This is a genomic window from Bacillus sp. FSL K6-2869, assembly GCF_040869405.1.
GTDB classification, from domain to species: Bacteria; Bacillota; Bacilli; order Bacillales; family Bacillaceae; genus Bacillus; species Bacillus altitudinis.
In genome coordinates, this window is record NZ_CP152035.1 from 57672 (window position 1) to 519044 (window position 461373).

General features: G+C 42.8%; 402 protein-coding genes, 18 tRNA genes, 9 rRNA genes, 2 pseudogenes, 3 riboswitches and 2 other annotated features. Of the genes and pseudogenes, 341 read left to right on the forward strand and 90 right to left on the reverse strand.

The features are described from left to right. The first annotated feature begins 16 nt into the window (after positions 1-16). From ridA to MHI58_RS00930, 125 genes are all read left to right on the forward strand, one after another. A complete protein-coding gene (gene ridA / locus MHI58_RS00310; RefSeq protein ID WP_008341860.1) occupies positions 17-394 on the forward strand; it encodes a 2-iminobutanoate/2-iminopropanoate deaminase in 378 nt (125 codons plus the stop codon). 224 nt (positions 395-618) lie between these two features. Next, positions 619-915 carry a septation regulator SpoVG gene (gene spoVG, locus MHI58_RS00315; protein WP_008357439.1) on the forward strand — a complete coding sequence of 99 codons (297 nt, stop codon included), beginning with the start codon at positions 619-621 and terminating at the stop codon, positions 913-915. 198 nt (positions 916-1113) lie between these two features. Continuing rightward, on the forward strand, positions 1114-2484 hold the full coding sequence (gene glmU, locus MHI58_RS00320) for a bifunctional UDP-N-acetylglucosamine diphosphorylase/glucosamine-1-phosphate N-acetyltransferase GlmU (RefSeq protein ID WP_045035090.1): 1371 nt from the start codon (positions 1114-1116) through the stop codon (positions 2482-2484). A 22-nt stretch (positions 2485-2506) separates the two neighbouring features. After that, complete coding sequence (locus tag MHI58_RS00325) at positions 2507-3460, forward strand: ribose-phosphate diphosphokinase (RefSeq protein WP_003217907.1); 954 nt, start codon at positions 2507-2509, stop codon at positions 3458-3460. 138 nt (positions 3461-3598) lie between these two features. Then, a complete protein-coding gene (locus tag MHI58_RS00330) occupies positions 3599-4225 on the forward strand; it encodes a 50S ribosomal protein L25/general stress protein Ctc (protein WP_008341853.1) in 627 nt (208 codons plus the stop codon). Between the two features lie 140 nt (positions 4226-4365). Further along, positions 4366-4932 carry an aminoacyl-tRNA hydrolase gene (pth, locus tag MHI58_RS00335; RefSeq protein WP_024719358.1) on the forward strand — a complete coding sequence of 189 codons (567 nt, stop codon included), beginning with the start codon at positions 4366-4368 and terminating at the stop codon, positions 4930-4932. 55 nt (positions 4933-4987) lie between these two features. Continuing rightward, complete coding sequence (locus MHI58_RS00340; protein WP_003217967.1) at positions 4988-5218, forward strand: anti-sigma-F factor Fin family protein; 231 nt, start codon at positions 4988-4990, stop codon at positions 5216-5218. A gap of 67 nt (positions 5219-5285) precedes the next feature. Then, positions 5286-8819 (forward strand): transcription-repair coupling factor, encoded by a 3534-nt coding sequence (gene mfd, locus MHI58_RS00345; RefSeq protein ID WP_019743557.1) that lies wholly within the window; start codon positions 5286-5288, stop codon positions 8817-8819. 139 nt (positions 8820-8958) lie between these two features. Beyond that, a complete protein-coding gene (spoVT, locus tag MHI58_RS00350; protein WP_007496196.1) occupies positions 8959-9495 on the forward strand; it encodes a stage V sporulation protein T in 537 nt (178 codons plus the stop codon). A gap of 203 nt (positions 9496-9698) precedes the next feature. Next, the gene (locus MHI58_RS00355; protein WP_041506544.1) at positions 9699-11303 is read left to right on the forward strand and encodes a polysaccharide biosynthesis protein; all 1605 of its coding nucleotides are present in this window, start codon (positions 9699-9701) and stop codon (positions 11301-11303) included. Continuing rightward, positions 11293-12777, forward strand: coding sequence for a nucleoside triphosphate pyrophosphohydrolase (mazG, locus tag MHI58_RS00360; RefSeq protein WP_045035091.1), 1485 nt, complete (start codon positions 11293-11295; stop codon positions 12775-12777). The genes MHI58_RS00355 and mazG overlap by 11 nt, the downstream gene beginning before the upstream one ends. After that, positions 12774-13034, forward strand: coding sequence for an RNA-binding S4 domain-containing protein (locus MHI58_RS00365; RefSeq protein WP_008341839.1), 261 nt, complete (start codon positions 12774-12776; stop codon positions 13032-13034). The genes mazG and MHI58_RS00365 overlap by 4 nt, the downstream gene beginning before the upstream one ends. Before the next feature lie 74 nt (positions 13035-13108). Next, positions 13109-13417: a sporulation protein YabP gene (gene yabP / locus MHI58_RS00370; RefSeq protein ID WP_007496190.1), complete on the forward strand. Its 309-nt coding sequence runs from the start codon at positions 13109-13111 to the stop codon at positions 13415-13417. Then, positions 13414-14052: a spore cortex biosynthesis protein YabQ gene (gene yabQ, locus MHI58_RS00375; protein WP_045035092.1), complete on the forward strand. Its 639-nt coding sequence runs from the start codon at positions 13414-13416 to the stop codon at positions 14050-14052. Before yabP ends, yabQ begins: the two co-directional genes overlap by 4 nt. An 18-nt stretch (positions 14053-14070) precedes the next feature. Further along, positions 14071-14445, forward strand: a complete 375-nt coding sequence (locus tag MHI58_RS00380; RefSeq protein ID WP_007496186.1) for a septum formation initiator family protein — start codon at positions 14071-14073, stop codon at positions 14443-14445. A gap of 82 nt (positions 14446-14527) precedes the next feature. Next, positions 14528-14926, forward strand: a complete 399-nt coding sequence (locus MHI58_RS00385) for a S1 domain-containing RNA-binding protein (RefSeq protein ID WP_003217901.1) — start codon at positions 14528-14530, stop codon at positions 14924-14926. A 179-nt stretch (positions 14927-15105) separates the two neighbouring features. Next, positions 15106-15179: transfer RNA gene (locus MHI58_RS00390), tRNA-Met, on the forward strand. Between the two features lie 25 nt (positions 15180-15204). After that, positions 15205-15276: transfer RNA gene (locus MHI58_RS00395), tRNA-Glu, on the forward strand. A 203-nt stretch (positions 15277-15479) separates the two neighbouring features. Beyond that, the gene (spoIIE, locus tag MHI58_RS00400; RefSeq protein WP_035391551.1) at positions 15480-17963 is read left to right on the forward strand and encodes a stage II sporulation protein E; all 2484 of its coding nucleotides are present in this window, start codon (positions 15480-15482) and stop codon (positions 17961-17963) included. Positions 17964-18039: 76 nt separating this feature from the next. Beyond that, complete coding sequence (locus tag MHI58_RS00405) at positions 18040-18774, forward strand: VWA domain-containing protein (RefSeq protein ID WP_008341829.1); 735 nt, start codon at positions 18040-18042, stop codon at positions 18772-18774. Then, positions 18758-19768 carry a protein kinase gene (locus tag MHI58_RS00410; RefSeq protein ID WP_082055600.1) on the forward strand — a complete coding sequence of 337 codons (1011 nt, stop codon included), beginning with the start codon at positions 18758-18760 and terminating at the stop codon, positions 19766-19768. The genes MHI58_RS00405 and MHI58_RS00410 overlap by 17 nt, the downstream gene beginning before the upstream one ends. Before the next feature lie 96 nt (positions 19769-19864). Then, entirely contained in the window at positions 19865-21268 is a 1404-nt protein-coding gene (tilS, locus tag MHI58_RS00415; RefSeq protein ID WP_017366442.1) for a tRNA lysidine(34) synthetase TilS, read from the forward strand. 15 nt (positions 21269-21283) lie between these two features. Continuing rightward, positions 21284-21823 carry a hypoxanthine phosphoribosyltransferase gene (gene hpt, locus MHI58_RS00420; RefSeq protein WP_007496175.1) on the forward strand — a complete coding sequence of 180 codons (540 nt, stop codon included), beginning with the start codon at positions 21284-21286 and terminating at the stop codon, positions 21821-21823. A gap of 95 nt (positions 21824-21918) precedes the next feature. Then, the gene (gene ftsH, locus MHI58_RS00425) at positions 21919-23823 is read left to right on the forward strand and encodes an ATP-dependent zinc metalloprotease FtsH (RefSeq protein WP_024719367.1); all 1905 of its coding nucleotides are present in this window, start codon (positions 21919-21921) and stop codon (positions 23821-23823) included. Between the two features lie 164 nt (positions 23824-23987). Next, the gene (locus MHI58_RS00430) at positions 23988-24764 is read left to right on the forward strand and encodes a type III pantothenate kinase (RefSeq protein WP_008341820.1); all 777 of its coding nucleotides are present in this window, start codon (positions 23988-23990) and stop codon (positions 24762-24764) included. A gap of 15 nt (positions 24765-24779) precedes the next feature. Next, the gene (gene hslO / locus MHI58_RS00435) at positions 24780-25655 is read left to right on the forward strand and encodes an Hsp33 family molecular chaperone HslO (RefSeq protein ID WP_007496169.1); all 876 of its coding nucleotides are present in this window, start codon (positions 24780-24782) and stop codon (positions 25653-25655) included. A gap of 52 nt (positions 25656-25707) precedes the next feature. Beyond that, positions 25708-26610: a peptidyl-prolyl cis-trans isomerase gene (locus MHI58_RS00440; protein ID WP_224564680.1), complete on the forward strand. Its 903-nt coding sequence runs from the start codon at positions 25708-25710 to the stop codon at positions 26608-26610. Between the two features lie 77 nt (positions 26611-26687). Continuing rightward, positions 26688-27611: a cysteine synthase A gene (gene cysK, locus MHI58_RS00445; protein ID WP_008341814.1), complete on the forward strand. Its 924-nt coding sequence runs from the start codon at positions 26688-26690 to the stop codon at positions 27609-27611. 124 nt (positions 27612-27735) lie between these two features. Further along, the gene (locus MHI58_RS00450) at positions 27736-29154 is read left to right on the forward strand and encodes an anthranilate synthase component I family protein (RefSeq protein WP_045035095.1); all 1419 of its coding nucleotides are present in this window, start codon (positions 27736-27738) and stop codon (positions 29152-29154) included. Between the two features lie 13 nt (positions 29155-29167). Beyond that, entirely contained in the window at positions 29168-29761 is a 594-nt protein-coding gene (gene pabA, locus MHI58_RS00455; protein ID WP_008341810.1) for an aminodeoxychorismate/anthranilate synthase component II, read from the forward strand. Then, on the forward strand, positions 29758-30606 hold the full coding sequence (gene pabC / locus MHI58_RS00460) for an aminodeoxychorismate lyase (RefSeq protein ID WP_045035096.1): 849 nt from the start codon (positions 29758-29760) through the stop codon (positions 30604-30606). The genes pabA and pabC overlap by 4 nt, the downstream gene beginning before the upstream one ends. A 9-nt stretch (positions 30607-30615) precedes the next feature. Next, positions 30616-31473: a dihydropteroate synthase gene (gene folP, locus MHI58_RS00465; protein ID WP_045035097.1), complete on the forward strand. Its 858-nt coding sequence runs from the start codon at positions 30616-30618 to the stop codon at positions 31471-31473. Further along, on the forward strand, positions 31466-31828 hold the full coding sequence (folB, locus tag MHI58_RS00470; RefSeq protein WP_080780838.1) for a dihydroneopterin aldolase: 363 nt from the start codon (positions 31466-31468) through the stop codon (positions 31826-31828). The genes folP and folB overlap by 8 nt, the downstream gene beginning before the upstream one ends. Then, positions 31825-32328: a 2-amino-4-hydroxy-6-hydroxymethyldihydropteridine diphosphokinase gene (gene folK, locus MHI58_RS00475; RefSeq protein WP_045035098.1), complete on the forward strand. Its 504-nt coding sequence runs from the start codon at positions 31825-31827 to the stop codon at positions 32326-32328. The genes folB and folK overlap by 4 nt, the downstream gene beginning before the upstream one ends. Continuing rightward, a complete protein-coding gene (locus MHI58_RS00480) occupies positions 32280-32513 on the forward strand; it encodes a helix-turn-helix domain-containing protein (protein ID WP_008341798.1) in 234 nt (77 codons plus the stop codon). Before folK ends, MHI58_RS00480 begins: the two co-directional genes overlap by 49 nt. Next, positions 32506-33507: a tRNA dihydrouridine synthase DusB gene (dusB, locus tag MHI58_RS00485; RefSeq protein WP_045035099.1), complete on the forward strand. Its 1002-nt coding sequence runs from the start codon at positions 32506-32508 to the stop codon at positions 33505-33507. The genes MHI58_RS00480 and dusB overlap by 8 nt, the downstream gene beginning before the upstream one ends. A 90-nt stretch (positions 33508-33597) precedes the next feature. Then, entirely contained in the window at positions 33598-35097 is a 1500-nt protein-coding gene (gene lysS / locus MHI58_RS00490; protein ID WP_045035100.1) for a lysine--tRNA ligase, read from the forward strand. A gap of 344 nt (positions 35098-35441) precedes the next feature. Then, a 16S ribosomal RNA gene (locus MHI58_RS00495) occupies positions 35442-36990 on the forward strand. 182 nt (positions 36991-37172) lie between these two features. Continuing rightward, positions 37173-40103 (forward strand): 23S ribosomal RNA (locus MHI58_RS00500). Positions 40104-40164: 61 nt separating this feature from the next. Next, positions 40165-40280 (forward strand): 5S ribosomal RNA (rrf, locus tag MHI58_RS00505). Between the two features lie 823 nt (positions 40281-41103). Next, positions 41104-41179: transfer RNA gene (locus MHI58_RS00510), tRNA-Val, on the forward strand. A 33-nt stretch (positions 41180-41212) separates the two neighbouring features. Then, positions 41213-41288, forward strand: a tRNA-Thr gene (locus MHI58_RS00515). A 37-nt stretch (positions 41289-41325) separates the two neighbouring features. Further along, a tRNA-Lys gene (locus MHI58_RS00520) sits at positions 41326-41401 on the forward strand. Positions 41402-41409: 8 nt separating this feature from the next. After that, positions 41410-41492 (forward strand) — tRNA-Leu (locus MHI58_RS00525). A gap of 30 nt (positions 41493-41522) precedes the next feature. Continuing rightward, positions 41523-41594 (forward strand) — tRNA-Gly (locus tag MHI58_RS00530). 12 nt (positions 41595-41606) lie between these two features. Then, positions 41607-41692 (forward strand) — tRNA-Leu (locus tag MHI58_RS00535). Positions 41693-41702: 10 nt separating this feature from the next. Next, positions 41703-41779: transfer RNA gene (locus MHI58_RS00540), tRNA-Arg, on the forward strand. A gap of 7 nt (positions 41780-41786) precedes the next feature. Beyond that, a tRNA-Pro gene (locus tag MHI58_RS00545) sits at positions 41787-41863 on the forward strand. Between the two features lie 8 nt (positions 41864-41871). After that, a tRNA-Ala gene (locus MHI58_RS00550) sits at positions 41872-41947 on the forward strand. A 125-nt stretch (positions 41948-42072) separates the two neighbouring features. Then, positions 42073-43621, forward strand: a 16S ribosomal RNA gene (locus MHI58_RS00555). Positions 43622-43803: 182 nt separating this feature from the next. Beyond that, positions 43804-46734 (forward strand): 23S ribosomal RNA (locus MHI58_RS00560). 61 nt (positions 46735-46795) lie between these two features. Beyond that, a 5S ribosomal RNA gene (gene rrf, locus MHI58_RS00565) occupies positions 46796-46911 on the forward strand. The 16S, 23S and 5S rRNA genes sit together here with 9 tRNA genes alongside, the layout of an rRNA operon. Positions 46912-47088: 177 nt before the next feature. Further along, the gene (locus MHI58_RS00570) at positions 47089-47553 is read left to right on the forward strand and encodes a CtsR family transcriptional regulator (RefSeq protein WP_003217184.1); all 465 of its coding nucleotides are present in this window, start codon (positions 47089-47091) and stop codon (positions 47551-47553) included. A 14-nt stretch (positions 47554-47567) separates the two neighbouring features. Next, complete coding sequence (locus MHI58_RS00575) at positions 47568-48125, forward strand: UvrB/UvrC motif-containing protein (RefSeq protein WP_024425862.1); 558 nt, start codon at positions 47568-47570, stop codon at positions 48123-48125. Positions 48126-48129: 4 nt separating this feature from the next. Further along, a complete protein-coding gene (locus MHI58_RS00580) occupies positions 48130-49221 on the forward strand; it encodes a protein arginine kinase (protein ID WP_024425579.1) in 1092 nt (363 codons plus the stop codon). After that, positions 49218-51653: an ATP-dependent protease ATP-binding subunit ClpC gene (gene clpC, locus MHI58_RS00585; protein ID WP_007496263.1), complete on the forward strand. Its 2436-nt coding sequence runs from the start codon at positions 49218-49220 to the stop codon at positions 51651-51653. The genes MHI58_RS00580 and clpC overlap by 4 nt, the downstream gene beginning before the upstream one ends. A 93-nt stretch (positions 51654-51746) precedes the next feature. After that, positions 51747-53126 (forward strand): DNA repair protein RadA, encoded by a 1380-nt coding sequence (gene radA, locus MHI58_RS00590; RefSeq protein WP_025092231.1) that lies wholly within the window; start codon positions 51747-51749, stop codon positions 53124-53126. 2 nt (positions 53127-53128) lie between these two features. After that, positions 53129-54208 carry a DNA integrity scanning diadenylate cyclase DisA gene (gene disA / locus MHI58_RS00595; protein ID WP_007496267.1) on the forward strand — a complete coding sequence of 360 codons (1080 nt, stop codon included), beginning with the start codon at positions 53129-53131 and terminating at the stop codon, positions 54206-54208. Positions 54209-54361: 153 nt separating this feature from the next. Continuing rightward, on the forward strand, positions 54362-55462 hold the full coding sequence (locus MHI58_RS00600) for a PIN/TRAM domain-containing protein (RefSeq protein ID WP_003217214.1): 1101 nt from the start codon (positions 54362-54364) through the stop codon (positions 55460-55462). A gap of 13 nt (positions 55463-55475) precedes the next feature. Next, a complete protein-coding gene (ispD, locus tag MHI58_RS00605; RefSeq protein WP_008345432.1) occupies positions 55476-56165 on the forward strand; it encodes a 2-C-methyl-D-erythritol 4-phosphate cytidylyltransferase in 690 nt (229 codons plus the stop codon). Positions 56166-56168: 3 nt separating this feature from the next. Continuing rightward, positions 56169-56645: a 2-C-methyl-D-erythritol 2,4-cyclodiphosphate synthase gene (ispF, locus tag MHI58_RS00610; protein WP_003216928.1), complete on the forward strand. Its 477-nt coding sequence runs from the start codon at positions 56169-56171 to the stop codon at positions 56643-56645. Positions 56646-56739: 94 nt separating this feature from the next. Further along, positions 56740-58191, forward strand: coding sequence for a glutamate--tRNA ligase (gltX, locus tag MHI58_RS00615; RefSeq protein WP_045035068.1), 1452 nt, complete (start codon positions 56740-56742; stop codon positions 58189-58191). Further along, positions 58192-58421, forward strand: a binding site (T-box leader). An 81-nt stretch (positions 58422-58502) separates the two neighbouring features. Continuing rightward, complete coding sequence (gene cysE, locus MHI58_RS00620; protein ID WP_017366453.1) at positions 58503-59156, forward strand: serine O-acetyltransferase; 654 nt, start codon at positions 58503-58505, stop codon at positions 59154-59156. After that, on the forward strand, positions 59153-60553 hold the full coding sequence (gene cysS, locus MHI58_RS00625) for a cysteine--tRNA ligase (protein ID WP_008345429.1): 1401 nt from the start codon (positions 59153-59155) through the stop codon (positions 60551-60553). Before cysE ends, cysS begins: the two co-directional genes overlap by 4 nt. Positions 60554-60556: 3 nt before the next feature. Continuing rightward, entirely contained in the window at positions 60557-60988 is a 432-nt protein-coding gene (locus MHI58_RS00630; protein WP_008345428.1) for a Mini-ribonuclease 3, read from the forward strand. After that, positions 60972-61721, forward strand: a complete 750-nt coding sequence (gene rlmB / locus MHI58_RS00635) for a 23S rRNA (guanosine(2251)-2'-O)-methyltransferase RlmB (RefSeq protein ID WP_017359163.1) — start codon at positions 60972-60974, stop codon at positions 61719-61721. The genes MHI58_RS00630 and rlmB overlap by 17 nt, the downstream gene beginning before the upstream one ends. A gap of 2 nt (positions 61722-61723) precedes the next feature. After that, positions 61724-62236: a ribosome-dependent mRNA decay endonuclease Rae1/YacP gene (gene rae1 / locus MHI58_RS00640; protein WP_007496285.1), complete on the forward strand. Its 513-nt coding sequence runs from the start codon at positions 61724-61726 to the stop codon at positions 62234-62236. A gap of 63 nt (positions 62237-62299) precedes the next feature. After that, complete coding sequence (gene sigH / locus MHI58_RS00645) at positions 62300-62956, forward strand: RNA polymerase sporulation sigma factor SigH (protein WP_008345424.1); 657 nt, start codon at positions 62300-62302, stop codon at positions 62954-62956. A gap of 76 nt (positions 62957-63032) precedes the next feature. Continuing rightward, positions 63033-63182, forward strand: coding sequence for a 50S ribosomal protein L33 (gene rpmG, locus MHI58_RS00650; RefSeq protein WP_008356502.1), 150 nt, complete (start codon positions 63033-63035; stop codon positions 63180-63182). A 34-nt stretch (positions 63183-63216) separates the two neighbouring features. Then, positions 63217-63393 (forward strand): preprotein translocase subunit SecE, encoded by a 177-nt coding sequence (gene secE, locus MHI58_RS00655; RefSeq protein ID WP_008345422.1) that lies wholly within the window; start codon positions 63217-63219, stop codon positions 63391-63393. A 171-nt stretch (positions 63394-63564) separates the two neighbouring features. Continuing rightward, positions 63565-64098 (forward strand): transcription termination/antitermination protein NusG, encoded by a 534-nt coding sequence (gene nusG / locus MHI58_RS00660; RefSeq protein WP_003217197.1) that lies wholly within the window; start codon positions 63565-63567, stop codon positions 64096-64098. A gap of 171 nt (positions 64099-64269) precedes the next feature. Beyond that, the gene (gene rplK, locus MHI58_RS00665) at positions 64270-64695 is read left to right on the forward strand and encodes a 50S ribosomal protein L11 (RefSeq protein WP_003216956.1); all 426 of its coding nucleotides are present in this window, start codon (positions 64270-64272) and stop codon (positions 64693-64695) included. A 99-nt stretch (positions 64696-64794) separates the two neighbouring features. After that, positions 64795-65493 (forward strand): 50S ribosomal protein L1, encoded by a 699-nt coding sequence (gene rplA / locus MHI58_RS00670; RefSeq protein WP_017359164.1) that lies wholly within the window; start codon positions 64795-64797, stop codon positions 65491-65493. Positions 65494-65539: 46 nt separating this feature from the next. Then, positions 65540-65680: a sequence feature (ribosomal protein L10 leader region), on the forward strand. A 69-nt stretch (positions 65681-65749) separates the two neighbouring features. Continuing rightward, complete coding sequence (gene rplJ / locus MHI58_RS00675) at positions 65750-66250, forward strand: 50S ribosomal protein L10 (protein ID WP_007496293.1); 501 nt, start codon at positions 65750-65752, stop codon at positions 66248-66250. A gap of 42 nt (positions 66251-66292) precedes the next feature. After that, on the forward strand, positions 66293-66658 hold the full coding sequence (rplL, locus tag MHI58_RS00680; RefSeq protein ID WP_008345418.1) for a 50S ribosomal protein L7/L12: 366 nt from the start codon (positions 66293-66295) through the stop codon (positions 66656-66658). Between the two features lie 96 nt (positions 66659-66754). After that, complete coding sequence (locus tag MHI58_RS00685) at positions 66755-67360, forward strand: class I SAM-dependent methyltransferase (protein ID WP_007496296.1); 606 nt, start codon at positions 66755-66757, stop codon at positions 67358-67360. A 255-nt stretch (positions 67361-67615) separates the two neighbouring features. Further along, complete coding sequence (rpoB, locus tag MHI58_RS00690) at positions 67616-71197, forward strand: DNA-directed RNA polymerase subunit beta (protein WP_007496297.1); 3582 nt, start codon at positions 67616-67618, stop codon at positions 71195-71197. A 61-nt stretch (positions 71198-71258) separates the two neighbouring features. Further along, positions 71259-74858 carry a DNA-directed RNA polymerase subunit beta' gene (gene rpoC, locus MHI58_RS00695; protein ID WP_007496298.1) on the forward strand — a complete coding sequence of 1200 codons (3600 nt, stop codon included), beginning with the start codon at positions 71259-71261 and terminating at the stop codon, positions 74856-74858. Between the two features lie 146 nt (positions 74859-75004). Continuing rightward, positions 75005-75253 (forward strand): 50S ribosomal protein L7ae-like protein, encoded by a 249-nt coding sequence (locus MHI58_RS00700; protein WP_008345416.1) that lies wholly within the window; start codon positions 75005-75007, stop codon positions 75251-75253. A gap of 113 nt (positions 75254-75366) precedes the next feature. Next, positions 75367-75786 (forward strand): 30S ribosomal protein S12, encoded by a 420-nt coding sequence (gene rpsL, locus MHI58_RS00705; protein WP_003216962.1) that lies wholly within the window; start codon positions 75367-75369, stop codon positions 75784-75786. Positions 75787-75907: 121 nt separating this feature from the next. Continuing rightward, entirely contained in the window at positions 75908-76378 is a 471-nt protein-coding gene (gene rpsG / locus MHI58_RS00710; protein ID WP_003216884.1) for a 30S ribosomal protein S7, read from the forward strand. A gap of 54 nt (positions 76379-76432) precedes the next feature. Then, positions 76433-78511: an elongation factor G gene (gene fusA / locus MHI58_RS00715; RefSeq protein ID WP_007496301.1), complete on the forward strand. Its 2079-nt coding sequence runs from the start codon at positions 76433-76435 to the stop codon at positions 78509-78511. Positions 78512-78628: 117 nt separating this feature from the next. Next, entirely contained in the window at positions 78629-79819 is a 1191-nt protein-coding gene (gene tuf, locus MHI58_RS00720; RefSeq protein WP_007496302.1) for an elongation factor Tu, read from the forward strand. A 108-nt stretch (positions 79820-79927) separates the two neighbouring features. Next, positions 79928-80887 (forward strand): alpha/beta fold hydrolase, encoded by a 960-nt coding sequence (locus MHI58_RS00725; RefSeq protein WP_045035069.1) that lies wholly within the window; start codon positions 79928-79930, stop codon positions 80885-80887. A gap of 218 nt (positions 80888-81105) precedes the next feature. Next, the gene (rpsJ, locus tag MHI58_RS00730) at positions 81106-81414 is read left to right on the forward strand and encodes a 30S ribosomal protein S10 (RefSeq protein ID WP_003156464.1); all 309 of its coding nucleotides are present in this window, start codon (positions 81106-81108) and stop codon (positions 81412-81414) included. A gap of 37 nt (positions 81415-81451) precedes the next feature. Beyond that, entirely contained in the window at positions 81452-82081 is a 630-nt protein-coding gene (rplC, locus tag MHI58_RS00735; protein ID WP_007496311.1) for a 50S ribosomal protein L3, read from the forward strand. A 27-nt stretch (positions 82082-82108) separates the two neighbouring features. After that, on the forward strand, positions 82109-82732 hold the full coding sequence (gene rplD, locus MHI58_RS00740) for a 50S ribosomal protein L4 (protein WP_007496312.1): 624 nt from the start codon (positions 82109-82111) through the stop codon (positions 82730-82732). Beyond that, positions 82732-83019, forward strand: coding sequence for a 50S ribosomal protein L23 (gene rplW, locus MHI58_RS00745; RefSeq protein WP_003217016.1), 288 nt, complete (start codon positions 82732-82734; stop codon positions 83017-83019). The genes rplD and rplW overlap by 1 nt, the downstream gene beginning before the upstream one ends. Before the next feature lie 28 nt (positions 83020-83047). Continuing rightward, positions 83048-83881, forward strand: a complete 834-nt coding sequence (rplB, locus tag MHI58_RS00750; RefSeq protein ID WP_007496314.1) for a 50S ribosomal protein L2 — start codon at positions 83048-83050, stop codon at positions 83879-83881. A gap of 57 nt (positions 83882-83938) precedes the next feature. After that, the gene (gene rpsS / locus MHI58_RS00755; RefSeq protein ID WP_003216920.1) at positions 83939-84217 is read left to right on the forward strand and encodes a 30S ribosomal protein S19; all 279 of its coding nucleotides are present in this window, start codon (positions 83939-83941) and stop codon (positions 84215-84217) included. Between the two features lie 17 nt (positions 84218-84234). After that, the gene (gene rplV, locus MHI58_RS00760; protein WP_007496316.1) at positions 84235-84576 is read left to right on the forward strand and encodes a 50S ribosomal protein L22; all 342 of its coding nucleotides are present in this window, start codon (positions 84235-84237) and stop codon (positions 84574-84576) included. A 3-nt stretch (positions 84577-84579) separates the two neighbouring features. Further along, a complete protein-coding gene (rpsC, locus tag MHI58_RS00765; RefSeq protein WP_003217241.1) occupies positions 84580-85236 on the forward strand; it encodes a 30S ribosomal protein S3 in 657 nt (218 codons plus the stop codon). A 1-nt stretch (position 85237) separates the two neighbouring features. Next, on the forward strand, positions 85238-85672 hold the full coding sequence (rplP, locus tag MHI58_RS00770; RefSeq protein ID WP_003225801.1) for a 50S ribosomal protein L16: 435 nt from the start codon (positions 85238-85240) through the stop codon (positions 85670-85672). Beyond that, positions 85662-85862 carry a 50S ribosomal protein L29 gene (rpmC, locus tag MHI58_RS00775; RefSeq protein WP_003217155.1) on the forward strand — a complete coding sequence of 67 codons (201 nt, stop codon included), beginning with the start codon at positions 85662-85664 and terminating at the stop codon, positions 85860-85862. Before rplP ends, rpmC begins: the two co-directional genes overlap by 11 nt. A 25-nt stretch (positions 85863-85887) precedes the next feature. Further along, complete coding sequence (gene rpsQ / locus MHI58_RS00780) at positions 85888-86151, forward strand: 30S ribosomal protein S17 (protein WP_003216906.1); 264 nt, start codon at positions 85888-85890, stop codon at positions 86149-86151. Between the two features lie 39 nt (positions 86152-86190). Then, positions 86191-86559: a 50S ribosomal protein L14 gene (gene rplN, locus MHI58_RS00785; protein ID WP_003216882.1), complete on the forward strand. Its 369-nt coding sequence runs from the start codon at positions 86191-86193 to the stop codon at positions 86557-86559. A 35-nt stretch (positions 86560-86594) separates the two neighbouring features. Further along, complete coding sequence (rplX, locus tag MHI58_RS00790; protein ID WP_007496325.1) at positions 86595-86906, forward strand: 50S ribosomal protein L24; 312 nt, start codon at positions 86595-86597, stop codon at positions 86904-86906. A gap of 25 nt (positions 86907-86931) precedes the next feature. Next, entirely contained in the window at positions 86932-87471 is a 540-nt protein-coding gene (gene rplE, locus MHI58_RS00795) for a 50S ribosomal protein L5 (protein ID WP_003217159.1), read from the forward strand. Between the two features lie 22 nt (positions 87472-87493). Continuing rightward, positions 87494-87679, forward strand: a complete 186-nt coding sequence (gene rpsN, locus MHI58_RS00800; RefSeq protein WP_008356542.1) for a 30S ribosomal protein S14 — start codon at positions 87494-87496, stop codon at positions 87677-87679. 31 nt (positions 87680-87710) lie between these two features. Next, the gene (gene rpsH / locus MHI58_RS00805) at positions 87711-88109 is read left to right on the forward strand and encodes a 30S ribosomal protein S8 (RefSeq protein ID WP_007496327.1); all 399 of its coding nucleotides are present in this window, start codon (positions 87711-87713) and stop codon (positions 88107-88109) included. A 31-nt stretch (positions 88110-88140) separates the two neighbouring features. Then, a complete protein-coding gene (gene rplF / locus MHI58_RS00810; RefSeq protein WP_008345395.1) occupies positions 88141-88677 on the forward strand; it encodes a 50S ribosomal protein L6 in 537 nt (178 codons plus the stop codon). 32 nt (positions 88678-88709) lie between these two features. After that, entirely contained in the window at positions 88710-89072 is a 363-nt protein-coding gene (rplR, locus tag MHI58_RS00815) for a 50S ribosomal protein L18 (RefSeq protein WP_003216951.1), read from the forward strand. A 24-nt stretch (positions 89073-89096) separates the two neighbouring features. After that, complete coding sequence (rpsE, locus tag MHI58_RS00820; protein WP_007496332.1) at positions 89097-89597, forward strand: 30S ribosomal protein S5; 501 nt, start codon at positions 89097-89099, stop codon at positions 89595-89597. A 13-nt stretch (positions 89598-89610) separates the two neighbouring features. Beyond that, entirely contained in the window at positions 89611-89793 is a 183-nt protein-coding gene (gene rpmD, locus MHI58_RS00825) for a 50S ribosomal protein L30 (RefSeq protein WP_003217067.1), read from the forward strand. Positions 89794-89823: 30 nt separating this feature from the next. Next, positions 89824-90267, forward strand: a complete 444-nt coding sequence (gene rplO / locus MHI58_RS00830; protein ID WP_368004352.1) for a 50S ribosomal protein L15 — start codon at positions 89824-89826, stop codon at positions 90265-90267. A 1-nt stretch (position 90268) separates the two neighbouring features. Further along, positions 90269-91561 (forward strand): preprotein translocase subunit SecY, encoded by a 1293-nt coding sequence (gene secY / locus MHI58_RS00835; protein ID WP_007496334.1) that lies wholly within the window; start codon positions 90269-90271, stop codon positions 91559-91561. A gap of 55 nt (positions 91562-91616) precedes the next feature. Continuing rightward, a complete protein-coding gene (locus tag MHI58_RS00840; protein WP_007496336.1) occupies positions 91617-92270 on the forward strand; it encodes an adenylate kinase in 654 nt (217 codons plus the stop codon). Next, positions 92267-93013, forward strand: coding sequence for a type I methionyl aminopeptidase (gene map / locus MHI58_RS00845; RefSeq protein WP_007496338.1), 747 nt, complete (start codon positions 92267-92269; stop codon positions 93011-93013). Before MHI58_RS00840 ends, map begins: the two co-directional genes overlap by 4 nt. A 310-nt stretch (positions 93014-93323) precedes the next feature. Then, complete coding sequence (infA, locus tag MHI58_RS00850; RefSeq protein WP_003217190.1) at positions 93324-93542, forward strand: translation initiation factor IF-1; 219 nt, start codon at positions 93324-93326, stop codon at positions 93540-93542. A 31-nt stretch (positions 93543-93573) separates the two neighbouring features. Continuing rightward, positions 93574-93687, forward strand: a complete 114-nt coding sequence (rpmJ, locus tag MHI58_RS00855; RefSeq protein ID WP_003156543.1) for a 50S ribosomal protein L36 — start codon at positions 93574-93576, stop codon at positions 93685-93687. Between the two features lie 21 nt (positions 93688-93708). Further along, positions 93709-94074: a 30S ribosomal protein S13 gene (rpsM, locus tag MHI58_RS00860; protein WP_003217023.1), complete on the forward strand. Its 366-nt coding sequence runs from the start codon at positions 93709-93711 to the stop codon at positions 94072-94074. Between the two features lie 20 nt (positions 94075-94094). Next, entirely contained in the window at positions 94095-94490 is a 396-nt protein-coding gene (gene rpsK, locus MHI58_RS00865) for a 30S ribosomal protein S11 (protein WP_003217231.1), read from the forward strand. A gap of 175 nt (positions 94491-94665) precedes the next feature. After that, a complete protein-coding gene (locus MHI58_RS00870; protein ID WP_003217009.1) occupies positions 94666-95610 on the forward strand; it encodes a DNA-directed RNA polymerase subunit alpha in 945 nt (314 codons plus the stop codon). A 75-nt stretch (positions 95611-95685) separates the two neighbouring features. Beyond that, positions 95686-96048 (forward strand): 50S ribosomal protein L17, encoded by a 363-nt coding sequence (rplQ, locus tag MHI58_RS00875; RefSeq protein ID WP_003216944.1) that lies wholly within the window; start codon positions 95686-95688, stop codon positions 96046-96048. 124 nt (positions 96049-96172) lie between these two features. Beyond that, entirely contained in the window at positions 96173-97015 is an 843-nt protein-coding gene (locus MHI58_RS00880) for an energy-coupling factor ABC transporter ATP-binding protein (RefSeq protein ID WP_045035070.1), read from the forward strand. Then, positions 96991-97860, forward strand: a complete 870-nt coding sequence (locus tag MHI58_RS00885; protein ID WP_024718300.1) for an energy-coupling factor ABC transporter ATP-binding protein — start codon at positions 96991-96993, stop codon at positions 97858-97860. The genes MHI58_RS00880 and MHI58_RS00885 overlap by 25 nt, the downstream gene beginning before the upstream one ends. Further along, a complete protein-coding gene (locus tag MHI58_RS00890; RefSeq protein ID WP_008345215.1) occupies positions 97857-98654 on the forward strand; it encodes an energy-coupling factor transporter transmembrane protein EcfT in 798 nt (265 codons plus the stop codon). The genes MHI58_RS00885 and MHI58_RS00890 overlap by 4 nt, the downstream gene beginning before the upstream one ends. 11 nt (positions 98655-98665) lie before the next feature. Beyond that, positions 98666-99409 (forward strand): tRNA pseudouridine(38-40) synthase TruA, encoded by a 744-nt coding sequence (gene truA, locus MHI58_RS00895; RefSeq protein WP_045035071.1) that lies wholly within the window; start codon positions 98666-98668, stop codon positions 99407-99409. Positions 99410-99573: 164 nt separating this feature from the next. After that, on the forward strand, positions 99574-100011 hold the full coding sequence (gene rplM / locus MHI58_RS00900; protein WP_003217042.1) for a 50S ribosomal protein L13: 438 nt from the start codon (positions 99574-99576) through the stop codon (positions 100009-100011). 20 nt (positions 100012-100031) lie between these two features. Further along, positions 100032-100424, forward strand: coding sequence for a 30S ribosomal protein S9 (gene rpsI, locus MHI58_RS00905; RefSeq protein WP_007496354.1), 393 nt, complete (start codon positions 100032-100034; stop codon positions 100422-100424). A gap of 164 nt (positions 100425-100588) precedes the next feature. Continuing rightward, positions 100589-101437, forward strand: coding sequence for an HNH endonuclease (locus tag MHI58_RS00910; RefSeq protein ID WP_234710326.1), 849 nt, complete (start codon positions 100589-100591; stop codon positions 101435-101437). A gap of 383 nt (positions 101438-101820) precedes the next feature. Further along, the gene (locus MHI58_RS00915) at positions 101821-102336 is read left to right on the forward strand and encodes a GNAT family N-acetyltransferase (protein ID WP_045035072.1); all 516 of its coding nucleotides are present in this window, start codon (positions 101821-101823) and stop codon (positions 102334-102336) included. 97 nt (positions 102337-102433) lie between these two features. Next, positions 102434-103180: an amidohydrolase family protein gene (locus MHI58_RS00920; protein ID WP_045035073.1), complete on the forward strand. Its 747-nt coding sequence runs from the start codon at positions 102434-102436 to the stop codon at positions 103178-103180. A 36-nt stretch (positions 103181-103216) separates the two neighbouring features. After that, a complete protein-coding gene (locus MHI58_RS00925; RefSeq protein ID WP_082055599.1) occupies positions 103217-103690 on the forward strand; it encodes a GNAT family N-acetyltransferase in 474 nt (157 codons plus the stop codon). A 110-nt stretch (positions 103691-103800) separates the two neighbouring features. Continuing rightward, positions 103801-104799: a serine hydrolase gene (locus MHI58_RS00930; RefSeq protein WP_045035074.1), complete on the forward strand. Its 999-nt coding sequence runs from the start codon at positions 103801-103803 to the stop codon at positions 104797-104799. A gap of 37 nt (positions 104800-104836) precedes the next feature. Here the strand turns inward: MHI58_RS00930 and MHI58_RS00935 are convergent, their stop codons facing one another. Continuing rightward, on the reverse strand, positions 104837-105406 hold the full coding sequence (locus MHI58_RS00935; protein ID WP_045035075.1) for a DUF4825 domain-containing protein: 570 nt from the start codon (positions 105404-105406) through the stop codon (positions 104837-104839). Positions 105407-105555: 149 nt separating this feature from the next. On the opposite strand from MHI58_RS00935, the gene MHI58_RS00940 reads away from it, so the two are divergent. The 3 genes from MHI58_RS00940 to MHI58_RS00950 all read left to right on the forward strand — a co-directional run bounded on the left by MHI58_RS00940 (position 105556) and on the right by MHI58_RS00950 (position 107933). Beyond that, positions 105556-105999 (forward strand): YbaK family protein, encoded by a 444-nt coding sequence (locus tag MHI58_RS00940; RefSeq protein ID WP_035389125.1) that lies wholly within the window; start codon positions 105556-105558, stop codon positions 105997-105999. 58 nt (positions 106000-106057) lie between these two features. Beyond that, positions 106058-106771 carry an N-acetylmuramoyl-L-alanine amidase CwlD gene (gene cwlD / locus MHI58_RS00945; RefSeq protein ID WP_017359175.1) on the forward strand — a complete coding sequence of 238 codons (714 nt, stop codon included), beginning with the start codon at positions 106058-106060 and terminating at the stop codon, positions 106769-106771. A 103-nt stretch (positions 106772-106874) separates the two neighbouring features. Continuing rightward, positions 106875-107933 carry an Mrp/NBP35 family ATP-binding protein gene (locus tag MHI58_RS00950; RefSeq protein ID WP_045035076.1) on the forward strand — a complete coding sequence of 353 codons (1059 nt, stop codon included), beginning with the start codon at positions 106875-106877 and terminating at the stop codon, positions 107931-107933. Positions 107934-107971: 38 nt separating this feature from the next. Here the strand turns inward: MHI58_RS00950 and gerD are convergent, their stop codons facing one another. Beyond that, on the reverse strand, positions 107972-108550 hold the full coding sequence (gene gerD / locus MHI58_RS00955; RefSeq protein ID WP_007496366.1) for a spore germination lipoprotein GerD: 579 nt from the start codon (positions 108548-108550) through the stop codon (positions 107972-107974). Positions 108551-108640: 90 nt separating this feature from the next. Here gerD and MHI58_RS00960 point away from each other — a divergent pair, with 90 nt between their 5' ends. Continuing rightward, positions 108641-109243: a KinB-signaling pathway activation protein gene (locus MHI58_RS00960; RefSeq protein WP_008345196.1), complete on the forward strand. Its 603-nt coding sequence runs from the start codon at positions 108641-108643 to the stop codon at positions 109241-109243. Here the strand turns inward: MHI58_RS00960 and pdaB are convergent. Beyond that, positions 109236-110000, reverse strand: a complete 765-nt coding sequence (gene pdaB, locus MHI58_RS00965) for a polysaccharide deacetylase family sporulation protein PdaB (protein ID WP_017366469.1) — start codon at positions 109998-110000, stop codon at positions 109236-109238. The genes MHI58_RS00960 and pdaB overlap by 8 nt on opposite strands. Positions 110001-110375: 375 nt before the next feature. Between pdaB and MHI58_RS00970 the strand changes: the two genes are divergently transcribed. From MHI58_RS00970 to MHI58_RS01000, 7 genes are all read left to right on the forward strand, one after another. Beyond that, positions 110376-111924, forward strand: a 16S ribosomal RNA gene (locus MHI58_RS00970). 181 nt (positions 111925-112105) lie between these two features. Beyond that, positions 112106-115036: ribosomal RNA gene (locus MHI58_RS00975) — 23S ribosomal RNA — on the forward strand. Between the two features lie 61 nt (positions 115037-115097). Continuing rightward, positions 115098-115213, forward strand: a 5S ribosomal RNA gene (rrf, locus tag MHI58_RS00980). Positions 115214-115256: 43 nt separating this feature from the next. Continuing rightward, positions 115257-115331: transfer RNA gene (locus MHI58_RS00985), tRNA-Asn, on the forward strand. A gap of 1 nt (position 115332) precedes the next feature. Beyond that, positions 115333-115405, forward strand: a tRNA-Thr gene (locus MHI58_RS00990). 362 nt (positions 115406-115767) lie between these two features. Next, entirely contained in the window at positions 115768-117207 is a 1440-nt protein-coding gene (locus MHI58_RS00995) for a SulP family inorganic anion transporter (RefSeq protein ID WP_045035288.1), read from the forward strand. Positions 117208-117268: 61 nt separating this feature from the next. Further along, on the forward strand, positions 117269-118234 hold the full coding sequence (locus MHI58_RS01000) for a bile acid:sodium symporter family protein (protein ID WP_045035289.1): 966 nt from the start codon (positions 117269-117271) through the stop codon (positions 118232-118234). 38 nt (positions 118235-118272) lie between these two features. On the opposite strand, the gene MHI58_RS01005 is transcribed toward MHI58_RS01000, so the two are convergent. Genes MHI58_RS01005 through murQ form a run of 6 tightly spaced genes read right to left on the reverse strand, consistent with a single transcriptional unit; the run spans position 118273 to position 126002 of the window. Beyond that, positions 118273-119520 (reverse strand): exo-beta-N-acetylmuramidase NamZ domain-containing protein, encoded by a 1248-nt coding sequence (locus MHI58_RS01005; RefSeq protein WP_045035287.1) that lies wholly within the window; start codon positions 119518-119520, stop codon positions 118273-118275. An 11-nt stretch (positions 119521-119531) separates the two neighbouring features. Beyond that, positions 119532-121451, reverse strand: coding sequence for a glycoside hydrolase family 3 protein (locus MHI58_RS01010; RefSeq protein WP_045035286.1), 1920 nt, complete (start codon positions 121449-121451; stop codon positions 119532-119534). 13 nt (positions 121452-121464) lie between these two features. Then, positions 121465-122820: a penicillin binding protein PBP4B gene (gene pbp4b / locus MHI58_RS01015; protein WP_045035285.1), complete on the reverse strand. Its 1356-nt coding sequence runs from the start codon at positions 122818-122820 to the stop codon at positions 121465-121467. Between the two features lie 12 nt (positions 122821-122832). Further along, complete coding sequence (locus MHI58_RS01020) at positions 122833-124212, reverse strand: PTS transporter subunit EIIC (protein ID WP_008344031.1); 1380 nt, start codon at positions 124210-124212, stop codon at positions 122833-122835. Next, positions 124209-125078 carry a MurR/RpiR family transcriptional regulator gene (locus tag MHI58_RS01025; RefSeq protein ID WP_007498558.1) on the reverse strand — a complete coding sequence of 290 codons (870 nt, stop codon included), beginning with the start codon at positions 125076-125078 and terminating at the stop codon, positions 124209-124211. Before MHI58_RS01025 ends, MHI58_RS01020 begins: the two co-directional genes overlap by 4 nt. Positions 125079-125090: 12 nt before the next feature. Then, the gene (gene murQ / locus MHI58_RS01030; RefSeq protein ID WP_045035284.1) at positions 125091-126002 is read right to left on the reverse strand and encodes an N-acetylmuramic acid 6-phosphate etherase; all 912 of its coding nucleotides are present in this window, start codon (positions 126000-126002) and stop codon (positions 125091-125093) included. 220 nt (positions 126003-126222) lie between these two features. Here murQ and MHI58_RS01035 point away from each other — a divergent pair. The 25 genes from MHI58_RS01035 to MHI58_RS01155 all read left to right on the forward strand — a co-directional run bounded on the left by MHI58_RS01035 (position 126223) and on the right by MHI58_RS01155 (position 146024). Beyond that, a tRNA-Glu gene (locus MHI58_RS01035) sits at positions 126223-126297 on the forward strand. A gap of 6 nt (positions 126298-126303) precedes the next feature. After that, positions 126304-126379: transfer RNA gene (locus MHI58_RS01040), tRNA-Val, on the forward strand. A gap of 3 nt (positions 126380-126382) precedes the next feature. After that, positions 126383-126455: transfer RNA gene (locus MHI58_RS01045), tRNA-Thr, on the forward strand. A 28-nt stretch (positions 126456-126483) separates the two neighbouring features. Next, a tRNA-Tyr gene (locus tag MHI58_RS01050) sits at positions 126484-126568 on the forward strand. Between the two features lie 4 nt (positions 126569-126572). Beyond that, positions 126573-126644, forward strand: a tRNA-Gln gene (locus MHI58_RS01055). A gap of 136 nt (positions 126645-126780) precedes the next feature. Next, complete coding sequence (gene rocF / locus MHI58_RS01060) at positions 126781-127692, forward strand: arginase (protein ID WP_039170230.1); 912 nt, start codon at positions 126781-126783, stop codon at positions 127690-127692. Between the two features lie 185 nt (positions 127693-127877). After that, positions 127878-128441 (forward strand): RNA polymerase sigma factor SigW, encoded by a 564-nt coding sequence (gene sigW / locus MHI58_RS01065; RefSeq protein WP_007498553.1) that lies wholly within the window; start codon positions 127878-127880, stop codon positions 128439-128441. Between the two features lie 14 nt (positions 128442-128455). Further along, positions 128456-129082, forward strand: coding sequence for an anti-sigma-W factor RsiW (gene rsiW / locus MHI58_RS01070; protein ID WP_008344028.1), 627 nt, complete (start codon positions 128456-128458; stop codon positions 129080-129082). A 203-nt stretch (positions 129083-129285) separates the two neighbouring features. Further along, positions 129286-130107: a diadenylate cyclase CdaA gene (gene cdaA, locus MHI58_RS01075; RefSeq protein WP_008344027.1), complete on the forward strand. Its 822-nt coding sequence runs from the start codon at positions 129286-129288 to the stop codon at positions 130105-130107. Further along, positions 130100-131506 (forward strand): YbbR-like domain-containing protein, encoded by a 1407-nt coding sequence (locus MHI58_RS01080; protein WP_045034678.1) that lies wholly within the window; start codon positions 130100-130102, stop codon positions 131504-131506. The genes cdaA and MHI58_RS01080 overlap by 8 nt, the downstream gene beginning before the upstream one ends. Positions 131507-131531: 25 nt before the next feature. After that, positions 131532-132878, forward strand: a complete 1347-nt coding sequence (gene glmM, locus MHI58_RS01085; RefSeq protein WP_008360584.1) for a phosphoglucosamine mutase — start codon at positions 131532-131534, stop codon at positions 132876-132878. Positions 132879-133455: 577 nt separating this feature from the next. Then, entirely contained in the window at positions 133456-135258 is a 1803-nt protein-coding gene (gene glmS / locus MHI58_RS01090) for a glutamine--fructose-6-phosphate transaminase (isomerizing) (protein WP_008360582.1), read from the forward strand. Positions 135259-135741: 483 nt separating this feature from the next. Continuing rightward, on the forward strand, positions 135742-136098 hold the full coding sequence (locus tag MHI58_RS01095; RefSeq protein WP_017358880.1) for a DUF2200 domain-containing protein: 357 nt from the start codon (positions 135742-135744) through the stop codon (positions 136096-136098). 160 nt (positions 136099-136258) lie between these two features. Continuing rightward, complete coding sequence (locus MHI58_RS01100) at positions 136259-136450, forward strand: PLD nuclease N-terminal domain-containing protein (protein WP_045034677.1); 192 nt, start codon at positions 136259-136261, stop codon at positions 136448-136450. A gap of 14 nt (positions 136451-136464) precedes the next feature. Beyond that, a complete protein-coding gene (locus MHI58_RS01105; RefSeq protein ID WP_045034676.1) occupies positions 136465-137382 on the forward strand; it encodes an ABC transporter ATP-binding protein in 918 nt (305 codons plus the stop codon). Next, on the forward strand, positions 137379-138143 hold the full coding sequence (locus MHI58_RS01110; protein ID WP_045034675.1) for an ABC transporter permease: 765 nt from the start codon (positions 137379-137381) through the stop codon (positions 138141-138143). Before MHI58_RS01105 ends, MHI58_RS01110 begins: the two co-directional genes overlap by 4 nt. Before the next feature lie 155 nt (positions 138144-138298). After that, entirely contained in the window at positions 138299-139018 is a 720-nt protein-coding gene (locus tag MHI58_RS01115; protein WP_024719122.1) for an ABC transporter ATP-binding protein, read from the forward strand. Next, the gene (locus MHI58_RS01120) at positions 138987-141452 is read left to right on the forward strand and encodes an FtsX-like permease family protein (protein ID WP_045034674.1); all 2466 of its coding nucleotides are present in this window, start codon (positions 138987-138989) and stop codon (positions 141450-141452) included. The genes MHI58_RS01115 and MHI58_RS01120 overlap by 32 nt, the downstream gene beginning before the upstream one ends. 5 nt (positions 141453-141457) lie before the next feature. Next, on the forward strand, positions 141458-141970 hold the full coding sequence (locus MHI58_RS01125; RefSeq protein ID WP_041508142.1) for a PadR family transcriptional regulator: 513 nt from the start codon (positions 141458-141460) through the stop codon (positions 141968-141970). 127 nt (positions 141971-142097) lie between these two features. After that, a complete protein-coding gene (locus tag MHI58_RS01130) occupies positions 142098-142496 on the forward strand; it encodes a RidA family protein (protein WP_041508143.1) in 399 nt (132 codons plus the stop codon). Between the two features lie 217 nt (positions 142497-142713). Further along, entirely contained in the window at positions 142714-143436 is a 723-nt protein-coding gene (locus tag MHI58_RS01135) for an ABC transporter ATP-binding protein (protein WP_039169389.1), read from the forward strand. Further along, entirely contained in the window at positions 143429-144850 is a 1422-nt protein-coding gene (skfF, locus tag MHI58_RS01140) for a sporulation killing factor system integral membrane protein (RefSeq protein ID WP_045034673.1), read from the forward strand. Before MHI58_RS01135 ends, skfF begins: the two co-directional genes overlap by 8 nt. Before the next feature lie 18 nt (positions 144851-144868). Continuing rightward, complete coding sequence (locus MHI58_RS01145) at positions 144869-145384, forward strand: HEAT repeat domain-containing protein (RefSeq protein ID WP_024719127.1); 516 nt, start codon at positions 144869-144871, stop codon at positions 145382-145384. Further along, positions 145384-145797 carry a TlpA disulfide reductase family protein gene (locus MHI58_RS01150; RefSeq protein WP_045034672.1) on the forward strand — a complete coding sequence of 138 codons (414 nt, stop codon included), beginning with the start codon at positions 145384-145386 and terminating at the stop codon, positions 145795-145797. The genes MHI58_RS01145 and MHI58_RS01150 overlap by 1 nt, the downstream gene beginning before the upstream one ends. A 29-nt stretch (positions 145798-145826) precedes the next feature. Further along, positions 145827-146024: a hypothetical protein gene (locus MHI58_RS01155; RefSeq protein WP_045034671.1), complete on the forward strand. Its 198-nt coding sequence runs from the start codon at positions 145827-145829 to the stop codon at positions 146022-146024. A 120-nt stretch (positions 146025-146144) separates the two neighbouring features. Here MHI58_RS01155 and MHI58_RS01160 read toward each other — a convergent pair whose 3' ends face one another. Continuing rightward, entirely contained in the window at positions 146145-149147 is a 3003-nt protein-coding gene (locus MHI58_RS01160) for an amino acid adenylation domain-containing protein (protein WP_045034670.1), read from the reverse strand. A gap of 386 nt (positions 149148-149533) precedes the next feature. Here MHI58_RS01160 and MHI58_RS01165 point away from each other — a divergent pair, with 386 nt between their 5' ends. The 12 genes from MHI58_RS01165 to MHI58_RS01220 all read left to right on the forward strand — a co-directional run bounded on the left by MHI58_RS01165 (position 149534) and on the right by MHI58_RS01220 (position 159216). Continuing rightward, a complete protein-coding gene (locus tag MHI58_RS01165; protein WP_045034669.1) occupies positions 149534-150661 on the forward strand; it encodes a DUF418 domain-containing protein in 1128 nt (375 codons plus the stop codon). Positions 150662-150835: 174 nt separating this feature from the next. Further along, positions 150836-151207: a GntR family transcriptional regulator gene (locus MHI58_RS01170; protein ID WP_008343911.1), complete on the forward strand. Its 372-nt coding sequence runs from the start codon at positions 150836-150838 to the stop codon at positions 151205-151207. 5 nt (positions 151208-151212) lie between these two features. After that, the gene (locus MHI58_RS01175) at positions 151213-152088 is read left to right on the forward strand and encodes an ABC transporter ATP-binding protein (RefSeq protein WP_368004353.1); all 876 of its coding nucleotides are present in this window, start codon (positions 151213-151215) and stop codon (positions 152086-152088) included. Beyond that, positions 152072-152677 (forward strand): ABC-2 transporter permease, encoded by a 606-nt coding sequence (locus MHI58_RS01180; protein ID WP_008343909.1) that lies wholly within the window; start codon positions 152072-152074, stop codon positions 152675-152677. The genes MHI58_RS01175 and MHI58_RS01180 overlap by 17 nt, the downstream gene beginning before the upstream one ends. A 184-nt stretch (positions 152678-152861) precedes the next feature. After that, a complete protein-coding gene (locus MHI58_RS01185) occupies positions 152862-153077 on the forward strand; it encodes a helix-turn-helix transcriptional regulator (protein WP_039176085.1) in 216 nt (71 codons plus the stop codon). After that, positions 153074-153373: a hypothetical protein gene (locus MHI58_RS01190; RefSeq protein WP_008343907.1), complete on the forward strand. Its 300-nt coding sequence runs from the start codon at positions 153074-153076 to the stop codon at positions 153371-153373. Before MHI58_RS01185 ends, MHI58_RS01190 begins: the two co-directional genes overlap by 4 nt. Before the next feature lie 55 nt (positions 153374-153428). Then, positions 153429-154376: an alpha/beta fold hydrolase gene (locus MHI58_RS01195; protein ID WP_368004354.1), complete on the forward strand. Its 948-nt coding sequence runs from the start codon at positions 153429-153431 to the stop codon at positions 154374-154376. A 93-nt stretch (positions 154377-154469) separates the two neighbouring features. Further along, positions 154470-155360, forward strand: a complete 891-nt coding sequence (locus tag MHI58_RS01200; protein WP_024719134.1) for an AraC family transcriptional regulator — start codon at positions 154470-154472, stop codon at positions 155358-155360. A gap of 129 nt (positions 155361-155489) precedes the next feature. Next, a complete protein-coding gene (locus MHI58_RS01205) occupies positions 155490-156122 on the forward strand; it encodes a TetR/AcrR family transcriptional regulator (RefSeq protein WP_008343904.1) in 633 nt (210 codons plus the stop codon). A 28-nt stretch (positions 156123-156150) separates the two neighbouring features. Next, positions 156151-156822: a hypothetical protein gene (locus MHI58_RS01210; protein WP_045034667.1), complete on the forward strand. Its 672-nt coding sequence runs from the start codon at positions 156151-156153 to the stop codon at positions 156820-156822. A 27-nt stretch (positions 156823-156849) separates the two neighbouring features. Next, positions 156850-157608 carry a DUF4097 family beta strand repeat-containing protein gene (locus MHI58_RS01215; RefSeq protein ID WP_368004355.1) on the forward strand — a complete coding sequence of 253 codons (759 nt, stop codon included), beginning with the start codon at positions 156850-156852 and terminating at the stop codon, positions 157606-157608. A 219-nt stretch (positions 157609-157827) separates the two neighbouring features. Continuing rightward, positions 157828-159216 (forward strand): amino acid permease, encoded by a 1389-nt coding sequence (locus MHI58_RS01220; protein WP_368004356.1) that lies wholly within the window; start codon positions 157828-157830, stop codon positions 159214-159216. A gap of 40 nt (positions 159217-159256) precedes the next feature. Here MHI58_RS01220 and MHI58_RS01225 read toward each other — a convergent pair whose 3' ends face one another. The 4 genes from MHI58_RS01225 to MHI58_RS01240 form a co-directional block, all read right to left on the reverse strand. Then, positions 159257-160138 carry a glycerophosphodiester phosphodiesterase gene (locus MHI58_RS01225; protein ID WP_045034665.1) on the reverse strand — a complete coding sequence of 294 codons (882 nt, stop codon included), beginning with the start codon at positions 160136-160138 and terminating at the stop codon, positions 159257-159259. Positions 160139-160230: 92 nt separating this feature from the next. After that, on the reverse strand, positions 160231-161565 hold the full coding sequence (gene glpT / locus MHI58_RS01230) for a glycerol-3-phosphate transporter (protein WP_008343899.1): 1335 nt from the start codon (positions 161563-161565) through the stop codon (positions 160231-160233). A gap of 218 nt (positions 161566-161783) precedes the next feature. After that, entirely contained in the window at positions 161784-162554 is a 771-nt protein-coding gene (locus tag MHI58_RS01235; protein WP_368004357.1) for a SurA N-terminal domain-containing protein, read from the reverse strand. A gap of 152 nt (positions 162555-162706) precedes the next feature. Continuing rightward, the gene (locus tag MHI58_RS01240) at positions 162707-164770 is read right to left on the reverse strand and encodes a thioredoxin domain-containing protein (protein ID WP_368004358.1); all 2064 of its coding nucleotides are present in this window, start codon (positions 164768-164770) and stop codon (positions 162707-162709) included. 574 nt (positions 164771-165344) lie between these two features. Between MHI58_RS01240 and MHI58_RS01245 the strand changes: the two genes are divergently transcribed. Then, a complete protein-coding gene (locus MHI58_RS01245; protein ID WP_045034662.1) occupies positions 165345-165800 on the forward strand; it encodes a hypothetical protein in 456 nt (151 codons plus the stop codon). Positions 165801-166153: 353 nt separating this feature from the next. Here the strand turns inward: MHI58_RS01245 and fabF are convergent, their stop codons facing one another. Further along, entirely contained in the window at positions 166154-167386 is a 1233-nt protein-coding gene (fabF, locus tag MHI58_RS01250) for a beta-ketoacyl-ACP synthase II (RefSeq protein WP_045034661.1), read from the reverse strand. A 103-nt stretch (positions 167387-167489) separates the two neighbouring features. Between fabF and MHI58_RS01255 the strand changes: the two genes are divergently transcribed. Next, positions 167490-168326 (forward strand): helix-turn-helix transcriptional regulator, encoded by an 837-nt coding sequence (locus MHI58_RS01255; protein WP_008359338.1) that lies wholly within the window; start codon positions 167490-167492, stop codon positions 168324-168326. 128 nt (positions 168327-168454) lie between these two features. On the opposite strand, the gene MHI58_RS01260 is transcribed toward MHI58_RS01255, so the two are convergent. After that, entirely contained in the window at positions 168455-169063 is a 609-nt protein-coding gene (locus tag MHI58_RS01260) for a transglutaminase family protein (protein ID WP_045034660.1), read from the reverse strand. 40 nt (positions 169064-169103) lie between these two features. Next, on the reverse strand, positions 169104-169610 hold the full coding sequence (locus MHI58_RS01265; protein ID WP_045034659.1) for a hypothetical protein: 507 nt from the start codon (positions 169608-169610) through the stop codon (positions 169104-169106). 130 nt (positions 169611-169740) lie between these two features. Here MHI58_RS01265 and MHI58_RS01270 point away from each other — a divergent pair. The 8 genes and pseudogenes from MHI58_RS01270 to MHI58_RS01305 form a co-directional block, all read left to right on the forward strand. Beyond that, positions 169741-169914, forward strand: a pseudogene (locus tag MHI58_RS01270) (DMT family transporter); the annotation flags it as partial. A gap of 122 nt (positions 169915-170036) precedes the next feature. Beyond that, on the forward strand, positions 170037-170297 hold the full coding sequence (locus MHI58_RS01275) for a metal-sensitive transcriptional regulator (RefSeq protein WP_003217059.1): 261 nt from the start codon (positions 170037-170039) through the stop codon (positions 170295-170297). 125 nt (positions 170298-170422) lie between these two features. Beyond that, entirely contained in the window at positions 170423-170905 is a 483-nt protein-coding gene (locus MHI58_RS01280; RefSeq protein ID WP_008343885.1) for a DsrE/DsrF/DrsH-like family protein, read from the forward strand. 14 nt (positions 170906-170919) lie between these two features. Then, the gene (locus MHI58_RS01285; RefSeq protein WP_081114697.1) at positions 170920-171276 is read left to right on the forward strand and encodes a rhodanese-like domain-containing protein; all 357 of its coding nucleotides are present in this window, start codon (positions 170920-170922) and stop codon (positions 171274-171276) included. A 53-nt stretch (positions 171277-171329) separates the two neighbouring features. Further along, a complete protein-coding gene (locus MHI58_RS01290; protein WP_045034657.1) occupies positions 171330-171890 on the forward strand; it encodes a sulfurtransferase TusA family protein in 561 nt (186 codons plus the stop codon). A gap of 15 nt (positions 171891-171905) precedes the next feature. Continuing rightward, entirely contained in the window at positions 171906-173033 is a 1128-nt protein-coding gene (locus tag MHI58_RS01295) for an MBL fold metallo-hydrolase (protein ID WP_282900979.1), read from the forward strand. A 34-nt stretch (positions 173034-173067) separates the two neighbouring features. Beyond that, complete coding sequence (locus MHI58_RS01300) at positions 173068-173298, forward strand: sulfurtransferase TusA family protein (RefSeq protein WP_008343881.1); 231 nt, start codon at positions 173068-173070, stop codon at positions 173296-173298. A 58-nt stretch (positions 173299-173356) separates the two neighbouring features. Continuing rightward, positions 173357-174133 (forward strand): sulfite exporter TauE/SafE family protein, encoded by a 777-nt coding sequence (locus MHI58_RS01305; protein ID WP_282900980.1) that lies wholly within the window; start codon positions 173357-173359, stop codon positions 174131-174133. Positions 174134-174653: 520 nt separating this feature from the next. On the opposite strand, the gene proS is transcribed toward MHI58_RS01305, so the two are convergent. Then, the gene (gene proS / locus MHI58_RS01310; protein ID WP_041091701.1) at positions 174654-176087 is read right to left on the reverse strand and encodes a proline--tRNA ligase; all 1434 of its coding nucleotides are present in this window, start codon (positions 176085-176087) and stop codon (positions 174654-174656) included. Positions 176088-176483: 396 nt separating this feature from the next. Next, positions 176484-176583, forward strand: a riboswitch (purine riboswitch). A 77-nt stretch (positions 176584-176660) separates the two neighbouring features. On the opposite strand from proS, the gene MHI58_RS01315 reads away from it, so the two are divergent. Continuing rightward, positions 176661-177833, forward strand: coding sequence for an MFS transporter (locus tag MHI58_RS01315; RefSeq protein WP_046527294.1), 1173 nt, complete (start codon positions 176661-176663; stop codon positions 177831-177833). Between the two features lie 42 nt (positions 177834-177875). Here the strand turns inward: MHI58_RS01315 and MHI58_RS01320 are convergent, their stop codons facing one another. Both MHI58_RS01320 and MHI58_RS01325 read right to left on the reverse strand, forming a co-directional pair. Then, entirely contained in the window at positions 177876-178253 is a 378-nt protein-coding gene (locus MHI58_RS01320) for a hotdog domain-containing protein (RefSeq protein ID WP_047946123.1), read from the reverse strand. A 138-nt stretch (positions 178254-178391) separates the two neighbouring features. Beyond that, entirely contained in the window at positions 178392-179159 is a 768-nt protein-coding gene (locus MHI58_RS01325; protein WP_282900981.1) for a GNAT family N-acetyltransferase, read from the reverse strand. 207 nt (positions 179160-179366) lie between these two features. Here MHI58_RS01325 and MHI58_RS01330 point away from each other — a divergent pair, with 207 nt between their 5' ends. The 5 genes from MHI58_RS01330 (at position 179367) to MHI58_RS01350 (ending at position 182205) form a co-directional block, all read left to right on the forward strand. Then, positions 179367-179825: a MarR family transcriptional regulator gene (locus MHI58_RS01330; protein ID WP_024719151.1), complete on the forward strand. Its 459-nt coding sequence runs from the start codon at positions 179367-179369 to the stop codon at positions 179823-179825. A 106-nt stretch (positions 179826-179931) separates the two neighbouring features. Further along, entirely contained in the window at positions 179932-180177 is a 246-nt protein-coding gene (locus MHI58_RS01335) for a hypothetical protein (protein ID WP_034647562.1), read from the forward strand. Continuing rightward, positions 180174-180635, forward strand: a complete 462-nt coding sequence (locus MHI58_RS01340) for a DUF523 domain-containing protein (RefSeq protein ID WP_282900982.1) — start codon at positions 180174-180176, stop codon at positions 180633-180635. Before MHI58_RS01335 ends, MHI58_RS01340 begins: the two co-directional genes overlap by 4 nt. Before the next feature lie 29 nt (positions 180636-180664). Beyond that, complete coding sequence (locus MHI58_RS01345) at positions 180665-181081, forward strand: hypothetical protein (RefSeq protein WP_282900983.1); 417 nt, start codon at positions 180665-180667, stop codon at positions 181079-181081. Positions 181082-181377: 296 nt separating this feature from the next. Continuing rightward, positions 181378-182205, forward strand: coding sequence for an aldo/keto reductase (locus MHI58_RS01350; protein WP_008343867.1), 828 nt, complete (start codon positions 181378-181380; stop codon positions 182203-182205). A 51-nt stretch (positions 182206-182256) separates the two neighbouring features. Here MHI58_RS01350 and MHI58_RS01355 read toward each other — a convergent pair whose 3' ends face one another. Continuing rightward, positions 182257-183339 (reverse strand): iron-containing alcohol dehydrogenase family protein, encoded by a 1083-nt coding sequence (locus MHI58_RS01355; protein WP_034647506.1) that lies wholly within the window; start codon positions 183337-183339, stop codon positions 182257-182259. A gap of 199 nt (positions 183340-183538) precedes the next feature. Between MHI58_RS01355 and MHI58_RS01360 the strand changes: the two genes are divergently transcribed. Beyond that, entirely contained in the window at positions 183539-184507 is a 969-nt protein-coding gene (locus tag MHI58_RS01360) for a rhodanese-related sulfurtransferase (RefSeq protein ID WP_007498459.1), read from the forward strand. Positions 184508-184850: 343 nt separating this feature from the next. Beyond that, positions 184851-186470 (forward strand): APC family permease, encoded by a 1620-nt coding sequence (locus tag MHI58_RS01365; RefSeq protein ID WP_024719047.1) that lies wholly within the window; start codon positions 184851-184853, stop codon positions 186468-186470. 33 nt (positions 186471-186503) lie between these two features. Here MHI58_RS01365 and MHI58_RS01370 read toward each other — a convergent pair whose 3' ends face one another. Further along, on the reverse strand, positions 186504-186704 hold the full coding sequence (locus MHI58_RS01370) for a hypothetical protein (RefSeq protein WP_024719046.1): 201 nt from the start codon (positions 186702-186704) through the stop codon (positions 186504-186506). 185 nt (positions 186705-186889) lie between these two features. On the opposite strand from MHI58_RS01370, the gene licT reads away from it, so the two are divergent. The 3 genes from licT to MHI58_RS01385 all read left to right on the forward strand — a co-directional run bounded on the left by licT (position 186890) and on the right by MHI58_RS01385 (position 191262). Further along, positions 186890-187726 (forward strand): BglG family transcription antiterminator LicT, encoded by an 837-nt coding sequence (licT, locus tag MHI58_RS01375; protein WP_282900984.1) that lies wholly within the window; start codon positions 186890-186892, stop codon positions 187724-187726. A gap of 236 nt (positions 187727-187962) precedes the next feature. Further along, on the forward strand, positions 187963-189822 hold the full coding sequence (locus MHI58_RS01380) for a beta-glucoside-specific PTS transporter subunit IIABC (RefSeq protein ID WP_058336293.1): 1860 nt from the start codon (positions 187963-187965) through the stop codon (positions 189820-189822). A gap of 18 nt (positions 189823-189840) precedes the next feature. Continuing rightward, the gene (locus MHI58_RS01385) at positions 189841-191262 is read left to right on the forward strand and encodes a glycoside hydrolase family 1 protein (protein ID WP_368004359.1); all 1422 of its coding nucleotides are present in this window, start codon (positions 189841-189843) and stop codon (positions 191260-191262) included. A 21-nt stretch (positions 191263-191283) separates the two neighbouring features. On the opposite strand, the gene MHI58_RS01390 is transcribed toward MHI58_RS01385, so the two are convergent. Beyond that, positions 191284-191601 carry a hypothetical protein gene (locus MHI58_RS01390; RefSeq protein ID WP_035390595.1) on the reverse strand — a complete coding sequence of 106 codons (318 nt, stop codon included), beginning with the start codon at positions 191599-191601 and terminating at the stop codon, positions 191284-191286. A gap of 294 nt (positions 191602-191895) precedes the next feature. Between MHI58_RS01390 and arr the strand changes: the two genes are divergently transcribed. Next, positions 191896-192312: an NAD(+)--rifampin ADP-ribosyltransferase gene (gene arr, locus MHI58_RS01395; protein ID WP_045034647.1), complete on the forward strand. Its 417-nt coding sequence runs from the start codon at positions 191896-191898 to the stop codon at positions 192310-192312. Between the two features lie 61 nt (positions 192313-192373). Here arr and MHI58_RS01400 read toward each other — a convergent pair whose 3' ends face one another. From MHI58_RS01400 to MHI58_RS01425, 6 genes are read right to left on the reverse strand one after another with little or no spacing between them, the layout of a single operon-like run. Next, a complete protein-coding gene (locus MHI58_RS01400) occupies positions 192374-194293 on the reverse strand; it encodes a BglG family transcription antiterminator (protein ID WP_045034646.1) in 1920 nt (639 codons plus the stop codon). Further along, a complete protein-coding gene (locus MHI58_RS01405) occupies positions 194290-195174 on the reverse strand; it encodes an ROK family protein (RefSeq protein WP_073415799.1) in 885 nt (294 codons plus the stop codon). Before MHI58_RS01405 ends, MHI58_RS01400 begins: the two co-directional genes overlap by 4 nt. Positions 195175-195231: 57 nt before the next feature. Beyond that, a complete protein-coding gene (gene mngB / locus MHI58_RS01410) occupies positions 195232-197895 on the reverse strand; it encodes a mannosylglycerate hydrolase (RefSeq protein ID WP_045034644.1) in 2664 nt (887 codons plus the stop codon). Positions 197896-197923: 28 nt separating this feature from the next. Next, entirely contained in the window at positions 197924-199042 is a 1119-nt protein-coding gene (locus MHI58_RS01415; RefSeq protein WP_017358746.1) for a PTS fructose transporter subunit IIC, read from the reverse strand. 36 nt (positions 199043-199078) lie between these two features. Continuing rightward, positions 199079-199408, reverse strand: a complete 330-nt coding sequence (locus MHI58_RS01420) for a PTS fructose transporter subunit IIB (protein ID WP_007498438.1) — start codon at positions 199406-199408, stop codon at positions 199079-199081. After that, positions 199405-199863, reverse strand: coding sequence for a PTS sugar transporter subunit IIA (locus tag MHI58_RS01425; protein ID WP_007498437.1), 459 nt, complete (start codon positions 199861-199863; stop codon positions 199405-199407). The genes MHI58_RS01420 and MHI58_RS01425 overlap by 4 nt, the downstream gene beginning before the upstream one ends. A 242-nt stretch (positions 199864-200105) precedes the next feature. Between MHI58_RS01425 and MHI58_RS01430 the strand changes: the two genes are divergently transcribed. Beyond that, a complete protein-coding gene (locus tag MHI58_RS01430; protein WP_045034643.1) occupies positions 200106-202772 on the forward strand; it encodes a S8 family peptidase in 2667 nt (888 codons plus the stop codon). Positions 202773-202880: 108 nt separating this feature from the next. After that, complete coding sequence (locus tag MHI58_RS01435; protein WP_007498435.1) at positions 202881-203363, forward strand: hypothetical protein; 483 nt, start codon at positions 202881-202883, stop codon at positions 203361-203363. Between the two features lie 346 nt (positions 203364-203709). On the opposite strand, the gene MHI58_RS01440 is transcribed toward MHI58_RS01435, so the two are convergent. The 3 genes from MHI58_RS01440 to mmuM all read right to left on the reverse strand — a co-directional run bounded on the left by MHI58_RS01440 (position 203710) and on the right by mmuM (position 206831). Further along, the gene (locus MHI58_RS01440) at positions 203710-204330 is read right to left on the reverse strand and encodes a hypothetical protein (protein ID WP_017366532.1); all 621 of its coding nucleotides are present in this window, start codon (positions 204328-204330) and stop codon (positions 203710-203712) included. Between the two features lie 112 nt (positions 204331-204442). After that, entirely contained in the window at positions 204443-205846 is a 1404-nt protein-coding gene (mmuP, locus tag MHI58_RS01445; RefSeq protein WP_045034642.1) for an S-methylmethionine permease, read from the reverse strand. A gap of 46 nt (positions 205847-205892) precedes the next feature. Then, on the reverse strand, positions 205893-206831 hold the full coding sequence (gene mmuM / locus MHI58_RS01450; protein ID WP_045034679.1) for a homocysteine S-methyltransferase: 939 nt from the start codon (positions 206829-206831) through the stop codon (positions 205893-205895). A gap of 336 nt (positions 206832-207167) precedes the next feature. On the opposite strand from mmuM, the gene MHI58_RS01455 reads away from it, so the two are divergent. From MHI58_RS01455 to MHI58_RS01470, 4 genes are all read left to right on the forward strand, one after another. Beyond that, positions 207168-207998 (forward strand): YitT family protein, encoded by an 831-nt coding sequence (locus MHI58_RS01455; RefSeq protein ID WP_025206673.1) that lies wholly within the window; start codon positions 207168-207170, stop codon positions 207996-207998. A gap of 689 nt (positions 207999-208687) precedes the next feature. Further along, positions 208688-209005, forward strand: a complete 318-nt coding sequence (locus MHI58_RS01460; RefSeq protein ID WP_008342169.1) for a PadR family transcriptional regulator — start codon at positions 208688-208690, stop codon at positions 209003-209005. After that, positions 208998-209585, forward strand: coding sequence for a DUF1700 domain-containing protein (locus MHI58_RS01465; RefSeq protein ID WP_045034640.1), 588 nt, complete (start codon positions 208998-209000; stop codon positions 209583-209585). The genes MHI58_RS01460 and MHI58_RS01465 overlap by 8 nt, the downstream gene beginning before the upstream one ends. After that, the gene (locus tag MHI58_RS01470; protein ID WP_017360401.1) at positions 209582-209752 is read left to right on the forward strand and encodes a hypothetical protein; all 171 of its coding nucleotides are present in this window, start codon (positions 209582-209584) and stop codon (positions 209750-209752) included. The genes MHI58_RS01465 and MHI58_RS01470 overlap by 4 nt, the downstream gene beginning before the upstream one ends. Positions 209753-209942: 190 nt before the next feature. On the opposite strand, the gene MHI58_RS01475 is transcribed toward MHI58_RS01470, so the two are convergent. Further along, entirely contained in the window at positions 209943-211178 is a 1236-nt protein-coding gene (locus MHI58_RS01475; protein WP_045034639.1) for a multidrug effflux MFS transporter, read from the reverse strand. Between the two features lie 211 nt (positions 211179-211389). On the opposite strand from MHI58_RS01475, the gene MHI58_RS01480 reads away from it, so the two are divergent. Beyond that, complete coding sequence (locus tag MHI58_RS01480; RefSeq protein WP_008342165.1) at positions 211390-211926, forward strand: GNAT family N-acetyltransferase; 537 nt, start codon at positions 211390-211392, stop codon at positions 211924-211926. 57 nt (positions 211927-211983) lie between these two features. Here the strand turns inward: MHI58_RS01480 and MHI58_RS01485 are convergent, their stop codons facing one another. After that, the gene (locus tag MHI58_RS01485) at positions 211984-212190 is read right to left on the reverse strand and encodes a hypothetical protein (protein WP_008342164.1); all 207 of its coding nucleotides are present in this window, start codon (positions 212188-212190) and stop codon (positions 211984-211986) included. Between the two features lie 117 nt (positions 212191-212307). Here MHI58_RS01485 and MHI58_RS01490 point away from each other — a divergent pair, with 117 nt between their 5' ends. Continuing rightward, on the forward strand, positions 212308-212844 hold the full coding sequence (locus MHI58_RS01490) for a DUF402 domain-containing protein (RefSeq protein ID WP_045034638.1): 537 nt from the start codon (positions 212308-212310) through the stop codon (positions 212842-212844). 37 nt (positions 212845-212881) lie between these two features. On the opposite strand, the gene MHI58_RS01495 is transcribed toward MHI58_RS01490, so the two are convergent. After that, on the reverse strand, positions 212882-214495 hold the full coding sequence (locus MHI58_RS01495) for a S8 family peptidase (protein ID WP_228003906.1): 1614 nt from the start codon (positions 214493-214495) through the stop codon (positions 212882-212884). A 188-nt stretch (positions 214496-214683) separates the two neighbouring features. Between MHI58_RS01495 and MHI58_RS01500 the strand changes: the two genes are divergently transcribed. The 4 genes from MHI58_RS01500 to MHI58_RS01515 all read left to right on the forward strand — a co-directional run bounded on the left by MHI58_RS01500 (position 214684) and on the right by MHI58_RS01515 (position 219175). Beyond that, positions 214684-216168, forward strand: coding sequence for an amidase (locus tag MHI58_RS01500; RefSeq protein WP_045034636.1), 1485 nt, complete (start codon positions 214684-214686; stop codon positions 216166-216168). Positions 216169-216213: 45 nt separating this feature from the next. Then, entirely contained in the window at positions 216214-216777 is a 564-nt protein-coding gene (locus MHI58_RS01505; protein WP_025206681.1) for a TetR/AcrR family transcriptional regulator, read from the forward strand. An 80-nt stretch (positions 216778-216857) separates the two neighbouring features. After that, positions 216858-217880, forward strand: a complete 1023-nt coding sequence (locus MHI58_RS01510) for a quercetin 2,3-dioxygenase (protein WP_045034635.1) — start codon at positions 216858-216860, stop codon at positions 217878-217880. A 161-nt stretch (positions 217881-218041) separates the two neighbouring features. Next, positions 218042-219175 carry a zinc-dependent alcohol dehydrogenase gene (locus MHI58_RS01515; protein ID WP_035390568.1) on the forward strand — a complete coding sequence of 378 codons (1134 nt, stop codon included), beginning with the start codon at positions 218042-218044 and terminating at the stop codon, positions 219173-219175. Positions 219176-219196: 21 nt separating this feature from the next. Here MHI58_RS01515 and MHI58_RS01520 read toward each other — a convergent pair whose 3' ends face one another. Beyond that, a complete protein-coding gene (locus MHI58_RS01520) occupies positions 219197-219634 on the reverse strand; it encodes a MarR family winged helix-turn-helix transcriptional regulator (RefSeq protein ID WP_024719020.1) in 438 nt (145 codons plus the stop codon). 262 nt (positions 219635-219896) lie between these two features. On the opposite strand from MHI58_RS01520, the gene MHI58_RS01525 reads away from it, so the two are divergent. From MHI58_RS01525 to MHI58_RS01540, 4 genes are all read left to right on the forward strand, one after another. Further along, the gene (locus tag MHI58_RS01525) at positions 219897-221405 is read left to right on the forward strand and encodes a class I adenylate-forming enzyme family protein (RefSeq protein WP_045034634.1); all 1509 of its coding nucleotides are present in this window, start codon (positions 219897-219899) and stop codon (positions 221403-221405) included. Between the two features lie 67 nt (positions 221406-221472). Beyond that, positions 221473-222855: an amino acid permease gene (locus tag MHI58_RS01530; RefSeq protein ID WP_017358611.1), complete on the forward strand. Its 1383-nt coding sequence runs from the start codon at positions 221473-221475 to the stop codon at positions 222853-222855. A 100-nt stretch (positions 222856-222955) separates the two neighbouring features. Continuing rightward, a complete protein-coding gene (locus MHI58_RS01535; protein WP_008342155.1) occupies positions 222956-223321 on the forward strand; it encodes a glyoxalase/bleomycin resistance/extradiol dioxygenase family protein in 366 nt (121 codons plus the stop codon). A 113-nt stretch (positions 223322-223434) separates the two neighbouring features. After that, positions 223435-224295, forward strand: coding sequence for an alpha/beta fold hydrolase (locus MHI58_RS01540; RefSeq protein ID WP_035390563.1), 861 nt, complete (start codon positions 223435-223437; stop codon positions 224293-224295). 39 nt (positions 224296-224334) lie between these two features. On the opposite strand, the gene MHI58_RS01545 is transcribed toward MHI58_RS01540, so the two are convergent. Together MHI58_RS01545 and MHI58_RS01550 are read right to left on the reverse strand one after the other, a co-directional pair. Beyond that, entirely contained in the window at positions 224335-225762 is a 1428-nt protein-coding gene (locus tag MHI58_RS01545) for a sodium:alanine symporter family protein (RefSeq protein WP_017358609.1), read from the reverse strand. A gap of 33 nt (positions 225763-225795) precedes the next feature. Next, positions 225796-226776, reverse strand: coding sequence for a glutaminase (locus tag MHI58_RS01550; RefSeq protein ID WP_045034632.1), 981 nt, complete (start codon positions 226774-226776; stop codon positions 225796-225798). Between the two features lie 517 nt (positions 226777-227293). Here MHI58_RS01550 and MHI58_RS01555 point away from each other — a divergent pair. From MHI58_RS01555 to MHI58_RS01565, 3 genes are all read left to right on the forward strand, one after another. Continuing rightward, the gene (locus MHI58_RS01555; protein WP_017358607.1) at positions 227294-228580 is read left to right on the forward strand and encodes a sensor histidine kinase; all 1287 of its coding nucleotides are present in this window, start codon (positions 227294-227296) and stop codon (positions 228578-228580) included. 4 nt (positions 228581-228584) lie between these two features. Further along, positions 228585-229523 (forward strand): response regulator, encoded by a 939-nt coding sequence (locus MHI58_RS01560; protein ID WP_045034631.1) that lies wholly within the window; start codon positions 228585-228587, stop codon positions 229521-229523. Between the two features lie 193 nt (positions 229524-229716). After that, positions 229717-230808 (forward strand): SEC-C metal-binding domain-containing protein, encoded by a 1092-nt coding sequence (locus MHI58_RS01565; protein WP_024719014.1) that lies wholly within the window; start codon positions 229717-229719, stop codon positions 230806-230808. A 48-nt stretch (positions 230809-230856) separates the two neighbouring features. On the opposite strand, the gene MHI58_RS01570 is transcribed toward MHI58_RS01565, so the two are convergent. Next, the gene (locus MHI58_RS01570) at positions 230857-231897 is read right to left on the reverse strand and encodes a DUF4352 domain-containing protein (protein WP_045034630.1); all 1041 of its coding nucleotides are present in this window, start codon (positions 231895-231897) and stop codon (positions 230857-230859) included. A gap of 498 nt (positions 231898-232395) precedes the next feature. Here MHI58_RS01570 and MHI58_RS01575 point away from each other — a divergent pair, with 498 nt between their 5' ends. Next, positions 232396-233325 (forward strand): aldo/keto reductase, encoded by a 930-nt coding sequence (locus MHI58_RS01575; protein WP_045034629.1) that lies wholly within the window; start codon positions 232396-232398, stop codon positions 233323-233325. 35 nt (positions 233326-233360) lie between these two features. Here MHI58_RS01575 and MHI58_RS01580 read toward each other — a convergent pair whose 3' ends face one another. Further along, entirely contained in the window at positions 233361-234326 is a 966-nt protein-coding gene (locus tag MHI58_RS01580) for a sensor histidine kinase (protein ID WP_045034628.1), read from the reverse strand. 11 nt (positions 234327-234337) lie between these two features. Next, the gene (locus MHI58_RS01585) at positions 234338-235039 is read right to left on the reverse strand and encodes a LytTR family DNA-binding domain-containing protein (RefSeq protein WP_007498366.1); all 702 of its coding nucleotides are present in this window, start codon (positions 235037-235039) and stop codon (positions 234338-234340) included. 160 nt (positions 235040-235199) lie between these two features. Here MHI58_RS01585 and MHI58_RS01590 point away from each other — a divergent pair, with 160 nt between their 5' ends. Next, positions 235200-235940 (forward strand): ATP-binding cassette domain-containing protein, encoded by a 741-nt coding sequence (locus MHI58_RS01590; RefSeq protein WP_041508193.1) that lies wholly within the window; start codon positions 235200-235202, stop codon positions 235938-235940. Next, positions 235940-237121, forward strand: coding sequence for an ABC transporter permease (locus MHI58_RS01595; RefSeq protein ID WP_041508194.1), 1182 nt, complete (start codon positions 235940-235942; stop codon positions 237119-237121). Before MHI58_RS01590 ends, MHI58_RS01595 begins: the two co-directional genes overlap by 1 nt. Before the next feature lie 431 nt (positions 237122-237552). On the opposite strand, the gene MHI58_RS01600 is transcribed toward MHI58_RS01595, so the two are convergent. Both MHI58_RS01600 and MHI58_RS01605 read right to left on the reverse strand, forming a co-directional pair. Beyond that, positions 237553-238446: a hypothetical protein gene (locus MHI58_RS01600; RefSeq protein ID WP_041508195.1), complete on the reverse strand. Its 894-nt coding sequence runs from the start codon at positions 238444-238446 to the stop codon at positions 237553-237555. Positions 238447-238729: 283 nt separating this feature from the next. Then, a complete protein-coding gene (locus MHI58_RS01605) occupies positions 238730-239791 on the reverse strand; it encodes a DUF4352 domain-containing protein (RefSeq protein WP_024719008.1) in 1062 nt (353 codons plus the stop codon). 539 nt (positions 239792-240330) lie between these two features. Between MHI58_RS01605 and MHI58_RS01610 the strand changes: the two genes are divergently transcribed. Next, complete coding sequence (locus tag MHI58_RS01610; protein ID WP_061417816.1) at positions 240331-240759, forward strand: cell wall hydrolase; 429 nt, start codon at positions 240331-240333, stop codon at positions 240757-240759. Between the two features lie 112 nt (positions 240760-240871). Then, the gene (locus MHI58_RS01615; RefSeq protein ID WP_017366553.1) at positions 240872-241654 is read left to right on the forward strand and encodes a glucose 1-dehydrogenase; all 783 of its coding nucleotides are present in this window, start codon (positions 240872-240874) and stop codon (positions 241652-241654) included. Between the two features lie 19 nt (positions 241655-241673). Here the strand turns inward: MHI58_RS01615 and MHI58_RS01620 are convergent, their stop codons facing one another. Continuing rightward, positions 241674-242714: an acyltransferase family protein gene (locus MHI58_RS01620; RefSeq protein WP_368004360.1), complete on the reverse strand. Its 1041-nt coding sequence runs from the start codon at positions 242712-242714 to the stop codon at positions 241674-241676. Positions 242715-242927: 213 nt separating this feature from the next. Beyond that, a complete protein-coding gene (locus MHI58_RS01625; RefSeq protein WP_045034624.1) occupies positions 242928-243920 on the reverse strand; it encodes an LLM class flavin-dependent oxidoreductase in 993 nt (330 codons plus the stop codon). Positions 243921-244337: 417 nt separating this feature from the next. On the opposite strand from MHI58_RS01625, the gene MHI58_RS01630 reads away from it, so the two are divergent. The 15 genes from MHI58_RS01630 (at position 244338) to MHI58_RS01700 (ending at position 259512) form a co-directional block, all read left to right on the forward strand. Further along, positions 244338-244940 carry a TerD family protein gene (locus MHI58_RS01630; protein ID WP_008342134.1) on the forward strand — a complete coding sequence of 201 codons (603 nt, stop codon included), beginning with the start codon at positions 244338-244340 and terminating at the stop codon, positions 244938-244940. Between the two features lie 20 nt (positions 244941-244960). Next, positions 244961-245542: a TerD family protein gene (locus tag MHI58_RS01635; protein ID WP_008342133.1), complete on the forward strand. Its 582-nt coding sequence runs from the start codon at positions 244961-244963 to the stop codon at positions 245540-245542. A 41-nt stretch (positions 245543-245583) separates the two neighbouring features. Continuing rightward, positions 245584-246162, forward strand: a complete 579-nt coding sequence (locus tag MHI58_RS01640) for a TerD family protein (protein ID WP_007498343.1) — start codon at positions 245584-245586, stop codon at positions 246160-246162. Positions 246163-246302: 140 nt separating this feature from the next. Further along, entirely contained in the window at positions 246303-247082 is a 780-nt protein-coding gene (locus MHI58_RS01645) for a TerC family protein (protein WP_007498342.1), read from the forward strand. Positions 247083-247164: 82 nt separating this feature from the next. Next, a complete protein-coding gene (locus tag MHI58_RS01650) occupies positions 247165-248358 on the forward strand; it encodes an HpcH/HpaI aldolase/citrate lyase family protein (RefSeq protein ID WP_025206690.1) in 1194 nt (397 codons plus the stop codon). Beyond that, complete coding sequence (locus MHI58_RS01655) at positions 248342-249673, forward strand: phosphoribosyltransferase family protein (protein ID WP_045034623.1); 1332 nt, start codon at positions 248342-248344, stop codon at positions 249671-249673. Before MHI58_RS01650 ends, MHI58_RS01655 begins: the two co-directional genes overlap by 17 nt. Beyond that, the gene (locus MHI58_RS01660) at positions 249666-250775 is read left to right on the forward strand and encodes a cysteine protease StiP family protein (protein ID WP_041508200.1); all 1110 of its coding nucleotides are present in this window, start codon (positions 249666-249668) and stop codon (positions 250773-250775) included. Before MHI58_RS01655 ends, MHI58_RS01660 begins: the two co-directional genes overlap by 8 nt. Next, the gene (locus MHI58_RS01665; protein WP_041508201.1) at positions 250772-251587 is read left to right on the forward strand and encodes an HAD family hydrolase; all 816 of its coding nucleotides are present in this window, start codon (positions 250772-250774) and stop codon (positions 251585-251587) included. Before MHI58_RS01660 ends, MHI58_RS01665 begins: the two co-directional genes overlap by 4 nt. A gap of 70 nt (positions 251588-251657) precedes the next feature. Next, complete coding sequence (locus MHI58_RS01670; RefSeq protein ID WP_045034622.1) at positions 251658-253274, forward strand: YceG family protein; 1617 nt, start codon at positions 251658-251660, stop codon at positions 253272-253274. A 14-nt stretch (positions 253275-253288) separates the two neighbouring features. Next, positions 253289-254383 (forward strand): toxic anion resistance protein, encoded by a 1095-nt coding sequence (locus tag MHI58_RS01675; protein ID WP_024719000.1) that lies wholly within the window; start codon positions 253289-253291, stop codon positions 254381-254383. 400 nt (positions 254384-254783) lie between these two features. Next, entirely contained in the window at positions 254784-256052 is a 1269-nt protein-coding gene (gene opuAA / locus MHI58_RS01680) for a glycine/proline betaine ABC transporter ATP-binding protein OpuAA (RefSeq protein ID WP_045034621.1), read from the forward strand. A 10-nt stretch (positions 256053-256062) separates the two neighbouring features. Next, positions 256063-256908, forward strand: coding sequence for a glycine/proline betaine ABC transporter permease subunit OpuAB (gene opuAB / locus MHI58_RS01685; RefSeq protein ID WP_024718999.1), 846 nt, complete (start codon positions 256063-256065; stop codon positions 256906-256908). Next, entirely contained in the window at positions 256908-257789 is an 882-nt protein-coding gene (locus MHI58_RS01690; protein ID WP_368004361.1) for a glycine betaine ABC transporter substrate-binding protein, read from the forward strand. Before opuAB ends, MHI58_RS01690 begins: the two co-directional genes overlap by 1 nt. A 39-nt stretch (positions 257790-257828) precedes the next feature. Then, complete coding sequence (locus MHI58_RS01695; RefSeq protein WP_046526592.1) at positions 257829-258704, forward strand: alpha/beta fold hydrolase; 876 nt, start codon at positions 257829-257831, stop codon at positions 258702-258704. 85 nt (positions 258705-258789) lie between these two features. After that, on the forward strand, positions 258790-259512 hold the full coding sequence (locus tag MHI58_RS01700; RefSeq protein WP_046526591.1) for an SDR family oxidoreductase: 723 nt from the start codon (positions 258790-258792) through the stop codon (positions 259510-259512). Between the two features lie 48 nt (positions 259513-259560). On the opposite strand, the gene MHI58_RS01705 is transcribed toward MHI58_RS01700, so the two are convergent. Then, on the reverse strand, positions 259561-260688 hold the full coding sequence (locus tag MHI58_RS01705; RefSeq protein WP_368004362.1) for a M20 peptidase aminoacylase family protein: 1128 nt from the start codon (positions 260686-260688) through the stop codon (positions 259561-259563). A gap of 153 nt (positions 260689-260841) precedes the next feature. On the opposite strand from MHI58_RS01705, the gene MHI58_RS01710 reads away from it, so the two are divergent. From MHI58_RS01710 to MHI58_RS01720, 3 genes are all read left to right on the forward strand, one after another. Continuing rightward, positions 260842-262272, forward strand: a complete 1431-nt coding sequence (locus MHI58_RS01710; RefSeq protein ID WP_007498311.1) for a YfcC family protein — start codon at positions 260842-260844, stop codon at positions 262270-262272. A 217-nt stretch (positions 262273-262489) separates the two neighbouring features. After that, positions 262490-263437, forward strand: a complete 948-nt coding sequence (locus tag MHI58_RS01715) for an L-lactate dehydrogenase (protein WP_025206699.1) — start codon at positions 262490-262492, stop codon at positions 263435-263437. Positions 263438-263480: 43 nt separating this feature from the next. After that, positions 263481-265103 carry an L-lactate permease gene (locus MHI58_RS01720; RefSeq protein WP_163116267.1) on the forward strand — a complete coding sequence of 541 codons (1623 nt, stop codon included), beginning with the start codon at positions 263481-263483 and terminating at the stop codon, positions 265101-265103. A gap of 250 nt (positions 265104-265353) precedes the next feature. Here the strand turns inward: MHI58_RS01720 and MHI58_RS01725 are convergent, their stop codons facing one another. Further along, positions 265354-266343 carry a LacI family DNA-binding transcriptional regulator gene (locus MHI58_RS01725; protein ID WP_368004363.1) on the reverse strand — a complete coding sequence of 330 codons (990 nt, stop codon included), beginning with the start codon at positions 266341-266343 and terminating at the stop codon, positions 265354-265356. 109 nt (positions 266344-266452) lie between these two features. Here MHI58_RS01725 and MHI58_RS01730 point away from each other — a divergent pair, with 109 nt between their 5' ends. From MHI58_RS01730 to MHI58_RS01755, 6 genes are all read left to right on the forward strand, one after another. Next, entirely contained in the window at positions 266453-267778 is a 1326-nt protein-coding gene (locus tag MHI58_RS01730) for a DegT/DnrJ/EryC1/StrS aminotransferase family protein (RefSeq protein ID WP_045034614.1), read from the forward strand. Then, complete coding sequence (locus MHI58_RS01735) at positions 267753-268619, forward strand: HAD-IIB family hydrolase (protein WP_024718989.1); 867 nt, start codon at positions 267753-267755, stop codon at positions 268617-268619. The genes MHI58_RS01730 and MHI58_RS01735 overlap by 26 nt, the downstream gene beginning before the upstream one ends. Further along, positions 268616-269662 (forward strand): Gfo/Idh/MocA family protein, encoded by a 1047-nt coding sequence (locus MHI58_RS01740; RefSeq protein WP_007498302.1) that lies wholly within the window; start codon positions 268616-268618, stop codon positions 269660-269662. Before MHI58_RS01735 ends, MHI58_RS01740 begins: the two co-directional genes overlap by 4 nt. 57 nt (positions 269663-269719) lie before the next feature. Further along, positions 269720-270907: an MFS transporter gene (locus tag MHI58_RS01745; protein ID WP_041508209.1), complete on the forward strand. Its 1188-nt coding sequence runs from the start codon at positions 269720-269722 to the stop codon at positions 270905-270907. Between the two features lie 125 nt (positions 270908-271032). Continuing rightward, positions 271033-271662 carry a LysE family translocator gene (locus tag MHI58_RS01750; protein WP_024718986.1) on the forward strand — a complete coding sequence of 210 codons (630 nt, stop codon included), beginning with the start codon at positions 271033-271035 and terminating at the stop codon, positions 271660-271662. 119 nt (positions 271663-271781) lie between these two features. Next, positions 271782-272165 (forward strand): UPF0715 family protein, encoded by a 384-nt coding sequence (locus MHI58_RS01755; protein ID WP_113767225.1) that lies wholly within the window; start codon positions 271782-271784, stop codon positions 272163-272165. Here the strand turns inward: MHI58_RS01755 and MHI58_RS01760 are convergent. After that, a complete protein-coding gene (locus tag MHI58_RS01760) occupies positions 272160-272441 on the reverse strand; it encodes a DUF2651 family protein (RefSeq protein WP_024718984.1) in 282 nt (93 codons plus the stop codon). The two genes, MHI58_RS01755 and MHI58_RS01760, sit on opposite strands and share 6 nt — an antisense overlap. A 229-nt stretch (positions 272442-272670) precedes the next feature. Here MHI58_RS01760 and MHI58_RS01765 point away from each other — a divergent pair, with 229 nt between their 5' ends. Continuing rightward, entirely contained in the window at positions 272671-273429 is a 759-nt protein-coding gene (locus MHI58_RS01765) for a YqcI/YcgG family protein (protein ID WP_045034611.1), read from the forward strand. On the opposite strand, the gene MHI58_RS01770 is transcribed toward MHI58_RS01765, so the two are convergent. After that, complete coding sequence (locus MHI58_RS01770) at positions 273424-274773, reverse strand: amino acid permease (protein WP_024718982.1); 1350 nt, start codon at positions 274771-274773, stop codon at positions 273424-273426. The two genes, MHI58_RS01765 and MHI58_RS01770, sit on opposite strands and share 6 nt — an antisense overlap. Positions 274774-274855: 82 nt before the next feature. On the opposite strand from MHI58_RS01770, the gene MHI58_RS01775 reads away from it, so the two are divergent. From MHI58_RS01775 to MHI58_RS01815, 9 genes are all read left to right on the forward strand, one after another. Next, complete coding sequence (locus MHI58_RS01775; RefSeq protein WP_024718981.1) at positions 274856-275452, forward strand: DUF1989 domain-containing protein; 597 nt, start codon at positions 274856-274858, stop codon at positions 275450-275452. A gap of 195 nt (positions 275453-275647) precedes the next feature. Continuing rightward, positions 275648-276469, forward strand: a complete 822-nt coding sequence (gene nadE, locus MHI58_RS01780; protein WP_024718980.1) for an ammonia-dependent NAD(+) synthetase — start codon at positions 275648-275650, stop codon at positions 276467-276469. A gap of 323 nt (positions 276470-276792) precedes the next feature. Continuing rightward, positions 276793-277650, forward strand: a complete 858-nt coding sequence (locus MHI58_RS01785; RefSeq protein ID WP_081105380.1) for a citryl-CoA lyase — start codon at positions 276793-276795, stop codon at positions 277648-277650. Beyond that, positions 277647-279080, forward strand: coding sequence for an aldehyde dehydrogenase family protein (locus tag MHI58_RS01790; protein ID WP_041508215.1), 1434 nt, complete (start codon positions 277647-277649; stop codon positions 279078-279080). Before MHI58_RS01785 ends, MHI58_RS01790 begins: the two co-directional genes overlap by 4 nt. A 9-nt stretch (positions 279081-279089) precedes the next feature. Further along, positions 279090-279863, forward strand: a complete 774-nt coding sequence (gene aroD / locus MHI58_RS01795) for a type I 3-dehydroquinate dehydratase (protein WP_041508216.1) — start codon at positions 279090-279092, stop codon at positions 279861-279863. Between the two features lie 38 nt (positions 279864-279901). Continuing rightward, on the forward strand, positions 279902-281662 hold the full coding sequence (locus MHI58_RS01800) for a thiamine pyrophosphate-binding protein (RefSeq protein WP_045034610.1): 1761 nt from the start codon (positions 279902-279904) through the stop codon (positions 281660-281662). Positions 281663-281685: 23 nt separating this feature from the next. Further along, positions 281686-282066, forward strand: a complete 381-nt coding sequence (locus MHI58_RS01805) for a cupin domain-containing protein (RefSeq protein ID WP_024718975.1) — start codon at positions 281686-281688, stop codon at positions 282064-282066. An 87-nt stretch (positions 282067-282153) separates the two neighbouring features. After that, on the forward strand, positions 282154-283356 hold the full coding sequence (locus tag MHI58_RS01810; protein WP_045034609.1) for a CaiB/BaiF CoA-transferase family protein: 1203 nt from the start codon (positions 282154-282156) through the stop codon (positions 283354-283356). A gap of 45 nt (positions 283357-283401) precedes the next feature. Then, positions 283402-284712, forward strand: coding sequence for an MFS transporter (locus MHI58_RS01815; RefSeq protein ID WP_008342087.1), 1311 nt, complete (start codon positions 283402-283404; stop codon positions 284710-284712). 242 nt (positions 284713-284954) lie between these two features. Here MHI58_RS01815 and MHI58_RS01820 read toward each other — a convergent pair whose 3' ends face one another. Then, positions 284955-286316, reverse strand: coding sequence for a hypothetical protein (locus MHI58_RS01820; RefSeq protein ID WP_045034608.1), 1362 nt, complete (start codon positions 286314-286316; stop codon positions 284955-284957). Between the two features lie 143 nt (positions 286317-286459). Between MHI58_RS01820 and MHI58_RS01825 the strand changes: the two genes are divergently transcribed. From MHI58_RS01825 to MHI58_RS01845, 5 genes are all read left to right on the forward strand, one after another. Further along, on the forward strand, positions 286460-287233 hold the full coding sequence (locus MHI58_RS01825; RefSeq protein WP_045034607.1) for an IclR family transcriptional regulator: 774 nt from the start codon (positions 286460-286462) through the stop codon (positions 287231-287233). An 85-nt stretch (positions 287234-287318) separates the two neighbouring features. Further along, positions 287319-287876 (forward strand): shikimate kinase, encoded by a 558-nt coding sequence (locus MHI58_RS01830; protein ID WP_025206715.1) that lies wholly within the window; start codon positions 287319-287321, stop codon positions 287874-287876. A gap of 412 nt (positions 287877-288288) precedes the next feature. Continuing rightward, complete coding sequence (locus MHI58_RS01835) at positions 288289-289236, forward strand: dihydrodipicolinate synthase family protein (RefSeq protein ID WP_045034606.1); 948 nt, start codon at positions 288289-288291, stop codon at positions 289234-289236. Between the two features lie 77 nt (positions 289237-289313). Continuing rightward, positions 289314-290321: a LacI family DNA-binding transcriptional regulator gene (locus MHI58_RS01840; protein ID WP_041508222.1), complete on the forward strand. Its 1008-nt coding sequence runs from the start codon at positions 289314-289316 to the stop codon at positions 290319-290321. 120 nt (positions 290322-290441) lie between these two features. Then, positions 290442-291818, forward strand: coding sequence for an MFS transporter (locus MHI58_RS01845; protein ID WP_024718969.1), 1377 nt, complete (start codon positions 290442-290444; stop codon positions 291816-291818). Between the two features lie 230 nt (positions 291819-292048). Here MHI58_RS01845 and MHI58_RS01850 read toward each other — a convergent pair whose 3' ends face one another. Further along, the gene (locus MHI58_RS01850) at positions 292049-292822 is read right to left on the reverse strand and encodes a class I SAM-dependent methyltransferase (protein ID WP_041508223.1); all 774 of its coding nucleotides are present in this window, start codon (positions 292820-292822) and stop codon (positions 292049-292051) included. A 118-nt stretch (positions 292823-292940) separates the two neighbouring features. Between MHI58_RS01850 and MHI58_RS01855 the strand changes: the two genes are divergently transcribed. Next, complete coding sequence (locus tag MHI58_RS01855) at positions 292941-293846, forward strand: LysR family transcriptional regulator (protein WP_041508224.1); 906 nt, start codon at positions 292941-292943, stop codon at positions 293844-293846. A 195-nt stretch (positions 293847-294041) separates the two neighbouring features. Here the strand turns inward: MHI58_RS01855 and MHI58_RS01860 are convergent, their stop codons facing one another. Next, entirely contained in the window at positions 294042-294827 is a 786-nt protein-coding gene (locus MHI58_RS01860) for a carbon-nitrogen family hydrolase (RefSeq protein WP_041508225.1), read from the reverse strand. A gap of 210 nt (positions 294828-295037) precedes the next feature. Between MHI58_RS01860 and MHI58_RS01865 the strand changes: the two genes are divergently transcribed. Continuing rightward, a complete protein-coding gene (locus MHI58_RS01865; RefSeq protein WP_045034605.1) occupies positions 295038-296000 on the forward strand; it encodes an acetylxylan esterase in 963 nt (320 codons plus the stop codon). Positions 296001-296070: 70 nt separating this feature from the next. Here MHI58_RS01865 and MHI58_RS01870 read toward each other — a convergent pair whose 3' ends face one another. Beyond that, complete coding sequence (locus MHI58_RS01870; RefSeq protein ID WP_008342068.1) at positions 296071-296385, reverse strand: hypothetical protein; 315 nt, start codon at positions 296383-296385, stop codon at positions 296071-296073. Positions 296386-296445: 60 nt separating this feature from the next. Here MHI58_RS01870 and MHI58_RS01875 point away from each other — a divergent pair, with 60 nt between their 5' ends. From MHI58_RS01875 to MHI58_RS01895, 5 genes are all read left to right on the forward strand, one after another. Continuing rightward, on the forward strand, positions 296446-297249 hold the full coding sequence (locus MHI58_RS01875) for a nucleotidyltransferase domain-containing protein (RefSeq protein ID WP_045034604.1): 804 nt from the start codon (positions 296446-296448) through the stop codon (positions 297247-297249). A gap of 161 nt (positions 297250-297410) precedes the next feature. Next, positions 297411-298328 (forward strand): proline dehydrogenase family protein, encoded by a 918-nt coding sequence (locus MHI58_RS01880; RefSeq protein ID WP_024718963.1) that lies wholly within the window; start codon positions 297411-297413, stop codon positions 298326-298328. 23 nt (positions 298329-298351) lie between these two features. Continuing rightward, positions 298352-299899, forward strand: a complete 1548-nt coding sequence (gene pruA / locus MHI58_RS01885) for an L-glutamate gamma-semialdehyde dehydrogenase (protein WP_007498254.1) — start codon at positions 298352-298354, stop codon at positions 299897-299899. Between the two features lie 125 nt (positions 299900-300024). Next, on the forward strand, positions 300025-301257 hold the full coding sequence (locus MHI58_RS01890; protein ID WP_045034603.1) for a CdaR family transcriptional regulator: 1233 nt from the start codon (positions 300025-300027) through the stop codon (positions 301255-301257). 129 nt (positions 301258-301386) lie between these two features. Continuing rightward, positions 301387-302685, forward strand: a complete 1299-nt coding sequence (locus MHI58_RS01895) for an arsenic transporter (RefSeq protein WP_045034602.1) — start codon at positions 301387-301389, stop codon at positions 302683-302685. 227 nt (positions 302686-302912) lie between these two features. Here MHI58_RS01895 and MHI58_RS01900 read toward each other — a convergent pair whose 3' ends face one another. Further along, positions 302913-303590 (reverse strand): amino acid ABC transporter permease, encoded by a 678-nt coding sequence (locus tag MHI58_RS01900; protein WP_008347854.1) that lies wholly within the window; start codon positions 303588-303590, stop codon positions 302913-302915. A gap of 12 nt (positions 303591-303602) precedes the next feature. Next, the gene (locus tag MHI58_RS01905; RefSeq protein WP_008347852.1) at positions 303603-304475 is read right to left on the reverse strand and encodes a transporter substrate-binding domain-containing protein; all 873 of its coding nucleotides are present in this window, start codon (positions 304473-304475) and stop codon (positions 303603-303605) included. Positions 304476-304656: 181 nt separating this feature from the next. Between MHI58_RS01905 and MHI58_RS01910 the strand changes: the two genes are divergently transcribed. After that, complete coding sequence (locus MHI58_RS01910; RefSeq protein ID WP_017366586.1) at positions 304657-304986, forward strand: YckD family protein; 330 nt, start codon at positions 304657-304659, stop codon at positions 304984-304986. 46 nt (positions 304987-305032) lie between these two features. On the opposite strand, the gene MHI58_RS01915 is transcribed toward MHI58_RS01910, so the two are convergent. Further along, on the reverse strand, positions 305033-305797 hold the full coding sequence (locus tag MHI58_RS01915) for an MBL fold metallo-hydrolase (protein ID WP_045034601.1): 765 nt from the start codon (positions 305795-305797) through the stop codon (positions 305033-305035). Positions 305798-305912: 115 nt separating this feature from the next. On the opposite strand from MHI58_RS01915, the gene MHI58_RS01920 reads away from it, so the two are divergent. Next, positions 305913-306332, forward strand: a complete 420-nt coding sequence (locus tag MHI58_RS01920; RefSeq protein WP_026050043.1) for an Lrp/AsnC family transcriptional regulator — start codon at positions 305913-305915, stop codon at positions 306330-306332. A 24-nt stretch (positions 306333-306356) separates the two neighbouring features. Further along, a complete protein-coding gene (locus tag MHI58_RS01925) occupies positions 306357-307163 on the forward strand; it encodes an aminoglycoside N(3)-acetyltransferase (RefSeq protein ID WP_045034600.1) in 807 nt (268 codons plus the stop codon). A gap of 1 nt (position 307164) precedes the next feature. Here the strand turns inward: MHI58_RS01925 and comJ are convergent, their stop codons facing one another. The 3 genes from comJ to MHI58_RS01940 form a co-directional block, all read right to left on the reverse strand. After that, complete coding sequence (gene comJ / locus MHI58_RS01930; RefSeq protein ID WP_039166300.1) at positions 307165-307551, reverse strand: competence protein ComJ; 387 nt, start codon at positions 307549-307551, stop codon at positions 307165-307167. 137 nt (positions 307552-307688) lie between these two features. Further along, positions 307689-309386, reverse strand: coding sequence for a methyl-accepting chemotaxis protein (locus MHI58_RS01935; RefSeq protein ID WP_045034599.1), 1698 nt, complete (start codon positions 309384-309386; stop codon positions 307689-307691). 126 nt (positions 309387-309512) lie between these two features. Then, positions 309513-309941 (reverse strand): NucA/NucB deoxyribonuclease domain-containing protein, encoded by a 429-nt coding sequence (locus MHI58_RS01940; RefSeq protein WP_007498233.1) that lies wholly within the window; start codon positions 309939-309941, stop codon positions 309513-309515. A 367-nt stretch (positions 309942-310308) separates the two neighbouring features. Here MHI58_RS01940 and MHI58_RS01945 point away from each other — a divergent pair, with 367 nt between their 5' ends. From MHI58_RS01945 to MHI58_RS02000, 12 genes are all read left to right on the forward strand, one after another. Continuing rightward, a complete protein-coding gene (locus MHI58_RS01945; protein WP_045034598.1) occupies positions 310309-312378 on the forward strand; it encodes a hydantoinase/oxoprolinase family protein in 2070 nt (689 codons plus the stop codon). After that, positions 312368-314353: a hydantoinase B/oxoprolinase family protein gene (locus MHI58_RS01950; protein WP_045034597.1), complete on the forward strand. Its 1986-nt coding sequence runs from the start codon at positions 312368-312370 to the stop codon at positions 314351-314353. The genes MHI58_RS01945 and MHI58_RS01950 overlap by 11 nt, the downstream gene beginning before the upstream one ends. Next, positions 314350-315435: a PotD/PotF family extracellular solute-binding protein gene (locus tag MHI58_RS01955; RefSeq protein ID WP_045034596.1), complete on the forward strand. Its 1086-nt coding sequence runs from the start codon at positions 314350-314352 to the stop codon at positions 315433-315435. Before MHI58_RS01950 ends, MHI58_RS01955 begins: the two co-directional genes overlap by 4 nt. 8 nt (positions 315436-315443) lie before the next feature. Continuing rightward, positions 315444-316535 (forward strand): ABC transporter ATP-binding protein, encoded by a 1092-nt coding sequence (locus MHI58_RS01960; RefSeq protein ID WP_024718952.1) that lies wholly within the window; start codon positions 315444-315446, stop codon positions 316533-316535. After that, the gene (locus MHI58_RS01965) at positions 316535-317404 is read left to right on the forward strand and encodes an ABC transporter permease (protein WP_045034595.1); all 870 of its coding nucleotides are present in this window, start codon (positions 316535-316537) and stop codon (positions 317402-317404) included. Before MHI58_RS01960 ends, MHI58_RS01965 begins: the two co-directional genes overlap by 1 nt. Then, entirely contained in the window at positions 317397-318200 is an 804-nt protein-coding gene (locus tag MHI58_RS01970) for an ABC transporter permease (protein ID WP_008347828.1), read from the forward strand. Before MHI58_RS01965 ends, MHI58_RS01970 begins: the two co-directional genes overlap by 8 nt. A 368-nt stretch (positions 318201-318568) precedes the next feature. Beyond that, positions 318569-318662: riboswitch (cyclic di-GMP riboswitch) on the forward strand. Positions 318663-318808: 146 nt separating this feature from the next. After that, on the forward strand, positions 318809-329524 hold the full coding sequence (locus MHI58_RS01975) for a non-ribosomal peptide synthetase (protein ID WP_216916099.1): 10716 nt from the start codon (positions 318809-318811) through the stop codon (positions 329522-329524). Between the two features lie 19 nt (positions 329525-329543). Further along, positions 329544-340238: a non-ribosomal peptide synthetase gene (locus tag MHI58_RS01980; RefSeq protein WP_216916102.1), complete on the forward strand. Its 10695-nt coding sequence runs from the start codon at positions 329544-329546 to the stop codon at positions 340236-340238. Between the two features lie 44 nt (positions 340239-340282). Beyond that, a complete protein-coding gene (locus MHI58_RS01985; protein ID WP_045035149.1) occupies positions 340283-344116 on the forward strand; it encodes a non-ribosomal peptide synthetase in 3834 nt (1277 codons plus the stop codon). A 62-nt stretch (positions 344117-344178) separates the two neighbouring features. Further along, positions 344179-354321, forward strand: a complete 10143-nt coding sequence (locus MHI58_RS01990; RefSeq protein WP_045035150.1) for a non-ribosomal peptide synthetase — start codon at positions 344179-344181, stop codon at positions 354319-354321. A 13-nt stretch (positions 354322-354334) separates the two neighbouring features. After that, positions 354335-362533, forward strand: a complete 8199-nt coding sequence (locus MHI58_RS01995) for an amino acid adenylation domain-containing protein (protein WP_368004364.1) — start codon at positions 354335-354337, stop codon at positions 362531-362533. A gap of 6 nt (positions 362534-362539) precedes the next feature. Beyond that, on the forward strand, positions 362540-363280 hold the full coding sequence (locus MHI58_RS02000) for a thioesterase II family protein (RefSeq protein ID WP_045035152.1): 741 nt from the start codon (positions 362540-362542) through the stop codon (positions 363278-363280). 38 nt (positions 363281-363318) lie between these two features. Here MHI58_RS02000 and MHI58_RS02005 read toward each other — a convergent pair whose 3' ends face one another. Beyond that, positions 363319-364233 (reverse strand): DMT family transporter, encoded by a 915-nt coding sequence (locus MHI58_RS02005; RefSeq protein ID WP_024720178.1) that lies wholly within the window; start codon positions 364231-364233, stop codon positions 363319-363321. A 131-nt stretch (positions 364234-364364) separates the two neighbouring features. Between MHI58_RS02005 and MHI58_RS02010 the strand changes: the two genes are divergently transcribed. Beyond that, the gene (locus MHI58_RS02010) at positions 364365-365702 is read left to right on the forward strand and encodes a PLP-dependent aminotransferase family protein (RefSeq protein ID WP_045035153.1); all 1338 of its coding nucleotides are present in this window, start codon (positions 364365-364367) and stop codon (positions 365700-365702) included. Here MHI58_RS02010 and MHI58_RS02015 read toward each other — a convergent pair. Next, entirely contained in the window at positions 365689-366390 is a 702-nt protein-coding gene (locus tag MHI58_RS02015; RefSeq protein WP_045035154.1) for a 4'-phosphopantetheinyl transferase superfamily protein, read from the reverse strand. The two genes, MHI58_RS02010 and MHI58_RS02015, sit on opposite strands and share 14 nt — an antisense overlap. Positions 366391-366533: 143 nt before the next feature. On the opposite strand from MHI58_RS02015, the gene MHI58_RS02020 reads away from it, so the two are divergent. Both MHI58_RS02020 and MHI58_RS02025 read left to right on the forward strand, forming a co-directional pair. Continuing rightward, positions 366534-366893, forward strand: a complete 360-nt coding sequence (locus tag MHI58_RS02020) for a helix-turn-helix domain-containing protein (protein ID WP_234710327.1) — start codon at positions 366534-366536, stop codon at positions 366891-366893. Positions 366894-366907: 14 nt separating this feature from the next. After that, complete coding sequence (locus tag MHI58_RS02025; RefSeq protein WP_235701476.1) at positions 366908-367393, forward strand: GyrI-like domain-containing protein; 486 nt, start codon at positions 366908-366910, stop codon at positions 367391-367393. A gap of 25 nt (positions 367394-367418) precedes the next feature. Here MHI58_RS02025 and MHI58_RS02030 read toward each other — a convergent pair whose 3' ends face one another. Beyond that, positions 367419-368009, reverse strand: a complete 591-nt coding sequence (locus MHI58_RS02030) for a hypothetical protein (RefSeq protein WP_368004365.1) — start codon at positions 368007-368009, stop codon at positions 367419-367421. A gap of 85 nt (positions 368010-368094) precedes the next feature. Further along, positions 368095-368739 (reverse strand): YitT family protein, encoded by a 645-nt coding sequence (locus MHI58_RS02035; protein WP_007498187.1) that lies wholly within the window; start codon positions 368737-368739, stop codon positions 368095-368097. 548 nt (positions 368740-369287) lie between these two features. Between MHI58_RS02035 and MHI58_RS02040 the strand changes: the two genes are divergently transcribed. From MHI58_RS02040 to MHI58_RS02050, 3 genes are all read left to right on the forward strand, one after another. Then, positions 369288-373337 (forward strand): isopeptide-forming domain-containing fimbrial protein, encoded by a 4050-nt coding sequence (locus MHI58_RS02040; RefSeq protein ID WP_216927895.1) that lies wholly within the window; start codon positions 369288-369290, stop codon positions 373335-373337. 6 nt (positions 373338-373343) lie between these two features. Then, positions 373344-373904 (forward strand): class D sortase, encoded by a 561-nt coding sequence (locus tag MHI58_RS02045; RefSeq protein ID WP_039166256.1) that lies wholly within the window; start codon positions 373344-373346, stop codon positions 373902-373904. Between the two features lie 109 nt (positions 373905-374013). After that, positions 374014-374298, forward strand: a complete 285-nt coding sequence (locus MHI58_RS02050; RefSeq protein WP_035390476.1) for an AbrB/MazE/SpoVT family DNA-binding domain-containing protein — start codon at positions 374014-374016, stop codon at positions 374296-374298. Positions 374299-374337: 39 nt separating this feature from the next. Here MHI58_RS02050 and MHI58_RS02055 read toward each other — a convergent pair whose 3' ends face one another. Genes MHI58_RS02055 through tcyA form a run of 3 tightly spaced genes read right to left on the reverse strand, consistent with a single transcriptional unit; the run spans position 374338 to position 376588 of the window. Then, entirely contained in the window at positions 374338-375081 is a 744-nt protein-coding gene (locus MHI58_RS02055; protein ID WP_007498183.1) for an amino acid ABC transporter ATP-binding protein, read from the reverse strand. Positions 375082-375093: 12 nt separating this feature from the next. Further along, positions 375094-375786 carry an amino acid ABC transporter permease gene (locus MHI58_RS02060; RefSeq protein WP_008347286.1) on the reverse strand — a complete coding sequence of 231 codons (693 nt, stop codon included), beginning with the start codon at positions 375784-375786 and terminating at the stop codon, positions 375094-375096. Beyond that, positions 375773-376588 (reverse strand): cystine ABC transporter substrate-binding lipoprotein TcyA, encoded by an 816-nt coding sequence (gene tcyA / locus MHI58_RS02065; RefSeq protein ID WP_045035004.1) that lies wholly within the window; start codon positions 376586-376588, stop codon positions 375773-375775. The genes MHI58_RS02060 and tcyA overlap by 14 nt, the downstream gene beginning before the upstream one ends. Positions 376589-376954: 366 nt before the next feature. On the opposite strand from tcyA, the gene MHI58_RS02070 reads away from it, so the two are divergent. Continuing rightward, positions 376955-378346, forward strand: a complete 1392-nt coding sequence (locus MHI58_RS02070; protein WP_045035039.1) for an amino acid permease — start codon at positions 376955-376957, stop codon at positions 378344-378346. 44 nt (positions 378347-378390) lie between these two features. Here the strand turns inward: MHI58_RS02070 and MHI58_RS02075 are convergent, their stop codons facing one another. Next, complete coding sequence (locus tag MHI58_RS02075; RefSeq protein ID WP_045035005.1) at positions 378391-379884, reverse strand: peptide MFS transporter; 1494 nt, start codon at positions 379882-379884, stop codon at positions 378391-378393. A gap of 263 nt (positions 379885-380147) precedes the next feature. On the opposite strand from MHI58_RS02075, the gene MHI58_RS02080 reads away from it, so the two are divergent. From MHI58_RS02080 to MHI58_RS02130, 11 genes are all read left to right on the forward strand, one after another. Beyond that, complete coding sequence (locus tag MHI58_RS02080; protein WP_052659636.1) at positions 380148-381932, forward strand: right-handed parallel beta-helix repeat-containing protein; 1785 nt, start codon at positions 380148-380150, stop codon at positions 381930-381932. A 199-nt stretch (positions 381933-382131) separates the two neighbouring features. Further along, positions 382132-383457 carry an LLM class flavin-dependent oxidoreductase gene (locus MHI58_RS02085; protein WP_045035006.1) on the forward strand — a complete coding sequence of 442 codons (1326 nt, stop codon included), beginning with the start codon at positions 382132-382134 and terminating at the stop codon, positions 383455-383457. 17 nt (positions 383458-383474) lie between these two features. Next, positions 383475-383978, forward strand: coding sequence for a GNAT family N-acetyltransferase (locus tag MHI58_RS02090; RefSeq protein WP_045035007.1), 504 nt, complete (start codon positions 383475-383477; stop codon positions 383976-383978). 22 nt (positions 383979-384000) lie between these two features. Then, positions 384001-384795: an amino acid ABC transporter substrate-binding protein gene (locus MHI58_RS02095; RefSeq protein WP_007498164.1), complete on the forward strand. Its 795-nt coding sequence runs from the start codon at positions 384001-384003 to the stop codon at positions 384793-384795. 24 nt (positions 384796-384819) lie between these two features. After that, positions 384820-385494 carry an amino acid ABC transporter permease gene (locus MHI58_RS02100; RefSeq protein ID WP_007498163.1) on the forward strand — a complete coding sequence of 225 codons (675 nt, stop codon included), beginning with the start codon at positions 384820-384822 and terminating at the stop codon, positions 385492-385494. 12 nt (positions 385495-385506) lie between these two features. Then, positions 385507-386253 (forward strand): amino acid ABC transporter ATP-binding protein, encoded by a 747-nt coding sequence (locus tag MHI58_RS02105; protein ID WP_007498162.1) that lies wholly within the window; start codon positions 385507-385509, stop codon positions 386251-386253. 33 nt (positions 386254-386286) lie between these two features. Beyond that, entirely contained in the window at positions 386287-387444 is a 1158-nt protein-coding gene (locus MHI58_RS02110; RefSeq protein WP_045035008.1) for an amidohydrolase, read from the forward strand. Further along, positions 387435-388769: an MmgE/PrpD family protein gene (locus tag MHI58_RS02115; protein WP_045035009.1), complete on the forward strand. Its 1335-nt coding sequence runs from the start codon at positions 387435-387437 to the stop codon at positions 388767-388769. Before MHI58_RS02110 ends, MHI58_RS02115 begins: the two co-directional genes overlap by 10 nt. A gap of 274 nt (positions 388770-389043) precedes the next feature. Further along, positions 389044-389592, forward strand: a complete 549-nt coding sequence (locus MHI58_RS02120) for an N-acetyltransferase (RefSeq protein ID WP_041508253.1) — start codon at positions 389044-389046, stop codon at positions 389590-389592. Positions 389593-389962: 370 nt separating this feature from the next. Continuing rightward, the gene (locus MHI58_RS02125) at positions 389963-390658 is read left to right on the forward strand and encodes a response regulator transcription factor (protein ID WP_017358523.1); all 696 of its coding nucleotides are present in this window, start codon (positions 389963-389965) and stop codon (positions 390656-390658) included. Beyond that, on the forward strand, positions 390648-392075 hold the full coding sequence (locus MHI58_RS02130) for a HAMP domain-containing sensor histidine kinase (protein WP_045035010.1): 1428 nt from the start codon (positions 390648-390650) through the stop codon (positions 392073-392075). The genes MHI58_RS02125 and MHI58_RS02130 overlap by 11 nt, the downstream gene beginning before the upstream one ends. Before the next feature lie 32 nt (positions 392076-392107). On the opposite strand, the gene MHI58_RS02135 is transcribed toward MHI58_RS02130, so the two are convergent. The 5 genes from MHI58_RS02135 to MHI58_RS02155 all read right to left on the reverse strand — a co-directional run bounded on the left by MHI58_RS02135 (position 392108) and on the right by MHI58_RS02155 (position 397486). After that, positions 392108-392953, reverse strand: a complete 846-nt coding sequence (locus MHI58_RS02135) for a GAF domain-containing protein (RefSeq protein WP_024720194.1) — start codon at positions 392951-392953, stop codon at positions 392108-392110. Between the two features lie 152 nt (positions 392954-393105). Beyond that, positions 393106-394482, reverse strand: a complete 1377-nt coding sequence (locus MHI58_RS02140) for an aspartate kinase (protein ID WP_045035011.1) — start codon at positions 394480-394482, stop codon at positions 393106-393108. 174 nt (positions 394483-394656) lie between these two features. Then, entirely contained in the window at positions 394657-396090 is a 1434-nt protein-coding gene (locus tag MHI58_RS02145; protein ID WP_045035012.1) for an MDR family MFS transporter, read from the reverse strand. A gap of 16 nt (positions 396091-396106) precedes the next feature. Then, a complete protein-coding gene (locus MHI58_RS02150; protein WP_008347242.1) occupies positions 396107-396973 on the reverse strand; it encodes a TetR/AcrR family transcriptional regulator in 867 nt (288 codons plus the stop codon). Positions 396974-397111: 138 nt separating this feature from the next. Further along, positions 397112-397486 carry a hypothetical protein gene (locus tag MHI58_RS02155; protein WP_045035013.1) on the reverse strand — a complete coding sequence of 125 codons (375 nt, stop codon included), beginning with the start codon at positions 397484-397486 and terminating at the stop codon, positions 397112-397114. A 123-nt stretch (positions 397487-397609) separates the two neighbouring features. Between MHI58_RS02155 and MHI58_RS02160 the strand changes: the two genes are divergently transcribed. Next, positions 397610-397921 (forward strand): helix-turn-helix transcriptional regulator, encoded by a 312-nt coding sequence (locus MHI58_RS02160; RefSeq protein WP_045035014.1) that lies wholly within the window; start codon positions 397610-397612, stop codon positions 397919-397921. Positions 397922-398002: 81 nt separating this feature from the next. On the opposite strand, the gene MHI58_RS02165 is transcribed toward MHI58_RS02160, so the two are convergent. After that, the gene (locus tag MHI58_RS02165; protein WP_024720198.1) at positions 398003-398554 is read right to left on the reverse strand and encodes a DUF4865 family protein; all 552 of its coding nucleotides are present in this window, start codon (positions 398552-398554) and stop codon (positions 398003-398005) included. A gap of 96 nt (positions 398555-398650) precedes the next feature. On the opposite strand from MHI58_RS02165, the gene MHI58_RS02170 reads away from it, so the two are divergent. Continuing rightward, a complete protein-coding gene (locus MHI58_RS02170) occupies positions 398651-399385 on the forward strand; it encodes a LysR family transcriptional regulator (protein ID WP_232723587.1) in 735 nt (244 codons plus the stop codon). 66 nt (positions 399386-399451) lie between these two features. Here MHI58_RS02170 and MHI58_RS02175 read toward each other — a convergent pair whose 3' ends face one another. Beyond that, a complete protein-coding gene (locus tag MHI58_RS02175; RefSeq protein WP_045035015.1) occupies positions 399452-400876 on the reverse strand; it encodes a PLP-dependent aminotransferase family protein in 1425 nt (474 codons plus the stop codon). Between the two features lie 108 nt (positions 400877-400984). Between MHI58_RS02175 and gabT the strand changes: the two genes are divergently transcribed. The 3 genes from gabT to MHI58_RS02190 are packed head-to-tail and all read left to right on the forward strand — an operon-like array spanning position 400985 to position 405080. Beyond that, the gene (gene gabT / locus MHI58_RS02180) at positions 400985-402301 is read left to right on the forward strand and encodes a 4-aminobutyrate--2-oxoglutarate transaminase (RefSeq protein ID WP_045035016.1); all 1317 of its coding nucleotides are present in this window, start codon (positions 400985-400987) and stop codon (positions 402299-402301) included. A 21-nt stretch (positions 402302-402322) separates the two neighbouring features. Next, a complete protein-coding gene (locus MHI58_RS02185) occupies positions 402323-403711 on the forward strand; it encodes an APC family permease (RefSeq protein WP_035703855.1) in 1389 nt (462 codons plus the stop codon). Next, positions 403686-405080 carry an NAD-dependent succinate-semialdehyde dehydrogenase gene (locus MHI58_RS02190; protein WP_045035017.1) on the forward strand — a complete coding sequence of 465 codons (1395 nt, stop codon included), beginning with the start codon at positions 403686-403688 and terminating at the stop codon, positions 405078-405080. Before MHI58_RS02185 ends, MHI58_RS02190 begins: the two co-directional genes overlap by 26 nt. A gap of 45 nt (positions 405081-405125) precedes the next feature. Here MHI58_RS02190 and MHI58_RS02195 read toward each other — a convergent pair whose 3' ends face one another. From MHI58_RS02195 to MHI58_RS02205, 3 genes are all read right to left on the reverse strand, one after another. Next, positions 405126-405722 carry an NAD(P)H-dependent oxidoreductase gene (locus MHI58_RS02195; RefSeq protein WP_045035018.1) on the reverse strand — a complete coding sequence of 199 codons (597 nt, stop codon included), beginning with the start codon at positions 405720-405722 and terminating at the stop codon, positions 405126-405128. A 130-nt stretch (positions 405723-405852) separates the two neighbouring features. Then, positions 405853-406467, reverse strand: coding sequence for a YcnI family protein (locus MHI58_RS02200; RefSeq protein WP_045035019.1), 615 nt, complete (start codon positions 406465-406467; stop codon positions 405853-405855). A gap of 16 nt (positions 406468-406483) precedes the next feature. Next, positions 406484-408118: a copper resistance protein CopC gene (locus MHI58_RS02205; RefSeq protein WP_045035020.1), complete on the reverse strand. Its 1635-nt coding sequence runs from the start codon at positions 408116-408118 to the stop codon at positions 406484-406486. Positions 408119-408624: 506 nt separating this feature from the next. Between MHI58_RS02205 and MHI58_RS02210 the strand changes: the two genes are divergently transcribed. From MHI58_RS02210 to MHI58_RS02225, 4 genes are all read left to right on the forward strand, one after another. Continuing rightward, positions 408625-410067, forward strand: coding sequence for a PTS mannitol transporter subunit IICB (locus tag MHI58_RS02210; protein ID WP_045035021.1), 1443 nt, complete (start codon positions 408625-408627; stop codon positions 410065-410067). Between the two features lie 95 nt (positions 410068-410162). After that, a complete protein-coding gene (locus MHI58_RS02215; protein ID WP_019743148.1) occupies positions 410163-410597 on the forward strand; it encodes a PTS sugar transporter subunit IIA in 435 nt (144 codons plus the stop codon). Between the two features lies 1 nt (position 410598). Next, complete coding sequence (locus tag MHI58_RS02220; RefSeq protein ID WP_041508264.1) at positions 410599-411720, forward strand: mannitol-1-phosphate 5-dehydrogenase; 1122 nt, start codon at positions 410599-410601, stop codon at positions 411718-411720. 301 nt (positions 411721-412021) lie between these two features. Continuing rightward, positions 412022-413770, forward strand: coding sequence for a methyl-accepting chemotaxis protein (locus tag MHI58_RS02225; protein ID WP_041508265.1), 1749 nt, complete (start codon positions 412022-412024; stop codon positions 413768-413770). 45 nt (positions 413771-413815) lie between these two features. Here MHI58_RS02225 and MHI58_RS02230 read toward each other — a convergent pair whose 3' ends face one another. Genes MHI58_RS02230 through MHI58_RS02240 form a run of 3 tightly spaced genes read right to left on the reverse strand, consistent with a single transcriptional unit; the run spans position 413816 to position 416097 of the window. Beyond that, positions 413816-414682 (reverse strand): RnfABCDGE type electron transport complex subunit D, encoded by an 867-nt coding sequence (locus MHI58_RS02230; protein WP_041508266.1) that lies wholly within the window; start codon positions 414680-414682, stop codon positions 413816-413818. Next, positions 414640-415617 (reverse strand): FAD:protein FMN transferase, encoded by a 978-nt coding sequence (locus MHI58_RS02235; RefSeq protein WP_041508267.1) that lies wholly within the window; start codon positions 415615-415617, stop codon positions 414640-414642. Before MHI58_RS02235 ends, MHI58_RS02230 begins: the two co-directional genes overlap by 43 nt. 15 nt (positions 415618-415632) lie before the next feature. Beyond that, on the reverse strand, positions 415633-416097 hold the full coding sequence (locus tag MHI58_RS02240) for an FMN-binding protein (protein WP_041508268.1): 465 nt from the start codon (positions 416095-416097) through the stop codon (positions 415633-415635). 343 nt (positions 416098-416440) lie between these two features. Here MHI58_RS02240 and MHI58_RS02245 point away from each other — a divergent pair, with 343 nt between their 5' ends. Further along, positions 416441-416833, forward strand: a complete 393-nt coding sequence (locus tag MHI58_RS02245) for a RidA family protein (RefSeq protein ID WP_056408095.1) — start codon at positions 416441-416443, stop codon at positions 416831-416833. A 44-nt stretch (positions 416834-416877) separates the two neighbouring features. Here MHI58_RS02245 and MHI58_RS02250 read toward each other — a convergent pair whose 3' ends face one another. Genes MHI58_RS02250 through MHI58_RS02260 form a run of 3 tightly spaced genes read right to left on the reverse strand, consistent with a single transcriptional unit; the run spans position 416878 to position 417846 of the window. Next, positions 416878-417120: a DUF2651 family protein gene (locus MHI58_RS02250; RefSeq protein ID WP_056408094.1), complete on the reverse strand. Its 243-nt coding sequence runs from the start codon at positions 417118-417120 to the stop codon at positions 416878-416880. Between the two features lie 31 nt (positions 417121-417151). Then, positions 417152-417445 carry a DUF5316 family protein gene (locus tag MHI58_RS02255; RefSeq protein WP_056408090.1) on the reverse strand — a complete coding sequence of 98 codons (294 nt, stop codon included), beginning with the start codon at positions 417443-417445 and terminating at the stop codon, positions 417152-417154. 23 nt (positions 417446-417468) lie between these two features. Then, entirely contained in the window at positions 417469-417846 is a 378-nt protein-coding gene (locus MHI58_RS02260; RefSeq protein ID WP_056408086.1) for a VOC family protein, read from the reverse strand. A gap of 185 nt (positions 417847-418031) precedes the next feature. Here MHI58_RS02260 and MHI58_RS02265 point away from each other — a divergent pair, with 185 nt between their 5' ends. Together MHI58_RS02265 and MHI58_RS02270 are read left to right on the forward strand one after the other, a co-directional pair. Further along, positions 418032-418301 (forward strand): excalibur calcium-binding domain-containing protein, encoded by a 270-nt coding sequence (locus tag MHI58_RS02265; RefSeq protein WP_082472962.1) that lies wholly within the window; start codon positions 418032-418034, stop codon positions 418299-418301. Between the two features lie 127 nt (positions 418302-418428). Then, complete coding sequence (locus MHI58_RS02270) at positions 418429-419184, forward strand: Cof-type HAD-IIB family hydrolase (protein WP_041508273.1); 756 nt, start codon at positions 418429-418431, stop codon at positions 419182-419184. An 86-nt stretch (positions 419185-419270) separates the two neighbouring features. On the opposite strand, the gene MHI58_RS02275 is transcribed toward MHI58_RS02270, so the two are convergent. Next, the gene (locus MHI58_RS02275; RefSeq protein WP_041508274.1) at positions 419271-419765 is read right to left on the reverse strand and encodes a hypothetical protein; all 495 of its coding nucleotides are present in this window, start codon (positions 419763-419765) and stop codon (positions 419271-419273) included. 69 nt (positions 419766-419834) lie between these two features. Here MHI58_RS02275 and MHI58_RS02280 point away from each other — a divergent pair, with 69 nt between their 5' ends. The 9 genes from MHI58_RS02280 to MHI58_RS02320 all read left to right on the forward strand — a co-directional run bounded on the left by MHI58_RS02280 (position 419835) and on the right by MHI58_RS02320 (position 427638). Further along, positions 419835-420140, forward strand: a complete 306-nt coding sequence (locus MHI58_RS02280; RefSeq protein ID WP_056408083.1) for a hypothetical protein — start codon at positions 419835-419837, stop codon at positions 420138-420140. 245 nt (positions 420141-420385) lie between these two features. Continuing rightward, positions 420386-421519 carry a RapH N-terminal domain-containing protein gene (locus MHI58_RS02285; protein WP_056408080.1) on the forward strand — a complete coding sequence of 378 codons (1134 nt, stop codon included), beginning with the start codon at positions 420386-420388 and terminating at the stop codon, positions 421517-421519. Beyond that, the gene (locus MHI58_RS02290; protein WP_255816864.1) at positions 421509-421640 is read left to right on the forward strand and encodes a hypothetical protein; all 132 of its coding nucleotides are present in this window, start codon (positions 421509-421511) and stop codon (positions 421638-421640) included. Before MHI58_RS02285 ends, MHI58_RS02290 begins: the two co-directional genes overlap by 11 nt. 646 nt (positions 421641-422286) lie before the next feature. Continuing rightward, the gene (pxpA, locus tag MHI58_RS02295) at positions 422287-423045 is read left to right on the forward strand and encodes a LamB/YcsF family protein (RefSeq protein WP_045035022.1); all 759 of its coding nucleotides are present in this window, start codon (positions 422287-422289) and stop codon (positions 423043-423045) included. A gap of 24 nt (positions 423046-423069) precedes the next feature. Then, positions 423070-424287 (forward strand): NRAMP family divalent metal transporter, encoded by a 1218-nt coding sequence (locus tag MHI58_RS02300; RefSeq protein ID WP_007498097.1) that lies wholly within the window; start codon positions 423070-423072, stop codon positions 424285-424287. 4 nt (positions 424288-424291) lie between these two features. After that, on the forward strand, positions 424292-425083 hold the full coding sequence (locus MHI58_RS02305) for a putative hydro-lyase (RefSeq protein ID WP_045035024.1): 792 nt from the start codon (positions 424292-424294) through the stop codon (positions 425081-425083). A 19-nt stretch (positions 425084-425102) separates the two neighbouring features. Further along, positions 425103-425849 carry a 5-oxoprolinase subunit PxpB gene (pxpB, locus tag MHI58_RS02310; protein WP_045035025.1) on the forward strand — a complete coding sequence of 249 codons (747 nt, stop codon included), beginning with the start codon at positions 425103-425105 and terminating at the stop codon, positions 425847-425849. Continuing rightward, positions 425846-426850 (forward strand): biotin-dependent carboxyltransferase family protein, encoded by a 1005-nt coding sequence (locus tag MHI58_RS02315; protein WP_045035026.1) that lies wholly within the window; start codon positions 425846-425848, stop codon positions 426848-426850. The genes pxpB and MHI58_RS02315 overlap by 4 nt, the downstream gene beginning before the upstream one ends. A gap of 14 nt (positions 426851-426864) precedes the next feature. Next, positions 426865-427638, forward strand: a complete 774-nt coding sequence (locus MHI58_RS02320; protein WP_041508280.1) for an IclR family transcriptional regulator — start codon at positions 426865-426867, stop codon at positions 427636-427638. A gap of 34 nt (positions 427639-427672) precedes the next feature. On the opposite strand, the gene MHI58_RS02325 is transcribed toward MHI58_RS02320, so the two are convergent. Continuing rightward, positions 427673-428308, reverse strand: a complete 636-nt coding sequence (locus tag MHI58_RS02325) for an FMN-dependent NADH-azoreductase (RefSeq protein WP_024720223.1) — start codon at positions 428306-428308, stop codon at positions 427673-427675. 414 nt (positions 428309-428722) lie between these two features. Here MHI58_RS02325 and MHI58_RS02330 point away from each other — a divergent pair, with 414 nt between their 5' ends. From MHI58_RS02330 to MHI58_RS02340, 3 genes are all read left to right on the forward strand, one after another. Then, on the forward strand, positions 428723-429349 hold the full coding sequence (locus MHI58_RS02330; protein WP_045035027.1) for a GDSL-type esterase/lipase family protein: 627 nt from the start codon (positions 428723-428725) through the stop codon (positions 429347-429349). Between the two features lie 93 nt (positions 429350-429442). Then, on the forward strand, positions 429443-430525 hold the full coding sequence (locus MHI58_RS02335) for a C45 family peptidase (RefSeq protein ID WP_045035028.1): 1083 nt from the start codon (positions 429443-429445) through the stop codon (positions 430523-430525). 121 nt (positions 430526-430646) lie between these two features. Next, entirely contained in the window at positions 430647-432734 is a 2088-nt protein-coding gene (locus tag MHI58_RS02340; protein WP_045035029.1) for a BglG family transcription antiterminator, read from the forward strand. Positions 432735-432750: 16 nt separating this feature from the next. Here MHI58_RS02340 and MHI58_RS02345 read toward each other — a convergent pair whose 3' ends face one another. Next, the gene (locus MHI58_RS02345) at positions 432751-433362 is read right to left on the reverse strand and encodes a class I SAM-dependent methyltransferase (RefSeq protein ID WP_045035030.1); all 612 of its coding nucleotides are present in this window, start codon (positions 433360-433362) and stop codon (positions 432751-432753) included. A gap of 155 nt (positions 433363-433517) precedes the next feature. Here MHI58_RS02345 and MHI58_RS02350 point away from each other — a divergent pair, with 155 nt between their 5' ends. Together MHI58_RS02350 and MHI58_RS02355 are read left to right on the forward strand one after the other, a co-directional pair. After that, entirely contained in the window at positions 433518-434387 is an 870-nt protein-coding gene (locus MHI58_RS02350) for an SDR family oxidoreductase (RefSeq protein WP_024720227.1), read from the forward strand. Positions 434388-434680: 293 nt separating this feature from the next. Continuing rightward, a complete protein-coding gene (locus MHI58_RS02355) occupies positions 434681-435103 on the forward strand; it encodes a pyridoxamine 5'-phosphate oxidase family protein (protein ID WP_008347166.1) in 423 nt (140 codons plus the stop codon). A 566-nt stretch (positions 435104-435669) separates the two neighbouring features. Here MHI58_RS02355 and MHI58_RS02360 read toward each other — a convergent pair. Continuing rightward, a complete protein-coding gene (locus MHI58_RS02360; RefSeq protein WP_008347162.1) occupies positions 435670-435852 on the reverse strand; it encodes a hypothetical protein in 183 nt (60 codons plus the stop codon). A 13-nt stretch (positions 435853-435865) separates the two neighbouring features. Further along, positions 435866-436084 (reverse strand): hypothetical protein, encoded by a 219-nt coding sequence (locus MHI58_RS02365; RefSeq protein WP_024720228.1) that lies wholly within the window; start codon positions 436082-436084, stop codon positions 435866-435868. Positions 436085-436244: 160 nt separating this feature from the next. On the opposite strand from MHI58_RS02365, the gene MHI58_RS02370 reads away from it, so the two are divergent. Next, complete coding sequence (locus tag MHI58_RS02370) at positions 436245-438494, forward strand: hypothetical protein (RefSeq protein ID WP_228003908.1); 2250 nt, start codon at positions 436245-436247, stop codon at positions 438492-438494. Between the two features lie 57 nt (positions 438495-438551). Here the strand turns inward: MHI58_RS02370 and MHI58_RS02375 are convergent, their stop codons facing one another. Both MHI58_RS02375 and MHI58_RS02380 read right to left on the reverse strand, forming a co-directional pair. Continuing rightward, positions 438552-438848, reverse strand: coding sequence for a DUF3817 domain-containing protein (locus tag MHI58_RS02375; protein ID WP_008347156.1), 297 nt, complete (start codon positions 438846-438848; stop codon positions 438552-438554). 129 nt (positions 438849-438977) lie between these two features. Then, positions 438978-439652 (reverse strand): GntR family transcriptional regulator, encoded by a 675-nt coding sequence (locus MHI58_RS02380; RefSeq protein ID WP_045035043.1) that lies wholly within the window; start codon positions 439650-439652, stop codon positions 438978-438980. Between the two features lie 153 nt (positions 439653-439805). Here MHI58_RS02380 and MHI58_RS02385 point away from each other — a divergent pair, with 153 nt between their 5' ends. The 16 genes and pseudogenes from MHI58_RS02385 to MHI58_RS02460 all read left to right on the forward strand — a co-directional run bounded on the left by MHI58_RS02385 (position 439806) and on the right by MHI58_RS02460 (position 460959). Further along, the gene (locus MHI58_RS02385; RefSeq protein WP_045035044.1) at positions 439806-440633 is read left to right on the forward strand and encodes an AraC family transcriptional regulator; all 828 of its coding nucleotides are present in this window, start codon (positions 439806-439808) and stop codon (positions 440631-440633) included. Continuing rightward, positions 440623-441555: a DMT family transporter gene (locus MHI58_RS02390; protein WP_045035032.1), complete on the forward strand. Its 933-nt coding sequence runs from the start codon at positions 440623-440625 to the stop codon at positions 441553-441555. The genes MHI58_RS02385 and MHI58_RS02390 overlap by 11 nt, the downstream gene beginning before the upstream one ends. A gap of 99 nt (positions 441556-441654) precedes the next feature. After that, the gene (locus MHI58_RS02395) at positions 441655-442710 is read left to right on the forward strand and encodes a tartrate dehydrogenase (RefSeq protein WP_045035033.1); all 1056 of its coding nucleotides are present in this window, start codon (positions 441655-441657) and stop codon (positions 442708-442710) included. Between the two features lie 72 nt (positions 442711-442782). Further along, positions 442783-444969 carry a DNA topoisomerase III gene (locus MHI58_RS02400; RefSeq protein ID WP_045035034.1) on the forward strand — a complete coding sequence of 729 codons (2187 nt, stop codon included), beginning with the start codon at positions 442783-442785 and terminating at the stop codon, positions 444967-444969. Positions 444970-445166: 197 nt separating this feature from the next. Continuing rightward, complete coding sequence (locus MHI58_RS02405) at positions 445167-446249, forward strand: glycosyl hydrolase family 8 (protein ID WP_045035035.1); 1083 nt, start codon at positions 445167-445169, stop codon at positions 446247-446249. Continuing rightward, positions 446230-447081 carry a GGDEF domain-containing protein gene (locus tag MHI58_RS02410; RefSeq protein WP_024720232.1) on the forward strand — a complete coding sequence of 284 codons (852 nt, stop codon included), beginning with the start codon at positions 446230-446232 and terminating at the stop codon, positions 447079-447081. The genes MHI58_RS02405 and MHI58_RS02410 overlap by 20 nt, the downstream gene beginning before the upstream one ends. Further along, on the forward strand, positions 447071-448786 hold the full coding sequence (locus tag MHI58_RS02415; RefSeq protein ID WP_045035036.1) for a DUF2334 domain-containing protein: 1716 nt from the start codon (positions 447071-447073) through the stop codon (positions 448784-448786). Before MHI58_RS02410 ends, MHI58_RS02415 begins: the two co-directional genes overlap by 11 nt. Then, positions 448779-450047, forward strand: a complete 1269-nt coding sequence (locus MHI58_RS02420; RefSeq protein WP_039166140.1) for a glycosyltransferase — start codon at positions 448779-448781, stop codon at positions 450045-450047. The genes MHI58_RS02415 and MHI58_RS02420 overlap by 8 nt, the downstream gene beginning before the upstream one ends. Before the next feature lie 4 nt (positions 450048-450051). Then, the gene (locus MHI58_RS02425; RefSeq protein WP_045035037.1) at positions 450052-452133 is read left to right on the forward strand and encodes a cellulose biosynthesis cyclic di-GMP-binding regulatory protein BcsB; all 2082 of its coding nucleotides are present in this window, start codon (positions 450052-450054) and stop codon (positions 452131-452133) included. A 66-nt stretch (positions 452134-452199) separates the two neighbouring features. Continuing rightward, positions 452200-452347, forward strand: a riboswitch (cyclic di-AMP (ydaO/yuaA leader). 112 nt (positions 452348-452459) lie between these two features. Continuing rightward, positions 452460-454286 carry an APC family permease gene (locus MHI58_RS02430; protein ID WP_035703793.1) on the forward strand — a complete coding sequence of 609 codons (1827 nt, stop codon included), beginning with the start codon at positions 452460-452462 and terminating at the stop codon, positions 454284-454286. 70 nt (positions 454287-454356) lie between these two features. After that, positions 454357-456078, forward strand: coding sequence for a pyruvate oxidase (locus tag MHI58_RS02435; RefSeq protein WP_045035038.1), 1722 nt, complete (start codon positions 454357-454359; stop codon positions 456076-456078). 194 nt (positions 456079-456272) lie between these two features. Then, positions 456273-457913: a ribonuclease YeeF family protein gene (locus MHI58_RS02440; RefSeq protein WP_082472960.1), complete on the forward strand. Its 1641-nt coding sequence runs from the start codon at positions 456273-456275 to the stop codon at positions 457911-457913. A gap of 16 nt (positions 457914-457929) precedes the next feature. Continuing rightward, positions 457930-458229, forward strand: a complete 300-nt coding sequence (locus MHI58_RS02445; protein ID WP_045035324.1) for a contact-dependent growth inhibition system immunity protein — start codon at positions 457930-457932, stop codon at positions 458227-458229. Between the two features lie 751 nt (positions 458230-458980). Then, positions 458981-459298, forward strand: a complete 318-nt coding sequence (locus MHI58_RS02450) for a hypothetical protein (RefSeq protein ID WP_045035323.1) — start codon at positions 458981-458983, stop codon at positions 459296-459298. A 244-nt stretch (positions 459299-459542) separates the two neighbouring features. Beyond that, positions 459543-460472, forward strand: a pseudogene (locus tag MHI58_RS02455) (pre-toxin TG domain-containing protein); the annotation flags it as partial. A 4-nt stretch (positions 460473-460476) separates the two neighbouring features. Continuing rightward, positions 460477-460959 (forward strand): DUF2247 family protein, encoded by a 483-nt coding sequence (locus MHI58_RS02460; RefSeq protein WP_041507159.1) that lies wholly within the window; start codon positions 460477-460479, stop codon positions 460957-460959. Positions 460960-461373: the final 414 nt, after the last annotated feature.

Here is a 461373-nt window from a genome sequence, read left to right on the forward strand (position 1 = left end):
AATGGGAGAGATTGATATGACAAAAGTTGTTCAAACCAAAAACGCGCCAGCAGCCATTGGACCTTACTCTCAAGGGATTATCGTCAATAACATGTTTTACAGCTCAGGGCAGATTCCGTTAACGCCAGCTGGAGATTTTGTGAATGGAGATATTAAAGAACAAACACATCAAGTGTTTCATAATCTTAAAGCCGTCCTTGAAGCAGCGGGTGCTTCCTTTGAAACAGTCGTGAAAGCAACGGTTTTCATTAAAGATATGGAACAATTCGCTGAAGTGAATGAAGTGTACGGTGAATACTTCCATACACATAAGCCAGCTCGTTCATGTGTAGAAGTAGCCAGACTTCCAAAAGATGCACTTGTAGAAATTGAAGTTGTGGCATTAGTGAAATAAACAGGCCATCTCTTTGGAGACCGTTTGGTTTCATTATATGTATGAAAAGGCATCGTCATGATGTCTTTTTTCACGCAACCGATGTAAGCGTCGTCATTAAAATGACAAAAAATGTATAAATATCCCGATATTTCAAAAAAAGTTTAAAAAAAGAGCAGGAGAATCACCACAATCGTTGAATACCTAATTAATGCTTTTATATTGGGAAAAGGTGGTGAACTACTGTGGAAGTTACTGACGTAAGATTACGCCGCGTGAATACCGATGGTCGCATGAGGGCGATTGCATCCATCACGCTGGACCACGAATTTGTTGTTCATGATATTCGTGTGATTGATGGAAACAATGGCTTGTTTGTTGCAATGCCTAGCAAACGTACGCCTGATGGAGAGTTTCGCGACATTGCACATCCAATTAATTCAAGCACTCGGGGTAAAATCCAAGATGCTGTTTTAAATGAGTATCATCGCTTAGGCGAAGAGGAAGAGACAATTGAATATGAAGAAGCTGGAGCTTCTTAAAGATATGTGAACCTAAAAAGACAGCTTTAAGAGAAAATGAATGTTTTCTTTTAAATGCTGTCTTTTTTGCGTTTTTCCTCTTGTTCCTTATGTCTCCCGTTCATTAGAAAATTAATGCACTTCCTCTTGTATCCTTGAAATCAGTCCTTATTTAGGATATATTTTTCTATGGATAATAGGGATATTGGAGGCCAATCAATGGATAAGCGGTTCGCAGTGATTTTAGCAGCGGGAAAAGGAACAAGAATGAAGTCAAAGTTATACAAAGTACTTCATCCAGTTTGCGGAAAGCCAATGGTCGAGCATGTGGCAGATCAAGCGTTAAAGCTATCTTTAGCCAAGCTTGTGACGATTGTCGGTCATGGAGCAGAGGACGTCAAGAAGCAGCTTGGGGACAGAAGTGAATATGCACTTCAAGAAGAACAGCTGGGAACAGCACATGCCGTCAAACAAGCCAAATCGTTCCTTGCGCAGGAAAAGGGAACAACCATTGTCATTTGTGGAGATACACCATTATTGACAGCGGAAACAATGGAAGCCATGTTAAGCGAGCATCAAAAACAACAAGCGAAAGTGACGATTTTGACAGCACACGCGGATGATCCAACAGGTTATGGACGTATTATTCGTGATGAAACAGGTGCTGTAGTAAAAATCGTCGAGCATAAAGATGCAAATGATGCTGAACGTCAAGTGAATGAAATTAATACTGGAACCTATTGCTTTTCAAATGAAGATCTCTTCCGTGTGATTGAGCAAGTGTCAAATGAAAATGCACAAGGTGAATACTATTTGCCGGATGTCATTGAAATTCTAAAGAATGAAGGACAGACGGTTGCAGCGTATCAAACACCACATTTTGAAGAAACACTTGGAGTCAATGATCGTATCGCTCTATCACAAGCAGAGCAATTCATGAAGCGACGTATTAATCATCAGCATATGAAGAATGGTGTAACCTTGATTGATCCTGAGAACACGTATATCTCGCCCGATGCAGTCATCGGTGAAGATACAATGATTTATCCTGGGACGGTCATCAAAGGGAATGTAAAGATTGGTGCAGATGCCACAATCGGTCCGAACACTGAAATTGTTGATAGCGTAATTGGAGATCGGACAGTCATTAAGCAGTCTGTTGTCTGCGATAGTGAAGTTGGGGTAGATGTGACAATTGGACCGTTTGCTCATATTCGCCCATTGTCGAAAATTGGCGATGAAGTGAAGATCGGGAATTTTGTCGAAATCAAGAAAACAGTTTTCGGTGACCGAAGCAAAGCGTCTCATCTCAGCTATATTGGAGATGCAGAGGTCGGAGCGGATGTAAACCTTGGTTGTGGATCTATTACAGTTAATTATGATGGGAAGAACAAATTCTTAACGAAGATTGAAGATGGCGCATTTATTGGCTGTAATTCAAATCTCGTTGCACCAGTCACTGTCGGAAAAGGGGCATATGTTGCAGCCGGTTCAACGGTTACAGAAGATGTACCGCAGGATGCATTGTCTATTGCTAGAGCAAGACAAGTTAATAAAGAAGATTATGTGAAAAATATTCATAAAAAATAATCCAAATACCCGGAGGTTTACCATGTCTAATCGTTATGCTGATGCGAATTTAAAGATATTCTCTTTGAATTCAAACCCTGAACTTGCCAAAGAAATTGCCGATCGTATCGGAGTTGATGTAGGAAAGAGCTCTGTTAAACGTTTTAGTGACGGTGAAGTCCAAATCAATATTGAAGAAAGTATCCGTGGCTGTGATTGTTATGTTATTCAATCTACTAGTGCGCCAGTCAATGAGCACATTATGGAGCTACTCATTATGGTAGATGCACTAAAACGCGCTTCTGCGAAAACGGTCAATATTGTGATCCCTTATTACGGATATGCACGTCAAGATCGTAAGGCGAAACCTCGTGAGCCAATCACGGCGAAGCTTTTTGCGAACTTACTTGAAACAGCAGGTGCTACACGTGTCATTGCACTTGACCTTCATGCGCCGCAAATCCAAGGTTTCTTTGATATTCCAATCGATAACTTAATGGCTGTGCCAATCTTAACAAACTATTTTGAACAGAAAAACTTGAATGATATCGTTGTTGTGTCTCCTGACCACGGTGGTGTTACGCGTGCGCGCAAAATGGCGGACCGCCTGAAAGCACCAATCGCAATTATCGACAAACGTCGTCCGAAGCCGAACGTGGCTGAAGTGATGAACATCATTGGGAACATTGAAGGCAAAACGGCGATTCTCATCGATGATATCATTGATACAGCTGGTACGATTACACTTGCTGCAAATGCACTTGTGGAAAATGGAGCGGCTGAAGTCTATGCTTGTTGTACTCACCCGGTATTGTCTGGACCAGCAGTAGAACGTATTACAAACTCTAAAATTAAAGAATTAGTTGTGACAAACAGTATTCACTTAACAGATGACAAGAAAGTTGGAAAATTCATTCCGCTTTCAGTTGGGCCTTTGCTTGCAGAAGCCATCATCCGTGTACATGAAGAAGAATCTGTGAGCTACCTTTTCAGCTAATTTTCTGATTGAAAAAGGCCCTAGGCATCAGCTTGGGGTCTTTTTGCTGTGATAAATGAAAGGCAAACATGTTTAAAATGATTCAGTTATGGGTATTTATGAAAGTAGTGACAAAAAAGAAATAGGATGGTGCTGAATATGGCAACTTTAAAAGCAAATAAAAGAACTGATTTCAAACGTTCCACACTGCAAAAAATCCGTCATTCAGGACACGTTCCTGGTGTCATATACGGAAAAAATACAGACAACCTGGCTGTTTCATTAGACAGTATTGATTTATTAAAGACATTACGTGATGAAGGAAAAAACACAATCATCACATTAGACGTTGGCGGTGAAACAAAATCTGTGATGGTAACAGAACTGCAAACAGATCCGTTGAAAAATGAGCTTGTCCACGCTGATTTCCAAGTGGTCGACTTACAGCGAGAAATTGACGCAGATGTACCTGTACAACTCATTGGCGAATCCAAAGGTGTAAAGGATGGCGGTGTGCTTCAGCAGCCACTATTTGAGCTATCCATTACAGCGAAACCAAAGGATATCCCGCAAAATATTGAAGCTGATATTACAAACTTAGAAGTAAATGACGTACTAACAGTTGGTGATCTGTCTGTTCAGTCTACGTATCAAATTAATAATGATCCAGAAGAAGTTGTTGCTTCGATCTTACCGCCTCAGCAATCAGAGGTTCCAGAGCCAGATAGTGAAGAGGAAACGCAAGAGCCTGAGGCCATTAAAGAAAAAGATGACAGCGAAGAATAACTGGTCAATTAGAGACGTAACCCTCCCGCGGTTACGTCTTTTGTGCTAGAATGAAAAGAATTCATACGTTTTGCATGAGGCAATCACATTGGCTCATTTTTTAGGCGTGTGCATGTGCGACAAAGGAGGTTATTGGTTTCATGATTGCGTTCGTTGGATTGGGTAATCCAGGAAAAGAATATGAAAAAACAAGACATAACGTCGGGTTTATGACAATAGATGAACTATCAAAAAAATGGGACATCCCATTAAATCAATCAAAATTCCATGGACAATATGGAACTGGGTTTGTTTCGGGGCAAAAGGTTCTACTTGTGAAGCCTCTTACATATATGAACTTATCAGGGGAATGTGTGCGTCCGCTGATGGATTACTATGATATTCCCCTTGAACATTTGAAGGTCATCTATGATGATCTTGATTTGCCAACGGGCCGGATTCGTTTGCGTACTAAAGGAAGTGCAGGCGGACATAACGGAATCAAATCGTTGATTCAGCATTTAGGTTCACCAGAGTTTGACCGATTTCGTATCGGCATTGGCCGTCCACAAAACGGCATGAAGGTCGTCGATTACGTACTAGGACGCTTCTCAGAGGAAGAACAGCCTGATATCTCATCTGCTATTCAATCATCTGTTGAAGCTTGTGAAGCGGCTTTAACAAAGCCATTTTTAGAAGTGATGAATGATTTTAACAAGAAGGTATAAGAATGATAAGCAAAGCACATACTGATCATAAAATCTCAGCATGGGAGGATCACGTATGGCTTTGCACTATTACTGCCGGCACTGTGGTGTAAAGGTTGGCAGTCTAGATGAATCCGCTGTCCAAAGTGAAGCACTTGGATTTCATCACTTAACAAATGAGGAAAGAAACGATATGATTTCTTATAGGGAAAATGGTGATTTACATGTACAAACCATTTGTGAGGATTGCCAAGAGGCGCTCGAAAGAAATCCTGATTACCATCAGTATCATACCTTTATTCAATAAAAAGCTTTGGTGTAGATAATAGACCAAAGCGTTTTTCTGTTTTAAACAAGCAGGGAGGAGGAGCCAAATGAAAAATATACAATCATTTATCAAACAAAGTGATGATTTTCAGTCCATTTTTAATGGGCTAAAGGAAGGTTTAAAAGAACAACTGCTCGCCGGACTATCAGGCTCCGTCAGATCTTTATTTACAGCCGCCATATCAGACGAATTAAAGCGGCCGATGTTTATTGTGACACACAACTTATATCAAGCGCAGAAGGTCACAGATGATCTAGCAAGTGTGATGCCAGATCGCTCAGTCCTTCTTTATCCTGTCAATGAACTCATTGCATCTGAAATTGCTGTGGCAAGCCCGGAGCTTAGAGCGCAGCGTCTTGATGTATTGAATCGTCTCGCGAATGGAGAAAATCCGATTGTCGTGACCCCAGCAGCTGCAGTGCGTAGAATGCTTCCTCCTGTAGAGCTCTGGAAGGAGAGTCAGATCCATTTAAAGGTTGGTGAAGAAATTGATTTGGAGGCGTTTTCAAAACAACTCGTGCAAATCGGTTATGACCGGACGTCCATGGTCGCTGCGCCCGGAGACTTTAGTGTGCGCGGAGGAATCATTGACATTTATGCGTTAACGGAAGACCACCCGATCCGTATTGAGCTGTTTGATACAGAAGTGGATTCTATTCGGTCCTTCCACTCTGACACGCAGCGTTCATTGGAAACACTTCAAGAAATCAAGATTGGCCCGGCGAAAGAGCTGATTGTAAGAGGGCCTGAACGAGTGAGAGCGATTGAACAGCTTGACGAAGGTCTTGCCAGTAGCTTAAAGAAATTCAACTCGGATAAACAAAAAGAACTGCTCCATCAGAATATTTCTGCTGATCGTGAGAAGCTGCTAGAAGGTATTGTGACACAAGAAATGACGAAGTATCTGTCCTATTTCTATGAAAAGCCTGCTAGTTTGCTAGATTATACATCGCAGGATACGATAATCATTCTAGATGAAATCAGCAGAATTCAGGAGATGGAAGAACAGCTTGAACAGGAAGAAGCAGATTGGACAATTAGTCTGCTGGAAGAAGGGAATATCCTGCATGATCTAGCCCTTTCCTTCCCATTTCAAGAGCTGTTCAATCAGCAATCGAGATCGATTCTTTATTATTCCTTATTTTTGAGACATGTTCAGCAGACCAATCCGCAAAATATCGTCAATGTATCTAGTAAGCAAATGCAGAATTTCCATGGGCAGATGAATGTGCTTGCAAGTGAAATTGAACGCTACAAAAAGCAGAATTATACGGTTGTCTTTTTAGGTGCGGATGAAGAGCGGACAGAGAAGCTGTCATCTGTCTTGCATGATTATGACATTGAAGCAGCTCTTGCTAAACCTGATGCTGAGCTTGTCAGCGGGCAAGTATATATTTTACAAGGTGAGCTGCAAACCGGTTTTGAACTGCCTTTATCCAAAATTGCTGTCATTACAGAGGGTGAACTTTTCAAGAAACGTGTGAAGAAGCAGGCACGTAAGCAAAAGCTGACGAACGCAGAGCGAATCAAAAGCTATTCAGAGCTGCAAGTGGGCGATTATGTGGTGCACATTAACCACGGGATCGGTAAGTATTTAGGAATTGAAACGCTTGAAATTGGCGGCATTCATAAAGATTATTTAAATATTCATTATCAAGGAAGCGATAAGCTTTATGTCCCTGTTGAACAAATTGATCAGGTGCAGAAGTATGTTGGGTCAGAAGGAAAAGAACCAAAGCTATACAAACTAGGCGGTAGCGACTGGAAGCGCGTGAAGAAAAAAGTAGAATCATCTGTGCAGGACATTGCAGATGATCTAATTAAGCTGTACGCAGAACGTGAAGCAAGCAAAGGGTATGCCTTCTCGCCTGACCATGAGATGCAGCGCCAGTTTGAATCTGCATTCCCTTACCAAGAAACAGACGATCAAATTCGCTCGATTCATGAAATCAAGCAAGACATGGAGCGGGAGCGCCCGATGGATCGTCTGCTTTGTGGAGATGTGGGCTATGGAAAAACAGAGGTGGCGATTCGAGCGGCCTTCAAAGCCATTGCTGACGGGAAGCAGGTGGCACTGCTTGTACCAACAACGATCTTAGCGCAGCAGCATTTTGACACGATTATGGACAGATTCCAAGACTATCCTGTTAAAATCGCTCAGCTTAGCCGCTTCCGTACACGAAAAGAAACAACAGAAACCTTAAAAGGGCTGAAAAACGGAACGATTGATATGGTCATTGGGACGCATCGTCTTCTTTCAAAAGACATTGTGTACAAGGATTTAGGACTGTTAATTATCGATGAAGAGCAGCGCTTCGGTGTGACGCATAAAGAGAAAATTAAACAAATGAAAGCCAATATTGATGTGCTGACGTTAACGGCAACGCCAATTCCTCGTACGCTTCATATGTCGATGCTTGGCGTACGTGACTTATCTGTTATTGAAACGCCACCTGAGAACCGTTTCCCAGTTCAAACCTATGTTGTCGAGTACAATGGTGCGTTAGTTAGAGAAGCCATTGAGCGAGAACTGGCAAGAGGCGGTCAAGTGTACTTCCTTTATAACCGAGTGGAGGATATTGAACGAAAAGCAGATGAAATCTCGATGCTTGTTCCAGACGCAAAAGTAAGCTACGCACATGGGAAAATGAGTGAGAACGAGCTTGAATCCGTGATGATTAATTTCCTAGAAGGTGAATCGGATGTACTTGTCAGTACAACCATTATCGAAACGGGCGTAGACATACCAAATGTGAACACGCTCATTGTTCACGATGCTGATAAAATGGGGCTTTCGCAGCTGTACCAGTTAAGAGGACGAGTTGGGCGCTCGAATCGTGTGGCCTATGCTTATTTCACTTATCGAAAAGATAAAGTGCTTTCTGAAGTAGCTGAGAAAAGACTTCAAGCTATTAAAGAATTCACCGAGCTTGGGTCAGGCTTTAAGATTGCGATGCGTGACTTAACGATTCGAGGAGCAGGAAATTTACTTGGTGCACAGCAGCATGGATTTATTGATTCTGTTGGATTCGACCTTTACTCTCAAATGCTGAAAGAAGCCATTGAAGAAAGAAGAGGCGATACGACTGCTCAAGAAAAATTTGAGCCGGAAATTGATCTCCAAATTGATGCCTACATTCCAGATAGCTATATTTCTGATGGCAAACAAAAGATCGAGATGTATAAACAGTTTAGAGCGATTGGATCAATAGAAGAGCGGAAAGAGCTTCAAGATGAAATGATTGACCGATTCGGAGAATATCCGCAAGAAGTGGCTGATTTGTTCACGATTGCGACGATGAAGGTGTACGCTGTGCAGGAACGTGTCGAGTTGATCAAGATGGAGAAAGGCATTGTCAGACTCACTCTCGATGAAAAAGCAAGCAGCGACATCGATGGTCAAAAATTATTTGAGCTTGGCAGTCAATATGGACGTGATATCGGTCTTGGCATGGAAGGCAGCAAGCTGATTATTTCTGTCCAAACAAAAGGCAAGAAAACGGAGGAGTGGCTTGAAGTCGTTCTTCGTATGCTTCGAGGTCTTCAAGATGTGAAAAAAGAAACCATTCCATCTTCATAAAATTTTGTTGGTCTCTCGTGTATATTACGTTTGATGTGACGGATACTAATCTCAGGGTCAAGTGGTGAATGTTGCATAAAGTGGACGCTTTTGTTCCATTCACCCAACACATCATCAAACGAAAGAGAGGCAGCAGTGAATGAAAGCAACTGGAATTGTACGCCGCATCGATGATCTAGGTAGAGTGGTTATACCGAAGGAGATTCGCAGAACATTGCGCATCCGGGAAGGAGATCCACTTGAGATTTTTGTCGACCGCGATGGAGAAGTCATTTTGAAGAAGTATTCACCGATTAGTGAGCTAGGAGACTTTGCGAAGGAATATGCTGATGCTTTATTCGACAGTTTGGGTCATTCTATCCTCATCTGTGATCGTGATACGTATATTGCTGTATCCGGCAGTTCAAAAAAAGAGTACTTAAACAAATCCATTAGTGATTTACTTGAACGAACAATGGATCAGCGTAATTCTGTATTAGAGGACAGCAAGAAAGAAATTCAGCTTGTGGATGGTATTGATGATGATGTATCAGCTTATACCATTGCACCTATTGTTGCAAACGGAGATCCAATTGGCGCCGTCGTTTTATTTTCTAAAGAGCGTTCAATGGGAGAAGTGGAGCATAAAGCGGCAGAAACGGCAGCTGGCTTCTTAGCCCGTCAAATGGAACATTAGGTCTAATAATTCTATATCATCTTGATAAAAAGAAAGAATGCCGATGAAATCATCTGATTTTGTCGGCGTTTTTTATATGGAATGAAACAAAATAATGAATGTATCGTCTACTCCTTAGAAAGAAACGGCTCGCCAGTCACTTGTGATATAATGAGTGCGTTTAAATGCAGGTATATTTTTTGATTGAACATAAAGGAGTCACCATGAAAAATGTTGTGAATCAGCCGCATTGGCTTTTCCAAGGTGCGGTGATTTTAACCATCGCAGGCTTGTTATCAAAGGTACTGAGTGCCGTATATCGTGTCCCTTTTCAAAATATCGTAGGAGACACAGGTTTTTATATTTATCAGCAGGTCTATCCCTTTCTTGGCATTGCGATTATGCTCGGCACCACTGGTTTTCCTGTGATGGTGTCCAAGCTCCTGAGCGAGCATGGTGAGGAGAATCGCCGAATCATTACAAAGGTATCCTTGGTGTATATCACTTTGCTGAGCTTGGTCTTATTTCTTTGTTTATATATAGGAGCAGGCACAATTGCGAATCTCATGGCGGACAGTCAATTAATGCTTCTCATCCAGATGAGTTCGTTTGTGTTTCTATTTCTGCCACTTACCGTGATGCTGAGGGGTGTTTTTCAGAGTGATGGGCTGATGCTCCCCACTGCGGTCTCTCAATTGGCTGAGCAGCTCATCAGAGTAGGCGTCCTGCTTGTTTTATCTTTCTATTTTGTGAGACATGGCTATTCGCTTTATGAAACAGGAGCGGGTGCGGTGTTCTCTTCTATAGCTGGAAGTGCTGCTTCACTCCTTTTGCTTCTTTTCCTTTGGCTGACCTATCGAAAGCAGTCGTCAGCGAGCAAGACATTAAAACAGGCTACACTGCGGAAAAAAGAGGTGCTGAAGAGTTTGGTGCTGTATACATTGACCATTTGTGTGAGTGGATTGCTGATCCTATGGATGCAAATGATCGATGCTTTTCACCTGTATGGGCTGCTGCGTAGTGAGGGACTGAGTGAAGCAGCTGCAAAGGCGGCAAAAGGCGTGTATGACCGAGGTCAGCCGTTCTTGCAGCTCGGGACGGTGTTTGCAATTAGTATCGGGACGTCTCTTGTTCCGTTTTTGTCGTCGGCCTTAAGAAAAGGGCAGCATGAAGCAATTCGTGAAAAAGTACGTACATCATTTAAGGCAACATCGGTGCTGGGGATTGGTTCAGCTGTCGGGCTTATATGTATTTTATCGTCTGTGAACATCATGCTTTTTCGTAATGACTTAGGGACAGATGCGCTGCAAATATTTTGCATATCCATTGCCTTTACATCAATGGCGATTACGCAAACCGCTTTACTTCAAGGTCTGGGACATACCGTGTACCCGGCTGTTGTGGTCCTGATCAGTGTGTTGGTGAAATGGGGGCTGACGCTGGCTCTTGTCCCGTTATTCGGTATTTATGGAGCCGCATGGTCGACTGTTTGTGGGTTTCTCGCCGCCGCTGCGCTCAATGCGGTGTATTTGAAGCATAAAGGGTGGATTTCAATAAGAGAGCTATTCCCAGTGAAAATTCTTTTATCAGCAGCATTCATGGCCGTCGTTTTATTTGGATATCAGGCATTGTTTTCTTGGGTCATTCCCTTTGAAAAACGTCCGTTTTCTGTTTTAGAGAGCCTGACTTCAGTTTTTATTGGTGGTTTCGCCTTTTTATATAGTATTCTTAAGCTAGACGTATTTACGGAAGAGGAATGGAGACTCATTCCATTAGGAGAAAAGATTTTATATTTTAAACAGATGAGAGGGAATCGAAATGGCAGGTAAGATTACAGTCGTTGGTCTTGGGGCAGGCGACATGGATCAGCTGACGCTCGGTGTATATAAGCAGCTGAAGCAGGCGAAAGAAGTATACATGAGAACGCAGGATCATCCACTCACCGCAGAATTGATGCAGGAAGTCCCGTCTCTGACCTTTTTTGATGAGATTTATGAAAAGCATGATCAGTTTGATGCAGTGTATGAGGAAATCACAGATATTCTCTTCCAAGAGGCTGAGGAGAAAGATATTGTGTATGCAGTACCAGGTCACCCGTTTGTAGCGGAAAAGACAGTGCAGCTTCTTGTTTCACAACAGAAGGAGCGCGGGGTTGAGGTGTACGTGGCTGGTGGACAAAGCTTTTTGGATGCGACGTTTAATTCCTTACAGATTGACCCAATTGAAGGGCTGCAATTCGTTGACGCAGGGGATATGAGAGCGGATGATCTAAAGTTGACCCAGCATGTGCTGATCTGTCAAGTATATGATCAGATGACAGCCTCGAATGTGAAGCTGACCCTCATGGAAAAGCTACCTGACGATTATGAAGTCTTTATCGTAACGGCAGCTGGAAGCAGTCAGGAACAGATTACAGGTGTTCCTTTATTTGAACTTGATCGAGATGTGTCGATAAATAACTTAACGAGTGTTTATGTGCCTCCAATCCAAGATGAAAAGCTACTCTATCAACAATTTGACACTTTCCGTGAAGTCATTCGTACATTAAGAGGTCCTGGCGGCTGTCCTTGGGATCAAAAACAAACGAATGAGTCGCTCAAACCATATTTAATTGAAGAATGTTATGAGCTGCTGGAAGCCATAGATGAAGACGATCCAGATCATATGGTTGAAGAACTCGGAGATGTACTGCTTCAAGTTTTACTCCATGTCCAAATTGGTGAAGATGATGGTTACTTCTCAATGGATGACGTCATCCAGCATGTCACAGAAAAAATGATTCGACGACATCCGCATGTGTTTGGTGATACGGATGTGTCTGAAGCATCAGATGTCGTCGCCAACTGGGAAAAAATCAAGCAGCAGGAAAAACCGGAGCGTGCAGCATCTATTTTGCAATCCATTCCAACGACTCTTCCAGCTTTAACAAAAGCCTATAAGCTCCAAAAGAAAGCAGCGAAAGTGGGCTTCGACTGGACAGAAGTAGAGGATATTTGGAACAAATATGAAGAGGAAAAGCAGGAATTCCTTGTGGAAGTGGCAGAGAAAACGGATGAAGGTGCAACAAAGCAGATGAAGGATGAATTTGGGGATCTTTTGTTTGTTCTCGTCAACATTGGCAGGTTTTATCATCTAGAGCCTGAAACCGCCCTCTCTTCTGCAAACACAAAATTCATGCGGCGCTTTCAGCATATTGAACAAAAAGCAAAGGACATAGGGCGTTCACTAGAAGACTTGACCCTAGAAGAAATGGACGATCTGTGGAACGATGCCAAACGCATAGAAAGAGGTGAACATACATGAGACTAGATAAATTCTTAAAAGTGTCTCGTTTAATCAAAAGAAGAACATTGGCAAAAGAAGTAGCCGATCAAGGGAGAATTTCCATTAATGGCACGCAGGCGAAAGCCAGCTCTGACGTGAAAGAAGGGGACGAGCTTCAAATTCGCTTTGGCCAAAAGCTTGTGACTGTTCAAGTCAACGAGTTAAAAGACACAACGAAAAAAGAAGAAGCTGCTGGCATGTATACCGTGCTAAAAGAAGAGAAAACAGCAGAATAGGGCTTGTTCTAAATGTCCCGCCTGTCACATACAATGCAGTAACAATGCAAGTATGAGATATGGGGGATGTATAAATGAATCAATATTATAATCAACCTCAAGGCACGAAGTTGTCATCAGAAGCCGAGCATCATGTCACAATGCGCAACAGAAAGCATTTAGATATTACCGGGGTCAAACAAGTCGAGAGCTTTGATAATGAAGAATTTCTGCTTGAGACTGTCATGGGAGTCCTCGCCATTCGCGGAGAAAATCTGCAAATGAAAAACTTAGATGTAGAAAAGGGCGTTGTGTCCATTAAAGGGCGTGTCTTTGACTTAATCTATGTAGATGAGCAGCACGGGGAGAAAGCTAAAGGATTTTTTAGCAAGCTGTTTAAATGACACTGACGGTCCAGTTTTATACGATGCTTTCGATGGCGGCGATGGGCATCTGGCTGGGCGCATCGCTGGATACGTACAAGCTGTTTGTGAACCGGGAAAAAACAGCAAAATGGCTGCTGGCCATTCACGACCTCCTTTTTTGGGTGGTGCAGGGTCTCTTATTCTTTTATGTCCTGCTGCTGACCAATGAGGGAGAATTCAGGCTTTATATTTTTCTAGCTGTTGCTTTAGGTTTCTCAATGTACCAGGTATTGATGAAACAGCTGTATATGAACATCCTCAAGTTTGTGATGAGGTGTATTTATCAAACTGTTCTTGTCCTGAAAAGGCTGATCATGTCGATGGTTTTCCAGCCCATTCGCTGGATCGTTGGTTTGATCATAAGTGCTCTTCTGTTCTTGTTCCACTCGCTCTTACGCCTTGTTCGTTTTGCGTTTCGACTCGTGTGGAAGGTGCTGTATATTGTTTGTTATCCGCTTATTTGGTTACTCAATGTAACCATTATTCATCGAATTCCCGAAAAATGGCGAACATCAATGAGGTTGTTTTTCTCAAAAGGAGCAGGAATTTTACAAGGGATCAAGAAAGTATCTCGTACCATGAAAACGAAATGGAAACAATTCTGGACAAAGTAAGAGAGGAGGCCTTCATCCTTGAACGAGAGAAAAAGAAATATCGCACAAATTCAAAATGATTATCAAAAACAAATGGAACAGCAAGCGCAGCGCCTAAAACGCAAACGCCGGGGACTCCTTAGAAGGCTTACCGTGTTTGGAGTCATTGTGCTCATGTTTGCTGTTTTGGTAACAAGTGCCCTCTGGTCGCAATCGTCTGCATTGAAAGAAAAAGAAGAGAAGAAGGTTGCGCTTGAAAAAGAATTGAAGCAATTACAAACAAAGCAGGAAGATATTTCTGATGAAATCAAAAAGCTGAAAAGCAAAGAATACGTACTCGAACTGGCACGACGGGACTATTATATGTCTAAAAAAGGCGAAAAAATCTTTGATGTGGGCAATAAGAGCGATTAGCCTTGTTGACACTTAAAATTCAGTTTATGTATAATTGAACAAATGAGATTTTTTTATAAGTCTAAGGAGGAGCACTTTTTTTATGTCGATTGAAGTTGGCAGCAAGTTACAAGGGAAAGTTACGGGCATTACAAATTTTGGAGCTTTTGTGGAGTTGCCAGGCGGTTCAACTGGTCTCGTTCATATCAGTGAGGTAGCCGATAACTATGTAAAAGATATTAATGAGCATTTAAAAGTCGGTGAACAAGTTGAAGTGAAAGTGATTAACGTTGAAAAAGACGGTAAAATCGGCTTGTCCATTAAAAAAGCAAAAGATCGTCCTCAACAACAACAATCAAGACCGAGCAGAAATGATTTCCGTCCGAAGGAATCGTTTGAGCAAAAAATGAACAAATTCTTAAAAGATAGTGAAGACCGCTTAACATCTTTAAAACGTAACACGGAATCAAAACGTGGGGGACGCGGAGCAAGAAGAGGTTAACTTGTTGCTGCTTTCTATATATCTTTCACAACAAAGCACCTGCTGTTTAGCGGGTGCTTTTTTTCAATACAAATTCAACGTTTTTTGTGATTTCGCCATTTAATTTAAAACTTTCTATTGACGGACAAGCGAATCCTTTGTATTATAGTTCTTGTGCTTCTTAGCGCATTTTATATTATGGCGGTGTAGCTCAGCTGGCTAGAGCGTACGGTTCATACCCGTGAGGTCGGGGGTTCGATCCCCTCCGCCGCTATCCTTTTAAAAAGAACAATAAGCAAGGCCCGTTGGTCAAGCGGTTAAGACACCGCCCTTTCACGGCGGTAACACGGGTTCGAATCCCGTACGGGTCATCTTCAAAACAGCTTTCTATAGGAAAGCTGTTTTTTTGTGCTTTCGTAAAATTCTGATGAAAGACATCGACTTTCAAGAAAGTATGCCTTTTTGGCAAATAAAGCGTCGAACGTTTTATGGAAACGACAACTTCTTTTGACAAAATTTCTTTTTCACCTTCGCTATAATGACAAGCAACGAATATCAGGTGGGGGATGAAAAGATGGAAAAACTAGAAAGAAGAACTGATTTAACGGGAGCCGGGTTTGAAAGAATCAGTGCAGGGTTAAAAAAGATGAAAAACCTGTTTCTTCATCATACGCATTCTCTTTTTTTCTATAAAGGGTTTATTTATGTTGTTCTGGGCTTTTTATTGGGACGAGCCTTTATCTTATCTGAAATTATGCCGTTTGCATTGCCTTTCTTTGGGTCCATGCTGCTCATTAAAAGGGATAAAGCGATGCTTGCTTGTCTTGCTTTACTCGCTGGAGCGATGACGATATCACCACAAAATGCATTATTCGTGTTTGCGTCATTGATCGTGTTCCTCCTCATGTCAAAGGTCGTTTCATTCATCATCAAAGACCCAGTAAAAACATTACCGGTTGTGATTGTGCTCTCAATGCTGATAACCAGGGGAGCTTTTGTATACCTCGAGCAGGGTGCGGTTCAAAGCTATGACTATGTGATGGCGGGGGTTGAAGCTGGACTTGCCTTCATTTTGACACTGATTTTTCTTCAAAGTTTGCCGATTTTTACAGTCAGGAAAATCAAACACTCTTTAAAGGTTGAAGAAATTATTTGCTTTATGATATTAATCGCTTCAGTTTTAACAGGTCTGGCTGGGATCACATTTCAAGGAATGCAGGCAGAGCATATTTTGTCACGATATGTAGTGCTGAGCTTTGCCTTTATTGGAGGAGCGAGTATTGGTTGTACAGTGGGTGTTGTAACTGGATTAATTCTTGGTCTCGCCAACATCGGCAACCTTTATCAGATGAGTCTGCTTGCCTTTTCGGGCTTATTAGGCGGATTACTAAAAGAGGGGAAAAAAGCAGGAGCAGCCATCGGCTTGATTGTGGGTTCTTTACTAATCTCCCTCTACGGTGAAGGGTCAGCAGGGCTAATGACAACGCTATATGAATCACTCATCGCAGTTGCACTGTTTTTGCTCACGCCACAGTCAGTAACGTCCAAGGTGGCAAAATATATTCCTGGTACGGTAGAGCATGTACAGGAACAGCAGCAATATGCCAGAAAAGTACGAGACGTGACAGCAAAAAAGGTAGATCAATTCTCTAATGTATTTCATGCGCTGTCTGAGAGTTTTGCGACATTTTACGAATCTATTCCTGAGGAGAAGAAGCAGGAAGAGGATGTAGATCTTTTTTTAAGTACGATCACAGAACGTTCCTGTCAAACGTGCTATAAGAAAAATAAATGCTGGGTGCAGAACTTTGATACAACCTATGAACTCATGAAACAAGTTATGCATGAATCTGATGAAAAAACGTACGAGCATAACCGGAAGTTGAAAAAGAAATTCAGTCAGCACTGCTCAAAATCAAAGCATGTAGAAGAATTGATTGAAGAGGAGATAGCTTACTATAAAGCAAATCAGACCTTAAAGAAAAAGGTCCAAGACAGCAGACGCCTTGTGGCCGAACAACTTATGGGTGTTTCGCAAGTCATGGAGGATTTTTCCCGGGAAATAAAACGAGAAAGAGAGCAGCATTTTATTCAGGAAGAGCAGATGATAGAAGCACTTCAGAACTTTGGAATTGAAATTCAGCAAGTTGAAATTTATAGCTTAGAACAGGGAAATGTTGATATAGAGATGAGAATTCCCTATTGCCAAGGTCATGGGGAATGCGAAAAAATCATCGCTCCAATGCTCTCGGATATTTTAGAAGAACAAGTTTTAGTCAAAGCAGAGCAGTGTGCGGAGCATCCAACAGGTTATTGTCATGTTGTATTCGGTTCTGCAAAATCGTATCGAGTGTCTACAGGTGTAGCACATGCAGCGAAAGGCGGAGGATTAGTATCTGGAGACAGCTACAGCATGATGGAGCTGGGTGCAGGTAAATATGCCGCAGCTATTAGTGATGGGATGGGAAATGGAGCAAGAGCCCATTTTGAAAGCAATGAAACGATCAAGCTGTTAGAAAAAATCTTGGCGTCTGGTATTGATGAAAAAGTAGCGATTAAAACGATTAATAGCATTTTATCTTTACGGACAACAGATGAAGTCTATTCCACATTAGACTTATCTATCATTGATTTACAGGATGCGAGCTGTAAGTTTCTCAAGATTGGCTCCACCCCAAGTTTTATTAAACGTGGTGATCAAGTGATGAAGGTACAGGCCAGCAACTTGCCTATTGGCATTATTGATGAATTTGAAGTAGAAGTGGTGAGTGAACAGATGAAGGCAGGAGATCTCCTTATCATGATGAGCGACGGTATCTTTGAAGGACCAAAGCATATCGAAAATCATGATTTGTGGGTCAAACGAAAAATGAAGAGCTTTAAAACAGAAGATCCGCAAGAGATTGCTGATTTATTAATGGAGGAGGTCATTCGCACAAGAGCAGGTCAAATCGATGACGATATGACGGTTGTCGTCATTAGGCTCGACCACAATACACCAAAATGGGCATCCATTCCGACAGGTACATTCTATCTCCAGAAACAAGAGATTTCTTGAAATATCGTATAATATGAATTTCTTCTGGCGATGATGGGGATATAAGCATTCAGTTACAATCCCAGGAGGAATGAAGATGCGAAAAGGTCACGTAAACCAAATCTTACTGATTACAGATGGCTGCTCAAATCATGGGGAAGACCCACTTGCGATTGCCGCATTGGCAAAGGAGCAAGGGATCACAGTCAATGTCATTGGCATTATGGAAGAGAACAGACACGATCATGAAGCGATGAAAGAAGTAGAGGGGATTGCTCTAGCAGGCGGAGGCATTCATCAGGTTGTCTACGTTCAGCAATTGTCTCAAACCGTACAAATGGTTACAAAAAAGGCGATGACGCAAACGTTACAAGGTGTTGTGAATAAAGAATTGCAGCAAATTCTTGGCAAAGATACTGAAATTGAAGAACTTCCCCCAGATAAGCGTGGAGAAGTGATGGAAGTTGTGGACGAGCTCGGTGAGACGGTTCATCTTCAAGTGCTTGTGCTTGTGGATACGAGTGCAAGTATGAAACCGAAGTTGCCAACGGTCAAAGAAGCACTCATCGATCTCTCTATTAGTCTAAATTCGAGAATTGGTGAAAATCAGTTTGGGATGTGTGTATTTCCCGGGAAAAACTCAGATGCAGAAATTGTGTTGAACTGGACGCCACGGTTCGATTCGTTATCATCGATTTTCCCGAAGCTGACAACAGGAGGAATTACACCGACAGGACCAGCAATTCGAGAAGCACTCCAGCATTTCAAATCAGTTCGTTCACGAAAAGGGCTGCTTGAAGCGAAGGAAGAACATGATGAATTCGGCTTCTAACATCCCATTAGGTACAATGATAAAGGGAAAGTGGCATCACCAACATTACCGCATTGTAAAAGAGCTGGGAAAAGGGGCGAACGGTGTGGTTTATCTGGCCGAATCGCCAAAGGGACAAGTGGCCCTTAAAGTGAGTGATGACAGTATGCTCATTGCATCTGAAGTCAATGTATTAAAATCCTTTTCAAAGGCTCCTGTGAAAACCATGGGGCCTTCTTTTTATGATATGGATGATGCTCTTTATCCTGGAATGTCAGAGAAACGGTCGTTTTATGTCATGGAGTATGTCAGAGGGCCATTGCTGCTTGAATTTGTGAAACAAAAAGGCGATGAATGGATCGTCGTTCTCATGATTCAACTGTTGTCTAACCTTGCTCACTTACATAAGGAAGGCTGGATCTTCGGTGACTTGAAGCCTGATAATCTCATCGTTTCGGGCCCCCCAGCTACGATTCGATGTATTGATGTTGGAGGAACAACGAAGGCAGGAAGGGCGATTAAGGAATACACCGAGTTTTTTGATCGCGGCTACTGGGGCTTCGGTACAAGAAAAGCAGAACCTTCTTATGATCTATTTGCCTTAAGTATGGTCATGGTGAACTGTGCCTATAAAAAAGAATTTAAAAAAGGGGCAGAACCAGAAAAGCAGCTTTATCGAGCGATTGAAGGACATCCTTTATTAAAGCGATATGAGAGGGTGTTAAAAGCGGCTCTCCAAGGCAAATATCAATCAGCGGCAGACATGAAAAGCGCGATGTTGAAAGAAGGACAATTGCTTGCTTCAAGAAAATCACGACAAAAGAAGCCATCACAGCAAAATAGGCAAAAGCCAGCTGTTTCCCAACATCAACAGGCCGCACCTTCACGATCAAGAGCTGCTGCTGCGAAAAGAACATCAGTACGCAAAAAATCAGGCGGTCTTTTTGAAACCATTCTCATCTTATGCAGTGTGCTCGCTCTTTACTGTGCCTATGTGGTTTTATTCCTATTATAGAGCTGTAAAAAAGCAGGCTTCTTCTTTGCTTGGAGCTAATGAAAGTGATAGGATATGTATATCTTTAAATTACCTGCTCTTTGTGAGGAGGAAGTTGTGAATAGAATTGAATCTTTTTTGAAAAAACATGATGTTTTCCTTGAAAATACGACAGTCATTGTCGGGGTTTCTGGCGGACCAGATTCTATGCTCTTGCTGCATGAACTAAACAAACGTCGAAAAGGTTCCTTTCAGCTGATTGCAGCCCATGTAGATCACATGTTCAGAGGAGAAGAATCCTTTGCTGATTTGGCATTTGTTGAAGCGTACTGTAAAGAGCATGAGATCCTTTTTGAATCGGCTCGTATACAGGTCACCCAATATGCAAAAGAAAACCGCTTAAACAAACAGGCAGCTGCAAGAGAGTGCAGATATGCTTTCTTTCGTCAATTGATGGAACAGTACAACGCTCAATTTATAGCACTTGCACATCATGGAGACGATCAAGTAGAAACAATGGTGATGAGGCTGACAAGAGGGACTGTTGGAATAGGACTCGCAGGTATGCAAGCAAAGCGCCCTTTTCAAGAAGGGTGGCTGATTCGTCCGCTGATTGGATATTCTAAGGATGATGTACTCACTGCTTGCGAAAAAGAACAAGTTCCTTATGTCATTGATCAAAGCAATCACACCGATGACTACTTGAGAAACCGGATCAGAAGACACGTTCTTCCCGTGTTAAAAGAAGAGGCACCTCATGTGCATGAAAGCTTTCAGTTTGTAAGTGACATGCTGACTGAGGATGAGCAGTACTTGCAGGCATTAACAAAGGATCAAATGCATCAAGTCATTACGAATCAAACGCCTAAGCAAATTGAGATCAAAACGAAGCCTTTGCTTGACCTGCCTTTGCCTTTACAAAGAAGAGGCATTCAACTAATATTAAACTATCTTTATGAAAACACTCAATCAGCGTTTTCAAACCAGCATATTCTAGGGACTTTGGACTGGTTATCTCATACTGATCAACCGTCTGGATCATTAGATTTGCCAAAAGGTTTACAAGCTGTCAAATCTTATGATCACTGTATGTTTACCTTTGAACGATCGCTTGTCATAGATCAGTCATATACTCATCATTTAAAAGGTGAGCTTGGCGAGGAACTTTTTCTCCCGAATGGACAGTCTATCTTGGTATCAAATCATGTTCCGAAGGATGCACGGAACGGAAACCATTTTTTCTTGCTTCAAAAAGATCATGTTCGTCTTCCTTTGATCATTCGCTCACGAAAAAACGGTGATCGAATCAAACTTAAAGGGATGAATGGATCAAAAAAGGTGAAAGATATATTTATTGATAAAAAAGTGCCTCTTGCAGAAAGAGACAGCTGGCCGATCGTCACTGACTCGGATCATCAAATCATCTGGATCCCAGGTCTGAAAAAATCCGTTTTTGAAGAAATTGATATGACAAACAGCGATCTCATTGTATTACAATATAGACAGCACGAAAATTTGTAGGGGGCAAGCAAAAGCATGAAACAAGATATTGAAAAGATTTTGATCTCAGAAGAAGAGATCCAGCTAAAAGTGAAAGAACTGGGTGCAACATTAACCAGCGATTATGATGGTAAATTTCCCCTGGCTATTGGTGTTTTGAAAGGGGCTCTTCCATTCATGGCAGACCTGATCAAACACATTGATACATATTTAGAGCTTGATTTTATGGATGTATCTAGCTACGGAAAGTCTACCGTATCTTCTGGAGAAGTGAAGATCATCAAAGATCTAGATACTTCTGTTGAAGGAAGAGATATTCTAATTATGGAAGATATCATCGACAGTGGGTTAACTTTGAGTTATCTGGTAGAGCTTTTCCGATACCGTAAAGCAAACTCCATTAAAATTGTGACATTGCTTGATAAACCAAGCGGCCGCAAAGCAGACATCAAAGCAGATTATGTTGGGTTTGAAGTACCAGATGCATTTGTTGTTGGCTATGGATTGGATTTTGCCGAACGTTACCGAAACCTCCCGTATATTGGAGTGTTAAAACCATCTGTTTACGAAGGCTAATGAGCACACGTTTACATGAGGTTATTGGTTGTGTTGGAATGATTTTCTATGATACTATTGAACATAGTTGTGCTTACTGTGGGAGGAGGTAAGGAATGAATCGGGTTTTTCGTAATACGATTTTTTATATACTTATTTTATTACTTGTGATAGGGGTTGTCAGTTGGTTAGGATCCCCTAATCAAAAGCCTGAGAACATGTCTTACAGCAAATTTTCGCAAAATTTAAGTGCGGGAAAAGTGGAGAGTATCTCCATCCAGCCTGTAAGAGGGGTTTATGAAATTCGTGGTCAATTAGATGGCGCGAAGAAAGATGAATACTTCATTACCCATGTTCCAGATGGTCAAGGTGTTGACCAGATTTACAGTGCACTGAAGAATACAGATGTAAAAGTAGAACCAGCCCCTGAAACAAATGGATGGCTGCAAGTTCTGACAACCATCATTCCATTCATCATCATCTTTATCCTGTTCTTCTTCTTATTGAACCAAGCTCAAGGCGGTGGAAGCCGTGTCATGAACTTTGGTAAGAGTAAGGCGAAGCTTTACACAGAAGAGAAGAAACGTGTGAAATTTAAAGATGTTGCCGGTGCGGATGAAGAAAAGCAAGAGCTCGTAGAAGTGGTTGAATTCTTAAAAGATCCACGTAAATTTGCGGAGCTTGGCGCAAGAATCCCTAAAGGGGTTTTACTAGTAGGACCTCCAGGTACAGGTAAAACATTGCTTGCGAGAGCATCTGCAGGAGAAGCAGGCGTTCCTTTCTTCAGCATCAGTGGTTCTGACTTCGTCGAGATGTTCGTCGGTGTCGGTGCTTCACGTGTACGTGATTTGTTTGAAAATGCGAAAAAGAATGCACCTTGCTTAATCTTTATTGATGAGATTGATGCAGTGGGTCGTCAGCGTGGAGCAGGTCTTGGCGGTGGTCATGATGAGCGTGAACAAACGCTTAACCAGCTTCTTGTTGAAATGGATGGTTTTAGTGCCAACGAAGGGATTATCATCATTGCTGCAACGAACCGTGCAGATATCCTAGATCCTGCATTGCTACGTCCGGGACGTTTTGACCGTCAAATTACGGTTGACCGCCCAGATGTCATTGGCCGTGAAGAAGTACTGAAGGTTCATGCGAAAAACAAACCGCTTGATGATACAGTCAACTTGAAAGCCATTGCAAGCAGAACACCAGGGTTCTCTGGGGCAGATCTTGAGAACTTACTAAACGAAGCAGCACTTGTTGCTGCCCGTCAAAACAAAAAGAAAATTGATATGCGTGATATCGACGAAGCAACTGACCGTGTCATTGCTGGACCGGCTAAGAAAAGCCGTGTCATTTCGAAGAAAGAACGTAATATCGTGGCGTACCATGAAGCAGGTCATACCGTCATTGGGCTTATCCTAGACGAAGCGGATATGGTGCATAAAGTAACGATCGTTCCTCGTGGTCAGGCAGGCGGATATGCGGTCATGCTTCCAAGAGAAGACCGTTATTTCCAAACGAAGCCAGAGCTTCTTGATAAAATCGTCGGCTTGCTCGGCGGCCGTGTTGCAGAGGAAATTACGTTTGGTGAAGTAAGTACAGGCGCACACAACGACTTCCAGCGTGCAACAGGTATTGCAAGAAGAATGGTCACAGAATTCGGTATGTCTGATAAACTTGGTCCTCTACAATTCGGTCAAGCACAAGGAGGCCAAGTATTCCTTGGCCGTGATTTTAACAACGAGCCGAATTATAGTGAAGCGATCGCTTATGAAATTGACCAAGAAGTTCAGCGCTTCATAAAAGAAAGCTACGAACGTGCGAAACAAATTCTCACTGAGAATAAAGATAAGCTAGAAATCATCGCACAAGCTCTTCTAGAAGTGGAAACATTAGATGCTGAACAAATTAAATCTCTTTACGAAACTGGAAAGCTTCCAGAGCGTGTATACGCAGATGACGAAGAGAAAAACGATGATGTGAAAGTGAACATCAAGAAAAAAGAAGAAGACGAGGAGATCTAATCTCCTTCTATAAAAAGCTGTCGGGCTCACCGGCAGCTTTTTTTTATTTCGATTCATGAATGGATCGGTTTCGAATTGTTTACAAATGGAACTCAATTCGTGTATGGTATGATAGAAAGTCGAAAAATGCTCTTTTTGAGACACTATTCAAAGTGGTGATGAAGTTGTTACTCGTGATAGATGTAGGAAACACAAATACCGTTTTAGGTGTTTATCATAATGGCGATTTGAACTACCATTGGCGGATTGAAACAAGCCGTCATAAAACAGAAGATGAATTTGGTATGGCAATCCGATCCTTATTTGACTATGTAGGGCTGATGTTTGACCAGATAGAAGGGATTATCATTTCTTCTGTTGTCCCGCCAATGATGTTTGCTCTGGAAAGAATGTGCGAAAAGTATTTTCACATTACTCCTCAAATCGTTGGGCCTGGCATGAAGACTGGATTAAACATTATGTGTGACAATCCAAAGGAAGTCGGCGCTGATCGAATTGTGAACGCAGTGGCGGCCATTCACCTGTATGGGGCACCTCTCATTGTGGTAGACTTTGGAACAGCCACAACCTACTGCTATATCAATGAACAAAAACAATACATGGGTGGCGCAATTGCACCGGGTATTACCATCTCAACAGAGGCTTTATATACAAGAGCGGCAAAACTGCCGAGAATTGAAATTGTCCGTCCAGATCACATTGTTGGAAAAAATACCATCAGTGCGATGCAATCCGGCATCCTTTATGGATATGTTGGTCAAGTCGAGGGCATAGTGAAACGGATGAAGCAGCAAGCCAAACAAACACCGAAAGTCATTGCAACAGGCGGTTTGTCTACATTGATTGGAAATGAATCAGACTGTATTGATATTGTCGATCCGTTCCTCACATTAAAAGGACTTCAATTAATTTATGAACGCAATCGTGTCGGTGTATTATAGGAGGGTTTAATCAAAATGGATTATTTAGTTAAAGCGTTAGCATATGACGGGAAAGTCCGTGCGTATGCTGCGAACACAACAGATACAATCAACGAAGCGCAGAGAAGACACCATACGTGGCCAACTGCTTCAGCTGCAATCGGCAGAACCATGACAGCGACTGTCATGATGGGAGCCATGCTGAAAGGCGAGAATAAATTAACTGTCAAAATTGAAGGCGGTGGGCCGATCGGAGCCATCATTGCAGATGGAAACGCAAAAGGTCAGGTGCGCGGATATGTCTCAAACCCACAAGTTCACTTTGATTTAAATGAACATGGGAAGCTGGACGTTAGACGTGCTGTTGGAACATCTGGAACGTTAAGTGTTGTCAAAGATATCGGACTGAAAGACCACTTTACAGGGCAAACGGAAATTGTCTCAGGTGAAATTGGAGATGACTTTACTTATTACCTGGTCTCCTCTGAACAAGTGCCATCCTCTGTAGGTGTGGGTGTTCTTGTCAATCCAGACAACTCGATCCTTGCAGCAGGCGGTTTCATCATTCAATTGCTGCCTGGAACAGAAGATGCAGTCATCGAAAGACTCGAAAAGAGATTATCAACCATTGAACCGATCTCTAAACTGATTGAAAAAGGGATGACTCCTGAAGAAATTTTAGAAGAAGTGCTCGGTGAAAAACCTCAAATCTTAGAAACTGTACCTGTCGAATTTTCTTGTAACTGCTCAAAAGAACGGTTTGCCAACGGTATTATCAGCCTAGGGAAAGCCGAAATTGAGGATATGATTGAACAAGACGGACAAGCAGAAGCTCAATGCCATTTTTGTAACGAAACGTATGTATTTACAAAAGAAGAGCTAGAAGAGCTACGTGAAGAAATAACCCGCTAAGCTCTAAGCAGCGGGTTTTCTTTTTAGAATGGAAAGGAGACGAAAGATGAGACTGAAAGCAAGAGTGGTATGGACATTTATCCTCGTTCTGCTCATGATTAATGCCGTTGTCATTGCATATGTATTAACAAAGTCACAAATGTCGCAGGCTTCTTCAAATGGGAAGAGCGGTGAAGAAATTGCTTCTATTGGGAAAGAGAAAGTCACACGTCAAGAATGGTTAAAGAAAATGGAAGACCGCTACGGAAAGGCAACACTTGAACAAATGATTAATCAGAAGGTAGTCAATCAGCTTGCGAAAGAAAACAAGCTGGAGGTATCTTCAAAAGAGATCAATCGTGAGCTGCTGATGCTGAAAGCGGTATCTAATAATTTCTACGAAGACGGTCATACAAGTGAAAAGGAATGGAAAGAGCAGATTCGTTATCAAATTTTATTAGAACAGCTTCTAACGAGAGATGCGGTCGTTTCTGAAAAAGAAGCCAAATCCTTTTATGAAAAAAACAAAGACTTGTATCAATATGATGACTCATACCGAATTCGCCACATTGTTGTGAAAACAAAAGACGAGGCACAAAGTGTATTAAAAGATTTAAAGGGCGGATCTAGTTTCGAAGCTGTAGCAGCTGAACGATCCACCGATCGATATACCTCTCCTTACGGCGGAGATCTTGGATTTGTCACAGAAGAGCAAGAAAGCATTCCAGCCCTATACATACAAGAAGCCCAAAAGCTTAAGCCAGATGAATGGACGAAAGAGCCGATCGAGATCAAAAACGGTTATGCCATCATACAATTAAAAGAAAAATTAAATGGCCGCTCCTTCTCTTATGAAGAAGTCAAAGATCAGATCAAAAGGCAGATCGCCATGGAAGATCTGGGTGAAAAGGCGAATGTCAAAACCCTGTGGAAAGAAGCAAAAGTCACATGGTTTTACGATGGAGAGCAGGACTAAAAGCATTGACAAAATTTTTCGAAATTGATAATTTAATATTAATACAATAAAATTACTCGGAGATAGAGGTGTTAGTGATGGCTCGTATTGCAAATTCAGTTTTTGAACTAATAGGAAATACACCAGTCGTTAAATTAAACCGTTTAGTAGATGAAGACAGTGCGGATGTCTACTTGAAACTTGAATATATGAACCCAGGCAGCAGTGTAAAAGATCGTATTGCGTTAGCGATGATCGAAGATGCTGAAGCAAAAGGTACATTAAAAGCTGGTGACACACTCATTGAGCCAACAAGCGGAAACACAGGAATCGGTCTTGCGATGGTCGCGGCTGCAAAAGGAATCAATGCGATTTTAGTTATGCCGGATACAATGAGTCAGGAGCGCCGCAACCTTTTACGCGCTTACGGTGCAGAACTTGTATTAACACCGGGTGCAGAAGGAATGAAAGGTGCCATCAAAAAAGCAGAAGAATTAGCAGAAGAGCACGGATACTTCATGCCTCAGCAGTTCAGCAATGAAGCCAACGCTGAGATTCACCGCCGCACAACAGGGAAAGAGATTCTTGAACAGTTTGACGGCGACCTTGATGCATTTATTGCAGGAGTTGGTACGGGCGGTACGATTACAGGTGCTGGTGAAGTCCTGAAAGAAGCCATTCCATCTATTCAGCTTTATGCGGTAGAACCAACAGATTCTCCTGTACTATCAGGCGGGAAACCAGGTCCGCATAAAATTCAAGGCATCGGAGCAGGCTTTGTTCCATCTATCTTGAACACAGAAGTATATGACGGCATTATCCAAGTGAAAAACGAAGATGCATTTGAACTTGCAAGAAAGGCAGCGAAAGAAGAAGGAATCCTTGGTGGTATATCTTCAGGAGCAGCCATTTATGCAGCGCTTCAAACAGCGAAGAAGCTTGGTAAAGGGAAAAAGGTTCTAGCGATTATTCCAAGTAACGGTGAACGTTACCTTAGTACGCCGCTTTATCAATTTGATTAAACAATACACCCCAGCATTTGCTGGGGTTTTTTCATGAATTCTGAAGATGGAAAGCAAATACTATTTTCTAATTAAAATGGATTGCATTACAATAAGATTAATGAAAATAAAAAAGGATGATTACATGACACAACGTAGGCCGATGGGCATCAAAATTCCTTTTACGAAAGATGCATTCTTGAAACGATACGAACAATTAACGGCTCATGAATCACATCACGTCCTTCTTGAAAGTGCACGTGGCGGAGAATACAGTATTGCCGGCATTCATCCGATCGCTAAAGCGAAAGGGAAGGACGGGATGACCACCATCCATTATCAGAATGAGGTGTTGTTCAAAGAGGGAGATCCTTTTAGGGCATTTGCTGATTGGTTTCAAACCCTACGAACCGAAACGAACGATGAATATCCTGACTTCCAAGGTGGAGCGATTGGATTTTTAAGCTATGATTACGCAAGATATATCGAGCATTTTAAAATGCTGTCCATCGATGATTTGAAGACGCCTGATTTGTATTTCCTCGTATTCAATGATGTCGCTGTCTTTGATCATAATAAAGACGTCCTCTGGCTGATGACTCATACAGAAGGAGACGAACCTGTCAGTGAAGTTCATCAAAGACTCGAAGAATTAAAGCAAAGCTGGACAAGCAAATCAGAAGAATCAGCACATTCACCTGTCAATGTGTCTTCTTCGGAATGTGTACCTGCTGCACCTTTTACTGAAGAAGCTTTCGGGGAAGCTGTAGAAACGATTAAACAATATATCGCCAGCGGTGACGTGTTCCAAGTGAACCTATCCATTAGACAAGATGAACAGCTTCATACCCACCCATATCATTTATACAAAACATTACGTCACGTGAATCCATCTCCATATATGTCATATCTGCACACGCCAGATTTCCAAATTGTCTGTGGATCTCCAGAGCTGCTTATTAAGAAAAAAGGCATTCAGCTCGAAACAAGACCGATCGCTGGCACAAGATCAAGAGGCAAGGATGATGCGGAAGATCAAGCGCTGGCAAAAGAACTCATTGAAGATGAAAAAGAACGCGCAGAACATGTGATGCTCGTTGATCTTGAGCGGAATGATCTTGGACGAGTGTCTACTTATGGCTCAGTCAAGGTGAACGAGTTTATGGCCATTGAGAAATATTCACACGTGATGCACATTGTATCAAATGTCCAAGGGGAGCTGCGTGATGATTGTGATGCAGTAGATGTCATGAGAGCTGTATTCCCAGGCGGCACAATTACAGGTGCGCCAAAAGTGAGAACAATGGAAATCATAGAAGAGCTTGAGCCGACAAGGCGTGGGCTTTATACTGGATCTATAGGCTGGTTTGGATTCAATCAAGATATGCATTTTAATATCGTCATTCGTACGGCTTATTGTACAGGAGGGAGAGCCTTCATGCAGTCAGGTGCAGGCATTGTCATCGATTCTGTACCAAAGCACGAATACAAAGAATCAATTAAAAAAGCCTATGCAGTGAAAAAAGCATTACAGTTGAGCAAAGAAGAGACTATTTTGAGTTAGAGGTGAGCAGAGTATGATATTAATGATTGATAATTACGATTCATTTACGTACAACCTGGTCCAGTATTTAGGTGAGCTTGGGGAAGAACTGATTGTAAAACGAAACGATCAAGTCACTATTCAAGAAATCGAAGAGCTCAAGCCAGACTTTCTGATGATTTCTCCAGGACCTTGCAGTCCGGATGAAGCAGGAATTAGTATGGAAGCGATCAAACATTTTGCTGGGAAGATTCCGATCTTCGGTGTCTGTTTAGGTCATCAATCCATTGCACAAGTATTTGGTGGAGATGTCATTCGTGCGGAGCGGTTAATGCATGGGAAAACATCAGAGATTGAACATGACGGCAAAGGTGTCTTCACGGGACTCCAAAATCCGCTCGTCGCAACGAGATATCATTCATTAATTGTTAAAGACGAGACGCTGCCGGAGTGCTTTGTCAGAACAGCGAGCACAAAAGAAGGCGAACTCATGGCCATTCGCCATAAAGAACTTCCGATTGAAAGTGTTCAATTCCATCCAGAATCGATTATGACATCCTTCGGTAAAGAAATGCTCAGAAATTTCATTGAAACCTATCGTAAAAAGGGGAATGAAGTAAACGCATGATCATTTACCTGAACGGTCAGTATATAGAGGAGAAAGACGCGACTCTTTCTCCTTTTGATCATGGTTTTCTATATGGCATCGGTGTATTCGAAACATTTACCTCTCTAGCAGGACAAGTCTTCTTGTTAGACTGGCATCTTGAAAGGCTCAATCAATCATTGCGTGACCTTTGCATCGAATCCACAATAGAGAAACCATTTGTACTCGACATCATTTATACTTTACTGAATAAAAACCAAATAGCCGGCGGCCATGCGAGAATTCGCTTGAATGTTTCTGCGGGCAGAGGCAATGGGTTTTCTGCAGATCCTTATGAAGAGCCTGTCGTTTTTGTCATGATCTCTCCATTCCGTCCAGAATCTATTTTAGATGAGAAAAAGGGAGTCATTCTTCAAACAAGAAGAAATACACCAGAAGGGCCAAGGCGCCTCAAGTCTCATCACTATATGAACAACCTGCTCGCGAAAAGAGAAATGGGGAACGACCCGGCTTTAGAAGGCATCTTTTTAACGAAAGAAGATGAAGTGGCAGAAGGCATTACCTCGAATGTATTTTGGCGGAAAGATGATGTGGTCTATACACCGTCACTTGATACAGGCATTTTAAATGGGGTCACTCGTCGATACTGTATAGAAACGCTCCACGCGATGGGGGTCTCGCTAAAGGAAGGACGATACCCAGTCTCACATTTGCTCTCAGCTGATGAGGTATGGATGACTAATTCTGTTCAGGGAGTTGTACCTTTCGGGAGTATAGGAGACATCCACTTGCCCAAAAACAGCCGGACCATCTCAACAAAGTTAAGAATGCAATACACAAAAGAACGTCAAGACCATAAAGAGTAGGTGGACACAATGACACAACAATTGATAAAACAGCCTAAAATCATACAGGCCAAGCATCACACCCTTAGCTATGAAGAAAAGACATTGGTCATGGGCATTTTAAATGTCACGCCTGACTCTTTTTCAGATGGAGGAAAGTTTGATCAAGTAGATAAAGCGCTGGCTCATGCAGCGCAGCTGATAGAAGACGGGGCACATATTATTGATATTGGCGGAGAATCGACTCGCCCGGGAGCGGCACTTGTCTCGGAAGAAGAGGAGCTTTCAAGGGTCATTCCTGTCATTGAGAAGATCACAAAAGAATTAGATGTACCTATCTCTATTGATACGTATAAAGCCCGTGTCGCAGATGAAGCGGTGAAAGCTGGAGCCTCCATCATTAATGATGTATGGGGAGCGAAGGCAGATCCCCAAATGGCACATGTGGCAGCGAAGCACAATGTCCCAATCATTTTAATGCACAATCGGCCAGAACGAAACTACACACACCTGATTTCAGATATGATCGCCGATTTGAAAGAAAGTGTTCAAATTGCCCAGCAAGCGGGTGTCCGTGATGACATGATCATATTAGATCCAGGGGTAGGATTTGCGAAAAATAAAGAGGACAACCTGAAGGTCATGAATGAACTCGAACATTTTTGTCACCTTGGGTATCCACTGCTGCTAGCTACATCACGAAAACGATTCATTGGTGCTGTCTTAGACCTGCCCCCTGAAGAACGTACTGAAGGAACAGGTGCGACAGTTTGCCTTGGGATTCAAAAGGGCAGTGCGATGGTCCGTGTACATGATGTAAAAGAAATAGCAAGAATGGCAAAAATGATGGATGCCATGCTGAATAAGGGAGGCGCTTATCATCGATAAAGTATATGTAAATGGAATGGAATTTTACGGGTACCATGGTGTATTTGCAGAAGAAAATAAATTAGGGCAGCGATTCCGCGTGGACTTAACAGCTTCACTTGATTTAAGTAAAGCCGGACAAACTGATGACCTCAATGAGACCATTAACTATGCAGAGCTTTACCAAATCTGCAAAAGCATTGTAGAAGGTAAGCCGGTCAATCTCGTTGAAACACTGACAGAAAGAATTGCAAACCAAGTGTTAAAGGACTTTCCGACAGTTCAGGAATGTACAGTGAAGGTGATCAAACCAGATCCGCCAATTCCAGGACACTATCAGTCCGTTGCAATTGAAATGACGAGATCGCGCACATGAACAATACAGCATACATCGCATTAGGCTCAAACATAGGTAAAAAAGAAACCTATTTAAAAGAAGCCGTCAAAAAACTGCATGAACATCCAGAGGTTCAAGTGGAATTAATCTCATCGATATATGAAACAGCACCTGTAGGCTATGAAAACCAAGATGACTTTTTAAACATGGCCGTGAAAATTACCACTTCACTTCGTCCGGAGGAACTACTGTCTCTTACTCAGAAAATCGAGCAGGAGTTAGGCAGAACAAGAGAAGTGAGGTGGGGTCCACGGACAGCTGACCTTGACATTTTACTTTATAATCGTGAAAATATTGAAACAGAACAACTTGTAGTGCCGCATCCTAGAATGTACGAACGTTTATTCGTTCTTGTTCCGATGAGTGAGATTTGCCCAGAAATCGGCGAAGCCCAGATAAACGCCGTAACAGACCAAGAAGGTGTAAGCATATGGAAAAAGACATGTGGGGTAGAAGAATTCGTGCATACCGAAAGCTAAAAGGGTATACTCAGGAAGGGTTCGCCAAAAGACTGGGCATCTCTGTCTCTGTCTTAGGGGAAATTGAGCGAGGCAATCGATTACCAACAAACCAAATGGTTGGTCAAATAGCAGATGCTTTAAATATAACGGTGGAAGAACTTTCACCAATACTTGAAGAAGAAAGGAGGGGACATGATGTTTAAAATCGGAGATATCGAAATTAAAAACAAAGTAGTGCTCGCACCAATGGCTGGTGTGTGTAACTCTGCTTTCAGACTCACGGTGAAAGAGTTTGGAGCGGGCTTAGTCTGCGCTGAAATGGTCAGTGACAAAGCGATCTTGATTAATAATGCCAGAACGATGGGCATGCTGTACATTGATGAACGTGAAAAACCGTTGAGCCTTCAGATATTTGGGGGAGAAAAGGACACGCTCGTGGAAGCGGCCAAGTTTGTAGACCAGAATACAACGGCGGACATTATTGATATTAATATGGGATGTCCTGTACCAAAGATCACGAAATGTGATGCAGGAGCGAAATGGCTGCTGGATCCAAACAAGATTTACGAAATGGTATCCGCAGTCGTAGAAGCTGTAGATAAACCTGTTACTGTGAAAATGAGAATGGGTTGGGACGAAGACCATATTTTCGCTATCGAAAATGCCCGTGCTGTTGAAAGGGCAGGCGGACAAGCCGTTGCGCTTCACGGACGGACACGTGTGCAGATGTACGAAGGAACAGCGAATTGGGATATTATAAAAGAGGTCAAACAATCTGTTTCCATTCCAGTCATCGGCAATGGAGATGTCAAAACCCCTCAAGATGCAAAACGTATGCTTGATGAAACGGGTGCAGATGCTGTCATGATCGGAAGAGCCGCACTAGGAAACCCGTGGATGATTTACCGGACGGTTCATTATTTAGAAACGGGTGAACTAAAAGAAGAGCCTAATGTGCGTGAGAAAATGTCTGTGTGCAAACTTCACTTAGACAGACTCATAGACCTGAAAGGCGAGCATGTGGCTGTCAGAGAAATGAGAAAACATGCAGCATGGTACTTAAAAGGTGTCCGAGGCAATGCAGATGTAAGAAACCAAATCAATCAAAGTGAAACGAGAGCGGAGCTTGTAAAAGTTCTAGATGACTTTACGATCGAAACCGAGGCAAAAGAGCTTCAAAGAATAAAAGTAGGATAAGACTATCTTTCTTTTTGTAGCTCACTGCTAGTGCACGTACTGGCAGTTTTTCTGCTTTTCTCTGCAAAATACATTATTGGAGTGATATAAATGAGTAATGAAGGGCTTAATAACGAAGAATTAAATGATCAATTCCAAGTAAGACGTGACAAAATGAATAAAATGAGAGAAGAGGGTATCGATCCATTCGGTGAACGATATGACCGTTCTCATCAATCTGCACAAATTATTGCTGATTATGACGAGTTTTCAAAAGAAGACTTAGAAGAAAAAGCAGCTCAAGTAACAATTGCTGGCCGTATGATGACAAAACGCGGAAAAGGGAAAGCTGGCTTTGCACACATTCAAGACTTAGAAGGACAAATTCAAATCTATGTGCGTAAAGATAGTGTAGGAGAAGAAGCTTACGAATTATTCAAAAGCTCGGACCTAGGCGATATTATCGGTGTGACGGGAACCGTATTTAAAACGAATGTAGGAGAACTTTCAATTAAAGCGACTAGCTTTGAGGTTCTGACAAAAGCACTTCGCCCGCTCCCTGATAAATATCACGGACTAAAAGATGTAGAACAACGCTATCGTCAGCGTTACCTTGACTTGATTGTCAATCCAGAAAGTAAGCAGACGTTCATCATGCGAAGCAAAATCATTCAATCAATGAGAAGATACTTAGATTCAAAAGGATACCTAGAAGTTGAAACACCAACAATGCATAGCATCCCTGGTGGTGCATCAGCTCGTCCTTTCATTACTCATCACAATGCACTTGATATGCCGCTTTATATGCGTATTGCGATCGAGCTGCACTTAAAACGCCTAATTGTCGGTGGTCTAGAGAAAGTATACGAGATTGGCCGTGTATTCCGTAATGAAGGTGTATCGACTCGTCACAACCCAGAATTCACTATGATCGAGCTGTATGAAGCATACGCAGACTACAAAGACATCATGAATCTGACTGAAAACCTGATTGCTCATATTGCCCAAGAGGTGCTAGGAACAACAACCATTCAATATGGAGAAGATGAAATTGATCTCAAACCTGAATGGAAGAGACTTCATATGGTTGAAGCGGTCAAAGAAGCAACAGGTGTAGACTTCTGGCAGGAGATGTCTGTTGAAGAAGCAAAACAGCATGCGGCTGATCATGGTGTTGAAATCACGAAAAATATGACAGTAGGTCATATTATCAATGAGTTCTTCGAGCAAAAAGTAGAAGAAACATTGGTTCAGCCTACATTCATTTACGGACACCCAGTGGAGATTTCTCCATTAGCTAAGAAAAATCCTGAAGATCCGCGCTTCACGGACCGCTTTGAGCTATTCATCGTGCGCCGCGAGCATGCAAATGCATTCACCGAGCTGAATGATCCAATCGACCAAAGAGAACGTTTTGAAGCTCAATTAAAAGAACGTGAAGAAGGAAATGACGAAGCGCATCTCATGGATGACGATTTTGTTGAAGCATTAGAATATGGCATGCCGCCAACAGGTGGACTAGGAATCGGTATCGACCGATTAATCATGCTACTAACAAATTCTCCATCAATCAGAGATGTACTGCTTTTCCCGCAAATGAGAAACCGTTAATACATCAACAAAAGCGCCATTTGATCTATGGCGCTTTTTATTTTTCATAAAATGAAACTTTTTTCAAAAAAACTATTGCAAGAAAAGAATCCAGATGGTATATTATTATTCGTTGCCGCAAAAAAGCAACGAGGTTGAAAAAAGAAAATGAAAAAAGTTCTTGACTTCAACCGAAGCGAAATGTTAAGATATTAAAGTCGCTTACGAGCGATAACGAAAATGATCTTTGAAAACTAAACAAGACAAAACGTACCTGTTAATTCGAGTTTTTATAAAAAAATCCTATGATACATCATAGGTAGTCAGTCAAACGCTGACGAAAAACAAAACTTCGGTTTTGTACTTTTTCGGAGAGTTTGATCCTGGCTCAGGACGAACGCTGGCGGCGTGCCTAATACATGCAAGTCGAGCGGACAGAAGGGAGCTTGCTCCCGGATGTTAGCGGCGGACGGGTGAGTAACACGTGGGTAACCTGCCTGTAAGACTGGGATAACTCCGGGAAACCGGAGCTAATACCGGATAGTTCCTTGAACCGCATGGTTCAAGGATGAAAGACGGTTTCGGCTGTCACTTACAGATGGACCCGCGGCGCATTAGCTAGTTGGTGAGGTAACGGCTCACCAAGGCGACGATGCGTAGCCGACCTGAGAGGGTGATCGGCCACACTGGGACTGAGACACGGCCCAGACTCCTACGGGAGGCAGCAGTAGGGAATCTTCCGCAATGGACGAAAGTCTGACGGAGCAACGCCGCGTGAGTGATGAAGGTTTTCGGATCGTAAAGCTCTGTTGTTAGGGAAGAACAAGTGCAAGAGTAACTGCTTGCACCTTGACGGTACCTAACCAGAAAGCCACGGCTAACTACGTGCCAGCAGCCGCGGTAATACGTAGGTGGCAAGCGTTGTCCGGAATTATTGGGCGTAAAGGGCTCGCAGGCGGTTTCTTAAGTCTGATGTGAAAGCCCCCGGCTCAACCGGGGAGGGTCATTGGAAACTGGGAAACTTGAGTGCAGAAGAGGAGAGTGGAATTCCACGTGTAGCGGTGAAATGCGTAGAGATGTGGAGGAACACCAGTGGCGAAGGCGACTCTCTGGTCTGTAACTGACGCTGAGGAGCGAAAGCGTGGGGAGCGAACAGGATTAGATACCCTGGTAGTCCACGCCGTAAACGATGAGTGCTAAGTGTTAGGGGGTTTCCGCCCCTTAGTGCTGCAGCTAACGCATTAAGCACTCCGCCTGGGGAGTACGGTCGCAAGACTGAAACTCAAAGGAATTGACGGGGGCCCGCACAAGCGGTGGAGCATGTGGTTTAATTCGAAGCAACGCGAAGAACCTTACCAGGTCTTGACATCCTCTGACAACCCTAGAGATAGGGCTTTCCCTTCGGGGACAGAGTGACAGGTGGTGCATGGTTGTCGTCAGCTCGTGTCGTGAGATGTTGGGTTAAGTCCCGCAACGAGCGCAACCCTTGATCTTAGTTGCCAGCATTCAGTTGGGCACTCTAAGGTGACTGCCGGTGACAAACCGGAGGAAGGTGGGGATGACGTCAAATCATCATGCCCCTTATGACCTGGGCTACACACGTGCTACAATGGACAGAACAAAGGGCTGCGAGACCGCAAGGTTTAGCCAATCCCACAAATCTGTTCTCAGTTCGGATCGCAGTCTGCAACTCGACTGCGTGAAGCTGGAATCGCTAGTAATCGCGGATCAGCATGCCGCGGTGAATACGTTCCCGGGCCTTGTACACACCGCCCGTCACACCACGAGAGTTTGCAACACCCGAAGTCGGTGAGGTAACCTTTATGGAGCCAGCCGCCGAAGGTGGGGCAGATGATTGGGGTGAAGTCGTAACAAGGTAGCCGTATCGGAAGGTGCGGCTGGATCACCTCCTTTCTAAGGATATATGGAGCAGCGTACGTTTTTCGTCTTGTTTAGTTTTGAAGGATCATTCCTTCAAACATGTCTCTAGCGAGACAGGATTGTTCTTTGAAAACTAGATAACAATAAGTAATACATTCACATTGAATGCAATGCAAAGTTCATCACACATAGTGATTCTTTCTAAAGTAAGAAATGGTTAAGTTAGAAAGGGCGCACGGTGGATGCCTTGGCACTAGGAGCCGATGAAGGACGGGACGAACACCGATATGCTTCGGGGAGCTGTAAGCAAGCTTTGATCCGGAGATTTCCGAATGGGGAAACCCACTGCTCGTAATGGAGTAGTATCCATACTTGAATACATAGAGTATGAGAAGGCATACCCGGGGAACTGAAACATCTAAGTACCCGGAGGAAGAGAAAGCAAATGCGATTCCCTGAGTAGCGGCGAGCGAAACGGGAACAGCCCAAACCAAGAGGCTTGCCTCTTGGGGTTGTAGGACACTCTATACGGAGTTACAAAGGAACGATATAAGCGAAGAGGTCTGGAAAGGCCCGCCAAAGAAGGTAACAGCCCTGTAACTGAAATGTTGTTCTCTCCAGAGTGGATCCTGAGTACGGCGGAACACGTGAAATTCCGTCGGAATCCGGGAGGACCATCTCCCAAGGCTAAATACTCCCTAGTGACCGATAGTGAACCAGTACCGTGAGGGAAAGGTGAAAAGCACCCCGGAAGGGGAGTGAAATAGATCCTGAAACCGTGTGCCTACAAGTAGTCAGAGCCCGTTAACGGGTGATGGCGTGCCTTTTGTAGAATGAACCGGCGAGTTACGATCCCGTGCAAGGTTAAGCAGAAGATGCGGAGCCGCAGCGAAAGCGAGTCTGAATAGGGCGCATGAGTACGTGGTCGTAGACCCGAAACCAGGTGATCTACCCATGTCCAGGGTGAAGTTCAGGTAACACTGAATGGAGGCCCGAACCCACGCACGTTGAAAAGTGCGGGGATGAGGTGTGGGTAGGGGTGAAATGCCAATCGAACCTGGAGATAGCTGGTTCTCTCCGAAATAGCTTTAGGGCTAGCCTCAAGGTAAGAGTCTCGGAGGTAGAGCACTGATTGGACTAGGGGCCCCTACCGGGTTACCGAATTCAGTCAAACTCCGAATGCCGATGACTTATCCTTGGGAGTCAGACTGCGAGTGATAAGATCCGTAGTCGAAAGGGAAACAGCCCAGACCGCCAGCTAAGGTCCCAAAGTATACGTTAAGTGGAAAAGGATGTGGAGTTGCTTAGACAACCAGGATGTTGGCTTAGAAGCAGCCACCATTTAAAGAGTGCGTAATAGCTCACTGGTCGAGTGACTCTGCGCCGAAAATGTACCGGGGCTAAACGTATCACCGAAGCTGCGGACTGTTCTTACGAACAGTGGTAGGAGAGCGTTCTAAGTGCAGTGAAGTCAGACCGGAAGGACTGGTGGAGCGCTTAGAAGTGAGAATGCCGGTATGAGTAGCGAAAGACGGGTGAGAATCCCGTCCACCGAATGCCTAAGGTTTCCTGAGGAAGGCTCGTCCGCTCAGGGTTAGTCGGGACCTAAGCCGAGGCCGAAAGGCGTAGGCGATGGACAACAGGTTGATATTCCTGTACCACCTCCTCACCATTTGAGCAATGGGGGGACGCAGGAGGATAGGGTAAGCGCGGTATTGGATATCCGCGTCCAAGCAGTTAGGCTGGGAAATAGGCAAATCCGTTTCCCGTGAAGGCTGAGCTGTGATGGCGAGCGAAATTTAGTAGCGAAGTTCCTGATTCCACACTGCCAAGAAAAGCCTCTAGCGAGGTGAGAGGTGCCCGTACCGCAAACCGACACAGGTAGGCGAGGAGAGAATCCTAAGGTGATCGAGAGAACTCTCGTTAAGGAACTCGGCAAAATGACCCCGTAACTTCGGGAGAAGGGGTGCTTCTTAGGGTGTTAAAGCCCCGAGAAGCCGCAGTGAATAGGCCCAGGCGACTGTTTAGCAAAAACACAGGTCTCTGCGAAGCCGTAAGGCGAAGTATAGGGGCTGACGCCTGCCCGGTGCTGGAAGGTTAAGAGGAGCGCTTAGCGTAAGCGAAGGTGCGAATTGAAGCCCCAGTAAACGGCGGCCGTAACTATAACGGTCCTAAGGTAGCGAAATTCCTTGTCGGGTAAGTTCCGACCCGCACGAAAGGCGCAACGATCTGGGCACTGTCTCAACGAGAGACTCGGTGAAATTATAGTACCTGTGAAGATGCAGGTTACCCGCGACAGGACGGAAAGACCCCGTGGAGCTTTACTGCAGCCTGATATTGAATGTTGGTACAGCTTGTACAGGATAGGTAGGAGCCTTGGAAACCGGAGCGCTAGCTTCGGTGGAGGCATCGGTGGGATACTACCCTGGCTGTATTGACCTTCTAACCCGCTGCCCTTATCGGGCAGGGAGACAGTGTCAGGTGGGCAGTTTGACTGGGGCGGTCGCCTCCTAAAATGTAACGGAGGCGCCCAAAGGTTCCCTCAGAATGGTTGGAAATCATTCGCAGAGTGTAAAGGCACAAGGGAGCTTGACTGCGAGACCTACAAGTCGAGCAGGGACGAAAGTCGGGCTTAGTGATCCGGTGGTTCCGCATGGAAGGGCCATCGCTCAACGGATAAAAGCTACCCCGGGGATAACAGGCTTATCTCCCCCAAGAGTCCACATCGACGGGGAGGTTTGGCACCTCGATGTCGGCTCATCGCATCCTGGGGCTGTAGTCGGTCCCAAGGGTTGGGCTGTTCGCCCATTAAAGCGGTACGCGAGCTGGGTTCAGAACGTCGTGAGACAGTTCGGTCCCTATCCGTCGCGGGCGCAGGAAATTTGAGAGGAGCTGTCCTTAGTACGAGAGGACCGGGATGGACGCACCGCTGGTGTACCAGTTGTTCTGCCAAGGGCATCGCTGGGTAGCTATGTGCGGACGGGATAAGTGCTGAAAGCATCTAAGCATGAAGCCCCCCTCAAGATGAGATTTCCCATTCCGCAAGGAAGTAAGATCCCTGAAAGATGATCAGGTTGATAGGTCTGAGGTGGAAGCGTGGTGACACGTGGAGCTGACAGATACTAATAGATCGAGGACTTAACCTATATTCTAATGTGAAAAATGAACATTGTTATCTAGTTTTGAGAGAACATTCTCTCCATCAGGTTTGGTGGCGATAGCGAAGAGGTCACACCCGTTCCCATACCGAACACGGAAGTTAAGCTCTTCAGCGCCGATGGTAGTTGGGGGTTTCCCCCTGTGAGAGTAGGACGCCGCCAAGCTTTTCAAAGGATCAGTTCCAGTCGGAACTGGTCTTTTTTGTGTTTTTGCATGACTTGCTTCTATATAATAGGTTCTTAAAGTGAAAATACGTTGTTCCCTCGTTGATTGCTAAATGAATCAAATTTTACGCTCTTTCAATTTAACATGTCGGTCATCATATGAACCAGCAGCTCAATTATCAAGGGTCTACACTAAAAGCATAGAAAACTTCACCTCCGGCTAAATAGATATAGAAAGGCGATGTATAGGGCACTAAATAGAAAGACTTCATCCCGAAGGGGATGGTCAGCTATTGTGGCATGTCCAATTTAAAAAGATAGAAGAAATGAAAGAAACAATACTCATTTTATTTCTCCTGTTAAAATTTTATATCGATGATAAAGCTGTTGAATATTTGAAGCAGTAGAAAAATGATGTGAAACAATTTTGTTGAAAAATAGTAAAGACCAGCAGTATTTTCACACTTTTTTATGCAAAAAAGATTTCTCAGAAAAATAAAATAATAACAGAATTTCTTTTTTGAATGTTTTTATCCAGAGATATATGAAATAAAATCAAGGTATGAAAGCTTCGAAATAGCTGTTTTCAAAGGAATAAAGCCTTATTAGTACTCTTTTTAACAAAAAAACATAAAAAAATGAAAAAAAGGCTTTTAAAATGATGAGACAAGTGGTAAACTTCTTTAGGTGCCTTAACGAAAAGATGAAAAAACAGCTTTAAAATAAATTCAAAAATTATTTTAAAAAAGTCTTTACAAACAATATCTTATCGTTATATAATACTATTTGTCAGATCGAGAGACACTTCGAAACGACACAATATGGAGGATTAGCTCAGCTGGGAGAGCATCTGCCTTACAAGCAGAGGGTCGGCGGTTCGAGCCCGTCATCCTCCACCATATTTATTCTTACATAATGTTAGGATAGATAAAGCCGGTGTAGCTCAACTGGTAGAGCAACTGACTTGTAATCAGTAGGTTGGGGGTTCAAGTCCTCTTGCCGGCACCACTTTCATATGGTAAGATAGACAAGTCGCTTTTAAAGCGAGCCATTAGCTCAGTTGGTAGAGCATCTGACTTTTAATCAGAGGGTCGAAGGTTCGAGTCCTTCATGGCTCACCATGTTTCATGCGGGTGTGGCGGAATTGGCAGACGCGCTAGACTTAGGATCTAGTGTCTTTATGACGTGGGGGTTCAAGTCCCTTCACCCGCATTGCCAAATAAAATGAAAAAATCCTGTAATGCGGAAGTAGTTCAGTGGTAGAACACCACCTTGCCAAGGTGGGGGTCGCGGGTTCGAATCCCGTCTTCCGCTTATACCATCCACGCCGGGGTGGTGGAATTGGCAGACACACAGGACTTAAAATCCTGCGGTAGGTGACTACCGTGCCGGTTCAAGTCCGGCCCTCGGCATTATAAATAAGCGCCCGTAGCTCAATTGGATAGAGCGTTTGACTACGGATCAAAAGGTTAGGGGTTCGACTCCTCTCGGGCGCGCCATTAAGATCGGGAAGTAGCTCAGCTTGGTAGAGCACTTGGTTTGGGACCAAGGGGTCGCAGGTTCGAATCCTGTCTTCCCGACCATCTTTTATGGGGCCTTAGCTCAGCTGGGAGAGCGCCTGCCTTGCACGCAGGAGGTCAGCGGTTCGATCCCGCTAGGCTCCACCAATATGATCTTTGAAAACTAAACAAGACAAAACGTACCTGTTAATTCGAGTTTTTATAAAAAAATCCTATGAAACTTCATAGGTAGTCAGTCAAACTGGCGAAAAGCAAAACTTCGGTTTTGTACTTTTTCGGAGAGTTTGATCCTGGCTCAGGACGAACGCTGGCGGCGTGCCTAATACATGCAAGTCGAGCGGACAGAAGGGAGCTTGCTCCCGGATGTTAGCGGCGGACGGGTGAGTAACACGTGGGTAACCTGCCTGTAAGACTGGGATAACTCCGGGAAACCGGAGCTAATACCGGATAGTTCCTTGAACCGCATGGTTCAAGGATGAAAGACGGTTTCGGCTGTCACTTACAGATGGACCCGCGGCGCATTAGCTAGTTGGTGAGGTAACGGCTCACCAAGGCGACGATGCGTAGCCGACCTGAGAGGGTGATCGGCCACACTGGGACTGAGACACGGCCCAGACTCCTACGGGAGGCAGCAGTAGGGAATCTTCCGCAATGGACGAAAGTCTGACGGAGCAACGCCGCGTGAGTGATGAAGGTTTTCGGATCGTAAAGCTCTGTTGTTAGGGAAGAACAAGTGCAAGAGTAACTGCTTGCACCTTGACGGTACCTAACCAGAAAGCCACGGCTAACTACGTGCCAGCAGCCGCGGTAATACGTAGGTGGCAAGCGTTGTCCGGAATTATTGGGCGTAAAGGGCTCGCAGGCGGTTTCTTAAGTCTGATGTGAAAGCCCCCGGCTCAACCGGGGAGGGTCATTGGAAACTGGGAAACTTGAGTGCAGAAGAGGAGAGTGGAATTCCACGTGTAGCGGTGAAATGCGTAGAGATGTGGAGGAACACCAGTGGCGAAGGCGACTCTCTGGTCTGTAACTGACGCTGAGGAGCGAAAGCGTGGGGAGCGAACAGGATTAGATACCCTGGTAGTCCACGCCGTAAACGATGAGTGCTAAGTGTTAGGGGGTTTCCGCCCCTTAGTGCTGCAGCTAACGCATTAAGCACTCCGCCTGGGGAGTACGGTCGCAAGACTGAAACTCAAAGGAATTGACGGGGGCCCGCACAAGCGGTGGAGCATGTGGTTTAATTCGAAGCAACGCGAAGAACCTTACCAGGTCTTGACATCCTCTGACAACCCTAGAGATAGGGCTTTCCCTTCGGGGACAGAGTGACAGGTGGTGCATGGTTGTCGTCAGCTCGTGTCGTGAGATGTTGGGTTAAGTCCCGCAACGAGCGCAACCCTTGATCTTAGTTGCCAGCATTCAGTTGGGCACTCTAAGGTGACTGCCGGTGACAAACCGGAGGAAGGTGGGGATGACGTCAAATCATCATGCCCCTTATGACCTGGGCTACACACGTGCTACAATGGACAGAACAAAGGGCTGCGAGACCGCAAGGTTTAGCCAATCCCACAAATCTGTTCTCAGTTCGGATCGCAGTCTGCAACTCGACTGCGTGAAGCTGGAATCGCTAGTAATCGCGGATCAGCATGCCGCGGTGAATACGTTCCCGGGCCTTGTACACACCGCCCGTCACACCACGAGAGTTTGCAACACCCGAAGTCGGTGAGGTAACCTTTATGGAGCCAGCCGCCGAAGGTGGGGCAGATGATTGGGGTGAAGTCGTAACAAGGTAGCCGTATCGGAAGGTGCGGCTGGATCACCTCCTTTCTAAGGATATATGGAGCAGCGTACGTTTTTCGTCTTGTTTAGTTTTGAAGGATCATTCCTTCAAACATGTCTCTAGCGAGACAGGATTGTTCTTTGAAAACTAGATAACAATAAGTAATACATTCACATTGAATGCAATGCAAAGTTCATCACACATAGTGATTCTTTCTAAAGTAAGAAATGGTTAAGTTAGAAAGGGCGCACGGTGGATGCCTTGGCACTAGGAGCCGATGAAGGACGGGACGAACACCGATATGCTTCGGGGAGCTGTAAGCAAGCTTTGATCCGGAGATTTCCGAATGGGGAAACCCACTGCTCGTAATGGAGTAGTATCCATACTTGAATACATAGAGTATGAGAAGGCATACCCGGGGAACTGAAACATCTAAGTACCCGGAGGAAGAGAAAGCAAATGCGATTCCCTGAGTAGCGGCGAGCGAAACGGGAACAGCCCAAACCAAGAGGCTTGCCTCTTGGGGTTGTAGGACACTCTATACGGAGTTACAAAGGAACGATATAAGCGAAGAGGTCTGGAAAGGCCCGCCAAAGAAGGTAACAGCCCTGTAACTGAAATGTTGTTCTCTCCAGAGTGGATCCTGAGTACGGCGGAACACGTGAAATTCCGTCGGAATCCGGGAGGACCATCTCCCAAGGCTAAATACTCCCTAGTGACCGATAGTGAACCAGTACCGTGAGGGAAAGGTGAAAAGCACCCCGGAAGGGGAGTGAAATAGATCCTGAAACCGTGTGCCTACAAGTAGTCAGAGCCCGTTAACGGGTGATGGCGTGCCTTTTGTAGAATGAACCGGCGAGTTACGATCCCGTGCAAGGTTAAGCAGAAGATGCGGAGCCGCAGCGAAAGCGAGTCTGAATAGGGCGCATGAGTACGTGGTCGTAGACCCGAAACCAGGTGATCTACCCATGTCCAGGGTGAAGTTCAGGTAACACTGAATGGAGGCCCGAACCCACGCACGTTGAAAAGTGCGGGGATGAGGTGTGGGTAGGGGTGAAATGCCAATCGAACCTGGAGATAGCTGGTTCTCTCCGAAATAGCTTTAGGGCTAGCCTCAAGGTAAGAGTCTCGGAGGTAGAGCACTGATTGGACTAGGGGCCCCTACCGGGTTACCGAATTCAGTCAAACTCCGAATGCCGATGACTTATCCTTGGGAGTCAGACTGCGAGTGATAAGATCCGTAGTCGAAAGGGAAACAGCCCAGACCGCCAGCTAAGGTCCCAAAGTATACGTTAAGTGGAAAAGGATGTGGAGTTGCTTAGACAACCAGGATGTTGGCTTAGAAGCAGCCACCATTTAAAGAGTGCGTAATAGCTCACTGGTCGAGTGACTCTGCGCCGAAAATGTACCGGGGCTAAACGTATCACCGAAGCTGCGGACTGTTCTTACGAACAGTGGTAGGAGAGCGTTCTAAGTGCAGTGAAGTCAGACCGGAAGGACTGGTGGAGCGCTTAGAAGTGAGAATGCCGGTATGAGTAGCGAAAGACGGGTGAGAATCCCGTCCACCGAATGCCTAAGGTTTCCTGAGGAAGGCTCGTCCGCTCAGGGTTAGTCGGGACCTAAGCCGAGGCCGAAAGGCGTAGGCGATGGACAACAGGTTGATATTCCTGTACCACCTCCTCACCATTTGAGCAATGGGGGGACGCAGGAGGATAGGGTAAGCGCGGTATTGGATATCCGCGTCCAAGCAGTTAGGCTGGGAAATAGGCAAATCCGTTTCCCGTGAAGGCTGAGCTGTGATGGCGAGCGAAATTTAGTAGCGAAGTTCCTGATTCCACACTGCCAAGAAAAGCCTCTAGCGAGGTGAGAGGTGCCCGTACCGCAAACCGACACAGGTAGGCGAGGAGAGAATCCTAAGGTGATCGAGAGAACTCTCGTTAAGGAACTCGGCAAAATGACCCCGTAACTTCGGGAGAAGGGGTGCTTCTTAGGGTGTTAAAGCCCCGAGAAGCCGCAGTGAATAGGCCCAGGCGACTGTTTAGCAAAAACACAGGTCTCTGCGAAGCCGTAAGGCGAAGTATAGGGGCTGACGCCTGCCCGGTGCTGGAAGGTTAAGAGGAGCGCTTAGCGTAAGCGAAGGTGCGAATTGAAGCCCCAGTAAACGGCGGCCGTAACTATAACGGTCCTAAGGTAGCGAAATTCCTTGTCGGGTAAGTTCCGACCCGCACGAAAGGCGCAACGATCTGGGCACTGTCTCAACGAGAGACTCGGTGAAATTATAGTACCTGTGAAGATGCAGGTTACCCGCGACAGGACGGAAAGACCCCGTGGAGCTTTACTGCAGCCTGATATTGAATGTTGGTACAGCTTGTACAGGATAGGTAGGAGCCTTGGAAACCGGAGCGCTAGCTTCGGTGGAGGCATCGGTGGGATACTACCCTGGCTGTATTGACCTTCTAACCCGCTGCCCTTATCGGGCAGGGAGACAGTGTCAGGTGGGCAGTTTGACTGGGGCGGTCGCCTCCTAAAATGTAACGGAGGCGCCCAAAGGTTCCCTCAGAATGGTTGGAAATCATTCGCAGAGTGTAAAGGCACAAGGGAGCTTGACTGCGAGACCTACAAGTCGAGCAGGGACGAAAGTCGGGCTTAGTGATCCGGTGGTTCCGCATGGAAGGGCCATCGCTCAACGGATAAAAGCTACCCCGGGGATAACAGGCTTATCTCCCCCAAGAGTCCACATCGACGGGGAGGTTTGGCACCTCGATGTCGGCTCATCGCATCCTGGGGCTGTAGTCGGTCCCAAGGGTTGGGCTGTTCGCCCATTAAAGCGGTACGCGAGCTGGGTTCAGAACGTCGTGAGACAGTTCGGTCCCTATCCGTCGCGGGCGCAGGAAATTTGAGAGGAGCTGTCCTTAGTACGAGAGGACCGGGATGGACGCACCGCTGGTGTACCAGTTGTTCTGCCAAGGGCATCGCTGGGTAGCTATGTGCGGACGGGATAAGTGCTGAAAGCATCTAAGCATGAAGCCCCCCTCAAGATGAGATTTCCCATTCCGCAAGGAAGTAAGATCCCTGAAAGATGATCAGGTTGATAGGTCTGAGGTGGAAGCGTGGTGACACGTGGAGCTGACAGATACTAATAGATCGAGGACTTAACCTATATTCTAATGTGAAAAATGAACATTGTTATCTAGTTTTGAGAGAACATTCTCTCCATCAGGTTTGGTGGCGATAGCGAAGAGGTCACACCCGTTCCCATACCGAACACGGAAGTTAAGCTCTTCAGCGCCGATGGTAGTTGGGGGTTTCCCCCTGTGAGAGTAGGACGCCGCCAAGCTTCTATAAGGATCAGTTCCAGTCGGAACTGGTCTTTTTTGTGTTTTTGAGAGGTTTGATACCATATAAATGTGGAAATAATATTGTTAGTTGAGCGATTATCTTGAAAAATCGATCGAAAAAATTTATAGTAAGATTAAAGTCAAATATAGTCAAAGTCAATGGAGGAGGAGGCGGAGTGGCACAAAATATTTCTGATATCATCGAGCAGTATTTGAAGGAAGTCTTGGATCAGAACGGTCGAGAAATATTAGAAATTAAGCGCAATGAAATTGCAGATAAATTTCAATGCGTACCTTCACAAATTAACTATGTTATCAATACACGCTTTACGAGCGAGAGAGGCTATATCGTTGAAAGTAAGCGTGGCGGCGGTGGCTATATCCGCATCATTAAAGTCAAAATGAATGATGAAGTCGACTTATTGAACAACATTATTTCCCAAATATATCATCGTTTATCACAGGCTGCATCTGATCATATCATCATGCGTCTTGTTGAAAATAACATTTTATCTGAAAGAGAAGCTAAGATGATGATTAGTGTCATGGACCGTTCTGTATTGCATATTGATTTACCTGAACGTGATGAACTGCGTGCTCGGATGATGAAAGCGATGTTAAATGCTTTGAAATTAAAGTAAAGCGGGTGAAAAGATTGATTTGTCAAGAATGTAATGAGAGACCAGCCACTTTTCACTTTACGAAAGTTATAAATGGAGAAAAACAAGAAATGCACATATGTGAACAATGTGCAAAAGAAAACAGTGATTCATATGCTATGAGTGGAAACCAAGGTTTCTCGATTCACAACTTATTATCAGGCTTATTGAATATTGATCCTAGCTTCACCACAAGTGCTAACAAGGGCTCGTCTATTTTTCAAGAAGCGAAAGAAGTGGATCAATGTCCTAAGTGTGGCTTAACCTTTCAACAGTTCAGAAAAACAGGCCGATTTGGCTGTGCAGAATGCTATCGTACATTTGATCAGTATCTGAACCCTGTTTTACGGAAAGTCCATAGTGGAAATACAGTCCATAATGGGAAAGTCCCAAAACGAATTGCCGGCAGCCTGCATGTTCGCCGGAAACTTGAGTTAATGCAGCAAGAGCTGAAGCAGCTGATTGAACAGGAAGAGTTCGAAAAGGCAGCGGAAGTTCGAGATCAAATTCGTGCATTAGAGCATGAGCAATCTCAGCAGAGGGAGGGAGATTAACGACATGTCGCTCCAGCATTTTATTCAAGACGCTCTAAGTCAGTGGATGAAACAAAAAGGACCAGAAAGTGACATTGTTCTAAGCAGTCGTATCCGGCTAGCTCGCAATCTAGAGCATGTTCGTTTCCCAACTCAGTTTTCTCAAGCTGAAGCTGAAGCTGTTCTCCAGCAATTCGAACAAAAGTTTGCTAGCCAGGAAGTGAAGGACATTGGAAACTTTGTTCTCATTCGAATGAATGAAACGCAGCCTTTAGCAAAGAGGGTACTTGTTGAAAAGCATTTGATTAGCCCCAATTTAGCTGAATCAAGATTTGGCGGCTGTTTGCTTTCTGAAAATGAAGAAATCAGTGTGATGCTGAATGAAGAAGACCATATTCGAATCCAATGCTTATTCCCAGGTTTTCAGCTAGCCAATGCACTAAAAGCGGCTAATCAGGTAGATGACTGGATTGAAGAGCAAGTGGATTATGCGTTTTCTGAAAAGCGAGGATACTTAACAAGCTGTCCGACCAATGTAGGTACAGGTATTAGGGCTTCGGTCATGATGCATTTACCAGCATTAGCGCTCACAAGACAAATGAATCGGATTATTCCGGCCATTAATCAATTAGGTCTTGTGGTCAGAGGAATTTATGGTGAGGGCAGCGAAGCAATAGGAAACATCTTTCAAATATCAAATCAAATGACACTTGGTCAATCAGAAGAAGACATTGTAGATGACTTGAATAGTGTGACCGCTCAGCTCATTGAACAAGAGCGATCTGCACGAAAAGCTTTATATCAAACATCTAAAATTGAACTTGAGGACAGAGTGTACCGTTCCTTAGGGATTTTGGCCAATTGTCGTATGATTGAATCAAAGGAAACAGCAAAGTGTTTGTCAGATGTGCGGCTTGGAATTGATTTAGGTATCATTAAGGGGCTTTCAAGTAATATACTGAATGAACTCATGATTTTGACTCAGCCCGGCTTCCTTCAACAATATTCAGGAGGAGCCTTAGAGCCAAATGAACGAGATATAAAACGAGCAGCGATTATTAGAGAAAGGCTGCGCTTAGAAATGCATAGGAATGGACAGGAGGATGAAACGATATGATGTTTGGAAGATTCACTGAAAGAGCTCAAAAGGTATTAGCACTTGCACAAGAAGAAGCCATTCGCCTAGGCCATAAAAACATAGGTACTGAGCACATTTTACTTGGCCTTGTACGTGAAGGTGAGGGCATCGCTGCTAAAGCGTTAGAAGCACTGGGCCTTGTTTCAGATAAAATCCAAAAAGAAGTCGAAAGCTTGATTGGAAGAGGGCAAGAGGTGTCTCAAGCTATTCCTCATTATACGCCTAGAGCGAAGAAGGTCACTGAGCTTTCAATGGATGAAGCAAGAAAGCTAGGTCATTCCTATGTAGGGACAGAACATATTCTATTAGGTCTTATTCGTGAGGGAGAGGGTGTCGCTGCCCGTGTCTTAAATAACCTCGGAGTGAGCTTAAATAAAGCACGTCAGCAAGTTCTGCAGCTGCTTGGAAGCAATGAAACAGGTGCATCTGCGGCAGGCTCTAATAGCAATGCAAATACACCAACACTAGATAGCTTGGCAAGAGATTTGACAGCTATTGCAAAAGAGGACAGCTTGGACCCTGTCATTGGCCGAAGCAAAGAAATTCAACGTGTTATTGAGGTCCTAAGTAGAAGAACAAAAAATAACCCTGTGCTGATTGGTGAGCCTGGTGTTGGTAAAACAGCCATCGCAGAAGGTCTTGCACAGCAAATTATTCATAACGAAGTGCCTGAAATCCTGCGCGATAAACGAGTGATGACACTGGATATGGGAACTGTTGTAGCTGGGACGAAATATCGTGGTGAATTCGAGGATCGTTTGAAAAAAGTGATGGACGAAATTCGACAGGCAGGAAATATCATTCTCTTTATCGACGAGCTTCATACACTCATTGGTGCTGGTGGAGCAGAGGGCGCGATTGATGCGTCTAATATCTTGAAGCCATCCTTAGCACGTGGTGAACTTCAATGTATTGGAGCGACAACGTTAGATGAGTACCGTAAATACATTGAAAAGGACGCTGCGCTTGAACGACGTTTCCAGCCAATTCAAGTAGATCAGCCGTCTGTTGATGAAAGTATTCAAATCTTAAGAGGACTTAGAGACCGGTATGAAGCACATCACCGTGTGTCTATTACAGATGAAGCGATTGAGGCGGCAGTGAAGCTGTCTGACCGTTATATTTCTGACCGTTTCCTTCCAGATAAGGCGATTGATTTAATTGATGAGGCAGGTTCGAAAGTCCGTTTACGTTCGTTCACGACACCGCCTAATCTAAAAGAATTAGAGCAAAAGCTGGATGAAGTACGCAAGGAAAAGGATGCGGCAGTTCAAAGTCAAGAATTTGAAAAAGCAGCTTCTCTTCGCGATACAGAACAGCGTTTGCGTGAAAAAGTAGAAGTTACAAAGAAATCATGGAAAGAAAAGCAGGGACAAGAGAATTCAGAGGTATCTGTAGATGATATCGCAATGGTCGTTTCCAGCTGGACGGGAGTGCCTGTTTCGAAAATTGCTCAAACGGAGACAGATAAGCTTCTGAACATGGAACAATTGCTCCACTCTCGCGTGATCGGACAGGATGAAGCGGTTGTCGCTGTAGCAAAAGCAGTGAGACGTGCGCGTGCTGGCCTGAAAGATCCGAAGCGTCCAATCGGCTCCTTTATCTTCTTGGGTCCAACAGGGGTTGGTAAAACGGAGCTTGCAAGAGCACTCGCTGAGTCTATTTTCGGTGATGAAGAAGCAATGATCCGTATTGATATGTCTGAATACATGGAGAAACACTCTACATCCAGACTTGTTGGGTCACCTCCAGGCTATGTGGGCTATGATGAAGGTGGACAGCTGACTGAAAAAGTGAGAAGAAAACCTTATTCTGTCGTTCTTTTAGACGAGATTGAAAAGGCGCATCCAGATGTATTTAATATCTTACTGCAAGTGTTAGAAGATGGTCGTCTGACTGATTCTAAAGGGCGTACCGTTGACTTTAGAAATACGATTTTGATCATGACATCAAACGTTGGAGCTAGTGAGCTGAAGCGCAATAAATATGTTGGCTTTAACGTGCAGGATGAAAGTCAAAATTACAAGGATATGAAAGGCAAAGTGATGGGCGAGTTGAAACGTGCGTTTAGACCTGAGTTTATCAACCGTATTGATGAAATCATTGTCTTCCACTCGCTTGAGAAGAAACATCTCAAAGAGATCGTGTCTCTCATGTCTGATCAATTGACAAAACGATTAAAAGAACAAGACCTATCAATTGAATTGACGGAAGCAGCAAAAGCGAAAATTGCCGACGAAGGAGTAGATCTTGAGTACGGTGCGCGTCCGTTAAGAAGAGCGATTCAAAAGCATGTAGAAGATCGACTTTCTGAAGAGCTTCTGAAGGGGAATATTGAAAAAGGTCAACATATCGTATTAGATGTGGAAGATGGAGAAATTGTCGTAAAAGCGACGGCTGCTACGAACTAATATAGTAAGAAAAAAGTGTGAGGCATACCAGTAAGGTGTATGCCTCCCTTTACTTATTTTCTGACCAGTATAAGGAGTTGTATTCTTCAATCTATGGCTAAGACAAAATCAAAATTTATATGCCAATCGTGCGGTTATGAGTCAGCCAAATGGATGGGGAAATGTCCAGGCTGCGGCACTTGGAACAGTATGACAGAAGAGGTCGTTCGCAAAGAGCCGGCAAACCGTCGAAGTGCTTTTAATCATTCTGTTCAAACCATTCAAAAACCTTCACCTATATCTGCAATTGAAACATCCGAAGAACCCCGAATTAAAACAAATTTAGAAGAATTTAACCGAGTATTAGGAAGTGGAATTGTCAAAGGTTCTCTTGTTCTCATCGGCGGAGATCCTGGGATTGGGAAGTCCACATTATTATTACAAGTATCAGCACAGCTCTCAGACAAAAATCAGAATGTGTTATACATATCTGGTGAGGAGTCCATTAAACAAACGAAGCTAAGAGCGGACCGCCTTGGCATTGAAAGCGCCTCTTTACATGTTTTGGCTGAAACCGATATGGAGTATATAACGTCTGCTATACAGGAGATGAAACCTGCTTTTGTTGTGGTGGATTCGATTCAAACCGTTTATCAAAGCGATATTACGTCAGCTCCCGGTTCTGTATCTCAAGTAAGAGAATGTACAGCACAGCTGATGAAAATTGCCAAGACAAATGGTATTCCTATTTTTATCGTTGGTCACGTGACCAAAGAAGGCTCGATCGCAGGTCCACGCCTTTTAGAGCATATGGTGGACACAGTTCTTTATTTTGAAGGCGAGCGTCATCATACGTTTCGTATCTTACGGGCGGTCAAAAACCGATTTGGTTCAACGAATGAATTGGGAATTTTTGAAATGAGAGAGGAAGGGCTCACGGAAGTATTGAACCCATCAGAAATCTTTTTAGAAGAGCGGTCGGCAGGTGTATCTGGTTCGTGTGTTGTTGCCTCAATGGAAGGAACAAGACCCGTACTTGTCGAGATACAGGCGTTAATTTCCCCGACAAGCTTTGGGAATCCGCGAAGAATGGCTACTGGCCTTGATCATAATCGAGTGTCGCTCCTAATGGCAGTTTTAGAAAAACGCGTGGGGCTGCTGCTGCAAAACCAAGATGCGTATTTAAAGGTCGCAGGCGGTGTGAAGCTTGACGAACCGGCGATTGACTTAGCTATTGCCGTCAGTATTGCATCAAGCTTTAAAGATGCAGCGCCGCATCAAGCAGATTGCTTTATAGGAGAAGTGGGTCTGACGGGAGAAGTCAGAAGAGTATCAAGAATTGAACAGCGTGTGCAGGAAGCTGCTAAACTAGGATTTAAACGAATGTTTATTCCTCAGGCGAATATAGATGGATGGAAAAAACCGAGAGGGATTGAATTAGTCGGTGTAGAAAATGTAGCAGAGGCACTTCGTATTTCACTAGGGGGATCATAGAAATGGAAAAAGAGAAAAAAGGAGCGAGAGAAGTCGATCTCTTAGATATTGTCCAGTTTGTGGCACCGGGGACACCCCTGCGGGCAGGGATTGAAAACGTCCTAAGAGCCAATACTGGAGGGCTCATTGTTGTTGGTTATAACGATAAAGTGAAAAGTGTGGTAGATGGAGGATTTCATATTAATTCTGCATTCTCCCCAGCACATTTATATGAATTGGCGAAGATGGATGGGGCGATTATTTTAAGTGACTCTGGTCAAAAAATCTTGTATGCGAATACACAGCTCATGCCGGATGCAACCATTCATTCATCAGAAACAGGCATGAGACACCGAACGGCTGAACGTGTAGCAAAGCAGACAGGTTGCTTAATCATTGCCATTTCTGAACGTCGGAACGTGATTACCTTATACCAAGGGAATCGACGATATACGTTGAAAGATATTGGTTTTATTTTGACGAAGGCCAACCAAGCGATACAAACACTGGAGAAATATAAAACCATTTTAGATCATGCCATTTCTGCGTTAAGCGCTTTAGAATTTGAAGAACTTGTGACCTTTGGTGATGTATTATCCGTGCTGCATCGTTATGAAATGGTACTTAGAATCAAAAATGAAATCAATATGTATATCAAAGAGCTTGGGACAGAAGGACACTTGATCCGTCTGCAAGTCAATGAGCTGATTACAGATATGGAGCAGGAAGCGGCTTTATTTATTAAAGATTACGTGAAAGAAAAGATCAAAGATCCATATGTGCTGCTGAAACAGCTCCAAGATATGTCGAGCTTTGAACTTTTAGATGACTCTATTTTGTACAAGTTACTCGGCTATCCAGCATCTACAAATATTGACGAATATGTGTACACTAGAGGTTACAGATTACTTCATAAAATCCCTAGACTACCTATGCCAATCGTTGAAAACGTGGTCGAAGCATTTGGTGTGCTAGATCGAATTATGGAAGCGGATGTACAAGATTTGGATGAAGTAGAAGGAATTGGAGAAGTAAGAGCGAAAAAGATAAAAAAAGGATTAAAAAGACTGCAAGAAAAACATTATATCGACCGTCAGCTATAAAAAGAGAAATTTTTCTTAAATACGGTTAAAAATGGATGAATATGGGTATATTAATGATGGTTTTGTTTTCTGTTCATGATGATAGGAAACTTAAGCATATATAAATGTCAGATGAAGGTGGATTGACAGATGAAAAATAAAGGAGGTGAAGGTATGTTAAAAAGAATCGTTCAGGCGTTTTTTATCATTTTCGGTGCAGTTGTAGGGATTTTTATCATTCCAGAGTTATTTCTGCTGTTAAATGTGAAGGACATACCTTTCATAACAAATGCTTACTCTTCAGCACTAATAGGAGCCGCTGTGTTCTTTATCATTGGTAAATGGTGCACAGGCTATGTGGTTAATTGGGTGAAATGGATCGAGGATTCTCTATTGAAGGCGCCTCTTCCTGATCTTATATCTGGAAGTTTCGGTTTAGTATTTGGACTTATTCTAGCATATCTTATTGTAAACGTGATCCCGCTAAACAATATCCCATATCATATTTTTGGTACCATTATTCCGATTTTCCTGGCTTTCTTTTTAGGATACCTTGGATTTCAGGTAGGGTTTAAGAAGAAGGATGAAATGATGGGGCTGTTCTCTCGATCTGCAAAGGTCACAAAGAAAAAAGGAGCAGCTGATGATGAACCTGAAATAGAAGATAAAAAGCTGAAAATTTTAGACACAAGTGTTATCATTGATGGAAGAATCGCAGATATTTGTCAAACTGGATTCCTAGAAGGTGTGATGGTCATTCCTCAATTTGTACTTGAGGAATTACAGCATATTGCCGACTCTTCTGATGTATTAAAGAGAAATAGAGGCCGAAGAGGTCTTGATATTTTAAATCGTATCCAAAAAGAACTGGATATTAAAGTTGAAATTTACGAAGGTGACTTTGAAGATATTCAAGAGGTTGACAGCAAGCTTGTGAAACTCGCTAAGTTAACTTCAGGTGTTGTTGTGACAAATGATTTTAATTTAAATAAAGTATGCGAACTTCAAAAAGTAGCAGTGTTAAACATCAATGATCTAGCCAATGCAGTCAAACCGGTTGTACTGCCTGGGGAAGAAATGAAGGTACAGGTCATCAAAGATGGGAAAGAGCATAACCAAGGTGTTGCTTACTTAGATGACGGTACGATGATTGTGGTCGAAGAAGGACGCAATTATATTGGAAAAGACATTGATGTGCTCGTCACGAGTGTGCTGCAAACTGCTGCTGGAAGAATGATTTTTGCGAAGCCAAAACTTCTGGAGAAGGCGCTCTAAAGGGAGAACGAACATGTATTATGAAGTAGTTATTCCGGCTGCGGGGCAGGGGAAGCGAATGAAGGCCGGCCGCAATAAACTTTTTATTGAATTGAAAAGAATGCCGGTCATCATCCACACACTGAAGGTGTTTGACGCTCATTCACAATGCAGACGCATGATCTTAGCGATCAATGAAGAAGAGCGTCGTGACTTTGAAAGGCTACTGAAGGTACACGCTTTTCAAACGCCTGTTTCACTTGTCACTGGCGGTGAAGAACGGCAGCAAAGTGTATACGAAGGATTGAAGGCTGTGCAAGATGCGGACATCGTGCTTGTTCATGATGGCGCAAGGCCTTTTATTAAGCATACACAGATTGACTTGCTCGTTAAAGCAGCGATTGAAAAAGGCTCCGCAGTCGTAGCGGTACCAGTGAAAGACACAATCAAACGCGTTCAAGAAGGCAAAGTGGAACAAACCATTGAACGTCAGAGCTTGTGGGCAGTCCAGACCCCACAAGCTTTTCGTCATTCTATTTTAAAAGAAGCGCATGAACATGCGGAGCGGACAGGCTTTCTTGGAACAGATGACGCCAGTCTTGTGGAACAATTACACGGTGAGAGTGTGTATATTGTCCAAGGAGACTATACCAATATTAAACTGACAACACCGGATGATTTATTGGTTGCCAAGGCAATTATGGATGCGGAAAGAGGGTACTAGATCATGTTGAGAATAGGACAAGGTTTTGATGTACATCAATTAACAGAGGGAAGACCTCTAATTATCGGCGGGGTCACCATCCCTTATGAAAAGGGACTGCTAGGGCATTCAGATGCTGACGTACTGCTTCATACAGTGGCAGATGCATGCCTGGGTGCGATTGCTGAAGGAGATATCGGCAGACATTTCCCAGACACAGATCCTGAGTTTAAGGATGCAGATTCTTTTAAATTATTGCAGCATGTGTGGGCACTTGTGAAAGAAAAGGGCTACACTCTTGTGAATATTGACTGCACCATCATGGCGCAAAAGCCAAAAATGGCACCTTACATACAACCAATGTGTGAGAAAATTGCAGAAGCGCTTGAGGCAGATGTCACACAGGTGAATGTCAAAGCAACAACGACAGAGAAACTCGGATTTACAGGAAGAGGAGAAGGAATTGCCTCTCAGGCAACAGTGCTTCTTCAGAAAAAGTAAAATCCATTTTGATGAGAATAGGTTTTGATGATAAAATACGTTTATAAAAAATTGGTGTCAGACAACATGATGCAGATGAAAGGAAGTTAAACTCATGGGAAATGAAGTGCGTGTTCGTTATGCACCGAGTCCAACTGGCCATTTACATATTGGGAATGCTAGAACGGCTCTTTTCAACTATTTGTTCGCACGCAGCCAAGGCGGCAAATTTATTATTCGAATCGAGGATACGGATCAAAAGCGTAATGTAGAAGGCGGGGAGGAAAGCCAGCTTCGCCACCTGCAATGGCTCGGTATTGATTGGGATGAGAGCATTGATAAAGATGGCGGTTACGGCCCTTACAGACAATCAGAGCGTAATGATATTTACAAAAAATATTATGACGAGCTGTTAGAGAAGGACTTGGCGTATAAGTGCTATTGTACGGCAGAAGAGCTAGAGGCAGAGCGTGAAGCACAAATCGCCCGCAGTGAAATGCCTCGATATTCTGGTAAATGCAGTCATTTATCAAAAGAAGAAGAGGACAAGCTGATTGCTGAAGGAAGAGAGCCAAGCATCCGCTTCCGAGTGCCTAAAGGAGAAATTATCAAATTTGACGATATGGTCAAAGGCGAGATTTCATTTGAAACAGACGGCATCGGTGACTTTGTTATTGTGAAGAAAGATGGTACGCCAACGTATAACTTCGCTGTAGCGGTGGATGATCATTTGATGAAAATGACTCACATTCTTCGTGGTGAGGATCACATTTCGAATACACCTAAACAAATTATGGTCTTCAATGCATTTGGCTGGGATGTTCCGCTGTTCGGACATATGACGCTGATTGTAAACGAGAACCGCAAGAAATTAAGCAAGCGTGATGAATCAATTATCCAGTTCATCGAACAGTATAAGAACTTGGGCTATTTACCAGAAGCTTTGTTTAACTTCATTGCACTGCTTGGATGGTCTCCAGTTGGTGAAGAGGAACTATTTACAAAAGAGCAGTTCATCGATATTTTCGATGTCAATCGACTTTCTAAGTCACCAGCTCTCTTCGATATGCATAAACTAAAATGGGTGAATAACCAATATGTAAAAGCACTTGATCTTGATCAAGTTGTGGCACTTACACTTCCACATCTTCAAAAGGCAGGCAAGGTAAGCGAGCAGCTGACAGAAGAAGAAAACACGTGGGTGCGCAAACTCATTTCTCTATATCACGAGCAATTGAGCTATGGAGCAGAAATTGTTGAGTTAACAGAGTTGTTCTTTAAGGAACAAATTGAGTATAATCAAGAGGCAAAGGAAGTTCTTGCAGAAGAGCAAGTACCAGAAGTGATGGCTTCGTTTGCAGGTCAGCTTGAACGTCTTGAGTCTTTCACACCTGATGAAATCAAAGCTGCCATTAAAGCGGTACAAAAAGAAACAGGGCATAAAGGTAAGAAACTATTCATGCCAATTCGTGTGGCTGTCACTGGACAAACGCATGGCCCAGAGCTTCCGCAAAGTATTGAACTACTAGGTAAAGAGACGGTATTAAACCGCATTAAACAAATATAAGGAAAATCGTTGCGAGGGAGAAGTACAATGTTATCGTCCATCACAGAAAGAGTCTTCACCGGCTGAAAGAGACTTATGGGCAGACGTTGGAAATGCACCCTCAAGACCCTTGAGGAACACGTATGTTAGTATGCAAGGGCGGTACCCTCCGTTATGGGATGAAGTTGAGAAGGCTGCGAAATGAGGGCTTTCTAAACAGAGTGGAACCGCGTTTTCAAAACGTCTCTGTCATATGGCAGAGGCGTTTTTTATTTGTCCAAAAAAGAGAGCAAGTCCTAAGAGAGATTGATGGGGAAGAACGGGGGGAGCATGTGTTTTTCAAAATGCTGAAAGAAGATATTGATACTGTGTTTGATCAAGATCCTGCTGCTAGAAGCTATCTTGAAGTAGTGCTAACCTATTCAGGGCTTCATGCGATTTGGGCTCATCGTGTTGCGCATGCATTTTACAAGCGTAAGCTGTATTTTCTTGCGCGGATCATTTCTCAGGTCAGCCGGTTTTTCACAGGGGTTGAGATTCACCCAGCAGCAACCATCGGCCGGCGGTTCTTTATTGATCACGGCATGGGCGTCGTGATTGGGGAAACATGTGAAATTGGCGATAACGTCACTGTTTTCCAAGGCGTGACATTAGGGGGAACAGGGAAAGAAAAGGGAAAGCGGCATCCAACTATTTTGGACGATGCCCTGATTGCGACTGGTGCTAAGGTGCTCGGTTCCATTACCGTAGGAAAAGGGTCCAAGATTGGTGCGGGGTCTGTTGTGTTAAAAGACGTACCAGACCATTCCACTGTTGTAGGTATACCTGGGCGAGTGGTCGTTCAAAATGGAAAGAAAATCAATCGTGATCTCAATCATCAAGATTTGCCAGATCCAGTTTCTGATCGTTTCAAAGAATTGGAGCGAGAAATGGAAAAGCTAAAACGTGAGCTGGCTTCATTGAGCAGAAAGGAAGAACAATCATGACAATCAATATTTATAATACATTGACACGTAAGAAGGAAGAGTTTGTCCCACTTGAACCAGGAAAGGTGAAAATGTATGTATGCGGACCAACCGTGTATAACTACATTCATATCGGGAATGCAAGACCTGCCATTGTATATGACACGGTACGTAAGTATTTAGAATATAGCGGCTATGATGTGAATTTCGTATCCAACTTTACTGATGTGGATGATAAACTCATCAAAGCAGCAAATGAATTAGGCGAAGATGTCCCAACGATTGCTGATCGATTTATCCAAGCATACTTTGAGGACGTCAGTGCATTAGGCTGCAAAAAAGCAGACCTTCACCCGCGAGTGACAGAAAATATGGATGATATCATTGCGTTTATCGCCACATTGATTGAAAAAGGCTACGCCTATGAGGCAGATGGTGACGTGTATTACAGCACACGCTCATTTGAAGGCTACGGAAAACTGTCTCACCAATCGATTGATGAATTAAAGACAGGTGCCCGTATTCGTGTAGGTGAAAAGAAAAGGGATGCACTCGACTTTGCATTATGGAAGGCCGCAAAGGATCAGGAGATTTCTTGGGATAGCCCGTGGGGCGAAGGGCGTCCAGGCTGGCACATCGAGTGTTCTGCGATGGTCAAAAAGTATTTAGGCGATACGATTGACATTCATGCTGGCGGACAGGATTTAACGTTCCCTCATCACGAGAATGAAATCGCTCAATCTGAGGCTTTGACAGGCAAACCTTTTGCAAAGTATTGGATGCATAACGGATATATTAATATTGAGAATGAAAAAATGTCAAAATCACTAGGCAACTTTGTGCTCGTACATGACATTATTAAAGAACAAGATCCAGATGTGCTTCGTTTCTTTATGCTGTCGGTTCACTATCGTCATCCAATCAATTACTCCATTGACTTATTGGAAAGTACAAAGAGTGCATTTAACAGACTCAAAACATCTTATTCAAATCTACATCATCGTCTTGAGAGCAGTACCAATTTAACAGAGGATAACACTGAATGGTTGACAAAGATTGAAGAGCAGCGTGCGACATTTATTTCTGAAATGAATGATGACTTCAATACGGCAAATGCCATCTCTGTTTTATTTGAACTAGCGAAACAAGCGAATTACTATATGGAAAATGATCATACTTCTGAGGAAGTGATCAAGGCATTTATTGGCTTGTTCCAAGAAATCACCTCTGTCCTTGGCTTCTCATTAGAAGAAAAGCATACGCTTGACGAAGAAGTAGAAGCGTTAATTGAAAAACGCAATGAGGCTAGAAGAAATCGCGATTTTGCGCTATCTGATCAAATTCGTGACCAGTTAAAGAGCATGAATATTGTATTGGAGGATACTCCTCAAGGTACTCGCTGGAAAAGAGGAGAATAGGTCATGTTGAATTTTGAAAAGCTGAAAGACGGAAAACAGTTGAATGGACTTGCGCTTGCTTATATGGGTGATGCCATTTTTGAAGTATACGTGAGGCATCACCTCCTCCAAACGGGGGCGACCAAACCAAATGAGCTTCATAAACGTGCAAGTAAGATCGTTTCAGCTAAATCTCAGGCCGCTATTTTATTTGAGCTTCAGCAGAAGGGCTTTTTCACAGAAGCGGAAGAAGCGGTGCTGAAAAGAGGAAGAAATGCAAAATCAGGCACAGTGCCTAAAAACACAGACGTTCAAACGTATCGTTATAGTACAGCGTTTGAAGCGCTCATGGGTTATTTATTTATTGAGAAGCAGGACGAACGCTTAGAAGAGTTGATTAGTCAGGCGATTGAAATCGGAACGTCAGGGAGGAAGACAAATGAGTCAGCAACATGATTATGTGATTGGGAAAAATGCAGTGATTGAAACACTGAAGTCAGATCGGGAGTTATACAAGCTCTGGATGGCAGAAAACACTGTAAAAGGACAAGCCCAGCAGGTCATTGAACTCGCGAAAAAGCAAAATATCACCATTCAGTATGTTCCGAGGAAAAAGCTTGATCAGATGGTAACAGGTCAGCACCAGGGAATCGTTGCACAAGTAGCAGCATATGAATATGCAGAATTGGACGATCTGTATCAAATTGCTGAAAAGCGGAATGAACAACCATTTTTCATCATCTTAGATGAAATTGAAGATCCGCACAATTTAGGGTCGATCATGCGTACGGCCGATGCTGTTGGTGCACATGGAATCGTCATTCCAAAACGACGAGCGGTAGGCTTGACGACAACTGTTGCGAAAGCATCTACTGGAGCCATTGAACATATCCCGGTCGCAAAAGTAACCAATCTTTCCAGAGCTCTTGATGAAATGAAAGAAAGAGGAATTTGGGTCGCAGGAACAGATGCATCTGCGAAGCAGGACTACAGACAATTTGATGGCACGATGCCTCTCGCTCTTGTCATTGGCAGTGAAGGAAAAGGAATTGGCCGATTGATTAAGGAAAAATGTGATTTCTTGATTAAATTGCCAATGGCCGGGAAGGTCACTTCATTAAATGCATCAGTTGCCGCTAGTCTATTGATGTATGAAGTGTATCGAAAACGTTATCCGTTAGGAGAATAGAGATGGACATCCTCTTAGTCGATGGATACAACATGATAGGTGCATGGCCTCGTTTGCAGCACTTAAAAGAAAACAGCTTTGAAGAAGCCAGAGACGTGCTGATTCAACATTTAGCAGAATATCAAGCATATACAGGGTATCGAGTCATTGTCGTATTCGATGCCCATATGGTCAAAGGAATCGAAAAGAAGCGGACAAACCACCGAGTAGAGGTCATCTTTACAAGAGAAAATGAAACGGCTGATGAGCGGATTGAAAAACTGGCACAAGACTTAAATAACATTCGGACGCAAATTCATGTGGCGACCTCTGATTATACAGAACAATGGGCGATTTTTGGACAGGGTGCACTTCGTAAGTCAGCACGAGAGCTCTTAAGAGAGATAGAAGTGATTGAACGAAAGATTGAAACACGTGTCAAAAAGATTACTTCTGATAAACCAGCATCCAAAATTGAATTGTCAGAAGATGTATTGAAAACGTTTGAAAAATGGCGGCGGGGAAACTTGGAATAGCTTGACGATATTTCAACCATTATTGTATAATATTTCTATCTAGGTGCGGTCGGGGGGATCGAAGTGAATCTAAACAACAGCAAGGGTAAGTCCATCAGAGAGCAATTTTGCCAGTTGGAAGATGAACAAGTCATTGAAAGGGTTCATGTCGGAGATAGTGATGCGCTAGATTATTTAATAACGAAATACCGCAATTTTGTACGTGCGAAAGCAAGATCTTATTTCTTGATTGGAGCGGATCGAGAGGACATTGTCCAAGAAGGGATGATCGGACTTTATAAGTCTATCCGCGATTTCAGAGAGGACAAGCTTACTTCATTTAAGGCTTTTGCAGAATTATGTATTACCCGCCAAATTATCACCGCAATTAAAACAGCTACTCGCCAAAAACATATCCCGTTAAATTCCTATGTATCATTAGACAAGCCGATATACGATGAAGAATCGGACAGAACATTATTGGACGTCATTTCCGGTGCTAAAGCGCTTAACCCAGAAGATTTAATCATTAGCAAAGAAGAATTTGATGATATTGAAATGAAAATGGGTGAATTACTAAGCGAGCTGGAAAGAAAGGTACTTGTGCTTTATCTTGATGGCAGGTCCTATCAGGAGATTTCTGAAGATTTAAACCGTCATGTGAAATCAATTGATAACGCACTCCAAAGAGTAAAGAGAAAATTAGAGAAATATTTAGAGCTGCGCGAGATCAGTCTCTAATCAAACCTATATTGACAGCTTTTTCGACACTGTGATAAGGTACTAAGGAAATGATGTCGAGAAAATAGGTGTAAATATGAGGAAAAAGATTACTCTAGCCTGTAAAGACTGCGGAAGCCGCAATTATACGACAATGAAAAGTGTTGCTTCAGCAGCTGAAAGATTAGAAGTTAAGAAATATTGCAAGACTTGTAATTCACATAAAACACATTTAGAAACGAAGTAGGATTTGCGTTCTTTAATCTGTGGAGGTCTTTTACATGCGTATTATCAGTTTCTTAAAAAGTGTCGGGAAAGAAATGAAAAAGGTCAGCTGGCCAAAGAAAAACGAAATGGTCCGCTACACGATCACTGTTATTTTAACAGTCGTATTTTTTGCCATCTTTTTCTCTTTTCTTGATATAGGAATCTCACAATTAATCGAATTAATTCATTAATACTTGAATAATGGTCTGCTGAACGTGCTATAATAGATCATAATATGACTTGCCAAAAAACCCGTTTTACGGGTTTTTTCAATTGCTTGAAAATATTTACCGGTACTCGAGATTCGTCAAATAGACATTACGAAATGTGGGGAGGGAAGGACTAAATAGTCCTGAACGAAAATGGAAAAGAATTGGTATGTTGTGCATACGTACTCTGGCTATGAGAACAAAGTGAAAGCGAACTTGGAAAAGCGTGTTGAATCAATGGGCATGCAGGATAAAATTTTCCGCGTTGTTGTACCAGAAGAAGAAGAAACGGACATTAAAAATGGTAAGAAAAAAGTAGTGAAAAAGAAAGTATTCCCTGGATATGTGCTAGTAGAAATCGTCATGACTGACGATTCTTGGTATGTCGTTCGTAATACACCAGGTGTGACAGGATTCGTTGGATCAGCTGGATCAGGCTCTAAGCCGACAGCGTTATTACCTGGCGAAGCGGAAACCATTCTGAAGAGAATGGGACTTGAAGAGCGCAAGACAGAAATCGATTTTGAACTAAAAGAAACAGTCAAGGTCATCGATGGACCATTTGCTAACTTCACAGGCTCTATCGAAGAGATTGATTATGATAAAAGCAAAGTCAAAGTATTCGTTAATATGTTTGGTAGAGAAACTCCTGTGGAACTTGAGTTCACACAGATCGATAAATTGTAATTTAAAAGAGCTTGAAATGAGTGTATAGAAGTGGTAATATAGCAAAGGTACGTCTTGAGTTCGCTCAAGATCGCTAGCTAGTTATTTCGTCATTCATATAAAGAATGAAGTTGTTGAGTGGGAGGGGGATTCCCCTATTACCACATCACGGACTTTAAGGAGGTGTGTCTCGTGGCTAAAAAAGTAGTAAAAGTTGTTAAATTGCAAATTCCTGCTGGAAAAGCTAACCCAGCTCCACCAGTTGGACCTGCACTAGGTCAAGCCGGTGTTAATATCATGGGATTCTGTAAGGAGTTTAACGCTCGTACAGCTGACCAAGCTGGTCTTATCATTCCTGTTGAAATTTCGGTTTTTGAAGACCGTTCATTTACATTTATTACTAAAACTCCACCTGCTGCAGTATTACTTAAAAAAGCAGCTGGTATTGAGTCTGGTTCTGGTGAACCTAACCGTAATAAAGTGGCAACTGTTAAGCGTGATAAAGTACGCGAAATCGCGGAAACAAAAATGCCTGACTTAAACGCTGCTAGCGTTGAATCAGCTATGCGCATGGTTGAAGGTACTGCACGCAGTATGGGTATTGTCATCGAAGATTAATTTTTTGTCTTGTTGGGTTGCGAGTTTGGTTTTGACAAGTTCGCAACCCTTATTCGTGGGAGGTTATTCCGCTAAAACCACATAAGGAGGATTTTTATAATGGCTAAAAAAGGTAAAAAGTATGTAGAAGCTGCTAAGCTGATCGATCGTACAAAAGCGTATGATGTTGCTGAAGCTGTTTCTCTTACAAAAAAAGCAAATACAGCGAAATTTGATGCGACTGTAGAAGTTGCTTTTCGTTTGGGCGTAGACCCTCGTAAAAACGATCAACAAATCCGCGGTGCAGTTGTACTTCCTAATGGAACTGGTAAAACTCAACGCGTTCTTGTGTTCGCTAAAGGCGAAAAAGCAAAAGAAGCAGAAGCTGCTGGAGCAGACTACGTTGGAGATTCTGATTACATCACTAAAATCCAACAAGGCTGGTTCGAATTCGATGTAATCGTTGCGACACCTGACATGATGGGTGAAGTTGGTAAGATCGGTCGTGTACTTGGACCAAAAGGTCTTATGCCAAACCCTAAAACAGGAACTGTAACTTTCGAAGTAGAAAAAGCAATCAATGAAATCAAAGCTGGTAAAGTAGAATACCGCGTTGATAAAGCTGGTAACATCCACGCGCCAATCGGAAAGGTTTCTTTCGAGGACGAAAAGCTTGTTGAGAACTTTGCAACAATCTATGACACAATCCTTAAAGCAAAACCTGCAGCGGCTAAAGGTGTATATGTGAAAAACGTTTCTGTTACATCTACTATGGGCCCTGGCGTGAAAGTGGACCCATCTTCTTTCTCTGCAAAATAATTCTTGACTTATCACAACCGTTTTGATAATATCAAAATGTTGTAAAATAGAATAATCATTTATACCGTAGACAGCAGGGGCCTTATGGCTTAATTAACCCGCCGAGGTGTATATGTCACAGTCTTACGTTAACGTATGCTTGTATATACAGCCTCCATGTCTTAATGGAGGCTTTTTATATGGAGAACCGTTCGTTAGGAACGTGATGGCCTGATCGGTATAAGTGTTACACAAAGAATGTACAGGAGGTGTAACCATGAGCAATGCAATCGATACTAAAAAAGTTGTCGTTGATGAAATTACTTCTAAATTTAAAGACAGTTTATCTACTGTAATCGTAGATTACCGCGGTCTTTCAGTTTCTGAAGTGACTGAACTTCGTAAACAGCTTCGTGATGCTGGCGTAGAATTCAAAGTTTACAAAAATACTTTGACTCGCCGTGCAGTTGAACAAGTTGAACTAACGGGTTTAAACGATTTCTTAACAGGTCCAAACGCTATCGCATTCAGTAACGAAGATGTTATCGCACCTGCGAAAATCATCAACGAATTTGCGAAAAGCCACGAAGCTTTAGAAATCAAAGCTGGTGTTATCGAAGGAAACGTAGCGACTGTAGAAGAAGTGAAGGCTCTTGCGGAACTTCCGTCTCGCGAAGGCTTACTTTCTATGTTGCTTAGCGTTCTTCAAGCTCCAGTTCGTAACCTTGCTCTTGCTACTAAAGCAGTTGCAGATCAAAAAGAAGAACAAGGCGCTTAATGCGTACTTGACGTAAAAAACTTAAAAATGGAGGAATTACAAATGGCTTTAAATATCGAAGAAATCATTGCTTCAGTTAAAGAAGCAACTGTACTTGAGTTAAACGACTTAGTAAAAGCAATCGAAGAAGAATTTGGCGTAACTGCTGCTGCTCCTGTAGCTGTAGCTGCTGGTGGCGGTGCTGCTGCTGAAGAAAAAACTGATTTTGATCTAGTACTTGCTGGTGCTGGAGACCAAAAAATCAAAGTTATCAAAGTGGTTCGTGAAATCACTGGTCTTGGCTTGAAAGAAGCTAAAGAACTTGTTGACAACACTCCAAAACCACTTAAAGAAGGTATTGCTAAAGAAGAAGCTGAAGAACTTAAAGCTAAGCTTGAAGAAGTTGGCGCTTCTGTAGAAGTTAAGTAATCTTCGCCTAATCTTTTGGGAAAGCTCGCTTTTACTGGCGGGCTTTTTCTTTTCTTATCTCCTGAAACGATTGAATCCAGAGGAGGTCCATTCACCATGAGTGACCACTATTATACGGAAAAGCCATCAGTGAAAAGCAATAAACAGACATGGGACTTCACCTTGAGAAACCGTAGCTTTACTTTTACAAGTGACAGTGGAGTGTTTTCTAAGAAAGAAGTCGACTATGGTTCGAGGCTTTTAATTGAAGCTTTTGAAGAACCTGACTTGGATGGCGACGTCTTAGATGTCGGTTGCGGTTATGGACCGATCGGCTTATCGTTAGCAAACGAAATGACAGGCCGCACCATTCATATGATTGATGTGAACGAAAGAGCAGTCGAACTTTCAAAGGAAAACGCTAAGCATAATCGCATTGATAATGTCCGCATCTATCAAAGTGATTTGTTCTCGAATGTTCATTCATCAGCTGCTTTCGCCTCTATACTGACCAATCCCCCAATACGGGCAGGGAAGAAAGTAGTACATGCGATCTTTGAAAAAAGTGCTGATCATTTATTGCCGGAAGGTGAGTTGTGGGTGGTTATTCAGAAAAAACAAGGTGGACCATCTGCGATTGAGAAATTAGAGCAGCTTTTTGGAGAAGTGACGGTCGTTATGAAAAAAAAGGGCTACTATATTATCAAAGCTAAAAAAGTTTGACGCAGTTTCCTAGCTGTGTTAACATTATAAAATGCCAATGTGTATATTTTGCTTGATAGGCTTAAAAAACAACTATTTTGTATAAATTATGCATACTTGGGAAAACTAATAAAATCGGTATTTGTTTTTGGATGTGGTTTTCTTATTTTAGAAACCCTTTTTTCTTTTGTCTTGTAAAAGTATTTCTTTACTGACATTTGAAAGACAGAAATACTTTTTACACATATAATACGCATGATTTGAGGGGTGAATCAGTTGACAGGTCAACTAGTTCAGTATGGACGACACCGCCAGCGCAGAAGCTACGCACGCATAAGCGAAGTGTTAGAATTACCAAATCTCATTGAAATTCAAACCTCTTCTTATCAGTGGTTTCTTGATGAGGGTCTTAGAGAGATGTTTCAAGATATATCCCCAATTGAGGATTTTACTGGTAACCTTTCTCTTGAATTCATTGATTACAGCCTAGGGGATCCTAAGTATCCTGTAGCAGAATCAAAAGAACGTGATGTAACTTACTCTGCTCCACTAAGAGTAAAAGTTCGTTTAATTAACAAAGAAACTGGAGAAGTAAAAGACCAAGATGTGTTTATGGGTGATTTCCCAATCATGACAGACACAGGTACTTTTATCATTAATGGTGCGGAACGTGTAATCGTTTCTCAGTTAGTACGTTCTCCAAGTGTATATTTCAGTGGTAAAGTAGACAAAAACGGTAAAAAAGGTTTTACTGCGACTGTCATTCCAAACCGTGGCGCATGGTTAGAATACGAAACTGATGCGAAGGATGTAGTCTATGTACGCATCGATCGCACACGTAAGTTGCCGGTTACGGTTCTTTTGCGTGCTCTCGGCTTCAGCTCTGATCAAGAGATTCTTGACCTCATTGGCGAGAATGAATACTTACGCAACACGTTGGAAAAAGACAATACAGAGAATGCCGATAAAGCACTTCTCGAAATCTACGAGCGTCTTCGTCCCGGAGAGCCGCCAACTGTTGAAAATGCGAAAAGCTTGCTAGACTCTCGCTTCTTTGATCCGAAGAGATATGACTTAGCAAATGTTGGACGCTACAAGATTAATAAGAAGCTTCATATTAAAAATAGACTATTCAATCAAAAATTGGCTGAAACGCTAGTTGATCCTGAAACAGGTGAAATCCTAGCAGAAAAAGGTCAAATTTTAGATAGAAGAGTGCTTGATAAAGTTCTTCCATACTTAGAAAACGGCATCGGATTTAGAAAGCTTTATCCAAACGGTGGCGTAGTAGAGGATGAAGTAGAACTTCAATCTATCAAGATTTATGCACCAACTGATCAAGAAGGCGAGCAAGTGATCAACGTGATTGGTAATGCATATGTAGAGGAAGCTGTGAAGAACATCACGCCTTCTGACATCATTGCTTCAATCAGTTACTTCTTTAACCTGCTTCATGGAGTAGGTGACACAGATGATATCGATCATCTTGGTAACCGTCGTCTGCGTTCTGTAGGTGAACTTCTGCAAAACCAATTCCGTATTGGTTTAAGCAGAATGGAGCGTGTTGTTCGTGAAAGAATGTCGATTCAAGACACGAACACGATTACACCTCAGCAGCTGATCAACATCCGTCCTGTGATCGCTTCTATCAAAGAGTTCTTTGGTAGCTCTCAGCTTTCTCAGTTCATGGATCAAACAAACCCGCTTGCTGAATTGACACACAAACGTCGTCTATCAGCGCTTGGACCGGGTGGTTTGACACGTGAGCGTGCAGGGATGGAAGTTCGTGACGTTCACTATTCTCACTATGGTCGTATGTGTCCGATTGAAACACCAGAGGGTCCAAACATTGGTTTGATCAACTCTCTATCTTCATTTGCGAAAGTGAACCGCTTCGGATTTATCGAAACACCTTACCGTCGGGTTGATCCTGAAACAGGTAAAGTGACGCCGAGAATCGATTACTTAACCGCTGATGAAGAGGATAATTACGTAGTAGCACAAGCGAACGCTATATTAGGTGAAGATGGTTCGTTTATCGATGATAATATCATTGCTCGTTTCAGAGGGGAAAACACCGTTGTTCCTCGAAACCGCGTTGACTACATGGACGTTTCGCCAAAGCAGGTTGTTTCTGCAGCGACAGCATGTATCCCATTCTTAGAAAACGATGACTCTAACCGTGCTCTAATGGGAGCGAACATGCAACGTCAGGCTGTGCCTTTGATGCAGCCGGAATCACCGATTGTTGGTACAGGTATGGAGTATGTATCAGGTAAAGACTCTGGTGCTGCTGTGATCTGCCGTTACCCAGGTGTTGTAGAACGTGTTGAAGCGAAGAATATTTGGGTTCGCCGTTATGAAGACGTTGACGGACAACAAGTCAAAGGAAACCTAGACAAATACAGCTTGCTGAAATTTGTCCGCTCTAACCAAGGGACTTGCTACAACCAGCGCCCAATTGTAAGTGTTGGAGATGAAGTCGTCAAAGGAGAAATCCTTGCAGACGGTCCTTCTATGGAAAAAGGTGAATTGGCTCTAGGACGTAACGTTATGGTCGGCTTCATGACTTGGGACGGTTACAACTATGAGGATGCGATCATTATGAGTGAGCGCCTTGTAAAAGATGACGTCTACACGTCTATTCATATTGAAGAATATGAATCAGAAGCTCGTGATACAAAGCTTGGACCAGAAGAAATTACGCGTGATATTCCAAACGTTGGGGAAGATGCTTTACGCAACCTTGACGAGCGTGGAATCATCCGTATTGGTGCAGAAGTAAAAGACGGAGACCTTCTTGTCGGGAAAGTAACGCCTAAAGGTGTAACAGAACTAACAGCTGAAGAACGTCTATTACATGCAATCTTCGGTGAAAAGGCTCGTGAAGTACGTGATACGTCTCTACGTGTACCACACGGCGGCGGCGGAATCATCCACGATGTCAAAGTCTTTAATCGTGAAGATGGAGATGAATTACCACCAGGTGTTAACCAGTTAGTCCGTGTATACATCGTTCAGAAGCGTAAGATTTCTGAAGGTGACAAAATGGCCGGACGACATGGTAACAAAGGGGTTATCTCTAAAATCCTTCCAGAAGAAGATATGCCGTATCTTCCAGATGGAACACCGATTGATATCATGTTAAACCCTCTAGGGGTACCATCTCGTATGAATATCGGTCAGGTACTTGAGCTTCATATGGGTATGGCTGCACGTTACCTAGGCATCCACATTGCGTCACCAGTATTTGATGGTGCGCGTGAGGAAGATGTTTGGGAAACGCTTGAAGAAGCAGGTATGTCCCGTGATGCGAAAACAGTCCTTTATGACGGTCGAACTGGTGAACCATTCGACAACCGTGTATCTGTTGGAATCATGTATATGATCAAACTGGCTCACATGGTTGACGATAAACTTCACGCACGTTCAACTGGACCATACTCACTTGTTACGCAGCAGCCACTGGGCGGTAAAGCACAGTTTGGTGGACAGCGTTTCGGAGAGATGGAAGTATGGGCACTTGAAGCTTACGGTGCAGCATATACACTTCAAGAAATCTTAACTGTGAAATCGGATGACGTTGTGGGTCGTGTGAAAACATACGAAGCGATCGTCAAAGGGGATAACGTTCCTGAACCAGGTGTCCCTGAATCATTCAAAGTATTAATTAAAGAACTTCAAAGTTTAGGTATGGATGTGAAAATCCTATCTGGCGATGAAGAAGAGATAGAAATGAGAGATTTAGAAGACGATGAGGAAACGAAGAAAGCAGACGGATTAGCGTTATCTAATGACGAAGATGCTGCAGACCTCGCACCTGTCGATCTTGAACGTGACGCAGTCACAAAAGAATAGCAGAAACGATTAGAGCAAGTGACTAGGGTATAACCCGAAGATTAAAAGGGAGGTAGGCCCCTTGCTAGATGTGAACAATTTTGAGTATATGAACATCGGTCTCGCATCACCTGATAAAATCCGTTCTTGGTCTTTTGGTGAAGTGAAAAAGCCTGAAACGATTAACTATCGTACACTGAAACCGGAAAAAGATGGTCTCTTTTGTGAACGTATCTTCGGACCGCAAAAAGACTGGGAATGTCATTGTGGAAAGTATAAACGCGTTCGTTATAAGGGTGTTGTATGTGACCGTTGTGGTGTAGAAGTAACACGGGCAAAAGTCCGTCGTGAGAGAATGGGGCATATCGAACTGGCTGCCCCAGTTTCCCACATTTGGTATTTCAAAGGTATCCCAAGCCGTATGGGTCTTGTTCTAGATATGTCACCACGTGCGTTAGAAGAAGTGATTTACTTCGCTTCTTACGTCGTGACTGATCCGGGCAACACACCGCTTGAGAAGAAACAACTTCTTTCTGAGAAAGAATTCCGTGCTTATTTAGATAAATACGGTAACACCTTCCAAGCAGCTATGGGTGCAGAAGCAATTAACAAACTTCTTCAAGATATCGATCTTGTGAAAGAAGTAGATACACTCAAAGAAGAGCTGAAAACAGCTCAAGGACAGCGTCGTACACGTGCGATCAAACGCCTTGAAGTGTTGGAAGCTTTCCGTAACTCAGGAAACAAACCGTCTTGGATGATCCTTGATGTACTTCCGGTTATTCCACCAGAATTACGTCCAATGGTTCAGCTTGATGGCGGACGTTTTGCTACTTCTGACTTGAACGACCTTTATCGTCGTGTCATCAACCGTAACAACCGTCTGAAACGTTTATTAGATCTTGGCGCGCCAAGCATCATCGTTCAGAACGAGAAGCGTATGCTTCAAGAAGCTGTCGATGCCTTGATTGATAATGGACGTAGAGGCCGACCAGTAACAGGACCAGGAAATAGACCATTGAAATCTCTTTCTCACATGCTGAAAGGGAAACAAGGGCGTTTCCGTCAAAACTTGCTTGGTAAACGTGTTGACTATTCTGGACGTTCCGTTATCGTCGTTGGACCACATTTGAAAATGTATCAGTGTGGACTTCCGAAAGAAATGGCTCTTGAACTATTCAAACCATTCGTGATGAAGGAGCTTGTTGAAAAAGGATTAGCTCACAACATTAAGAGCGCGAAACGTAAGATTGAGCGCGTGCAGCCGGAAGTTTGGGATGTTTTAGAATCAGTGATTCGTGAGCATCCAGTCTTACTAAACCGTGCACCAACTCTTCACAGACTTGGTATTCAAGCGTTTGAACCTACACTTGTGGAAGGACGCGCAATTCGTCTGCATCCACTTGTATGTACTGCCTACAACGCTGACTTTGATGGTGACCAAATGGCGGTTCACGTACCATTATCTGCTGAAGCTCAAGCTGAAGCTCGTATCTTAATGCTTGCTGCTCAAAACATTTTGAACCCGAAAGATGGAAAACCTGTTGTTACGCCATCTCAGGATATGGTGCTAGGTAACTACTACCTTACACTTGAGCGTAAAGGTGCTATCGGAGAAGGTATGGTCTTCAAAGATACGAACGAAGCCCTTCTAGCTTATCAAAATGGATATGTGCATCTTCATACACGTGTAGCTGTTGCAGCTAACTCGTTGAAGAATGTGACATTCACTGATGAACAGCGTTCTAAATTGTTGATTACAACAGTTGGAAAACTAATCTTTAACGAAATCTTACCGGAATCATTCCCTTACATGAATGAGCCGACAAAGAGCAATATTGAAGAAAAAACGCCTGACCGCTTCTTCCTTGAAAAAGGAGAAGATGTCAAAGCTGCGATCGAGAAACAAGAAATCAATGCGCCGTTCAAAAAAGGTATTTTAGGTAAAATCATTGCTGAAATCTTTAAGAGATTCCATATCACTGAGACATCTAAAATGCTTGACCGCATGAAAAATCTTGGTTTCAAATACTCTACTAAAGCGGGTATTACGGTTGGGGTGTCTGATATCGTCGTATTAGATGATAAACAGAAGATCCTCGAAGAAGCGCAAGCAAAAGTAGATAACGTCATGAAGCAATTCAGACGTGGTTTGATTACTGAAGAAGAGCGTTACGAGAGAGTCATTTCGATCTGGAGTTCTTCTAAAGATGTCATCCAAGGTAAACTGATGAAGTCCCTTGATGAAGTCAACCCAATCTACATGATGAGTGACTCTGGAGCGCGTGGTAACGCATCTAACTTCACTCAGTTGGCTGGTATGCGTGGTCTGATGGCCAACCCGGCTGGCCGTATCATTGAACTTCCGATTAAATCTAGTTTCCGTGAAGGTTTAACCGTATTGGAATACTTTATTTCCACTCACGGAGCGCGTAAAGGTCTTGCCGATACAGCTCTTAAAACAGCTGACTCTGGTTACCTCACGCGTCGTCTCGTTGACGTTGCGCAGGATGTTATCATCCGCGAAACAGATTGCGGTACAGACCGTGGAATCTTGGCGAAGTCCATTAAAGAAGGAAATGAAATTATTGAGAAACTTGAAGAACGTCTGATCGGACGTTTTGCAAGAAAACCAATTGTTCATCCTGAAACGGGCGAAGTCATTGTTGGCGAAAACGAACTAATTGATGAAGATAAAGCACTTGAAGTAGTTGAAGCAGGAATCGAGGAAGTATGGATCCGTTCTGCATTTACATGTAACACGCCTCATGGTGTATGTAAACGATGCTACGGCCGTAACCTTGCAACTGGTACTGACGTTGAAGTCGGTGAAGCAGTTGGAATCATCGCTGCACAATCGATCGGTGAGCCAGGAACACAGCTTACAATGCGTACGTTCCACACCGGTGGGGTAGCAGGAGACGATATCACTCAAGGTTTACCTCGTATCCAAGAGTTATTTGAAGCGCGTAATCCGAAAGGGCAGGCAACCATTTCTGAAATTGATGGTGTCGTTGCTGAAATTAACGATGTTCGTGACAAGCAACAGGAAATTGTGGTTCAAGGCGAAGTTGAAACTCGCTCTTACACAGCTCCTTACAATGCACGTCTGAAAGTTGTTGAAGGTGACAAAGTTACTCGTGGTCAAGTACTGACAGAAGGTTCAATCGATCCGAAAGAACTTCTTAAAGTGACTGATATGACAGCTGTTCAAGAATATCTGCTTCATGAAGTACAAAAAGTATACCGTATGCAAGGGGTAGAAATCGGAGATAAGCACGTAGAAGTAATGGTTCGCCAAATGCTTCGTAAAGTGCGTGTCGCTGATGCAGGGGATACAGATGTATTACCAGGCACACTTCTTGATGTACACCAATTCACAGAAGCGAACAAAAAAGTACTATTCGAAGGCAAACGTCCTGCAACAGGTCGTCCAGTTCTTCTTGGTATTACAAAAGCATCGCTTGAAACAGACTCATTCTTGTCTGCAGCATCCTTCCAAGAAACGACTCGTGTCCTAACAGATGCGGCGATCAAAGGAAAACGTGATGAACTGCTTGGCTTGAAAGAGAATGTCATCATCGGTAAACTTGTTCCTGCTGGAACTGGAATGCCAAACTACCGTAAAGTTAAGCCGGTTTCACAAGTGCAGCCGTCTGACGATATGGTTCCTGTAGAGTAATCTTTCTCTTAAGATTTCTATAAAAATCATCAAAAAATGGTGAAGGATGTCAAGATTATCTGTCAAACGATATTGACATCCTTCTGCCATGATGATAATATAACCAAGGTGCTCAAAATAAAACCTGTTACTTTGGAGGATATTCGATGTCTTATGATAAAGTATCACAGGCTCAATCCATTATTATTGGTACGAAGCAAACAGTAAAAGCTCTGAAACGAGATTCAGTGAAGGAAATCGTCGTAGCGAAAGATGCTGATCCTGCTTTAACCGCTAGTGTAATGAAACTAGCGCAAGAGAAGGGTGTAGACATTTTAGTGGTAGATTCCATGAAAAAGCTCGGCAAGGCCTGCGGAATTGAAGTTGGGGCAGCAGCTGTTGCCATTATGTTATAGCGTACTTGTTTTGTTTTTGCATGCTTAAAATGCAAAAGCATTGTTTTTTGCCTTTTGATGAACCACCTGGGTATGTGGGTTATAAAAAAAGTAATGAAGGGAGGAATAACAACATGCCTACAATTAATCAGCTAATACGCAAAGGACGCGTGAGTAAAGTTGAAAACTCAAAGTCTCCTGCACTTAACAAAGGATACAACAGTTTCAAAAAAGAGCACACTAACGTAACATCTCCACAGAAGCGCGGGGTTTGTACTCGTGTCGGTACAATGACACCGAAAAAACCAAACTCAGCACTACGTAAATATGCTCGTGTACGTTTGTCTAACCTGATTGAGGTAACAGCTTACATTCCTGGTATCGGACATAACCTACAAGAGCACAGTGTAGTACTTATCCGTGGCGGACGTGTAAAAGACTTACCGGGTGTACGTTACCACATCGTTCGTGGTGCGCTTGATACTGCCGGAGTTGACGGTCGTATGCAAGGACGTTCTAAATACGGAACAAAACGCCCTAAACAAAGTAAATAATATAAACAAACATAAGGGTTTTTAGAAGTTGAGTTCAGATCAGTGGAGTCAGGCAGCTGACAATGAAATTGAGATGAAAGACAGATAGAAATCCTTTTAAAAGAGAAGGGAGGCTATTCAGATGCCACGTAAAGGTCCTGTAGCAAAAAGAGACGTTTTGCCAGATCCAATTTACAATTCTAAACTTGTATCACGTTTGATCAACAAAATGATGATCGACGGTAAAAGAGGAAAGTCACAAACTATTCTCTACAAGTCATTTGATATCATCAAAGAACGTACTGGTAATGAAGCGATGGAGGTTTTCGAACAAGCCTTGAAAAACATCATGCCAGTTCTTGAAGTTAAAGCACGTCGTGTAGGTGGAGCTAACTACCAAGTTCCTGTAGAAGTTCGCCCAGATCGTCGTACGACTTTAGGTCTTCGCTGGTTAGTAAACTACGCTCGTCTTCGTGGAGAAAAAACGATGGAAGAGCGTCTTGCTAACGAAATCCTTGACGCAGCTAACAACACTGGTGCTGCTGTTAAGAAACGTGAAGATACACACAAAATGGCAGAAGCGAACAAAGCATTCGCTCACTACCGCTGGTAGGATTTATACCAAACTAAAAAAACTATTCCCTAATAAGGAAGGAGAAATTACCCAATGGCAAGAGAGTTCTCCTTAGACAAAACTCGTAATATTGGTATCATGGCTCACATCGATGCCGGTAAAACGACAACGACTGAGCGTATCTTGTACTACACTGGTCGTATCCATAAAATTGGTGAAACTCACGAAGGAGCTTCACAAATGGACTGGATGGAGCAGGAGCAAGAACGTGGTATTACAATCACTTCTGCTGCTACTACAGCACAATGGAAAGGTTACCGTGTAAACATCATTGATACACCAGGACACGTAGACTTCACTGTTGAAGTTGAACGTTCTTTACGTGTACTTGATGGTGCGGTTGCTGTTCTTGATGCACAATCAGGTGTAGAGCCTCAAACTGAAACAGTTTGGCGCCAAGCAACAACTTACGGAGTACCTCGTATCGTATTCGTTAACAAAATGGATAAAACCGGTGCGGACTTCCTTTACTCTGTAAGCACATTAAGAGATCGTCTTCAAGCGAACGCTCATGCAATTCAATTGCCGATCGGCGCTGAAGATCAATTCGAAGGAATCATCGATCTTGTAGAAAACGTAGCATACTTCTACGAAGATGACCTTGGAACTCGCTCTGATGCACAAGAAATCCCTGCTGAGTATAAAGACAAAGCTGAAGAGCTTCGCAGCAGCTTAATTGAAGCTGTCGCTGAGCTTGATGAAGAGCTTATGGAAAAATACCTTGAGGGTGAAGAAATCACAATTCCTGAATTGAAAGCTGCTATCCGTAAAGGAACTTTGAATGTTGAATTCTACCCAGTTCTTGTTGGATCTGCTTTCAAAAACAAAGGTGTTCAGCTTGTACTTGACGCTGTGCTTGACTACCTTCCTGCACCAACTGATGTTGCTGCAATCAAAGGTACATTGCCAGATACAAATGAAGAGGTTGTACGTGAGTCTACTGATGACGCACCATTCGCAGCTCTTGCATTTAAAGTTATGACTGACCCTTATGTTGGGAAACTAACTTTCTTCCGCGTATACTCTGGAACACTTGATTCTGGTTCTTACGTGAAGAACTCTTCTAAGAACAAGCGTGAGCGTGTTGGACGTATCCTTCAAATGCACGCAAACAGCCGTGAAGAAATCTCTACTGTATATGCAGGGGATATCGCAGCAGCTGTTGGTCTTAAAGATACATCTACTGGTGATACTCTTTGTGACGAGAAAAATCTTGTTATCCTTGAGTCTATGGAATTCCCAGAGCCAGTTATCGATGTAGCTATCGAGCCTAAATCTAAGGCTGACCAAGATAAAATGGGTATCGCTTTAGCTAAACTAGCTGAAGAGGATCCAACATTCCGTACACAAACAAACACTGAAACTGGTCAAACGATCATCTCTGGTATGGGTGAGCTTCACCTTGATATCATTGTTGACCGTATGAAGCGTGAGTTCAAGGTTGAAGCTAACGTAGGAGCTCCTCAAGTTGCGTACCGTGAAACATTCCGTTCTAGTGCAAAAGTTGAAGGTAAATTCGTACGTCAGTCTGGTGGACGCGGTCAGTTCGGACACGTTTGGATCGAATTCGAACCAAACGAAGAAGGCGCAGGCTTCGAATTCACAAATGCAATCGTCGGTGGGGTTGTTCCACGTGAATACATTCCAGCAATTCAAGCAGGTCTTGAAGATTCACTAGAAAATGGTGTATTAGCTGGATTCCCATTAATCGACATCAAAGCAAAATTATTCGATGGATCTTACCACGATGTTGACTCTAACGAAATGGCGTTTAAAATTGCTGCATCTATGGCATTGAAAAATGCTGTCAGCAAATGTAACCCAGTTCTACTTGAGCCAATGATGAAAGTAGAAGTCGTTATTCCAGAAGAATACATGGGAGACATCATGGGTGATATCACATCTCGTCGTGGACGTGTAGAAGGTATGGAAGCTCGCGGTAACGCTCAAGTTGTTCGCGCTATGGTTCCACTTTCTGAAATGTTCGGATATGCAACTGCACTCCGTTCTAACACACAAGGACGCGGTACTTTCACTATGCACATGGATCACTACGAAGAAGTGCCTAAGAGCATCAGTGAAGAAATCATCAAAAAAAATAAAGGTGAATAATTGATTTTGCCTTTAAACTAAAGTATAACTACTATTGAAGATCAGAAAGTGAGAGGTAACTCTTCACTTTCTATCACTCATACCAAATACAATGAACCTTTAAGGAGGATTTTTAGAATGGCTAAAGAAAAATTCGACCGTTCCAAATCGCATGCTAACATTGGTACAATTGGACACGTTGACCATGGTAAAACAACTCTAACTGCTGCTATCTCAACAGTTCTTCATAAGAAATCTGGTAAAGGTACAGCTATGGCTTATGACCAAATCGATGGTGCTCCAGAAGAGCGCGAGCGTGGAATCACAATCTCAACTGCACACGTTGAGTATGAAACTGAAACTCGTCACTATGCACACGTAGACTGCCCAGGACACGCTGACTATGTTAAAAACATGATCACTGGTGCTGCTCAAATGGACGGCGCGATCTTAGTAGTATCTGCTGCTGATGGTCCAATGCCACAAACACGTGAGCACATCCTACTTTCTCGTAACGTAGGTGTTCCTTACATCGTAGTATTCCTTAACAAATGTGACATGGTTGACGATGAAGAGTTACTTGAACTTGTTGAAATGGAAGTTCGTGACCTTCTTTCTGACTATGACTTCCCTGGTGACGATGTACCAGTTATCAAAGGTTCTGCTCTTAAAGCTCTTGAAGGTGATGCTGATTACGAAGCAAAAATCTTCGAACTTATGGATGCGGTTGATGAGTACATCCCAACTCCAGAGCGTGACACTGAGAAGCCATTCATGATGCCAGTTGAGGACGTATTCTCAATCACTGGTCGTGGAACAGTTGCTACTGGTCGTGTTGAGCGTGGACAAGTTAAAGTCGGTGACGAAGTTGAAATCATCGGTCTTCAAGAAGAAAACGGTAAAACAACTGTTACAGGTGTTGAAATGTTCCGTAAACTTCTTGACTATGCTGAAGCTGGTGACAACATCGGTGCACTACTTCGTGGTGTATCTCGTGAAGATATCCAACGTGGTCAAGTACTTGCTAAACCAGGTACAATCACTCCACATAGCCGTTTCAAAGCTGAAGTTTATGTACTTTCTAAAGAAGAGGGTGGACGTCATACTCCATTCTTCACTAACTACCGTCCGCAGTTCTACTTCCGTACAACTGACGTAACTGGTATCGTACATCTTCCAGAAGGTACTGAAATGGTAATGCCTGGCGATAACACTGAGATGGAAGTTGAACTTATCTCTACTATCGCTATCGAAGAAGGAACTCGTTTCTCTATCCGTGAGGGTGGACGTACTGTAGGTTCTGGCGTCGTTTCTACTATCATTAAGTAATAACAGTTAAAAGAGACTCCTTGCAAAAGGGTCTCTTTTTTTGCTTTTCCAGTGCATAACGGCTACTATAAGCTATAGAATCTAAATGGAACCGAGAGGATCACTGGAATGGCGAAGACAATGTTGAAAAAGTGGCCGATTGGCGGGCTTGATCAATGGATTATGATAAAAGAAGATCAAGCAGAAAAAACAAAACCTGTTTTATTATTTTTACACGGTGGCCCAGGCTCAGCTCAAATGAGTTATATCGATTCCTTTCATAAGGAACTTGATCAAGACTTCACTGTTGTTCATTGGGACCAGCGCGGTGCAGGACTGTCTTATCAAAAAAACATTCCTGAGTCTTCTATGACCATTGGGCAATTCGTAGAGGATACGATTGAGCTTACAGAAAAACTGCTTTCTTATAATGATCAAACGAAATTATACATTGCGGGTTATTCATGGGGATCATTAATTGCGATACAAGCTGTACATAAACGACCAGATTTGTATCATGCCTATTATGGAATTAGTCAGGTGGTTGATGTATTAAAAGAGGATATTGTATCGTACGAACTTCTTCTAAAAAAATATCAAGGAAAGAATTTCTTCACTAGATGTCTAAGATTGCTGACACCACCCCCTTGGAAACGCACCTCTGCTCATGCTTTGTTCTCTCTATACAAAGAGTTCGCAAAAGTAGGGCTCACGCATAGGTGGAAGCCACTTTTTCAAATGCTGTATGCATTTCTTGTTAGTAAGCATTATCAGCTAAAAGATAAGTGGAAATTCCTTATGGGACAGAAGTATAGCCAGGATTTGCTGTGGGACGAGCTGATGAACGAAAGTATTCAATACCGAGTTTCTTCTATATTAATACCCTGCTACTTTATCATCGGGGAACATGACATGATTACACCAGCTGCTGTATCAAAACCATATGTTGATGAACTTACAGCACCAATAAAAGAGTGGTTTATTTTTAAAGAATCTGCGCATTCTCCGCATATTGAAGAGCCAGAAGAATTTATTCGTATCGTCAGGAAGACAGCTACACATCATCTTCAGGGAAAGCTTGATTTATAGGCTGAACCCCTGTATAATATGAAAAGTGTGCAAATCATAAATTTATCCGATTTATTATTGCAACACGCAGACCAATTTGGTACAATAGTGCATGTTGGTCTTTGACTGCGATGAAGTGAGAGGTTGCTGACACACCCGGCCGCTTTGCCATGGCAAGGTGATCAGGTTTTTCTCACGGAGAACTGTCTAACGTAAGTAGGCGAAAAGGAGGGAAAATAATGGCAAAACAAAAAATTCGTATTCGTTTAAAAGCATATGATCATAGAATTCTTGATCAATCTGCTGAGAAGATTGTTGAAACGGCTAAGCGTTCTGGTGCTAGTGTATCTGGTCCAATCCCGCTTCCAACTGAAAAATCAGTTTACACAATCCTTCGTGCGGTGCATAAGTACAAAGATTCTCGTGAGCAATTCGAGATGCGTACTCACAAACGTCTAATCGACATTGTGAATCCAACTCCGCAAACAGTTGATGCACTTATGCGTTTAGATTTACCATCCGGTGTAGATATCGAAATCAAACTTTAATTCAAATAGAAAACACATATTATAGGAGGTGTGACGAATGACCAAAGGAATCTTAGGTAGAAAAATTGGTATGACGCAAGTATTCGCAGAAAACGGTGATCTTATCCCTGTAACTGTTGTTGAGGCTGCTGCTAACGTTGTTCTTCAGAAGAAGACTACTGACACGGATGGCTATGAAGCAATCCAAATCGGTTTTGACGACAAACGTGAGAAGCTTTCTAACAAACCAGAGAAAGGCCACGTTGCTAAAGCGGAAACTGCTCCTAAGCGCTTCGTAAAAGAATTACGCGGTGTGGAGTTAGATGCGTATGAAGTTGGTCAGGAAGTCAAAGTTGATATTTTCGCAAATGGAGATATCGTAGATGTAACAGGAACATCAAAAGGTAAAGGATTCCAAGGGGCTATCAAACGCCACGGACAATCACGCGGACCAATGACTCACGGTTCACGTTACCACCGTCGTCCTGGTTCAATGGGACCTGTTGATCCAAACCGAGTATTCAAAGGTAAACTTCTTCCAGGACGTATGGGCGGAGAGCAAATCACTGTCCAAAATCTTGAGATCGTTAAAGTTGATGCAGAACGCAATCTTCTTTTGATCAAAGGAAACGTACCAGGAGCTAAAAAATCTCTAGTAACTGTAAAGAGTGCAGTTAAAACTAAATAACTCTCTTAGGAAAGGAGGAAACAAGTCATGCCAAAAGTAGCATTATTTAACCAAAACGGTTCTACTAACGGTGAAATCGAATTAAACGCTTCTGTGTTTGGAATTGAGCCAAACGAAAGCGTAGTATTCGATGCTATTCTTATGCAAAGAGCTTCCTTACGTCAAGGAACTCACAAAGTAAAAACTCGTTCTGAAGTACGTGGCGGAGGTCGTAAACCTTGGAGACAGAAGGGTACAGGTCGTGCTCGTCAAGGTTCTATCCGTTCACCACAATGGCGCGGAGGCGGTATCGTATTCGGTCCAACACCACGCAGCTATTCTTATAAATTACCTAAAAAAGTTCGCCGCTTGGCTATCAAGTCAGTATTGTCTTCTAAAGTAATCGACAACAACATCATCGTTCTTGAAGATCTTACTCTTGATGCAGTGAAAACGAAAGAATTCGCAGGCATCCTTAAAGGGTTATCTGTTGAGAAGAAAGCGTTGATCGTCACTGCGGATGCAAACGAAACAGTTGCTTTATCTGCTCGTAACATCCCTGGAGTAACAGTTGTTGAAGCTAACGGTATCAACGTTCTTGACGTTGTCAACCACGACAAACTTCTGATCACTAAAGCAGCGGTTGAAAAAGTAGAGGAGGGACTTGCATAATGAAAGATCCTCGTGATGTTCTAAAGCGCCCTATCATTACTGAACGTTCTGCTGATCTAATGACAGAGAAGAAGTACACGTTCGAAGTTGATGTCAGAGCTAACAAGACAGAAGTGAAAGACGCTGTTGAAGAAATCTTTGGAGTGAAAGTTGAGAAAGTCAACGTTCAAAACTACAAAGGTAAATCAAAACGCGTTGGACGCTACACTGGTATGACTAGCCGTCGCAGAAAAGCGATCGTGAAATTAACTGCTGACAGCAAAGAAATCGAAATTTTTGAAGCGTAAATCTTAAAAAGAAGGAGGGAAATTCAAAATGGCGATTAAAAAGTATAAACCAACCAGTAATGGTCGTCGTGGCATGACTACTTCAGATTTTGCTGAAATCACGACTGACAAACCAGAAAAATCGTTGCTTGCACCGCTTCACAGAAAAGGCGGACGTAACAACCAAGGTAGATTGACTGTTCGTCATCAAGGTGGCGGTCACAAACGTCAATACCGTATCATCGACTTTAAGCGTGATAAAGACGGTATACCTGGACGCGTTGCTACAATCGAGTATGATCCAAACCGTTCAGCGAACATCGCTCTTGTAAACTATGCAGATGGTGAGAAACGTTACATTCTTGCTCCGAAAGGAATCCAAGTTGGTACTGAAGTTACTTCTGGACCAGAAGCTGACATCAAACCAGGTAATGCTCTTCCACTTATCAACATCCCAGTTGGTACAGTTGTGCATAACATTGAATTAAAACCAGGTAAAGGTGGACAATTAGTTCGTTCTGCTGGTACTTCTGCTCAAGTTCTAGGTAAAGAAGGTAAATACGTTCTTGTACGTTTGAACTCTGGTGAAGTACGCATGATCCTTTCTGCTTGCCGTGCGACTATCGGTCAAGTTGGAAACGAACAACACGAACTAATCAACATCGGTAAAGCTGGACGTTCTCGCTGGAAAGGCGTACGCCCAACAGTTCGTGGTTCTGTAATGAACCCTAACGATCACCCACACGGCGGTGGTGAAGGACGCGCTCCAATCGGACGTAAATCACCAATGTCTCCATGGGGTAAACCGACTCTTGGATTCAAGACTCGTAAGAAAACCAACAAGTCTGATAAATTCATTGTACGTCGTCGTAAAAACAAGTAACGGGGTTGTCTACGGTTCATTTAGGACCGTAGTTCAATCACGAAGGGAGGTTCCACAATGGCTCGCAGCTTAAAAAAAGGACCATTTGTTGATGATCATTTGATGGCTAAAGTCGAGAAATTGAATGAAACTGACAAAAAGCAAGTCGTAAAAACTTGGTCTCGTCGTTCTACAATTTTCCCACAATTCATCGGTCACACAATCGCTGTCTATGACGGACGCAAACATGTACCTGTTTTCATTTCTGAAGATATGGTAGGTCACAAATTGGGCGAATTCGCACCAAGCCGTACTTACAAAGGTCATGCTAGTGACGATAAAAAAACAAGACGCTAATGAGAGGAGGCTTTTAAATGCAAGCTAAAGCTGTCGCAAGAACAGTCCGTATTGCTCCTCGTAAAGCACGTCTAGTAATGGACCTGATCCGAGGTAAGCAAGTAGGAGAAGCAGTTTCTATCTTAAACCTTACACCTAAGGCTGCTTCACCAATTATTGAAAAAGTATTAAAATCTGCTATCGCAAATGCTGAGCACAACTACGAGTTGGACGCTAACAGCCTAGTGATTACTCAAGCATTCGTTGACGAAGGTCCAACACTTAAGAGATTCCGTCCACGTGCTATGGGTCGTGCGAGCGCAATTAACAAACGTACTAGCCACATTACAATCGTTGTATCAGAAAAGAAGGAGGGATAATCCGTGGGTCAAAAGGTAAATCCAGTAGGTCTTCGTATTGGCGTCATTCGTGATTGGGAATCTAAATGGTTCGCAGGAAAAGATTACGCTGACTTCTTACATGAAGACTTGAAAATCCGTGAATTCATCAGCAAGCGTTTGTCTGACGCGTCTGTTTCTAAAGTAGAAATCGAACGTGCTGCAAACCGCGTAAATATCACAATTCACACGGCTAAACCAGGTATGGTAATTGGTAAAGGCGGATCTGAAGTTGAAGCACTTCGTAAAGCTCTTAACAGCCTAACTGGCAAACGTGTACACATCAACATTCTTGAAATCAAGAGAGCAGATCTTGATGCTCAGCTAGTTGCTGAAAACATCGCTCGTCAACTTGAAAATCGTATTTCATTCCGTCGTGCACAAAAACAAACAATCCAACGCACAATGCGTGCTGGAGCACAAGGAATCAAAACAATGGTTTCTGGTCGTCTTGGCGGTGCAGATATTGCTCGTTCTGAATATTACAGTGAAGGTACTGTTCCATTGCACACACTTCGTGCTGACATCGACTATGCTACTGCTGAAGCTGATACTACTTATGGTAAGCTTGGCGTAAAAGTATGGATCTATCGTGGAGAAGTCCTTCCAACTAAGAAGAATACTGCGGAAGGAGGAAAATAATATGTTATTGCCAAAACGCGTGAAGTATCGCAGAGAACATCGTGGAAAAATGCGTGGTCGTGCAAAAGGCGGCACTGAAGTACATTTCGGTGAGTTCGGTATCCAAGCTCTTGAAGCTTCTTGGATCACTAACCGTCAAATCGAAGCTGCTCGTATTGCTATGACTCGTTACATGAAACGTGGCGGTAAAGTTTGGATCAAAATTTTCCCTTCTAAGCCATACACAGCTAAACCTCTAGAGGTCCGCATGGGTTCCGGTAAAGGTGCTCCAGAAGGCTGGGTAGCTGTAGTAAAACCGGGCAAAGTTTTATTTGAAATTTCTGGTGTGTCTGAAGAAGTTGCTCGTGAAGCTCTTCGTCTTGCATCTCACAAATTGCCAATTAAAACGAAGTTCGTAAAACGTGAAGAAATTGGTGGTGAATCAAATGAAAGCTAATGAAATTCGTGACCTTACCACTGCTGAAATTGAACAAAAAGTAAAGTCTCTTAAAGAAGAACTTTTCAATCTTCGTTTCCAATTAGCGACTGGGCAGCTTGAAAACACTGCTCGCATTCGTGAAGTGCGTAAATCAATCGCACGCATGAAAACTGTGATTCGTCAAAGAGAAATCGCTGCTAATAAATAATAATTAGAGGGGAGGCCCCGCAAACATGAGCGAACGTAACCAACGTAAAGTGTATCAAGGTCGTGTTGTTTCTGACAAAATGGATAAAACCATCACTGTTGTAGTTGAAACATACAAAAAGCATTCACTTTATGGCAAACGTGTAAGATACTCTAAAAAGTTCAAAGCACATGATGAAAACAACCAAGCAAAAATCGGAGACATCGTAAAGGTCATGGAAACTCGTCCATTATCTGCGACTAAACGCTTTCGTCTAGTTGAAGTTGTCGAAGAAGCTGTTATTATCTAATAAAGTTCGGATTTCTTTTTCCGAAGGGAGGTAACATTAATGATTCAACAGGAGACTCGTTTAAAAGTAGCTGACAACTCTGGCGCACGCGAAGTACTAACGATTAAAGTTCTTGGTGGCTCTGGACGTAAGACGGCTAACATCGGTGATGTCATTGTTTGTACGGTTAAACAAGCAACACCAGGAGGCGTTGTCAAAAAAGGTGAAGTTGTGAAAGCAGTTATCGTTCGTACTAAGAGCGGAGCTCGCAGAAACGATGGATCTTACATCAGTTTTGATGAAAATGCATGTGTCATCATCCGTGACGACAAGAGCCCACGTGGAACTCGTATCTTCGGACCAGTAGCACGTGAACTTCGTGAAAACAACTATATGAAAATTGTTTCTTTAGCACCAGAAGTACTTTAATGAATACAATCCGCGACTCAAGGAGGTGCGATTAAATGCATGTTAAAAAGGGCGATAAAGTAGTGGTTATCTCTGGTAAAGATAAAGGTAAACAAGGTGTCATCCTTGCTGCTTTCCCTAAAAAGGACCGTGTTTTAGTAGAAGGTATTAACCTTGTGAAAAAACACTCTAAACCAACCCAAGCTAACCCTCAAGGCGGAATTTCTGAACAAGAAGCGCCGATCCACGTATCAAACGTAATGCCGCTTGATCCTAAAACGGGTGAAGTGACACGTATTGGATATAAAGTTGAGGACGGAAAGAAAGTCCGTGTAGCGAAAAAATCTGGGCAAGTTCTAGATAAATAGTAAATAAGGAAGGGAGGTCTTTCTCATGAACCGCCTTAAAGAAAAGTATGTAAAAGAAATTACACCTGCATTAGTTTCTAAGTTTGAATACAAATCAGTAATGCAAGTGCCAAAAATCGAAAAAATCGTGATCAACATGGGTGTTGGTGACGCCGTTCAAAACGCTAAAGCAATCGATACTGCTGTTGAAGAATTAACGTTTATCGCTGGTCAAAAACCTGTCGTTACTCGTGCGAAGAAGTCTATTGCTGGATTCCGTCTACGTGAAGGAATGCCAATCGGTGCGAAAGTAACACTTCGCGGAGAGCGCATGTACGATTTCCTTGATAAACTTATTTCTGTATCTTTACCACGTGTACGTGACTTCCGCGGGATTTCTAAGAAATCTTTCGACGGTCGTGGAAACTACACGCTTGGTATTAAAGAACAGTTAATCTTCCCAGAAATTGATTACGATAAAGTAACAAAAGTCCGCGGTATGGATATCGTTATCGTTACGACTGCCAACACGGATGAAGAAGCACGTGAGTTATTAACTCAAGTAGGTATGCCGTTCCAGAAATAATCAATGAAAGGGAGGCGAAATCGTGGCTAAAAAGTCTATGATTGCGAAACAACAACGCAAACAAAAGTTTAAAGTTCAAGAGTATACGCGCTGCGAACGTTGTGGACGTCCACATTCAGTAATTCGCAAGTTTAAACTTTGCCGTATTTGTTTCCGCGAACTTGCATATAAAGGACAAATTCCTGGCGTTAAAAAAGCCAGCTGGTAATCCCCATAAATGGGAAGGAGGTTATTAAATAATGGTTATGACAGATCCGATTGCAGATTTGCTGACTCGTATTCGCAATGCGAACATGGTACGTCATGAGAAGCTAGAAGTACCGGCTTCAAAAATCAAAAGAGAAATTGCTGAAATTTTAAAGCGTGAAGGTTTTATCCGTGACGTTGAGTACGTCGAAGACAGCAAACAAGGAATTATCCGTTTGTTCCTTAAATACGGCCAAAACAACGAACGTGTTATCACTGGTCTTAAAAGAATCAGTAAACCTGGTTTACGCGTATATGCGAAATCAAATGAAGTACCACGTGTACTTAACGGACTTGGAATCGCAATTATTTCTACATCACAAGGTGTTTTATCGGACAAAGAAGCCCGTGCTAAACAAGCTGGTGGAGAAGTACTTGCTTACGTATGGTAAAAAAAGTTTAAGATGAATGGAGGTGCTTGGTATGTCTCGTATAGGTAAAAAGCTAATCGAGATCCCTTCAGGAGTAACTGTGACAAACAACGATAACACAGTGACAGTAAAGGGACCAAAAGGTGAACTAACTCGTGCATTTCACCCTGATATGGAAATTAAAATTGAGGACAACGTCTTAACTGTAAGCCGTCCGTCTGAAAATAAAGAACACCGTGCATTACATGGTACAACACGTAGCTTAATTGCAAACATGGTTGAAGGTGTATCTAAAGGTTTCGAAAGAGGTTTAGAACTAATCGGTGTCGGTTACCGTGCAGCTAAATCTGGAAACAAACTTGTTCTTAACGTTGGATACTCTCACCCAGTTGAAATCGTTCCTGAGGCTGGAGTAGAAGTAGAAGTTCCATCTCAAACGAAAGTAATCGTTAAAGGTATCGATAAAGAGCGTGTAGGAGCTCTAGCTTCTAACATCCGCGCTGTCCGTGCTCCAGAGCCTTACAAAGGTAAAGGAATTCGTTACGAAGGTGAATTCGTTCGCCGTAAAGAAGGAAAAACTGGTAAGTAAGATCGCTTAATGTGAAGAAAGGAGTGACTCGGATGATTACGAAAACTAGCAAAAACGCTACTCGTCTTAAAAGACACGCTCGTGTTCGTGCGAAACTTTCAGGTACTGCTGAAAGACCTCGCCTTAACGTTTTCCGTTCTAACAAGAACATCTACGCTCAAGTAATTGATGATGTTAACGGTGTAACACTTGTAAGTGCTTCTACTCTTGATAAAGAGTTAAAGATCGAGAATAGTTCTGACGCTGCAGCTGCTACTAAAGTTGGCGAACTTGTTGCAAAACGTGCTGTTGAAAAAGGCATCTCTAACGTGGTATTTGACCGCGGAGGATACTTATATCATGGACGTGTAAAAGCTCTAGCTGAAGCTGCTCGTGAGGCTGGACTTAAATTTTAATAAAAGAAGGAGGGACACATCCGAATGAGTCGTATTGACCCAAGCAAATTAGAGTTAGAAGAACGCTTAGTTACGGTTAACCGGGTAGCGAAAGTTGTTAAAGGTGGACGTCGTTTCCGTTTTGCAGCTTTAGTTGTTGTCGGTGACAAAAACGGTCATGTAGGATTCGGTACTGGTAAAGCACAAGAAGTACCAGAAGCGATCCGCAAAGCTGTTGAAGACGCGAAAAAGAATTTAATTGAAGTACCAATGGTTGGAACTACAATTCCACATGAAATCATCGGTCGATTCGGTGCAGGAAACGTTCTATTGAAGCCTGCTTCAGAAGGTACAGGAGTTATCGCTGGAGGCCCAGTGCGTGCGGTACTTGAGCTTGCTGGTCTAGCTGATATCCTTTCTAAATCTCTAGGTTCTAATACACCGATCAACATGATCCGCGCAACACTTCAAGGTTTAAGTGAACTTAAACGTGCTGAAGATGTAGCGAAGCTTCGTGGAAAATCTGTAGAAGACCTGTTAGGATAAGGAGGGAACAATAATGGCAAATAAATTAGAAATTACCCTCAAACGCAGTGTAATCGGTCGCCCGGAAGATCAGCGTGTCACTGTTCGTACTCTTGGTCTAAAGAAAACAAACCAAACAGTCGTACATGAAGACAATGCAGCGATCCGCGGCATGATTAACAAGGTGTCTCATTTAGTTTCTGTTAAAGAACAATAAAACATTTTTAATCGATAAGGAGGTGCCCAAATGAAACTTCATGAATTGAAGCCTTCAGAAGGTTCACGTAAAGTACGCAACCGTGTTGGTCGTGGTATTGGATCAGGTAACGGTAAAACTTCTGGTAAAGGTCATAAAGGTCAAAACGCTCGTTCTGGCGGCGGTGTACGCCCTGGATTCGAAGGTGGTCAAATGCCTTTATTCCAACGCCTTCCAAAACGTGGTTTTACAAACATCAACCGTAAAGATTACGCGGTAATCAACTTAGACAGATTAAACAGTTTTGACGAAGGAACGGAAGTCACTCCTGAACTTCTTCTAGAGACTGGTGCAATAAGCAAGTTAAAAGCAGGAGTAAAAATTCTTGGCAACGGTAAATTAGAAAAAAAATTAACTGTAAAAGCCAATAAATTCTCTGCTTCTGCTAAAGAAGCGATTGAAGCTGCTGGTGGCGGTACAGCCGAGGTGATCTAACTTGTTTAAGACAATCTCCAATTTTATGCGCGTGAAAGATATACGGAATAAGATTATATTTACACTTTTAATGTTAGTCGTCTTTCGTATAGGTGCTTTCATCCCTGTGCCTAATGTGAACGCCGAAGTTCTCCAGGCACAGGATCAAATGAGTGTTTTCGGAATCCTCAACACGTTTGGGGGCGGGGCACTTTTCCAATTCTCCATTCTTGCAATGGGGATTATGCCGTATATCACTGCTTCGATCATCATCCAGCTCTTGCAGATGGATGTTGTACCGAAGTTTACTGAGTGGTCAAAGCAAGGAGAGGTTGGCCGCCGAAAATTAGCACAATTCACAAGGTATTTTACAATTGTTCTAGGATTTATCCAGGCGTTAGGAATGTCATATGGATTTAACAATATGGCAGGAGGCATGCTGATTGAAAACCCAGGTGTTTCAACGTATCTCTTAATTGCGGTCGTACTCACTGCGGGAACAGCATTTTTAATGTGGCTGGGAGAGCAGATTACTGCTCACGGTGTTGGTAACGGTATTTCGATTATTATCTTTGCCGGTATCATCGCAGGTATCCCTCAAACATTAAAGCAAGTGTACGCTCAGCAATTTGTAGGTGGAGATGGACAGCTGTTCATGCAAATCCTGAAAATTGCCCTTATTGTGATTGCTATTCTTGTCATTGTTATCGGTGTTATTTACATTCAAATGGCAGTGAGAAAGATTGCGATTCAGTATTCAAAAGGAACTGGCCGTGCACAAATGTCTGCTAGTCAAGCAACGCACCTTCCATTGAAAGTGAATCCAGCAGGGGTGATTCCAGTCATCTTTGCCGTTTCGTTCATTATTACTCCGCAGACGATCGCATCGTTCTTCGGAACAAATAATGTGACAACCTGGATAACTAACAACTTTGACTATACTAAGCCAATCGGTATGACGATTTATGTAGCACTGATTGTTGCTTTCACATATTTTTATGCCTTTGTCCAAGTAAACCCTGAACAAATGGCTGAAAATCTGCAAAAGCAGGGTGGCTATATCCCGGGAGTTCGTCCAGGGAAAATGACTCAAGATAGAATTACGAGCATTTTGTACCGACTCACGTTTGTGGGCGCCATTTTCTTAGCCGTGATTTCAATACTTCCTATCTTTTTCATTCAATTCGCTGGATTACCTTCCGCTGCACAAATTGGCGGCACAAGTCTTCTCATTGTTGTAGGTGTTGCACTTGAAACAATGAAACAGCTTGAAAGCCAATTAGTGAAACGAAATTACCGTGGATTTATGAAATAAAACAGAGGGCTGGGCTCCTGCCCAACCTCTCTAAGTAAGGAAGGGGAAATCCGAAATGAACTTAGTCTTAATGGGGCTTCCGGGTGCTGGTAAAGGCACTCAGGCAGAACGAATTGTTGATGATTATGGGATCCCTCATATCTCAACAGGAGATATGTTCCGTGCTGCTATGAAAGAGGAGACACAACTTGGGCTCGAAGCAAAATCCTTTATCGATAAAGGAGAGCTTGTTCCTGATGAGGTCACAATCGGTATTGTTAGAGAAAGACTTGGCAAGAATGATTGTGAACAAGGTTTTCTTCTGGACGGATTTCCGCGAACAGTCGCTCAGGCTGAAGCTTTAGAAGACATTCTAAAGGACCTTGGCAGAACGATTGATTATGTCATTAATATTAAAGTCGATAAAGATGCTTTGATGGAGCGTCTGACTGGCCGAAGAATTTGCAAAGATTGCGGAGCAACATATCATTTAGTATTCAATCCACCTGCGAAAGAAAATGTTTGTGACAAGTGTGGAGGCGAGCTTTATCAACGTGCAGATGATAATGCAGAAACCGTTTCGACAAGACTTGAAGTGAACTTAAAGCAGACTGAACCTTTACTGAACTTTTATTCAGAAAAAGGATATCTTGCAAACATTGATGGTGCGAAGCACATTAACGATGTTTACGCTGATATCAAGGACCTGCTTGGGGGATTAAATAAATGATTATCTGTAAAACTCCTCGCGAGCTTGAGATTATGAGAGAAGCTGGACGCATTGTCGCACTGACTCATGAAGAGCTGAAGAAACATATAAAACCAGGTATTTCGACAAAAGAATTGGATCAAATTGCCGAACGTTTTATTACAAAGCAGGGTGCAATCCCATCTTTTAAAGGGTATAATGGTTTTCGCGGGAGCATTTGCGTTTCGGTGAATGAAGAACTCGTTCACGGTATTCCTGGTAAACGGGTTTTACGTGATGGGGACATCATTAGTATCGATATCGGCGCAAAGTTAAATGGCTATCATGGTGACTCTGCTTGGACTTATCCAGTTGGGGTAATCAGTGATGAGGACCGCAAACTACTGGAAGTCACAGAGGAATCTCTATATAAGGGCTTACAGGAAGCAAAGCCAGGTGAACGTCTGTCAAACATTTCCCATGCCATACAAACGTATGTTGAAGGTGAGAATTTCTCAGTTGTTAGAGAATATGTTGGACATGGGGTCGGACAGGATCTTCATGAGGACCCTCAAATTCCTCATTATGGTCCGCCGAACAAAGGCCCACGGCTCAAACCTGGAATGGTGTTGGCCATCGAACCGATGGTGAACGCAGGCAGCCGATATGTGAAAACACTGGCTGATAACTGGACGGTTGTAACGGTTGATGGGAAAAAGTGTGCTCACTTTGAGCATACAATTGCGATTACAGATACAGGTTTTGATATACTGACTAAGATTTAGGTCTTCACTGAAGCCTTTCAGGCCCAAATCGGGCAGGTTGTCTGTATAGTCCAAGGAAAGAACAAGATCAGTATACAGTTGTCATCGGCGTGTTCGATGGCTGCCATGTACTAATCGCAGACGGAGAAAAGCGTAAATTCATTCTCCTAAGAAAAAATATCAATCATTTAACCTTTTATGATTGCGTATCTCCGGAAGTTCAGAACAGTATATTCAAAACAGGTCGGGTGATAGATGGACAATTGAGAACATTTCATTTGAACATTTATCAGAGAGCAAGTTACTGATTTGAAGAAGGGAGAACACTTGAATGGCGAAAGACGATGTAATTGAAGTGGAAGGTACTGTAGCAGAAACTTTGCCAAATGCAATGTTCAAAGTTGAACTAGAGAATGGTCATACAGTTTTGGCTCATGTATCAGGAAAAATCCGTATGCACTTCATTCGCATTTTACCTGGAGACAAAGTTACGGTAGAATTATCTCCATATGACTTAACTCGTGGTAGAATTACGTACCGTTACAAATAAAGCAACTCCGGAAGAAGGAGGTTGGAAACACATGAAAGTGAGACCATCTGTTAAACCTATCTGTGAAAAATGTAAAGTGATTCGCAGAAAAGGAAAAGTAATGGTGATCTGTGAAAACCCAAAACATAAACAAAAACAAGGCTAATAACAAGGAGGTGCCCAAATCATGGCTCGTATTGCTGGTGTAGATATTCCACGTGATAAGCGTGTTGTCATTTCTTTAACATATGTTTTTGGAATTGGTCGTACGACGGCTCAACAAGTCCTTAAAGAAGCAGGTGTTTCTGAAGACACTCGCGTTCGCGATCTAACTGAAGACGAACTAGGTAAAATCCGTGATATCATTGACAAACTTAAAGTAGAAGGTGACCTTCGTCGTGAAGTTTCACTTAACATTAAGCGTCTAATTGAAATCGGAAGCTACCGCGGAATCCGTCATCGTAGAGGACTTCCTGTTCGTGGACAAAACACAAAAAACAACGCGCGCACTCGTAAAGGTCCGCGTCGTACTGTAGCTAACAAGAAAAAATAAGTAAAGGAGGTAGTTAAAGAATGGCTGCTGCTCGTAAACAAAATACGCGTAAACGTCGCGTGAAAAAGAATATTGAAGCTGGAATCGCTCATATCCGTTCCACTTTCAACAACACGATTGTAACGATTACTGATGTTCATGGAAACGCAATTTCTTGGTCAAGTGCTGGTGCATTAGGATTCAGAGGTTCTCGTAAATCTACTCCTTTCGCTGCACAAATGGCTGCTGAAACTGCTGCTAAAGGTTCTATCGAACATGGTCTTAAAACACTTGAAGTAACTGTTAAAGGTCCTGGTTCTGGTCGTGAAGCTGCAATTCGTGCGCTTCAAGCTGCAGGTCTTGAAGTTACTGCAATCAGAGACGTAACTCCAGTTCCTCATAACGGATGCCGTCCACCAAAACGTCGCCGCGTGTAATTTGTTTGTATAGATTTTGTGTCCCTGTCAATAATGGGTTATGATACAGTTATTTATGAGACGAATACACGACTCGTTGCCTGAGCACATACGGGACTAAACAATGAGGAATTTCGGATGGAATCTCATATGATTCTATTCGAGGTTTCGACGTTTTGAAGGAGGGTTTTATTAGATGATCGAAATTGAAAAACCAAAAATCGAAACGGTTGAAATCAGCGACGATGCCAAGTATGGCAAGTTTGTCGTAGAGCCACTTGAGCGTGGATATGGTACCACTTTAGGGAACTCCCTTCGTCGTATCCTTTTATCCTCACTTCCTGGTGCAGCTGTAACATCGATCCAGATAGATGGTGTCTTACACGAATTCTCAACGATCGAAGGCGTGGTTGAAGATGTTACAACGATTATCTTAAACATTAAAAAGCTTGCACTCAAAATCTACTCTGAAGAAGAGAAGACGCTTGAAATTGATGTACAAGATGAAGGAACTGTAACAGCTGCTGATATTACACACGACAGCGATATTGAAATCTTAAATCCAGATCTTCACATCGCAACTCTTGGCAAAAATGCGAGCTTCCGTGTTCGTTTGACTGCACAAAGAGGTCGCGGGTATAATCCTGCTGATGCAAACAAAAGAGACGATCAGCCTATCGGCGTGATTCCGATCGACTCAATCTATACACCTGTATCTCGTGTAACTTATCAAGTGGAGAACACCCGTGTTGGGCAAATCACAAACTATGATAAATTAACACTAGATGTATGGACTGATGGAAGCACAGGACCGAAAGAAGCGATCGCTCTAGGTTCTAAGATTTTAACTGAACACCTAAATATTTTCGTTGGGTTAACTGACGAAGCTCAGCATGCAGAAATCATGGTTGAAAAAGAAGAAGACCAAAAAGAAAAAGTGCTTGAAATGACAATTGAAGAGCTTGATCTTTCTGTTCGTTCTTACAACTGTTTGAAGCGTGCGGGTATTAACACTGTTCAAGAGCTTGCTAACAAGACAGAAGAGGATATGATGAAAGTTCGTAACCTTGGACGTAAATCTCTTGAAGAAGTGAAAGCGAAACTAGAAGAACTTGGACTGGGTCTTCGTAAAGACGATTGACTAGTTTCATTGTGAACTAGGATTTTCGTGTGTTTTTTATTCATACAGCATCTCTAATTAAGGAGGGGACATCACATGGCATACAGAAAGCTAGGACGCACTAGTGCACAACGTAAAGCAATGCTTCGTGACCTAACGACTGATTTGATCATCAACGAACGCATCGAAACAACTGAAACACGTGCGAAAGAACTTCGCTCTGTAGTTGAAAAAATGATCACTCTTGGCAAACGCGGAGATCTTCATGCTCGCCGTCAAGCTGCAGCTTACATTCGTAACGAAGTAGCTAACGCTGAAACAAACCAAGATGCACTTCAAAAATTATTCGCTGACGTTGCAACTCGCTACGAAGATCGCCAAGGTGGATACACTCGTATCATGAAGCTTGGACCTCGTCGCGGCGATGGCGCACCAATGGCTGTCATTGAATTAGTTTAATCACATATCGTGTATCTAAGAAAGGGCGGGACAGTTCATAACTGGATCTATGCCCTTTTTTAGATACTACGGCTTTTTATCAATAGGCAAAGTAGAGGTTGAGCTGAGAGGAGGTCCGGTAGAGATGGAGAAGACATTAATTGACGTAAAAGACATTGTATTTCGTTATCACAAAGATGCGGACAAGCCCGCTTTAGACCAAGTGTCATTGCATGTGAATCAAAATGAATGGCTTGCCATTGTTGGCCACAACGGTTCAGGTAAATCCACACTTGCCCGTGTACTGAATGGGCTCATTTTACCGGATGCAGGAACGGTCAAGGTTGGTGAGATTGAGCTGAAAGAAGAAAGTGTTTGGGATATTCGCAAAAAGGTCGGCATGGTCTTTCAAAACCCAGACAACCAATTCGTTGGCTCAACGGTTCGTGATGATGTGGCTTTTGGTTTAGAAAATAACGGGGTTGAGCGGGAATTGATGATAGAGCGTGTAGATTGGGCTGTCAAACAGGTCAATATGCAGGAGTTTCTTGATCAAGAGCCGCACCATCTATCAGGCGGGCAAAAGCAGAGAGTAGCAATCGCAGGTGTACTTGCCGCAAGCCCTGACATCATGATCTTGGATGAAGCAACATCAATGCTTGATCCGATTGGCCGTGAAGAAGTGCTAGAAACCGTCAGACTGCTGAAGGAACAAGGAATGGTCACGGTCATTTCCATCACACATGATTTAGATGAGGCTGCGAAGGCAGACCGCGTTATTGTGATGAATGGCGGGAAGAAATTTGCCGAGGGAACACCAGAGGAAGTATTTGAACTAGATGAACAGCTGGTTCAGATTGGACTTGATCTGCCATTTTCCTACCGGTTGAGTAAGCAATTGAAGCAGCAAGGTGTGCCGCTTGCAAATGCCCATTTGACACAAGAAGGATTGGTGAAAGAGCTATGGACATTACGATCAAAGAATTAGAGCATCGTTATCAAATGAAAACGCCGTTTGAGCGTCTCGCTTTGTATGATGTCAATGCTTCCATCAAAGAAGGCAGCTATGTGGCTGTCATCGGTCATACGGGTTCTGGCAAGTCGACGTTGCTGCAGCACTTAAATGGACTGCTCAAGCCAACAAAAGGGAGCATTGCGCTTGGAGATACGGTCTTACAAGCCAATAAAAAGCAGAAGGATATGAAACCCCTTCGAAAAAAGGTCGGCATCGTGTTTCAGTTTCCTGAACACCAGCTCTTTGAAGAGACCATTCTGAAGGATATCTGTTTTGGTCCGATGAATTTCGGTGTTCCAAAAGAAAAGGCAGAAGCCAAGGCTAAAGAGATGCTGAAGCTTGTAGGCCTTCCTGAATCCTTGTTATCTCGATCACCCTTTGAATTAAGCGGTGGTCAAATGAGACGTGTGGCGATTGCAGGTGTTCTAGCGATGGAGCCAGAAGTGCTTGTGCTTGATGAGCCGACTGCGGGATTAGATCCACGCGGACGTAAAGAAATCATGGACATGTTCTATGAGCTTCATCAAAAAGCCAACCTGACGACGATCCTTGTGACACACAGTATGGAAGATGCCGCTCATTATGCGGATCAAATGATTGTGATGCACAAAGGAACAGTAAAAGCGACAGGTACGCCGAGGGAGCTATTTGCCAATCGTACCGACATGTCTTCTTTCGGTCTGGACCTCCCGGAAACGATCAAATTCCAGCAGGCTGTCGAAGAAAAGCTGGGGATGACGTTTCCAAGACCGCTTCTGACCATGGATGAAATGGCAGAAGCCTTAACAGCTTTATATCAGGAGGACACGACATCATGATGGATAGTATGATTATCGGCAAATATGTGCCAGGTACATCCTTTGTCCATCGTCTTGATCCAAGGACAAAGCTGTTATCAATTTTCTTTTTTGTCTTTATTGTCTTTTTTGCGAATAACTACATCACTTACGGGCTTTTAGGGGTCTTTACGATCCTTGTGGTGATGGTGTCTCAGGTGCCGCTGTACTTTATTCTCAAAGGAATGAAACCCATCCTTTGGATTGTTCTGTTTACCTTTATTCTGCATATCTTCATGACAAAGGATGGCGCTTTGCTCTTTCACTTTGGTTTTCTGAATATTTATGAAGAAGGTCTAAAACAGGGGATTTTCATTTCACTCCGTTTTGTCTATCTCATCATGATGACAACACTTCTGACGTTGACCACAACACCTATTGAAGTGACAGACGGGATGGAGAAGCTGTTGCATCCTTTCCGTAAAATCAAGCTACCTGTTCATGAACTTGCTCTTATGATGTCTATCTCTCTTCGATTTATTCCGACTTTACTTGAAGAAACAGACAAAATCATGAAAGCCCAAATGGCAAGAGGTGTTGATTTTACAAGCGGACCCGTGAAAGATCGTTTAAAAGCGATTGTTCCGTTGCTTGTTCCACTTTTCGTCAGTGCGTTTAAGCGTGCGGAGGAATTGGCGACCGCTATGGAAGCGAGAGGCTACCGCGGGGGAGAAGGGCGTACGAAATACCGTCAGCTTGTCTGGGGCATGAAAGACACGTTCACGCTGCTTTTATTCATCCTGTTAACAGCACTCCTTGTGCTGCTTAGAAATTAGGTGATGCCTAGATGAAAGTAAAATGTACCGTATCATACGATGGGACACATTTTAAAGGGTATCAAGTGCAACCAGGACAGCGAACCATTCAGACGGAGATTGAATCTGCCCTAGCTAGAATGCATAAACAAGACGAACTAATTCCGATTGTGGCTTCTGGCCGGACAGACAGTGGCGTTCACGCAAAGGGGCAGGTCATCCATTTTGACACCCCGCTTGCCATCCCGATGGAGAGATGGCCTTTTGCCCTCAATAGTCTCCTGCCTGATGACATCAGGGTTCTAAAGGTTGAGGAAGTGGATGAATCGTTTCATGCACGTTTTAGTGTCGTTTCGAAGGAGTACCGTTATAAGGTCTCAACGGAAACGCACCAAAATGTGTTCACGAGACAGTATGCATGCCACTATCCTTACCCGCTGGATGTCGACAAAATGAGAGAAGCTGCTGAACACCTGATTGGTACACATGATTTTACAAGCTTTTGTGCGGCCAATACAGAGGTTCAGGACAAGATGAGGGAGATTTACGCCCTTGAGTGGAAAAACGTCTCAGACGGGCTTGAAATGCGTGTGAGAGGGAATGGCTTTTTATACAACATGGTGCGAATTATCGCTGGAACGTTACTTGAAATTGGTTCTGGTAAATTTCACCCTGAGGAGATAAAAGCCATGCTTGCCGCCCGAAATCGCGAAGCGGCAGGCAAGACTGCGCCCAGTCACGGACTGTATTTATGGGAAGTTTTCTATGACAACTAAACCAGGTGTAACATGTTCTTGACACAGGAAGCAGAAAGTTATAAGATATCATATGGTATGTATTTCAACCCCACAAATAAGCCCCGGAAGACTTATCTGTGTTTTGAAATAGAACGTAGCATTTGATTCAGGAAAATTCATTGATTTATTTAGGAGGGAAACTCATGCGTACAACACCAATGGCGAACGCAAGCACAATTGAGCGCAAATGGCTAGTGGTTGATGCGGCAGGCAAGACTCTAGGTCGTCTTTCTACTGAAGTAGCATCACTTTTGCGCGGTAAGCACAAACCAACTTATACACCACACGTTGATACAGGTGATCACGTGATCATCATCAATGCTGAGAAAATTGAATTAACAGGTAAGAAATTGACGGACAAAATTTACTACCGTCATACGATGCACCCAGGTGGTTTGAAACAAAGAACTGCTCTTGAGATGCGTACAAACTACCCTGAAAAAATGTTGGAGCTTGCTATCAAAGGTATGCTTCCAAAGGGTCCACTAGGTCGTCAAATGTTCAAAAAATTAAATGTGTACCGTGGTTCTGAGCATCCACATCAAGCACAACAACCTGAAGTTTACGAACTTCGCGGTTAATTATAAGGGAGGTTAACAATTTGGCACAGGTTCAATATTACGGTACAGGTCGTCGTAAAAGTTCTGTAGCGCGCGTTCGCTTAGTTCCAGGTGAAGGCCGTATCGTCGTTAATAATCGTGAAATTACTGAATACATTCCATTCGCTGCTTTAATCGAAGACGTGAAACAGCCTTTGAACATCACAGAAACAGCTAACAGCTACGATGTTCTTGTAAATGTTCACGGTGGTGGATTCTCTGGTCAAGCTGGAGCAATTCGTCACGGTATCTCTCGTGCTCTTCTAGAAGTAGATCCTGAGTACCGTACACCACTTAAACGTGCTGGACTTCTTACTCGTGACTCTCGTATGAAAGAGCGTAAGAAATACGGTCTTAAAGGCGCACGTCGCGCACCTCAGTTCTCAAAACGTTAATTCTATTACGTTTCGAAGACTCTCAGGCTTATGCTTGGGGGTCTTTTTTTTAAGGATTCAAGAACTTCTTTTATAAAATTGAAGACGTGAGTATTTTAAGCTGGAGATATGAGTCTAGAGATATTTATATTACTGAAGGTATTAATTTATAGGCAGGTGAAAATGTGAGTTTAGTTAATATAGAGCCCGGAGGAATATTTAATAATAATGAAATAACTGAAATTTTTAAATGTGCTCCTCAAGGAGGTATGAGGCGCTCGCATAAAACAAATACCTTAGTTTTAGTATCAGATCATACAAAAGCATTGTATGAAGATCGATGGGACGGAAATGTTCTTCATTATACTGGTATGGGCAGAGTGGGAGATCAGACATTGACATCTCAAAATAAAACTGTGGCTGAATCAATAAGTAATAAAGTGGAGCTGCATTTGTTTGAAGTGTTTGAAGCAAAGAAATATTTGTATATGGGGGTAGTGAAATTAGCTGGTGAATCCTATCAAGAAGAGCAACTAGATGATAAAGGCCAGCATCGGCAAGTTTGGGTTTTCCCTCTTATGTTAGAAGACAAACAAAAGGAGGTATTTCTTTCAGATCAGACGATTAAAATGAAACAAGAATTACGGGAAAAGAAGGTAAGAAAACTGGATGAGAGCGAATTAGAAAACAGAGCTAGAACCGCCAGAAGAAAAAGTAGTAAACGTCAGACTATCTCAACTACATATGAACGTGACCCATATATAACAGAATTTGCAAAACGCTGGGCAAAGGGGATTTGTCAGTTATGTGATCAACCGGCTCCATATGTAAATAAGAATGGGGAGCCTCATTTACACACCCATCATATCAAATGGTTATCACTTGGTGGAGAGGATTCAATATATAACACTATTGCTCTTTGTCCCAATTGTCACGATAAAATGCATATTTTAGATTTGGAAGAGGACGTAAGAAAACTACAAGAGAAAGTGACAAAGTACGTAAGGAATAGAAATGATACAAATTTGAATTAATTGGCAATTGTCAGCGGAAGACAGTCTGGTTAATTGTGTTCGTATTTTTGACGACGAAACAAACGATATTCATTCTATTTTTGATAAATGAAAAAAACCGTTGAATCAGGATTTTAAAAATCAAACATTTCTCCTTTTCTTCATACTTATAACTTAGACAAAAGAGCGTAAGAAATACGGTCTTAAAGGCGCACGTCGCGCACCTCAGTTCTCATATATTGTATGGACGTTTTACAAAGGTTTGTACAGCCAAACCCTATATGAAAAGCATCAGCATCTTGCTGGTGCTTTTTTATTTGTGTTTTTTTCTGTCTGGAAACATATAAAATAGGATCATAGTCAGGTTTTTGTTTAAAAGATGATGTTAAAGGGGGATGGCATTTATGAATCTAACAACAGAAAGATGTCTCATGCGACCGTTTATTGAGGATGATTGGCAGGATGTCTATGCATATACATCTGATCTAGCGGTGATGAAGTATATGCCAGAAGGTGTTTTTTCTAAAGAAAAGGCGCAGGAATTTGTCAAAAATAATCGTCTTAAGACGGGCAAGAATTTTGCTGTTCTATTAAAAGAAGATCATACATGCATCGGGCATATCGTGTTTCATCCTTACTTTGGTGAGCACACATATGAAATTGGCTGGGTCTTCAATTCTGCATATCAAAACAAAGGCTATGCATCAGAAGCGGCGTATGCTGTCCTACATCATGGTTTTCACACAATGAATTTACATCGAATCATTGCCACTTGTCAGCCTGAAAATGTGCCGTCATGGAGAGTGATGGAGAAAATGGGGATGAGAAGAGAGGGATATTTTAAAAAATGTATACCACAAGGAAATGAGTGGTGGGATGAGTTTTATTATGCCATCTTACGAGAGGAATGGAGAACTTGATAAGTTTTCATGATATGAAGTAATTCGTCATTCCAAATATCCCTTGGCTTTCTCTATTGATATAATCAGGTCAAATAAGTAGAAGAGGGGCGCGGGCATGAGGATCTTTGATGCACATTTTCATATCATTGATTTTGATTTTCCCATTCAAGAAAACCAAGGATATACACCGCCGAGTTATGTGGTGAATGATTATAGGAGAGAGACGGCTGATTTAGGGATTGTAGGTGGAGCGATTGTATCAGGGTCATTTCAGGGCTTTGATCAAGGCTATTTGTTGAAAGCACTAGATGAAATGGGACCGGCTTTTTGCGGTGTGACTCAATTACCTTTTACAGCAACTGATGATGAGATTGTTCAATTGAATCAACAAGGGGTAAAGGCTTTACGTTTTAATGTGAAGCGGGGCGGTTCGGAGGATATTTCAAAGCTCGACTATTTTGCGAGAAGGGTGTATGAGCTGGCTGGGTGGCATAGTGAGATTTACATAGACGCTAAGCATCTCCCTGACATCTCATCAACGCTTGAACAGCTGCCGGCCGTTTCCGTTGATCATCTAGGCTTATCTGAAGAAGGTTTGCCGCATTTGCTCAAGCTGGTTGAAAAAGGTGTTCGTGTGAAAGCGACTGGCTTTGGGCGTGTTGATTTAAAGGTTGAACATGCATTGACGTCTATTTATCAAACGAATCCTGATGCACTGATGTTTGGTACAGATCTTCCATCTACAAGGGCGAAACGGCCATTTGAATACGGTGATATTGAATTGATTCAACAGATGTTTGATGAGGAAGCGGCGGATAAAATTTTATATGAGAACGCTATCAATTGGTATTTTGGCAAATGAATAAAGGCTTCCATTCCGTGATAGGAGGTGTGTTCATTGAATCTGAATCAATTGACATTTAGGGCAGCCGTCCAAGGAGACCTCGACAACATCGTTTTGATGCTTTCAGATGATAAATTAGGCCAAAAGAGAGAACGCTACACTCGTCCATTATTAGAAAGCTACCTCAATGCCTTTCATTCGATCGAAGCGGATCCCAATATTGAACTAATCGTCGCTTGTGATCGGGAAGAGGTAGTCGGTGTTCTCCAATTAACAATGACTCCATTTCTAACGTATCAAGGAGGATGGAGAGCTTCAATAGAAGGAGTTCGTACAGCCTCGACTCATAGAGGAAGAGGAATTGGCACATTGTTGATCAAACGGGCTATTCAACGCGCAAGTAGCCGCGGGTGTCATATGATTCAGCTGACAACAGACAAACAGAGGCCAGAAGCACGCCGTCTTTACGAAAAGTTGGGATTTAAAGCTACACATGATGGGATGAAACTGCATCTTCTTCGTAAATAAACACACCAAGAAGCAAAGGTATTCACAGCCCTTTGCTTTTTTGTGCCTTTGTTTTAAATATTTGTTATATTGGAGACGAGAATCTATAGTGGTTTGGAAAGGAGAAACATTTGAAGAAAACAAAAGAGGATCTTTTGGCATTTGTCACGAAAAACAAAAAGGGCGTATCAGTAACAATTATTGAAAATGAAGATGTGGTATTAGATTGGAATGGTGATCAAAAAACACCACTTGCAAGTACGATGAAATTAATGGTTTTGTTTCATTTTGTTAAAGCTGTATCCAGCGATGAAATCAAGTTAGATGAAAAAGTGACATTGTCTGATATAGAGCGGTTTTATATTGATAGAACCGATGGCGGTGCTCACACATACTGGCTGGAGGTCAACGATTTTTCTGAGCATGCAACTTTATTAGATGTTGCCAAAGGGATGATGCAATTTAGTTCGAATGCTTGTACTGATTATTTGATTGACCTGCTGGGCTTAGAGAAGATCAATGATCAGATGAAACAAGCAGGTCTTACAGAACATGATGAACTCATGCCGCTGACACCCAAGGTGTTGTGGCCAGCCTATGTATCTGATCATGAGCAGGATGCATTAAAGCAAATAAGCGATGTAACTGATGAACAATACAAATCTCTGATGATTGAGATTTTTCATATCATGAAAAATGACCCGGAGCATAAAAAGGCGTTAGAAGAAAAATTGATGAAAAAGAACTTGTTAAGCTTGCGTATTCAATCTTTACTGACGCAAAAGATGACAAGGTCTACAACGAATCAATATGCACATTTTATGAAACGTCTACAGGATGAGCTGTTAACAACAGAAGAAAAGCGTCTTTTTAGCCAAATTGTGCTGGGAGAAATATTGAAGACGGAAACAGATCAATATATTTGGTATAAAGGGGGATCGACGTTGTTTGTTGTCACTGCTGCTTTATATCGAAAAACGGATACATCAACTATATCGATTTCTCTATTCATCAATGACCTGAAAGCGGAGAATTCTCACTGGATGGGGGAAGTGTTCGATGAATTTATACTTACCGTAGTAGCAGATCAAAACTTTCGACAACAATTGATTCAAGCTTTTACTACATAATTATCAAAAAACAGAGGGTGACGCCCCTCTGTTTTTATTATTTCTTGATGGGAAACGCTTTGTATACATCTTGACGTTTATCTTTTGACTTCACAACTCCATCAACCAGTTCCTTTTGCCAAAGCGCTGTATCGTCTTTGTACTCTTTAAAAGAGTGAGGCAACTTTTTTTCTAGCTGTTTTCTTTTAAACGTGACGGATGGCTCGTCTTTAGCGTTCATCTTGAGCGTCACTTGCTCTACGTTATCGATAAGAATAAAAAGTGCTAATGCATTATATAGGTAGTTTTTTTCAATGGTATCCTTCTTATCAAACCAAAATGAATCAAACTGTTCTTCTGTATCATTGGTATTTTCTTTCACGCCGTATGTCACTTTTAGCGCTTTTTCATCTACGATTTCATACTCGCGAATCACGTTACCTGGAAGATCTGATAAAATAGCGCCGACTGCTCCGTTGTCTCCAATATAAGAATTTTTGTGCTTAGAAAGCTGTTTTAAGGAAATGTCTTCTATTCCTTTCATGTCACTCTCTTTCTCGCTGGCTTGACTACTGCAAGCGGATAGAATGACTGTCATTAGTAGTAGGATATACATCCACTTTTTCATTTGTTTTGCTCCTTTATCATTCTTTCTATATAAAAACCCATTTTATCACAAGATCCCATTTCCACCACTTATTTCATCATTTCCATTTACTGAACTGCATGTTTTGTTCAAACCAACGAACAATACAAAGAAAAAAAGGAGTTCAGTCCATGGCAGAAGTTCTTTCATTTTATCAATTGAAAACAAAACGAGATGTCACGCTTGAAAAGAAGCTGTTGCGTACATTGTCTCTTCAACAGGTGACGGTCGCTTCCGAGAAATTCACGAGGAAGTTGTTCCCATTTGCAGATGATCCAGCTGGGATTATGAGTGATGGCTGTATTGATTTCGCCATTGAGGCTTTTTTAGCAGGTGGGAGATACGGTGAGTCGAGTAAGTATGGTGAATCCTTCGATGATATAAAAAAGCGGTCAGTTCATGAAGAAGATGAGCTGGTTGAGGAGCTAGCAGGGTGTTTGCAATCATGGGGGAATATGTTCCGAATGGAGCGTAAGATGTCGTGTCTGTATCCATTTGCGAAGGAATTTTTAAGTAAGTGGTGGCAGGAAGGCTTTCGGGAATCAGAAAAAAGGCATAAGCTTCGACTGCACTAAGCATATTTCCAGCCCTTGTCCCATATCTATAAAATAATGGTGTATGGGAGGGACAGGGATGAAAAGAAAGCTGAAATGGACAGGGTTTTTAATCGGGTTTATTGTCCTCTTATTCTTATTCAGATTTCAGTTTCTAAATGATGATTCGTGGAAATCGTGGAACTTGCCTTTGAGCGGCAAGATCATCTATTTAGATCCGGGTCACGGCGGTCCAGATGGCGGTGCTGTTGGCGGCGAGTTACTCGAAAAAGAGATTGCACTGGATGTGTCCATGAAGATAAGAGACTATTTGCAGGAGCAGGGAGCGCTTGTTCTCATGACCCGGGAGGATGACTCTGATTTATCATCGAAGAATACAAAGGGTTATGCCCGAAAGAAAGCGGAGGATTTGAGAAACCGTGTGAAAGTCATCAATGAATCTGAAGCAGATCTCTATTTAAGCATTCATTTAAATGCGATCCCATCGAACAAATGGAGCGGGGCACAGACGTTCTTTTACGGAAAGTATGAAGAGAATGAAAAAGCAGCGAAGTTCATTCAAGATGAATTGCGTAACAACCTTGAAAACACAGATCGCAAGGCGAAGCGAATCAACGGGATTTATTTAATGCAAAATGTCACGAAGCCAGGAGCGCTTGTCGAAATCGGATTTTTATCGAATCCAAAAGAGGCTGGTCAGCTGGCGACTCCTAAATATCAGGATCAAATTGCTGCTTCGATTTATAAAGGCATTCTCAGATATTTAACAGAGCAAAAAGAGCCGCCTGAATAAGGGGCTTTTTCCTGTTTATCGCAGGCAAAGAGGACAGACATTGTAAGGATATGTATGATATACTTGGATTGTAAACGAATTCAATAAAGGGTGAGGTTCTGCTATGATCGGACAAGATGATGTGAGAAAACTAGTTGGGAAGATGGACGAACCTTTCCTTCATATACCGCTTGGTGAGCTGGATGCCATCAAGGAAATCAGCCTAAAGCCTGAAAAAGAGCATGTGAGCTTAAAAGTGGCGATTGCCAAAACAGGCACTGCTGAGCAGATGAAGCTGCAGCAAGACATCGTACAAGCTTTAAAAGCAGCCGGCGCGAACACTGTAGGACTTCGTTTTGAAGAACTGCCTCAAGAAACGCTTGAAAAGTTTATTCCGTCACAGGATGAGGAAGAAAATTTGCTCAACTCTAAAAATCCACCTGTGTTCTTAGCGATTGCAAGTGGAAAAGGCGGAGTTGGGAAATCAACCGTTTCCGTTAACCTGGCTGTGGCACTGGCTCGTCTAGGGAAAAAAGTGGGACTGATCGATGCTGATATTTACGGCTTTAGCGTACCGGATATGATGGGAATCACCGTCAGACCGACAGTTAAAGGGGAAAAGATTATTCCTGTGGAACGCTTTGGCGTCAAAGTGATTTCAATGGGCTTTTTTGTTGAAGAAAACGCACCGGTCATTTGGAGAGGACCGATGCTTGGTAAAATGCTAAATAACTTCTTCCACGAAGTAGAGTGGGGAGAATTAGATTACTTACTATTAGACCTTCCGCCTGGAACAGGTGATGTGGCACTTGATATTCATACGATGCTTCCGAGCTGTAAAGAAATCATTGTGACGACACCGCATCCAACAGCGGCTTTCGTTGCTGCTAGAGCAGGCGCAATGGCACTGCAAACAGATCACGAGGTGCTAGGGGTCGTTGAGAATATGAGTTACTATGAAAGCAAAAAAACAGGTGAGAAGGAATATGTCTTTGGAAAGGGCGGCGGGGACAAGCTGGCGGAGGAGCTGCGTGTATCAGTTCTTGGTCAAATCCCTTTAAGACAGCCTGATTGGAATGAGGACGATTTTGCACCTTCTGTCTATGATGCGAGTCATCCGACAGGGGAAGTGTATCTACACATTGCCAATAAAGTCATTGAACAATTAACAGTCAAAGCATAATGAAAGCCCGAGTGGACCTTGTGCCACTCGGGTGATGTTTAACTGCCGCTTCCTTGTGAACCGGAATCATTGCTGCTTTCAGAGACTGCTTTTTTTAGCTCATCTTCGAACTTCTTCTTATAGAGAGGGCTGCTCAATGTTTCTGTGATGACTTTCTCTAAGTGCTTTCTGAACTCTTTGCTTTTGACCAGTTCACCGTATTTCTTTTCCATTTCAGGATCCTTGAGAATATCCATCATCATTTGTTGATAGTCAGGGTCCTTCATCAATTGTTTTAACATCTTTTCATGCTGTTGCTGCATGGATTTTGCGAAAGTCTCGGCAAATTTAGAATCCTCAAAGACCTTCTTCCAGAACTCTTTGCCTTTATCAGAAGTCAGTGTTTTCTCTATTGTTTTTTTCACAGTTTGTTCATCCATTACCAAAGCTTCATTCATTGCCTCGTCATTTAATAACTGTTGAATGGCCTTTTTACCGTCATCTGTTTTCAAAATATCGACGACCATTTTTTTCGTTTCGTCATAGTCCATATTAGATGAGGATTGGGTTTTGGGAGCACAAGCTGTTAGAGATAAAAGAAGAAAACAGCTCATTATACGCAAGATGCCTTTTGACATACTGTGGCTCCTTTCGTTACATGTCTTACTTTTAATATGAATGTTTCACATGAATTTATACATAACAAAAATAGGGGTTGGGTCATTTCAATGAAAAGTCGGGATTTAGTTCGTTTTTTCTTCTCTGTGCTGGCTGTTGGAGCGGTCATTACAAGCGTGGTAGGTTTTGCGCTGGAGTGGGGGAAATATCAGAAGCTGTTTGTATCGTTTGAGATTTTAGAGATTGCGTCTGTGTTATTTTGGTTTATTGGTGTGGGGATGATCTTTAGTGTAATCAGTCAAATGGGGTTTGTTGTCTTTTTGACAGTGCACCGGTTTGCGCTGGAGATTTTCAGGTCGCATTCTTTATGGAATACCATTCAGTTATTCCTTGTGATTTTCGTGCTGTTTGATTTAGCTTATTTGCGGTTTTTGTTTTTCGGGGAGAATGAATCATTTCTTCCATACTTATGGCTGCCTGTTTTTATCGGTGTGTTTGCATTGATCGTGTCTTATTTTAAACAGCAGCAGTCCTCTAAGAAAACATTTATTTCTGCAATGTTTCTCATGGTCGTCATCACGTCGTTAGAATGGTTTCCGGCGCTTAGAGTCAATGAAGAGGACTGGCTGTATTTAATGCTATTCCCGCTATTAGGTTGTAATGCGTTTCAGTTATTAGCTATGCCGCGGTTTTCAAAAGCAAAAGCTACTTAACCTCAGTTGACTTTGTTTTTGTATTAGAGATAAGCTCGCCAACCGTGACGTTTCTTAAATTCTTGTCTTTTAAGTGTTTTAAAATGGCTGGTAAGGCTTGAGCGGTTTGGGTGGCTGAATCTGAGGCGTGAAGGAGAATGATGTCTCCGCTTTTCATTCGATCATTTACATTATGAACAATCTGGTCGACGCCTGGGTTCAGCCAATCTTGAGAATTGATGCTGTAATGTACAACGGTATAGCCATACTGTGTTGCAATTTTCAATACCGTTTCATTAAATTGCCCAGTTGGCGGTCTTAATAATTGAATGTCTTCCAGTCCAAGCTTTTGGAATGTATTTTGTGCACGGACAAGATCTCGCTTAATTTCGTTTTCTTCAAGCTGGCTATAATTTTTATATGCATAGCCAAGGCTGCCAATTTGATGGCCATCCTCTTTAATCCTTTTCACAATATCCGGGTGACGCTCAGCCCAAGAAGCAGACAGAAAGAAAGTGGCGTTCTTTATATCGTACTCTCGGAGGACATTTAAAATAGGAACAGCCTTCTCGTCTCCCCAGCCAATATTAAACGTAAGGGATGCATGTTTTGATGAGGTCTCTCCTTTATAAATCGCTCGGGGTCCTTGTTCTGTTTTAAATACCGACAGCGGCGGTGCCTTTTGTACATAAAAAAAGGTTGCAGCTGCAAGGGCTGCTACAAGAATAATGACTACTTGCTTCAGCCGTTTAATAGGCAACACATATAATCGACTCAATTCAAACACTCCTGCCTTGTCCAAGATTGTTACTTGATTGTATGCAGGACAAGGGTTTAACATGCACGATAAAACTATTTTAAAAAAAGTTCTGAAAAGGCGTTGACCAACAGAATGTTTTCGTGATATATTATTAATCGTCGCTGACACACAGTGACAAACACAAACGCTTCGGGAAATAAACTTGAAAAAAGTTGTTGACATAAGATGAAGCGAAATGTTATATTATTAAAGCCGCTAAGAACGGCGAAGATGATCTTTGAAAACTAAACAAGACAAAACGTACCTGTTAATTCGAGTTTTTATAAAAAAATCCTATGATACATCATAGGTAGTCAGTCAAACTGGCGAAAAGCAAAACTTCGGTTTTGTACTTTTTCGGAGAGTTTGATCCTGGCTCAGGACGAACGCTGGCGGCGTGCCTAATACATGCAAGTCGAGCGGACAGAAGGGAGCTTGCTCCCGGATGTTAGCGGCGGACGGGTGAGTAACACGTGGGTAACCTGCCTGTAAGACTGGGATAACTCCGGGAAACCGGAGCTAATACCGGATAGTTCCTTGAACCGCATGGTTCAAGGATGAAAGACGGTTTCGGCTGTCACTTACAGATGGACCCGCGGCGCATTAGCTAGTTGGTGAGGTAACGGCTCACCAAGGCGACGATGCGTAGCCGACCTGAGAGGGTGATCGGCCACACTGGGACTGAGACACGGCCCAGACTCCTACGGGAGGCAGCAGTAGGGAATCTTCCGCAATGGACGAAAGTCTGACGGAGCAACGCCGCGTGAGTGATGAAGGTTTTCGGATCGTAAAGCTCTGTTGTTAGGGAAGAACAAGTGCAAGAGTAACTGCTTGCACCTTGACGGTACCTAACCAGAAAGCCACGGCTAACTACGTGCCAGCAGCCGCGGTAATACGTAGGTGGCAAGCGTTGTCCGGAATTATTGGGCGTAAAGGGCTCGCAGGCGGTTTCTTAAGTCTGATGTGAAAGCCCCCGGCTCAACCGGGGAGGGTCATTGGAAACTGGGAAACTTGAGTGCAGAAGAGGAGAGTGGAATTCCACGTGTAGCGGTGAAATGCGTAGAGATGTGGAGGAACACCAGTGGCGAAGGCGACTCTCTGGTCTGTAACTGACGCTGAGGAGCGAAAGCGTGGGGAGCGAACAGGATTAGATACCCTGGTAGTCCACGCCGTAAACGATGAGTGCTAAGTGTTAGGGGGTTTCCGCCCCTTAGTGCTGCAGCTAACGCATTAAGCACTCCGCCTGGGGAGTACGGTCGCAAGACTGAAACTCAAAGGAATTGACGGGGGCCCGCACAAGCGGTGGAGCATGTGGTTTAATTCGAAGCAACGCGAAGAACCTTACCAGGTCTTGACATCCTCTGACAACCCTAGAGATAGGGCTTTCCCTTCGGGGACAGAGTGACAGGTGGTGCATGGTTGTCGTCAGCTCGTGTCGTGAGATGTTGGGTTAAGTCCCGCAACGAGCGCAACCCTTGATCTTAGTTGCCAGCATTTAGTTGGGCACTCTAAGGTGACTGCCGGTGACAAACCGGAGGAAGGTGGGGATGACGTCAAATCATCATGCCCCTTATGACCTGGGCTACACACGTGCTACAATGGACAGAACAAAGGGCTGCGAGACCGCAAGGTTTAGCCAATCCCACAAATCTGTTCTCAGTTCGGATCGCAGTCTGCAACTCGACTGCGTGAAGCTGGAATCGCTAGTAATCGCGGATCAGCATGCCGCGGTGAATACGTTCCCGGGCCTTGTACACACCGCCCGTCACACCACGAGAGTTTGCAACACCCGAAGTCGGTGAGGTAACCTTTATGGAGCCAGCCGCCGAAGGTGGGGCAGATGATTGGGGTGAAGTCGTAACAAGGTAGCCGTATCGGAAGGTGCGGCTGGATCACCTCCTTTCTAAGGATATATGGAGCAGCGTGCGTTTTCGTCTTGTTTAGTTTTGAAGGATCATTCCTTCAAACATGTCTCTAGCGAGACAGGATTGTTCTTTGAAAACTAGATAACAATAAGTAATACATTCACATTGAATGCAATGCAAAGTTCATCACACATAGTGATTCTTTCTAAAGTAAGAAATGGTTAAGTTAGAAAGGGCGCACGGTGGATGCCTTGGCACTAGGAGCCGATGAAGGACGGGACGAACACCGATATGCTTCGGGGAGCTGTAAGCAAGCTTTGATCCGGAGATTTCCGAATGGGGAAACCCACTGCTCGTAATGGAGTAGTATCCATACTTGAATACATAGAGTATGAGAAGGCATACCCGGGGAACTGAAACATCTAAGTACCCGGAGGAAGAGAAAGCAAATGCGATTCCCTGAGTAGCGGCGAGCGAAACGGGAACAGCCCAAACCAAGAGGCTTGCCTCTTGGGGTTGTAGGACACTCTATACGGAGTTACAAAGGAACGATATAAGCGAAGAGGTCTGGAAAGGCCCGCCAAAGAAGGTAACAGCCCTGTAACTGAAATGTTGTTCTCTCCAGAGTGGATCCTGAGTACGGCGGAACACGTGAAATTCCGTCGGAATCCGGGAGGACCATCTCCCAAGGCTAAATACTCCCTAGTGACCGATAGTGAACCAGTACCGTGAGGGAAAGGTGAAAAGCACCCCGGAAGGGGAGTGAAATAGATCCTGAAACCGTGTGCCTACAAGTAGTCAGAGCCCGTTAACGGGTGATGGCGTGCCTTTTGTAGAATGAACCGGCGAGTTACGATCCCGTGCAAGGTTAAGCAGAAGATGCGGAGCCGCAGCGAAAGCGAGTCTGAATAGGGCGCATGAGTACGTGGTCGTAGACCCGAAACCAGGTGATCTACCCATGTCCAGGGTGAAGTTCAGGTAACACTGAATGGAGGCCCGAACCCACGCACGTTGAAAAGTGCGGGGATGAGGTGTGGGTAGGGGTGAAATGCCAATCGAACCTGGAGATAGCTGGTTCTCTCCGAAATAGCTTTAGGGCTAGCCTCAAGGTAAGAGTCTCGGAGGTAGAGCACTGATTGGACTAGGGGCCCCTACCGGGTTACCGAATTCAGTCAAACTCCGAATGCCGATGACTTATCCTTGGGAGTCAGACTGCGAGTGATAAGATCCGTAGTCGAAAGGGAAACAGCCCAGACCGCCAGCTAAGGTCCCAAAGTATACGTTAAGTGGAAAAGGATGTGGAGTTGCTTAGACAACCAGGATGTTGGCTTAGAAGCAGCCACCATTTAAAGAGTGCGTAATAGCTCACTGGTCGAGTGACTCTGCGCCGAAAATGTACCGGGGCTAAACGTATCACCGAAGCTGCGGACTGTTCTTACGAACAGTGGTAGGAGAGCGTTCTAAGTGCAGTGAAGTCAGACCGGAAGGACTGGTGGAGCGCTTAGAAGTGAGAATGCCGGTATGAGTAGCGAAAGACGGGTGAGAATCCCGTCCACCGAATGCCTAAGGTTTCCTGAGGAAGGCTCGTCCGCTCAGGGTTAGTCGGGACCTAAGCCGAGGCCGAAAGGCGTAGGCGATGGACAACAGGTTGATATTCCTGTACCACCTCCTCACCATTTGAGCAATGGGGGGACGCAGGAGGATAGGGTAAGCGCGGTATTGGATATCCGCGTCCAAGCAGTTAGGCTGGGAAATAGGCAAATCCGTTTCCCGTGAAGGCTGAGCTGTGATGGCGAGCGAAATTTAGTAGCGAAGTTCCTGATTCCACACTGCCAAGAAAAGCCTCTAGCGAGGTGAGAGGTGCCCGTACCGCAAACCGACACAGGTAGGCGAGGAGAGAATCCTAAGGTGATCGAGAGAACTCTCGTTAAGGAACTCGGCAAAATGACCCCGTAACTTCGGGAGAAGGGGTGCTTCTTAGGGTGTTAAAGCCCCGAGAAGCCGCAGTGAATAGGCCCAGGCGACTGTTTAGCAAAAACACAGGTCTCTGCGAAGCCGTAAGGCGAAGTATAGGGGCTGACGCCTGCCCGGTGCTGGAAGGTTAAGAGGAGCGCTTAGCGTAAGCGAAGGTGCGAATTGAAGCCCCAGTAAACGGCGGCCGTAACTATAACGGTCCTAAGGTAGCGAAATTCCTTGTCGGGTAAGTTCCGACCCGCACGAAAGGCGCAACGATCTGGGCACTGTCTCAACGAGAGACTCGGTGAAATTATAGTACCTGTGAAGATGCAGGTTACCCGCGACAGGACGGAAAGACCCCGTGGAGCTTTACTGCAGCCTGATATTGAATGTTGGTACAGCTTGTACAGGATAGGTAGGAGCCTTGGAAACCGGAGCGCTAGCTTCGGTGGAGGCATCGGTGGGATACTACCCTGGCTGTATTGACCTTCTAACCCGCTGCCCTTATCGGGCAGGGAGACAGTGTCAGGTGGGCAGTTTGACTGGGGCGGTCGCCTCCTAAAATGTAACGGAGGCGCCCAAAGGTTCCCTCAGAATGGTTGGAAATCATTCGCAGAGTGTAAAGGCACAAGGGAGCTTGACTGCGAGACCTACAAGTCGAGCAGGGACGAAAGTCGGGCTTAGTGATCCGGTGGTTCCGCATGGAAGGGCCATCGCTCAACGGATAAAAGCTACCCCGGGGATAACAGGCTTATCTCCCCCAAGAGTCCACATCGACGGGGAGGTTTGGCACCTCGATGTCGGCTCATCGCATCCTGGGGCTGTAGTCGGTCCCAAGGGTTGGGCTGTTCGCCCATTAAAGCGGTACGCGAGCTGGGTTCAGAACGTCGTGAGACAGTTCGGTCCCTATCCGTCGCGGGCGCAGGAAATTTGAGAGGAGCTGTCCTTAGTACGAGAGGACCGGGATGGACGCACCGCTGGTGTACCAGTTGTTCTGCCAAGGGCATCGCTGGGTAGCTATGTGCGGACGGGATAAGTGCTGAAAGCATCTAAGCATGAAGCCCCCCTCAAGATGAGATTTCCCATTCCGCAAGGAAGTAAGATCCCTGAAAGATGATCAGGTTGATAGGTCTGAGGTGGAAGCGTGGTGACACGTGGAGCTGACAGATACTAATAGATCGAGGACTTAACCTATATTCTAATGTGAAAAATGAACATTGTTATCTAGTTTTGAGAGAACATTCTCTCCATCAGGTTTGGTGGCGATAGCGAAGAGGTCACACCCGTTCCCATACCGAACACGGAAGTTAAGCTCTTCAGCGCCGATGGTAGTTGGGGGTTTCCCCCTGTGAGAGTAGGACGCCGCCAAGCTTTTTGTTTATATCCTTCCAATGGAAGAAGTTACTTTATCCATTCCGCAGTAGCTCAGTGGTAGAGCTATCGGCTGTTAACCGATCGGTCGTAGGTTCGAGTCCTACCTGCGGAGCCATGCTTCCATAGCTCAGTAGGTAGAGCACTTCCATGGTAAGGAAGAGGTCAGCGGTTCGAGCCCGCTTGGAAGCTTTCCTCTATATGATAATGGTAAATGTTAAGGTTTCTCGTTGATGAGAAGGCTTTTTTTGTTTGTTTTAAAATAAGTTGACGTTTATTGATCTTAGTTAGGCTCATGAAAATAGAAAATGACTCGAGCGATTTTGATGGAAGCTTTGCCTTAGCTTTCTATATACTCCTTCTATTTGTTCTTGATTCTTCGGCGTATTTCTTTTATCCTTACTAAAGTGATGACTACCTCTCTTACAAAAGACTCTGTACGTTCCTCTTTTTCCCCGAAATTGAATGGTTATTGTTTTTTCCTTTCTGTATCTCCGGGTTTTATTCGCCTTCTTTTTCCTTGTACGGTATGTATATAAAAAGGAGTAGATGGTTTGAAAGATTTATTTGTAAAGCAAGAATGGTTTGGACATGTGCGTCAGGATGTGCTGGCGGGTATTTTAGTGGCCTTGGCTTTGATTCCTGAGGCGATTGCGTTTTCGATTATTGCGGGCGTTGATCCTAAAGTCGGTTTGTATGCTTCGTTTTGTATCGCGATTGTGATTTCGTTTGTTGGTGGACGGCCAGGTATGATCTCTGCCGCTACTGGTGCTATGGCGCTGGTCATGGTCAATTTGATTGCAGATCATGGATTGCAGTATTTGTTCGCAGCTACGATTTTAACAGGCTTGATTCAAATTGTGTTTGGATTGTGCCGTGTTTCTCGTCTGATGAAATTTATTCCGAGGTCTGTGATGGTTGGTTTTGTCAATGCGTTGGCAATTATGATCTTCATGGCACAGCTGCCGCATTTCGTTGGGGAATCCATGGCTATGTATATCATGACAGGTGGAGCATTGATGATCATTTATGTATTGCCGATGGTCACAAAAGTTATTCCCTCTCCACTTATTGCAATTATTGTGATGACGATGATTGCTGTATTTGGGCATATTGATGTCAGAACGGTTGGAGACATGGGAGAGCTTCCTAGCTCTTTGCCAACTTTTCTTATTCCCAATGTACCGTTTAGCTGGGAAACACTTGCTATCATTTTTCCTTATTCCTTAGCACTTGCGATGGTTGGTTTACTTGAATCTTTATTAACAGCGCAGATTGTAGATGATATGACGGAAACGTCTAGTCGTAAAAATAAGGAAGCGAGAGGCCAAGGAATTGCCAATGTGGTGGCAGGATTTTTTGGCGGTATGGCTGGCTGTGCGATGATTGGTCAATCTGTGATTAATACAAAGGCAGGGGGACGAGGCAGGCTTTCTACCTTTGTGGCTGGTGCATTTTTAATGGTATTGATTTTTGTGCTCGGTGATGTGGTTGTTCAAATTCCCATGGCTGCTCTTGTGGCTGTCATGATCATGGTTTCTATTGGTACCTTTGATTGGAGTTCATTCCAGCAGCTGAAAAAGAACCCAAAAACAGATTCTCTTGTGATGCTTGTCACGGTCGTGACGGTGGTGTTCACTCATGATTTATCCAAGGGTGTTTTTGCAGGAGTGCTGCTTAGTGCCGTATTCTTTGTGGCTAAAATATCAAAACTTCATATCACCTCTACAGAAAGCCAAGCTGGTACATGGATTTATCGAATTAAGGGACAAATTTTCTTTGCTTCCGTGACTGAATTGATTCAAGCCTTCCATCATGGAAACGACCTGAAAACGGTTGTGATTGATTTGTCTGAAGCGCGTATATGGGACGAATCAGGTGTGGCCGCGATTGAACGTGTGAAGGAAAAATATCGTACAGCTGGTGTAGAGGTGGACGTAGTTGGAATGGATACGTCTAGTCAAAAACTTATGAAACAAGTGATCGGATCTTAAAAAGACTTTTCTGTTTGTTACAATAGAACAAGGAAGAAAGTGAAGGATGGAGGTGGCCGGCATGCTTGTCCGTTTGAATCAGGTGCTCGGCCGGATGATGCCGCTCATTACGCCTGTCAGCGTGCTACTTGGTGTATTATTGGCGGCGTATTTAAAAGATTTCACCTTTTTGGCGCCTTGGGTGTTTGCTGTGATGACATTTTCAGGGAGCTTGTCATCTACTTTTTCAGCTTTAAAACATACAGTGATGCATCCATTGCCTTTGATTTTATCGTTTATGATTTTGCATGTGCTGATGCCCCTTTATGCATGGTCGGCGGGGCATTTGATATTTGCGGGTGATTCTATGACGATCACCGGTTTAACGCTTGCGATGGTGATTCCGACAGGTGTGTCTAGTTTAATATGGGCGGCAATGTATAAAGGGAATGTGGGGTTAACGTTATCTATCATATTAATTGATACATTGCTTTCGCCATTGATTGTGCCAGTAAGCTTGTCAATCTTCGTTGGTACACAGGTCCATATGGACATGGCGGCGATCATGAAGGGGCTGTTTGGTATGGTGGTGCTGCCATCTATATTAGGGATGCTCGTTCGTCAGTATGCAAAGCCATCGGTGACAAAAGCAATGAGTCAGACCTTGGCTCCTTTTTCAAAATTAGGCTTGTTTGTTGTCGTATCGATTAACAGTTCTGTTGTCGCCCCATATTTGCGTGAACTGGATGTTGCATTTTTTAGCAAAGCAGCGACTGTCTTTTTCATTGCGATGAGTGGGTATGCTTTTGCGTGGTTGATTGGAAAGGCGATGAAATGTACCCAAGGAGAAATTGTGGCGATTGTGTATACGGGCGGTATGCGGAACATTAGCGCGGGTGCTGTGCTTGCCATTAGCTTTTTCCCGCCTGCTGTTGCTGTTCCTGTTGTGATTGGCATGCTGTTTCAGCAAGTGCTTGCAGCCTTGTTTGGCTTTTTACTTCATCGTTTCGAGCTGAAAGTACCTGCTGTGACTAAGTCTTTATCATGAAAAAACCTCCATCCTTTAAGATGGAGGCTTTTTTGCGATTAATAGATGAGGTATTTCTTCCGTTTCTTTTCGAACGTTTTCAGGTCATGGTGGTATTGTTTCATGATGTGTTTGATGGAAGTGCCTTTATTGATTTCTTCTTTGATCCAGCTATTCCCGATGAGTTTATCAAAGCTGCCTGTTTGTAGGAATTGAAAGTCATTAGGATACAAGTCATGTATTGCTTTGATGATGGATAGACCTGTTTTGACTGCTTCGAATGATTTTCGGTCTGTGACATAAAGCTGTACCCCGTGAGACAAAGTCCCGGCATGTTTTGAAAAGGTAGGGGTAAATGAAACAGGTCTAAATTGAACGCCTTTTAGTTTTAACCCATTTAAATGATCTGCTAGCTCGTTGCTATTGATATATGGAGCGCCAATGAGTTCGAACGGTTTTGTCGTTCCTCTGCCTTCAGAAACGTTTGTGCCTTCGATTAATCCTGTTGCTGGGTAAACAAAGGTACTATCAACGGTCGGCATGTTAGGTGAAGGGAGGACGAACGGCAGCTTCGTGTCATCGAACGTCATGGATCGTTTCCAATGTTTCATTTTGATCACTTTTACATCAGCGTTGATATGAAACTCTTTATTAAACATGTATGCAAGTTCTCCAGTCGTCATCCCATGTCTTAATGGGATGGGATAGAGACCTACAAAAGAGGCGTGTTCTGGCTCTAATACGGGTCCTTCTACTTTTAGCCCGCCTATTGGGTTTGGACGATCTAAGACAACAAATGGAATGTTGTTTTCCTTAGCTGCTTCCATTGCATACGCCATCGTGTAAATATAGGTGTAATAACGAGTACCAACGTCTTGAATATCAAATAGCAGGACATCTATATTTTTGAGCATTTCAGGAGTTGGCTTTCTTGTTTTTCCATAAAGAGAGTAAACAGGCAGGCCTGTTTTTTCGTCAGTATACGATTCGACGCCTTCTCCTGCTTGTGCATCACCGCGGACGCCATGTTCAGGCCCATACAAGGCAGTCAGTTTAATATCGGGGTGTTCAAATAGCAGATCGACACTGCTTTTCATGTTTGCATCAATGCCTGTAGGATTCGTAATAAGCCCTACTTTTTTCCCTTTAAGCCAAGAGAGGTTACTTGAGAGTAATGTTTCGATACCTGTTTTGACTGTTGCTTTTTTTCCTTTTGTATCTGTTCGTTCTGAATCTGCGGGGGAGGCGGCGGTCAATGTGCTGATCATGAGAATGCTAGCGAGTATCAAGCTTGCTGTCTTTTTCAAGAGAATCCCTCCTATTTGATCTGTTTTCCTTTTAAATTGAGTCCATAGCCAAATGGGTAAAGGGTTTGATTAGGATGAGTGACTGATGGGATAGCGACGGGTAATTTCCCTTTAGGTGAGGCCGCTCCAAAAATCACTTCTAGTCCCGCAGGAATATTCGGTTGATTGAATTGTCCGTTTGAGTACCCTTTAAAACCGTACACAGCCAGTAAGGCGTCGGCTTCCTCGAAATTTGCAGCATCATATGGGTTTCGGAGACTCATGATGACCAATTTTTTGTTTTGTGCTGCTGCTTCTTTCATGACAGCACGAGGGAAGGCCGTTGCCCATTTTTTCGGATCCTGTACACCGTCATCAATGACGCCATCATTCACAGCCGGGTCATTTTGGACAACGTAAGAGCCGGTAATGACATAGTCAGCATCTTGAATGAGTTTGGCTGTTTCTTTGGAGAAGCTCTTATCTGCAAATGCGTATGATTGGATTTGCACAGGTTTAATCTTTTTCTGTTTGATCAGAGATTCAATTGTGACGGACATTGCTTTTGTTTGATCTTCGTATGGTGCCATGAGTACGATTTTGTCATTCTTTTTAGGCTTAAAAGGCAAGGTTTTGTCGTTGTTTTTAAGGAGAGTGATTCCTTCACGTGCCATTTTTTGTTCTGCTTTTCGGTGCGACTTTTGACCAACGAGCTGTGTGGCTTTTTTGATTTTCTTCTCAAGGCTTACTGATTTATTGGCGGAAATGATGCCGCGTTTGATCTTTAATTGAAGGATTTTTTCGACAGATTGATTGATCTGAGATATCGGAATTTCGTTTGTGAGAACTGCTCTTTTTAAAGCATTGAACACATTCTCTAGGTTTTTTTCTGTCTTTAAGGACGTGACAGGTGCTGGCATGAGGGCAATGTCGACGCCTGCTTTAATAGCCATTACCACAGCTTCTTCCTGTCCGAAGTTATCTGCAATCGCTTTCATATTGAGGGCGTCTGTTACAACCACTCCTTGAAAGCCCATGTCTTCTTTTAATAAGTTTGTGATGACTTTTTTTGATAAGGTTGCTGGAACCATAATGTCCTCGCCATCTTTTTTGCTTTTATACGTTGTGTCATCAATGGCTGGGAATTGAACATGAGCGGTCATGATCATATCTGCCCCTGCGTTGATTGCTTGTTGAAATGGATACAGCTCCACCTTTTTAAGACGATCTAGATCATGTTCGACAAGCGGAAGTCCGTAGTGACTATCAACAGCTGTATCACCATGTCCCGGGAAATGCTTTAATGTGGAAATGGTCTTTTCCTTTTGAAGTCCTTTCATGGTTTGCAGACCAAGTCTCGTGACAAGTTCAGGGTCAGAGCTAAAGGAACGGACACCAATGACGGGGTTATTCGGGTTATTATTTACATCAAGAACAGGAGAGAAATTTGTATTGATACCTAGAGCGTTTAATTCTTTGCCGATGATTTTACCAGTGTCATAAGCATTTTTCTTACTTCGAGAGGCACCAATCGACATATTTCCTGGGAAATGTGTTCCCTTTTGTAGTCTTGTGACGATTCCGCCTTCTTGATCAATGGAAATGAGTAAAGGAATGTTGGGTGATGCTTGTTGAAATTCATGTGTGAGTTTGACGGTTTGTTTCGTATCAACAACATTTTCTGCAAATAAGATGACACCGCCTAAATGATATTTCTCTACAAGGTGAGAGACTTCTTTATTCATTTTTGTGAAGCCTGTAGGAGCGGATTCACCTTCTGCTTGCCAATTGCGAAAGTCTGGCATGAGCATTTGGCCAATTTTTTCATCCAAGGACATGTCCTGAACCATTTGTTTGGCAGTTGGGAGAGGGACGGAGCTCACCTTTTCCGTTGGAATGGAAGAGGTGAGCAGGGCAAAAACGAGTGCAGCGGGGAACAGAGCTTTTAACATCGAATTCCTCCTTTTACTTAAAAGATTCGTAGATTGCAGTCATGATGCTTCCATAAGTACCAGTTGGGAAAAGGTCACCTTCAAATTGATTTGGGTTGACTTCAGGTGAAACGACGGGTGAATGTTTTTTATTTGTCAGCAAGACGACGCCTAGATTGTGTTTTGGATCAATCAATGTCATCGTTCCGGTCCAGCCTGTGTGTCCATACGCTTCTTTACTTGCGTATTTCCCAAACATCCATTCCATGTCAGTATTGCCGTTTTTCCGCCAGCCTAGCCCGTAAGTTGGGTTCGTGTCTGATGATTCCGTAAAGAGATCGATAGAAGCTTGGTCAAAGATGGTTGTTTTCCCATAGCCTCCTTTATTGAGCATCAGCTGAAGCAGTACGGCCATATCTGATGTATTAGAGAAAAGTCCAGCATGTCCGGAGACACCTGCCATTGAGTAGTAGGCTTTCTCATCGTGGACTTCACCTAGCAAGGTATACCTGCGAATGTTTTCAAAATCAATGACACCGTCGCGTGTATTGCCTAGACGCTCGGTTGCTGCAAAATGCTTTGGCTTGAATCCCTTTTTCAGCGGATTGAACATGGTATGTTTTAGACCAAGCGGTCGATAAATCGTCGACTCTACATATTGATCAAGTGGCATACCGGTTTTTTTCTCAATGATCATGCCTAACAGCATGTAATCAATATCACTATAAACATGCTGAGTGCCTGGCTTGTATTGCAGAGGTACCTTTGGCAGCCATTTCATGGTTGTTTGTCTATCTTGAGAGAAAAAAGAGCCCGCTTGCTCTTTGCTATAAAATAAAACACTGGAAGGCAGTCCAGCAGAATGGGTGAGAAGATCCTTGACTCGAAGCTGATCTTTGCCGGTTACCTTTGCATCTGGTTCATCTTGAAAGTCAGGCAGGATGGTTTGTATTTTTTCATTTACATCTAGTTTTTGTTCATATACTAGCTTTTGCAGGGCATAGTTGGTGGCATACATTTTTGTATTGGATGCCAAATCGAACAGTGTGTTCTTTTTCATTTTCTTATAGAATTTGAGTTCTGTTGTCCCTTTATATTTTTGTCTATAGCCATAGGCTTTTTGATGGATGATCTGACCATCCTTGATAATGATGAGTGCTGCCCCCGGGAACCCTGCTTTGATATCGTTTTGAATCATGTGATCAACCTTCCTAAGCTGCCTAGAAGAAAAACCTACTTGTTCCGGTCGTTTTGCTTTTTTTAAGACGGGATATTCTTCAGGTGCTGTTTTAGACAAAGACGATACAGGATGGGAGCTAGTTGCAAATGTTTGTACTGGTAACCCTAGGAGCATGAACAGAGTTGTGATGATGAGAAAATATTTCTTCAAGAGCTAGACCTCCTATTGCTTATTTTCCTCGAATTCAACAGCCATATCATCATGAAATCCAAATAAGTATGTGAAGATAAATCCAGCGACATATGCAATGAAGAGACCTATTAAGTAAAGCAGCATTTGATGTGTGTGAACGATAAAGGTTAATGGGAGACCTGATACCCCGATTGCTTTAGTGGCGATTTGGAAATAGGCTTGAAATGCTCCGCCGATTCCAGCGCCGAGACAAGCAGTGAGGAAGGGTCTTCCGAGCGGGAGTGTGACACCGAAAATGAGCGGTTCTCCAATTCCAAGCATTCCTGAAGGAAGTCCGCCTGCAATGGCTCTTTTCAGCTTTTTCTTTTTTGTTTTCATATAAATGGCAAAGGCAGCACCGACCTGTCCTGCGCCTCCCATAGCGAGGATTGGCAGAAGCGGGTCATCTCCAATTGAATTAATCAGTTCCATATGAATAGGTGTTAGGCCTTGGTGAAGTCCAGTGACAACAAGAGGAAGGAAGGTCGCACCAAGAACAAATCCGGCAAAAATACCGCCAATGTTTAATAGATAAGTAAGTCCAGAGGTGATGGCATCAGATATAAATCCGCCGACTGGCATGAAGATAACGTACGTGAAAATGCCTGTAATGAGTAGTGTGATGGTTGGTGTGACGATGATATCGAGTGATTGCGGGACGAAGCGTCTGATCCGGGTCTCAACAAGTGCCATAAAAATAGCTGCAAGAAGAACACCGATAAGTCCGCCTCTACCTGGTAGAATATTAGTGCCAAATAACATAATATCAGCGGCAGCTGGGTTAATGATGAGAATACCTGCTAATGCGCCTAATGCAGGAGAGCCACCAAATTCTTTTGCGGCGTTTGTTCCTACTAATATACCGAGATAAGCAAACAATCCTGAGCCTATAACGGTTAGAATAATCGCAGCTTGAGATTTTTCATCGAGCCAGCCTGCTTGCACGACCGCTTTTGTAATACCCGTTATAAGACCCGATGCAACGAGTGCTGGAATAATGGGAATGAAAATGCTGGCGATCCGCCGTAAGAACAGCTTGAATGGTGTCCGGTTCTTTTGTGAAATGGCTTGTTTGTTTTTCTGTGCTTCGTTGTTTAAGTCATATGAACCTGAGGCATTGAGCAGCTGTTCAAACGCACTTGATACTTGGTTGACAACACCTGTGCCTAAAATGATTTGCAGTGTTTCCGCTTCGACGACGCCAATGACGCCATCGAGTTCTTTGATCGCGGTGGTTTGCACTTTTTCACGATCAATGGGTGTAATTCGGAGACGTGTCATACAATGTGTGTGGGAAGAAATGTTTTCAGAACCACCACAGAGTGAAAGGATTTCTTTCGCCAACTGCTGATATTTTTTTTGATGACTCATGTTGAATCCCCCTTTGTTTTTCGTTTCATGGAGCGGATGGCATGCCTTGTTTTGTCAATATATTGTGCTGTCTGTTCATATTGACGGGAGGCTAAACTGAGGAACAAGACATCGATTAAATAGAGCTGTGCCATTCTAGAGGAAGTGGCAGCACTGCGAAAAGGTGCTTCATTGGAACCGGACGTTGATAGATGGACATCACACAATGCAGAAACGCTTGTATGCCCTGGATGCGTTAAAGCAATGGTTTTCACTTCATTTTCTTTTGCGAGCTGAAGGGCTTGGATGATGTCTAACGTTTCTCCTGAAAAGGATATACCGAACACAATGTCATTCTTTCCAGCATTTGCGATGACCGTAGATGCGATGTGCATGTCAGTAAAGGCTGTAGCTGCATAATTGATTCTGAGAAATTTCTGCTGGGCATCAGCTGCGACGATGCCAGATGCACCCACACCGATAAAATGGATTTGGTTTGCATTCAGCAGCAGTTGAACAGCTTTTTCTAAAGCTTCTACATTTAAAATAGAGGCTGTATCTTTGATCGATTGAATGGTGTTTCCTGCTGTCTTTTGAATAATGGATTGAAGTGGTTCATCTTGTTCGATATCCCGGTAGCCTTGTTTATCAGTGTGCATTAAGTCTCCAGCGATCCGCATTTTCAAATCGTGATAGCCATCCAGCCCGAGAGACTTACAGAGGCGGATGACGGCAGAGCTGCTTGCGCCGGCAGCCTGACTGATTTCATGCACTGTGCTTTTAATGACTTTGTCAGGATGGGCAAGGATATAGTCTGCAATGATTTTTTCAGATTGGGGAAGCTTTGATTTCATTGTGTGTAGTAGGGTGAGTCCGCCTGCTGACATGAGTTTCCTCCTTTAAGATTGATGACGTAAGATGGCTTTGTCGATGTGACCATCTGCTTTGTTGAGCAGGTCTTTGGCTGTCTTTTTATCTGTTTTGGTTTGGAGCATGACGATGGCTGTTTTAACTTCTAAATCGGCTGCTTCAAGGGCTTTTACGGCTTGTTCGTAGGAAGCATTGGTCACATGCTGAATGATGGTGATGGCGCGTTCTTTCAGTTTATGATTGCTTACTTTTACATCTACCATCAGGTTTTCATATACTTTGCCTTGTCTGATCATGACAGAGGTGGAAAGCATATTTAAAATCATTTTATGAGCGGATGCGGCTTTCATTCGTGTTGACCCAGTGATGGCTTCTGCTCCTACGACGACTTCAATGGCGCAGTCTGCTAGTTCGCTAATCTCTGCTTGTTCATTGCAGCTGAGGGCTACTGTTTTTGCTCCAATGGTTCTAGCATAGTTTAAAGCGCCAATGATATAGGGTGTTCTACCGCTCGCCGCGATGCCGACAACCGTATCTTTTGATGTCAGGTGAATGTGTTCTAAATCTTTTTGACCAGCTTCTTCACTGTCTTCCACATCTTCTGCTGCATGTGAAAAGGCAGAGTCGCCACCGGCCATGATGCCTACGATGACATCAGGTGAAATGCTATAGGTAGGTGGACATTCGACCGCATCCATTACCCCAATTCTGCCGCTTGTTCCAGCGCCTAGATAAATGAGTCTGCCCCCATTCGAGATGGATTCAAAGGCCAGGTCACTTGCTGTCTTTACGTCTGGAAGGACACGGTTGACGGCTTGAGCGACCTTCATATCTTCCGCATTTATCATTTGGAGTATTTCTAGCGGGCTTGCTTGTGAAATTCTCATGGTGTTAGGGTTTCTTGATTCTGTTGTCAAAGAACGCAGTTGAGATGGCTGCATGTGACATACCTCCTTATTTCTTCATTTTCAGTATATTGAGTATGACATGAAATTTCAATATTATATTTAAATACTGAAATTATATTTCAGTCGAAATGTTGTGCTGATGAGGGTTGAATAGTTAGAAAATAAAAAAAATAAAAATCCCCTTTACAAAAGGGGGACAACCTGTATATAATAACTTTTGTCAGCTTCACGGAAACAGTAAACTTGACAAACTGGCCCGTTGGTCAAGCGGTTAAGACACCGCCCTTTCACGGCGGTAACACGGGTTCGAATCCCGTACGGGTCACCATCATGTGGAGGATTAGCTCAGCTGGGAGAGCATCTGCCTTACAAGCAGAGGGTCGGCGGTTCGAGCCCGTCATCCTCCACCATATGCCGGTGTAGCTCAACTGGTAGAGCAACTGACTTGTAATCAGTAGGTTGGGGGTTCAAGTCCTCTTGCCGGCACTGTTTTTCTTTTATCAATTCCATATGTGGAGGGGTAGCGAAGTGGCTAAACGCGGCGGACTGTAAATCCGCTCCCTCCGGGTTCGGCGGTTCGAATCCGCCCCCCTCCACCATTTTTGGGCTATAGCCAAGCGGTAAGGCAACGGACTTTGACTCCGTCATGCGTTGGTTCGAATCCAGCTAGCCCAGTTAAGACACCTTTTTTAAAAAGGTGTCTTTTTTTATTTTGACGATTGGAATGTATAACTATTCAAAATATTGTTGAGTTGAGTCAGAAGGCACCGAGAAAGTAAAATATAAGCATGAACGGAAAGGGGATGTACATATGGGAGATCAAAAGAAGGTCACGATTGTCGGGGTGCCGATGGATCTCGGTCAAATGAGAAGGGGCGTCGATATGGGGCCGAGTGCCATTCGCTGTGCTGGTGTAAAAGAAAAATTGGAATCGCTTTCATTTGATGTCGAGGATTTAGGGGATATTCCCGTTGAGCAAAGAGATGATGAGAAAGGTCTCTATACAAGTGAAAAACTGAAAAACTTAACGGAGAATGCTGGCGCAAACCAGCTTCTTGCTGAAAAGGTTAGCAGTATTGTGCAGTCAGGTTCGTTTCCGCTGATTTTAGGCGGGGATCACAGCATTGCAATTGGTACACTAGCCGGTGTAGCCAAACATTATGAAAATTTGGGTGTCATTTGGTATGATGCGCACGGTGATTTAAATACAGAGGAAACTTCTCCTTCTGGAAATATTCATGGGATGCCGCTCGCTGTCAGTCTCGGCTTTGGGCATGCTGATCTAATCAATATTGGCGGTTATACCCCTAAAGTAAAGCCTGAGAATGTGATCTTGATCGGTGCTCGTTCTTTAGATGAAGGAGAGCGGGCATTGATTAGAGAAAAAGGCATTAAAGTGTATACGATGCATGAAATAGATCGATTAGGGATGACGAGAGTAATGGAGGAAGCCATTGCCTATTTAAAAGAAAGAACAGATGGTGTTCATTTGTCGCTTGATTTAGATGGGCTAGATCCTGCAGAGTGCCCTGGCGTGGGAACGCCGGTTGCTGGCGGCATCAGTTATAGAGAGAGTCATCTTGCAATGGAGCTTTTAGAGGAAGCAGGGATTTTGACATCTGCTGAGTTTGTTGAGGTGAATCCGGTATTAGATGAGAAAAATAAAACAGCAGAAGCGGCAGTTGCATTAATTGGTTCTTTAATGGGTGAAAAGCTATTATAGAGCGGGACTTGTTCCCGTTCTTTTTTTAATTTTGGGGAAATTTAAGGATATGTTAAGGTTTTTACCGGCTGATAAGCGTAACATGCTGTCAAAAATTTGTTACACTATTTTTTAGAGGAGAATGAAACCTTTTGGAACGAGGTTCGTATACATAAAGACCGGTGAAGGCAGAGGTTGAATATACTATGGAAACAATGATTAAAAAGAGAATTAAGCAAGTGAAAAAAGGCGACCAGAACGCATTTGCAGACATCGTAGACCTGTATAAAGACAAAATTTATCAGCTGTGCTATCGTATGCTTGGGAATGCACATGAAGCAGAAGATATTGCGCAGGAGGCGTTTATTCGTGCCTATGTGAATATTGAGAGCTTTGATGTGAATCGTAAGTTTTCCACGTGGCTGTACCGCATTGCAACCAACCTGACCATCGACCGTATTCGTAAAAAAAAGCCGGATTATTATTTAGATGCAGAGGTGGCAGGGACAGAAGGACTGAATATGTATTCTCAAATTGCGGCTGACGGCATTTTGCCAGAGGACGAGGTGGTGTCGCTTGAATTATCGAGCACCATTCAGCAAAAAATTTTAAGATTACCCGATAAATATCGCTCGGTCATCGTATTAAAGTATATTGATGAACTCTCGTTAAAAGAAATTAGTGAGATTCTGAATATACCAGTTGGTACGGTGAAAACGAGAATACACAGGGGTAGAGAGGCTCTCCGGAAACAGTTGAGAGACCTTTGAGTGAGGTGATTTTGATGAGCTGTCAGGAAAAAATCGTCCTGCTTATGCATCAGTATTTAGACGGGGACATAGAGCCCGAAGATGAAAAAGAATTAAAGAGCCATCTGCAATCGTGTGAGGAATGCCGTACTCATTTTCAACAAATTGAGAAATCCATCGCGCTCGTGCAGAGTACATCTCATATAGAAGCACCATCTGATTTCACTGCAAAGGTGATGGCAGGTCTTCCAAAGGAGAAAAAGCGTGTGTCGATTCAAAGATGGATCAAAGCTCATCCGCTAATGGTCGCCGCTGCCCTCTTTGTCATATTGATGGGAGGCAGTCTGTTTACTAGCTGGAATACGGATCATAATTTCAGTGTGTCAAAGCAGCCGAATCTCGTGGTTGAAAATGATACAGTGACGGTACCTAAAGGGGAAACCGTCAAAGGTGATGTCACTGTGAAAAATGGCAAGCTGATTGTAGAAGGCAAGGTTGATGGAAACGTAACAGTCGTCAATGGAGAACAGCTGACTGCTTCTGCCGGACAAGTCACTGGTCAAATCAATGAAATTAATGAAGTGTTTGATTGGGTTTGGTACAAAATGAAGTCTACAGCACAAGACGTGATGCGGGTCATTGGGCCAGAGGAGCAAAAGTAAATCAAACAGTTTGAGAGCAGTCTCTAAGGGACTGCTCTTTTTCTATTGATGGACAGACTTGAATGCCAGCCAGATATGGCAACTATTTTCCTTGCTGAAACAAAATGTGGTATAATAGCCACGCTATGTACTTACACATAGGCTCTTTTTTTATAAAAAATAAATCGAACGAAGAATAACTGAAAATTCTGGAGGACGAGGAAATGGCTTTAGGGGATATTCCTTTTTTGCAGTACCTCGGTAATGCTGTTGATATTCTCGTTGTTTGGTATGTGATATATAAATTAATGATGGTCATCCGCGGAACAAAAGCGGTTCAGCTTTTAAAGGGAATTGTCGTCATTGTTCTCGTCAGGATGGGAAGTGCGTATCTCGGTCTTAACACACTTCAATGGCTGATGGATCAAGCGATTACGTGGGGGTTCCTTGCGATCATTATTATTTTTCAGCCAGAGCTAAGGAGAGCGCTTGAGCAGCTTGGGCGCGGCCGTTTCTTCTCTAGAAGCGGGACACCTGTAGAGGAACAGCAGCAGAAAACGATCGAGGCAATTACAAAAGCAATTAACTATATGGCAAAACGAAGAATAGGCGCGCTGTTAACGATTGAGCGCGATACTGGGATGAATGATTACATAGAGACCGGAATTCCTTTGAATGCAAAGGTGAGTTCTGAGCTGCTGATTAATATCTTCATTCCGAATACACCGCTTCATGACGGCGCTGTGATTATGAAGCGTGATGAGATTGCAGCTGCAGCGTGTTATTTACCGCTGTCTGAAAGTCCTTTTATTTCTAAGGAGCTCGGTACACGTCACCGCGCGGCAGTTGGTATTAGTGAAGTAACGGACAGTTTAACCGTCATTGTCTCCGAGGAGACAGGCGGCATTAGTGTCGCAAGAAATGGTGATCTCCATCGAGAATTGACAGAAGAAGCGCTTGAAGAAATGCTGATTGCTGAGTTTAGTAAGAACAGCAAAGATGCTTCCTCGACCAAATGGTATTGGAGGGGCAAGAAAAATGGATAAGATTTTGAATAATCGCTGGGCCGTTAAGTTTCTTGCATTGGTCTTCGCTTTATTGCTGTATGGTGCAGTCAATTCAGCGCAAGCGCCCACGCCGAAAAAAATCGGTGAATCCTTTTTCCCAACATCGACAACAGACGAAGCAACCTTAACGGACATTCCTGTTAAAGCGTATTATGATGACGAAAAGTATGTAGTCACTGGTGTGCCGCAGACAGTCAATGTCACGATTAAAGGATCAACTAGTGCTGTGAAAACAGCAAGGCAAACGAAAAATTTTGAAATTTACGCAGATATGCAAAACCTTACGACAGGTACACATAAAGTCGAATTGAAGGCAAGAGATGTATCGAAAGGAATCACGTTAACGATTAATCCGTCTGTGACGACTGTGACGATACAGGAAAAAACGACAGCTGAATTCCCTGTTGAAACTGAATTTTATAATCAAAATAAAATCAAAGACGGCTATTCACCAGAGCAGCCTATTGTGAATCCGAAAAATGTCACGGTTACTGGCTCAAAAGACGTGATCGACAAAATTTCTGTCATTAAAGCATTTGTGAACTTAGAGGATGTCGATCAGCAAATTGAGAAAGAAGCGAAGCTCACTGTGTATGATAGCAGCGGGAATGAGCTACCAGTCGAAGTGAGTCCGTCTGTGGTAGATATTACGGTTCCGATTACGAGTCCAAGCAAGAAAGTTCCGTTTAAGATTGAGCGGACGGGCAGCTTGCCAGATGGGATCAGTATCTCAAGCATCGAGACAAGCCCAAGTGAGGTTACAGTCTATGGTTCTCAAAAGGTGCTGGATGCACTTGATTTTATTGACGGCGTTAAGCTCGACCTAAGCAAGATTAAAGATGATACAGAGATTGATGCCGACATTCCACTGCCAGATGGTGTGAAAAAGGTATCGCCTGAAACCATTAAGATCAAAGTGAAGGTTGCAACAGCTGAAGAAAAAAAGATCGATAATGTTCCAATTTCTGTCGTTGGTCTGAGCAAGGATCTTAGCTCTGCATTTGTGAGTCCGTCTTCTGGGCGTCTCACACTAACAGCAAAAGGTTCAAAGAGTGCAATTGATAAACTAAAGGCTTCAGATATTGAAGCCTATATCAATGTCGGGGACTTAAACGAAGGAACACATGAGGTCAAAGTACAAGTGAATGGCCCTCAAAATGTGACGTGGACATTATCTAGATCGAAGGTCAAAGTGAAACTGACTTCTACTGATACAGAAGATCAGCCGGCTTCTACGAATGATCGGAAAGATCAATCATCCGATGATGAACAGGAAGAGAAGAGTCAAAAGGAATCAACACAAGATAAAGCAAAAAAAGAATCGAGTCAAAGACAGCGGGTCAAAGAAGATAATAAAGAGGACGCAGCGTCCTCTTGAATGGTAAAAAAGGAGCGATTGAAACATGGGCAAGTACTTTGGAACTGATGGTGTAAGGGGTGTGGCTAATAGCGAATTAACGCCAGAGCTCGCATTTAAAATTGGGAGATTTGGCGGCTATGTGCTCACGAAGGATAAAGAACGTCCAAAGGTACTCGTTGGACGAGACACGCGTGTATCTGGTCATATGTTAGAAGGAGCACTCGTAGCAGGCTTACTTTCAATTGGGGCTGAAGTCATGCGTTTAGGTGTGATCTCAACACCTGGTGTGTCTTATTTAACGAAGGCAATGGATGCAGAAGCAGGTGTCATGATTTCAGCTTCGCATAACCCAGTTCAAGACAACGGAATTAAATTTTTCGGCGGTGACGGTTTTAAACTGTCAGATGAACAGGAGAATGAAATCGAGCAGCTGATGGATCAGCCGGTCGATCAATTGCCACGCCCAGTTGGCGCGGATCTTGGAACAGTAAATGACTACTTTGAAGGCGGTCAGAAATACTTGCAATTCTTGAAGCAGACAGCAGACGAGGATTTCACAGGTATTCACGTAGCGCTTGACTGTGCACATGGTGCAACATCTTCTCTTGCAACACATTTATTTGCAGATTTAGATGCAGATGTGTCAACAATGGGAACATCACCAAACGGATTGAATATCAACGATGGCGTAGGTTCTACTCATCCAGAGGCACTTTCTGCTTTTGTGAAAGAAAAAGGAGCGGATATTGGTCTTGCGTTTGATGGCGACGGCGACCGCTTAATTGCAGTCGATGAAAAAGGTGATATTGTAGACGGCGATCAAATTATGTACATATGTGCACGTTATCTAAAGGGTGAAGGCCGATTGAAGGATGACACGGTCGTGTCAACGGTCATGAGTAACCTTGGTTTCTATAAAGCGCTTGAGAAGCAAGGCATTAAGAGCATTCAAACCGCTGTTGGTGACCGCTATGTGGTCGAAGCGATGAAAAAGGATGGCTATAATGTCGGAGGCGAGCAGTCAGGCCACTTGATTTTCCTTGATTATAATACGACAGGTGACGGCATGCTTTCAGCGATCATGCTGGTGAATACACTAAAAGCAACAGGAAAAACATTATCAGAGCTTGCAGCTGAAATGGAGAAATTCCCGCAACTTCTAGTGAATGTAAAGGTATCTGATAAGTATAAAGTGGAAGAAAATGAAAAAGTAAAAGCTGTGATCCAAGAGGTTGAAAAAGAGATGAACGGTGACGGACGTATCCTTGTGCGTCCATCAGGAACAGAGCCGCTTGTACGTGTCATGGCAGAGGCGAAAACAAAAGAGCTGTGTGATGAATACGTGGCTCGCATTACGGCTGTTGTCAAAGAAGAAATGGGTATTGAGTAATTGATGTAAAGCAAATCGCTAAGCAGCGGTTTGCTTTTTTTCGAATAAACGTCATAAGAGGAAAGTTCTATACGAATGATATAAGCGAGGGCAATTTGCTGCTTGCTTTCATACATAAGGGAGCACATCAAAGGTAGAACGTGACAAGCCTCATCGCATATAGTGTAGGGAGGTCTCACTTTCTAACATGAAAGGGATCACCCGCTAAATTGTGATTGACGGAGGTCAGACCTTATAGTACAATCATCCTTGTGTTACTGGATTTTTATTCTAGCAGGAAAGGCAGGGTAGATGTTCAGCCACTCTTATAATTATAGCGCCCGAACTAAGCGATCGAACGACAGATGCTTAGTTGACGAGGATGGAGGTTATCGAATTTTTCGGCGGATGCCTCCCGGCTGATCAAATATAGAGATCACAGCCGTAAGTGTTTCTTTAAAGCAAAGAGGTGACTCTTTGTACAAAGGGAATACACATGATCTCCCAAAATAAACATGTAGAGAGGGACGAAGAAATGTCCCTTCTATTTTAGTAGGCTTTCTTTGTCCCTTTCACATGATCGGGAGGAAGAATATTTATGTGTGGAATCGTAGGTTATATTGGTCAGAATGATGCGAAGGAAATCTTATTAAAAGGTTTAGAGAAGCTTGAGTACCGTGGGTATGACTCAGCAGGTATCGCTGTGGCAAACGAAGAAGGCGTGCATGTGTTCAAAGAAAAAGGACGTATCGCTGAGCTTCGTGAAGTCGTTGATGCAAACGTGGCATCTTCAGCAGGAATTGGACATACACGCTGGGCAACACACGGTGTACCAAGCCATCTAAATGCGCATCCGCATCAAAGTGCTTCTGGCCGTTTTACGCTTGTTCATAACGGTGTCATCGAGAACTATGTACAATTGACACGCGAATATTTACAAGACGTCACACTAAAAAGCGACACAGATACAGAGGTTGTTGTTCAAGTCATCGAACAATTTGTGAATAGAGGTCTTGATACAGAGGAAGCTTTCCGTCAAACGCTTCTTCAACTAAAAGGCTCTTACGCAATTGCCCTTTTCGATAACGAAAACAAAGAAACAATCTATGTGGCGAAAAACAAAAGCCCATTATTGGTTGGTTTCGGCGAAGATTTCAACGTTGTGGCTTCTGACGCAATGGCGATGCTTCAAGTAACAAACGAATATGCGGAATTAATGGATAAAGAAATGGTCATTGTCACAAAAGACGAGGTTATCATCAAAAACCTTGACGGTGATATCATGACACGTCCTTCTTATATCGCTGAGCTGGATGCAAGCGACATTGAGAAAGGCACATATCCTCACTACATGTTAAAAGAAACGGATGAGCAGCCGCTTGTTATGCGCAAAATCATCCAAGAATATCAAGACGAAAACGGCAAGTTGTCAGTCGCTGGCGATATCGCAAGCGCAGTAGCAGAAGCAGACCGCATTTACATCGTGGCTTGTGGAACGAGCTACCATGCTGGACTTGTTGGTAAACAATACATTGAAGACTGGGCGAAAGTACCTGTAGAAGTCCATGTAGCAAGTGAATTCTCTTACAACATGCCGCTTCTATCGAAAAAGCCGTTGTTCATCTTCCTTTCTCAATCTGGAGAGACTGCGGACAGCCGTGCTGTACTTGTTCAAGTCAAAGAGCTTGGTCATAAAGCATTAACGATCACAAACGTACCAGGATCTACACTTTCTCGTGAAGCGGACTTCACATTGCTTCTTCATGCAGGACCAGAAATCGCAGTGGCTTCAACAAAAGCCTACACAGCACAAATCGCTGTTCTTGCGATCCTTGCATCTGTTGCAGCTGAATTAAATGGTCAATCTCTTGACTTCGACCTTGTGAAAGAGCTTGGAATTGTAGCAAACGCAATGGAAGCCCTTGTCGATCAAAAGGATGAAATGGAACAAATCGCTCGTGATTTCTTCACAGTGACACGTAACGCATTCTTTATCGGAAGAGGACTTGATTACTATGTGTGCCTTGAAGGTTCACTCAAACTAAAAGAGATCTCTTACATCCAAGCAGAAGGATTTGCTGGCGGAGAACTCAAACACGGCACCATTGCTTTAATTGAAGAAGGCACACCGGTCATTGCCCTTGCAACGCAAGAGCACGTGAACCTCAGCATTCGCGGTAACGTCAAAGAAGTCGTTGCACGTGGTGCAAACCCATGTGTCATCTCACTAAAAGGCCTAGAAGACGAAGGCGACCGTTTCGTCCTTCCAGCTGTACACCCAGCACTTGCACCACTTGCATCTGTTGTCCCATTACAGCTAATCGCTTACTACGCAGCCCTTCACCGCGGGTGTGATGTGGATAAACCACGTAACCTTGCGAAGAGTGTGACGGTGGAGTAGGTTTTAAATAAAATCGGTTTTTTGATACCCCTTTTAGATATAATTGTCTAAAGGGGTATTTTTGTGTCAATAGAACTAACAGTTGAAAGATCTGAGCTGAACTTTGATTGATAGATACTATTTCCATGATGCTATGATGATAAATATTCTTAGGGGGAAAAATTATTTTTATTCGATACGTAAAAAAAGAAAAATGGGGAATTGTTTTTTCCATAATTGGTTATATTGCATTGTTTATCATTTCTTATTGTTTAATTGGCGGTCCTGTCTCAAGCGGAGGACCAATTGGTGTATTCCTTGGATTTTGCATCGTTCAATTTCTTAAATATAGAGCTTTCAAAAAAGATGAAAGGAATGATAAAGGCATATATTATCGTTTATAAGTTGTATTTCTAACACATTATACTAAGTGCATAATGAGAGAGCGGCCCCTTGAGAAAGCAATGACAGATTAACTATTTAACGAAGAAAGAGAGCATACACATGACCAAACCTAAAATCTACACAATGAGTTTCGCAAAAGTCTATCCTCTCTACATCGCAAAGGCAGAGAGAAAGGGTCGAAAGAAGGCTGAAGTCGATACGATTATTTGTTGGTTAACGGGGTACAGTCCAGCAGAGTTACAGCAACAGTTGGACAAGCAGATAGACGTTGAAGCCTTTTTTGCTGAGGCTCCTGAGCTTCATCCTTCCCGCAGTTTGATCAAAGGAGTCATCTGTGGTGTTAGAGTAGAGGACATTGAGGAAGAAACGATGAAAAACATTCGGTATCTAGATAAGCTGATTGATGAGTTAGCCAAGGGAAAGAAAATGGAAAAGATTTTGCGAGATTCGTCATGAACATCACAAGCAAGCCCAGTGAATAACCTTCACTGGGCTTTTTTATATTTATAGACCATTCGACCAATAAAAATAAAATCCATTTGAACGAACCTCCTCTCCATGTCGTCAAAAGAAGTAATACCAAAACAAATTGACGTTTGAAAAGGGAGTGGCGTGGATGGATATGAAGATGATTTTACCTCTTATTTTGCTGCAAGCGATTTTGATGGTGATTGGTTTGTTTGATTTGTTGAAAAGAGATCCATCGAGGATTAGGGGAGAAGTGAAGTGGGTTTGGGCTTTGGTGATTGTGTTTGTGGCGAGTGCTGGTCCTATTGCGTATTTCATTTTTGGTCGTAAACAAACTTAGTAGGAGGGATTCGCTTGAATATGTTGGAGTGTCATGGGCTGACGAAATCGTATGGACGGCATGAAGTGTTAAAAGATGTCTCGTTTTCTGTTGGGGAGGTTGGATGTGTTGGCTTTTTAGGAGCCAATGGAGCGGGGAAGACAACGACGATCCGGATTTTGACGGGGCTTGCTCGTCCTACATCTGGCGTTGTGAAGGTGGCAGGTTTTGATGTCGAAAAGGATATGGATCAAATCAGTCAGGTGATTGGGTACTGTCCGCAGCATCCTGCATTTTATCAGGATATGACGGGGCAGGAATGGATGCATTGGGTTGGCGGGTTATTTCATTTAGAGAAAAACATCATTCGTTCCAAAACAGAGGAGCTGTTGAAGCTTTGCCGTGTGTATGAGGCGAAGGATCGTGCCATTGGCAGCTATAGTGGAGGCATGAAGCAGAGGCTTGCCATTGCACAGGCGCTGATCAATAGCCCGAAGGTCCTCATCTTAGATGAACCTGTGTCTGCACTTGATCCCATGGGGAGAAAAGACGTCCTGACTTTGATTGAGCGTCTAAAGCATGAGATGCTGATTTTTATGTCGACCCATATTTTAGATGATATTGAGCGGGTGGCGGATCATATTATCATGATCGACAGCGGCAAAATTGAGATGTCCTCTTCGATGAAACAGCTCAAAGAAGACTATATCCAGCCCGTGATTGAATTCCAATTAAAACAACAGAATACGAAACTAATGGCTTTGTTAAAAGAACGGGATTGGGTGGAGGAATGCATGGAGACAGGAGACGCTTATCAGGTGCGAGTCAACGATCAACAAATGGCATTGAAGGAGCTGCCGGGTCTCATTACTGAAACAGGCGGTGTTCTTATCCAATATCGATTATCTAAGCTAACGCTTGAAGATATTTTCATGAAGGTTGTGACGGCATGATGATGTTGAAAAAGGAATTTAGGGAGTTATTCACTAGTTATAAAATCTTATTTGTGCCGATCATTTTTACGATTTTAATGATCACACAGCCTATTACACTCAAAATGCTGCCAGATCTTTTATCGAAATCGGCTAATTTACCAGAAGGGTCTACATTTTATATACCAGAGCCTAGTGCTGGAGAAGCTTTAGCCAGTGCATTGAGTAAATTTGATTCGCTCGGCGTGTTTATCCTCATTATGATTGTGATGGGGACGATTGCTGGAGAGCGTGCCTCTGGGGTGACGGCGATGATTATGGTGAAACCGATCAGTCGAATGAGTTATTATGCCTCAAAAATATGTGCCTATGCCTGTTTAACTTTGTTTAGTTTGATAGTGTCGGTGTTAGCTTCCGTTTATTATGTGGACATTCAATTTGGGCATGTGGATTGGGGCAATGTGTTAAAAGGAACGCTTTTGTATTATCCGAACCTATTGCTCATTGTGGTGTCGACCATTTGTGCATCGGCGTTCTTTAAGCGTTCAGTGACTGCGGGCGGCGTTTCCCTTTTGTTCAACCTCATCCTGTTTACCGTTCCTTCGTTTTATGAGGATACATTAGGGAAGTTTGCACCTAAAGGTGTCACAAGTGCGGCTGAGGAGATGATTCATAGAGGGACTTATTCGGATCAGGCACTTACAAGCTTTCTAGGTGTATCGGTATTGATTGGTTTCTTTTTTCTCATCGGATGGTTTCTTTTTAGAAAACAAGAATTATAGCATGGTGTACCCTTTGGATATGAAAATCTAAAGGGTTTTTTATATATTTAGTAAGTAATAAATAAGATGTAAATACATATTGTCATGATTTAAATGTTGAAATAATATATACTTAGTATATAATTACTCCGTAAAGGGATGGGAGGAGTTTGCAGATGATTCAGATCAAGCATGTGAAGAAGGAGTTCATTCAAGGCCAGGAGCGGACTGAGGTGCTGAGGGGCGTTGATTTGACGGTAGAAGAAGGGGAGTTTGTAGCGGTGATGGGACCGAGTGGTTCTGGAAAAAGTACATTACTTCAGCTGTTAGGCGGGCTTGATCTGCCTACTGATGGAGAGATTTTGATAGATGAGCATCAGTTAAGTGAGATGAATGAGAAAGAGAGAACGATTTTTCGCAGAAAACAGATTGGGTTTGTGTTTCAAAATTATCAGCTGTTGCCTACGTTAACTGTCGAAGAGAATGTGGCGTTTCCGCTGCATGCAGATGGACGTTTAACAAAGGAGAATCAACAGACGGTTGTAGAGCTGTTAGAGGCTGTTGGCTTGAATGGACTTGGGCGGAAACGGGCTAGTTTGCTGAGCGGCGGGCAGCAGCAGCGTGTAGCGATTGCAAGAGCTCTAGTCAATCAGCCGTCAGTGTTGTTAGCAGATGAGCCGACGGGGAACTTGGATCGGCATAGAGCGGAGGATATTTTGGCGTTAATGTGCAAGTTCAATCGAGAAAGCAAGCAGACGATTATCATGGTGACGCATGATATTTTCGCAGCAGGATTTGCGGATCGAATCATCCTTTTTAAAGACGGTGTTATTGATCAAGTGATCTCTAGAAAGGATGATGATTATGCTCAGTATGTGGCGAATTTCATGGCGTAACATGATTCAGCATAAAAAGAGGTTCGCCATTTCTGTCTTAGGCATCATGGTGGGGATCGCTTTTGTCACGTCAATGCTCATTGCCGATCGAACGACAAATGATGTGTTTCATTACTATGAGCAAATGTATGTCGCTGATGCAGATTATTGGGTGTTGAGTGATGATCATACATATGATGAGGAACAGATCTCCTCCATTTTAAAGCATCCTGATGTGACAGGATCATTATTAGCGCTGGATAAACAGACGTTTTTTGATGTAGAAGGTGATCACTCTCTTAACCAACGGGCGGTGCGAATTACCGGGGTGCAAGATCAAACGAGCTCTTTACTGAAGCTGCCTGTGATTGAAGGGCGTTTGGATAATCAGGGGTTGGTCATACCAGATGTTGTGGCAAAGCTGTTGAATAAAAAAGTGGGAGATACCATTCGTTTTTCTGATTTGGGCGAAGCGAAGGTATCTGCCATTGTGGAATATACACAGCTGCTTTCAAGTCCGAGTGACTGGAAGAGTGCAGAATCATCGAGCTTTCGTGTGATGGCGCCGCTTGATATATTGAGAGACTGGACGGGAATGGATGATCAGCTTTCTTATATGAGATTTCAGACAAATGAAGGCGGGGAACAGCTCTTTCAATCTTTACAGAAAGAGTTCAAGGATGCCGATGTTTTTGTCCAGCCTGTGGTGGCGGATGACCGGCAAAGTAATGACATTGGCGGGTTGTACACGTTCTTTTACCTCATCGCAGGGCTGTCGATGTTTATGAGCGGTTTTATCGTGTTTAATATGATTTATACAAGTGTGATGGAACGGAAAAAGGAATTTGCGATTATGAAGAGCTTTGGTTATACGCAGGGCTCTGTTTCTAAGCTGATGTTGATTGAGGTTTTGATCTTGGCATGTATTGGAACCGTCATTGGGGTGCCGATTGGGGTTTGGCTTGGAGATGTGTTCATGCAAACACTGCTTGGTGTGTTTGCTTTTGATATGGTGTATTCGTTAGATTGGCAAGTACCTGTTGTAATTTCAGTGATCATTGGTATTGTGTTCCCTGTGCTGTTTTCGTTATTTCCGATCTATCATGCAGGGAAAACGTCTGTGCTGCTGACTTTAAAATCCACTACCCAAACTTCTACACCGAAGAAACAATCGGTCATTAGAGCGGCGATAGGGATAGGCTTGCTTTCATTTGTATGGGTGGATCATCCGGCTGCTTATCTTGCCATTTTAGCCAGCATGGTTCTGTTATTCCCATTTTTCCTGCTCTTTTTGAACCGGTCGTTGGCGCCTCTTTTGAAGCTGGTTTTTGGCTATCCAGGTCATCTATCAGCGCAGCATGTCACGCAGCAACTGAATCGAAATGCTAATACGGCGGCGATTCTAGCTGTTGGGATTGCTGTGATCTTGCTTTTAAGTGCGGTCATTGAATCGGCTCCAGATGGCTATGAAAAAGAGATTCGTCAAACGTATGGAGGCGATCTCAGGGTTACTTCTGAAGCCCCATGGACGAAAGCGGATCAAGAAAAGCTGTCATCCTATGAGGCTGTTGAGCGGGTGGAACCGATGATGGAAGCGGCTCCTTTGACATGGGAAACGGCTGATGGAGAGAAAAGACAATTTTCTCTGATCGGCGTAGAGGAAAAGGGACCGTCTTTTATAGAAGGTGACAATAAAGGCGATTTGTATCAACATTTAGCAGAAAAGCCCTCTATCGTGTTAGGAGAGCGTGCGTTTGATGAATGGGGTGGGCGTATTGGAGAGAGTGTGTATCTCAATGCACCTTCTGGCCGGCAGCAGTTACAAGTCATTGATGTGGTCAAGACTTCTCATCATTCAGGTTATGTGGCATTTGTCGATCAGGCATTTTTACAAGAGGATTTAGGGTGGACGCAGCCCCTTGATATCCTGCTTACGTTAAAAGACAAAGGTGCCGGTGAGACTTTACGAGATCAACTATGGGAAGACTTTGGGCAGCGGCTTTCAAAGGTGAAAACAGTAGAGGATGAGATTGAATCAACGACATCGGCTTTAACTGGTATGAACGAGTTAATTTCTATGATGCTCATTTTCATTATGGGGCTCGCGAGCATTGGAACAGCCAATACACTGTTGATGAATACGCTTGAACGTACATCTGAGATTGGCACCATGCGGGCGCTTGGGCTGACAAAACAGCAGGTGAGAAAAATGATCGTTGGAGAAGGTGTGCTCATTGGGTTATCAGGTGTGATTGGTGGCATTTTATTTGGTGTGATTCTTCTATATGTCTCAAGCCAATCTGATTGGCTCGGTGGATTTGTTTCATTTCAGCTGCCATTTTTGCATCTAATGCTGGCAGTGATCGCAGGAATTGCACTCAGTTTAGCGGCTTCGTGGATTTCTAGTGCGACAGCGAGTAAAATAGAGATGATATCAACTCTCAAAGAAGGTTAAATCATATGTCAGTGAAATACGGAATTTTAACATCGCTCTGTCAGCAGCAACATCATGGATATGAATTAAAGCTAGAGCTGGAGTCATTGCTCGGAATAAAAGGAAAAATCAACCCGGGTCAAATCTACACGACGCTTGATCGGTTAATTCGTGATCAATTGGTGACAGCAGTGGGAATAGATGACCAAGATCGAAAGTTGTACGACGTGACGGAAGAAGGCAGACAAGAGCTTGAATCATGGCTGTTGGCGCCTGTTCCGTATCATGCTGTAAAGGATGATTTTCACTTTAAATGGGGCTGTGCACGGAAAATCAGATTTCATCAAGAAAAAGAAATGCTTCAGCAGCAGAAAGCCGTCATCATGAAAGATGTGATGGAACTCACGAAGCTGAAAACGGAATGTCTTGTGCAAGGTGATGAGAGTCGGTACTTATTGATTTCTGGCACGCTGCTTCATTTAGAGGCGGATTTGAATTGGATTCATCAAATTGAGCATCGGAGCGGAGCATCATTTTAGAGAGGTCTTTCTTTTGAAGAAAGGTCTTTTTTTTTGGCTTCGTTCGGAGCATACGCAGATAGGATGGGAAGAAAGTTTGGTATGATAGGTGTAAATTGATTGTATTTTCAGAAAAGGGGTTTGATCAATGAAAACATCACGTAATCCTGAGACCATTCACACGCCAGTTGCACCGTACATCCATCAAATAGAGACAACAGGGCCGCAGCGTTGGTTAACCTTATCAGGACAAGTGGGGATGGAAGTCGATGGGACCATCCCGGCGAGCCCGATGGAACAGCTCGAGCTAGCGTTAGAGAATGTAAAACGCAATGTAGAAGCGGCAGATATGAAAGTAGAAGATATAACAAAGCTTGTGTTTTATTTGGTAGGTGAGTTTGATGCCGAGAGTAGAAAACGAATCATGGGTCAGTTTTTAGGAGACCACCTGCCTTGTATGACGATGATTTATGTGGTGGCTTTGGCTTCACCTGCTTTAAAGGTCGAGGTGGATGCTTGGGCTTGTCGGGATATGGATTCGGTTTGAATTGGTTTATTTAATAGATAAAAGGTTGGGATGATTGATGCCCAATCTTTTTTGTTTTGTTATCTTTTAGTATTTTAAATGATTATAATTCTCTTACCCTTTTATACCTCATATGGTAATATTGTGGTAAATAATAAGTGGGTCTAATTACATTTACATTCCACCGTAAAAACACCATAGATCAGCATACATCACTCTAATAAAAGGGAGAGATTTGATGCCATTCATGGAGGTTCAGAATGTAAGCAAACGATATAGCAATGGTGATGGGATAGAGGGTCTTTCATTTTCCATTGAAGCAGGGGAGGTTGTGGCGCTGCTTGGGCCTAATGGTGCGGGGAAGACGACAACCATTCGATGTTTAACAGGTCTCTATCAACCTGATCAAGGGGAAATACTCATAGAGGGATTTCCTCCTGGTCATTCCCATGTCCAAAAACAAGTAGCTCTTATTCCAGATCAGCCATATTTGTACCCAGATTTAACGGTTGCTGAACATGTTCAATTCCGTGCGAGGGGCTATCATAAAGGTTTAAAACAGATCAAAGAGAAGGTATTTGAGGCGTTGAAAGAAGTACATATCGAAATGAAGATGAACGAATTGTGCGGAAGGCTTTCAAGAGGTCAAAAACAGCGTGTCGTCTTAGCAGGGGCCATTGTGCAAGATGCCTCCCTTTTTATTTTAGATGAGCCGACTGTTGGGTTAGACATCCCTTCGAAACAATGGCTGTCAGATTGGCTGATACAGAAGAGCCTTCAAGGTGGTTCGGTTCTTGTGTCCACTCATAGTCTAGAGTTTGTTCTTGATACGGCTAGCAGGGTGATATTGATTCGAGATGGTGCCATCATGAAAAGTATCGCTGTTCCTAAGCGGCAGGAAGAACAAATGAAGTGGCGGACAGAAGTCATTCAACTTCTAGGGGAGTGGTCTAGTGAATAACACGCTTTCCCTTTTATGGATGAAATCCCAAAGGCGCTTGCTCAGTAAAAATCAAGAAAAGAAAATGCCCTTTCTGATCTTGCTACTTATGATGGCTGCCATCGGTTTTCAGCTGAGCGCAGTCTCAAGTATGGGCGATTGGAATGCAAGTACAGCTGGATGGATCATTGTCGTTTTATTTGTTCTTTATACTGGCTTTGGCTTGTTTTCGAATAGGCTGCCTAGTCAGATGAACGATATCATGTGGTTGTATGGAAGTGGTGCTTCCTTATGGACAGTTGTGATGAGTGTATGGGTATATCACATTCTTTGGCGATGTGCTTTTCTCATTGTTTCTGCTGTGATGGCTGATATCCTCCTTCTTTGTTTAACGCAGCAGTACTTTTTTCTACTTGGTAAATCACTCCTGTTAACAGCGCTGTTATGTATGATCGAAACATGGATGATTGCGGTATCTTGTGCAAGAACCATTCAAGTATATAAGCGAGTGCTCTTCATTGGTTTTATACTGATATTTGGTTGTCTTTCATTGCTCACTTTGAATCAATTGATATTGAAACAGTCGTCTATGATGGAGATATCTGCTTCTTTGATGTATCAAGTCGGACGCATGATAGAGGAGTTTTCATTCATTTCTGTATTGATATTACTTGGAGTGATGATTTTATCTTTCATGATGATGTACAGGTCGAGTCATCGTATAGAGATGATGGAGTCGTTAGTCAAAGAGGCGGCATTTTGGGAGGAATTTGAGGGGAAACAGGTTCATGCAAATCCAATAAGTTCAAAGAAAAGCAAGACGTGGTGGGGGCTTTCAACATTAACGGGCATCTGGGCTTTCCTTTGGCTAGAAATATTGATGATCAAAAAGTATGCTACCTTCCATCTGTTATCTACCATGCTGTTGATCGGTACTTACTATGTCGTCAGTTCTTATTTTTCAGATTGGTTGACTCTATTCTTTTTGGTCATTGGTGCATCTGTCCTGCTCAGTTCATATTACGCTGGGATTGTAAGACACGGGCAAACGGGAGTACTGTATCTTTTTCCGGGTGCCTTATATCAAAAGATTCTTCTATTGGAAGTGTTTCAAACCTTTTGGTTGTATGGTGTCTACTTGATTTCTCTTATCTTGTTAGAGATTCATGATGTCTTGTATTGGGCCATTTATGGGGTAGGGGTTTATATTTGGTTTTTGACCATACGGCTCTTTGCCTTTACGCAGCCTTTGAGACGAGAAGCGAGTCTTTCTTTGGGCATCTATTATCGATCATTGCTCATCGGATCTGTCATAAGTGCTGTGGTCATCATTGGGATTCATCTGTTCACTGATGGCTGGTTTACAACGATGACATGTGTATTTGCTGGATGTGTATGTTATGTGATGTGTTATCGATGCCGTGGGACTCATTAAAAAGAGGAGTTGATTGTCATGAAACCAGAAGATAAGCTATCCCAATCGGTTCAACGTTTAGTCAATACCAATGAAGTAACGATCGTTCAAGCCATGGGGGAGTTAAGGAAATCAGGAAAAGAGGCAGTGCCAGTGCTTGTTGAAGCCTTAAAAGAAGAGGGTTCTTTGCGGAATATTGCAGCAGCGGTTCTTGGTGAATTTGGAGCAGATGCAGGGGACGCAGCAGAAGCTCTTGCCAAACTGTTAGAAAGTGAAGAAGAGGAGACAAGAATGGCGGCTGCGATCTCACTCATGAGAATTGGTCAGCCTAGTTTGCCATTTCTTCTGCCTTTGGCAAAACGCTATAAGGGTCCTACTTGTTTTTGGGCGTCGTGGTGTATCTCTTGGATTGACCCATCAAAAATCGAAAAAAATATGTACGAGTGCCTAAAACAGGAACAAGAGAATCCATCAGGAAATGTGGCACCTTTTGCTGCAGAAGAGGCATTAGGAAAAATCATTGCCTTTCAATTAAAAGAAAAGGGGGATGAGTAGTGGAAACGCAAATACATAAATGGCCTGAGCACCTTCCTTGGATTCAATCTTCACATCAGCGGTGTTTACCTGAAGGGCATACTCACCTTCTTTATTTTTGGTCAGTTAACTGTCCGCATTGTGAAGAATTAACCGACCACATTCTACATAGTGTGGATCAGTTGAGTATCCATTTAACCTGTGTCCATGTTCCATATACGGAAGAAGAAAAATCGATAGAGGTTGTTTCGAAATATGCGGAGGAAAAGAATCTCATTGCTCCCATTGTGTTGGATCAAGATTATGAGATTGTCACAAAATATAAAATTCAAGGATTGCCAAGTTTTTGCCTCATAGATAAAGAGGGGCAATTAATTGATCGGAAAATGGGAGATACCGGCTGGGAAAAAATATTAAAAAAACTAGAAAAATGATCATAATTAGGGTTATGGAGGAGAGCGTTTTGTTTCAATCAAACCAAGAATTGAAAAAAACGGTGGTCTTTTATGCAGGTGTGGGAGCTGTTTTGCTGATTCTCATGCTGTTGAAATGGCTGCCGATTTCTGCAGACTGGGAGTTGCCGTTGATTTTGTTTGGATTGGGGATTTTGTTTTATGTGAAGCGTGTGCTTTTTAAAGAAGAAAAAGATCATAAGGCATAAGTTTTCTACCGAGGTGATTTAAGAAAGGTACAGTTGATGAAAGGTAAGTAATAAAAGGTTGGATGCTGCATCCAACCTTCTATTACTTCCTGTATTGAGTTTAAAAACAAGGGAATGCTTTTATAGTCTCAGAGCAGTGTTTGAATCAAATTTTAAAAATCCAATGTCCTCCATGTATTTGAAATAGCGTTTGATTAAATGATCATCCATAGGGGGATAGGTCATTCCATGTGCTTGGAGAACCGTTTGAGTATTTGTTGAGTCAAAATGCGCCATGTTTTCGTATAGTTCCCAGACTGTTTTGTCTCGTTCTACCTTTTCAGTGAGCATTGGAAGAAATGGCGTAAGGGCGTTGTCTGCGTGTTGGTCGCTTGCTTGAATGAGAGCTTCTACCCAATCGTTATATGCTTTCTTTTCTAATGGATAGCCTATTTCTTCTGTGATTTTTTGGAAAAATTCACCTAATTCCATGCTTTCTTCTTGAGGTGGGACGAGGTGATAGGCTTTGCCGAAGTTGGCTGGATCCTTGCATATGGTTGTAATGGCTTTTGAAACAAAGTCGACGGGTACGAATTCTTTTCGTTGATTCGGTAGCTCACCGTAAGCCTTTAATTGGATGCATCCTTTGATTAGTCTCGCCATGTAATCCTCTGTATTATGAACGCCTGTTTGACTGTCGCCCATGATGAAGCCGGGGCGAAGGACTGTGATCGGCACGCCACGTTTTTTTGCTTCCCACATGATTTTTTCTGCCACCCATTTACTTTGAGAGTACCCAATGTCCTTTTCTACAATAGGAAGATAAGCATCGATGGATGTATCTTCAAAAAGAACGGTCGTGCCATCTAGATACCCGGCAGGTCCGAATATGGCAATGGTCGATAAGAAATGAACAGGCTTTACCTGTTCTGTGCAGGCGAGTTTGATGATATTTTCTGTGCCGGTGACATTTGTATCCTTGTGCATGTGATAGGGCTGAACGTAATTGACTTTTGCTCCATTATGATAGATGGCATCAATGGTTTGGGCGAGTTGTTGAAATTCCTCTGTTGAGAGCCCTAGTTGAGGCTTGTCCAAGTAACCTACAATCGGTTTTAGTTGTTTCAGATAATGTTCGTCCCATAGGTGATATTTCTCCATATTTACTTGTATTCTCTGTCTTGCGTGCTGTTTGTCTCTTGCTCTGATGACACAATAGATTTGGATGGAGGGATTCATTCGAACAAGCTCTTTAATGAGATAAGCGCCTAGAAAGCCGGTTGCTCCTGTTAATAACACGGCATTCTGCTTAAAGGATTTAGAATCGAATAGGTGCTTTGGCTGAATCTTTTCATCTAAAAATCCCTCTGATGTGAGCTGTTGTTTCGGCTCAGGTGTTTGATTTTGTAGCATAAGATGAACTTGTTGAATCGTAGGATGTTCATAAAGGGTGCTGGCAGGTAGTTCAACGTGTAATGTTTCCTGCATACGCATTAAGGTTTTGGCGGCAAGGATGGAGTTTCCTCCTAAGTCGAAGAAGTGATCGTTTGTGCCAATGGGCTCTACCTTTAATAGGTCTGTCCATATTTCACAGAGTGCTTCTTCGGTTTGATTGGTTGGTGCGACATATTCAGTTTGCAGTTTGGGTCTGTCGAAATGATGTCTTGGTAGTGCTTTTCGATCGACTTTTCCATTTGTGGTCGTAGGGAAGTTTGTCAATAGAACATAATGTGCAGGGCGCATGAAATCAGGGAATGTTTTCTTTGCATAAGTTTGAATGGTATATAGATCCCATGTCTTTTTGTTGGACGGAATGATGTATGCAATGATGCGTTTATCCCCAGGTATCACTTCTGTGGCTGTCACCAAACAGGATTTAACACTTGGGTGCTGAATCAACACATGCTCAATCTCGCTAAGCTCAATACGAAAGCCTCTAATTTTGACTTGGTCATCCTTTCTACCAATATATTCAATCAGCCCATCAGGTTGTTGTCGAACAAGATCCCCTGTTTTGTAATAGGTTCTTCCATTCCGTTCGATGAAACGTTCCTTTGTTAGGTTTTCTCTTCGCCAGTAGCCTAATGCTAGTCCATCTCCCGAAGTGATGAGTTCCCCTATTTGTCCTTGAGAGACAGATTCACCTTGTTCATTTGTGATGTCAATGATGGTTCCTGCTACAGGTCTGCCAATTGGTATACTGACGAGATCATCCCAGGTGTCTGGCAGTTGAAAAGTTGTTGTGAAGATTGTATTTTCTGTCGGGCCATAGCCATTAATGATGGTCGTATGTGGGAGCTCCTTTAATGCTTGATGAACGACTTGAGGAGACATGACATCTCCGCCAGAGACGACGTATTTAACTGATTTGATATCGTTCAGGTGTAACTCCATCATCAAGTTGAACAATCCAGTAGTTAAAAAAAGAATCGATACATCATAGTCTTTAATGGTTTGACTGACGAGTTCAGGAGTCAGTTTTCCAGAAGGAGGAATAGCGAGTGTCGCTCCATTTAATAAAGCGGACCATATTTCAAATGTAGAGGAATCAAAAGAGATGGTAGATAATAATGCTAAGGTATCAGAAGAATTAACGGGCAGAAAGGAAGGGTTATGCGTTAGGTGCATGATACATCTATGTGTAATGACAACACCTTTTGGTTTTCCTGTTGTGCCAGAGGTATACATGATATAAGCGGCATCAGAAGGTTTGACATCAAAAGACGGGTTTGACGTTGATTGTGTAAGGATGAGATGTTTTTCTTTATCTAAGTAGATAGTAGGAATAGGCAAGGAGGTTAGGCTTTGAGTGACATGTGATGTTGTGAGTAAAAACGATAGTTCGGCATCTTCAATCATAAATTGAATACGTTCACTAGGGTAATTTATATCTATAGGCACATATACGGCTCCTATTTTGGTGATAGCGAGAATAGAGACAATCAATTGTGGTGATCTTTCTAAGGCTAGGCCAATATGAGAAGCTTTCGTTACGCCCATTTTGATTAGGTAATTGGCGAACTGGTTACTTTGTTTCTCAAGTTCAGCATATGTGATGTTCTGATGGTTGCACGCTAAAGCTGGATGATGCGGCGTGTGAGTGGCGTGGTGTCTCATGATATCACATAAATTTTGATCATTCATGATGATATTCCCCCTCTAGAATTTGATAGATTAGGAATGTTATTCCTAAATCCACCCAAAGTGTATATGAAGAAATATTCATTGTCAATGAAGGTCATATTAACAATGAAATGTAAAATTTATATAATAATTGAAATAATATGCAGATATATTGTCCTATTTAGAGATAAAATGTATGGGACCCTCGGCTTTTTCCTTGAATGAGCGTTTTGATGATCAAGAGGAGATGAAAATAGGGGGAAATTGAATCATAAGATAGGCTGGATTCACTGATAGGATGAAAGATCACTTTTTTATTAGAAATATATATACTATTTCGAAAAATATTTGGTAAAATATACAGGTATATCTTAAATTTGTTATATATTGTTTAAGGAGCTGTCGTGTTGAAGGGATCTAGGGTTGAGTTTATTGATAGTTTACGTGGTTTTAGTTTATTAGGTATTTTGATTGTGAATATGCTTAATTTTCAATATGATTATGATTTTGAGAAGATGTTTGATCCGAGCATATGGGGACAGGAGTTTGGGGTATATGTGACGGAGATCTTGTTCCAGGGGTCATTTTATCCGATTTTCTCCTTTTTGTTTGGGTATTCTTTTATCAAGTTGATTGAATCCACAAAGGCAAAGGGGCTGAATACGAATGCCATCGTCGTTCGCCGCGGCTTTGGTCTTATTGTGCTTGGGATGCTGCATTACATATTCATTTGGAATGGTGATATTCTCTTATATTATGGAGCATGTACGTTTTTCTTGATGATGTTTTTAAGCAGCCGGATCAAAACAATGCTGATTTGGTCAGGTGTGTTAGGTGCTTTGTCATTAGTGGTTTTACCATATCTGATGACCTTTGTTTATGGAAATGATGATTTATTAACTGATGTGTATGCGAAGGGTGCATACGGTGATATTTTATTGAGCCGGGTGACGATTGAAGACGATATGATGATTGTGACCATTATTATGGCGATCGTGACCATTACGATGATGCCGATCTTGGGTTTTCTATTCGGTACGATCATGGTGGGGCCATTTGCACTGCTTGGCATGGCGATCGGGAAAAAAGGTCATTTGACAGAAGAAGATCGAGGCATGGCTTATCGTAAAGGCTGGGTTTGGATGATTATCATCGGGCTCGCTTTAAAATGTGCGACGTTCAGTGATGCTCCTTGGAGCGAAATGGTGTTGACGTTAGGAGCCTATGTCCTGACGATCGGTTATATTCAAGCTTTTATTGTCTTCTACTATTCAAATGCTGCACAAGGGTTGAAACGTTTGCTTGCAGGACTGGGCCGATTGTCTTTATCAAACTATTTGGCTCAATCTATTATTTGTACAACGATTTTCTATTCTTACGGACTTGGGTTATTCGGACAAATGGGCTCAATGTTTGGACTGGTACTTGCTGTTGGACTTTACACAGCTCAGCTGTTCATCAGCTATCTCTATTTGAAAAAGTGGAGAAGAGGGCCTGTGGAATGGCTTATGGGAAAATGGGTATATTGGAGATAAATTGATTTGTTGAGGAACCGCATGGCTGAAGAGCTGTGCGGTTTTTTAGTTGGATCGCATTCAAAAAAGTTAATAAAAGGAGTTGAATATTTTTTCAGTGTGTATATAATGTGTATATAGTGTATATACAATATTTCATTGCGAATACCAGTACAGAAAAAAGAGGTTTTTTATATGCAAATTACGATTTCTAACCATTCTAAGGAGCCTATCTATGAGCAAATTACGACACAAATCAAATCGTTGATCTTAACGGGTGAGCTTGCAGAAGGTGCGGGACTGCCGTCTATCCGAAAGCTGGCGAAGGATTTACAAATCAGCGTCATCACAACAAAACGTGCATATGAAGAGTTAGAGAAGGCAGGATTTATTTATTCGATTGTCGGTAAGGGATCATTTGTTGCCGAGCAAAACCTAGAGGTCATGAGAGAGAAAAAATTGAAGGTGATTGAGGAACAGCTTGGAGCGGTTGTTACAAACGGCAAGGAATTAGGCTTATCTTTTGATGAATTGCAGCAGTTATTAAAGTTCTTGTATGAGGAGTGAGATGAGTGGAGCACGTGATTGAATTCAAAGGAGTATCAAAACGGTTCAAAGGCTTTTCTGTGCAGAATCTTGATTTACAGGTCAAAAAGGGCTTTGTTACTGGGTTTATTGGAGAAAATGGAGCCGGTAAGTCGACCACGATTAAAATGATCATGAATTTGTTAAAACCAGATTCTGGTGAGGTTAAAATTTTTGGATTAGATTATCGCACCCATGAAAAAGAGATTAAGGAACGAATTGGCTTTGTTTACGATGCTAACGTTTTTTTCCCAGGATTGAATTTAAAAGACATCAAACGAATTGTGGCACCTGCCTATAAACGCTGGGATGATAGACTATTTTATCAATATATTGAACAGTTTGGCCTGCCGCTTCATAAAGCGATTAAAACATTTTCAAAAGGGATGCAGATGAAGGCATCGCTTGCGATTGCGCTGTCGCACCATGCAGAGCTGATTATCATGGATGAACCAACTGCTGGGCTAGATCCGGTCTTTAGAAGAGAGCTGCTCGGCACGTTACAAGAATTGATGATTGATGGAAATCGAACGATTTTTTTCTCAACGCATATGACGACTGATTTAGATCGCATCGCGGATTATATTGCGTTTATACAAAATGGAAGATTGGTCTTTCAACAGTCAATTCATGAGGTGGCGGAGAATTATGCGCTGGTGAAGGGGAGCCTGGATTTGCTGGATCGAGACACAGAAAAGGCGTTTATTCATATTCAGCGTACGGCAGCCGGATTTGAAGCATTAACAGATCGGATTGATGAGGTGAAACTTATTTTTGGGGATGCTGTTGTCATTGAACCGGCGTCGCTTGAGGATATCATGTTTTATTTGAAAGGCGGGGTTGCGCATGTTTCATTTAATTAAGCGTGATGTGATTTTGCAAAAGAAGCAGTTACTTATTTTTATTCCGTTTATCTTATTTTTCATTTTTATGGATGTCCATCCAGTATTAACATTTCTAGTCGCTAGTGTCTTTATTCCATTTAACACATATGCTTATGATGAGAAGGCAGAAACGAATATTCTATTAAATTCCTTGCCCTATACACGTAAAGAAATTATCGCATCACGTTATCTTGGCGCTATTTTCTATATGAGTATTGCGATCGTGCTGACAAGTGCTGCATTATTTGTGTTTGGGAAGCTGTTTTCGCTGTCAGATATTGCGATTGGCAGCGGGTTGTTTTTATTGTTCGCAGCATGTACGTTTCCATTGTTTTATATCTTAAAGCCTGGTTATATCACAACGGCAGTGATCATTGGCTTTATCGTCTTATCTGCTATGGGACCGCCTGTTGTTCTCTATTTAGCAGAGCAATTCAGTGGGATCACTGATTTTATCATGAATTTATCGATCCCTATTGTATATACGGGGTCAACTGTACTGATTATGCTCATCTACTTGCTGTCTTGGGGACTTTCTACTGCGATTTACCAGAGGAAAGTGTTTTAAATCAGATGATCACATCATTTATAGAGAATCATTCATTTTGAGGTAGGCCTTTCAAAATGGATGATTCTTTTTTGCATCCGGTGAAATTGACATACAGAAGAAAAGAGGTTATTGTTAATTAACATAATGTTAATTATTTTTAACATATTGTTAAATAAATCATCCTTTAAGAAAGGAATTTGAAATGGAGATTAAAAATAGAATTAAGGTATTACGGGCAGAAAAAGACTGGACACAAAAGGATTTGGCAGAGAAGTTAGGTGTGACTCGTCAAACTGTGGCAGCGATTGAAAATGGTAAATATTCTTTGTCTTTAAAATTAGCATTTCAAATTGCTAGGACATTTGAAGTTGATTTGTATGACGTATTTCAAGAGGTCGACAAGGAGGAACAACAATGATAACGACGATCATACTTTATTCTCTCATTACCCTTTCTATTTTAAGCACGGCCTTTCAATTTAAGAAAAACCGTGAATATAAACATGATGAACGAGGTCAATTTATTTTAGCGAAAGCCGGAAGTTTTTCCATTATAGGTGTGGCTTTAGCCTATATATTGGTTGCTGTCGTTCAATCTTTGGTCCATCAATTCTCATCTCCAACAGAGTGGTTTTATATAGCAATTACGTTTATGTATGTATCAAGTGTTTGCGCAAATACAATCGGCATCATCTATTGTGAAAGAAAATATTAATTTTCATCGATGGATGTAAGCTAGAGTTCTTCATCATGAAGGGAAGAGAAAACCAATGAAAAAAATATTGAGAATCATGTTGATCTCCATAGGCACCATTATCACGGTCATGGTTGTTTTTCTAGCTACTGTTTATTTTGTAAACCTCGTTAGTAATGAACGGGAGAAAGGGAAAATAGAAGCTTATGGGCAAAAGGTCTTGGTGGATGGGAAGCAGATGAATGTGCTCATTGAAGGCGATGGGAAAGAAACGATTGTCCTTCTCCCAGGCTATGGAACTGCTTCACCCGTGCTGGATTTTGAACCGTTAGTCAAGGAGTTATCGCCATATTATAGAGTCGTAGTGATTGAACCGTTTGGTTATGGTTTAAGTGACGACACAGATAAAGTAAGGACAAGTCAAAACATTGTGGATGAGATTCATGAATGTTTGCAAAAACTCAATATTAAAAAATATACGCTAATGGGTCATTCGATTTCTGGCATTTATGGATTAGAATATGTGAATCAATACGAAAAAGAAGTCCAAGCCTTTGTTGGAATTGATAGTAGTTTTCCTAAGCAGGAGGATGCAGATGAATTGCCAGTCTCCAGCTTACAGCTGCTTCATCAATCCGGCTTTTACAGATTGATAGTGAAAATGAATCCAGATCAACTAGTGATGCCTAAAGTAGATGATCAAACGAAAGCTCAGATTAAAATGCTGACTTTCCGAAATTTCTTAGATGAAAGCCAAGCTAGTGAGGCAGAAAACTTTAGAAACAATTTTAAAAACGCTCAACGCCTACATTTCCCTAAGAAGCTCCCTGTGGCTTTCTATCTAGCGGATCAAACGGAGAAAGAAACACCAAACTGGAAACCAATGCATGAAGAGCTGCTGAAAAATGTAGACCACGGAAAAGTCGTTACTTTCAAAGGTGGCCATTATTTGCATCATACGAAATCAAAAGAAATCGCAGATGATGTGAGGAAGTTTCTATCGAACAACGAGCGCTCACGTTAGCGTTTTTCCTCCTCAGCTGGACAGATGAAACATCGCAATTTTGATCAAAACGAGTGAACTGATTTGTTTTATGATCAAGAAGAGGTGAGGGAGATGATGTATAGTCGGGTGACGCAAGAGGTGATTTCTTATTTGGAGTCGCATTTGATGGATGAGCTGTCGCTGAAACAGGTGCATGAGAAAGTAGGATATTCACATTTTCATTTGCTGCGTGTATTTAAACGAGAAACCGGGCTGTCGATGGGGGAATATGTGCGGAAACGAAGATTAGCTACGGCTGCACAGCTTCTTTTGTATACGGATCAGGGGATTTTAGACATCGCTTTTTCGTTACAATTCCAATCGCAGGAAGCCTTTACGCGTGCTTTTAAGCATCTTTATTCTTTACCTCCCGGAATGTACAGGTCCATGATGAGAGACATGCAAATGAAAAAGGAGGAAGATTCGATGACATTACATGAAGCAGTACCTGGCTGGGGTTTGAGTGGTTCACATCCGCATATGTATGAGATGGGTGTTGATACAGCAGAGTTTCATACGGGAAAGCAATCAGGTGTTTTATCATCTAAAGAAGGCGTACAAGAAGGACAGTTTGCGACGATGATGCAGGGGTTTCAAGCAAAAGAGTATGTAGGCAAGCGATTGAAGCTCTCTGCTTTCTTGAAAACAGAGAATGTATCTTCAGCAGGAATTTGGATGCGGGTAGATGACGGAAAGGGTGATACGGTGCAGTTTGATAATATGCAGAATCGACCTGTGACAGATTCTACGGAATGGAATCAATATGCGATCGTATTAGATGTTCCTACGCGTAGTGAATCCATTCATTTTGGAGTGCTACTCAGCGGTCATGGAACAGTCTGGGCTGACGGTTTTCGATTTGAGGAAGTGGATGAGAAAACACCTACAACGAATATGGTGGAGGCTTCGGCTCTGCCAGATGTGCCGATGAATTTGCATTTTGAGCTTGAGAAGACCGTGTGAGCGGTCTTTTTTTGTTGTATACAAATCTGCATGAACCGTTTATAATGAAAAATATAAATAAACATACCGACGGTCGGTATGTAAAAGGGGGCGTTTGAACTGGCGCGAAATAAGTATCCAGAAAAGACGATGCAGCAAATTTTGGACGTGTCGACAAAGTTGTTTCAGGAAAAGGGATTTGAAAAGACAAGTTTGCAAGATATTATCCATGAATTGAATATGTCTAAAGGGGCTATTTATCATCATTTTAAATCGAAGGATGAAATATTACGCGGCGTGATGGATCGGCAGTTTCGTTATGCAACCGAGAAGCTTGAGGAGTTAATTGAGCATACGGAGGCAGCTCATGCGAAAGAGAAGCTGCAGCTTATTCTGGAGCAGCTTGTGGCAGACCCGCAGTCTCATTCGATTGATGGGATCTTGGTTGATCAGATGAAAAACCCACAATTTGTGATTGAAGGCATGAAGACAGGTGTCAATCAGGATGCTTTGAGAATCAAACAGTTAATCATTGAAGGGATTGAGGATGGTTCGATGGAAACTGCGTTTCCTGGTGAAGTGGCAGAAGTATTTTTGCTTCTTGTGAATATATGGTTGAATCCCACCTTGTTTGTACGCAATCATGAAGAAACGGTCCAGCGTTTGTGTTTTTTAAAGCAGATGATGAAGGGTCTTGGCGTGGATATTGTGAGTGATCTATTTATTCAAAAGGTGACAGCGCACTATGCTGAAATTGGCGGGTATGATCTGCCCGAAAGATAAAGAATGCCAACTGATAGGAGGATGACGTATGATTCATTTTATGAAGGTTGAGCTAAGAAAAGGCCACATGAAGCAGTATATTCAAGCTAGTTTCATCGCGAGTATTGTGCTGCTAGTATTCATCTATTTTATTGCGTTTGCTGCAAAAATTGAACGCGAACCGGGTTTTCAGCAATATACGAATATTTATTTGTTAACGAGTACAGTATGGATGATCTTTTTTTCTATCATCACAGCTATGCTGTATTGGCGTGTAGGCAAGACTGTTTATCAGGAACGCACATCCAATTCAGTGAGATTCCTTTCTCATATGATATGGATGGTGTGCCTTTCAACGTTTGCGATGATGTGCAGTATCATTCCTTCGTTTGTTGTGTTTAGTGTGACTGAATTGTTTTTCCCTATTGTTCACGATACGCTGACGGCAGGTTCTCTGTTTCAATTGATGAAAACATTCTTTATGTTGATTGTTTGCGTTCAAGCGATTGGCATGATGGCGATGAGAATAGGCTTGAGCAAAAAATCTGTTTTGATGACCGTCCTGACTGCAATTGTTTTATGTGCTGTTTTAGGAAATGTATCACTCGCCATTTATGGCAATGATCAAATGAATCTCATCCTGTCAGGAGTGATGATTGCAGCAGTCCTCATTGTGATCTTGGAATTGTGGAGCCGCATCGGCCGGCTGCAAACGAGGTAATTCATGATGGGAAAAGGATGGAGACATGTGAAGCATACGGTTCAAATTGAAGAAGCAATAACGGAACTTTCGTTAAACTGGCTGGTGGGAGATGTTCGCCTTTATCACCATGATCATCCTTATTTATTGATGAAGCAGACCACCAATCACGTATTCCCCCATCGGTATTTACTGCATCATCAAGTGCAGGAAGGCAGGCTAGTCATTCAAGATAAAAGAAAACGAGCGATCAGCTTGGGGCTTCATCTTCATCAAACGAATTTGGAGATTTACCTCCCTCAGGCACAGTTACAGTCCTTGTCTATTCATTGTAAAGGAGCAAATCTATTCTTGGATGGACTGAAGGTGAAGAAGGCTGACTGCCAATTGATTTCTGGAAAGTCCATGTTTACGGGAGAAATCAAGCATCTGCGCTTGCAGACAGTGGGTGGACTTATCTCTAGTCAACAGCTCAACACGCAGACATTGAGCCTGCGTACTACTTCGTCAAAAGTGGAGATGGTAGGTGCTTTTTCAGATATTGATCTGAATTTAATAGGCAGAAGGGTACAGATACATTCAAAGGCCATGCTGCATTCGCTCAAATCGACGTCAACTGGATCATCTGTCAAAGTGGCGATTCCGGAAAATGATGGATTTATTTGTTATGTGAAGAAAAGATCAGGTACTTTTCACAATGACTTTCCTTGTGTTGATGATCAGGATAGAATGGTTTATAAAAATGGAGGGAAAAGCTTTGAGGTCGATATAAGGGGAGGTTCTTTTCTATTAAGTGATGGTCATTGAAGCGATGATGATCCTCTGATTCGATATATCAATATAAAATAATTTGAATATCTTTTTATGTCAGAATATTTTGTTAATAGTGTTTTCCTCAAAAAAACAATTGTTTTTTAAGGGTAGATTTATTATGATAATATACATCGAAAGATTGAAGATTTTGAATCAGAATGAAAATTCTGATTTTTTATTTTTTATGTTGTTTGTTGATGAGGGGGAATAGAAGTGGCTCAAAAGGAATTAAAGAGAGGGTTAAGTGCTCGTCATATTCAAATGATTGCGCTTGGCGGCACAATTGGTGTTGGCTTATTTATGGGGTCAGCTAAAGCCATTCAATGGACAGGTCCATCGGTTCTTCTAGCGTACGCAGTGTGTGGTATTTTTATCTTTTTTATTATGCGTGCGATGGGAGAAATGTTGTATCTTGAACCGAGTACGGGATCGTTTGCTACATTTGGGCATCAATATATTCATCCGCTTGCGGGGTATATGACAGCTTGGAGTAACTGGTTCCAGTGGGTCATTGTTGGAATGTCTGAGATTATCGCCGTAGGTGCTTATATGAAATATTGGTTCCCGGAGTTACCGGCGTGGATTCCCGGATTAATCGCCATGATCATTTTAGGTGCGGCCAACTTGATTTCGGTTAAGTCATTCGGTGAGTTTGAATTCTGGTTTGCGATGATCAAGATTGTGACGATTATTTTAATGATCATTGCAGGTTTAGGCATTATTTTCTTTGGGTTTGGCAATGGTGGAACAGCGATTGGTTTGTCTAACCTTTGGGCGCACGGCGGATTCTTTACAGGTGGATTTAGCGGTTTCTTGTTTGCATTGTCCCTAGTGATTGCTGCCTATCAAGGGGTAGAGCTCATTGGGATTACTGCAGGTGAGGCGCAAAATCCGCAAAAGACGCTGACAAATGCCATCAAAAGCATCATCTGGCGTATTTTGATTTTCTATATCGGTGCGATCTTTGTCATCGTAACTGTGTATCCGTGGGATCAGCTGAATACGCTCGGCAGTCCATTTGTGGCGACGTTTGCGAAAATTGGAATTACGGCAGCAGCAGGTATTATTAACTTTGTTGTCATTACAGCAGCGATGTCCGGCTGTAATAGTGGAATCTTCAGTGCGGGACGTATGCTTTATACATTAGGTGTGAATGGACAGGCACCTGCTTTCTTTACAAAAATTTCGAAGAATGGTGTACCGTATTTTGGGACATTTGCTGTGCTGATTGGTTTAGCGGTTGGGGTGGTCTTAAATTACGTTTCTCCGCCAAACATTTTCGTTTATGTGTATAGTGCGAGTGTCCTTCCTGGTATGGTGCCTTGGTTTGTGATTTTAATTAGTCACATTGGCTTCAGAAAGGCGAAGGGGGCAGCGCTTGATCAGCATCCGTTTAAGTTGCCGCTTGCGCCATTTTCTAACTATTTGACAATCGGATTCTTGCTGATGGTGCTTGTGTTTATGCTGATTAATCAGGATACACGAATTTCTCTCATTGTGGCAATTGGGTTCTTGATTTTAGTGGTGCTTAGCTTTTTTGTATTTGGAATTGGTAAACGAAAACCGATTGAAACAGCTTCTTCTGATCAAACGGTGAAATAATCAAAAGCCTTGCGGAGTGGACCCGCAAGGCTTTTGTCGTTTACAGAGAAGCTTTGACACGCTGAAAGACATCTGGAAAGTTGGTGAAAAGACCGGTGACGCCGTATTGCAGAAGACGTGTCATGTCTGCTTCGCTGTTTACCGTATATGGATGAAGGAGGAGTCCATGGCTTCTGACTTGCTGTACATTTTCAAGTGTCAAAGCTCTAAAATTCGGTCCGACCCCCACTGCATACGATTTGATGAAGTCGAGCTGATCATCTGTAATAGACGTCATTTGTGCTCTATCTAATAGCTGTACTTTTGGAAGCCGAGGGGCGAGTTTCTGCAATTTTAATAGACTTTCTTGGCTGAAAGATTGGATGATGACCTGCCCTTTTCTCGTATGTTTTCCAAGAAGATGATGTTTCTTTAAGACAGCCAATAGCTTTTCTTCCATTTGCGGATAGATGTCTGGTTTTTTGGTTTCAATATAATAATTTTCTCGTTTACCGAAGTAGCGTAATACCTCATCTAATGTGAGGACTTGCTGTCCAATAAAGTGGGCATTTTGTTTGTCGGGGTTGGCTTCGTTAAACCATGCACCGGCATCGAGCTGTTTGATTTCGGCGAGTGTGAGGTCTTTGACCCAGCCGGTTCCGTTTGTCGTCCGGTCAACCGTTTCATCGTGCATGACGATGAGGTGTCCATCCTTTGTCATTTGAAGGTCAAGTTCGAGGTAATCTGCATTCATCTTTGTGGCGAGCTTGTAGGAAGCTAGGGTATGCTCTGGGGCATACCCTGATGCTCCGCGGTGTGCAACGGTTAAAATGCGATCTGGAGATAAAAGATGTTCATGTGCCGACATGGTGGTCGGCACCCAACCAAAAGACAGTAAAGCAAAAGAGAGTAACACGAAAGCAAGTAATCTACTTTTCTTCATATTTTATCCTCCTTTTACGGTAACTGCCTCCATCATAAGAAATAGATGTAAAGGGCATGTTGGGCGGAGATGAATCTTTTATGTGATTTTCATTAAGCTTGCTCTACGCGCTTTCCTGTATTCCATGTCATGGCGAGGAACACAATTGCAAGGATACAAGAACCAACTAGTAAAATGAAACCTCCTGTCCAGTCATAGTGATCGACGACGACGCCCATCATGGCATTAGCAAAAGCAGAGCCACCAATATATCCAAAGAATCCTGTCAACCCGGCAGCAGTGCCAGCGGCTTTTTTCGGAGCGAGATCAATGGCTTGCAGTCCAATGAGCATGACGGGTCCGTAAATTAAAAACCCGATGCTGATGAGGGCAATGTTATCAACCATTGGATTGCCAGCAGGGTTTAACCAGTACACAAGAACCGCAATTAATACGCCAATCATAAAGAGGACGCCAGCAGGTGCGCGGCGGCTTCTAAAGAAGCGGTCACTAATCCACCCGCACAATAATGTACCAGGGATGCCTGCATATTCATAAAGGAAATAAGACCAGCGTGAATGCTCTGGTGAGAATCCTTTTGCTTCTGTTAAATAGGTAGGTGCCCAGTCTACGACCCCGTAACGGACAAAGTACACAAAGACGTTGGCAATGGCGATATACCAAAGGAATTTATTGTTGAGTACATATTTAAACAAAATCTCTTTTACGGTTAATTCTTTTTCTTGATCTTCATATTGTTGTGCCGGATAGTCATTTCGGTATTCTTCGATTGGCGGAAGACCAGCGGATTGCGGGGTGTCCCGAACGAGAAGAATGATGACGAAGGAGACGATAATGGCGATGATGGCAGGGAAGAAAAAGATACTTTTCCACGTCGCAAACAAAACAATTCCTAATGTAATAAGCGGTGCAAGAATCCCCCCGCCGATATTGTGAGCGACGTTCCAAATGGACATTTTTGTTCCACGTTCACTCACCGAAAACCAATGCGCCATCGTTCGTCCGCATGGCGGCCACCCCATTCCTTGAAACCAGCCGTTTAAGAACATGAATAAAAACATGATCCATACACTGGATGTCACCCATGGAAATGAGACAAATAGAATATTGATAAGAGCTGATAGAAAGAGTCCAGCGGCTAAAAAGTATCTTGGGTTACACCGGTCTGAGATCATCCCCATAATGAATTTACTAAAGCCATAAGCGATTGAAACAGCCGCCAGTACAAAGCCTAATTCACTTTTTGTGAACCCCTCTTCCTGTAAATAAGGGATGGCAAATGCGAAATTTTTGCGCAGCAAATAGTAGCCCGCATATCCGATAAAGATTCCCAAAAAGACTTGCAGCCGCAACCGTTTATAGGTTTCGTCTGTTTTGGCATCATCGAGCCTGTCGATATGCGGAGCTGGTTTAAACCATTTGAACATAAACATCCTCCTCTTGTAGATATGACTGAAACAAAAGTACGAGGTCTGTCTTTGATCTTGTACTTTTTCAGAGACAAAAGAATTGATAACGCTTTCTTTTGTACTCCCATCATATCGGATGGAGAAGATGTTTATGATGAGGCTTTTGTCATTATTTTGGAAAAACAGTTCATGAAGTGATGAAAAAAATCCGCACAATGGCGGATTTTTAATAATGGTTAAATTGATACATCAATTTTTGCAGCTTTCTTTAGTTGATCAATTTCTTTTTGTACTTCTTTTTGCTTTTCTTGAGATTCTAACTGCTTCTTGATTTGTGATTTGACGTCTTTGAAATCAGGTGCTTTTTGTTTTTGTTTTTTCATTTGTTCGGCGTATTGGTCATAGTACGCTTTGACGTCTTTTTCAGACGCAGAGGCTGATTTAATTTCTTTGTCGACATATTGGCTGTATTTGATGCTGTCGGCAATATCATTTTTCAGCTGATCCATTGTCAGTCCGCTCTTTTTGAGTGCTTCTTCAAATTGAGCATTGTCTTTAAATTGTTTCTTTTCTTCTTTTAGCTGCTTATCGACTTGCTTGTCAGAGGCTTTATAGCCCTTCTTCTCAGCATCTTGCAGGATGAGTTCTTGACCTACTAGCGCATCAATGGTTTGTTTCTTGACAGCTTTTGCGCCTTCTTTAGATGTTGGGTCTTGTCCTGACTGCTGAAGTTGACCTTGAATGGTCGATAGAGCGCTATTGTATTCACTGCCTGTGATTTTATCTTTGTTGACGGTCGCAACGACCTTTTGATCATCAATTTTTTGTGCGTCTAATTTCTTTTGCATCTCTTCCATTTGCTTTTGCTGCTCTTTTTGGTCAGCCTGTGTTGTTTCCTTGCTTTTGGCTGAATCGTTTTGCTTATCCTGTTTCGTATCGTTTGATGAGCAGGCTGCAAGCCCCACTGATAACAGACAAGCAATGAGTGTATATGATACTTTTTTCAATTATTTTCTCTCCCTTCGGTATGAGAACATCTAGTGCGCATTCTAACCGTTTTAGAGGAAAAATAAAACCGTATAGACGAATTGTTAGCGGATTGACATTTTTTTTATCTGTTTGTCCTCATTTTGTCTTCTCATAGTCATCATATGACAGCTTAAATTTGAAATAATTGTTCCATCGCTTCGTCGAGATTGGTGATCGGCTGGCGGCAGCTGTAGTTTTCACAAATATAGACTGTCGTGCTGTCGTTGATCGTTTTGTAATCTTTTGCAAAAGGTGCGAGCCTTGCTAATTCTTGCCCTGTTTCGGCAGTTAAAATGAGATCAAATGGCATGAATCGTTTTTGCAATGCTTGTAGAAGCTGTTCTTTTTGCGGATCGCCCTTTTTCCCGAGAATAATGATTTCTCGTTTTACGGCATATTGGCTTAATAGTCCTTGTAAAAAGGCGGTATGTCCGCTTGGATAGGAAGAGACATCGACGTAAAAGGCGCTGAACATCTTCTCTAGTGTCTCGATCCAGTCTTGACGTCCGATCATTCTGCTTAGTTTCAGAAGCTGTTGGAGTGCGGTGCTGTTACCAGACGGCATGGCCCCGTCGTATACTTCTTTTTCCCGAACGATAAGCGCTTCTGCATCTGAGCCTGAGAAGAAAAAGCCCCCGATTTGCTCATCCCAAAACAGTTCAAACATATTTTCAGCAACGGCTCTGGCTTTTGTCAGCCAATCTAGGTCAAAGGTCGCTTCGTATAAAGACATATACGCTGTGAGCATGTGCGCATAATCTTCGATAAAGCCTAGATGCTTTACGTCCCCTTCCCTATAGCGGACCATGAGGCGTCCCTGTTGAAAGAGCTGTGTTTCGAGAAAAGACATTGCCTGTTTTGCCATGCGTATGGCTTCTTCTACATGAAAGACACTCCCTGCTTTGGCAAGTGCGGAAATCATCAGCGCATTCCATGAGGTGAGTACCTTGTCATCGATTAGCGGTGCAGGTCGCTGCTGTCTTACAGTGAGTAAGATGTGTCGAGCGGATTGCAGTTTGGAATGAAGGGTTTTGTCGTCGATTGAATATGCTGCCTTGATGTCATCAAATGAGGTGGAAATGGTATGAGGGATGTTCTGTCCTTCAAAATTTCCTTCCTCTGTGATGTGGTAGACCGCACAAAATAAAGTGCCGAGGTCATCGCCTAAATGGGTCATGATCTCCTTTTTTGTCCAAACGTAATATTGCCCTTCCTTTCCTTCTGAATCGGCATCGATTGCCGAATAAAAAGAGCCATCACGATTCATCATGTCTCGTTTGATAAATTGAATGAGGTCCTGGACAAGCTTTTCGTACTCATGATGTTGAGTGATTTGATAGGCTTCAGTGTAGGCATTTATTAGCAAGGCGTTATCATACAGCATCTTTTCAAAATGCGGCACAAGCCATTTTTCATCTGTTGAATATCGAGTAAATCCAGAACCAATATGATCATAAATACCGCCGTTTGCCATGCCGTTTAACGTTTTTGTGACAGCATATAACGCATTTTCTTGCCCTGTCCATTCAAAATAACGCATGAGAAACGTGAGCATATGAGGCGCAGGAAATTTAGGCGCAGAACCGAAGCCGCCATATAGCGTATCAAAGCTGCTCATGAGCTGATAATAGGCTTTGTGAATCGACTCCTGAGTGAGCGTATTTTCTGTCTGCCCTGCTGCCTTGATTCGCAGATTATTTGTTGCCTTTTCTGCCAATGATTCAATATGATCTCGATCGTTGTGATATGCATCCAGCAATTGCGTCAGTGCTTCAATGAAGCCAGGACGGCCGTAAGCACTTCTTTTTGGAAAATAAGTCCCCGCATAAAACGGCTTTTGATCAGGCGTGACAAACACGTTGAGCGGCCAGCCGCCTTGCCCCGTCATCATCTGACAAACGGACATATACATCGAGTCAATATCTGGACGCTCCTCACGATCGACTTTGATTGAAATGAAATGCTCGTTTAGGATGTCAGCGACTTGTTGATCTTCAAAGCTTTCGTGTGCCATGACGTGGCACCAGTGGCAAGTGGCATAGCCGATGCTTACCAGCAAAGGCTTGTTTTCTTTTTTTGCTTTATCAAATGCTTCTTTTCCCCATGGATACCAGTTAACTGGATTATGGGAGTGTTGGAGAAGGTATGGAGATTTTTCAGTGATTAATCTGTTGGGTTTATTGTTAGTAGACATGGAATCTCCTCCTTTCATATTTATTTATCAAATCTTTTTGAGTGTAAAGGGTGATGGGCTTAAGGAATTTCATCTGAATTTAGATAGTACTACTTCAAAAAAGTTACGTAGGATAATAACCGATAGTTCTTTATTTTGAAACTGAGCAAAAATCAAAAAACTATAATTAGGTCAAAGATTTATAGGGACTGCTGTGGAAATTTTAACTTTCGATAGATTTGTTTTCAATTCTTTTATTCACTTCATTAATTATGAAAACCTATATTAATGCCTTTTAAATGGAATTTATTGCTATATTTATCTTGTGTGTATTTAATCATTAATAACAAGCTGTTATAATAGCTTTGTGTTTTTATGAAAATATGTGTTAAAAAGTGGTGTTGGAAATAAATATATACTATTCATTCTAGTAATCTCTTCGTTTGGTGGAGAAGCACTTTTAGCACATTTAATTTCAATAGGTCTAGCGGTGACTATTACAGGAGTTACTTATGTTGCATAATTTTAGTTTAAGAAGCATAAAAGAACATACATTCAAAAAATCTAAAAAATAGGTATATGAGAAGGTGTAGATATGTTAGTTATTGATCAAAATCCAAAAGGTGAGCAGTACTCCAAATTAATTGATTTGGCTTTCGAAATTTGTGATGAGTTTCATTTAGTTTTAAGAAAAGATATGGGATCTTTAAAATCTTTTGATCCCTTCCTAAAAAAACTTGAAAGTTCATTGAAAGAGATGAAAGAACAATCGGAATGGGCTAGCACAATGCTATTTAACAATACAGCAAAAGTTTATTACTATTATACAGATGAAAATGCGAAGAGTATTCTAAAAGAATTCGCAAATTCTTTATATGATTGGGAGCAACCAAATTTGCCAGAAGACTTGTCCTTCTTCAAAAATGGAGAAGAATGGCTGGTTACATCTTCTCATGAAGAAGAAAGTTATATAGATACGGAAAATGATACAGAGATACAAAGGATATTAAGTATACCAGAATTAAAAGTACATATGGAAAAATGTGATTAATGCTATTTAGTATTCAATAATAGTGTATTGATATAAAAGTAAGGAGGCTAATAAGATAGTTTCCTTACTTTTAAAATGTTATGGGCGTTCTCATTTATTTCTTAATTAAGATGTATTGTTTGTGTTCCAATAGAAGATTTGGACTTTAAATGTTTCCCAAATTGTTGAGTCTTGAAATTAATAACTAAATCCAAACTCTCATCCTTATCTTCATCCTCAAAACCGTCTAAACAGGAATATAATTAATATATCAGATAGCTGAGGTCCGTGATCAAGTGTCTGTGAGGTATTCCCATCATGAAAAATCAAGGGCTATAAACCCTTGATCAATTCATTGTATTCTTTTTACTACTTCAATCGTAATGTTTTAACAAGATGGCTGAATTATGTCCTCCAAAACCAAAAGAATTGGATAGCCCATATTTCAATGGAAGCTGTCTCGCTTCTAATACAACATCTAAATTGCAATCTGGATCTTGTTTCTCTACATTAATAGTTGGCGGAATCATTCCTCGTCTCAAACTTTCCACTAAAGCAATCGCTTCTACTCCGCCTGCAGCACCAAACATGTGCCCAGTCATTGACTTGTTCGCAGTTGTTGGAATTTCGCCTGAACGATCACCAAATAATTTCTTAATGGCTAGAACTTCTGAACGATCACCTACTTGTGTACTTGTTGCATGAGCACTAATAACATCGATTTCACTTGTTGATATATCTGCACTTCTCAATGCTTTCTTCATGGCTAAGTAGGCACCCCTACCTTCTGGGTGTGAAGCGACCATATGATGTGCATCTGAACTAGCCCCGTATCCCACTACTTCACATAATATCGGCGCATCTCTAAGAATTGCGTTGTCTAATGACTCTAATACTAAGATACCTGCGCCTTCACTCATAACAAAGCCATCTCTATCTGTATCGAATGGACGACTAGCTCGACTTGGGTCATGGTTTCTAGTAGATAGTGCATGTGCGTTTCCAAAACTAGCCAAAGATATCTGGTTGACGGCAGCTTCTGCTCCACCGGCAAATATAATATCTGCTTCATCGTTTCGGATCGCATTGAAAGCTTCACCAATAGAAGTGTTCCCGATAGAACAAGCTGTGACTGGTGACAATGATGGCCCTTGTGCGCCTAATTTAATGCTGATTTGGGCCGCAGCTGCATTTGAAATCATCATGGGGACAAGGCTGGGGCTTACTCTCGATGGACCTCGTTTATCTAATACATTCACCTGATCAACAAGCGATTGTATGCCCCCGATTCCTGAACCAACATATACGCCTAAACGTTCAAGATCCACTTGATCTAACTGTAATTGTGAATGTTCTAATGCTTGTTCGGCTGCTGCTAAGGCAAACTGACTAAAACGATCTAATCGTTTTGCTTCTTTTCTCCCTAATATTTCATCTGCATCGAAATCACGAACGATTCCAGCTATTTTTGTTTTATAATCAGTCGTATCAAAAGAATCAATGTGAGATATTCCCGATTGTCCTTTCATGAGTTGATTCCAAAAGCTATCTATATCATTTCCAAGTGGAGAAATAACTCCCATTCCAGTAATGACAACTCTTTTCATGATCATTCCCTCCTTGTTTTTATTAACTTTAGCCATTGTGTTATCCTATTACAAGTTGTTGTTTATCCTAGTATAATGAATAATATTTTAAAAGGAGACCTTAATGAAACCTGAAACAAGACTTCAAGCATTATCAGAATTTCTAAAAAACCAACGTTCAAAAATCACGCCTCAAATGGTTGGTTTACCTGTAGGAACCCGCCGAAGAACACCAGGACTCAGAAGAGAAGAAGTGGCTCAACTAGCCGGTGTGAGTCTTACTTGGTATACATGGTTAGAGCAAGGCAGAGATATAAAAGTATCTACTTCGGTATTAGATGCGATTTCTAGTGCATTACAATTAAATAACGATGAAAGGAGATATTTGTACGCTTTAGCGTTAGAGGAAGGTGTGAAACAATCTTATATCATTGAGAATGAGAAGGAAATCAGTCCGGCTTTAGTGAAAATTCTGCAGGAACTTCGTTATTGCCCAACAATTATATCTGATAGAAGAAGTCAGATTGTTGGGTGGAATCAAGCAGCAGCTAATGTATTTTTGGACTTTGAACAAATCATCCCGGCAGAAAGGAATATCATCCGCTTACTATTCGCAAGAAAGGAATTTAAAAGTTTAGCCGTGAATTGGGAGCATTTTGTAAGAGGATATATCGCCATATTTAGAACGTATTATGGACAGTATGTGGCGGATGACTGGTATGAGCAATTTATAGAAGAAATGGAGCAGGCATATCCTGAGTTTCGTAAAATTTGGAATGAAAATGAGATCAGCTATGCACCTGAAGTATTAATTGAATTTCGTCATGCTAAGGTAGGGAAAATGTTGTTTAATCTCACTTCATTACAAGTGTATGGGGATACTGATTTAAGATGCAGTGTCTATACTCCAGTTGAGGATACTGAAACGGAGCTTAAGTTGAAACGTTTAATTGAAGGGTAGCTATCGTTTGGATGAAGTTATTGAGTGCATTAATATAAAATAGATCCTATGCAAATCAGTGACAAGTGGCATAACCGATGCTGATGAGCACGGGTTTAGTTTCACGTTGAGGCTTCTTGCCCCCAAGCCTATATCTTTTCTGGTAAATGGTGTTTATACATCTCAATAGCATCTGTATGTTCTTTTAAAATACTCATTGTTTTTGGATGGGGTCTTACATATATCAAAGGATAGTCGATTTCATCTAACTCTTGTTGAGTATGAAAAGCTAATCTCTCATGGTCAAGGGAAAATTGAGCATCAATTCCTGTTTTGTTCCCGCGTGAATCTAATCGAATCCATCTATTAAGTGAATGAAAAAATACAGCATTTAATGCGTGAATGCAATATCCTTTATCTGGCGTATCGAACAACATTAATCGCTGGTAACAAAAACCTGTGGGTATTCCCTGTGAGCGCAACAGGGCAGCCAATAGGTTCGACTTTGCGTAGCAAATTCCCTCTTTAAATGTTAATACATCTGATGCATGACAAGTCACTCGTTTGGATTGAATATCCCATGTATGGGATATTTCATCTCGAACAAACTCATAGGCTGCTTTTGCTTTTTCTATTTCTGTCTGCAAAGGGTTGAAAAGTTCATTTGCAAGTGTACAAATAATAGGATTAGAATAATCAACTTCATTTAATTCGAGTAAATAATCATTAAAGTTTTTCGATTCACATGTCATATTCATTATAATGTCTCCTTTTCTCTATACTTTTACTGCAGAAGGTCTATTTTTTCACCAACACATATTGTAAGTTTTCTAATTCAAACATATCAATCAGTTCATCGATCTCTTTAAAATCGATATGTTTTCCAAACCGTTTTTTGCTTAGGTCAATTTCTACGTCCAATTGATTATCCTTTTCTTTCGTTTCGAGTCCATCTACACAAGAATAGATTTCGATGGTTTCTCCTTTTGACAGCTCTTTTTCAATGAATTTAAAAAGTGCACGAAGAGAATGAATGATGTCTAATTCATAAACAAAAGGGTGCGTGAATTTGTTTCTTACTGCTTCATTGACGGGATCTAGATAATCAATGTGAATCCCTTCGAAATCCTCTTCTGTTTCAAATACTTCTATCAAAAGATCATCTTTTTGATAGATTTTGGGCTTTTTTTGTTTTTTATCAAACATGCTGATATTGAGTTCAGAGAATGGTTTATAGGTAGGATTTTGACCAATGGTACCAAGTGGCAGTTCTTTGTTTGATCCAATATAATGCTGTAAAGTCATGGGTTGCCCTCTTTCCTTGAAATATTCCTTATAGCGTTGATTATTTCCTTTTTACCAATTTAGAGGTGAATATGCAATGGCTTTTAGCCTCAAACAGCATAACTTGACATATCGGTATTTCTAGATTGCCGCGGGGATTGCTGGGCAGCTTGTCATTGGAATGGTCATTGATCATTTTGGCTGGTTCCATAGCTTGGTGATTTCACTTGATCTCAAACGCATATTGGCATTGTTCTTTATGCTGATCGCTCTTTATTTTATTTACAAAGGAAATAAGCGCTCTCGAGAGAAAGCGAGTGCTTAAAGAGAACGTGCTGCTGCGACATTTGCTCTCAGCAGCTCTTTTATACTGATTCATCATGTTTGACTAAATACCTGTCAGGGTATACTATCTGATCATAGGGAAAAGAGAAAGGAGTGTTAAACGTGGAGTATAATCAGCAGATGAAGAATCGTCTTCGCAGGATTGAAGGGCAGATTAAAGGAGTTCTTGCGATGATGGAGCAGGGAAAGGATTGCCGCGAGGTGGTGACGCAGCTGTCTGCATCACGCAATGCCATTGATCGTGCAATGGGTGTGATTGTGAGTACAAACCTTGAACAATGTGTCCGTGAAAGTCTTGAGCAAGGCAAGGATACAGAGGGGCTTGTCAAAGAAGCGGTTGAGCTCTTGGTGAAAAGCCGGTAAGAAATTCCTCAGCCTTTGGAGGTTGACGAATTTTTTTACTTGTTATAATATACCCTTACCGGTATGTGTATATATTTTTTGTTTTTAGTATACCCCCATGGGTAATTTATATAAGGAGGAGCATGATGGAGGAACAGAAAAAACGAACAACAATTGTTTTATTTAGTGGAGATTATGATAAAGCGATGGCCGCTTATATTATTGCAAATGGCGCAGCAGCTTATGATCACGAGGTGACTATTTTTCATACTTTTTGGGGGCTGAATGCGTTGCGTAAGGAAGAGATGGTGCCACTGAAGAAGGGATTTTTAGAAAAAATGTTTGGCAAAATGATGCCGCGTGGCGCTGATCGAATGGGGCTGTCAAAGATGAATTTTGCAGGAATGGGACCGAAGATGATCAAGCATGTGATCAATAAACACAATGCCATGACCCTGCCGCAGCTCATTGATATGGCGAAGGAACAAGAGATCAACCTCGTGGCATGTACGATGACGATGGATCTTTTAGGGCTGCAGGAGAATGAATTACTAGCAGACATTCAATATGCCGGTGTGGCAGCGTATTTAGCAGAGGCAGAAATCGGGAATGTGAACTTATTTATCTAGGGGGGTGTCCATACATGATTCAAATGCTTTTGCTCATCATTGTGATCGCTTTGCTTGTGAGCCGTTTTCTTCCCGTACGGGGTGTGAAACAAATGGACGTAGCTCATCTGAAACCTAAATTGCATAGTCGGCATCAACAGCTGATAGACGTGCGATCACCTTTAGAGTTTCAAACAAATCATATAAAAGGATTTCAAAATATCCCCTTACCACAGTTAAGGAATCGAGCGCATGAGCTTGAGAAAGACAAAGAAGTGTATGTGATCTGCCAAAGCGGGATGAGAAGTATGCAGGCGGCTAAATTGTTAAAAAAACAGGGATTTACCCACATTACGAATATCAAGGGTGGCATGAATGCTTGGCGATTATAGGTATAAATAGGCTTTAAAATATACCCCCACCCCTATAAGAAGGAGGAAAAACAATGCAGCAACCAACAGTAATTCTAGATGCAAAAGGATTGGCATGCCCAATGCCCATTGTCAAAACGAAAAAACAAATGAATGAGCTCTTGCCAGGAGATGTGCTTGAAGTGCAAGCAACCGATAAAGGGTCTACAGCGGATTTAGCAGCTTGGTCAAAAAGCGCCGGTCATGAATTTTTAGGAACAAAAGTAGAAGGACAGGTGCTTCATCATTTGATTCGTAAAGGCGGAGCGAAACAGGAGGAGGAGCAGTCAATGATTTCGGAAATGTCGTTGAACATGTTTCAACAGAAGGTAAAAGAAGATCAGTCATTGTTTATTTTAGATGTACGAGAGCCAGATGAATACGAAGCGGGTCATATTCCAGGAGCTGTTCACATCCCTCTCGGTGAGGTGGAACAACGTGCTGAAGAATTGAACCGAGAGACGCTCATTTACCTCATCTGTCATTCAGGCAGAAGAAGTGAATTAGCCGCACAAAAGTTAAAAGAAAAAGGATTTCATCAATTGATCAATGTAGTGCCAGGCATGAACAGCTGGACAGGAGAGATTGAAAAATAGGAGCTGAATGAAACGATGACTGTAAAAGCAATGACAGCAGAACAGTTAACAAAAAAGATCATCAACAAAGAGCCGATCTTTTTGTTGGATGTACGAAACGAATCAGATGTGCAGGACTGGAAAATTGAAGGGAAAGCCGTTGAATATTTAAATGTGCCTTACTTTGAGCTTCTTGATGGCGTAGAGGATATGGTGGAGAACATACCGGATGACCTAGATGTACTGGTCGTTTGTGCGAAAGAAGGCTCCTCTATTATGGTGGCAGAGATGCTGTCAGAGGCAGGCAGAACGGTCCATTATTTGCAAGGCGGCATGAAGGCATGGAGTGAGTATTTAGAGCCAGTGAAGATCGGTGATTTAACTGGCGGTGGAGAGTTGTACCAATTTGTGCGAATGGGCAAGGGGTGCTTGTCCTATATGATCATGTCGAATGGGGAAGCTGCGATTATTGATGCGGCTAGAATGACGGAGGTCTATACGCAATTTGCTAAAAAACATCAAGTCACGGTGACGCATGTGTTTGATACGCACCTTCATGGAGACCATATATCTGGCGGGAAAAAGCTGTCTGAACAGACTGGTGCTATCTATTGGCTACCGCCAAAAGACGCCGAAGAGGTGACATTTGATTACAATCACCTTGAAGAAGGACAGCGTGTGACGATTGGAGCGACGGAGATTGATATTCATGCCCTTTATTCACCGGGCCATACGATTGGTTCAACCTCTTTTATCGTAGACGGCCGTTATCTCCTTTCAGGTGATATTTTGTTCATTGATTCGATCGGAAGACCTGATCTAGCCGGTATGGCGGAGGACTGGGTAGGTGATTTGAGAGAAACCCTTTATACACGATATACGGCGCTTTCGGCAGAATTGATTGTGCTGCCTGCACATTTTATGATCGTGGATGAGCTGAATGAAGACGGGAGCGTTTGGAAGGAGCTAGGCGCTTTGTTTGAAGAAAATCACGGGCTGAACATTGAAGATGAAGACGTATTTAGACAAATGGTCACGCAGCATCTACCTGCACAGCCAAACGCTTATCAAGACATTCGGTCTACCAATATGGGGAAGCTGCATCCAGACGAGGAAGCGCAGCGAGACATGGAAATTGGTCCAAACCGTTGTGCGATTCGATAATGTTCAATAAAATAAAGAAGCGAGGGATGATCAGATGACATCAGATCACATTTTAGACGTAACCGGGCTTGCATGCCCAATGCCAATTATTCGGACGAAGAAAAAAATGAACGACTTGGCAGAAGGCCAAGTATTAGAAATACATGCAACAGATAAAGGGGCCAAAGCTGATTTGGCTGCATGGGCTAAGTCAAGCGGACATGAATTGATCACGCAGACGGATGAAGGGCATGTGCTGAAGTTCTGGGTGAGAAAAGGGTCCTAAAGGGGAGAGGGGTATCTATGAGGGAGCCCCTTTTCCTTTTGCAAAGGAGGAGACCAGCGTGGATTTTGCATTTTTCATTACTTTATTTATCATCGGATTTATTGGTTCCTTCTTATCAGGAATGGTCGGAATAGGAGGATCGGTGATCAACTATCCCATGCTGCTTTATATCCCGCCTCTAGTCGGAGTGATGGCATTATCGGCACACGAGGTTTCAGGGATTGGTGCCATTCAAGTACTATTTTCGACACTCGGCGGTGTGCTGGCGTATCGAAAAAGCGGATTTTTACATCGACCATTAATTTTATATATGGGGAGCAGTATATTGGCAGGGAGTTTATTAGGCAGCTATTTATCACATTTCCTTCCAGAGAAAGGCATCAATTTAGTCTATGGTCTGCTTGCCATTGTCGCTGTTATTTTAATGCTTGTTCCGAAAAAAGGTCAGCAGGCAGAAGCGGATGGAGAGGTGACCTTTCATAAAGGACTGGCGGCTGGTATTGCCTTTGTGATCGGAAGTGTATCGGGTGTATTAGGTGCAGGCGGTGCCTTTATTTTAGTGCCGGTGATGCTATCGATTCTCAAAATCCCTGTGCGGATGACGATTGCCTCGTCTCTGGCGATTACGTTTCTCTCTGCGATCGGCGCATCGGCTGGGAAAGTGCTGACTGGTCAAGTCATGTTCATGCCTGCGCTTATCTTAATGGTAGCCAGTTTGATGGCCGCGCCGATTGGGGCGAAAATTGGCCAGAAAATCAATGCCGTTTATTTGCAATGGGCGCTTGCCGTGATGATTACAGCCACAGCGATCAAAATCTGGGTGGATTTATTATAAGAAAAAGACCAACAACTGAGAGCAAGGGCTCTTTTCCATGTGTTGGTCTTTTTTATTTCATGTCATCGTGCTCGATATACGTTTCAAGTGCAGGGTGGTACTCTTTTTGATAATGAAGATTGGGGCATGTTTTCACGACTTTGCCTTGCAAGGCATTGGACTTCGAGACATCTAATGCTGTTTTACATTTTGGACAACGTTCGTTAAAAATTGAGAGCCAGCGCTTCTTAGATCACCACTCCAGTTAAAGTCTTAAAAACCGATTATATTAATATGAATTATAGGGGATTGTGTGAAGGAGGTCAATGGATATTTGGCTCTTTTTAACAAAAAAGAAGCATCGTATAAGATGCTTCAGCGTGTAGACAAATCCTCGCATTCTCTGTCAGCCCTGCATGCTGGCGCTCATGATTTTTAATTTCGCTTCGCAAGAGTCCGAAGGCTTTCCGTCACGCTGAAAAGAAGACAAAGGGCTAAAATAAAGTTCATTTTAGCCCTTTGTCAACAATTTGAAGTATGATTAGTAGGCTTTTGCCCAGAACACCATATCAGAAGCAGGTTTCCCGCAGCAGACACATGTGTCAGAAACGGATTCTTGTTCAAACGGGATACAGCGTGATGTTGCTCCTGTTCTCTCTTTGATGTCGTTTTCGCAGTCTTCATCACCGCACCACATGGCTTTGATCAACCTGTTTTCTTCGGCAAGAAGCTGCTCGATGTCTTCGATTGTGTGGGCGTTTGATGTTTTTTCATGTAATCGTTCTTTTGCTTTTTCGTACATCGTCTGCTGAATGTCTTCAAGCGTGGACGTGATGGTTTGTTCAAGTGCATCTAATGTGACGGCTTGCTTTTCACCAGTGTCTCGTCTTGCGAGCATCACTTGGCCTTTTTCCATATCCTTTGGTCCTACTTCTACGCGTAATGGGATGCCCTGCATTTCGCATTCGTTGAATTTCCAGCCTGGCTGTTTATCACTTGCATCGATGTCAGCGCGTGCGATGCGGGCGAGTCGATCCTTTAATTCATAGGCATGATCGAGGACACCTTCTTTATGGGAAGCAATTGGCACAACACGTACTTGGGTTGGCGCAATGTTTGGCGGCAGGACAAGCCCTCTGTCATCGCCATGCACCATGATCATAGCGCCAATGATTCTTGTGGTGAAGCCCCATGATGTTTGCTGGACATGCTCTAATTTTCCTTCTCGATTTAAAAATTCAATGCCAAACGCCTTGGCAAATCCGTTGCCGAAGAAGTGAGAAGTGGCGGTTTGCAGGGCTTTTCCGTCATGCATCAAGCTTTCAACCGTATAGGTGAAGCGAGCGCCAGCGAATTTTTCTTTCTCTGTTTTTCTTCCTTTAATGACAGGGATCGCTAGAAGCTCTTCACAAATAGACGCATAGACATGGAGCATTTTTTCTGTTTCTTCAATCGCTTCTTGCTCTGTCTCGTGACAAGTGTGCCCTTCCTGCCAGAGGAATTCAAGGGTTCTAAGGAATGGACGTGTTGTCTTTTCCCAGCGGACGACATTGGCCCATTGGTTATATAGCTTTGGTAAATCACGATAGGAGTGAATGATGTTTTTATAATGCTCAGCGAACAGCACTTCAGAGGTTGGTCTGACGCAGAGTCTTTCTTGTAATTCCGAATCACCGCCATGTGTCACCCACGCCACTTCAGGAGCAAAGCCTTCGATATGATCCTTTTCTTGCTGGAGAAGGCTTTCTGGGATAAAGAGCGGCATATAGACATTCTCGTGACCCGTTTCTTTGATTTGACGATCAAGTTCGTCGCGAATATTCTCCCAAATTTTAAAACCGTATGGCTGAATAATCATACTGCCTCTAACGCTTGAATAATCGACGAGACGCGCCTTTGTGACAACATCTGTATACCACTGGGCAAAGTCGTCTTCCATGCTTGTAATTTTCTCAACAAATTGTTTCTTTGACATTGCAGGTTCCTCCTTTTTAAAAACAAAAAAGCTGTGCTTTAAGTTAGGGACCATTCCTGGTGGTACCACCCTAATTTAAAGCACAGCTTTACACTCGATCATGATAACGGTATGAACCGCTGTATGAAACAGAACTAAATCGGCAGGTTCACTTGAAGATCAGTAGGAACTTCTCAGCACCGTTCCCTCTCTGGTAAAGATCGATTCAAGCTACTATTCCAGATCTACGTTGATCCTTGTTCGTTGATTTTTCATCAGTTTACCTGTAAACGGGGGAGAAAGCAAGTTGGTCCGCAAGTTCATTTCATGCCTTTCTGAGGTCGTTTATGTCGAAGAGCCATTGGCAAACATTTTCTGTTTTTGCAGCTTGCACGTTATGGAAGGCTATGCTAATATATTTGAAGAAAAAAATAGACTTGTATAACCTCAATAATATGGTTTGAGGGTTTCTACCAGGATCCGATAAATCCTGATTACAAAAGCGCGCTTTCCTTTTTTGTAATCAGGGTTTTTTTGTTTGTCTGCACCCTGTATCAAAAGTGAAAGCCATGATATAGAGAAGGGATGTTAGACATGAACTGGAGAGTTTATTTATTAGCTGTTTCTACTTTTGCGGTTGGATTAGTTGAGCTTGTGGTCGGGGGCATTTTGCCAAGTTTAGCAGAGGATCTCAATGTGTCTCTTGCGACAGCTGGGCAGCTGATCACGGTATTTGCGATTGTGTATGCTATTTCAGCACCGGTGCTACTGACCGTCACAGCCAAAATCGAACGAAAGCGTCTTTATTTAATCGCATTATTGGTCTTTACATTAGGCAATGTATTCACATATTTTAGTTCCACCTTTGCCCTTGTCATGATCTCTAGGGTCCTGATTGCCATGAGTACAGCGCTTGTTGTGGTGTTATCATTGACGATTACCGCCAAGCTGGTGGAACCGGCGCATCGAGCGAAAGCATTAGGTCTGATTTTTATTGGGATTAGCTCATCACTTGTTCTTGGTGTACCGATCGGTATTTTTATTACAGAGAGCTTTGGCTGGAGAGTGATGTTTTTAGGAATCAGTATTCTGTCAGCCATATCCATGGTGCTCATTTATTTTCTATTGGAGAAAATGCCTGTTGAAAAAGTCACACCGCTTAAAGAACAAATTCGTTCTTTAGGGCATCCGAAAATTTTCAGTGCGCATTTGATTAGCTTGTTCATGCTTGCTGGTCATTATATGCTGTATTCTTATTTCACGCCATTTCTGATGGAAGTTCTGCATATGACTCCGTTTTGGATTAGTATTTGTTATTTGGTCTTCGGGCTTGCGTCGATTGGCGGGAATGGGTTTGGCGGCTGGCTGAGTGACAAACTAGGATCAGGGAAAGCCATTTTGCTGGTGACAATCGCGTTTGCCATTGTGATGTTTATCCTTCCTTATACAGCAGGAGTGTTTATGCTCTTTATGGTGATGGTTGTCCTATGGGGTGCTCTTAGCTGGGCACTGACACCTGCTTTGCAGAGCTATTTGATTCAAACAGACCCTGTGACGTCTGATATTCAGCAGAGTTTGAATACATCCGCTTTGCAAATTGGGATTTCCATTGGATCAGCAGTGGGCGGCGTCATGTTTACAATGACTGGTTCATCCGTTGACTTGGCTAAATTCGGAGCTATTTTTGTGCTGATTGCCTTTAGCTGTGCAGTGATTTCATTAAAGAGACCGCCGCTTTATATGGATCGTCAGCATCAGGCTGAATAGAAGAGAATAAGATCGTTTAGCTGCCTCATCATAGGCAGCTTTTTATTTTTTGAAAACCACACCTTCACTTTTACCAGTAATGACTTCTTCTCCATGCTGATTGATATAACGGGAAAAAAGGTGGACACGATGGTATTTTTCAAGGGGTTCTACCTTGGTGACGGCCATCTGACAGGTAATGGTGTCACCTGTATAAACAGGGCGTATGAAGGTACATGTCATCTCTTGACCGATAAAATGAAACTGACCGCCAAGCTTCGTGGCTAGACTTGCTGTGAGAAAACCGTGTACCATGAGCCTGCCTTGATCATCTAGCACGGTATGATGTTTGCCAAGATCACCTGTCATGTTTCCAAATTGAATCACATCTTCATGCGTATAGGTTTTGCTTGTTTGAAATTGATCGCCTGGTCGAACCATCTGTTTTTTCAGCTCCTTTTTTTAAATGTACCAAAGGAGTGAATGAATGTACATTCATTTTTGTGGTGAGATGTTGGAAGCAAAGAAGAGACAGGATGCCTTTCTTTGCCCTTGATAAGTCAGGAAAAATGTCATCTTCTATTCAAAAACTACCATTTCTCCAATTGGTTGAAATCCGGCACGCTGATAGATATGTTTGCCGTCATTTGAGGCTTGTAACATCACACACTTTTGTTTGTTATCTGTCTGGGTCAGAAGGTAATGAAACATGTCACTGCCAAGTCCTCTTCCGCGGTGTTCTGCCTTTGTGATGACATCATAAATACCGTAGCTGTCTGCTGTTTCGATCAATAAGCCCGTTGTGACCGGTTTGTTGTGTTCATATCCAACGAACATGCGGGTACTCGGGTGTAATCGTTCAATCGAAAAGCGCTGGAAATAGCTGTTTAAAGAGATTGCCTCAGGTGATCCTTCGAAAAGTTCGATAAATAAATGTTGATAATCGAGAAAGGTTTGATTGTCAGTCACTTCCTTGATCGTAAGCGATTGAGAGGTCCTTTGATCGATGTCGTTTGTATGTTCAAGCATCATGATGGTATTGCGTTCCACTTCTTGAAGCCCATATTTCTGCATGATATTCGACCAATCGGGGTGGAGCAGGCTTTGAGTGATCCATGTGCTGAATGTTAGTTGCTGTTGCTGCATTTGTTCGATGGCAACTTCCACTTTTTGTTGATCTTGTATGTGCGCTGAAATGGGTAATAACAAATTGAACGTGTCAGTTGATATATGCGTGTTTGATAGAACGAAATCTTCCGTTGATAGGAACGATCCGTTGACAACAGAAGAAAACAAATTTATTTTTTCTTCTAACTGGCGAATGGCCATTTGCTGCTCTGTTTTCATTCTCTCACCTTCTTTTTTTGATTGAGGGTTACCTATCATAAATAATAGCAAAGAAAAGGAAATTGTGCGGTCTCTTGTAATCTAGTAAAAAAGTTCTCTTATTTATCAGGTCTGATGACCCATTCTTTTCCTCATCCCCACATTTCTTTTGACTCCTTTATTGATTATTAGTACCATTTTATTAACCAGTTAAGAGTGGAGGTTCAGATGGAAACAAACGAGCAGATTGTCTTAAAAGCGATTCAAGATTTGATTATGCATAGGGAAAAGAAACGGAACGATCCAACAGATCCACTGATTACCACGACTGATACACTCAAGCAAGATTGGACACTTACACAGCTTCATATTTTATCTATGATTCAAGCAAACCCTAATGAATCCAATAATACATTTCTTTCACAACAACTAAAACTATCAAAACCAGCCATTACTAAGGCTGTGAAAAAGCTCATCGAAAAAGGCATGGTCGACTATTGCCACCGGCAAGGTGACAAGAAATCCGTCTATTATTCACTCACAGAGGAAGGCACACAGCTTGCGGCACTGCATGATGAGCTTCATGAACAGGCAGTCTCCTCCTACTTAGAATTCCTCCATGAATTTAATGAAGACGAGTTACAGGTTATTGAGCGTTTCTTAAAGGCTTGGAAGGAAAAGATATAAATAACGGACCGAAAGCTTTCTATAAACTAGATGCTTTCGGTTTTTTTATGGTAAAATTAACATATATTGACGTTATTCGTGATGATGTGAAAAGGGGGGAGCTTCTTTGGGGGAAGAAATGATGGAAAATTTTAAAAAATCAGCAACCATCATGCCGTTCGTCGGATTGTTTGTCAGCTTGCTATTATTTGTTTATTTTTTTGGTATCACAGGAGTTGAAGGGTCGATTTGGGCTGCTGCATTGTATTGTGCTCTGCCCTTTTTAGGGTACACGATCTTCTATCTGCCTGTATGTATTTATTTTAAAGTTAGTAAAAAACACTCAATCCATAAAAATGAGGAACAGACGTGATTGTGGTCAGCGCTTGTCTTGCGGGATTAAAGGTCCGTTATAATGGCAGCCATCGATTAGATCAACGTATCGAGGAGCTTGTGCAGGAAGGAAAGGCGGTAACAGTTTGCCCTGAGCTGCTTGGCGGCTTCTCTACACCAAGACCTCCCGCAGAAATTATTGGTGGAGATGGTCATGATGTCTTACGGGGGCAGGCTTCTGTTGTTGATGTTCATGGAACAGATGTGACAGAGATGTATGTAAATGGTGCACAAGACACGCTTAAGCAGGCTCAGACTCTTGGCGCAACATCCGTCGTGTTAAAAGAGTACAGCCCTTCCTGCGGAAGCCGGATGATCTATCGGGGAGAGTTTAACGGGAAGACAAAGGCTGGGGACGGTGTGACGTCTGCCTTGCTGAAACAGCATGGGATTCAAGTATTCTCTGAGGAGGATGATTGGACCTCGCTGTTTGTATAAGGATGGCGTGAATTGAAGGAGGAGTTAGGTTGAAGAAGTGGATCATTGGTTTAGTAGTCGTTATTTTCATCGGAATAGGTCTTTATTTTATGATCAATGCCAAAACATATGCTTTTGATGATGTGGTCTCGATTGATAAAGATAAAGTGACTTCCATTCAAATTGAGCATGATGATGAGCGCGTTGTGGTGGATAAGAAAGAGGATATTCAAAAGCTGCTGAAGAAATTTTCGGGTATTCAATTAAAGAAAATAAACGAGGCTAAAAAAGCCTCAAAAGAATCTTATTGGATCAGAGTGTACGAGAACGAAAAGCAAACTTATGGTCTGACTTTTTATGACCAAATCTTTTTAGAGACCTATGATGGTTCTAAAACAAAAAATCGAATCAGTGAATACCAAATCGTTGATGCAAATCAAGTCGATATTGGACAATACATCAAATAAGATCATTCAGTCTATGAATGGTTTCAGCGTGTAGACAAACCCTCGCATTCGTTGTCAGTCCTGCGCGCTGGTGCTCACGAATGACAAATTCGCTCCGCGCCAGTACTCGTCCTTCCTAGACTGCAAAGGTTTTCTATCACGCTGAAAAGAAGACAAAGGGCTAAAATCAAGTTCATTTTAGCCCTTTGTCAACTATCTGAGATCATTCAGTCTATGAATGGTTTATCTTCATGCATGATCTTTCGTACATTCGGGTATAGTGCATGGTAAGCAAAAATGAAGCGGAGGTTTGTTTGATGAGTGGATTAACAGATACAGTCACATTAGCAAACGGAGTGAAAATGCCGAAGCTTGGCTTTGGTGTATGGCAAGTAAAAGATGGGGATGAGGCTGTGAATGCAGTCAAAGACGCACTAGAAGCGGGCTATCGCAGTATAGATACAGCAGCGGCCTATCAAAATGAAGAAGGTGTTGGCAAAGCCATTCAGCAATCAGGCATCTCTCGCGATGATCTGTTCATTACGACAAAAGTGTGGAATAGTGATCAAGGATATGAGTCAACGCTTGAAGCCTTTGAAACGAGTATGAACAAACTTGGTCTGGATGTATTGGATCTTTATTTAATCCATTGGCCGGTTGAAGGCAAATATAAAGAAACGTGGAAGGCGCTAGAAAAGCTGTATAAGGATGGCCGCGTGAAAGCCATTGGCGTATGTAACTTCCATCAGCACCATTTAGAAGATTTATTAGAAGAGGCAGAAGTGGTACCAATGGTCAATCAAATTGAGCTGCATCCGAAGCTGACGCAGGAGCCTTTACGTGACTACTGCAAGGCAAAAGGCATTCATGTAGAAGCATGGTCGCCATTAGGCAGCGGGAAACTTCTTAACCATCCGGTGCTTCAAGATATTGCGAAAAAACATGAGAAGTCAGTGGCGCAAGTCATTCTTCGCTGGGACTTGCAGCATGGCATTATCACCATTCCGAAATCTGTGACGAAGAGCCGAATCATCGAAAACACAAACGTATTTGATTTCGAGTTGTCCGCCCATGAAATGAGTGTCATTGATCAGCTCAATGAAGATGAGCGCACGGGTCCAGACCCAGATAACTTCGATTTTTAATATAAGAAAAGCACGGGCGGGATGCCTGTGCTTTTTTATTTGCCGGTAAGTTCAGACCGTTTTTTGAGGCTGATAGGTCTCAATGATTTGAATGGCGTCGACAATTTGCTCTTTCGTATAGTTTCCAATCAAACAAAAGGTTTCATCTTTACGTGCAGCATGGTTTGCCACTGTATGTGCTGCTTCCTCTAGCTGAGCTGTGATGCCAAGCTCACGCATCGTTCTAGGTAATCCGAGTGTTTGATAGAGCTCAAGTAATTCTTCTACTTCCGTCATACGGTTTTCTGCGGCAAGCTGAACGAGAATGCCATAGGCCACTTTTTGTCCATGTAACACATGATGTGTTTCATCAATAAATGTTAATCCATTATGAACGGCATGGGCTCCTGCCATTCTGCCATAACGTCCTCCATAGCCGCCGACTGTTCCGGCTAACGTAATAATCGTATCTGTTACATCTGCAAAGGCTTGAGAAAGCTGACCTGTTTTTAAACTGCTAACGGCTTCTTCACTATGAGTCAGAAGAATGTCACGAACGTACACTGCCTGCTTTAATGCAGCATGTACCATGAGTGGCAAGGTGCCTTTTGTGTTGCGAATAATGGCTTCCGCTTCATACCATTTTGCCAGCGTATCCCCAATTCCGCTTTGGAGATAGGAAAGAGGAGATGAAAGCAAAAAAGTATGATCAATTAACGTGAGATAGCTGGACCGCTTATGATAATCGACCCTCATGAAATTCCCTTTGTCATCATAAATGACGCTGAGCGGTGTAGAAGCCGCACATGTCCCAGGAATCGTCGGCACCATGATCACTTCAATTTGGAGAGCGTCGGCAACAGACTTCGCTGTATCTAAAATCGTGCCGCCACCGATCCCGATGATCACGTCTGAACTCTTGAGTTCTTCCGCAATTCGTGTGATCGCATTTGGTGAACTGTAACCTTTATGCTGAACAACAGGCCACTCGGATGGAAGCTTTGTGTACTGTGAAAAGGCTTGATATGAGTCATATCCTGTCACTATAGCTGGTGACTGAAAGGGAGTAACAAGTGACTCGATTTCATGATAAATCCCCTTTTGAGAAATAAACTGGTTAGGACCGCTTCTGACGATCTCTTCTGGCTGGATCATTGACTTATGCTCCTTTACGAAATCATATAGTACTTAAATCATCTCATTTTACAGAAAGTTCTGTCAAATAAATGGACAATATGAGACCATAGACTCTTCCGTTTTATGGAATTGAACTGCTGACATTGCCTTAAGGTATGTATTTCCTGTATGATATAAAATGGTATGTTTTGATTAAATTTAAGAGGTGTTTATATATATGGAAAAACAATATCGTGTATTACTTTACTATCAATATGTCCCCATTGAGGATCCAGAAACGTTTACAGCAGAGCATCTAGCATTCTGTAAGGAACTTGGTTTGTTAGGTCGTATTCTTGTTTCATCTGAAGGCATAAACGGAACCGTTTCTGGTACCATTGAGCAGACGGACAAGTACATGCAAGCATTGAAAGAAGATCCACGCTTTGCGTCCATGCCAATTAAAATTGACGAAGCAGATGGTCATGCGTTTAAGAAAATGCACGTCCGCCACCGAAATGAATTGGTGAATTTAAGTCTTGAAGATGATGTGAATCCGTTAGAATTAACGGGGAAACATCTCAGCCCAGTTGAATTTTACGAGCAAATGCAATCACCTGATACGGTCGTGATTGATGCACGTAATGATTATGAGTTTGATGTCGGTCACTTCAGAGGTGCTGTGCGCCCTGACATTGAGACATTCCGTGAATTACCTGAGTGGATTCGTGACAACAAAGAGATTCTTGAAGGGAAAAAAATTCTGACGTATTGCACAGGCGGCGTACGCTGTGAGAAATTCTCAGGATGGTTAAAGCGTGAAGGCTTTGAAGATGTATCCCAGCTTGACGGTGGAATTGTCACGTACGGAAAAGACCCGGAAGTTCAAGGAAAGCTATGGGACGGTCAATGTTATGTGTTTGATAACCGCCTAACGGTTCCAGTCAATCAAACAGAGCACGTCGTGGTAGGAAAAGATTTCTTCACTGGCGAACCTTGCGAGCGTTATGTGAACTGTGCGAACCCTGCATGTAACCGCAAAATGATTGCAACAGAAGAAAGCGAGCATAAATATATGCGCAGCTGCAGCCATGAATGCCGCACAAGCGAACGTAACCTTTATGTGAAACAGCACAATTTATCTGAAGAAGAAGTTCAAGAAAGACTAGCTGTCATTGAAAAAGAACAAGCAATCTCACAAGGATAAGAGGGTCTCCCTTTTATCCTTTTTTCTTTGAATGATACGTGTTCAGAGGGAAGAGGAAGTCATTACCTCTTTCTTTTTTGTTTTGTTTTTTTCAAAATAAGGGTAAAGGTAGTTAATCAGTCTAATAGATTGAACAGTTGAAAAAGCGCTTTCTTTTGAAATAAGCATGTTCGACTATTTCAGAAAATGGAGAATTGAGAGATAATATAACAGGCAAAAAAATGAACAAAGATAAAAGTTCAGATCAGAAAGTATTTGCCAATGGAATGAATGGTGAGCTGCTATAAAAGAAAGGCGCTTGCTCGACACATGCTCTGTATTTTAATCGAAAGGTGTTATGAACATGAATCATTTGCATCGTAGGATGGGAACTTTCGCTTTAATGATGGTAGGTCTTGGCTCAATCATTGGTTCAGGATGGCTCTTTGGTGCGTGGCGGGCTGCTCAAATCGCCGGCCCTGCTGCTATTTTGTCATGGTTGATCGGGATGGTTGTTATTTTATTTATCGCATTGTCTTATAGTGAACTCGGGTCGATGTTTCCAGAGGCAGGCGGAATGGTCAAATATACGCAATATTCACATGGCTCTTTTATTGGATTTATCGCCGCTTGGGCAAACTGGATCGCCATTGTCTCAGTGATTCCTGTTGAGGCAGTGGCATCCGTTCAATACATGAGCTCATGGCCTTGGGAGTGGGCAAAGTGGACAAGCCATTTGGTCACAAAAGGGGTTTTGACGACCGAGGGGCTCATGGTGGCAAGTGTGCTGCTGGTGATTTATTTTCTGCTCAATTATTGGACAGTTGGGTTGTTTTCAAAGGCGAATACATTCATTACGGTTTTTAAAATCGTCATTCCAGGATTAACAATTGGTGCGCTCTTATTCGTAGGTTTTCATAGTGAGAATTTTACTTCTGGAACAAGTATTGCGCCGAACGGCTGGGCGAGTGTGCTCACAGCTGTCGCAACATCAGGGATTGTGTTTGCTTTTAATGGCTTCCAAAGCCCGATTAATATGGCAGGAGAAGCGAAAAATCCAGGGCGTTCGATTCCAATCGCCATTGTTGGATCGATTTTGATTGCAACGGTCATTTATGTGCTGCTGCAAATCGCTTTTATTGGCGCTGTCGATCCGTCAATGATTGTGAATGGCTGGGGGCATTTGAATTTCAACTCGCCATTTGCTGACCTTGCCATTGCGCTAGGAATCAACTGGCTTGTCCTTATTTTATATGCAGATGCGTTCGTTTCTCCTTCTGGAACAGGGATTACGTATACGGCGACGACGTCTCGTATGATTTATGGGATGGAAAAAAACAAGTACATGCCAAGTGTACTTGGCCGTCTGCACCCAATTTATGGTGTGCCTCGTCCAGCGATGTTTTTTAACTTAGGCGTATCGTTTATCTTTCTGTTTTTGTTTAGAGGATGGGGGGTTCTCGCTGAAATTATCTCTGTGGCGACCCTGATTTCCTATTTGACAGGACCTGTGACAGTAATGACGCTGAGAAAGACGGGCACAGATTTATATCGTCCACTGCGAATTAAAGGACTCAGCATCATTGCTCCGCTTGGTTTTGTCTTTGCATCATTGACACTGTACTGGGCGAGATGGCCGCTGACGGGTCAGGTGCTGTTCATTATTCTCATCGGTCTGCCAATCTATTTTTACTATCAAGCAAAAGCGAAGTGGAAGGGCTTTGGCCGTCACTTTAAAGCAGGTGCTTGGATGGTTGTGTATTTGCTTGTGATGATGACGATTTCTTGTCTCGGCAGTGATAAATTTGGCGGGTATAACGTCATTCATTATGGTTGGGATATGGCGCTCATTGCAGTTGTGGCATTGTTATTTTATATGTGGGCACTCAAAAGTGGATTTGAAACAGAGTTTTTAGAAGATGCGAAAAAAATCAATGATGAACTGCGTGCTTCTCAGAAAGAAGCCGCCTCATCTAAGGAATAACGGAAGGGCTGCCTGAATACTGCGGGCAGCCTTTTATTTGGATGAGTGATGCATGACATGTTGCTTTAGCCAAGTGGTAACGCCGTGTAGAACGGTGGCTGTCACAAGACAGATAAGCGCATATCTCCATAGCTGATCTAAGCCTTGTCCACTAAGCCAAAAAACAATACCTAGAATAAAGAGAGTCAGAATGAACATGAATAAAAAAGATGCTGACCAGAAAAAAGCCTTCATCGAAGGTCACCTCCTCGGGGTATTGTATGCAGGCCGAGGGAGGATCAGACCAGCAAGAAAGAAGTGAAAATGTCGTTAAATCTATTTCAAAAGTCAGATAAAAACGCCAAGTGATTTGACAGTTGTGTTAAGATGAGAGCATATTTTGAGTGTAGATGGCTGGTTATAGACGGAGGTGTTTGGAGATGCAGATTCAAAAGGTTCTAAACAATAATGTCATTAGTGTGATAGATGAACAAGGAAAAGAAATCGTCGTCATGGGCAGAGGCATCGCTTTTCAAAGACGTCCCGGCGACCCGGTGGACGAGGCGTTAATTGATAAAGTGTTCCGCCTAGAAGATCATTCCGTACATGAGCGGATGAAAATGTTGCTTCAAGAGGTTCCATATGATGTCGTCAAGGTGACCGAGGAAATGATCCAATACGCACATACAAAGCTGAACCGAAGATTAAACGAAAGTCTGCATGTATCGCTGGCAGACCATATTCATTACGCCATTGAACGATTAAAGAAAAACCACTTGATTGAGAATTCGCTGATTTGGGAGATTAAACGTTTATACAAAGATGAGTTTCTCGTGGCGAAGGAATGCCTTAAGATGATTGAAGATCGTCTTCATATTGAACTGCCTGAAGATGAAGCGGGCTTTATTGCCATGCATATCATTAATGCAGAGCTCAATGAAGACATGAATACAACGGTCAATATCACTAAAGAAGTGAATGCCATACTGACCATTGTGAAATATCATCTGAACATGGAATTTGATGAAGACTCGCTCAACTTTTATCGTTTTCTCACACATTTACGCTTTTTCGTACAGCGTCTCATCAACGAAACGTTACTCGTCAGTGAAGATCAAGATTTATATCAGCTGATTAAAGTGAAATATCCGAAGGCGTACGAATGCGCAAAGAAAATCGCGGAATATGTGTATCAAACATATCATCGCGATCTAACATCAGAGGAGATGCTCTATCTATCGATTCATTTGAATCGACTCATCAAACGAGAAAAATAAAGATAGAATTTTAAAAGAAAGCGTTGACATCATAAAAAGTGAGTGGTACTATTTGCTCATAAACATAAAAGAATACGGTTTCACAATGATCGTCTTAGAGGATTGTGACTGTTCGGCAGGCAAAACCTAAACGTTCACTGAAAAAGCGCAATAGCAAGTTGCGACTATTTTTGGTGCCCGTTTAGGTTTTTATTTTGCCTAAAAACGTATTTTTTTGAAAAAAAGGGGGTTTTTGTATGAGTCATCGTCAATTAGCAGAAGACATTATCAAACATATCGGGACAGAGAAAAATGTTCATTCATTGGTTCACTGTGCCACAAGACTTCGCTTCACATTAAATGACAGATCAAAAGCAGATAAAGCGGCCATTGAAAAATTAAATGGTGTGGTGACTGTCATGGAAAGCGGCGGCCAGTTTCAGGTGGTCATCGGCAACACCGTACCAGAGGTATATCGAGAGATTGGGGAGTTTACGAATCTATTAGAGGATTCCACTTCTTCATCTGCTAGATCAAGTGAAGAAAGTACAAGTCTTTTCGGAAAATTCGTCGACATTGTTTCTGGAATTTTCACACCGCTTCTAGGTGTTATGGCGGGTGCCGGTATTTTAAAAGGACTTCTAGGCATCTGTATCAATGCAAAATGGTTATCACCTGAAGATACGTCGTATCAAATTTTATTTGCCGCATCAGACAGCTTGTTCTACTTCCTGCCGCTGCTACTCGCATTCACTTCTGCTAGGAAGTTTAAAGCGAATCCATTTGTCGCTGTGACGATTGCAGGTGCACTGATCTACCCGACTATTCAAGAGCTCACAAAAGGCGGCGGAGATGTGTCGTTCTTCGGCATTCCGGTTGTCTTAATGTCTTATACATCAACGGTTATCCCGATTATTTTGGCAGTGTTTGTGATGGGATATATCGAACGTTTCTTTAACAAAGTCATTCATGAAAGTGTGAAAAACTTTATTACACCACTGATTTTACTGGTCACGGTCGTTCCACTGACGCTGATCGTATTTGGACCATTTGGTGTGTATGCAGGGAACGGAATTGCAGCCGTCCTGCTGAAAGTATTCTCCTTTAGCCCTACACTTGCCGGTGCTTTAATTGCGATGGCATGGCAGGTTCTTGTCATCTTCGGTATCCATTGGGGGCTTGTGCCAGTCATTTTAAATAATATTGCGGTTCATGGAAAAGATCATATTAAGCCGGCTACTGCGCCAGCTGTATTTTCACAAGCCGGTGCTTCCATCGGTGTTATGCTGAAAACAAAGAACAAAAAGCTGAAATCATTAGCTGGATCAACAGCGGTTTCTGCTGTATTTGGAATTACAGAGCCTGCTGTATACGGCGTCACACTTCGTTTGAAAAAACCATTTATTGCAGCGGTTATCTCTGCCGGTGTCGGTGGTGCCATTATCGGTTATTCACAAAGTATTGCGATCGCGTCAGGTCTTCCGAGTTTACTGACACTTCCGATCTTCTATGGTCAAGGATTTACAGGATTCTTAATCGGAATTTCCGTTTCATTTGTCCTTTCAATCGTCTTAACCTATTTGATTGGATTCAAAGATCCTGTGGATGAAGAAGATGCTCCTGCAACTAGTTCTGTACCAGCATCTGAAAATGAACATGGTGTCAAAGCAGCTCATGTGAAAAGTCCTTTATCTGGCGAAGTCATCAAGCTAGAAGAGGTGCAGGATAAAGCCTTCTCATCTGGCGCATTAGGTAAGGGTGCAGCCATTATTCCATCAGAAGGCAAGTTGTTTGCACCAGTAACTGGAGTCGTGACAACGGTATTCCCAACAGGACATGCATACGGTCTCACCTCTGAAAGCGGAGCAGAAGTACTCATTCATATTGGACTGGATACTGTACAACTTGGGGGCCGTCATTTTACGCCGAAGGTTGAGCAGGGCCAAACCATTACAGAAGGTGAACTGCTTGCGGAGTTTGATATTGAGGCCATTCAAGCAGCAGGTCTTTCTGTCACAACACCTGTGATTATTACCAATTCCGGTGAATTTAGCGATATCATTGAGACAGAAGAAAAACAAGTGACACCAGGACAATCATTTTTACACTTAGTTTAAGAAAGGGAGGACATAATCATGAGATATTCAACACTAGCACCATTTCCAAAAGACTTTTTCTGGGGCGGATCGACTTCCGCCTATCAAGTAGAAGGTGCATGGAACGAGGATGGCAAGGGACCTTCAGTCATTGATATGAGAGAAAGCTATCCTGAAGGAACAACTGATTTTAAGGTAGCCAGCGATCACTATCATCGATATAAAGAGGACGTGAAGATGTTTGCAGAAATGGGCTTGAAAGCTTATCGTTTCTCCATTGCATGGACACGTATCATTCCAGATGGAGATGGGGAGATCAATCAAAAGGGAATTAACTTCTACCATTCTCTCATTGATGAATTGCGCCGCTATGACATTGAACCAATTGTGACGATGTATCACTTTGATTTACCTCATGCGCTTCAAGTGAAAGGCGGCTGGTCAAATCGTTCGACAGTCGATGCGTTTGAACGTTATGCGGAGGTTTTGTTCCAGGAGTATGGCGAGAAGGTAAAATATTGGTTGACCATTAATGAACAAAACATGATGATCTTACATGGATCAGCTCTAGGTACACTGGATCCAAATTTAGAAAATCCGAAAAAAGAACTATATCAGCAGAACCACCATATGCTTGTGGCACAGGCGAAAGCCATGACGCTTTGTCATCGTTTGCTGCCTGATGCGAAAATCGGACCAGCGCCAAACATTGCCCTAATTTACCCGGCATCTCCAAAACCTGAGGATGTCATTGCTGCGGCTAATTACAATGCGATCCGCAACTGGCTATATCTTGATATGGCGGTATTCGGTCGTTATAACAACCTTGCATGGGCATACATGAAGGAAAAAGACATTCTTCCTGTGATTGAAGAGGGAGATATGGATATTTTGAAAAGTGCAAAACCAGACTTCATTGCCTTTAACTACTACACATCTCAAACGGTTGAAGCGAGTAAAGGAGATGGCAATGATGAATTTGCCCGCGGCGGAGATCAGCATTTAAAATCTGGTGAAGATGGCGTCTACAAAGGCGGCAACAACCCGTTCTTAAGTAAAAATGCATTTGGCTGGGAGATTGACCCTACCGGTTTCCGATCAACGATGCGTGAGATTTACGACCGCTATCAGCTGCCTCTTATTATTACGGAAAACGGGTTAGGCGCTTTTGACAAGTTAGAAGCGGATGGATCGATTCAGGATGATTATCGAATTGATTATCTAGAAAAACATATTGAACAAATCAAATGGGCGATCACTGACGGTGTTGAGGTATTCGGGTACTGCCCGTGGTCAGCCATCGACTTAATCAGTACACACCAAGGCTGCTCAAAACGCTACGGTTTTATCTACGTCAACCGTGATGAATTTGACCTGAAAGACCTGAAGAGAATTCGGAAAAAGAGCTCTTATTGGTATGAAACATTGATCGAGCAAAATGGAGAGAACATCGGGAAGTAACAATATCACACTAAAAAACCCCTAATTTTTAGGGGTTTTTTTCTCTTCATGACTTGTAACTATATCAACTGGATGTATCAAGTTTTCATCATCATTATCCTCATCAGTGTAAGGCATAATAAGTGAATCCAATTCTTCCTTATCATCAACTAAAGCAACGTAAGTTGTATAATCCTCTAAATCTGATGGGAACAATTCAGCTTGACCAACATTACTTTTCAATGCTTGGTCAATAGCACTCTTTAATTCTATTAAACCCTCACGATTACCAATAATATAAGAATCCATATGCCAACTTTTTTGAGCATATATATGACAAATCTTATCTCTATCTTTCATTCTCTCATTACACCCTTCCTGAAGAATTTAATTGATTATGTGCCAACACGCCAACCACATAAAACGTCAAACGTCTCTTTGGCTTTTATGGCGTCTAACAGCTTTTTATCTCTTTCAAGAAGACTGCTTTGTATGTATGCTTGCTGTTTTTTCAACTTGCTGGAGTTTACCGATCACATCTTACTCTCTACTATCATTATACCCCGAATTTCATCTCATTTATAGACTGTTTTCCGCCCACATCAGCCCGTATACTGTTATACGCAAGTCAAAAACGATAAGGGATGTGGCTGTATGAATGACAAGAAAGATGTTTTAGATCCTGGGCCGTTTTTTCATGGGACGAAAGCGGAATTGAAGATTGGGAACCTGCTTGAACCGTTGCATTTATCCAACTATCAGGATAAACAATCGAACCACATCTATTTTACTGGAACATTAAACGCAGCCAAATGGGGAGCTGAATTAGCCCGGTCTGATGCAAAAGAGAGAATTTATGTTGTAGAACCGACAGGCGAGTTTGAAGACGATCCGAATTTGACTGACAAAAAATTTCCCGGTAACCCGACCCGTTCCTATCGATCGAAATCCCCTTTGAAAATTGTCGCAGAATTAGGCGCTTGGGAAAGACATTCCGATGAAGAAATCAACCATATGCTGACGTCGTTGAAAAAGTTAAGGGAAGAAGGAAAAAATGTCATATACGATTGATTCGTATGTGAGGAATAGATGAATAAAAGGCCGCCCGATTTCACTTGGGCGGCCTTATGTGCTATTGAAACAGGACATGCATCAGCTCATCAAATGTCCTTGCATGTGTCAAGGAGTGAAGGCGGTCAGGACTGTCTAACAAATCGACAGCTTGTTCAAAAAATTGATTCATGCAGGCAGCGTCATCTTTCTGAATGGCTAACAAGAAAATCAGAGATACTTGATCGCCCTGCCAATCAATTGGCTGTTTCAATCGTGCAATTGCCACGCAGGAGGTGCCTTCATTTGTGATGAGCGGGTGAGGCATTGCAATCCCCTTGCCAAGATAGGTCGATGACATTTGCTCCCGCTCCAGCACGGAGGAACGAAAAGAAGATGAAACAAGCTGATACGCCTCCAGCCGGCTGCAAAGCGTATCTAATACCTCTTCTTTGCTTGAAAGGTTCACATCCAACAAGGTCAATCGTTCTTGGAAAAAAGCCATCAGCTCCTGCGAAGGGGCACCGTGTCCGTTTAACAGGTGAATGACCTCACTCACACGCTGGACATCATGATGTTCAAAAAAAGCATTCACTTGAATGATTGGTTTCCCCTTTGGTGCGAGAGGTACGGTTGTAATAATCACATCACATGGCAAAGTGGTGCTAAAAGCGTAATCCTGATAAGAATAAAGCTCAACAATCTCAAGCTCATGTTGAAAGGCCGCCTTCAATTTAATTTCAAGCAGACGTGCCGTTCCTAGTCCAGACCCGCATACAATAATGGCCCTCTTTTTTTGTGAGGTGTCAAGATGACTTCTTTCAAATGAAGCAGCAATATGTAAGGCAACATATGCCGCTTCATCTTCATTTGGCGTCCGCACCAGCTGTAAGGCATTGAGTCCGCTGACGGCCAAATCAAACGGATAAGGGTAAGATGTTTTGATCTCATGCAAAAGCGGATTTTGTAAAGACACGCCGTATTGAATTCGATTTAATAATGGCTTCATATGCAGCATCAAATCTTGACGCAGGATATCGTCATCTACAAAACGATGACCGCTTGTTTTTTCAATGTGCTGGAGAAATCGTGTCACCGCCTGACGTACTTCTTCTGTCGTTTGGTGCTCATCAATTTCTTTCCACGTTTGATTCGCTAAGAGATGCATCACCAAGTAATCTGTTTCATCCTCTGATAAGGTGACATGAAACGTGTCGCTTATTTGATGCGTGATCTTTTGAGCGATTCTTGTTAACACTGGCGGTCTTTGTGTGTGAGTAGTACTGGCGGGTATCCGCTGTTTTTTTTGCGTTTGTTGAATGGCAATCGCTAAGTGAATCACTAAATTCTTTAGGGCAATATCTTTAATGAGCAGTGATTCTTGATATAGATTTGTCAGCACAATGGATCGAATGGTTTCAAGTGAAATGTCAGGGAAATGAAGCTGTTCCCGCTCAGTTATATGAGATAGGGCGGGTTCTTCTTCAAGCAGTAAGTCTGCGTAGCACGTCCTTTTTTGCAATTCGTATCCGTCTACTTTTAAGCCAAATCCAGGCTTTGAGACAAGGGTCATACCGTAACGGGCTAACAGCTCCCGTCCTTTTTTTAAATCACTGCTGACCGTCATACGGCTGATGAACAATTCTTCTGCTAATTGATCAATTTTTAAGTAGTCTGATTGAAGCAATAGTTTTCTCATCATAAATCGTATGCGCTCTTCTGGCATGACGGGTACGAGAGAGCGGGCAGGAAGCTTTTGCTGATGGAGCCAAAGCAGGAAAGCGTCTTGGTCACTTGTTAAGAGCGTATACCCTTTCCCGCGGATGGTCTTGATCATGGCTCCAGCTTGTGTTAACAGCTCGTTTGCTTCTTTGATTAAATTGCGGATGGAGCGGTCAGATAAGCGAAAAGAGGCAGTGAGCTCCTCCAGCTTCACGAACCCTTTCGTTTCAAATAGCCGCTGAATGAGCTGGTAGGTTCGAGTATCTGCCGTCATCATCATTGCGCCGCTCCTTGTTCCTTTAAGGCATCAGCTCCAAGGGCGATGGCTCCCATTAAACCAGATAATCCGTCAAAGGAAGGCTTTGTGACGATTTCATTTAATGGCTTTGGTAGTTGTAAGTAACCATGAAGCCGCTCGTCTGTTTCTTCAAGGATGAGCGGCAGCAAGGCCGGCTGTTTCATGACACCTCCACCAAAAATAATGCGTTCTGGTGAAAGGGTGAGTAATAAATTTGCGGTCATTTGCCCAAGATAATAAGCTTGAAGTGACCAGGCAGGGTGCTCCTCTGGCAGCATTTGTGCCAATGTATGATAGCGGCCTTCTATGGCAGGTCCAGATGCCAATCCCTCTAAACAATCATGATGGATCGGGCAGCAGCCCCCATAGGTGTCATGAGGGTGGCGCTGAACGGTGATATGTCCCATTTCTGGATGAAGCAGTCCGTGAATGAGGCGGTTTTCAATATAGGCACCGCCGCCGATTCCCGTCCCAACCGTGATATAGATCAAGGAATTTGGTCTGTCTGTTTCCGTTGAAAAACGAGCTTCACCGAGCGCCGCACAGTTCACATCCGTATCAAGCTTCATAGGGAGACCGAGTGCTTGTTTTAAGGTTGAGAGTAATGGAAATTGGCGCCAAGCTGTTTTGGGTGTTTCGAGAATCGTTCCATAGCTGGGGCTGTGTTCTTTTACATCGACAGGTCCGAATGCGCCTATGCCAATCGCATCAACTGGATGCTCTGTAAAGTATTCGATCACTTGCCGGCATGTTTCTTCTGGGTTCCCTGTTGCAAAGGAAGTCATATGTTCAATCGTTCCGTCTGTTGTTCCGTAGCCGCAGACAAATTTTGTACCGCCTGCTTCGATGCCTCCAATTCGCATGATCAATGCCCTCCATTAAAGAGAGGCGGAATCCAAATGGATCCCGCCCCTACATGTTCATTTTTTCTTTACAATGTAGGTTTGTACCTGACAAGGTGTGAGCGGTTCAATGTGTAATGATCCATGTTGTGCTTTCAGTATATGTCCTTCAGGTGTTTCGCCTAAATTCGCTGTTTCTCCATGTTGTAGAGATGAACTATTGATTGAAGCGGCTGTTTGACGTGTTAAATATGGATTGAAGAGACGAATGACAATGCCTGTTCCATGCTCTTCTTTTTTCAAAGCGCTTAGAACGGCCCCGTCTGTTTCAATGTCAAGCAGGCTATAAGTAGATTGTAAGTCTTCTTTTTCATCTCGGAAAGAGAAAATTAAACGACCGTTTAAAAAGTCTGCCCGCTCGTAGCACTGAACCGGGGTGGTGTAACGTTTAGCAAGCTGAGCCAAGTGTCCTTCACTTACCGCTTCTTGGCTATAGTGCATGCCAAAGGAGAATGATAGCGATCCTTGAAGCTGGGCATCAGGTGTTTCCACGATTTTTTCTCCAGAAGCCCGGCCGGGACGGTAAAGAAGGTTTTCTTTCCCCATTTTTCCGAAACAGCGGAAGAGTGTGTAAGCAATGGTTGTGTAGCCCGCGCCTGTGATTTGGTATTCTCTGACGCAGTCCGTCAAAAGAGAGACACCATATGCTTCATCGCGAAGTGCAACAAATGATTGCATGGGTTCAATGGTAATCGGTTTTTCTTCCCAATGTTCATTGTTCCACCATTCTAGCTCTTGCGTCAGCTCCGTTGGACGTTCGATGGTGCCAAACTGTTGATCGCTGAGTGATACGTTTGACGCAATACCTGTATCAAAGAGTACCCGTAGACGGTGGTCTAGCGCATGGTTGTCAACATTCACATGAAAACGGATGACCGCTTCATCTTTATTTAAAGCCACCTTCGCTGTGATCGGGAGGGAAGTCGTCCCCTTTTGCTCCGAACGTTCCTCTAAATCATATGGGACAGTCAATTGAAGCTTGATGGTGAGCTCTTCCTGTAAACTGCTTTTCGATACGGTAATGTCTGCTGATGAGATATCTTTAGATGATACATAAAGATCCTCACGCGGTGGTGAATAGTTATAAGAATCCCCATCATCTCCGTTGTCTTCAAAGATCATTTGCTCAGAGAACGTTCGTCCAGTCTGTTTATCCGTAATTTCTAATGACCCATTGTCATTTGCTGCAATGCGGTAAAACGTATTTTCAATGACACGACCTTCTGTTTTTTCCAAAATGGATTCACTAGATTCATCGAAAACCATGCTGACTTGTGTATAACCAACGGGTGGCAAGTCGACTGCTTCAATGAGTAAAACAGCTTTCCATACTTGCTTTGGCATGTACACTTCTTTGCTTGGGTTAAGTGAAATCTGCTGTGCTAAGACATAATCTGTCACATCGGTTTTGCTTTTGACTGTGTAGTGAAGAGTTCGTCCATCAGCGTCTTTTAGTGTAAATGGACGTTCTGTGATAAAGGTTTCGACTTCAATGACTTCAGAGCGCTTTGAAGGTAGTGTATTAAATAAAGTGAACGTGATTTCTTGCTCAGTTTGCAGCCGGATGGCGATGAGACGCATGTGTAAGTCCACCAGATTCTCGGCGATTTCTTTTGCCTGCTTGTAGCGGAAGAAAACGTCTTGATTCGTCGTATCACTGTTACAGCCGCCAATGCTGTCATGCGCTGCATTTTCAAACATGAGGTACCAAATATCACGCACCGTGTCATGCGGATAGTCATGTCCGAGTGAATAACTGATTGTAAGGATCGGCTCCATCACATTGACAAGATAGTTTTCAATTTGGTTGTTTAAGATTTTCAAATCTGCTCTTGTTGAAAAAATGGACTTATGAATTCGCATATGCTTGGCATGAATGAGTTCTCCTTCTAATGTCTCAAAAGAAGTCCGCTCTTTTTTCACTGCTGCAATGTAGTCTTCTAAACTGCTGATTTGATAGTTATGCTCGTCTATTTCATTGGCTTTTTCTAATAAGTCAGGCAGGTTTTTACGAATAGGCGCTTGGTCAAAGCCATTTGGGAAATAGACATTCTTTGTCGTGGCTTTTGCTTGCAGCGCCCCGATTTTTTCAGAAAGAAAGGCTTGCAGGTCTTCATCCTTCTCAGGAATATTTCCTCCGTAGTAGTAGCCAAATGGCAGATTCACTGCAAACACTTCACTGCCATCCGCCCCGCGCCAATTAAATTCTGTGTGATTCGTCATATGATCAGAAACGCCGCGCCAAAAGGCTGTATCGACAATACCAAAGCCTTGATAAATTTGAGGCATTTGTGCAGATTGACCGAAGGAATCAGGGACATAACCGACCTTCATGACATGTCCAAACTGCTGACAGCGCTCAATCCCATATTGCAGGTTCCGTACAATCGATTCCCCAGAAATAACGAGCTGATCCGTTTGTGTATACCACGGACCGATGATGAGGCGCTTTGCTGTGACGAGCTGTTTGATTCGATTTTCATCCTCTGGGCGCCATTTCAAGTAATCATCTAGCAAGGATGCTTGTGCATCGAGCATGAAGTAATGGAACCGTTCATCTGTTTCGAGGGTGTCCAATATGTCCATTACGCTTTTCATTAAGTAGATACGGGAGCGGGAGGTGGTAAAATACCATTCCCGGTCCCAGTGAGTATGTGGAATCACATGTACATTGACAGTCATTGTGTAACGACACCTTTCTTTGTTCAAATTATCCTTCTAGCACAAGGTCAAAATCATCTTCTTCTTTCTGCTTCTGATCATGTTCGGGCTTTTGGGGTTCTTTTTTCTCAGAGAAGTTCACAAGTAGGTTGGCACCAATTCCAATAACAAGTGCGCCAGTTAGCGCGCCGATTAAATACGCCCACCAGTTTCCTACTGAGAAGAATCCGTATAGTCCGCCAATTGGCGGCATGATGTCATGGACACCTAATAAGGCAGCAACCCCGCTTCCTGCAGCACAAGCGACGACATTCAGCGGAATCAATTTCAAAGGATTGACGAGTGTAAAGGGAATGGCTCCTTCTGTAATCCCGATAATCCCCATCACAAGGCCGCCTCGTCCAGCTTCTCTGAAGGTAGGAGAGAAGTTGCGTTTTCGAATCAATGTCGCAAGCCCGTATCCTAGCGGCGGAATGACAATCGCGATATTGACGAGAATGGCAGGAAGATAGACACCTGATAGGAAGAGTGCGTTACCAGCCATCCAAGCTGATTTATTCACTGGGCCGCCAAGGTCAAAGCCAATCATGGCACCTAGAATGAGAGCAAGTGCGAGTGTGCTCGTTCCATCTGCGACCATGCCTTTGATCCATTCAATTAATGCGGTGTTCAAAGCTCCTAATGGACCGCCTAGCAGAACGGACATGAGAAGTCCGGTTAAGCCAACAGTAATGAGCGGTAAGATGAGCAGAGGGACGAGTCCAGCTGCAGAGCCTTGAATTTGAATTTTTCTTTTCACAAAGAGAGCGACATATCCGGCAAAGAAACCTGCAATGACGGCGCCGATAAAACCAGCATTTGTTGAGCTGGCAAGAGCTCCGCCGATAAAGCCGGCCGCAAGACCAGATTTATCCGCAATCGAATAGGCAATAAAGCCAGCGAGCAGTACGTTCATTAAGCCAATGCCTGTCCAGCCAACCTGTTCCATCAAATAGGCACCATGTAAAATGCCGCCTGCATCTTTATAGGCGTTTAAATCTGACACACCAAAACCTAACCCGACTAGTTTGGCTAAACCAACGATAAGTGAAGCTCCGATGATCACCGGAAGAATATAAGAAATACCGGTCATGAGGTGGCCTTCAATGACTTTTAATTTTGCTTTCATTCTGCTTTGCTCCTTTCTATATGGCATTGCTCTTGTTTATTGGGATTCAGATTTTTTCTTTTCAACCAGCGCAACGGCTTTTGTGATGATTTGCTCGGCATTTTTTAGGGCGCGTCCGATTTCGACACGAACAGTAGGAATACCTGAGAAGCGTTCAGCGTCGTTAATATGCTGATTGGAGGCGATAATGCAAAGGTCTGCCTGCTTGGCTTCCTCTGCTGTAATGCCATTCACCTGTCCCATAATTCCTTGTTGTTCGATTTTAATCTCGTGTCCAAGCTGTTTACCCGCATTCTCTAATGCTTTTGCTGCCATTGGTGTATGAGCTAACCCTGCTGGGCATGAAGTAACACCGACAATTTTCATTGTGTAATCCCCTCTTTCAATTGTTGTTCAATGACTTCGTAATAATAGTCTGCTGTTTGACCGGGTTGAATCTTTTCGATGAAAGCAGGCTCCATTAAACTTGTGGCAATGCCAGACAGTAATTTGAGGTGTGTGACATTGGCCTCTTCTAGTGGAACGAGCAGTGTAAATAAATAGCTTGTTGGCAAATCGTCGAAGCTTCCCCATTCAATGGGTTGTTCAAGTTCTAAAAAGAGAAGTGAAGCCGTTTGAACAGCAGAGCTTTTTGTATGAGGAATCGCAAAACCTTGCTGAAGTCCTGTTGAGACTTCGTCTTCGCGTTTCAACAAATCTGTTAATAACCCTGACTGATCATCTGTAATGTGAAGGTCTTCAGCTTTCTCGGAAATGTATTGTAAAATCTCATTCTTTGATCGACCGTTTACTTGTGTAAAAACATGATCTTTTTGGAACAAGCTGATCCCTTCTCTCTTGTTTGTTAAGCGCTTACAATTTGATTGTAATGTACTTTTCGACATGGTTAAATAGCATCATTTTCCGTTTGAAATGGCAAAAAGTTTATGAAGCGATCAGACTAGTCATCTGAATATCTCAAATCCTAGCTTAAAACGAGTTTAATTATGTCAAAAATAGATTCTACTAAAAAGGATTCTGTGATATTCTTCCAAGGTATTGTAAAAGATAAGGGGGTCTTTTCATGTTTAAAAAGCAGGTCAAATCCTGTGTGGTTGTACTCATGGCCATCATTCTATGTATGGCTGTATTACCTGGGTACGAAGCATCAGCAGTTAGTAAAGGCACAAGTGTCAATGAAGCCATTGGGTTGAAAGATGGTGAAGTCATCTCAGGTACATTACAGAATGAAAAAGAAGAGTCATGGTACCAAATTACGCCATCTGCAGATGATGTGGCAAAACATACACATATGCAAATTTCTGTCAAAAGCAAACAAGTGTTATCTGTATCGGTCTACCCAAGTAAGGATAGAGCGATAAAGGATGACACTTATTCGAGATATCGTGTGGACACAGCAAGTGGAGAGACAGAAATCAACTTCCCGCATGCATGGTCAGGTCCTTACTATGTCAAAGTGCTGTATTTAGGTTCAGAGGAAGACAGCCGTGATGAGGAAGAGGATGCAGCATATACAATCGGGTATAAAGGTGCGAATCTTCCGCCATCTGAACCGATTTTCCCTGAAGAAGAAGAGCCAACGATCATCATTATTGAGAAAAAGCATGGACGTGAAATTCTTCAATCCATTCGTACGATCGAAGACAAACGATTCAATGAAACAGCCGATGGTCAGAAGCTGACACGTCTGCTACAAAAAACAAAGCCGTTTCTCAAATCTAAACTCATCAACAATCAAAAAAAGCAGCAAACGGTGTACAATCATTTGCTGACATTAAAATCATTGCTGAATGACGTAGAGAAAAATGGTGCATTCAGCGGTCATATCGTCACAGAGAAAGAGCAACAGGCGATCCGTTCCCTTTTTGATATGCTCAAAGAGGCAAGTCCAGCCTATTTAAAAAAGGAATTAGAAACAGTGGGGCAAAAACTAGGAATCGATCAGCTTGAAGGAAAATCGATCGGTTATGTATTAGAGAAACAAAAGCTTGTTCCAGAAGAAAAGGTCAACACAAACAAAATCATCTTTAAATTAAAGGATGGTCAAACGCTTCAATCCGCAAAAAAGAAGATGAAAGGCTACGGAATTCAAGAAAACCGTGTGACATCTCAGTCAGTAAATCCTTTATTTAAAGGAATGTATGTTTACGATGTACCGGCAGGGAAAGAATCAGCTGGCAAAACGCTTAAAGCAGGCACAGCTGTGATCAAAAGCACGGCGAGAAAGCTTTCTAGTATGCCGAATGTTGAATTTGCAGAGCCTGTACAAACGTATCGTGCGCTCAGCAATGACGCGCAGTATGGTTACCAGTGGCCGCTGAAAAACAGTGCGCAGAACAGTGGGAAAAAAGGCGCTGATGTGAAGTTTGAACAAATGAATACATTGATTGGTACAAGCAAAATGAAGCAAACGTTAATCGCTGTTGTGGATACAGGTGTCGACAGCCGTTTGTCTGATTTAAGCGGAACGGTTCGCACAGACTTAGGTGCCAATCTGATTGGCCGTAATAAAGATGCAATTGATGACAATGGCCACGGTACCCATGTGGCAGGTATCATTGCAGCAAAAGCCGATAATCATTACTCCATGGCAGGGCTGAACCAACATACAGGTATCATCCCAGTCAAAGTACTGGATGCGTATGGAAATGGAGATACAGAGCATATTGCTCTTGGCATTAAACATGCAGTGGACAAAGGTGCAAAGGTCATCAACATGAGCCTTGGCGGCTACTACAGCAAGGTCATTGAATATGCGATGAACTATGCTGCACAAAAAAATGTATTAGTGGTAGTGGCGAGCGGAAACGATGGCATTCCAGAAATGGGTTATCCTGCGACTTCCAAGTACGCCATGGCAGTTGGGGCAAGCAATCGCATGGATATTGCTGCTGAATTCTCAAGCTATGGGAAAGGATTAAGCATGTCTGCACCAGGGTCTGATATCCCAAGCTTAATGCCTGATGGGAATGTTTCATACCTGAGCGGGACATCAATGGCTACACCGTATGTTGCAGCAGCAGCAGGATTACTGCTTTCTAAAAATCCAACCCTGAAACCAAATCAAGTGAGAAATATTTTACAAAATACAGCGGATGATATTTCATTTAAAGCTGTTGATGGAACAGATGACATTTTCTATGATGAATATGACGAGCCTGTTGTTGATCCGAAAATTCCGGGTATCGATTGGATGACAGGACATGGCAGACTCAATGCTTTTGCCGCGTTAAGCGCTGTTGAATTAAACGCATCAGTTAACAAAGTAGAAGATCAGCATCAAAAGGTGACAGGAAAGGCGAAAGCCGGCGCTGCCATTTCTGTGTATAGAGGCAAAACCCTGCTTGGAAAAGGCACGGCAAGCAAAAAAGGAACCTTTAGTGTGAAGATCAAGCATCAAAACAAAAATAAAGTGCTTCACATCAAGATGTCAAAAGGAAAGGCTGCGACTTCGCTCAAAACGGTCGTGAAAAAGGGCAAAGCGCCAGCTAAGCCAAAGGTGAATCGAGTAACAGTGAAAAGTAAAACGGTCAAAGGAACTGCGGGTGCAGGCTTGACGATCAAGGTGAAGAACAAATCAAAGAAAGTCATTCAAACGGTCAAAACCAATAGCAAAGGCGCATTTACGGCTAAAATCAAGCCGCAAAAAGCCAAAACCGTCTTGTATGTGACAGCTTCAGATGTGAGAAAAAGAGAAAGTAAAGCAGTGAAAGTTGTTGTGAAAAAATAGTCTTGTAGCTTCCCTTTTGAATAAAAAGGGAAGTTTTTTGTTTTTTACTGGAAAAATGACAATAACTGTCGATAGTAATATAGTAGGAAAAAAAAGGAGGATTTATCGATGAAAAAAATCATGTTTGCTTTCTTTCTATCATTGCTTCTCGTTTTCCCAAGCTTTGCACATGCAGAGGAAACAGGAGCAGTACCAGCATCCGTACAAGTAACAGGCGTCACAGCAGCAGACGGTGGTATGGTCAATTACGGTTCTGGCAGTAAATATCGTGTAGGTTCATATTATCCAGCTACTTTTAAAGGAACATTAAAGGACACAAGTGGTCAACTCATGGCGAATCAGCCAATTCAGCTTTATTTTGAAGCAGCAATCAAATCATATGCTCAAACAGCGACAGGTACAACAGACGAGAATGGACAATTTTCACTAACGATTCAAGTTCCTGCAGGTGCAGGCTACCGTACATACAATAATGCAGGCTGGTCTACACATTACTACGATATCGTTCCAGTGACTTTCACTTCAAATGACATCACGCTATCTTCAAATGTGACAAGTGTGTACCATTTGGCATATACATCACGTTACTAATCTGCTAGAAGATGCGACTTGGCGCAAGCCCTGTCGTTTTCATAGAAAAAAAGGATGTCAGCTAGTGACATCCTTTTCTTTTTGTTAGCAAACCTGCTGGGCGGCAACCGAAAGAGTCGATAAACAAACACTCATGAGCCGTTTCTCCCAGATTCGATCGAGCATTGAGCTTTACATCTTGAGCTTTGATGGATAAGAACTTTGAATACTTGAGCTTTCAGCTTTGAACGTTCAGCTTTGAGCTTTTATCATGGATCATCCTAAGATGATCATCAGATGAGGAGGGAATGACCTTTCCCTCGGAGGTGTTTAGTCCTATCGATTTTCGGCTCACTAACAAAATCGACTAGTCGATCTGTATTTTTGTCAAGGTATTGCTTTCTGATAAGGAAAAATCCACTTCCATTTGGAAATCTTCAATCTCTTTCGAAAGCTGTTCAATCTTCACTCGAAGACGAAGAGGGTCAATGATCGCCGCCTCATTTTCAGCTAGGAATGACTTGACGATCTCTTGGTTGGCAGCGGCTTGTGTTTTTCCGTCTTTCCCAAATAGTGTTTCTAAATGTTGATCCAGTCTCTTTTTCACATCTTCATTGATTTGTTCTGACCGGTCAACCAGCTCTGTGTAGACCTTTTTTAATTTTCGTAAATAACGAATATCGTAATCTATGGATGTCTTGCGTTCAATGGCTTCTGCTACGGTCATACTAACACCCGCCACCTCAATCGTTGTCGTAGCATTCGACACAACAATGGCTGATTTAATGGCATTTCGGCGTTTGATTAATGCTTGAATCGATTGGTCATCTGCTTTTGCCTTTTTTTCTACTTCTTCTTGATTTTGAAATCCGTTCTGTATATGTTTCCCGATGATCAAACCACCGAGTACGGCTTCATCAATCGTTCGGCTGATTCTTTTATCTAACATTTTCAGTTCACTTAATGCTCTTGTAATGGTCATTTCCATATTAACGACAGCTCCCTTGATTCATCCTGAAAATCATAGATTCCTATCATATACCAAAATGTCTTTGTTTTGCTAGTGATATCCTTTTTTGGAACAAACAAAAAACCTGGTGCTATACACCAGGTTTTTCTCGTTTTTTCTGAATCCATGTTGTCATGTAATAGGCAGCATAGCAGAGTGCGATAAAAGGGATACCGCAGATAAGAGCAATACGCTGATTTGGATCAAAAGCAATGCCGATCACAGATGCAAGGCATAGGAGGAAGGCAGCAATCGGAACCACCGGATAGAGCGGGGTTCGGAAAGATAAATCATGAAGCTGTCCGCCATCCTGTAAGAATTTTTTGCGAAACATGAACTGTGAAGCTGCAATTCCCATCCATACAACAACAACGGCGAGTCCAGAGATTGAAACAAGAACCAGATACACCGTTTCAGGTGCGATGACACTCGATAGCAAAGAGAGAATGCCCCCAATCATACTCAAAATGAGTGCATTCAAAGGAATTCCCTTTGACGTCAATTTTGCCAGCTTTTTAGGTAATGTTCGTTCTTCAGAAAGGGACCATAGCATGCGAGATGAGGCGTATAGCCCTGAGTTTGCAGCAGATAAAATCGCTGTCAGAATGACAAAATTCATGAAATCTGCCGCATAAGGAATACCGATGCGGTCAAATACCACAACGAAAGGACTTTTGATCACCCCGGCTTCTTCTACAGGAATTAAGCCGGCTAAAACCACGATCGTTCCGACGAAAAACAGGACAAGACGTAGCACAGTCGTGCGAATCGCCCGGGGAATGGTCTCATCTGGATTGACGCTTTCGCCCGCAGCAATCCCAATCAGCTCAGTACCCGAAAAAGCAAAATTAACAGCCAGCATGGTCATTAATATCGGTAAAAAGCCGTTTGGGAAGAGACCCCCATCTCCAGTGAAGTTAGAGAAGAACGGAGCGGCCTCACCGCCTTTTAGTGGAATCAATCCAAACATCGCCGCTCCGCCAAGAATAATAAAGAGAATAATAGCCATGACTTTAATGCTAGAAAACCAAAATTCCGATTCTGCAAAAAACTTAACTGTAAAAGCATTGAGTAAAAAGATGAGAAGCGCAAAAACACCGCTCCACATCCAAACCGATGTGTCCGGGAACCAGCGCTGCATTAAAAGACCTGCCGCTGTAAATTCTGAACCAAGTGCCACGGTCCATGTCAGCCAATAAAGCCAAGCCACTGTATAGCCAGTGCCGGGCCCAATGTATTTTGTTGCATATGTGTGAAAAGCGCCTGTAACCGGCATTGCGACAGACAGTTCACCTAAACAGAGCATCACGAGGTACACAATTAATGCCCCAACCAGATAAGCCAAAATCGTTCCCGCAGGTCCGGCCTGATTGATCGTATATCCTGAGCTTAAAAAGAGTCCTGTGCCAATCACGCCGCCTAAAGAAAGCATGAACAGGTGACGGCTTGTCATTTTTCGTTGATATTGTTGTGACTGATCTTTTGCTTGTTCCATGTCTTCCCGCCCTTTTGCTTAAAAGTATGTGTGTTGAGTCATGATGCTACGATGTTGCCTGTTTTAAGATATCGGTAATATCCTCTGGTGTCGTCCGGCAGCAGCCGCCGATGATTTGTGCGCCGTCTTTATACCATTGCTGCGCACATTCACCAAATGTATGGTGAGACGTATCTCCGCTCCAAACCTTTTCTTCAGGGTCATATAATTCCCCTGAATTCGGATAGACGACAATTGGTTTGCTCGTCCCTTTTTTCATCTCCTGAATAAGAGAAGACATATATTGCGGCGGTGTACAGTTTACGCCAACAGCAGCGATCTGCTCATATGGCTCAAGCGCTTGTACACAGTCTCTCAGCAGATCCCCTTCACTAATGTGCTGACCATCCTTTGCACTAAATGTAATCCACGCATATACACCGCTGAACTCATCCTGCAGCAGTTTAGCGATAGCGATTGCTTCAATGAGACAAGGGATGGTTTCACAAGCGAGAATATCTGCACCAGCCTCTACTAATGCTTGAATTCTTGGTCTGTGAAAATCAATGAGCGCCTGTTCTGTGAGTCCGTAATTTCCCTTATATTCTGAACCATCAGACAAATAAGCGCCGAAGGGCCCCACAGATCCAGCGACAAATGGTTTTGCCCGCTCTTTACGTTGTGTCTCATCCTGCCAAAACTGCTCGCACGCTTCTTTTGCTAACGTGACAGATCGTTTCATTAATTCGATGGCTTCTTCTTTTGTATAGCCTTTTTCAGCAAAGCCATCAATTGTCGTTTGGTAGCTGGCTGTTGTTGCACAGTCAGCACCTGCTTGGAAGTAGTCCAAGTGTACTTGCTGAATCAGTTCTGGCTGTTCAATGAGGATTTTGGCTGACCATAAACTGTCGTTTAAATCACAGCCCTTTCGTTCAAGCTCCGTTGCAAGTGCACCATCTAAAATCAATGGTGTGTGAGCCTGTAAACGGCTTTGAATAGGATTCATATAAATCAAACAGCCTCCTTTGTCGATCGGAAATAATGGATATGATATGAGGCAGTAGTTTAAATGACTAAAGTGTTTTTGTCAAGGAGAGGAATAAGCATCATACGACGGAAAAACCCTGAAAACATGCGGGTTTGAGTGCATAAACATACAGTTGAAATAATAGAAAACCAAGTCATTGACAGCCTCTAAAAAGAGATATATATTATGGAAAGGTTCATTTCAGAAAGCTTCATCAAAAGGCGCCGTCTTTTGATTTTTATTTTGTCCAACGACTGTCTTCTTTCGTGCAGAAAGAGGGTTTTTTATATGCTTAGAAAAGGAGGAAAGAAGAAATTGAAAAAATGTGTAAAAGATATTGCAATGATTCTAGTTGGTTCTTTTTTATTTGCTGCAGCTGTGAACATGTTTGTCATTCCACTTGAGTTTGGTGAAGGCGGCGTAACGGGGCTGTCCATCATTTTCTACTATATGTTTGAGATTGCGCCGTGGCTGACAAACCTTGTGTTGAATGCGATTTTATTACTTGTGGGGTATAAATACTTGGACAAGAAGACCACGATCTACACAGTGGTAGCTGTCGCAAGTAACTCTCTATTTTTACATTTGACCACTACATGGGTGGTGAATGTCCATGAATTGATCATTGGTTCTATTTTCGCAGGGATCATCATTGGTATTGGCATTGGTCTTGTTTTAAGAGCGGGCGGTACAACAGCGGGATCTGCCATTCTTGGGCGAATTGCGAATAAGTATCTAGACTGGAACGTGAGCTACGCCATCTTGTTCTTTGATCTGATCGTTGTTTTTGCTTCTTACTTTATTATTGGTGCGGAAAAATTAATGTTTACGATTGTGATGCTGTATGTGGCGACTAAGGTGATGGATTTTGTCATAGAAGGGCTTAACACGAAAAAAGCAGTGACGATTATTTCTTCATGCAAAGATGATATTGCAGAAGAAATCAATCACACCTTGGATCGAGGCGTGACCATTTTAAACGGTCGCGGTCATTATTCGAAGGAATCGAAGGAAATTCTCTATGCAGTCATTCAAAAACAGGAGCTGATGCGTTTAAAGAAAATCATTAAGAAAATTGATCGAGACGCATTCGTTGTTGTCCATGACGTGCGTGATGTGTTTGGAGAAGGATTTGTGAATATATAAAAAGTAAAAAAAGACACCTCCACTATAAAGTGGGGGTGTCTTTTCATATGTTGAGTGATCTTATGTTTAAGGGACTATTTTTTCAAGGTATCATCTTTTTTCTCGTTACTTTTCAGAAAGAAAAAACGTATACACTCAGCAATGGCGGCTCCCACCACAAACAGGATGATGGGTGTAATGGTAAAAGGTTGTTTGAAGATGAACAAATACACGATATAACACAAAGTTAGTGTAATGACTAAAGTGAGATAATTACTCCACATTTTTTTCAAGGTCATCAGCTCCTCGTTTTTTAAGGTCTACCATTATTCGGTATTGGTTGGGGTGAAAAGAACTAGCCACTTTCAGCCGTTCTCATCACTTTAATTCGAGTTGAGTGTTCGTAAAACTTAGTATGAAGTTCATAAGGATAAGTCATGGTGAATGAACTTCTTAATTCCATACAATTCAGCTTATCCCTTTAAAATAAAGAGATTAAATGAGTTGTTTCCTATGATATTCGTTCCTGTGTATGTTTGTTGTCTACAATAGACACACGCTAGATTTATCTTGATCAGGTGAAGCCTTGAAGAAAGAGAAACTTCCTGAATGAAAATTTATAGGGACGTTGAGAGTGAAAAGTTGCAAAAGATACCTCTTGTCACATCATACTATGTATTGTATAGTATAAATAGTTAGGAGTTGTAATCATGAATGCACAATTAAAAAAAGGTTTACTTGAATTCTGTGTACTGGCGGTATTAAAGAAAGGCGATTCCTATGGTTATCAAATGATTAAAGATATGTCCCATTGTATTGAGATTTCAGAATCGACATTATATCCGATATTAAAGCGGTTAGAGCAAAACAATTATGTGGAGACCTATTCACAGGAACATAACAGTCGATTAAGAAAATACTACCGGATGACAAAGAACGGACGGGAGCATATCGCGCAATTTTTAGCGGAATGGGATCAAGTGATGGCGATTTACGACTTTATTTCTGGAGGACAGGGCAATGAATAAAAAAGAATTTTTAGCTAGCTTAGAGAAGCATCTGCATCGTCTAGGCGAAAAAGAAAGTGATCGGTTCATCGAGTATTACGATGAAATGATCGAGGATTATCAGGAAGATGGCTATAGTGAACAGGAGGCAGTTCATCAAGTCGGTCACCCTGCCATTATTGCTGAAGGGATTATGAAGGAACAAGGAATCAAAACCATTCAGGTGCCGACGTTTGGAGAAAAAGCCACAAGACTCTCCATCCTCATTTTAGGCTTTCCGTTGTGGGGCAGCATTCTAGCAACAGTCTTCCTGTTGATTCTTTCTGTGTATATGGTGGTTTGGTGCATTCCACTCGTGACAGGAACAGTGACGCTAGTTGGTCTGCTCGGCGGTTTTTGGAGCATCATTGGTTCTCCGTTTATCTTTCAAGACGGTTTGCATGTGGTGGTGACGCAGATCGGAGTTGGGATTCTTCTATTAGGTGTCGGATTATTAAGCGGCATAGCCACGGCGTATTTGACAAAGCTATTTGTGCAAGGGACTGTTCAAACCACTAAGGCATTCATGGGAATGTTTAAAAAGAAGGTCGTGAGAGTATGAACGTGAATGATTTAAAAAAGCAATGCATTAAATGGGGGATCATCTTCACCGTTGCCGGAGGAATTGTCATGGCAATTGGTTTTGGACTTTCAGGCTTTGACCTAGATGCATATCAAAATAATGACCAGTACAATGTGTTCCGCACGATCAATTGGAGCAAGCCATAAATGAAAGACCCGCTTATGCGGGTCTCAGCGTGTAGACAAACCCTCGCATTCGGTGTCAGTCCTGCGCTTCGGTGCTCACGAATGTCAAATTCGCTCCGCGCCGATGCTCGTCCTTCCTAGGGCTGCAAAGGTTTTCTATCACGCTGAAAAGAAGACAAAGGGCTAAAATCAAGTTCATTTTAGCCCTTTGTCAACAATCTGCGACCCGCTTATGCGGGTCTTTTTTCGCTCTGGCAACAAAGAAAAAATAACAGCAAAGTGCGCCAAGGTCACAGAGCATAATAATCAGCCCCATGGGAAAGGCAGTCTGGCTTCCAGCTAAGCCGACAAGGGGTGTCATGCATGCGCCAAGAAGCATTTGTGCCACACCGATGAGGGCAGCGGCACTTCCAGCATGCGCACCGTGATGTTGCATCGCAAGAGAAGGAGCAGACGTGCCGACAATCCCAACGCTAGAGACCACAAAAAAGAGCGGGATGAGGATGCCATAAAGCCCTGCATCAATAGAGATCATCACACACAAGGTGACGCCCCCTAAAGCAGCTGTCAGCAGCCCAATGCGAAGGACTTTCTCCTCACCAATTTTCGCAGCAACGCGGGCAAATACTTGTCCGGCTGTGATGATGCCAAGACTATTCACCGCAAAGGCAGCACTGAAGCCCTGCGGAGAAAGGTTGAAAATCTCCTGCAGTACAAACGGTGATCCAGAGATATACGCAAACATGGCGGCGAAGACAAGTCCTTGTGAGAGAGCATATCCGACAAAGAGTCGATCGCTCGCTAGAATTTTCATCGCACCTAGGATCTGTTTGAAGCCTCCAGTCTGTCTACGTTCCACAGGTAAGCTTTCTTTCAATGAAAACATCGATCTTAGGAGCATGAGTGCCCCGAGGATTCCTAGCAGAACAAACACACCCTGCCACGTCGTGAACCGTAACATTTGTCCGCCCACGATCGGTGCCGCTGCTGGAGCCACTCCGTTGACTAACATGAGCAAAGCAAAGAATTTCGTCATTTCTGAGCCTTCATAATGATCTCGTACGATGGCTCGTGCAATGACAATGCCTGCTGATCCAGCAAGTCCTTGAATCAGCCTTAAAAGAATGAATGTCCAAATTGATGTGACCACTGTGCATAAAAGAGAGGCCGCAATAAAAATGATTAATCCAATCATGAGCGGCTTTCTTCTGCCGACTGTATCACTGATTGGACCTGCAATCAGCTGTCCAAGCGCAAGTCCAATCAAACAAGCCATGAGACTTAACTGAGACAGCGCCGTGCTTGCTTCAAAGTCACGGGCGATATTAGGTAAAGCAGGTAAATACATATCCATTGCCAGCGGTGCAAGGGCTGTTAAAGAGCCAAGAAGCGCGGCAAGGAGGAATCGATTTTTTTTCGATTCTTGGGGATAAGATAAAGAATTCATATGATGACACTCCTCGTATACGTCCTCAAATCAGCATAATGAATCAAGCTTTCCATTTCAATCAAAATTTTCAAAGAAAATTTCGTGCAAAATAATTGATCTTTAAAAGAAGACTCTTTACATTGAATGAGTAGAGAAAAGAATCAGATCATCGGCATGCAGTGATTGCATGATACGTATATCCATTCATAGACAAACAGGAGGTGCTGGCATGGAGCAGCAAGAGTTGATCATTCGTCAAGCAGTGAGTGAAGATCATGAGGCGATCACACATGTGCTGATCAAATCATACGCACAGTATGAGCCTCAATTTACAGAGGAAGGCTGGCAAAATTATTCTGCAGCCCTGCGAGCGGCTGTAGATAACCCAAACATGGAGTTGATGCTTGTGGCCGAGCTTGAGGGCAAGGTCGTGGGGACCCTTCAAATGTTCCGATCATCAGAACAGGCATATGACAAGCCGGAGATGGGCATTACTTCAGCGATTGTCCGGTTTTTAGGGGTAGATCCTGATGTGAGAGGAAAAGGTATTGCAGAGTCCTTGTTGCGTAAAAGTATAGAACTGACGCAATCGTGGGGCGAGAACGTCCTGTACCTTCATACGTCGGATAAAATGCAGGCCGCCATTCGTTTATATGAAAGAATGGGCTTTGAACGGGCACTTGATAAAGAATTTGTGAATCAAAATGGGACCCATGTGAAGAGCTATCAGTATGTGATCAAAAAAGAACAGCCGGCTGGCTCATAACACGCTGCATAAGAAGAGGAAGAGCATGTCCTGCATGGACGGGGCTCTTCCTCTTTCTCATGATACCCATACGTTCAGTGCCATATATGAAAAGCACCATGAGATTAATCCGAACATGACAAAGAATTTCAACACATGTTCATAAGGGGTCAGCTTTCGATCTCTTTTCGTTTTCACAAGCCGCCAGTAAAGGGCATAGCCACAAAAAACCAAGATGATTTGTCCGAGTTCTGCTACGGTTTCGATGATTGTGATTCCGTTCATTTGTTTTCACCTCACCATATGTCTTCCATAGGCAGCAGCAGTGAACCTTTATTTCTTCAAAAAAAATCAGTGTATACTAGAATAAGAAGAAGTAGATGTAGAAGGGGTTGTGACCGATTGTTTCCGCTATATGCAAATTCTTGGGATGACGTCATTGAGAGAAAAATCAAATACGATGATCAGGTTGTGGAACATACGTGTCAGCTGTTAGACGCACAGGAGCAGCAAGTCGTGTTGTTTCATAAAATTCAAGAACCATTTACAATGGTTGCTGGTGATGGCAGTGTCACGATTCCAAAAGGGAGTTATACGACCGCCTATTATTGGACGGACCGGCCTTACAATGTCTATTTTTGGCGAGATGATCAAGGCAATGAACTTGGCTCTTATGTGAATATCGTCAGACATACATGGTTTGAAGAACGGGCGGTTGTTTTTGAAGATTTATTGATTGATCTACTCGTTCTTCCGAATGGTGATTTCTTTGTTTTGGATGAAGATGAACTGCCGGAGAGTTTAGCTTCCTTTGAGCAGGGCTCGGTTCATCGAGCACTCCGTGATGTCATCCATTCGATAGCGCACATCCTCGATCAAGTGAGGCTGGATGCGAAAGGGAAATATCATCACACCCTGTTTCAGAAGATGTTGAAATAGAAAAAACGATTCCTTGCTGAAAGGAATCGTTTTTTTATCAAACCTTGATCCGGTTTAGTCGTTTTTGTAAATCAGTTTTTGTTTTAGATGCTTTTAGTTGTTTGACCGCACTTTGAGCGGTTGCTTTTGTTTTCTTTGTTCGTTTGGCTTCGGCTTTTTTGACTTTTTGTTTGGCATCTGTCACTTTCTTTTGATAGGCGACTTGTTTTTTGACTTTGTCGAGCCGGTTTTGCAGGCTTGTTTTTTCTTTGCCTTTGGATAGCTTTTTAATAGCCGTTTGGGCACTTTTAATCGAGCCTTGGGTTTTACTTTTTTCAGCTGATTTGACCTTCGCTCGTGCGTCACGAATATCAATGGCTGTTTGGACTTTTTTGACTCGGTCAGTGAGTGCGGTTTTTTGCTTGCTGGCAGAGAGTCTGCCAATTTTCGTTTTGGCTTGATCAACATCTGTCTGTTTTTTAGATGTTTCGGCTGTCTTGACTGCGCTTGTCGCAGCCTTTAAAAAGGTTGACTGCGGCACATATTGCACGCGGCCATAGCCGAATTGTGGATCTTTTCCTTTTGCGCCAAGATCCACTGTATAGCTGCGCAATAAAGTGCGGAGCTGAACATTTGTTTTCTTAGGATGTAGCTGTTTTAACAGCGCCAGCATCCCTGTGACATGTGGTGCCGCTTGTGATGTACCCGTGGCATACCAATATTCATTTTTCAAATAGGTACTGATGACGTTCTCGCCGGGAGCGGAAAATTCAATTCCTTTCCCCGTATTAGAGATGGAGGCGAGTTTGTCTTTGTCAGTCGTTGCGGAAACAGCAATGACGCTATTGTATGCGGCAGGATAACTAATCCCATTCTTCTTTCCATCATTTCCACTTGCAGCAACGACCAGCAGTCCTTTTTTGTATGCTTCATCAACTGCTGAACGTAAAATCGGAATGTTATCTTCAAAAGCTAGACTTAGGTTGATAATGTCCATCTTATTGCTAATCGCCCAATCAATGCCTCGGAGCAGACTGTATAAGTCGCCTTCTCCCTTTTTATCTAAAACTTTTACAGCATACAGCTTTACACCAGAAGCGACGCCGACCGTACCGTAATCATTATTGAGCGCCCCAATTGTACCGGCGACATGTGTTCCATGTCCTTCATCATCTTTGTAAGAAGACGTGTAATCGACGAATGATTTACCACCGGCTACCTTTAAATCTTCATGTGGGAAAATACCAGTATCGAGAACGGCTACTTTCACATTTTTCCCTGTCACGCCTTCTTTGATTGCTTGCTTTACATTGAGCTTCTGCAAGTTATAAGATTTTTGTACCAAAGCATCCTGACCAGTAGTAGCAGCCGTTTTTTTTACGGTAGCAGCAGCGAGTTTGACCCTAACGTTTTTTGAAACATAAGCGATGTTTGGGTCTTTTTTAAGTGAGGTGACAGCTTGCTCATCTGCTGTCACTGCTACAGCTGGAAGATGTATGTATTGAGCGTTCACTTTTTCACTTTCTTGAATAGCCGTTTGTTTTCCTTTTTGATTTTTATAGACGATGATGACATCTGTTTCTTTTGGTGGTGCAGCTGCCTGCGAATGGAAGGGCAAAGCAGTTGTCAAAGCAAGAAGAAACGCGATGACCACGACGATTTTCTTTTTCAAGGCAATGGCTCCTTGCATATGAGGTGACCTCCGTCTTTTTTTCTTTATTATATCGGAGAAATAAGATAGATGGTTAGAAGAATCATAGTCTAGAAAGAAAGTTTTTTTCACACGTATCCCGAAATTGAATTTCATAGAATTCTAGTAGACAATAGAGAGATCATAATATGAGAAAGAAGGACATGCCGATGAATGTAAAAGAGTATATGACGTATGATGCGACGGGACTGGCGTCACTTGTGCAGAAAAAGCAGGTCACGCCCGAAGAGCTTGTACAAGCTGCATTTACTAGATTGGAAGAAGTGAATCCAGTACTAAATGCGGTGATTCATACTAGACGAGATCAAGTGTTCAAAGACATGAAGTCACTGGATGCGGATCAGCCGTTTGCTGGTGTTCCGTTTGTGTTGAAAAATATATCGCAGGGGCTGGAGCATGAACCTTTGACGGCGGGTGCTTTGCTGTTAAAGGATGTAAAGGCGCAAACAGATTCCCACTTTGTCCGTCGATTGAAGCAGGCTGGGCTCCTCATGATCGGTCATACAAACACACCTGAATTCGGATTGCGAAATGTGACAGAACCCTTTTTATATGGTCCGACGAGAAACCCTTGGAATGCTGACTATTCTCCGGGCGGTTCAAGCGGCGGGACGGCAGCAGCTGTGGCAAGCGGCATCGTACCGGCGGGTGGAGCGAGTGATGGCGGAGGGTCTATTCGGATTCCGGCATCCTTTACTGGTTTATTTGGACTCAAGCCAACAAGGGGGAGAACACCGGTCGGCCCGGGTGCAGGAAGGCAGTGGCAAGGAGCTTCCATTGACTTTACACTCACAAAAACAGTTCGAGACAGTGCAGCCCTGCTTGATTTGCTTCAAGTCATTCAGCCAGAGGCTGCGTTCCAAACGCCATTATATGACGGCAGCTATCAGGAGGATTTGGTGAAACGAACCTCTTCTATGCGAATTGCTTACAGTGTAGACTCTCCAGTAGGCACGAAGGTGAGTGAGGAAGCAAAGCAGGCAGTCTTGAACACTGTGAAATGGCTGAGTGAACAAGGGCATCAAATAGAAGAAGTGAAGCCGGACATTGATGGTGTCCATCTGATGCAGCAATATTACGTCATGAACAGCGGTGAAATGTCTGCCTTATTTACCTCTCTGGCTCGTTCATTCGGGCGTCCGGTGAAGCCGGAGGAGACAGATATTGTGGCATGGGTACTGGCGGAAGCAGGAAAAAATGTGACGGCTGCTGCTTATACAGAAAGTCTTGATGCATGGGATATGGCCGCTGCAAAAATGGCCGCATTTCATCAAACCTACGATCTATATGTGACCCCAGCTACTGCCTATTCGGCTCCAAAGGTTGGCGAGCTGATGCATAACGATCAAGAAATGGCTGCATTGTTACGTGTGTCATCCCTTTCAATGCAAGCACAGCAGGATCTGATTTATGAAATGTTCCTCAAGAGTTTGACCTACACACCATTTACACAGCTGGCTAACCTAACCGGCCAGCCATCTATGAGTGTGCCAGTTCATCTCACAGAAGCAGGCATGCCTTTAGGCGTACAGGTGACAGCACCGAAAGGAAAAGAGGACTGGCTGCTCAGACTGGCGTCAGAAATAGAATCATCCTCATTATGGAAAGGAACGCATCCATTACTGAATCAATAATACAATGGCATCGACGTTGGTCTATGGAGGAAAGGAGTGTCACACGTGAGTACGAAGGACAAAATTATTCAAACGGCCGCACTTCTTTTACGTAAACAGGGGTATCATGCGACAGGGTTGAATCAAATCATTAGAGAGAGCGGCACGCCGAAAGGATCTCTTTATTATTACTTTCCAAATGGAAAAGAAGAGCTAGCCATAGCAGCCGTTGAATATATGAGTCAAAGGGTCATCGATCAAATTGAAGAAAGCTTTGCCTATTCTGATGACCCATATGTCGCCGTCGATCATTTTATGACAAATATCATTCGGGGTTTTATGGAGCAAGAAAGTGAAAGAGGGATACCGATTGTCTTACTGGCGGCAGAGTCAAAACCTGAACATACAAAACTTCATGCTGCATGCAAACAAGAAATGATCCGCTGGCAAGAGCTTGTCAAAGAAAAACTGATGAATAGCGGATATGATGAAACAAAAGCGGATGAGCGGGCATCTCTCCTTCATTCAATGGTCATCGGCGGATTATCAATGACTACTGCATTAAAGCAAACGACACCTTTAGAGCACGTAAAATGTTACCTTAGACACTTATTTATGCGAGAAGAGTAAAATCTCTCGCATATTGCCTATCTATTATATCAATTGGTCTATATAATAAAGATAGTCAATTAGTCATGAGGAGTGATGGGATGTCGGAGCAACCACAATCGATCAAGCAATCCGAAGATACCTCTTTTTATACCGTGTCCGGTTCGGGGGAGCTGTATGGTTTGGAAAATCAGCTTGTACATGTGCTGGCAGAAGCAAATCAAACAAATCAACTGTTTGAGCTTGTCTTAATCACAGGTGGGAAAGGTGCTTACTTTCCGCTGCATTGTCATGAGACGCTATTTGAAACCATCTTTGTGCTAGAAGGGAAGCTGGAAGTGATACTGGACGGTAAAAAGTATATGGTGACGGCCTGCGATTATATTCATATTCCGCCCAAAACAATTCATGGCTATAGAATGCATAGTCACAAAACACGGTTTATTTCTTATGCACTGGGCGGGCAAATGACAGATGTCTATCAGCAAATCGGAAAGAGGCTGTTGCAGAATGAATGGCCGATGACTGATAGCCCATTTGATGCAGACAGCTTTCATCAGGCTGAAAAAGAAAGCGATATCATGTTGATGCACGGCATTAGGGAGCTATCCAATACAACCAAGCCAGCTGTTTTGTTTCATAGTCAGCTCCCGCGCGCAGTGCAGCCATATGTGCTGGAGGCTGGTGAAGGAAAGCAATACATGGTCGAAGGTCAGCTTCATGAGCTGATTGCGACAACGGAAACAACAGGAGACGGATTTAGTTATTTTGTGATTGAAGGGACAAAGGGAAAAGGGTTACGTTCGCATTATCATGAAATGCATACAGAAGCACTTTATTGTGTTGAAGGCAGAATAAATCTTCAGTTAAACGGAGAAAATATTTGCTTGATGCCGGGGGATTTTGCCTATATTCCTCCGAATACCGTTCACTCGTATGAATTCGTATCTCATTCAAATAAAATGTTGGTTTTGCTGCTACCTGGCTATATTGAGCAAGTGTTTGAACAATTTGAAGAAGCACAAAGTCCAGGAATGTGCCCTTATTTTATACAGGAAGGGAATATGATGGAGGGTGGGGAGACCTCTGCTCAGTATGATTTGGTGTTTGTCGAAGATAAATAGCTGTGTAACGCGTTACACATATTGAAGTAAACAACCTGCTGAATCAATCGGCGGGTTATTTTGTTTTCCCTTATGGAACAGCATCCCTATTCATATGTATGAACCATCCATTCAAGGTGAAGCTATAGACATGATGACCTTAGCTAAAGGAGGAAATGCAGATGAGAGCTGTCACCTATCAAGGGAAAAGCCGCATTGCGGTGAAGGAAGTAGCTGCGCCATCTATACAAGATCGTGAAGATGTCATCGTTCGGATAACATCTACAGCAATTTGTGGGTCAGATTTACATTTATATCAAGGGAATTTCCCGCTTCCTATCGGCTATGTGATTGGGCATGAACCGATGGGGGTGGTAGAGGAAGTCGGGCCGGATGTCACTGCGGTGAAAAAAGGAGATCGTGTCGTCATTCCATTTACCGTGGCGTGTGGTCAATGTCAGTATTGCCATCACCATTTAGAAAGTCAATGCGATCACTCAAATCCTCATTATGATTCAGGCGGACTTTTTGGATACAGTGAGAAATATGGGAATTACCCCGGAGGACAGGCTGAATATTTACGAGTGCCCTTTGGAAACTATACACCATTTAAGGTGCCGGATGATTGTGAGTTAGAGGATGAACAATTGCTGTTTTTATCAGATGTTCTGCCAACTGCTTATTGGAGTGTAGAACACGCAGGTGTAAAAAAGGGTGATACGGTCATTGTGCTGGGGTGTGGACCTGTTGGGTTAATGGCACAGCAATTTGCTTGGCAAAAGGGCGCAGAGCGGGTCATTGCTGTTGATTACATAGACTACCGCCTTCACCATGCAAAACGAATGAGCGGCGTAGAAGTATTTGATTTTACAGAAGACCCTGACATGGGAGAAACCCTAAAAGAGCTCACAAAAGGTGGGGCGGATGTTGTCATTGATTGTGTGGGGATGGATGGGAAAAAGTCACCGCTTGAAAAGATTGAACAGAAGCTCAAGCTGCAAGGCGGAACGATAGGGCCCATTCAAATTGCCACAAAAGCCGTGAGGAAATGCGGGACTGTTCAGCTGACGGGTGTGTATGGAGGTCTTTACAATATGTTCCCATTGGGTGCTTTTTTCGCAAGAAACGTCACGCTGAAAATGGGACAGGCGCCAGCGAGAGGGTACATGTCAAAGCTTTATCAAAAAGTGACAACCGGGGAAATTGATCCTAGAGCGATCATCACACATCAATTGCCGCTAGATGACGCAGCTCATGCGTATCACATATTCAATGAAAAACAAGATGATTGTATAAAAGTCATCTTAAAGCCATAAAAAGAAGGCTTAGGATATTTCCTAAGCCTTTAATGTGTACTCGTCCATCATTTTTTCGATTAATTCAAAAAATGTTTTTTTATCTTCTTCTGATAGGTGATTGAACAGTTGATTGACAAGCAGCTGACGATTGTCGATCATTTGTCTGGCGATTTGTTCACCTGATTCAGAGAGTGTAATCCATACCGTACGGCGGTCATTGTTATTTCTAGAGCGGATAATCAGCCCTTCATCTTCTAAGTGATTGAGAGCGGTTGTTGTTGCGGAGGGAGATAATGAAACTTCCTGCAGAATATTTTTCACAGTACATGATTGATGGCGGTAGATGATGCGTAAAATAAACCCTTTTACATTCGTGACGTTTTTGGGGATATTCTCTTCATCTATTCGTTTCGTCGCCTTTAAATACTTTGTCAGTGCATGGTCTAACAAACTTGCCTCTAGCTCGAAATGTTGCATTCTCCATACCTCTTTTCCTATTGCATTCGCATTTTCCGATCAATTACTAGGTCTATCTTATCATAATAAGCATCATCATTTAAACCAAAATGGAAGACGGCTATAAAATTACCTATATTATCAATTAATAAAAGGAACAATTCCAAAATGAAATGATTTTACTTTCATCTCTTTTTATTTTAGAATGTGAATGAGATAAAATCTACCAATCCAATTCTCTGGAAATTGGCTATTGGACATCAAACGTTTGGAGATGAAGATATTGAATACTTTACAGGCATTACTAAACGACAGAATGGAACGCTCTTCACAAATTGAAGCGGTAACTGGCGGAGGTGTGTCTTATACATTTGAAGAATATGCAAAACGCATTGATCAGCTGGCACATTACTTACACCGTAAAGGAATTCGAAAAGGTGACCGGGTGTGCTTTATTTGTCAAAACCATCATCACTTTTCTACGATTATGCTGGCAGCCATTAAAGCAGGTGCAGTCGCCGTACCGCTTAGCTGGCAGCTTACCTCTTTTGAGCTAGAAGGTATCTTGAAAAAAGCAGAGCCAAAGGCTTTATTTTTTGACCGTGAATTCCGTGACATCATTGCGGCAGTGAATGTGTCTTTAGAAGATTGTCTCATGGTGGAATCTGGTGTCAATGCGAAAACAACACAGCTGTTTGAAAACATATTGGCGTCTAATGATGGAAGTGATCTTGCTGAACAGGTATCAGAAGAAGATTTGGCCATGATTTTATTCACCTCAGGTACAACAGGTAATCCAAAAGGCTGTATGGTCGGACATGGACGAATCTATCAATTTTTAACACGACGTGGGAATCGAGGATTTGATCTGAAAGGAAAACGGTACTTGGCAAGTCATCCGCTGTATCATATGAGTTCTATTAATCACTTGATTGCAGCTGCAATTGAAGGGTATACGTTAGTCTTCTTACATGATGCAACACCGAAACGCATTTTAGAAACGATTGAGAAAGAAAGAATTACGTTTATGATGGCTTTCCCATCAGCTTATACGTACATGCTAGAAGAAATGAAGCGCGGTTCGTACGATCTCTCATCTTTTGAAATTGCGATTTCTGGTGGTACGAAGGTACCGGTACGCTTAATTAAAGATTACAAAGAAGTAGGCATTCAGATGATGCATGGCTATGGAAGTACGGAAGCGTGGGTTGTGAGTGCGTGGCATCCAGCGATGGGCGAGGATAAGATGGGCTCTGCTGGTAAAGTGGATCCGGATGTAGAAGTCAAAATCGTGCATCCTGAGACAGAGGAGGCGCTGCCAGCTGGAGAAATTGGCGAGGTCGTCATGAGAAGCCCATTTTATTTCTTAGGCTACTATCATCAACCTGAAGCGACAGAGAAAGTGCTCAAAGATGGCTGGTTCCATATGGGGGATGCAGGCTATCTGGATGAAGACGGTTTTCTTTATATCACAGGGAGATACAAAGATGTGATTCTATACGGTGGGGATAATATTTATCCTGACCAAGTGGAAGAGGTCATTGATCAAATTCCAGGTGTAATTGAATCTGCTGTCATTGGGGTACCAGATGACTTATATGGTGAAGTACCAAGTGCGTATATCGTAAAAGACGAATCTGTCGATTTCTGCGAAGAAGATGTGGTGAATTACTGCAAGGAACGTTTAGCAGATTACAAAGTGCCATCCATTCATTTCACGCAGGATCTGCCAAAAAATAAACTTGGTAAAATCATGAAGAAAGATTTACGTGAATTGGTTGTGAATGCGTAGGACCTATTCTGCTATAATGAAATTTGAATGATTTTTTTGTTTTTCTAACGTTTTGGAGGGAAAGGGTTTGCGACATATACTTCGTAAGAAACACATTCACGATTTGTTAGAACAGAGCAGACAGCAAAAGGTAAAGAAAACACTGGGCGGGCTCGATCTCACGCTCCTTGGCATAGGGGCTGTCATTGGGACGGGGGTCATGGTGTTAACCGGAATTACAGCAGCTAAAGATGCAGGACCGGCTGTTATTTTCTCCTTTGCGATCGCAGCGATTGTGTGCAGTTTAGCAGCACTTTGTTATGCAGAAATGGCTTCCGCGCTGCCTGTGTTCGGCAGTGCGTACATTTATTCATATACCACAATGGGTGAACTCGTAGGTCATCTCATGGGATGGACGTTATTATCTGTTTATATGCTGACTGCTTCAGCTGTAGCGAGTGGCTGGTCGAGTTATTTTAACAGCCTGCTGGAGGGGTTTGGAATCTCAATTCCACATCAATTTTTAGCTGGTCCAGAACAAGGCGGATATATGAATTTGCCAGCAATTATCATTGCTTTACTCATTGCGTGGATCCTATCTAGAGGAACGAAAGAAAGTAAAAAATTCAATAATATCATGGTGTTTGTGAAACTTGGCATTATTGTTCTTTTCATTGTAGTAGGTGGTTTTTATGTAGAGCCAGCCAATTGGCAGCCGTTCATGCCGTTTGGTACGGAAGGGATTATTGCTGGAGCCGCTGCTGTGTTTTTTGCCTTTTTAGGATTCGATGCCATTTCGGCTTCTGCAGAAGAGGTGAAAAATCCACAGCGGAACCTGCCAATTGGCATTATTGGTTCATTGCTCATTTGTACGATCATTTATATTGTCGTTTGTTTGGTCATGACAGGCATGGTGCACTATACGAAGTTGAATGTGACAGAGGCAATGTCTTATGTATTGCAAAGTGTCCATCAACATAGCGTGGCTGGTATTATTTCTGTCGGTGCTGTGATTGGATTGATGGCTGTGATTTTCGCCAATAATTATGCGGCAACTCGAATTGCTTTTGCGATGGGGCGGGACGGGCTTTTGCCTAAAGTGTTTTCTAAAACAAACAAAAGTGATACACCTGTTGCAAGTATATGGGTGATTGGCGGGATGACAGCTGTTATTTCAGGGTTTATTGATTTGAAGGATCTGTCCAACCTAGCCAATATCGGTGCATTATTAACGTTTGCGATGGTGAGCTTATCCGTACTCATTTTGAGAAAGACACATAAACAGCTGGAAAGGGGATTCCGGGTTCCGTTTGTACCAGTTTTGCCAATTATCTCGATGGGGTGTTGTGTGTTTCTGATGCTCAATTTACCAGGCCGGACATGGCTGTACTTCGGGGTTTGGCTGATGATCGGTGTCGTCATGTACGCAGCATATTCTAACAAACACAGTGAATTAGCGAAATCTGCTTGAGAAAAAGGTGCAAATCCGTTGACGATTTGTGCCTTTTTTCATACGATTTGGGATAAGCTATATAAGAGATAATGAACGGAACAAGAGGAGGATGAGGGAAATGATCAGCGTTAGTCCTTATATTGTTGTAGAAGACGTCAAAGAATCTCTTCAATATTATCAAGGAATTTTTGGCGGAGATATTCGTATCTTAAATGAACATCAAGACCGTGTATTGCATGCTGAGCTGCACCTTGGAGAATCACTGCTCCACTTTTCAGATACATTTGGCCGCACACCAAAACCGGAGAATCTTCGATTGATCATGCAGTTTGACAATGAGGAAGAGTTAAAGGCTGTATACGAGGCGCTTGAAGCTGACGGAGATGTCCTTGTGGAATTACAGGATACGTTTTTTGGCGCACTTCATGGACAAGTACAAGATCGGAAGAATGGTTTGATATGGGTGCTGAATTATATGAAATAAATAAAGACCTTCACCCTTGTGAAGGTTTTTTTGTGAGTGTTTTTATTTTCTGAAAAATGGAAAATATGCTATGTTGGAAGAATGATAAGACATGGGGAAAGGGTGGAAAAGGAATGGATCAAGTTGAGTTTCAATATATTCAAACAAACGGTATAAAGCTCCATACGGCAATGGCTGGTCCTGAAGATGGCCCACTGCTGGTTCTGCTGCATGGATTTCCTGAGTTTTGGTATGGTTGGAAAAATCAAATCCGCCCCCTGGCTGAGGCAGGGTATCGTGTCGTTGTTCCTGATCAAAGGGGATACCATCTGAGTGACAAACCGGAAGGAGTTGAATCATACGTCTTAGACAAATTAAGAGATGATATCGTGGGATTAATTAAGGCGCTGAGCCCAAATCAAAAGGCTATTGTCGGCGGACATGATTGGGGCGGAGCGGTTGCTTGGCACCTTGCTTCAACCCGTTCTCAATATGTAGAGAAATTAATCATCGTCAACATGCCGCATCCTCGTGTGATGATGAAGGTCCTTCCGTTTTATCCGCCGCAGTGGAAGAAGAGCTCTTATATCGCGTTCTTTCAGCTTCCAAATGTACCGGAGGCAGCGCTTCAAGAAAATCACTTTCAAAGACTGGATGAAGCCATTGGACTGTCTGCTAGACCTCATCTGTTCACGAAGGAAGATGTCTCAAGCTATAAGCTGGCATGGACGCAGCCTGGAGCCATTACGTCCATGTTGAATTGGTATCGAGCGATTAAAAAAGGCGGCTTTGAAAAACCGATTTCCAAACGAATTCTCGTTCCTGTCCGCATGATCTGGGGAATGGAGGACAAATTTCTAAGCAGAAAGCTCGCAAAAGAAACGATCAAGATTTGCCCAAATGGACAACTGATTTTTGTCGATGATGCGACTCATTGGATCAATCATGAAAAACCAGATGTCGTGAATAAGCTCATACTCGAATTTTTAACATAAAGAAATAAGCTCTGATCATATGACCAGAGCTTATTTGTTTTATCCGATTTGATTCTTTTTCAAGGAAACCGGTTCGTCGTCCCAGCATTCAATCTCTTCATTGTTTGGAACGGCATTTTTATAGAAAACAGGATCTTTGCCTTCTTTTTTCTGTCTCATGTAATCCTTCAGTGCTGCAAAGGCGACTTTGGACAACATGGTAATGGCAATGAGGTTGACGATGACCATGAGACCCATGAATAAGTCGGCTAGACCCCAAACGAGAGGAACAGTCGCAACAGCTCCGAAAAGAACCATGCCAATGACAGCAACACGATAGATGTTGAGCCAAATTTTATTCGCTCCCAAGAACTCAATGTTCGTTTCACCATAGTAATAGTTACCGATTAACGTACTAAAAGCGAATAAGAAAATCATGATCGCCAGGAATCCAGAAGCCCAAGGCCCAATGTGCTGGCTTAATGAAGCCTGAGTTAGCTCAATTCCTTCCAGATTGGTTGTTTTATACGCATCAGAGAACAAGACGAGAAAGGCTGTACTTGTACAAATAATTAATGTATCTGTTAACACACCAAATGCTTGGATTAATCCTTGTTTGACTGGGTGGCTCGTGACAGCAGTTGCTGCTGCGTTAGGGGCACTACCCATACCGGCTTCGTTTGAGAAGAGACCGCGTTTAATCCCTTGTAACAATGCTCCACCTAATGTACCGCCGGCAAACTGTTCAAATCCGAAAGCGTGTTTCACAATCGTGCTGATGACACCTGGTAGTTCAGTGATATTTGTGATAATGACAAAGAAAGCAATCCCGATGTAAGCAACGGCAAGAAAAACGACAATATATTCAGATGCTTTTGCAATCGCTTTGATTCCTTTGAAAATAATGAACGCAAAAATAACAGCCATAACGATTCCGACAGTTAAACGATCTAGGCCAAAAGAGTTTTTAAAAGCGACGGTGATTGTATTTGATTGCACTGCGTTAAAGACAATCCCAAAAGAGATCGTGATCAGGATGGCAAATAAAATCCCCATCCAGCGCTTATTTAACCCTTTTTCCATGTAATAAGCAGGTCCACCGCGGAATCCTGTTTTATCTTTTACTTTATACACCTGAGCTAGTGTACTTTCAACAAAGCTTGAAGCAGAACCGATAATTGCGACGATCCACATCCAGAAGATTGCGCCAGGTCCACCGATCGCAATAGCGATGGCAATCCCTGTGATATTCCCTGTTCCTACACGTGCTGCCATACTGATGGCAAAAGCTTGGAACGGTGAGATTCCCTCTTTTTCTTTTCTTCCTTCTTTTAGAACACGCAGCATTTCTTTCAGCATTCTGACTTGCAGGAAGCGTGATCTATATGTGAAGTAGACCCCTACTCCAAGTAACAGAGCAATGATAAGATAAGTCCAAATAAAATCATTTGTAGTTGTTAAATAAGATAGCAAAGCTTTTTCGTTCATAACATCACCTCTTCGATTTCATCACTGTTCTTTTTAAAAAATACTGAGATCCCACTCTTTGGCGAGTTTCTTCAGCATCATGACACCGGTAATACTATTTCCACAATCGTCAATGGCAGGACCATAAATGCCGATACCGCAGCCTGTCTGAAATGGGAATTCTCTTCTTGCGCTTGGCGGAACGCAAGCCATGATTCCTCCAGACACACCACTTTTGGCTGGAACGCCTACGAAAGCGGCAAAATTACCAGACGCATTGTACATGCCGCATGTCAGCATCAATGCCTTTGTTAGTCTTGCGATATCTTTTGGGATGACTTGGACTTGTTTAAAGGGATGGTAGCCATCACTTGAAATAATCAGTCCAATCAAGGCGATGTCCTCTGTTGTGACCTCAATGGAACATTGCTTTAAATACACTTCTAACGTGTCCTCGACATCTGATTCTAAGTAATTGGTTTCTTTTAAATAATAAGCAAGTGCCCGGTTGCGGTGTGCAGTTGCCCATTCTGATTGATAAACCTCTTCATTAACAGAAGGACGCTTCCCTATTAAGTTTTCGATTAAATCGAAAATATATGCTAGCTTTTCTGTAGAAGTCTTTCCAGGAAGGATGGAGGATACGGTAATAGCTCCAGCATTAATCATTGGATTAAAGGGCTTCCCTGGTTTATGCATCTCAAGGCGGTAGATGGAATTAAATGCATCACCAGTTGGCTCTACATCTACCCGATCCAAGACGTACGGAACGCCTCTTCCTAAACAGGCAGCTATAAAGCTGATGACTTTTGAGATACTTTGCAGGGTAAAGGGAACGTCCCAATCACCATAATGTACAGATGATCCATCTGGGCCTATCACGCTGATACCAAGTTGAGAGGAATTTACTTTTCCGAGTGCTGGAATGTAGCCAGCGTTCTGCCCGTTTTTGTAATACGGACGTATTTCTTCTGCCCATTGATCAACAGAAGACTGGCATGCGTGTTGTGTATTATTAGAAATTGCTGTTTTCATACGATTCCTCCAATCAAAAATCAAAAAGTACCCTATTGAATTGGCGGATGACAAAAAATGCGATCAAATAGGCACGAAAACATGTTACACATCTTCAAAGAACTTGTCATGCGCTGCTTGTACCACTCCTTTACACCTAAATATATGTTCAAATGAAGGCTTTGGCGGCGAAACAACAAAAAGGGTTTTTAGTGAAAATTCAGAAAACGCTTACATATAGTTTCACTAAAATTGTTCATTCAATTTATCTTGGAAACTACACAATCTGACGAAAATCTACAGAAAAACTTACAAATAAAAATCAGTCTGCATGTAATTGTCTAAACAATTCCCATTATTGTAGACAATCTCCAAATCGTAGAATAGCTGAAAGGTCACCATGCCTTCTCGGAGAATAGTCATAAAAAATGATTTTGAAGAGAGAAGTAGCCGTGAAAATAATTTTTTTGCTCATTGTGAAGCAAAGAGTCTCCTTGTATACTGTGGCTATGTAAACAGGGGAAGGGATGTCAGTCATTTGAGTTTAAACCAGCTTGTCAAAAAAGACGCATTTATTTTGATTTTTATGATCGTCATTGTGCCGCTTGCGGGAGAGCTGAAGTTTTATCCTGTGAATGAAACATTTCGTATTAGTTTTGGGGCACCTGCGTTTTTCTTTTGCTTATTACTTTTAAGAAAATCAAGACCATTGCTGCCAGGGTTTTTAACAGGCGCAGCCATTGTCCTATTTCGGGTAGGTTTAGATCTTATTCAGCAAAAAGCTGATCTGGCTCTGTCATTTTATCAGCAGTTTCCGAGCTTCTTTTTTTACTTTACTTATGCTTTTCTTTTCTTTGTTGTCCGTACAGGCCGTTTCAAGCAACGTTCCATTTTTATTGGGCTGATCGGACTGATGATTGAACTGCTGGCTGATTTTGTTGAGCTGTTTGTACAATTTTTAGTGTTTGATACAACCATGACTTTCTCAAAGCTGAGTGATATGATCCTCATTGCATTTGCTCACAGCTTCGTGGTCATCAGCTTTTTTAATATGATGAGGCTGTATGAGGCACAATCAAGAGAGAAACAAATCATGAAGCAAAATGAGCATATGATGATGGTCATTTCAAATTTATATGAGGAAACAGTTCATTTAAAGAAAACGTTAAATCATACAGAGCACATAACGCAAGAATCCTATCGGCTCTATCGTCTGCTGAATGAACATGAGGCAGGAAAGAAAGTGAGTCAGGAGCTGCTGAAGCTTGCAGGGGAAATACATGAAGTCAAAAAGGACAATCAGCGTATTTACGCTGGGCTTTCAAAGCTGATTTCAAAGGAAAATATGCAAGATTATATGAGGGCAGAGGATCTTGTTCAAATCGTGATTCGCATTCAAGAGAAATATGCGCTATCTCTCGGGAAGAACATTTCCTTTACATCTGATATAAAAGGCATTCACTTGCATGAGTATCATGTGTTCATTTTCTTATCGCTGATTAATAATTTAATGGCAAATGCAGTTGAAGCAATCAAGGATGATGGAGCCATCTCACTCGTATTAAAAGGCAGTCATGATAAAATAGAGATTCGGGTCGAGGATGATGGACCGGGTATCCCTGAGAAATTGAGAGAGATTGTATTTGATCCTGGATATACCTCAAAATTTGATGCATATGGAACACCGTCAACTGGGATTGGCTTATCCTATGTGAGAGAGCTGGTTCAAGAGCTGGACGGTCAAATCCAGATTGAGCAGAAAGAAACGAAAGGAACAGCTTTTCAGCTTGTCCTTCCGATAAAAAATTTAATACAGAGAGGGTGAGTGTATGCGATTTTTCATTGCAGATGATGATCGTGCAATACGCTCGATTTTAGGTCAGATCATTGAGGATGAGGATCTAGGAGAGGTCGTGGATGAAGCTGATGACGGCATTGGATTAGAAGCGCATTCATTGAACCTGAAAAAAGTAGACATCCTTCTGATTGATCTTTTAATGCCAGCTAGAGACGGCATTCAAACCATACGTCATATTCACCCTGAATTCAAAGGAAAGGTCATCATGATATCTCAAGTAGAAGCAAAAGAGATGATGGCAGAAGCCTATGAACTTGGAATTGAATATTATATTCATAAACCCGTCAATCGAATTGAGATTGTCAGTGTCATTCGAAAGGTCATGGAGCGGATCAAGCTCGAAAAATCAATTTACGATATTCAAGCTTCTCTTCGGCATGTGCTGCCATTAGAGCCAGTGATTTCTCATGAGACAGGTACTGGATCAAAGCGAAGAACGATGAAAGAGGCAGGGGAATTCCTCCTATCTGAATTAGGAATTGTCGGAGAGAGTGGCTCTAAGGATTTACTAGAGATATTGATCTACTTACATGAAACGCAGACAGCCAATTCTCATGAGGTGAATTTTCCGCCATTAAAGCAACTATTTATCAAAACGGCGGAACGAAAGCTTGGTCGTGGTGCGGCGGATGTGGAAGTGATGCGGGAAGTGAAAGCAGCAGAGCAGCGAATTAGACGAGCCATCCATCATTCCTTAAATCATTTCGCATCACTTGGGCTCACAGATTTTTCAAATCCTAAATTTGAGCACTATGCGTCGAAGTTTTTTGATTTCACTGATGTCAGCCAAAGGATGAAAGAAATGCAGAAGACTTCTTCATCTGCAGGGGCAACAGGCAGAGTCAATACGAAAAAGTTCGTGCAAATCTTTTATTTTGAAGCAAAGCAGCTATTCGAAGGGATGAGCTGAGGGAAATCTATTGGAATGATTGGAGAAAATAAACAGAGACAGAGTGCTTTTGACTATGAGCCGCCTTGCTCTTTTAGACGTCTTTGTTATTTATCTGATCATTCTGATTTTTCTTTTTTCTTGAAAATAAAACTCTCCTGTGCAATCGTTTGTTAAAATAGTGAGGTTAGACTAGAATGTCGGAGGTTTTATTTTGGGAAAAATTAAACGAAATGCGCTCTGCCCATGCGGAAGCGGAAAAAAATATAAACATTGCTGTGGTCAAAAGTCAGGCGGAGAACAAACGTCTGAGCTTGTGTTTAAGGAAGCTGTACAAGTTCAAAAGGATTTAATGAATTATGCGTTCTCTAAGCATCAGAGAGCGATCAATCAATTCATTAATGAGTTTTCTTTCCTAGCAGATATGGATAAAGAAACGCAACAAATCTCAGTCTTTCATTTGAGTGTATGGGGCATTTTCTTCCGCCCATTAACAGATAAGAAAGAGACCATCTTCCAAGAATTCCTGACAAAAAAAGCAGAAGATATTACCCGTCCTAAAACACGACAAGTGGTTGAATCTTGGACAGACATGGAGCCATCTTTGCTTTTATTAAATGAAAAAACGGACGAGTCTCTTTACTTTGAGAATATGGTGACAGCTGAGAAGGTTGAAGTTGATGTGAAGCCGGATCAAACCGTGCTGCCAGAGAAAGGTAGTCTTGTTCTAGGTTTCCCTGTTCAGTTTGAAGAAAAAGCAGAGTTTTTCATTCAATATACGATGTTCGCGAAAGAGTTTACTGATACGCTTCTTCTTCAGGTTCGCCAGCTCGTTGAAGCACATGAGGCAAACGGAGGAGCACGCAGCACATTTATGAGAGAAGCCTTCCCTGAAGTGCTGAAGTGTATGTTTGCGAAGCAAGAAGTTGAAGAAACAGAAGCGCCTGCTCAAACAGAAGGAAGTACAGTAGGACTATCAGCAGATCGGATGGACTGGGCTAGTGACGTTCAGCTGGAAACAGCCAAGCTGATTGAAGACGGGATGAAAGAGCACGGTGACCAAAGCCTGACAGATGGCGCTTTAACCGTTTGGAAAGCTTACTGTGATCAGAAAGCACCTGTGATCCGGAAAGCGGCGTCATTTGCTGCAGGAATCGAATATTATATTCATTCACTTGCAAGCGATGCCCCGCTTTCTCAAGCACAAGTTGCTAAAAAGTATGGCATTAGTGCGTCCACTGTATCGAGCCGATTTAAAGATATTGAAAAAGCGGTCAAAGAAGAGCAAGAGACGACTGTATCATAGCATGAAAAAAGACGCGGCACCTTTCAAGGAGCCAGCGTCTTTTTTTCATCATCTTGTTTTAATAAAACCACTCATGTATTGCTCTGTATTATAATCATTGAGGTCAATTTTCCACTGACCATCTCCGTTACGTTTCATTTTCACTTCATACTCAGCAGGGCTTGAGACTGGAGGAAGCTTTTCAAACTCAGATGCGTACATATTCAAGCTTTTCTTATACAATTCTTCTTTCGAACGGATTTTGCCGTTGTAAAACTCATCTCTTTGTTTGTCTAGTTTGTCTTTTAAGTTAGAAGCATCAATACCGGTTACTTGAGCGACAACCTTCGCTTCGTCATCTGAGATGGTTTTCACACTTGTTTCCACTTTCGCTTTATCCTTCATTGTATTTTGCATGCGTTTGTACATGGATAAAATATCGCGGTCACTGACTTCGTTTCCATATATGCCTGCACTTCTCTTAAAGTCTTTCACAAACATTTCGTGATATTTATTAACGACATCTGATTGATTGTCACCTGTTAATTCTGAGAATTGATCATTCTTTTTGTCAAAAACAATGATATCTGTATAAGCAGATAGTGCTTTTGCTGGGTTATCTAGCTTTTTCGCTGAATCCAGTATCTTTTCGCCATCTAGTTCAATTTCGATCGAATCGCTGTTTTTCTTGATGCTATCTTGGTACACGAACTGATATTTTTTGCCTTTATCTACTAGGAAATAAAGCGCTCCTGATAGTGATTTCCCTTTGTTCAATGACCCAAGATCAAGGCGGTCTTTACTGCCGTAGAATTTTAAATCAGAGACTTTGGCATCGTCCTGATAAAGGGTGAAATCAGAGTTATATAGTGAAAGGGCTTTGTCACCTTTGTTGGTGATCGTCAGGTTGACTTTTAACACCAATTCATTGTCTCGCAAGGTAGTTGTTGAGTCTTCTGGTAACGTATATTCGTAGCTATTCACTTTTACCTCTGCTGTTTTTGTTGATTTTTGGTCAGCCTTTGTTGATTTTGCTGAGCTCTGGCAGGCTGCAGAGATGATCATCACGAATGAAATCATGAGGAGTGCACTTATTTTTTTAAGATTCACAGTTGATGCTCCTTTGCTTTTCTTTCGTCATTTTCTTCCCGCTATCTGACTGAGAAAAAAGAAACAGATAGAATGGTATATTCGGGTGTTAAAGGGGAAAATCTCCTAATGACGATTTGCACTATTCATTCTATCGAATTTCATTCGTGATGAGGAATAGGTTGTAGTCCCTATCTTTGATAGATTTTTACACAAATACCTATAAAAAACGGAATTTAATAAGTATAATATACTAGTTAATAAGAATTAATTTATCTATTTATCATGAGTTTTAAATGTTTTGTGTGTAAAAATCTTGAGACGGAGGTAGTTTTCATTTCAAAAGATGTGTTAGGATTCACATCGCAAAGCTTTTCGTTTAAGTGTATCTTCATCATACGAATCTGTTTCTTTCAAAGCGTCCACCTCCAGATTGATTTTCAGAGAGCAGAATACTTGAATGTTGAAAATGATTCATGGGAAAATAAGGATGATTAAGCAGATAAGGGAGATGAGCTTTTGAAAAAAGTAACGCTTGGACGAACTGATTTACAGGTGAATCCGATAGGGCTTGGAACAAATGCAGTAGGTGGCCATAATTTATTCCCGAATCTGAGTGAAGATGCAGGGCGGGAGCTAGTAGAAACTGCTCTTGATCATGGTGTCAATTTCTTAGATTCTGCTTTTATTTATGGGCTGGGCCGTTCAGAAGAATTGATTGGCGAGATCATTGCCAAAAGAGGCGGCAGAAAAGAACTGGTTCTTGCGACAAAAGGGGCTCATAAAGAAGTAAACGGGCAAATTGAACTGGATAATAGCCGTGATTTCTTAAGACAGCAGGTCGAAGACAGCCTGAAGAGGCTCCAAACTGATTATATTGATTTGTACTATATGCATTTCCCAGACGGCCGCACGCCGCTGGATGAAGTGGCAGGTACTTTAAAGGAATTGAAGGATGAGGGGAAAATCCGGGCAATTGGGGCATCAAACCTTGATTTTGAACAGCTTCAAACCTTTAATCGAGATGGACACCTAGACGTGCTTCAATCAGAGTATTCTCTGCTAAAACGTCAGGCAGAACAAGACCTTCTCCCATACTGCGTGGAGCATGGGATTTCCTTTATCCCTTATTTTCCATTGGCGTCAGGCCTGTTGACTGGGAAGTTTACAAAGGATGCGACATTTGATGATATTCGAGCAAAGGACCCGCTTTTCCAAGGCGATGCTTTCCTTCAAAACCTCGAAAAAGTAGACAAACTGAAGACCATTGCGCAATCAAAACATGCCGAAACAGCCCATGTAGCGCTGGCGTGGCTGTTGGCGCAGGATGGCATTGATGCCATTATTCCTGGTGCAAAACGAGCCGAGCAAGTCTTACAAAACTTGAAAACAAACGATGTTCAATTAACAAAAGAAGAAATCAACGAAATCGATCAGATCTTTTCATAATATAAAAAATAAGGTGCCAAGTAGCACCTTATTTTTTATGCCATTGTGAGAGGAATCTTGATCATGAGCCTCAGGTTTGGAGAACGATACGTAAAATCAAGCGTGCCGTCTGCCTTTTCAACAAGCTGATGAATGATATAAGTACCCATACCTTGATGATCACCGCCTTTTGTCGAGCGGCCAAACGTCTTGAACAGATGATCTAATACGTGTTTTTCCATGCCCTTAGTACTGTTTTCGCAATGAATCAAAAAGAGCCCGCTCCGTATGGAAGTCGTGATCGAGATGCTTCCCTCGTTCCCGGCTTGCTTCGCTTCAATAGCGGCGTCTAATGCGTTATCAAGCAGGTTGCCAGTAAAACTCACCTGATCCGCTTTAGAAAAAGGAAGAGAAGAAAAGGGTGCTTGAAGATCTAGTGAAAGGGCAATCTCCTCTTTTTCAGCCCGCTGGAAAAAGGAATGAAGGGTGGAGGCCAAATAAGCATTTTCCCCTTTGATCCAAGGAAAATGTTTCACGTATTGCTGAATCAAATCTTTGATCTCATGCTCGTCATTCGATGCGGAAAAGGCATTTAAATGTCTAGCTGTTTCATGGTGTTTACTTCGCAGCTCAAGCAGCAAGTCATTGGTCCTCGACTCAGCATGAATCAGCTCTTGAAGCCGTCCATTTAATCGTTGCTCCGTTTGCATCACCTTGAAGGAAAGAAGATCGGCTGTCAAAATGATGATGACAGTTAAAAGATGGCTTAGTCCATTTCCGTGCGTGAGAAAAAGTGAAATGCCTGAACAGGTGATGAGCACAAAAGCGCCTAATATCACGTAACCACTCATACCTAGCCAAAACCTTTTGTAAATGAAAAAGGTGTAAAGGCACATGATGCAAAAGGTCAGAAGCCACACCATGCTTGATGACAAAGGCAGAACAGCTTTAGCAGCAGCTTGAACTGCAAGACCGAGCCAGATGAGCGTATATATGCGAAATCCAAGATAGAAAGCGTTCACGTTCGTTCTCCTTAAAAGTAGTATTTCTTAAAGTATTCTAATTGCTGCTTCGTCATCATGGCTTTTTTATCAGTCCCTTCAAAAGACACGATAAATGAATTTTTGGCATACGCCGAAAAGTTCTTAATGTAATGAATATTGATGATAAACGAGCGGTGGGAGCGGATAAAGTCTTTCTCAGCTAAATCACCTTTTAACTCGTTGAGAGTTTGGTATGTTTGAATATCTCCTGTTGTTGTGACAATGGTCGTCGACCTGCCAGTACGTTCAACAAAGATGACATCCTTTTTTTGCAGTACATGGATATCTGATTGCTGCTTGATGAGAAGCCGTCCGTGAATGCTTTTCTCCTGCTTGGTGGACATGTAGCGCTCTAAGGATTTGGCGATTCGATCAGCTTGATAAGGCTTCATAATATAATCATGGACATTCAAATCAAAGGCATGGACAGCATACCCACTGTTTCCCGTCACAAATACAACATCCACATTCAGTGCATGGGAGTGAATAAGGTCTGCTAATTCATAGCCTGACATGCCAGGCATCTCAATGTCTGCAAACAATAGATCAATGTCGCCCTGTTTGACCTTCTCATATGCATCCTCCGCTGACTGCGTCACAAAAACGATGTCAACGGCATCCATTCTGCCGACAATGGCATGCAGCTTTTCTAAATCCACTCGGTAATCATCGACAAGACCTACTTTTATCATAAAAATCACCTATGACTCTTCTTATTATTTGTCTATTTTACCATTTGTTTTTTAAAATGGATCATTTCAAGACAGAAAAAGGACGTTTCGCGACATTTTTATGTCAGACAGGCGGTATTTTTTCTATCATAGACGTAGATAGTCGAAAGGGGCGAACCAAATGATTACTCTCAGCGATTGTAGTTGCTGGTTTACAGATAAGAAAAAAGTCGTAAAGGCGATGAAACATATGACATTCTCCGTGAAGGAAGGAGAAGTCGTCGGCATCTTAGGAGAAAATGGAGCGGGGAAAACCACATTATTACGCGCCGTTGCCACATTATTAGAACCTACGCACGGATCAGTCACTGTCGCAGGCTTTGATACAGTCAAAGAAGCAACTGAAGTGAAGAAGCGAATTGGGGTCTTGTTTGGCGGTGAGACGGGACTTTATGACCGTTTGACGGCTCGTGAAAACCTTGAATACTTTGGGAAATTATATGGCTTAGATCAGCATGAAATCAAAGCAAGAATTGAGGATTTGGCAAAGCGATTCGGGATGAGGCAGTACATGGATCGCAAGGTAAAAGGATTTTCAAGAGGGATGAAGCAAAAGGTGGCGATTGCCAGAACATTGATTCATGACCCTGACATTATTTTGTTTGACGAACCGACAACAGGTTTAGATATCACATCGAGTAATATTTTCAGAGAGTTTATTCATCAGTTGAAACAGCAAAATAAAACGATTCTATTTTCAAGCCACATCATGGAAGAAGTCAGCCTGCTTTGTGACAGTGTCATGATGATACATCAAGGGGAGCTCGTGTACAAAGGAACGCTTCCAGAATTATATGCACAGGAACAAAGTGAAGACTTGAATTACATCTTTATGTCGAAGCTCGCAAGGGGGAATGCATAATGTGGAAAACCGTCTTTTTAAAAGAAATGACAGATTCGCTCAGAGACAGGAAAACGTTGCTCTTAACAGTTTTGATCCCTCTTTTGACGATGCTCGGACTCGTGTTTTTCTACGAAAGCATGATCGCTGATCCAGGCGATAAAACGTATACAGTCGCAATCAATGAAAAGCTTCCGTCCGATATGAATGACATGATCAAAGAAGTGAAAAACCTGAAACTTGAAACATTTGATGACCCGCAGCAAGCCGTTAAAGACGGTGAGGCAAATGCTTATCTAGAAATGCCAAAAGATGCAGGCGATATGCTTCAGCATCAAACATCGTTTGCCATTAAAGTCCATGGGTATCCAACAGATGATGATTCAGTGATTGCGGTTCAAATGCTGCAATCATTGCTTGAACAATATCAAAATCAAGTCGTAGAAAAGCGTTTGGCACAGGATCAGATCAAATCGTCAGTGATTCATCCGTTTGAGGTGCAATCGGTTGATGTGCAAGAAGGAGAGGACGGGGATGGAGAAAACGGGATGACCGCCATGCTGCTGTCGATTCTTCTTCCAATGATTTTAGTGACCTCTGTGATCTCAGGTGCTTTGCCAGCTGCGCTTGATATCGTAGCAGGTGAAAAGGATAGAAAGTCAATTGAAGCTTTATTCCTGACACCGGCCAGCAGACTTCAGCTTTTAATTGGAAAATGGCTAGCTGTTTCTATGTTTGGTATATTAAGTGGCATTGTGGCGATTGGCATGCTGCTGCTCTCTACATTGCTCTTTACAGAAAAGCTGAAACAAGCGCTGAACTTCGGAGATCAAGTGTGGAGCATCATCGGTGTTATGTTTGCGGCATTAATTATTTTCTCATTCATGGTATCCATGATTGAACTGCTGCTCAGTGTCGTTTCAAGCTCAGTGAAAGAAGCACAATCGTACATGTCCATGATCATTACACTAGGTGTGATTCCGATGTTTTTCACCATGAGAGCAGGCGCTACGCAGCTAGATACGTATTACTTTGCGATCCCATTCCTTAATATTCACGCACTATGCAAGCAATTGATGTTTGGCATCGTAGACCCGATGTCGATTGCCCTGACGCTCGGCTCCTCGGCGCTGACAGTGATGATCTTGTTTGTCATCGTGAGAAGTTTGTTTATGAAAGAGAAATGGATGCTTGCGAAATAAGGGAATGACTTTAATAATAGAGGACGTAAAGGTTGTTGAGGAAATCTCGACAACCTAATTTTGTTTGAAATTTACAACCTTCCTTGTATTAGACAGAAAAATTGCTATATACCTTGCTAAGTAGGCCTTTATAATATGCGTTCAAAATAAAAAAGATTGTAGAAAAACATTAATTTCTCTACAATCTGAATCCATATGATATAAACTGCAATTTTTTATTTGTTAATGAGAGTTTTATTTTTTTTAAAAATTAGGTTAGTAATTGTTCCAATGACTAGTGAAACTAATAATGCTCCAACTATTGCACCTATAACTGGTCGTATAATCCCATCCCCAGGCATTATACTGAGTATAAGAATCAAGAATATAACTAAAAAAGATATAATGTAATCTTTTTTTCTAAAAATCAATTTTAATCATCTCCTTGTAGTTTAACGTATTGTAGTTGACTTTGAGATTTTACCGTTTTTATTACAGGTAATTTCATTTCTGACATCTTTATATTGAAGGACTATACCCACACCACTATATTCAATTCCATAATGAGCATTAAACCTTGTGAAGACTGTAGCTGATGTACCTTTTGCGTTTCGGGTTGTACCTTCTCCATAATTATCTACTTGCCATGCAACGCCTCCCCACCGTTTTTTAACATATCCATCTTTCCAATAAGCTGTTACAGATTTTCCAGTGTATTTAAACTCTCCTTTAGTGTACACTTCCCACAATGGTATGCCAACCCAGCTATAAGCCACATATTTTTTACTGACTGACCCTGTATATTTAGTTTTTGCACTTGCTGTTTTTGGCCCTATTGCTTTAACTACACTTCCTAATACAGGTATGTTTGATAGCGTATCGTTTTCTTCTTTTAACACATCCGGATTTTCAGCGGTTAAAATTTCTACAAAGAAAGTGTCTTCATTAGTGAAAATAACATTAACATTTTCGTTAATTTCCTCAACCTTGAAATTTCCATTTTTAATATTATCTTGCATATACTCATCTAGATCTAGAGTTTTTGTTGATTCGTCTAGTGAACTTGTTTCAGGTAGAATTGTGGTGTTTTCTAATCTTTTGTCGATCTCCTTTTTTGTTTTTTGTTCTGTTCCAACTACATCTTGTAAAGTATCTTCTATTTCTTCATCTGATTTCACATTGTTTTCCTTTAATTCTTGAATAAATTCTTTTTCAGTTGTACTCAAATTTTTATTTTGTGTTGCTGAATTGTATGTGCTTGCAAAAGCCCAGTTTTTTGGTAGTGAGTTTGGCGCGATTGAAATAAGCACTACAGTTAGTAATATAATAGATATTTTCTTAAACATGCCCTTTCCTCCTAGAAAAATAATATATTATAACAAAAAAACCATATAATTATATAAAATACATTATTTAATGGTTTTTTTCTATTTTTATTATGAATAACTGTTGGATAGTCATATTTTGTTGCGTGTGAAGTGATTTCATTAATTTTGCTTCTTTAAACTTTTTAATTTATACTCTTTCTATTTTTTAAAGTAAGATGAAAGTTCTTTGTATGTCGGAATCAAATATAGACATCAATCAAAAAAAGACTAAAGAAAACCCCCGGGAACCGGGGGTTTTTCTTTAGTTCTTGATGAACTTTTCAACCAATGAGCTTGTTTTGTAGTCGTTCAAATCAAGTTTCCATTGGTCGATATCGTTTTTCTTCATGTTCACTTCTACTGTTTCTTCAGAAGATGATGGTCCTAATTTTTTAAATTCATCTGGATAGATAGAAAGTAGATATTTCTGTGCATCATCATAAGATGCTGTACGGTTTTTGCTGTAGAATTCAGTTGCTTTTTCTTTTAAACGATCGACAAGCGGGCTTGCATCAATTGGTGTAAGTGTCACAGTCACGACAGCTTTATCACCGCTGATTGATTTTGTTTTCGTTGATACTTTTGATTTTTCAGCTAATGTTTCTTTTACAGCTTTTAGAAGCTTATCAAGGTTTTCGTCTTTTGCTGAGCTAGATGAAATACCAGAAGAAGAAATGTAGCCTTGTTTGAATGATTTATCAAATTCGTTTACGACAGTTGATTTGTTATCACCTGTTAGTTTTTCGAAATCGTCATTTTTCTTACCAAAGATCATGACATCAATATAAGAAGAAAGGGCTTTTGCAGACGCTTGAAGTGTATCTGCCTTTTTCATCAAGTCTTTTCCTTTAATATCGAATTCTAGTGTTTTGTCATCTTTTTTCGATCCAGTACCAGGCTCTGTGTAAACCAATTGATAGTCTTTTTCTTTATCAACCACAAAGAAAAGACCACCTTTTGATACTTTACCTGCATTTAGAGAGCTTGAAGATAATACTTCGTTGTAGTCATCAGGAGAGATGGTAGACACCTGAGCGTCATCTTGGTAAAGCGTAAAGTTGCTTTTATCCACATTCAATGGTTCTTTGCTGATGTTTTTTACAGATACATTCACTTTTAGGACATATTGATCATCCTGAACAGATGTATCGTATTGAGGTGGTAAAGTGTACTCAGCACTTTCTACTTTTACTTCAGCTGCATCAAGGGATTTTTTTGTATCGCTTTCTTTCGCAGCAGTTTTGTCTTTTCCACCACTACAAGCAGCAGCGACAACAGTTACACACAAAATCAGAAGAAACAGGGATAATTTCTTTTTAAACATGAGATGTTTTCCTCCTCGGGTTTTATGGTGAATTTCATTGGAAAGCTTTAGTTCATATCGTTCTTTTTGCACAAAAAGAAAAATACTGTATGTTTTTTACTGTAGAATGAAGCGAAAGTACTGTCAATACCTCAGTGCGTTCGAAAGGTTCATCCACTTCAAGTAGTAAAAATGACACTATGTTGAGAGGAGAAATGTGTATTTTATTGTTTGAAATCTCCTGTAAAAACTCAACATTTTATATTTTAAGGTTTTGAGTCGGATTATTGAATAGGTTCAAATGACTGTTTTTGAAGAAGATGTAGCAAATAGAAGGATTTTTATGACTTGTAAATGAGTCGTTAGTAATGAATATTTTTTCCTGTGATGTGTATGATCACTAGGTTTGTGTGTTGTTGACATAGAGACACTTGTCCAGCGAAATGTTGAGGTATTTAGACAGGCTCTCGACACGGAATGTGTCTTTTCCCTTCAAAATGGCAGTCATCTACACAGAAACCCTACATAAAATAAAAGAGAAATGAATGGGAGGTGGATGTATGGCAGTAGTAAGAGCGACAAGCTCTGATATTAATTTAATGGCCAGACTGCTGAGAGCCGAAGCGGAAGGTGAAGGGAAACAAGGGATGCTGCTTGTAGGAAATGTAGGCATCAATCGTTTGCGTGCCAACTGTTCTGACTTTAAAGGGCTGCGTACGATTCCACAAATGATTTATCAGGAGCATGCGTTTGAGGCAGTCACGCATGGCTATTTTTATCAGCGAGCACGAGAAAGTGAAAAGACACTTGCACGGAGGAACATTAATGGTGAACGTTTTTGGCCTGCGAAATTCAGCCTTTGGTATTTCAAACCGCCTGGAAATTGTCCATCCACTTGGTACAATCAGCCGTTTGTGGCAAGGTATAAATCACATTGCTTTTACCAGCCCACAGCTGAAACTTGCGAGAATGTTTATAACACCTTTTAGCTTGATGAACAGCACAATCCTTTGTATTCAAGAGGATTGTGTTTTTCTTTTTTTCAAAATGGGTAACCATTGTGTATCAACAAGATGAAGCACGTGATTGGAGGAAATGAAGATGTATCAAGATTTAAAAGGGAAAACAGCCATTGTGACAGGTTCTTCTAAAGGGATTGGACAAGCCATCGCCTTGAGGTTTGGACAAGAACAAATGAACGTGGTTGTGAATTATAAAGGTGATGAAGAGGGTGCTGAAGAAACAGTACAAGCCATTCAGCAGCATGGAGGTAGGGCGGTGAAAGTACACGCAGATGTCTCCAAAGAGGAAGGGATTCAGGCGTTAATGGATGCAGCGCTGGAGAATTTTAACGCACTAGATGTGTTCGTCAATAATTCGGGATTTAATGGTGAAGAAGCAATGCCGCATGAAATGACGTTGGAACAATGGCAAAAGGTCATTGATGTGAATATCACAGGCTCATTTTTAGGAGCAAAGGCAGCGATCGCCTATATGATGGAACATGATGTGAAAGGATCAATCTTGAATATATCCAGTGTCCATCAAGAGATCCCGCGTCCGTTCAATGTTCATTACTCTACTTCTAAAGGAGGAATGAATATGATGACGAAGACGCTGGCTCTTGATTATGCCGAAGCGGGTATTCGGGTCAATGCGATTGCACCAGGTACAATGGCAACGGAATCAAATGACGACCTTCAAGATGAACAGAAAAAACAAAAGCAGCTTGAGAAAATTCCAATGAGAACGTTTGGCGATCCAAAGGAGATTGGGTCCGCCGCTGCATTTCTCGTATCGAAAGAAGCTGCCTATATTACAGGTACTACATTATTCGTTGATGGAGGAATGACGCTTTATCCTTCTCAATTAAATGATGAATAATAGAAAAACATCCGCCCCATTAGCCGGCGGATGTTTTTTCTTTGTAGCGGTGTGCTGCTTTTGCTGGTTTGCCGAGCAGCATAGGATACTTGCTCAAGAAGGAGATACATGGCACCATGAGCAGCAATGTACCGATCGTATAAAAGAGCGTCCAAGAAAGCTGCGCTGTATCAGAGATATTGATGCCTAGTCCGTAATAAACAAATGCCTTCATGATATCGATACCGGCAAATTGCAGGACGAGAATCACAATGGAATGACGTCCGAGATACGTCAATATCGTGGACGTTTTCAATTTGAAGCTTAAATAAATAACAGCAGCTGAACCGAGCAGTGCACAAGCATAAAAAATGAATAGATCCCCATAGTCATTGACCCGCATATCAATTCGTGAATTAAAGCTTTGCATATATGCAGTCAGTACAAGCAGACCTGTACATAACAGAAGGGTAGGATCTGTTTTTAATTCCACAAACCATTGTTTTGCTAAAAATCCGATTGAATAAAACACAACAGCCGTTAACGAAACGTTGGCATTCCAAGGGAGACTCTGGTTTAACAATAGCGTGGAAACATATCCGGCTCCGCCGCAAAAGACGGTCAGTAAAATCAATACAGCTGGTTTTCCTTTTGTCAGACGATGCATCAAGAAAAACAACATTTCCACTAAAAAGAGCGTCGTTAAAAACCAGATGGCTGGGTTATGCGTCAGTCTTGCTTCATCGGCATTTGAAATGAAAATTCCCGTAAATGGAACGAAGGGATCAATATCTGTTTGCCCCTTAAAGGCGAAAAATCGGGTCACCGTGAACCAGAAAACGTACGTAATAATGGAGAAATAGAGATAAGGTAAGAGCAAGCTTTTCGCTTTTTTCTGTATAAATGACATAGCAGGTTGTGAGGATGATCGAAACATCATACCTGATAGTAAAAAGAAGAGTGGCATATGAAAAGAATATATAAATTGCTTGAATGAATCAGGAATGGGTACATGTGCCATAACGACGAGCAGAATGCCGATTCCTTTAGCCGCATCCACCCAGTCGAGTCGCTTATTCAAGGCCAGTCATCTCCTTCCTTCTCAGCATTGTAAACCGTTACTTCATATGTACCTCTACTATATAAAAGGTACACCTACCATGCGTTTACAGTTCGCTAACGATTAGAAGACACATTTGCGATCAGATGACAGAAGGAAGCTTTTTGACATCTCGATGTTACATTTCCCGTTTTTTATGACAATGTAAAAAAAGAAGCCAATGAAAGATTGGCTTCAAAATAGTTCTGCGATTCGTTCAAAGGAACGCTGTTTTTCCATTGGATCAAATGAATTGTTTAATATCATCATCTCGTCCGTTTGATAGCGGTCCATTAAGATTTGCAGCTGCTCTTTCACTGTTTGCTTTGAGCCAACAATCATTCGCTGGCGGTTTTGTAACACTTTTTTCTTTTCTTGCTCAGTGTAATGATAGTTCTCTGCTTCTTCTATAGAAGGAACGCGACTGTCCAGCCCTTTTTCAACCCGAAGTAGCCATAAATCTGTACTGGTGGCAATGCGGCTTGCTTCCTCGTCTGTGTCTGCGCAGATCACAAAGACAGCAAACATAGACTGAGGCTGACGTGAGAAAACGGATGGAGAAAAGTGTGACCGATACGCTTCAAAAGCTTGCCGGCCTCGTGCAGGATGAATAAAATGTCCGAAAATATAGTTGATTCCAAGTGATGCCGCCTGGATGGCACTGTTTTCCCCGAGTCCAAGCAACCAGACTGGCGGATAAGAATCAACGAGCGGAGCCGCTTTCACGCCCGCATGACGATGACCGGAAGGCAGGCTGTCAGATAAGTAAAAAAGTAGGTCCTCCAGTTGGCGGTCAAATTGAGATAGTTCTTTCTTCACGCCGTCTGTCAAAGCGAGTCTCGTCCGTTCAATTCCGCCTGGGGATTTACCAACCCCGATCTCAATCCGTCCAGGGTAAAGGGCTTCAAGCTGGCGGGTGACTTCTGCTACTTTAAAAGGGCTGTACTGCGGGAGTAAAATACCCCCAGAGCCTGTACGCAAAGTCGATGTGTGTGAAGCAATATGTGCCATTAATATTTCAGGCGCTGTACTCGCGAGTCCTCTCGTGCTGTGGTGTTCAGCAAACCAATACCGCTCATACCCCAGTGTTTCCGCAAGCTTGGCCAGCTCTGTCGTATGAACCAATGTTTCTTGTGCGGATTGGCCTTTAGGGATGGCGACTTGATCTAATATATGAAGTGATGGCATCATCAACACCCTTTCATCAATACGTTGAATTCTATCCATAAGTATAAAGAAAGTCATGAACGGAAGGAAATGAAAGGGTTTATCACAGCTATGTACATGAATTTTCTATATCAACATATGAAGTGGATGCGCGCCCTGTTTTTAAGTGAGAGGCGGTGTAACGGGAACATTCGACAATGTTTCACATGAAACACTTCTTTTACGACATGAATCATTTTTGTCATGGATCTTTCTTTAAAAAAATATCATCATATTGAAACCTCTTTTATACATAGATCGTATATACTAGTAAATAGAAAAAAGAGTAAGAGGCTCCAATGTCATTTCATGAATTTTGTCGAATTTTCATGTATGATGATTTTAATAGGGTCCATCGCTTAATAAATAGATTTTTATTATGCTGGAGGAGTGATTGATTTGGCGATTACATTAGAAAAAGGTCAACGTATTGATTTAACAAAAGGAAAAGCAGGACTAACCAATATTCTAGTTGGACTTGGCTGGGACCCTGTGTCACAAGGCGGCGGTTTTCTTGGAAAGCTGTTTGGCGGCGGAGGCGGCGCTGATATTGATTGTGACGCTTCAGTGCTGATGCTGAAAAATGATAAGTTTGTTGAAAATAAAGATTTAATTTACTTTGGTAACTTGAAAAGCAAATGCGGCAGTGTTGAGCATACAGGTGACAACCTGACAGGTGAAGGAGACGGAGATGATGAACAAGTCCTCGTCAACTTAAGCAAGGTGCCAGGCAATGTGAATAAATTGGTGTTCGTTGTGAACATTTATGATGCACTTAGAAGAAACCAACACTTTGGTATGATTCAAAATGCTTACATCCGAATTGTTGACCGTTCAAACAATCAAGAATTAGTGAAATATAATTTGAAAGATGAATATGCAGGTAAAACATCATTAATCGTTGGAGAGCTTTATCGCCACGAGAATGAGTGGAAGTTTGTAGCTGTAGGAAATGGTACAAACGATGCGAAGCTTGCCGATATTACGAGAAACTACATTTAATTAGAAGGGAGAGGTTCCTAGTGGGAATTTCTTTAGCGAAAGGTCAAAAAATTGATTTAACAAAAACGAATCCAGGTTTAACAAAAGTAGTCGTAGGTCTTGGCTGGGATGTAAACAAGTATGATGGCGGACATGACTTTGATCTAGACGCAAGCGTATTCCTTTTAGATGCAGCAGGGAAAGCAAACTCTCCATCTGACTTTGTCTTCTACAATCAAACAACTGGCGGTGGCGGAAGTATCGTACATACAGGCGATAACCGTACAGGTGAAGGAGACGGAGATGACGAGCAGGTCAATGTTGATCTTTCAACTGTACCAGCAAGTATTGAGAAAATCTCCTTCGTCATTACAATCCATGATGCAGAAGCACGCAGCCAAAACTTTGGACAGGTGTCTAACGCTTACGTCCGTATTTTAAATGCGGCATCAAATGAAGAGCTCATTCGCTATGATTTGGCAGAAGACTTTTCAATTGAAACAGCGATTATTGTAGGTGAATTATACCGTCACGGCGGAGAGTGGAAATTTTCAGCTGTTGGATCAGGCTATCAAGGCGGACTTGCCCGCATTGCAACAGACTTCGGCTTAGATATCGGGTAACGCCCGTTTTCATATTTTCAGAAGATAGGAGAGATACGAATATGGCGATTCAGCTTTCAAAAGGACAACGTGTCGATTTAACGAAAACCAACCCAGGGCTGACAAAAGTGATGATCGGACTTGGCTGGGATACGAATAAATATTCAGGCGGAGCCGAATTTGATTTGGACGCTTCGGCTTTCTTAGTAGATGCAAACAATCGTTGTCAACAAGATACAGACTTTGTGTTCTATAATAATCTGCAGCATCCAAGCGGCAGTGTCACTCACACCGGTGATAACCGTACGGGTGAAGGAGATGGAGATGACGAGCAAATTCTCGTTGATTTCTCGAAAATTCCTGCTAACATTGATCGTATCGGAATTACAGTTACGATTCATGATGCAGAGGCGCGCAGCCAGAATTTTGGACAAGTCTCTAATGCATTTGTTCGTGTTGTAAATGAAGAGGGCGGGGAAGAATTGATTCGTTTTGATTTAGGGGAGGACTTCTCAATTGAAACAGCTGTCGTCGTATGCGAACTATATAGACACGGCAGCGATTGGAAGTTTAACGCAATCGGAAGCGGATTCTCTGGCGGACTTGCAGCTCTTTGTCAAAATTATGGGTTAGAAGTGTAAAGAGAAGAAACAACTTCATTCAAGAGGCGCTGCCAATGACTCATATGAGGGTATTTTCCAAAGTGAGAAAGAAACAGCGATCAAGAATAACAGCAGGCGAAAGCCTGCTGATGCTTCTACACTTATAGGAGGAAAACCAGTTGGACATTTTGAAACATATGTTGGACACGTATGCCTCGTTTTTTGATTGGCATATGTGGGCAGAGGTATTAACAAACCCTGTCTCTTGGGGGCTTATCGGGACCCTTGTCGTGCTTGAAGGTTTGTTGTCAGCGGATAACGCACTTGTATTAGCTGTTATGGTGAAACATTTACCTGAAAAGCAGCGTAAAAAGGCATTAACCTACGGATTAATTGGCGCTTATTTCTTCCGTTTTCTATTCATTGGCGTAGGGATGCTGCTTATTAAGTTTTGGTGGATTAAGGTTCTAGGCGCTGCATACTTAGCTTGGCTGGTCATTAAGCACTTCTGGTTAGGTGACGGAGATGACGAAGCGAAGGAATTGAAAAAAGAAGGCTGGATGATTCGTGTATTTGGCGTCTTCTGGGCAACTGTTATTTCTGTAGAAATTATGGACCTTGCCTTCTCGGTAGATAGTATTCTTGCTGCATTCGCTGTATCTGAGGAAGTATGGATTCTTCTTTTAGGTGGAATGCTTGGAATTCTGATGATGCGTACAGTGGCACAATTATTCCTTGTGCTCATCGACCGTATACCAGAGCTTGAGAATACGGCATTTATTCTCATTGGAATTATTGCCATCAAAATGGGCTTAAGTGCTGCTCATATTGAAATCCCGCATCTTGCATTCTTTGCGATTATTATCCTAGCGTTTATCGGAACGTTTATTGTTCATAAAATCAATAAGAAGAAGCATCAAGGTGTAACAAACGAAGCTGCAGCTTCAAAAGAAGAATAGGACGATCAAAAAGGAATGGAGTTGACTAGCGGCTCCATCCTTTTTTGAATCATCAAGTCATTACAACAGGAGGTGGCACTGCATGCGATATTTTCGTTTTTTATCAGAGACGAGGCAGCACGATATTTTTTTTAAGCGGCCGGCGGCAGTTCATTCATTGACGCCAAGGCATGTACTTGCGCATGCATTAGGTGCTACTTTGTATATGCCTGCGACAAGACAGGATGTAGCAGACATGCTGCTTTCGCAGAAATATGAAGCGCTTTGCTCTGTTGTGTTTTGCTTGGAGGACGCCATTGGTGATCAGGAAGTGGACATGGCTGAACAGAATATAGTGGCACAATTGACCTGCCTTTCTGAGACAATTCATCACTCTCCAGAAATGGCTGAGCATTTGCCGCTTTTATTTATTCGGGTTCGTTCGCCCAAACAGCTGCTCAAAATGGCAGATTTGCTCGGTCCCTCTCTTCATTTACTAACTGGTTTTGTGTTTCCAAAGTGCTCCGTTCACAATGCAAAGGAATATGTGAACAGTTTGAAACAGGCTTCAGCACAAACTCAGAAAACACTATACGGAATGCCCATTTTAGAAACACCAGATTTACTAGAAAAAGAAACGAGATATCAGGTGTTGTCTGAATTAAAGCAGATCATGCTGAATGATGAGGAATATATTTTGAATATTCGCATTGGGGCAACGGATCTGTGTGGATTATACGGCATTCGCCGTGATCGCGAGACCACCATTTATGAGATCAGAGTCATTGCTGAGTTGATCACAGATATCATCAATTATTTTGGTCGTTCTTTTGTGATATCAGGAGCTGTATGGGAGCATTTTGGACCGGCACGAAAAGAACAAAATCCATTCATCCGTGCAATTTCTAAGAGCGGTGAGTCTTCCTCATCTGAACTCGATCATATGCAAGGTCTGCTCAAAGAGACAAGGCTGGATGTGGTAAATGGTATTCATGGCAAGACAGTCATCCATCCAACACATCTCAAGCCAGTTCAAAGCATGTACGTTGTCACAAAAGAAGAGTACATGGATGCATTAAGTATTTTAGAGCATGCAGATGGTACAGTCGGCGTGATGAAGAGTACCTTCTCTAATAAAATGAACGAAACGAAGCCGCACTATCGCTGGGCGGAAAACATTTTAATGAAGTCAGACATTTACGGGGTGTTTCATGAAAATAGAAGCTATATCGACATACTCACAGAATCAGAAGCCGCATACGCTGAACATCTTGGAACATATGGAGGTGGAGCTTAACCTCAAAGGGGGTACGCTTCAGCTTGAAAAAGAACATCTTTTTGACATGGCGGCACGGGTGAACAAAAAGAGAGCCTTTTTATTTGTTAGTAAGGTGCTCGGGAAACATATGCCTGTTCACCCGTTGAAACCACTCCTCGTCTCAGGTCTTTTGGCAATGGCTTATGCAAAAGAACAAACAGGCAAGACGCCCCCGCATCAAGACGATATAGTAGAAGCACTAAAAACGAATGATCATGTTAAGTTAACCGAAGCCTATGCTGCGCTCAAAAAAGAGAAGCTTTCGGCGGTAAACGAGCCGATTGTGATCGGCTTTGCTGAAACGGCAACTGCGCTTGGTCATGGTGTGTATGACGTCATAGAAGGAGCATCTTACATTCATACGACACGTGAACAGCTGTTGGATCTTGATCCTTCACTCGTATTTGAAGAGGAACATTCTCATGCGACAGATCAGCTTTGCTACGCAGACGACGCCTTACTTCGGACGGATCGCCCGATTGTGCTAGTAGATGATGAGGTCACGACAGGCCGGACAAATATGAACATCATTCGGGATCTGCACGCAAAGCACCCTAGATCCTCTTATACGATTCTATCCATTTTAGATTGGAGAACAGAGGAGCACGAGGAAGCGATGCTTCAGCTTCAAGAGGAGCTAGGTGTAAATATCACATCATTATCTTTATTAAAAGGGCAGATGATGTTTCGGGGGACAACGCTGGATGAGCCTGCTTATTCGTATGAAATTGCTGCGCAAGAGAAAAGACCTGAACTCTCTTTTCATTCTCTTCAACCCTTCTTTAAGCAAGTGCCATATTCACTTTCCCATGCAGTCAATCCGGCGGGGCATTCGCCGTATATCCATGAAACAGGTCGTTTCGGTTTAAGCGCAGCGGACACGGACGCCATTGATCAAGCAACTGCTGAGGCTGGGCTGAAGCTTCAGCGAAAACGAAAAGGAAAACAGACACTCTGCTTAGGAACAGGAGAATTGATGTATGTGCCGATGAGACTTGCAGCTCATATGGGCGAAGGTGTCCTTTTTCATTCGACGACAAGAAGTCCGATTCATCCGGTTGAAAAGGAAGGGTACGCTGTTCAAAACGGATTCGCATTTTTGAGTCCAGAGGATGCCCGCATTCAGCACTACGTGTACAATATCCCTAAAGATCAGTACGATGATGTCTTTTTGTTTTTTGAGAAAAAGGTGTCTCAAGAAGCTTTGATGCCGCTGATCCACTTATTTGCTGAGCGGCATGTGAAGCATGTGCATATTGTGACTTTATCAGATGAGGTGAAGGTGAATGGCTAACGTGTATACAAAGATGGGAAGCTATCCAGAGCAGGACGTAACCTTCTTACTCAAGGATTTATCGTCGATTGAGATGGAGAAAAGTACTGAGGAGCGGGAGCGCTCTATTCAGAGCGGTGCCCATTACTCAGAAATGCTGCCAATTGAATATAAGCCGACGGCATCTTATATGGACTTATTCTATCAATCTCTTGAAGAAAGTAAGCAAAAGGTAGCGGAAGCCGTAGCGGTTGTCGCAGAACAAATTGTGAAAAAGCGAGGATTTCAAACCGTTCTTTGCAGCTTGGCACGGGCTGGGACACCAATCGGGGTGCTCATTAAACGGTATATCAGAAAGACGTATGGTCTCGATTTGCCGCATTATAGCATCTCTATTATTCGTGACCGTGGAATAGATGAAAATGCGCTACATTATATACTCAAAGAACATCCAGGTTTTGAGATTGCCTTTATTGATGGTTGGACTGGAAAGGGTGCTATTTCCAAAGAGCTTCAAAAAGCGGTGCTTGATTTTGAACAGAAGTATGGAATTCGTCTTTCGAGTGAGTTAGCTGTGCTTGCTGATCCTGGTTATTGTACAAATGTTTACGGAACGAGAGAGGATTTCCTCATTCCAAGTGCCTGCTTGAATTCAACGGTCTCTGGTCTAGTTAGTCGAACGGTGCTAAACAACCGCTGGATCCATGCCGATGATTTCCATGGGGCCAAGTATTATGAAGAGCTCATTGATGAGGATGTCTCTAATCTGTACGTGAATACAATTGAAGAAGCATTTTCTGAACTTAAGGCAAATGTACAAGAGAAAGCAGAGACTCTGCTCGCACAAGGAACGCCTCCTGACTGGCGGGGGATGACCTCCATTGAAGCAATTGGTCAGGAGTTCAAAATAGACAATACACATTTGATTAAGCCGGGCGTCGGTGAGACGACCCGTGTGCTGCTCAGAAGAGTCCCTTGGAAAATACTCATTCAGCCTGGATCTCGGGAAAAGCTCAAGCACATTTTACTACTCGCAGAGGACAGAGGCGTGCCCGTCATTGAATATGCCAACATGTCCTACACATGCTGCGGGCTCATCCGCCCGTTGGAGCAATCGTCATGAAGAACATCGCATTTGCCAGTGATTTAGACCGGACACTGATATACTCACATCGAATGCTTGAGCAGTATGCATACAAGGGAGCATACGAATTAATTGAGGTGCTGGACGACCGGCCGCTTTCCTATGTGTCGATTGAAACGAAAGCATCCTTACAGGCAATTCATCAAGCAGGCTGGTTTATCCCAGTGACGACAAGAACGACAGCACAATTTGAACGAATCACTCTCTTTCAGCAAGAGATTAAACCAGAGTATGCCGTCACGACAAACGGCGGCTGTATCCTTCATCACGGCAAGCCACTTGAGGAGTGGCAGGCGATTGTAGATGAGAGACTGCAAGAGTGTATGCCAGTGATAGATATGCTGCGGGCGATCTCTGAACTTCCGGTTGCCGCTTGGGTGAAACGTACTCGAACAGCTGAGGGAAGATTTCTTTATTTAATTATGAAAGACGAGTTTCTTTCTCATATTCCGCTCGCTGAATTAAGGCTGTGGGGTGAGGAGAGAGGCTGGCAAGTTTCCCTTCAGGGCCGAAAGCTGTATTTTATTCCAAAGCCGCTCAATAAGTGGGCTGCTGTTGCTTTTCTAAAAGAAAGGCTACACCTTGAATATGTATATGGTGCGGGCGACTCCTTGTTAGATGCTGATCTCATACGTCAAGCGGATAAAGGCTTCGCTCCGAGTCATGGGGAAGTCTTAGATGTTGATCTATCGCTTGAACCGACGACAGCCTCTGGCATGGCGGCGGCAGACGAAATCGTCGCTTCTGTCGCAAAGAAGATGAACACAGCAAAAAAGCCTTCGATTCGATAGCAGAAGTAGAAGGCTGAATGATATGATAGTAGTAGCTTTCGAGAAAATATAGGAGAAAGGAAGGAGCGGCGTGAGTTATAAAGAAATCAATGTAACCCAGACACGGGCGAAACAGGAAGCCTGGAAAAACCTGCTGAAAAAGCCGCTCCCTGAACGAGACGGCTACGTCAAGGACGAGCACACTTTATCCTTGCCGCGTCTCGCTGCCCGCGTCCTTGGAACTCCGCATGATGCAACCGATTATTTTATTTATTTACATGAATTATACGAAACTGACGGCATGCATATTTTAAGTGAAACCCTCAACCGGCATATTGAGCCGGAGCACTTTCAAGCGCTCCAGCGGATTCATATGATCAATCAGGAAGAAAAGGGATTGTCCGTGAATCGATTTGTGGCTTTCTTAGACGGTGAACAGCTCATTGTCCGTCATCCAAACCCAGTGATGAACCGGCATATTCGCCTTTCGTTAATCCAGGTGTTTGAACATTTCAAGCAGTTGCATGAAGGGGGATTCCAGCATCCTGATTTCCGCCGCGTGCTGCTAGATGTAGTGAAGTTTTCAAATAATCATCTAGGACCATGGCTGAAGGAAGTCAATATGGAAGAAAAAATGCCAGCTGTCATTTGGTATGGAGAGGCGAATAAAAGTCAGCTTTATTTTCTTTACTATGTCATGCTGATTGGTTGTGATGTGGTGCTGTTTCATCCAGAGGGCAAGGATCAATTTCGTGAATTAGATCCAGAAGAAAAGCTGACTTTTATTGATCAGTATCCAGGGACGTCAAAGCTTGAACCGTTCCCTACTGAAAAGCCTGAGAGGAAATCAACGGTGGCGTATCGTTCGACAAGAGAGCTTGAAGAGGTACTTCACACAGAAGATTCCATGCTGTATAAGCCATGGCAATTCAGAGATCATACCCCTCATTCTATTACGCTAAAGACAACGTATGATGAGCTGTTTTTAATTGCAAAGGAACGGTCGTTTATCCGCCCGAATTTCAAAGCAGACCGTGACACCATACAGATTCCGAATCTATTTGCGAAGATGATGGGGGTGACGAGAGACAAGCGAGAATATTGGGACCGTATCCATACGCTAATGGAGGGGAAAGAAACGAAAACGATTCGTCATTTCCCTTTCACACAAGAAGTGTCTTCGAATTATCAATTTCATTATCAGCATGCACTTTCTAAAGCAGGAGAGGTTGACCCTGGTTTGTTAATGAAAAGCAATGTGTGGCAGTTCTCGCATTTGTATGAGGGCACGCAGCGTGCGATCGCAGAGGCCATTTCTCGAATTTGTCAGCATCCGAAGCTGTTAAAAGAAGGTCATGAGACCGAATTAGATGTGCGTATTTATTTATTCAAGCAGCTTTTGCATATGAACCAAGATGTAATTGAACTCATCCAAACCTTTGATTATGCCCAGACCGTACCGAAAGTGATTTTATACCATACGGAATATAATGGTGAGCTGACTCGTTCTGATGCGGCTGCCCTGATTTTCCTAAATGAAATGGGTGTGGATCTCTTCGTGTATCATCCCGCCGGCTATCAGTGTATAGAGCGGTATATAGACGATCAATTATTTGATACACATTGGCTTGATGAAATGGTCATGAACCAAGAGTTTAAAGAGCCGTCCATTGTGAGAAAGTTATTTCAATCCATTAAAAACCGATAAGGAGATCAAAGCTTATGACAAATACAAACGGAAATGACATCATTTCAATTGATAAAGAGGAAATCACGATTGAAAAGGCAGACGATATTCGCGTTCAGCTGCGCAATGAACCAGAAGTCCAAAACATTGCGAGACAGATTGATGCCAAAAATCAGCTTGAACTGCTTGAATACGGAAAACAGCCGGCTGTCGAAATCTCTAAGTTTTCTGACCGTATCCTCTCTATGATGCGTTCAACAAGTGTCACAGACTCTGGAACGATGCTTACACAGCTTGGAAAGATCATGGATCGTTTTGATAAAAATGATTTTGACGAGCCTAAGGGCGGTTTGTTATCAAAAATCTTTAAACGCGGTGGCAGCATGATCGAGAAGATTTTCAGCAAATATCAAACGCTCGGTGCAGAAATTGAAAAAATCAATGTGGAAATCAGTAAATACAAAGATGAAATGACCAAATCGACGGTTACGCTTGAAGAAATGTATGAGCATAACATTCAATACTATATGGAGCTTGAAAAGTATGTCGTCGCAGGGCAAATGAAGATCGAAGAATTAAAACAATTGGTTCCTTCTTATGAAGAAAAAGCGGCGGGGGGAAACCAGCTGGCACAAATGGAGCTAGATACGCTTCGTAATGGGATTCAAGCGCTTGAAGAGCGTGTATATGATCTTGATATGGCACGGATGGTGGCACTTCAAACGGCACCGCAAATCCGTTTGCTGCAGCGTGGTAATACGAAATTAATCGGGAAAATTAACTCTGCCTTCATCATTACGATTCCGATTTTCAAAAATGGAATCATTCAAGCGGTAACAGCGAAGAGACAAAAGCTTGTGGCTGATTCCATGAGTGAACTGGACAGAAGAACGAATGAAATGCTGAAACGAAATGCTGAAAATATCTCAAGTCAAAGTGTTGAGATTGCTAAATTATCAGGTCGTCCAAGCATCGACATTGAAACGATCGAATCATCCTTTAATACGATTGTACAAGGGATGAAAGAGACGAAGCAGATTGAAGAAGAAAACAAACGATTACGTGAGGACGGAACAAAACGTATGCTTGAACTTCAAGATAATATTAAGAGAGCTGCCCTAGAGTCCTAAAAAAACAGGCTGTCTGTAACGAAAGTTGCAGGCAGTTTTTTCATGAATTTGATTAAAATTTGAGAAAAAAGGTTTTTATGTGACCTTTTTCGGGTAAATCCTGTTCAGGGGCATGGTTCACCCATGAAAGAAAAAGCCCGCTACCACAAGGATTCGACTTATTTTTTAGCACAATAAGGGATTTTCAGTAAAATATTGTCTGGTGAGAGGAAATACCCCGTAAAATATGTAGTTTATGAAGCATTCTATAGGATTTACGAGTAATACGGCGTATAAACTGTAATCACCAGACCTCTATATGGAATTCATACATATTGTACGGAAATAAGCGAATTCTAAAGATTGTTCGCATCATAACGCTTATGTTACGGTTATAAAGATGCTAATTTGGAGGGAAAAAATGAATTCTGAAGAGAGAAAGATCAAAATCAAGATAAATAATGTATCTAAAATTTTCGGTAAAAATGCTAAAAAAGCATCTCAAATGCTTGAAAAAGGGAAGACAAAAAGAGAAATCCTAAAAGAGACCGGCGCAACAGTTGGTGTCAATCGAGCAAATTTTGATGTGTATGACGGCGAGATATTTGTCATCATGGGGCTATCAGGGAGCGGAAAGTCCACACTTGTGCGGCTGCTGAATAGGTTAATCGAACCAACCTCCGGCGAAATTTATATTGATGGGGATATGATAACAAATATGTCAAAGGATCAATTGCGTGAAGTCAGACGGAAAAAGATCAGCATGGTCTTCCAAAACTTCGCATTGTTCCCGCATCGTACCATTCTGGAGAATACAGAATACGGGCTTGAATTGCAAGGTGTAGAGAAAGAACAGCGCCGCTCTAAAGCGCTTGAATCTTTAAAGCTTGTTGGACTTGAAGGTTTTGAAGAGCAGTACCCAAATCAATTAAGTGGCGGTATGCAGCAGCGTGTTGGATTGGCACGTGCACTAGCTAATGACCCTGATATTTTGTTAATGGATGAAGCATTCAGCGCACTAGATCCATTAATTCGTAAAGACATGCAGGATGAATTGCTTGAGCTTCATACGTCTGTAGGAAAAACAATTATTTTCATCACGCATGATTTAGATGAAGCGCTTCGTATTGGCGACCGCATTGTCCTCATGAAAGACGGGAATATCGTTCAAATCGGAACACCAGAAGAAATTCTGATGAACCCATCGAACGAGTATGTTGAACGTTTCGTTGAAGATGTAGACCTTTCTAAAGTATTAACCGCTGGTCATATTATGAAACGTGCAGAAACAGTTCAGATTGATAAAGGGGCACGTGTTGCGCTCACGCTCATGAAGAACCTTGGTATTTCGTCTATCTATGCAGTTGATAAGAAAAAGCATTTATTAGGTGTTATTTCTGCACAAGCAGCGAAAAAAGCGGCAGAAACGGGTGCGTCGCTAGAAACTGTTCTTGATAAAGAATTTACGACAGTATTGGAATCAACGTATTTAACAGAGATCTTTGATGCAGTATCTGATGCGGCAAATATTCCAATTGCCGTTGTAGATGAGAAAAATAGAATGAAGGGTATTGTGGTCAGAGGTGCATTGATTGGTGCATTATCAGGAAATGATGAATATATCAACATGTCTTCTAACAAGCTAGAGGAAATTAAAGCACAAGAGCCTTCTGCACAGGAGGTAGAATAAGATGTTTAGTATGAGTGATTTACCTAGAATTCCGTTCGCGGATTATATCGATCAATTTGTTGACTGGTTAACATTAACCTTTGGTGGTTTCTTTGATGGCATCACAAATGGATTAGCTGGAACAGTAAATGGTATTGTAGCTGCACTTGGCGTCATTCCATCTATTATTTTAACGCTTATCTTTGCTGGCATTGCTTGGTGGATCAGTACAAGAGGAGTTGCTCTTTTCACACTTATTGGATTCTTACTGATCGACTATTTAGGCTACTGGCAGCCAATGCTTCAAACGCTTGCGCTCGTTCTGACAGCTGTGGTCATTTCTATCGTGATCGGGGTTCCGATCGGTATTTGGGCATCACAGAAGGAAACGGTGCGTAAAATTGTCACACCTATTTTAGACTTAATGCAGACAATGCCTGCATTCGTATACCTTTTACCAGCGATCTTCTTCTTTAACATCGGAGTAGTACCTGGCGTTGTGGCATCTGTTATTTTCTCTATGCCGCCAACGATTCGTATGACCATTTTGGGGATTAAACAAGTACCATCTGATTTGATTGAAGCAACAGAAGCTTTTGGTTCTACGACATTCCAGCGTTTGTTCAAAGTTCAGCTTCCACTTGCTACAAAAACCATCTTAGCTGGTATTAACCAAAGTATCATGCTTGCTCTATCCATGGTCGTCATTGCGGCAATGGTTGGTGCACCAGGACTTGGTTCGGAAGTATATAGTGCGGTAACACAGCTGAAAACAGGGATTGGTTTTGAAGCTGGTATTGCCATTGTTATCGTAGCGATTACACTGGATCGTATTACACAAAACATTAAAACGAAAAAAACCAGGGGGAATGCTTAATGTGGAAAAAGTCTCTCTACATTGGGATGACCGCCCTGCTTGTCTTTTTACTAGCCGCTTGTGGTGCAAAGTCGGACTCAAATGCGAGTGCAGCACAGCAAGTGAATAAAACCATTATCGGGATTGATCCGGGTTCAGGTATTATGGCGCTGACGGATCAAGCGAAAAAGGACTACGGTTTAGAGGATTGGACGGTTGTATCTGCCTCAAGTGCAGCGATGACAGCGACATTGAAGAAATCGTATGACCGTAAAAAACCGATTATCATCACTGGCTGGAATCCTCACTGGATGTTTTCCCGCTACGATTTGAAATATTTAGATGATCCGAAAAAATCATATGGTGACGAAGAAGAAATTCACACCATTTCTCGTAAAGGATTTGCGAAGGATCAGCCGGAAGCAGCCAAAATGCTCAGTCAGTTTAAATGGTCTCAAGATGATATGGGTGAAGTGATGCTTGATATTCAGGATGGCGTCAAACCAAAGGATGCTGCAGTTAAATATGTGAAAAAGCATAAAGATCAAGTAGCGAAATGGACAAAAGGCGTGAAAAAGTCAAACGGTGACAAAATCAATCTTGCCTACGTTGCGTGGGATAGTGAGATTGCAAGTACCAATGTGGCCGCAGAGGTATTGCGTGAACTTGGCTTTAAAGTGACCTTGACTCAGGTTGAAGCGGGCCCAATGTGGACAGCAATTGCAACCGGAAGTGCTGATGCATCATTATCTGCATGGCTTCCAAATACGCATAAAACGTATGCAGCGAAGTTTAAAGGAAAATATGATGATCTCGGTACAAGTATGAAGGGTCTTCGCATGGGTCTCGTTGTTCCGACTTATATGAAAAACGTCAACTCGATCGAAGATTTGAAAAAATAGCCAATTGTATAACAGTTCCCTTATAATAGAAGGGAGCATATGGAAAAAGCAGTCTGCTCAAAAAGCGACTGCTTTTTCTTATATATAAGGATGGTGGATGAGTTGTCGATGGTGGAAAAACCAATGATGATTTTCCTGCACGGTGGAGGCGTAAGCAGCTGGATGTGGCAGGAGCATATGGAAATATTCAAGGAAACGTATGAATGCTATACCCCTGATTTTATTGGTCACGGGACAAGAGCAAATGAAACGTCGTTTTCCATGCGAGAAAGTGCTTATGAAATCATTTCATGGATAAAGGAGCATGCACATGGCCGTACAGTCATTCTAATTGGCTTCTCTCTAGGTGCACAGGTAGCCGTTGATGTGTTATCGAGAGAGCCAGACATCGCAGACATCGCCATCATCAATAGCGCCCTTGTGTTGCCATTACCATGGCTCTATTTGATGGTAAGGCCCATTTTACCTCTTACATATCCGTTATTAAAGAAAGATTGGTTCATCCAGCTGCAAGCAGAAAAGATGGGACTTCCAAACGATGTACTGGATCATTATGCAGCGGATTCCAAACAATTGCAGAAGAAGACGTTGCTTACGATGTTTCAAGAAAATCTTCATTACAAGCTCCCTGAGACGTTTCAACAAGCGAAGGCACGGATTCTTGTGACAGTGGGAGAAAAGGAAAAGGGCATTATGACTAGGTCAGCAGAAAAAATCACGAATGCACACCCGAATGCAGCCGGGTTCATCGTTCCTGACATTGGACATACGTTTACTTTTGAAAAGAAAGAACTTTTTGTCGACATGATCAAAAGCTTTATAGAAGCGCGTGCGTTACCAGAGGAATTAAAGGAAATAAGGAAGCTAGGCCATTTAGAAAGTAAAGATGAGCATAAAAGGGGCAGGCATGTATAAGACACTGTATGATATAGATATAAAACGCTTACAGATGAATGGGTGTAGTGGTGGAAGCTCGTAAGTGAGCCATGAAGGAGGAAGCATGAGTAAAAACTATATCATATTTGGTGCGAGTCAAGGATTAGGGGATGCCTTTGTAAAAGGTCTTCCTTCAAGTGGAGATACAGTATGGATTGTGTCACGAAGTGAACCAAGCAGTTTGAACATAGACGATGGGGTGCGTAGAATTTGGCTGAAGATCGATTTATCAAGCCAAACCCATATCCCTTTTATGCTCGAAGCATTGAAGAATCAAACAATTGATGTACTTATTTATAACGTAGGCTTATGGGAGAAACGCGGCTTTGAAGATGATTATTCTTTCGATCTTGATCAACCGGAGGATATCGCTCATTTAATCAATGTGAACGTTACCTCAACGATTACCTACATCCAAGCTCTGCTTCCGCATGTAAGGACATCTGGGAATGGAAAGATCATCGTCATTGGTTCTACTGCGGGACTTGACCATACGAATTTGTCTCAGGTTTCTTTTGTTGCTTCTAAATTTGGGCTTCGTGGTATTGTGAACGCACTAAGAGAGCACGTAAGGAAAGATAAAATATCCGTTACCTGTATCAATCCAGGGGAGCTGGCGGCAGAAGTTCCGTACGAAGATGGCGCTGAAAAAGCCATTGCTCTGTATGATGAAACGAGAATACCTGTACAAGATATTGTCGAGCTTGCGAGATGTGTTATTCATCTATCAAGGGTGTCCTGTGTGAAAGAAATCAATGTCCCGGCAATGACAGATGTGAATGCGTAAAATAAAGGAGACCACCCGCTTCAGGAAAGACGGGTGGTCTCCTTTATTTTAAGATGAATGCTGCTGAAGTGTTTCGTATACAGCTTCCGTCAAAATCTCAATGCCGGTAAAAATCGCAGAGCGATCGAATGTCATATAAGGGTGATGAAGCCCAGGTTTTAAATCACAGCCTAAACCGAGCATCGTCGATTTAATATGCGAAACCTTTGCTGCATAAAAATGAAAGTCCTCTCCGCCTGTCGTCACGATCGGTGGATCGAGCTGTTCTTTGCCTAGCACTTGCTCTATGGCATGTGACATGATCTCCACAGCTTCTTCATTTAATGTCGCAGCTGGAAGACGATGATCAGTTGAAAGTGTGATAGAGGCGCCAAAAGCATCCGCTACAGAATGGCATGCTCTTTCAATTTCCTTTTCTAATTCATCCATCACTTCGTTTGTCTGCGCCCGAACGTCGAGTGTAAAAGAGGCCTTGCCAGGTATGATGTTGGAGCTGCCGCCGCCTGCATTTAAATTGGTCATTTTCACAGAATGGGCGACTCGTGGATCGACATGGATATGTGCCAGTCTCTGCACAAGCGTAGATGCAACTTCAATGACGTTGACCCCAAGATGCGGGCGTGCACCGTGAGCTTCCTCCCCTAGAATGGTCCCGACGTAATGATTACTTGATCCGTGCAAAATGGCAGGAGCGCAGCGTCCGTTTAAGGTTTCTTGAATTGGGCGCACATGCACCCCGTATAAATAATCGACGTCAGCTAACACACCTTTTTCGATCATCTTTAAAGCGCTGCCTCCTCTTTCTTCGGCAGGCTGAAAAATGAATCGGATCGTGCCACTTGGAAGTTCTTTATCTTTCAATGCCATGAATGTCCCAAGTGCCATCGTCATATGAGCATCGTGTCCGCATGAATGGTTGGCTTGAAATACGCCATCTACTTCCTGCCACAATGCGTCAATATCGGCTCTCACAGCGACTACTGGTGCGCCTTCCCCAATTTCACCGATTACCCCTGTACAGTCTTCAAATGTTCTCGTTTTACAGCCTAATTTCTTTAATAGATCTTCAATATAAGCAGTCGTATTTGTCTCTTCCCAGCTGATTTCTGGATGGGCGTGCAGATGTTCAAAGATGTCTGTCACGGTTTGTTTCATCTCGTTTGTCAAAGTTGTCATGAGAAGCCTCCTTGCTGACAGATAATCTGCCAAAACATTCTTTTAGTGAAATAATATTGATCTTAAATATCATCAGTGTTTATAATATAACAAATCATTTGATTATTCTGAAAATTAAGTGAAATTTCGATCGGGACAAAGGGGTTTTGACAGATGAAAACAGCGACAGTATCAGCACCTGAGAAACAAAAAAGAAAACTTCAGATGCCGGATGCATATGTACTCTTATTTATGATTGCTTTAATTTGTACGATCGCAACGTATTTTGTACCAGCCGGTGAATTTGATCGAAAAACGTCAGGAGAAATCACAACAGCTGTTCCTGGCAGTTATCACCGTATAGATCAATCACCAGTTAGTCCGGTTGGTTTTTTTACAGCGATTCAAGAAGGGATGGTTGGTTCATCCTCTATTATTTTTCTGATTCTTTTTACTGGCGGAACCATTGCGATTTTGGAAAAGACAGGTGCCATTAACGGGATGATTCACAATGTCATCAGCCGGTTCCAAACGAAACAGCTATTGTTTATTTGTATTGTTGGCGGATTGTTTTCTGTACTTGGGACGACCGGAATTGTGGTGAACTCGGTCATTGGTTTTATTCCTATTGGAATCATTGTGGCACGTTCTTTAAAGTGGGATGCAGTGGCGGGAGCGGCGGTTATTTACATCGGCTGTTATGCAGGTTTTAACGCAACCATTTTGTCTCCATCTCCATTAGGTTTATCACAAACGATTGCAGAACTGCCGATTTTTTCTGGTATTGGTCTGCGTGTCATCATTTATCTTTGTTTTCTCCTATCTAGTATTGTGTACATCTATTTATATACAAAACGCTTGAAAAATAAAGAAAAGGGAAGCCTGCTTGGTGACGAGTGGTTTCCAGCTAAAGGGCTAGGAGGAGCTGATGCGGAATCTGTGGACAAGCCTGAATTCACCGGCAGACATAAGCTGATTTTAGCGGTGTGTGGTTTGTCGCTTGGGGGTTTTTTGTATGGTGCGCTTCAGCTTGGCTGGACCGATAAGGAAATGGCTGGTGTGTTTATTTTCATGGCAATTGCTGCTGGCCTGCTTGGCGGATTAGCTGCCAATGATATTGCAAAAACGTTTATTGTCGGCTGTCAAAGCCTTGTATACGGCGCACTCATTGTCGGCATGGCACGCTGCATTTCAGTCATTTTAGAAAATGGCAAGCTGCTTGATACTGTGGTGAATGGGCTTGCGAGTATGCTGACAGGGTTTAGTCCAATCGCTGGTGCGATCGGCATGTATATCGCCAGTGCGCTCCTTCACTTTTTGATTTCATCAGGGTCAGGGGAAGCGGTTGTCTTTATACCGATTCTTGCGCCGCTTGCTGATTTAATGGGTATCACGAGACAAGTAGCGGTAGAAGCAGTGATGCTCGGTGAAGGGGTGGTCAACTGCGTGAATCCGACTTCAGGTGTGTTGATGGCTGTCTTGGCTGCAAGTGGGATTCCATACGTGAAATGGCTGCGTTTTATGGTGCCGCTTGCGCTCATTTGGTTCGTCATCGGCCTTGTCTTTATTTGTATCGGTGTCATGATCAATTGGGGACCTTATTAAATAAGAAAGAAGCTGCCAAAGAGTGTTTGGCAGCTTTTTTCTTATGAGAAAATGTATGGGGACAGCGGTTTAAAACCACAATAAGAGTGTTCACAAAATGGCTACATTATTTTTTTGAGCAATCCCCTTGCAAAAGTTTGTGAAGTATTGCACAATAAGAATGTGAAATATTTCACATAAGAAAAACAACCTAGTTTTACTCAGGAGGATGAGATAAATGACAAACGAAAAAGTAAACAAAGTAGCACTTATTGGAGCAGGTTTTGTCGGCAGCAGTTATGCCTTTACATTAATAAATCAAGCAATCACAGATGAATTGGTAGTCATCGATTTGAATCAAGACAAAGCAATGGGTGATGTCATGGATTTAAACCACGGGAAAGCATTCGCCCCGCATCCTGTGAATACTTGGTATGGAGATTATGAGGATTGTCAGGATGCTGACATTGTATGTATCTGCGCTGGTGCAAACCAAAAGCCAGGTGAAACGAGACTTGATCTTGTTGAGAAAAATTTAAATATATTTAAAGGCATTGTAGACAATGTGATGAAAAGTGGATTCGATGGTATTTTCTTAGTTGCTACGAACCCAGTTGATATTTTGACATATGCGACTTGGAAATTCAGCGGACTGCCAAAAGAACGAGTGATTGGTAGTGGAACAACGCTTGATACGGCAAGATTCAGATACATGCTTAGTGAGTACTTTGAAGCAGCGGCGCACAATGTGCATGCGTACATCATTGGAGAGCATGGGGATACAGAGCTTGCTGTTTGGAGCCATGCGAATATCGGAAGTGTACCGATCACAGAATTAATGAAGAGAAATGACCAATACAAACAAGAAGATTTAGACGATATCATGGAAAATGTCCGTCATGCCGCTTACCAAATCATTGAGAAAAAAGGCGCGACTTATTACGGCGTAGCGATGAGTTTAGCCCGTATTACTAGAGCCATTTTACACAATGAAAACAGCATTTTGACTGTCAGCACTTATTTAGATGGAGAATACGGAGCAGAAGATGTCTACATTGGTGTACCTGCCCTTGTGAACCGAAATGGTGCAACAGAAATTATGGAGCTCGCACTGAACGATACAGAAAAAGAAAAATTCGCACACAGTGTGAATGTGTTAAAAGAAATTTTAGCTCCTCATTTTTAATCAATCAAAGGCAACCTATCTGAGCAGAAAAGGATGAATCACTATGTGGCAGCAAATATATGATCCGTTTGGTAATGAGTTCGTCAGTGCATTGGTGGCCATGCTTCCAATCTTGTTTTTCCTACTAGCATTAACTGTATTTAAGTTAAAAGGGGTATTAGCTGCTTGTTTTACCTTGATCGTCAGTTTTGTAACAGCTGTTTTCTTCTTTCATATGCCAATTGAAAAAGCATTATCTGCTGTGGTGCTCGGTGTATCTAATGGGCTGTGGCCGATTGGATATATCGTCATCATGGCCGTATGGCTCTATAAAATTGCTGTGAAGTCTGGAAAGTTTGATGTCATTCGTTCTAGTATCGCAGGAATTTCTCAAGATCAACGGTTACAGCTCTTATTAATTGGTTTTAGTTTTAACGCATTTTTAGAGGGAGCCGCTGGATTCGGTGTACCGATTGCGATTAGTGCCGCTCTTTTAACAGAGCTTGGGTTTAAACCACTGAAAGCCGCCATGCTCTGCTTGATTGCAAATGCTGCGTCTGGCGCTTTTGGTGCAGTAGGTATTCCAGTTATTACTGGAGCACAAATGGGGAATATGACGCCGCTTGAGCTGTCTCAAACCCTTGTGTACACCATTCCGTTTATTTCTTTCTGTATTCCGTTTCTGCTTATTCTCATTGTAGACGGCTTTAAAGGGATCAAAGAAACGCTTCCAGCCTTGCTTGTTGTAAGTGGAAGCTATGCGATTCTGCAGGCTGTTACAATGGTCACGATGGGCCCTGAGCTTGCCAATATTATTTCAGCTTTAGCGAGTATGGGAATTTTGGCTTTATTTCTTCGAAAATGGCAGCCGAAACATATTTATCGTGAAGCAGGGGCACCAGCCATTGAGAAAAAACAAACGTATAGCGGGGTTGAGGTGCTGAAAGCATGGTCTCCGTTTTATATTTTAACTGCCGTCATTACTGTATGGAGCCTACCAGCTTTTAAAGCATTATTTGCTGAAGGAGGACCGCTTAACTGGACAACCATTTTAGTGAAAATGCCGTTTCTGCATCAGCAAATTGTGAAATTACCACCTATTGCCCAAACAGAAACACCGATTGATGCGATCTTTAAAATTGATGTTATTAGTGCAACAGGTACCGCCATTCTAATTGCAGTGATGCTGACAGGATTGTTCAGCAGACATATTACATTAAAAGAAGGGGCTATCTGCTTAAATGCAGCGGTCAAAGAGCTTTGGGTCCCTGTTCTTACAATTTGTTTTGTTATGGGCTTTGCCAATTTGGCGAACTTTGCAGGTCTAAGTTCTGCTATCGGACTAGCGCTTGCTAAAACAGGCGATTTATTCCCGCTTGTCAGCCCAGTGCTTGGCTGGATCGGCGTGTTTATTACGGGATCTGTTGTGAGTAACAATGCCTTATTCGGCAACCTTCAAGCAGTCACCGCTTCTCAAATCGGCTCTCAGGCAGGTTTGTTAATCGGGGCAAATACGACCGGTGGTGTGATGGCGAAATTAATTTCGCCACAATCCATTGCCATTGCTACAGCAGCTGTTGGAGAAACAGGTAAAGAATCTGAGCTCTTCCAAAAAACAGTGAAGTACAGCTTCATTTTGCTCGGCATCGTATGTATATGGACATTCATTCTTGCTCAATTTATATAGGTTGATCGATTGATTGAAAAATGGAAGACTGAGAGATTTCTCAGTCTTCAGATTGTTAACAAAGGGCTAAAATGTACTTTATTTTAGCCCTTTGTCTTCTTTTCAGCGTGAAAGAAAACCTTTGCATTCTAGGAAGGACGAGCACTGGAGCGGAGCGAATTCGGCATTCGTGAGCACCAGAGCGCAGGACTGACAAAGAATGCGAGGGTTTGTCTACACGCTGAGACTGAGAGATTTCTCAGTCTTTTTTTTATGTAGATTCTCGTGTGACAAGCCGAGTAGGTAGCTGAATATGTTCACGTTGTAATGGTTTTTGATCTTGGAGCAGCTGAATCATTTGTTTTACAGACTGCTGGCCAAGCTCGACGATGGGGATGTCGATGGTCGTGATCGTTGGAGCTGTCACCTCGCAAATGTCTTGATTGTCATAACCGATCACCGCTAAATCCTTAGGAATGTGATATCCATATGAAATGGCTTGTTTAATGAGGCCTGCTGCCACTTGATCATTGCCGGTGAAAATCGCATCCGGCGCATCCGGCATCCGGTGGATTAAGTCCATTAAACGAAAGCCGTCTTCAATGGTAAAAGCCTCGCCAAACAGCCAATCTTCTTTAAGCGGCAAATCGTGATCAGAAAGCGCATCAAGATAGCCTTGCTTTCTTTGTTTTTGCGCTTCACTGCTTTCTGTATCAAAGCAAAATCCAATGGATGTACGCCCTGATTGAATCAAGTAGTCAACCGCTTTATAGGCAGCTTCCCGCTCATCATATCCGATAATCGGAATGTCTGCTGTTTGATGAAATTCATTTGCCATGACGATCGGGCCGTTTGCTAAAAATGGCTCGATTGTTGCCCACTTATTTTCTAACGCCCCCAATATGACACCATCTACTTCTTTTCTTTTTAATAATTGAAGCCCTTCAAGTTCTACTGATTCTTGATAAAACGTCTGGAGCACGATGGCTTTATACCCTTGATCCAGTGCTTCCTTTGAAATGCCTTTAATCAATTGTGCAAAAAAAGGATGGTCCACAGCTGGAACAGACACAGCAATGGTTTTGGTCTGATGTGACCGAAGGGTGCGGGCTGCTGAGCTTGGTGTATACTCCATTTCCTTCATCACCTGTAAAATGTGCTGGCGCTTTTCTTCGGATACATATGGATGGTTGTTCAGCACCCGAGAAACAGTGGTCGTTGAAACCCCGCAGCGTTTGGCAATTTCATAAATTGTACACATATTAACAAATCCTTTACACAAAGTTATTGTTCTGAAATCGATAACATCATTTACAATGTGAAACAAGTTAAATATTAACAAATGGAATTGATTAATTGGAGGGAATGGAATGCAAATATTGACGAAGATATCAGGTAAAAGCAAGGATTATCTACCGTTGCTGGATATGATCAATCAAGGTGTTCAAGTAAAGGCTGATTCAGTTGAAAAGAATCTAGCGAATGATAAGCTTGCTGCGTTCCTTGAGCAAGATATTGCGCGTACAGGTTTGGAAAAAATTCTCTTCCATTATAAACAAAATAAGGAAAAAAAGATACCGTTCCTGCCCGTCGATAAACTGATTTCAGAGGATGAGATTGATGATATTATGCAGGTGCTGAAAGAAGTATTAAGTTCAGGCCGTTTTACATCAGGCCCTTATATTCCAAAGTTTGAAAAGACGCTCGCAGCATACTTAGGGAAAAAATATGTCATTGCCACATCAAGTGGAACAGATGCCTTGATGATCAGTTTAATATCAGCAGGCGTCCATCCTGGAGATGAGGTCATCCTGCCTGCCAACAGCTTTGCTGCAACAGAAAATGCAGTGCTTGCGATTGGTGCGGTTCCAGTCTATGCCGATATTGATCCAGACACCTACTGCCTAGCGCCGAATGAAATAGAAAAGCATATCACAGATAAGACAGTATGTATTCTCCCGGTTCATTTGTATGGAAAGCAAGCGGATATGAAGGCCATTTCGACGATTGCGAAACGGTATGGTCTATCGATCATTGAGGATGGCTGTCAGGCGATTGGCAGCAGCGGGCTTGGAGCATTTGGAGATGGACTTGTTCTCAGCTTTAATCCTTACAAAAACCTTGGAGTTTGCGGGAAGGCAGGAGCCATCGCGACAAATGATGAAGCCCTAGCAGAAAAATGCATGGAAATCAGCTATCACGGTTTTGAACCAGGAAAGAAAAACGTAAAGCGCAGTGACTATGGCTTTAATTCTAAGATTGATAACTTACAGGCTGCAATCGGGCTAGAACGAATGAAATATTTAGGTTTACAAAACTTTAAACGCTTTTACTTGGCAAAGAGATACATAGATCAGCTGCAAACGCTGGAGGACGAGGGCTATATAAAGCTTCCGAAGCTGACAGAGGATCATGTATGGCATCTATTCCCGATCAGAGTGGTGAAGGGAAGCCGAGATGAGCTGGCAGAGAAATTACTGGAGATGGGCATAGAAACAGATGTCTATTACCCGATTTTATCGCATCAGCATCAAACGAATCTTGTTTCTCAAAAGTATAAACAAACGGCACTTCCACATACGGAAAAAGCCGTACAGCAATTATTCCACTTACCGCTTTACCCAGGTATGCCGCTGCAAGATCAGGAGAAAGTCATCGAGGGGGTCCATCATGTTATCAAATCTTCCATTCAATAAAAAGCTGGTGCATCAACCGCAACATCCGCAGTGGATCGTCTTCTGTGATTTCGATGAGACCTACTATTCTCACGGAATGACCGAGGAGCAGAGAGAGGATGTAAAACGGCTGGAAGCTTTTGTGGCAGAAAAGAGCGAAGCCGGACAGCTCATGCTGGGCTGGGTGACGGGAAGCAGCCTCGATTCTGTTACGAGCAAAATGGAGAAAGGCGGTTTCTATCAATTCCCGCATTTTATTGCGTCGAATTTAGGAACTGAAATCGTGTATACATCAGATGGGAAATTTGGACAGCCGGATGCAGAATGGATGAAACGGCTTGATGCACAGGGCTTTTCAGACGAAAAAATTGAAGATATTCTGCAAGCCGTACGTGAAAAGGGGATCACCCTTAGGCCGCAAACGCAGCTAGGCAGCTCTGGGTATAAAAAAAATTTCTATTATCAGGAGCAGGATGAACGAACAGATCTCCATCATCTATCGTTCATCCAAACACTTGCGAAGGAGCGGGGTGTGGCGGTGAACATCAACAAATGCAACCCACTTGCGGGTGACCCTGCGGATTGCTATGACGTTGATTTTTTACCAGTGGGAACAGGAAAGGATGAAATCGTTCGGTTTATGCTGAATCAATATAACCTGTCAAAAGATAAGGGCTTTGCTTTTGGTGATAGTGGGAATGATCTGCGGATGCTTCAATCCGTCACGCATGGCTTTCTTGTCCAAAATGCAACAGCCGAAGCCAAACGGCACCATCATCAAATTTGTCATCATGGGTATGCAAAAGGAATCTATGAAACATTGAAAACAGTGATGTATAAACATGAGGAGGCACATTCATGAAGAAAATTGGAATTGTTGGAGCAGGGAATATTGCAAAAGCACATGCTAGAGCATTATCAACGATCAAAGGTGCAGAATTATCTGGGGTCTATGACTTGCACGAATCCGTCGCACAAGGATTTATTAAACAGTACGGCGGACGGGTGTATGCCAGTATCGAAACACTAGCGGATGCATCAGATGGATTGATCATTGCTTCCCCTAACTTCTGTCACAAGGACCATGCCCTTCAGGCGCTTAGAGCAGGACAGCCGATTTTATGTGAAAAACCGATGGCTGTATCGTTAAAAGAAGCGAAGGAAATGGTGGAGACAGCCAAACAGTTCCAGGTTCAAGCCAGTATGGGCTTTAACTATCGCTATTTATCCTTTGTGAATATTTTGAAGAACTTGATCGCCAATGGTGAATTAGGACGCGTTTTGACAGTACGGACACATTTTAAGAAAAATAGTGCCCTTAGAAGAAAGACATTTTCGTGGAGAGACAGCGGCGAAAGTCTGCGTACAAGCGGTGCATTAGGAGATTTAGGGATTCATTTGATTGATATGCTGTGGTACTTATTTGGCAGTGAAATGAAAAAAGAATCCCTTAATACGAAGATGCTGACACATGTAAAGGAAAAAGAAGAGAAAAAGGTACAGGTTGATGACCATACCGAAATTTTTGGGCAAATGGAGAATCAAGTGTTCTTTCATTTGGTGACGTCCAAAAGTACGCAGCCGGAGGAATGTGGATTTAGTGTAGAAGTAGTGGGGCATGACAAGGTTTTTAAATACCATACAAACATGAAAAACGAATATGAGATCAGTGATGGCTTGTGTGTAGAGCGTCATCAAATGCCGCAAACATTGCTGACAGATCCGCCGAATGAATTTTATGGATGGTCTGATACATTCCGTGATCAGCTGATGCATTGGGTAAATACAAACTCATATCCATCTCATATGAAGGTAGCTGATTTTGAAGATGGTTATCGCGCGCAGGCTGCGCTGAATACGTGCTTCGAGAGGGAAGAGGCTGTCGTCTCTGCCCGCGCATATTAATGAAGAGGTGGAGCGGAGGATATCATGACTCCGCTCCTTTTTAGAGGAAGTGAAAAGATGAAAAAGGTGTTTTATTTTGGCTGTATCTTTTATTTTTTTATTGGGACCATTCATGTGTTTTTTGGCAGTTTAACGCCTTATTTGCTGTCTAGTTATGAGAAGGGTCCTGGGGAATTATCTTCTTTAATCTTCTTTCAGTTTATTGGCTTTTTGACAGGCGTTCTTTTGTCGCCCATTCTTGTGAGGAAAAAAGGCTACGGCGCTGTTTTGACGATGGGATTGCTGCTGATGATCGGAGCGCTTCTTCTTGGCCTTTTGGTGCCAGGTTGGACGATTCTTGTGGTGGCAGGTTTTTTCCTTGGGAGCGGTGCTGGCAGTCTTGAGACAACGGCCGGGGCGTATGTCATTTCAATGGCAAACAGTGCAAAGCGAATCAGCATCATGGAGGTCTTTTTTGGATTAGGTGCGCTATTATTTCCTCTATTGATTCTGCTGACTGTGACAGAGGAAACGTGGCATTATGTGTTTTTATTTCAAGTCGGTGCACTGACTTTTTTCCTTATGCTGTGGCTTACTTTTATGAATAAGCTCCCTCGTGGGCAGATGGCGGCTCCTATTCAAGACATGAAGAAACCGTCCTTGCTGTTTGATCGAGGGAATCGAATGATTGTGGTGCTGATGATCTGTTTTGCGTTTTTCTACGCAGGAATTGAAACGAACTTTGCGAACTTTTTACCGTCGATCATGCTAGAAAAAGGGGGAGACAACTGGGGTCTTTTTGCGGTCTCTACTTTTTGGACAGCGATCGTCATTGGCAGAACTGTCATTGCGAGAAAAGCCGATCAGCTGCATCCGCTGCGTTTTTTAAAGTTAAGCGCAGCGCTGATGATTGTACTGCTCGCCGTATTTGCTCTAGCCACCCACATCGCCGCGCAGCTAATTCTTATCTTTTTCATCGGTCTGTGCGCAGCTGGCATGTTCCCCATTGCCTTGACGGCTTCTGCATTAATGATTGAAAATGCCATCGACGAGGCCACGAGTTATTTTATTGCCGCCGCTAGTTTAGGTGGAGCTTGCTTGTCCTTTTTGATTGGGTTTAGCCTTGAGTGGGCAGGTGCGGCAAGCGCCGTCTTTGTTTTCGCCTTTTTAGCTGTTCTCCTTTTTGCGGCTGCCATTCAAATGAATCGATCTCGGAAAAAAGAAACCATACCCACACAGCCGCCGGCGATGAAAGCCGATCGATAAGCAGCTGCTCTGGTGGCTCCTCCTTTTGTATAGCTTATCTTCAGAAAAGGTGACGAAGGACTTGTACTAAAACAACGAAAGCGTGAATAACATGTACAAGTCAGCATCAAAAGGAGGACGTCTATGTGGCGGTGTTTTTTGGTTATATCTTTTTAGGGTTGTCACTTTCAGCGCCTGTTGGGCCAGTCAATGCAGCCCAAATCGACAGAGGGATTAAAAGTGGATTTTGGCACGCTTGGATTTTTGGTGTGGGGGCTATGGCTGCGGATATTGTCTATATGCTCCTCATCTATTTTGGTGTCGCCCAGCTTTTGACTGCACCTCTTGTGAAAACCTTTTTGTGGCTGTTCGGCTTTTTCGTTCTAACCTATACCGGTATTGAAAGCCTTCGTAAAATCAATTTGCAGGAAAGTCCAAAGAAGGATGGAGGAAACACGTCGATCGGGCATTCATTCATGACGGGCTTTTTCATTTCTCTTTCCAATCCGCTTAGCATTTTATTTTGGCTTGGAATCTATGGCAGTATTTTAGCCAATACGATCGAAAAGTATGGAGCATCTCAAATGCTGATGTATAGCGTGGCTATTTTTATCGGCATGCTCTTATGGGATTTCTGTATGGCGCTACTCGCCAGTACGTTTAGACGGTATTTAAATGAACGAATGTTGCACGGCTTATCCGTTCTGGCAGGTCTCTCTTTACTTGGCTTCGGTGCCTATTTTGGATATCAAGGGATCATGGCGCTCATTGGATAGAATGGTTGATAAGAAAAAGGGCTAAAATCTAAATCATTTTAGCCCTTTTTCATATTTGACAGAAATAGGACACTCTTCAATAATGATGGAAGATACATAAAATTGAAGGAGTTTTTGCCATGCGTATGTTCCTGCCAGCATTCAACTATGTGTGTATGCTGATTTTGTCTGTGATCACAGCGACATTTGTTTATACCATGTTGTTTGCCCCACCTGATACGAGATTCAGTTATGTGGAGGTCACCAGTCTTTTCATTTTGATCGCTTATGTCCTATTTGCTACACCTATCCAAATGGTTTTACACCGTCATCCTGAGAAGTTTCGACGCCGTGATTTACTGGTTTATTTTATCGGGGCGTGGGTGGTTTGTACGGCGCTCGCATTATGGATTGATTATGGTGTTGTCGTCTTTATTAGCTACAAAGTTTATCTATTTAGCTTTTGTGCGGCCTTTATTTATTGGCTGCTTGATTCCGTCTTTTTAAAGAAGAAACAATCATAAAGGCTTTTCCCGTTTTTTCTCTTGAACATGAACGTGTATGACCTTCGAGAGTCCGCTTGATACAAAAGCAAGAGCCGTCATCAGAAGGACCCAATATAGATTGCTAAGGTCAAATCCAGTATAAGCGAAGATGAAAATCATCGAAATCACGGACGTTAATATGAGGACAGGCCATATCCGTTTAAATAGCAGATAACCAACAAATCCCCAAAGGAAAGCCATCACTGGTAGTGTAAATAAGATCAGATACATCGGATGGAGAAAAAGAAGACGCATGTCATTCACCCATTTCTTTTATAATGACCAACTCTATTAGATAGAGGCGGCTAAATGATGATATGCAGAAGCATACTCATACATGATTAGATAAATGGAAGTGAATTCCTGCTTCATCCGGCAAATCAACCACCTTGTGAATGTCCAGTGAAAGTCGTTGAAGGACAGTCACCACAGCTTTTTCCTCCTCATAGGCTATGGAGAAGACGCTAAAACGAGGTGGAAGAAAATGGCCCAGCTGTATGCAAAAAGTTGCCTTGATCAAAATCTACGATCACTCGAAGAATGGAAGCAGGATGCCTTCACACAGTTTGGAGAGATGGTAGGGGATGAGGCAGATACATTTCCGTGTGTACCAGGCAGACAAGGATTTTTTCTCGATCATTTACGCTATGGATTTGTCGGTGATCTGCGGGGAGACGGGGCAGTGAATGAGTTAGCAGAGCTGCTAAAAGAATATCAAGGCTGCGCTAAACAAACTGGTCAATACGCTTCATTTATCTGCTTTTTTGAAACTCCGCAGGATTTAAAGGAAAGCTCAATTGAAGAATTTGAGCAGCAGTTCTGGTCATTGCTTCAACGGTTACATCAAAAAGATGAAGTGCCATGGCCAGCAGAGATTCCACTGGACCCTCATCACCATGAATGGGAGTACTGTTTTCATGGCGAGGCTTATTTTATTCTGTGTTCGACACCAGCTCATAAGCTCAGAAAGAGCCGCCACTTTCCATATGCCATGATGGCATTTCAGCCTAGATGGGTGTTCGAAAAATTGAATGGATCGACCAAGTTTGGACAAAAAATGAGCCAGCTCGTTCGCAAGCGGCTCAAAGCATATGATCAAGTTGACGTCCATCCATCATTAAAATGGTACGGTGATCCAACAAATCATGAATGGAAACAATATTTTCTCTCAGATGATGAGGCGGAGAAACCAGCCTCCGCCAAATGTCCATTTACTGCTTTAAAAAACATGATGAAATTATGATGCGGCCTGATCCTGTTTCCACTTTTTTCTCATAAAGAGTACCATGATGCCAATCACGGCGATGATCCCAAGGCTTATAAAAAAGCCGGGTCGTCCGCTTGCCTCTGTCAGAGTGCCTGTAACGGCCGCACCGATTAAGAGCAGGGCAAGAACCGTTTCACACGTTTGACGAGTAGATGGTTTTGACAGCTTTTTACTTGATAGCAGAATAAACACCCATGTGTATAAAAGAGTTAAACCGGCTGCTGTTGTGAGATGCTCATATATGTGTTTGGACAAAAAGAGTGCCAGCAAAATCGAGACAATCAATCCAGCAGCAGTTAACAAGATCGAAGACCATCTGACATGAGATGGTTCTTTTTGTTTAAAACAAGCAGGTGCATCGTGATGTTCCGACATCGTGCCAAGCAGCGTCGTGACTGCATAGAGGGAGGCAACCAATGTGGAAAACCCAGCAATAATGAAAATGCCATTAAAGATATGAAGGAAAATCGATAAATGAAATGGCTCCAGTGATGTAATAAATGGACTGCTATTCTCGTTAAAGGCTGTCACTGGAACAAGCAAAAGCGCAAGTCCGATGGAGACGATATAAATGACAGCAAGAATGATCAGCATCACACGTCCAGATTTTGCGGCGTCTTTCGGGTCTTTTAAATGAACCGCCATCAGCCCCATGACTTCAATTCCCCCGAAAGCATAAAACGCATAAATCAGCCCATTCCATAAACCGAGCGGGCCGAGTGGCATCCATTCATGGTCTTTATTTGGCAGGTGGAGGGTGGGCCTATGCTCTGTGAGAATGCCGCATAAAACAAGAACGGCAAGGACGACAAACAATAGGATCGCCCCGGTTTTCAGCACGGCAAGGACATTTTCCGTCTTTTGAAAAGAAGAAAGCCCAATGATAATCACAAGCAGGGCAAGAGCGGAATAAATCGCTGAAAACACCCATAGTGGAATGGATGGAAACCAGTGACGAGTAAAAAGAGAAATCGCCGTCAGTTGACTCCCTGTGATCAGCATTTCTGAAAACCAATACACCCAGCCATTACTAAAACCCGCCCAGCGCCCATAGGCTTTTCGGGCATAGGAACAAAATGATCCCTTATCTGGGTTCTCGGCTGTCATCGCAGCCAGGTGTTTAAAGACGAGATATGTGCCGACTGCCGCAAGCAAAAATGAAATGCAGACGGAATAACCGGATTTTGTAATAGCGATGCTGGAACCAAGGAAGAAACCAGTGCCGATTGTACAGCCGACTCCGATAAGTGAAAGCTGCCACCAAGATAAAGATTGTTCTTCTTTCAATGCATGTGCAACACCTTTCTGATTCAATAGCATTAGCTTGTGACCGCCTCTTTTTTTTATACATGATCAAGAGGACGATTTGGGCATACTGTCAACATGGAAAGGAGTGCATGTGATGAACGGAGAATACGTGATTTTACCAAAGGATGGATTTGGCTTTCGGTTAGGAAAAGGACAATGTATGCGAGTGGTTGATGTCGAAGGGCAGCAAGTAGCAGACGTGATGGCCTATCATGAAAAGGATTTTTATGAAAAATTTGATCAAGGCGCTACAATGGATAGCCTGTTCTCTTCCAAGGTGAAAAAGGGAGATCAGCTTTATTCTAATTTATATAAACCAATGTTTACGGTCATTGAAGATACAGTCGAATGTCATGATTTATATATGCCTGCGTGCCGGCAAGAAATGTATCAGCTCTTATACGGCAGGACGCACCTAGAGGTCATGCATACATGCTACGATAATCTCAGAACGGCTTTTGAGCCATTCGGGATTCCAAAGGAGGATATGTATTATCCTTTTAATGCGTTTATGAATACAGTCATTGATGAGAAAGGAAAACTGTCTGTCGAGCTACCAAAATCGCTCCCTGGTGATTACATTCGTCTGCGTGCAGAAATGGACCTTATCGTCGCGGTGTCTGCATGTCCTGCCGACATTGGAAAATGCAATGGCTCAAGCTGTACATCCATTCGGGTGGAGATTGATTGAAAAGGAAAGACCAGTCAAAGAGACTTGGTCTATTTCGTTTGTGAATGTTTGATCATTTATGAAAAAGGGGAACGTCTAAAAAATATCTTTTTTCAAAACATGATATAATAAAGTGGCTAAAATCGTAGGTAAATCAATTGAAATGGAAGTAAAACCTGTTCTCTTCATGTAGAGGATGCTTAGGAGGAAAAGTGTATGAGTTTGCAGAAAAAAATCAGCCAAGAGTTGCATGTGCAGCCCTCAATTGACCCAAAGCAGGAGATCGAAAAACGGGTTGGATTTCTAAAGGCTTACTTGAAAAAGACCGGTGCAAAAGGATTCGTTCTCGGTATTAGCGGCGGACAGGATTCAACGCTTGCCGGCCGTCTCGCTCAGCTCGCTGTAAGTGAGCTTCGTCAAGAAGGAAAAGAGGATGCTGTCTTTATTGCAGTCCGTCTACCGCATGGCACGCAGCAAGATGAAGACGATGCGCAGCTGGCTCTATCATTTATTCAGCCGGACAAGTCTTGGAAATATGATATCGCACCTGCCGTGACGGCATTCAGTGAACAATATCAAAAGGAAACAGGCGGCGCGCTGTCTGATTTTAATAAAGGGAACGTCAAAGCACGCATGAGAATGATCGCACAGTATGCCGTCGGTGGACAGGAAGGCTTACTTGTCATTGGAACGGATCATGCAGCTGAAGCTGTGACGGGCTTTTTCACGAAGTATGGTGATGGCGGTGCAGATGTCCTTCCGCTCACAGGTCTGACGAAACGCCAAGGACGGACGCTACTAGAAGCGCTGCAAGCACCAGAGCGTCTATACTTAAAGAAACCAACAGCCGATCTGCTTGATGATAAACCTCAGCAAACGGATGAAACAGAACTCGGCATTACGTATAATGAAATTGATGATTACTTAGAAGGTAAGCCCGTGTCAGATCAAGCAGCAGAAGCGATTGAAAAACGCTATGTTCAATCAGAACATAAACGCCAAGTACCCGCTTCCATGTTTGATGACTGGTGGAAATAAAATAAGTGACCTCTCCAGTAGATGGAGAGGTTTTTTTATGTCAAATTTCAGCTGAATTTGACAGAATGAAACGAAAATGGTTCATTAATTAGTAGAACGATCTACATAAGTCTGTTTGACTAAATAAAGGGTAAATTGAAGAAGAGTGGTAAAATAATTAGTTCGATTCACTTAATTTCTCATCAAAAGACAGTATTTTCAGAAAAAATGATTGACGATAAAAACGAATGCGCTTACAATGAAAACACATTCCAAAAAGTGAAATTGAATTCCACTAGACGGAATAAAAGGAGTCGTTCATCTCCAAATAAGTGGCTAAAGGAATGATTCACACAATGAAAAATCGAAGTGCACTGGAAATATACAAAGAAGGAGGCGCTTGGTGGGAGACTGAGATTAGTCATATTCAAAAAAATTCAATTGAACTTCGCGGCTATCCAATTGAAGAGCTTATTGGTCAATTATCGTATCCACAGATGCTTTATCTACTGCTTGTTGGTGAATTACTAGATGATTCGAAGGCAGCTCTTTTTGAAAGTGTTCTTGTCGCAGGTGCGGATCATGGGCCAAGAGCACCGTCTATTGCAGCGGCAAGAATGGCGGTTACGTGCGGCATTTCGTTTAATTCTTCTGTTGCAACAGGGGTGAATCTATTAGGTGATATTCATGGCGGAGCTGGTGAAAAGGCGATGCGTATGTTATACGAAGCCAAAGCAGCCTACGATGAACACAAGGATATCAAGTCTGCTGCAAAGCAAGTATGTCAGACATGGTTAGCTCGCAAGGAAAAAATTCCGGGAATCGGTCATCAGCTGCATGATGATGATCCGAGAGTGAGACGGCTGTATGAGCTGAGTCAAACATATGTGCAGCAAGGTGATATCAGCGGAACGTACTTACGGTTAGCTGAGGCGATTAGACATGAACTTGAACAATTAAAAGGGAAAAAAATTACGATGAACATAGATGGTGTATCTGCTGCGATCCAATGTGAATTAAACATTCCAGCTGAAGCGGCAAAAGGCATCTTTTCCTTATCCAGAGGAATGGGCATCGTGGCGCATGCATATGAAGAGCTGACAAAAGGTGCCCTAGTGAAAGGTCCTTGTCCGAATGAAGAAAGACTTGTTCGTTATGCGGGGATCGGGACGCGTCACTTGAAGGAGGGTGAGAGAATTTGAGTGAATTGAAAGCGTTGTCATATATAAACGGCGAATGGCTGGATGCAAACCATGTCAAAGAAGACATTATCAATCCATACTCTGGGGAAATGATCGGTACATCCTATCTTGCCTCCTCAGAAGATATAGAACAGGCGCTTTCTATTGCGCAGCAAGCTAAAAAACAATTAGCGGCAATATCAGCATTAGAACGCTCAACGCTTCTAACAAAGGCAGCTGCCTTATTGGAAGAACAAAAAGAGCATTTTGCAAAACTCATTTCTTTAGAATTAGGCAAACCGCTTAAAAATACAAGAGATGAAGTCTCACGATCAATTGAAACGCTGGCGCAGTCAGCCGAAGAAGCCAATCGACTAATTGGTGAGACCATTCCTGGCAATGTATCTTCCCGTGGACAGAGAGCAACGGCGATGACATTTAAAGTGCCGGTTGGGGTTGTGCTGGCGATTACGCCTTTTAATGCGCCTCTCAACTTAATTTGTCACAAAATTGGTCCAGCTTTTGCGGCAGGGAATGCCATTATTTTAAAACCAGCACCGCAAACATCAGCTGTTGCCACAGCGTTTGTTAAGCTCCTGCTTGAAGCAGGGTTTCCTGAAAAGAGCCTTCAGCTTGTGATTGGAGGAGTAGACGCCGGCAAACAGTTAGTCACTGATGAAAGAACCAATCTTGTTTCTTTTACTGGCGGTGCGGTGGGCGGAGAACATATTTCAAACTCTGCTGGATTAAAAAAGGTACTGCTGGAACTCGGAGGAAATGGAGCGACGATTGTCCATCATGATGCAGATATCGAGCAAGCCGCATCTCTTTGTGCCAAAACGGGCTTTAGCAACTCTGGTCAAAGCTGTATTTCTGTTCAAAGAATTTATGTCCACAAGCAAATTATGTCGTCATTTACTGAGACACTTAAACAAAAAGTAGAGCAGCTCGTCGTTGGAGATCCGCTGTCTAGTGAAAGTGATATCGGCTGTATGGTCGATGTACAGGCAGCAAAACGTGTGGAGGCTTGGATACAAGAGGCAGAGAAAATGGGTGCCGAGCTTCTATCTGGAGGACAACGAAATGGCGCAAGCATCACACCGGCTATTTTGCTAAACCCGCCAAAACAAGCCAAGGTCGTCTGTGAAGAAGTGTTCGGTCCAGTCGTCAGCATACTCCCATATGAGGAGCTGGATGAGGCAATCAAAGAAGCAAACGATAGTCGATATGGTTTGCAGGCAGGTGTCTTTACGAATCAGCTGGATGTTGCGTTACACGCAGCAAAAGAGCTTGAAACTGGCGGCGTAGTCATCAATGGGACATCGAATTTCAGACTAGATCACTGGCCATATGGCGGGATTAAACGAAGCGGTATTGGAAGGGAAGGCCCGCGTTTCGCCATCGAGGAGATGACCGAAACCAAAATGGTTGTGCTACCAAATGGGCTATAAAGGGGGCAGATGGATGTGAATGTCTTTCAGCAAAAGTTAAAAAATGTGCAAAATGGCGGTCAGCCAATGATTTGTACGCCGCTCATTGGACAAACAAAGGAAGAATTGTTTCTTGAAGTTGAGGTGTTAGCTGAGAAGAAGCCTGATGTGATAGAGTGGCGAGCGGATTTTTTCAATCACCTCAATGACAAGGAACAAGTCATCGCCACCCTGAAAGGGATGATCGAAAAGGCAGATAGCATCCCATTTTTATTCACCATTCGTTCTGAAAAAGAGGGAGGCGAACGCATCTCACTCTCAGAGGATGAAAAGGTTTCCCTGCTTGTCGAGCTTTGTTCCACTCAGCTTGTGGCTGCCGTTGATTTTGAATTAATGCATGATGTCTCGCATATCCAGCAAGTCAGTCAGGCGGCTAAGAGAAACGGGGTCATCTTGATTGTGTCGTACCACGATTTCCAGCGTACCCCTGCGGCGGATCGGCTTGTGGAGCTATTCACCCATGCAGAATCGGTTGGCGCCGATATCGCAAAGATCGCCGTCATGCCGCATTCCTATGAGGATGCATTGACACTGCTTTCTGCGACGGGCAAGGCGAACAAGCATCTGTCCATCCCCGTTATTTCGATGGCGATGGGGGAATATGGCGCCTTCACAAGAATGGTAGGTGGACTCTTTGGGTCTATCATGACCTTTGCTGTAGGGAAAGAAAGCTCAGCACCTGGACAAGTTGCGATACAGGATTTGAATACCGTTCTATCGATTGTGTTTTCAAAGAATCAGTGAGTAGCAGATTCATAGCTGCACCGTGAGAGGAGAGAAACATGAAGAAGAATATATCTACACAGGTCATTCAGTATTTAGAAAATCGAGGAGTTGAGCATATCTTCGGTCTGTGCGGCCATACGAATATTGCTTTTTTATCAGCGCTAGAAAAAAGCCGTATTCAATTTGTGAATGTCAGACATGAACAGATAGCGGCGCATGCAGCAGACGGTTATGCACGAGCGAAAAAACAGACGGCTGTTGTGCTCAGTCACTTAGGTCCTGGACTCACCAATGCGGCAACAGGCGTAGCGAATGCTGCACTCGATTCCATTCCAATGGTTGTCATTGCAGGAGATGTTCCAAGTCATTACTACGGAAAGCACCCACACCAAGAAATCAATCTTCATTCCGATGCTTCTCAATACGAAATTTATCGCCCGTTTGTGAAAAGAGCATGGCGAGTCGACATTCCAGAATTATTTCCAGAAATTTTATCAAAAGCGTTTCAGTTAGCTGAAAGCGGCCGCCCTGGGCCAGTCCTGATTTCAGTTCCGATGGATGTGTTCTCAAAAGACTTAGATGTGTCGTTATTTGAACAAATCGCTCATCATACACACACCGTTGAAAAACCATCTATTGATGATCAAACAGCGAATCGGATATTAGATCGATTGCTGCAGGCAGACAAACCGCTCTTATATGTAGGGGGAGGCATTTTACTAGCCGATGCAGCAGAAGAGTTAAAGGCATTTTCTGACCATTTGAGTATCCCTGTTGCCCATTCTTTGATGGGGAAAGGGGCGATGCCAGATGATCATCCAATGACCCTTGGGATGACAGGGTTTTGGGGGACGAAATTTATCAATGATCAGTGTAAAGCAGCGGACTATATATTGGCTTTAGGCACCCGTTTTGCTGAAGCAGATGCGAGTTCGTGGGAATCGGAGTATACGTTCAATTTCCAATCAACCAAGCTCATTCATATTGACATTGATCCGAATGAAATTGGCCGAAATTATCCTGTGGAAATTGGAGCGGTAGCAGATCTCAAGCAGGCGTTGACCGTACTCAATCGTGTGGCGAAAGAAAGGCTGCCAGAAGGTCTGGATCGCCCTCAATTGAAAAAGGACATTGCGGTATATCGTGAGGAATTTCAGAAGAGCAATTTGACGAATATTCAAGACGAGTCTTTCCCGATGAAACCACAACGTATTTTGCAGGAAGTGCGGGAAGTATTGCCGCCTGATGCCTTCATTACAACCGATGTTGGCTGGAATAAAAATGGGGTCGGACAGCAATTTCCTGTATACACGCCAGGCACTATTTTAACCCCAGGTGGTTTTGCGACGATGGGATTTGGCGCTCCCGCTGCACTTGGAGCAAAGATTGCCCAGCCTGACCGTGTCGTTGTATCACTTGTCGGGGACGGCGGATTCGGTCAAAATCCATCTGTTCTCGCAACAGCTATGGAAGAAAACATTCCTGTCGTGTGGATTGTGATGAACAACAGTGCGTTTGGGACGATCGCCGGCTTGCAAATGGCACACTATGAAACGACATACGGCACTGTTTTTAGAAAAGATGGAGAAAGCTATTCGCCTGATTTTGCAGCCATTGCAAGAGGTTATGGGATGAAGGGGATCAAAATTACGGCGGCTTCTGAATTCAAAGAAGCTTTGGCTGAAGCGATCGCCTCTCAGGAACCATGTGTCATTGATGTAGCGATGAAAAATGATCCTGTGCCTACTGATGGACATTGGAACATTAATGATATTTATTCACCAAATACAAAACGTTCACATGTCAGTGTGAACTAAACATGACTAGGGAGGAATCAACAATGAAAATTAAAGTATTAAATCCATTTCAAGACGGTCATCCATTATGGTTAGGTTTAGATCATCCAGAAGAGAACATGATTCGGAAGGTGTTTCAAACGATCACACCAGATACCGTTGGATCAGAGCATATGATGGCAGGTCTCACTATTTTTGAGCCGGGCGAAGCAAGCTCGGTACACAATCACCCGGGTTCAGAGGAATTTGATTATGTGATTAAAGGGTCTGGCGAAGTCATTTGCGATGGAGAAAGACAATCATTTAAACAAAATGACTTTATGTTTATTCCAGATGGTGTCTCACATCAGCATGTGAACACAGGGGACGAACCTTTATGGCTGATTTGGCTCTATACACCGCAAGGGCAGCTTCCGAAGGACTAAAAAAACCTTGCACGAGAGAAAGAAGAAAAGGGGCTAAAATAGAAAGCATTTTAGCCCTTTATCAATTGAATGAAAGGGAGTCAAGCAATGAATAAGAATACACCGCTTGAAGGAATCAAAATATTAGATGTTTCAACGATGATTGCTGCACCATACGGCGCGGTGCTTCTAGGGGATTTCGGTGCAGAGGTCATTAAAGTCGAGATTCCTGGAAAAGGTGATACACTGCGGCATGTTGGCCCTTTTGCAGATGGTGAACCTTTGAGATGGTCAGGGCTTTCAAGGAATAAGAAATCTCTTACACTCGATCTACACAAAGAAGAAGCAAAAGACATTTTTAAAAAGCTTGCAGCGCAGGTTGATGTGATCATTGAAAATTTTCGTCCGGGAACACTTGAAAAATGGGACGTTGGGTACGATGTATTAAAAGAAATCAACCCTCGTTTAATTATGATTCGAGTTTCGGGTTATGGGCAAACCGGTCCATTTAAGGACAAGGCGGGGTTTGGTACACCTGCGACGGCGTTTAGCGGCTTTACATATATTCAAGGGTTTCCAGATCGGCATCCAGTCAGCCCGTCCTTTTCCCTTACGGATTATATCGCAGGAATCTATGTGGCGTTTGCCACTGTGACAGCGATGTATTACCGTGACACACATCCAGAAGGAACAGGGCAAATGGTGGATTTGGCTCTCTATGAATCTGTGTTCCGCATGTTAGAATTTTTGGTTGCTGAATATGACAAGCTAGGGAAGGTGCGTGAACGTTCACCAGGGTTAAGCGGTCATTCAAGCCCTGCCGGCACCTATGAGACAAAGGACGGGCATTATTTGGTTCTTGTGACGAGTACAGATTCGACCTTTAATCGATTGGCAGAGGCGATGAATCGCTTAGATTTACTAGAGAACGAGAAATTCTCTGTGAATGCAGCCAGGCTGAAGCATAACGATGAAATGGATGCGATCGTCTCGCAGTGGATTGCGTCCAAAACAAGAGATGACGTCCTAGACATTCTAGATACACATGGTGTGCCTGTGAGTCCGATTCTAAGCATTCGGGATATCTTTGAGCATCCGCAATTTAAAGCACGAGAAAATATTGTCGAGGTGCATCATCCACGTCTTGGAAAAGTGAAGGTGCCTGGAATCATTCCGAAGTTTGAAAAAACCCCCGGTCGTATTCGCCATATTGCGCCTGATTTAGGTGAACATAATTATGACATTTTAACGAATATGCTTGGCTTCACAGAAGAAGAGTGTAAACAGTTAGAAGAAAAAGGGGTCATTTAAGACACTCAACCGATCCGCACGCTGCGGAAACAAAGGAGGATGGTTATGAAAGTGCATTCAGAACTGAAGGGGAACGACTTGCGGCCTGCTTATGCGAAACCAACAAAAGCTCGTTTCGGCATCTTGATTCTGTTGTTTTTTATTACCGCTATTAACTATATTGATCGAGCCAGTGTATCCATTGTTGCACCTGCGATTCAGTCTTCATTGCAATTGAACCCTGCCTTATTAGGCCTCATCTTTTCAGCATTTAGCTGGACCTATACAGCCATGCAGATCCCTGGCGGCTTTATTCTTGATAAGTTTGGATCAAAGGTAACGTATGGAATATCACTCATTACTTGGTCTATTTTCACCGGTTTACAGGCGTTTGCGAATAGCTTTGCCTTCTTATTTGGCTGCCGTTTGTTTATCGGAATTACAGAATCTCCCGCATTTCCTGCGAATAATCGCATTGTGACCACATGGTTTCCAAGGCGGGAACGCGCATTTGCAACAGGGGTATATACCGCTGGAGAGTATGTGGGGCTTGCATTTGCGACACCTCTTCTTTTTTGGATCATGACAACTTTCGATTGGAGAACCGTCTTTATCACTGCTGGTGCGCTCGGTATTATATTTGCTTTCTTTTGGTACAAGTATTATCACGAACCAAAAGAGCATCCAAAGATCAATGAAGATGAATTAGAATTGATCCGTCAAGGCGAAGGACTGACTGTGGCATCACAGGAGAAATTGAAATGGGCAGACTTTGCCGCACTTTTAAAATATCGTAAATTGATTGGACTCTATATTGGTCAATTTTCTGTTGCGTCTACCCTCTTTTTCTTTTTAACATGGTTTCCGACCTATTTAGCAGAGGCGAAAAATATGGCCTTTCTCAAAGTGGGTTTTGCGGCATCCCTGCCATACATCGCTGCATTCTTTGGAGTGCTGTTTGGAGGCTATGTGTCTGACTGGCTGCTTAAAAAGGGTGTATCGGTCAATGTAGCGAGAAAGCTGCCGGTTGTGGTCGGTCTGCTTCTGACAAGTACCATTGTTTTAGCGAATTTTACAACGAATATCCCGCTTGTGCTCACTATTTTATCCATCGCATCCTTTGCGCAAGGACTGTCTAATATCTCCTGGACCATGCTGTCTGAGGTAGCACCAAGAGAAATGGTCGGGTTGGCTGGCGGCGTATTCAACTTTTTTGCTAACTTATCCGGCATCATCACCCCGCTGATCATCGGATTCATTGTATCGGCGACAGGCTCTTACAACGGCGGTATTTTATTCGTCAGCCTAGTGGCATTAGGCGGAGCGTTGTCGTATATCTTTATTGTAGGTAAGATTGAACGGATTCAATTAAAATAATAGAGAGTAAGAAAAAGAGAACTCATTGGGTTCTCTTTCAGCGTGTAGACAAACCCTCGCATTCGGTGTCAGTCCTGCGTGCCGGTGCTCACGAATGTCAAATTCGCTCCGCGCCAGTACTCGTCCTTCCTAGGGCTGCAAAGGTTTTCTATCACACTGAAAAAAAGACAAGGGGCTAAAATCAAATTCATTTTAGCCCCTTGTCAACAAACTTGAAAGAGAACTCATTGGGTTCTCTTTTTCTATGAATAAAAGATGACGGTGATGATCGTTGCACATGCGATCCCCATGCTGATATAAAAACCAGCAAACCAGATATTCCATCGAGTGATTCGGTAAGGGTTGACCTTCATCAAATCGGCTAATAGGGAGACAGATACATTATATGGGCTAAACATGACCGTTGAGGTTCCAGCGATAATGAGCATGATTGCGATGGGAAGGGCAGGCAGTTCATGAATGACAGGTGCCATCAAGCTCACTAAGAGAGCAAGCGAAACGAGCGGGTGGAAACCGCAAAGAGCGGTGATGAGAAAATACAGCCCGATGACCCCATAAACCCAAATGGCATGATCTGATATACTGACGATAAATGCTTGAATCGGCTGCAAGCTGTTTGTGACAAGCAGCATATCGACAAAGAAGCCCGCGCTTAAAAATAGACACATATAATTGGAGAGCTGGCGGGTCCGTTCTTTCCAATGGGGAATAGAGACGGCTACATATTGTTTTCGTTTTTTGATGATAGACGAGAATAATAGAGCGAAAGGAATAATCGTCAGCACAACAGCGAACAGATAACCTTTCCCAATCCAGGCGTCAACAAGCGAAACGACTGTCATAAAACTGAGCAGCATGAAAGCAAGCTGAATGGTTTTTCTCTTGATGCGATGAGGGTTGGAGTGAGCTTCTGCCGGCTGGATGATATGCGGCAATCGTTTGCTTTGACGAGAAAACAGCAACCAATCCGTCAACAGCACAAGCACCATTAAACAAAAGGTAACGGGTGCAATCTGATAATATTTCAATTTGGTTGCATCAATGGTGACACTCACCAGTACTTCGACAGGACTCCAGCTAAGACATAGCGCATATGACCTTAAAAGATTGCGCGTATAAAGGTGCTGTTTGACTTGTTCCTGAAGGGCGTTCAGCGACGGTTTCAAGGATGTATATAATAAGGGAATCGTTGCGATATTTAAAAACATGCCAAGAACATGAGTGACAAATGAACTCTTGCGATAAAGCTGATTTGTACTTGTTGTATGTAAGGTAAGCAGTTTATTTAATTGAGTATCGAAATGTCCAACATGTATGAGAGAATGAATAAATGGCAACATGAAAAATAAAGAAAGCAAGCCTAGCATGGAATGAAAATGAAGAAAAAGCGTATGCAAAGGCTGTTCTGACCAGAAAAATAACACCAATCCAATCAAGAGAAACATAGCACCCGTTTTCAAATAAAGTCCATTGGCCTTCTTAAAGGAAATGGTGAGCGAAGTAGCCGCCAGCAGACCAACCAAATAGGAGAGAATGGGAGCAGGGAATAGTTGATGAACGATGTATAAGCTAATAAGAAGTGTGAAAATGAGCAGGTAGATCATGATATCTCCTCCATCAAAACATCTATCGGTTTTATTCCGTACAGTGGAATTTGTTTTCTTTTAATGGAACATTTAAAATGGATTATAGCAAAATTGGTTAATCATGTCGATAAGAAATCAAAGGGGAAAAGGAGAAAGTGAACATGGCTGATAAAAAGTCAAAAGAAGAATCAGGATTGCGTACCGTTCAGCGGGCTTTGGATATTCTTTCTTGCTTTAGCGAAGAACGTCAAGAGTTGACGCTAACGGACATTTCAAAAGAGATGAACTTAGCAATGTCTACCACAACGAGACTGCTCAAGGCACTTGAAATGAATCATTTTGTGGAAAAGAACCAAGAGACGATGAAGTACCGGCTCGGTCAAAGACTTTATCTTCTCGGTTATATTGCTGGGAAGTCCATCAAATTGAGGGAACTGGCAAAACCGCTCATGTACACACTTCGTGATGAAACAAAGGAAACCGTCAACCTGTATGTGCTCGATCACAAAAGCAGGGTATGTATTGAACAAGCCGAAGGGCTGCAATCGATTCGGCATCTTGTGAAAATCGGTGAGAAGCTGCCGTTATACGCTGGTGCTGGTGGAAAGGTGCTACTTGCTTTCCAAAGCGAAGAGTTTCAACAGCAAGTTTTCGCATCTGAGGCTGATCACATGACGATGGAGGAATGGCAAAAAGAATGTCGTCATATTCTTGAAACGCATACCGCTTGCAGTATTGATGAAAGGGAAGTCGGATCGGCGGCAGTGGCGGCACCGATCTTTAACATTCATGGGGAGGTGCAGGCATGTTTATCCATATCTGGACCGACCCAACGATTTACTGAAGATGTCATCTCTCAATTGCAGCAAAAAGTGAAAGAGCATGCCGAGAAGCTCTCCGAACAGCTCGGTTACGTCGTCAAACACAATTTTTAAGAATGCCTATCTTTTCTCAGTCCATTTATCATATAATAGAAACATTATGTAGCATTCCTTGTCGTAAGGAGGACGTGTCACGAACATGAAAAACAATAGAGAGATTCCTGTGAGACAGCGAAATATTGTCCTCATTGGCTTTATGGGCGTTGGGAAAACAACCATTGGGCAGCTGGTTGCCAAAAAGTTATATAGAGATTTTATTGATGTTGATCAGGAGATTGAGAAAAAGTACAACATGACGATTCCAGAAATGTTTCAGCAAAAAGGAGAAGATTTCTTCAGACAGGCTGAAAAGGACTATATCGTCGATTTATGTGAACATACTCAGCTAAAGATCGTGTCTCTTGGAGGCGGTGCGTTTAAACAGGAAGAAATCAAACGATCTTGCTTAAAGCATTGTACGGTTCTTTTCCTTGACCTATCTTGGGAGAATTGGAAACAGCGGCTGGATATTTTAATTGAAAACCGTCCTGTTCTTCATAACCGTACGCTTGACGAGATGAAAGAGCTGTTTGAAGAGCGCCGGGAAATTTATTCCCTTCATAACTCAAGAGTGGAAACAGATCATCTAGAAGCTGAAGAAGTCGCCAATTATATTGTCGACACACTCAAGCTTGGCTGGGATCTATATTCGAAATAAAAAAGTCTATCCTAAGGGGGTAGACTTTTTCTATTAGATCAGGAGTAGTCAAAGAAATCACAGTCTAAGTTGGATGATGGTTGAAAAAAAGAAGAAAAGATGTTTTTTCCTTCGTCATTATATCAAAATGTATGCATCCTCTATGTGGTGTGACTAGCCGTTTGAAAAAAGTGGTGATTAGACTACAACGAGTTCAAGATGATGAGGTTTTTTGATTGATGTGGGAAACGAAATATATCTCTCATTTTCTTTTTTTGAAAAAATAAAATAGTATCTAAATTCTAATAATCATTTTTTGAATTATTATAATTTTTAAAAATATTGTTGACACCTTCGGTTAGATCATTCTATGATTATTAACGTAAACGCTTACCGTAAACGTTTACTATAACGGATGGGGAGGAATTTGTTGATGAAAAATAAAGAAAAATGGAGCGGTGTATTCCCGGCAGTCTTAATTCCTTTTAAAGATGACTATTCAATTGATGAACCTGCTTTTCGTAAGCTTGTTCGCTGGGTGGCGGAGCACGAAGGGATTAATGGGATCGTTGTCAATGGACATACTGGCGAGATTATGACTTTGCTGCCACATGAACGAGCTGAAGCTGTGCGTATTGCAGCCGACGAATTAAAGGGAGAAATTCCTGTCATTTCTGGGGTTTCTGCTGAAGGGACAATCGAAGCGATCCAGCATGCAAAAGCAGTGGAGGAAGCTGGCGGAGAAGGTATTCTTCTTATGCCGCCACATTCATGGCTGAGATTCGGTATGCAGCCTGAGTCACCTGTCCAATTCTTTCAAGATGTTGCAGAAGCAATTGATATTTCAATCATCGTCCATCAATATCCAACATGGACAAAAACCTCTTATACAACCAGTCAATTATTAGAAATGTCGGAGATTCCAAACGTTGTCTCATTTAAAATCGGTCAAAGAGACATGGCGCAATATGAAGTGGATGTGCGCGCACTGAAAAAGCATGCACCAGATGTATCGTTGCTCACATGTCACGATGAATATTTATTGCCAACATTAGTTCAAGGAATTGATGGGGCGCTTGTAGGTTTCGGCTGTTTTGTCCCAGATTTGATTGCTGAGCTTGTGAAATGTGTGGAAGAACAAGACCTTGTAGCGGCTAATAAAGTGTACGATAGAATCTTTGAATTAAAGCATGCTGTGTATAAAATGGATGAACCTTCCTCTACCTCTCATCTGCGAATGAAGGAAGCGATGTTCCAGCGAGGTTTGATCAGCAGTTCGCTTGCGAGGAAGCCAGTATTACCTTTAACTCAAAAGGAAAAAGAAGAGATTCGTCAGGGCCTTCAAAGTGTTGGTTTACTTAAGGAAAACGTTAGTAAATAACAGACCATTGATTTCATGATGAAGGTGAGTCAGGTTATAATAGAGTATAAAACAACAGACTCCCGGAGGTATGAAATGTGTCAGTAAGTATTAAAGATGTCGCATTGAAAGCTGGAGTATCTATCGCCTCTGTTTCCCGAGTATTAAGTGGCAAACCAGGAGTAGGTGCTCAAACGGCTGAAAGAATTAAACAAGTGATTGATGAATTAGGCTATCGTCCTAATTTAGGAGCTAGAGGGCTCGTTAAAAGAAAGACTGGCAATATTGCTGTCGTGGTTCCTCGTGGTTCATATATTTTGAATAATCCATTTTTTTCGACGATTTTAGATGGGATAGCGAAGGAATTAGATGATACTGAATTCAATATGTTGATGTCATTTACATCTGTACAGCAGCAGCGATTACTTGAAACGCAGGCTGTAGATGGTGCCATTTTATTTTCTCCAAGAAATGAAGAATTGAGCATGGATTGGTTAAGAAGTTTAGCTATTCCCATTATCGTTGTCGGAAGTTACTTAGAGGATTCTCCATTTCCATGTGTCAGGCCCGATGATGAAGAAGGTGTGTGCCAATCTGTCACGGCCTTATTTGATAAAGGTCATCGAACCATTGGACTGGTCAATGGTCCAATGAGTTCGATGCATAGTGTGAGGTATTACAAGGGGTATGAGCGTACACTGAAAAGTTTAGGATTAACAATGAACAAAGAGCTTGTGTTTGAGTTAGATGAATTTGATGGGGGAAAAGTAGTAGAAGTGGTTTCTCAATTTCTCCAAGGAAACCAGCACATGACTGGAGTTGTTTGCTCTTCAGATTTTTTGGCGATAGGGGTCATGAAAGCGGCAGATATCGCAAATGTGTCAATACCTCATGATTTGTCTGTCGTTGGTGCTGATGATGTGCCCATTGCAAGTTTTTTAACCCCTTCTTTATCTTCTGTTCATGTTGATTTAGTTGGAATGGGAAGAAAAGCGGTTTCTTTACTAACGCAGTTAGTAGAAGGAGAACAGTTAGAGAAGATGGAACACATCTTCCCGATGTACTATGTAGATCGTGGCACCACGGGAACGCCAAAAAAGAAATGATAGATGCTGAAAACTCATATGATCGCTTTAGAATGTCTCTTCATTTAAAATGTAAGCGATTTCTTTTGTGCTCATCAGCATGTACTTTTGCATCATTTCCTCTATTAAGGAGGAGATATCATGACGTTAGAACTCAGCGGAAATTCAAATTCTCATGATGAGCAAGTTGTTGATAGAGCTTCACAACTATTGACTAGGATGGAAAGTGTACCTTTTTCGAGATGGCATTTAAAACCTCGTATCATTATGGGATCTGCTACCTTTTTTGATGCTTTTGATGCACTATCTTTAGCGTTTGTTCTCCCAGTTCTCATCGGCATGTGGAATTTATCACCTGCTCAAATTGGTCTTCTTATTGGGTCTGGTTATATCGGACAAGCGATTGGTGCCATTTTCTTTGGGTGGTTAGCAGAAAGACGTGGCCGTGTATTTAGTGCAAAGTGGACTGTATTTCTCATGTCTATTATGAGTATCGCATGTGTATTTTCAGGTAACTTTATGGCCCTTTTTATTTTTCGTTTTATACAGGGGATTGGAGTAGGAGGAGAAGTGCCAGTAGCGGCCTCATATATCAATGAGTTGTCCCGGGCCCAAGGCAGAGGGAGATTTTTTATGCTCTATGAGATGATTTTTCCATTAGGATTAATGATCTCAGCTCAAATTGGTGCATTTGTTGTCCCTAGCTTTGGGTGGAAATGGATGTTCTTGATTGGTGGAATTGGCGGTTTAATCGTCTTTGTCTTCTTTTTCATGTTGCGTGAATCTCCAAGATGGCTTATTTCAAAAGGCAGGTTAGATGAAGCCGAAAGAATCATTGAAGAGATTGAAGCTAGTACGGACAAACGAATGCCTGTTGCAAAGCAAGTGTCCAGCAGCACTGAAAAAGGCGACTGGAAAGAGCTCTTTTCTACTTTTTATCGTAAAAGAACATTGATCGTATGGGGACTATGGTTTTCTGCCTACTTTGTATCGAATGGATTAAATAACTGGTTACCGAGTCTTTATAATACGGTTTACAATTTGCCAGTTGGAGATTCATTAAGGGCAGCCTCTCTCACAAATATTTTACAGACCATAGGGGTATTCGCTTGTGCATTTTTAATCGATAAAGTAGGACGGAAGCGCTGGGCAACCATTGCATTTATCGTAACAGGTGCTTTATTAACGGCTTTATGGATCAGCGGAGCAAATTCTCCAGAAAGCGTTATTTATTTAGGGTCCGCTGCCTACGGAATGATGGGAACAATTACAGTTCTTCTCTATTTATATACACCTGAAATCTATCCAACCCGTATGAGGGTAATAGGTACGGCATTTGCTACAGCGTGGCTTAGGCTGGCCTCAGCGATCGCTCCTATTATGATAGGTTTTATTTTAGAGGTGAGCGGTGTTTCAACTATTTTTATTCTTTTTGCAAGTGTGACTGTAGTGGGAGCAATTCTTGCTTTTAAAATGATCGAAACGAGAGAGAAAGTATTAGAGGATATTGCACCGTAAGTGATGCATGCAGTGAAGAACTTATTCTAAAGAGGGTAGGTTCTTTTTTTATTTAGAGGATTTACGTACACTTTTGAAAAAGCCTAACCTACCTCAGTTCAATTATCTTATAATAGAAACATCATGCAGCACTCCTTGTCACGAACATGAAAAGTAATATCTATCAGATAGTGTAAATGTAGAATCAAAATATAAAAGTCTACCGGCTAGGGTAGACTTTTTCGATCAGTTTAATGTTTGATCCCTTGAAGCAGTGCGGCTTTTAGGCAAAAGGATATTGGCTGACGATGTTCGTCGAATTGCAGTTGAAACAGCTGTTTCGTGTCATCGTCTGTAGCATGAAGGTGGGCAACGATTTCCTTTTGAACATTCTCTGGTGTACGTCCTCGTATGATCCAGTCCTGATAATCAATATGCAGATCCCAGTAACGGATATCTTCTTTCGTCAGATGGTTGTCAGCGAAAAGCTCTTTCCATTCTGATAACGAGCTTTCTCGCACATGGGAAGGATCTCTCAGTCTATTTAAATGATTAATAAAGTCATCCTGTGCTTGGTTTTCAGGTGCATAATGATCGACAAGTAGAAATTTGCCGCCTTTCTTTAAGACTCGGCTGATTTCAGACATGGCTGCCGGGAGATGTGGGAAGTGATGAGCAGCAAATCGGCATGTGACCAGATCAAATGATGCATCAGAAAAGGGCAATGCGTCTGCGGATGCCTGCTCAAACGTAATGTGGTTCAGCTGTCGCTCTTCCGCAAGTGCTGTAGCAACCTCGATCATTTTGGGTGTGACATCAATCCCGATTCCTTTAGAGATGACGTCTGAAAAGGAAAAAACGGTATGACCTGCCGCGCAGCCGATATCAAGTAGATGCTCATCGCCCTTTGCCTTCGCCGCCGTTTTCATCCATTCAAGTTCTTTTCCAGCTGCAAAGATGGGTGAATCTCGGTAGTTCTCTGCATTTTGTGAGAATTGTTTCTCGGCTTTTGAATATGGATTCATTCCTTTACCCCCTTTTTGTTGTTTCTTTATCGTAGGGTTCTTCCCGTGATTTGTCTAAGACATAAAAGATATGATATGAATAGTTAAAACCTATGAGGTGAGAGAAGTGGATATACGAATGATGGAATATGTCATGGAAGTGTACCGGCAGCAAAGCTTTACAAAAGCAGCGGAAAAACTTCACATTGCACAGCCCTCGTTAAGTCAGCAAATTAAAAAACTTGAGGAGGAATTAGATACTCCTCTGTTTATTCGGAAGTATGGACAAGTCACTCCTACACCTCAAGGAAACCGATTGATTAAAAGAGCAGAAACCATTTTGAAGGAACGAGATGATTTGTTGCGTGAGATGGGGGAAGCTGCTTATGAGGTAGGGAAAGAACTGATGATCGGTGCGCCAGCTGTCACAGGGGGATATGTCCTGCCAAGTTTATTAAAAACCTATTGTCAAACGTATCCGCACGTTCACGTTCATTTGATAGAAGAATCGCCTCGTGAGCTAGAAAGACGTTTACTCGCTGGGAAACTGGATCTGGCGATTCTTTCTCTGCCTGTCGAGCATGAATCATTGAAAACAAAACAAATGCTGACAGAGCCGCTTCTCCTCGCCATTCCGCAAACGGCTCAACCGTGGTTGACGGATGAACTCAATGAAATCATCAATCAAGCGGATCAAGAAGGGTCTATCCCGTTTCATCTTCTGGAAGATGCCCCATTTATTATGCTGAAAGAGGGATATGGCTTTCGACAAGTGGTCACGGAACTGTGCCGTCATCATGGCTTTCGGCCGAGGATTGCATTTGAAACAAGTCATATTCAAACAGCTCAGGCATTGGTTGAAAATGAGCTAGGTGTGACGGTGGTGCCGAAAATGGTGGCACAAGAGGAAAGGAAAGCAGTCACTTATTTACACATTGATTCATGCCCAACCCGCACACTTGTGTTTGCATATGTGGAAGAAAGATATTTAACGAAAGCCGCTCAAGCCTTCATGGACCTTCAACAGAATCAAGGAAAAGCTTAAACAAACGTTTAATTAAACGTAAAAAGCAGGGAGTTCCCTGCTTTTACCTTTTTTCAGCGTGATAGAAAACCTTTGCAGTTTAGGAAGGACGAGTACCGACGCGGAGCGAATTTGACATTCGTGAGCACCGGCACGCAGGACTGACACCGAATGCGAGGGTTTGTCTACACGCTGAAAGCAGGGGGCCCCTGCTTTCTAATATAAATCCAGCCGCTGATCTGTCATGACGGGGATTTGTTGTCTCACTTCATCTACGAGCTGAAGATCAATGTCTGCATAATAAATGTCTTCTTCATCATTTGTCTCAAGCAGAATGCGTCCGAGCGGGTCAATCACCATGGAGTGACCAGGGAATTCAGTGTCTCTGCTTGTGCCCGTCCGGTTCACCGCAATCACAAATGACTGATTCTCAATGGCTCTTGCGATGAGCAGACTGCGCCAATGGTCCACTCTTGCTGACGGCCATTGAGCGGTATTAACAAGCACCTTCGCCCCTTTGTTCACGAGCGTCCTAGAAAGCTGAGGGAAGCGGAGGTCATAGCAGATCATCGCACCAATCTTGACATCTTCACCATAGTCAAATAAACCAAGCTGATCACCAGCGGTTAAATAGTTATGCTCATCCATTAAGCGGAATAAATGAATTTTATCATAATCTAACAAAAGCTCACCTTGGCGGTTAAAGACATACATTGTATTGGTGATGTTTTCATCTTCTGTCCTCTTATTTAAAACACTGCCTGCGATGAGATACACTTGGTGCTTGCGGGCAAAGGAAGAGAAGAGTTGTTTTGTTCGCTCGCCATCTGCATCGGCAAGCTCATCCGCTTGCTCTAACGCATAGCCGGTATTCCACATTTCAGGTAGAATAATCAAATCAGGCTGTTGGCGGATGGCTTCTTCTAAACATGCTTCTGCTTTCTGAAAGTTTACATCAGGTTCTCCTATTTGTACGTCCATTTGAATCAGGGCGATGTTCATGTCGGTCGTCCTCCTTTATTCGTTTCATGCAATGAATGGTTCGGGTGATATTGCCTGAAGCATCTAGTCTTCAAGCCAGTTTCTTTATCATAAAGCTTTCCGCCATCTTTGCCAATAGAAATGTCAGAAGGTTTTGTTAAATGACTTTCTCAATCAAGAAATGAGTGGTATGATACTCATAACTAATAAAACAAAGGGGAATAGTATGATATGCAATTGTTCGATTTATCACTAGAAGAGCTAAAAAAATATAAACCAAAGAAAACAGCACGTCCTGATTTCTCAGACTTTTGGAAGAAATCGCTCGAAGAACTGCGCCAAGTGGAGGCAGAGCCAACACTTGAATCTTATGACTATCCAGTGAAAGGCGTCAAGGTGTACCGCCTGACGTATCAAAGCTTTGGACATTCTAAAATTGAAGGCTTTTATGCTGTGCCTGATCAAACTGGTCCGCATCCAGCGCTCGTTCGTTTTCATGGCTATAATGCCAGCTATGACGGCGGCATTCACGACATCGTCAACTGGGCGCTGCACGGCTATGCAACATTTGGTATGCTCGTCCGCGGTCAAGGTGGCAGTGAAGACACATCAGTGACACCAGGCGGGCATGCATTAGGGTGGATGACAAAAGGCATTTTATCGAAAGATACGTACTATTATCGAGGCGTTTATCTAGATGCTGTTCGTGCACTTGAAGTCATTCAGTCTTTCCCCGAAGTAGATGAACACCGTATCGGCGTGATCGGTGGAAGTCAGGGGGGTGCGTTAGCGATTGCGGCCGCAGCCCTTTCAGACATTCCAAAAGTCGTTGTGGCAGACTATCCTTACTTATCAAATTTTGAGCGTGCAGTTGATGTTGCCTTGGAGCAGCCTTATTTAGAAATCAATTCATACTTTCGCAGAAACAGTGATCCGAAAGTGGAGGAAAAGGCATTTGAGACATTAAGCTATTTTGATTTAATCAATTTAGCTGGATGGGTGAAACAGCCAACATTGATGGCGATCGGTCTGATTGACAAAATAACCCCACCATCTACTGTGTTTGCGGCATACAACCATTTAGAAACAGATAAAGACCTGAAAGTATATCGCTATTTTGGACACGAGTTTATCCCTGCTTTTCAAACAGAGAAGCTGTCCTTTTTACAAAAGCATTTGCTTCTATCAACATAAGAGCATGACAAAGAGCTAAAATGACATTCATTTTAGCTCTTTGTCTTTTTCAGCTATTGGAGCGATCAGCTTAATAACTGGTGTTCTGTCTTGTTTTTTCATCAGGCACTAATGCTGTAACGATCAGGGCAAGGGCTGTGATGATGTGAAGGATGAATCCGAGAATCGGAATCCATGCAAGGCAGGATGTGACAATTCCAATGATACTTCCAATCATTGGTCCCTGATCTCGCTTCGATAAGACGAGTGTGATAATATGCAGAATAAGCATGACCATGAGCGGTGAATAGCCATTGCTGATAACGAATAGACCTCCGATCACAGGGATAGCAAGGCAAGCTTCAAAAATCCCAGTGATCCATTTCATAATGCGAGATATAGACATCAGATCCAACTCCTTTTTCATATATGTCTTATTCGTATTTTCCCAAAAGGTGAAGAAGTCATGCAGAATTCTATAGAAAGAGTTGATGGACACTTGAGAGAGAGAATTAAGGAAGAGCTGAAAATCATCGAAGAAACGTATGACGTCAAGATTTGTCTCGCCGTTGAATCGGGCAGCAGGGCATGGGGATTTCCTTCAACTGACAGTGATTATGATGTTCGCTTTTTATATGTTCCCCGGAAAGAATGGTATTGGGCGATGGAAGAGCATCGTGATGTCATAGAACGACCGATTGATGACATGCTTGATATCAGCGGCTGGGAGCTTAGAAAGGCACTGCGCCTATTCAATAAATCAAATCCGTCCATTATGGAATGGTTGTCTTCTGATATCATCTATGCTGAATCTTTCTCTTTGGCAAAGGAGCTAAGAGAATTAAAGGATCGAGCGTTTTACCCTGCGGCTTTGATGTATCATTACCTCAATATGGCGAAGCGGAATGAAAGCCGGCATTTACGAGGAGAGCAGGTGCGAATCAAGAAGTATTTCTATGTGCTTCGTCCGCTGCTTGCCTGTCAGTGGATTGAACGTTACCGAACAGTTCCACCAATGGACTTTCATGAATTACTCAAGGAGCTAGTGGAGGAAGGCCCGCTGTTAGCAGAAATTCACGAACTGCTCAAACGTAAAATGGACGGAGAAGAAATGGATGTAGAGAACCGTCTCGCTCATGTCCATCCATTTATTGATCAAGAGCTGGCGCGTTTTGATGAATTGGTGAAAAGCTACAATCAGCCGAAGGACAATCTGATGCAAGAATTAAATGAGCTTTTGCAGTCTATCCTTGATGAGGTGTGGGCGTAGGAGGGGAGAGTCAGCCGGATAGCGGCAGACTCTTTTTTTATCTCCTATTGTGATAAAACCACAAAAAAAGTCAGAATTTTTGTCATCTTCAAATATTGTAGCGGACAGCTCATGAGCCTTACAATAAAGACATAGCTTACAAAGAGTGGGAGGTGCCCTTTATGGAGTCGGTCACAAGAAATTTCTTCTTGTTTTTGTCAAAGAGCAGTCTCTTGAACCATATTGCTCGTAATTGGGGAAGTGCTGTTGCATCAAAGAAAATCATCGGTGGGAAGGATTTTGAGAGCGCTATCCCTGTCATCAAACGATTAAACGATCAAGGTATGGCCGTAACGGTTGATCATCTCGGTGAGTTTGTCACAAAGGCAGAGATTGCAAATGAGCGGACGAATGAGTGTATTCAAACCATTCAGCGAATTGCAGAGGCGGGACTCAATTCCCACGTGTCACTTAAAATGACATCGCTTGGCTTAGATATTGACGATGACCTTGTGTATCGCAATATGAAAAGCATTTTAGATACGGCAGAGAAACACCGTATTATGGTGACAATTGATATGGAGGATGAACAGCGCTGTCAAAAAACGCTGGACATTTTTAAAGAAATGAAATCTCAATATGAGTATGTCAGTACGGTGTTGCAGGCGTATTTGTACAGAACAGAACAAGATCTTGATGACCTAAATGAGTTGCAACCATTTTTAAGACTTGTAAAGGGTGCCTATAAGGAATCCGCCGAAGTGGCGTATCCAAACAAAAAAGACGTCGATCAGAATTACAAGAAGCTGATCGAAAAGCAATTACTCTCAGGGAACTATACAGCCATTGCGACACATGACGATCAAATGATCGAATTTACGAAACATATTGTGAAAAAACACAATATACAGACAAGTCAGTTCGAATTTCAAATGCTGTATGGCATGAGATCAGAAACGCAGCAAGCACTCGTGAAGGAAGGCTATCAAATGAGGGTCTACACCCCGTATGGACGAGAGTGGTATGGCTACTACATGAGACGTCTTGCAGAACGACCAGCAAACATTGCATTTGCTTTAAAAGGGATGACGAGAAAATAATTTGAAACGGGAGCGTGACAAAGATGACAACACCTTACAAGCATGAACCATTCACGGATTTTAGCCAGGAAGAAAATCGCCAAGCGTTTGAACAAGCATTAGCCAAAGTAACAGAATCACTTGGGCAAACCTATCCGCTTGTGATTAATGGAGAAAGAATCGAAACAACAGACAAGATTGTCTCGATCAATCCGGCGAAGAAGGAAGAAGTCGTGGGTACCGTATCAAAAGCTGGGAAAGAAGAGGCAGAGCAGGCGATTCAAGCTGCGGCAAAAGCGTTTGAAACATGGCGCTACACGTCTCCAGAAGAAAGAGCCGGCGTCTTATTCCGTGCTGCGGCAAGCATTCGCCGTAAAAAGCATGAGTATTCAGCCCTTCTCGTAAAAGAAGCAGGGAAGCCTTGGAATGAAGCGGATGCAGATACAGCAGAAGCCATTGACTTCCTAGAGTATTATGCCCGTCAAATGCTAGAGCTTGCGAAAGGCAAACCGGTGAACAGCCGCGAAGGGGAACGCAATCAATATGTGTACACACCAACTGGCGTGACGCTTGTCATTCCACCATGGAACTTCTTGTTTGCAATCATGGCAGGAACAACCGTTGCACCAATCGTCACAGGGAATACAGTCGTATTAAAGCCAGCAAGTGCGACGCCTGTCATTGCTGCCCGCTTTGTAGAAGAACTGGAGCAAGCAGGTCTTCCGAAAGGTGTTGTCAACTTCGTGCCAGGTAGCGGAGCAGAAGTTGGAGATTACTTAGTAGATCATCCGAAAACAAGCCTTATTACATTCACTGGATCAAGAGAAGTGGGCACACGTATTTTTGAACGTGCGGCAAAAGTACAGCCAGGACAACAGCATTTAAAGCGTGTCATTGCTGAAATGGGCGGTAAGGATACAGTCGTTGTAGATGAGGATGCAGATGTCGAATTAGCCGCTAACGCCATTTTCACATCAGCCTTCGGATTCTCAGGTCAAAAATGTTCAGCTGGATCTCGTGCTGTCGTCCACGAGAAGCTGTATGACCAAGTCGTTGAGCGAGTGAAGGAAATCACAGAAACGAAAACAACAGCGAATCCGTTATCAGCTGATGTGTACATGGGACCTGTCATTGATCAAGCTTCCTTTGACAAGATCACGGAATATATCGAGATTGGCAAGCAAGAAGGTCGTCTAGTCACTGGCGGAACAAGTGATGATTCAGAAGGGTACTTCATTCATCCAACCGTGTTTGCAGATCTAGAGCCAACATCTCGTTTAATGCAAGAAGAAATCTTTGGACCTGTCCTAGCTTTCTCAAAAGTCTCAAGCTTTGATGAGGCACTTGAAGTAGCCAACAACACAGAATACGGGTTAACCGGTGCGGTCATTACAAATAATCGTGATCACATCAACCGTGCGAAGCAGGAGTTCCATGTCGGGAACCTTTACTTTAACCGTAACTGTACGGGAGCGATTGTGGGATACCACCCATTTGGCGGCTTTAAAATGTCAGGAACTGATTCAAAAGCAGGCGGACCAGATTATCTTGCTCTGCACATGCAGGCCAAAACGATTAGCGAAATGTTTTAATATGGAAAAGCATGAACTCGTGCAGGCGAGTTCATGCTTTTTTTACCTGTCTACGACTTGTTTCTATACAAATATGACTGGAAAGAAGTATGATAAATGTATCACTTATTCAGGGAGCAATCGGGATGGAAGAGATATTAGAAAAGCTTCATACATTTTTTGATGTCGATAAATTAATTGCATTTATTAGTGGGTATTTAAAAAAACCAGTCATATTAGAAAGTACTGAATGTCAGCTGCTTGCTTATAATTCTTACAGCATCCAGCAGTTCGACCCAGTCAATCAGCAAACCATTTTCTCAAAGGAATGCCCGGGAGCTGTGGTGGATTGGTTAAAAAAAACAGGGGTCATTGAGCAGCTATATACAGATTCAAATCCTTTTTATGTGAATGGTCATGAGGAGCTCGGGTTTAATCGACGAGTGGCTGTGAGCGCCAAGCACAAACAAGAGGTTGTCGGCTTTATTTGGGTGCAGGACATTGAAGATTCTCTCTCTCAAGAGGAGCTGCAATTTTTACACGAGGCATCGTTTCAAGTTGGAAAAGTTATTTATAAAAATAAGAAACAGTTGGAGAAAAAGGAAGGCAAGATTGAAGAGTTCTTCAAAAAGGTCATGGATGATCATTTTTATACAGAAGAAGAGCTGAAATGGGAAGCTGAGAATTTAAGCATTCCACTGCCAGCTGTCTTTACTGTGATGATTGTTCATGCCGCCGATAACAAAAGTGAGACGGCAGAAGATGTGAAGGATATGATTAGAACCTATTTACAGCTAGAAGACAAGGTCAATCACGTCTACTCTGTGCAAGCAGACATCGTCGTGATATTAGGCAGTTTGTCAGATCGCCACTCACCAAAAGCGACCGCTGCGGATGTCGTCGCCCATCTTCAATCGAAAACGCATACACACCCATCTCCTTTATATATTGGGATGGGAAGAGAATATCGAGATGTCATGAAAATGAGCACAAGTCGATTTGAAGCGATAGAAGTCGTGAAAGCAGTGAAGATTGTCGGCGGACAGGAATTGATTCCATACGATTACGAGCATTTGGGGGTCTTCCGGTTCTTAGACTCGATTTACAGTCACCAAAAAAAGAAAAACGACTTTAATCCAGATTTGTTGCGCCTAAAGGAAAAAGACCGTGACAGCCAAACATCATTTTTAAAAACCTTAGAGGTCTACTTATTGAATAATTGCAAGCTAAAACCAGCTGCAGAGCAGTTATTTATTCATCAAAATACACTAAACTATCGAATGAAACAAATTTTTGAAATGACGTCTATAGATTTAAGTCATTTTAGCCAGCGTTGTGAGTTATTTATTGAATTGATGCTGATGAAAAAAGATCAATAGGCGTGGACTCCGCAGGTGCAAAGGATGACCTGCGGATTTTTATGCGAGATCATAAAATGGCATACAATTGCCTTATTTCGTTGTATGATAGATAAAGATTTTATGAGGAAAGTGAAAGGAGGGCCACCTTTGGGATCAGTCATCTTGGCCATTTTAATTTTCATCATGACCCTCGTCCTTGTCATTTGGCAGCCAGGACGTTTAACCATTGGATGGTCAGCGTGCGGGGGAGCGATTCTTGCTCTTGTTTTTGGGGTCGTTCATTTGGGCGATGTATGGGAAGTTACCCAAATTGTCTGGAACGCCACCTTTGCATTTATTGGAATTATCATCATTTCATTGATTTTAGATGAGATTGGTTTTTTTGAATGGGCGGCACTTCATATGGCAAAAGCCGCAAGAGGGAACGGGGTCCGCATGTTTATTTATTTAACATTGCTAGGCGCTGTGGTAGCAGCTTTTTTTGCCAACGATGGAGCAGCACTTATCTTAACCCCGATCGTTTTATCTGTGGTCAGAGCGCTGAAGTTGGATGAGCGTATGATCCTGCCATTTGTCATGGCAAGCGGCTTTATTGCAGATACGACGTCTTTGCCATTTGTCATTAGTAACTTGGTCAATATCGTATCAGCCGATTATTTTCATATTGGCTTTCTTGAATATACAGCAAACATGTTCGTCCCAAACCTTGTATCGCTTGGCGCTAGTATGCTTGTGCTGTATGTGTTTTATCGGAAACTCATCCCGAAAACGTACGATGTTTCGCAGGCGAAGGAACCAGCTTCGGCCATTCGTGACCTGCGCATGTTCCGGTTATCTTGGTATGTGTTAGGGTGCTTGCTTGTTGGATATTTTGCTGGGGAATTGGCAGGCATTCCGGTGTCAATCATTGTAGGAGGCATTGCCATTGCTTTCTTATGGCTGGCGAAACGGAGTCCACAAGTAGCGACAAAACGAGTCGTCAAAGAAGCACCGTGGTCGATTGTATTTTTCTCTATCGGCATGTATGTCGTGGTGTATGGGCTGAAAAATGTCGGCTTGACAGAAATTTTAGCGGCGTGGATTGAACAGGGGGCGTCACACGGTTTACTTGCGGGAACGATGTTTATGGGGGTTCTGGCAGCAGTGCTATCTTCTGTCATGAACAACCTCCCAACCGTTTTAATTGATGCGATTGCCATCGGTCACACAGATACAGCAGGTGTGATGAGAGATGCACTGATTTATGCCAACGTCATCGGCTCAAACCTTGGTCCGAAAATGACCCCAATCGGTTCATTGGCGACATTGCTGTGGCTTCATGTCTTGAAGAAAAAAGGTGTGCATATTTCTTGGGGGGCATACATGAAAGCTGGAATCATTCTAACCATACCAACGCTGATCATCACGTTATTGGGGTTGTATGTGTGGTTATGGCTGATACATTAAAAAGCAGATCCAATGGATCTGCTCAGCGTGAAGGCAAACCCTCGCATTCTTTGTCAGTCCTGCGTGCTGGTGCTCACGAATGTCAAATTCGCTCTGCTCCAGTGCTCGTCCTTCCTAGACTGCAAAGGTTTTCTTTTACGCTGAAAAGGAAACAAAGGGCTAAAATCAAGTTCATTTTAGCCCTTTGTCAACAATCTAAGCAGATCCAACGGATCTGCTTTTTGTTGTTATAGATATTTTGCATAGCGTTTTTCCAAAAAGTCTTGGAGCAATGAGACCACACTGCATATGCCCCAGTAAATCAAGGCAACCAATATATACATGGTCATATAATCGAATTCTCGTCCACCCACAATTTTTGCTTGCTGGAAGAGTTCGGGCACAGTAATCATTGCCGCTAGTGAGGAAGCTTTGATTAAATCAAGCATGACGTTGGTCAGGGGCGGCAGTGCAATGCGCACGGATTGAGGCAAAATGACTCCGCGCATCGTTTGCCAATAACTGAGACCAAGTGATTTGGCGGCTTCCACTTGACCACTTGGAACAGAGGAGAGAGCCGCCCGGTTAATTTCGGCAATGTATGCAGCACTATTGAAGCTGAATCCAATAATAGCAGCAGTGACAGCTGTAAATTCAATGCCGATGTAAGGGAATCCGAAATAAAGGATAAACAAAATGACCAGAATGGGAACCCCTCGCATGAATGAAATATACAGCCGTGCAGGCAGCCGAAGGAACCACGTATTTGCCATTCTAGCAAGGGCAATAAAAAAACCTAGAATCGTACCAAAAAACATGCTCACAAAAGAAATGAGCAGCGTCAGCCAGATGCCTTTCATGACAAATGGAAATGACGCTTTTGCCAGTGCAGGATTAAAGATATATTCTAAATGAATATCTCCCACGTCTGCGGCTCCTTATTTAGAAATGTCGACATCTTCGACATCAACATCAATTTTCTTTGAGACATCAGCATGATTAAAGAATTTCTCCGAAATCTTTTTCATGGTTCCGTCTTTTTTCATCTCTTTTAATACACGATTTAATTCTTTTTGAAGCTCTGTATTGTCTTTTTTCATCACAAACCCTTGTTCATTCGGCATGTATTTTAAGTCTGGATGGATCGTAATATTTAGCTTAGGGAATGCAGCAAGCGCCAGTGTTTGCAAGTAGTAGTCATTTAGAATGACATCTGTACGGCCGTTTGCGACATCCTTTAAATATTGCTCGTTTGTGGCATTATCATAAATGACTTCTTTTGCACCATACTTACGGGCAACATCCATATAGATAGTCGTTGCAGCACCTGCTGCTTTCTTTCCTTTTAAATCCTTTAGCGTTTTAATACCTGACAGATCATCTTTTCTGACGATAGCGGTTCCATATGAGTATTTATAAGGTGTTGAAAAGGCGAACTTATCTTTCCTGTCATCTGTGATGTCGATATCGTTTGCAGCGGCATCCACCTGACCTGAATTAATGGCACTGAGCATACCATCATAACCCATTTCTTTAAATTCTACTTTTACGTCAAGGCGCTTAAATGCTTCTTTGACGACTTCCACTTCATAGCCAGTCAATTGATCCTTGCCGTTCGATGTATCATGGTAAGACGTAGGATACAAAGTGCCTGAAGTAGCGACCACGATTTTCCCTTTCTTTTGAATCTGATCCCACTTTGATTCTCCAGACTGAGATGAGCCTGATTGATTGCAAGCAGACATGACAAGCATGAGAGCAGACACAACAAGCAGCACCCATATAGGTTTTCTATGATAAAAACGACTCATTTAAGAATCCTCCTCTATTTTTTATACAAAACAAAACATAGCACGCTTTTTCAGTTAGGACAACGTTTTCAGATGAAAAGAGAAAAAGTAAGAATATTATGTGCAATTTGACGGTGTGAATAATGTATAAAAAAGGAAAGGATGCGCAAATTAAAATCGAATAAAGGAGGGAACGACAGAGATGAAAAAAACAAGTGGTTTGATCATACTAACGATGGTGCTATTATTTGGTTTTCAGGTGAATACGGCTCATGGAGAAACACCCCAAATGGAAAAGCGCCCCGTCACGCATCAAGTAAAATTAACGACAGAGCAACAAAAACAAATTGAAGTACTTGAACAGCAAATTTTGTCTAAACGAAAAGAAGTGATTGAAAAATACGTTCAGTATGGTGTGTTAACGAAGGAACAAGGCACGCACATCACAAAACGAATGGATGAACATTACAATCATTTGAAAAATAACGGGTTTGTTCCATTACTAAAAAAACCACAGCACCATCGACCATAAGTTCAAGAAAACCGGCAGCAAGGTGCCGGTTTTTATTGTTTATGTGTTAAAAGGTCAGCGTCTCACCATCTTGAGGGACAAAAATGGCCTGATCTGCATGATTCTCTTGAATGTAAGATGTTAATGCGGCTCTTGTTAATAAACAATGATTCACGGCTTCAAGGTGACAGGCGATGATTTGAGCTTGTGGTTGAGTATGGTGAATGTCTACAATCTCTTCTTTTGTCATCGTAATAGGGTCTCCCTCTAAAAATTGGGCAGCCCCACTATTGACCACAATAATATCTGGCTGGCATGTATTCACAACCTCTTTCGGCTCATCACACCAAATGGTATCTCCTGCAATATAAAGAGTAGGCTCATCAGGATGAGAGAAAACAAAACCGCTCACTTGTCCCATCCGTTTAGCGGTTTCTCCTGTCCCGTGCTGCCCGCCAGTTCGTTTCATATGAACACCGCAAACATCCATTTCATCTTCAATGCATGTAACATGCTGAAATCCAGCTTCTTTCACTATCGTGCGATCTTTCTCTGATTGAGTATAGATCGGCAAAGTTTGCGCTAACCTCTTTTTTGCCTCGTCGTCAAAGTGATCTACATGTAAATGAGTGAGCAGGACAGCATCCGGCTTTAATATCTTGTCCAAATCAATGTTTGCAGGCAGATCCACAATTGGATTGTTTACATGTTGATTGGCAGTATGCGGGAACGGTGGATAGGTTCCTTTTGCTGCTAAAAAGGGATCGATTAAAAATGTTGACGGACCATATTGAAGGTATAAAGTAGCATTACGAATGAGTGTTATTTTCATTAGAAGGCCTCCTTTTTTTCTTATTAAGTTTACAGTATATTAAAAGAGCTTCATGTGACAGAGGATCATGAAAGTCTTTCAGCGGAACGACTTGATTTTTGAAAGAGGTGAGCCAATGCTAGACAAAACAGATATGGATATATTAAAAGAACTCTCAAAGAATAGCCGATTGACGATGAAAGCACTTGGTGAAAAAGTCCATTTAACCGGTCAAGCTGCTAAAAATAGAGTTTTAAAGCTTGAAGAAGAGGGGATTATTGAAGCCTATACCATTTCAATTAACTGGCGGACACAGCAGAACATCCAAACATTTTTACAGCTCTTTACCCGAAGTCATGATCATGAACCGCTTTTATCGTTTCTCCATCAAAAGGAAGAAATCAAAAACCTGTTTAAAATAAGTGGAGAGGGCTGTTATATGGCTGAAGGACATTTCTCCAGTCATGATGAGCTTGATCAATTTTTAACGGAGCTAACAAAGCATGCAAATTATAAATTGTCTATCGCTGTGAAACGTCTCACTCATCAAGAATAGATGAGACGCAGGAGGAAATAACCGATGAAAAGATTAATTGAACATCAGGCTGAACCGATCACAAAGGAAAGAATCAAAGCGGATTTGGTTCAACTTGGTGTAAGGAAGGGCATGATCTTATGTGTCCACTCATCCTTGTCATCTATTGGCTGGGTGAATGGAGGAGCTATAGCCGTTATACAAGCTATGATGGATATTTTAACAGATGAAGGAACACTGATTATGCCGGCACAAACATTAGAGCTGTCGGATCCTGCTGATTGGATCAATCCGCCTGTTCCTTATTCTTGGTGGAAACCGATCAAAGACACAATGCCTGCATTTGATCCGGCTTACACAGCTCCAACAGCAATGGGAAAGGTAGCGGAGACCTTTTGGAAATACCCAGGCGTAGAAAGAAGCAATCATCCTCATTTCTCATTCACCGCCTGGGGGAAAAGGAAAGATGAAGTGTTGAAACACCATGCGCTTCCTTATGGTTTAGGAGAAAATTCACCTCTTGGACGTATGTACGATCTTGATGCAAAAGTGCTGCTAATTGGCACGTCATTCGAGAGTGTGACAGCTTTTCACTTAGCTGAATATCGAATCTCACAGCAAGACATCATGACACGAGGGGCCCCCATTTTAGAGAATGGTTGGAGGGTGTGGAAAGAGTATCAAGATATCATCACAAGAGAAGAACTATTTGAACAGATTGGTCGTGACTTTTTACAATCAGAATGTCGTTATAACCACAGTCAAATCGGGCTAGCCAATTCGTATTTATTGCCGATGAGAGAATCGGTCGATTTTGCAGAAAAATGGCTTGAGCAGTACGACCAGGCGTGATCTAAGCAGTCTGAAAATCAAAATAATAGAGATCTTGATCAGGGTGCTCAGATATATAGCAGGTGAGCTGATAGTCTCCTTTTGGAATGGAGAAAGACAGTACCTGTGCCATGACGCTTGTCAGATAAACATGATCACTTGAATGAGTAAATGGCACTGTGATGACTCTATCAACGGATGATGGAGGCTCATGGCTGTTTAATGTCACGATAATAGAAGCCTTTCCGTTATTGATGCCTTCAAAAGAAATACCTCGATCCCCGGTTGCGAATCCTTGAAGAATATCGTCATCTGTCCAATCAATCACAGGTGGTGTCGTGCTTCCAGTGTATACGGTGATTTGGTGATAGGAGATAGATAGGGGATACGTTTGATTTAAATCATTCATAATAGATAACTCCTTTATTCATAAAATTTGCCCAGCTTGGGATCATGTTGAAAAGTGATTGTTTGAAAGTAAGATAATTGAAGAGAATGTTAGGCAGCAAGACGATTGTCGCCGTCTTGCGCTACTGTATGAGGGATCTAGATGTGAAATTGCGAAACCATTTCTTTTAGGTCTCCTGCTAAATGGGCGAGAGCCTCTGATGAAGCTGTTACTTCTTCCATTGCTGCAAATTGTTCTTCTGTTAAACCTGCTACTTGTTGTGAATGTTCACTCGTCAGTTTAACGCCTTCTGTGATAGAGGCAAAGGTCTGCTTCGCATCATTTGTATAAGCTGCGATTTTTTGGGATGCATCTGATAAATGTTTAATGCCATCTGCCATTTCCTTCATTGACTGCTGAATGTCGATAAATGATTCCTCTGTATGAGAAATAAGAACAGCCCCTTGAGCCGCTTCCTCTCGTACTCGTTTAATGGCACTCGTCGAATGATTCATCTCTTTTTGTATTTCGGAAATGAGATGTGAAATCATGTTGGATGATGTTTGCGATTCTTCTGCGAGTTTCCTCACTTCGTCTGCCACAACGGCAAAACCTTTTCCATGTTCACCTGCGCGTGCTGCCTCAATAGCCGCATTAAGAGCAAGTAGATTTGTTTGGTTAGCGATATCTGTAATCACTTTGGAAATTTGATCAATCTCGGCTGAACGTGTTTCTAGCGCTTGAATTGCTGTACCGTTCTCTTCAATTGATTTTGCAATAGATGTCATTTGTGAATTGACTTCACCGATATTTTGTACACCTTTTTGGGCCATTTCTTGTGCGGAGTGGCTTCTTGTTGCCATTTGTCCCGCATTTTCAGTGATGTTTACCAGCTCGTTAGATACTTGTTTCATCGTGTGCTCACTAGCTGTCATTTGGGCTGATTGCTGTTCAGACGATTGAGCGACTTCTTGAATAGTATGGGTAATTTTTTCTGATGCTGCACTCGTTTCTTCTGCGCTAGCTGACAGCTCCTCAGAAGAGGTGGCAACTAATTCAGATGTTTTGATCACATTTAAAATGGTTTGATTTAATTTCTCACGCATCTTATTAAAGTGACCTGCCAGCTCAGAAAGTTCATCGCCTGTGTGATCTGTCACGTTGATGGTTAAATTTCCTTCGCCTGCACTCTTAATAGCAGATGCCATATGTTTGAGACGTGTCTGAATCCGCTTTGTGAAAATAGAAATAATGATAACAGAAACAATTAAACTTAACAGTAGAACCGTGACAAATTGAATAAAGAAAGACTGAAGCATTTGTGAAATCATGCTTTGATTTGCACCGGTATAGAAAATACCAATCGTTTCCCCTGTATCATTTTTGATGGGCATGTAAGCCGTTTGGTAGTCTTTCCCGGCAACATTGGCTGTTCCGTAATAATTCTCGCCTTTATCCAAAACAGCGGCCTTTACTTCAGGTGAGACTTCGGTTCCCACAGCTCGTTTCCCGTTTAACATGACATTTGTGGCAACACGGGTATTTCCTTGGAAAATCGTGATTGTATCACCAGTATATTCGGCTAATTGATCAACCAATGTGTCATGGTTATTGATTTGAGTATTTCCTTTGTAAAGCTTGCCATCTTTTATCTGCCACGAGCCAGCAACCTTTTCAGTTAGGTAAGCGTATCCTAGCTTTAGATCGCCTTTTGCTTTTTCGGTGGCCATTTGCTTAATGTTCTCTGTCATTTCGCGGTTCACTACATAACCAACCACTGCTGAAAATACGATGAGGACACTTAAAAAGATCAGCATTATTTTGGCGCCAAGCCTCAGTTTTCCTTTTTTCTTCATGCTTTTTTCTCCTTTAGGTATAAGGTAGGGTATCCCTCCTTAAAGATTATCGGCATGAAAAAAATGTTTGATATACGTGAATGCACTTACACAGAAATTTTTGTTATGAAAAAAGGAAAGATCGTGCTACTCGATAATAAATTGGATTCTTGTGCCATCAGGATCATCTGATAATTGATGACTTACCCAAGAGCCTGCCCCCCTATTATCCGAAGGACGTACATATTTGACAGAAGCCCCTGCTCCACCTTCTTTACACATCGCCATTGGCCATTCATCACGATCATAACCACGCTTTGTTGGAATGCCATGAAGTGATTTGTCTCTTTGCTCATCACTATTTTTTCGATCAATGGTGCAAATGGAAGAATGACCTTCGTCAATAGCTTCTTCTATGTGCTTTGCGGTTTCTGGATATCGATCTGATGGAAAGTGAATGGTTTTGTCATAAGAAGAGTTTGTCGTCTCTTGTTTATGTTGCCCTAGTTGGACATAGCCTGTCGCTATACCAATGACAATCAATAAAAGCAAGAGAATGGTTTTAAGAAGTTTCATAGATGCTAGCTCTCTTTCTATTTAGCGTATTTTGTAAACAGAAGTATAGCAGAATTACTTACCAATTTCTCCTCGTTTTGAAAAAACGTCTTTTAAAGTTCGAAAAACGTTTTTTACCTGTTTATGCTCTTTTCATCGTTGTACAAACATCATAAAAATTTAATTTTGCTACTCAAAAAACATATATGCTGATGCAAAATGGCTTTATGATTGGTTTTTGGGCTAATTTCAAGATTTTAACACACAGAAATTTTAAAAAAATAAAATTGACTAGACCGATATGCTTTAATAATATGGAGTCAAATATCAAAAAATGTCGTAATTTATCAAAATATGATTCCATTTACATTGCAGGAGGGAAGTACAAATGGCGGATGTCTCTTATCGGCTCGGAATAGACATAGGTGGAACATTTACTGATTTATCGCTGATGAATGAAGCAACAGGGGAGCTGACTGAACTCAAGACACCTACAGTGACAGATGACCCAGCTCAAGGAATTATCAATGGGCTAAAACTTCTAAAAGAAAGAGGTGTCGATTTATCCAAAATCCAATATCTTGTACACGGCATGACAATCGGTCTTAATACATTATTGCAGAGAAAGGGAGCAGATTTAGCCCTTTTTGTAACGGAAGGTTTTCAAGACATTTTGTCATTACAGCGTTTACGTCTACCCATTCCTTATGACTTCAATTCTCAATTGCCAGAACCATTGATACCACGAAAACATGTATATCCAATCTCTGAAAGGCTCATACACGATGGTTCGATCAAAAAACCTCTCCAACTGCAGCAATTAGATGATGCTGTCCAGCAGGTCATCTCTAAAAAACTAGCAGGCATTGTCATTTCTTTTTTACATAGCTATCAAAATCCAGTTCATGAATTACAGGCAAAAGCCTATATTCATCATCATTACCCACAGTTAGAAGTCCTGACATCATCAGAATTATGGCCACAAATGAGAGAATATGAGCGGACAGTGATGTCTGTTGTCAATTTGTACATTCAACCAAAGGTGAAACAATATTTACAAACGTTGAAAAACCGCTTGAAAGAAGAAGGTGTACCAATTTCTCCATACATTACCCAATCAAATGGTGGTTTAATGGATGCAGAAAGCGCAGCCACTTCACCCGTTAAAACACTTTTTTCTGGCCCGGCAGCTGGTGTAATTGGTGCGGCAAGAATTGCAACATCTGCAAATGAACCCAATTTAATTACGTTTGATGTTGGTGGCACAAGTGCAGATATCTCAATCATTCAAAATGGACAGCCTACAATGGCTCAATCGAATCAGCTTTCAGGATTTCCGATCATTCTTCCATCTGTTGCAATGTATTCGATAGGGGCTGGCGGAGGTTCTGTCGCATGGCTTGATCAAGGCGGGCTTCTTAAAGCAGGACCGGAATCAGTTGGCTCGCAGCCTGGACCTGCTTCGTATGGAAAGGGAAAAAAAGCTGCTTTAACCGATGCATTTCTCATATGCGGTTACCTCAATCAAGAACGGTTTGCCGGAGGACATTTACAATTGCAGCGGTCTGCAGCGGAAATAGCCTTTCAGCCAATTGCTGATCAGCTTCATAAAACGGTCGAACAGGCGGCTGACCAGTTGATTCAAGTGGCTGTTGCCAATATGTACACAGAACTAAGCAATGTCATGGAGCAGCAAGGGTTTGATCCTAGAGATTTTAGTTTGTTGGCATTTGGCGGGGCAGGGCCTGTTGTTGCGAATTTCCTTGCGAGAGAAATTCATGCGAAAAATGTGGTCGTCCCTCCAAGTCCAGGAACATTATGTGCGCTAGGTGCACTTACAGCCGATTTTATCCATGATGCTGTGTTGTCTAAGAAAATCTGCTTACAAGACTATACGCTTGATGAATTAAAACAAGATTATGAAATGCTTTCTCGCAAAGCAACGGATTGGTTCAGCCAGCAAAACATTCAACATATCAAACAAACGTCCATTTTGTTATTAGCAGATGCCCGCTATCAAGGACAGGCATTTGAGATTGAATTGCCATTATCGGTGGATTGGCTAAAGCAGGAACAAGACGTCTATCATCTGATTGAAGCTTTCCACAACCTTCATGAGCGTCAATATGGCCATAGAGATGATCAGGCGAACATTGAATTTACTCATTTGCGAGTTCGGGTTATAGGTGAAACGCCTCCACTGCCTTTCTCTCCTGTTGATGAAAGCAGCGGACAGCCTTTAATACCACAATCATACAGACGAATCTTTATAGAAGAAAAAGAGTACGAAGCATCTGTTTACAATCGGAGTACTTTGTCATTAGGTGCTGTTGTGAATGGACCTGCCATCATTGAGCAAGATGATACGACAACATTGATTTTGCCAAACTGGGCAGGCAGCATAGACCATTCAGGAAACTTGGTGATTTCAAGGGAGGCGGCTTTACATGGGAACTGATCCAGCAAAGCTTGAGATGATGAGGAGTTATTTTAATGCGATTGCATCAGGCATGGGACATGTCATTGAGCGGACATCCTTTACAACATTCGTAAAAGAATCGGCGGATTTTGCCACAGCATTAGCCACGCCTTCTGGAGATTTCTTTGTTTACCCAAAAACAGTCGGTGTCACGATCTTTTTAGGGCTGAGTCTCAGAAAAGCGATTGAAGAAAGCGGACCGATGCAGCCGGGTGACATTATCATCACAAATGATCCTTATACGACAGACGGTTTAGCGACTCATTTGCCAGATGTTCATATCATCAAGCCCATTTTTATAGAAGATGAAATTGTCAGCTATGCCTGGTCTTTTGTTCATGTAAGTGATGTGGGCGGTCTTGTCCCTTCAAGTATTTCTCCAACTGCAACAGATGTTCATCAAGAAGGATTAAGAATTCCACCAGTGAAAATCTATGAAGGTGGAAAAGAGAATCAGGTTGTTCGTACCTTTTTAAGAGCTAATAGCCGGGCGAGTCATTTAAATGATGGCGATATTAATGCGATGATTGCCGCTGTTAATACAGCAGAAATCAGACTAAAAGAAATGATCGAGAAATTTGGAAAAAACGAAGTGAAGCAAGGAATGATTGATCTACTGAAGCAAGCAGAGGATCGCGCCGGAAAAGTAATTGAAGCCATCCCTGATGGAACGAGTGAATTCGCTGATTACTTGGATGATGATATGATTTCGGACGTGCCGATCCGATTAAAGATTAAGCTGACGGTCAAAGGGAAACAGCTGACACTGGACTTCTCTGAGTGTGACCCGCAAGTTAAGACAGCTTTTAATCTTGTCACCAATGGTCAAAAGCACTCCTTCTTATATCAAGGGTTGATTAATTACATCATTAGTAAAGATCCTTTTATTCCGATTAATGGTGGGATTACGTATCCGATAGACGTGATTTCACCTAAAGGAACGCTTGTCCATCCAGAATATCCGGCTTCTGTCGGTATTCGGCATTCCATTACAATGAGACTGTATAATGTCGTGCTAGGTGCTATTGGTAAGCTGTTGCCTGAAGCAGTGCCGGCGGCAGGTGCAGGTCAATCCGCTATCGTCGTTCTCTCTGTTCCTGATGATCAAACAGGAGGCAGAAAAATGTCTGTGGTTGAACCGTTAGGCGGAGGCGGCGGTGCTCAAAAAGGGACTGATGGAGTAGATGGAATTGATCATTCGTCAGGATTTTTAAAAAATACACCCATTGAGAGCTTGGAACAGCATATTGATATTCATGTACACCGATATGAACTGCTGCCGAACACAGGTGGAGCAGGGGAACATAGAGGGGGACATGCGATTGGCTTGGAATTTGAAATGATCAAGCCAGAATCGATGGTGACGGCACGAGGAATGGAACGAATGAAGTTTCAACCTTGGGGGTTAATGGGCGGCCGAGCAGGAGCAATTGGTGAGGTGAAATTGACCAAACCAAATGGGGAGACACAAAACCAGCCGAAAATTGATGTTATGCGTCTTGAAAAAGGCGATATTGTTCAATTGATTTCACCAAGTGGAGGAGGATGGGGGGATCCATTTGCTAGAACGAAAGAAAAAGTCCTTCATGAAGTGGAAGCAGGGCTATTAAGTGAAGAAAGAGCACTTCAGCAATATGGCGTCAAAGTCTATCGAGACCATAATGAATGGAAAATTGATGACGAACAGACGAGCAGGCTTCGTGAAAAGATGAATGATGCTGATGCTGTCGCTTGGGATTTTGGAGAGCAAAGAGCAGCTTATGAGAAAGTGTGGACGGACGAAGCCAGCAGTGAGCTTGCTGTGCAGCTTCGTTCATACCCAGCAAATGAGCGTACGCACTATAAACATGCGGTTCATTCTCATTTTAGTCATAGACAGGAACCGTTAACAAAGATGGATATTATTCAAGCACTTCATCACTTGAATCAACAAAAAGGGGGAAATGAATCATGAAAAGAAGAGTAATCGCCATATTTGCAGGTGTCCTATCCGTCATGTTACTGCTGTCTGCATGCGGTGGAAATGGGCAGGACCAAAGTAAACAGCAGCAGACTGTGATCGTTGGTGTCTACGGAGGAGATTGGGAAAAGAATATTAAGCCAATCCTCGAAAAGTTTGAAAAGGATACAGGCATTAAGGTACAAACGGTCTCTGGGGCAGATTCTGAATGGTTTACAAAATTAAAAGCATCTAATGGTAAAAATCCACCGTATGATTTGCTTATTTTACAGCCTGATACGATTCAAAGAGGTATTGCGGCAAACGTTCTTGCGCCTATTGATGAAGATCAAGCGCCAAATGTGAAAAAGCTTTATCGTTCTGTTCAAAAGAAACTCACTGTTGATGGAAAACAATATGCAGCAGGCTTTAGTATGGGACAGCTTGGAATTGCTTATAGAAAAGATCTTGTCAAACAGGAGCCAAACAGCTGGACAGATTTATGGAGCGATCAACTGAAAGGGAAAGTGGCGATTTCTTCCCCAACTTATTCAGCGGGCTTACAATTTTTCTCTGCACTTGTCCATGCTCAAGGAGGGACAGAATCAAATCCTAAGGATATTGATAAAGCATTTAAAAGCCTCGCACAATTAAAAGGGCGTGTAGCTGCTTTTCCTGATAACCCAGGGTCTATTCAAACGCTGTTAGAACGTGGTGACGTGACGGCAGTTCCATATTGGGATGGCCGATCATTTGCACTTGAAGAAGAAGGGATGGATATTGGATTCTCATATCCGAAAGAAGGCGCTGTGGCAGCAGTTGCGAGCTGGGCGTTAACAAAGGGAAGTCAGCATGAGGAAGCGGCTTATAAGCTATTAAACTACCTTAGTGGGAAAGAAGCTCAAGAAGCCTTCTCAGAAAAATCTTACTATGGCATGTCGAATTCTGATGTGAAATACGGAGACAAAATTAAGGGGAAAGTGAAGGTTGGCGAAAATTATTATAGCAAGCTGACTTGGGTAGATTACGAAACAGCGACTTCAGAGCTCGGTCAATGGACAAATCGATGGAATGAAGTATTAGGCGGAGGAAAATAGGTGATCGCATGAGTGGAATCAATTTAGAACATATCAGCCAGCATTTCGGCGAACAAATTGCTCTTGATGATGTCAGTCTTACGGTAAAAGAGGGAGAGTTCTTCTCCCTTCTTGGCCCTAGTGGCTGCGGAAAATCAACTTTACTCAATATCATTGGCGGCTTTTTAGAACCGACAAAAGGAGTCGTCTATATTGGTGATCAGGATGTGACGACTTTACCTCCTTATCAAAGGAAAACGGGGATGGTCTTTCAAAGCTATGCACTTTTCCCACATCTCACCGTATTTGATAATGTTGCATATGGGTTGAAGGTTCAAAAGAAAAAGAAGGCGGAAATCAAGCAAAAGGTGATGGAGAGCTTGTCTCTTGTTCAATTAGAGTCATTTGCCAAACGTATGCCGCACCAATTAAGTGGTGGTCAGCAGCAACGGGTTGCAATTGCACGGGCACTTGCTATCCAGCCGGCTGTTCTCCTTCTGGATGAACCACTCAGTAACCTAGATGCAAAGCTAAGAAAAAATATGCAGACGGAGCTGCGAAATATTCAACGGAATGTCGGAATTACGACTATTCTTGTGACGCATGATCAGGAGGAAGCCTTAAGCCTTTCCGACCGAATTGGGATATTAGGTGAGGGGAAAATTCAGCAGATTGGGACACCTTTAGAAGTATATCGTCAGCCAAATAATCGTTTTGTTGCTGAATTTATCGGACAGGTCAATCTATTTGAAGCGGAGTATGATGAAGTTACTTCCACATACACTGTTCCACATTTCACTCAATCAAACGGGAAGCAAGTTCAGCTAAAAGCTGCCGCATTTAAAGAGAAGAGCGAGAAGCATTTACTCATGCTGCGTCCTGAGAGAATCAAGTTATCTTCTGGCGGGGAGGAAGTTCAGCCAAATCATGTCACAGGAATGTTGGCAGATGTCAGTTATATTGGGCACTCTTTACGTTTGGTCGTTGGGCTTGATCAAGGTGAAATCATTGTCCATGCATCAGACGCAGCATTTCCCGAGCTGCCTCGAGTTGGAGAAACTGTGCATATTCATTGGCAGCCTGAAGATATTGTTTTCTTAGATTCGAAGGTGCATGTGTGATGCGAATCAAAAAAAAGAATCAGCGCTTTCATTGGTTTATGCTGCTGCCAGCTTGTTTGTTTCTAGTTGTATTCCTTCTTGCTCCGCTTGTGATGATGTTTGTCCTCAGTTTTCGTGATGTGGATTCGATGATGAATACGTTACAATCCTATAGTTTGTCTCAATATTTACATGTATTTAAGACAGATGCATATGTGAAAGCAATTGGAAGTACTGTGTGGGTGGCCTTACAGACAACGGTGATTTGTTTATTGATGGCATATCCTGCAGCTTATGTGCTAGTGAAAGCACCTCATCCAAGATTGCGGGCTTTTTTCTATATCTTACTTGTATCGCCGCTTTTGACGAGTGTCGTCATTCGGACATTTGCATGGATCGTTCTTCTTTCGCAAAATGGCTTGATCAATGGCATGCTGATCGATTTACATCTGATTGAGAAACCGCTATCGATGCTGTGGAATATGAATGCGGTCATTATTGCTTATGTTCAAGTGATGCTGCCTTTTGCAGTGCTGCCTATTGCAACGAGCTTAACTGATATGGACCGTCACTTAAGACCGGCTTCTATGAGTCTTGGTGCTGGGCGTATACGGACATTTTTTCATGTGACCTTGCCGCTTACGATTCCAGGCATGATCACCGGAGCAATTATTGTCTTCTCACTTGCAGCAGGAAGTTATATTACTCCTCTGCTAGTCGGCGGACGGATGCAGCCGCTCTTGCCACTGTCCATTTATCAGCAGGTCATGCAGGTGTATAATTTGCCTCTTGCCGCTGCGATGTCCTTTACTTTATTGATTTGTGTGCTAGCGGTCGTCAGTCTATTAAGCTATCTATTGAAGCGATGGGAGGCGAGGATGCATGCGTAAAAAATCAATAAGTGACCGTTTGCTTTCGGTTCTGATATGGACCGCAGGCTCACTCGTTTATCTCTTTTTAACCGTACCTGTTCTTGTCATTGTTCTTTCTGCTTTTAGCCCGAATGCCTTTCCTGAATTCCCGCCGACTTCATTTTCCGTTCGTTGGTTTCATGAGGTCGTGTCGAATCCAGAATGGATGGAATCTTTGCGTATCAGCGTGATTCTGTTATTGATTGTGACGCCGCTTACTGTTCTTTTAGGAACGATGGCTTCTTATGCTTTAGCAAGGCTTTCTTTTAAGGGAAAGGAAGCTGTTCAAGCCTTTATTTTGTCACCTCTTATGATTCCTCAGGTGGTATTAGGGATTGCGATGCTGTATTTGTTTACGGCTATGGGTTTTACAGGGTCTTTGTGGGCATTAGTCATTGGGCATGTCATCATTGGTTTTCCTTATGTGGTACGAACCGTGGGTGTCAGTGTTTCAAATCTTGATCCGCGTCTTGAGCTAGCTTCCATGAATCTTGGTGCAGGGCCCATACGTACTTTCTTTCGTGTGACACTGCCCTTGATCAAGCCGGGCATTATCGCAGGTGGCGTGTTTTCTGCAGTGACATCATTTGGTGAAATCTCGATTAGTTTGTTCGTTTCTTCACCTCAAACCATTACGATTCCCGTGAGGACGTTTAATTACATTGAGCAAACTTTTGATCCGAGTGTCAATGCGATATCTGTCATATTTATTATCATTTCTATCATTGCGTTGCTCATTATTGAGAAAACGATTGGTCTGTCTAAGGTGATGTAAATATAATGAAGAAACAAGGAGCTGTCATTTGAAATGACAGCTCTTTTTGTATTGTTTTTTATGGTAAAAATATTCAAAGTTTTAGGGAATATAGTTCTTAAGATTTAAGAAAATGCGAGGCGTGATAGGAGACCTCTCTCCTACATTTTCGGTCATATTTGCAAAATTTAAGGAAAAACATGAAATTTTTGCGGTAATTGGTCATTTATTTTCGGTGGAACGCAACTATTATTAGTTATTTTCGGTAAATATCGTAAATTATGATGTGATCCCTTCGGCATAACGCATGAATCTTTACACCCATTTTTCGGTGAAAAAAACAATAATTTCATATAAAGTGGACGTAAATAGAAAATATCTAAAAGAAAAGAAGAAAAAGGCAAATCTATGGAAACATAGAGACGCAAAGCCATGTCCTAAGGTAAAAGTTTCTTTTTTTACTATGGTCGGCAGGTTACCGAATCAAAATGGGAGTCCCTCCGTTTTATTCGGGGTGGGCTCCTTTTCTGTTATTCGTCTATTTTAATGAAATAGACTTGGTTCTTTTGATATAGAGGGTGCAGGGTATCACATTTGGTGGAGAAAACATAGAAGAGCGGAGGATAAGAATGAGTACAGTTTATTACCCTTTAACACATGCGCAAAAGCGAGTATTCTACACGGAAAGATTTTATCCAGGCACAAGTATTTCTAATTTGGGTGGGTTTGCCAAGTTAAGATCGGTATCAGGTCTAAATCCTTCTTTGATCGTTGATGTGCTTCAAGCGTACATTCGTGAAACTGATTCTCTTCGTTTAAGGCTGGTGTATCAACATGAGCAGGAGGAGCCCGTTCAATATATCAAGCCATATGAAAAACAGCCGATTCGTTTGGTGAAAGGATGGAGTGAAAAGGAAGTCAGGGCGTGGGCGAACGAGGAGATTCGTGAGCCGATGGAACTGATTGACCGTTCCTTAATCGAATTTACGGTCTTTCAAATCAGTGATCAAGAGTGCTGGCTGTTCTGTAAAGCACATCATATTGTGGCTGATGGTATTTCAATTATCTTGATGGGAAACCGAATCATTGATCTATACCATGACATGCTGCAGGGGACAGACATCTCCCCAATTGAAGACATTTCCTTCGTTGATCACATCATGAGTGAGCAAACGTATGAATCTTCTAAACGTTTTCAGAAAGACCAAGCTTTTTGGAACGAGCAATTTGCCAATATTCCAGATTTCGCTTCTTTAACACCGCATAAAGGTTACGAGATGAGTTTACATGCGGAGAGATTTTCAGGGGATATTCCAGATGCTTTAAAGGAGAAGCTTCGCGTTTTTTGTGAAGAAGAGAAAGTCAGTATGCTTTCTATGTTTATGTCCGCTGTCTATATTTACTTGCACCGATTTAGCGGCATGGAGGATGTGGTCCTTGGAACCTTTATGGGCAATCGGACAAATGCAAAGGAAAAAAAGATGATTGGGATGTTTGTGTCGACCATTCCGATGCGCGCATCTGTGCAAGGATCCCTCACGTTTCTTGATTTCGTGAAGCAAGTCATGGCGGATCAGATGAAGATCTTGCGTCATCAAAAATATCCTTACAATGTGCTCATGAATGATTTAAGGGAAAGAGATGGATTTACAGGACGCCTGTTTGATATTTCTTTAGAGTATCAGGTCATGCAGTGGCAGAAAAAAGAGAATCTTTCGTTCATTACGGAGCCGATTTTTAGTGGAAGCGGAATGAATGATATATCGATTCATGTGAAAGACCGCTGGGATACAGATACATTGACCATTGATTTGGATTACCGTACAGATCTATTTAGTGAAGACGATATGAGTAAGCTGTTTGATCGATTGATGATTCTGCTGGAGGCGGCAGTCTCTCAGCCAGATCAGCTGATTGGGGCTCTCTCTTTACTGCCAGCAGATGAACAAAAGCAGCTGCTTCAATTATCTAAGGGAGAAGCATTTGATTTACCAGGAGCGAAACCAGTTCACCACTTATTTGATGAGGCAGCTAAAAAGTATTCAGAACGGGCAGCTGTGGTAGCGGAAAATGGAACGTTCACTTATGGAGAGCTGTATCAAAAAGCGGACAAACTGGCACGATTTTTACAGATGAAAGGTGTCTCGCGTGATGTACCAGTTGCCGTTTTAATGGAACGGACGGCAGATGCGATGGTTGCCATTTTGGGGATATTAAAAGCTGGCGGTGCATATGTACCGATCGATCCGGCATTACCTGAGGAACGAATTCAATTTATTGTAGAAGATTCTGGTGCTTCTATCGTTTTAACAGAAGAATCGTTTGTTCAGCGATATTCATCCATTGCCGAAAAAATGGTTGTCCAGCAGCATATGGAATTAGAAGATCGTCCGCTACCTGAGCTGATCGATCAGACGACATCACAGGATTTGGCTTATCTCATTTATACATCGGGTACGACTGGAAAGCCGAAGGGAGTGATGATCGAGCATCTTCAGCTGCATCATTTGGTTCATGCCCTGCATCACGAAGTGTATGAGGGTGCAAATCAGCTTCAAGTGGCGCTTCTTGCACCATTCCATTTCGATGCATCTGTTAAACAAATCTTTGCTGCTCTTTTATTTGGACATACGCTTCATATTGTGCCAAGAGAAACGACACGAAACGGTGTACAGTTAGCGACTTATTACAAAGAACATCAAATCAAAGCAACAGATGGAACGCCAGCACATGTGCAGCTTTTACTTGCAGCTAATTTGGATGGGCTTGCACTGACTCACATGCTGATTGGGGGAGAAGCACTTCCTGCGAAAGCAGCGCAGGCGCTGATTGAAGCTGTGCGTGTCAGCCAGCCCGATTTTGCCTTGTGGAATGTGTATGGTCCGACAGAAACGTGTGTGGATGCGGCGGTTCACCGTCTAGATCTCAGTGAGATGCAGAAGTCACCAGAACAGCGCTATGTGTCAATTGGAAAGCCATTGGGCCATCACCGGATTTATATTTTAAATGAACATGAACAACTACAGGTGCAGGGAGCTGTGGGAGAACTATGCATTGCGGGAATAGGAGTTGGACGGGGCTATGTGAATCAGCCTGAATTGACGGAGAAGGCATTCAGACCAGATCCATTTTTTCCTGAAGACCGGATGTATCGCACAGGTGATGTAGTGAGATGGCTTCCAGACGGCACTATTGATTACCTTGGAAGAATAGATGACCAAGTAAAAATAAGAGGTTACCGCATCGAAACGGGTGAAATTGAGGCAGTCATGGAGCAGGTAGACGGAGTCGATCAGGCTGTCGTGCTTGTCGTGGATGAACCGGACGGTGGAAAGGCTTTAAGTGCTTACTATCAAGCACGACAAGAATTTCTTTCCGTGGACACCCTGCAAGCCGCTATCAAACATCAGCTGCCAGCTTATATGATGCCGCTTTATTTCAAGCAGCTTGAGGCATTTCCACTGACAGTTAGCGGGAAAGTTGACCGGCGTGCGCTTGCTGCATTAAAAGGAGACAAGGCTGTCAGTGCTGTTTATGTAGCGCCTAGAAACGATGTAGAAACGAAGCTTGTTCGTTTGTGGGAAGACGTCCTTCATCAAGAGAACATAGGTGTGTACGACTCATTCTTTGACATAGGCGGACATTCACTCAAAGCGATGAAAGTTCTTACACTCGTTCAGCGGGCTTTTCAAGTGGAGGTCCCTTTATCGGTTTTATTTGAACAGCAAACAATTGCAGCACTTGCTGTTTATATTGAACAAGCGGAAAAGTCTTCACAAGTGGTCATACCGAAAGCACCGACTGCCGCCGATTATCCATTGTCACCAGCGCAGCAGCGTGTTTATATGGTGACTCAGTTGGAGCAGAGCATCGCCTATCATATGCCTGCCGTTGTGAAATTAAGAGGAACGCTGCAACGAGAGAAGTTGGAGGGAGCTTTTGAAAAACTGATCGCACGTCATGATATGCTACGCACTTCTTTTCATACAGTCAAAGGAGTCCCTCGTCAGCGGGTAGCTTCATCCGTTCCATTTCAAATAGAACAGGTGACAGGCAGCACGATGGAAGAGAACATGCGTCAATTTGTCCGACCTTTTTATCTTGAGCAGGCTCCGCTTTTGCGTGTTGGGCTACAGTCTTTACATGATCAGGAGCATCTTCTCTATTTCGATATGCATCATCTGATTTCAGATGGTCTTTCAATTGATTTGATGCTGCGTGAGTTGTCTGACGCATATGAGGGATTAGTGAAAGCGCCATTGAAGCTTCAATATCATGATTATGCTGTTTGGCAAGAACAACAGGCAGAGCAAGGCGGTCAAATAGATGAAGCATTCTGGCTGAAAGAATTTTCAGGAGATATACCTGCTTTGCAGCTGCTAACGGATTATCAGCGTCCCGCTGTCCAGTCTTTCGCTGGAGACCGCGTTCTCAGAAACATCGATGAGACGTTAACGGGCCGTTTGCAGGAGCTTGCAGCGAATCATCATACGACGCTGTATACCGTGTTGCTTTCTGCTTACTATACATTGCTTGCGAAATACACAGGTCAAAAGGAGTTTGTGGTGGGGACGCCAACAGCAGGCCGGGTGCATGCAGATTTGAATGACATGATCGGCATGTTTGTCCAAACACTTGCTTTACGTTCAGAGGTAGATCCGAACGGTTCAATGACACAGTTGATTGAGCAAGTAAAGGAAAAGACGATGAGGGCGTTTGAGCATCAGCAATATCCATTCGAGCGGCTGCTTGAAAAGCTAAATGTGCAAAGAGATTTTAGCCGCCATCCATTGTTTGATACGGTCTTTACTCTAACGCCAGATCATTCAACAACCAAGCATATTGGAGAGATGAAAGTCGAAGTCGAGGAAACCAATATCCATATTGCGAAGTTTGATCTCACACTTCAAGCGACGGAGTCAAGTCATGGTCTTTCCTTTGTTCTCGATTACAGTACGGCGTTATTTAAACGAAGTACAGCCGAGCAGATGCTCAAGCATTATGTTTATCTTCTGGAGCAGATGGTCGAAGTGCCGGAGCAAGCGATTCAATCATACCGCTTACTGTCTGAACAAGAAGCAGAGGCTCAATTGAAGATGTGGAACCCGTTACCTACGCCTTATCCTGCGGAAGAAACCATTGTGACGCAATTTGAATCACAAGTACAGCAGCATGGTCATCAGCCTGCTTTGCAATGTAAAGATGAGGTTCTTTCTTATCAAGAGCTGAATCGCAGAGTGAACCAGCTGGCTCATTATTTACACGAACATGGTTTTGAAAAAGGGATGAAAGCGGCTTTATTCTTTGAACGTTCCAATGAGATGGTGCTGTCCGTTTTAGCTGTGCTAAAGGCTGGCGGTGTCTATGTGCCAATCGATCCTGACTTCCCTGATGAGCGCATCAAGCACTTTTTGACAGATAGTGGTGCACAGTTTGTCCTGACCCATCAGGTGCTGCGTCATCGTTCTGTGCTTACTGCGTTTGAAGGGAAAATCATAGAAACAGAAGATCAAGCCGTTGATCAGCAGTCAGAGAGCAATCCAGTTGTATGTGTTTCGCCTTTGGACTTGGCGAATTTGACCTACACATCTGGTACGACAGGCAAACCTAAAGGGAACATGGTGACGCATCGGAACATTTTGAGAACAGTGAAGCAGTCGAATTATCTCACCATTCATCATGAAGACACGGTGATGAGCCTTTCAAACTATGTATTTGATGCATTTATGTTTGATGTGTTTGGTGCTTTATTGAACGGAGCGAAACTCATTGTTTTGCCAAAGGATCAGATTTTAAATATGAATGAGCTTTCTGGCGCGATTGAGAAGGAAAAAGTCAGTATTTTAATGATCACGACCGCTCTATTTCACTTACTGATTGATATGAAAAAAGGCAGCCTGAAAAACGTCAGAAAAGTGCTGTTTGGCGGGGAACGTGCTTCTGTGCCGCATGTTGTGGCAGCGCTTGAAACGGTTGGAGAAGACAAACTCATTCATATGTATGGACCTTCTGAAAGCACGATTTTCACAACGTATTATCCGGTGAATCACATTGAAGAACAAGCACTGTCGATTCCGATCGGAAAGCCGGTGAGTCAAACGGCTGTTTATATTGTCGATGAGTTTGGACATGTGCAGCCGCCGGGAGTTGCTGGAGAGCTTTGTGTTGCAGGTGATGGACTGGTCAAGGGGTATTATCACCAACCAGAACTAACGAGCGAAAAGTTTGTTGAAAATCCTTTCCGATCTGGTGAAGTCATGTACAAAACAGGCGATCTCGCACGATGGCTGTCAAATGGAGATATTGAATTCATTGGGCGAATCGATCATCAAGTCAAGATTCGAGGTCAGCGTATCGAGCTTGGCGAAATTGAACACCAGCTATTGCAGCATCCGCAAGTGAAGGAAGCCGTTGTCATTGCGATATCAAATGATACATTGTGTGCATATTTCACAGCAGAAGGTGCTGTTCCGCTGTCGGATTTACGTGAGCAAGCAGGACGAGAACTTCCTGTTTATATGATGCCAGCTTTCTTCATGCAATTAGACGAGCTGCCACTAACGGGGAATGGCAAGGTAGACAGACGGGCATTACCGGTACCTGATGTAAGTGAGCAGGCGGCAAATGAATACGTCCCTCCTCAATCAGATACAGAGCGTATATTGGCACACATTTGGGAGGAAGTTCTTGAGGTGCCGAAAATCGGCAGACATGATCATTTCTTTGAATGCGGTGGTCATTCACTGCGCGGCATGAAAATGCTGAACAGGCTCTATGAAGAGATGCATGTGGAATGTACTTTGAAAACATTATTTGAATCACCCACTTTAGAGGCGTTTGCCCTTGCGGTGGATCAAACAGATCGAACTGAAATCAGGCGAGTAGAAAAAGCGGAAGAAGCGGCTTTTTATCCTGTGACATCTGCTCAGAAAAGATTGTTTGTTCTGCAAAAAATAACAGATGCCGAGCAGAGCTATCATATGCCAGCTGCTTTAAAGCTTGAAGGTGTATTTGATGAGAAACGATTTAAAAAAGCCATTGACCAGCTTGTTCATCGTCATGAAGCATTCCGTACGAGCTTTGACTTCGTTCAGGGTGAACCTGTTCAGCGAATTGAAACGAATGTTTCTGTGAACATTGAAAACATCGAAGGGGATGGCCGAGACATTCAGCAATTAATGAATGATTTTATCCGTCCATTTGATTTAGGAAAAGCGCCGCTGCTCAGAGTGGGGCTTGTGTCTGAATCGGAGAGTGTTCATTATTTGTTGATTGATATGCACCACATCATTTCAGATGGTACGTCTGTCGGTATTTTAATTGATGAGCTATCGATCTTGTATCGAGGAGACGAACTTGATGAATTGCCTATTCAATATAAGGACTATGCGGTTTGGTCAAAGAGTGAAGAATCTCTTGTGAAAAAAGAGGCTGAAGCGGCGTTTTGGTTGGAACAATTACAAGGAGAACTGCCTGTTTTGGCGCTGCCTGAGGATCTCCCGAGACCAAAGGTTCAGACGTTTGAAGGGGGCCGCGTCGAATTCTCTATAGACGGTGCGCTTAAAGCGCAATTGGATGAGCTGGTTAGATCACTCAACGGTACAACGTATACAGTGCTGCTTGCTTGCTACAGTACGCTTTTAAGCAAGCTTTCGAGACAAGAAGACATCATGATCGGTTCTCCAGTGGTGGGCAGAACTCATCCTGATATTCAATCAGTCATCGGCATGTTTGTGAATACGCTGGCACTCAGAACAAAACCAGAAGGACATCAGACATTTTCTCAATTTGCGTCAACAGTTCATGAGCTTGTGTTAGCGGCAAATGAACATCAACTTTACCCATTTGAAGAATTGGTGGACCAAGTACAAACGGTTCGCGACACAAGCCGTCATCCAATCTTTGATGTGGTGTTCTCGATGGAAAATGCAGATATTCGTAACCTGTCGATGGATGGACTTGATATTATTCCACAGCCGTTCAATGAGAACATAGCAAAATTTGACTTGACCTTAACTGGAAACGAATCTGACGATCAAATCGAGCTTGTGTTTGATTATAATTCTTCTATCTTTGAACGGTCGTCGATTGAGAAGTGGAAGGAGTATTTCCTTTACTTGATCGAACAAATGGTGTCAGCACCAGACCAATTATTAGATCAGATGCAATTATTATCACCAGCGCAGCAGCAAAAACTGCTTGATGATTGGTCCGGCCCTTATCTAGATGTCCCGACAGATCAAACGGTTCATGCATTGATTGAGGCGAAGTCCCAGGAGGTACCTGATCAAAAAGCCGCATCCTTCTGCGGCACAAGCTGGACGTATGAAGAACTGAACAACCGGGCGAATACAGTCGCCGCAAGACTTATGTCCAGCGGCACAAAACCGGGAGACCGCATCGGCATTCTCACACGTCCATCGCTTGAGATGACAGCCGCTGTTCTCGGAGTTCTCAAGGCAGGTGCGGCATTTGTGCCGATTGATGCCGATTATCCAGCGCAGCGCATTGCCTACATGCTGGAAGATTGCGGGGCAGAGGTCCTTCTGATTCAGAAAGGGCTCACTGCACCACCTTCTTTCACAGGTCATACCCTCTTCATAGAAGAGGCAGTAGAAGGAGAAGCACACGAGATTCAGGTTCCTATCAAACCAACGGATCTCGCCTATATGATTTACACATCTGGAACGACTGGACAGCCGAAGGGTGTCATGGTCGAGCACCAGTCCCTTGTCAATCTTGCTTTTTGGCACAATGATGCTTTCCAGGTGACGAAACAAGACCGAACCGCCAAATATGCCGGCTTTGGCTTTGATGCCTCCATTTGGGAGATGTTCCCGACGTGGATGGCCGGCGCAGAGCTCCATATCATCGACGAAGCGATTCGCCTCGATATGATCAAGCTCAATTCGTATTTTAATCACGAAGGCATCACCATTGCGTTCCTGCCAACACAGCTATGTGAGCAGTTTATGTCGATGGACAATCATTCTCTCCGTTACTTACTGACAGGCGGGGACAAGCTGAAACAGGTGAAGCCCGTTCCATACAAACTCGTCAATAACTACGGCCCAACAGAAAATACGGTCGTGGCGACAAGCGGGATCATTGATCCAGATCAAGGCACGCTTCCTATCGGAACAGCGATTGCCAATACTCGTTTTTACATTATGGGTTCGTTATATGACCTCTCGCCGCAAGGCGTACCGGGTGAGCTCGTGATTGCGGGGAAAGGACTGGCAAGAGGCTACTGGAATCTCCCAGAGGAAACGGACAAACGATTTGTCCCAGATCCGTTTTATCCTGGAGAGCGCATGTACCGTACAGGCGACTTGGTGAAATGGACAGAGGATGGCGAGCTGATCTACCTCGGTAGAAAAGACCATCAAGTGAACATCCGCGGATTCCGGATTGAGCTATCAGAAATTGAAGCGCAGCTCCTTGCGCTGGATTCAGTCCAAGAAGCCGTCGTGACAACGGTCAAAGACGCAAGTGATCAAGACGCTCTTGTCGCTTACGTCATCACAGATGAAGAAGCGGCCACTTTGAAAGAAAGCTTAAAGCGCACCTTGCCTGAATATATGGTGCCATCATGGATCATCAAGCTAGACCAACTGCCGATGACGGCAAATGGCAAAGTGGATCTCAAAGCACTGCCAGCACCTGATGTGGAAGCGAATCAAATAGCATACGAAGCGCCAAGAGATGAAGTGGAAGCACTGCTTTGCGGCATTTGGGAAGATGTGCTTGGCGTCAGCCAAGTTGGTATTCACGACCACTTCTTCTTCCTTGGCGGAGATTCGATTAAAGGCATCCAAATGGCAAGCAGACTCACGCAAGAAGGCTGGAAGCTCGATATGAAACTGCTTTTCCAATATCCAACGATTGCGGAGCTTCGCCCATATATCGAAGAAACGGATCTTCTCACAGCCGATCAGTCAGCTGTCGAAGGAGAGGTTATTTTAACACCGATACAGCGCTGGTTCTTTGAACGGAACTTCAGCAGCCAACATCATTGGAATCAGTCCGTTATGCTCCATGCGGCAAATGGTTTGGATGAAGTGCTTGTCAAACAAGTGCTCGAGCAGATGATGACCCATCATGATGCTTTGCGATTGGTTTATCCGATAGAAGAAGGACGCATCATCCAGCGTCATCGTGGAGTAGACGAAAACGATGTAGCGGTGGACGTGATAGAAGTACAAGGAGAACGATCACAGCAAATCCAGCAGGTAGAAAAGCTAGCAAATGAAGTGCAGGCGAGTATTTCTTTAACAGAGGGACCATTAGTCAAACCTGCGATTTTCCGTACGGATCATGGAGATCACTTATTGCTCGTTGTACATCACCTTGTCATTGATGGTGTGTCATGGCGTATTTTCCTTGAAGACTTCATGGCTCTTTATGAGCAGGCGAAGCGCGGGGAGGAGCTGACACTTCCTGAAAAAACACATTCATTCCAAGCATATGCCCAGAAGTTGACGGAATACGCAGTGTCAGATGAGCTGCTGGCAGAAAGGGACTATTGGAAAAAGGTACTTGGGCATTTAACTGCACCTCTGCAAAAGGATCATGTCACAGAGGATCAAAGAATGCTGCATACAAAAACCATTCGCTTTACGCTGTCTGAGGAAGAAACACGCAGCCTACTGACAGAAGTACATGAGGCGTACCACACGGAAATCAACGACATTTTGCTAACCGCTTTAGGATTGACCCTGAAAGAGTGGACAGGAGAAGACAGACACTTTATTCACCTTGAAGGACATGGAAGGGAGGACATCCTTCCGGCGGTCAATGTGTCGCGGACCATCGGCTGGTTTACGAGCATGTATCCTGTGCTGCTTGATTTGTCGCATGCGGAGGATCTTTCGTATCAAATCAAGCTTTTGAAAGAAGAGCTCAGACACATTCCGAACAAGGGAATCGGCTATGGCGTTTTAAAATACTTAACGCCTGACAAAATGAAGGACGGTCTCGCATTTGATGTCACGCCAGATATCAGCTTTAACTATCTTGGTCAGTTTGATGAACAGATTGGCGGGGGTGAACTAAGTCGATCCACTTGGCAGGCAGGTCAATCATTAAGTCCAGAATCAGAGAAACCTCATGCATTAGATATTGTTGGTTTCGTAGAACAGGGCATGTTCCAGATGACGATGTCATATCACCAGCTTGAATTTGAAGAGCAGACGATGGAACAGTTCAAGGACCTTTTAGAAAAGAACGTGAAGGCACTCATCTCACATTGTGTATCACAAGATGAAGCGCAAATTACGCCTAGTGATGTAGGAGACGATGACCTGACCATGGATGAACTTGAAAAGCTAATGGATATATTTTAAGCAAACGAAGAGGTGGACTATGAGCAAACAGAAGATTCAAAAGGTATATCCTTTAACACCAATGCAAGAAGGTATGTTATATCATGCCATGCTAGACCCTAATTCGTCCTCTTATTTCACACAGCTGGAGCTTGGAATAAGAGGGGAGTTTGATCTCGATCTTTTTGAAAAAAGTCTCAATGAGCTCATCGGCACATATGACATTCTCCGTACAGCCTTTGTCTATCAGCAATTACAGAAGCCGCGTCAGGTTGTACTGGCAGAGCGCAATCTAGATGTGTATAGAGAGAATCTATCTCACCTGAATCATCAGGAACAGCAAAAGGTACTAGATCAATATAAAAAGCAAGTGAGAAAGCAAGGCTTCCATTTAACGAATGATTTGTTATTGAAGGTCGCTGTTTTTCAACTGAATGAAACAAACTGGCATCTCATTTGGAGCAACCATCACATCATCATGGATGGTTGGTCCATGGGAGTTTTGATGAAAAAATTGTTTCATTACTACGAATCTTATCGGAACGGCAAAACGCCGGATCGCTCACAAGGAAAACCTTATGCAGATTATATCCAGTGGCTTGGCAAGCAAAATCAACAAGCAGCGGAAGGCTATTGGAAGGATCGCTTAGATGGTGCGATTCAGCATCAAGGGCTTTTGCAGCAAAAAGAAGCGAACGGACAATATGACCATCAGGAATGGACGTTCACATGGGATGCTGAAATGGTCAGCACCATTCAAGAGATCGCAAGGAATTGCCAAGTGACAGCACCAAATCTATTCCAGGCTGTTTGGTCGGTTCTTTTAGGCACTTACCATGCGGCACATGATGTCACTTTCGGAACAGTCGTATCTGGCAGGCCGCCAAGTGTGGCTGGTATAGAACAGATGGCAGGGCTTTTTATCAATACAATACCGGTCAGGGTAGAAATGAATCAGGAAGACACCTTCAAACAGCTGTTTCAAAAAGTTCAGCAGCATGCGCTGGAAGCGGAAAACTATGATTTTATGCCGCTTTATGACATTCAGCAACAGACAGCTGCAGGAGGACAACTCTTCGATCACTTGGTCGGGTTTGAGAACTATCCTTTAGATCAAGAGCTATCTGGTGACACCATGTCGGAACGTCTAGGGTTTTCCATTGATGTAAAAGACGGATTTGAACAAACGAATTTCGATCTAAATGTCCTCGTATATCCAGGTGAAACATGGACATTGAAAATCAAATACAATGCGGTTGCTTTTGAAGAAGAGGTCATTGAAAAAATATCGAAACACCTGACCAACCTCATGAAGCAGATCATCGAGAATCCGGAAGTTCGCCTTCATGACGTGACGTGTATCACCGAAGAAGAAAAACAGCAGATTGAAGCATGGAACAAGACAGAACGAGATTATCCAAAGCATCTGTCTATTCCTGAGCTTCTGAAAGAACGCATTCAATCGCAACCAGACCATCTGGCGTTAGTTGAAGGAGAGCGGGCATTCACCTATGAAGAACTCGGCCAAGAAATCCATCGTGTTGCAGGATATTTGATTGATAGCGGAGTGAAACAAGAAGATGCCGTCGCAGTGTATATGAATCGATCTGCTGAAGCAGTGATCGCCATTTTAGCGGTTCTTCAAGCAGGGGCTGCTTATGTACCAATTGATCCAGCCCAGCCAGAGGAGAGAATCCGCTTTATGCTTGAAGATAGCGGGGCATCCGTGTTGCTCTATGCGGACAGCCAGCCGCCAGTTCATGAAAGTATCCAAGCTGTTCATATGCCGGACATATCGAACCAGTCAAACGTACCATTTGAAGTCGAGACATCTCCTTCGCAATTGGCGTATATCATGTACACGTCTGGGTCAACTGGCCAGCCAAAAGGTGTTCAAATTGAGCATCAGCATATTGTCAGATTGGCCTGTTCACAGGAGACACTGGGCTTGAACAAATCGGATCGTATGGCACATACAGGAGCAGTCAGCTTTGATGCCATTACCTTTGAAATTTTCATAACACTGCTGAACGGTGCAACGCTTTACCCTGTTGACCGTGACACATTATTAGACATCAACCGGTTTGAACGATTTATCCAAACGCATCAAATCTCGGCGCTCTTTTTAACGACAGGTTTGTTTAATCAACTCGCTCAGCAGCGGCCGCATATGTTTAAAGGATTGTCCAAATTGATCACAGGCGGTGATGTGATCAATGTGAAAAGTGCAGAGCTTGTGAAGAAAAACCATCCATCACTTGTTTTACTGAATGCATACGGCCCAACAGAAAACACCACCATCTCGACCATTTATGAGGTGAGAGGGGATGAAACGGGCACGATTCCAATTGGCCAGCCGATCAATCATTCGTCCGCTTACATTTTAGATGACAATCAAAGACTTCAGCCAATTGGCGCGCCAGGAGAGCTGTATGTTGGCGGAGACGGTGTCTCAAGAGGATATCTCCATCGTCCAGAATTAACAAAGCAAGCATTTATCGCTGATCCTTTCAAGGCAAAAGGGCGTTTGTATCGAACAGGAGATTTGGCTAGGTACGGTTCAAATGGTCAAATCGAATTCCTCGGACGGACAGATGATCAAGTGAAAATCCGCGGCTTCCGTATTGAGCTAGGTGAAATTGAAACGATTCTTCAACAAGAGACGGGGATCGATGATGCGGTTGTGCTCATCCATGAGTCTCCTTCAAAAGAAAAAGAAATGACCGCTTACTATACGGGAACGATCACGGAAGAAGAAGTGCGGGCTTTATTCAATCAAGCACTGCCAGCATATATGGTACCTCATCACGTCATGAAGCTAGATGCTTTTCCGCTTACCGCAAACGGAAAGGTCGATCGAAAAGCTTTACCAACGCCTGACGTAGCTGATCGTGAAGAAATCAGGATCATTCCACCTGAAACCGAGACGGAAAAGGCGCTTGCTCAAATTTGGGAGGAACTGCTTGGGAAAGCGGTGGGAATAGATGAGCATTTCTTCATGACTGGCGGACATTCACTCAAAGCAATGATGATGTCAGCCAAAATCCAAGAAGTGTTCCAAAAGGAAGTTCCGATTCAAGTGATATTCGAAAAGCCAACGGTTCGATCGCTTGCGTCATACATTGACCAGGACGGTCAAGAAGAACAAGGACATCCGATCTTACCCGCAGCGAAGGCGGAGGACTATCCAGTGTCACCAGCTCAACGGCGCTTATACATTTTACAAACACTTGAACCTAAGAGTACGAACTATCATATTCCGATCGTCTTAACGCTTGAAGGTACGCTCGATCATCAGCGGCTCACCTCGGCATTTGATAAGTTGATTCAATCGCATGAAATCTTAAGAACGAGTTTTCATATGAAAGGCGAGAACATTGTCCAAAGGGTACATGAGCGAGCGGCATTTGACCTCCTTGTCCATGATGTAAAGGAAGAAGAGGCCGAGGCATTTCTTGCTGAACGTCAGGCGCCGTTTGATTTGACAGCCGCTCCCCTCCTGCGGGCACAGCTGCTCAAAGTGAGTCATGATCGTCATCTTTTAGTCTTGGAAGCACATCACCTGATTACAGATGGCAGCTCCATGAAGACGTTCATTCAGGATTTGGCGAAAGCCTATGATGGAGAAACGCTTGCAGAAAGAACCATTCATTATAAAGACTATGCAGTCTGGCAGTTAAGTGAAAAAGAAACAGAGAAACAGCGTGTGCATGAAGCGTATTGGCTGAAGCAATTCGAAGGAGATGTACCGGTATTAGATTTGCCGACAGACTACCCGCGTCCAGTGGAACGTGATTTTTCTGGAGAACGGGTGATGTTTGGCTGTGATCAAGCGACAACTCAGCGTATTCATGAGCTGCTCAAGAAAACAGATACGACGCTGTACATGTTCTTGTTATCTGCATTTCAAGTGCTGCTTGCATCCTACAGCGGACAGGAAGATATCATTGTCGGATCTCCTGTTGCGGGGCGAACACATCCAGATATTCAGGACATGCCAGGGATGTTCATTAATACCATTGCGATGCGCGGGAAACCGGAACAAACAAAGTCATTTTTACAGCTGCTTGAAGAAATAAAAGAAACGAGTGTAGATGCTTTTGCACATCAAAGCTATCCGCTCGAAGAGTTAATCGCGCGTCTGCCGCTTGATCGTGATACAACCCGAAGCCCGCTCTTTAGTGTTTCGTTTAATATGCAGAACATGGATGTTCCTGCACTAAAGCTCGGCGATCTGAACATTTCGCCTTATGCAATGCAGCACCGATCCGTCAAATTTGATCTGTCTCTAGAAGCATTTGAACGTGAGGGAGAAATAAAACTAAGCCTAGACTATGCAACGGCATTATTTAAAGAGGAAACCATCCGCCGGTTCGGAACACATCTTCTTGCGATTATTCGTGAGGCGGTCCAGCATCCGGATGAACGAATTGGCTTGTTCAACCTCTTGGATCAGCATGAGCAAATGGAGCGGCTGGAGAAAAGGGATGGAGAACAAACAGGTCAACATGAGCCGTACCATGTGCAATTTTCACGTCAAGCCATGGAAACGCCTGATGCCATTGCGGTGATGGATGGTGAAAGGAAGCTGACCTACCGTGAACTGGATCGCATGTCCAATGCTCTTTGTAGTGAGCTGAAGATGCAAGGTGTTGAGAAAGAAAGCACAGTCGCGCTTATTCTTGATCGCTCTGTCTATGTCATTGTCTCCATGCTAGGTGTAATGAAAGCAGGCGGTGCATTTGTACCAATTGATCCAGCTTTTCCTGCGGAACGTATTCGTTACACATTAAAAGATTCAGGGGCAAAAGTCATCGTGGCAAATGAGTCTCTTGGCGATTCGTATCAGCATCTCAAGTCGATTCAGGTCGTACATGTGGAGAAAGCCGTCCAACGAAACGATTCTCTAGATTTGCCGGACGTATCGGTTGATCAACTGGCTTATGTGATTTACACATCTGGAACAACAGGGAAGCCAAAGGGTGTACAGCTCACGCATCGTAATCTATCACACTACGTCAATTGGTTGACACATGAAGTGACTTTACAAGAATGCGATCGAACGGCACTCCTGTCTTCTTATGCATACGACCTTGGTTACACAAGCATTTTCCCGGTTCTAAGAGCAGGCGGGACACTCTATATTCCTCGTGAAGACGTGTATACAGACCCTGTACGTCTCATGCGTTTTATTGATGAACAAGAGCTGACGTATATCAAAATGACACCATCCTTATTTCATATGATGGCAGATTCAAAGGGATATACATTTGACGCTTTACGGCTTGTGGTATTGGGAGGAGAACCGATTGTCTCTGAAGATGTTGAGACATTTATGAAGCAGCATCCATGCGTGGCAGTGATGAACCATTACGGTCCGACAGAAACAACGATTGGTACAGTGAGCAAGCTAATGACACCGCATGAGCTGGATGCTTTAAAGGAGCGTTCTATCATCGGAAAGCCTATTGCTCATACAAGAGCGCTCGTATGCAATCGCGAGCAGCGCCTTGTCCCTTATGGCGCACCGGGTGAGCTCTACATTTCAGGTGATGGTGTTTCAAAAGGTTATTTGAATCAGCCTGAATTAACAGCAGAGCGTTTTCTTGAAAATCCTTATTTCCCTCAAGAGCGGATGTATCGAACTGGAGATTTGGTCAGACAGCATGCAAATGGGGAGATTGAATTCCTTGGAAGAGTAGACGATCAAGTGAAAATTCGCGGCTATCGAATTGAGAAACAAGAAATTGAGCATGCCGCACGTGCCCTTTCAACCATTCAAAAAGTGTATGTCAAAGTGATCAACACATCTCGTTTACCGGAGCTGGCGTTATATTATACAGCACCTGATCACATTGGAACGCTGACATTTAGAGAAAAGCTTTCAGAGACACTACCGGATTACATGATTCCTACTTATTTTGTCAAAGTGGATCATATGCCGCTGACACAAAACGGAAAAGTGGATGCAAAATCTCTGCCGCTTCCTCATGAGGCACATATGAACCGCACGGCACATGGAGCACCAGAAACGGCGCTTGAGCAGACTCTTTGTGATATTTGGTCAGATGTTCTTGAGATTGAAAAAGTCGGCATTGATGACCATTTCTTTGAATTAGGCGGGCATTCTCTGAAAGGCATGGTGCTCATTTCGAAAATGCAAGCCAAACTGAATCGGCATGTTCCACTCAAGGTTCTTTTTGAAAAGCCAACGATACGTGCGATAGCTGTCTATTTGGAAGAAGCTGATGCTTCGCTCGTCACATCCATTCAGCCAGCGGAAAAGCAAGATTTCTATCCAGTCTCTTCCGCACAAAAGCGAATGTACGTATTACAGCAGCTGCATCCAGAATCCGTCACCTACCATATGCCAGCCGTTTTCATGATGGAAGGAAACCTTGATCTGAAGCAGCTAGAAGGAGCGATTCAAGCTTTAATTGATAGACATGAGTCATTGCGGACAGCTTTTGTTGAAATTGATGGCAGTCCCGTCCAAAAAATCTATCGCCGTGTGCCGTTTACGTTACAGATGGTTGAAGTAGAAAGCGATCAGGTACAATCCGTCGTAGACAACTTCATGACACCATTCTCATTACATCAAGTACCTCTAATGAGAGCGAAAGTGGCAAAGCTGTCTGATGACAAATATGTATTCATGATGGATATGCACCATATCATCGCAGACGGAGTGACACGCAGTCTGCTCATTCAAGAATTAGCGGAGTTGTATGAGCATAAGACGTTACCGCCAGTTCAGTTGCACTACAAGGATTATGCGGTATGGCAGCAAGAGGAAGAACAGCAAGCAGCACTTGAAAAACAGCGGCAGTATTGGCTGGAGCAATATGCACAGCCGCCAGAAGACTTAGCACTTCCGCTTGATTTCCCGCGGCCTAGCGTGCAGTCATTTGCAGGAGACCGGGTGGATAGATGGCTGTCTGCTGAGAAGGCGCAGCATATCAAAGCGCTCATGGCTGAAAAAAATGTGAGTTTGAACATGGTGATGCAAACGGCCTTTGCCATTCTTCTTCATAAATTGACTGGGCAGCATGACATCGTCATAGGGGCTGTAACGGCTGGACGTACACATGCGTCAATCGAACGGATTCCGGGCATGTTTGTGAATACACTGGCCCTTCGACATGACGTTCAGTTAGAAGAAACTGCAGAGCATCTGCTAGAAAAAATAAGAGATCACAATCTATCAGCTTATGAACATCAAGGATTCCCATTTGAGGATTTGGTCGCGCAGTTAGACCTTCCGAAAGACACGAGTCGCAACCCGTTATTTAGTGTCATGATGACAACGGATGAGCGTGATCTGACGTTACCGGAATTGAATGGACTTACGCTTTCGCACAAACAGCAAGAAGCCGTTCAGGCAAAGTTTGATTTAACGCTCGGCATCTTTGAGGAACAAGATCAAGTGGGCTTGCGCTTTGAATATGCAGCGGCACTATTTAAAAAGAGTACCATTCAGCGATGGAGTCAATATTTTGAGCGAATCATAGACGAAATGCTTGCGAAATTGAATCAGCCGATCTCAACCATCTCCATCTTAACAAAAGAAGAAGAGCGACATCTGCTTGATGAATGGTCAGGACCTATCCTAGATGTCCCGACAGATCAAACGGTTCATGCATTGATTGAGGCGAAGTCACAAGAAGTACCTCATCAAAAAGCAGCTGCCTTCTGCGGCACGAGCTGGACGTATGAAGAACTGAACAACCGAGCGAATACAGTCGCCGCAAGACTTATTTCCAGCGGCATAAAACCGGGAGACCGCATCGGCATTCTCACACGTCCATCGCTCGAGATGACAGCCGCTGTTCTCGGAGTTCTCAAAGCAGGTGCGGCATTTGTGCCGATTGATGCTGATTATCCAGCGCAGCGCATTGCCTACATGCTGGAAGATGGCGGGGCAGAGGTCCTTCTGATTCAGAAAGGGCTCACTGCACCACCTTCATTCACAGGTCATACCCTCTTCATAGAAGAGGCAGTAGAAGGAGAAGCGCACGAGATTCAGGTTCCTATCAAACCAACGGATCTCGCCTATATGATTTACACATCTGGAACGACTGGACAGCCGAAGGGTGTCATGGTCGAGCACCAGTCTCTTGTCAATCTTGCTTTTTGGCACAATGATGCTTTCCAGGTGACGAAACAAGACCGAACCGCCAAATATGCCGGCTTTGGCTTTGATGCTTCCATTTGGGAGATGTTCCCGACGTGGATGGCCGGCGCAGAGCTCCATATCATCGACGAAGCGATTCGCCTCGATATGATCAAGCTCAATTCGTATTTTAATGACGAAGGCATCACCATTGCGTTCCTGCCAACACAGCTATGTGAGCAGTTTATGTCGATGGACAATCATTCTCTCCGTTACTTACTGACAGGCGGGGACAAGCTGAAACAGGTGAAGCCCGTTCCATACAAACTCGTCAATAACTACGGCCCAACAGAAAATACGGTCGTGGCGACAAGCGGGATCATTGATCCAGATCAAGGCACGCTTCCTATCGGAACAGCGATTGCCAATACTCGTTTTTACATTATGGGTTCGTTATATGACCTCTCGCCGCAAGGCGTACCGGGTGAGCTCGTGATTGCGGGGAAAGGACTGGCAAGAGGTTACTGGAATCTCCCAGAGGAAACGGACAAACGGTTTGTCCCAGATCCGTTTTATCCAGGAGAGCGCATGTACCGTACAGGTGATTTGGTGAAGTGGACAGAGGATGGCGAGCTGATCTATCTCGGCAGAAAAGACCATCAAGTGAACATCCGTGGATTCCGGATTGAGCTATCAGAAATCGAAGCACAGCTCCTTGCGCTGGATTCAGTCCAAGAAGCCGTCGTGACAACGGTCAAAGACGCAAGTGATCAAGACGCTCTTGTCGTTTACGCCATCACAGATAAAGAAACGGGCACTTTGAAAGAAAGCCTAAAGCGCACCTTACCTGAATATATGGTGCCATCATGGATCATTAAGCTAGACCAACTGCCGATGACGGCAAATGGCAAAGTGGATCTCAAAGCACTGCCAGCACCTGATGTGGAAGCGAATCAAACAGCATACGAAGCGCCAAGAGATGAAGTGGAAGCACTACTTTGCGGCATTTGGGAAGATGTGCTTGGCGTCAGCCAAGTCGGTATTCACGACCATTTCTTCTTCCTTGGCGGAGATTCGATTAAAGGCATCCAAATGGCAAGCAGACTCACGCAAGAGGGCTGGAAGCTCGATATGAAGCTGCTTTTCCAATATCCAACGATTGCGGAGCTTCGCCCATATATCGAAGAAGCGGACCTTCTCACAGCTGATCAATCACCTGTGGAAGGAGAGGTTATTTTAACACCAATTCAGCGCTGGTTCTTTGAACGGAACTTCAGCAGCCAGCACCACTGGAATCTCTCAATGATGCTTCATGCACCAAAAGGGTTTGACTTGGCTGTCACAGAACAAGTTCTGCAAAGACTACTCTCACATCATGATGCACTGCGCATGGTGTTCAGACAGGAGCGTGATGACATTCTGCAATACAACCAGCGGGAGCTGACAGAACCATTTTCAATTATTTCTTGTGATGTTTCAAAAGCGCAAGATGTGAAACAGGCGATTTCCACATACGCCAATGAGTATCAGCGTCAACTGAATCTTGAAAAAGGTCCATTGATGAAAGTGATTTGTTTCCATACAGAAAACGGTGATCACTTACTCATCATCACACATCATCTTGTGATTGACGGCGTTTCTTGCCGGATTTTACTAGAAGACTTTATGTCTCTTTATCATCAGGCAGAAAAAGGAGAAACGATGGTTCTGCCGCCAAAAACGCACTCTTTCAAAGAATGGGCAGAAGCGGTTGAACGATACGCGCAGTCACAGCTGCTAAAAAACCAGAAGGAGTATTGGGCAGCGATTGAAAATAGACCGTTTACGACTTTACCTGTTGACCATGAAGTAAAAGAAAGAAAAGTCGCGGATACGAAAGCGGTCAAAATGCAGCTGACAGAAGCAGAAACCGAGCATCTGTTAACGAATATCCATCTTCCGTACACAACAGAAATGAATGATATTCTTCTATGTGCGCTCGGGCTGGCCGTTCAGGAATGGACAGGACAATCTCATGTACATGTACAGCTTGAAGGTCATGGAAGAGAGGATATTTTATCAGGATTAGATATATCCCGCACAGTTGGCTGGTTTACGAGCATGTATCCAGTCGTTCTTGAAGCGAAACCGAATCAGACCATTGCAGACGCTATCAAAGGAACGAAAGAGATGCTGCGGCGTGTACCGAATAAAGGGATTGGTTACGGTATTTTAAGATACATGACACCAACCGAACCGTCAGTCAAACACGTGCAGCCTGAAATCAGCTTGAACTATCTCGGGCAGATTGATCAGGAAGTGACGACAGAACTCTTTGGGCCCTCAACCTATGATATGGGCCGTCAAGCAAGCTCTGAATCAGAAGCTGTTTATAAGCTGAACCTCAGCGGTCTTGTTCAGCACAATCAATTCATTCTGTCGTGCTCATATTGTGCAAGTGAATATGAAGAACAAACGATACAGCAGTTCATCGCATTGTTGAAGGAGAAAATCAGATCCATCATCACTCATTGCTTAGCGCATCAAGAGCGAGAATTTACGCCAAGTGACTTCTCGGCTGCAGACCTTGAAATGGATGAAATGGACGATATCTTTGACATGCTCGAGGAGAAATTGACCTAACACCACTAGATCAGTCATGAAAAAGGAAAGGAGGAATGAAATAGATGAGTCAATTTAAAAGGGATCAAGTTCAAGATATGTACTATCTGTCACCGATGCAAGAAGGAATGCTGTTTCATACCCTCCATCATCAAGAAAAAGGCTTTTATGTAGAACAAATGGATATGAACGTGAAGGGGACACTTCGGTCTGATCTGCTTGAGAAAAGCATGAATATCATCGTGGAACGGTACGATATTTTTCGTACCGTGTTCCTCCACGAAAAAGTGAAGCGTCCTGTCCAAGTTGTATTAAAGAATCGACCTTTCCAGCTTGATGTTGTGGACATACAGGATCTTTCTGAAAGTGAACAGCTTGAACGTATCGATCGTTTTAAACAAAAGGATCAGCTGAGAGGATTTGATCTCTCGAAGGATCTGCTCATGCGGGCCTCTGTTTTTCAAACGGGTCCTTCAAGCTATCGCTGGATATGGAGCTATCACCATATCCTTCTAGATGGCTGGTGTTTTGGTCTAGTTGTACAGGAATTGTTTGCGATTTATCATGCACTTTTGCATGACATCCCTTACAGGCTGGAGCCAGTCAAGCCATATAAAGAATATATTCAATGGCTGGAAAAACAAGATAAACAAGCCTCACTTGAATATTGGACGCAATCTTTGGCTGGCTTTGAGGGGCAATCGACTTTTAAAGAACAACGAAAGCAAACAAATGAGCATGAATTAGGCGAAATCGAATGGGCCATGAGTAAAGAAGAAACAGCTGCTTTATCAGAGTTAGCCTTGCAGCAGAATGCCACGTTAAGCAGTGCGCTTCAATCGGTTTGGTCTATCTTACTCAGCAGGTATCAGCGCTCAAACGATGTGTTGTTTGGAACGGTTGTGTCAGGACGTCCGGCAGATTTGGCTGGTGTAGACCGGATGGTGGGATTGTTCATCAATGTCATTCCAAGACGAATTCAGCTGACAGACCAAATGACGTTCCGTTCTCTATTATCAGAGACGCAGCAGCAGTCTTTAGCGGCTGAACCGCACCAATATATCCCGATTTATGATATTCAGGCTAAAGCAGGTCAGCAGCAGCTCATTGATCATATTGTGGTGTTTGAGAATGTCCCTGCTGCAAAGAAAGACGAGCAGGAGTCACTGCTTGGCTTTACAGTAGAAGACATGAATGTCTATGAAAAATCGAACTATGATCTCAATTTACTTGCATCACCTGGGGAACAATTGCAGCTGAAGCTGGCCTTTAATCAGCGTGCATTTGATCTTGCATTTGTCCATAAATTAAAGGATCAGCTGACCCTTTTGATCAGAGGGACCATCAAACATCCAGATCAGTCAGTTCATACACTGACACTTGTGACTAAGCAGGAAAAGCAGCGAATGTTAGAGGAATGGAATGCACCTGAGCTGGAGCATGATCAGCTTTATTTGACAAAGTGGTTTGAACATAATGTTCGAAAACAGCCGAATGCAGTGGCATTATCAGCAGGTGATCACACAATGACATATGCGGAGCTGAACGAACAAGCCAATCGACTGGCAAGGCATTTACAAAAAAATGGGGTCAATCATCAAACGGTGACCGCCATTTTAGCAGAACGGACACCTGAACTCATTGTCAGCTTACTCGCTGTCTTAAAAGCAGGTGCCACCTATGTGCCGATTGATCCAGATTATCCAGAAAGCCGTATCCAATATATGTTGAAAGACAGTGGAGCGACGCATCTTCTGACTCATTCATCCTTTATCAGTCAGACGAGGTCACTCGCATTTGATGGCACGTATCTTTTTGCAGATGATCAAGAAATTTTACTGATGAGCTCAGAGAATCTGCCACTTGAAGCAGGTTTAGATGATACGGCATACATCATGTATACATCAGGAACAACCGGACAGCCAAAAGGCATCATGACGACCCATTCCAATATTGCCCGGGTGGTCAAAAATACGAATTACTTAACTATTTTAGAAACAGATACATTGCTGTCGTTATCAAATAGCGTATTTGATGGCTTTACATTTGATGTATATGGTGCGCTTTTAAACGGAGCAAAGCTTGTCCTGCCGCAAAAAGAAACCATTTTAGATATGGGGAAGCTCACTGAGCTGATAAAAGGAGAGCATATTTCTGTCATGTTTGTTCCAACCGCTTTATTCCATCTTCTCGTTGATGAAGGAACAGACTGGATGCGCGGTGTGCGTAAGGTACTGTTTGGGGGAGAGAGGGCATCGGTTCAGCATGTGAGAAAAGCCTTTGATGTGATGGGAAAAGGCAGATTGTTGAATGTATACGGACCAACCGAATCAACGGTTTTTGCCACATATTATCCGATAGATGAAGCGATTCCTTTAGAGGCACATTCTATTCCAATTGGGAAGCCGCTCAACCAGACGGGCGCTTATATATTAAGTGAGCACAGGCAGCTTCAGCCGATTGGAATGGTTGGAGAGCTTTGTCTGAGCGGCAAAGGACTGGCAAAAGGATATTTGAATCGTCCTGATCTGACAAAACAAGTGTTTATTCCTCATCCTTTCGCTTCGGGTGAGCGCCTGTATCGCACAGGGGATTTAGCTTACTTTCGAGAAGACGGTCTGATTGAGTATGCAGGCAGAGTTGATGATCAGGTAAAAATTCGAGGACACCGAATTGAACTGACCGAAATTGAAGCCAACCTTCTCATGCACCCAGGTGTAAAACAAGCTGTACTCCTAGCGGATCATGGTGAAACCAATCATACAAGGCTGCTTGCCTATATCACGTGTGATGATGCATGGAAAGGCAAACTCGATGATATCAAATCAAGGCTGAAAGAGCGTCTTCCAGCTTATATGCTGCCTCATGAGCTGATTGAACTGGAGAACCTCCCACTTACGCCAAACGGGAAGGTTGATAAACGCCAGCTACCAAAACCAGAGGCGCCGCAAGGAAACCGCCGTGTGAAACTGCCCGCAAATGAAGTGGAACAAAAGCTGTTGGTGATGTGGCGGGAAGTACTTGAACGAGAAGATATTAGCACAGATGACCATTTCTTTGCGCTTGGCGGACATTCTTTAAAAGCGATGTCTCTTTTGTCCAAAGTATCAAAAGAGTTTGAGGTTCAGGTGCCGATCCATTTGTTGTTTGAGACCCCGACGATTGAAGCGCTTAGTCATTATATTCAGCATCAGGACGGGGAAACCGCTGGCTATCTTGTATTCAATGAATCTCAAACATCAACAGTCTTTGCTCTTCCGCCATTACCAGGCTACGGCTTTGTCTATCAGGAAGCAGCAAAAACGCTTGATGATGTCCGGTTGATCGCCTTTGATTTTATTGAAACGAATAACCGAATGGCGCAGTACGTTCAGCATATTCAGCACCTTCAGCCAAAAGGGCCGCTGACGTTGATGGGGTACTCAGGCGGATGTTACCTCGCCTTTGAGCTTGTTCAAGCGCTTGAACAAGGAGGACGGACAGTCGAGAAAGTCATCATGATCGATTCCTATAAGAAAATTGGAGAAAGTGATTTAGAAGGGCGATCCATTGATGATGATATTGAAGCGATTGTTCATCAAACGAAACAAAGCGAACTTGCTCAAGGGGAGATCGTTCAAGAAGCGCTTGCCCAAAAGACGCGCGCCTACTATGAAACGTTTGTTAAGGGGGTGAATCAAGGCAAAATACAGGCAGATATTACGTTCATCCAATCTGAAGAACAAATAGCGATCCCGGACTGGATGGAAGAGTGGACACAGGCAACGGCCGGATCTTTTACCCAATACCAAGGCTATGGCCGGCATGCTGATATGTTCAAACATAAAGAATATGCAGCTCAAAATGCAAAGCTGATCAAACATATTGTCAATCAAACAAATAGAGAACGAGTCTTGTAAACTTTAGATTAGGCAGGATGCAGCCTTGCAGTCCTGCCTAACAAAAAAGGAAAGGAACTCATATGAAACCATCAACCATTAACCAAACGAGTAGACATGAATCAATGGATGCGATTTTACAAGATGTAAAGACAACCATTTTACAAACCAACGAAATCGAATGCTTCGCTGTTTTTTCACGTGAAAAAACCATTCGACCGCGGCCGTATCACCTCTCTCATTTATTTCTCGACAAGCACATTGAGCAGGAGGCCGCAGCGGAAGCGATACAGACGCAAACGGCTGTACCTGCTTTGGCCGACATGCCGCCCGCTCTTTCCTATGGAGGGGATCTCGACGTCACACAAGGCGCACAGACCTTACAGGAAGTCTTAACAGAGGCTGCAAAAACGACAAATGGGCTTACGTATATCGTGAATAGCAAGAACGAACTCACACAATCTTATGCACAGTTACAAGGAGACGCCGAGAGGGTTCTGACTGGTTTAAGGGCACTGGGGCTGAAGGCAGGCGATCCTGTTTTCTTTCAATTCTCATCGAATCATGCCATGGTCACTGCCTTTTGGGCATGTGTATTAGGCGGATTTGTTCCAACGCTTGTGTCGGCTGCCCCAACCTATCGGGAGATGAATGCTGCAGTGAAGAAGCTTCATCATGCTTGGAAGCTGCTCGAGCATCCGCTCATCCTAACAGATGACTCACTGATCGAGGAGGTGCAAGGGTTAGCCTTACTGTGGCATACAGACCAATTACGTGTCGCAGCAGTTGAGCCGATGCTGACATTAGAAAGAGATACATCCGCTCATCCTGCCGCGCCGGATGATTCCGTCTTCTTTATCTTAACGTCTGGAAGTACAGGGATGCCAAAGTGTGTAGAGCATTCCCATAGAAGTGTGCTGGCGAACGTCAAAGGAACAGTGGCAGCGAATCAATTTACACAAGAGGATGTCTCGTTAGACTGGATGCCTTTAGATCATATTGGTGGCATTGTGATGTTCCATCTTGTCAATGTGTACACAGGCTGCGAGCAGATTCGGGCAAGAACAGATGACTTTATCGCTCAGCCGCTGCGGTGGCTTGACTGGATGGACCGCTACCGTGCAACGAAGACGTGGGCACCTAACTTTGCATTTGCGATGATCAACGATTATGAGAAAGAGATTTCATCAGGGTCTTGGGATCTGTCGGCGATGACCTGCATGATCAATGGGGCAGAGGCGGTCGTTCCAAAAACCATCCACCGATTTCTAAACTTGCTTGCTCCGCACGGCTTAAAGGGAGATGTGATCAGACCGGCTTTCGGCATGTCTGAAATCTCATCAGCGGTTGTGTTTTCCTTTGCGATTGAGCGTGGAGATGAAAACAGCGGGGTTCTGACCTTTGAGGAAACGTCGCTGACAGAGCAGCTAAGACCAGCAGAAGCACGTGAGACAGGAACCGTCAGCTTTACAGAGTTGGGCAAACCGATTCCAGGTATCACGATACGCATCGTCAATCATCAGCATGAGCTTCTTCCAGAAGATCATATTGGCCGTGTGCAAATAAAAGGCCCAACCACCATGAAGGGCTATTACCGGAATGACGAAGCGAATCAAGAAGTATTTCAAGCGGATGGCTGGTTTCACACGGGTGATTTAGGTTTCCTGCACGAAGGAAGGCTGACACTAACCGGTAGAGAAAAAGACATGATTATCATCAACGGGAAAAACTATCACAACTATGAAATTGAAGCCATAGCAGAGGAAGTACCAGGAGTAGAAACGAGCTTTGTGGCTGCTTGTTCCGTCCGAATGGAGGCTTCTGCATCCGATGAACTGATTCTCTTTTTTACACCGAAGCTGTATGAGCCGGCTTATATTATGAGGGCAAGTCAGCACATTAAATCCCATATTGCAACAAAAATGGGCTTGTCTGCATCTCGCATCATTCCTGTCCAGAAGCATGCATTTCCCAAAACAAGCTCTGGAAAAATAGAAAGGGCACAGCTCAAGACAAGATGGCAAGAAGGCGAATTTGATGAAATGATCATGGAAATGGACATGAGACTTGAAAATGAACATACCTTGCCTGATTGGAGTTATCAAAAGAAGTGGATACCTGCTCCACTTGATGCAGCTGACAAGCAGATCGTAGGGGACGTTGTGATCTTCGCAGATCCATTAGGACTGGCAGATCAATTGAAATCTTTTGCAAACAGTGAACAAACATACATTACGGTTGAACCGGGTCAAGCGTTCAAACAACTCACACACACTCACTTCATCATCCACCCGAATCGGCCGTCTGACTACGAACAACTCTTTGAGACGCTCCGTTCGTATGGCGTTTCGGTGAAACACATCATTCACCTTTGGAACTATACAAACCAAGAAGACAAGCTTTATGTGGCCAAGGCGAAACAAGCGCAGAAAACGGGCAGCATGAGTGCATTATTTTTAACAAAAGCCATTTCCGTCTATGAGGAGCAGGTGGCCATCACTTTTGTCTCAACCCATGCGATGAATGTGCCGGAGGATCACATCCACGATGTAGAAAAAGCAACGACAGCCGGACTGATGACAGCAGTTCAGCATGAATGGCCGTTTATCAAGGTGCAATGTCTTGATTTTTCTCTAGCAGAATCGGTATCTAGTCATTCCCATGCAATGGCGATTATGGCAGAACTCACACATGACCAAGACCGTCATGTCGCTGCTTATCGTCACGGTGTTCGTTATATTCCCTTTTTAGCACCTCTTCATTTGGAAAAGGAACAGAAAAGGAAAGAGCCGCCATTTGAATCATCTGGGCTTTATGTCATAACAGGCGGGCTAGGCGGAATTGGACGTTTAGTCAGTGAACACCTACTGACATCTTATCAAGCACATCTTGTGTTGCTTGGAAGAAAAGAGAGAGAGGCACTTTCTAGTGACCAGCAAGAGACATTGTCTTTGCTAGAAAAGCAGGCAAAAGTGCATGGCGGCAAGGTTCTGTATGAGAAAGCAGACATCACGGCTGAAAAAGAGGTGGAAGCGATTATCTCTAGACATGAGGTCGCTGGAAATCAAAGGCTGGATGGCATCATTCATTTCGCAGGTATCATTCAAGAAGAACTACTTGCTGATATGACATCTGTGTCTCTGAATGACATGTACGAAGCGAAGGTATATGGAACGATTGCGCTTCATGAAGCTGCCTCCAAACGCAGGAATGTTTTATTTCTTTCCAGCTCGTCAGCCCGAACGCTCAAGGGCGGTATGACTGTCGGCGCCTATTGCGCTGCCAATGAGTTCGTGGAACAATTTGCTCATTATCAGAAGCTGACATCTACAGTGAAGCCATATTGCTTTAGTTTCAGCATGTGGGACGAGATTGGCATGAGTGAAGGCTCCATGATAAAAGGCATGTTAAAAGAAAGAGGTTATCTACCAATTTCAAAGCAGGCAGGCTTCCAAACAATGCTCGCATGTCTGATGACAGATGCTCCGCTCATTTATGCGGGATTGGATCGATCGAAGAAAGAGATTCACGAGATGATCCATGCGGATGCGGAGATGCAAACAGAGCAGACCTTTTACGTCTTTTTCAAAACGGATCAAACAAAGGCGGTGGAAGAGCGGCTTTATCAATCGATTCATACATGTTTACAGTCCCGTCTATCTGGTGAATATGCCGTACATTTGTTTCCTGAGGAATATTGGAAAGAAACAGAAGATGGAGCGCCAGACGAGGCATATTTTCATGAATTAATAGAGGAAAACGGAATGGATTCAGACAACAGAGCACCTCACACAGAAACGGAGAAACTGCTCGCACACATTTGGTCAGAGCTGCTCGGTGTCTCAGATGTCAACTGCGGCGATCATTTCTTTCTACTAGGAGGTCATTCGCTGAAGGCGACGCAAATGCTGTCTGCGGTTAGGCAAAAAACAGGGTTTGACGTGCCGCTTGCTGTGTTGTTTGAACATACGAGACTCGGAGAATTAGCAGACTGGATCGATTCAAATGCCAAAGCAGATGAAGTGATTCCGATGAGAAAAATGGAGAAGGGTCAGGACATTCCGATGTCTTATGCCCAGCAAAGACAGTGGTTCCTCTATCAATTAGAGCCGGATCTGCCATTTTACAATAATACGATTTCGTTTCGGATGAATGGGCCTTTAGATATCAAGGTGCTTCAGGAAAGTCTGCATCATATGGTGGAAAGGCATGAATCGCTCAGAACTTCTTTTACGATGAGCGGGGATGAACCGGTACAGGTCATTCATGAACAGATGGCCCTGCCAGAGCTTGAGGTGATGGACCTTTCAGGCATAGCGTCACAGGAAGAGAAAGAACAAAAAGCGACTGAATGGGCGAAAGAAGAGGCATCCACACCTTTTCAATTAGAACACGAAGCGCTCTTTCGAGTGAAGCTGATTCGACTTTCATCCGCAGAGCATATCTTGCTGATGTCCATTCACCACATCGTGTCAGATGGTTGGTCGATCGGCATTGTTGCAAGAGAATTATCTGAGTGGTATACAGCGGCGATCGAAGGGCGGGAGCCTCACTTGCCGGCACTGCCTATTCAATATGCGGATTACGCACTGTGGCAGAAGGAGTATTTGACAGGAGAACCATTGCGTAAGCAGCTTGCCTATTGGAAGGAGCAATTTGCGGCACCTGTTGAAGAGTTGGTATTGCCGTATGATCATCCGCGGCCGGCCGTTCAATCCTACAAAGGGAAGACGAAAACATATCAACTGTCGAAGTCACTATCTAAAAAGATTGCGGCGCTATCCAAGAAAACAGACAGCACACTGTATATGACCTTGCTCTCGACTTTCTCTACGCTTTTACATCGATTGTCTTCACAGGATGAGTTTGTCATTGGCTCGGTCATTGCTGGGAGAAATCGAACGGAAATGGAGCATTTAATCGGATTTTTCGTGAATACATTGGCGCTTCGAATCGACCATAGCGGGAATCCAGCCTTTACGGAATTATTAGAGCGAGTGAAGGAGACAACCGTCGGTGCTTATGCACATCAGGATGTGCCGTTTGAGATGGTGGTCGATGAATTGAATATTGTGCGTGATGCCAGTAAGCAGCCGCTGTTTCAGGTCATGTTTGTTCTGCAAAACCTACCGCTTGAAGCATCTCCAATGGGGGAGGCGACGTCGGTTTTAGCCATTGAAGATAATGATACAGCGAAATTTGATCTCTCCCTGTTTGTGTTTGAAGGAGCTGAAGGTCTTCAGTTAAAACTTGAGTATCAAGCAGATTTATTTTCTGATGACACGATGGAGCGATTCCTCGCATACTACGAGCACCTGCTTGAAAGCATTTGTGAAAATCCAGCGCAGCCGATCAGACAAGTGAATTTCCTGCCAGAGAAAGAAAAGCATCAATTGCTCTATGAATGGAGCGGAAAGACTGATCAACCAAAAGGTTCGCTGCTTATGACGGAACGATTTGAAGCGCAAGTGAAAAAGACACCACATGCAGTGGCGCTCGAGTTTCAAGGAGATGAGTGGACGTACCAGGAGTTACATGAGAAAGCCGATCGTCTAGCAGGCTATTTGCAGCAGCGAGGCGTGACGCCGCATGAACCAGTTGGACTGCTCATCGACAGATCGCCTGAAATGATTCTTGGGGTGCTGGCCATTGTGAAAGCAGGCGGGGCTTATGTGCCAATTGATCCTGAATATCCAGATGCCCGCATTGACTATATGATGAGAGATACAGGGATTCAGCTTTTACTGACAAAAAATGAATGGCTGAAAAAAGTATCCATCCATCAAACGGAACTCATTTGTCTTGATCAAGGGTATGAAGAATTTTTACCAGAAGCAGAGGTCATGCCCGCTGCACTAAGACCTGATGGACTTGCTTATATCAATTACACATCGGGGTCAACTGGACAGCCAAAAGGAGTACTGATCCCGCATCAAGCGGTCGTCCGGCTTGTTTGTGAAACAGACTATGTCACCCTTAATGAACAAACGCGCATTTTACAAATCGCTAGCTTCTCTTTTGATGCATTTACGTATGAAATATGGGGTGCCCTTTTAAACGGGGGAAGGCTCATACTGACGGATCGAAATACCATTTTATCAATGGATACATTAGCGGAAGCACTAAAAACTTATCAGATTACTACAGGGTTCCTGACTGTGCCGCTGTTCAACCGTTTAACAGAAGAACATCCAGAAGCTTTATCTGGACTTCATGCATTATTGATCGGCGGAGATGCCTTATCAGCCGCTCATATCCGAAAAGCACTACCGTATTTGCCTGAAGGGCTTTTAAATGGATATGGACCAACAGAGAATACGACGTTCTCCTGTGTGCATCACATTCGAGCACTAGAAGAAGATCAGGCGACGGTCCCGATTGGACAGCCTATTGCTTATTCACAAGCTTATGTATTAGATGACCAAATGCAGCCAGTTCCGCAAGGCGTCATCGGCGAAATTTATGTTGGCGGCACAGGGCTAGCACTTGGTTACCTTGGAGATGAAGAAAAAACAGCATCATCATTTATCCCGCATCCTTTCCAAGAAGGAGCGCGTTTATATAAAACAGGCGATATGGGACGCTGGCTGTCAAATGGCATCATTGACTGTCTTGGAAGAATCGATCATCAAGTGAAAATTCGTGGACACCGCGTGGAATGCGGAGAAATTGAAGCCGCTATGCTGACATTTGATGACATCACAGAATGTGCCGTTATCCCGCATCAGCATGAGAGTGGTCATAAGCGATTGATCGGTTATTTTGTCCAAAAAGGCGGCATGACCACGCAAGACATTCGCCATAACTTAAAAGACATTCTGCCAGATTATATGGTACCAAGCCTATTAATAGAGCTGGATGAATTACCGCTCACGCCAAATGGCAAGGTAGACCAAAAGCGTCTTCCCCCGCCAGAGTGGAGACAAGAAGAAGTAGAAACAGCCATTGACAAAGCAGCTACTGAGGAAGAACGTGTGTTAGAAAAAGTGTGGTCTCAGCTGCTAGGCGTTCCTTCTATTGGCGTCCATGATAACTACTTTGAGCTTGGCGGAGATTCCATTATTGTCATACAAATGGTGGCACGCTTAGCACAGGAAGGCTACGTCATCCAGCCGAGAGATGTATTTGAAAAACAGACCATCTCACAACTCGCACAAGCGATGAGAAAGGCAGAGGTCTCTACGGTCTATGATCAATCACCTGTGACAGGAGAGGTTCGTCTTCTCCCGATTCAATCTTGGTTCTTTGAGCAATCGATGACCAATCAAGATTATTGGAATCTATCGGCGCATATTGAAATGAAGCGATCTGTTCCACATGAACAGTTAACACAGGTTCTTTCAAAACTGGTCGATCATCACGATATGCTGAGAGCTATATATACAAAAAAGGCAGATGGCACATGGATTCAAACCATTCGTGAACCTGGTGTCACACCTTGTGTCACATTCTTTGATGTGACGGATGTATCTCAGGAGGAAGCACAGGAACAAATCCGCTTGGAGACAAGTGCCTGTCAAGGAACATTGTCATTAGAGCGCGGAGAAGTAATCAAAGCGATTCTTTTTCATACAGGTGAAGACACGTCTGAGCTCTTTATTGCTGCACACCATCTCGTCATGGATGGCATATCATGGCGCATGATACAAGAAGATATACTAAATGGATTGAAACAGCTTGCTACGGGGCAGGACATCCTATTTGCGAAAAAAACCGCCTCCTATAAGCAGTGGGCAGATGCCTTATATGAATATGCACAAACAGATCAATTACAAGCGCAGGCCTCTTTTTGGCAAAAAATCAAGGATCAAGAGGAAGAAGGTTCTCCTTTCCAACTGCCTGCGCTTTCTAATATAGAAGAACATGCAGAGATCCTGTCGGTTCAGCTCACAAAGGAACAAACAGATATGTTGCTTAGACAGGCCTCACAAGCATACCGAACAGAGATTAACGATTTACTGTTATCAGGACTCACGCAAGCCATTGGAAAGCCAATGCTTATCACGTTAGAAGGGCATGGACGCGAGGATTTATTTGAACAGATGGATTTGTCACGGACAGTCGGCTGGTTTACAAGCTCTTATCCTATTTTTATTCCTTTTATACAAACCGATGTTGCAAGACAAATCAAAGACGTCAAAGAAACCTTACGAGCTGTGCCGCAAAAGGGAATCGGCTATGGTTTGCTTCAATACATGACAGAGCCTCGTTTACTCAAAACGGTAACGCCGCAGATGAGTTTTAATTACCTCGGTCAGTTAGATCAGGCAGATGGCGAAGCCAAGCTTTATATCGCAGACGAACGAAATGGACATGTTCACGATCCGAAAGCAGAAAGACAGCATTTGATCGATGTGTATGGATATGTGACAGATGGTCAGTTGCAGATGAACTTTATGATCAATCGTGAACTGCTGCAAGATCAAGAGGTGCGGTTGTTACCTGAACGTTTTAAAGAAAAAATGGAGATCATCTTGACGCATTGTGTTGAAACGAGCGGCGGCTTTACACCATCTGATTTTCCGATGGTTCAGCTTACGCAAAAGCAAATAGATGAACTTCCAGACAATGTAGTCGATGTGTATCCGCTGTCTCCAATGCAGCAAGGAATGCTGTTTCATGCACTGCTAGATCAAGCCTCACAAGCTTATTTTGGTCAGGTGCATATGACGCTCCAAGGCTTAACAAACGGTGATGCCTATGAACAAGCTTGGAACCTTCTTGTAGAACGTCATTCGATTTTGAGAACAAAATTCGTTTGGGAAGGGCTGAAGGAGCCTGTTCAGTTCATTCAATCAGAAGGAAGCATCCACCTCACTCAGCACGATGTGCGCCACCTGAGTGATGCGGAGCAAGAAGAGACAATCGAACAATTTTTAGTATCTGATCGTTCAAAGGATTTCAATTTAGACCATATAGATGAACCGCTGATTCGGATTGCTTTATTCCGTTGTGATGAGGAAAGATGCACGTTTGTCTTTAGTTTTCATCACATTTTAATCGATGGCTGGAGTTTGTTCAGTTTTATTCAGGAATCCTTTGCGCTGTATCGCTCTCTTGTGGACGAACGAGAGATCAGTCTTTCTACAGTCCGTCCATATAAAAATTTTATCGAATGGCTGCAAAAGCAGGATCAAGAGAAGGCGCAAGAATTCTGGCAGCGTTATATGTCAGGCGTAGAGGAAGCGACACCGCTCCCAGGAGATGGCGAAGAACATGCTTCAGACCAAGAAGCAAGCATGGCGCAGTCCAGCGTCAAACTGACGCCAGAGATGCAGCAGAAGCTGGAGAAGATGACTGGCAAGCAGAAGGTCACGATGAGCACACTGATTCAATCAGCGTGGGGACTGCTCTTGCACCTTCATTCGGGCGCAGAGGATGTCATATTTGGGGTGACCGTATCTGGCCGGCCAGCTGACTTACCAGAAGTGGAAAGTATGACAGGGCTCTTTATTAACACATTGCCGCTTCGTCTACCGATCCATTCGGACTGGACGATTGCGCGATTGCTCGCCCATACACAGGAAACCGTTTTTCAGATGAGAGAATACGAGTATACCGTATTGCCAGATATTCAGCAGATGACGGAAATTCCAAATGGAGAGGCATTGTTTCACAGCATTGTCGTGTTTGAAAACTATCCGATTGAATCCATTGAGCCGTATGGCGTACGCATTTTAGACATCGCCAGTCATGAAGAAACAAATTATGACTTAACCCTTGTTGCAGTGCCGGGAGATACGCTGGAGCTTCGGATCACATACAACTTAAATCAATATACAGAAAAGCAAATACAAACGCTGATGCAGCAGCTGATTCACACACTTGAAGCCATGACAGAACAAGTGGATACGCCGCTATCTTCCTTCACCATTGTGACAGATGAGGAAAAAGAACGGATGATCAGTGATTGGGCGAAAAACGCACATGTCAGCGTGCTATACCCAGACCAAGAAGAAGTTTATGCAGGCGTACATGATCCTGCCTATGAAACGGAAATATATGTCCTGAATGAAGAACATCAGCTCATGCCGATTGGATTTCCTGGAGATATTTTTATCGGCGCCAAAGAGATCAAAGCACTTTTTGGAGAGCTAGCCGATTGGATGGAGGCGCATAAAATTCCGCATCCATTCAAACATCAAACAGGCGAATACCTTTATCCGACAGGGGATGTCGGCGTTTGGACGGAAGAAAGCAAGATTCAGATTTTGGATTGGATGTAGGAGGAGAAGAAGAATGCTAGTTAGTAGACGAAAAGGAAATGCAGTAAATCATATTGTCAGGATCAATGGAAAACGAATCGATCTCAAAGCATTAGAGAAAGTCTTCATGCTTCACTTTCCACTAAAGGAATGTGCGCTCATCCCGAAGAAAAATCAAGAAGGAGGCCTATCGCTTGTGCTGTTTGCACAGGCGAAGGACCCTTCGCTGACAAGAGAGGATTTGATGAAAGGACCACTTCATCCTGATGAAGTGCCAGCCGCACTCGTCCTCGTCCCTTCCTTGCCTCGAAAAGAAAGTGGAGCGGTCGATACCGAGGCGCTGCTTGCCATTGACGTACTAGATGAAGAGGAACGAAGAAAGATAGAAGAGCGCACGAAAGCCATAGATGGAGTAGAGGAAGCAGCCGTTTTGATAGAGAGACAGACAGAAAAACAAACACCCTATCATTTAGATGACCTCTTCCCAGATAGACAGCGTACAAATGGAAACGAATCGTTTTCAAAAGATGAAGTCAGTCAAACCATACAATCCTCCGTACAAGAAAAACCACCAGCTCTTGTTTATGGAGGTGATGTGATCAGAAAACCAGGTACACCAGTCACATTGACAGAGGTACTGATCCGAGCCGCCTTTATGTCACCAAATCGCGGAGTCACGTATCTCAAAGAAGGCGGTCATGAGGTGATCCAGACTTACCCGGAATTACTCACAGGAGCGGAACGTGTCCTATCTGGATTAAGGGCAGCCGGACTTTCAAACGGCGATCAAGTGCTGCTTCAATTGAAAGACCATCAAGATTTTATCACAGTATTCTGGGGCTGTATTCTCGGTGGAATCATTCCAACCCCAGTCTCTGTACCACCTGTGTATGATGAAATGAATCAAGGTGTGAACAAGCTCAAGGGCGTGTTTCAGCTGCAAAATGAACCATTCATTATTACAAACGAAGCGAGTGCTGAGGACATTGCAGGGCTACGTAAAACGTTTGAATCAAAAGCGATTCCGATTTTAACAATCGAAACATTACTTGCCTGTGACCCAGATGAACAGCATTATGAACCAGAGCCGGATGAGCCTGTGCTTCAGCTGCTGTCCTCAGGAAGTACGGGTGTGCCAAAGTGTATCCGGCACAACCATCAAAGCATTTTATCTAGAATCATTTCCTTTGAGCAGGCAAATGGTTTCACGCATGAGGATGTATCAATGAACTGGATGCCGCTTGATCATGTAGGGGGCATTGTCATGTTTCATGTCCATGATGTCTACCTCGGCTGCCAGCAAATTAGTCCATCCATTGATCAATTTATCGAACGGCCGATGGTGTGGCTGGATTGGGTAGAAAGATACGGTGTCACAAGGACGTGGGCGCCAAACTTTGCCTTTGCGATGATGAATGAATATGAAGACGACATTCGCAAAGGGAGCTGGGATCTCTCCACCTTGACCTATATCATGAACGCCGCCGAAGCAGTTGTTCCTAAAGTGACGCAGCGTTTCATGCACATCATGGGTGAGCACGGATTAAGCCGCCATGCGATGGTGCCGGCTTATGGCATGTCAGAAACATCATCAGCCATTGTCCAGTCAAAAGAATTCATGCGTCATGATGATCAGGGTGGACAACTGACCATTGATCAGACCTCATTAACAAGTGAGATTCAATATGTGACGCACGATCATCCGCACAAGATGACTTTTACAGAAGTCGGTGCACCCATCCCTTCTGTATGGATTCGGATTGTAGACGAGCATCACCAAGTGCTGCCAGAAGATCAAGTCGGCCGCTTGCAGGTGAAGAGTCCAACGATTATGATGGGCTACTATCAAAATGAGGAAGCCAATGAAGAAGTATTTGCGGAAAACGGCTGGTTTCATACAGGAGATTTAGGATTTATTCATGAAGGGCGCCTAGTCCTCACAGGACGGGAAAAGGATATCATCGTCATCAACGGAGCGAACTATTTGAATTACGAAATTGAAGCCGTTGTGGAAGAAGTTGAGGGGGTTGAAGTCACCTTTGCCGCTGCGTACGGCATTTACAATCCCGAATCAAGTAATGACACACTCGCCGTCTTTTTTGTCACGCAGAAGGATTCGATAGAGGATCAAATCACAATGATTCAGCAGATTAGAGAGAGCATCATTCGCAAAATGGGAATCGAACCTGACCATATCATTCCGGTGAAAAAAGACCAATTTCCGAAAACAGAAAGCGGAAAAATCCAACGTGCCCAACTAGGTGCGGCACTGAAAGATGGGGTATTTCATGACATTGAACATGCACTTGATCTTGCTTCGGAAAATGAACAAACCCTCCCAGATTGGTTCTTTAAACGTATTTGGGTAAAAGAGAATATCGGTCCATCTCAGCCAGTCTCCACTGATCATGTACTCGTATTTGAGGATGAAAAAGGGCTTTATCCATCGCTTTATACACAATTTGAACAAATGAACCTGCCTTATGTTTCTGTGAAAAAGGGTTATGAATTTTTACGCCTGTCAAAAGGGATGTATCAGATGAACCCTCGAATCAAGGGGGATTACGTCAGGCTTGTGGCGGCGCTTGAAGCCGATGAATTAAAAATTGACCGTATGCTCCACTTGTGGAATGTATCAGACAGGGAGATGATTGCGAGCCCTGCGCAGTTCAAAGAACTGAATGCAAGCACTAGCCAATCCATTTTGTATTTGTATCAAGCATTGAGACAAGAAAATAAAGAGCCGATGCGTCTCGTTGTTGTCACAAAAGGTGGTCAATTTGTAAAACCGCAAGATGAGCTTCATGTGGAGAAAACGTCTCTTGCCGGATTATTAAAAACCATCCCGCAAGAATGGGAAGGGGCAGAAGTGTCTCACCTTGATATTGAAGCGGAGAATGTGGAACAGGATGCCAAGCATATTGCGGACGAACTAGGTGCGATTCATTTGAAAGCAGAAGTGTCTTACCGGCATGGCCAGCGTCTCGTACCAAAGCTGGAAAAAGTGAATATGATGACGGCACCTCAGACAGAAGGGTTTTTAGAATATGAAGGCTTGTACTTGCTGACTGGCGGGCTTGGCGGTATTGGATTTGAACTGTCTAAGCAAATGCTCCAATTTGGCTTGAAGCTCGTGTTAATTGGACGGACATCCCTTGAAGAAGACAGAGAAAAAGAGGCGTCATTCTCACAGCTTAAAGATCTGGGAGACGTCCTTTATGTACAAGCCGATGTGACGAATTTATGTGACGTCGAGCGGGCGATTTATGAAGCAGAAAAGCATTTCGGACAGTCGATCCGAGGAGCGCTTCATTTAGCCGGTGCTGGCAATGTATCTGAGCACTTTCAGCATGTGGATACGTACACACTGGCTCATACAACAGAAGAAGATTTCGTCAAAGAACTTTCAGGGAAGGCAGATGGTGCTTGGGTGCTGCAGGAAGCTTTCAAGCATGACCCGTCAGTTCCACTCGTCTTTTTTGGATCAGTGAATGGCTTTTTTGGCGGCACCACATTTGGCGCATATTCTGCGGCGAACAGCTTTTTAGATGGACTCGCACATGCTCTTACCTATCATGAGGGAAGAAGAGCGATTTCGTTGAATTTCAGCATGTGGGATAATCTTGGTTTGTCTAAGGGACATACTGGGGCTGCGCTAACCGTTCGCAAGGGCTTTCAATTGATTGGAAAAAAACAAGGACTCCATTCATTATGTCTAGGTGTTCGGCTGAATGAAGCGCATCTATTTATTGGCCTAGATGGGGCGAATCAAGAAATCGCTGAACATCTTCAACCAGCACCAATACCACATTTTGAAAAGAAACTGTACTATACGGTGCAATCAGGCAAAGAAGTGGATGTTGACAAGATCACAGACATCATAGAGGGGAAATGGGACATCAGGCAAGTGGAAGATATACCGAAAAAACAAGATGGCTCTATTGATCATGAAGCCCTCAAACAGTTCCATCACAAACACGCACAGCCGTTTGAAAAGCAATTGCCAGAAACGAAGACAGAGCAGGTGCTTGCGGCCATATGGGAGGATATTTTAGAAGTCGATCGTGTGTACAAAGAGGATCAATTCTTTGACCTTGGTGGACATTCATTAAAGGCCACTCAAACGATTTCTCGTATTAATCATGAGTTTTCAATAAAGGCACCGCTAAAAATATTATTTGAAAGCAAGAATCTGGCACACTTGGCACAAATGGTCGATGACATCAATGGAGCACCAGCCATTCAGGAAGTCGGCATTCCAAAGCTGGAAAAACGAACAAGCTATGAGCTGTCACACGCTCAAAAGCGAATTTGGTTCTTATCTACATTAGAAAAGAGCCATCATTACAATATATTAGGTGCTTGGAAGCTGATGGGCCAATTACACATCCAAACGTTAACAAAGGCGATCGGTCTCTTAACAAAACGTCATGAAGCACTGCGCGCAACATTTCAAACCATTGGCGGCAAGCCGGTTCAAGTCATCCGTGAAGATCTTCCGCCATCAGTAACCGTTGCGAACTTCTCATTATTTAATGAAAAAACAAGAGTAAGAAGATTGGAACAGCTGATTCAGCAAGAGGCGAACCGCATCTATGACTTAGAACGGGGACCGCTTGCACAGTGGACAATTGTTGATATGGGGAAAGAGGAATATTACTTGCTTTGTGCGCAGCATCATATCATTTCCGATGCATGGTCGCTCAGCCTGCTTATTCAAGAATTAGAAGTCGTGTATGGTGCGCTATTATCAGAGAAAACGCCTGAGCTACCTGCACTTGAGATTGAATGGACCGATTATGTTCATTGGGAGAATGAGCAATTAAAGAACCACCATGAGGCTCAGAGCTATTGGCTAGAAACGTTACAAGGAGAGTTGCCGGTATTAGAGCTCCCGTTTGACCGTCCTCGTCCGCCGGTTCAAACATTTAATGGGGCTACAGAGAAAATCGTGATAGATGAACCGCTTGTTCGTCGTTTACATGCCTTGTCGAGGCAGCAGGGGACAACACTATTTATGACGATGTTGTCAGCCTATTATGTCCTACTTCACAAGTTGTCTGGACAAACAGATGTCATTGTTGGATCGCCGATCGCTGGCCGTGATGTCGAACAATCAGAGAAGCTCGTGGGCATGTTTGTCAATACATTGGCGCTGAGACAGGACGTTTCAAAAGCCGATACCTTTACCGATTTACTGGCAAAGGTGAAAGAAATGACGTTAAAAGCCTTTGAGCATCAGCATTATCCATTCGACAAGCTTGTGGATGACCTTTCAATGGATAGAGACCTAAGTCGTTCACCGATCTTCCAAGTCGCCATGGGGTATGTCACTGATTCGCTGGATATCAACCTAAAAGGACTGACATCGGAACAAGTGATGGTCCATCATACCGTCTCTAAATTTGATCTCACCTTGCATGTATTTGAGCAGGAGGACAAGCTGTCTATCCATGTGGAATATAATACGGATTTATTTGAGCAAGAAACGATCCACCGTATGATGAATTATTATCTCAATCTGTTAGATGGTATGACGGCTCAGCCTGAACGGACATTTGCTGACTTTTGCGTCATGGACAAAGCAGAACAGAATGCCATGATCATAGGGAAAAATCAAACTGACACGCCTTATCCAAAGCGTACGCTGCAAGAATTATTTGAAGAACAAGTGCAGCGTGACCCGCACCGGATTGCTGTATCTTATATGGAAGAGCATATGACGTATCAAGATTTAGACGAGAAGGCGACAAAACTGGCTGCCTATTTACAGTCAAAGGGCGTTGGACCAGGTTCACTTGTCCCGATGCTGTTTGATCGTTCGTTTGACATGATGGTCTCAGTTCTAGGGATCGTCAAGTCGGGTGCTGCTTATGTACCGATGTCACCTGAGTATCCAGATGCCCGCATCGGTCTGATCGTTTGCGATACACAAAGCGATATCATCTTAACCCAGTCGCATCTGATTAATCGTTTAGACGATCTGAGCGGCACAAAGATTGAAATGGACAAGCCGTTACCAGAAACAGGCGCAGTGTATCAAAGGGAAAAATCGATTGTAGGAGAAGACCAGCTTGCCTATGTTAACTACACTTCAGGCTCAACAGGCACACCAAAAGGCGTGATGCTTCCTCATGCAGGAGTGGTCCGCTTAGTGAAAGAAACAAACTATATTGAGCTTGGTTCAGAAGATAAAATGCTTCAGCTGTCTAACTATGCATTTGATGCCTTTACCTTTGAATTATGGGGAATGCTGCTCAATGGCGGTCAGCTGGTTCTGATCCCGAAATATGCTGCTCTGAATATGGACGAATTAACTCGTTTAATCAAAACGCATCAAGTCACAGCCAACTGTTTGCCAACTGCTTTATTCAACCGGCTGATTGAGCATGATCCAAAAAGTGTAGCTGGATACCGTACATTACTTGTTGGCGGAGAAGCCATGTCTAGTGAGCATGCACGAAAGGCATTGCCACATATGAAGGGTGTGCTGATCAATGCTTACGGTCCAACAGAAAACACAACATTAGCGACCACTTATCAAGTCACACACGTACCGGAGGATGCAAGATCAGTGCCAATCGGTGTGCCAGTCGCCAACTCAACGGTTGTCATACTAGATGATCATCTCAATCCAGTACCAACAGGCGTCAAAGGAGAAATCTATATCGGCGGAACAGGGCTGGCAAAAGGATATCTGCATGACCCAGAGCGCACGCAGGAGCGGTTTATTGACAATCCATTCCCGGCATTAAAAGGGGACAAACTGTATCGTTCCGGTGACCTAGGGAAATGGCGGTCTGATGGCAGTATTGAATACCTTGGCCGAAAAGACAACTTGGTGAAAATTAGAGGCTACCGAATTGAATGTGGAGAAATTGAGACAGCCCTGCTCAAACACCCACAAGTAAAAGAATGTACCGTTATTGCTAAAACGTACGGCAGCTCAAAACGGCTGGCAGCCTACCTTGTTACAGATGGGGGAGAGCCTGTTCCCGGATGGAAAGCATTTTTACAGGAAAGCCTGCCAGGCTATATGATTCCAAGTTACTTTATCGTACTTGACGCAATTCCTGTCACAACAAATGGGAAGGTCGATCAAAAAGTATTGCCGGAGCCGACAGACGCAGTCTCTTCCTCACATGAAGACGATCAACCGGCAACAGAAACCCAGCAGCTGATTGTGACAGCTTTCAGTGAAGTGCTTGGTGTCAAACGAGTAGGAATTCATGATTCATTCTTTGATTTAGGCGGAGATTCCATTATGAGTATTCAAGCCGTTGCCAAATTAAAAGAAAAAGGTGTCCGTGTTGATCCGAAATGGATTTTCATGTACCCAGCGCCAGCGCAGTTAGCGGCATATTTGGACACAGTGCCAGAAACAGGCGAGCCTGTCGAAAGAGCGCCGAAAGACTATGTAATCGAGTTGAAAAAAGGGGATCCGGCTGAACCGAGAATTTTCTTTGCACCGCCTGCTGGTGGAACGGTGATGGGGTATATTGATGTGGCCAAGCTCATGACACATGAAGGAGCTGTTTACGCCTTGCAGTCTCCAGGCTTGTATGAGGATGAAGAACCACAATTCCTTCATTATACAGAGCTTGTCACCATTTTTATTGAAGCCATTGAAACATTCTATCGACCAGGCATTGATTATTTGGCAGGGCATTCCATGGGCGGACATCTTGCTTACGGAATGAATCAGAGACTCTGTCATGCAGGAAAAGCGCCAAAAGGATTGATCATTTTAGATACGGTTCCGGTATTAAGAGATGAGGCAGATCAAGCGCTTCATGCCGATATGAACGAAGAAGAAGTGAAAATGCTGGCCCTCGTTCTAGGTATGGGGAACCTCGTCGGCATCAAACCAGAAGCATTACAAGGGCTCAGCTTCCAAGAAGTGAAGCAGAAAATCCTCAAAGAAGCAGAAAAGGATGAAGTCGTTCATCAATTTATGAATGATCACTATTTAGATAAATACTTGCAAATGCAGACTCATAACACCATCATGTCACAAGCCATTGAATTAGAAAAAGACCCATTCTCTGTGCCGTTTTATATTATACAAAGCAGCGATCACGCCACAGATTTCCAGAAGAAATTTGCCGATTGGGAAGCTTACACGAGAGAAACGTGCTCGTATTATCAAATAAAAGGCGACCATGTGACCATGATGAAAAGACCGCAGGCAGATCAACTTGCGCAGATTCTTGAAACGATCGTAAAGGGGTAAGGACGTATGAACCAATTATTTAAAACCTTTGAAAAAAAATCAGATCTCATTCAGCTTATTTGTTTTCCTTTTGCAGGCGGATATTCCGCCTCTTACCGTCCGCTCTTTGAACAGCTGAAGGACACGGCCGAAGTGACAGCAGCAGAGCCTCCGGGTCATGGAACGAACCTCATGCCGCTTGAAACAAGCATTGACCGGCTGGCTGAATTGTATAAAGAAGAACTGACAGGCAAATTAAACCGTCCATTTATTTTGTTCGGACATTCCATGGGCGGACTTGTGGTGTACAGGCTGACTCAGCTGCTAGAAAAGGAAGGCATCGATCCGGCAGCAGTTGTCATTTCTGCCATTCAGCCGCCGCAAACAAAAAGACAAATATTGACCCATTTATCGAATGAAGCATTTGTTCAGCATATTGCTGAAATGGGCGGGATTCCAAAAGAATTGTTAGAGAACAAACCAATGATGGATTACTTTACACCATCCTTACGTGCCGACTATCAAGCATTAGAATCCTTCCAGCATACAGACAAAACAATCATTGAATCACCCGTTTATTTATTGAACGGAAAGCAAGATAAAAAATGCATGGAAGACGCAGACGGCTGGCTAACATGGGCAAACGCCATCGAACGCACTGATTTCGAAGGAGGCCACATGTATATCAACACACACCTCGAGCAGTTCGCAGAACATATGAGGCATGTCATTGAGCAGACAACAAAAAGGCAATTCATCAGCCAATAAAAGAAAACAACGGCCCCGTCAAACGAGGGCCGTTTTCTTTATGAATTCCCCTTCCTCACCACATTCCCGCCAATCACTCCGCCAATAACGAGCACAGCCCCGATGAGGTGAACCATATCAATCGTTTCATGTAAAATAAGGACGCCAGCGGCAATGGTAATGAAAGCAGAAAGATTGTTAAAGATACTCACTTTTGCTGCTTCAAGGTGGGAAAGAGCATAGTTTGATAAATACGCTGTGAGCAGTGAAGAGAGAATGCCTAAAAAGAGCATAGACCATACAAAGGATGGCTGCGTAAACGGACTGAAAAACTGCGGTAGTGTAGCATTTACCGAGTGCCGAATGAGAGCAGCAGCATTAAAGAAGACAAATCCAAAGAATGTCATCACGAAAGTCAGTTCAATGACATGGAATCGCCGTGTCATCACCCTGGCAAATACGCTATAGGCACTGGATGATAAGGCTGAAAGTAAGATCAGCACATAACCAATGAGATGAGAATGTTTCACATCAATTCCCTTCACCACAAAGAGGAGCATCACCCCGGACACAGAAAGAATGGTAAACAGCACCTGAATCGAGGTAGGGCGTTCCTTTAAACACCATGCTGCAAGCACCATTGTCAAAATAGGGATGGTCGCCTGAATAATGCCGGCCTCTGATGAAGAGGTAAACATCAGCCCCCACACTTGAAATGCAAAAAACAACACAGGATAAAGCAAGGAAAATGGCACAATGTAAATGAGATCACGCCATTGAATGGAAAAACGGTACTTTTTTCGTAAAAATGGAAATAACAAAAGAGCGGCTGCGAAAGAAACAGTAAATCGGTGTGCTAATACATCAATTGGATTCGCTGATGCTAAGGCCACTTTGACAAACAAGAATGAAAAACCAATAATACAGGCGTATGCGATCGAAGCAGCATACGCTTTTTGTTTTGACATATCCATCAGAATTCTCCTTACACGAGCATGCATGCTTCAGTTGAATTGACCGGTTCTGTCTTTTTATCGTAAACGGATCAAGTAAAGTGTACAATAAGAGTTATTGATATCTGTACCGGTACAAGGAGGGTAGTACTGTGAGGAAATATGATCAGCTTGTGTTGAATATAAAAAACAAAATCGAGAGCGGTGAATACAATGCTGGAATGAAAATTCCATCCATTCGTCACTTAGTGGCTCAATATGCTGTGAGCAAAAGCACTGTCATAAAAGCACTAGACACATTAGAGCGTGAACACTTGCTGTACTCTGTAGAAAGAAGTGGCTATTTTGTCGTGAAAACCAATCAGTCAGCCGTTAAGAAGGGCAGCACATGGATTGATTTTGCTTCCTCTGCGCCTGATCCCATTGTGTTTCCATATGTCGATTTTCAGCACTGCATCAATCAAGCGATTGATCTGTATCAAAATGATTTATTTATCTATGGCACCACCAATGGATTACCATCTTTACTGCCAATCATTTCAAAGCGTTTAACGGATTATCAAGTGTTTGCCTCTCCAGAACAGATCGTCATGACTTCTGGTATTCAGCTGGCTTTATCGATTTTAAGCACCATCCCGTTTCCGAATGGAAAACAGACCATATTGGTCGAACAGCCAGGCTATCACCTATACCTCCAATACTTAGAGAAAAACCAGCTGCCTGTCCGGGGGATTCAGCGGACGGAAAAAGGACTCGATCTTCAGGAATTGGAGCGTATCTTCCGAGAGGAGGATATTCGCTTTTTCTATACGATGCCAAGGTTTCAAAACCCGCTTGGAACGAGTCTGTCGAAACAAGAAAAAATAGCGATTGCAGCCCTTGCCGAAGCATATGATGTCTATATCGTTGAAGACGATTATTTGGCTGATTTAGAATTCGATACAAAAAGAGACCCGATCTATTCATATGATCAGGCGGGGAAGGTCATTTATTTAAAAAGCTTCTCAAAAATCATTTTTCCGGGGCTTAGAACAGGTGCTGTCGTCTTACCAAACGAGCTGATTGGCCCCTTTAGTGAACATAAACGGCTGATTGATATCGACAGCTCAATGCTCTCGCAGGCTGCTTTAGAAATTTATTTGAAAAGCGGGATGTTTGAGCGTCATAGAGAAAGGATGCAGGCGACCTATAGAGCTCGATCCAAACAACTTGTGGCCTGTTTGAAAAATGATCAAGGCGCTTATGAGCTGGGAGAAGAGGAGCCAGCTACCCATACCCACGTTCGTGTCGACCGGTCCATTCCGATGAATCAGCTCATTCAGCAGCTAAAAAAGGCTTCTGTGATGGTTCAGCCGATCGACCGCCATTTCATTTCTACTTATCAAAAGGAGCCTATACTTCAGCTGAACATTTGGCATGTAAAAGAAGAGGAAATCGCACAAGGCGTCGATTTGCTAAAGTCATCACTTCAACAAATCACACGTTATTAAGGCGAGATAGCATGTTCTCACAAGTGAGTATCTCGACGTGCTCAGCCGCAGCGGGTTTTCTTGTACAAACCGCCATTTGGTAGGCAGGATCAAGCGAATATGTTTGGACAACGCAAGGGGCTTCGTGATCAGGTAATCTCAAAGTAGCCTGGCCATCCTTTGACAAGCGAGCGGTAAAGGATGAGAGACCATAGGATATTCCCTTCCCTGTCAGCTTGATAAAAGCCTCCTTCATGGACCATAAATGAAAGAAATAGGCTTCCTGCCGTTCTGCCGGCTGTGAGAGTAAATCTTGATATTCGTCAGCTGAAAAAAATCGTTTGGCTATGGCTAAATCAATCGGTTTAATCTCTTCAATATCAATGCCAACAGGCGCATCATCTACTGCGCCCACGACCCAATCACCAGAGTGAGAAAGATTAAAATGAAAAGAAGGAATTTGCCGGACAACAGGCTTTCCATTCCCTTCTGTTTCAAAAATGATCTGTTCCATAGGCAGTGCGTACATCTCATGAATGATGTGACGAATCAGTACCTCACCTAAAAGCGTTCTTCTTGCATCGATCAAAAAACGAAAGCGCTCAGCGGCGGCGCGTTTTTCAAGTGATACAAAAGGCTTCAGCTGTTCTATTTGTTTTCGTGCATTTTTATCATCTAAAGGTTGTAATTGAATAGCGAAAATCTTCATAACGGACCTCAATTTTTTACATTTATTGTACCATTGGATGAACCCATGCAAAAGAGAAACAGACATCCTGTTCAATGAAAGCACAAAATGACAGGAAGGTGCGGGCGGTTCTCGATATAGTTGAAAAGGAAGGAGAGGGAAAAATGATTCACTTGATCATGGATAGTATCAATTATATGGAAGAGAGGCTGGATCAGCCTTTGCAGATCGAAGAAGTGGCAGAGGCCGCCTGTATGTCTAAATTTCATTATCAGCGGCTATTCCATATGCTGACGGGAATTGCAGTAGCAGAATATATTCGCAAAAGACGATTAACCCTTGCGGCAGAAGAATTCATGACCAAGCAAGTGAAAGTCATTGATGTGGCGGTGAAGTATGGCTATGAAACCCCAGAGTCGTTTGCGAAAGCCTTCAAGCGGCATCACGGATATACACCGGCAGCAGTGAAAACAGGCGAGTATACAGTGAAAGCCTACCCCGTCTCTCCTTCGAACTTCAAATAAAAGGAGTCGAACCTATGCATTATCGAATTGTGGAAAAGGATTCATTTTCAATCATGGGCAGAAGACTAAAGACAACAACAAAGAATAGCCAAAACAAACAGGATATTCCCGCCTTTTGGAAGCGTGTCAATCAAGAAGGATGGACGGATTCACTGGCTCATGCAGCTGGAGAACTCGGATATATCGGTGTATGTGCGCATTTTGATGAAACGCTTGAAACATTTGACTATATCATTGGGATTGAGCAAGGTGAGGAACAACCAGATTCGACCATGACAGTCGAGCAGATTCCGGCCAGTACGTGGGCTGTATTTCAGGCAAAGGGGCCTGTCGAAACCGCTGTGCATTCAACATGGACACGTATTTTCACAGAATGGTTTCCTGGCTCAGGATATGAGCATGCTGGGGGAATGGAGATGGAAACGTACCCTTTAGATGGAGAGATACATTCTCCAGATCATGTGACATTGATTTGGATTCCAATTCGTAAACAATCATAAAAAAGGCAGCGTATCTCGCTGCTTTTTATCCTTGTTTGAGGACATGAACACCGTTTGAATCGGTCGTATTCATCCCATGAGAATCCATCATCTTCACTTCAAGTAAAGAGAGACGTTCTCCCTTTTTCCAATGAATAGGTTGTGTCAAACCGTCCAGCAACTGATCGACCGCAGGTGTATGAGTCAAATCAGGCACTGCGATCGTCATCTCGGCAATTGCTTCTTCTCTAGTTTCAATCACATCTGTCCGCCGCTGCAATTCAAGCCTTAAGCGCATCGGTGTAGAAAGAAACGTTCTTCGATCCCCGGTCTGGATTGCCCAGTTTCTCTTTTGAGCTTGTACCAGCAACTGATCATATTCATCATCAGTCACTAGAAAGCCGATGTGATCAAAAAGGACTTTTTTACTATAACCAAATGTGATATTGATCTGTCCCTTTCTCATCTCAATGATTCGGAAAGAGGGCTTCTTCTCTCTAAAATCATCCCATGTCTGCGGAGGAGGAAAGGAACCTTCCTTTGCGAAACGACCCTTTTCTTCAAAGCCTAATGAGGTGTACGCCTTCTCCGTCTCCTCAACAAATGGTGTCCAGTAATGATAATGGAAAAGCTGCATCAGGGGATCATCTCCTGTTTTAAGAATATTGCGTCTATTTAGTTTAGCACAAAACAAGCCATTCTTTTAGTAGAATGGCTTGTTCTTATCGGGTAAGGGTTTGAACAGGTTTCTCCGCTGTTTTTGTAATGAGCAGCTGCAAGAGCCGTGTCGATTGTGGCAATGAAAAGCGAAGGACGAGTCCAGTAAAGATGGCCGTCAGAATCGTTCCAATGCCAATCGGGCCGCCGAGCATCCATGCAAATAGAAGCACGGTTAACTCAATACCATTTCGAACCCACTGTACGTTCAGCCCTGTTTTTGCTGAGATGAGCAGCATTAATGAATCCCTTGGCCCAGCGCCAAGATTAGCTGAGACATAAATGCCAACGCCATACCCAGACACAATCACGCCCGTAATAAATACATATAAAGCAGGTAAATACCCATGTGGTGCAGGTAATACTGCATTAAAGAAATCAATAAACACGCCGATCAGCACCATATTGAGCAGGGCACCGATCTTTGGAAAAGATTTCGTGAAAACAGATGTCAGTGTCACAATGAGTGCACCAATAATGATCGACCATTGTCCAATGGTTAAACCAAAATGCTGAAACAGTCCATAATGAAAAGCGTCCCACGGACCAATGCCAAGGATCTTTCCCTTCACTGTCAGCGATAGTCCAAAAGCAAGTACAATCAATCCAACAAAATAAAAAAACCAACGTAAAAGATGTTCCCGCTTCAACAGCTTTCCCTTCTTTCTTAAACACTCGATTTCAATCGTAACATACTCGCACGCCCCTTTAAATGGCTTTGCTCAATTGTAATCGCTTACTCGACAAAAAGAATTTTTTCCATAAAAAGAGCAGAAAACATCAAATTTTGGAGCAAGACTTTTGCCTTGTTTTTTTTAACAAAGTGAACCAATAATTAACAATTTTTATGAAAATAAGAAAAAAATTCAATATAAAATGACAAAAGAACAACCTTTATCCAATTAAAGAATATTCAAGATAAATTAGAATAGATTGTATGTAAATTGCGCCGTTAGGCCTGTTTTTATTGATAGATAAAATATTTGATACACGATAAAAAAACTTGTTTTATTGGAAAAAACATAGATGGATCAGATGTCGAAAGCTGTATATGACAAAAGGGCTATTTTTGTCGAAAATAGTCTTTTAGTCATGTTGAGGGTTCTGAAATGTTACTGATATTCTTTACCAAAGTGTGGGAGGTGAACTGGTACATACCATTATGATTTAGAGCAGGGAAAAGGGGATGTTAAAAAAAATGAACATAATAAAAAGAACGAGTCAATTATTTCTTATATTGGTGCTGATTGCTGGGAATTTATTAACAGTTTCGCCACCTGTTACGAAAGCCGCTGGGACGGTGGTTGTCAATAACACAGATTCCTACATGATTGGAAATGGGAAGTTAGTTCTTTATCAGCTTGATGGGCAAAATCCAACAAACGTAAAGGCTAGTGTACAGGTGAAGGGAATTAATTCGACTGTAGTGAACGGTGTTGCTGTGAATGACCAAGAAAACACTGTGTATGCAACTACGACAGCAAGTGGAGAGCCAGTTCTTTATAAAATAAATGCGACCACTGGACAAGCAGAGCGTGTAGGTGTTTTAGGCGGAAGAGCGCCTAATGCCGTTGTTTATAACGGTAAATATATTCATTCGTATGAGGTTGGTGGAGAACCCTACCTTGCAACGTACGACTTAGCAACTGGTCAAAAAACGGCCAAGAAAATTGTTGGTTATGACGTTGGCCCTGGCATTGGCGGAGACATTGGCGGAGACCTTGTAGTCGATAAGGATGGCTATCTTTGGTTCGCATCTAATACCAGTGGGTCCATTGCGCAAATGAATCCTGAAACAGCTGAAGTCATTCGAGTGATTCCAATCACAAATGCAGATGGTAAACCGATTGAGGGAGGAGTACGAGGAATTAGCTTTTTGCCAAATGGACAAATGCTATTACAATCAGGAAAAGATGACTCTATTGGTCATTCTACTCTTTTTACACTTGATGCGAAAACATTAAGTACAACATATATGGGCACTGTAGGTGATTCATTATCTTACGACTTAGCTTCAAGGGTGAAGCCTGAATTCGATCCATATCCCCCTAACCTTGAATCAGAAAAATCTGTTGCTTTACAGAAAAAAGCAGAAGGCAACACAGATGAAAAGCATCCAGAAGTAGGCGACACTTTGCTTTATACAATTAGAGCAAAAAATACGGTGCAATTCGGCATTCTTAAAAATCTGACCATATCAGATAATCTTCCGAGCAGCTTAACCTATGTTTCTGGATCTCTTAAGGTAGATGGCACAAGCGTAACAGATGCAAAGGATCAAGACAAAGGTGATTTTACAAATGGTACTGTGACAGGTCAAATAGGTGATGTGAAAGACACCGATTGGCACACCGTGACATTTGAAGCGAAAGTAGCAAAAGGGCAAGCTGGCAAGGATATTCAAAATACAGCGAATGTCAAAGGGGAAAACACACCGCCAGACAATCCAACAACAAACATAGAAATTTATCCTCGTGATCCGAAGCTTGAATCAGAAAAATCAGCGGTCTTACAGAAAAAAGCAGATGGGAATACAGATGAGAAGCACCCAGAAGTAGGGGACACATTGCTGTATACCATTCAAGCCCGTAACGCTGTTGAAGATAGTGTAATAGAAGACCTTGTGATTTCTGACAAGTTACCTCAAGGATTATCTTATGTACCAAATTCTCTACAGGTAGATGGGAATCCAGTCACAGATACAAAAGATGACGACAACGGTGATATGACAGACGGAACTGTCACTGGAACGTTCGGTGAAGTGAAAGATACGAAATGGCATACCGTGACGTTTGAAGTCACAGTTGAAAAAGGTCAGGCAGGCAAAGATATTCAAAATACAGCGAGTGTCACAACCGGCAACACACCGCCAGACGAGCCGACAACGAATGTAGAGATCTATCCTCGTGACCCAAAGCTGACTTCTGAAAAATCAGCGGTCTTGCAGAAAAAGGCAGATGGCAATACAGATGAGAAGCATCCAGAGGTCGGTGATACACTTCTTTATACGATTAAAACAAAGAATACGATAGAAGACAGTCTCGTTGAAAATTTAGTGATCTCAGACGAACTGCCGGAAGGATTAGCGTATGTGCCGGATTCACTTCAAGTGGATGGAGAGGCAGTCACTGACGCAAAGGATGACGATAACGGAGACTTCACAGATGGTACCATATCAGGACAATTTGGTGATATTCAAGATACAGATTGGCATACCGTGACATTTGAAGTGACGGTTGAAAAAGGACAATCTGGCAAAGACATTCAAAATACAGCGAGTGTCACAGGTGAAAACACACCACCAGACGATCCGACAACAAAAACAGAAATCTATCCTCGTGATCCAAAGCTGGAATCAGAAAAATCAGCGGTCTTGCAGAAAAAAGCTGAAGGTAACAAAGATGAGAAGCATCCAGAAGTAGGAGATACCCTGCTTTATACAATTAAAACAAAGAACACGATAGAAGACAGCCTTGTGGAAAATCTAGTGATCTCAGATCAATTACCAAAAGGGCTGACGTATGTCGCTGGGTCTCTTGAAATTGATGGAGAATCTGTCACAGATGTGAAAGACGACGATAGCGGAGACTACACAGATGGAAAGGTCACCGGTTATTTTGGTAATGTGAAGGACACAGATTGGCATACCGTGACGTTTGAAGTGACAGTTGAAAAGGGACAGGCTGGTCAAGACATTCAAAACACTGCCGAAGTAACAGGTGAAAACACACCGCCAGATGATCCAACAACGAAAACAGAAATTTATCCTCGTGAACCAAAACTAGCATCAGAAAAGACAGCGAGCATTCAGAAAAAAGCAGAAGGGAACACAGATGAAAAAACACCACAGGTAGGCGATACCCTTCTTTATACGATCAAAACAAAGAATCTTGAAGAAGACAGCATCGTCGAAAATCTCGTGATTTCAGATCAACTGCCAGAAGGTCTTGAATACGTCGAAGGGTCATTAAAAGTAGATGGACAAGCTGTCACAGATGCAAAAGATGACGACAACGGAGACTACACAGAAGGCACAGTAGCCGGACAATTTGGCGATATCAAAGACACGGACTGGCATACAGTGACGTTTGAAGCAAAGGTCGCAAAAGGCCAATCAGGTAAAACCATTCAAAACACAGCAAAAGTAACAGGCGAAAACACACCGCCAGATGAGCCGACAACCGAAACAAACATTGATCCAAGAGATCCAAAACTTGAATCAGAAAAAACATCTGAAATCTCTCAAAAAGCAGAAGGCAATACAAATGAAAAAGAAGTACAAGTAGGTGACACCCTTCTTTACACGATCAAAACAAAAAATAGTGTAGAAGACAGTATCATCAAAGATCTAGTCATCACAGATCAACTGCCAAAAGGTCTTGAATACGTCGAAGGATCATTAAAAGTAGATGGACAAGCTGTCACAGATGCAAAAGATGGTGACAACGGAGACTACACAAAAGGCACAGTGACCGGTCAATTTGGCGATATCAAAGACACGGACTGGCATACAGTGACGTTTGAAGCAAAGGTCGCAAAAGGCCAATCAGGTAAAACCATTCAAAACACAGCAAAAGTAACAGGCGAAAACACACCGCCAGATGAGCCGACAACCGAAACAAACATTGATCCAAGAGATCCAAAACTTGAATCAGAAAAAACATCTGAAATCTCTCAAAAAGCAGAAGGCAATACAAATGAAAAAGAAGTACAAGTAGGTGACACCCTTCTTTACACGATCAAAACAAAAAATAGTGTAGAAGACAGTATCATCAAAGATCTAGTCATCACAGATCAACTGCCAGAAGGTCTTGAATACGTCGAAGGGTCATTAAAAGTAGATGGACAAGCTGTCACAGATGCAAAAGATGACGACAACGGAGACTACACAAAAGGCACAGTCACCGGACAATTTGGTGATATCAAAGACACGGACTGGCATACGGTGACTTTTGAAGCGAAGGTCGCGAAAGGATCTGAAGGTAAAACCATTCAAAATATCGCAGTTGTGAAGGGTGATAATGTTGACGAACCAGACAAACCTGAAAACTCAACAACGGTAGTACCGCCGCATGTGCCAGAGGTACCAGCAAATCCAGAGCATCCTTCTCATTCAGAACCGGATACACCTGGTCATCATCTTCCGAACACTGCAACAGAGATGTACAACCTTTTACTAGCAGGATTTGCACTTGTACTAATAGGTGCATCCCTTATTGTATGGAAAAGAAGAAAAAGAAACGGATAATCGTCCATGTTTCAAAAAATCATCTCAGCTCTATTGATTACAGCAGGTATTTGTCTTGTGATTGTAGGATATATGAAAATCGTTGATGGACAAAGACAAGTAGATCAATCATTCCAGTCTGCGCAAGCAGCCATCCAGCAAAAGGGGAAAATGGATTCCTCTTTTGTGCCGGAGGCTGGTGAAACCATTGGGCTCTTGCACATTCCAAAGTTAAACGCTGAGTTACCAATTGTAGAAGGAACAGCGGCGGAGGATTTGGCAAAGGGAGTGGGTCATTATCACGAGAGCTATTTTCCTAACGAACAGGGACAAATCGTTTTATCTGGGCATCGTGATACTGTGTTTAGACGAACAGGAGAACTTGTGAAAGGGGATCAACTTGTCATAGAGCTTTCATACGGACGATTCACCTATGAAATTGAGAAAACAAAGATTGTGAAAAAAGATGATCAAAGTATTATTACACTACAACAGGAAAAGGAAGAACTTGTCCTCACCACATGTTATCCTTTTTCTTTCATTGGTCCTGCGCCAAACAGATATATTATATATGGGAAGCGTGTTTAGCCACTGGATCAGCCTGCAGCTCATTCTTTCATTAACCGATTAGAGCGCTTAATCCCTTGATAAACAGGGAATCGTCTATATCATATCTAGAGATGCAGGGGGGGTCAATTTGTTAAATAAAGAAGATGTAAAGTATATAGATAACGTTGGAAGAATTGTCCTGCCGATAGATATAAGAAAACGGTTGAAAATTCATCCACAAGATTTTATTGAAATCTATCAAGAAGAAAGTCACATTGTGATAAAGCCTTATTGGCAGGATAAACCTTGTATCGTTACAGGGCAAGTCACCTGTTCCAATAAGGCGCTGTCAGGCGGTGTAGTTGTCAGCCCAGAGGGAGCGAGACTGCTCCTGCAAGATTTATTAGCGCTGCGGCTGCAAAAAGAGATATAAAAAAAGGCTGTTCTCACATGATGAGAACAGCCTTTTTGATCATACTGGATTCAAAATCCGATTTAAGAATTGTTTTGTTCGTTCTTCCTTTGGTCGTTTGAAGATTTCTTCAGGAGGACCTTGTTCGACGATGACGCCGCCATCAATAAAAATCACTTCGTCTGCCACTTCTTGGGCAAACTTGATTTCATGTGTGACAACCGCCATCGTCCAGCCTTCTTTCGCTAAATCTTTCATGACCTTTAAGACTTCTCCGACAAGCTCAGGATCTAGCGCAGAGGTTGGTTCATCAAAGAGCATAAGCTCTGGCTGAATGGCAAGTGCACGGGCAATGCCGACACGCTGCTTTTGACCGCCTGACAGCTGGAAGGGATACAAATCTTTTTTATCCTCAAGTCCTACCTTTTGCAGGAGCTGAATCGCTTCTTTTCGCACCGCTTCTTTCGGACGGCGCTGGACTTGGACTGGACCTTCCATCACATTCTCAAGAACAGTGCGATGTGGGAACAGATGATAATCTTGAAACACCATGCCTGACTTCCGGCGAAGCTTGAGCAAATCAGCTTGTTTATTTTTTTTAGAAAAATCAATCGAGAAATCATCGAAGGTAAAGGAGCCGGCATTTGGAATTTCAAGTGCATTTAAACAGCGAAGCATCGTTGTTTTTCCTGAACCTGATGGACCAAGAATCGCCACAACCTGCCCTTTGTTGATCGTAAAATCAATCGACTTTAAAATCTCATTTTCACCAAAGGATTTGTTTAAGCCTTTGACTGTTAGCATGTCGTTCCCTCCTTACCTTGCGACATATCGATCAAGTCGTTTTTCAATTTGGTGTTGAACGAGCGATAGAATGAAGCAGAATACCCAATAGATCAGGGCTGCTTCCATATAAATAAATAAAATTTGATCCAAGTTCGCCGCAGCAATTTCCTGTGATTTACGGAACATCTCTGCCACGAGGATTTGGGAGGCAAGCGATGTATCTTTCACCAAACTAATGAATGAATTAGACAGCGGCGGAATCGATACACGCACTGCCTGCGGTAAAATCACGCGGACGAGCGTTTTGCGATGGGTCATCCCAATCGAATACCCCGCTTCCCATTGTCCTTTTGGAACAGATAGGACGGATGCACGAATAATTTCCGAAGCATACGCACCTACGTTTAAAGAAAAAGCGATGATAGCACTTGGATATGGATCAAGTGTGATATTAAATGTCGGAAAGAAATAGAAAATAATAAACAATTGCACAAAAAGCGGCGTTCCGCGAACAGCCGACACATAGATAGAAAAAATCCATCTGAGCGCTTTGATTTTAGACATTCTAGCAAGAGCTGTCACAAGCGCGATAAAAAGACCAATGATAAAAGCAATGATGGCGAGGGGAATTGTATAATAAATTCCCTGCATCACCATTGGCCAAAAAGATTGCTGAAGAAGATCCCACGGAATGACGACTCCGAGGATATTATTTTGTAACATCTTCACCAAACCATTTATTGGAAATCTTAGCGAGTGTACCATCTTTCTTCATTTCTTTTAGTGCGCCATTCACTTTGTCAACGACTTCGCCGCTGCCTTTTCTGAAGGCAAAATACGTTTCTTGTGGATCTCCTGTTTCAAATGCAACTTTTAGGTTTTTGTTACCGCTTGTTTTCAAGTAATTCAAGACAGCTAATTTGTCATTGAACGTCAAATCAGCACGCCCTTGCTGAATCAATTGAATGGATTGTGCAAGACCTTCAACCCCTTCAATTTTAGCGCCAGCATCTGTAGCTAATTTGTTATAGTTACTTGTTAATGATTGTGCTGCTTTTTTGCCTTTCACATCAGAAAGTTTCTTGATGTCATTGTTATCTGATTTTGTCACAACAATGGCTTGAGATGTTGTGTATTTATCAGAGAAATCATATTGATTTTCACGTCCAGTTTTACCAACTTGGTTCGCTACCACATCAAAACGTTTTGAATTCAGACCAGCAAACATGCTGTCCCATTGTGTTTCTTTGAATTCTGGTTTTAAGTCAAGACGTTTTGCGACTTCTGTGATGACCTCGACATCATAGCCAGTTAATTTATCTGTCTTTTTGTCATGGAAGGTGAAAGGAGCATATGTACCTTCTGTACCGATGGTTAATACGCCTTTATCCTGAATGGACTTCCAAAGGTCACCTGATTCCTTAGACCCAGATTGTTTATTTGCGCTGTCGTTTGCAGCTGATCCACATGCTGTGATCAATGCAACACAAGCGCCTAAAATAATGGCAAAGAACATTTTTTTCATTTTATTCCCCACTTTTCTTGTTGGTATTTACAACATATGATCTTACAGAGAAGCAACCTAAAAGTAAAGCATTTGAAACTAGCTTGAGCGAATCTCACCAACTTTATGCCCTGAACCCAATTCTTTCAAACCTCCATTCTTTACAATGTCTATTTGCTCTTAGTTGTGCGAACATTACTAAAATAAAGACTTTGTTACAGTGACGATAGAAGGAAGCATATTTATTATAAAAGATGTATAATTAGTAGGTTGTTTTGAAAATGGAATAATCACATGGAGACATGTTTTGATAACAGAACATCTTAGAAGAAGGAGGGCATCATTGTGGATGTTGGACAAAATCAGCCCGAACAATTGAAAAGGGCGATGACCTCCCGCCATTTATTTATGATTTCTCTTGGCGGTGTCATTGGGACAGGTTTTTTCCTTGGAACAGGCTATACGATTGGACAAGCAGGGCCAGTCGGAGCTGTTCTTTCCTATATTGTGGGCGGATTGATCATGTATTTAACCATGCTGTGTTTGGGAGAGCTGTCAGTCGCGCTTCCTGTGTCGGGGTCTTTTCATACGTATGCGACGAAATTTGTGAGTCCTGCAGCAGGATTTGCTGTTGGCTGGATTTATTGGCTTGGCTGGGCAGCCACCGTGGCGCTGGAATTTTTATCAGCAGGGCAGCTGATGAGACGCTGGCTTCCACAAGTGGATGTGTGGATTTGGTGTCTCATATTTGGGCTGTGTTTGTTCTTATTAAATGCCAGGTCAGCGAAAGCGTTCGGGGAGTCGGAGTTTTTCTTTTCAACCATTAAGATTGTCGCCATCTTACTATTTATTGGCGTAGGCGGAGCGGCGATGTTTGGTTTTATTCAAACGACGAGCGGGGAACCGGCTCCTTACTTTAGTCATTTTGTGAGTGATGGGCTGTTTCCGAATGGCTTGCTCGCAGTAGTCGTCACGATGATCACGGTGAATTTTTCGTTTCAAGGAACGGAGCTGATCGGGATTGCGGCAGGAGAAAGTGAAAATCCAGAGAAAACCGTTCCCCGTTCGATCCATCAGACCGTATGGCGTACACTCGTCTTTTTCGTTTTATCTATTTTTGTCTTAGCGGGTATGGTGCCTTGGAAAGAAGCGAGTGTGCTGCAAAGCCCATTTGTCACTGTGTTTGAGAGAACGGGCATTCCTTATGCGGCAGATATCATGAACTTTGTCATTATCATTGCTTTATTATCTGTGGCGAACTCTGGCCTATATGCCTCTACGAGAATGCTGTACTCTTTGTCGAAGGAAGGAATGGCAGGGAAGGCGTTTAGACGAGTCAATCAGCGGGGCATCCCGATCAATGCCTTACTGCTCACTTTCCTGTTTACAGGTATTTCGTTATTATCAGGATTCTTTGCAGAGAAAACCGTTTTTGCTTGGATCGTGTCTATTGCGGGCATGAGTGCCCAAACCGGCTGGATTACGATTACATTATCACAACTGCTTTTCCGCAGAAGATATTTGAAAGCAGGCGGAAAGCTGGAAAACCTAAAATTTAAAACCCCTCTTTATCCGGTACTGCCGATCATTGCGATCACGCTGAATTCGATTGTGCTAATCAGTCTTGCCTTTGATGCGGAGCAGCGGATTGGGCTGTATGTCGGCGTACCGCTCATGATCATTGGATATGTTGTCTATCACCGCTATGTGAAAAAACATCAGGTGAAAAGTGAACCGCTCCAGTTGCAAATCCACGGAGATGATGAAATTCGGTTTTAATTCAAAAAAAAAAGCCTTCCCATTCGGGAGGCTTCTTTTTCAATTTAATGCACGCCTTTCATCGCTTTCTTAATCACCGGTGTAAGCAGGAGCATGACACCACATAAAATGATGGCGAGCATGCCGATGATCCCGAAATAGACGGTTTCTGGCACTTTATCAAACAGCTTGACCACTTGCGCATTGATCGCCTGTGCCATTGCATTGGAAAGGAACCAAAGGCTCATCGTTTGCGCTGAGAAGGCAGCAGGTGCCAGTTTTGTTGTCGCTGACAGCCCGACTGGTGATAAGCAGAGCTCTCCGATGACGACGAGGAAGAAGCTCAGAACGAGCCATAATGGGCTCACAAGTGTGTTCGGACCAGACATGTATGCAGGAATGATCATGATGATAAAGGATAATCCTGCGAACAGAAGGCCAAGTGAAAATTTAATCGGGGTAGACGGCTGTTTTTTACCGAGTCTGACCCATAACCAAGCAAATACTGGTGACAGGAGCACAATAAAGATTGGGTTCAATGATTGGAACCAAGAAGAGGCTAATGTCATGCCAAGGAAATTCAAGTTTGTTCGCTGATCTGCATATGTGGCTAAAATATTTGAGCCTTGTTCTTGAATGGCCCAGAACATCACCGCAGCTAGGAACAATGGAATATAAGCGAGTACCCTCGACTGCTCCACTGCACTCGTTTTTTTACTAAAATACATCACAATAAAATAAACAATTGGAATCAGCACACCAAGGACACTGACAAACCAAGTGAATAGATTAATCGTGAGCGCTCCTGTTCGAATACCGATGACAGCAAAAACAGCAAGTACAATCACGATCAATGTACCGAAAATTTTGAAGTTCTTGCGTTCAGTAGCTGATAGTGGATTTGTGACATAAGTGCCGGCAAGTCCAAGATTCGGCTTTTTCGTGATGACAAACGTAATCAGTCCAACAAGCATACCAACGGCAGCGAGTGAGAAACCAAGGTGGAAATTCACTTTTTGACCGAGTGTTCCGACAATTAATGGGGCGATAAAACCACCCATGTTGATCCCCATATAGAAAATACTGAATCCAGAATCTCTGCGAGGGTCTGTTTTTGTATATAGGTCACCGACTATGTTTGAGACGTTTGGCTTTAGGAGGCCTGTCCCAATAATAATCAGCCCCATACTAATAAAGAGCGCTGTTGCACCGCTAGGTAGTGCCAAAATGACATGACCAAGCATAATGAATACCCCGCCATAAAAGACCGTACTGGACGAACCAAATACCCGGTCGGCAAGCCATCCGCCAATAATGCCTGACATGTAGACAAGCGCACCATAGACAGACATGATCGAATTAGCGGTTGTCTGGTCGAAGCCAAGACCGCCTTTTGTCACCTCTGTGTACATATAATAAATAAGCAGTGCACGCATGCCATAATAAGAAAAACGCTCCCAAAATTCAGTGAAAAACAGTGTGTAAAGTCCTTTAGGATGTCCAAAAAACCCTTTTTGAGGAACACTTTTAACAATTTTATCGTGGTCAATTGTAGACATGGCATAGATCCTTTCTTAAAAAAAGAGATATGAGAAAAATGATATTCTTGTATAGTTCTTGTGTCAATATAAAACTATTCTAAAACAGGAAAATGTTAGTTCAATAGGCGTAAAGACTCAAAAAGATGAAAAATTCGCTCAAGTGAAAATCATCGGAAAGTTATTCCAGAAGAATTTATATAAAATTTGAAATATCGTACAAGCAAACCTTTCCCACATGCATAGGATGACAAGAGGACATGTGTAAAAAGGAGGGGTTTTCATTGGGGGATGTAAATGAATCTGATCTGAAGAAACCCATTGTCAATGTATTAGATTTTGGCGTGATTGCTGACGGGAAAACGGACTGTACAGCGAAACTGAACGAATGCCTGGAATGGACAAAAGCACAGGGCTACTCCCACGTCTGGTTGCCGAGTGGAACGTATCTAATAGATGCGGTGTACAGGGGGGATCAATTTTTTCCTTTTCGTCATGCCGGCATACGAGTGCCAAGTCATATTTGTATTGAGATGGCATCAGATGCCGTCATCAAAGTGAAACCAAATGATTCGTGGGGATATGCAGCCTTTTATATAGGAGAGGTAGAGCATGTGACCATTCGGGGCGGGCGGATTGAAGGCGACCGTGATGAGCATGTGTACAAGGCACTCCCGCCAGAAAGAAAAACACATGAATGGGGCTTCGGGGTGTGTATTGAAGGTGCTTCCCATGTGAATATGGATCGTGTTCAAATCAACAATTGTACGGGAGACGGTATCATTGTCAGTCCGCACGGTTTATTGACCCATATTGAATCGTACTCGCCTGCTTCGTCAATTCATATTTCTGGCTGCACCATCACTGACTCAAGGCGAAACAATATTTCTATTACAGGCTGTGATGGTGTCATTGTGGAAGACTGTTTGCTTGAAAGGGCAGGGGTAAACGGGGTCGAGCCAAAAATGGGCATTGATATTGAAGGATACGGAGAAAATGCGACCAACTTGGAGGAACCGCTGAATATTCAGATTCGAAACAACATAGTCAGAGGCGGCGCAGCCAGCTCTATCTATAATTTCAACGGCTATGGTGTGATCATTGAAGGCAATCAAACGGACAGCAGTATCTCCTATGGCTTTGCCACTGAAATGATCATTGCGAATAATTTGATTCGTGCAGTGGGAGGGGGCGTGACAAAAGCAGGGATTACGAGTTTAGGCGTGCCGCTTGATCAATCGGAAAACAATGTGATCATTATTGGCAATATGATTGAAGGATTTGAAAAGGGGATTGATGTGAGGGGAGACAGCGTGCACATCACAGGTAATAAAATCAGTCTTTTTGAAGATGCGGCTGTGTCTGTCTATATGGCCAATCGTATTTTAATAGAAGGAAACCATATTGAGTCAGGGACAAACACACGGCTTAGAAGTACATCGCTGCGTATTTATCAATCAGACAGCATTGTTTTTTCAAACAATACCGTCTACTCCGTCATCGATGCGGCGATGGTCAGAGGAACGAATATCTTAATTCAGCATAATCAATTCAAGGAATTCAGCCGAGGGATATGGGTGCAGGAGGGAGAAGCAGGGATCAACGGCAATCACTTTATTCAAGAAGGACATTCACAGCTCGCATCTTCGTATACAATCAGCGTGACAGGAAATGCAAAGGCTTTCATATGGCAGAATCGTTTTAAGAACTATCAAAACTATGCCGTCTACAGCAATACGACCGCTCCTTTAGAGATTAAAGACAATTCCTTTGAAGAAACGTCCTTATATGTGGTGATGTACATTAAAAATGGCTCACCCCAAATTGGTGATAACCGCTTTTATTTAAATCGTTCAATCGGACAGCCGACAGCCGTTTTTCTTGATGAGGTTGTCTCAGCACGTGTGCTGCGGAATAACATCATTAATCTCTCTCCTCAAAAAGCGATTGCCGTCCGCACCATATCTTCCACTCATTCGGTGATTGCCCATAACGTACTAGAGCGCAGTCAATTGATGACGCACTCCACGGACCGGCTCATCGGAAATATTGAAATTGATCCACCGTAAAACGCCTGTGAATCCCTTTTTTTGGAGGTTCAGAAGGCGGTTGACAATCATGTAAAAAGGGCATATAGTAATAATTATTTTTCATTTTTCGCAACATTTGCCCTTTTTTTATGGATAAAACCGATTAATTCAATCAGAAAAATGTATCTTGTATAATAATAACTTGATACAAGGAAGATATAGAAAGGATGAAGAACAAGTGTCACAGCCGAAACGGAAGCTCAAGCTAGGCGTATTCATCGCGGGAACTGGACATCATGTCGCCTCTTGGAGACATCCGAAAGCAGTACCAGACGCAGCCATGAATCTTGATTACTTTAAACAATTAGCGAAAAAGGCCGAGGAAGGGAAGCTGGATTTGCTCTTTTTAGCCGATAGCTTATCAATTAATCATACATCTCATCCAAATGTATTAACGAGATTTGAACCGCTCACCCTGCTTTCTTCGATTGCAGAGTCTACCTCAACAATTGGTTTAGCAGCAACAGCATCAACTACATACAGTGAGCCATTCCATATTGCGAGACAGTTTGCCTCACTCGATCATTTATCAGGCGGACGAGCAGCATGGAATGTGGTCACATCTTCTATTGAAGAAACAGCGAAAAATTTTAGCGGAGAAGAGCATTTAGCGCACCACAAACGATACGAACGAGCTGAAGAATTCGTTGATGTCGTCAAAGGTCTGTGGGATTCTTGGGAAGAGGACGCACTTGTAAGAAACCAAGAAACGGGAGAATTCTTTGAGCCTAGTAAGCTTCATGAGCTGCAGCACAAAGGTGAATTCTTCTCCGTACGGGGACCGCTTAACGTATCACGCACCCCTCAAGGACAGCCAGTGATCATTCAAGCAGGGTCTTCTGAAGATGGTCAAAAGCTTGCGGCTAAAACGGCTGAGCTTATTTTTACGGCGCAAAACGATCTCGACAAAGCGAAGGAATTTTACCAAAGTTTGAAGGGAAAAGTAGAGGCTGCTGGACGAGCTAGAGAGGATGTCAGCATCATGCCGGGCATCTTCCCAATCATTGCCGATACTGTCGAAGAAGCAAAAGCGAAGTATCAAGAATTACAAGAGCTGATTGTTCCAGAGATCGGCCTTAGCATTTTACAAAACTACTTAGGGGGTATTGATCTTTCGCAGTATCCACTAGACGGACCACTTCCAGAGATTGATCCAAGCGCGTCAAATGCCGTGAAAAGCCGCTTTGACCTTGTGATGAATATGGCGAGAAAGGACAACCTGACCATTCGCCAGCTCTACCAATCTGTTGCAGGGTCCCGTGGGCACCATATCTTCATTGGAACACCAGAGCAGCTAGCAGATGTGATGGAGACATGGCTCGTTGAGGAAGCAGCCGACGGTTTTAACGTGATGCCGCCATTATTGCCAGAAGGACTTGATGCCTTCGTAGACCGCGTCGTTCCGATCCTTCAGGAAAGAGGCCTGTTCAAAACAGAATACACAGGACAAACTTTACGAGAAAATCTCGGATTAAAGCAGCCAAAAAATCGCTACACGACATAAAGGTGAGGTGACTAACGTTGGGATATACGTTTCGTCTGGCAACTGAGGATGATATAGAAGCGCTGCTTGAACTGACAACAAGAGCCTATGAGCCGATTCGTGAGCTCGGCATCCAGTTCCAAGCAGCACATGCAGATGTCGCCCTCGTTCAGAAAAATGTACAAAAGAACCTTTGCTATGTAATGGAAGAAAACGGAGAGCTTCTCTCCACCTTATCACTCCGTATGCCGTGGGGAGAACAGCCAGGACCATTCGGCGTTCCGCATATATGGTGGTTTGCTTCAGAACCAGCGGCAAAAAAAGGCACAGGCTCAGCCTTGCTTGAGTGGGTTGAAACGGAAGTGCTAAGGGACACACTAAAGGTACCGTATGTCTCTCTTGGGACAGCTGATAAGCATCCGTGGCTCATGGACATGTATGAGCGTAAAGGCTATGTCAGAGCAGGTGAAAAGGATCTAGGCAAAGGCCATATCACCATTTATTTTAAAAAACAATTACGATCAGATATTACACAACCATAAGAGGAAAGAAGGGTGTACGAACATGAAAAACAAAAAGTGGCTAGTTGTTTTATTTGCGGCAATGCTTGCGGTGTTAGCGGCATGCGGCGGGGGTAATCAGAGTGAAGGCAAAGATGAGAAAGTGCTTAAAGTGGGTGCTACAGGCCAAAGCTATCCATTTGCTTATAAAGAAAACGGCAAACTAGTAGGATTTGATGTCGAAGTCACAGAAGCCATTGCGAAAAAGCTAGGCTACAAACTAGACTGGCAGCTGAGTGAATTCAGCGGACTGATGGGCCAGCTGACATCTGGTAAGCTGGATACCGTATCAAACCAAGTTGCGATTACAGATGAGCGTAAACAAACGTTCAACTTTACAGATACGTATGCATACGCAGGAACACAAATCATTGTCAAGAAGGACAACAAGGACATTAAAGGGCTTGACGATTTAAAAGGAAAAACGGTGGCGGCTGTTCTTGGCTCAAACCATGCCAAAAACCTAGAGAGCAAAGACCCAGACAAGAAAATCAACATCAAAACATATGAAACACAAGACGGTGTCTTAAATGAAGTCGCAAATGGCCGTGTAGATGCTTACGTCAACGGACGCAGTGTCTTGTTAGCTCAAATTGAAAAAACAGGACTTCCACTCAAAATCGTCGGCAACCCAATCGTATATGAAGAAGTCGGCTACCCATTTGCCAAAGATGAAAAGCACGACAAGCTAAGAGAAGAATTCAATCAAGCGATCAAAGAATTAAGAGAAGACGGAACACTGAAGAAATTGTCTGAGAAATATTTCAAAGACGATGTCACAGTTCCAATTAAAAAATAACAACAGCGGCGGTGAAAAGCAGACATGAATCACATTGATTGGCAGTATATGGTGACGGTTTTTCCAACCTTGATTCAATACTTGCCGATAACGATCTTCATGGCGATTGTCTCCATGGTATTTGCCATTATCATTGGTGTGGTATTCGCGCTTATAACGAAAAACCGGATACCTGTCTTATACCAATTTGCCAAGCTGTATATTTCTTTTTTCAGAGCGGTTCCAACTTTGGTTCAGCTCTTTCTCATTTATTTTGGTCTTCCGCAGCTATTCCCTGCGATGACCTCAATGGATGCCTTAACAGCGGTCATTATCGGTTTAAGTATTAAAAACTCAGCGTACTTAGCAGAAATTTTTAGAGCGGCTCTTAATTCAGTGGATGAAGGGCAGCTTGAGGCCTGTTTATCTGTCGGCATGACAAGATGGCAGTCTTACGTCAGAATTATTTTCCCGCAGGCTGTCAGAAATGCCATTCCAGCGACGGGGAATACCTTTATTGGACTTTTAAAAGAAACATCGCTTGCCTTTACCATTGGGGTGGCAGAAATGTTTGCGCAAGGGAAAATGATTGCATCGGCCAACTATAAGTACTTTGAAACGTATTTAGCGGTTGGCATTGTGTATTGGGTGCTCACCATCATTTATAGTTTCCTACAAGACCTATTTGAACGAAAAATCAGCAAACCTTACCGGAATTAAGGAGGTGTGGACATGATCAAGCTCACCAATTTGAAAAAATCATTCGGCGACCTTGTCGTCTTAGACGGAATTAATCTTGACGTGCAAAAAGGGCAGGTTGTGGCCATTATCGGACCTTCTGGCTCCGGTAAATCAACATTGCTGCGCTGTCTAAATCTATTAGAAACGCCAGATGAAGGTACGATTGAAATTGGCGATGCGAAGCTGAATGCGTCTAAATATACACGTAAAGAAGCCCATCACCTGCGTCAGCAAACGGCCATGGTGTTTCAAAACTATAATTTATTCAAAAACAAAACAGCCCTGCAAAACATTACAGAGTCACTGCTTGTGACGAAAAAAATGACAAAACAGCAGGCAAATGAGATCGGTATGAAGCTATTGAAACAAGTAGGGCTAGAACAAAAAGCTGACAGCTACCCGGTCACACTATCCGGCGGTCAGCAGCAGCGAATCGGGATTGCCCGTGCGTTAGCGGTCGATCCACATGCGATTCTGCTGGATGAACCAACATCAGCACTCGACCCAGAACTTGTCTCAGGTGTGCTTCAAGTCATTAAATCCATTGCCATTCAAGAAACAACGATGATCATCGTGACACATGAAATGGCGTTTGCAAGAGAAGTAGCAGATCATGTCATTTTTATGGCAGATGGTCATATCATTGAGCAGGGAACGCCAACCGAACTATTTGACGAAACGAAGAATGAACGAACAAAACGATTTATCCAAAAAGAAGCAGCGGCTGAAGAAGCATAAGCTGCTTTTTACTCTTTAGAGGGGTGAGTATCAGTGAAATCATTAAGAAATGAAGCTTTAAACAAACGTTTAATTAACATACGCCGAGCGCTTCATGAGCATCCAGAGCTAGCATTTGAAGAGTATGAAACGACAAAAAAACTACGAGGCTGGTTAGAAGAGGAAGGGATCACAGTGCTCGATTTCCCAGATCTTCAAACAGGAGTCGTTTGTGAAATCAAAGGAGAACAAGAGGGACCAACGATTGCTCTGAGAGCCGATATTGACGCACTTCCAATTGAAGAAGCATCTGGTGAACCATTTTCTTCAAAGATACAAGGAAAAATGCATGCATGCGGCCATGATTTCCATACCGCTTCGATTTTTGGTGCGGCCGTCCTATTAAACGAACGGAAACATGAGCTCAAGGGAACAGTGCGCATTTTGTTCCAGCCGGCTGAGGAAGTGGCGCAAGGAGCGAAACACGTCATAGAGGCAGGCGTCTTAAATGGAGTGGATGCGATATTTGGTATGCACAATAAACCTAACCTGCCAGTTGGCACCATTGGGATAAGAGAAAAAGCATTAATGGCGAGTGTCGATCGCTTTGAAATTGACATTAAAGGAACGGGAGGTCATGCTGGAATTCCAAATCACACAATTGATCCGATTGCCATCAGCGGTCAGATCACAAGCGCCCTACAGCAAATTGTCAGCCGCCGCATTAGTTCTTTGCATCATGCGGTTGTCAGCATCACACGTATTCAAGGCGGCACATCATGGAATGTGATACCTGATCGCGTCGAGATGGAAGGGACCGTTCGGACGTTTGAACCTGAAGTGAGAGCGATGGTTCCAGATCTCATGAAACAAATCGTGAGCGGTATCGCAGAAGGATTTGGCGCAAAGGCAAAAGTGAAATGGCATCCGTATTTGCCTTCTGTGATGAATGACGAGCGTTTGACAAAGGTTGTGGAAGAAACGGCAGGAGCACTTGATCTCGCAGTATTAGAGGCAGAACAGTCACCAGGCGGAGAAGACTTTGCCCTTTACCAAGAACGCATTCCAGGCTTTTTCATATGGATGGGGACGAGCGGTACCGAGGAATGGCATCACCCTGCCTTTACGTTAAATGAAGACGCACTCCCTGTTGCCGCTGCTTTCTTCTCCGAGCTTGCGGTTCGGGCGTTGGAGTCAAGATCATGGAACTAACGAAACAGCTCGCAGAGGCAGTGCTCTCTGCTGATCCGCTGCAAGATCAACAGGCCGTTCAAATGGCTCGAAACGGTCTGTTAGACGCTGCGGCAGCAGCGCTTGCTGCAAAAGAGGATGAAGGGATTCAGAAGCTCATGGCGTTGGTGGAACAAGAAGGCGGTGCTGCTCAAATTCCCGTCATTGGACAAGGGAAGAAGGTCAGCCGTCAATCCGCAGCCATGCTAAATGGCTACCTGATTCACGCCCTTGATTATGATGATGTGCATTCTGATGTGAGAGGACACCCAAGTGCGGTCATCATCCCGGCCTTGCTTTCCCAGCTGACCAACGGGGAGGCGTACGGTGATCGATTTCTAGCAGCCTACATTACTGGCGTGGAAGTAATGGCAAGGCTAGGTGAATCCATCGGCAAGTCGCACTATGAGCGGGGCTGGCATAATACCGGAACTCTCGGAGCCATTGCAGCAGTCTGTGCGATTGGTTATTTGAAACAAGTTTCACAGAAAGAGCTGGCGAAAGCGATCGGCTTTGCAGGTGCGCAATCAGCTGGAATGCGAAAGCAGTTTGGGGCTGATATGAAACCATTACAAGCTGGCCTCGCCGCTAAAACAGCCGTATGGTCCATGGATTTAGCTTGCTCAGGTTTTGGCGGGAGTGAATCGCTTCTGGATGGAAAGCTTGGCTTCTTTTCTCTCTATGGGGATCAGAAACTAGCGGAAAGACGTCTGCTAGACGACTATGGCACTGCGTGGCGTATCGTGTCGCCAGGTCTATGGTTTAAAGTGTATCCGTTCTGTTCAGCGGCGCATCATGCAGCTGATGCGATCGAGTCATTAGTACAAGAACACTCTTCCTTACAGGGGAAGATCGAACAGGTCGACGTCATGTTTCCGCCTGGCGGAGATGCCGCACTCACGGAGCGGACACCTTTGACGGGAGAAGAGGGACGATTTAGTGTCGAGTATGTCATCGCACTAGCGGTGTTTGGACAACCTTTATCACTGGATGCTTTTACGAAAAAAGCCATTTCACCAGAGCTGCGGACATGGATGAAGCGGGTGAATAGAGTATATGATCAAACGACAGAACCCCATCCAGACGCAGTGCCAAAAGGACGATTTACGATTGTAAAGCTCACCTTATCTGACGGAACCACCATCAGCAAACGAGTCGATATCCCTCGGGGAGCACCAGGCTGTGCGTTATCGACAGAAGACATCATACAAAAGTTAAGCAGCGTCACCAGCACATCACAGGCAAAGCAGCTTTTACAGGCGGTTGAAGAGGGAAATGACGCTGCCTATCTGAAGTTGCTCGTGTGATATGAAAAAAGCTCATCTTTGGAGATGAGCTTTTTTAAATGTCTTTATTCTTCATATGAGTGAATACACTCTATGACGTCAAAGAAGATATTCTCTTCGTCAGGTAACAATTGATCTTGATCTACAACAATCACATTTAAAAACGACCCTATTCTATGACAGAGGCAAAACGAGTTTTATCTTTTAGGTGTATTTTTAAAGGTATCAAATCGCAAATCGACGAATTTAGTAGTACGTTTAAAGATTTAAATCATTGAAATGAAGGGAGTATGAAATGTTAACGATTCGTCGTATCTATCAAAAAAATTATCCTAAAGGAAAACAAGTATATTATCAATATACATCTGAAAAATACTATGATATTCATATGGAAACCAGTCACAATGGTTGGAACATCTCCCTTACAGAAGAAGAATTTGAAGCGCCAGTTAAAAAAAATCTAAAAGAGGAGATTTTCGATCCATATAAAGAGGGTTCAGAGGTTTACGTGTCAGAGATGAATGGTGAAGAAACTGGAATTATAGTCATTCAACACATGAAATGGAATAATACATTACTCATTCATGATTTATATGTGGATAAACAATTTAAAAGAAAAGGTATTGGCAGCACTTTCATTAAAATGGCAAAAAAACGCGCTCGTGAATTGGGAGTTAGAATGATTGTATTAGAAACCCAATCATCCAATTTTCCAGCTATCCAGTTTTATTTGAAAAATGGCTTTCAACTGATTGGATTAAATGTCAACTCTTATTCAAATGAAGATATGAAGAAAAAGGAAATTCGCATCGAAATGGGGTGCCTTATAGAAAAACACAATTAGCTTCGTTAGGGCACACCCGCCCTCGATATGCATGTCCAGTTCCAAACTGTTTTATATAGACCATTTATAACGATCAGGAAGCGTGTCATTTCATTCTTTTACTTCATGGGAGACTTCTTCTTCTCAAAGAACGTAAATGACACTGTCCTCATCTTAGACTATCCTCTACAATTCCTTCATTTTTCCATTCTACTATATTAAAAAAGAACAATGTGATTCCCCAAAATGTCAGCTCCATCAAAAAGTATGAATAAAAGATGACCAAAGCATGATAAGTTCATGAAATCGTATCAATCCAATTGAGATTTGAGAAGGAACATGTAAAATAAAGCTACATAAAGAAAAACAAAGGCAACAGCGGAGGCTGATGATGAAAATATTAATGATTGAAGATAACCAGAGTGTTTGTACAATGACGGATATGTTTTTTCAACGAGAAGGATTTCAAGCGGAATTCGTCCATGATGGATTAGAAGGATTGAATCGATTTAAGCAAGAGGAGGATTGGGATCTGCTCATCTTAGATGTCATGCTTCCTTCAATGGATGGTCTGACCATTTGTCAAAAAGTACGCCAGATTAGTGATGTTCCGATTATTATGCTGACAGCAAAGGAAACGGAATCTGATCAGGTGCTGGGCTTCGATCTTGGGGCAGATGATTATGTGACAAAACCCTTTAGTCCGCTCACCTTAATGGCAAGAATCAAAGCAGTGAAACGACGTTTTGCTCAAACAACATCTACTCAAGAAGGAGCGAAAGAGGGTGAACGGCTAGAGACCGAACATTTTCAGTTAGATAAAAAAACGAGAGAAGTGTTTCTAGAGGGGAAACGGATCGAAAATTTAACGCCAAAGGAATACGATCTGCTGTGCTTTTTTATACAGCATCCTCGGCAAGTATTTTCACGAGAACAATTGCTTGAGCAAATTTGGGGATACCAATTTTATGGTGATGAACGAACAGTTGATGTTCATATTAAACGGTTGCGCCAAAAAATCGGAGACGGACCTAAGCCCTTTCTGTATACGGTATGGGGCGTAGGGTATAAGTTCGATGAAGATTAAATATTTTTACCAGTTGCTGATTAGTCACCTTGGGTTATTGCTCATTGCTATCATTATTATCAGCACCCTCATGTCTCATTTTGTAAAAGATATCGCCTATCAGAACAGAGTGGATGAAATGAAATCTTATGGGAATGAAATTTTGCAGAATTTTCAACAGTTGCCGAAAGCCGAGATGAACTTCCGCCTTCGTCCATTTGAAGACATTCTCTCGACAAGACAAATTCGCTTTTTCGTCTTTGATGAAAAAGGGACTGTGCTGTCTCAGCAGCAAGAGATGCCGCCGCATGAAGCTTTACTCACAAAGGATTTGTGGGCAAAGCTCTCAAAAGGAGAAGAAATCATAGTCAAGCGGAGTGATTCACGCCGGCTTGATCAAGAAGCATCCTTAGTGGCACTTCCTGTCATGGAAGACGGAAAGCTGAAGGGCGGGGTGGTGCTCATAGCTCCTATTCAAGGAGCAGAAGAGCTGATTGCTCAAATGAACCGGTATTTATATATCATCGTGTTTGTGGCATTGACGATTACCTTTATTCTCAGTCTGTTTCTGTCGAAGTTCCATGTGAATCGTATCAAAAAACTGAGAGAGGCAACTGAGAAAATTGCACATGGTGACTACAACATTCATCTTGAAAACAAACACCTTGATGAAATTGGCACACTAGGTGAGGATTTTAATATGATGGCCAATCGTCTTCAACGGTCAAGAGAGGAAATTGACCGGCTTGAAAAACGGAGACGCCAATTCATTGCGGATGTGTCTCACGAATTGAAAACACCGCTGACGACCATTCGAGGATTGGTCGAATGGCTGAATACTGCGGATGTGCCGGCAGAAGAGAAAGAGAAATGCTATGCGCTCATCACTGATGAAACAAAACGAATGCTGCGTCTCGTCAATGAAAATATGGATTATGAGAAAATCAGGTCGAATCAAATCACCCTTCAAAAATTTCACTATCCACTCATTGATACGTTTGAAGTGATTAAAGAGCAGCTGAGCCGAATGGCTGAAGAGAAAAACAATCAGCTCATGGTAGAGGTTCACCCTGAACAAAAGGTATACGCAGATTATGACCGGCTCATTCAAATCCTCGTCAACATCACAAAGAACGCCATCCAATTTACAGAAGGCGGCCGTATTTCTTTGAGAGGGAAAGAAGAGAATGGAGAAACGATCATTGAAGTAGAAGACACGGGAATCGGTATTGCACCTGAAGAAGTCAAACACATTTGGGAACGTTTTTATAAAGCGGATATTTCGAGAACGAATACACCATATGGAGAATACGGACTTGGCCTGTCGATTGTCAAGCAGCTTGTGGACTTGCATGACGGACAGATTGATTTAAAAAGTGAAAAACATAAGGGAACAACATTTATCATTCGATTGCCGCTACCACAGGAAAAGGGCTAAACTCCGTTTAGCCCTTTTTGGTGTATCATCACTTATTCTGTTTTTGAGAACGTTAGGCCGATATGGGCAAGTGCCTGCGGTAAATCCTTACGAATGGTGATGTCTTTAAATGAAATATTCGATTGAATCGCACTCAGCGCAAGGTCTTGCTTTATTCCTGTTAAAACAGCTGAAATGCCTAAAAGTCTTAACGTTTGCGCATAGCTGACCAAGTATTGAATGCTTTGTTCATTGAGTCTTTTTGTCCCTGAAACATCAATGACCAAATGAGAGAGCGACAGCCTGTAGCTTTCCTGTAAAATGGTTTCTAAAATATGCTGCGCACGTGTCTCTTCGATATCACCAAGAAGAGGGAGCACGGCGACACCGTCAACAACAGGTACGATCGGTACAGATAATTGCTGAATCTGCCGATTGGCCTGGTCGAGTTCTAAGACGTAACTCAACAAAGATGCCATCGTTTCAAACATATGAACATGCTCTTCTGTAAATTGCTGCGGCCTTAGATCAAGTCCACAAATGGTTCCATAGTTCGTACCATCAGTAAAATCGATGGGAACCCCAATAAATGAGCCGCCTTGCAGCTGTTTCGTGACGTCTAAGTTTTTTGAACGCTCGTCCAAGCGGATATCAGGGATCAACAGCGTATCGCGATGATCGACCGCCAGCTTGCAAAATGTCTTCTCGTAAGGATTTTCTTCCCCTTCTTCAAGAAGCTGCTCGTCATGATTTAGCACCTTCACAATCTGATTGGTGTTTTGATCATTTTTAGCAATAAACAGTGTATTCATATGAATGAATTGACTCATCATGTTTAAAATACTTGTAGAAGCATCATGAAAATTGCGAAACTGTTTTAATAGTTGTTGACGAGGCATGGATTAGGACTCCTTGTAGCTCCGATCAATGGCCGGAACAATAGTTGATTTGTCTCTATCATACAAAATCAAACGAGAAATAGATATACTTTAATGCGCAAATCGTGTGAGATCAAAAAGACTGCCGATCCGGAGATCTGACAGTCTGCTGATTAAATGGAGACAGGCACCGTGGACATAGAGAAAAATTCCTCATATAAGGCTTGAACGGCTTCTTTTTCTTGAGCCGCTTTGACGCCAAACATCATGCTCACCTCTGAAGAGCCTTGGTTGATCATTTCAATATTCACTTTGGCTTTTGACAGCGCTTTTGCCGCTCTTGCTGTTGTACCAACATTATGACGCATCGCTTCTCCTACGACCATAATAAGCGAGAGGTTCCGTTCTAGAACCACTTCATCTGCATCAAGCACAAGCTTTAATCGGTCTAAAAGCTCTTGTTCAATCTGCTGCTCCTCCAGCTGATCCTGCCTTAAAATAATGGTCATATCATCAATGCCAGAAGGCACGTGTTCATACGTAAGTCCATATTCCTCTAACGTTTGCAACACCTTACGTCCAAAGCCCACTTCTCGGTTCATCAAATACTTACTGATATAAATACTGCAAAATCCATTGTCTGATGCGATTCCCACAACAGGGCCATTCGTATGATCCCGTTGATTTACAATTTTCGTGCCTTTGGCCGCTGGATTATTGGTGTTCTTAATCTGAACAGGAATGCCTGCCCGAAAGGCTGGAATAAGTGCCTCATCATGAAATACAGAAAAACCCGCATAGGACAATTCACGCATTTCACGATATGTCAGCTCTGTGATTTCCTTTGGTTCATGAACGATCGTTGGATTGACGGCGTAGACTGCATCCACATCCGTAAAGTTTTCATACACATCTGCCTTCAGTCCATTTGCCAAAATGGAACCGGTAATGTCTGATCCACTGCGGGAAAAAGTGACGATATCACCCGCTAGACTAAAACCGAAAAAGCCAGGGAACACAATAATGCCAGAGCGTTCTCTTAATTTGTACAAATGATCATACGATTCTGGAAGGACTTGCGCTTGACCAGGCTCGTCGCTGACAAATAGACCGGCTTCTTTTGGATTCACATAGTGCGCTTCGACGCCTTGATGCTGAAAGTAGGCTGCAATCAGCTTTGCGTTATTATCTTCACCGCTTGCTTTAATCGCATCAAGATACCGCTCAGGATGAGAAGAATCAGCCTGTAATAACGTGTTTACATCTTGCCGGATGGTGTCAATAATGTCTTGACCTAATCCCAGCTCATCCGCAATCGAGGCATATCGCTCGATGACAGCTTCTTGTAAATCGTGTGCTTCACCTAAACGTAAATATTGTTCACCGCAGCTAATTAATAGATCGGTGACCTTCGTATCCGTTGAATGCCGTTTTCCTGGTGCGGAAACAACGACTGCTTTTCGAGCTGGATCTGCTGTGACAATGTCAAATACCTTTTGCAGCTGCTTGCCAGAAGCAAGAGAACTGCCACCAAATTTAACGACCTTCAATGCATACATCTCCTATAGTAAAAATTTTCTCACAAATTGAATAGTTTCTATTATCAACTCTTTTCTTCAAATTATCAAGGTTTTTCTTCTCTGAATGAACAAATGTATTTTTGGAGAGGACGTTATGTATGAATATATGAAAAAAGAGCCGGCGATATGCCGAGCTCTTTGTCTTTATGAAGAAGAGGACGAAGAAGATAGCTCCTGCTTCATCACTTTGTTTTCACGTTTTTCTTTTAAGAAGAATGAAAGGACGAGTCCAATGACCGCAATAGCACCAGACACGATAAATGACGTATTCATGCCATGAACGGCTGACTTCATTGGATCGGATAATGCTGCATTGGCAGCAGAGCTGCTCATAATGGAGACAAGCACAGCCGTCCCGATAGAGCCGCCCATTTGTCTCATCGTATTATTCATTGCTGTCCCGTGCGGAATCAAATGCGGTGGTAACGAGTTAATACCTGCTGTTGTCAGCGGCATCATGATCATCCCAACCCCAATTAAGCGAAGCGTGTAGGCCACTGTAATGAGGGCAATCGATGAATCAAGGCTCAGCATCATAAATGGCAGGGAAGTGACAGCTAATATCGTAAACCCGCCTAGAGCCAGCCCTTTACCGCCTACTTTGTCAAAAATTCGTCCGATAATCGGTGATAGGAATCCCATAAAGAGAGCCCCTGGCAATAAGATCAGCCCTGTATCAAGGGCAGATAACCCTCTGACATTCTGCGTATAGAGCGGCAGAATCGTCTCTGTTCCAATCAGTAAGGCAAAGACGAGCATACCGAGGAAGGTCGTTAAGCTAAAGATCGCAAACTTAAAGACGCCAAACTCAAGCATCGGTCTTTTCAAATTCGACTGACGCAGGATAAAGAAGAACAAGCTCACAGCGCCGACAATGAGTGAAATCAGAACGGTCGCACTCGTCCAACCATACGTTCCGACACTTGAAAATCCGTACAGCAGTCCACCAAATCCGAAGGAAGACAGGATCACCGATAAGACATCGATACGAGTGTCTCTTTGCTGTGTGACATTTTTCATTAAGAAGAAAGCAAGAATGAGATCAATAATACCGATTGGAAGAACAATATAGAATAAGAACTTCCAGCTAAAGGAATCGACAATCCAGCCGCCAAGTGTTGGTCCAAGCGCCGGTGCGAATGAAATCACTAGTCCGACCATACCCATGGCTTGCCCGCGTTTTTCTTTTGGGAAAATGGTTAAAAAGATCGTTTGCATGAGCGGCATCAAAATTCCTGCGCCGGCTGCCTGCACGATACGTGCTGCAAGAAGCACCGGGAAATTCGTGGCGAACGAAGCAAGAATGGTACCTGCTGTAAAAATGCTAAGAGCCGTTAAGACTAAGGAACGGCTTGAAAATTTCTCAATTAAAAAGGCCGTAATTGGGATGAGAATCCCGTTTGTCAGCATAAAGGCTGTGGTCAGCCATTGGCCTTTACTGACATCAATATTGAACTCTTCCATGATATGCGGGATCGCTGGAATGAGAAGCGTTTGGTTTAAGATCGCAACGAACGCCCCAACGAGGAAAATCCCAACAATCACAGACCGGTTATACGATGTTGTTGATTGGTTCATATTATCCCTTCTTTATCTATAAAATAATGCTTTTCAGCTGTGACACGTTTTGAGATAAAACGCTGTGTTTGCCTAAATAATCAAGCAATGAGCTGATTAAAAAGGTTCTCGGTTGGTCCTTTGACAGTTCTTGACTCAGCAGTTCAAACGCAGAGAGGAGATCGTCCTTTTCTTCTCCGTTTGATAGTGTGTGAAGCTCTTGTTTTATTTTTGTTAAGTACGAGATGACAAGCTTTTCTTCATCATATTCTTCCTGTGTGGAAAGCAAATAAGAGTCCATCAGCTGATCTGTTAGCACAGGCTCAATGGAGCAAGGCTTTATTGATACACGATCCATCACACCGATGATCATTTCGGCGGCATTTTCTAATTGGATGTTCTTGTGCTCGATCGCCAACATCAAGATGAATTCTCGCATTAATCCGTTGAGGACAATCACAAGATCCCACACATAAGGCGCAACAGATTCACCATATGTGCTTAAAATGATGTCTCTGTGCCGCTGCATGATAATGGAGCGTGTCTCACGTAAATGCTTAATGACGATGGGCGAATGCTGTGAAAAAGCTTCAAAGGACAGCATATTCAAAAATTTATGATTCTCTTTAAACTCTTCAAGCTCAAGCTTAATCTTTTTTGTGAATTTTTCCTTTTTGGACAGCGTCGTTTCGGAATGAATGATCTGAGAAATCTCTCTCATTTTGCGCTGATTGTATTTAATCAGTTCCAATAGAAGAGCTTCCTTTGAATCAAACAGTTTATAAATAGACGCTTTTGATATTTTACAGGCATCAGCAATTGACTGCATGGAGACACTCATATAGCCTTTTTGAGAAAATAATTTCTTCGATACCCGCAAAATCTCTTCTTGCTTTTCGTTCATCTTCATAAGTCCTTTCCGAATCGGCAAAACCATATGGTCACAATGGAAACCGAGTGGTCACTTTTGCTATGATAACAAAACCAATGGCACATGACAAGAAAATGAACTTAAAAAAATACCTATCTGATGACAGGTATTTTATCCTTCCGCATGTGCGGCATATATGTGGATCTGTCCGTTACGTTCGATGATCAAAAGGTCTTCTCGCTCCTCGACAGAGTAAATAGGTGTTCCTTTTTTCAACCGAGAAGCTGTTCCATGTTCAAAATGTGTGGTAGCTGTTTTCTGAATGACACCTACTTGCTGATTTTTTGTTACATTTAATGATTTTGTCCAATCTATGTTTGTTTCATAGATCGTTTCTTCCCATTGAAATAAATCTGCCTGTGGATCGAGAGCTAATAACTCTTCTGCACTAGGTGGTTTTGACTCAAATTGCTGAACAGATTGGCAGGCGCATAAGCTCGTTGCCAATAAGAGCATGAATAAGCAAGTCCATATTGTACGTGTCAAATAAGGTTCTTCCCTTCAAAATAGTGTCTATGAGTCATAGTCGTTTCCAAAGGTTGTCGCGTTACAATGTCATAGGCGAGTAACGAGATTGTATGTTAGAACAAAATACGATACATTTATCGTATGAATAATCCAAATCATCCAACCCAAGAAAACATGAGACTCATTTCTGTGCTGCAAGCATTGGCTGACCCTGTTCGGCTGGAAATTGTCCGCTGCTTAGCAGAAGCGGGTGAGAGGACATGTGGTACGTATCATATGAACATTGCCAAATCCACGCTGTCGCATCACTTTAAAGTACTAAGAGAAGCAGGCATCGTGAAAGTGAGAATTGACGGGAAGCACCGTTACTACTCTCTCAGAAAGGACGACATTGATACCGCTTTTCCAGGCCTCTTGTCATCCGTATTAGCTGTTGACAAGGATCGGTGGTAAGAGAGTCTTGCATCAACAAATGACAAATCCCCAAGGCATTGTAACCTTGGGGATTTGTGATGCGTCTCGTGTAAAACGGAATTAGGCCATTGAATGATCCATAGACAGATGGATAATCTCATAAGTGTGAATTTGCTTCTCTATATTCACTGGCAATGAGTCTAGAAAAGAATATTTGACGCATTTCCATTTATCGGGGTTATATACGATGACTTCACCCTTATTGTCGTTAAAATGGGAAAAGAGATGGGCGATATCTAGGTTTTCCAGGCAATCAGTAGGATGAATCGTCACATACTCTTCAAGAACGAATGTGCTACGATGAAAATCATCTGTTAAATGAACGGAATACGTGATGCCAATATTGATTTGTTTCCAGCCAAAAGAACGTAAAATATGATCAAATGATCCCTTAAACACAAAATCCGTCATGCCCTCAGATTGTTTCCAAATATACAATGGGCAATAGCCATTGTGTAAACTCCTATGTTTGTCTTTTTCAGTGATCAAATAAGCTTTAAATAATAAATCCTGATATCCATCTGTTTTCCATCCATTGTTTCGTACTCTTTTTCTAATGATATTCATATCATAATCCGCAGGCAGATCCACATGATATTGCATGGCATGCATAGAAACACTCCCTTTCAATAGCCATCATAATCGACTTCAAACCAGTTGAATAATACATATTTGTGTTATTGTTATCACAAAAAGTGATAGGTGATCATGTTGAATTTAAATGATTTGATTATTTTTATAGAGGTGTATCAAAAAGAATCGATTAATCAAGCGGCTAAAGCTTTAGGGTATGCGCAATCCAATATTTCTCAAAGAATCAAAGCGCTTGAAACTTTATATGATGCAACATTTTTTATCCGGCATCATCATGGAATCAGTTCAACAGGACAGGGGGATTTATTTTATCAATACGCTCAAAAAATCGTAAAAGAAACGAAGGCCATTCAGCAAAAATTGACTTCAAAGAAAAAGACCGTTTTATGTTCTGAGCTTCTATTTAACGTTTTATACGAGCAGCATGTTTTAGAGGATATTCAAGCCACTGATTTTATCATTGCTTCATCAAGTACGATCAACAAAAAGTTAACAGAGGATGTGTATGATCAAATTATTTCTTTTAATCAAATGGAAAAACCGGAATATCAATTAAAAGAGGTAAAGAGCTTGGCATTGAACGTATATGGAAAATCCAAAGAGATATACGATGATGATATTTCATTAGTCGTGAATCGTGATCAGCTTTGCCCATTAAGACATGAGGCCATGCGTATGCTGGGTGATCGAACCTTATTTGAGTTAGATTCGTTTGAAGGAATGATCAAAATCGTTGAACAGGGAGATGGTATTGCGTTACTGCCAACCAACTTAAAAAGCCTTCAAACACTCGTGAAATTGCTAGAAAAAAATATTCACATCAACTATTACGTTTATGAAAGAATGTGATCGTAACACTCCTCTGTGGGTTTAGTCCCGTCAAAGGAGCGCCACGATTCATCTACATGAGCTGTTTCATTTCCCATAAATCGAGTCATACAGGCGTTTCACCGCTGGCTTAATATCTTCTGGCCGCATGTGCGAAAAGCCGAGGACGAGCGGGACAAAGCCTTCTTTGTGACCAGGCACATGCTCATCAAGGGTAAAACGGTCCATTCCGTACATTTTTAGCTTTCTTTCTTTCGCTCGCTGTAAAATCTCATGCTGAGACCGATTTGAGCGGAACTCTGCGATAAAATGAAGCCCAGCATTTTCACCAATAATCCGCACATTGTCAGCAAAAACCGTATCGAGCTCTCCAATGAGTTGTTTTCGTTTTTCCTCATATAGCCCATTCATTCTTTTAATATGCCGCTGATAGGCGCCATCTTTTATAAAATAAAGCAGGGTGTATTGTGTAAAAAGGTTAGCCGTTTGAATAAAAAAGTGCTGTTCTTCCTTATAGCGTCTTAATAAATGCTGTGGCAGCACCATGTAGCTGATCCTCAAGCCGGGCAGCAATGATTTCGAAAAGGTCCCCATATAAATGACTTTGTCATAGCGGTCAAGGCTCTGCAGCGCCGGTATGCTGTCTGTGCCATACTTAAATTCACTGTCATAATCGTCCTCAATGATATAGCGGTCTGGCTGATCAGCCGCCCAGTTTAACAGCTGTATCCGCCGGGAAATCGGCATGATTACCCCTGTTGGGAACTGATGAGAAGGCGTAATGATCAACACATTTGGCTCTTTCTTCTGAATATCGCTCATCCGCACCCCTTTTCGATCAATGCCAATCGTTTCAATCCGGTGATGATTGTTTTTCAGCATTTGATACAGTCTGCGATAGCCGGGGTTTTCTAATCCATATATTTGATCAGCTGGAAGGATGCTAGATAACGAATGAATGAGTGACTGTGTACCCGCACTTAAAATGAGCTGTTCAGGGTAGCATTTGACCCCTCGTGCAAGTCCAATCAGCCGGGCAATCGTTTCCCGCAGCTCATAGACGCCTTGTGGGTGCGGCAGCTCACCAAAGGCTTCTTGGTGGAGATGAATCGCTTTTTGCTCACTTTTCAGCCAGCTTTTAAAAGGAAAATTGGCTGTATCAACAGAAATATGAGAAAAGGAATACCAGTCATCTCGCTCAATCGGATTCTCTTTTAAATCCGCTGGAAGGGAAGAGGGTTTCAGTTGACCTGATTCATGAAATGTTTCCAGTGATTCCACAAAAAAGCCTTTCCGTTCAACTGAATATAAATATCCCTCGGCAAGCAGCTGCTGATAGGCGCCATTCACTGAATTGACGCTGACGTTTAAAGTATCTGCTAACTCTCGTTTAGATGGTAATTGATCGTGTGGTTGCAGGTTGCGGTTTAAAATTTCCTCTTTAATTTTCGTGTAAATTTGATGATAAATAAACCCGTTTTCCCCTGTTTGATCTAGTTGAATTGTCAGCATCTCGTCATTCCATCCTCTCTGGTACCATGAAAAAAATGATATTGGTACTTTCTATCATACCAAAAAATATTCAGAATAATAAAAAAGACATAAAGGGGATGGATGACAATGAGTCAAACGACAACAAACCGTTTTTCAACAGAGGAATGGCAGGGGAAAAGAGATCAATACGTCGCAAGAGGCGTAAGTAATGGCAACCGTCATCTTGCAGCGAAAGGAAAGGGAGCCGAGCTTTTCGATATTGATGGCAATCGTTTTATCGATTTTGCAGGCGCCATCGGTACATTAAATGTAGGACACTCCCATCCAAAGGTTGTGGAAGCAGTCAAAGCGCAGGCAGACAGCCTGATTCACCCAGGATTTAATGTCATGATGTACGAATCCTATATCGAATTGGCAGAAAAACTATGCCACCTCACACCAGGCGACCACGACAAAAAAGCCATTTTCTTAAATTCAGGTGCAGAAGCAGTTGAAAACGCAGTGAAAATTGCCCGTAAATATACGAAAAGACAAGCGGTTGTCTCTTTTACAAGAGGGTTCCACGGAAGAACGAATATGACGATGAGCATGACAAGCAAGGTCAAGCCTTATAAATTTGGATTCGGACCATTTGCGTCAGAGGTGTATCAAGCGCCGTATCCTTATTACTATCAAAAACCTGAAGGATTAAGCGATGCAGCCTACGACGAATACATCATTGATCAGTTCCATCAATTCTTTGTCGCAACCGTTGCACCAGAAACAGTCGCTTGTGTGGTGATGGAGCCAGTCCAAGGGGAGGGCGGATTCATTGTACCATCGAAGCGTTTTGTCCAGCACGTCGCTTCATTCTGTCAGCAGCATGGCATCGTATTCGTGGCAGATGAAATCCAAACAGGATTCGCAAGAACAGGGAAATATTTTGCGATTGAGCACTACGATGTGGTGCCAGACTTAATCACTGTGTCAAAATCACTTGCAGCTGGCCTGCCGCTGAGCGGTGTTGTTGGCAGAAAAGAATTACTTGATGCAGCGGACCCAGGGGAGCTAGGGGGGACGTATGCTGGCAGTCCATTAGGCTGTGTGGCGGCATTGGCTGTACTTGATATTATTGAAACAGAACAACTGAATGAACGATCTGAACACATTGGACAAGTCATTGAGGACAAAGCGAATGAGTGGAGAAGTAAGTATTCATTCATCGGGGAAGTCCGGCGATTAGGGGCAATGGCGGCCATTGAAATTGTGGAAGATCAAAAAACGCGTACACCAGATAAGAAGACAGCCGCAGCGATTGCAGCCTATGCAAACAAGCACGGACTACTCTTATTAACGGCAGGGATCAATGGGAATATTATTCGCTTTTTAACACCACTTGTCATCACAGATGAGCTGCTGCAAGAAGGACTAGGGATGATCGAAGACGCCTTCACAGCACGCTAAACAACAAAGGGGGATGGTTGTATGCAAAAACAACAAATGGCTAAAACCATGTCGCAGTCAGACGTACTGTTTTTATCCATTGGTGCAATGCTTGGCTGGGGCTGGGTTGTACTTTCGGGAGATTGGATTTTAACAGCTGGATTTTTAGGAAGTGTGATTGCCTTTGTCATAGGGGGCATTCTCGTCATCTTTATTGGACTAACGTATGCAGAGCTTTCCTCTGCGATTCCAGAAACAGGCGGAGGACTCGTCTTTGTCCAGCGGGCATTTGGGATCAAATCAGCGTTTGTCTCCGCATGGGGCGTATTGTTCGGTTATGTGTCGGTGATTACGTTTGAAGCGGTCGCACTTCCGACAGTCATTGACTATGTCATTCCAACACAGCATGTTGGTTTCCTTTGGAATATAGGAGGATGGGATGTTTACTTTACATGGGTGTTGATTGGATCTGGCGGTGCGCTGTTTTTAACAGCTCTGAACTACATTGGCGCAAAACCTGCTGCCATTTTTCAATCGGTGTTCACAGTGGCCATTATCCTGACAGGTTTTCTTCTATTAGGCGGAGCTACATTTAATGGAGATTTTGCAAACCTTGAGCCGATGTTTCAAGGCGGGGTTGGCGGTCTGATGGCTGTGTTAGTGATGATTCCCTTTTTATTCGTTGGGTTTGATGTCATCCCGCAGGTAGCGGCGGAGATTAACGCACCGAAGAAAATCATCGGGAGAATTTTGATTATCTCCATTGTGAGTGCGGTTGTATTTTATCTGCTCATTGTCTTTGGAGTAGCGGCAGGGTTGTCAAAAGGTCAGCTTGAGGCTTCATCACTAGCAACAGCAGATGCCATGGTACAGCTTCTTGGTCATCAGGCGTTTGGGACTGTGCTTGTCATTGGTGGTGTAGCAGGCATTGTGACGAGCTGGAATGCTTTTATCATTGGTGCAAGTCGTATCCTCTACGCAATGGCGGAAAGAGGCATGATTTCCAAATGGTTTGCGTATATTCATCCGAAGTATAAAACACCGACAAATGCCATTTTGTTCTTAGGTGCATTGGCCTTTTTTGCACCATTACTAGGCCGTCCTGCCCTCGTGTGGATTGTCAATGCAGGCGGTGTGGGCATCATCGTTGGGTATTTGATTGTGTCCATTGCCTTTATGAAACTTCGCAAGACAGAACCTGAGCTTGAGCGTCCATACCGCATTAAATATTGGCGGACGACCGGCGTTTTTGCCATTGGACTCAGTCTCCTTTTTCTTTCATTTTATTTTCCAGGCATGCCGGCCTCCTTGTCATGGCCAGCTGAATGGATCTTGCTTTTAGGTTGGGCACTCATTGGGTATATACTATATGTAATGAATCCAAGAACGAAGGAGAAGATAGAGCATGACAAACGAACTCAAAGTGTATAATCCTGCAACCGGAGAAGAAATTGCCTCAGTTGCTCAGCATACAAAAGAACAGATTGAAGATGCGATCACTCGCTCACACAAAGCATTCAAAACATGGGCAAAAACGTCAGCCCATGAACGTGCAAATATCATTCGAAAATGGTTTGATCTCATGATCGAGCATAAAGAAAGGCTTGCAAAAATCATCACAGAAGAAAACGGGAAGCCGTATCAAGAAGCATTAGGGGAAATCGTCTATGCCGCTGGATATATTGAGTGGTACGCAGAGGAAGCAAAGCGGATTTACGGCAGAACGATCCCATCTCATACGACAAACAAACGCCTATTTGTCACAAAACAGCCAGTCGGTCCTGTTGCCGCCATTACACCATGGAATTTCCCTGCGGCGATGATTACAAGGAAGGCGGCACCAGCGCTTGCGGCGGGCTGTACGTTTATCGTGAAACCTGCTGAAGACACGCCGCTTACGGCCATTGAACTTGTGAAATTAGGCCATGAAGCCGGAATTCCAGAGGATGCCTTGCAATGGGTGATTGGAGATGGAAAAGAAGTGGGGGAAATCTTCACAGATAGTCCATTGATCCGCAAGATCACGTTTACTGGCTCAACACCAGTTGGAAAACATCTCATCAAAAACAGTGCGAGCACGGTTAAACACGTTTCTATGGAACTTGGCGGTCATGCCCCGCTGATCGTCGATAAGGACGCCAACCTTGAATTGGCTGTGAAACAAGCAGTGGCATCTAAATTCCGTAATGCAGGCCAGACGTGTGTTTGTGCCAATCGCTTAATCGTCCATGAAGAAATTCATGAAGCATTTGCGCAAAGCTTCAGCAAAGAAGTAGAAAAGCTGAAAGTAGGAAATGGGTTTGAAGAAGGCACGTCCATCGGACCGATTATCAATAAGCGAGGCTTCGATAAAATTGTCGACCAAATTCAAGATGCCGTGGATAAAGGGGCGAAAGTTCTTGTCGGCGGCGATACACATTTTGACGAGGAGAAGTCGTATTATTTTGTTCAGCCGACGGTGCTAACTCATGTCGACCCTTCAATGAACATTATGCATGAAGAGACGTTTGGTCCAGTTGCACCAATTACGACATTTAGCACTTTAGATGAAGCCATTGAATTAGCGAACGATACACCTTTTGGACTTGCGGCTTATTTCTTTACAGAGAATTACCGCAATGGCCTCTATATATCTGAGAATCTAGATTACGGGATTATTGGCTGGAATGACGGGGGACCATCCGCTGTGCAGGCACCTTTCGGCGGTATGAAAGAGAGCGGTATTGGCCGTGAAGGCGGCATCGAAGGCATCGAACCTTATTTAGAAACGAAGTATGTGTCAATTGGTTTAGATGAATAACATGTGAAAAAGACTGTCCGAGAAGTCTCGGCAGTCTTTTTTATGTTAAACAGCCGGTGGGAAAAGTTGATCCACCGTTTCTTTTGTTTCTTTGAGAATCTCGTGGATGTCGTCTGCAGATGCTTGTTCCATGCTGCTGAACAAGAGCCGTTCGACTGGCTCAACGCCGATCAGATCGAAGGCGGCTGTATCTGTCGTCATGTGATGGCTGGGGGTGATGATCATATTTGAATCAAGAAAGGTCCTCGGTGCATCATGCGTATTAATAATGACCCCTTTTTTGTCTCGAAGCAGATTTTTCACCACTCCGTTTTCATTGATCTCATATGCAAACCCCTCTGAAAAAACGCGCTCCACATAACCCTTTAGCATCGCTGGCAAGCCTGTCCACCATATTGGAAAGATAAATGTGAGGACATCGGCTTGCTGAATCAGCTTCTGCTCTCTTTGAACCGGTACCGGCACATGCCCATTTTTCATGGCAGCCTTTTCTGCTGTTGTCAGCTCTGGCGGAAAGCCAATGGCATACACATCACGAACTGTCACATCATGACCATTGTTCAAAAGAGTGCTTACAACAAGATCTAATAGGGTTTGATTTAAGCTTTGCTGGGGATGAGCAAATATGATTAGATGGTTCATCTCATAGCCTCCTAGGTGGTCATGTGTCTCATTATGGCATGCACGAGTATCCTATTCAATCCTATATTGGAAATGATAGGTTGGGAAAATAAAAAGCGACCGCTTGAAAAAACGATCGCTCATGTAAGGTTTATTTCTTTCTAAAAGCAAGCCCAAGTGCAATCAATGCCACAACTAAGGCTGCAATGGACAGACCAAGAACAAGTGGTGAAGAAGAAGCAGCGGCTGTTTCAGATGCCTTTTCTTCTTTTGGTTTTTCTTGACCATGTGAATCCGTTACGGTATTAGACGCAACAATATTTGTGATCGAATGAGGCTTATCAGCGTCCTTGTCGCCAGTCCATTCAACTACTGTTCCATCCTTATAATATTGATACGCATCCCATGCCGCTTCGCCGGCTTTTTCAGGGTTTTTTGCGACAAACACGAATTGCTGGAACTGCCCAGCAAGAACACCATCGCCAGTTGCTTCCCAAGTGACTCTTGTGACTTTTCCGTTTTTCTCTTCAGTTGTTGTTTTCCAGCCAGGCACTGGCTCGTATTGCTGGAATTCTACGCCTTTAGGCATCGTGATGACAACCTTTGTTGTCGGACTGTCGCTTTCAGAAGGTACTTTTAACGTATAGGTTTCCCAAGCATTCGTTGCAGATGTATCAGGTTTGACTGTCACGTGTGCACTTACAGGAATCGCCAGTAAAAATGAAGCGAGAAGCATTGGTAATAAAGCTTTAACGTATTTTTTCATATCATATAAACTCCTTTTAGTTTCTTCTAATGAATGTCGTATCGATGTTGTCAAAAGAACCAGTTAACGCATGAATGTTAATTTTCCAAGTGCCTTTTTCATTTAGTAAGAGGTTTTCAGCCGAGAAGTGTCCATTCTTTAATCGTTTCAGCTGAAATTCGTTTGGCGTTTCATCACCGAACAAGGAGACTTTGTGGATCTTAGCTGTCACAGATTGAATGTCTGTGATCGTTTGTCCATCCTTCTTCGTAAATGCCACCTCGAACGTGTTTTTACCTGGAGCATTCGGGGTAATGCTCAAAGACACAAGGTCACGATGCTCCACCTGATTGGCTCCAAAGAATGGCTCTGGTGCAGGCGGCGGAGGGCTTGGGATATTGGTGAATACGGCTGTTAATAGTAAAATAGCGATCCCAATGATCCACTCTGCTCGTAAAGATACGTTTCGTTTCTGCTTCTTTTCCCATCTCAGCATCAAATAATGGACGAGCCCAAGGAGACCCATGATGATAAATAAACCAAGTTTGATTAAGAAGGTGCGTCCATAAGCTGATTGGAAAAGGGCATCAAATGATTGCAGAATAAAAATCGCATTCACAAACCCAGAAAACACAATCAGTCCAACTGAGAGCAGTGCCCACGGATGAAAAGCTGTCAGGGTGCTGCGTATGAGCGGCTGATCTTCATTCGGCAGTTTCTTCATCAAAAGAAGGACAATGGCTGTTAAGCCGCCGACCCAAATAGATGCAGAAACGAGATGAATGAAATCAAGTGACGTTGTCAGTATTTTATTATCTGTAGCGGCTGGATGACCGATTTGTGCTTTCAGCCAAAGGAGCACAGTGAAAATGAGCAGCGGGAACAGCCATACTCGAAAGGAAGTGAACATTCCTTTTTTCATCGCCACAATCGTCCAAATCATCAGAAGAACAAAGGACGCCATCAGCATCATCCACAGACTCCCACCCGAAGTCGACGCAATGGTTTCTTGTAAAAGCGATGGTTGAAATGCCCCTAAAAAGGACACGTCTGCCGCTGACTTAGTTTGAATCGGCAGCTGGAACAAGAGTGCTCCGCCCATCATGATCAATGAAACAGTTAAGAGTCGCTTCATTCGCCGAGCTAAAACGTCGGTTATGGGCGCTTTAAACCATAGAAGCCCAAATAAAATGGTTCCAAGAAATAAGCTAAATGACGTATACAGAAAGGCTTTGTCAATGGTTGAAGCCATATCAATGGATTCACTTGATTGTCCTTGATCTAATTGATCAAATCCTCCATCCGCTTTTCCGATACTAAACGGAATCATGCCAGACACAGAGTGCCCATCGGCTGATACTGCATTCCACTGAATGGTGTAAATGCCTTTTGGTAAATTCTTTTTTAAAGCTGCTTCCATGATCTTTTGCTCTTTGATGACCGTATCTCCTTGATCCACACGATCCCCTTTTGCATTGAACACCTTAATGGCATGAAATCCGCTTTCGATTCCTTCACTAAAGGTGATCGAGACTGCAGGAGGCTGCTGATCCAGCTCTTCATTTGCTACTGGATTTGAGCTCACCACATATGCATGAGCAAATGCTTCTTTTGGAATGAAAAATGAGAACATGAAGAGAAGCAGCAGAAGCCACTTACGATATTTCAACAATGTGAATAACCGCCTTTCTACCTATGAAAATGTCTCATGTATAAGAAAGAAAGCGGCAGTAAACTGTGAGTCACAGAAAAAACCGCTCTTTCTATTGTACCGCCCACTCTAAAAGGTAAACGAAACAAATAGCAAGATGGTTCACTTTTTCTGTGTCATGTCTTGTCTGCGCAGACGTTTCTTGAATGTTTGATCAATATAAGCCTATTCGATTTAAGTAGAGGAAACAAGAAGTGACCATTTGAAAGTTGTGAAATTCCAATGAATTTTGCGCCAAAACAACAGTAGATTCAACTTTTACCCCGCTATCATCTATGGTATGCCGAGAGATGTCACATTATTTTTCAATTTTGTCACACACTAAGTGACAAAGTGACATTTAGTTTCAATTGAAGGGGAAGTGAAAGCGTTTTACGATAGGTATAAGGGCTTCACTGACTCTCGTTCTTATATCTTTTGACCTATAAAGCCCGAAATAAAGGGAGAGAAGAAAGGGGTTTTCACAGATGCAGGAAAAAAGCGGATTCCGCGTGAAAGTACAGCGCTTTGGAAGCTATTTAAGCGGCATGATTATGCCGAATATTGGTGCATTTATTGCATGGGGACTCATTACAGCTTTGTTCATTCCAAGTGGTTATCTTCCGAATGAACAGTTAGCTACACTCGTTGGACCGATGATTAACTACTTACTACCGCTCTTAATTGGTTACACAGGCGGTAAACTCGTCTATGACCATCGAGGCGGAGTGCTCGGTGCTACGGCTACGATTGGCGTCATTGTTGGCTCAGACATTCCAATGTTTTTAGGTGCCATGATCATGGGACCGCTTGGCGGTTATCTCATAAAAAAAATTGACCAGCTGTTCAAAGACCGAATCAAATCTGGCTTTGAAATGCTTGTGAATAACTTTACGGCAGGTATCCTCGGTGCCATTCTCGTTGCCATTGCATTCTATGCCATCGGCCCAGTGGTACTAGGTCTGAATAAAGCCCTTGCGGCAGGTGTAGATATCATTGTCAATGCTCATTTACTACCGCTGGCAAGTATCTTCATTGAACCTGCAAAAGTATTGTTCTTAAACAATGCGATTAACCAAGGTATTTTAGGTCCGTTAGGGGTGGAGCAAGCAGCGAAGACAGGGCAGTCTGTTCTGTTCTTGCTTGAAACAAACCCAGGGCCAGGTTTAGGTGTTCTTCTTGCGTATATGTTCTTTGGAAGAGGAAATGCGAAACAGTCTGCACCAGGTGCCATTGTGATTCAGTTCTTAGGAGGAATCCATGAAATTTACTTCCCGTACATCTTAATGAAACCAAAACTTATTTTGGCTGTCATTGCAGGGGGAGCAAGTGGTGTCCTGACGTTCACATTATTAAATGCAGGATTAAAAGCTGTGCCGTCACCAGGAAGTATTATTGCGCTTATGCTGATGTCTCCAAAAGGCGGTCATCTTGCCGTTTTAGCAGGGGTTGTAGTAGCAGCCATCGTATCGTTCCTTGTTGCATCTGTCATTTTGAAAGCGTCTAAAGAAGTTGACGAAGACTTGACAGCAGCAACAGAAAAGATGCAAGACATGAAAGGCAAGAAAAGTGCAGCGGCCGCTGCTCTTACAGCACAAAATGAAAACGCTGAAGCAAACGAGCAAGCAGCACCTCCAAGTGACGTCAATCCAGATGACGTGAATAAAATCATCTTTGCCTGCGATGCAGGGATGGGTTCAAGTGCAATGGGTGCGTCCATTCTGAAAAACAAAGTGAAAAAGGCAGAGCTTGATATCGATGTGACAAACACATCTATCAGCAACATCCCAGACGATGCGGATGTGGTCTTTACTCATAAAGATTTAACAGACAGAGCAAAGGCAAAGCTGCCAGGCGCTGTGCATATCTCAGTGGATAATTTCTTAAACAGCCCGAAATATGATGAGCTGATTGAGAAATTGAAAAAATAACATGACGAAACGGGTTGAGTCCAATTTTTCCTAATTGAACTCCCCGTTTTGGTTGTTTTCCTGATTTTTATTCTAAAAAAGGTGTGTGATCATGTATGAAACAAGTACTTTCTAAAGACAATATTTTTCTAAACGAACAAGCAGGTTCTAAAGAAGAAGCCATCAAAAAAGCAGGCGAAGTCCTCGTAGCAAACGGCTATGTCACAAGTGATTATGTCGACAAAATGTTTGAAAGAGAAGAGATCTCTTCTACATTTATGGGGAACGGCATTGCAATCCCTCATGGAACAGAGGATGCGAAAGCGGCTGTCCTTCATTCAGGGATTTCGATTATCCAAATTCCAGATGGTGTTGAATATGGTGAAGGAAATGTGGCGAAAGTCGTCTTTGGGATCGCTGGGAAAAACAACGAGCATCTTGATATTCTGTCTCAAATTGCGATTGTCTGTTCAGAAGAAGAAAATGTAGAACGGATCATTCATGCAAAGGATCAGGATGAACTGATCGCCATCTTTAACGAGGTGAACTAACATGAAGGCACTTCATTTTGGAGCAGGGAATATTGGCAGAGGGTTTATCGGATCTTTGTTAAAGACATCAGGCTTTGAACTTGTCTTTACCGATGTGAATGAAGCGGTCATCAATGAGCTGAATGAAAGAGGAGAATACACGGTTGAACTCGCAGCACCAGGGCAGAAGCAAGAAGTAGTCGGGCCAGTATCAGCGATCAATTCTTCGCAAAATCCAGCAGCATTAACAGAGGCCGTTGCCACAGCCAATTTGATTACAACAGCTGTTGGACCAGCCGTATTGAAGATCATTGCCTCATCGATTGCTGAAGGATTAAAACAAAAAAAGCCAGACCATATCATCAACATCGTGGCATGTGAAAATATGATTGGGGGAAGTGCTCATTTAAAAGAAGCGGTGTTCTCTCATTTAACAGTAGATGAGCAAGCAGCGATATCACAAACCGTTGGCTTTCCAAACGCTGCGGTTGACCGCATTGTTCCGATTCAGCACCATGAGGACATTCTCAAAGTGTCGGTTGAACCATTTTTCGAGTGGGTTATTGATGAGACGGGCTTTATTGGAGATGTTCCGCAAATTGACGGAGCGACCTTTGTCCAAGATTTGACGCCGTATATTGAACGGAAGCTTTTCACCGTCAATACAGGACATGCACTAGCGGCTTATGTCGGGTATCAGCAAGGCGTAAAAACCATTAAAGAAGCTGTTGATACACCAGACATTCGTCAAGTTGTCGAAGGTGCCCTTCATGAAACGGGCAGTTATTTAATTGACGCGTATGGCTTCCAAAAAGAAGAACATGATGCGTACATTCAAAAAATCATCAAACGATTTGAAAATGCTTTTATCTCCGATGAAGTGACTCGTGTCGCACGCTCTCCTCTTAGAAAGCTGGGAGCAGATGACCGTTTAATCGGTCCAGCGAAAAAGATCAAGCAGCCAGTGTACTTAATCAAAGGGATCGCTGCTGCTTTGGCTTACGACTTTGCAGAAGACGAAGAAGCGGTTCGCTTGCAGGCATTAAGGAAAGAAAAAGGCATTGAAGGTGTGCTTCAAGAGGTATGTGGACTCAAACCTGAAGACGATCTCTATCAAGCCATCCTCAAAGAAACCGAGCGATAATCAAAAAATCCCTTTCTAACGTGAAAGGGATTTTCAGCGTATAGACAAACCCCCGCATTCGGTGTCAGTCCTGTGTGTCGGTGCTCACGAATCTCTCATTCGCTCCGCTCCGATACTCGTCCTTCCTAGACTGCAAAGGTTTTCTATCACGCTGAAAAGAAGACAAAGGGCTAAAATCAAGTTCATTTTAGCCCTTTGTCAACAATCTGAGATCCCTTTCTAACGTGAAAGGGATTTTTTCTATGACTTTTTTAATACTTTCCCCTGCATGACGATATATGTAGTAAGGGGGAATTAGAACATGAAAAAGAAAGCGTTTGCTTCAAGAAGTGTCTTTTTTCAATTGATGTCAGCCATTATCGTTATTACAATTTTAACAGGCGGACTTGTAGGAACAACGGGGTATTTTTTAGCGAAAAATGTCTTAATTGATGCAGGGAAAGCAGATTTAAAACACATCGTAAATGGAGCGATGGCCACTCTTGAACAATTGAACGACCGTGTGGAGAACAAAGAACTGACGCTTGAACAGGCGCAGGAACAAGCCCGTATTTACTTGAGCGGGCCTAAAAATGACAACGGCAAAGGGTATCAATTTCAAAAATCAGATTTCATCTATAAAAATAAAGGCTACCTTGTCGCATATGGAGCCGATTATTCATCACAGGTTCATCCGATTAACGACATCGGCGTCATCCCAGATAACACGACAAATCGTCAAAAAATGGTCGCTGGAGCCACAGCAAAAGGCGAGGATGCACACTATATCACCTATATGGATAAAGACGATGCCACGGGGGAAGAAAAGCAAAAACTCGCTTATATGAACCAGTTTACACCGTGGAATTGGAGTATAGGGATCGCCGTATTTCAGGATGAATTTTATAAAGAACTAGAGCAGATGAAGCTCTATATTATTCTCATTACAGCAGGTGTCGCTCTTTTAAGTATGGGTGTCTTTTATTTGGCAGCCCGAGGAAAAGTGAGACTGCTCAAGCAAGTTACGGCTGCTTCAAAAGAAATTGCGGCGGGCAATATTGAACGCACCAGCTTAAAAGAAACCTCGGATGAAATTGGACAGCTAGCAAAAGGCTTTAATCATATGTCAGGAGAGCTTAGAGCACTTGTGAGCGGTTTGCAGGAAACGAGCAGCCAGCTCGTCGAATCTGCGACAGATCTATCCGCCATCTCTGAAGAAACATCCGCTAGCAGTGAAGAAATTGGCCGAGCGATTGGAGATATCTCAACTGGGACCCTTCATCAAGCATCAGACCTTGAGGTAGCCAATCAACAAATGACTCAGTTCAATCAATCCATTGAAAACGTCAAAGAACAAAGCGACCAGATCAAACGAATTTCAGACCAGTCGAACCAATCTTCCCAGCAGGGTCAGCAAATTGTCCAGCAATTAAAACAATCAAATGAACAATCCATTCAGGCATCTCAAGGCATTCGATCAGGGATTGAGCAGTTAAGTACAAAAGTACAAGATATTTCTCAAATCACAGATACCATTGAAAGCATTTCAAATGAAACGAACTTACTGGCCCTGAATGCGAGCATTGAAGCAGCTCGTGCAGGAGAGCATGGCAAAGGATTCTCGGTTGTGGCGAGTGAAGTGCGGAATTTAGCTGAACAGACAAAGCAATCAGCTGTTCAAATCCAGCAGATGATTCAAGGCATTAAAGAAGAAACGACGGCTACAGCTGGCATGATGTCCAAAACAATGGATCGTTTTGCCGAGCTTGATGAAGCGGTTCACGCAACAGAACAAGAATTCAATTCCATCTCTACATCGATTTCACAAACCATCGTTGAAACAAATGCGATGGCAAAAGAGCTGAACACATTACTAGAACAAAACGACCTCATCACAAAAGCGATGCATGGTGCAGCCCATATTTCTCAAGAAAATGCCGCAGCGATTGAAGAAATCACTGCATCTACAGACGAACAAGTCACCGCCATCTCCAATGTGGCGAAGGCAGCAGAAAGGCTCAATGAGCTAAGCATGCGATTGAATCAAGATATTGCACGTTATCGTTTATAATGTATGGTCAAACGGACGTCGAGAAGTCGATGTCCGTTTTTTTATTTAGACGACTTTCGTCCGTGTTGCCCGTCGCTTTTGATTTGTTTGGTACGTTCGATAGGCTTTCCAAGCATTGGCACATAAAAGCCCTGTGAGTAAGTAAGATAAGCTGTTAAATAAATAGAAGTCCACACACGAAACGACAGCACAGAGGATACCAAAGATGATTTGATCACGATTCTTTGCTGGTGAAGTAGGTGGATCAGTCAACATAAAGAACGCAAGAAACAAGACAGCATTCAAGTAGGGCGTAATAAAAGCAGATGAAGCATCCGTTAAGCCAATGAATCCCAATATGAGGTGGATCAGGCCGTATGCTGCTAGAAAGGCGAAAACTTGCGGGAATTTTTGTACGCGGCTGGTCACCAAATAACCGCCGACCACCACAAGGAATAGGGTCCACCAAGGTAGAAGAGACATACCGCCCCACCAGCTTTGATTGGAAGAAAATAAAATGACTGAGAGCCATAAACCAAACGCAGCTGGATTCAAAATCGGTTTCTTTTGATAAGTGATGACATGCTTAGATAAAATGGCTGCTACGGCTGTGAAAACAGAAACAGCAAAAGAAGTAGCTGGACTTAGAACAATGCCAATAATCAGCCCTGTGAGAAGAGCTCCATCAGGGAATGTGTGTTTATTGTTTTTCCAAATCACTCTTGAGATGAAAGAGTCAAGAATTAGTGCTGTCCCGATGCTGGTAGCAACTGTAGCGAGACCACTAAGAAAACCAGCGTGCAGACTCCCGGCGGCTAAAAGAACCAAAAGAATGGCAATGACATACCGTTTTGGTGTCCGAATGTAGGCTTTTAGTGAGGGTGATGGTTTCAAAAATGTTTGGTTTGTGATAGGTGCTGGTTGTGATTCCATGAGTGAACCTCCTTCATCTCCGGTGTTACGATCATATCAGCGGTTTGATCTACCATCACGGCAGGTATTTCATGTTCGGCTAAAAAAGAATAACCTCCTTCTCTACCTAATAAAAAAGCAGCTGTGGATAGACTATCGGCGAGCATACCGAGTGGTGCAATGACGGTACAGCTTAACAAACTTTGTTCAGACTGTTTCGTTTGAGGGTGTATCAAATGGTGCGTATGAGGATCATAACGACTGATCCGTTCATAGCTTCCAGATGTACAAATCGCACAATTAGTCGTTTGAATGACCGAGATGTTGGTCTGTTTGTGAATGGGATGCCGAATCCCGATTGTCCACTCTTCTTGTTGTTCGTTAAATCCAGATACCAACACATCCCCACCAGCATTCATCATAAAGCCTTCCCATGCTTCAAGCTCTTTTGCGGCAAGATCGCACGCAAATCCCTTTGCAATAGAACCGAAATCCAAAATCAGCGGTTTGTTCAAATAAATTGTCCGATTCTTCTCGTTTAACTGGACGTCACGGTAATGAACAGCTGTATGTGGTACGTCATGTGATGAAAAAGTTTGTCCTGTCGTATATAAACGATCGAATCCTTTTTGTTCCATGATTTTTCCGATGGTTGGATCATACTTGCCATTTGTTAACTCGGCTAACTCTAGCGCATAGGCTGTTAAATCGAAAAGCATTTCACTGACTAATACCTCTTGCTTTGAAAGATTGGCTAACTTCATGACTTCAGAATCAGAGCGGAAACGGCTAAAACGATGCTCGATATCGTAAAAAATGGAAAAGGCACGGTTGATGTCCTCTAAAACAGCCCGTCGATCTTCTTCATAGGCAACCACTTGAATATTGATAACAGTTCCCATAGCCAGCATGGATTTTTGAAAAGTAATGAGTTTTTGTTGTCCTAACCATTTCATCTTGGTGTCTCCTCTCTATGCCTTTGCCTGCTCTAAAGCCTGAGCAACGGCTGTTTCAAAATCCTGAGTACTTAATGTTGCGCCGCTCACCGTATCTACATCAGCACTTTGTCTGATGACCACTTCATTGGGTAATGATGAAATGGAGCTTTGTCCGTATCTAGTGTTATCACTCGTAATCTCGACAGAAGTGATATTTCCTTGTTTGATGGTAACAGATACACTAATAGAGCCAATCTCATTTGATCCAGTACCAGAGAAAGTACCATCCGTGAGTTCAGTTTCTGAAGTGGTATCTTCTGTTTGAGTGGCGGTAGTATCTGATGTGAGAGATGTATGATTTGAAGAAGCGTCTGCTTGTGTATTTGATTGTGCTGTCTGAACGGCTTGTGCGTGATGGGTAGTTGCATAACCAGTGATGTATAAGCTGCTGATAGCTGCGGTGCAAAGACTAATCATTTTCTTATTTATTTTTGCCATGATGTATCCTACCTCCTATTACGATCTACTATATAGAAGAAATTTGAACAAACCATGAACAAGAAAAGAACGATTTTAGATAATAGGCAATAAGAATCAAGATATTACACGTTATCGTTTATTTTTGACTGTGGTTCATTTATCAGGTAGGATGAAATGAATCTAAACCTTGCTCACGCAATCAAAAAGGAGTGTTTCGTCCATGAAAAAGAAAATATTGATGTTCTTACCTTGTGGCTACGGATACTCCACTGCTGTTTTCTTTTAGGATAGACAAAAATTGGTGAAGTCTGTCTACAGGAAGAAAAACACGCAGAAAAATCATAGTGAGTGAGGGATTTACATGGAAAAAATCACGAGAAAAAACCCAGAAAGTATGCCGAAACCCGTTGGCAACTACAGTCATATCACAAGGGTGCCAAAGGGTGCGGGGTTATTTGTGACATCAGGTCAAGTAGGGACAGGAGCGGATGGACAGATCCCATCAAGCTTAAACGACCAAGTCACCAATACGTTTGAAAATATAAAGAGAATCCTTGCATCAGAAGGGTTGAATGAAGAACACGTCATCAAAGTCAATATTTGGGCAACAGAAGAAATTGATTGGGATCATCTATATCCACAGTGGAATGCAATCTTCAAAACGGCATATCCATCAATGACCGTTGCCTATGTGACTGCATTAGGGTGGCCAGAGCTGAAAATCGAAATAGAGCTATGGTGTGCCGATATTTAATCAAAAAAAGAACAGTGCAAACTGTTCTTTTTTTTGATGAGTATTTATGAAACAGCTTGGAATCGCTTTGTAATGAATGCACCGAGAAATGCACAGACTGTGTAGACGATGACCCAAATGAGAAAAGATTCATTTCCACCAATAGAGGTGAACATCAGAATCACACTCGCAACCAGCACAATCAAGGTAGGAAACCAAATGTTCTTTAAAAACAATGTGCCGAAAATACCAATCAGCACAGAGATCATAGGGAAACCAAATACAACGAATAAGACAAAAACAGCCATGTTAATTACTCCTTTGAACCAAATTAACTATTTACATAAAAACATATAACAGTGCTGCACCCATATGCGGAAGGGCAAAGATGATGAAAAGAAAAGCCGTATCAAGACGAAACATCCGGTGTTCTTTTGTTTCAGAGTGATAGGCCGCTCGTGCCTCTTCCCCGTTGGTCCATGCACCCATAAGAAATCCAGATGCAACGAACGCAATAATAGAGATTCCACCACTGACGAATCCAATCCATTCATGGTGCTGTAATATGAGCGCCGCACTGCAAATCACCAGCATGGAGCAAACACCAGCAAAAAAAGCATGTTTCTTCTTCATCTTTTCACTCCTTTGAACAGCTATTAGGAGACCGCATCACATATTTCAATGAAATGTCCATCAGGATCAGACACATAACTGACCGTTTGTCCCCACGGCTTCTTGGCAGGTTCCTTGATGACAGGTACTCCTTTTTCCTTCAAGGACGCAATTGTTTCATTCACATCATCCACAACAAAGCCAATCTCAAACGTTTGTGACGAGCTAACTGCCTTTGGAACAGGCAGACCAAGTGCCTCTTTCACATCTTGGCGTGAATTAATCGATAAGGTCACTTCTCCTGTATCAAACTCAACATAGGATTCAACTCTCAATTTAATCGGGAAACCGAGGATATGATGGTAGAACTGAATACTTGCTTCAACATCGTTTACATATAGAATGGTATATTTCATTTTCATGTGGAAAGCTCCTCTCTTCATATACGTGTCAAAACCGGAAAGGTTTCCCACTCATTTTACCACATAGGCAATAAGATTCATTTAATTCCAAAAAAACCAATATTACTACCTCATTCGTCTTGAAAAACAAAATGTGGTGACATATGATAAAAATGTAAAATGAGAAAAAATAGGGGGGAACTTACATGTTGAAAAAAATCATGGTGGCTGTCATATCTTTCGGTCTTTTACTTAGCTTTACACAAGTTGACACTCACACAGCGGATGCAGCAAAGACAGTCAAGTACAAAAACTGCAAAGCACTCAACAAAGTGTATAAAGGCGGCGTGGCAAAAAGCAAAAATACGAAAAACAAAGGTGGAAAAACGAAGTACAAGCCTTATGTATCAAAAGCACTTTACTTAAAAAATAAACACCTTGACCGTGATAAAGACGGCATCGCATGTGAACGTTAAGAAGAAGAAAAAAGACCTGTCACAAGGTCTTTTTTCTTTGGGATCAAACTCGTCCCTTTGTGCCATCTTCATCTTTATATTAAAATAAAGATAGATTCAAAAAATGATACAAAGTGGGGTACTCAATTTGTCAACACAAGCTGATAAGAAAGACATCCGATTGATTGCCATTGATATGGATGGCACGCTGTTAAACAGTGAGCACGTCATTCCTGAGGAAAATAAACAAGCCATTAAAGAAGCAGAAGCCAAAGGGGTCCATGTGGTGATTAGTACAGGACGTACGCTGATGACATGCAAAGAGCTGGTCGAGCCGTTGAAACTCTCTTCTTATCTTGTCACAGCGAACGGAAGTGAAATTTGGGATTCAAACTTCCAGTTGATCGAACGGGAACTGCTGCATCCCGATCACGTTCAGATGATGTGGGATCTAAAAAACAGATACGAAACCGATTACTGGGCATCTACTGTGGATAAAGTGTGGAGAGGAGAATTCCCAGAACGCATTCATGACCACGAATGGTTGAAATTTGGTTTTGATATTCATGACGATGCTGTTCGTGAGGAAGTCCTCCATACATTGAAAACAAATGGACAGCTAGAAATCACGAATTCCAGTCCAACCAATATTGAAGTCAATGCAGCAGGCATTAACAAAGCAGCAGCTCTTGCAAAAGTAGCAGAACGCATTGGCTGCACAATGGACAACGTCATGTCACTTGGCGACAGTCTGAATGATATGGCGATGATTCAAGAAGCCGGATTAGGCATTGCAATGGGCAATGCACAAGAAGTTGTGAAAGAAGCGGCTGATTGGATTACGGCTCCTAATACAGAGCACGGGGTAGCAAAAGCCATCCAACATTGGGTGCTGTCTAAATAAATGAGTAGAAAAACAGATTGTTGACAAAGGGCTAAAACGAACTTGATTTTAGCCCTTTGTCTTCTTTTACGTGATAGAAAACCTTATTAAAAACTTACAAAGAAACCAGGTAATACAGGGAATCTATCCCCAAAGGAATCTTCTGCACTTCCTGATAGAAAAACCTTTCCACCTTTGTTTTTATTAATATCTACAACACTTGAAAAACCAACCCCGGAAACGCCAAAGCCTCTAATAGGAACATCTCTTTTAAAACCACTTTTATATCTTAACTTTAATTTTCCATGAAAAACCCACGGACCTTTTGCGGCTGGCTTAACACTCCAATAAATATGCCTACGATCGCCAGTTACACTTAATGAAGCCGTTCCACCCGGTCCCCATTGTGTTGTGTTAGTGGAAACTTCCCCGGCTTTCTTTTGTAAAGCAAGTTCGCTTATTGAGGTGTTAGGCAATGTTTTTATAACAGAATCATATTTCCCACCAAAAACGACTTCTGACTCACTTGCTGAAACGGAACTCGAAAAAACAGTTAAAGCTAGAACAGAAACTAAAGCAAGGCTAATCATTTTTTTAACCACTATTTACACTTCCTTACAAATTATTTTTGAGTTATAATTCATAGAAAATCTAGGAGGTAATAAACAAAGATGATTAAACATGCGAATAAATTGAAGACTTTTCTAGACTTAATGGTAAACCCTGAAAAAACTGAAAATGCAATTCAAGACTTCCACACTTCCGGGGGGAAAATTATTTTCCGAGTTGATTATAAAAATGTCGATATTGCTTTAAAAATAGCCAGTTTACTTGGTGAAAACACATCAAATTATAGTATCCAGTTATTTAATTTCCCCGACACTGATGATATAGATTTTATTCAATTTGCAATATCAGAAATTCATGAGCCCAAGCTGCTAAATTTTTTAGAGGAAATGCCCGAAAAGTGGTCATAGAGCTGCTCGTTTACCATCTAATTCCATTATATTTAATTACAAATGTACATATAAAAGGAATTCAAAACAAGGTGAGTTACCTTAAAATTCCCTTAATTTAGACAATTCCCCTTCAAGTTAACCATGATTCCACTTTTTTTCATTTTCATATGTAGACATAAATTGCGGTTTGTTTTCGGTGTGAATTATTCGGAAAATGATAATATATGTCATTATAGGGAATAGCAAGGAAGGGGTAGGGTCTTATGGAGATAGTTCTATCTTCTCATGTCGGTTTGAAAATCAATGAATGGTATTATCATATTCAAAGATTTAACGTACCGGACGCCGAAGCATATAAAGAAGAAATAAAATCTTTGCTCGATGATATGGAAGAAAATCAAGATTTATTATTGTATTTCTCACTCATGGAGTTCCGACATAAATTAATGTTGGATTATTTGAACCCATTGGAAAATGGGAAAGAGCGCGCCAACTTTAGAGAGTTAGCAATGAAAATAAAAAAGGATCAAGAGAAATTCACAGGCTTGCTAGATTATTATTTTAACTTTTTCTACGGCATGTACGAATTTGAAAACTATGAATACCTCAACGCTATTACCTTCTACAAACGAGCAGAAAAAAAGCTATCTCTTGTAAGTGATGATATTGAACGTGCCGAGTTTAATTTCAAGATAGCGGAAATCTATTACCACATGAAACAAAACCACATGTCTATGCACCATATAGCCCAAGCAATAGATTGTTACAAAGAAAAAAACACTTATACTGTTAGGCAGATACAGTGTTCTTTTGTTATTGGATTAAATTATATTGATATGGGTTGCCCCGAAAAAGCAATGCCTCATTTTGAATACGCACTAAAAAAAGCTTCTGACAACTCAACAAAAAGATTAAAAGGATCGGCGCTTTATAATATAGGATTAAGTTATTTCCACAATGATGAACTACTAATGGCTATCAAATACTTTAACGAATCAATCCATTCATTTAAAGAACAAGGATACGAACATTTAAATAAAATTCTTGATCCGATGGTTATGTTGACAAAGTCATATTTTAAAACTGATCAAAATGATTTAGGGTTATACGCTTTAAACGAGGGAATAGAATTGGCTGGAAAATTGAAAGATGACATATTTTTAAATACATTCACTCTATTGAGATCATTGTATTTAGAAAACAATGTTAGTCGTTTAAAAGAAGCAATGGCTTATTTGGAGTCAAAATTTCTTTATGCGAATCTTGAAGATTTATCGAAAGATGCGGCGAAGCATTATAATAAGGCAGGAGATAAAGAGCGTGCAAACGAATTTTATGAGAAGATTCTTTATTTCCAACTCCAAATTAAGAGAGGGGATTGTCTTTATGAAATTTAAGTCAGTAGCAGCCGTATTAATTATTGTCAGTGTGTTAGGTGCTTTTAGTTATGTTTCATCTAACGATATCCATAATGAAGCCCAACGGGGACATACAACAAGTATCGGTTATTTTGCTTAATTAAAAAAGCCCTTTTCGGGGCTTCTTTTTTTATTTGAAACTCCATTCCTGCTTCTCCTTATCCCACGCCAGTTCATTTCTAGACATAAGGTTTCTAACGGCTTTTCTAATGGACTGTTCGTCTTTTCCTGATCATATTATATATGATCCTGTATAGCTCCCTCTCAAGATCATTCATGAAATCACTACCGTGAACTATTTTATTTGAATATCTTTTTCATTAGCTTGCCGGTTGTTTTACCCGCAGCACGTCGCATGATACGTTTTCCGATAGTACCCTTTTGAACGGCATTGACGTCACCCAGGTATTTTGATGTCTTATAAAAGAATGATCTTATATTGTTTATGTTCATTGTGCTCCTTTTACGTCTGTCAATTATTAAAAAACTCCCCCAATACTCCCCCAAATGAATGCTTTTGTCTGCATTTATTTACGAATGTTTGTTCTTTTTTTAATGTTCAAAAAGGTTGATAGAATAACCTTTTTGGAATGAGACCGAAAGTATGAAAGAGACACAATCTCCTAGTTCTATTGTTATATTTTCTGACAATTTCATGTGCAGTCTATCCAAAGTTGGTATAATCAATATAAATTCGAATATTCGGACTTTCTATTCCGCAATTCGGAACGACAAGGAGGGGTCCTATGTATCAAGTGGATATTAACTGTGATTTGGGAGAAAGTTTTGGTCAATACACCATCGGTTCAGATGAACAAATTCTTGAATATGTTACCTCAGCCAATATTGCATGCGGTTTTCATGCGGGAGATCCAACTGTGATGAGAAAGACGGTTAAAATGGCACTGGATAAAGGGGTTCAAATTGGTGCACATCCAGGTCTGCAAGATTTAGTCGGTTTTGGCAGACGTTCAATCGCTATCTCAGCAGAGGAAGCCTATGATCTTGTGATCTATCAAATTGGTGCACTATCAGCTTTTCTAAAAGCAGAAGGCGGCATGATGCAGCACGTCAAACCACATGGCGCCCTTTACAACATGGCGGCTAAAAATACTGAATTATCTGAATCAATCGCGAAGGCTGTGTATGATATTGATCCTAACCTTGTGTTATTTGCGCTGTCAGGCAGTGAACTTGCGTCAGCAGGGGAAAGAATCGGTCTTCAAGTGGCACATGAAGTTTTTTCTGATCGCACGTATCAACCAGACGGGACACTGACATCCCGCCGTGAACCTCATGCACTTATTGAAGAGGATGAAAGGGCGGTTCAGCAGGTCATCCGTATGGTAAGAGAGGGAAAAGTGAAGACAGTGCAAGGGGAAGATGTTCAGCTCAAAGCAGATACGGTATGCATCCACGGGGATGGCAGTCACGCGCTTCAATTTGCAAAAACCATTACAGCGAAGCTAAAAGAAGCCACTATTCAACTCAAGGCCTTTCGATAAATCGTCATCAAAGGGGGAAACAGCATGAAAAGAGAGAAAGCCAAACAGATGAAAGCTCCAAAAGGGAACCGTTCTATGCTGATGGGCGCAGCCTTTTTAATGGCAACGTCAGCCATTGGACCGGGATTTTTAACACAAACAACGGTGTTCACACAGCAGCTCGCAGCTAGCTTTGGGTTTGTCATCTTGATTTCCATTTTGCTAGACATTTTTGCGCAAACAAATGTATGGCGTATCATTGCCGTCTCGGAAAAAAGAGGACAGGACATTGCCAATATGGTTCTGCCGGGTCTTGGATATGTGTTAGCCTGTTTGATTGTCATTGGGGGTCTTGCCTTTAATATTGGAAATATCGCTGGTGCGGGTCTCGGTTTTCAGGTCATATTCGGCGTCGATCCCCGCATAGGGGCTGGGGTCAGTGCAGTCATTGCCATTCTCATTTTTGTCATTAAAGAGGCAGGAAAAGCGATGGACCGATTCACGCAAATCGCTGGTTTTGTCATGATTGGTCTGATGCTGTATGTGGCTATTTCTACAGCACCGCCAGTTGGAGAAGCGGTTATGAGAACTTTCGTGCCAGAGAAAATTGACATGTTATCGATTGTCACACTTGTCGGCGGAACGGTCGGAGGTTATATCGTTTTTGCTGGTGGTCATCGTCTGCTGGATGCTGGCATTAAGGGGAAGGAAGCATTGCCGCAAGTGACGAAAAGTTCCATTTTCGGTATTTTGATCACATCCGTGATGCGTGTGGCTTTATTTTTAGCCGTTCTAGGAGTTGTCTCAAAAGGCTTACAGATTGATCCGTCGAACCCGCCTGCGTCTGTTTTTCAATTAGCATCTGGAAATGTTGGATATAAAATGTTCGGGATTATTATGTGGGCTGCTGCCATTACCTCAGTCATTGGAGCAGCATACACCTCCGTTTCCTTCTTTAAAACCTTCTCACCAAAAATCGAGAAAAATCAACGAGGCATTATCGTTGGATTCATTGCGCTCTCGACCATTTGTTTTATAACGATTGGAAGACCTGTGAACATATTGATTTTGGTTGGGGCCATCAATGCATTGATCTTGCCGCTTGCACTCGGAACATTGCTGATTGCTGCTTATAAAAAAGAAATTGTCGGTGATTATCGCCATCCATTCTTTTTGACCGCAACAGGTGCGTTTGTTGTTGTCATCATGGCAATCATGGGCGGATATACCATCATGAATGAAATTCCAAAACTATGGAGCTGATCACATGAAAGCATATCAAACCTATAAGCCGTCACAAATAAGGGAATTGATTCGTAAGCAGAAGATCACAGGACCAACGGCTGGCTTTGCTGAGGGATTTGCGCAAGCCAACTTAATGATCGTCAAAAAAGAGCTGGCCTTCGATTTTCTTTTATTTTGTCAGAGGAATCCAGCTTCGTGTCCTTTGCTTGATGTGCTCGACCCAGGTGATCCAGTGCCAAGGCGTTCAGCACCTGATGCCGATATTCGAACGGATTTCCCTAAATACCGTGTTTACAAAAAAGGGGTTCTTCAAGAAGAGATAACAGATATTTCTTCCTATTGGGAGGATGATATGGTCGCCTTTCTCATCGGATGCAGCTTTACGTTTGAGCATGCACTCATGCTGAATGACATTCCTGTCCGCCATATTGAAAATGGACATAATGTCCCAATGTATCAAACGAACATTCCATGTGAAAGGGCAGGTGTATTCCATGGTCCGATGGTTGTCAGTATGAGGCCGATCCCAGCGCATCAAGTCACAAGAAGTGTTCAGGTGACGTCTAGATTCCCATCGGTACATGGCGGCCCTATCCATATAGGTGATCCAGCTGTGATTGGCATTGAACATGTAGATCAACCAGACTTTGGAGAACCATCTGTGATCAAAGAAGGGGAAGTTCCGGTGTTTTGGGCATGTGGTGTGACGCCGCAAGCCATTGTCATGCACACTAAGCCAGACATTGCGATTACCCATGCACCCGGTCATATGTTTATCACAGATGTAAGAGATCAAAAGCTCGGTGTCCTGTAGAAAGAGAGGTGTCATAAAAGTGACATTTTCAACGATAAAAGATACGATCACGTTCCACCCGCTAGGAGACGCAGCCATTGTCATCCAAGCCGGGACTGACATAAGTGAAGACATTCATGAGCGTGTGAAGCAGCTGTTTTCATGTATTGAACAGCATCCATTTGACGGATATGTGGAAGCTGTTCAAGCCTTTACAAACGTGACCGTCTTTTATGAGCCCTACAAGGTGTATCAATCTGCTCAGCTTAAGCAACGTGCAATCTCTCCGTATGAATGGGTCAAAGACTATATTGAAAACCTCCTTGAAGACAACTGGCAGGAGGGGAATCAGGCAAAGCGCCGGATCGTCGACATTCCTGTATGTTATGGAGGAGAGCTCGGTCCTGACTTAGAAGAAGTCGCCCGTATCAATGGTTTGACGCCTGAAGAAGTTGTACGCATTCACACATCCGGGACGTATCTTGTCTATATGATTGGGTTTGCTCCTGGGTTCCCGTTTTTAGGCGGACTTTCTGAAAAAATTGCAGCTCCGCGTAGAGAAACACCAAGAATGTCGATTCCGAAAGGGTCTGTGGGTATTGCGGGGAAGCAGACAGGGGTTTATCCGATATCTACACCCGGAGGCTGGCAGCTCATTGGACAAACCCCTTTGTCCTTATTTCGGCCGAATGCTGAGAGACCTAGTCTACTAAAGGCAGGGGACGAGGTTCGATTTGTTCAACTGTCTGAAAAGGAATTTTTCAGCATGAAGGAGGAAGATCGTTGAGTATTCATGTCATCAAGCCAGGAATGTTCACCACCATTCAAGATAAAGGGAGAATAGGCTATCAGAAGTACGGTGTTTTAACGAGCGGCGGCATGGACCTGCTCTCGCTCCGAATCGCCAACATCCTCACCGGGAATCAAGAAAACGAAGCGGTGCTGGAAATCACTTTAATGGGGCCCGGCCCAGTGTTGACATGTCAGAAGGATCAGCTGATCGCTGTGACTGGTGCTGATGTGGAGATTGAGATTGACGGGGAACAAGCGCCTCTATGGAAACCACTCTTCATTCGAGCAGGAAGCACGATCACCTTTGGCCCTTGTAAGAGGGGATGCCGCTCCTACCTCGCTGTAGCCGGTGGATTTGATGTTGAGCCGGTGATGAAAAGTAAAAGTACGTATGTCAGAGCGAAGATAGGCGGGATAGAAGGGCGTCCGCTAGAAAAAGGAGACGTCCTGCCAATGGGAGAACCATCACCACTGGCGGAGCGCCTCGTTCACATGTTAAAAAGCAGAGGGGAACGTGCGCCAGACTGGACAGTCAATCATGCGCATTTTTTGCCTCTCGGAAAATCACCAGTCATTCGGGTGCTGGCAGGCAGACATCTATCTCATTTTCAGGAAGAATCGCAGCAAGCTTTTTTCGAACGGTCTTATCAGGTCACTCCCCAATCTGATCGTATGGGATGCAGATTGAAAGGAGAACCGATACGTTTAAAGCAAAAGCTTGAATTGATTTCAGAAGCGGTTGCTTTTGGCTCTATTCAAATTCCTCCTGACGGCCAGCCGATTATTCTGCTCGCAGATCGTCAAACGACAGGTGGATATCCCCGAATTGGTGAGGTGGCAACAGTCGATTTGCCGCTCATTGCTCAGGCGATGCCTGGTGCGAATCTCACGTTTCAACAAATTGACCGCCAAGAAGCAGAGCAAGCCTTATTCACACAAGAAGCAGAGATGAAGGACCTGACGGCAAGATTAAAACTCGAAGCATTTTCGTTTTAGAAAAGGTGAGAAACATGCAGAACACAAATAAAACCGTTGTGAAATCAATGGAGATATTACGGCTTTTTATCACTCGCGAACAATTAACGTTAAATGACATGATTGAGCTCTCGAACATGCCCAAAACATCTGTACACCGAATGGCCAACTCGTTAGCCGATATGGGGTTATTAGAAAAGCATCCTTCAGGTGTTTACCGATTAGGATTGATGTTCCTTGAATACGGTCAGCTTGTCGCAGACCGCCTTGATATCCGTAGAATTGCAAGGCCCTTTATGGAAAACTTGCGTGATGAGGTAGGTGAGGCTGTTCAGCTCATTATTCGTGAAGGAGATGAAGCCATTTATGTGGAGAAAATGGAAGGAACGCAGCCTGTCCGGCTCTATACCGCTGTCGGAAGAAGATCCCCATTATATGCGGGAGCTTGTGCGAGAAGTATTCTTTCCTTTTTGCCAGAGGAAGAGAGACTTTCCTATATTGATTCGGTAGAGCTCGGGAAAATCGGGATCGGAACCATTACCGATAAAGATGTCCTGCGAAACATGATCGAAGAATCAAACAGGCGTGGATATACCTTAAGCTATTCAGAGCTTGAAAACTATACTGCGGCTATTGGAGCGCCCATTTTCAATCATCACGGAGAAGTGGCAGCAGGCATTAGTATTGCAGGGTTTGAGGCTGGCTATCAAAAGGAACGGCTTCCTTATTTAATTGAGCAGGTCAAAAAAGCGGCCAGCGGCATTTCAAAAGAATTAGGTTTTGCAACTGAACAAATAAAAAGCCAATGACCGTTAAGATCATTGGCTCTTTGCGTGTTCATGATTAGAAAGTTTTACCTAAAGCTTTTGCACGTTCGATCGCATCTGCTTTAATTTGTTCTGCTTTTGCAGGCTCAGCATTGTGACCTTCAACAATAAGACCTTCGAAAGAAGGAATACCGAAGAAGTTTGCAATTGTTCCAAGGTAACGGTGACCTGCTTCTAGTTCAGCAGCAGGACCTTCAGTGTAGTATCCGCCACGTGCTTGGATGTGCAGCGCTTTTTTGTCTGTTAGTAATCCAACAGGACCTTGCTCAGTGTATTTGAATGTTTTACCAGCTACAGCAACAGAGTCGATGTATGCTTTAAGAACTGGTGGGAATGAGAAGTTCCAAAGTGGTGAAACAAATACGTATTTGTCAGCAGAAACGAATTGATCGCTTAATTCGTTTAGGCGAGCAACTTTCGCTTGCTCTTCAGCTGAAAGTGTATCGAAGCCAGCACCAGATTGAAGCTTGCCCCATCCAGCGAATACATCTGCATCAATGTGAGGAATGTTTTCTTTGTACAAATCGATATGTACAACCTCGTCACTTGGATTTGCTTCCTTATAAGATTCGATAAATGCTTTAGCAGTAGCCATACTGTAAGAAACTGTTTCATCATGCGGATGTGCAGTGATGTATAAAACTTTTGCCATGTTCATTCAATCCTTCCTGTTTCAATGATTTTTTTAGCGTATCCCAAAGATACACTGAATATGTGGCATCTTTAATCATATTGGAATGCTACGAAAAAGATGTAACAAGCACAGTTACATAAAAACTGATATTTTCATTGTAATCACTATATAGTTTGAAGTCAAGGTATAAAGTCTTGAAATCAAGATAAAAAGTTTGTAAATTTTTCTGAAACGCTTCAAGTCCGCGATTTAAGCAAAAAACCCTACTTCCATTGAACAAAAAATGGATCGATATCGCAAGTAAAGTGTTTGTAAATGCGCTCATCCTGCGTCTTTGAAAAAAAAGGTGGATGCCTTTAAGCCATCTGCTACAAGCATTTCTTCTTCTTTTTCGTATATATAAGAGAAGGCAGGAGAGAGTGAGGGATAAGAGTGGGACGATCCTATGTTGCGATTGGAGATTCCTTAACGGTTGGGGTGGGGGCACGTTTATTTGGCGGCGGTTTTACGGAGCGATATGCGGCGAAGCTTGAAAAGAAGCTGCATATACCGGTGAAACTGTCCGTATTTGCGAAATCAGGGTTAACAACGGAAGAGATCTTGCAGCTTTTTCAGCGGTCTGATGTAAGGCGGGCGATTGCTCATGCTGACATCATCACCATCACAGGCTGCGGGAATGATCTTGTTCAAGCTGTTCTGCAGTATGAAAAAGGTGAAGATGAAAAGACACTGCTGCAAGCGTCTATGCATTGTCAGGCGAATTTTAGCAAAATGGTTCAAGAAATCGCCCTGATAAAAAGAGGGCAGCATCAACCATACTGCGTATATTTATTGAATTTATATAATCCTTTTCCTGAGATTCCGATCGCCGAGAGATGGCTGAAGCAATACAACCATCACCTTCGCCAGCTTGCTACGAATCCACATGTAGAAGTGGTGGATATTTACGGTGTATTTGAAGGTCATCAAAGCGCATACTTATCGATTGATCAATTTCATCCGAACCACAAAGGATATGAAGCAATGGCAGAAGCGCTGTTTCAACAATCCTTTAAGTAACTGTGATCCCGCGGGATTACAGTTTTTTTCATTCTTTTAAATGAAGGGCTGTTTCGATATGATAAAAGAAACTAAGACAAAAGAGGTGTATGCATGCAGGAGATGAGTGCGTATTTTCATGAATTGAAAGGAACAGCTTATGAGGTAGGAAAGCAGCAGGCTATTTGGCTGAAGGAACGCCTTTTGCTTAAGAAACAATACATTCAATCAGAACCGTTATCAAAAGAGGCTGTGAAGGAAACAAAGCAGCTGATTCGACCGTTTCTTCCTCAGTTAGAAGAAGAGCTCTCGGGATTTTGTGATGAAATGCAAATAGATGAAAGCGATTTGACCTTTTTCTATTCTTCGCATCTTCAGCCAGGCTGTTCCCATTGTGTGATGCAGGGGAATGAGGCTGCCAATCAACAGACGGTGATGCTTCGCAACTATGATTTTTCTCCGCTGTTTGATGATATGCGTCTTGTATCTACACATGTGAAGGGCTCAGCAGTCCATACAGGCTCATCATTAATCTTATTTGGTCGATCGGATGGGATGAATGAGCATGGTCTATCGGTAACATTTTCTGCATGCGGTCCGCCTGTTGGCAACGAACCAGGCTTAAAGCCGCCGGCTGTTGCTGGCTTGCAAGTATATCATGTCATTCGTGCTGTGCTAGAGTCCTGTAAAACGGTGGAGGATGCCGTCCGTTTGGTACAGGAAATGCCCGTCGCGTCAAATGTTCACCTCATGCTTGCTGACCGGAAGGGAGAGGCGGCTGTGATTGAAATGATTGATGGGCAAAAAAAGGTGAGAAGGCCGGAGCGTGGATTTATTGCGGCTACGAACCATCCGCTCGCTGATCACACGGCAAAAGGGTTGACGAAACATCATTCTGTTGTCAGGTACGACATGTTAATTCAAGCTTTAGAAGAACAGCCGTCAAGCGAGTCTCTTACGGAACTATTTCAGACAGAATACCCTGCTGGTCTGACTGTGCACAATTATGAAGAGCTGTTTGGGACGATGCGAACCGTCATGTTTCGGCCGGAGGAAGGGACGATGGAGTATTGCTTTGGCTCTCCCGTCTATAATCCTACCTATTCATTAAAGGTCGGGGGCACACTGCCATTTCATGAACAAACGATTCAATTTCATCAAAAGGATTATGGACCTTCCTTTTGGAGAAACGTGTGAGTCTTTCATTTTGTCACAGCCTGTGTGCCAAATTTAGATCAACTTCAGGTTGCATCGATCAGTGAAAGCGTTTTATATTAAAGTGTGACAATAGACCTATTTAAGCAGAAGGAGGCATTTCATGTACATAACGGCACGAGAACAGAAAGTGATCAAATTTATAATTCAGCAAAATCGTTATGTCACCATTCGTGAGATCGCCGATTCTGTTCAGGTAAGTACAAGAACGATTCATAGAGAACTTAAATCCATTAAACCTATTTTAAAGAATTACAACGTATCACTTGATAAACAGCCGGGGAAGGGCTTGAAGGCGGTCGGTGAACAGGAAGACAAACAGCGGCTTCTGTCTCATATTTCAAATGAAGACCAAATTGAATATAGTTCTGATGAACGGAAGCTCTTAATCCTGTGTGCCCTGCTTGAAGCAAAAGAACCGGTGAAATTATATACACTTGCAGCCGACTTGCAGGTCACAAATGCGACCATCAGCTACGACTTAGATGAACTGACGGACTGGATCGCTCCTTACGGTTTACTGCTTATCCGCAAGCGTGGGTACGGCATTGAATTAAAAGGACCGGAGGAAGCCAAACGAAAAATTGTCGGGAACCTGATTGTTGACCGTCTCGACATTCAATTATTTCTCGAAACGATTGAGATGAATATTAAACATCGAACGAAAGCGACTGAAAAGGTGTTTGGGGTAGTCAGTCGAGGACAGCTGCTCAAGGTAGAAAGGCTGCTCTTTCATTTGAAAAACAGACTCTCTCTCTCTTTGTCAGATAGTGCCTATATTGCACTTGTCGTTCACTTAACCTATGCCATTGAACGCATTCAAATCGGTGAAACCATTCGGATGGAAGAGGAAGAATTGCTTGAATTAAAGCGGACGAAGGAATTTGAATCTTCACTCAGAATCGCGCGAGCATTAGAACGCATGTTTAATGTAGAGATTCCTGAAGCTGAAGTTGGATACATGACCATCCATTTGCGCAGTGCAAATCGAAGCTTTACGGCAGAATACCGCATTGATGAGATTGAGTTAGATATCGCGCTGAGAACGAAGAAACTCATTGACTTTATTTCTCATAAAACAGGCTATCATTTAAATGAAAACGATTCATTGTATGAGGGACTCGTGTCTCATCTTGAACCAGCTATGAACCGATTAAAAGAAAAGATGCGGATTTATAATCCGCTCACACAACAAATAAAAAAAGACTACTTCTTGCTGTTCATGGCGATTGAAGAAGGTGTGGAACGCTTCTTTCCTGAGATCGAATTTCCAGAGGATGAAATTGCCTTTATCGTGCTTCATTTTGGTTCGGTGCTTGAAATTAAAAAAGAAGAAACCAAGATTCATGCATTGGTCGTTTGCTCAAGCGGTATCGGTTCGTCAAAAATGCTCGCATCACGATTAAAAAAAGAATTGCCTGAGATCGCCAAATTCGATCTATCTTCCTTAATGGAGCTAAAGGAAATCGACGCTGCGAGCTATGACATGATCGTATCAACCGTGCCGATCCCCTATGAGCATATTGATTACATTATGGTCAGCCCGCTCTTAAACGAGGATGACGCGGTGCGGGTCAAGTCTCATATTAAACGAAAAATTCCATATCTGATTGAGAAAAAAAGAGCGCAGGAATCTGCAAAAGAATCGGTGGAGGAAACGGTTGATATGATAGGAATGGCAGAGCAAATCACGAATTATATGTCAGTGATTCGCAGCATCTTGTCCCATTTTACAATCGAAAAAAAGAAGACGACGGAGCAGCATGAGTCAACAATGAGAGAGCTGATGCGTCAGGTTGAAAGTCAAGGCTATTTAGAACGTGCAGACGAAGTGACAGCCGGTTTACTTGAGCGTGAGCAGCAAGGTGGTTTAGGCATTCCAGGAACCGAGTTTGCTCTTTTTCACTTAAAGCATGATCTCATTAAGAAACCGGTCTTTCATATCTATGATCTTGATGAGGCATACGAGATCAAAAGCATGGATGGCGGGCAGCAGCTCATGTCCAGAATGCTCCTCATGCTGGCGCCGCTAGAGCTTGGCAAAGAAGGGTCTGAAATGTTTAGCCTGATCAGTTCATCCATCATTGAAAGCGAAGAAAGCATGGCGCTTTATGGACAAGGAACAAAGGAAGAGATTGAACAGAAATTACATCAACTTTTTTATCAATTTGTCAAAGAGGCAAAATGGTAAGAAAAAAGCCGAGAGCTTATTCGCTTCTCGGCTTTTTTGCTGTGACACAGACAGCGAGGGTGGGACGAATCTCTTCATATTCAACAGAAAACTGATCAAATCCAGCAAATTCTAAATCATTGAGGATGCTTTCGCCCATTTCTTTTGTCCGATTGGCGTCCGCTCCTTTTTCTCTTGGTTGCATCACAATGACGAGTGTTCCGCCCGGCTTCAAGGTGTGATAAAGGTTGAGTGCGCCAGCCTTTGGGTCATCCCAAATCGTATAATTGTTAACAGAAAGTACTTTGTCATACTGATCCGCCGGCAGGCGCGTTTTTTCAATTTTCCCGACATACAGCCGGACCTGCTTCTCTTTGGATCGTTTCTTTATACGCGAATGCGCCTGTTCCTTCATAGTTGAAGAAGCATCTAGTCCATCAATGTGAAGATCGTCAAAATGCTTGAGCATATGTTTGATGCTATAGCCGGGGCCATAGCCTATTTCCAATATGTTTTCACCATCTGATAAATCTAAATGCTGGATCGCCCATTGATTCAGTGCCTTATTTTCATTTGCCATAATAAAACCTGCGATGCTTCCGAGCCAGCCTTTTGGTCTGCTAAAGGTTTTAGAAATGGTTGACAGCATGTGAGAACGCTCCTTTTTTATGTTTATGTAACCGATTTTTCCCATCCTGAAACCTGTCAGTTTTCAAAACGCATCGATGACGCATAGGGATGTTTGAGTGAAAAAATGAAGTGGTAATGAAAGGATACATCAACAAATCAAGGAGGAGCTTACACATGGATTTACGTGAATACTTAACAAATGGCATTCCGCGCCAAACGCAGGATCAGCAGCCAGGCAGTGAAAGAGAAATGAATCCTGCGCCGATCTATGAGGATGAATCGTATAAAGGGTCTGGTAAGCTAAAAGGAAAAGTAGCGCTGATTACAGGTGGAGATAGCGGAATTGGACGTGCCGTTTCTGTCGCGTATGCCAAAGAAGGAGCTCATGTCGCGATCGTATACTTAAATGAACATGAGGATGCAGAGGATACGCAAAAACGTGTAGAACAGGAAGGCGTCAAATGTTTAACGATTGCAGGGGATGTCGGGGACGAAGCCTTTTGTGAGAAAGCGGTAGAAAAGACAGTTGAAGCCTTTGGACAGCTGGACATATTAGTCAATAATGCGGCCGAACAGCATCCGAAAGAACGTATTCAAGATATTTCTAGTGAACAGCTTCACCAAACCTTTAGAACCAATTTCTATTCTTATTTTTATTTTACGAAGAAGGCACTCGATTACTTAAAACCGGGAAGTTCCATTATTAATACAACATCTATTAACCCGTATCGAGGCAACAAGGTACTGATTGATTATACAGCGACAAAAGGGGCCATCAACGGCTTTACTCGTTCTATGGCACAGTCGCTTGTGAAAGATGGAATTCGGGTAAACGGTGTAGCACCCGGTCCAATATGGACGCCGCTCATTCCATCTACATTTGATGAAGACAGTGTCGAAAGCTTCGGGGCCGAGACACCAATGGGAAGACCAGGACAGCCTGTGGAGCATGTAGGCTGCTATGTACTGCTTGCTTCGGACGAATCGTCTTATATGACGGGACAGACACTTCATGTCAACGGCGGTTCCTTTATGAATACATGATCAATAGCACGCCGCCCAGATTTGATTGGGCGGTGTATTTAGTATTTCTTCCGATTCTTCTGTACAGATGAGACAGACCATATGATAATGCCCACAACAACCGCTGCAATAACAAGTGAACTCAAATGGAACATCGTTTCATGATGCATATTCAACTTCCCCTTTCAATGTATCCGTTTTTTATAGCATCAGCTAGAAGATGTCTTTTTATGAAAAACACATTTCTTTGTTTAATGAATGGATTGTCGTGGAAACCTAAGAGTACGGATGACATTTTGAAGGAGTGAAGATACATGTCACAAGAAGAGTTAAAGCAAAAGGTAATGAACTTATTAGACGAACAAAAAGTGGGAACATTGGCGACTGTTGAACAAGATAAGCCGCATACCCGCTATATGACTTTTTTTCATGAAGGGCTGACATTATATACACCAACAAGCAAAGAAACACATAAAGCGGATGAGATTGAAAAAAATCCGAATGTTCATATTCTCATTGGTTATTCAGGTGAAGGATTTGGGGACACATATGCAGAAATCGCAGGTAAAGCCACATTAACGGATGATCCAGAACTGATCGACCGCCTTTGGTCAGATGAGATGGAGAAATGGTTTAAAGGAAAAGATGATCCAAACCTAGTGATCCTTAAGATTGACCCAACCTCTATTCGTTATATGAACGAAGGAAACCGGACACCAGCAGAATTATCACTTTAACACTTGCGTAAGTTGGGGGAACGTGTTATAGTTTTATATTAAGTGTTGAAATAGCAAATAAATAAAGAAAGTAAACTTTCTTTTTTCTATGACATAATGAGAAGCAATAGAGCTTCTACTTGATAAGAACGAGACGCTGTCAAAGCGAACAAACTTATTCTTTTCCTTCTGCAACCGCCCCCCTATAAAAGCGGAAGAATGGAAAAAAGACGTTTTGATTTACAATTCACACTGGCACGGCTTCGGAGCCGTAAGGACGAATGAGAGGTAGGGCTTTCGTTGTCTTGTTATCCAGAACTTCCATGGCGTTTACTTTCAAACGTAGGTTCACTCGGAACACATATGACACACTGATATGATCGAATCTTAATTCATACACTCCGTGACGGAGATTAAACATTGATTATTTATTTGCATGAAAAGAGTAAGAAACGGGCTGCCATCTATTTGGCAGCCTTTTTTAGGTTAAAAGCGGACACCATCCGCATGACATCCCCTTCAAAAAGATCCGCCGCCAACAATAGAACAACGAACACTCATCGACAGAAAGAGGAAATGCTTCATCATTACTCACTTCGCCCTTTCTTCTGATACCTCCAAATCCGGCCAATAAAAAAGAACATCACCGTAAACAAAATAGAGAAGATCAACATGTCCAGCAGTGTCACGCCTCTATCTGGATGCACAACCCCAAACCAAACCCATTGAAGAACAAAAGAGATAGCAAAATAAAAGATGGATTCTTTCATGAAATTCTCCTTTTTACTTGTTTTTTTGACTGTTTAGCCATACCATCCAGATGAAAAAGGAACAAATGGCGCATGCGAGCAAAGTGACAGGCGGCAAGGTGTACCAGCTAGTCAGCCCCTTTACAAAGCACATATAAAAAAAGAAAATGGTAATAGATACGAGCACCCCTTGCTTGAACCAACGAGGAACACGCAGCCAAGCCGCTAGAATGATTGATGATAGCTTATCCATTGAGATAACATCCTTTTTTTGAATCTGATTGGATTTTATCGTAAACAATCAAATATGTAAAATATGGATTTAGAAAGTTGGAATGGTATTCTGCTAGCATGAAACATTCTCGCTGCACTGACGTATAAGAAAAAGGAACTCCATGAAAGGAAGCGATCAAGTGAAAAGAATACCAGTGATTTTCCTCAGGTATATTGTCTTCTTTATTCCAGCAATCATTCTTAGTGTCTTGGTGTGGAACCATTACCAAGATGATTTGTCAGCAGGGAAAGCGACGCAATATGACGTCAAACAAATATTTACATTCGATGAAGGAAAACGAGTGGTGAGTGCTGTATCAAAAAACCAGCAGCTCCATTTTGCAATGTATGATCCTCAATCAGGAAAAAGAATCAGTGAATGGACCACGGAAAGCGATACGTTTAATGAAATGCTGCCATCTATTCAAGGGAACAACCTCTTACTTGCTTTAAAAAATAAAGAGGGGCAGCTGTTGATCGAGAAACTGTCTCCAAGCGGAGCAAAGAAAGAACTCGTTAAGCAAAACTTACAGATTCCCTCATTTTTAAAAACGAATACATATCAATGGAATGGACGACTCTTGTTTACAGGAGAAAAGGAAGGCGCTGCTGCGGTCCTCGGTGAGCTAAAGAATGGTCAGTTTCATGTCCACAATCTCAACGAGCTGAAGCTACCAGCAAGACCTGTTTCCATCGATGTCGTCATGAATTCTTTTAGAGGGCAGACCCCATTCCCTATGTTTGAATTGACTTTGAAAAATGACCAGAAGGCGTATGTCAGCGGAATCTCAAACGAGAAGCATCAGCTTGGGGTCTATGTCTCCAAAAGTGCTGAACCGTTCAGCCTCATTGAAGATAAAGTCGAGCAGCAGCTGCAAAAAACGATCGGATCATCACAAAACGTTGCAGTCGCTGTCGAATCTAACTATCCAAAAAGACCAAGGAAAGTGAATGCAGAGGGAAGGCTTGGGGAAGTCGTCCCAACACCAAAATCGATTTACCAAACCTTTATCTACCAGCTGAATGAAGAAGAAGTTCTTCTTTTAGGCTCTACAGCAAAGGACGAAGCAAAAGGTAAGCTGACTGGTTATATTTATAATCATCGCACGAATAAGGCGACGTCTGTCAGCAAGCTTTTTCAGTCGTTGTCATATGAATCTTTACAAAAAGAAGATCTCTCTTTCAATAAAAATGTGAAGAGCGATTGGCTCTATTATTCACTTGGCAACCAATTAACGGGGGCATTTGAGACGAAAAGCAAACAGCTAAAGGAATTCCCTTTGCAAAAAGTCATCTCAATCGAAAATGCAAGTCCAGCTCACCAAACGTCTGTTGACACCTTTATGCAATATGTCATGAAGGGAGGACCACTCATTCTCAACTGGGCGATATGGATCTTGATCCCACTGCTGTTATTTGTACTTGCCATCTTCCTGCCGCCGATCTTAAGACTAATGAGAAAGAACAAGATAAAGGACAGTGTCACACTAGAAGCTAATATCGTATCTGTCAAAGAAACGGGTACCTACATCAACGAACAGCCGCTGGTCAACATGCAGCTTCAATTTCAATATGAGGGACAAAACATCGAGAAGACGGTTAAAACGGTTGTATCCTATACCCAGATACCGCAACCGGGTCAGCGTATCGCCATTCTCTACAATCCGAAAAAGAAAAAAGCGATGCTCTTAAAAGAGGGTGACTTCTCGCAGCCAAGCGAGCCAAAATTCATCAAAGGCGCTGTTTTAAGAAATATAGAATCATATGGAACCGTAGGACGAGGCACGGTCTTATCGCTTACATTTGAAGCAGATCAGAAAAGGTATACCATTCCGATGGTTCAAGCGGCTGGTTTTGAATTTAAAACAGGAGAAAAAGCCGATCTCGTTGACATCAGCGGTCAGTTGAAAATGGCAGCCTATGGCCATGAAGTGCGGAATCGATCGGGGAAAGACGTGACGTTAACAGGAACGGTCCAGCGTGTGAAGCAATATCCAGTCACGATTCATGATCAGAAGCCTATTATGCTGGATGTGACGGTTTCTAGCGGAGATCAATCCATCACAAAAACGGTCAGTCAATTCATCCCTGACCATATGGAGGTCGCAGCCGGCACTCAAATCACGATCCAGACAAAGAAAGAAGAGCTGGATAGAGAAATGGGTCTTATGCAAGAGAAACAAGGAAGTGCAAAAGTGACCCATGTCACATTTTCCGGTGTCATCGGCAACCAGCCGTTAGCGATCATTCAGATTGAGAGAGATGGCGTGATGTATGAAGTGAAACAGCCAATCGATCCGATCACTAGCGTACTGCCAGGTGATGAATTATGGGTGGCATATCACGAAATGACACGTCAAGCAGCCATTGTGAAATATGCATCGATTTAAAAAATACGTCAGCGTGTAGAAAAAGGGCTAAAACGAATTTCGTTTTAGCCCTTTTGATTAAGCTTTTGTATCATACTGGCGAAGCACCTTATCATAGGCGAAGTTGCCGAAAGGAATGAATGCCGCAAAGAATCCGGCGATGGACCATTTCAAATGCCAGCGAACTTTAAATGTCACATATGCCAAAATGAGCATGTAGATCACAAACAATGCGCCATGAAGAGAGCCCACAATGGTGACCGCCATCGGAATATCCGCAAAATATTTTAGAGGCATGGCAATTAAAAGAAGGGTTAAAAGAGACATACCCTCAATAAAACCCGCCTGTCTCAGACGGCTAATACTTGTATGCATATACAAATCCTCCTGTATAAAAGCTAGTTTCTCATCTTCTAATATAAACGAAAGATCGTCTGGACATGCGGAAATCTACGAAAAATTCAAAATATGTTCATGGAATGCTTAAAAAATGGGAAAAGTCCTTTACTCCTTGTTTGTTTCAGAGAGTACTTGCTTTAAGTGCATCACATCATGCAATAAATGCTCCGTCATCGCTTGAACGGCTTCTGTGGAGCGGCGCTTTTTTATTTTAGAATAGATGGCTGCATGCTCTCTTTGAATGGTTTCAGCACGAGCCCCGCCGCTAAAATGAAAGATGCGGCAATAGTGAATGAGTGCATTTACGTGATTCAATTGTTTGGATAAGCGGTCATTGTGACTCGCCAAAATGATTTTTTGGTGAAAGGCTTCATGTAACTGGACGATCTCTTTAGAGGGCAGCTGCTGCTTGATCGCTTCGTCCGCCTGCGTGAGAACCTGCTCAATTTCATCCATTTCTCTTTGCACGGCTTCCTTACAGGCAAGCTCAACAGCAAGTGTTTCTAAAGCTACCCGAATTTGATAAAGCTCCTCGACATCTTTTTCTGTTAACGTATAGACGGAATAGCCTGATCGATGATCCGCGATTAAGAGCTCGTCTTTTTCTAACAGCCTCATCGCCTCTCTTACCGGTGATCGGCTTACGCCAAATTGTTTGGCAAGCTGTGTTTCATTGATGCGCTCTCCTGGCTGAAACTGGCCATCAAAAATCATTTGCTTCAGCTGTTCATAAAATTGCATGTGATACGGTGTTGGTCTTTCCATCTCGAATGAATTCATGCCATCATTCCCTCTTTTATACATCATCTTTTGTCTCATGTTATCCAAGTTTTTCCCTCTAGGCAAGCCTGCATCAAAAAGTCAATATCGTACAATCCAAGAGAAAAGGGGTGTGCTACACTTATGATCAGTTCAGCGAAAAGAGGGATCGACATGAACACACAAGAGGAACGAACTGTACATTTTGATCAAGACTTACAAATAGAGGCATATCGCTTTCATGGCATCATGCAAAAGTTCCCGAATCATTTTCATACATATTATGTGATTGGATTTATTGAAGACGGTCAAAGACGTTTGGTCTGCCAAAATCAAGAATACATCATTGAAAAAGGTGATATCCTTCTTTTTAATCCGTATGATAATCACGCATGTGAACAAATTGATCACAGGACACTCGATTATCGCTGCTTAAATATTGAAGCAGGTTTGCTAGAGAAGGTCTTTCAGCACAAACCGCATTTTAAAGCCCCTGTGTTTTCACAAAGTGAACTAACAAAGCCATTATATGATCTACATCAAATGATCACAGAAGAAGCTCCTGCTTTGAATAAACAGGAAACCTTCTATTTCTTTATGAAACAATTGATTGAAGCCTATGCTGATACCTCAGAGGAAAAGGCATCAGCCACACGTGCCAACGAACAAAAAGTCCGAGACGTACAGCAATATATCGAAACACACCTCACGGAAAATATATCGTTAGAAGACTTAGGCGAGCTTGTGTCCATGAACAAATATTCATTGCTGCGTGCTTTTACAAAGTTTAGAGGCATCACGCCGTATCGTTATTTACAGACAGTCAGAGTGAACTTTGCGAAGGAGCTTCTCGCCCAAGGAGTGAAGCCTGTAGATGCGGCTGCCTCCGCTGGATTTTCTGATCAAAGTCATTTGAGTCATTTCTTTTCAGAATTTATTGGGCTCACGCCAGGGCAGTATCAGCAAATTTTTGTAAAGCAGGTAACAGCTGATGAAAAATAAACAGCTGCTCGGTCATTTAGCGGCCATGTTCACCATTTTTTTATGGGGATCTACCTTTATCTCTACCAAAATATTATTAACGGCTTTTTCTCCAACAGAGATTTTATTTTTCCGTTTTTTTATAGGGTACTTGGCTCTGATGATCATCTATCCGTTTACGATGAAGGTGCAAAGTAAAAAGCATGAAGGGATGTTTGCGCTGGCAGGTTTATGCGGTGTGGTCTTATATTACTTTTTAGAAAATGTCGCACTTACTTATACGTTCGCTTCGAATGCAGGTGTCATCAGCTCCGTTGTCCCATGCTTCTCTTTTTTATTGACTTATTTTTTATTAAAAGATGAGCCGCTGCACAGCCGGTTTTTCATAGGCTTTTTCATCGCGATGACGGGAATCGTGCTGATTAGCATGAATGGAATGACGACGTTTCAATTGAATCCACTCGGTGATGCCTTAGCATTAACAGCAACCATCGTCTGGGCATTCTATTCCATTTTATCGAAGATGATCAACCAATATGGCTACCATATCATTCAGGTAACAAGGCGTGTCTTCTTTTACGGACTGCTATGGATGATTCCACTGATCTGGCATTTTAAGGTTCGTTTAGACTGGGAGCGGTTGACCAATCCATCGTTTGCCTTCCACTTGCTGTTTTTAGGCGTCTTTGCATCTGCTATTTGTTTTCTGACATGGAGCTTTTCCGTGAAGACGATCGGTGTGGTGAAATCAAGTGTGTATATTTATGGAGTGCCTATTATCACGATGATCATTTCAATGATCGTTCTTCACGAGAGCTTGACCTTCATGTCTGGGCTTGGAACAGCACTGACCTTAGGAGGTTTGCTGCTTTCAGATAAAAAAAGTGCGGGAAGAAAGAAACAGAAGCCCCATGTGCTGATGCAAGATAAAAAGGCGCTTTGATCAAAAAAAGCGTCTTTTGTCCATTGTAAGAACACGCACTCTTTAGTAAACTCAAATGAAACGGTCGACGGTCGACCGATAACAAAGGGGGAAAAATCAATGAAGCATGTTTCAATTGCAGCGATACCAGGTGACGGGGTTGGAAAGGAAGTTGTGCCTGAAGCTATTCGAGTTTTGAAAGCGGTATCAGATGTGCATGGCGGTCTGTCTTTCACCTTTCAGGACTTTCCGTGGAGCTGTGAGTATTATTTAGAGCATGGCGAAATGATGCCAAAGGATGGATTGGAACAACTAAAAGCCTTTGACAGCATTTTCTTAGGAGCAGTCGGAGATGCCAATTTAGTGCCGGATCATGTATCACTTTGGGGATTGCTCATTAAAATTAGACGTGAATTTGAGCAAGTGATCAACGTTAGACCTGCAAAACAGCTGAGCGGCATTCGCTCCCCGCTTGCTCACCCAAAGGATTTCGATCTTCTTGTTGTAAGAGAAAACGGTGAAGGTGAATATAGTGAAATTGGAGGCCGCATCTATCAAGGGGAAGATCAGCTTGCCATTCAAAATGCTGTTTTCTCAAGAAAAGGGACAGAACGAGCCATGCGTTTTGCCTTTCAATTAGCAGAAAAGAGACGAAAGCATGTGACAAGTGCAACCAAATCGAATGGAATCGTTCATACAATGCCATTTTGGGATGAAGTGTTTCAAGACGTAGCCAAGGATTATCCAAAGGTGACAGCAGACTCGCAGCACATTGATGCGCTTTCAGCCTTCTTTGTGACAAGACCTGAGAAATTCGATGTAATTGTTGCCAGTAATTTATTTGGCGATATTTTAACTGATCTTGGGGCAGCCATTATGGGAGGTATTGGCGTGGCGCCTGCTGCCAACATCAATGTAAATGGCAAATATCCATCAATGTTTGAGCCTGTACATGGGTCAGCCCCAGACATTGCAGGAAAAGGAATCGCCAACCCAATCGGTCAAATTTGGACCGCTAAACTCATGCTTGATCATTTCGGAGAGGAAGAACTCGGTACACACCTGCTCGAAATCATCGAGTCAGTCACAGCAGACGGCTTTTTAACGGCAGACATCGGCGGGGCTTATCGAACACAAGAAATCACAAACGAAATCATCAAGCGCTTGAAGAAATAATCCGTCATTAGAACCACATCTCCACGTCTGCTATAATAAAAGGATGGATAGAAGAAAGAGATGTGAAATTTCGTGTCAAAAACAGTTGTATTAGCAGAGAAACCTTCGGTAGGACGTGACCTTGCACGTGTGCTGAAGTGTCATAAAAAAGGAAATGGTTTCTTAGAAGGAGATCAATACATTGTCACGTGGGCGCTGGGCCACTTGGTGACACTGGCTGATCCAGAAGGCTACGGGAAAGAATTTCAATCCTGGCGCCTAGAGGATTTACCAATTATTCCAGAACCACTCAAGCTTGTCGTGATGAAAAAGACAGGGAAGCAGTTCCAAGCGGTCAAAGCGCAGCTGGCGAGAAAAGATGTAAAAGACATTGTCATCGCAACAGATGCTGGACGTGAAGGGGAGCTTGTGGCAAGGTGGATTCTTGAAAAAGCACATGTGAAAAAGCCTCTAAAACGTTTATGGATTTCGTCTGTTACAGACAAAGCCATTCAAGAAGGGTTCAAACGATTAAAAGACGGCAGAGAGTATGACAACTTGTACCGCTCTGCGGTTGCGCGTGCAGAGGCCGACTGGATTGTAGGGATCAACGCAACAAGAGCGCTGACAACGAAGTTCAATGCGCAGTTATCCTGTGGACGTGTGCAAACGCCAACGATTGCTATGATCGCCAAGCGAGAGGAAGACATTCAGCAATTCCAGCCGAAGCCGTTCTTTGGGCTGACTGCACAAGTTGACGGACTGACGCTGACTTGGCAGGATGCAAAGACAAAACAAAACCGTACATTCCAAGAGGATGTAGTGAAGGAGCGCTTGGCAGCCTGTAAAGGAAAATCTGCAGTGATTGATGCACTGAAAAAAACAGCGAAAAAATCCTTTGCTCCAGGGTTGTATGACCTGACAGAATTGCAGCGTGATGCCCATAAACGCTACGGTTTTTCAGCAAAAGAAACACTGTCTACACTTCAGCGTCTGTATGAGCAGCATAAGCTCGTCACGTACCCGCGTACGGATTCACGTTTCATTTCGGCAGATATCGTGCCTACATTAAAAGATCGACTCAAAGGAATGAACGTTAGACCTTACGCGCAGCATGTGAATCGCATTTTACAATCAGGCATTAAAGCACATAAAGGATTCGTCAACGATGCCAAAGTGTCAGATCACCATGCGATCATTCCAACCGAGGAAGAGCTGTATCCAGGTGCATTAAGCGATAAAGAGCGTAAATTATATGACCTGATTGCCAAGCGATTCCTCGCTGTACTGATGACCCCTTTTGAATATGAGGAAACAACAGTGATCGCCAAGATCGGCAGTGAGACATTCACAGCGAAAGGAAAAATTGTGCAATCAGCCGGTTGGAAAGCCGTGTACGATGATTCCTATGAAGACGAGGAATCAGCCGAAGCAGATCAGCACTTGCCGGCATTAACAGAGGGGCAGTCACTTGACGTACGCCAATTAAAAGAGACAAAAGGCGAAACGAAACCTCCTGCTCGTTTTAACGAAGCGACCCTTTTATCTGCCATGGAGAACCCGTCTGCATTTATGGAGAACAAGGAAAAAGACTTAGTGAAAACCCTTGGCGAAACGGGTGGATTGGGGACAGTGGCAACTAGAGCTGATATCATTGAGAAACTGTTTAACAGCTTCTTAATTGAGAAAAAAGGCAAAGACATCTTCATCACATCGAAAGGGAAGCAGCTTCTTTCTTTAGTACCTGAAGATTTAAAGTCACCTGCTTTAACAGCGGAATGGGAACAAAAGCTTTCTAAAATTGCGAAAGGCCAATTGAAAGCTTCTCAATTCATGAGTGAAATGAAGTCATATGCAAAACAAGCCGTATCTGAAATCAAACAAACGAACCAAACCTTTAAGCATGACAACATGACAGGCACACATTGCCCTGACTGCGGAAAACTCATGTTAAAAGTGAACGGGAAAAACGGCACCATGCTTGTTTGTCAGGATAGAGAATGTGGACATCGAAAAAATGTGGCAAAGAAAACAAATGCACGCTGCCCGAACTGTCATAAAAAGCTTGAGCTACGAGGAGAAGGTGATGGCAAAATATTTGCCTGTGTTTGTGGTCATAGAGAGAAACTGTCTGTTTTCGAAAAACGCAAATCACAATCCAATCAAAAACGAGCCAGTAAGCACGATGTGTCCAAATATATGAAGAAACAAAAGAAAGTGGAAGAACCAATCAATAACGCACTTGCAGAACAATTGAAGAAACTAAAATTAGATCAATAGTTGTGTAAAAACCCATGTGAATTCGCATGGGTTTTTTGTTTGTTAGAGTATTTTGACATGTTGTTTTTCTGTAAATGGGAATATGTAAGCGAAAAGACTCGTAATTTGGTATAAAATATTTATTTTCATTTAAAAAGAAACGCTCTATAATAAATCGTTAGATGCTTAGAGAGAACAAGGATTGAAAGGGGACACGAATGGATACACCCATATATCGTACAGCTATCGCTATACTCATTGTCATTCTACTAGGCGGATGTACCTGGAAACAGCAGCAACATTCAGCTCAACCAGAACCTGCAAAGCCAGTATTGTCAGGAGAGTACTTTATGACTCACCACTTAATGACAGATCAAGGCATGATCCGGACCTCGCTTGCGGAGCAGCCTACTTACTTATCAGAATCGCTCGGACTTTGGATGGATTATCTTGTTAGAAAAAAAGATCAAACATCTTTTGATCAACAGGTAGACGTCCTGCGCACTCAATTTTTACTGGAACATAATCTTCTTAGCTGGCAAATCGAATCTCATCAAAAAAGCAAAGTCAATGCTTTAGTTGATGACTTACGTGTAGTAACAGCACTTCAAAAAGCAGATCAATTGTGGCAGAAGTCAGTGTATCAAACCACAGCCAAAAAAATCGCAAAAGCGTTAAAAGACAAAAACATGTTCAAGGGTATGTTGACCGACTATTATGATGCATCGACAAAGCAAACTTCACATACAATCACACTTTCATATCTTGACCCAAAAGCAATCAAAGAACTAGTATCCCTCCACCTATTCACAGAACAAATGATGAACAACCAATTGGCCATTCTAAAAAATGCACCGAGACAAAAAGGATTTTTTCCAAAATCCTATGACATAGCGAAAAAGGTCTACTCATTTGATCAGGAAATCAACTTGATCGACCAACTTTATACGGCTCTTTATGCTGAACGTGCACAGGTTGATACAACAGTCATCATGAAATGGCTGAAAACCAACTTCCAAAAGGAAGGAAAACTGTATGGACGATATAAACTGAGCACATTACAGCCAGCAGTGACGTATGAATCGCCTTCAGTCTATGCATTGGTGATTTTATATGCACTCAAACAAGGAGAAGATGATTTTGCAACAGACGTCTATCACCGAATGAAAGAGCTGCAAATCCAAGATCCTCTCAAGCCTTATTACGGAGGCTATATGAACGAAAAAGATACACACTCATTTGATAATTTATTGCCTCTAATTGCAGAAAGGGAGCTTCTAAATGAAAAGGTTATTCAGTAACACCTATCGCACGTATTATACGGTGCTCCTCACGTTTGCGGGACTCATTTTATTTATGGGCTACTTGAATGGACGTGATGCGGAGAGTGTCATGATCATCACACTCACATTTGTCGTGATAGGATGCGGCATTTTATTTGGTATTTTGCCAGCATTGGTTTTTACTTTGTTGATTTTGTTCTTTATAGGAAGCGGGATGTTCTTTACAGAGCTTGGTCACACAAATTCACTCTTTTCTCATCAAACGTTGCAAGATGTCGTGATATGGGGCGTGGCGCTTCTCTTTTTTGCTATTTCTGCTGGAAACGTGCATGAGCGAATAAAAACGATGCGTTACACCATTGACCAACAAAAGAGGGCCATCAAACAATTTGTAGCGATTGACTCAACCACAGGATTTGACAATGCAGAGCGGATGAGACTCGAGTTGTCTGAGGAAATGAAACGAGCAGAACGATACAAACAGCCATTCGTCTTTATCCTTCTTCATATGCACTACTCAGCGGAATTCAAAACATTATATGGAGAAAAAGAAATGCAACATCTTTTCCAGCAACTTAGTATGAAGATTCGCGAAAGTGTGAGAGAAACCGATAAGAAATTTCGATTATCCGAAGAACGAATGGGTCTCTTGCTCACTCACACACCTGAAGAAAATGTCTCGATCGTTCTTGATAAGCTAAAGGACAAACTGCAAACGCATGTCCTGCTAAATGGCCGTGAAGTGACCTTAACCTTTCATGTCTGTCATTTAACAAGCAGCTCGGATTATCGGACACCAGAGCAATTTTTAGAAGAACTAGAAAACGAGATGATGATGAATGAACTTTAATGTTTTGACGAAATGTTGTTTGTTAATCGTTCTTTTCTCTATGCTTTCGATCAATGACAGTACATCAGCCAGTGCACTTGAGAAAGAGTCCAGGACCCTCATCGTCTATTCCACACAATCAGGTGAGACAACGCCAACTGTTCATATGCTTGATGTACTTGTGGGGCATTTTTCCACACGAACGACCATTTTATCTGATGAACAAATCACTGAAAAGAACCTCAATGACTCTCAGCTAGTTATCTATATAGGTGAAGAAAAGAGAACGTTGAAATCACAAACCATTCGTCTCATAAACGAATCAAAACGCTTAATCGCAATAGGATACAATGCGGAACAGCTTCGTCCATTCTCCAAGCTTACTTTTCACAAACAAGATCACATCAGTCAAATCAAAGATACTGATGATCAAGAATACCGTCAGCTAGAGAGAGGAATCACAGCTCAGACGGTTCAAGGGACAGATCTGCAACGTAAATTCTTATTGAAGAAAAATCAAGCTGAACAGCCATTTGTGATTCAAACAAAAGAAGGTGCGGCATATGTCGGAATGCTAAATATCCTTCAGCACGACAAGCTGCTTGCAGAGGTGCTGGAAAGTCTCCTGCCGTCTTCTAATCAAACGACGACAAAGTACTTACAGATTGGGAAGATTAACCCCGTCACGGATGAGAAGAAGTTACTTGAACTTGGACGATACGTAACAGCTCGCCATATCCCTTTTCTGCTGGCGGTGACCCCTATATGGATTGATCCAGCAACAGGGGATGAAGTGACGCTCAGTGACCGGCCTAAACTTGTCCACGTGTTAACACAATTGCAAAGCAATGGAGCTAGTGTCGTTCTTCATGGGTTTAGCCGTACGTATCGAACGGAGGAGTCGGGTAAAGGCTTTGAATTCTGGGATGTAAAGTACGATCAGCCCGTTACGTCAAATGAACCAGAGAAAGCTGATCAGCAGCTGAACAAAAGCTTTTTTCCGAATGAAAAAGATTTTAATGCGTATATCACATCCAATCAACATCAAGAAGCCATCTATACAGAAGAAAAGCTGACAAAAGGCATTGAACTGCTCGCGCAGCAGGGGTTATATCCGCTTGCATTTGAAGTGCCGAATGATGCCATTTCCCTGCAAGGCTATGAAGTGATTTCCCGCCATATGTCCAGTCTATTTGGGCAGGTGCAGCTCTCAGACCGTACATGGAAATCAAGTAGTGAATCACCATTTTTGTCGACACCCGCCATGCTTCATGGCATGACTTTATATCCTGAACAGTCTATAGATACAGCGTCTGACCAAGAAGGTGCAAACATACTGACTGAGCAAACAATTCAATCCATGCAGCATATCCAATCCGCCGCCATTGGGCTGTCCTATGATGTGGAAGCGGAGATAGATGGGCTGCAAGATGTAATCACACAAATGGATGCGATCCCTTCTAGTGAATGGCTAGATTTAAAGAAAACAAAACAGACTGTTCAAACTCAGAATGTCCAGATCAAAACAGCAGGAAATGGACATATTCAAATAGAGCAATCCAATATAGCTGAACCAAAAACAAACAAACGAAGCGGGATGGAAAATATGCTTCGAATACTCACAATGGTGGTGCTGCTCTTTATTGTGGCATTTGCTTTTTACACATTGTATTTAAGGCTGACGATGAAAAAACGGATCTTTAAGGAGAGAAAATCAGGTGGCTGATATCTTATTTTACCTATCATTAATACTGATTTGGATCATGCTCCTATATCATATGTTTCTGATGCAGGGAGGCTTTCAGCACTATTTAACTTACGAAAAAGTGCTGCCTAAATGGACGAAACAAGGGAAAGATCTGCCGACCGTCAGCATTCTCATTCCAGCACATAATGAAGAAGTGGTCATTCGGCAGACGCTAAAAGCCATGGTCCAGTTATCCTATCCCAAACACCTTCTTGAAATCATTGTGATTAATGACAATTCCTCTGATCGTACAGGGGAGATTGTGCAATCATTTAGTGAGCAATACGATCATGTCCATATGATTGAAACAAAGCCGCCATTTGCAGGGAAGGGGAAATCTACTGCACTGAATGAAGGCTTGAAGGCTTCGACAGGAGACGTTATTTGTGTATACGATGCAGATAATATGCCTGAAAAGAAAGCCGTCTACCATTTGGTTCTTGGATTATTGAATGATCCTAAAGCAGGTGCTGTTGTCGGGAAATTCAGGGTCATCAATGCAGCCAAAAACCTCCTGACAAAATTCATTAACATAGAAACGATCTGCTTCCAGTGGATGGCGCAAGGCGGGAGATGGAAATGGTTTGGCATTGCGACAATACCAGGCACCAACTTTGCGATCCGTCGGCACATTTTAGAAGAGCTTGGCGGCTGGGATGTCCATGCACTAGCTGAAGACACTGAATTAACAATTCGTGTGTATAATCTGGGCTATGTGATTCGGTTCTTTCCTGCTGCGATTACATGGGAACAAGAGCCTGAAACATGGAAAGTCTGGTGGCGGCAACGAACACGCTGGGCTAGAGGCAACCAATATGTTGTGCTCAAATTTTTAAGGCAGTTTATGAAATTAAAAAGAAAACGAATGATTTTCGATTTATTTTATTTTTTCTTTACGTATTTCTTATTTTTCTTTGGTGTACTGCTCTCCAACGGCATTTTTATCGTAAACTTATTCGTTGATCTTCACTTATCTGTGGGAGCTGTCGCACTCATCCTATGGGGGTTAGCCTTCTTCCTCTTTTTAACAGAAGTGATGATTACGTTAAGCATAGAGAAAACAGAGCTGACCAAACAAAACATTCTCATTGTCGTTCTCATGTACTTTACCTATTCCCAAGTATGGATTGCGCTTGTTGTGTACTCCTTATGTGTAGAGGTGAAAAGCCGATTATTGAAACAAGAAGTGAAATGGTACAAAACCGAGCGTTACAATCAACAACAAAAGAAAAGCGGGTGACATATTGAAATCGTTAAAATGGTTGATTTATATATTAGGATTATCCTTAGCGATCCAGCCTTTTTTCATGGCAGGTCAAGCAATGGCGCAATCCAACCGAGTTCAAGTCAAAGATGATTGGGTTCAATCTTCAAAAGAAAACAAAACAAAAACGCAGCATCTATCAGAAGACGTAGTGACCTTATATGGACAAGAAGACCGCACTGAATTTACCTATCAAGTGGATCAGGAAAAAACAGAGTCAAGCACATTGACGTTCAATATAGAGGCTTCACCATTATTGATTTCACCTTCCTCATTCACTGTTATGATTGATGGAGAGATCGAAAAGACCATCCCTGTATCAGGGAAAAACCAGAAGAAGTCGATTCAAATCAAGTTGAACAAAGCACAATTGAAAGAAGGTACTCACCGCATTCAGGTCACCTTTTATGGTGTTTTAAAAGAAGGCGTGTGTATCAACCAAGACACACCTGCTAATTGGCTAAAAGTGTATCCTGAAAGTGAACTTACATTCAAAGGAATCCAGACAAAAGATTTCACATTAGATAGCTTTCCATCACCTTTTATTCAAACAGGTGATCAGAAAGAACAGACAGATATTGTAATTCCTAATTCACCGGATGCAGCTGAATTAGAAGCGGCCATCAAAGTATACCGTACGTTGAAAAACAAAGATCGCCAAAAAGAGATCAAACTTATCCAAGAAAAGGACATCAAGCAAGTGGCGCACCCAACGATTGCTGTGGGAGCTAAAGGAAGCTGGGATGGACGGATGAAATCGATTGAACAAGCTGCAGGAATTAAAACAAAAAGCAGTCATCTTACGGTAGCGATGAGAACTTTGACAGCAAAGAAAACAGAACAGCCCATTTTATTTGTGACAGCGGAAAAGCCTGTGACAATCGCTGGAAAAATCAATGTTCTGACTCAGTCAGAATTAACGGATCAACTGACTGGAACAGACCTAGTGCTTCAAAAGGCTGCAGCTCAAACGTCTAAACCATCTTACAAGATTCCTTTGAAAGATTTTGGCGGAGATGATGTCACGGTTGGGACCAACAAGACGGTATCCGACCACTACTATTATCCGAAAGCGCTACTGGCTAACCAAAAATCAGGTGCAAAGCTCAATCTTTCATTCAAAAAATCTGATACAGCGGCAAGCAAAACAGAACGGTTAACTGTTATGATCAATGACGAACCGCACGACGTACCATTAACAAAACTAGGCAGCAAAGATGCGAATGGATTCTATCATGTCTCGATTCCAGTCGATTCAAAGATACTTCAAAAAAATGAATATATTGATTTGCAATTTGTCACAAGTGGTTTTAAAAACATGGAATCTTGCAGACATACGGATGAAGAAGGCTGGATATTCATTGACAAAGACAGCTCTCTTCAAATACCAGAAGGAACAACGAGTGAAAAGCCAGATTTAGCCGCATGGCCGCTCCCGTTCACTTCGAAAAATACATTGATCATCATACCAGATCAAATCAAACGTGAAACAATCAATCAAATGGCCATGTTGACGGAATCTTTTAGTCAGCCAGAAGTAGCTCAATATCATTTAATGAAAGCTTCTCAAGTGACAAATGAACAATTGAAAAATCACCCTCTCATTTTCATCGGAGGCATTCAAACATTCTCTCTTCTGAAAGAAAAAGCAGCCGATCTCGTTGTTCCGGTGAAAAAGGATCAGTATGATGTATCTTCTTTCGGCATGATCAACGAAACAACGGCTCGAATTGTATGGACGCAGCCATCTGTTTGGAATAAAGAACAGACAATGACAGTCTTTTCAGGAATGACTGCAGCTGAAGCTAACGTGTCAAATGAAGTAATACAATTTCTTCAAACAAATACAGAAAAAGCAACAGTTGCAATAGAGAGTAAAAACAAAGGCGTGTTTACTAATCATCAATCCGTCAGTAGCACATCGAGCAGTCTGAAAACAAGTGAAAAACAAAGCAGTAGCGAGTCTTGGATTTACTTTGCGTGTATCGCTGCACTCATCCTTTTGGTGCTTGTGATGATTGTCTATTTCGTACGAAAAAACCGTAAAAAGACTGAGTTCTAAACGATCAAAAGACCTTGAAAAAATCTCTTTACTTTGGTGTCAAACGGGAGTATGATCTCTTTTATAAAAGACCAATCGCTGAATCATTTCGATGAGCGGGGGAACCAATTGTGGTGGTATAAAACACCACGTGGGGTGAATCCTTTTAAGGTAGGGCAAAATCTCATGCGCCCGAATCCGTCAGCTAACCTCGTAAGCGTTAAAGAGAGCAAAGACCAACCTGTGATCTAAACAATAGGCACAGGGGCATTCTATTGCCTCTGTGTCTTTTTGGCGATCCAAATTTTGTAACTCAAATCGTTTGACACTAAAGGAGCGGGCATCACATGTACAGTTTGATGAAGCGTATTTTAATTGGTAAACCATTAAAATCACAGGCAGCAGGAGAACAAAAACTATCAAAAATCAAAGCTTTGGCATTATTGTCATCAGACGCATTGTCGTCAGTCGCATACGGTACAGAACAAATCTTAATTGTTCTATCAGTTGTTAGTGCGGCAGCGTTTTGGTACTCACTCCCGATTGCAGGTTGTGTATTAATTCTTTTAATGGCGTTAATTCTATCTTACCGCCAGATTATTTATGCTTATCCAGAAGGCGGCGGGGCGTATGTCGTCTCCAGCAGAAACTTAGGTGAAAAACCAGGGCTGGTTGCTGGTGGATCATTACTCGTCGATTACATTTTAACCGTAGCAGTGAGTATTTCTGCTGGGACCGATGCAATCACATCGGCTTTTCCAGCTCTATATCCATATCATGTCATGATCTCAATCGTATTAGTCCTAGTGATTATGGTGTTAAACCTTCGTGGACTGACAGAGTCGGCATCTATTTTGGCTTATCCTGTGTACCTATTTGTCTTTTCATTGCTCATTTTAATTGGGGTGGGCGGGTTTAAACTATTAACTGGGCAAGTGCCGCCAGCACCTGAACATACAGCGTTTGGTACACATGTATCAGGCATCACGTTATTTCTTTTATTAAAGGCATTTTCGTCTGGCTGTTCTGCTTTAACTGGTGTTGAAGCGATTTCTAATACAATTCCATCCTTTAAAAAACCAGCTGCACAAAATGCAGCGAGAACTTTATTGATGATGGGGGGATTACTGGCCGTTCTATTTGTAGGAGTGACATTGCTTGCGTTTGGTTTTGGCATCTCGCCAAAGCCAGAAGAAACGGTTGTGTCACAGATTGCATCAGACACTTTTGGACGGACATTTTTCTACTATGTCATTCAAGCTGTCACAGCTTTAATTTTAATATTAGCGGCAAACACAGGTTTTTCAGCTTTTCCATTATTGGCTGTCAACTTAGCAAAGGATAAATATATGCCGCGCATGTTTACAGTGAGAGGAGATCGGCTCGGTTATTCCAATGGTATTATCTTTTTAGGTGTAGCTTCTATGCTGCTTATTTGGTTATTTGATGGGAAAACGGAACACCTCATTCCACTTTATGCTGTCGGTGTGTTTATTCCATTTACCTTGTCTCAGACAGGTATGTGTGTAAAGTGGATTCGTGAAAAACCACAGGGATGGAAAGTGAAAATGCCTATCAATATCGTAGGAGCACTTATTTCATTTACGGTTTTCATGATTCTCATTTTGACCAAGTTCCATCTTGTATGGCCGGTATTTGTTTTCATGCCAATTGTTCTATTTATTTTTTATTCTATTAAGAAACATTATCTGTCTGTTGGAGAACAATTACGTTTATTGAATGAAACCGAGCCTGTCGAAATCAAAGGGAATGTGGTCATCGTCCCAATAGCAGGTGTCACACGTGTCGTCGAACAATCTGTTCAATATGCAAAATCCTTATCAGACCAGGTCATAGCGGTTCATGTATCGTTTGATAAAGAGAAAGACAAGAAAATTGAAGCTGATTGGGAAAAGCTGAATAGTGATGTGCGTCTTGTGATTTTACATTCGTCTTATCGAAGTCTCATTCACCCGCTTGATAAGTTTCTTGAAACGATTGAAGCGAAAGCAAATGCGCATCAATATAGAGTGATGGTACTCGTCCCTCAATTTATTCCGAAAAAAAGATGGCACACCATTTTGCATAATCAATCTGCTTTCTTATTAAGGTTCCGTTTATTATGGAAACGGGATATTGTTGTCGCCACTCTTCCATATCACTTTAAAAAGTAACAAGAGCAAGTTGAAACGTTTGATCAAAAGGGTGCGGTGGTATGGAGTAAGAAAAAAGGAGTTTTCTCACATGCCGCAAAGAACCGCAGGAAAAGAAGTAACAGCGCTACTGGAAGAGTGGGGCGTGAAACATATTTATGGAATGCCCGGCGACAGTATTAACGAATTAATCGAAGAACTAAGGCATCAATCAAGCAAAATTCAATTTATACAAACAAGACATGAAGAAGTGGCAGCACTTTCAGCAGCAGCTGATGCGAAACTAACAGGCAAACTTGGTGTTTGTTTATCAATTGCTGGGCCAGGTGCTGTCCACTTATTAAATGGACTATACGATGCAAAAGCGGATGGTGCACCTGTATTAGCGATTGCAGGGCAGGTTGCCTCAACTGAAGTAGGCAGAGATGCATTTCAAGAAATCAAATTAGAGCGGATGTTTGACGATGTTGCTGTCTTTAATCAGCAAGTACAAACAGCAGAAGCTCTGCCTGACTTATTGAATCAAGCCATCAAAGCTGCTTATACCCATAAAGGGGTGGCGGTTCTCACTGTCTCAGATGATTTATTTTCTCAGAAAATTAAGCGGAGTCCCGTTTATACATCACCTCTTTATGTAGAGGGAGATGTGCGGCCGAAGAAAGATCAACTGCTAAAGGCTGCTCAACTCATTAACAATGCGAAGAAGCCAGTCATCTTAGCAGGAAAAGGATTAAGAAATGCAAAAGAAGAACTTCTTTCGTTTGCAGAAAAGGCAGCTGCACCGATCGTCATTACACTTCCTGCAAAAGGTGTTGTTCCAGACAGGCATCCATACTTTTTAGGGAACCTAGGTCAGATCGGGACGAAGCCTGCATATGAAGCGATGGAAGAGTGCGATTTATTAATCATGCTTGGAACCTCCTTCCCATATAGGGATTACTTACCGGAAGACACACCTGCCATTCAATTGGATATCAAACCGGATCAGATCGGTAAAAGATATCCAGTTGAAGTGGGGATTGTAAGTGACAGTAAGACTGGTCTTCATGAACTAACATCTTATATTGAATATAAAGAGCAGTGCGGTTTCCTTGAAGCTTGTACAGAGCATATGATGAAGTGGCGAGAAGAAATGGATAAGGAAAAATCTATTGCCACATCACCGCTTAAACCGCAGCAAGTCATCGCTAGATTAGAAGAAGCGGTCGATGATGATGCCATTCTTTCAGTTGATGTCGGTAATGTGACGGTATGGATGGCACGTCATTTCGAAATGAAGCAGCAGGATTTCATTATTTCCAGCTGGCTTGCCACAATGGGCTGTGGGTTACCTGGCGCAATATCAGCTAAATTAAACGAACCAAACCGCCAAGCCATTGCTGTCTGTGGTGACGGAGGCTTCACGATGGTGATGCAAGATTTTGTGACGGCGGTAAAATATAAACTGCCAATTGTCGTTGTGATCTTAAACAACAACAACCTTGGTATGATTGAATATGAACAACAGGTAAAAGGCAACATCAACTATGGTATAGAGCTGGAAGATATTGATTTTGCAAAATTTGCAGAAGCATGCGGTGGTAAAGGAATCTCGGTGTCATCACATGAAGAACTAGCACCAGCCTTTGATCAAGCACTTCAAGCTGAGAAACCTGTGATCATTGATGTTGCGGTGACCAATGAACCACCGTTACCTGGTAAAATCACGTACACACAAGCAGCAGGCTTTAGTAAATATTTATTGAAAAAATTCTTTGAAAAAGGTGAGCTGGATATCCCTCCGCTCAAGAAAAGCCTTAAACGCTTTTTCTAAACAGCAGGTAGTCGGTCTTCTAATTAGAAGACTGACTTTTTTTGTTGAATAGGTAAAATCATTTCAATTGTCACTTGTTTTCTTCTATATAAAAATATACAGACTGGATTTTTTGCAACTTGAAGCCTATTTTTCCAATTCGGTGAGAAAGGTAAAATAGACTTTATGATCAATAATGGAGGGAGTGGCTTAATCTGGGCAAGATACTTGATGCAAAAGCACTAACCAGTGCCATGGATACAAGGGCAAAACACTATCAGGAACTCCGTGAACAAATGATAGATTTAAAAAAGGCACTTCAAGGTGTTGCCAATCTCGGTGACGACTTCACTGGAAAAGGTGCCGATAACATTAAAAGCTTCTACAAAGAACTCGCCGGAAATGTGGACATGTTTATTAGCTTCATTGATAAACAAAAAGCCTTTCATGAAGGTGTTTCTGGGACACTTGATGATACAAACTTTGGCGGCGACACCTTTGTAGAAGAACACTTTTTAGACAACGCTGTACATATGGGAATCAAGAATGCCAAAAGCATCGTGAAGGATCAAAAAAAGGCACTCAAAACGATTTTTCAAGATATTGATGACCTCATTTCTCTGGAAGTATTTGATAGTAAAACCTTTGACGAAAAGATTGCAGATGCGGAAGATGAACGGAAGAAAACGGTTAAAGATTTAATAGAACTTGATCAAAATCTAAAAGATGAATATGCTTTGTCAGAGACTGAGGAGAAGGCTACAATGGCATTGTACGCAGAAATGATCAATGCCACAAATGACGGAAAATCCATTTCGCCTATGAATTTTGATAAGAAAGCGTATCAAAATAGCGAAATCTACAAGGCAAAAAGCGATATTGAGAAGCAAACTTCTGAATATCTAAAAATCAAAAAAGATCAAGAAGAAGCCCGCAAGATTGCAAAGGAACAAGAAGCACTCGCCAACCGTCCGTGGTATGAAAAAGCTCTTGATTACGGAGGAAATATCGTCAATGAACTGACAGGCGTGAACGATGCAAAACGTGCCGCAACAGGTGTCGATCCGATCACAGGTGAAGAACTCACCGCAGGACAGCGAGTCGCCGCAGGCGGCATGGCAGCAGCAGGCTACATCCCGATTGTCGGCTGGGCAGGCCGGATTTTCAAAGGCGGTAAAGCCGTTTATAAAACGACTCAAGCCACCTCAGCCACAGTAAGAGCGGTCGACATTTACAAGACATCACAGAAGTCTTTCGATGCGTTGAAAACATCACAAAAAGGCTTATATGGCCTCACCGCAACAAACGGCTTCAGCGAAGTGATTACGGGTCGAGATATGTTTGGAAATAAAGTCTCGAAAGAACAACAGGAAGCTAGTATGAATGCGGCACTGGGGATGCTTTTGCCATTTGGTGCGAAAGGGTTTCATGGTAAGATGGGAATCAAGAAAGGTGAGAAAAATCCTTTATCTCCAGGTAATGGATTAGCTACACATGAATCCAGAGGTGGGCACTTAATAGAGAGACATGTTGGAAAAACAGATGAAGAACTATTAGAAAGGCTGAAAAGTAATCCTAAAATCACGGGTTCTTCTACTTTTAACGATAGAATGACAGCAGAAAGAGTTGCTGATTCAGTTCTGGTTGATCCTAAGAGTGTTGATAAAATACAAAAGTGGTTATCCGACCCCAACAGTAGACCTACATTACCATTAAAATATAAGGGTGATGGAGAGGTAATTGGAAGAAGTGTTTCGAGAAATTCAGAAGTAGTTGAGAATGTTACAAATGCAAAAATTATACTGAAAAAAGATGAGAATGGCGGTTTTATTTTAACAGGATACCCTGTTAAATAGAAAGAAGGGTGATAAAATGAATGAGAGTTACAGTTATTTAGAGGAGTTAGAAGATTTTTTAGGTGGGACATTTCATCAGGATATCGATTCACCAGAAGAAGCGTTAGAGGAGTTTATTCATGAAGCTACTAAAGAATGTCTGCTATCTACTATAAAGGATTGTCAGGATTTTTTGGATGGTACTTTAACAATTGAAGAAAAAGAAAGCTTTATCGAAAATAATGCAGAAATCTATTTTCCGGCGATCTCATTAAACCCTATACAGTGGTTTAATAAAATAATAGAGGAAATGAAAGAAGCAGTGAAAATGAAGTAACAAAATGATCCTTGATCGGCCAATGCCTTTCAAGGTTTTTTGTGTTTATTGGCCTTCATACCGAGAAAAAGCCGACAAAAAGGGGGAATAAAATGGGGACCTTTTTTCCTGTGTGAATCATTGTATGATTAAGACAAGCAAAACGAATATTTTGTCCAGAAGGAAGAACCTGCGGACGCTGATCATTGAGCACTCTAAGTGCCTTGATTGGTGTCCGCTTTTTTTATTGGGAGATGCGTCTTTCCCTTATCAATGGCGTATCTGGATACGGAACAAAGGTGTTGAGGAATGTGGCCATACGAGAGGGACATTCTGAGCCTGGATAGCAGCTGGTCTGCGGCAGCCGTATCGAGGACAGTTTTTCATTTTAATTGATGATTGACTGTACTTGGCATCCTCTCGGAGTGTAGTCATCATTTCAAAATCTATTTAAGTGAATAGCGTAAGTTGGTGTTGAGGGGAAATAAATACTGAAGTAAAAGCTACTTTACCAAGTAGAGCAATTAAAAAAGCTGAAGAATTAGGATTTAAACCACAAACAAAAGAATTTAGTGATTTCATCAAAAAATATGTTGATCCAAGAAATATTCCACCTTCAGTTATTGAAGACGCTATAATGAATACGAAAAAGATACTTGGTAATAGAAGTGGAACGTTTGTTCATGAGACACTGGATGTCAAAGTTATTATAAATGAAGCAGGCGATGTTATCAGAGTTATACCGAAATAATTAATAAAAGGGTGAATACGAATGTTTATTAAGTATGATGAATATGATCTATTAGAACTTTTTCAAAGTGAGCCGGTGAGTATAACAAGCAATATAGATGATGGAGAATTAATTTATACTTACAAAGATGACCAAAATTTCAAGGTGATTTTAACTTTAGATGTATATAAGCAAACGAGTAGTCTAAGTATTACATTTAATGATTCTATAGTATTTACAGGTGATTTTAATAATGTAACAAGTATAAAAAAAGATGAAAAAGCTATGGTATTGAACGTGGACGAAGAAGAGAGGTTAAAAGTTAAATTTTATAAACAAGTTGGAGTGGAGTTGCTTTAAAATAGCCTTATTGTATTAGAAAGAAATATAAAACAATTATGATATTCTCTCAGATAAATCAGTAGGTGAAGTAGTTGTTACTTCTAAATATAATGTTATTGTTATCATACCTTGACTGGCTATAGCCTTTCAAGGTTTTTGTGTTACTGGCCTTCATACCGAGAAAAAAACGATAAAATGGGGATTTTTTTCCTGAGTGGATCATCGTATGATAGAGACAAGCAAAACGAACGCATTGAGCACTATTGAGAAGCAAACTTCTGAATATCTAAAAATCAAAAAAGATCAAGAAGAAGCTCGCAAGATCGCAAAGGAACAAGAAGCGCTAGCCAACCGTCCGTGGTATGAAAAAGCTCTTGATTACGGAGGAAATATCGTCAATGAACTGACAGGCGTGAACGATGCAAAACGTGCCGCAACAGGTGTCGATCCGATCACAGGTGAAGAACTTACCGCAGGCCAGCGAGTCGCCGCAGGCGGCATGGCAGCAGCAGGATACATCCCGATTGTCGGCTGGGCAGGACGTATTTTCAAAGGCGGAAAAGCCGTCTATAAAACGACTCAAGCCACGTCCGCCGCAGTCAGAGCGGTCGACATTTACAAGACATCACAGAAGTCTTTCGATGCGTTGAAAACATCACAAAAAGGCTTATATGGACTCACCGCGACCAACGGCTTCAGCGAAGCGATTACGGGTCGAGACATGTTTGGAAATAAAGTCTCGAAAGAACAACAGGAAGCGAGTATGAATACGGCGCTTACAATGCTTTTACCGTTTGGATCGAAAGGTTTTCGTGGGAAGATGGGGATTAAGAGTACGAGTGAACTTAAGCATCCGGTTTTAGATAATCCAAGAGTAGGTAGTGCATTAAAAGATGATTTTTATCATAGATTTAATGATATTATTGACAACTATGCAGTTCATTCTAAAAGATTTGATTTGCCGAATAGAAGAGGACATATGGATTCGTTGTATCAAATTGAGGGATCAATGGTTAAGTATGAGACAAAGTTTGTAAAAATTAAGAATAATGCACCTGAAATGATACAGTCGAAAGAGATAAGAAATGGCGTGTTTGAATGGGTTGTAGATCCAACAACTAACAAAGTAACCCATAGAACTTTTATACCTGACGGCAAAGTTACAGGAAAAATAAATCAATGGGGGAAATAAAAAATTGTATAAAATTGAAATAATCAAGAAAAGTGGATTTGAATGTAATTGGGCTACGTTGTTTATTGGTAGACAGTATAATTTAATTCCTGCCTTAGAAGTAACAAACTATGCAGTGGAATATCTAGAAAATAACCCTCATGATGATAACGAGCTCATTCTTGAATTAGCGTGGGAACAAGAAGAAGTAAAGGTAGATGATATACTTGAAAGCATAATCTCTGATAATTCTTCGGAAGACATGACGAGAGAATATCATAAGTGGCTATATAGTATTATGAAAGAAGCGTATACTCACTCAACTGATGATACCATCTTTGAAGAAATTGAACATATTTTCTCAGTCTTTCACACGCCCGAAAATATGTATGTTTTTTTTAGAGAAGTATCAGACGCATTTTATTATCCCCATGATTCACAAAAAACAATGAAAGAACTTGTAGAAGAGTTTTTAGAAAATGAAAAACAATTGATTTTAAATAAGTAGAGAACTTAAAGAAAACGATGGATAAATAAGCCATCGTTTTTTCGTACATAAGATTGTTTGTCTAATGACCTTTCTCTTGAGCATAGGGATTTTCATGCAATTGCAGAAGTCCTTTGGTGATTGAATTCTACGTGGAATGTTATATATAGGATCATTTTATAAAATTTTGAAAGAAACGGTGAAAACATAGATTGACAATAAAATAAGTATCATATCCGAGAAATTTGAAAATAAAAATATGGGTGAACTCGTAGAAGGAATTACGATTATCATAGATAGAAAATTTCACCTTGATTTTTCTGATAAAATCAAGGTTTTTTAAACTGTAAATTCACTTTCATACCAAATCACCCCACACATAATTGGGAATCATATGTTAAACTAACCCAATCACCACAAAAAAAGGGGAAATAA

Bases quoted from the DNA above. Each gene is read 5' to 3' on its own strand.
- ridA (WP_008341860.1), top strand. From the start codon at position 17: ATGACAAAAGTTGTTCAAACCAAAAACGCGCCAGCAGCCATTGGACCT.
- glmU (WP_045035090.1), top strand. From the start codon at position 1,114: ATGGATAAGCGGTTCGCAGTGATTTTAGCAGCGGGAAAAGGAACAAGA.
- MHI58_RS00325 (WP_003217907.1), top strand. From the start codon at position 2,507: ATGTCTAATCGTTATGCTGATGCGAATTTAAAGATATTCTCTTTGAAT.
- MHI58_RS00330 (WP_008341853.1), top strand. From the start codon at position 3,599: ATGGCAACTTTAAAAGCAAATAAAAGAACTGATTTCAAACGTTCCACA.
- pth (WP_024719358.1), top strand. From the start codon at position 4,366: ATGATTGCGTTCGTTGGATTGGGTAATCCAGGAAAAGAATATGAAAAA.
- MHI58_RS00340 (WP_003217967.1), top strand. From the start codon at position 4,988: ATGGCTTTGCACTATTACTGCCGGCACTGTGGTGTAAAGGTTGGCAGT.
- mfd (WP_019743557.1), top strand. From the start codon at position 5,286: ATGAAAAATATACAATCATTTATCAAACAAAGTGATGATTTTCAGTCC.
- spoVT (WP_007496196.1), top strand. From the start codon at position 8,959: ATGAAAGCAACTGGAATTGTACGCCGCATCGATGATCTAGGTAGAGTG.
- MHI58_RS00355 (WP_041506544.1), top strand. From the start codon at position 9,699: ATGAAAAATGTTGTGAATCAGCCGCATTGGCTTTTCCAAGGTGCGGTG.
- mazG (WP_045035091.1), top strand. From the start codon at position 11,293: ATGGCAGGTAAGATTACAGTCGTTGGTCTTGGGGCAGGCGACATGGAT.
- MHI58_RS00365 (WP_008341839.1), top strand. From the start codon at position 12,774: ATGAGACTAGATAAATTCTTAAAAGTGTCTCGTTTAATCAAAAGAAGA.
- yabP (WP_007496190.1), top strand. From the start codon at position 13,109: ATGAATCAATATTATAATCAACCTCAAGGCACGAAGTTGTCATCAGAA.
- yabQ (WP_045035092.1), top strand. From the start codon at position 13,414: ATGACACTGACGGTCCAGTTTTATACGATGCTTTCGATGGCGGCGATG.
- MHI58_RS00385 (WP_003217901.1), top strand. From the start codon at position 14,528: ATGTCGATTGAAGTTGGCAGCAAGTTACAAGGGAAAGTTACGGGCATT.
- spoIIE (WP_035391551.1), top strand. From the start codon at position 15,480: ATGGAAAAACTAGAAAGAAGAACTGATTTAACGGGAGCCGGGTTTGAA.
- MHI58_RS00405 (WP_008341829.1), top strand. From the start codon at position 18,040: ATGCGAAAAGGTCACGTAAACCAAATCTTACTGATTACAGATGGCTGC.
- MHI58_RS00410 (WP_082055600.1), top strand. From the start codon at position 18,758: ATGAATTCGGCTTCTAACATCCCATTAGGTACAATGATAAAGGGAAAG.
- hpt (WP_007496175.1), top strand. From the start codon at position 21,284: ATGAAACAAGATATTGAAAAGATTTTGATCTCAGAAGAAGAGATCCAG.
- ftsH (WP_024719367.1), top strand. From the start codon at position 21,919: ATGAATCGGGTTTTTCGTAATACGATTTTTTATATACTTATTTTATTA.
- hslO (WP_007496169.1), top strand. From the start codon at position 24,780: ATGGATTATTTAGTTAAAGCGTTAGCATATGACGGGAAAGTCCGTGCG.
- cysK (WP_008341814.1), top strand. From the start codon at position 26,688: ATGGCTCGTATTGCAAATTCAGTTTTTGAACTAATAGGAAATACACCA.
- MHI58_RS00450 (WP_045035095.1), top strand. From the start codon at position 27,736: ATGACACAACGTAGGCCGATGGGCATCAAAATTCCTTTTACGAAAGAT.
- pabA (WP_008341810.1), top strand. From the start codon at position 29,168: ATGATATTAATGATTGATAATTACGATTCATTTACGTACAACCTGGTC.
- pabC (WP_045035096.1), top strand. From the start codon at position 29,758: ATGATCATTTACCTGAACGGTCAGTATATAGAGGAGAAAGACGCGACT.
- folP (WP_045035097.1), top strand. From the start codon at position 30,616: ATGACACAACAATTGATAAAACAGCCTAAAATCATACAGGCCAAGCAT.
- folK (WP_045035098.1), top strand. From the start codon at position 31,825: ATGAACAATACAGCATACATCGCATTAGGCTCAAACATAGGTAAAAAA.
- MHI58_RS00480 (WP_008341798.1), top strand. From the start codon at position 32,280: ATGGAAAAAGACATGTGGGGTAGAAGAATTCGTGCATACCGAAAGCTA.
- dusB (WP_045035099.1), top strand. From the start codon at position 32,506: ATGTTTAAAATCGGAGATATCGAAATTAAAAACAAAGTAGTGCTCGCA.
- lysS (WP_045035100.1), top strand. From the start codon at position 33,598: ATGAGTAATGAAGGGCTTAATAACGAAGAATTAAATGATCAATTCCAA.
- MHI58_RS00580 (WP_024425579.1), top strand. From the start codon at position 48,130: ATGTCGCTCCAGCATTTTATTCAAGACGCTCTAAGTCAGTGGATGAAA.
- clpC (WP_007496263.1), top strand. From the start codon at position 49,218: ATGATGTTTGGAAGATTCACTGAAAGAGCTCAAAAGGTATTAGCACTT.
- radA (WP_025092231.1), top strand. From the start codon at position 51,747: ATGGCTAAGACAAAATCAAAATTTATATGCCAATCGTGCGGTTATGAG.
- disA (WP_007496267.1), top strand. From the start codon at position 53,129: ATGGAAAAAGAGAAAAAAGGAGCGAGAGAAGTCGATCTCTTAGATATT.
- MHI58_RS00600 (WP_003217214.1), top strand. From the start codon at position 54,362: ATGTTAAAAAGAATCGTTCAGGCGTTTTTTATCATTTTCGGTGCAGTT.
- ispD (WP_008345432.1), top strand. From the start codon at position 55,476: ATGTATTATGAAGTAGTTATTCCGGCTGCGGGGCAGGGGAAGCGAATG.
- ispF (WP_003216928.1), top strand. From the start codon at position 56,169: ATGTTGAGAATAGGACAAGGTTTTGATGTACATCAATTAACAGAGGGA.
- gltX (WP_045035068.1), top strand. From the start codon at position 56,740: ATGGGAAATGAAGTGCGTGTTCGTTATGCACCGAGTCCAACTGGCCAT.
- cysS (WP_008345429.1), top strand. From the start codon at position 59,153: ATGACAATCAATATTTATAATACATTGACACGTAAGAAGGAAGAGTTT.
- MHI58_RS00630 (WP_008345428.1), top strand. From the start codon at position 60,557: ATGTTGAATTTTGAAAAGCTGAAAGACGGAAAACAGTTGAATGGACTT.
- rlmB (WP_017359163.1), top strand. From the start codon at position 60,972: ATGAGTCAGCAACATGATTATGTGATTGGGAAAAATGCAGTGATTGAA.
- rae1 (WP_007496285.1), top strand. From the start codon at position 61,724: ATGGACATCCTCTTAGTCGATGGATACAACATGATAGGTGCATGGCCT.
- rpmG (WP_008356502.1), top strand. From the start codon at position 63,033: ATGAGGAAAAAGATTACTCTAGCCTGTAAAGACTGCGGAAGCCGCAAT.
- secE (WP_008345422.1), top strand. From the start codon at position 63,217: ATGCGTATTATCAGTTTCTTAAAAAGTGTCGGGAAAGAAATGAAAAAG.
- nusG (WP_003217197.1), top strand. From the start codon at position 63,565: ATGGAAAAGAATTGGTATGTTGTGCATACGTACTCTGGCTATGAGAAC.
- rplA (WP_017359164.1), top strand. From the start codon at position 64,795: ATGGCTAAAAAAGGTAAAAAGTATGTAGAAGCTGCTAAGCTGATCGAT.
- rplJ (WP_007496293.1), top strand. From the start codon at position 65,750: ATGAGCAATGCAATCGATACTAAAAAAGTTGTCGTTGATGAAATTACT.
- rplL (WP_008345418.1), top strand. From the start codon at position 66,293: ATGGCTTTAAATATCGAAGAAATCATTGCTTCAGTTAAAGAAGCAACT.
- MHI58_RS00685 (WP_007496296.1), top strand. From the start codon at position 66,755: ATGAGTGACCACTATTATACGGAAAAGCCATCAGTGAAAAGCAATAAA.
- MHI58_RS00700 (WP_008345416.1), top strand. From the start codon at position 75,005: ATGTCTTATGATAAAGTATCACAGGCTCAATCCATTATTATTGGTACG.
- rpsL (WP_003216962.1), top strand. From the start codon at position 75,367: ATGCCTACAATTAATCAGCTAATACGCAAAGGACGCGTGAGTAAAGTT.
- rpsG (WP_003216884.1), top strand. From the start codon at position 75,908: ATGCCACGTAAAGGTCCTGTAGCAAAAAGAGACGTTTTGCCAGATCCA.
- fusA (WP_007496301.1), top strand. From the start codon at position 76,433: ATGGCAAGAGAGTTCTCCTTAGACAAAACTCGTAATATTGGTATCATG.
- tuf (WP_007496302.1), top strand. From the start codon at position 78,629: ATGGCTAAAGAAAAATTCGACCGTTCCAAATCGCATGCTAACATTGGT.
- MHI58_RS00725 (WP_045035069.1), top strand. From the start codon at position 79,928: ATGGCGAAGACAATGTTGAAAAAGTGGCCGATTGGCGGGCTTGATCAA.
- rpsJ (WP_003156464.1), top strand. From the start codon at position 81,106: ATGGCAAAACAAAAAATTCGTATTCGTTTAAAAGCATATGATCATAGA.
- rplC (WP_007496311.1), top strand. From the start codon at position 81,452: ATGACCAAAGGAATCTTAGGTAGAAAAATTGGTATGACGCAAGTATTC.
- rplD (WP_007496312.1), top strand. From the start codon at position 82,109: ATGCCAAAAGTAGCATTATTTAACCAAAACGGTTCTACTAACGGTGAA.
- rplW (WP_003217016.1), top strand. From the start codon at position 82,732: ATGAAAGATCCTCGTGATGTTCTAAAGCGCCCTATCATTACTGAACGT.
- rplB (WP_007496314.1), top strand. From the start codon at position 83,048: ATGGCGATTAAAAAGTATAAACCAACCAGTAATGGTCGTCGTGGCATG.
- rpsS (WP_003216920.1), top strand. From the start codon at position 83,939: ATGGCTCGCAGCTTAAAAAAAGGACCATTTGTTGATGATCATTTGATG.
- rplV (WP_007496316.1), top strand. From the start codon at position 84,235: ATGCAAGCTAAAGCTGTCGCAAGAACAGTCCGTATTGCTCCTCGTAAA.
- rplP (WP_003225801.1), top strand. From the start codon at position 85,238: ATGTTATTGCCAAAACGCGTGAAGTATCGCAGAGAACATCGTGGAAAA.
- rpmC (WP_003217155.1), top strand. From the start codon at position 85,662: ATGAAAGCTAATGAAATTCGTGACCTTACCACTGCTGAAATTGAACAA.
- rpsQ (WP_003216906.1), top strand. From the start codon at position 85,888: ATGAGCGAACGTAACCAACGTAAAGTGTATCAAGGTCGTGTTGTTTCT.
- rplN (WP_003216882.1), top strand. From the start codon at position 86,191: ATGATTCAACAGGAGACTCGTTTAAAAGTAGCTGACAACTCTGGCGCA.
- rplX (WP_007496325.1), top strand. From the start codon at position 86,595: ATGCATGTTAAAAAGGGCGATAAAGTAGTGGTTATCTCTGGTAAAGAT.
- rplE (WP_003217159.1), top strand. From the start codon at position 86,932: ATGAACCGCCTTAAAGAAAAGTATGTAAAAGAAATTACACCTGCATTA.
- rpsH (WP_007496327.1), top strand. From the start codon at position 87,711: ATGGTTATGACAGATCCGATTGCAGATTTGCTGACTCGTATTCGCAAT.
- rplF (WP_008345395.1), top strand. From the start codon at position 88,141: ATGTCTCGTATAGGTAAAAAGCTAATCGAGATCCCTTCAGGAGTAACT.
- rplR (WP_003216951.1), top strand. From the start codon at position 88,710: ATGATTACGAAAACTAGCAAAAACGCTACTCGTCTTAAAAGACACGCT.
- rpsE (WP_007496332.1), top strand. From the start codon at position 89,097: ATGAGTCGTATTGACCCAAGCAAATTAGAGTTAGAAGAACGCTTAGTT.
- rpmD (WP_003217067.1), top strand. From the start codon at position 89,611: ATGGCAAATAAATTAGAAATTACCCTCAAACGCAGTGTAATCGGTCGC.
- rplO (WP_368004352.1), top strand. From the start codon at position 89,824: ATGAAACTTCATGAATTGAAGCCTTCAGAAGGTTCACGTAAAGTACGC.
- MHI58_RS00840 (WP_007496336.1), top strand. From the start codon at position 91,617: ATGAACTTAGTCTTAATGGGGCTTCCGGGTGCTGGTAAAGGCACTCAG.
- map (WP_007496338.1), top strand. From the start codon at position 92,267: ATGATTATCTGTAAAACTCCTCGCGAGCTTGAGATTATGAGAGAAGCT.
- infA (WP_003217190.1), top strand. From the start codon at position 93,324: ATGGCGAAAGACGATGTAATTGAAGTGGAAGGTACTGTAGCAGAAACT.
- rpmJ (WP_003156543.1), top strand. From the start codon at position 93,574: ATGAAAGTGAGACCATCTGTTAAACCTATCTGTGAAAAATGTAAAGTG.
- rpsM (WP_003217023.1), top strand. From the start codon at position 93,709: ATGGCTCGTATTGCTGGTGTAGATATTCCACGTGATAAGCGTGTTGTC.
- rpsK (WP_003217231.1), top strand. From the start codon at position 94,095: ATGGCTGCTGCTCGTAAACAAAATACGCGTAAACGTCGCGTGAAAAAG.
- MHI58_RS00870 (WP_003217009.1), top strand. From the start codon at position 94,666: ATGATCGAAATTGAAAAACCAAAAATCGAAACGGTTGAAATCAGCGAC.
- rplQ (WP_003216944.1), top strand. From the start codon at position 95,686: ATGGCATACAGAAAGCTAGGACGCACTAGTGCACAACGTAAAGCAATG.
- MHI58_RS00880 (WP_045035070.1), top strand. From the start codon at position 96,173: ATGGAGAAGACATTAATTGACGTAAAAGACATTGTATTTCGTTATCAC.
- MHI58_RS00885 (WP_024718300.1), top strand. From the start codon at position 96,991: ATGGACATTACGATCAAAGAATTAGAGCATCGTTATCAAATGAAAACG.
- MHI58_RS00890 (WP_008345215.1), top strand. From the start codon at position 97,857: ATGATGGATAGTATGATTATCGGCAAATATGTGCCAGGTACATCCTTT.
- truA (WP_045035071.1), top strand. From the start codon at position 98,666: ATGAAAGTAAAATGTACCGTATCATACGATGGGACACATTTTAAAGGG.
- rplM (WP_003217042.1), top strand. From the start codon at position 99,574: ATGCGTACAACACCAATGGCGAACGCAAGCACAATTGAGCGCAAATGG.
- MHI58_RS00915 (WP_045035072.1), top strand. From the start codon at position 101,821: ATGAATCTAACAACAGAAAGATGTCTCATGCGACCGTTTATTGAGGAT.
- MHI58_RS00920 (WP_045035073.1), top strand. From the start codon at position 102,434: ATGAGGATCTTTGATGCACATTTTCATATCATTGATTTTGATTTTCCC.
- MHI58_RS00935 (WP_045035075.1), bottom strand. From the start codon at position 105,406: ATGAAAAAGTGGATGTATATCCTACTACTAATGACAGTCATTCTATCC.
- MHI58_RS00940 (WP_035389125.1), top strand. From the start codon at position 105,556: ATGGCAGAAGTTCTTTCATTTTATCAATTGAAAACAAAACGAGATGTC.
- cwlD (WP_017359175.1), top strand. From the start codon at position 106,058: ATGAAAAGAAAGCTGAAATGGACAGGGTTTTTAATCGGGTTTATTGTC.
- MHI58_RS00950 (WP_045035076.1), top strand. From the start codon at position 106,875: ATGATCGGACAAGATGATGTGAGAAAACTAGTTGGGAAGATGGACGAA.
- gerD (WP_007496366.1), bottom strand. From the start codon at position 108,550: ATGTCAAAAGGCATCTTGCGTATAATGAGCTGTTTTCTTCTTTTATCT.
- MHI58_RS00960 (WP_008345196.1), top strand. From the start codon at position 108,641: ATGAAAAGTCGGGATTTAGTTCGTTTTTTCTTCTCTGTGCTGGCTGTT.
- MHI58_RS01000 (WP_045035289.1), top strand. From the start codon at position 117,269: ATGCTTGTCCGTTTGAATCAGGTGCTCGGCCGGATGATGCCGCTCATT.
- MHI58_RS01010 (WP_045035286.1), bottom strand. From the start codon at position 121,451: ATGTTAAAAGCTCTGTTCCCCGCTGCACTCGTTTTTGCCCTGCTCACC.
- MHI58_RS01020 (WP_008344031.1), bottom strand. From the start codon at position 124,212: ATGAGTCATCAAAAAAAATATCAGCAGTTGGCGAAAGAAATCCTTTCA.
- MHI58_RS01025 (WP_007498558.1), bottom strand. From the start codon at position 125,078: ATGTCAGCAGGCGGACTCACCCTACTACACACAATGAAATCAAAGCTT.
- murQ (WP_045035284.1), bottom strand. From the start codon at position 126,002: ATGCAGCCATCTCAACTGCGTTCTTTGACAACAGAATCAAGAAACCCT.
- rocF (WP_039170230.1), top strand. From the start codon at position 126,781: ATGGGAGATCAAAAGAAGGTCACGATTGTCGGGGTGCCGATGGATCTC.
- sigW (WP_007498553.1), top strand. From the start codon at position 127,878: ATGGAAACAATGATTAAAAAGAGAATTAAGCAAGTGAAAAAAGGCGAC.
- rsiW (WP_008344028.1), top strand. From the start codon at position 128,456: ATGAGCTGTCAGGAAAAAATCGTCCTGCTTATGCATCAGTATTTAGAC.
- cdaA (WP_008344027.1), top strand. From the start codon at position 129,286: ATGGCTTTAGGGGATATTCCTTTTTTGCAGTACCTCGGTAATGCTGTT.
- MHI58_RS01080 (WP_045034678.1), top strand. From the start codon at position 130,100: ATGGATAAGATTTTGAATAATCGCTGGGCCGTTAAGTTTCTTGCATTG.
- glmM (WP_008360584.1), top strand. From the start codon at position 131,532: ATGGGCAAGTACTTTGGAACTGATGGTGTAAGGGGTGTGGCTAATAGC.
- glmS (WP_008360582.1), top strand. From the start codon at position 133,456: ATGTGTGGAATCGTAGGTTATATTGGTCAGAATGATGCGAAGGAAATC.
- MHI58_RS01095 (WP_017358880.1), top strand. From the start codon at position 135,742: ATGACCAAACCTAAAATCTACACAATGAGTTTCGCAAAAGTCTATCCT.
- MHI58_RS01100 (WP_045034677.1), top strand. From the start codon at position 136,259: ATGGATATGAAGATGATTTTACCTCTTATTTTGCTGCAAGCGATTTTG.
- MHI58_RS01110 (WP_045034675.1), top strand. From the start codon at position 137,379: ATGATGATGTTGAAAAAGGAATTTAGGGAGTTATTCACTAGTTATAAA.
- MHI58_RS01115 (WP_024719122.1), top strand. From the start codon at position 138,299: ATGATTCAGATCAAGCATGTGAAGAAGGAGTTCATTCAAGGCCAGGAG.
- MHI58_RS01120 (WP_045034674.1), top strand. From the start codon at position 138,987: ATGCTCAGTATGTGGCGAATTTCATGGCGTAACATGATTCAGCATAAA.
- MHI58_RS01125 (WP_041508142.1), top strand. From the start codon at position 141,458: ATGTCAGTGAAATACGGAATTTTAACATCGCTCTGTCAGCAGCAACAT.
- MHI58_RS01130 (WP_041508143.1), top strand. From the start codon at position 142,098: ATGAAAACATCACGTAATCCTGAGACCATTCACACGCCAGTTGCACCG.
- MHI58_RS01135 (WP_039169389.1), top strand. From the start codon at position 142,714: ATGCCATTCATGGAGGTTCAGAATGTAAGCAAACGATATAGCAATGGT.
- MHI58_RS01145 (WP_024719127.1), top strand. From the start codon at position 144,869: ATGAAACCAGAAGATAAGCTATCCCAATCGGTTCAACGTTTAGTCAAT.
- MHI58_RS01160 (WP_045034670.1), bottom strand. From the start codon at position 149,147: ATGAATGATCAAAATTTATGTGATATCATGAGACACCACGCCACTCAC.
- MHI58_RS01170 (WP_008343911.1), top strand. From the start codon at position 150,836: ATGCAAATTACGATTTCTAACCATTCTAAGGAGCCTATCTATGAGCAA.
- MHI58_RS01180 (WP_008343909.1), top strand. From the start codon at position 152,072: ATGTTTCATTTAATTAAGCGTGATGTGATTTTGCAAAAGAAGCAGTTA.
- MHI58_RS01185 (WP_039176085.1), top strand. From the start codon at position 152,862: ATGGAGATTAAAAATAGAATTAAGGTATTACGGGCAGAAAAAGACTGG.
- MHI58_RS01190 (WP_008343907.1), top strand. From the start codon at position 153,074: ATGATAACGACGATCATACTTTATTCTCTCATTACCCTTTCTATTTTA.
- MHI58_RS01195 (WP_368004354.1), top strand. From the start codon at position 153,429: ATGAAAAAAATATTGAGAATCATGTTGATCTCCATAGGCACCATTATC.
- MHI58_RS01200 (WP_024719134.1), top strand. From the start codon at position 154,470: ATGATGTATAGTCGGGTGACGCAAGAGGTGATTTCTTATTTGGAGTCG.
- MHI58_RS01205 (WP_008343904.1), top strand. From the start codon at position 155,490: ATGCAGCAAATTTTGGACGTGTCGACAAAGTTGTTTCAGGAAAAGGGA.
- MHI58_RS01210 (WP_045034667.1), top strand. From the start codon at position 156,151: ATGATTCATTTTATGAAGGTTGAGCTAAGAAAAGGCCACATGAAGCAG.
- MHI58_RS01225 (WP_045034665.1), bottom strand. From the start codon at position 160,138: ATGAAGAAAAGTAGATTACTTGCTTTCGTGTTACTCTCTTTTGCTTTA.
- glpT (WP_008343899.1), bottom strand. From the start codon at position 161,565: ATGTTCAAATGGTTTAAACCAGCTCCGCATATCGACAGGCTCGATGAT.
- MHI58_RS01240 (WP_368004358.1), bottom strand. From the start codon at position 164,770: ATGTCTACTAACAATAAACCCAACAGATTAATCACTGAAAAATCTCCA.
- MHI58_RS01245 (WP_045034662.1), top strand. From the start codon at position 165,345: ATGTTAGTTATTGATCAAAATCCAAAAGGTGAGCAGTACTCCAAATTA.
- fabF (WP_045034661.1), bottom strand. From the start codon at position 167,386: ATGAAAAGAGTTGTCATTACTGGAATGGGAGTTATTTCTCCACTTGGA.
- MHI58_RS01255 (WP_008359338.1), top strand. From the start codon at position 167,490: ATGAAACCTGAAACAAGACTTCAAGCATTATCAGAATTTCTAAAAAAC.
- MHI58_RS01260 (WP_045034660.1), bottom strand. From the start codon at position 169,063: ATGAATATGACATGTGAATCGAAAAACTTTAATGATTATTTACTCGAA.
- MHI58_RS01265 (WP_045034659.1), bottom strand. From the start codon at position 169,610: ATGACTTTACAGCATTATATTGGATCAAACAAAGAACTGCCACTTGGT.
- MHI58_RS01280 (WP_008343885.1), top strand. From the start codon at position 170,423: ATGGAGGAACAGAAAAAACGAACAACAATTGTTTTATTTAGTGGAGAT.
- MHI58_RS01285 (WP_081114697.1), top strand. From the start codon at position 170,920: ATGATTCAAATGCTTTTGCTCATCATTGTGATCGCTTTGCTTGTGAGC.
- MHI58_RS01290 (WP_045034657.1), top strand. From the start codon at position 171,330: ATGCAGCAACCAACAGTAATTCTAGATGCAAAAGGATTGGCATGCCCA.
- MHI58_RS01295 (WP_282900979.1), top strand. From the start codon at position 171,906: ATGACTGTAAAAGCAATGACAGCAGAACAGTTAACAAAAAAGATCATC.
- MHI58_RS01300 (WP_008343881.1), top strand. From the start codon at position 173,068: ATGACATCAGATCACATTTTAGACGTAACCGGGCTTGCATGCCCAATG.
- proS (WP_041091701.1), bottom strand. From the start codon at position 176,087: ATGTCAAAGAAACAATTTGTTGAGAAAATTACAAGCATGGAAGACGAC.
- MHI58_RS01315 (WP_046527294.1), top strand. From the start codon at position 176,661: ATGAACTGGAGAGTTTATTTATTAGCTGTTTCTACTTTTGCGGTTGGA.
- MHI58_RS01320 (WP_047946123.1), bottom strand. From the start codon at position 178,253: ATGGTTCGACCAGGCGATCAATTTCAAACAAGCAAAACCTATACGCAT.
- MHI58_RS01325 (WP_282900981.1), bottom strand. From the start codon at position 179,159: ATGAAAACAGAGCAGCAAATGGCCATTCGCCAGTTAGAAGAAAAAATA.
- MHI58_RS01330 (WP_024719151.1), top strand. From the start codon at position 179,367: ATGGAAACAAACGAGCAGATTGTCTTAAAAGCGATTCAAGATTTGATT.
- MHI58_RS01350 (WP_008343867.1), top strand. From the start codon at position 181,378: ATGAGTGGATTAACAGATACAGTCACATTAGCAAACGGAGTGAAAATG.
- MHI58_RS01355 (WP_034647506.1), bottom strand. From the start codon at position 183,339: ATGATCCAGCCAGAAGAGATCGTCAGAAGCGGTCCTAACCAGTTTATT.
- MHI58_RS01360 (WP_007498459.1), top strand. From the start codon at position 183,539: ATGGAAAAACAATATCGTGTATTACTTTACTATCAATATGTCCCCATT.
- MHI58_RS01365 (WP_024719047.1), top strand. From the start codon at position 184,851: ATGAATCATTTGCATCGTAGGATGGGAACTTTCGCTTTAATGATGGTA.
- MHI58_RS01370 (WP_024719046.1), bottom strand. From the start codon at position 186,704: ATGAAGGCTTTTTTCTGGTCAGCATCTTTTTTATTCATGTTCATTCTG.
- licT (WP_282900984.1), top strand. From the start codon at position 186,890: ATGCAGATTCAAAAGGTTCTAAACAATAATGTCATTAGTGTGATAGAT.
- MHI58_RS01380 (WP_058336293.1), top strand. From the start codon at position 187,963: ATGAGTCATCGTCAATTAGCAGAAGACATTATCAAACATATCGGGACA.
- MHI58_RS01385 (WP_368004359.1), top strand. From the start codon at position 189,841: ATGAGATATTCAACACTAGCACCATTTCCAAAAGACTTTTTCTGGGGC.
- MHI58_RS01390 (WP_035390595.1), bottom strand. From the start codon at position 191,601: ATGAAAGATAGAGATAAGATTTGTCATATATATGCTCAAAAAAGTTGG.
- arr (WP_045034647.1), top strand. From the start codon at position 191,896: ATGAATGACAAGAAAGATGTTTTAGATCCTGGGCCGTTTTTTCATGGG.
- MHI58_RS01400 (WP_045034646.1), bottom strand. From the start codon at position 194,293: ATGATGATGACGGCAGATACTCGAACCTACCAGCTCATTCAGCGGCTA.
- MHI58_RS01405 (WP_073415799.1), bottom strand. From the start codon at position 195,174: ATGCGAATTGGAGGCATCGAAGCAGGCGGTACAAAATTTGTCTGCGGC.
- mngB (WP_045034644.1), bottom strand. From the start codon at position 197,895: ATGACTGTCAATGTACATGTGATTCCACATACTCACTGGGACCGGGAA.
- MHI58_RS01415 (WP_017358746.1), bottom strand. From the start codon at position 199,042: ATGAAAGCAAAATTAAAAGTCATTGAAGGCCACCTCATGACCGGTATT.
- MHI58_RS01420 (WP_007498438.1), bottom strand. From the start codon at position 199,408: ATGAAAATTGTCGGTGTTACTTCATGCCCAGCAGGGTTAGCTCATACA.
- MHI58_RS01430 (WP_045034643.1), top strand. From the start codon at position 200,106: ATGTTTAAAAAGCAGGTCAAATCCTGTGTGGTTGTACTCATGGCCATC.
- MHI58_RS01435 (WP_007498435.1), top strand. From the start codon at position 202,881: ATGAAAAAAATCATGTTTGCTTTCTTTCTATCATTGCTTCTCGTTTTC.
- MHI58_RS01440 (WP_017366532.1), bottom strand. From the start codon at position 204,330: ATGGAAATGACCATTACAAGAGCATTAAGTGAACTGAAAATGTTAGAT.
- mmuP (WP_045034642.1), bottom strand. From the start codon at position 205,846: ATGGAACAAGCAAAAGATCAGTCACAACAATATCAACGAAAAATGACA.
- mmuM (WP_045034679.1), bottom strand. From the start codon at position 206,831: ATGAATCCTATTCAAAGCCGTTTACAGGCTCACACACCATTGATTTTA.
- MHI58_RS01460 (WP_008342169.1), top strand. From the start codon at position 208,688: ATGAATGCACAATTAAAAAAAGGTTTACTTGAATTCTGTGTACTGGCG.
- MHI58_RS01465 (WP_045034640.1), top strand. From the start codon at position 208,998: ATGAATAAAAAAGAATTTTTAGCTAGCTTAGAGAAGCATCTGCATCGT.
- MHI58_RS01470 (WP_017360401.1), top strand. From the start codon at position 209,582: ATGAACGTGAATGATTTAAAAAAGCAATGCATTAAATGGGGGATCATC.
- MHI58_RS01475 (WP_045034639.1), bottom strand. From the start codon at position 211,178: ATGAATTCTTTATCTTATCCCCAAGAATCGAAAAAAAATCGATTCCTC.
- MHI58_RS01480 (WP_008342165.1), top strand. From the start codon at position 211,390: ATGGAGCAGCAAGAGTTGATCATTCGTCAAGCAGTGAGTGAAGATCAT.
- MHI58_RS01485 (WP_008342164.1), bottom strand. From the start codon at position 212,190: ATGAACGGAATCACAATCATCGAAACCGTAGCAGAACTCGGACAAATC.
- MHI58_RS01500 (WP_045034636.1), top strand. From the start codon at position 214,684: ATGAATGTAAAAGAGTATATGACGTATGATGCGACGGGACTGGCGTCA.
- MHI58_RS01510 (WP_045034635.1), top strand. From the start codon at position 216,858: ATGTCGGAGCAACCACAATCGATCAAGCAATCCGAAGATACCTCTTTT.
- MHI58_RS01515 (WP_035390568.1), top strand. From the start codon at position 218,042: ATGAGAGCTGTCACCTATCAAGGGAAAAGCCGCATTGCGGTGAAGGAA.
- MHI58_RS01520 (WP_024719020.1), bottom strand. From the start codon at position 219,634: ATGCAACATTTCGAGCTAGAGGCAAGTTTGTTAGACCATGCACTGACA.
- MHI58_RS01535 (WP_008342155.1), top strand. From the start codon at position 222,956: ATGATCAGCGTTAGTCCTTATATTGTTGTAGAAGACGTCAAAGAATCT.
- MHI58_RS01540 (WP_035390563.1), top strand. From the start codon at position 223,435: ATGGATCAAGTTGAGTTTCAATATATTCAAACAAACGGTATAAAGCTC.
- MHI58_RS01545 (WP_017358609.1), bottom strand. From the start codon at position 225,762: ATGAACGAAAAAGCTTTGCTATCTTATTTAACAACTACAAATGATTTT.
- MHI58_RS01550 (WP_045034632.1), bottom strand. From the start codon at position 226,776: ATGAAAACAGCAATTTCTAATAATACACAACACGCATGCCAGTCTTCT.
- MHI58_RS01560 (WP_045034631.1), top strand. From the start codon at position 228,585: ATGCGATTTTTCATTGCAGATGATGATCGTGCAATACGCTCGATTTTA.
- MHI58_RS01585 (WP_007498366.1), bottom strand. From the start codon at position 235,039: ATGATAAAAGTAGGTCTTGTCGATGATTACCGAGTGGATTTAGAAAAG.
- MHI58_RS01590 (WP_041508193.1), top strand. From the start codon at position 235,200: ATGATTACTCTCAGCGATTGTAGTTGCTGGTTTACAGATAAGAAAAAA.
- MHI58_RS01595 (WP_041508194.1), top strand. From the start codon at position 235,940: ATGTGGAAAACCGTCTTTTTAAAAGAAATGACAGATTCGCTCAGAGAC.
- MHI58_RS01600 (WP_041508195.1), bottom strand. From the start codon at position 238,446: ATGTTTAAGAAAATATCTATTATATTACTAACTGTAGTGCTTATTTCA.
- MHI58_RS01605 (WP_024719008.1), bottom strand. From the start codon at position 239,791: ATGTTTAAAAAGAAATTATCCCTGTTTCTTCTGATTTTGTGTGTAACT.
- MHI58_RS01610 (WP_061417816.1), top strand. From the start codon at position 240,331: ATGGCAGTAGTAAGAGCGACAAGCTCTGATATTAATTTAATGGCCAGA.
- MHI58_RS01615 (WP_017366553.1), top strand. From the start codon at position 240,872: ATGTATCAAGATTTAAAAGGGAAAACAGCCATTGTGACAGGTTCTTCT.
- MHI58_RS01625 (WP_045034624.1), bottom strand. From the start codon at position 243,920: ATGCCATCACTTCATATATTAGATCAAGTCGCCATCCCTAAAGGCCAA.
- MHI58_RS01640 (WP_007498343.1), top strand. From the start codon at position 245,584: ATGGCGATTCAGCTTTCAAAAGGACAACGTGTCGATTTAACGAAAACC.
- MHI58_RS01650 (WP_025206690.1), top strand. From the start codon at position 247,165: ATGCGATATTTTCGTTTTTTATCAGAGACGAGGCAGCACGATATTTTT.
- MHI58_RS01655 (WP_045034623.1), top strand. From the start codon at position 248,342: ATGGAGGTGGAGCTTAACCTCAAAGGGGGTACGCTTCAGCTTGAAAAA.
- MHI58_RS01660 (WP_041508200.1), top strand. From the start codon at position 249,666: ATGGCTAACGTGTATACAAAGATGGGAAGCTATCCAGAGCAGGACGTA.
- MHI58_RS01665 (WP_041508201.1), top strand. From the start codon at position 250,772: ATGAAGAACATCGCATTTGCCAGTGATTTAGACCGGACACTGATATAC.
- MHI58_RS01675 (WP_024719000.1), top strand. From the start codon at position 253,289: ATGACAAATACAAACGGAAATGACATCATTTCAATTGATAAAGAGGAA.
- opuAA (WP_045034621.1), top strand. From the start codon at position 254,784: ATGAATTCTGAAGAGAGAAAGATCAAAATCAAGATAAATAATGTATCT.
- opuAB (WP_024718999.1), top strand. From the start codon at position 256,063: ATGAGTGATTTACCTAGAATTCCGTTCGCGGATTATATCGATCAATTT.
- MHI58_RS01690 (WP_368004361.1), top strand. From the start codon at position 256,908: ATGTGGAAAAAGTCTCTCTACATTGGGATGACCGCCCTGCTTGTCTTT.
- MHI58_RS01695 (WP_046526592.1), top strand. From the start codon at position 257,829: ATGGAAAAAGCAGTCTGCTCAAAAAGCGACTGCTTTTTCTTATATATA.
- MHI58_RS01700 (WP_046526591.1), top strand. From the start codon at position 258,790: ATGAGTAAAAACTATATCATATTTGGTGCGAGTCAAGGATTAGGGGAT.
- MHI58_RS01705 (WP_368004362.1), bottom strand. From the start codon at position 260,688: ATGACAACTTTGACAAACGAGATGAAACAAACCGTGACAGACATCTTT.
- MHI58_RS01710 (WP_007498311.1), top strand. From the start codon at position 260,842: ATGAAAACAGCGACAGTATCAGCACCTGAGAAACAAAAAAGAAAACTT.
- MHI58_RS01715 (WP_025206699.1), top strand. From the start codon at position 262,490: ATGACAAACGAAAAAGTAAACAAAGTAGCACTTATTGGAGCAGGTTTT.
- MHI58_RS01720 (WP_163116267.1), top strand. From the start codon at position 263,481: ATGTGGCAGCAAATATATGATCCGTTTGGTAATGAGTTCGTCAGTGCA.
- MHI58_RS01725 (WP_368004363.1), bottom strand. From the start codon at position 266,343: ATGTGTACAATTTATGAAATTGCCAAACGCTGCGGGGTTTCAACGACC.
- MHI58_RS01730 (WP_045034614.1), top strand. From the start codon at position 266,453: ATGCAAATATTGACGAAGATATCAGGTAAAAGCAAGGATTATCTACCG.
- MHI58_RS01735 (WP_024718989.1), top strand. From the start codon at position 267,753: ATGTTATCAAATCTTCCATTCAATAAAAAGCTGGTGCATCAACCGCAA.
- MHI58_RS01740 (WP_007498302.1), top strand. From the start codon at position 268,616: ATGAAGAAAATTGGAATTGTTGGAGCAGGGAATATTGCAAAAGCACAT.
- MHI58_RS01745 (WP_041508209.1), top strand. From the start codon at position 269,720: ATGAAAAAGGTGTTTTATTTTGGCTGTATCTTTTATTTTTTTATTGGG.
- MHI58_RS01755 (WP_113767225.1), top strand. From the start codon at position 271,782: ATGCGTATGTTCCTGCCAGCATTCAACTATGTGTGTATGCTGATTTTG.
- MHI58_RS01760 (WP_024718984.1), bottom strand. From the start codon at position 272,441: ATGCGTCTTCTTTTTCTCCATCCGATGTATCTGATCTTATTTACACTA.
- MHI58_RS01765 (WP_045034611.1), top strand. From the start codon at position 272,671: ATGGCCCAGCTGTATGCAAAAAGTTGCCTTGATCAAAATCTACGATCA.
- MHI58_RS01770 (WP_024718982.1), bottom strand. From the start codon at position 274,773: ATGCTATTGAATCAGAAAGGTGTTGCACATGCATTGAAAGAAGAACAA.
- MHI58_RS01775 (WP_024718981.1), top strand. From the start codon at position 274,856: ATGAACGGAGAATACGTGATTTTACCAAAGGATGGATTTGGCTTTCGG.
- nadE (WP_024718980.1), top strand. From the start codon at position 275,648: ATGAGTTTGCAGAAAAAAATCAGCCAAGAGTTGCATGTGCAGCCCTCA.
- MHI58_RS01785 (WP_081105380.1), top strand. From the start codon at position 276,793: ATGATTCACACAATGAAAAATCGAAGTGCACTGGAAATATACAAAGAA.
- aroD (WP_041508216.1), top strand. From the start codon at position 279,090: ATGGATGTGAATGTCTTTCAGCAAAAGTTAAAAAATGTGCAAAATGGC.
- MHI58_RS01800 (WP_045034610.1), top strand. From the start codon at position 279,902: ATGAAGAAGAATATATCTACACAGGTCATTCAGTATTTAGAAAATCGA.
- MHI58_RS01805 (WP_024718975.1), top strand. From the start codon at position 281,686: ATGAAAATTAAAGTATTAAATCCATTTCAAGACGGTCATCCATTATGG.
- MHI58_RS01810 (WP_045034609.1), top strand. From the start codon at position 282,154: ATGAATAAGAATACACCGCTTGAAGGAATCAAAATATTAGATGTTTCA.
- MHI58_RS01815 (WP_008342087.1), top strand. From the start codon at position 283,402: ATGAAAGTGCATTCAGAACTGAAGGGGAACGACTTGCGGCCTGCTTAT.
- MHI58_RS01820 (WP_045034608.1), bottom strand. From the start codon at position 286,316: ATGATCTACCTGCTCATTTTCACACTTCTTATTAGCTTATACATCGTT.
- MHI58_RS01825 (WP_045034607.1), top strand. From the start codon at position 286,460: ATGGCTGATAAAAAGTCAAAAGAAGAATCAGGATTGCGTACCGTTCAG.
- MHI58_RS01830 (WP_025206715.1), top strand. From the start codon at position 287,319: ATGAAAAACAATAGAGAGATTCCTGTGAGACAGCGAAATATTGTCCTC.
- MHI58_RS01835 (WP_045034606.1), top strand. From the start codon at position 288,289: ATGAAAAATAAAGAAAAATGGAGCGGTGTATTCCCGGCAGTCTTAATT.
- MHI58_RS01845 (WP_024718969.1), top strand. From the start codon at position 290,442: ATGACGTTAGAACTCAGCGGAAATTCAAATTCTCATGATGAGCAAGTT.
- MHI58_RS01850 (WP_041508223.1), bottom strand. From the start codon at position 292,822: ATGAATCCATATTCAAAAGCCGAGAAACAATTCTCACAAAATGCAGAG.
- MHI58_RS01855 (WP_041508224.1), top strand. From the start codon at position 292,941: ATGATGGAATATGTCATGGAAGTGTACCGGCAGCAAAGCTTTACAAAA.
- MHI58_RS01860 (WP_041508225.1), bottom strand. From the start codon at position 294,827: ATGAACATCGCCCTGATTCAAATGGACGTACAAATAGGAGAACCTGAT.
- MHI58_RS01865 (WP_045034605.1), top strand. From the start codon at position 295,038: ATGCAATTGTTCGATTTATCACTAGAAGAGCTAAAAAAATATAAACCA.
- MHI58_RS01870 (WP_008342068.1), bottom strand. From the start codon at position 296,385: ATGTCTATATCTCGCATTATGAAATGGATCACTGGGATTTTTGAAGCT.
- MHI58_RS01875 (WP_045034604.1), top strand. From the start codon at position 296,446: ATGCAGAATTCTATAGAAAGAGTTGATGGACACTTGAGAGAGAGAATT.
- MHI58_RS01880 (WP_024718963.1), top strand. From the start codon at position 297,411: ATGGAGTCGGTCACAAGAAATTTCTTCTTGTTTTTGTCAAAGAGCAGT.
- pruA (WP_007498254.1), top strand. From the start codon at position 298,352: ATGACAACACCTTACAAGCATGAACCATTCACGGATTTTAGCCAGGAA.
- MHI58_RS01890 (WP_045034603.1), top strand. From the start codon at position 300,025: ATGGAAGAGATATTAGAAAAGCTTCATACATTTTTTGATGTCGATAAA.
- MHI58_RS01905 (WP_008347852.1), bottom strand. From the start codon at position 304,475: ATGAGTCGTTTTTATCATAGAAAACCTATATGGGTGCTGCTTGTTGTG.
- MHI58_RS01910 (WP_017366586.1), top strand. From the start codon at position 304,657: ATGAAAAAAACAAGTGGTTTGATCATACTAACGATGGTGCTATTATTT.
- MHI58_RS01915 (WP_045034601.1), bottom strand. From the start codon at position 305,797: ATGAAAATAACACTCATTCGTAATGCTACTTTATACCTTCAATATGGT.
- MHI58_RS01920 (WP_026050043.1), top strand. From the start codon at position 305,913: ATGCTAGACAAAACAGATATGGATATATTAAAAGAACTCTCAAAGAAT.
- MHI58_RS01925 (WP_045034600.1), top strand. From the start codon at position 306,357: ATGAAAAGATTAATTGAACATCAGGCTGAACCGATCACAAAGGAAAGA.
- comJ (WP_039166300.1), bottom strand. From the start codon at position 307,551: ATGAATGATTTAAATCAAACGTATCCCCTATCTATCTCCTATCACCAA.
- MHI58_RS01935 (WP_045034599.1), bottom strand. From the start codon at position 309,386: ATGAAGAAAAAAGGAAAACTGAGGCTTGGCGCCAAAATAATGCTGATC.
- MHI58_RS01940 (WP_007498233.1), bottom strand. From the start codon at position 309,941: ATGAAACTTCTTAAAACCATTCTCTTGCTTTTATTGATTGTCATTGGT.
- MHI58_RS01945 (WP_045034598.1), top strand. From the start codon at position 310,309: ATGGCGGATGTCTCTTATCGGCTCGGAATAGACATAGGTGGAACATTT.
- MHI58_RS01950 (WP_045034597.1), top strand. From the start codon at position 312,368: ATGGGAACTGATCCAGCAAAGCTTGAGATGATGAGGAGTTATTTTAAT.
- MHI58_RS01955 (WP_045034596.1), top strand. From the start codon at position 314,350: ATGAAAAGAAGAGTAATCGCCATATTTGCAGGTGTCCTATCCGTCATG.
- MHI58_RS01960 (WP_024718952.1), top strand. From the start codon at position 315,444: ATGAGTGGAATCAATTTAGAACATATCAGCCAGCATTTCGGCGAACAA.
- MHI58_RS01965 (WP_045034595.1), top strand. From the start codon at position 316,535: ATGCGAATCAAAAAAAAGAATCAGCGCTTTCATTGGTTTATGCTGCTG.
- MHI58_RS01970 (WP_008347828.1), top strand. From the start codon at position 317,397: ATGCGTAAAAAATCAATAAGTGACCGTTTGCTTTCGGTTCTGATATGG.
- MHI58_RS01975 (WP_216916099.1), top strand. From the start codon at position 318,809: ATGAGTACAGTTTATTACCCTTTAACACATGCGCAAAAGCGAGTATTC.
- MHI58_RS01980 (WP_216916102.1), top strand. From the start codon at position 329,544: ATGAGCAAACAGAAGATTCAAAAGGTATATCCTTTAACACCAATGCAA.
- MHI58_RS01985 (WP_045035149.1), top strand. From the start codon at position 340,283: ATGAGTCAATTTAAAAGGGATCAAGTTCAAGATATGTACTATCTGTCA.
- MHI58_RS01990 (WP_045035150.1), top strand. From the start codon at position 344,179: ATGAAACCATCAACCATTAACCAAACGAGTAGACATGAATCAATGGAT.
- MHI58_RS01995 (WP_368004364.1), top strand. From the start codon at position 354,335: ATGCTAGTTAGTAGACGAAAAGGAAATGCAGTAAATCATATTGTCAGG.
- MHI58_RS02000 (WP_045035152.1), top strand. From the start codon at position 362,540: ATGAACCAATTATTTAAAACCTTTGAAAAAAAATCAGATCTCATTCAG.
- MHI58_RS02005 (WP_024720178.1), bottom strand. From the start codon at position 364,233: ATGGATATGTCAAAACAAAAAGCGTATGCTGCTTCGATCGCATACGCC.
- MHI58_RS02015 (WP_045035154.1), bottom strand. From the start codon at position 366,390: ATGAAGATTTTCGCTATTCAATTACAACCTTTAGATGATAAAAATGCA.
- MHI58_RS02020 (WP_234710327.1), top strand. From the start codon at position 366,534: ATGATTCACTTGATCATGGATAGTATCAATTATATGGAAGAGAGGCTG.
- MHI58_RS02025 (WP_235701476.1), top strand. From the start codon at position 366,908: ATGCATTATCGAATTGTGGAAAAGGATTCATTTTCAATCATGGGCAGA.
- MHI58_RS02030 (WP_368004365.1), bottom strand. From the start codon at position 368,009: ATGCAGCTTTTCCATTATCATTACTGGACACCATTTGTTGAGGAGACG.
- MHI58_RS02040 (WP_216927895.1), top strand. From the start codon at position 369,288: ATGAACATAATAAAAAGAACGAGTCAATTATTTCTTATATTGGTGCTG.
- MHI58_RS02045 (WP_039166256.1), top strand. From the start codon at position 373,344: ATGTTTCAAAAAATCATCTCAGCTCTATTGATTACAGCAGGTATTTGT.
- MHI58_RS02055 (WP_007498183.1), bottom strand. From the start codon at position 375,081: ATGCTAACAGTCAAAGGCTTAAACAAATCCTTTGGTGAAAATGAGATT.
- MHI58_RS02060 (WP_008347286.1), bottom strand. From the start codon at position 375,786: ATGTTACAAAATAATATCCTCGGAGTCGTCATTCCGTGGGATCTTCTT.
- tcyA (WP_045035004.1), bottom strand. From the start codon at position 376,588: ATGAAAAAAATGTTCTTTGCCATTATTTTAGGCGCTTGTGTTGCATTG.
- MHI58_RS02070 (WP_045035039.1), top strand. From the start codon at position 376,955: ATGACCTCCCGCCATTTATTTATGATTTCTCTTGGCGGTGTCATTGGG.
- MHI58_RS02075 (WP_045035005.1), bottom strand. From the start codon at position 379,884: ATGTCTACAATTGACCACGATAAAATTGTTAAAAGTGTTCCTCAAAAA.
- MHI58_RS02095 (WP_007498164.1), top strand. From the start codon at position 384,001: ATGAAAAACAAAAAGTGGCTAGTTGTTTTATTTGCGGCAATGCTTGCG.
- MHI58_RS02100 (WP_007498163.1), top strand. From the start codon at position 384,820: ATGAATCACATTGATTGGCAGTATATGGTGACGGTTTTTCCAACCTTG.
- MHI58_RS02105 (WP_007498162.1), top strand. From the start codon at position 385,507: ATGATCAAGCTCACCAATTTGAAAAAATCATTCGGCGACCTTGTCGTC.
- MHI58_RS02115 (WP_045035009.1), top strand. From the start codon at position 387,435: ATGGAACTAACGAAACAGCTCGCAGAGGCAGTGCTCTCTGCTGATCCG.
- MHI58_RS02120 (WP_041508253.1), top strand. From the start codon at position 389,044: ATGTTAACGATTCGTCGTATCTATCAAAAAAATTATCCTAAAGGAAAA.
- MHI58_RS02125 (WP_017358523.1), top strand. From the start codon at position 389,963: ATGAAAATATTAATGATTGAAGATAACCAGAGTGTTTGTACAATGACG.
- MHI58_RS02130 (WP_045035010.1), top strand. From the start codon at position 390,648: ATGAAGATTAAATATTTTTACCAGTTGCTGATTAGTCACCTTGGGTTA.
- MHI58_RS02135 (WP_024720194.1), bottom strand. From the start codon at position 392,953: ATGCCTCGTCAACAACTATTAAAACAGTTTCGCAATTTTCATGATGCT.
- MHI58_RS02145 (WP_045035012.1), bottom strand. From the start codon at position 396,090: ATGAACCAATCAACAACATCGTATAACCGGTCTGTGATTGTTGGGATT.
- MHI58_RS02150 (WP_008347242.1), bottom strand. From the start codon at position 396,973: ATGAACGAAAAGCAAGAAGAGATTTTGCGGGTATCGAAGAAATTATTT.
- MHI58_RS02160 (WP_045035014.1), top strand. From the start codon at position 397,610: ATGAATAATCCAAATCATCCAACCCAAGAAAACATGAGACTCATTTCT.
- MHI58_RS02165 (WP_024720198.1), bottom strand. From the start codon at position 398,554: ATGCATGCCATGCAATATCATGTGGATCTGCCTGCGGATTATGATATG.
- MHI58_RS02170 (WP_232723587.1), top strand. From the start codon at position 398,651: ATGTTGAATTTAAATGATTTGATTATTTTTATAGAGGTGTATCAAAAA.
- MHI58_RS02175 (WP_045035015.1), bottom strand. From the start codon at position 400,876: ATGCTGACAATTCAACTAGATCAAACAGGGGAAAACGGGTTTATTTAT.
- gabT (WP_045035016.1), top strand. From the start codon at position 400,985: ATGAGTCAAACGACAACAAACCGTTTTTCAACAGAGGAATGGCAGGGG.
- MHI58_RS02185 (WP_035703855.1), top strand. From the start codon at position 402,323: ATGCAAAAACAACAAATGGCTAAAACCATGTCGCAGTCAGACGTACTG.
- MHI58_RS02190 (WP_045035017.1), top strand. From the start codon at position 403,686: ATGACAAACGAACTCAAAGTGTATAATCCTGCAACCGGAGAAGAAATT.
- MHI58_RS02195 (WP_045035018.1), bottom strand. From the start codon at position 405,722: ATGAACCATCTAATCATATTTGCTCATCCCCAGCAAAGCTTAAATCAA.
- MHI58_RS02200 (WP_045035019.1), bottom strand. From the start codon at position 406,467: ATGAAAAAATACGTTAAAGCTTTATTACCAATGCTTCTCGCTTCATTT.
- MHI58_RS02210 (WP_045035021.1), top strand. From the start codon at position 408,625: ATGCAGGAAAAAAGCGGATTCCGCGTGAAAGTACAGCGCTTTGGAAGC.
- MHI58_RS02215 (WP_019743148.1), top strand. From the start codon at position 410,163: ATGAAACAAGTACTTTCTAAAGACAATATTTTTCTAAACGAACAAGCA.
- MHI58_RS02220 (WP_041508264.1), top strand. From the start codon at position 410,599: ATGAAGGCACTTCATTTTGGAGCAGGGAATATTGGCAGAGGGTTTATC.
- MHI58_RS02225 (WP_041508265.1), top strand. From the start codon at position 412,022: ATGAAAAAGAAAGCGTTTGCTTCAAGAAGTGTCTTTTTTCAATTGATG.
- MHI58_RS02230 (WP_041508266.1), bottom strand. From the start codon at position 414,682: ATGGAATCACAACCAGCACCTATCACAAACCAAACATTTTTGAAACCA.
- MHI58_RS02235 (WP_041508267.1), bottom strand. From the start codon at position 415,617: ATGAAATGGTTAGGACAACAAAAACTCATTACTTTTCAAAAATCCATG.
- MHI58_RS02240 (WP_041508268.1), bottom strand. From the start codon at position 416,097: ATGGCAAAAATAAATAAGAAAATGATTAGTCTTTGCACCGCAGCTATC.
- MHI58_RS02245 (WP_056408095.1), top strand. From the start codon at position 416,441: ATGGAAAAAATCACGAGAAAAAACCCAGAAAGTATGCCGAAACCCGTT.
- MHI58_RS02250 (WP_056408094.1), bottom strand. From the start codon at position 417,120: ATGGCTGTTTTTGTCTTATTCGTTGTATTTGGTTTCCCTATGATCTCT.
- MHI58_RS02255 (WP_056408090.1), bottom strand. From the start codon at position 417,445: ATGAAGAAGAAACATGCTTTTTTTGCTGGTGTTTGCTCCATGCTGGTG.
- MHI58_RS02260 (WP_056408086.1), bottom strand. From the start codon at position 417,846: ATGAAAATGAAATATACCATTCTATATGTAAACGATGTTGAAGCAAGT.
- MHI58_RS02265 (WP_082472962.1), top strand. From the start codon at position 418,032: ATGTTGAAAAAAATCATGGTGGCTGTCATATCTTTCGGTCTTTTACTT.
- MHI58_RS02280 (WP_056408083.1), top strand. From the start codon at position 419,835: ATGATTAAACATGCGAATAAATTGAAGACTTTTCTAGACTTAATGGTA.
- MHI58_RS02285 (WP_056408080.1), top strand. From the start codon at position 420,386: ATGGAGATAGTTCTATCTTCTCATGTCGGTTTGAAAATCAATGAATGG.
- MHI58_RS02290 (WP_255816864.1), top strand. From the start codon at position 421,509: ATGAAATTTAAGTCAGTAGCAGCCGTATTAATTATTGTCAGTGTGTTA.
- pxpA (WP_045035022.1), top strand. From the start codon at position 422,287: ATGTATCAAGTGGATATTAACTGTGATTTGGGAGAAAGTTTTGGTCAA.
- MHI58_RS02300 (WP_007498097.1), top strand. From the start codon at position 423,070: ATGAAAAGAGAGAAAGCCAAACAGATGAAAGCTCCAAAAGGGAACCGT.
- MHI58_RS02305 (WP_045035024.1), top strand. From the start codon at position 424,292: ATGAAAGCATATCAAACCTATAAGCCGTCACAAATAAGGGAATTGATT.
- MHI58_RS02320 (WP_041508280.1), top strand. From the start codon at position 426,865: ATGCAGAACACAAATAAAACCGTTGTGAAATCAATGGAGATATTACGG.
- MHI58_RS02325 (WP_024720223.1), bottom strand. From the start codon at position 428,308: ATGGCAAAAGTTTTATACATCACTGCACATCCGCATGATGAAACAGTT.
- MHI58_RS02335 (WP_045035028.1), top strand. From the start codon at position 429,443: ATGCAGGAGATGAGTGCGTATTTTCATGAATTGAAAGGAACAGCTTAT.
- MHI58_RS02340 (WP_045035029.1), top strand. From the start codon at position 430,647: ATGTACATAACGGCACGAGAACAGAAAGTGATCAAATTTATAATTCAG.
- MHI58_RS02345 (WP_045035030.1), bottom strand. From the start codon at position 433,362: ATGCTGTCAACCATTTCTAAAACCTTTAGCAGACCAAAAGGCTGGCTC.
- MHI58_RS02350 (WP_024720227.1), top strand. From the start codon at position 433,518: ATGGATTTACGTGAATACTTAACAAATGGCATTCCGCGCCAAACGCAG.
- MHI58_RS02355 (WP_008347166.1), top strand. From the start codon at position 434,681: ATGTCACAAGAAGAGTTAAAGCAAAAGGTAATGAACTTATTAGACGAA.
- MHI58_RS02360 (WP_008347162.1), bottom strand. From the start codon at position 435,852: ATGAAAGAATCCATCTTTTATTTTGCTATCTCTTTTGTTCTTCAATGG.
- MHI58_RS02365 (WP_024720228.1), bottom strand. From the start codon at position 436,084: ATGGATAAGCTATCATCAATCATTCTAGCGGCTTGGCTGCGTGTTCCT.
- MHI58_RS02375 (WP_008347156.1), bottom strand. From the start codon at position 438,848: ATGCATACAAGTATTAGCCGTCTGAGACAGGCGGGTTTTATTGAGGGT.
- MHI58_RS02380 (WP_045035043.1), bottom strand. From the start codon at position 439,652: ATGAATTCATTCGAGATGGAAAGACCAACACCGTATCACATGCAATTT.
- MHI58_RS02385 (WP_045035044.1), top strand. From the start codon at position 439,806: ATGAACACACAAGAGGAACGAACTGTACATTTTGATCAAGACTTACAA.
- MHI58_RS02390 (WP_045035032.1), top strand. From the start codon at position 440,623: ATGAAAAATAAACAGCTGCTCGGTCATTTAGCGGCCATGTTCACCATT.
- MHI58_RS02395 (WP_045035033.1), top strand. From the start codon at position 441,655: ATGAAGCATGTTTCAATTGCAGCGATACCAGGTGACGGGGTTGGAAAG.
- MHI58_RS02405 (WP_045035035.1), top strand. From the start codon at position 445,167: ATGGATACACCCATATATCGTACAGCTATCGCTATACTCATTGTCATT.
- MHI58_RS02410 (WP_024720232.1), top strand. From the start codon at position 446,230: ATGAAAAGGTTATTCAGTAACACCTATCGCACGTATTATACGGTGCTC.
- MHI58_RS02415 (WP_045035036.1), top strand. From the start codon at position 447,071: ATGAACTTTAATGTTTTGACGAAATGTTGTTTGTTAATCGTTCTTTTC.
- MHI58_RS02430 (WP_035703793.1), top strand. From the start codon at position 452,460: ATGTACAGTTTGATGAAGCGTATTTTAATTGGTAAACCATTAAAATCA.
- MHI58_RS02435 (WP_045035038.1), top strand. From the start codon at position 454,357: ATGCCGCAAAGAACCGCAGGAAAAGAAGTAACAGCGCTACTGGAAGAG.
- MHI58_RS02445 (WP_045035324.1), top strand. From the start codon at position 457,930: ATGAATGAGAGTTACAGTTATTTAGAGGAGTTAGAAGATTTTTTAGGT.
- MHI58_RS02450 (WP_045035323.1), top strand. From the start codon at position 458,981: ATGTTTATTAAGTATGATGAATATGATCTATTAGAACTTTTTCAAAGT.